Genomic DNA, 452,663 nt, shown 5'->3' on the forward strand with positions numbered 1-452,663 from the left:
GGGGAAGGGAGCCGTGGCGGGGGGCGCGAACGCGGTCGTGTCGGCGGGGACGGACGAGGCCGACGCGGCGGGCTGAGGCTCCTGAGCGAACGGGGTGGGCGGCAGGCCGCCGCGAGCCAGCCCCCGCCATCGTGCCGATCCCCACCCGATGAGGGAGGCCCACACCGGGAGGAGGATGACGCCGAGCAGGACGAAGCCGGCACCCCGCTCGAAACCGCGGTTCAGGGGGCCCATCATCCGGATGAGGAGGATGACGGCGCCCGCGAGGAACATCAGGAGCAGGACGATCGGGACGAGCGTGGCGCCCAGGAGCGCGCCCGCGGCGTCGCCGCCGGATCCGCCGAAGGCAGCGTTCTGAGCGGACGCGATGAACAGTGCGTTGGTGACCGAGGCGAGGACCGTGGTGAGCAAGCCCCCGCCGATCAGCACGAGCGCCCACCATCCCTTCATTCCGGCGACCTCGAAGAGGGTCCAGAGGTTGAGGACCGGGATCCATGCGCGGGCGGCGGGTCGGTCGACCTTGCGGAAGACCGCGGCGAGCGCGAGAGCCGTCCACACGTAGAGGCCGGCGGCGAGGATCAGCTGCACGGCGGCGAACAGCAGGGCTGCGACGGCGACGCCCGCGGCGGCCCCGGCCGCCTCGGCGACCGCCGCCGGAGGAGCGACCTCCATGATCACGCTCTGCATCTGTGCTCGCCCTCCGTCATCGATTCCGTCGATACCGCCCCGCACACCTTATCGGCGCCCGGCGCGTCCGCGCGGGAGCAGGGAGCGCAGCGACAGGCGCGCCCTCATCCGCGCCCAGAAGCCCTTCTCCGCCGCGAAGCGCGCACGTTCCGCCGCGACGATCCGCCAGAACTCGTCGTTCTCGGCCGGGGTCGGCGGAGCGACGTCGAACACGGACCGGTCCGCCCACGTCGCCAGGCGTACGCCGGACGCGTCCTCCGCGTCGCCGGCGAACAGGCGTGCGAGCTCCTGTCGGGTGAGGTGGGCGGGCGCGGTGTAGCCGTGGTCGACCGCCGTGTCGACGTATTCCTCCCACCCGCCGGTGAACCGCGCGGCGACGTCGCCCCGTCGCCGGCCGCGGCGCCGGAGGGCCTTCACCGTCAGGATCGTCACGAGCGGGCCGAACAGCACGACGATCGCCAGCAGCGAGACGCCGCCGATCCGGACCGCGGTCCACAGCGCCGACAGGTCGGCTTCCCGCGGTGCGGTTTCGGGCTCGCTGCGCTCGCCGTCGGAGGGCGACGCGTCGGCGGGGAGGACGGGCTCCGCCTCGTCCCGGCGCACCTCGGTCGGGTTCTCGGGGTCGCGGCGCTGGTCCACATCGGGGGAGGGGAAGCTCTCGTGCTGCGGGGTCACATCGACCGGGACCCACCGGCCCGCGGCATCCGCCACTTCGATCCACGCGGCGAGGTCGCCGCCGCGGCACGTGCCGTCCTCGCACACGGGGAGGTCCGCGGTCGTGGTGAGCCGTGTCCCCACCACGACGCGCGCGTCGAAGCCGAGTTGATCGGCGATGAGCATGGCGGCGACGGCGAACTGCTCGTCGTCGCCGACCGCGGCCACGAGATCGGCGTCGGAGCCGCCCGGGGTGCTCGACTCGCGCTCGATCAGCTGCGTGAACAGTGCGCCGATGCGATCGGTGGAGTGCCCGGCGCGGGACGGTTCGAAGCCCGCCTCGCCGAGGTCGCGCAACCAGGTGGGCCCGTCACCGTCGGGAAGGAGCAGGGCGTGGCTGAGATAGCCTCGGTCGCGCAGTCGCCCGAGCAGCGTGTCGAGCGCCGCGCCCCCGGTTCCCGCGTTCTGCGTCTCCATCCATTCGGTGAGTGACGCGGGCACGACCTCGGCGGGCAGCGAGGCACCGCTCCGCGACGGGGTGAGGGATGCCACGGGCGGGGACGCCGGCGGAACCGTCGCGACGAGACGGTAGGCGTCCCCGTCGCCGAGGCCGGGGTCGGCGATGTCGATCGCGGCGCCCGTCGCGGCGTTGTAGAAGAAGCCCTCGGCGAGTTCGGCGGCACGGGACCCCTCGAACGACAGCGCGCGCAGGTCCCCGACGGTGGGCACCCAGATCCCCGTACCGGCCTGGATGCGGACGGCCACGGTGACCTCGCCGGCGGCGTCCGCGACGAGCCGGGACGGCACGCGGGTGAAGGACGTCGACGGGTCGGTGGGGCCGGCATCCGGCGCGGTCGCGCGAACCGTGCGCCCGTCGTAGAAGGGGAGGGTCGCGAGGCGGACCCGATCGACACCCTGCGAGGGCGCGACGGTGAACAGCGTCTCGTCGTACCGGTCGTCGTCGAACGACGCCCGGAACGCCGCGAGCGGGCTCGGCGCACGCTCGAGCTCGAGCACCGGGTCGACGACGCTCCGCGCCACCTCGCGCGGCTGGTCGGCGAGCGCCCAGGGACCCCACAGCGCGGCGACGGCCGCCGCGGCGACGACCATCCCGGTGGCGGTGGTCGTGCGCGCGGCGAGCCCGCGGAGGCGTCCACCGCGACCGCGGGTGACACCGGACGCGGCGGCGGCGGTGGCCAGCGCGCGCCGACGGTCGTGCCCGGACCGCCACACGACTGCAACGAGAGCGGTCACGACGGCGGCGACGCCGATGAGGGTTTCGGGTTGGACCGCGAGCACGCCCAGCCGCAGGGGAGCCGACAGCGACCGTGCGCCGAAGGCGACCCCGAAGGCGGTGGGGAGGAGGGCGACGGGGACCGCCGGCATCCACCATCTCGTGCTGCGCCAGGCGATCGACAGCGCCGCGACGGTGCAGCCGAGGAACACGAGGAGCGGAGGGGCGAGCGTCGCCTGGTACGAGCCCAAGGGGAGTTCGAGGGTCAGCAGGTCCTTCCAGCCGGTGACGGGAGCCGTCGCGACGTCCACGAGGGCGCGGAGGGCCGCGTCGGGGGAGGAGAGAGAGCCGGTGGCGGCGACGGGCACCCCGATCGCCACGTAGACGGCGAGGGTGGCGACGGCGACCCACCAGCCGGACCAGTTCCATCGCGTTCCGACGGCGGCGACGACGTGACCGGCCGCGATCCCGACGCCGAGGGCGAGGATCAGTGCCATGCTCCGGTAGATCGGCCAGGTGGCGACGGCGCCCACGGCGAGGAGGAGATCGAGCACGAGAGCCTGGCCGATCAGGAATCCCGCCCGCGAGGGCGCGCGGCGACGCCGCCGGGCCGTCCGCCGGGCGGGTGCCTGCTCGGCCGGGGCGGTCACGACTGAGCGCCCTTCGCGAGGAGCTGACGGAGGTCGTCGAGCAGTCCGATGGAGACGACCGTCATGCTCCCGAGCCGCCGGATACCCGGTTCCGCCATCGGTGCGCACACGAGGGCGACGACCGCGACCTCGGGGCCGAAGGCGAGCGCGGCGCTCTGCAGCTGCGACGGCGTGAGGGGCGACCCGCAGACGAGGAAGGCGATCGAGGCGTCGGCGTGGCGCGCCGAGGCGAGCGAGGCGACCTCGCGGAGGGGGCTCGGGTTGACGCCGCGATCGATCCCCGCGAGATCGTCGAGCAGGGTCCGCGTCGAGACCGTCGTGAGCGTGCGGAAGGTCCGCATCCGACCGCGGGCGAACTCGGGGATCTCGGCGCCGGCGACGACGTCGACGTCGCGTCCGTCGCGGATGCCGCGGACCCCGATGGATGCCGCGGCGCTGACCGCGAGCTCGAACTCGTCGTCGTCCGCGTACTCGTCCTGACCCCGCGCCAGCACGAGGATCATGCGGGAGCGGCGGGTCTCCTCGTACTGGCGCACCATCATGGCGCCCGTCTTCGCGGTCGACTTCCAGTACACCTGCCGGGGCGAATCGCCCGGCACATACGGGCGCAGCGCGTGGAAGGAGAAGTCGGCGTCGACGATCGTCCGCGACGGGCTGCCCTCGAGGTCGCGGATCAGACCGGTCGCGGTGCTGCGCAACGCGGTCGTCACGGGGTGCACGTAGAGCGTGTGCGTCTCCTGCCACGTGGCCTCGCGGGTGAGGATGCCGAGAGGATCCCCGCGGACCGTGCGGGCGGGACCGACGGTCACGATGCCGCGTCGGCTGGTCGGGATGACGACCGTCTCGGAGATCTCGTGCCGCGGCCGCAGCAGGGGGACGTGCACGTCCACGAGGCCGTCGCCCACCGGGAGGTCCACCCGCCCCGGAAGGGCCGCGCGGCGTCCGATGTTCCTGACGACGAGCCGCCCCTCGACGGGGGTGCCCGCGACGACGCGGTCGTGCGCGAGGCGCAGGGCCACCTCGTACGCCCGGGCGCCGAAGAGGAAGGGCACCGACAGGAGCAGGAGCACCGCCGCGGCCCCGCCGGCGACAGCGGATTCGAGGAGGCCGAAGACGAGCCCGGCCGCGAGGTCGATCGCCGCGACCGCGACGACGACCCAGCCCGCGGGCGACACCGTCTCGGCGACCCCGCGCGCGGTGCGAGCGGCCGCGCGGCGCAGCCGGCGCCACCCCTGGAGGCCGCGCACGGCGAGCTCCGTGGTGCCCCGCTCGACCCCGACACCCGTGCGGGTGTACCCGGTCGCCGCCGACGTCCGGGTGAGGCGGGACTCGGTCGACGAGCTCACACGTTCTCTCGCCGACCGCGCTCGTCGGAGCGCTCCTGCGAGGGCGGCACGACGTCCAGCAGCACCTGGCCGACGACCGCCTCGGCCGTCACACCGTCGAACTCCGCCTCGGGATCGAGGATTAAGCGGTGGGCGAGGACGGGGACGGCGAGCGCCTTCACGTCGTCCGGAGTCACGTACGTGCGGCGGTGCGCGAGCGCCCACGTGCGGGCCGCTTTCGTCAGGGCGAGGGCGCCGCGCACGCTCGCGCCCAGGCGCACCTCGCGCGCGAGCCGGGTCGCCTCGATGATGCGGGCGATGTAGTCGAGCACGAGCGGGTTCAGATGACCACCGCGAGCGATGTCGGCCATGCTGACGACCCCCTGCGGGGTGATGACGGGGCCGACCTCGCGAGGGCCGTCGCCGGACCCGTCGAGGATCCGGATGGTCGCGGCGCGGTCGGGATAGCCGAGCGAGGTCTTCATGAGGAAGCGGTCCAGCTGCGCCTCGGGCAGTCGATAGGTGCCCGCCTGCTCGACGGGGTTCTGCGTCGCCACGACCAGGAAGGGCACGCCGACGCCGCGCGTGATCCCGTCGACCGTGACATGACCCTCCTCCATGACCTCCAGGAGCGCGGACTGGGTCTTCGGCGACGCCCGGTTGATCTCGTCCGCCAGCACGACGTTGGCGAAGATCGGCCCCTGGTGGAACTCGAACTCGCCCCGGCGCTGGTCGTAGACGGTGATGCCGGTGACGTCGCCGGGCAGCAGATCGGGCGTGAACTGGATGCGCGAGCTCGTCCCTTGGACCGAGCGACCCATCGCGCGCGCGAGCGAGGTCTTGCCCGTGCCGGGGTAGTCCTCGAGCAGCAGGTGACCTTCGGAGATCATCGTCGTGAAGGCCAGCTCGATGACGTGCCGCTTGCCGAGCACGACCTGCTCGACGTTCTCGACGAGTTTCGTGAACGTGTCGGCGAACCAGGCGCTCTGCTCCTGGGTGATCGTCATCGTGGTCCTCTCGGTTCGCTCGGTCGGAAGGGTCATGGCGCCTCTCCGTCCGGCGGTGTGGTCTCGGTCGGATCGGTGGGCTCGGGATCCGTGTCGGGGGGAGGTTCGGCCGGCGGCGGGATCTGCTCGCAGTCCACGCCGACGCTCACGGAATCGAGTTCGCGGAGCGCTCCGGACCACACGATCGTGTACTCCACCCGCTGCACTCCGGATTCCCCCTCGGTGACATCCTTGCGGACGGATGCCACATCGCCGCCGATCCCACTCGGGAACCAGTCGGGTGCCGCCTCATCCGAGCGGCACGAGGGCAGGTCGCTCGTCGAGACGAACACGGGCCAGTCGGCGCTGCCGCGGGCGGGGACGATCGGCGTCGGGTCGGAGCACTCGACCTCGATGCCGACGAAGGTGTCGCACCACTGGGCGCTCCACCGGTCGCCCGGCTCGTTGGCGCGGGGGGTGAACGCGTCGACGACCTGACCGTTCAGGAGGTAGCGCAGCCGCGCGTCGTCGAACGGCGGTGCCCCCGGATCGCTGTGCCCGCTCCCGTTCTCGCCCGTCTGCACGGCGTAGGTGAACCCCGATCCCTGGTCCCCGGTCGGTGCGGCGGACACGGTGTAGGTGAGCTGATCCGGTGCGCTGACGTTCCCCGTCGGGCGGGCGGTGATCTCGTCGGTCGTCACCCCGAAGCCGTCGCGGCCCTGGTAGGTGCTCGTCACGCAGACGTACACGGTCTTCGAACGGAAGGCCTGCGCGGCGAACGTCCTCCGGGACTCGCGCGTGTCGGGGGTGCACTGCGCGGCGGACTGCTCGCTGAAACCGAACAGCGGCTCGGTCCCCTCGCTCTCGGCCGTGACCTGCACCGAGACGGTCATCGAGTCGGAGGTCGTCGTTTGCGAGAGCGACACGGTCGGCGCCCCCACACCGTGCGCCTGTAGCTCCAGCGAGCGCCCCTCGCTCGAGCCTCCCGCGACCCGGGGCAGCTCGAACTCCGTGAGCGGCGTCGCCGTGAGGGGCTCCGCATCGTTGGCTCCGATGCGATACGCCGAGAAGACCGCGACGCCGTTGCGCACCGGCTGCGTCGCGCTGCCCGCAGCGCCGCCGGAGAGGCGGACGCTACCGGTCGTGTCGTCGAGACCGGTCACCGTGACCGTCGCCCGTCCGCCGTCCCGACCGTTCGGCACCGGCTCGAAACTGGCTCCGGTCGGCCGGGACGGCGGCCGGTAGGCCCATGCCTCGGTGCGGGCGGCGCCGCGGGAGGTGCCGACGGCGTTGACGGCGCGAGCCTCGTACACGCGCTGATCGCCGACGGGGGCGGCGATCGGTTCGCACCTGCCCGACGCGGGGCACGAGGCGACCTCACGGCCGTCCATCGTGATGCGGTACCCCTCGACGGCGGGGTAGGAGGCGGCGTCCGAGGTGACCCGGAGCGTCACGGAGTCGTCCGTGTACGCCGTCCATTCCAGCCGCGTCGGGTCGGCTGGCAGCCCCCGCAGATCGAGGACGACCGACCCGTTGCGATCGCCGCTGGACTGGCGGCCCTGGGCGTCTTCGACGACGAACGTCCCCGCGCAGCGCGCTGCGCCCTCGGCATCCGATCGCCAGCTGGCGCGGACCGCGCGGTCGCCGGAGGGCGCGAAGCTGACGCCCTCGCACGTGCCCGCGCTCGCGGCCGACACGACGCGCAGAGGAGTGCGGGGCAGCGGGTTGACCTCGCCGTCGGCGCCGATGACCTCGATCGTGCAGGACGACCTGCCGTCGGACTGCGAGCAGGTCTGCACCGCCGAGCCGCCGCGCGGGAGCGCGGACGGGGACGGGCCGACGGTGAGGACGAGACCGGCGGTACCCGCATCGGGATGGCTCGGCAGGGAGACGCTCACCTGCTCCTCGCGGCCCGGTCGCGCCTCGTCGCGCGCCGTGACCGACACGACGGCGCCCTCGGCGGTCACCTCGAACTGATCACCGGAGTAGGCGACGGCGAACTCGAGCGCGTCCTCGTCGGCGACACCCGCCCACCGCACCATCCTCGTCAGGTCGTACGTCTGCGTCTGCCCGGGCCGGACGCCGAGCGACGCGCTGCGCAACGACGGTTGCGGGATCTCCGCCTCGACCTCGACGGGGATCGTCAGGTAGGTCGGCTGCTCCTGCCCTGCGACCCGTGCGGCGACGATGCAGGAGTCCGACCACGGCGCGCCGCGGCCGGCGGAGTAGCGCACGACCGTGCCGGAGACGACGCGGCACGAGGCGTCGGCTCGGGCGCCGCCGGCCTTGGTGCCATCGCGGTCCACGACCAGCACCGCGTCATCGGGCAGGGCGACGAGATCCGCGACGTCCACGTCGATGCTCTCGCCCTCGCGCACGCGCAGCGGATCGACCCCCGCCCGGAGTGCGACCCGGACGTCGTCGGTGCCCGGGACCCGGAGGAATCCGTAGGTCGTCACATCCGTCCCGTCATAGGCCGTCCCGCGCACGCGGAACGGGATGACGCGGGTGCGCTCGGGAAGCGGCCCCGAGATCCGCCAGCCCGACACCCGGAGGTCGCTCTGATCGCCCCACAGGTCCAGGCTGACGCCGGCCGGATCGCCCGCGGTCCACGACACCCGTCCGCTCAGGACGTCGACACCGCCGGTGAACCCCTCCCTGTCCTCGATCGAGAGCACGGTGTCGGCGACGACCGGGTGGTCGGGGACGGGCTCGCGCACGACCTTCACCACGAGCAGACCGATCGCCGTGTCGCCGTCCGCGTTGGACACCTCGTACGAGTACGAGAACGTGCCGAGCGCGGTACCGGCGACGACCGTCACGGCGCCGTCGCCCCCCACGGTGATGCGGTCGGCGAGCGCCGCGTACTCCGGACCGTCCTCGGGGGCGTTGGGGGTGACGCCGGTGAGCTCGAGGGGACTGTCGAACGGGTCGACGTCGTTGTCGGCCGGGCGCACGACGACCGTGCTGTCCGCCCCCGCCTGCACCTGCACGTAGTCGCTGAACGTGACGGGGCTCGGGTCGCTCTGCCGGGCGATGACGCCGACACGCACCTCGGCGGTGCCCGTGCGACCCCGGGCATCCTTCACCCGGTACTCGAACCGCACCTGACCGGCCGCGCCCTCGCGGCTCGTGTAGACGATGGACTGGCCGTCCGCCGAGATCGTCGCCGACCCCTCCGCGGGCTGGGTCGTGATGGCGTCGAGGGAGACATCGTCCCCGTCGGGATCGACGCCGTAGCGGTCGAAGCCGATCGTCACCGACTGGCCCGCGACCACGCGGCCGGCGAGCGCGCGCGGCACCGGGTCGCGGTTCTCCTCGCCCCCGGTGACGGTGACCGTGACCCGTGCGGTGTCGACCACCTCGGGGAACCCCAGGCGATAGACCGTGTAGGTCAGGGCATAGGTGCCCGCCTCGCGGGGAGCCAGGTACCGCAGCATCCGCCCCGAGGCGAAGGCGAGTCCGCCCCCGGTCTCGTTCACGATCGAGGTCGGATCGATCGCGATCAGGGCGCCCGCCGGAGCGTGGTCGTTCTCGAGCACCGGGATGTCGACCTGCGTGCCGCCGCGCACGGTGACCGTGTCGTCGACGGCGATCGGCCGCTCCGCCGAGCCCGTCGGCAGCAGGATGACGGTGACCTCGCCCTGCGCGAGGCGATCCGCGCCGTCCCGGCCGTCGGTGAGGCTGTAGCGCACGACGCCGAGGCGCCCCGGCTCGCCGTCGTCGGTCGTCCCGCTCACGCGGAGGAGGCTCTGCCCCACGAGGTCGACACCGAGCGAGGCGGTCGGGTCGCTGTCGGGCCGGATGTCCTCGAGCAGCAGCACGACGCCGGCCGGGTTGGACGCCGCCGAGGCGACGTCGATCGTCGCGTCCTCGCCCGGCCGGACGAAGGCGGTCAGCGGCGGGGTCGTCACGACAGCGTCGGCAGGGTCGCGGACCGTGATGCGGGCGATCGCGGATGCCTCACCCACCCCGTCGCGCACGGAGTACTGCACGATGTACGAGCCGGGCTCGCGGGCGTCGAAGGTCATGCGCAGCGTCGACGCGTTCGGGGTCACGGTCGTCCGCTCGGTGTCGAGGGCGACGAGGGAACCGATGGTGAGCGGCCCGGAGGCACCGGTGACGTAGGGGGAGAGGTCGATCTCGAGCGGCTCCCCGACGACACCCGTAGCCGCGAAGGATTCGGCCTCGAGGCCCGGCGCGGGGGCTACGCGGACCGTCACCGCCTGCGTCGCGGTCGCGCCGCGTGCGTCGGAGACGACGACCGACACCGGGAAGCTCGCGGCCTCCGTCGCGCTCGGGTCGGGATGCTGGTACGAGAACTCTCCCTCGGGAGAGGTGGTCGCGGTGCCGATCGCGGGCGCGCCCTCGATCCCGGCGAGGTAGACGGGGTCGCCGTCGGGATCGACCCAGCCGCGCAGGAGGTCGGCCGAGACGGTGCCGCCCGGCGCGACCGACAGAGCGGGCCACGTGGCGAGGCATCCGTCGACCCCGCACCAGACGGGGGCCGCATTGCTCTCCTCGGGCACGACGCGCAGGGTGACGGTCGCGTACTCGGAGAGCCGCCCCCCGGCGGACGTGCCGTCGGTGACGCGGTAACGGAAGCTCGCCGTCCCGATGGCGTCGGGCGCGACGCTGAACGCGATCTGCTGCTCCGCGCCCGTGATCGTCGCGCTGCCGAAAGCGGGGTCGACGCCCTCGACGCCGCCGACGTCGATGCTGAGGACGTCCTCGTTGGGGTCGTGGTCGTTCAGGAGAACGGGAAGGAGCGCGACCGATCCGGCGCGAACGCCGAACTCGTCGTCGACCGCGACGGGAGGTTTGGGGTCGAGCACACGCTCGACGGGGTCGTCGTTCTGCGGGGCGGCTTCGCTCGTGTCCTCCACACGCCACTGCTGTGACGAGGGGATCAGGGCACCGTCGGGGACCCGCCACACCCAGCCCGACGCCCGGTCGTTGAGCGCCAGCCGCGCGCCGTTCCCGATGAACACGGGGTCCACTCCGTCGCCGATGTCGACGCCTGCGTAATCGAGCGGGGTGGTCTCGGACGGGCTGCCGCTCGACCAGAGCGAACCGCCGCCGGCGCCGTCCGAGAGCCATGCCGCGTGGACGGTGCCGCCCGAGGCCACCGGGACGGCGGGTGTCCCGAGGCCGGGGGAGTCCAGGACGCGTTCCGCGCCGCCCGTCTCGAGGGGGATCCTCGTGATGCCGCCGGGGTCGGCGATCACGACGGCGCTCCCGCCGGTCGCCGCCCGCTGCAGCACGGCACCGCTGGTCGGCGTCGTCCCGACGAGGTCGTCGCGCCCCTGCACCGCCAGGTCACCCGTCGCGACGTCGTAGAGCACCCAGCGGCCGCCGACGGCGCTCAGCTGCGCGTCGACCGGGGAGATCGGCGTCGCGTCCTGACCGAGGATGCGCCCGGTCGCCGCCTCTGCGCGCACGATGACGCTCTCGACCGCCGAATAGGCATAGGCGATGCCGTCGGCATCGACGGCGACAGCGGATGCCGCGAAGCGCGGCGCCTGCTCGCCCGCCGCGCGTTCGACCTCGGCGTACGGGTCGATCGGCGTGGCCGCCCCGCCGCCGGACAGGGTGGCGCCGAGGACCCCGCCGCCCTCGGTGCGGTAGACGATCGCGTCACCGGCGGAGACGATCTCGACGGTGCCGGCCGGTGTCGGCGACGAGGCGTCCTCGTCCTCACCGGTGAGGTCGGCGGGCTGGGCGAGGTCGACATCCGAGAAGGCCGATCCTCCCTCGCTGAACACGAAGAGGCGGTCGGCGGTCTGGGCGATCTGCGTCCCGTTGACCACCTGCTTGACCGTGTCGACCTCGCCGAGGTCGAGGTTCACGCGGGCGTAGCCGCTGCCGGCTCCGGTCTGCAGTGCCCACACGGTCGGATCCTCGACCGGGGTCTGCTGGGCGTCGTAACCGGGCCACACGACGGCGAGCGTCCCGACCACGGCGACGATCGCGGCGACGGCGCCGGCGCCGATCCACGTCGATCGCCGCACGCGCGGTCGGTCGTCGTCGGGGCGCGCCATTCAGCCTGCTCCGCCGAGGAGGAGGAACGTCGTCGCGGCGCCCGCGCCCGCCAGCACGAGGCCACCGACGACCACCGCGATCACCGTACCGCGCCGCATCCGCGGTGCGGGTTCGGCCCCCGCCAGGACCGTGCCCTCCTCGGGGCGTCGCGGCGAGGTGTGGCGCCGCCGCTCCGGGCGCGCCGAGGCGCGCGCGACGGTGGACCGGACGGGGCCGCGCGGGCGGTCGTCCGCGAAGTCGACGTGCGCTCCTGCCGAGGCCCATTCGTCGACGGCGACCTCGAGCGGGGTGTGCGGCAGTCCCATCCGGTGCTGGATGACCTGCAGATCGTGCGCGAAGGCGGCGGCGGAGGGGTGACGGGCGGCGGGGTCGCGGCTGAGCGCGCGGGCGAGCACGGCGTCGAGTTCCGGCGGGACGTCTGCGCGACCGACGGGTGTGTAGACCGCCTTGCGGATGCGCGCCTTCAACTGTTCGCGCGTGTTCTGGCCGCGCCCGGGGCGCTCGAACGGGCTCCGTCCGGCCAGGAGCGAGTACACCGTGGCACCGAGGCTCCACACTTCAGCGGCGATCGATCCCGAGACGCGCTCGTCGACGATCTCGGGCGCCGACCACGGCACCGACATCGCGAAGACCTCCTCCGTGTCCGGGCGGGCGTCGACCGCGGCGGCGATGCCGAAGTCGGACAGCACGGGCGACCCGAACGCCGTGACGAGGATGTTCGACGGTTTGATGTCGCGGTGCAGCAGCCCTGCGCGATGTGCCGTTTCGAGGGCGGAGCCGATTTTCACCCCGAGCTGCAGGACCTCGGCCACCGGGATCTCCTCGCGACGGTAGCGGTGGGTCAGCGAGGTCGGGCAGTACTCCATGACGAGGTACGGGCGGCCGTCGGCCGAGACGGACGCCTCGTGGATCGTGAGGATCGAGGGATGCGCGCTGAGGCGGGCCATGACGTCGGCTTCGGCATTGAACATCCGCAGCACGTTCTCGTCGACCACGTCCTCCAACAGCACCTTCACGGCGACGGGGCGTCGCGGCAGGTTCTGTTCGAACAGGAAGACGTCGGCGAACCCGCCGGCACCCAGGGGTCGGACGTAGGTGAAGCCGGAGAGGCCGGGCGGAGTGGAGGGGAGCCTGCTGGACACGCGGCCCGTCATCCCGTCGTCAGCGGCCCGGCGGTGTCGAACACGGCGGTCACGCCGTCACCCAGGTCGAGTTCGGTGCCGAGGGGCACGCGCGATGCCGCACCGCCGCGCAGCAGCGCCGCCGCCCCGGTCGGCGGGCGCACGATCGTCCCGTTGGTCGAGTCGAGGTCCCGCACCACCAGGGTGTCGCCGTCGAGCACGGCTTCGAGGTGGGTCCCCGAGATCTCCTTGCGCGGCGACGGCACCGGTTCGATACGGGCACCCGGGTGGTTCGCGGGTCGGGGGCTCCGGCCGAGCACGACGGGGCGGTCGAGCGGCACTGTGCGGCCCCCGGGAAGACGCAGTGCGTACGTTGCCTGGGCGGATCCCCGCCGCGAGGCGAATAGCGTCCTGTCGTCCGGCGCCTCGGCGGGGGCGGGGCGGTCGTCCTCGCGGAGGAAGTCCGGCAGGTCGAGTTCCTCGTCGTCCTCGAACGGACGCGCGAAGAGGCTGCGGTCGACCGAGATCGTCTGCAGGACGTCGACCTCCTCGCCGCGCACCGGTGCGGGGGCGGGTCGCGGTGCCGGCGGCGTGACCGTCGGAATCGCGACGGTCACGGGAGCGGCCGTCCCCGGGGGAGCCTCGCCCTCGGCGGCCGGCGTGACGTCGGCCTCGGGCGTGCGTCCGGCGGGGAAGGGGCGCCCCCAGGAGAGCTCGTCGGCACGTGTCACGCCGAGCCCGAGCGGCAGCAGATCGCCGCCCGTGCGTCCCGATCCGAGAGCGAGACGGATGCCGACGGCCCCCGCCAGCGCCGTCTCGATCCACGTCCGCGCCTCGGCGCCCGAAACGCGCGTGCGGTCGGAGGTCTCGACGACGGCGCCGCCGCGCACGGCCACGCGCACGGCGTCGGAGCCGTCATCGGGGAACTCCGCGACGGCGAAGTCGGGCAGATCGTGGATGCCGCCGGCCACGAGCACGCTGAGCACGTCCTCCAGCACCGCGGTCTCGGCCGCGGCGGCGTTCCACAGCCGCGCGATGACGCCTTCGCCCACACCTGAACCGAGCAGGATGGCGAAGCGGTCGCCGGCGATGGCGTACCCCGCCTCGGCGGCGAGCGTCGGGGTGGGATAGCGGAACACGTCCCCAGCCTAGTGACGGGTGGTCCTCAGACCCATCCCGTCAACCAGTTGTGCAGCCAGTAGAACTCCCACGGGACGCGGATCGCCGACCAGAGCGGGTACCAGAACACCGACACGGCGAGGATCACGCCCAGGATCACGAGCACCGTCCGGCGTCCCGTTGCGCGGCGGTCGGGGTCGGCGTGGCGCGAGCCGGCGATCGCGCGCAGGGCGAACGTCAGCGCGAGGACCAGGAAGGGGAGGATCAGCACCGTGTAGAACTGGAAGATCGTCCGGCTCGGGTAGAACAGCCACGGCACGTACGTCGCGGCGACGCCCACGAGGACGACGGCGGCGCGCCAGTCCCGCGTGCGCACCCCGTGCACGGCGAGCCACAGCACGGCGAGCACACCGAGCCACCACAGCAGCGGGTTCGGCATGGAGTAGAGGATCTCGATGCAGCCGCGGGCGCTCGCGCAGCCGCCCACGCCGTCTGCCGTGCTGTTCGCGTACATCGACGTGGGCCGCAGCAGCAGCGGCCACTGCCAGGCGGGACTCGCGTACGGATGCGACGAGGTGATCTCCGCCGTCGCCGTGTAGATCGTCTGGTGGTAGTGCCACAGGTTCTGCAGCGGCAGCGGCACCCACGACCAGAACCCGCGGGCGGGGTTCGCATCGACCGCGTGCCGTTCGTAGCCGCCGTCGGTCGTGAGCCAGGTGGTCCAGGTGGCGAGGTAGACGAGGACCGCCACCGGCACGAGGAGCACGAACGACGCGGCTCCCTGGCGCACGGCATCCACCGGCCAGAAGTGGATGCCGAGCCGTCGCCGTGCGAGCGCGTCGCTCACGACGACGTAGAGGCCGAGCGCGGCGAGCACCCAGGCGCCCGACCACTTCACCCCGCACGCGGCGCCGCCGGCGATCCCTGCGGCGAACAGCCACGGCCGCCACCAGAGCACCGGACCCCACCAGGCCGCGCGGCCCGCGGCATCCCGTTCTCGCATCGCCGCGGCTAGGCGGTCGAGGTGGCGACGGCGGTCGATGAGGACGAACCACACCGAGAGCAGCACGAAGAACGTGAGGAGGATGTCGAGGATCGCCACCCGGCTCATCACGATGGCGAGCCCGTCGACGGCCATCAGGCCGCCGGCGACCGAGCTGAACAGCACCGACCGGGTCAGCTGCCAGGCGATCAGATAGAGGACGAGTACGGCGAGCGTCCCCGCCAGGGCGACCGCGACGCGCCACCCGAACGACGAGGTCGGGCCGAACAGCGCCATCCCCGCACCGATCAGGAACTTTCCGAGCGGGGGGTGCACGACGAAGCTCGGGGCATCGGTGTAGATGTCCGTCTCGCCGTCGGTGAAGCGGGCGTCGGCGCCGTCGGGCCAGGCGGCGGCGTACCCCAGGTTCCACTGACTCCAGGCATCCTTCACGTAATACGTCTCGTCGAAGACGATCGCGTGCGGGTGGCCGAGGTTCCAGAACCGGAGGATGCCGGCGAGCAGGGTGACCGCCAGCGGGGCGAGCCAGGCCAGGCGTCGACGCAGCACCGCGTCGACGGCGAGGCGTCGCCGCCACGTGTCGAGTCGGGAGCCGAAGGGCTGCCGCGCGGGGACCGCGGGCAGCAGCGGTTCCGCGGTCGAGCTCACGGCGACCAGCCTATGCTGGGGCGGTGCTGATCCTCGCCGCGACTCCGATCGGAAATCTCGGCGACGCGACCGGGCGGCTGCGCTCCGCGCTGGAGGAGGCGACCGTCGTCGCCGCCGAGGACACCCGCACCACGCAGCGGTTGCTGCAGGCGCTGGGGATCGAGAACCGCCCGCGCCTGATCGCCCTGCACGATCACAACGAGAAGCAGCGGGCCGCCGAACTGGTCGCGCTCGCCGCGGGCGAGGACGTGCTGCTGCTGAGCGATGCCGGGATGCCGACGGTCAGCGACCCCGGGTACGCGGTCGTGGCCGCGGCGGTGGAGCAGGGCGTCGACGTGACAGCGTTGCCGGGTCCGAGCGCGGTCATCACGGCGCTCGCCCTCGCGGGGCTGCCGACCGACCGCTTCACCTTCGAGGGGTTCGCGCCGCGCAAGGCGGGGGAGCGCCGGACGGTGTTCGGCGCGCTTGCGTCCGAGGCGCGCACGATGGTCTTCTTCGAGGCGCCGTCGCGGCTGGCCGACACCCTGGCGGCCATGGCGGAGGCATTCGGGGCCGACCGCCGCGCGGCCGTCTGCCGCGAGCTGACGAAGCTCCACGAGGAGGTCGTACGCGGCCCGCTGGCGGAGCTCGCCGCATGGGCGCGGCAGGGGGTTCGGGGCGAGATCGTCGTCGTCGTCGAGGGTGCGAGCGTCCGCACGGTGAGCGAGGACGACGCGCTCGCCCAGGTGCAGGCGCTCGTCGCTTCGGGGATGCGGTTGAAGGATGCCGCCGGCGAGGTTTCGCGGGAGACCGGAATCCCCTCGCGAGACCTCTACCGCGCCGCCGTCGCGGCGAAGAACCCGCTCAGCCCTTGACGGAGCCGGCGGTCAGGCCGCCGACGATGTAGCGCTGCAGCGACAGGAACAGCGCCAAAACGGGGACGGAGGCGAGGATCGCCCCCGCGGCGAACAGACCCCAGTTGCTCGCGAGCTGGTTCGACACCCACTGGAACATCCCGACGGCGAGCGTCCAGTTGTCCTCTGAGACGAGCACGATCTTCGCGATGATGTAGTCCCCGAACGCCGCGATGAAGGCGAGGAGGCCGACGACGGCGAGGATCGGCGTCACGAGCGGCATGATGAGCCGCCAGAAGATCTGCGCGTGCGTCGCGCCGTCGATCTTGGCCGACTCGTCGATCTCCATCGGGATCGTGTTGAAGAACCCGTACATGAGGAACGTGTTCACGCCCAGCGCGCCGCCGAGGTAGACGCAGATGAGCGCGATCTTGGAGTTCAGCCCGAGTACGGGGAACACCTCGCCGAGAGTGAGCAGCATGAGGAAGATCGCGACGAACGCGAGCGCCTGCGGGAACATCTGCACGATGAGCAGGGCCGTGAGACTCACACGCCGACCCGCGAAACGGAACCGCGAGAACGCGTACGCGGCCGCCGCCCCCATGAGGACGGCACCCGCAGCCGAGGCGCCGCCGACCAGCAGCGTGTTGCCGTACCAGGCCCAGTAGCTCGTGCCGCCGAGAGCGTTGTAGTTGCCGATGTCGATGACCGAGAACAGGACGTTGGCCGCCGAGAGGGTGCCGTTCGGGTTGAACGAGGCCGACAGGACGTAGACCAGCGGGAACATCGCGTAGAAGAGGATGCCGGCGGCGACGAGGTACTTCCAGCCGACCTCGAGCACCCAGCGCTTGCGTTGCGCGGGGCGGAGCGTCGTCGCACGAGCCGCACGGGCGTTTCCGGTCGTGATCGTCGCGGTGTTCGCGGCGGCGGTGGAGGGAGCGGACATCACTGGTACTCCTCGAGCTTCTTGGTCTGACGGAAGGCGATCGCCGACACGACGCCCACGACGAGGAACACGAGGATCGACAGGGCGCTGGCGAGGCCGTAGTCGGCGGCTCCGCCCGAGACCCCGGAGATGTCGTAGATCGCCGAGATGAGGATGTCGGTGTACCCCAGTGCGTACGGGGCGCCGGGGATCGCCGGGCCGCCGTTGTTGAACATGTAGATGATGGTGAAGTTGTTGAAGCTGAACGCGAACGACGAGATCAGCAGCGGGGCCGTCGATACGAGCACGAGCGGCAGGATGATGGCGCGCAGCTGGCGGAACCGGCCCGCCCCGTCGATCGATGCGGCCTCCAGAGCGTCCTGCGGCAGCGCCTGCAGGGCGCCCGTGCAGACGAGGAAGTAGTACGGGTAGGTCAGCCAGACGTTGACGAACAGCACGGCCCCGCGTGCGAGCCAGGGGTCCCCGAGCCAGTCGATGCTGGCCCCGCCGAAGAAGAACTCGTTGATGACGCCGAACTCCGCGTTGAACATGCCGCGGAACAGCAGCGCGGACATGAACGCCGGGAACGCGTACGGGAGGATGAAGAGCGTCCGCAGGATCTTGCGTCCCCGCACACGGGGATCGTTGAAGATCAGGGCGAACACGAGTCCCATCGCGAACGGGATGAGGACCGACAGGACCGCCCACGCGAAGGTCCATCCCGTCACGAGACCGAGGGGTTCGAGGATCGCGGGGTTCGTGAACAGCTCGATGAAGTTGGCGAACCCCACACCCACCACCCAGCCGGTGGGGAGGGTGGTTCCGTCGTCGGCGACGAAGTTGCCCGTCGGGCTCGCCTCGTAGACGAGACCGGTCGCGCTGTCGGTGATCGTCTGGGCGTCGGCATCCCAGGTCATCGTCGACAGGTACACCGCGCCGCTCGACCCGTCGCGGGTGCGGATCGACCCCTCGTTGGGGTCGTCGGACACCGGCACGCGGAGGTCGATGACCGCCTGCTGCGTCGCCTGGTCGCCGATGATCTGGTTGCGCGGCACGACGTTCCATCCCGGCACCTGGGTGGCGGCGCCGGATGCGGGGGCGGGGCCGACCGAGCTCAGCGGTTCGTCGGCGGAGCCCGCCAGGATCTCGCCGTCTTCGACGACGGCGAAGCCGAGTTCGCCGCCGCGTTCGACGACGGTGAGGGGGAGGGTGGGTGCGCCCTCGACCCGGCGCTCGCCCTGGGCGAGCGAGGCGGCGACAGCTTGCTCCTGCGAGCCGATGTGACCGGCGCCGTAGTTCGTGAACGCGATGTATCCCGTGTACAGGAAGATGAACACCTGGAACACGAGCAGGAACGACAGTCCCGGCAGCAGGTATTTCAGCGGGAGCGCGCGCTTGGTGAAGTACACGACGTCGGCGGCGAGCAGCAGCCCGACGGCGACGCCGAAGACGATCCAGGACTCGGCCTGGAACGCGGCGATGATGCCCAGAAGGCCCACCGCGTTGACGAGGCCCATCAGGACCAGCTTGACCAGGAACCCCCAGCCGAGCCCGGACCAGCGTCTGGCGTGCGACTCGGCCGGCGCGGGCGCCTCTTCCGGCAGGGTGGGGCTCTGCAGAGCCGTCATGTCGTCTCCCTCTCGAGGAAAGTGGTGCCCGGGGGCGGGGGTGAAGCGCCCCGCCCCCGGACGGGTGTCAGCCGATCGTCGCCTCGAGGTCGGAGACCATCTTGGTCCACGTGCCCGCCGGGTCGGCGCCCTTGACGATCTGCACCTGGGCGGCGTTCCAGAGGTCCCAGACCGAACCCATCTGCGGGATGTTCGGCATCGGCACACCGTTCTGCGACGACGCCACGAAGCCGGCGATGACGGGGTCGGAGGAGACCTCCTCGGCGAGCTCGGACCAGGCGGGGATGCGCGGGTCGGCCTCGTACAGGGCCTTCTGCGCGTCGTAGGTCGCGAGGTACTTGGTGAGGAACTCCTGCGCGACGAGGGCGTTCTGGCTCTCCGAGGAGATGTAGAAGCCCTGCACGCCGACGAACGGCGACGCGGTCTCGCCGCCGGCAGAGGGGATCGGGTTGACCTTGATCTTCGCGCCCTGCGCGCTCAGCGTCTCGACGGCCCAGGGTCCCTGGATCGTGTAGGCGGCCTTGCCTGAGGCGAAGAGCTCGTTGTTGGTGTCGTAGTCGATCGTGGTCGAGATCTCGCCCGAGCCCTTCTCGCCGTGCTCGCCGAGCCAGGTCGCGAAGGCGGTGCCCGCGTCGCCGCCCATGCCGACCTCGCTCGTGTAGGAGCCCGAGTCGTCCTGGACGAAGACCGGCGCCCCGAAGGAGGTCTGCAGGCCGTACATCGTGTAGGCGTCACCGGTCTGGCCGGCCGTGTTGATGACGAAGGGGCGCTCCGCGCCGGACTCTGTGCCCGCGGCGATCATGTCGTCGAAGGTCGCCGGTGCGTCCTCGCCGACGAGGTCCGTGTTCTGGATGAGCGCGATCGTCTCGAGCGAGTACGGCAGGGCGTAGGTCTGGCCGTCGTAGGTGAAGGCGTCGGTGGCGACCTTCTCGAAGTTCGCGGCCGACTCGCCGAGGTCGACGGTCGAGACGACACCGGCCTGGACGAGGCTGCCGAGCCAGTCGTGCGCACCGATCGTGATGTCGGGACCCTCGCCGGTGGGCACCTGGTTGGTGAAGTCGTTGCGGATGTCCTCGAAGTTCTTCTGGACGAGTTCGATCTTCGCGCCGGTCTCGTCCTCGAAGGTCTTCGCGGCCGCCTCGATCGCCGGCTTGCGGTTCTCGTCGGTCCAGACGGTGAGGGTGACACCGCTGGCGTCGATCGGAGCCTCGGACTCCGCCGGTGCCGGTGTGGTGGTGCCGCTTCCGCCGGCGCAACCGGCGAGCAGGAGGGAGCCCGCCGCCAGTGCGGCGAGGCCGATACCCATCTTGCGCATGGATCTTCCTTCCGGATGTGGTCGATCCGGCGGGCCTCTGGCGAGGTCGCGCCGTCACGACCGGGGTGTGATCGCCGCGGCCGGGTGGCCGCGGCGGCTTTTCTCTCAGTGCGGTCGACGGTGTCCCGTCGTGGGGTGATCGATCATCGATCCCCCCGGGGAGCTGTGTGCGCCACGCGGACGACGGCGACGTCGCCCCCGGGGAGCACCAGCGTGTCCCGGACCTCGGTCTGCGTGAGCAGGTCCGTGCCGGAGGTCGTGAGCGACACCTCGTCGGTGCCGTGGTTGATCGCGACGAGGTAATCCGCCGCCTCCCCGCGCCGGAGGATCGTCTCGACCCCGTCGGGGGTCGCGGGCACGGTGATGCCCGCGTCGGCGTAGACCTCGCGCATGATCGCGCGGAGGCCCTCGGCATCCGGTCGGGTGCTGACGTACCAGCCGACGCCCTCGCCGTGCACGTGACGGGTGACGGCGGCGCGCCCCTCCGCGGGACCGTCGGTGTAGACCGCGCGCACCTCGGCGCCGGTCACCACGAGGTCCTCCTGCCAGACGTCGGCGGCGAAGTGTTCGTCACCGAGGGCGATGCCGGCGACGTCCCCGTGACGCAGCGGCAGGTGCTCCTCTACGCGGACTCCCAGCGCCTCCTGCAGCGGCGAGCCGTACCCGCCGGGGTGGACGGCGTCGTTCTCATCGACGACCGCCGAGAAGAAGGACACGACGAGGGTGCCGCCCTGGGCGACGTAGGCGGTGAGGTTCGCGGCATCCGCTGCGGTCAGCAGGTACTGCGACGGCACGACGACGAGACGGTAGCGCGACAGGTCGTGCCCGGGGAGCGCGAAGTCGACCGTGATGTCGTCGCGCCAGAGCCGCTCGTAGAAGGCGCGGATGCGCTCGTCGTGGCTCACGTCCTCGGAGGGGCGCCACTCGAGGTCCTGCGCCCAGAAGGACTCGAAGTCCCACAGCACCGCGACCTCGGCCTCGACGCGGGAGCCCTGCAGGTCGGTGAGCCGGCCGAGCTTCGCGCCGAGGTCGACGACCTCGCGGAAGATGCGGGACTCGGTGCCGGCGTGGGGGAGCATCGCCGAGTGGAACTTCTCCGCGCCGGAGCGTCCCGCCCGCCACTGGAAGAAGAGGATGCCGTCGGCCCCGCGGCCGAGGTGGCTGAGGGAGTTGCGCGCCATCTCGCCGGGCCGCTTCGCGACGTTGCGCGGCTGCCAGTTGACGGCGGAGGTGGAGTGCTCCATGAGGATCCACGGCTTGCCGCCGCCGACGGATCGGCTGAGGTCGGCGGCGATGGCCAGGCCGATCTCGCCCTCCTCGTCGGCCGCCCACAGGTAGTGGTCGTCCGAGACGACGTCGACCTCGTCGGCCCAGGCCCAGAGGTCGACGCCGTGGTGCTGGTTCGCCATGAAGTTCGTCGTGATGGGCTGGGACGCGTGCGCGCGGATCGCCGCCTTCTCGATGCGGAAGCATTCGCGCAGCATGGCGTCGGTGAACCGCGCCCAGTCGAGTTTCTGCGCCGGGTTGATCGTCGACGGGGCAGCAGCGGGGGCGCCGACGTGGTCCCACTCCTCGTAGTGCTGACCCCAGAAGGCGGTGCCCCAGGCCGCGTTGAGGCCGGCGATCGAGCCGTGGCGCTCCTGCAGCCAGCGTCGCCAGGCGCGGACCGCGTGCGGCGAGAAGTCCTCGCCGACGGGGACGCCGTACTCGTTGTGGATGTGCCAGAGGACGACGGCGGGGTGGTCGCCGTAGCGCTCGGCGAGGGCGCCGGCGATGCGGGCGATTCCGGCCCGATACTCGGGCGCCGAGTGCGACACCATGCCGCGCGCGCCGAAGCCCATCGACACGCCGTCCTTGGTCACGGCGCGGGCGTCGGGGTATTGCGCGAAGAACCACGCCGGGGGAGAGGCGGTGGGCGTGCCGAGGTCCACCGCGATGCCGTTCGCGTGCAGCAGGGCGATCACGTCGTCGAGCCAGCCGAAGTCGAACTCGCCCTCGCGGATCTCGAGGAGGCCCCACGAGAAGATGCCGATGCTGACGAGGTTCACACCGGCCTCACGCATGAGGCGCACGTCCTCGTCCCAGACCTCGCGCGGCCACTGCTCCGGGTTGTAGTCACCGCCGTAGGCGATGCCCTCCAGTCGAGGCCAGGCGGGGCTCGTCATGCTGCGGTGCCATCCTCATCGATCGGGCGGTGTCGCGGTGCCGCGCCCGGGAGGGGACTGGGACCGGTAACAGGTTTCATCGGAGTCTATGCGGATGCCGTGCGTCGCCCCGGCCGTTGTTATCGAACTGTGACCGGTCCCAGGCCGCATCCGGCCACGTGCCGCATCGGGTATAGAGTCAGCGCGTGGTCCTCCCCTCCGAGCGCAGACGTCCCACCATCCGGGACGTCGCAGAGGTCGCCGGCGTCTCGCACGGCACCGTCTCACGCGTCATCAACGGCGGTCGATGGGTGTCGGAGGCGGCTCGTGTCGCCGTCGAGGCGGCGATCCAGGCGACCGGCTACACCGTCAGCCACGCCGCGCGTGCGCTCGCGACCGGCCGGGCGAACTCCGTCGCGTTCCTGCTGACCGAGCCGCAGCACCTGCTGTTCGCGGATCCGACTTTCGCCCTGCTGCTGCGCGGGGCGACCGAGGCGCTCGCGGCGCGCGACATGACCCTGGTCCTCCTCATCGCCGAGCACCCCTCGCAGTACGCGAACATCGAGCGCTACGTCCGCGCCGGTCACGTCGACGGCGTGCTGCTCATCTCGTCGCACGAGTCCAACCCGCTGCTGGCCGCCCTCACCGGCGCGGGGGTGCCCACCGTGTGCACCGGCGTCCCCCTCGGCGACCGCGCACACGTGCCCACGGTCTCGGTCGACGAGGAGGGCTCGGCGCGGGAGATGACCCGTCACCTGCTCGACCGCGGCTACCAGCGGATCGCGATCATCACCGGTCCCGACGACACCCCGGGCGGGCGCTACCGCCTCATCGGGTTCCGGGACGAGATGGGCGAGCGCTTCGACCCCGCCCTCGTCGAGCAGGACGTGTATTCCAGCGAGGCAGGAGAGTCGGCGATGACACGCCTGCTCCAGCGGGCGCCCGACATCGATGCGGTGTTCGCGGCATCCGACATCATGGCGGTCGGCGCGATCGCCGCACTGCGCCGAGCGGGTCGTCGCGTCCCCGAGGACGTCGCAGTGGCGGGATTCGACGACTCCGGGCTCGCTGCGACGACCGACCCGCCCCTCACGACGATGCGGCAGCCGTGGTCGGAGATCTCGCGGCGGATGGTGGAGGTCCTGCTCGGCGTCATCGACGGCGGTGCGGGCGAATCGATCGTGCTGCCCACGACGCTCGTGGCTCGAGCCAGCGCCTGAGCGGCCGTCATGAAGGGCGTCGCCCAGCCCGTCGCCCGTAGAATCTCCAGGTGACTTCCGGCGGCTCCTTCTACATCACCACCCCCATCTACTACCCGAGCGATCTGCCCCACATCGGGCACGGGTACACGTCGGTGGCGGTGGACACCCTCGCGCGCTGGCACCGGCAGGCCGGGGACGACACCTGGATGCTCACCGGCACCGACGAGCACGGCCAGAAGATGCTGCGTGCCGCGACCGCGAACGGCGTCACCCCGCAGGAGTGGGTCGACAAGCTCGTCGAGGAGAGCTGGTTCCCGCTGCTGAAGACCCTCGACGTCGCCAACGACGACTTCATCCGCACGACGCAGCCTCGGCACGAGGAGCGCGTCAAGAAGTTCGTGCAGGCCCTCTACGACAGCGGCTACATCTACGCCGGCGAGTACGAGGCGCTGTACTGCGTGGGCTGCGAGGAGTTCAAGCCCGAGGCCGAGATCGTCGACGGCACCGGCCCCTTCGAGGGGCTCAAGGTGTGCGCCATCCATTCGAAGCCGCTCGAACTCCTGCAGGAGAAGAACTACTTCTTCAAGCTCAGCGAGTTCCAGGACCGCCTGCTCGAGCTCTACAAGACGCAGCCCGACTTCGTGCGCCCGGACTCGGCGCGCAACGAGGTCGTCTCGTTCGTGCGCTCCGGCCTCAAGGACCTGTCGATCTCGCGCTCCGCGTTCGACTGGGGCATCCGCGTGCCGTGGGACGAGTCGCACGTCATCTACGTGTGGGTCGACGCGCTGCTCAACTACGCGACCGCCGTCGGCTACGGCGAGGACCCCGAGGAGTTCGCGCGTCGCTGGCCGGCGTACCACGTCGTGGGCAAGGACATCCTGCGCTTCCACGCCGTCATCTGGCCCGCGATGCTGATGGCCGCCGGCCTCGAGGTTCCGAAGGGCATCTTCGCCCACGGCTGGCTGCTCGTCGGCGGCGAAAAGATGTCGAAGTCGAAGCTCACCGGCATCGCACCGACCGAGATCACCGACGTCTTCGGCTCGGACGCCTACCGGTTCTACTTCCTGTCGGCGATCGCCTTCGGGCAGGACGGGTCCTTCTCGTGGGAGGACCTGTCGGCGCGCTACCAGGCCGAGCTCGCGAACGGTTTCGGCAATCTCGCCTCGCGCACGATCGCGATGATCGGGCGCTACTTCGACGGTGTCGTGCCCACCCCGGGCGCTGCCGCGGAGATCGACCAGCGGGTCCAGCGGACGGTGGCGGATGCCGCGACCGCCGCCGACGCGGCGATGACCGCCTTCCGCCCCGACGAGGCGATCTCGGCGATCTGGACCATCGTCGACGAGCTCAACGGGTACATCACCGAGAACGAGCCGTGGGCGCTCGCGAAGGACGACGCGAACCGCGATCGGCTCTCGACCGTGCTCTACACGGCGGCCGAGGGCCTGCGAGCGCTGGCCGTCCTGCTGTCGCCGGTGATGCCGGCGTCCACCGCGACGCTGTGGGAGGCCCTCGGCGCTCCGGGCGAGCTCGCCGCGCAGCCGCTGCGCGAAGCGGGCACGTGGGGGCAGCTCCCGGCGGGTGCGCGGGTGGGCACGCTCGCGCCGCTGTTCCCGCGCGTCGAGCAGACGGCATGACGACCGACCCGACCGACCCGAGCGGCTACGTCCGCCAGCGCGAGCAGTCCGCACGCGACGTCCGCTGGCCCGACCCGCCCGAGCCGCTGCCCGTCGCCGTCTACGACAATCACGCCCACCTCGAGATCGAGGACGGTGACGAGCCGCGCGGCCTCGACGAGCAGCTGGCCCGCGCGGCCGAGGTCGGGGTGGTCGGGGTGGTCCAGGCCGGCGGCGACATCGAATCGTCGCGCTGGTCGGCGTGGGCCGCGGCATCCCACCCCGCGGTGCTCGCGGCCGTCGCGATCCATCCCAACGAGGCGCCCGCCTACCAGGCCGCCGGCCGCCTCGACGAGGCCATCGCCGTCATCGACGAGCTCGCGGCGCAGCCCCGCGTGCGCGCGGTGGGGGAGACCGGGCTCGACTTCTTTCGCACGGCGGACGACGGCATCCCCGCGCAGGTGACGAGCTTCGAGGCGCACATCGACATCGCGAAGCGTCACGGGATCGCGATGCAGATCCACGATCGCGACGCCCATGCGGCGGTGCTCGAGACACTCGAACGCGTCGGGGCCCCCGAGCGCACCGTCTTCCACTGCTTCTCGGGCGATGCCGAGATGGCGGGGTACTGCGCCGACCGCGGCTACTGGCTGAGTTTCGCGGGGAACGTGACGTTCAAGAACGCGCAGAACCTGCGGGATGCCCTCGCGGTCACGCCCCGCGAGCGGATCCTGGTCGAGACGGATGCGCCCTTCCTCACGCCGACCCCGCACCGGGGGCGCCCCAACGCGCCCTACCTCGTGCCGGTGACGGTGCGGTTCATGGCCGCCGAGCTCGGCATCCCCCTCGAGGAGCTGTGCGCGCAGCTCGCGCAGAACACGCTCGAGGTCTACGGCGCCTTCACGGACTGAGGGATCGCCGCGGACACCGGCGGACGCGTCGTCGACCCCGGGACGAGCTCCCACGGAAGGTCCACGACCCGCGGGCCGTCGTCGAGAAGGGCAGCCGGCAGGGTGTCGAACATCGCCTCGGCCGCGAGGTCCGGCCGGATGCAGACATGTGTCACGCCCAGTCGACGGTTGACGGCGCAGTCGGTGGAGCACAGGGCGACGAGCTGGACGTCGCGGGGGATGACGAGACGCATCTCCTCGAGCTGCAGGTAGACGTCCGGGCCGTCCTCCGCCCCGGCGAAGATCGCGTCGGCGCCGTCGGCGAGGGCGTCGGTGATGAGGCGGGGCAGGGTCCGACGCGAAGCGTCGACCGCGCGGACGAGCGGTTCGCGGCCCCGCACCGAGCTCCAGATCTCGTAGGCGGCCCGTCCGATCTCGTCACGGGGCGCGCCGCCGTCCTCGGTCAGGAACGCGATCCGGCGGGCGCCGGCACGTTCGAGCTCGTCGAGTCCTGCGCGCACCGCGGCGTCGTAGCCGGTGCGGATGCTAAGACCGCGCGAGCCGTCGACGAACTGATCGTCCGCGACGATCGGGATGCCGCGCGCGATGGCGGCGAGCAGCAGTTCGCGGTTGCCGCGGGCATCCGGGACGTACAGGGCGTCGAGGGTCGTGCCGGCGAGGAGGTCGGGGGCGGAGTCCGGCAGCACGGTGACGGTGAACCCGTGCGCCGCCGAGGCCCGCACGAGCGAGGTCAGCTTGCGGGCGCGCTGGAGTTCGTCGCGTCGGTCGCCGTCGAGATCGTCGCCCATGACGAACCCGACCGTCATGGTGCGGCCGCTGCGCAGGGCCGCGGCGTGACGATTGGGGACGTACCCGAGCTCGGTGGCGATCGCCTTGATGCGTTCGCGCGTCTCGGGACGCATGTTGCCGCGGTCGTTGAGCGCCTGACTGATGGCCGCCGTCGACACGCCTGCGGCGCGCGCGATGTCCTTCAGTGTGACGCTCGGGCTCACGCTCGCTCGCCCTCGTCGGGTGACACGCCCTCGCGCGGCTCCGGCAGCACCGTGCGGATCGCCTCGGCCCACTGTGGGCCGGCTCCCGAGGAGGCGAGCGTGTGCCCGCGTGCGATGAGCTGGTGGAGCAGGACTCCCGAGAAGTGCCGCAGCGCGGTCTCGACCTCGGCGGAGTCCCCCCGCCGGCGGGCGCGCGTCAGTTCCTCGTCGAGCACACCGTGCACGAAACCGCGGAGGTCGACGACCGACGGCGACACCTCGTGCACGCGCCGCGCGGCGGCATGCCGCTTCGCGGCGGCCTCGACGATCTCGCGGGCCTGTCCGACGGTCTCGGCCTCGTCGACGGGGGCGTGCAGGCGGATGGTCTCGAGGTCGAGCAGCTCCACACCCGGGAGCAGGGCCACCTCGGGGTCGACGTTGCGCGGCAGGCCGAGGTCGATGATCACCTGGGGGCGGGTGCTGCCGGCGCGCGCGGTCGCGTGCGAGAAGGCGTCCAGGGCGAAGGTGTCGGTCGTCGCCGTGCAGGTGACGACGATGTCCGCCCCCGCAGCCTCGGCGGCGTAGTCGTCGACCCCCACGTGCACGAGGTGCTCGCGGTTGGCGAACTTCTGGCGACCCGAGCGCGAGTGCACGCGGATGTCGACGGCGCCGACGGTACGGAGCGCGGCGAGCGCGGCGGCGGCGTAGCGTCCCGTGCCCACGAGGAGCACGCGTGCGGTCGTCCAGTCCACGCGGGGGCTGACGAGGTCGACGGCCAGGCGCACGAGCGATCGACCGGATTCGCCGAGGCGGGTCGTGTTCTTGACGGCCCGCGAGGTCTCGGTCGCGCGCTGGAAGAGGTGCTCGAGCGGCGCAGTGGTCAATCCCCGTCCGCGGGCGGCCTCGAGCGCACGACGGACCTGGCCGGCGATCTCGTCCTCGCCGACGGCGACGGAATCCAGGCCCGACGCGACGGTGAACAGGTGGTGGGCGACCTGGTTGCCGTGGGCGAAGTCGACGTTCTCGCGCAGCGACCGATAGTCCATGTCGGCCGCACCGGCGATGGCTTCCATCGCGGCATCCATCGCGGGGACGGGGGAGGCGAGGTCGGGTTCCTCGGCGAGATCGAAGTAGGCCTCGAAGCGGTTGCAGGTGGCGAGGACCACGGCGCCGCGGATCGAGTCGTGGACCACGGACAGACGCTCGGCGAGGTCGTCTCCGACCGTCGACAGCCGCTCGAGCGAATCGAACGGCGTGGAGCGCTGATGAGCGGTCAGGCAGACGAGCACGGTGCGGAGAACCCCCTTGGATCACGATTAGTATATCGATTAACCGATTCGAGGAGTCCATCATTCCCGGCACCAGCCACCCCCTCATCGCTGCGCGCACCCGCGAGTCCCGCCTCGTCCGCGCGCTCCTGGGCGACCGCCCGCAGACGACCCCCGTCTGGTTCATGCGGCAGGCCGGACGGTCGCTGCCCGAGTACCGCGCACTCCGGTCGCAGGGGTCGATGATCGAGGCCTGTCTGGACCCCGCCCTGGCGAGCGAGATCACGATGCAGCCGGTCCGACGCCACGGTGTCGACGCGGCGATCTTCTTCAGCGACATCATCATCCCGCTGGCGCTCATCGGCATCGACGTGGAGATCGCCGCCGGGCGCGGTCCGGTCTTCTCGCAGCCGCTGCGCACCCCCGCCGACATCGCGCGGGCCGTCGCGATCGATCCCGCCCTCGTCACCGAGCGCGGCGAGGCGATCGCGGATGCCGTCGGTCGCACGACGGCGATGCTCGCCGACCTCTCCGAGGAGCGCGGGGAGCCGCTGCCCCTGATCGGGTTCGCCGGCGCACCGTTCACCCTGGCGGCGTACCTCGTCGAGGGCGGCCCGTCGAAGGATCACCTCGCCGCCCGGCGTCTCATCCACGAGGACCCCTCCGCCTGGCACGACCTGACGATGTGGCTCGCCGAGGTCACCGGACGCTTCCTCGCCCTGCAGATCGAGGCAGGCGCCAGCGCCGGCCAGCTGTTCGACTCGTGGGCGGGCGGCCTGAACCCCGACGACTACCGCGCGGCGGTGCTCCCGGCATCCGTCGCGGCGCTCGATCACGCCCGCTCCCTGCCGCTGCCGGACGGCGTCGACCGACTGCCCCTCGTGCATTTCGGGGTCGGGACGGGCGAGATCCTCGCCGACATGGCGACCCCCGACATCGATGCGCTGGGCGTGGATTACCGCGTTCGCCTCGACGACGCGCGCCGCCGGATCGGCCGCGATCTGACATTGCAGGGCAACCTCGACCCCGCGCTGCTGTTCGCGCCCGAGCCGGTGCGGACCGCGGGTGTGCACCGCGTGCTCGAGGCGGGTCTCGCCGCCCGCGCGCACGTCTTCAACCTCGGACACGGCGTGCCGATGGAAGCCGACCCCGACGCGATCTCGGCGGTGGTCCGGACGGTCCACGATTGGCGGGCGCCGTGACCGGTGCCTTGCGCAGCCACGACGTCGTCATCGTCGGCGGCGGTGTCGCCGCACTGACCGCCGCGTGGGAACTCGCCCGCGCCGGGCGGGACGTCGTCGTACTCGACGCCGATGACGCGGTCGGCGGGATGCTGCGCCGCGGCACCGTCGCCGGTGTCGAGCTCGACCTCGGGGCCGAGTCCTTCGCCACCCGCACGACCGGCGTCGCCGACCTCGTCGCCGACGCGCGCCTGGCGGTCCAGCTCGTCGAGCCGCGCGCCGGAGGTGCGCACGTCGCCTTCCGCCGAGGTCTGGGCCGTACCGGACGCGCTCCGCTCCCGCGGCGCGCGCTCATCGGGATGCCGGCGGACCCGACGGCGGCCGACGTGGCCCGTGTGCTCGGCCGCGCCGGCGCCCGTCGCGCCGCGCAGGAACGAGACCTGCCCGTCGACCCGGCGGTCTTCGAGGGACCGGAGCCGACGCTCGCAGAGCTCGCGACGGCGCGGTTCGGCGCAGCCGTCACGGCCCGCCTCGTCGAACCCCTCTGCGCGAGCGTCTATTCGCAGCCCGCCGATGCGGTCACCCTCTCGTCGCTCCATCCCGCTCTGTGGCAGAGCTTCCAGCAGCTCGGGTCACTGACCGCGGCCGTCGATGCCCTCGCGCCGCAGGCGCGCGCAGGCTCCGCCGTCCGCGGCGTCGAGGGGGGATTGTGGCGGCTGGCGTCGGAGCTGGAGATCGCCGCGCTGCGCGCGGGCGCCGTCATCCGCACCGGTGCGCACGTGAACGAGATCCGGGACGCCCCCGCGCAGGCCGAGATCGTGCTGGACGGCGAGACCCTCATCGCGCGCGAGGTGGTGCTCGCGACCGGGCCGTCGTCCGCCGCCCGTCTGCTCGGCGTCGCCGCGCCCGCGACCGCGCCCGTGCATCTCGTCGTCGCCGAGATCGTGTCGGCGGCGCTCGACCCGTACCCGGTCGGGTCCGGCGTCATCGCCGCCCCCGACGTGCCGACGGCCGCCAAGGCCCTCACCCACGTCGACGCGAAGTGGGAGTGGGCCGCCACGGCGCTCCCCGCCGGTGTGCACGTCGTGCGTCTGTCGGCCCGCGACGCCGCCGAGGGCGGACTCGAGACACCGGCCGGTGTCGCCGCCGCCGTCCGCACGCTGACCGGTGTCGCCGTCACCGCCGCCGATGTGCGGGGGGTCACTCCGGTGGTCTGGTCGGACGCCGTCGTCACCCCCGAGGTGCGTTCCGCCGTCACGGCCGCCGCGGCGACCCGCGGCATCCGACTCCTCGGAGCCGTCGCCGCCGGCACCGGGCTCGCGTCGGTCATCCCTCACGCCCGCGCCGTCGCGGCGGAAATGCTGTCCCACCCCACCCCCTCCGAAGGAGTACGTCATGTCCGCTGACGATCTGTCAGCCCCCGGCCTCGGCTACACGCTCTTCGCGATCCTCGCCGGCCCGCGTCCGCGGGGCGCCGCTGCGAGCGCGGACCTCGACGCGCTGCGGGCGGTCGTCGACGCCTTGCCGGCCGACGTGACCCTCCGCGGGTTCTACGACGTCACCGGGATGCGCGCCGAGGCCGATCTGATGGTCTGGCTCCACGGCGAAGACCCGGCAGCGCTCCAGAAGGCGCTCCGTGAGCTCCGCCGCACGCCGGTGCTCGCCGCCTTCACGAACGTCTGGAGCGCGATGGGGGTGCACCGTGAGGCGGAGTTCAACAAGCGTCACGTGCCGGGCTACCTCCGCGGTGAGCACGCGCGCGGGTGGCTCTGCCTCTACCCCTTCGTCCGGAGCTACGAGTGGTATCTGCTGCCCGAGGAGGAGCGCTCCCGCATGCTGGCGGAGCACGGCCGCAAGGGGGCCGCGTTCCGCGACGTCGTCGCCAACACCGTCTCGACCTTCGGCTTGAGCGACTACGAGTGGCTCCTGCCGCTGGAGAGCGATGACCCGATCAGCCTCGTCGACATGATGCGGGAGCTGCGTGCCACCGACGCCCGGCGTCACGTGCGCGAAGAGGTGCCGTTCTACACCGGGCGGCGCGTGGAGATCGACGAGTTGGCGGAGGTGCTGTCGTGAGTGCGCAGAACATCGGATCCCACGGCGCGGAGTTCCGCCCGAAGCCGCCGCGCGCGTCGGGTGTGGTCGTCGCCGACGGGTGCGTCATCCCGAACGCGACCGAGGGGACGTGCGCCGGAGAGCCGCACGCCACGACGCCGGTGGCGTACGACGGCATCCTCCTGCTCGGCTTCGGCGGCCCCGAAGGCCAGGACGACGTCATCCCGTTCCTGCGCAACGTGACCGCGGGCCGCGGCATCCCCGACGAGCGCCTCGAAGAGGTCGCGCACCACTACCGCCACTTCGGCGGGGTGTCGCCCATCAACGAGCACAACCGCGAGCTCAAGGCCGCCCTGGATGCCGAGCTCGCCGCGCGCGGACTCGACCTGCCGGTGTACTGGGGCAACCGCAACTGGATGCCGTACGTCACCGATGCGCTCCAGACCGCCCACGCCGACGGGCGCACGAAGCTCCTCGCGATCGCCACGAGCGCGTACAGCTCGTACTCGTCGTGCCGCCAGTACCGCGAGGACCTCGCCGACGCGGTCGAGGCGACGGGACTGCAGACGGGCGTGCAGATCGACAAGGTCCGCCAGTTCTTCGACCACCCCGGCTTCGTCGCGCCCTTCGTCGACGGCATCCGCGCCGGGATCGCCGAGCTCGCCGAGCGTGGTGTCACCGACCTCGCCAATGAAGTCGAGATCCTCTTCTCCACCCACTCGATCCCGACCTCCGACGCCGACCGGTCCGGACCACCCGAGCGCGGCTTCGGCCCCGGCGGCGCCTACGTCGCCCAGCACCTCGCCGTCGGTGAGGAGATCATCTCGCGCCTCGGGTTCCCCGGCGCCTGGCAGCTCGTCTTCCAGAGCCGCTCCGGCCCGCCGCAGGTGCCGTGGCTCGAGCCCGACATCAACGACGCGATGCAGGAGCTGCCGGGCCGGGGTCGCAAAGCCGTCCTCATCGTGCCGCTCGGCTTCGTCAGCGACCACATGGAGGTCATGTGGGACCTCGACACCGAGGCGATGGAGACCGCCGAGGAGCTCGGGCTCATCGCCGTCCGCACCGCCACGCCCAGCACGCACCCCGACTACGTCGCCGGTCTCGTCGACCTCGTCGAAGAACGGCTGAAGGGCACCCCCGCCGCCGACCGCCCCGCCGTCACCGAGCTCGGGCCCTGGTACGACGTGTGCCGACCCGGATGCTGCGAGAACACACGGCTCGGCTTCCAGCCGGCGCTGTCGGGCGTGGCGCCGTGACCGGGACCCTGCGCCTCGGCACCCGTGCGAGCCTGCTGGCGACGACCCAGTCGCAGCACGTGGCGGATGCGGTGGCCGCGGCATCCGGTCGGAGTGTCGAACTCGTGCCCATCACGAGCGAGGGCGACGTCCTCACCGGACCGCTCGCGCAGATGGGCGGCACCGGCGTGTTCGCGACGGCCCTGCGTGACGCCCTGCTTCGCGGCGAGTGCGACTTCCTCGTGCACTCGATGAAGGACCTGCCGACCGCCCCGTACCCGGGCATCGTCGTCGGTGCCGTGCCGGTGCGCGCGTCGCGGCGCGACATCCTGCACTCCCGCGACGGGCTCGACCTCGACGAGCTCCCCGCGGGAGCCCGCATCGGCACGGGTTCGCCCCGCCGCGTGGCGCAGGTGCGGGCACGCCGCCCCGACCTCGTCGTCGACGGCATCCGCGGCAACGTGGACAGCCGGCTCCGCAAGGTCGCCGACGGGCAGTACGACGCGATCGTCCTCGCCGAGGCGGGGCTTCGCCGCATCGGCCGGGACGCCGCCATCACCCAGGTGCTCGACTGGCCGACCTCCGCAGCCCAGGGCGCGCTCGCCGTCGAGGTCCGTGACGGCGACACCGCCGTCGCCGAGGCGGTCGCGCTCATCGAGGACGGCCCGACCGCGCACGCCGCGCATCTGGAGCGCGCCGTCCTGCGTCGCCTCGAGGCCGGGTGCGCCGCGCCCGTCGCGATCGACGCCGTGCACCTCGGCGATGTCGTGACGCTCGTGGCCCACGTGTACGCCGAGGACGGTTCGCGCTCGGTCGTCGCCGAGCGCCGCCTCGACCCGCACGCCGACCTCGACGCCGTCGCGGCGGAGGTCGTCGCCGAGCTCCTCGAGGGCGGTGCCGCCGACCTCGCCGATCTGGCGGGCACCTCCCGATGAGCGGGGGAGGCCTGCGCGGCACCCGCGTGCTCGTCCCGCGCGGCGGTGCCTGGGGGCGGCGGGTCGCCGCAGAGCTGCACGCCCGCGGCGCCCGCGCCGTCGTCGCTCCGCTCATCTCCTCCGCTCCGCCCCGTGACACCGCCGCGCGGGATCGCGCCTTCGCGGCTCTGTCCGGCGGCGCCTACGCCTGGCTGTTCGTGACGAGCGCCGCGAGCGTCGAGCAGCTGCGGCAGCGGGGGGTCCGGGTCCCCGAGACCACCCGGATCGCTGCGGTCGGCCGCGCTACCGCGCGCGCCGTCGCCGAGGCCGGGTGGGAGGTCGATTTCGTCCCCGCCGGGACGTCCTCCGCCGCCGCCCTGGCCTCGCAGTGGTGCGCCGACCGCCTGCCCGCGGCCACGGGCCGCTCGCTCGTCGTGCGCAGCGACCTCGCCCAGGCCGTCGTGAGCGACGAGCTCGAGGTGCGCGGCTTCGCCGTCGATGTCTGCGTCGCCTACCGGACCGTCGGCGTGGACCTGGAGCCGGAGGTCGCAGGCGCTCTCCGCTCCGGCGAGATCGACATCGTGCTGCTGACCTCGCTCAGCGTCGGCCGGGAGCTGCGCCGGCAGGTGGGGCGCCTCCCGGCATCCACTCTCGTCGCCTCCATCGGACCGGGGACGACGCGCGACGCCGCCGTCCTCGGATTCACCGTCGGCCGCACCGCCCAGACCCAGAGCATCGACGCGCTGATCGCCGAGCTCGACGCCCACCTCCCCGTCAAGGAGTCGTCATGACCTCGTTCCCCACCCGTCGCCTGCGCCGTCTGCGCGGCACCCCTGCGTTGCGGCGCCTCGCCGCCGAACACCACCTCGTGCCCTCGCAGCTCGTGCTGCCGGTGTTCGTGAAGGAGGGCATCTCCGAAGCTCAGCCGATCGCGAGCATGCCCGGGGTGTCGCAGCATCCGCTCGATGCCGTCGCCGACGTCGTCGATGACGCCGCCGCGGCGGGCATCGGCGGGATCATGCTCTTCGGCGTGCCCGCCGTCCGCGACGCGGTCGGCAGCGGCGCGACCGATCCGGGCGGCATCCTCAACCGGGCGATCGCCGTCGCGTCGCGTGCCGCCGCCGGCCGCCTGACGGTGCAGGCCGACCTGTGCCTCGACGAGTTCACCGACCACGGGCACTGCGGCCTGCTCGCCGCCGACGGCTCGGTCGACAACGACGCGACCCTCGAGGTCTACGCCGAGATGGGCGTCGCGCAGGCGCGCGCCGGCGCCGACGTCCTCGGCCTCTCGGGGATGATGGACGGCCAGGTCGCCGCGGTCCGTGCCGGACTGGATGCCGCGGGCTTCGCGCACGTCGCGATCCTCGCCTACTCCGCGAAGTACGCCTCGGCCTTCTACGGTCCGTTCCGCGACGCCGTCGAGTCGACCCTGCAGGGCGATCGCCGGACCTACCAGATGGATCCCGCCAACGCCCGCGAGGGCATCGAGGAAGCCCTCGTCGACATCGCCGAGGGCGCCGACGTCGTCATGGTCAAGCCCGCCATGCCCTACCTCGACGTGCTCGCCCGCGTCTCGGACCGCTCGAACGTGCCGGTCTGGGCCTATCAGGTGTCGGGGGAGTACGCGATGATCGAGCACGCCGCCGCCGCCGGACTCATCGACCGCGAGCGCGCGATCGGCGAGAGCCTCGTCGGCATCCGCCGCGCCGGCGCCGACGTCATCCTCACCTACTGGGCCGTCGAGGTCGCGCACTGGCTGCGTGCCGGGAAGGAACTCGCATGAGCCGTAATCAGGAGCTGTTCGACCGCGCCCGCGGAGTGATCCCCGGCGGTGTCGACTCGCCCGTCCGCGCCTACGGTTCCGTCGGCGGCACGCCCCGGTTCATGGTGTCGGCGCAGGGTGCCTACGTGACGGATGCCGATGGCCGCGACTACGTCGACCTCGTCGCCAGCTGGGGCCCCGCCCTGCTCGGCCACTCGCACCCCGCCGTGATCGAGGCGGTCGTCGAGGCCGCTCGCCGCGGTCTCTCGTTCGGCGCGCCGACGGCGGCTGAGACAGAACTCGCCGAGGAGATCCGTTCGCGCGTTCCTGCCGCCGAGAAGATCCGCCTCGTCTCGACCGGTACCGAGGCGACGATGACGGCGATCCGCCTCGCCCGCGCGGCGACCGGCCGCGACCTGCTCGTCAAGTTCGCCGGTCACTACCACGGTCACTCCGACGGCCTCCTCGCGCAGGCCGGCTCGGGGCTGGCGACCCTCGCGCTGCCCGGGTCGGCGGGGGTCCCCGCACCGATCGCGGCGCAGACCCTCGTCATCGGCTACAACGACCGTGCCGCGGTGGAGGAGGTGTTCCGCGCTCACGAGGGCCGGATCGCCGCGATCATCACCGAGGCCGCCGGCGCGAACATGGGCGTCGTCCCGCCGGCACCGGGCTTCACGGCCTTCCTGTCCGACATCGCGCACCGGAACGGCGCGCTCGTGATCAGCGACGAGGTGCTCACCGGCTTCCGCTCCTCGCGTTCGGGCTACGCCGGTGTCCTGGATGCCGCGGGCGAGCACGTCGTCCCCCACCTCATCGCCTTCGGCAAGGTCATCGGCGGCGGTCTCCCCGTCGCCGCGGTCGCCGGCCGCGCCGACATCATGGACCTCCTCGCCCCGACCGGTCCCGTCTATCAGGCCGGCACCCTGTCGGGGAACCCGGTCGCCGTCGCCGCGGGCCTTGCGACCCTCACGCACGCCGACGAGGCGGTCTACCGCACACTCGACTCCGTCGCGCACACCGTCGCGGACGCGGCATCCGCTGCCCTGACCGATGCCGGTGTGCCGCACGTCGTGCAGTGGGCGGGGACCCTGTTCAGCATCTTCTTCGGCGAGTCCGTCGTGAACGGCGTGCCCGACTACGCGACCGCCACCTCGCAGGATGCCGACGCGTACGGCCGCTTCTTCCACGCGATGCTCGAGGGCGGGGTGTCGCTGCCGCCGTCGGCGTTCGAGGCCTGGTTCGTCACGGCCGCGCACGATGAGGCCGCGATCGCGCGGATCGTCGACGCGCTTCCCGCCGCCGCGCGGGCAGCGGCCGGCTGAGCAGTCGACGGCTAGGGTGAGCGGCATGCCTCGTCGCTCGCTGCTCGCTCTGCTCGCGGCCGTCCTGGGGATCGCGCTCTCGGGGTGCGCGACCGCGGCCTCGGCCACGCCCGACGAGATCGCCGAGCGGGTTTCGCACCTCGGCGTCGATCCCGCGCTCGTGGTGACGACGAGCATCGAGGGATACGATCTGGCCCCGCAGTCCGTGAACGAGACGGACGACCGCGGCGTGACCGCGACGTGGGCGAAGCCGGGCGGCGACATCATCACCGTGCGCACACAGCCGGGGGAGATGGATGCCGCCGGCTGCGCCGACCTGCAGATGTGGGGTGGCGGTGACGCGACGTGCGCCCTAGACGGTACGACGTGGCGCCGATCGGCCGGGGGGATCGACGAGTACGCCGTCGTGGAAGACGGCCGGACGGTGCTGATCATCGGAGGCGACGGTTTCGGCGCCCCGTCGGAGGACCTCAGGGAGGCAGCCGCGGGCGTGCGGACCCCCACCGTCGCGGAGATCGATCTCATGTTCGCCGAGCTCCAGAGGCGGAGCGAGCGCGGCGGCCCGGTCGAACGCGGCGACCTCCCCGAGGACGGGGACGGGGCCCCCATCGACCCGGGCGGCGAGGGCGGCTGAGGGCGGGGGAGGGCGGGTACGGCGGCGGATGCACGACGCGTCGCTCGGACACCGTCTCACCCGCCCCACGAGGTCACTTCCGCCCCGTCGGTCGTGCATCCGTCACCCCGACGGATCCCGAGTGCCCGGCAACTAGGCTGGAACCCATGCCCGTCACCCTCCTCGGCGCCGCCGAGATCCGTTTGCTCGCCGCCGACCTCGACGTCACTCCGACCAAGAAGCTCGGGCAGAACTTCGTCGTCGACGCGAACACCGTGCGCAAGATCGTGAACGCCGCGCGGGTCACGTCCGCCGACCGCGTGGTCGAGGTCGGGCCCGGCCTCGGCTCGCTCACCCTGGCGATCCTCGAGACCGGCGCGCCCGTCACCGCCGTCGAGATCGACCACCGCCTGGCCGAGCGCCTGCCGGCGACCGCCGCCGCCCACGGTGTGCCGGACGGCGCCCTGACCGTGATCGCGCAGGACGCTCTGCGCGTGACGGAGCTCCCGGGCGACCCCGACGTCCTGGTCGCCAATCTGCCCTACAACGTCAGTGTGCCGGTGCTCCTGCACTTCATGGAGCACTTCCCGTCGATCCAGCGCGGCGTCGTCATGGTCCAGGCCGAGGTCGGCGAGCGGCTGGCCGCGCCGTCGGGTTCGAAGGTGTACGGCGCTCCCAGCGTCAAGGCCGCGTGGTACGGCACGTGGCGCCTCGCGGGCACGGTGTCGCGCCAGGTCTTCTGGCCGGTGCCGAACGTCGACAGCGTGCTCGTCGGGTTCGAGCGCGACAGCGATCCTCGCGGCACCGAGGAGGAGCGACTGCGCACCTTCGCCATCGTCGACGCGGCGTTTCAGCAGCGCCGCAAGATGCTCCGCCAGGCGCTCTCCGGTGTCCTGGGCGGCTCGTCCGCGTCGGCGACCGAGGTGCTCGAGCGCGCCGGCGTCGCCCCGACCGCCCGCGGCGAGGACCTGACGATCGCGGACTACGTCCGCATCGCCCGCGCCTGACGCCGCGGTATCCGACCGCACGCGGGGTACACGCACGCAAGCTTCGTGAGGAGATGGCGGCTCGAGAGGAGCGGATGCCGCGCCTCGGCCCCCGGCATCCGTCATCTCCTCGCGAACCGACGCGTCCGCGCACTGTTTCCGATGACTTCGCGCGTCATTCACCCCGTGTTCCCGAAACATGCCGGTAACATTTCGGGGCAAGGCAGGGACACCCGAGTCCCCGCACCGACGGAAGAAGTGACCATGCGCCGCGCCGAGCATCCGGCCGCCGAACGGATCCTGCTCCACCTCAGCGACACGCACCTGCGCGGTCCCGGCCCTCGCCTATTCGACAGCGTCGACGGCGAAGCCTCGCTCTCCGCGACCCTCGAGGCCATCGAGTCCAGCGGCATCGCCCCCGATGCCGTCGTCTTCACCGGCGACCTCGTCGACCTCGGTGAGGCCGCTGCCTACGACGCGATCCGCGCGCTCGTCGAGCCGTTCGCCGAGCAAATCGGTGCGCGGCTGCTCTGGGTCATGGGCAACCATGACGACCGCGGCGCGTTCCGCTCACGCCTGCTCGACGAGACCCCTGACGACCCGACGGCGCCCTACGACCGCGTCGACGAGCTCGACGGCCTGCGCATCGTGACGCTCGACACGAGCGTGCCCGGGAAGCACCACGGCGAGCTCTCGGACGCGCAGCTGCGCTGGCTCGCGGATGTCCTGACCACCCCCGCACCGCTCGGCACCGTGCTGGCCATGCATCACCCGCCGGTGCCCAGCGTCCTGCCGCTGGCGGCGAGCGTCGAGCTGCGCGACCAGCGCCGCCTCGCCGACGTCGTCCGCGGGACGGACGTGCGCGCGATCATCGCCGGTCACCTGCACTACTCGACCTTCGCGACCTTCGCGGGCATCCCCGTCTCGGTCGCCTCATCGACCTGCTACGCCCAGGACCTCACGGTCCCCGTCGGCGGCACGCGGCCGCAGGACGCCGGTCAGGCGTACAACATGGTCCACGTCTACGACGACACGGTCGTCCACTCCGTGGTCCCGATCGACGTCTCCGCGCCGCTGGAGTACATCGACCCCGACGAGGCTCAGCGCCGTCTGCGTGCGGCGGGCGTGACCGGTTCGGTCACGCGTGCAGCTCGACCGGGCGTGCCGGCGCTGCACTGACGGCCGGGTCCTCCCACGGCGCGCGCACCGGGAAGAGCCGTTCGAGGAGCCCGGTCACCGCGCGTACGCGCACCGGTTCGGGGACCTCGTGGTCGCCGCCGTCGTTGAGGCAGAACATGTCGACGTCGCCGCGCTCCGCGAGCTTCTCCATCCGGCGCAGCGACGCGGCCTGCGTGGTCTGGAAGTACCGCACACGCGGCGCCGTCGAGGCGATCGCACGACCGGTGAACTGCGCGTAGTAGTGGTACAGGCAGTTGGTCACACTGACGTCGGTAGCCGAGCGGAAGCGGGATGCCGCGGTGCGCCGGATCTCCTCGGGGAACTCCCGCTCGAGCTCGAACATCACCGAGCGGCGCAGCGGAGCGGCGCAGTGCTCAAGGTCGCGGACGATCGTGCGGCCGAAGCGCTCGCGCAGCAGCTCGCGGTTCAGGCGCAGCGCGTTGTCGTGCCCGCTGCGAGCGACGCGTCGCGGGCCGGTGCCGATGCGGATGTCGCACTCGACGAACGACGAGACGCCGGCGGGGGAGAAGAACAGCTCCGGTGAGAGCGGACGCCCGAAGAACATGTCGTCGTTGGAGTAGAGGAAGTGCTCCGACAACCCCTCGATGCGATGCAGCTGGGCTTCGACCGCGTGCGAGTTGTGCGTCGGGAGGACGGACGGGTCCTCGAAGAACTCCTCGCTGCGCACGATGGTGACCTTCGGGTGGTCGAGCAGCCACGCGGGGGCGGGGGAGTCGGTCGCGATGAAGATGCGGCGCACCCACGGCGCGTACATGTGCACGCTGCGCAGCGCGTACCGGAGCTCGTCGACGTGGCGGTAGCGTGCCGGACCGTCGTCGCCGTCGCCGACGACGTACTCCGACAGCTGGGCGGCGCGCTGACGCTGGAACTCGGATGACGAGCCGTCGACCCAGGAGAAGACCATGTCGATCTCGTGGGTGACCTCGCCCGGGTGAGGATCGAACATCCCCGCGAGGGTCTGCCAGGTGCGGCCGTAGCGCAGGGTGGTCGCAGGCTCGACGTCTTCTGCGGCGAACGCGCGCCGCGTCAGGTCGTTCGCGTGCGGTGCCTCGACCAGCTCCTCGCCGAACCGCCAGAACTCGATGCGCACGCCGTACCCCGCGCCGTACCGCAGGTCACCGGCCGCACGCGGACGGAACACCCGCACCGATGCGGGTCCCGACGCGCGCAGACGCAGCTCGCCGAACGGCACCGGCGTGCCGCCCTTGGCCTTCGCATAGAGCGGCTCGGTGACGGCCCGATCGGACAGTGCCGCGAGCGCACGGCCGCGGTACGCGAGGTCCACAACCAGGCCCGGGACGGAGCCGGAGTGCCGGATGAGGAGATGAGGGATGCCGGCATCGGCGAGCGTGTCGGCGATCAGCAGCAGGTCGGCGATGCGGGCCTGCTCAGGAGTGGTGTCGTCATGGCGCAGGTGCAGCATGCCTCCGATGAGGACGATGTCCTCGCGTTCGAGAAGGGCGGTCCAGGATCCACCCTCGGACGGCAGTGCAGTCAATCGCGCCATATGTTCTCCCTCAATGTGTGTCGTCGATCGGGCAAGACTAGGTGTCGGTCGTTTCGCCGACGTTTCGGGTGCCCGTGATCGCTAGCCTGGGGGGATGACCGATTTCGCGGACCGTTTCCCTCCGTCGCGCAATGGCGACACCCACCGCCCCTATCAGGCGGCGTCCTCCCGCTACGATGCGGGGGCCTTCCGCCAGGTCGGCTCGAGCGGCCTGTATCTGCCGGCGATCTCGCTGGGACTCTGGTGGAACTTCGGGGACAACATCCCCTTCGACAACCAGCGTACTCTGCTCCGCCACGCATTCGACCGGGGCGTCACGCACTTCGACCTGGCCAACAACTACGGCCCGCCGTTCGGGTCGGCCGAGACGAACTTCGGCCGCATGATGCGCGAGGACTTCGCGCCCTATCGCGACGAGATCCTCATCTCGTCGAAGGCCGGGTACGACATGTGGCCCGGCCCCTACGGAAACAACGGATCGCGTAAGTACCTCATAGCGAGCGCCGAGCAGTCGCTGAAGCGGATGGGCCTCGACTACGTCGACATCTTCTACTCGCACCGCGCCGACCCGGTGACGCCCATCGAGGAGACCGTCGGTGCCCTCGACACCCTCGTCCGACAGGGTAAGGCGCTGTACGTCGGCATCTCGTCCTACAGCGCGGAGCGCACTGAGGAGGCCGTCGCCGTCGCGAAGGACCTCGGCACCCCGCTCGTCATCCACCAGCCCTCGTACTCGATCCTGAACCGCTGGGTCGAGGACGGCCTGACCGATTCGCTCCGCGCGGCGGGGATGGGTGCGATCGCCTTCACGCCCCTCGCACAGGGCCTGCTGACCGACAAGTACCTCGGCGACGGCACGGCCGACCGGGCGCAGAGCCGCTTCTCGCTCCCCGACGGCCGGCTGAACCAGAAGGCGCTCGACACGCTGCGCGGCCTGAACGACATCGCGCAGCAGCGCGGGCAGACGCTCGCGCAGATGGCGATCCAGTGGATCCTCCGTGACGACGTCGTGACCTCGGCGCTGATCGGCGCATCGCGTCCCGAGCAGCTGGACCAGAACCTCGCTGCGACGGAGGGCGCCCCCTTCGACGACGACGAACTCGCCCGCATCGACGCGCTCTCGGGCGCGATCGATGTCGACCTCTGGGCCGACTCGGCGAACGCGTGAGCCTGAGCCACGACCCCGCCCGGCGCGTGCACGTGCGCGCGCCGGGCAAGCTCAACCTCTTCTTCGACGTGGGCGCGGTGGGGGACGACGGCTACCACGAGGTCGCCTCGGTCTACCAGGCGGTCTCGCTGTTCGAGGACATCTGGGCCTCGCACGACGACGGGTTCCACCTCGCCGTGACGGGCGACGTCGACGTGTCGGGCGTTCCGCTCGATGAGCGCAACCTCGCCCTCGGAGCCGCTCGGCTGGTGACCGAGGCGGTCGGCTGGGAGGGCGGCATCCGTCTGCAGATCCACAAGGGTGTCCCGGTGGCGGGCGGGATGGGCGGGGGATCGGCGGACGCCGCCGCCGCCCTCGTCGCCGTCAACGAGCTGATCGAGGCCGGGCTCTCGACGTCCGAGCTGCACGAGCTGGGCGCGCGACTGGGGGCGGACGTTCCGTTCGCGCTGCTCGGTGGCACCGCGGTCGGCACGGGCCGCGGTGACGAACTCGCCCCCGCCCTCGGCCGTGGCCGCTTCTCGTGGGTGCTGGTCACCGACGGCGACGGGCTGTCGACGCCCGAGGTCTACGGAGCCCTCGACCGGCTGCGCGAGGCCGCCGACATCGCGCCCGGGCGCCTGCTGCCGGAGGTCGACCCGTCTGTGCTGCGCGCACTGCGATCGGGGGATGCCGCGGCCCTGGCCGCCGCCATCCGCAACGATCTTCAGCGCGCCGCCGTCCACCTGCGTCCCTCGCTCGCGGAGGTCCTCGACGCGGGCATGGCCGCCGGTGCGCTCGGGGGTGTGGTGTCGGGGTCGGGTCCGACGGTCGCGTTCCTCGCGTCGGACGACGACCACGCCCGTGCGGTCGCGGCGCAGCTGTCGGATGCCGGCCGCACCGCGCACACGGTCAGCGGACCGGTCGCCGGGACGCGGATCGTCTGACAGGCGTCGGCGGCTCCCCCTAGCCTGGAGGGTATGACCTCACTCGGCGACGCCTTCCACTCCGCTCCGCTCGACGAGACCCTGCGAGCGGCGATCGAGGCGGACGGCCTGCGCATCGACCGCGTCGGTGACGAGGATCGCGCCGCATCCGATCGGTGGACGGATGCCGTCGCCCGCGGCTTCCTGGACGGCGAACGCAACGACGTGCAGCGCGGTGAGGCCTTCGCCCGCAGCCGTTACCGCCGCAAGATCGGCGTCTACGACCCCGCCGCCGTCCAGCCTGACGAGCCCGTGACGACCTTCGCGTCGTGGATCGCCGACCTCACGCTCCCCGGGGGCAACTCGATCCCGATGTGCGCGATCAGCGCGGTCACCGTCGCCCCCACGCACCGTCGCCGCCGTCTGCTCTCGCGCGTGATGGCCGGCGAGCTGCGCACCGCGGTCGCGCAGGGCGCTCCGATCGCGGGTCTGACCGTGAGCGAGTCGGGCATCTACGGCCGCTTCGGCTTCGCGCCCGCTGCGGCGGCCGCGTCGTGGGAGATCCAGACCCGCCGTGCGGGGTGGATCGGCCCGGTCGCCCCCGGCCGGCTCGACTACGTGACCCGGGAGCAGGCGCGGGATGCCGCGACGGCCCTGCACGAGCGCATCCGCCTCACCACGCCGGGCGAGATCTCGATGCCCGGCGGACACTGGGACCGCACCTACGGCACGCGTCCCGACGCCGAGAAGGCCGACCGGCTGCGGGCCGTGCAGTACCGGTCGCCGGAGGGCGAGGTCGACGGCGTCGCGCTCTACTCGGTCAGTGAGAACGACGACGACTGGGCCGCGTCGATCGCGACCGTGCACCAGCTCCTCGCCGTGACGGATGCCGCCTACGCCGGTCTCTGGCGCTTCCTTCTGTCGCTCGATCTCATCGGCGCGGTCCGGGCGAGCGAGCTCTCGGTCGACGAGCCGCTCTGGTGGATGATCGCCGATCAGCGGGCCGCGCGCATCCGGATCGCGGACCACCACTACCTGCGGATCCTCGACGTCCCCACCGTGCTCGCCGCGCGCACCTACGACGTCGACGACGCCGTCGCGCTGGAGGTCGCCGATCCGCTCGGCATAGCCGACGGCACGTTCGTCCTGTCCGCCGGCGAGGAGCCGGGGGTCGACCTCGTCGACGAGGCGCCGCTCGGCGTCCCGCGCGCGAAGCTCGGTGTCGCTGAGCTGTCGGCGATCCTGCTCGGTGGCGTCTCGCCCGTCGCACTCGCCCGTGCGGGGCGCATCCAGACGGACGACCCGCACCGCCTCGCCCGCCTGTTCGCGTCGACCACGACACCGCGTCTGAGCTTCTGGTACTGACCGGGCACCCGTCCCGCGCCGCGTAGCCTGGAGGCGATGGCACATCTTCTCGGGGCCGAGGCCCTGCACCTGGAGTACCCGACCAAGGTCGTCTTCGACGGCGTCTCGCTCGGCGTCGACGAGGGCGACCGCATCGGCATCGTCGGTCGCAACGGCGACGGCAAGTCGAGTCTGATGGCGATGCTCGCCGGGCGGCGCGAGCCGGATGCCGGTCGGGTGACGGTCCGCGGCGGCGTCACGATCGGGGTGCTCGAGCAGACCGATGTGCTGCCCGACGACCTGACGGTCGGGCGCGCGGTCGTGGGCGACGGTCCCGCGCACGAGTGGGCCGGTGACGCGCGGGTGCGGGACGTGATCGCGGGTCTGCTGTCCGACCTCGACTGGGATGCCGCCATCGGCACGCTCTCGGGCGGGCAGCGCCGCCGCGTCGCGCTCGCGCAGCTGCTCGCGGGCGACTGGGACGTGCTCGCCCTCGACGAGCCCACCAACCACCTCGACGTGGAGGGCATCGCCTGGCTGGCGGAGCACCTGAAGCGACGGTGGTCGGCGAGCTCGGGCGCGCTCATGGTCGTGACGCACGACCGGTGGTTCCTCGACGAGGTGTGCACGAAGACCTGGGAGGTGCACGACCGCATCGTCGAGCCCTTCGACGGCGGGTATGCCGCCTACATCCTGCAGCGCGTCGAGCGCGACCGTCAGGCGGCGTCGATCGAGGCCCGCCGCCAAAACCTCGCCCGCAAGGAGCTGGCGTGGCTGCGCCGCGGCGCTCCGGCCCGGACGAGCAAGCCGAAGTTCCGCATCGACGCGGCCAACGAACTCATCGCCGACGTCCCCGAGATCCGCGACCGCGTCTCACTGCAGTCGCTCGCCGTCGCCCGGCTCGGCAAGGACGTGGTCGACCTGCTCGACGCGGGTGTCTCCTACGACGGTCGTGAGGTGCTGCGCGGCGTGGAGTGGCGCATCGCGCCGGGGGAGCGCACCGGCATCCTCGGCGTCAACGGCGCCGGCAAGTCGACCCTTCTGGGGCTCGTGTCGGGCGCGGTGCAGCCCACCGCGGGGCGCGTCAAGCACGGCAAGACCGTCAAGGTCGCGACACTGACGCAGCGGATGGACGAGCTCGACCCGCACCTGGACGAGCCGGTGCGCATCGTCATCTCCGGCTTGCGGACGACGTACACCTTCGGTGCCGGGTCGAAGGCGCAGGAGCTCACCCCGGGGCAGCTGCTCGAGCGGATGGGCTTCTCGTCCGCGCAGCTGTCGACGCCGGTGAAGGACCTCTCGGGCGGTCAGAAGCGGCGCTTGCAGCTGCTGCTGATCCTGCTCGACCAGCCCAACGTCCTCATCCTCGACGAGCCCACGAACGATCTCGACACCGACATGCTCGCCGCGATCGAGGACCTGCTCGATTCGTGGGCGGGCACCCTCATCGTCGTCTCCCACGACCGATACTTCATGGAACGGGTGACCGACCAGCAGTACGCCGTCATGGGCGGCACGCTGCGCCACCTTCCCGGCGGCATCGAGGAGTACCTGCGCCTGCGAGCCGCCCAGCCGCAGGCGACGGGAGCGGCGACCGGTCCGGCGCAGAAGGCGGATGCCGCAGCACCACCGGCATCCGCTCTCGGTGGAGCCGAGCGACGCGCGGCCGAGAAGGAGCTCGCGAGCCTGGAACGGCGGATCGAGAAGCTCGCCGCGCAGATCGGAGCCGCCCGCACAGCTCTCGCCGACCACGATCAGGCGGACTACGTCGGACTGGGCGAGAAGATGCAGCGGATCGGCGCCATGGAAGCCGAGGTCGCCGAAGCCGAGGAGCGCTGGTTCGAGCTGGGCGAGCAGCTCGCCTGATCAGCCAGGCGGCGCCTCCCGTAGGCGCAGGCCGGTCGTGAATTCGCGGGCGCACCCCGTCAGCGGGTCGACGAAGCGCAGCTCGCGCGCGAGCAGCTGGAGCGGTCGCTCGGGGTCGTCCGGGGCCTCGTCGAGGAGGTCCGGGTAGAACCGGTCGCCGAGGATGCCGAGCCCGATCCCGGCGAGGTGGGAGCGGAGCTGGTGCATGCGACCGGTCCGCGGGTGCAGCCGCAGGTGTGCTCGGTCCGCCGTGACCCGGATCGCCTCCACGCGCGTCTCGGCGTTCGGCTCCCGGTCCTCGTGCACGATCGCCCGAAGGCTCCCGCGGGAGCTCGTCAGGTGCGAACGCACGACGAGCGGCAGCTGCGGCATCCCGTCGGCGGGCACGGCGGTGACCGCCTCGTAGACCTTCTCGACGGCCCGGTCGGCGAACAGGGTCTGGTAGGCACCCCGCGTCGCCGGTCGCACGGAGAACATCACGAGACCCGCCGTCGCCCGATCGAGCCGGTGGATGGGGGTGAGGTCGGGGTTGTCGAACCGTTGCCGCAGGCGGACGAGGGCGGAGTTGTGCAGGAATCCGCCGCCGGGGGTGGTCGGCAGGAAGTGCGGCTTGTCGACCACGAGGAGGTCGTCGTCGACGTGGCGCACCGTCACCTCGTAGGGGATGTCCGGCTCGTCGGGCGGTTCCCGGTAGTACCAGATGAAGTCCTCCGCCCCCAGCGGCGTCTCACGCGTCAGTCGGGTGCCGTCGAACGCGACGACCTCGCCCCGGTCGAAGCGGGAGAGCAGGACGGCGGGGTCGATGTGCGCGAATCGACCCGTCACGTAGTCGGCGATCGTCGCCCAGGGCCCCGTGCGCGGCACCCGCAGGCGTGTGGGACCGACCCCGTCGCGGACGGGCAGGGGAGCGCGCATCGCCATCGCGGGTCAGACGTCGAAGCCGAGGCTGAGCTTGCGCAGGAGCGCGGCGAGACGGTCGCGGTCGGCGCGGGAGATCTGGCCGAGCAGTTCCGCCTCCGCGTCGACCAGTCGGGTGATCGCGGCGTCGACGCGGTTGCGACCCTCCTCGGTGAGGGTCACGAGCACCCCGCGGCCGTCCCCGGGGTCGGCTGCCCGCACGACGAGTCGACGGTCGACGAGCCGGTCGATGCGGTTGGTCATCGTGCCGCTGGAGACGAGTGTCTGCTGCAGGAGCTGCTTGGGACTCAGGGTGTAGGGCTCGCCGGCGCGGCGCAGGGCGGAGAGGACGTCCCACTCCCACGGCTCGAGGTCGCTGCGGTGGAACGCCTCGCGCCGCGCACGGTCGAGGTGGCGCGACAGCCGGTCCACCCGCGAGAGGACCTCGAGCGGCGAGAAGTCCAGATCGGGACGTTGCGCGATCCAGGCGCTCACGATCCGGTCGACCTCGTCGTGTTCGGGAGCCATCCCCTCATCATCGCAGAGCGGTTGCGGCGGTCCGCCCGGCGTCGCCCGCCCCCCGCTCGCATGGCAGACTTGACGGGCGGCCGCCCGGACCCCGGAGCGCCGCGGTCCGCCGTGGTGTAATGGCAGCACGACAGCCTTTGGAGCTGTGAAGTCTAGGTTCGAGTCCTGGCGGCGGAGCATGACCGAGAACGCGCTCGACTCCCGCCTCGCCGTCGTCATCCTCGCTGCCGGCCAGGGCACGCGGATGAAGTCCACGCTCCCCAAGGTGCTCCACCGCATCGGCGGACGCCCGCTCGTGGGACACGTCCTCGACACCGCGCGGGATCTCGCTCCCGCCCACGTCGTGGTCGTCGTCCGGCACGAGCGCGACCAGGTGGCCGACGCCGTCCTCGGCGTCGCGCCCGAGGTCGTCGTCGTCGACCAGGACGAGATCCCCGGCACCGGGCGCGCCGTCGAGGTCGCCCTCGGCGCCCTCGCGGGGTTCGACGGCGACCTGCTCGTCCTCAGCGGCGACTGCCCGTTGGCCGATCCGGACACCCTCAGCGCGTTCGTCTCGGAGCACCGCACCGCGCAGGCCGACGCGACGCTCATGACGGCTGTCGTGGACGACCCGATCGGTTACGGCCGCATCATCCGCGAGAGCGACGGCAGTGTCGCCCGCATCGTCGAGCAGAAGGATGCCTCGGCCGACGAGGCCGCCGTCACCGAGGTCAACGCGGGCATGTACGTCTTCGCGGCCGCCGCGCTCCGCGAGCACCTGCCGCAGGTGGGCACCGCGAACGCGCAGAACGAGAAGTACCTCACCGACACCGTCGCGCTGCTGCGCCGGGCGGGGCGGCGGGTCGCGGCATCCGTCGCGAAGGACGCCACGGTCACCTACGGCGTCAACGACCGCGTGCAGCTGTCCGAGGTCGGGCGGCTCCTCAACGCGCGCACGGTGCGCCGGTGGCAGCTGGAGGGCGTCACGGTCCTCGATCCGGCGACCACGTGGATCGACGTGACGGCGACGCTCGCGCGCGACGTCACCGTGCTGCCGAACACGCACATCCTGCGGTCGACGAGCGTCGCGGAGGGGGCGACGATCGGTCCCGACACGAGCCTCGTGGACTGCGAGGTCGGCCGCGGTGCGACCGTGACCCGCACCGACGCGACGCTCGCCGTCATCGGCGCCGAGGCCACCGTCGGCCCGTTCGCCTATGTCCGCCCGGGCACGGAGCTGGGGGAGCGCGGCAAGATCGGCACCTTCGTCGAGACGAAGAACTCCACCATCGGCCGCGGCAGCAAGGTGCCGCACCTGTCCTACGTCGGCGACACGACCATCGGTCGCAACGTGAACCTGGGTGCGGGAGCGATCACCGCCAACTACGACGACATCACCAAGCACCGCACCGAGATCGCCGACGAGGTGCACGCGGGCTCGCACAACGTATTCGTCGCGCCCGTTAGGATCGGTGAGGGCGCGAAGACGGGTGCGGGAGCCGTCATCCGCAAGGATGTCCCGGCCGGCGCCCTCGCCCTCAGCATCGCCCCCCAGCGCAACATCGCCGGGTGGGTCGAGAACAATCGACCGGGGACGGGAGCGGCAGAAGCCGCCGCTCGCGCCCGGTCCGCACAGGAAGCTGGCGATGGGTCGCAAGAAGCAGCACACGGTTGACCTCGACACCGAGCGCGGTATCGCGCCGGGACTGGTGGCCAAGACCAAGAAGCGTCTCGTCGTCGCGTCAGGGCGTTCGCACGAGGAGCTCTCCGCCGATGTCGCCACGGCGCTCGGCACCCAGCTGGTGCCCACCGAGCACCGCACGTTCGCCTCGGGCGAGATCCTCACCCGTTTCGAGGTGTCGATCCGCGGCTGCGACTTCTTCCTGATCCAGAGCTTCGGGCCGCCGGTCAACGAGTGGCTCATGGAGACGCTCATCATGCTGGATGCCGCCAAGCGCGCATCCGCGAAGCGGATCACCGTCGTCGCGCCGTACTTCCCCTACTCGCGTCAGGACAAGAAGGGTCGGGGGCGCGAGCCGATCAGCGCACGCCTGGTCGCCGACCTCTTCAAGACCGCCGGCGCGGACCGGGTCATGAGCGTCGACCTCCACGCCGCGCAGATCCAGGGATTCTTCGACGGTCCCGTCGACCACCTGTTCGCCAAGCCCGTCCTGCTCGAGCACTTCGAGAACACGCTCTCCGCCGCGGACCGCGCCAAGCTGACCGTCGTGTCGCCCGACACCGGCCGCGTCCGGGTTGCCGACACCTGGTCCGACAGCCTCGGCGCGCCGCTCGCGATCATCCACAAGCGCCGCGACCCGAACGTCGCCAACCAGGTCACCGTCAATGAGATCGTCGGTCAGGTCGACGGCCGCGTCTGCCTCCTCGTCGACGACATGATCGACACCGGCGGCACCATCGTGAAGGCGGCTCAAGCGCTGAAGGCCAACGGTGCCGAGCGTGTGATCGTCGCGGCGACCCATGCGATCTTCAGCGATCCGGCCGTCGAGCGGCTGCAGGATCCCTCGATCGACGAGGTCGTCGTCACCGACACCGTGCCGCTGCCGCCCGAGAAGCGGTTCCCCGCTCTCACGATCCTGCCGATCGCGCCGCTCCTGGCCCGTGCGATCCGCGAGGTCTTCGAGGACGGCTCGGTGACGAGCATGTTCGACGGCGCCGCCTGAGTTCTCTCGCGCCCGACGGGCTCTCCTCGCAGGAGATCCATAGACTTCTGAAAGGATCGCCCTGTCAGCGACGGCTTTCCTGGAGTCATCGCCCTGCGCCCCGACCGGGCGGGCACGACAGAAGGAGGACCTCTGATGATCCGCACCACCGCCGTACCCCGACCGATCCGCGTCGGCGCCGCCGCCGCCTCCGTTGCGGGGCTCGCCCTGCTCGCCGGGTGTGCCGGCCAGACGACGACCGGGAGCGGCACCTCGTCGCAGCCGTCGGCGGACGCCGGCAGCGGCTCGTCCTCCGGGACGTACACGGACGGCACCTACACGGCCGAGGGTTCCTACCAGACCCCCGAGACCGTTGAAACGATCAGCGTCACGCTGACGCTGGAGTCGAACGTCGTCACGGCCGTCGAGGTGACCGGCGACCCGCAGGCGCGCGAGAGCGAGCAGTATCAGAGCGAGTTCATCGGCGGCATCCAGGACGAGGTCGTCGGCAAGAATCTCGACGACCTGTCCGTCGACCGGGTGGGTGGGTCCTCCCTCACCAGCGGCGGTTTCAACGCAGCGGTCGCCGAGATCCGGACCGAAGCCGCGTCATGATCGCGGCCGGCCCGCTCGTCCACGCGTGGACGTTCGAGGCGATCGGCACCGTGTGGCGGATCGACACCGCCGAGCCCCTGGATGATGGCGTCCGTGACGAGATCGCGGACGCCATCGCCGTGTTCGACGACGAGTGGTCGCGGTTCCGTCCGGATTCGCTCGTCGCGAGGCTGGGGGAGCGCGGCGGCGTGGTCACCGCGCCCGCCGACACCTCCGCGATGCTGTCCGCTTACGACGCGCTCGACACCGCGACGCACGGCGCCGTGAACCCGCTCGTCGGCGAGAGTCTCGCCCGCCGCGGGTACGACGCGGCGTACTCGCTGATCGATCGCGGCGCCGTCGCCGCACCGCGGGACTGGCGGACGCTCGTGACCTGGTCGGATGAGACCCTTCGCGTCACCGAGCCCGCCCTGATCGACGTGGGTGCCCTCGGGAAGGGCCGCCTCGTCGATCTCGTCCTGGCGCGTGTGCCCGCGGGTCCTGCCGTCGTGGACGCCGGCGGTGACATCGCGGTGCGCGGCATCACCCAGCGGATCGCCCTGGAGCACCCCTACGACACGTCCCGCGCCATCGGGGTCTGGCGGGTGACGGATGCCGCGCTCTGCGCCTCCGCCGTCAACCGGCGCGCGTGGGGCGATGGTCTCCACCACGTCCTCGACGCCCGCACCGGTGAGCCGGTACGCCGATACGCGGCGACGTGGGCGGTGGCGCCCGACGCCATGACCGCGGATGCGGTCGCGACCGCGTTGTTCTTCGACGGCGGCCCGCAGTTGGCAGCAGAATGGGGAGTCGCCTGGGTGCGCATGCGCACCGACGGCTCCGTCGAATGGTCCCCTCGATGCGAAGCGGAGTTGTTCTCGTGATCTCGTCCCTCAGTGCCGCCTGGAGCCGGGCATTCGGCGTCCTCGGCCGGCTGTCGATGTACCGCCTCGTGCTCTTCGCGCTCTCGGCTCTGGCCCTGATCACCCTCGCCCTCTCACTGGGTGGCGGGGTCTCGGTCTCGCCCGTGGAGTTCCTCGCCACGCTCGCCGTCCTGGTCGCCTCGATCGCCCTCGTCGACGCGGTCGCCCAGCGGATCGTCCGGCGACCCTGGCGGATCGAATCGGCGCTCATCACCGCGCTGATCCTCGTGTTCGTCCTGCGTCCGACGCTGGAGCCCGTCACCCTCATCGGCGTCGCCGTCGCGGGCGCGCTCGCTTCGGCATCCAAGTACGTCCTCGCCTGGCAGGGCCGGCACATCTTCAACCCCGCGGCCGTGGGGGCGACGGCCCTCACGATCATCAGCATCTGGGCGCCGGATCTCGGGGCGGCGGCGTGGTGGGTCGGCACACCGATCCTGGCGCTGCCGGTCCTGCTCCTCGGGCTCGTCGTCCTCGTGCGCACCGAGAAGGTGCGTGTCGTGGTCCTCTTCCTCGTGGTCGCGATCGCGGTCGCGCTGCTGCGCACTGTCGTGCAGGCGCAGTCGGCCGGATTCGCCCTCGACCCGGGGATGACGTTCTCCGCTGTCGTCCTCTCGTCGCCGTTCCTGTTCCTCGGCGCGTTCATGCTCTCCGAGCCGCTCACCCTGCCGCCCCGCCGCTGGCAGCAGTTCATCGTGGCCGCCGTCGTCGGGGTGCTGGCGGGATGGCCGATCTCCCTCGGTGAGATCACCCTCGGTCAGGAGCGTGCGCTGCTCGTCGGAAACCTCGTCGCGTTCGTCTTCGCGATGCGCAGCGCCGTGCGGCTGACGATCGTCGAGCGGACCCCGCTGACACCGAGCGTCCGCGAGTACAGCTTCCGGGCGGAGCGTCCCGTGCGTTTCGCGCCCGGGCAGTATCTCGAGCTCGAGGTGCCCCACGCGCGTCCCGACTCCCGGGGGACGCGCCGGGAGTTCAGCATCCTCTCCTCTCCCGCGGAGCTGCCGGTGGTCAAGATCGCGATGCGGGAGGGATCGCAGTCGAGCTACAAGAAGGCGCTCGCGACGGTCGAACCCGGCGATGAGCTCGCGATCACCGGCATCTGGGGGGACTTCGTCCTTCCGCGCCGCGCTGATGCGCCCGTGCTGATGGTGGCCGCAGGGATCGGAGTGACGCCGTTCGTCTCGCACCTGCGTCATCTGCGGCTCACGCAGGAGCGCCGAGACGTCGTCTTCGTCTACGTCGCGTCGGGCAGCGAGGAGCTCGCGTTCCGCGACGACCTCGAGGCTGCCGGCATCCCCGTCATCGTCGTGACCCGCGACGAGCCCGCCGACCTCCCGGCCGGCTGGACGTGGGCGGGCGGGGCCCGACTCGACGCCGACGGTCTGCTGCGTCTGGTCCCCGACATCGCCCGCCGTCACGCCTACGTGTCGGGGCCGCCCGCACTGATCGCGACCCTCACCCCCGCCCTCGAGCGGGCGAAGTCGATCACGACCGACGCGTTCAGCGGTTACTGAGCAGGGGAGTCGGGGCGGGCGGGCATCCGCACCTCGAAGGTCGTCGAGCCGGGTTCGGAGGTCACGGCGATGCGCCCACCGTGGCCGTCGACGATCGCCTTCACGATCGACAGGCCGAGGCCCGTACCTCCCGTCTGCCGGGCCCGGGACGAGTCCGCTCGACTGAACCGTTCGAACAGCTCGTCGACGACGGAGGGATCGATGCCGGGCCCGTCGTCGTGGATGCGGAGCACCGCGTCGCCCGAATCGATCGCGACCGTCGCGGTCACGCGCGTGCCGGCGGGGGTGTGCACGCGGGCGTTGGCGAGCAGATTCGCCGCGACCTGGTGCAGCCTGCCGGTGTCGCCGGCGACGATCACGGGCTCGTCGGGGACGTCGAGCACCCAGTCGTGGTCCGTTCCGGCGACGCGCGCATCCGAGACGGCCTCCACGGCGAGGCGGGTGAGGTCGACGGCGCTGTAGACGAGCTCGGTCCCCTCATCCAGCCGCGCAAGGAGGAGGAGATCCTCGACGAGGGCGGTCATCCGCAGGGACTGCGCTTGGATGCGTTCGAGGGACTCGCGTGTGGTCTCGGCGACCACGCCGACCGCCGCCGCGCCGGACGCCTCGGCGTGACGGATGCCGCGCAGCGAAAGCTCGGAGTATCCGCGGATGGATGCGAGCGGGGTGCGCAGCTCGTGGCTCGCATCGGCGACGAACGCGCGCATCCGCTCCTCGTTGCGCTGTCGCGCGGCGAGGGAGGTCTCGACGTGATCGAGCAGGGTGTTCAGCGCGTGCCCTACCTGGCCCACCTCGGTGTGGGTGTCGGTGTCTTCTTCCGGGACGCGCTCGGTGATCGTGACGGCGCCCTCCGCCAGCGGTTGCGCCGCGACGCGGGATGCCGTGGACGCGACCGACCGGAGCGGGGCGAGGGCGCTGCGAATGAGGAGCGCGATGACCGCAGCGAGCACGAGGAGGCCGCCGGTGGTCAGCAGGGCGACGGTGGTGACGATCCGCGCGCTCACACTCGTGACCTCGGAGGTGGGAAGGCCGATGATGCTCGAATACGGCCCGACGCGCAGACGGTAGTCGCCGAGGCCCGCGATCGTCGCATCGGCCCAGTTGTCGCCGTCGGGCGCGCTGACCTGGATCTTGCGGGTGTCGAGGGTGCGCACGTCGCCGTCGGCGTCGACGTAGGCCGCCGTGGGGCCGGCGAGGTTGTTGACGACGAGAAGGGTGCCGCGCTCCTGCCGGCTGGCACCGAGGATCTGGTCCGCGCGGTGGTTGTAGTCGAGGGCGATCGAGTCCTGCACCTGGGTGACCTTCGCGTCGAGGTTCTCGCGGAGGATCGACTCGAGGACCGTCCCGGTGCCGAGGCCCACCGTGATGAGGATCACCGACACGAAGGAGACGACCGCCGTGATCAGGCGCGCCTGCAGGCTCCAGCGGTGCCGTCGATGCCGCGGAGTCGTACTCACTGGCTCGCTTTGATCATGTAGCCGACGCCGCGGACGGTGTGGATGAGCGGCTCCTTACCGGCATCGATCTTCTTGCGCAGGTACGATATGTAGAGCTCGACAACGCTCGAGCGACCGCCGAAGTCGTAATTCCAGACCCGATCGAGGATCTGCGCCTTCGACAGCACGCGTCGCTGATTGCGCATCAGGTAGCGCAGCAGCTCGAATTCGGTCGCCGTGAGCTCGACCTCGTCGTCGCCGCGGAACACCTCGTGCGAATCCTCGTTGAGGGTGAGGTCGCCGACCCGGAGGATCGGGTCCGCGGCGCCGGCGGATGCCCCGGCTCGACGCATCAGCCCGCGCAGACGCGCCACGACCTCTTCGAGACTGAACGGCTTCGTGACGTAGTCGTCGCCGCCGGCGGTGAGCCCCGCGACGCGGTCGCTCACCGAGTCCTTCGCGGTGAGGAAGAGGACGGGGACGTCGTCGCCTCCCTGACGCAGTCGCTGGAGGACGGACATCCCGTCGAGGTCCGGCATCATGATGTCGAGGACCATCGCGTCGGGGGCGAACTCGCGGGCCGCGGCCAGGGCATCGAAGCCCGACGCGGCGGTGCGCACCTCCCAGCCCTCCATCCGCAGGGCCATCGAGAGCAGGTCGGTCAGCATCTGCTCGTCGTCGACGACGAGGACGCGCAGGGGGGAGCCGTCGGGGCGCTGGAGGAGGGGGGCAGGCATGGTCATGTCTCCATTCTCATGACCTTCCTATGACCGCGCTATGCTCCGGCTTCGGTCATGCTCGGTATTCCTGTTGTCGCCGCGGATGCGGCGGCGACAGCAGGAACGCGAGCAGCAGCATGAGGCACATCCCGATGACGGACCCCAGTGTGTTCGCGATGACGTCGCGGAGGTCGGCGACACGGGTGTCGATCAGGACTGCCTGCAGGGTCTCGATCGCCGCGCTCGCCAGGGCGCCCAGGAGCGGAGCCGTCCACCAGCCGCGCACGCCGAACCACAGCACCGCGATGACGCCGAGAGGGACGAACATCGCGACGTTCGCACCGAACTCGACCCGGTCGAAGGTGATCCAGGCCGTGGACGGGCGCTGCGCGAACCACTCGAGCAGCCGGTCCAGGCCCGAGGCGATGTCAGAACCGTACGGCGCCGCGCGCAGCGTCATCCATCCCACCATCCACGCGTAGAGCGCGGTCATGATCGCCAGCACGATGCGCGCGGCGGCACGGTGGACGCGCAGCGCGGTGTCGCTGCGGCTCAGTGGGTGTCCTCCGCCTCGACCTCGGTGCGGTCGCCGGACCACAGGGTGTGGAAGGTGCCGTCCTTGTCGATGCGCTTGTAGGTGTGGGCGCCGAAGAAGTCGCGCTGGCCCTGGATGAGGGCGGCGGGGAGGCGGTCGGCGCGCAGTCCGTCGTAGTACGCCAGCGACGAACCGAAGGCCGGCGAGGGGATGCCGGCGGCGGAGGAGATCCGGACGACTTCGCGCCAGGCGTCCTGCGTGCGACCGAGGGCCTCGACGAAGTAGGGGGCGGTGAGCAGGACGGGGAGGTCCGCCTCGGCGTCGTAGGCGTCGGCGATGCGGTTGAGGAACTGGGCGCGGATGATGCAGCCGCCGCGCCAGATCTTGCTGACGGCGCCGAGGTCGATGTTCCAGTCGTACTGGGCGGCGCCGGCGCGGATCTCGTCGAAGCCCTGGCTGTAGGCGACGATCTTCGACGCGTAGAGGGCGAGGCGCACCTGCTCGATGAAGGCATCGGCGTCCTCAACGGTGAAGTCCTCGGGGGAGGGGCCGGGGAGTCCGCCTGCAACGTCGCGCTGCTCGCGGTGGCTGGACAGCGACCGGGCGAAGGTGGCCTCGGCGATGCCGGAGACGGGCACGCCCAGGTCGAGGGCGGTCTGCACGGTCCAGGCGCCGGTGCCCTTGGCGCCGGCCTGGTCGACGATGACGTCGACGAGCGGCTTGCCGGTGGCGGCATCCGTCTGGCGGAGAACCTCGGCGGTGATCTCGATGAGGTACGACTCCAGCTCGCCCTTGTTCCACTCGGCGAAGATGTCCGCGATCTCCGCGGGGGACTTGCCGGTGCCGCGGCGGATGAGATCGTAGGCCTCGGCGATGAGCTGCATGTCGGCGTACTCGATGCCGTTGTGCACCATCTTCACGAAGTGTCCGGCACCGTCGTGACCGATGTGCGTCACGCACGGCTCGCCCTCGGCGACCGCCGCGATGGACTTCAGGATCGGGCCGAGGGTGACCCATGCCTCGTCGGGACCGCCGGGCATGAGTGACGGGCCGTTCAGCGCGCCCTCCTCGCCGCCCGAGACACCCATGCCGACGAAGTTGTATCCGGCCTCCGAGACGGCCTTCTCGCGGCGGATCGTGTCGGTGAACAGGCTGTTGCCACCGTCGATGATGATGTCGCCCGGCTCGAACACGCGCATGAGCTCGTCGATGACGGCATCCGTCGGCTTTCCGGCCTTGACCATGATGATCGCGGTGCGCGGCTTCTGCAGCGACGCGGCGAACTCCTCATAGGTGAAGGCGGGGACGAACTCGGCCTCGGGGTGCGCCTCGAGCAGCTCGTCGGTCTTCGACCGCGACCGGTTGAAGACGGCGACCGTGTTGCCCTCACGCGAGGCGAGGTTGCGGGCCAGGTTCGAGCCCATCACCGCGAGACCGACGACACCGATGTTGGCCGGACCCTCCGTCGCCCCCGTGGATGCAGCCTCGGGGTGGGTGGGACGGTCCACCTCTTCGGGCTGGGGCGCCCCCTCGTGCTGCTGCGTCGCCTCGTGCGGAGCCTGGTCCTGATCCGTCGAGGGGCCGGTGGGAGAGGGGGTCGACGACATACGGGGCTCCAGGTCTACGTGAGGTGTGAGCGGGGTGGGGTGGGTGCCGAGACCGGCGGGATCCTCCGGTCACTGTAATCGCTGGACCGGAGGGGGCGATCGCGTGTGACGCGTCAGTCCTTATAGCCGCGACCCATCGAGTAGAAGGCACCGACGACGCAGACGGCGGTCGCGGCACTCAGAGCTCCGACGAACCAGAGCAGTGCGTGCGACATCCATCCGTAGTCCATGGGTCCTCCGTGTCTCGGGGGTGAGGGGCTGAGATTCCATCGTATCCGTCGCGCTGATAGACTCGTCCCGAACTTCGGCGAGGGATGCAGCGCATCCGTGATCGACGCGGTGAAGCAGGCTTCGCGGCTTTCCTCACGCGCACGCGTTCGAGTCGAACCACAGACCACGTCTGGGCCGCATCGGCCCCGACTATTGACGAGGCCGCACCGGCCCCGCACGACTGGGCCGTGATGGCCCGCAAGGAGAACACTCATGTCGACTGAGACCGACACCAAGGTCGTCGCCGAGCTGCGCGAGCAGTTCGGCAAGGGCTTCGCCCGCCGTCTGCGCGCCGCCGGCAAGATCCCCGCGGTCATCTACGGCCACGGCACCGATCCCGTGCACGTCGCGCTGCCTGGTCACCAGGTCTCGCTGCTCATCCGCCGCGCCAACGCGCTGCTCGAGCTCGAGATCGCCGGCAAGCAGCAGCTGACGCTGGTCAAGGATGTCCAGAAGGACCCCGTGCACCAGGTCATCGAGCACATCGACCTCCTCGTCGTGAAGAAGGGCGAGAAGATCCAGGTCGACGTCCCCGTCTCGGTCATCGGCGAGCCGTTCCCCGGCACGATCGCGAACCTCGAGAACACCACCGTGACGCTCGAGGTCGAAGCGACCCACATCCCGCAGAACGTCGAGGTCTCGGTCGAGGGTCTCGAGGACGGCACGCACATCACGGCCGGCGAGCTGACCCTGCCCCGCGGCGCCACGCTCGTGACCGAGGCCGACACCCTCGTCATCGGTGTCGCACTGCCGCCGGCCCCGGTCGAGGACGAGGCGGAGGAGTCCGAGGAGGGCGCCGACGCCGAGGCCGAGGGTGGCGAGGCACCCGCTGCCGAGGAATCCGCCGAGTAAGACGTACACGATCGAAGCCCGTCGCCGCTGTCGCTGCGACGGGCTTCGTCGTCGGAAGGGACGGTCATGGCCGACACCTGGTTGATCGTGGGGCTCGGGAACCCGGGGCCGCGCTACGAGGCGACGCGACACAACGTCGGGCAGATGGTGATCGACGAGCTCGCGCGGCGCCGCTCGGAGTCGTTGCGCGCGCACAAGGCGAACGCGCGGGTGGCCGAGACCTGGCTGCGCCCCGGCGCGGCGAAGCTCGTGCTCGCCAAGCCGAACTCGTTCATGAACGTCTCGGGCGGTCCGGTGTCGGCATTGGCCCAGTTCTACTCGGTCCCGGCGGAGCGGGTCGTGATCGTCCACGACGAGCTCGACATCCCGTTCGACTCCCTCAAGCTCAAGGTCGGCGGCGGGCACGGCGGGCACAACGGCGTCCGCGACGTCGCGAAGGCGCTCGGCACGCCGGACTTCCCGCGCGTGCGTGTGGGCATCGGCCGTCCGCCGGGGCGCCAGGACCCCGCCGACTGGGTGCTCGATCCGTTCGGCGCGGCAGAGCGGCCGAACCTGCCGATCGCGATCGCGGACGCGGCGGATGCCGTGGAGCAGCTCGTCGACGAGGGGCTGCTCGCCGCACAGCAGCGCCACCACGCTCCGCGGGCCTGAGCGCCACCACGCACCGGGCGGCGCCGGTGTCCGAGGCGCCGCGTAGACTTCCCCGGTGACAATTCCCGGGATCGTGCGCGCCCTCGAACAGGCTGACAGCTTCCGGGAGGCCCTCGACGGCGCCGGCTCGGACGTCGACTTCTCGGCGGTGACCGGGCTCGACGCCCCGCTGCTCGCCGGACTCCTCGAACGACGCGCCGCGTCGGGGCGGCCTCCCGTGCTGCTGCTCGTCGCGTCCACCGGCCGCCGGGCCGAGAGCGTCGGTGCGGCGCTGCAGTGCCTGCTCCCCGACGCCGTCGTGCGACACCTGCCGGCGTGGGAGACCCTGCCGCACGAACGTCTCAGCCCCAGTGCCGAGACCGTCGGGCGGCGCCTCAGCGTGCTCCGCGAGGCCGCCGACTGGGACGGTCGCACGCCCCTCGTGGTCACGGCATCCGTCCGCGGCGCCCTGCAGCCCATCGCGGCGGGACTGACGGATGCCGGTGTCGTCCGCCTCGAGCTCGGCACGCGCGGGCAGGAGCTCGATGACGTCGTCCGTCGCCTCGTCGACCTCGCCTACCACCGCGTGGACATGGTGTCGCGCCGGGGCGAGTTCGCCGTCCGCGGCGGCATCCTCGACGTCTTCCCGCCGGTCGCGGACCACCCCTACCGGGTGGACTTCTTCGGCGACGAGGTCGATCAGATCCGGGCCTTCTCGGTCGCCGACCAGCGCTCGCTCCCCGGCGAGGTCCGCGACGTGACCCTCCTTCCGAGCCGCGAACTCCTCCTGACGGACGCGGTCCGCGAGCGCGCCGCCGCCCTGCGCGACCGGATGCCGGGGCTCGGCACGATGCTCGAGAAGATGAGTCAGGGCATCCCCGTCGAGGGCATGGAGTCGCTCCTGCCCGCGGTGGCGGATTCCGTTCTGCCGCTCGTCGAGTACCTTCCCGAGGGCGCGGCGGTCGCCGTCGTCGACCCCGAGCGCGCCGTCACGCGCGCGATGACCCTCGCCGAGACGAACCGCGAGTTCCTCGAGGCTGCGTGGAGCGCCGCGACCGCGGGCGCCGAGAGCCCCGTCGATCTCGGTGCGGGCGACTTCCTCACGCTCCCCGAGCTGCGCGAGGCCGCGTCGTCCCGTCAGGGCGTCTGGTGGACGCTCAGCACGTTCGACTCCGGCGCGTCGGATGCGGCCGACGAGGGTCTGATCGACCGCGCCGGGGCCACCGTCCGGCTGCCCGCCGCCGCGGTCCCGTCGTTCCAGGGCAACGTCGACGGCGCGACCGCGCACATCGCGGGGCTGTTGGGCGAGGGCTGGCGCGTCGTGGTCGCGGCATCCGGTTCGGGTCTGGTCGACCGCTCGCGCGACGTCCTCGCCGAGCATGGGCTCGCCGCACGCGCGGCCGATGCCGTCACCGAGGTCCCCGACGCGGGGATCGCGGTGGCGACCGTCGCGACCCTCGAGGCGGGGTTCCTGTTCGCCGACGCCAGACTCGCCGTGCTCACCGAGAGCGACTTCTACGGGCGGACGATCGGCGCCGACTCGCGCGTGGTGAAGAAGCTCGCATCGCGCCGGCGCAACGTGGTGGATCCGCTGCAGCTCAAGCCCGGCGATCACGTGGTCCACTCGACCCACGGCATCGGCCGCTTCGTGGAGCTCGTCCAGCGCGAGGTGTCCTCGGGCGGTCGGAACGCGGTCAAGAGCAAGCGCGAGTACCTCGTCCTCGAGTACGCGCCGTCCAAGCGCGGCCACCCGGGCGACAAGCTCTTCGTGCCGACCGACCAGCTCGACCTGCTCTCGCGGTACGTCGGCGGCGAGGCGCCGCAGCTGTCGAAGATGGGCGGCTCGGACTGGGCTGCGGCCAAGGGCAAGGCGCGCCGGGCCGTCCGCGACATCGCCGTCGAGCTCGTCAAGCTGTACTCGGCGCGGATGGCGTCCAAAGGGTACGCGTTCGGCCCGGACACGCCGTGGCAGCGCGAGCTCGAAGAGGCGTTCCCGTTCGCCGAGACCCCCGATCAGCTGCAGACGATCGACGAGATCAAAGCCGACATGGAGAAGCCGATCCCGATGGATCGCCTGCTCTCGGGCGACGTCGGCTTCGGCAAGACCGAGGTCGCCGTCCGGGCCGCCTTCAAGGCTATTCAAGAGGGCAAGCAGGTCGCGATGCTCGTGCCGACGACCCTGCTCGCCAAGCAGCACCTCGAGACGTTCACGGAGCGGTTCGCGGGCTTCCCCGTCAAGGTCCGGCCGCTGTCGCGGTTCCAGAGCGCGAAGGAGGCCAAGGACACGGTCGCGGGCCTGGCCGACGGCACGGTCGACATGGTGATCGGCACGCACCGCATCCTCACCGAGAAGGTCGTCTTCAAGGACCTCGGCCTCATGATCATCGATGAGGAACAGCGATTCGGCGTCGAGCACAAGGACTCGCTGAAGAAGCTGAAGACCAACGTCGACATCCTCGCGATGAGCGCGACGCCCATCCCGCGCACGCTCGAGATGGCCGTCACCGGCATCCGCGAGATGTCGACCCTGGCGACCCCTCCCGAGGAGCGGCATCCGATCCTCACCTACGTCGGACCCCGCAGCGACAAGCAGATCGCCGCCGCCATCCGGCGCGAACTGCTGCGCGAGGGTCAGGTCTTCTTCGTCCACAACCGGGTCTCGTCCATCCAGCGGGTCGCCGCGCAACTCGCCGAACTCGTCCCCGAGGCGCGCATCGTCGTCGCCCACGGTCAGATGGGCGAGCACGCCCTCGAGCAGGTCGTCGACGACTTCTGGGAGCGTCGCGCCGACGTCCTCGTCTCGACGACGATCATCGAGACCGGCCTCGACATCGCCAACGCGAACACGATCATCATCGACCGCGCCGACAAGTACGGTCTGTCGCAGCTGCACCAGCTGCGCGGTCGTGTCGGACGCGCCCGCGAGCGCGCCTACGCGTACTTCCTCTATGACGAGAACAAGCCGCTCAGCGAGACGGCGGCCGACCGTCTCGAGACGATCGCCGTCAACAACGACCTCGGGTCGGGCATGCAGGTCGCGCTCAAGGACCTCGAGATCCGCGGGGCTGGCAACCTCCTGGGCGCCGAGCAGGCGGGGCACATCGCCGGAGTCGGGTTCGACCTGTACCTCCGCATGATCGGCGAGGCGGTCGCGACCTTCCGCGGCGAGGACACCGAAGGCCCCACCGAGCTGCGCCTCGAGCTCCCGGTGCAGGCACGCATCCCGGAGTCGTACATCGACAGCGAGCGGCTGCGTCTCGAGGCCTATCAGAAGCTCTCGGCGGCGGCATCCGTCACCGCGGCGGAGGACGCCATCGACCTCGTCCGGGAGGAGCTCACCGACCGCTACGGCGCGCCGCCGGCCGAGGTCGAGGGGCTCATCTCGATCGCACGGTTGCGTCGCCGGGCGGCGCAGTCGGGACTGTCGGACGTCGTCGCCATGGGACCGAACCTCCGGATCGCCCCCGCGCACATCCCGGATTCGATCCGCGTGCGTCTGCAGCGGCTGCATCCCAAGGCCAAGGTCGTCTCGGGCGGCGAGGCGATGGTGGTCCCGCTCCCGACCGCGGGGGGCGAGCCCCTCGCCGACGCGGACCTCATCGCGTGGACCGCGCAGCTGCTCGACCAGATCTTCCCGCTCCCTGTGCCGGCGACCGAGGCCGCCGACGCCTGAGACGACACGTCCCGCCCGCGACGGGGAGCCGTCGGGGCGGGACGCGTCGTGAAGCGGATGCCGGTGCTCAGCCGGTGTTCTGCAGTCCGGCAGCGACCCCCGAGACCGACAGCAGCATCAGTCGCTGCAGGTCGGGGTCGACCTGGCCGCCGGCCTGCGTCTCGCGGAGGCCGCGGAGCGCGCGCAGCTGCAGCAGGGAGAGCGCGTCGACGTAGGGGCTGCGCATCTTGACGGCGCGCCCGAGGACGGGGCGGTTCGACAGCAGCTCGGTGCCGCCGGTGAGCGTCACCACCCAGTCGCGGGTGAGGGCCATCTCGTCGCGGACGAGCGCGGCGAGATCGTCGCGGTCGCCGAGTCCGAGGTAGTGGCGGGCGATGCGGTCGTCCGTCTTGGCGAGACTCATGGCGACGTTGTCGATGAGGGTGCGGAACAGCGGCCACTCCTCGTAGGCGGCGCGCAGGGTCGCCTCGTCTCCGACCGCGTCGAGCGCCGTGCCGAGACCGAACCACCCGGCGAGGTTGATGCGCGCCTGCGTCCAGGCGAACACCCACGGGATGGCGCGCAGGTCGGCGAGCGACTCGACCGACAAGCCGCGACGGGCGGGGCGCGAGCCGAGTGCCAGCAGACCGATCTCCTCCATCGGCGTCACCTGGGCGAACCACGGTGCGAACCCGGGTGCCTTCATGAGCGAGAAGAACCGCTCGCGCGAGGCCGCGTCCATCGTCGCAGCGACGGCGGCGTACCGCTCGGCAGCCGAGCGGTTGCGGTCCTCGATGGAGGGTGCCGAGGCCAGCAGGGTCGCTGCCGCGACCTGGTCGATGTGGCGCATCGCGATCGCCGGGTCGCCGTAGCGGGCGAAGATGACCTCACCCTGTTCGGTGAGCTTGAACCGGCCGTCGACGGAGTGGGGCGGCTGCGCGAGGATCGCGGAGTTCGCGGGTCCGCCGCCACGGCCGAGCGCGCCCCCGCGACCGTGGAAGAGGGTCAGCTCGATGCCCTGCTCCACGGCCCACGCCGAGATCTTCGCCTGCGCCTCATACAGCGCCAGGTTCGCCGCGACGGGTCCGACGTCCTTCGACGAGTCGGAGTAGCCCAGCATGACCTCGAGGCGCCGCCCGGTCGTCTCGAGCCGCGACGCGAACGCCGGGTGGACGACGATCTCCGCCAGGATGCCCGGAGCGGCCTGCAGGTCGGCGAACGTCTCGAACAGCGGGATCACGTCGAGGACCGGGGGAGTACCGTCGGGTCCCACCGCGTGCCGCGCCAGGGTGTGCACGGCGGCGAGGTCGTCCGCGGACTGGGTGAAGGAGACGATGTACCGACCGGCGGCGCGCGGGCCGTAGCGGTCCTGCAGGAAGGCGATGGTGCGGAAGACCTCGAGGACCTCGTCGGTCAGCTCCGAGCGCGAAGCCCCCGCCTCGATCTCGGCGAGCACTTTCGCGTGCACGGCCGAGTGCTGGCGCACTTCGAGCTCGGTGAGGTGGAAGCCGAAGGTCTCGACCTGCCAGATGAGGTGCTGCAGGTGTCCGTACGCCTGACGGGGAGCGCGCGCTGCGACGAGCGAGTCCTGCAGCACCCGGAGGTCGGCGAGCAGGTGCTCGGGATCGCGGTAGGCGAGGTCGGCGTCGCGGGTGCGTGTCGCGGCGATCTTGCGCGCGAGCAGCAGCATGATGCGGCGGTAGGGCTCATTGGGCGAGCGCTTCGCGATCTCCGCGGCCGCCTCCTCGTCGGCATCCTTCAGTCGCTGCCAGAGCGCGAGGAGCTCACCCGTCGGCGGCGTGGACTCCGCATCCAGGGTCAGCGTGCGCCCGACGCGGTTCGCGGTGCGTTCGAGTCCCAGGAGCACATGCTCGCTGGCGATGGCCGCAGCCTTTCGGGTGGTCTTCGCCGTCACGAACGGGTTGCCGTCGCGGTCGCCGCCCACCCAGGAACCGATGCGCATGAACGGCCGGACCAGGGGAGTGCGGGCTCCGGCCTCTTCGCCCTGCAGGACGTCGTCGATGCGGCGGTAGACATGGGGGATCGAGGTGTAGAGGGTCTCGTCGAAGATCGCCATGACGGCGCGCACCTCGTCGGTGGGCGACGGCTTCTCGGCGCGCAGCGGAGCGGTGCGCCACAGGGTGTCGACCTCCTCCAGCATGCGGCGCTCGGCGCGACGACGGTCGGGGCTGTCGGTCTCGGCGGCGTCGCGTTCGCGCAGGAGGTCCGCCAGGCGACGGATGCTGTTCGACACGGCGCGGCGACGGGCCTCGGTCGGATGCGCCGTGAAAACGGGGTGGAAGCGCAGCCCCTGCAGGCGATCCAGCGCGGCGTCTTCTCCGATCTCCTCGGACAGCCGTCGGTAGGCCGAGACGATCGAATCGCCCGCGTCCTGCGTGTCGCCGCGGCCGCTCCGCTCGCGGAGGACTCGCACGCGCTGGTGCTCCTCGGCGAGGTTCACGAGGTGGAAATAGCAGGTGAAGGCGCGGGCGACCTCTTCGGCGCGCTCGAGGGTGAATGCGTCCGCGATGGATGCCGCCCGCGCGAACGCCTCGGGAGTCGGGTCGGTGTAGGCCTGGATCGTCGCGACGCGGAGCCGCTCGACGTCCTCGAACAGGCCGGGGGAGCCGCTCTCGCGCAGCACGCGTCCGAGCAGCGCGCCGAGCGTGCGCACGTCGGTGCGCATCTGCTCGGGGATCTCCTGCTCGGCTTCGTAGCGTCCGACGAGGTCGATGGCTTCGGTGGGGGTCGGTTCGTGCACCGTTTCACGTTAGCGAGGATTCCGGACCGCAATTTCCGCGTGACAGCGGATGCCGGTGCTCGCTACCCTCACACGGCGATGACGCCCTGCGCGATGAGGATGACGGCGACCACCGCGCCGATCGCCGCGAGGGCGAACAGCACGGCCTCCGGAGGCGTGAACACACGCGCCCGCTGCTGTCGACGACCGATCACGAACAGGATCGTGCCGGGCACGATGATGACCAGGCACAGGAGGAGGTAGGTCGCGCCCGCCGCCCACAGCAGGTACAGCGTGTAGACGGTCGCGAGCACCGCGACGATCGCGTCGCCGACGCGGCCGCGCCGGCCGTCCTGAACGGCCAGCTTGAACGCGTAGGCGGCGGAGAGGAAGAAGGGGATGAGCGCCAGCGCGCTGGTGAGCTCGAGAGCCGCGTCGAAGGCGTTCTGAGCGAACAAGACCACCACGAGCATCGCCTGCGCGAGGAGCGACGACATCGTGAGGGCCCCCGTCGGGGTGTCCTTGGCGTTGGTGCGCTGCAGGAACCGCGGAAGATCGCCCGCGCGGGCGGCGGACAGGAGCACCTCGGCGGCCATGAGGGTCCACGCGAGGTAGGCGCCGAGCACCGCGATCACGAGGGCGACCCCGATGAACGCCGCCCCCCATCCGCCGACCGCAGCCTCGAGCACGCCGCCCATCGAGGGCTGACGCAGCCCCGCGATCTCGCCCCGGGGGATGACGCCGTACGAGACCACGGTGACCGAGGCGAAGACGGCGAGCACACTGAGGAAGCCGAGCACGGTGGCCCGTCCGACATCCGATCGGCGCCGCGCGTGCCGCGAGTTCACCGTCGCGCCCTCGATGCCGATGAAGACGAAGACCGTCACGAGCATCGTCGTCCGGATCTGTTCGCCGAGGCCCGTCCCGGGGTCGCCCGACCAGTTCGCGGCGAACACCGCCGGATCGAAGACCGTCAGGCAGAGCCCGACGAAGACGACGATCGGCGCGGTCTTCGCGATGGTGACGATGCGGTTGAGCGCCGCAGCCTCGCGCACACCCCGGCGGATCAGGACGTAGAACAGCCAGATGCCGATAGATGAGATGCCGACGGCCAGAGGCGTGTTGCCCTCGCCGAGGGCGGGGAAGACGGCGCCCAGGGTGCCCGTGATGAAGACCCAGTAGAAGACGTTCCCGACGCACGCACTGGCCCAGTACCCGAAGGCGGCGAAGTAGCCGACGTAGTTGCCGAACCCCTCCTTCGCGTAGCTGAAGATGCCCGCGTCGAGGTCGGGACGCCGGACCGCCAGCCGCTGGAAGACGAGGGCGAGCATCAACATGCCGCCGCCCGCGATCGCCCACGCGATGAGCGTTCCCGCGACGCCCGTCGACTCCGCGAAGGTCGCCGGGAGCGAGAAGACACCGGCACCGATCATCGATCCGACGACGAAGGTGCTGAGGGTGAGGAGGGAGACGTGGGTTGCGCTAGCGGGCGTGGCGGCACCCGGTGCGGGGGCGGCGGGAGTCACCGTCCCACCCTATGCTCGTCGCCCCACGGGGGACCGCCCTGCGGGCGGTGCCCCACGGGGGACCGCCCTGCGGGCGGTCGCCCCACGGGGGACCGCCCTGCGGGCGGGCGCCGGAGCACCCGGCATCCCTCGTATCGTGTCCGTCATGACGGACCAGGACCCCGAAGCCCGCCGCGACCATCTGCGGGAGGCGGTGGAGACCATGCGCGCCGTGCGCGATCGGTGCGTGTGGACGCAGCAGATCGACCACGCGGACCTCGTGCCCTACCTGCAGGAGGAGGCCGCCGAACTCGTCGACGCGGTCGAAGCGGGCACCCGCGCCGACCTCAAGGAGGAGTTGGGCGATCTGCTGTGGCAGGTGCTCTTCCACGCCGAGATCGCCTCGCGCGACGAGGCGGACCCGTTCGACATCGACGACGTCGCCGCGGCGCTCGCCGAGAAGATGGTCCGCCGGCATCCGCACGTGTTCGGCGACGCGGTCGCGACGACCCCCGAGGAGGTGCTCGTCCACTGGAACGCGGCCAAAGCGGCCGAGAAGCGCGCGCGCACGAGTGTCCTCGACGGGGTGTCGATGCACATGCCGTCTCTCGCGCTCGCGCAGAAGATGCTCGGCAAGGCGCGTCAGGTGCAGGTGACGCCCTCGCCCGCCGCGGGCGCTCCCGCTGACGAAGCCGGACTCGGGGACGCGCTCCTCGCGCTGGTCGTCCGGGCGCGTGAGGAGGGGTGGGATGCCGAACGTGCCCTCCGTCAGCGGCTGCGCGCGCTCGCCGAGGAGGTGCGTCAGGCGGAGGCCCTCTGAGAGCTCCCGCCCGATGCGGGAGCGGTGGTCTGAGAGACTAGGTCGGTGCCCTCCGTGAATCCGCCGCGCGGCATGCGCGACTTCCTCCCCGCCGACAAGGCCCGCCGCGAGCGGGTTCTCGCCGTCATCCGCGACCGCTACCGCGCGCACGGGTTCGACGAGATCGAGACCCCCGTCGTCGAGGACTACGAGCGGCTGCACGCGGGGATCGGCGGCGACAACGAGAAGCTCGCGTTCAACGTGCTGCGTCGCGGGCTCGACGCCGACGCCATCCGCGACGGGGCAGACGACCCCGCCGCGCTGTCGGACCTGGGTCTGCGGTACGACCTGACCGTGCCCCTCGCCCGCTTCTACGCGACAAACCGCGCGCACCTGCCCGCCGTGTTCCGTGCGATCCAGATCGCCCCGGTGTGGCGGGCGGAACGTCCCCAGAAGGGCCGTTACCGGCAATTCGTCCAGTGCGACATCGACATCATCGGAGACGCGACCGCCCGCGCCGAAGTGGAACTCCTCTCCGCGAGCCTGGATGTGCTCGATGCGCTCGGCCTCGAGGGCGGCACGATCCGCATCAACGACCGCCGGGCCCTCGACGAGATGCTGGCCGCCTTCGGTTTCGCCGGCGACGACCGGGCGGGCGTCCTCATCACCATCGACAAGCTCGACAAGGTGGGTCCCGCGGGAGTGGTCGCGGAGCTGCGGGACCGCGGCGCGGACGAGGGTGCGGTCACCGCGTTCGAGGCGTTCCTGAACCGCCCGCAGACGCGCGAGTACCTTCCCTTCGGCGAAGCCCAGATCCGCAAGGGGCTCCCGGCGGGGGTCTCGGACGAGGTCGTGGCCCACCTCGTCGGCATCGGGGAGGCTGTCGCAGCCGCCCGCGGCACCGCCGATGTGCCGCTGCACTTCGACCCCTTCCTCGTGCGCGGCATGGGGTACTACACCGGCACGATCTACGAGCTCGCCCACCCGTCGGTCTCGTACTCGCTGGGGGGCGGCGGGCGCTACGACGGCATGATCGGACGGTTCCTCGGCCAGGACGTGCCGGCGGTCGGCTTCTCGATCGGCTTCGAACGGATCGTCGATCTCCTGGGGGCAGACGAGGATGCGGCATCCGAAGCCGTCGTGCTCATCGCCGATCGCGATGTCCCCCTGGCGGAGCTGGCCCGGCACAAGGCGTTCTTCGTCGAGCAGGGCGCACGAGTGCGCCTCGAGCAGCGGACGAAGAACCTCAAAGGTCTTCTGGAGCGCTCCGCAGCCGACGGGTACACGTCGTTCGGCACCGTCGCGGCAGGGACGTCGTCCTCCGCGATCGAACTGCGCCCGCTCGGCTGACATCCGTCGGCGGCGCTGCTAGCGTTCGGCGCATGACGCTGCATGTCCGTACGGTGCTGCCCAAGAACGGCCCCGCCACCGCGATCGAGTTGACCGACGAGCAGGTCGACGCCCTCGGCGGGGGCAAGCGGGCCGCGGTCCGCGTGACGATCGCCGAGCGCACGGCTCGCCTGCGCCTCGGGGTCATGGGCGGGCACAACCTCATCGGCATGTCGAAGGCCGCGCGCGCCGAGCTGGGCGTCGAGATCGGCGATGAGGTCGACGCCGAGATCGAGCTCGACACCGACGAGCGCGAGGTTGAGCCACCGGAGGACCTCGTCGCCGCCCTCGACGCCGAGCCTCAGGTGCGCGCCGCGTTCGACGCGCTGGCGCCATCGCGTCGCAAGGAGGTCGTCCGCTCCGTCGTCGACGCGAAGAAGGCGGAGACCCGCGAGAAGCGGATCGCCGCCGCGGTGGATTCCCTCCGCTCGCCCGCCAGCACCTGACGCACACGTCACCACTGCGTCGCCGGGCGTTCACCTGCGCGGTGTGGGATGCCGACGTGCCACGCCCCTCCCGATCACTGCTCCCTGCCGCGGCCGCCGCGGGGATCGCCGTCGCTCTCGGCGTCGGCGTCCGCGTCGGGCTCGCCCGGCAGGCCGCGATCGCTCGTCGCCGGATCGGCAAACCGCTCGGTCAGGAGGCCCCGTCCGCCGATCGGGTGTGGCGTGCGGGCCTGGGAGGCGCGCCGCTCGACCTGCTGCTGCTGGGCGACTCCATCGCGGCCGGGCTGGGCGCCGCTCATCGCAAGGAGACCCTCGGCGGGCGTCTCGCGAAGGGTCTTGCGCGCGAGCTCGACCGTCCGGTGCGCCTGCGGACCGGCGCAGTGGTCGGCGCCGAATCGGCTGACCTCGCCGGCCAGATCGACGCGCTCCCACCGGGTTACCACGCGGACGTCGCCGTGATCATCGTCGGAGGGAACGACGTGACCCACCGGGTGCCGGTGCCCGTCGCCGCCGGACACCTGGCCGACGCGGTCCGGCGTCTGCGTGCGGACGGCACCGCCGTCGTCGTGGGGACGTGCCCGGATCTGGGGGCTCTCCGCGCCGTACCGCAGCCGCTCCGCAGCATCGGTTCGCGAGCCTCGCAGCAGTTGGCCACGGCGCAGGCGGATCGGGCACGGGCGGAGGGCGCCGGTGTGGTGTCGTTGCGGCGGGCCGTGGGGCCCTTCTTCCGCATCGATCCAGACGGCATGTTCAGCCTCGACCGCTTCCATCCGAGCGCTCTCGGGTACCGGCGGACCGCCGAAGCGCTCCTCCCGGTCGTCCGGGATGCGGTCACGCACGGCGCCGGAGCCGCAGCATCCGGTAACCGAGGCCCAGCACGAGGACGCCGAAGCCGACCGGGACCGACGGCCACGGCAGGGTGACGACGAGCACGACGCAGCCGATCCCTCCGACGATCTGCAGGACCCGCGGATAGCGCCGCGCCGCACCCCGCTGCCGGAAGGCGGCGAGGTTGGCGACCGCGTAGTAGAGCAGCACCCCGAAGGACGAGAATCCGATCGCGCCGCGGATGTCGCCGAACGCGACGATCGCGACGACGATCACGACGACGGCGATCTCGGCGTTGCGCGGGACCCGCCACCGCGCATCAACCGTGGCAAGGAAGCGGGGGAGGTCTTCCTCCCGAGCCATCGCGAATGCGGTCCGGCCCACACCGGCGATCAGGGCAAGGAGTGCACCGAGGGATGCCGCGGCCGCCCCGATCCGGACGATCGGGGTCGCGGCATCCCACCCCGCGGCCTCGACGGTGGCGACCAGCGGAGCCGAGGCGGCGGCGAGGACGTCCGGACCGAGGACGCGCAGGGTGACGACGCCGACGACGGCGTACACCACGAGGGCGCCGCCGAAGGCGAGGACGATCGCCCGGGGGATCGTGCGAGCGGGATCGCGGACCTCCTCACCGAGGGTCGCGATGCGTGCGTAGCCCGCAAAGGCGAAGAACAGCAGCCCGGCCGCCTGCAGGACACCGAGAGGTCCTGACGCGAAGGGGGCATCACCCCAGAAGGGGGTCGGTGCGGTCGGCGCCGCGGAGCCGGCCACCACCACGACGGTCAGCGCGATCAGGACGATCGTCACGAGCACCCGCGCCACCTGCGCGGTCCGCGTGATGCCGAAGAGGTTCACCGCGCCGAGGGCGAGCGCTGCCGACGCGGCGATCGGGCGCTCCCATCCGGCGGGGGCCGCATATGCGGCGAACGTCAACGCCATGGCGGCGCAGCTGGCGGTCTTGCCGATCACGAACCCCCACCCGGCGAGGAACCCCCACCACGGTCCGAGCTCTGCGCGTCCGTAGGCGTACACGCCGCCGGAGGTCGGGTGCACTGCGGCGAGCTGTGCGGTGGACGTGGCATTCCCGAAGGCGATGACCGCGGCAAGGGCCAGGCCGACCAGGAGACCCGAGCCGGCGGCCTGCGCGGCGGGCGCGAAGGCCGAGAAGACGCCGGCGCCGATCATGGCGCCGAGGCCGATGACGACTGCATCGCCCAGACCGAGTCGGCGGGACAGGCCGGGGGAGGACACGGCCAGAGCGTAGCCGATGGGTGTGAATCCCCGGTTAGTTATAGTTGCGCTATAATTAACGCATGCTGATCCGCGTCGATCCTCAGAGCGCCGTTCCGCTGTTCGCGCAGATCGCGGCCGCGGTGCGGAGCGAGATCACGTCCGGCCGCCTGGCGGCCGGCGAGAGGCTCCCCGCCGCGCGCGAGGTGGCGGACGCGCTCGAGGTCAACCTCCATACCGTGCTGCACGCCTATCAGGACCTGCGCGACGAGGGCCTCGTGGACCTGCGGCGCGGCCGGGGGGCGGTCGTCACGCCCGCCGGTGCGGCTCTGGGCGGGCTGCGGGCCGAGATCACCGCCCTTGTCGACAAATCCCGTGCGTTGGGCGTCTCGCCCGACACCCTGTCCGCTCTCGTCAAGGAGGCCGCTCGTGACCACTGACCCCCGCACACTCGCCCGCCGGAGGTTCACCCTCGTGGCGCTCCTGCTGCCCGCGGTGGCGACGGCTCTCGCGGTCGTCGCGCACCTGCTCCTGCTCCCTCACGTCCCGGGCGTCGTCGCGACGCATTGGGGCTGGACGGGGGAGCCGGACGGTTTCGCGCCCTCCTGGACCGTGCTGCTGGTCACGGTGCTCCTCGGTCTCGGGCTCCCGGCGCTCCTCTACGGTGCCGGTATCGGGGGTCTCCGACGCGGCGACCACGGCACCTCCTACCGGCTGCTCGGAGCGGTCGCGTTCGGGCTCGCCGTGCTCGTCGCGGGGCTGGGAGTCGCGACCACGGGCATCCAGGTCGGGCGGACCGCCCCCGACGTCCCCCTTCCGGTGCTGCTCCTCCCGAGCGTCCTCCTCGCCGCCGTCGCGGCGGGTCTGGTCGGGTGGGCGGTGCAGCCCCGCCTCCCGTGGCGTCCCACCCCGGCCTCCACCGCCCCGAACGTCCCGGTCCGCGCGGGGGAGCGCGTCGTCTGGATGCAGGGGGTGACCCTCGCCCGCGCCGGCGCCGTCGTCCTCTGGGTCGCCTTCGCGATCGGATGCGTCGCCGTCCTCCCGGTGCTCTTCTTCGGCGACCCCGTCTCGGCGATCATCTCGGGTCTCGTCGTCGTGGTCCTGTTCGTGGTGGTCGCGACGACGCTGCGGTTCCACGTCCGCGTCGACGCGGAAGGGGTCACGGCCGTCTCCGCCGCGGGGTGGCCCCGTGTCCACGTTCCGATCGAAGACATCCTCTCGGCCGAGGTCGTCGAGGTCTCGCCCTTCGGCGAATTCGGTGGATGGGGCATCCGCTGGTCGGGCGGTGGACGACAGGGCATCGTGCTGCGGGCGGGCGACGGGTTCCTGGTCCGCCGGCGCGACGGACGGACCCTCACCGTCACCGTCGACGACGCCGCCGCTGCGGCGGGTCTGATCAACACCTACGCGGCGTTGACGCCGGAGCGCCGGGACGATTGAGTGGCGGCATGGCGCATCCTCACCCGCACGATCCGGTCCCCGCCCGCTGGAACGACGTCGACGACTACCTGACGACGACGTTCGTCGCCCACGACGACGCTCTCGCCGCCTCGATCGCATCGCTGGCCGAGGAGGGGTTGCCCGAGATCGAGGTCGCGCCGCTGTCCGGCAAGCTGCTCCACCTGTTGGCGCGGATGACCGGGGCGCGCCGCGTGCTCGAGATCGGGACCCTCGGCGCCTACTCGACCATCTGGCTCGCTCGTGCCCTCCCCGGCGACGGGCGGGTGATCTCCATCGAGGCAGAAGCCCACAACGCCGCCGTCGCGCGACGCAACCTCGAGCGCGCCGGTGTCGGCGACCGTGTGGAGGTGCGGGAGGGGCGTGGTGAGGACGTCCTGCCGACACTCGAGGGAGAGACGCCGTTCGACCTGGTCTTCATCGACGCCGACAAGGAGTCCAACACCCTCTACCTCGACTGGGCGGCCAGGCTCGGCCGACCGGGCACCGTCGTCGTCGTCGACAACATCGTCCGTTCCGGCCACGTGGTCGAGACGGATGCCGGGGCCCAGGTCGACGGGGTGCGCGCCGGTCTCGCGATGCTCCGCGACGACCCCCGGTTCGAGGCGACGGCGCTGCAGACGCTCGACCGCAAGGGATGGGACGGCATCGCGATCGCGCTCGTCGTGTGACGGCCCGTCCTGTGCCGCATCCCGCGGCTCACTAGACTCGGGGGCGGACCGACGACGCTCCCGTTCCATCCTCCACAAGCAAGGAGACACCCCCGTGGCATTGATCGAGGCAGTAGGCGCACGCGAGATCCTGGACTCGCGCGGCAACCCGACCGTCGAGGTGGAGGTTCTGCTCGACGACGGCATCGTCCAGCGCGCAGCCGTCCCCTCCGGCGCATCGACCGGCGCCTTCGAGGCGTACGAACTCCGCGACGGCGACAAGAGCCGGTACGGCGGCAAGGGCGTCCTCAAGGCCGTGAACGCCGTCATCGACGAACTGGGACCCGCCATCGAGGGTCTCGAGGCCAGCGAACAGCGCCTCATCGACGAGGTCCTCATCCAGACCGACGGTACCGAGAACAAGTCGCGCACGGGTGCGAACGCCATCCTCGGCGTCTCGCTCGCGGTCGCCAAGGCGGCCGCCGACAGCGCCGACCTCCCGCTCTACCGCTACCTCGGTGGACCCAACGCGCGCGTGCTGCCCGTGCCGCTGTTCAACGTCATCAACGGCGGCGAGCACGCCGACAACGGCATCGACATGCAGGAGTTCTTCCTGGCCCCGATCGGTGCCGAGAGCTTCTCGGAGTCCCTCCGCTGGGGTGCCGAGGTCTACCAGGTCCTGAAGAAGGAACTGCAGGCCGCCGGCTACGCCACGGGCCTCGGCGACGAGGGCGGCTTCGCCCCCGACCTGCCGAGCAACCGCGAGGGCCTCGACTTCCTCGTCAAGGCGATCGAGAAGGCCGGCTTCACCCCCGGTTCGCAGATCGCGCTCGGCCTGGACGTGGCCGCCACCGAGTTCTTCAACGACGGTGTCTACCGCCTCGAGAACAAGGACTGGACCGCCGAGCAGCTCACCGACTACTACGCCGACCTCGTCGACTCGTTCCCGATCGTGACGATCGAGGACGCACTGGCCGAGGACGACTGGGAGAACTGGACCGCTCTCACCGAGCGTCTCGGCGCGAAGGTGCAGCTCGTCGGCGACGACCTCTTCGTCACCAACCCGCAGCGCCTGGCGGACGGCATCAAGCGGGGCGCGGCGAACTCGCTCCTCGTCAAGGTGAACCAGATCGGCACGCTCAGCGAGACGCTCGACGCCATCGACGTCGCCCACCGCGCCGGCTACACCACGATGCTCTCGCACCGGTCGGGCGAGACCGAGGACACGACGATCGCGGACCTCGCCGTCGCGGTGAACTCGGGTCAGATCAAGTCGGGCGCGCCCGCTCGGAGCGAGCGCGTCGCGAAGTACAATCAGCTTCTGCGCATCGAGGAAGACCTGGGCGAGGCCGCGGAGTTCATCGGCGCCGCCGCGTTCCCGCGCTTCACCGCCTGACGCGAGCGCACCGCACAGACACCGAACGAGAAGGGGGAGCCGTGGACCGACCATCGGCTCCCCCTTCCCGTGCGTCCCGCGACTCGCGCGACGAGGCTCGGACGTCCCGCCCGGGTCGTCGGGTCGACGTCCGCGACTGGGTCGGCGGCATCCGGATGTCCGGGTTCATGGGGATCATGCTCGGACTCGTCGTGCTGGCCGCCTTCGTCCTCGTCCCGACGATCGGCACCTACGTCGATCAACGTCAGCAGATCGCTGCGCTCACGCACGACGTCCAGGCCACCAAGGACCAGATCAGCGAGCTGACCACTGAGCGCGAGCGGTGGCGCGACGAGGCGTACATCGTCGCCCAGGCCCGCGAGCGGCTCTACTACCGACGTCCGGGCGAGGTCGTCTACCTCGTCGCGGACGATCTCCCCACCGACCTCGTCGAGCCCGCCCAGCGTCCCGTGAGCGACGACGTCCAGGAGACGCAGCGCGACTGGATGACGCAGTTCCTGCGGTCCGTGACAGAGGCCGGGCTCGCAGAGACCGTCGCCCCGGGCTGACGCCCAGCTCGCGGCGCTGACGCCGGGTACCCTTGACCGGTGCCTCATCCGACCCTCTCGCCTGCCACCGCCGCCGATCACGACACCATGCGTGAGCAGCTCGGACGGCCCATGCGCGGCGTGATCGGCATCGCCGCGCGGTGCGTGTGCGGCAACCCGACGGTCGTCGCCACCGAGCCGCGGTTGCCGGACGGCACCCCCTTCCCGACCTTCTACTACCTCACCCACCCCGGCGCGACGGCCGCCATGTCGGCGCTCGAGGCGACGCAGGTGATGCGGGAGCTCACCGACGACCTCGCCGAGGACGAGGAGCTCGCCGAAGCCTACGCACGCGCCCACGCCGCCTACCTCTCCGACCGCGAAGTCCACGGCACCGTGCCCGAGATCGCCGGCGTGTCCGCGGGCGGCATGCCGACCCGGGTGAAGTGCCTCCACGCCCTGGCGGCCCACTCCCTCGCCGCCGGCCCCGGCGTGAACCCGATCGGCGATCGCGCGCTCGCGCGCGGATCCTGGTCGCCCGAGCGCTGCGTCTGTGCGACACCGAGGGCGACCGGATGAGGCGGGTCCGCGCCGTCCTCGCCGCCGCGGTCGTCGCCACGGCGGCACTGCTCACCGCGGCCGCTCCCGCCCCGACCCCGACGCCGCCGGCGGTCGATCCGGTGCGCAACATGGAGTACTGGCTGACGGAGTACGGCATCTCCGACGCCTGGAAGACCACGAAGGGCGCCGGGACGACGATCGCCGTCATCGACACGGGCATCGGCAAGGGCCCGAAGGAGCTCGACGGGGCCGTGGTGGGCGGCGCGGACTTCTCGGGCGTCGGCAAGGCCGACGGGCGCACCCCGGTCGGGGACAGCGACCGCAACCACGGCAGCTGGGTCGCCTCCTTGGCGGCCGGGCGCGGCACGGCGGCGGACAAGGGCATGATCGGTGTCGCCCCCGAAGCGGATCTGCTCTCGCTCTCCATCGGCTTCGGGAACTCGGCCAGCGTCCCCTTCGTCGACCAGGTCGCCGAGGCGATCCGGTGGGCCGTCGATCACGGCGCAGACGTCATCAACCTGTCCTTCACGACGAACACGCTCGACTGGGACAGGTCGTGGGACGACGCCTTCCTCTACGCGTTCGACCACGACGTCGTCGTCGTCGTCGCGGCCGGCAATCGCGAGAGCGGCACCGAGGAGGTCGGGGCCCCCGCGACGATCCCCGGCGTGCTGACCGTGGGCGGCGTGGACCGGGAGGGCAAGGCGAGTCGGACAGCCTCGACGCAGGGCATCGTCATCGGCATCTCCGCGCCGAGCGAGGAGCTGCTGGGCGTCTCGGCCAACGGTGACCTGGTGATCTGGGACGGTACAAGCGGCGCGGCCCCCATCGTCGCCGGGATCGCCGCACTGGTCCGGTCGGCGCACCCCGACCTGGATGCCGCCAACGTGATCAAGCGGATCATCGCGACCGCGACGCCGAGCGATCGCGCGGAGAAGGTCCCCGATCCGCTGTACGGATACGGGCTGATCAACGCGGCCCGGGCGGTCTCCGCGCCGGTCGCGAAGGTCTCCGCGAACCCGATGGGCGACCTCCGGGAATGGATCCGGCTCTATCGTCGTGCCGAGTCGACGCCCGAAGCGAGCCCGACGCCGACGCCCTACACGGTCGCTCCGCTCCCCGAGGCGGAGCCTCCCAGCGGCTCGGTGTCGCCGCTCCTGCCGAGCGGTGATTCGCTGCGCTACGGCACGGTGCCACTCGTCGTGGTCAGCCTGGGGACTATACTTGTCGTGCTCGGGGTCACCGCTGCTGCCCGGCGCATCCGATCGGCGCGCACTCCGCGACCGCCGAGCCGTTGAATCAAGGAGTTCTTCCGACTGTGACTACCACTGTGCCCAAGATCCTGGTCGTCGGAGGCGGCTACGCAGGTTTTTACACCGCATGGAAGCTCGAGAAGCACCTCCGCAAGGGTGAGGCCGAGGTCACGATCGTCGACCCGCTCCCGTACATGACGTACCAGCCCTTCCTCCCCGAGGTCGCGGCCGGTGGCATCGAGGCGCGCCACGTGGTGGTCGGCCTGCGGCGCCATCTCAAGCGCACGCGCATCGTGATCGCGAAAATCACGGGCATCGATCACTCCAGCAAGACTGCGACGATCACGCCCGAGGTCGGGGAGCCGTGGCAGGAGCAGTACGACCAGATCGTGGTGACCGCGGGCGCCGTCTCGCGCACCTTCCCGATCCCCGGCATCGCCGAGAACGCTATCGGGCTCAAGACGATCGAGGAGGCCGTCGCGATCCGCGACCGCATCCTCACCAACTTCGACCGCGCGGCGAACCTTCCTCCCGGGCCGGAGCGGGAGCGTCTGCTGACCGTCGTCGTCGTCGGCGGTGGCTTCGCGGGCATCGAGGTGTTCGCCGAGACGCGTGCCTTCGCCAGTGCCCTGCTGAAGGACTACCCGACGATCTCGTTCGACGAGACCCACTTCCACCTCATCGAGGCGATGGGGCGCATCATGCCCGAGGTCTCGCTGAAGACGAGCGAGTGGGTCCTCAAGGATCTCGCCAAGCGCGGCGCCAACGTCCATCTCGACACCCAGGTGAAGGGCGCCGTCGACGGCAACGTCGAGCTCTCGACCGGTCAGGTCATCCCGACCGACGTCATCATCTGGACCGCCGGTGTCATGGCGAACCCCACTGTCGTCCGCGGCAGCGACCTTCCCGTCGAGGAGCGCGGACGTCTGCGCACGCGCGCCGATCTGCGTGTCGGCACTCCTGAGGAGTTCGTCGAGGGCGCGTGGGCAGCCGGTGACGTCTCCGCCGTTCCCGACCTCTCCGGTGGCGGTGTCGGCGGCTTCTGCGTCCCGAACGCTCAGCACGCCGTCCGTCAGGGCAAGCTGCTCGCGAAGAACATCGTGGCCGTCCTCCGGGGCGAGGAGCCCAAGGAGTACTTCCACAAGAACCTCGGCGCGGTCGCCGGTCTCGGCCTCTACAACGGCGTGTTCCAGTCCGGCAAGATCGCCGTCAAGGGCTTCTTCGCCTGGATCGCCCACCGCGGCTACCACGGCCTCGCCATGCCGACCTTCGAGCGCAAGTTCCGCGTCGTCGGTGACTGGTGGCAGAACTTCTGGCTCGGCCGCGACAACGTCTCGATGGAGACGCTGCAGAATCCCCGGTACGTCTTCGAGGAGTTCGCCGCCCGTCCGCGTCCGGCCGCTCCCGAGACCCCCGCGATCGACCCCAAGTCGGTCGCCGCGGAGAAGACCGGCAAGGTCGCCGCGAGCTGACCCACGCCCTTCTCGCGACCCCCGTCCCGGCCTTCGCCGGGACGGGGGTCGTCTCGTGTTCCGGGATACCCTGACGGAGGGCCCCCGTAGCCCAATGGCAGAGGCAGGCGACTTAAAATCGCTTCAGTCTGGGTTCGAGTCCCAGCGGGGGCACCGGGCCGTGTTCAGCGGGGCAGGATGCTGGGCGGGTCCGCATCCGACCACCGTTCGATCGTCTGGGTCGTCCAGTACACCGCGAACGCCGTCAGTGCGACCGCCTCGCCGAGGAACACCGCGCCGCTGTCCGGGACGGCGAACGTCGCAACGACCGTCACCACCAGCGCGATCACGATGACCACGGACACTGCGATGTAGACGCGCCGGTAGGCGGGGGCGGGGCGCTCGTCGCCGCGCCCGAGAACGGTGACCCACGGCACGATCGCGAACATCGCGAAGAAGCCGGCCGTCACGACCAGGTGCAGGTTCACCCCGCCGGGGAACGGGAACGAGGACGCCGGCCCCGGGGCGAACGCGAGCACCGCGAGGACCGCGGCGGTGGTGAGCGCGACGGTGCCCACGATCGCCACACGGCGCCACGCGATCTCGCCGCGAGACGCGAGCACCACCCCCAGCGCGGCGACCACGATCACCACGACGGTGTAGACGCCCACGCCGTTGAGGACGGTCGACAGGACGTCCGGGGGAAGGGTCGCGTCGTCGGGGGCGCGGGTGGGGATGATCGCGATGAGCGGCGCGAACACGGCGGCCACGTCGAGGAGGGCAGACTCCGCGTCGCGACCGGCGAGGGCGAGCAGCGCGATCGCCGCGGCGGACAACGCTCCCACGAACACCCCGTGTGCCGGCGAGAAGTAGTAGGCGCTGATCGAGGGCAGCAGTCTCCCGTCGCTGCGCACGAATTCGATGAGGACGGATGCCGCCAGAGCCACGACGATCCCCACGAGGGCGAGCCGGAGGTACCGGTGCGTGCGAAGACCCGTCACACCTGCGACCCTACAAGCCGGGTCCCGTGTGCAACGCCTGGGAAAGTGCGGCCGGGCATCCGCATCGACCGGGTCCGCCTCGTTAGGATGATGAGGCTATCGATCGGAGACTCATGGAAATCCTCATCCCGGTCCTCGTCGTCGTCGCCCTCCTCGTCATCGTCGGCGTCTACCTCTGGGCCACCTACAACTCGCTCGTCGCCCTCAACGTGCGCGTCGATGAGGCCTGGAGCGACATCACGGTGCAGCTCAAGCGTCGCGCGGACCTGCTGCCCAATCTGATCGAGACGGTCAAGGGATACGCGGCCCACGAGAAGGCGGTCTTCGAGAACGTCACGCAGGCGCGAGCCGAGACCCTCACCGCGACCAGTCCGGCCGATGCGGGTGTCGCGGAGGGTCACATGCAGCAGGCCCTGAAGTCGCTCTTCGCGGTCGCCGAGGCGTACCCGCAGCTGCAGGCGAGCCAGAACTTCCTCCAGCTGCAGCAAGCCGTCGTCGACACCGAGGACAAGATCCAGGCCTCGCGGAGGTTCTACAACGGCGGGGTACGCGAGCTCAACACCAAGATCAAGGTCTTCCCGAACAACCTCTTCGCACGCCGGCTCGGGTTCGGCGAGCGGGAGTTCTTCGAGGTCGTCGACGGGGCGGCCATCGCCGAGCCGCCGCGGATCCAGTTCTGACCTGCCGCGCCCGCCGAGGCGCACGTCCTAGGATGGCCCAGTGAGCGGCACCGACGACAAGCACCGGAACGGGTTCTTCGATGCCCTGCGCTCGCGCACGGTCTCCACCGAGGTGTCGGGGACCGTGCCGCGCGGACTGAAGGTCGCGACCGCCTACGCCTGGCGGTTCCTCGTCCTCGCCGCGGCGATCGCGGTGCTGGTGTGGATCGTCATCCAGCTGCGGCTGCTGATCATCCCGCTGCTCGCGGCGATCCTCGTCACCGCACTCGTGTGGCCCCTGTTCTCCCTCCTGCTGCGACGACTGCCGCGATGGCTCGCCCTGATCGTGACGCTCCTGTTCACGATCGCCGTCGTGGTCGGGCTGCTCTGGCTCGCCATCTGGCAGATCACGCAGGATGCGGCATCCGTCCGCGATCGCACGCTTCAGGGCATCACGCAGTTCCGCGACTACCTCATCGAGGGCCCGCTCCATCTGACCGGCGGGCAGATCGACGACGCCGTGCGGCAGGCCTTCGGCATCCTGCAGGAGCAGGCGCAGCTGCTGTGGTCCGGCGCCCTCGCCATCGGGTCCACGCTCGGTCACGTCGCCACCGGCATCCTGCTCACCCTGTTCATCCTCATCTGCACGCTCGCCGACGGCGGCGGGATCTGGCGCTGGACGGTGCGGCTGTTCCCGACGCGCGCACGCGCCGCGGTCGACGGTGCGGGCAGGGCCGGCTGGCGCACGGTCATCAACTACGCGCGGACGCAGCTGCTCGTCGCGACGATCGACGCCGTCGGCATCGGTGTCGGCGCCGCCCTGCTCGGCGTTCCCCTCGCCGCTCCGATCGGCGTGCTCGTCTTCCTGGGGGCGTTCGTGCCCTTCGTCGGCGCTGTCCTGACGGGCGCGCTGGCGGTGTTCCTGGCGCTCGTCTACAACGGCCCGTGGATCGCCCTCTGGATGCTGGTGATCGTCCTGGGCGTGCAGCAGTTGGAGGGCCACGTGCTGCAGCCGCTGCTCATGGGCTCGGCGGTCAAGGTGCACCCGCTCGCGGTTGTCCTCGCCGTCGCCGGGGGTGCGATGATCGCGGGGATCGCGGGCGCGGTGTTCGCCGTCCCGCTGGCCGCGTTCGTCAACGTCGTCTGGCTCTACCTCTCGCGGCGAGGGTGGGAGCAACCGGTGAACCCCGGTCCGGACGACCTCATCTGGAGTACCGTGCCGCGACGCAGGAGGATGACCGCGTGACCGAACAGGCGAAGATCGCCGCCCCGACCCTGGCCGAGTTCGAGGCCGCCGCGACCGAGCTCGCCGGCGTCGTCTCGCGCACGCCCGTCGAGGATTCGGAGTTCCTGTCGAGCGTGCTCGGCGCCCCCGTCCACCTCAAACTCGAGAACCTGCAGCGCACCGGCTCGTTCAAGATCCGCGGTGCCACCTACCGCCTCTCGCGCCTGACCGCAGAGGAGCGGTCCCGTGGCGTCGTCGCGGCCTCAGCGGGGAACCACGCGCAGGGTGTCGCACTCGGCGCCCAGACCCTCGGCATCCCGGCCACGATCTTCATGCCGTTGGGCGTCCCCGTGCCCAAGCTCCTGGCGACACGCGGCTACGGGGCCGACGTCATCCTCGAGGGCGCCACGGTCGAGACGCCCCTGCGGCTGGCCCAGGAGTTCGCGGAGCGGACCGGTGCCGTGCTCATCCCGCCCTACGACAACCACGACATCATCCTCGGTCAAGGCACTCTCGGACTCGAGCTCATGGACGAGATCCCGGGGCTCGAGACGATCGTCGTCGGTATCGGCGGCGGGGGACTGGCGGCGGGTGTTGCCGCAGCCGCCAAGGCGCGCGCGGCGGCACAGGGTCGGACCATCCGGGTCATCGGCGTGCAGGCCGAGAACTCGGCGGGCTATCCCGGGTCGCTGCTCGTCGGGCGTCCGATCGACGCCGAGCACACCTCTCCCACGATCGCCGACGGCATCGCGGTCAAGCGGCCCGGCACGATCCCGTTCGACATCATCCGCGACCTCATCGACGAGGTCGTCACCGTGAGCGACGACGACATCGCCCGCGCGATCCTCGTGCTCATCGAGCGCGCCAAGCAGGTCGTCGAGCCCGCCGGTGCCGTCGGGGTCGCGGCGATCCTCACCGGCAAAGTGACCGCCTCGGGACCGACGGCGGCGATCCTCTCCGGCGGCAACATCGACCCGCTGCTGCTGCAGCGCGTCGTCGCGCACGGATTGGCGGCATCCGGCCGGTACATGACTCTGCAGATCCCGCTGCCCGACCGTCCCGGTCAGCTCGCCCGGGTGTCGGAGCTCCTGTCGGTGGTGGGAGCGAACGTCATCGAGGTGCTGCACACCCGGCACGGGCAGGGGCTGCAGATCAGCGAGGTCATCCTGCAGCTGAGCGTCGAGACGCGCGGCGAGGAGCACCGCGCGCAGGTCCTCGCAATCCTGCAGGACGCCGGCTACGCGCCGACGGTCGTCCCGAACTGAGGACCTGCGCAGACCCCCGGGCTCACTGACCCGAGTAGGTCTCGACCTTGACGACCTCGACGGAGATCTCGCGTCCGTTCGGAGCGGTGTAGCTCGTCTTCTCGCCCTCGCGCAGACCCATGATGGCCTCGCCGAGGGGGGACGCCTCGCTGTAGACGTCGAGCTCGCTGTTCGCGCCGATCTCGCGGTTGCCGAGCAGGAACACCTCTTCGCCGCCGGCGACGATCGCGGTGACGACGGTGCCGGACTGCACGGTGCCGTCGGACTCGGGGGCGACGCCGACCTTGGCGTCCTTCAGCAGCTGCTGCAGGGTGCGGATGCGTGCCTCCTGCTTGCCCTGCTCATCTTTCGCCGCGTGATAGCCGCCGTTCTCCTTGAGGTCTCCCTCTTCGCGGGCGGCCTCGATGCGCTTGGCGATCTCCTCGCGACCGGTCGTCGAGAGCTCCTCGAGCTCGGCGGCGAGGCGGTCGTAAGCCTCCTGGGTCAGGAACGTCTCGGACACGTGATCTCCCGGTGCGGTCGATGGGTAAGCCAAACGCCCCGGCAAGTCCACCGGGGCGCGAGAATCTCCAGCTTAGATGATCCAGCAGGAGCGGACAAAACCCGTGGTGGCAGGCGCCGTCGTGGGGATCCGCGCGGTGACGATGCGGGAATGGTCGTCGGATGCCGGCACCTCGATGATCTTCCACCCGACGATCCCGTGCTCGGCGTCCTGTGCCTCGAGCGAGCAGGCCACCCGCGTTCCCGGATTCACCGTCACCTGTACGCGCACCTCGACGGTGTGCTCGTCGGGGAGGGTGAAGCCCGTCGTGTCGGCGTCGACGGAGTTCATCGCATTCGACACCGTCGTCCACCCCAGGAGGCCGGTGGCCGAGACGGCGAGGGCGCCGATCGCGATCCACGTCCAGCGGCGCGACGCCGCGGACCGCGTCCGGCCGTACCGATCCGCGAGCTTGCGGTCGACGTCGGTCAGGGTCATGCGGCATCCGTTCTAGGCTGGAATCCCAGGCTAAGCGCTCTGGCTGAGGAATGAGGTCACATGCCGGATCTGCGATGGCTCGCCGTCTCGCCGAGCCCCACCCCGACGACGCCGCCGCCCGAGGCGGTCACCCCCGGGGTCGCGGGATTCGTCGCGATCGCGGTCGTGGCCGTGGTCATCGTGCTCCTCGCGATCGACATGCTGCGCCGCATCCGTCGCGCGCAGTACCGTTCCGACGTGAATGCGATGCTCGACGCCGAGGAGGCGGCCGCCCGCGGCGAAGGCACAGAAACCCGCGGTGGACGCGCGAACGGTGACGACGGCGACGCCCTCGACGGCGTCAGCCCGGAAGGCCCAGGGAAGGGCTGAGCGGTTCGAGCGAGATCAGCAGGCATGCGGTCCAGTGGCACAGGAACGCCAGCACCGTGCAGACATGGAAGATCTCGTGGAACCCGAAGTGCCCCGGCCAGGGGTTCGGACGCTTCAGCGCATAGACGATCGCCCCGCCGGTGTAGAGCAGCCCCCCGACGATGACGAGCACCATCATCGCCATGCTCGCCCGCAGCAGGTCGCCGAGGTACATCACGGCGGCCCACCCGAGCAGCAGATAGAGCGCGACGTAGAGCCAGCGGGGCGCGTGGATCCAGAAGACGCGGAAGAGGATGCCGAGAAGGGCGCCCGACCACACCAGCACGAGCAGCAGGGTGCCCTGACCGGGGGCGAGTGCCAGGGTCGCGATAGGGGTGTAGGTGCCGGCGATGAGCAGCAGGATGTTCGCATGGTCGATGCGCTTGAGCACGACCTTCGTCCGGGGGCCCCAGTCGAAGCGGTGATACAGCGCCGAGTTGCCGAACAGCAGCAGCGACGTGGCCATGAACACCGCGGCCGCCCACTTGCCCGGAGTCCCCTCGGCCAGGACGATCAGCACGACACCCGCGGCGATCGCGACGGGGAACGTTGCGGCGTGGATCCAGCCGCGCCAGGTCGGCCGGATGTCGACCTGGGCGCTGACCGCGCCGGCGTCGAGAAGAGGGAGTTGAGGCATCTCGGGGCCGTCGTCGGTGTCGTGTCGGGTCACGGTGCGAGCCTACGCGTGCGGCCATGCGGTCGGCTGAATACGCGCCCGGCTCACCGCGAGCGCCCAGCCGGAGTACCGTAGCCGTGTGACCCGTGCCTCCTCGACTCAAGGACGGGGTCTGCTGTACCGCCTGTACAGCTCCCGGCTGCGTCGCGAGATCGACGCCGGCACCGTGCCGCATCACGTCGCGATGATGATCGACGGCAACCGCCGGTGGGCGCGGCAGCTCGGGTACACCACCGTCTCGCACGGCCATCGTGCCGGTGCCGCGAAGATGCACGAGTTCCTTCGCTGGTGCGACGAGCTGGGCATCCAGGTCGTCTCGCTCTATCTGCTGTCGACGGACAACCTCGTGAAACGGGACTCGCAGGAGCTCACCGACCTCATCGAGATCATCGCGGACCTCGCCGACACCCTTTCTCAGGAGCCGGGATGGCGCGTCCAGCACGTGGGGCGCGCCGAGATCCTGCCGCCCGAGCTGGCCGCGGGCCTGCGCACAGCGCAGGAGCGCACGCGCGAGAACACGGGTCTGCACGTCAACCTCGCCGTCGGGTACGGCGGGCGTGGCGAGATCGTCGACGCGGTCCGCAGCATCATCTCGAAGCATCAGGGCAAAGGCGGCTCGCTCGAGGAGCTCGCCGAGAGCCTCACGCCCGAACAGATCGGCGAACACCTCTACACCGGCGGCCAGCCCGACCCCGATCTGGTCATCCGCACCTCGGGGGAGCAGCGACTGAGCGACTTCCTCCTCTGGCAGTCCGCGCACAGCGAGTTCTACTTCGTCGAAGCGCTCGGGCCCGACCTGCGCGAGGTCGACTTCCTGCGCGCGATCCGCGACTTCGGCGACCGCGACCGGCGCTTCGGAGGCTGAGGTCGCCGTCGACCTCGATCCGTGACACGGAGAGTTCACGCATCCGACACATCCGGCGGCGTGTCGCGGCGCCGGGGTGTCGCCGGTGACGCCTACGTTCATCCCAACGGGCAAAGCGCCTGTTCGAGTCGGCCTCTCACGACTCGTGACCCCAGGTCGACTCGTGACTGCCGGGTGGGTTCCACCCGGGGCGGGAGTGGGTTGTGGCCACACGAGCACCTGAGAAGCAGCAGCACCAGCACGAGTCCGCGGAAGCGACTCCTGACCAGGATCTCCGCACGTACGTGCTGGACACCTCGGTCCTGCTGAGCGATCCGCGCGCACTGTTCCGCTTCGCCGAGCACTCGGTCGTGCTGCCGGTCGTCGTCGTCACCGAACTGGAGCGCAAACGCCACGATCCCGAGATCGGCTACTTCGCCCGCCAGGCGCTGCGCCACCTCGACGGATTGCGGGTGGAGCACGGACGACTCGACTTCCCCGTCCCGGTCGGCGCCGGCGGCACCCTGCGCGTCGAACTCACCAACACCGACCCGACCGTGCTACCGGCCGGCATGCGGCTCGGCGACAACGACACGCGGATCCTGTCGGTGGCGATGCACCTGAGCCAGGAGGGACAGTCGGTCACGGTCGTCTCCAAAGACCTCCCCATGCGCGTCAAGGCCGCCTCGCTGGGGCTCCACGCCGAGGAGTACTTGGCCGAACAGGCCGTGGACTCCGGTTGGACGGGCATCGCGTCCATCGATCTCTCCGGCGACGAGGTGAGCGACCTCTACGACAGCGAGGTCGGTGTCAGCGAGGACGTGCGCGGGCTGCCCGTGAACACGGGCCTCGTGATCCACTCCGAGCGCGGCTCGGCTCTCGGACGCGTCACCGGCGACGGCTCCTACCGTCTGGTCCGCGGGGACCGGGACGTCTTCGGGCTCCACGGCCGCTCCGCAGAACAGCGCATCGCCATCGACCTCCTCCTCGACCCCGAGGTCGGCATCGTCTCGCTCGGCGGACGTGCCGGGACGGGCAAGTCGGCGCTCGCTCTGTGCGCAGGCCTGGAATCCGTGCTCGAGAAGCAGCAGCAGAAGAAGATCATCGTCTTCCGTCCGCTCTTCGCGGTCGGAGGTCAGGAGCTCGGCTACCTGCCGGGTGACCAGCAGGAGAAGATGAACCCCTGGGGGCAGGCGGTGTTCGACACCCTCGGCTCCGTCGTCACGGGCAACGTCCTCGAGGAGGTCGTCGCCCGCGGGATGCTCGAGGTCATGCCGCTGACGCACATCCGCGGGCGCTCCCTCCACGACGCGTTCGTGATCGTCGACGAGGCGCAATCGCTCGAGCGGAACGTCCTGCTGACCGTTCTCAGCCGCATCGGCCAGAACTCGCGCGTCGTGCTCACCCACGACGTCGGTCAGCGCGACAACCTGCGTGTCGGTCGCCACGACGGCATCGCCTCGGTCATCGAGACGCTCAAGGGGCACGACCTGTTCGGCCACGTGACCCTGGTGCGCTCGGAGCGCTCCGCGATCGCCGCGCTCGTCACCGACCTGCTGGAGGCGGGCGAGCTGAGCTGACCCGGCTGCACGGCGATGCCCCCGACCGATCGGCCGGGGGCATCGCCGCGTCAGCGGCTCACTCCCAGCGGTACCCCTCGCCGCGGACCGTCACGATGCGGTCGGCACCGAGTTTGGCGCGGAGGTAGCGCACATAGACGTCGACGACGTTGGAGCCCGGATCGAAGTCCAGGCCCCAGACCCGGCTGAGCAGTGCCTCGCGGGTGAGCACGTCGCCGGAATGGCGCAGGAACTGCTCGGCCAGGGCGAATTCGCGCGAGGACAGCTCCACCTCGCGGCCGTCGACGGTGGCGCGGCGAGCCAGGATGTCGAGGGTGACACCGCCGCGCGTCAGCGAGGTCGGTGCGCTCGCGGCGCTGTCGCGCAGGCGCGACCGTACGCGCGCCATCAGCTCGGCCACGGCGAAGGGCTTCGGGACGTAGTCGCTCGCCCCGGCATCCAGCCCTTCGATCGTGTCGCTCGTGCCGCTGCGCGCGGTCAGCATGATGACGGGGGTCGTGTGTCCCGCGCCGCGCAGCTCGCGGAGGACGTCGAAGCCGTCCATCGTGGGCAGCCCGACATCGAGCACGATGAGGTCGATGTCGCCCGCGAGCGCGATCTCGAGGGCGTCCGGGCCGTCGTCCGCGCCGACGGCCTCGTAGCCCTCGGCATGCACGGCGCGCGAGACGAGCGAGACGATGTGCGGCTCGTCGTCGACGATCAGGATGCGGGTCATTCAGTGGCCTCTCGCTGCAGCAGGACCTCGCCGGCGCGGATGGGGGACGGCAGCGCCCCGCTGGTGCCGATCGGGATCTCCAGGGTGAACGTAGCACCGCCGCCGGGGGTGTCCGCGACGGCGCAGTGACCGCCGTGCGCCTTCGCGATCGCATCGACGATCGCGAGTCCTAGTCCGGAGCCTCCGACGCGGCGCTTGCCCGTTCCACGGTCGAAGCGGCGGAAGATGCGGTGCCGGACGGCCGGGGGGATGCCGGGGCCGTGATCGCGGACCCAGAGCTGGGCGCCGGCGGCGTGGAGCGCGCTGCCGATCTCGATGGCCGTGCCGGCGGGCGTGTACTTGGTGGCGTTGTCGGCGAGCTGCAACCACGCCTGCAGCAGCCGATCGCCGTCGGCGCGGATGACGCCGTCCGCGGTCTGCTCCACACGCCACGTGTGGTCGCCGATCACACCGACCATCTCGAAGACGCGCTGGGTGAGGGCGGCGAGATCGACATCGCCGCGGGAGAGCTGCCCGCCTTCGACGGCCGCCAGGACGTCGATGTCGCCGATGAGGCGGGTCATGCGGTCGAGCTCTGCCATGCCGAGGGAGCGGATCGCCTCGACGTCGTCGGGGTCGGCGGCATCCATCATCTCCAGGTGACCGCGCACGATCGTGATGGGGGTCTTCAGTTCGTGGCGCACGTCGTCGAGCAGCCGGCGCTGCGTCTCGAACGCCCCCTCGACCGTGTCGCCCGCCGGCACCGACGCGACGGTGCGCCGCTCGAGGACGGCCCATCCCACGACCCCCACGCCTGCCAGAGCCGGGACGGCAGCCGCGACCCAGACGAGGGCGGTCCATCCCGCCGCCTCGGGGGCGGTCAGCAGGACGACGACGAACGCCGCCGCACCCGCGCCGACGAGGCCCGCCGCAGCGACCGCGAGAAGGATCCCGAGTCCCGGCGTGCCCCGTCGCGGTGGTGCGGCGGCGCTGTTCACGCTCCGATTATCAACCAGGGTGGGTCATCGAGAGGAGGTCGAGCTTCTCATCGAGCTGTTGCTCGGTGAGCTCGCCCCGCTCGACGTACCCGAGATCGATCACGGCGTCGCGCACCGTGATGCCCTTGGCGACCGAGTGCTTGGCGATCTTGGCGGCGGCCTCGTATCCGATGAGCTTGTTCAGCGGGGTGACGATCGACGGCGACATGCCCGCGTAGGCGGCCGCGCGCTCCTCGTTCGCCTCGAGACCGGCGACGGTCTTGTCGGCGAGGACCCGCATCGCGTTCGAGAGCAGTCGGATCGATTCGAGGAGGGCCGTGCCCATCACGGGGATCGCGACGTTCAGCTCGAAGGATCCGGATGCCCCCGCCCACGCGACCGTGGCATCGTTCCCGATGACCCGCGCGGCGACCATGAGGGTCGCCTCCGGGACGACCGGGTTGACCTTGCCGGGCATGATGGACGAGCCCGGCTGCAGGTCGGGGATGTGCAGCTCGCCGAGACCGGTGTTCGGACCCGAGCCCATCCACCGGATGTCGTTGTTGATCTTCGTCAGCGACACGGCGATGGTGCGCAGCGCCCCGGAAGCCTCGACGAGACCGTCGCGGTTCGCCTGCGCCTCGAAGTGGTCCTTCGCCTCGGTGATCGGCAGCTCGGTCTCGGCGGCCAGCAGCGCGATGACCTTCTGCGGGAACCCGAGGGGCGTGTTGATGCCGGTGCCGACGGCCGTGCCGCCCAGGGGCACCTCGCCGACCCGGGGGAGCACCGACTGCACGCGCTCGATGCCCAGACGCATCTGGCGGGCGTAGCCGCCGAACTCCTGGCCGAGGGTCACCGGGGTCGCGTCCATCAGGTGGGTACGGCCGCTCTTGACGACGCTCTTCCAGGCTTCGGCCTTCTGCTCCAGCGCCACGGCGAGGTGATCGAGCGCGGGGATCAGGTCGTCGATGAGAGCCTGCGTCACGGCGATGTGGACGGAGGTGGGGAACACGTCGTTCGAGGACTGCGACGCGTTGACGTGGTCGTTCGGGTGGACGGTCGATCCGAGCTTGCGGGTCGCGAGCGTCGCGAGGACCTCGTTCATGTTCATGTTCGACGAGGTGCCCGAGCCGGTCTGGTAGGTGTCGACGGGGAAGTGCTCGTCGTACGCGCCGGTCACGACCTCGTCGGCGGCCCAGGCGATCGCGTCGGCGATGGCGCCGTCGAGGGTGCCGAGCTCCTTGTTGGCGAGGGCGGCCGCCTTCTTGATGCGCGCCAGGGCGGCGATCTGGGTCGACTCCAGGCCGGAGCCGGAGATCGGGAAGTTCTCGACGGCGCGCTGGGTCTGCGCGGCGTAGAGGGCGTCCTTGGGTACGCGCACCTCGCCCATCGTGTCGTGCTCGATGCGGTACTCGGTCGGCTCAGTCATGGTCGTTCACGTCCTCGTATCAGGTGACTGTCGTGCGGGAAGGGGATGCTCAGGCGACGTCGCCGACGACCACGTCGGGGATCGCGGTGCCGTCGGCGAGTCGGTAGTTCGCGCCGACGATCGCGACGCGACCCTCGGCGACCGCCTCGCTGATGAGTTCGGATGCCCGGAGGATGCCGGCGACGGTGTCGCGGAGGTGCTCGCGGCCGACCTCTTCGGCATCCACCGTCTCGGCTGTCGTCCCCGCGTGCGCCGTCAGGACGCGGCGGACGGCGGGGACGATGGGCGCGACCTGGCGCCAGATGTTCGCGGGCAGCACGGGCGCGTCGACACCGGTCGAGTCGATCGCGGCGCGGACGGCGCCGCACTCGTCGTGGCCGAGCACGACGATCAGCGGCACGTTGAGCACGGCGACGGCGTACTCGAGACTGCCGACGACCGAGTCCGAGACGACCTGGCCGGCGTTGCGGATGACGAACAGATCGCCGAGGCCCTCGTCGAAGATGATCTCCGCCGCCAGGCGAGAGTCCGAGCACCCGAAGAGCGCGGCACTCGGTCGCTGCGCGTGCGCGAGTTCGTGGCGGCGTTCGGCGTCCTGACGAGGGTGCCGCGGCTCACCGGAGACGAAACGCTTGTTCCCTTCCAACATCGCCGTCCAGACGTCTGCGGGGGTCGTCGTGCTCAACGGAGTTCCTCTCTCAGGGTGCGGATCTGGTCGCCGAGGCTCTCGGCCACCGTCGCGGCCGCGCCGCGGTCGGTCGACGCGGCCAGGCCGATGACGACGGTGTCGGTTCCTGCCGTGGTGGCGAGGGCGTAGTCGATGGTGTCGACCGCGCTCGGGAGGTCGTACACGTCCCACTCGATGCCGTCGATCGTCGTCGTGCCGGTGGGGGCGTAGCCGCCGAGCTGTCGTGCGACCCACCCCTCCGGCGGCGAGAAAGCCTGCGTCACCTCGACGTACCCGGTCGCAGGGGCGTACACGACGCGCCACTCTCCGCCCTCGACCTCTGCCGAGTTCACGCGCCAGGCGTCCGGCGCGGTCGGGACGACCACGCCGTGTCCCGCCGTGCGCTCGGCCGCCGCGGCCGCCGCCGGGACGTCGGCCTCGGGGGTCTCCGCCGGGGTTCCGCGGGGCACACCGAGATAGACCACCGCCATGATGCCGACGCACACGATGAGGGCCGCGATCAGGTTGCGGAAGGTCTTGCTGGACCGGTAGCGCGCGGATGCCGCGGCCTTGCGAGCGGCCGTCTCCTCGGGCGTCTCGGGGCGCCCGAGCTCCGCGACGATGCGGGGCCGAGCCATCAGGGGACGGTCCCGCCGTCGGGACGCGCCTCGTCGAGGCGTCGCTTGGCGCCCAGCAGCCATTCCTCGCAGCGCGCCGCGAGCGCCTCGCCGCGGGTCCAGAGGGCGAGGGACTCCTCGAGGGTCGGCGACCCCTGTTCGAGCTGGGCCACCACGTGCACGAGTTCATCGCGGGCCTGCTCGAAGGTGAGGGTCGACACATCCCCCGCGTCGGTCGTCATGGCTCCCATCCTAGATCGCGGCGGATGGAGCGTCCGCCGAGGACTCCGCCACCTCGCCGGTCGAGTGCGCGGCGAACGAGCCGCGCCCGACTGTGACGACCACCTCCGTGCCGCGGGGCGCCTGCCCGGCGTCGCGGACGATCGCGCCGCCCGACAAGTGGGCGATCGCGTACCCGCGGTCGAGCGTCGCACCGGGGGAGAGCGCACGAAGCGAAGCCCGCAGCTCGGCGGTCGTGCGAGCCGCGGCATCCCACCGCCGTCGCATGACGTCGCGCCCCCGGGAGGACAGCGCGACGACCTCCTGCGCGCGTCCCGTCAGCATCGATTCGGGATCGCGCAGCACGGGTCGCGAGCGCAGCTGCGCGAGCGCGGCGATGTCGTGCGAGACGCGCTGGGTGAGCCGCGTGCGCGCGCGGCTGCGCAGCTGCTGCACGAGGGCACGCTGCTCCGACACGTCGGGGACCACGCGCTTGGCGGCATCGGTCGGGGTCGAGGCGCGCAGATCGGCGACCTCATCGAGGAGCGGATGGTCGTTCTCATGCCCGATCGCCGAGACGATCGGAGTGGATGCCGCAGCCACCGCCCGGACGAGGCGCTCGTCACTGAAACCCAGCAGGGACTGCGGGTCGCCACCGCCGCGGGCGATGATGATGACGTCGACCTCGGGATCGGCGTCGAGGGTGCGCAGCGCGGCGAGGGTCTCGGGGACGCATCGGTCTCCCTGCACGGCGGCGTAGACGGTGCGGAAGGCGACGTGGGGCCAGCGCAGCTCCGCGTTGCGGTGCACGTCCTTCTCGGCGTCGCTGCGCTCACCTGTGATGAGCCCGATCACGTGGGGGAGGAAAGGGAGCGGCTTCTTGCGTGCCGGATCGAACAGGCCCTCGGCGCGCAGTGCGGCGCGCAGCCGCTCCAGTCGCTCGAGCTGGTCGCCGAGGCCGGTGTGACGCATCGCCGAGACCGTGAAGCTGAAGTCGCCCGTCTTGGTGAAGTAGTCCGCCTTGACGCACGCGACCACGCGGTCGCCGACCTTCAGATCGTCGGGCGTGCGCTGCAGCGTCGAGGACCACATGCGGAAGGAGAGCATGCCGTCGCCGCCGGCATCCTTCAGGCGTCCGAACACGTGACCGCCGCGCAGGTTCCAGGCCGTGATCTCGCCCTCGACCCACACCGAGCCCCACTTCTGCACGAAATCGCGGATCGTCTCGTTGAGGCGGGAGACCGAGGTCGGCGTGTCGGGGGAGGAGTCCCGCGGATGCACCGCATCCGGCGGCGCCGCCGCGCCCGGCTCGGTCTGGAAAGTCGTCACGGACACCCATCTTGCTGCACACGTCCCCCACTCCGTCGGGGGTTCGTACAATCAAGGGGTGACCTCTCCCGCCGTTTCGCTGCCGATGCCCCGTATCCCGGGAGCCCGCGGGCGGCTCGTCGACCTCCCCGTCCAGGGTTCCAAGCGTGTTCTGCTCGCCGCTCCCCGCGGCTACTGCGCCGGGGTCGATCGTGCCGTCATCGCGGTGGAGAAGGCGCTCGAGCGGTACGGGGCGCCCGTCTACGTGCGAAAGCAGATCGTCCACAACATCCACGTCGTGACCGAGCTCGAGTCCCTCGGCGCGATCTTCGTGGACGAGGTGGATGAGGTCCCCGAGGGGTCGCACGTCGTCTTCAGCGCGCACGGCGTGTCTCCGGCGGTCGTCAACGCCGCCGCCGACCGAGGACTGCAGGCGATCGACGCCACCTGCCCCCTCGTCACCAAGGTGCACCGCGAGGCCGTGCGTTTCGCACGGGACGATTTCGAGATCCTGCTCATCGGGCACGACGGGCACGAGGAGGTCGAAGGAACGGCGGGCGAGGCGCCCGATCACGTCACCGTCGTCAACTCGCCCGAGGAGGCCGACACGGTCGTCGTGAAGGACCCCGACAAGGTCGTGTGGCTGTCTCAGACGACGCTGTCCGTCGACGAGACGATGGACACCGTCCGCCGACTGCGCGAGCGGTTCCCGAATCTGCAGGACCCGCCGTCCGACGACATCTGCTACGCGACGCAGAACCGCCAGGTCGCGATCAAGAAGGTCGCGAAGGATGCCGACCTCGTCATCGTCGTCGGTTCGGCGAACTCCTCCAACAGTGTCCGGCTCGTCGAGGTCGCACTCGAGTACGGCGCGAAGGCGGCGTACCGCGTCGACTACGCGCACGAGATCAAGCAGGAGTGGCTGGACGGTGTCGAGACGGTCGGTGTGACCTCCGGCGCCTCAGTGCCCGAGGTGCTCGTGACTGAGGTGCTCGAGGACCTGGCCGGCGCCGGCTACCGCGACGTCGCCGAGGTGAAGACGGCGGAGGAGGACCTCATGTTCTCGCTGCCGAAGGAGCTGCGCCAGGACCTCGCCGGACGCCGCGACGATCGCGCCCTCGGGGGACGGAACCGGTCGTGAGCGACGACCCCCGGCCGCGACCGCAGTACGGGGAGTACGCGACGCCCGAGCAGCAGCGCGCGGCGATCCGTCAGCCCGAGCCGGAGTCGGAGCCGGCGGCGTCGTTCGACCCGCCGCATCCGCCCACGGCACCCGCCACGACCGTGGCCGCCCGGCCGACGCGGATGGCCGACCGCATCATCACGGTCGCGTTGCTGGCGTACGGGTTGGTCACCGTCGTCGGCGCGATCCCTCAGCTGGTGGATTTCAGCTCCTTCGCCGACACCTGGATGGAGGTCGCCGGCGTCGACGGCGAGTTCACGAACACGGCGCAGGGCGCCCTCTGGGGCGGCGTGGGCGCGGCTGTCTTCGCCGTCGGCTGGGTGCTCACGGCGGCCTGGGCGTGGTGGTCGTTGGCCCGCCGACGGGTCAGCTGGTGGATCCCTCTCGTCGGCGCGATCGTGACCTTCGTGATCGTGAGCGTCTGTCTCGTGATCCCGATCTTCGGGGATCCCGGCCTCGTCCGCGGCCTCGCGTTCGGTTCGTAGCACCTGGTACTTTTACGGCTGCTGCGGGTGTTCCCTCGCGTGCATCATCTCGGGAGGGGAATCGTGACCGGCACACCCCGGAGGATCGCCTCCACGACCGCTGCCCTGGCGGCCACGATCGGCCTGTTCTTCGCGGCGGGTCCCGCGACTGCGGCGCCCACGACGGCGCCGACATCGACGGCCACGACGGCGACACCGTCGCCGACGGCCACGCTCACCGCGGGCACGGTGAGTGTCGCGGGGACGCCCGCCGTCGGCGCGAAGCTCAACGCCTCGGTCGCCGGCTTCGGCCCGGCCCCCGTCGCGGTCGCCTACCAGTGGCTGCGCGGCGGTGCGGCACTCGCCGGCGCGACGGCCGCGTCCTACACCGCGGTCGCCGCAGACGGCGGTGCGACCCTGTCGGTGCGGATCACGGTGACCAAGGCCGGTTACGCCCCCCTCACGCGCGCGAGCGCAGGCGTCGTCGTCGGGCGTGTCATGACCCCGCCGTCCTCCGTGACCGTATCCGGGGCGGGAACGGTCGGTTCCACCCTGACGGCGTCACCCGGCACCTGGGCCCCCGCAGGCGTCGCGCTCGGCTACCAGTGGCTCCGCGGCGGCACCCCGATCGCGGGAGCGACGGCGCGGACCTACCGCCTGGTGGGCGCCGATGCCGGCGCCACCGTCTCGGTGAGGGTGACCGGAACCAAGGCGGGATACACGACGGTCGCCCGCACCTCGGCCGGCATCGGTGTGCTCGCCACCTTCACCGCGACACCCACCCCGACCATCAGCGGGACGGCGGCCGCCGGCAAGGTCCTCACGGTGAGCCCCGGGTCGTGGGGTCCCATTGCGGATGAGCTGCGGGTGCAGTGGCGGGTCGACGGCGGTGCCGTCGACGGTGCGACGGCGACCAGCTGGGAGGTCCCGACATGGGCCGCCGGACGCTCCGTCAGCGTGTCGGTCACGGCCGTCAAGAAGAGTTACCGGAGCGCGACCACGACCTCGGCGGGAAAGACGGTCGCCTGGTCGCTCGGGTCGGTCATGACCCCGGGCACGACCCTGCGCCCTGGGGTGCAGTTGACCTCGCCCGATGGCCGCTACACGTTCGGTTTGCGCGGCGACGGCAACGTCGCACTGACGCGCGACTACACCCTCCAGCGCACCGCCCGGACGACCGGGACGCTCGACGGCACCCTCCTTTTTTCCGGCGACGGGGAACTCCTCCTCCTCGACGAACGTGGCGTCTCGGTCTGGTCCTCGGCGACCGCCGGGCTAGAAGTGAGAGCCGCGACCCTCGACAACGACGGCGTCCTGCGCCTCGTCGACGCCGAAGGCGAGGATGTCTGGACGAGTGCGGCCATGTCCGCCCAGCCGGGCGCCACGGCGGCCGGGCCGTCGGTACCCGGCCGGTACGGCTGGGCGTACCCGCTGCGCCCGAAGGGGACGTTCACGACGTACTCGGGCCACAGCGGCGACGACATCGCCGCCCCGACCGGCACCCCTGTCTACGCGATGCGCGGAGGGACCGTCTCGGTCCGCGAGGTGTGGATCCGGACGGGCTGCCCGTCCTGGGCTCCCAACAACACGAAGCAGAAAGAGGTCGTCGTGACCTCGACGGTGGACGGGATGCGGCTCGAGCAGGTGTACGCCCACCTCAGCGCCTTCTCGGTGAAGACCGGACAGACCGTCGCTGCGGGCCAGCGTGTGGGCTCCGTCGGTTCGACGGGATGCTCCACCGGCCCCCATCTGCACACCGCCTTCACCGTCGACGGGGTCAGGTACGCCCTCTATCCGCGGGATGTCCTGGGTACTTCGGCGTACTGAGTCCGCATACGACGGAGCCCCGGTCCGTTCGGACCGGGGCTCCGTCGTGACTGCTGTCGGGGTCAGGCGCCGAGCGACTTGCCGGCCGAGCCGAGCTGCTGCGTCGCGGCGACGACCCGCTCGGCCATGGCGGATTCGGCGACCTTGCCCCACGCGCGCGGGTCGTACTGCTTCTTGTTGCCGACCTCGCCGTCGAGCTTCAGCACGCCCTCGTAGTTCGAGAGCATGTACCCGGCGACCGAACGCGTGAAGGCGTACTGGGTGTCGGTGTCGATGTTCATCTTGACGACGCCGTTGCTCACCGCGAGGGCGATCTCGTCGTCGGACGAGCCGCTGCCGCCGTGGAAGACGAGGTCGAGAGGCTTGGGTCCGGTGCCGAAGCGCGCCGCGATGCCCTCCTGGATCTCGCCGAGGAGCTCGGGGCGCAGCTTCACCCCGCCCGGCTTGTAGACGCCGTGGACGTTGCCGAAGGTCAGGGCCGAGATGTAGCGACCGTTCTCGCCCAGGCCCAGGGCCTCGACGGCCTTCGTCACGTCGGCGACGGTCGTGTAGAGCGCGTCGTTCGACCCTTCGTGGGCGACACCGTCCTCCTCGCCGCCGACCACGCCGACCTCGATCTCGAGGATGGCGCTGATGTTCTTCATGCGGGGGAGGAGCTCCTGCGCGATCTGGATGTTCTCGTCGAGCGGCACGGCGGAACCGTCCCACATGTGCGACTGGAAGATCGGGTTGCGGCCGGCCTTGACCTCGGCCTCGGAGGCCTCGATGAGGGGCAGGACGAAGCCGGGAAGGGCATCCTTCGGGCAGTGGTCGGTGTGAAGCGCGACCGTGATCGGGTAGTTCTTCGCGACCTCGGTGACGTACTTCGCGAAGGCGAGGGCACCGGTGGCGCGGCCCTTGACCGTGTGGCCGGCGAAGTAGTCGGCACCGCCGGTGGTGACCTGGAGGATGCCGTCGGAGCCGGCCTCGGTCAGGCCCTGGAGGACCGCGTTGATGGTCTGCGAGCTCGAGACGTTGATCGCGGGGTAGGCGAATCCGCCTGCCTTCGCGCGATCCAGCATGTCGGCGTACTGGTCAGGGGTGGCGACGGGCATGTGAGCTCCTCGGGAAGATGTGTGGATTCAGCCCAACTCTATCGAAGGCACCGCGTCGCCTTCGCGGGTCGGGCGGCTCGTGCACGCCACAGGTGCGGTCTCTTCACGGGGAGAAAGATTCGCGGTTCCTTCGCCCCGGCGGCGACGGAATGCGGCGGCGCCGCCATCGAGCGGACCTAGGCTGAGCGCATGGTGAGTCTGACTGCCGACATGAGTCCGCTGCATCCCGACCGCAACCTCGCGCTGGAGCTCGTCCGCGCGACCGAGGCGGCAGCGATCCGATCCGTTCCGTTCATCGGGCGCGGCAAGAAAGAACTCGCCGACGGTGCGGCCGTCGACGCGATGCGGGCCTTCCTCACCACGGTCAACTTCGACGGCGTGATCGTGATCGGCGAGGGCGAGAAGGACAACGCCCCCATGCTCTTCAACGGGGAACGTGTCGGAACCGGGCGTGGACCCCAGTGCGACATCGCGGTCGATCCCATCGACGGCACCACGCTGACGGCCGAGGGCCGCAACAACGCCCTGTCCGTGATCGCCGTCGCGGACCGCGGCGCCATGCTCGACGCCTCATCCGTCTTCTACATGGACAAGATCGTGACCGGTCCGGCGGGCGTCGGCGTGGTCGACATCCGTCTGCCCATCGCCGAGAACATCCGCCGGCTGGCGAAAGCGCTCGACAAGCCCGTCGACGAGCTGGTCGTCTCGGTCCTGAACCGACCGCGTCACGCGAAGCTCATCGAGGAGATCCGAGAAGCCGGCGCCGGGACGCGCCTGATGAGCGACGGCGACGTCGCCGGCGGCATCAACGCCGCGCGCCACAACGCGCCCACCGACATGTGCTTCGGCGTCGGCGGCAGCCCCGAAGGCATCGTGACCGCGTGCGCGATCAAGGCGCTCGGCGGCCACATCCAGGGCCGGCTGTGGCCCCGCGACGACGGCGAGAAGCAGCGCGGGATCGACGCCGGACTCTCCCTCGACGACCACGTCTACGAGGCCGACGATCTCGTCCGCGGCAACAACACCCTCTTCGTCGCGACGGGTGTCACCAACGGAGAACTCGTCGCCGGCGTACGGCGGGTGGGGGATTTCGTGTACACCGAGAGCGTCGTCCTCCGCGGCGCATCGGGGACGCTCCGGCGCATCTCCTCGGAGCACCTCACGTCCAAGTGGCTCTGACGCGGTCGCGATCGGGCGGGCGATAGCGGACACGCGCGCTGAGCGTCAACCCAGGATCGGGGACGACCCCTCTGGCACAATGGTGCGTGGTGTCAGCTGTCCCCGGCACTCGCCGCCGCCCCCAGGAGCTCACATGTCGACCGCATCCAGCGACCCGCGTACGGGCCAGCTCTCGCTGACGGGTCACCTCCCCGTCACGCCGACCGGGCAGATCCCGATCGTCGGCCAGGCCGCCGGCGGTGTGCGTCCCGTGACGGCTCCGATCCCCGTGGTCGACGACCCGGCACGGCGTCCCGATGTGCTGCTGCGGCGTCGGATGCCTCCCGGGCACGAGGTGAACGCCTGGTGGCTCATCGGCGCCTTCCTCGCGGTGTCGATCGGCGTCGTGGGCCTGATGACCTTCTTCCCCTCCTGACGCCTCACTCCTCCGAGAGACGCCCGCGCACCTCGCCCAGATCGGCGGGCTGCATCTGCGCTTCGAGCAGTTCCGGCGCTGTCAGCCGACGGGTCGTCGCATCGATCGGCGCCGGTGACGGCAGCGCCTCGAGCTGCGTGTCGTCGATCCCCGGAAAGCGTCGGGCGCTCACGAGGACACGGGTCTCGAGCGATCCGGCGAACCGGTTGTAGCTGTCGACGGTGCGCTCGATCGCGCGCCGGAGGTCGTCGGCGTGCCCGGCGAGGGATCCGAGCCGGTGGTACAACTCGTTGCCGAGGTCGAAGAGCCGACGGGCCTCGGTCGAGACATCCTGCTGCGTCCACGTGTAGGCGACGGTCTTGAGGACTGCCCACAGGTTGACCGGCGAGGCGAGGGCGACGCGTCGGCCGAACGCGTACTCGAGCAGGGTCGGGTCGGCCTCGAGGGCCGCCGCGAGCAGCGACTCGCTGGGGATGAAGCAGACGACGAACTCGGGGCTGGACGGCATCCCGGCCCAGTACCTCTTCTTCGCCAGGGCGTCGATGTGACCGCGCACGGCGGCGACGTGCCGGGCGAGGAGCCTGCTGCGCCGTGCCGCCTCCTCGCCGACGGCGGTCACCGGGATGGCGCTCGCCTCGAGGTACGCGTCGAACGGTGCCTTCGCGTCGACCGCCAAGGCCTTGCCGCCCGGGAGTCGGACGATCATGTCGGGCCGGCCGCCCCCGGCATCCGTCGAGATCGAGGCCTGCGTGTCGAAGTCGACGTACCGCGTGAGACCCGCCGATTCGACGATCCGGCGCAGCTGCGTCTCGCCCCAGACGCCGCGGGCGCCGTTCGAGCGCAGGGCACCCGCGAGCGATTCGGTGGTCGCCCGCAGCGCCTCGTCGGACTCCTGCGCGCGGCGCAGCTGCTCGGCGAGCGACCCGAACTGCTCCTGCCTGTCGCGTTCGAGGTGGTCGACCTTCTGCTGCATCGCCGTCAGGGTCTCCTGCACGGGGGCGAGGGCGCGCAGCACCGTCTGCTCACGGCGCTCCCGCTCGTCGCGCGCCGCCTGCTCGGCGTGGATGCGCGCGGTGACGTCGCGGTGGAGCGCGCGCTGCTGGTCGAGCTGCAGCTGCAGGGCGTCGCGTGCGGCCTCCGCCGCGGATGCCCGGGCCTGCAGCGAGGCGCGCCGACCCGCCTCGCGGGCCGACACGAACGCGCCCGCGGCGAGGGCGCCCGCGGCGAGGCAGATCACGGCGAGAAGGACGGAGAAGGCGGCATCCATGTCAGTCATGGTGCCTGAGGGGTACGACATCGGGGCGGTGCCGCGCGCACCACGTTCGTCTCAGGCGGCGGCGGCCTTCGCCGGAGCGGGGATCTGCGGGATGCGGACCCCGAGCAGCATCGCGAGCTCGACGAGATCGCCCGCACCGGCGCGTGCCGCGGCGTCGATGACGATCTGTGCGCACGCGAGCGCGTCGGCGGTGGCGTCGTGGTGTGCGAAGTCGAGGTGACCGGCTGCGGCCGCGACGAACGGGAGGCGGTAGGACGGCAGGTCGTACGTCTTGCGTGCGACGTGCAGGCTGCAGAGGTACCGGGCTTCGGGAGCGAGGTGACCCGTCACCTCGCAGGCGGTGCGGAGCACGCGCATGTCGAAGCCGGCGTTGTGGGCGACCAGGATGTCATCGCCGATGAAATCGAGCAGGCGCGGGAGCTGCTCCGGCCACGTCGCCGCGGCCGCGACGTCGCTCTCGCGGATGCCGTGGATGCCGACGTTGATCTCGAAGAAACGGTCGTGCCCCTCGGGCGGCCGGATCAGCCATCCCTCGGATGCGACGACCCTACCGCCTCGCACCCGGGCGAGCCCCACGGCGCAGGCGGAGGCGTTGGAGGGATTCGCCGTCTCGAAATCGATCGCGGTGAAGTCCAAGGCCATGCCCTCACCCTCGCCGCAGGGACGGCGGGCTCCGCGGAGGCGCGCCGCCGGTGGCGCGGACCCGTCGGGCGCGGAGCCGCGCGACCGCCGCGTAGAGTGGATGCCCGTGGCTCTCACCATCGGAATCGTCGGACTGCCCAACGTCGGCAAGTCCACCCTCTTCAACGCCCTCACCAAGAACGACGTGCTCGCGGCGAACTACCCGTTCGCGACGATCGAGCCGAACGTCGGGGTCGTCAACCTGCCCGACCCGCGCCTGGACACCCTCGCCGAGATCTTCTCGTCCGAGCGGATCCTCCCCGCGACGGTGTCGTTCGTCGACATCGCCGGCATCGTGCGCGGCGCCAGCGAGGGTGAGGGCCTCGGCAACAAGTTCCTCGCGAACATCCGTGAAGCCGACGCGATCGCGCAGGTCGTCCGCGGGTTCGCCGACGACGACGTCGTCCACGTCGACGGGGCCGTGAACCCGAAGAACGACATGGAGACCATCAACGCGGAGCTCCAGCTCGCCGATCTCGAGACCCTCGAGAAGGCGATCGTGCGGTACGAGAAGGAGGTGCGGGGCAAGAAGCTCGACCCCGCCGTCCTCGAGACGGCCAAGGCTGCGCAGGAGGCCCTTCAGCGCGGGGAGCTCCTCTCGGCCTCCGGACTCGACCTCGGGCCCGTCCGCGAACTCGGACTCCTCAGCGCCAAGCCGTTCATCTTCGTCTTCAACGTCGACGAGGCCGTCCTGACCGATGCCGCCCGCAAGGCGGAGCTCGCGGCCCTCGTCGCGCCCGCCCAGGCCGTCTTCCTCGATGCGAAGATCGAGTCCGAGCTCGCCGAACTCGACCCGGAGGATGCCGCGGAGCTGCTCGCCTCGACGGGGCAGGACGAATCCGGCCTCGACCAGCTCGCCCGGGTCGGCTTCGACACGCTGGGCCTGCAGACCTATCTCACCGCCGGCCCCAAAGAGGCACGCGCGTGGACGATCGGCAAGGGCTGGAAGGCGCCGCAAGCGGCGGGGGTCATCCACACCGACTTCGAGAAGGGCTTCATCAAAGCCGAGGTGATCTCCTTCGAGGACCTCGTGGCGACCGGCTCCGTGCAGGAGGCGCGCGCCAAGGGCAAGGCGCGTCTCGAGGGCAAGGACTACGTCATGCAGGACGGCGACGTCGTCGAGTTCCGCTTCAACAACTGAAGGACCCTCCCATGTCACAGATCCAGCGCCAGGTGTTCGACGCCGAGGCTCGTGCCATTCCGTTCATCGACGAAGGTGAGGGCCCGGTCCTCGTCCTCGTCCCCGCCCAGGGTCTCGACGTCGCCTATCTCGGGGGGCTCGCGAGCATCCTCGAGGAGGAGGGCTTCCGGATCGTCCGGATCGGGTCGCGCCGGCCCGGTGCGGATCCCGTGTCGATGCACGACCTCGCCGAGGACGTCGTGGACGTGCTCGATTCCCTCGGCATCGGTGCGGCGTGGATCGGCGGCCACGCCTTCGGCGGCGCCGTCGCGCGCACGGTCGCGCTCGATCACCCCGGCCGGGTCAGCGGTGTGCTGCTGCTCGGTGTCGAGGCGACCCGGGCGCTGCCCGACGACGCGGCCCGGGCCCTGCAGACGGTGTTCGCCACGCCGGTCGACGCCCCCGACGACGAGGCGGTCCGGACGCTTGTGGGGCCGGGCATCGACCTCGCCCTCGCGTGGGACGTGTTCGCGCGCTCGCGCGACCTCGAGGTCGAGGACCTGCAGAGCGCCGCTCTCGCGTCGACCCCCGCGGGGGAGTGGGCGGCGCTGGCAGCCTCCCTGCCGGTCTTGATCATCCAGGGCGACGAGGACGCGATCACCCCGCCGACCAACGGCGACGACCTCCAGGCGACTGCGGCGGACCGCACGAGTGTCGTCCGTCTTCCCGGTGCCGGGCACCTCTTCCCGATGACGCACCCCGGTGAGACGGCCTTCCAGATCGAGGACTACCTCGGCTGGGACTGATCAGCGGATGCGTCTGAGCGTCTCGCTCGGCTGCTCGCCGAACTCCTCCCGGTAGTGCTTCGCGGAGCGCGGCAGGTGGGCGAAGCCCCACCGCCGGGCGACCTCCGCGACCGTCGCCTCCGCCGGTTCGGCTTCGACGAGCTCCCTCCGCACGGCGCGGAGCCGTGCCGTCCGGACGTACGCGGCCGGCGTCGTGTCCCGCACGCGGGCGAACGCCGACTGCAGTCCGCGGACGCTGAGCCCCGCCGCGTGTGCGATGTCGCCGACGCTGAGCGGCTCGCCGAGGTGCTCCTCGATGAACGCCGTCGCTCGGCGGACGGCATCCGATCCGGCTCGGCTGTCGGCACGATCCGCGGTGGAGCGGATGTCGAAGGCGTGCGCCGTGGCCGCGAAGACGGCGTCCACGGCGGCCTGGCGGATGAGGGGATTGTGCAGCAGTTCCCTGTCGCCGAACACCCGTGTGACGTGATCGATCGTGAGATCCCAATGACGTTGCAGCTGGGGGGAGACCGCGGCCGTCCCTCCGACGTGCAGCGCGGACTCGTCGAAGCCCGCGAAGGCGCCGAGGGCCGACAGATCGAGACTGACGAGATCGACCGCCACGTCCTCCGACCACGATTCGGCTCGACCCGGTCGGATCAGGAACGGGCGGCTCGCGTCGACCTCCTCGCCGTTGGTCACGGCACGGAGCGAGCCCGCGCGACGGCGCGCGATCCCGATGCCGCCCGAGATGCCCGACTCGAAATGCAGGTGGGGCGCGATCGTGAACGAGCTCAGCAGCAGACGGTCATCGCCGACGGTGCGCTGGCGGAGGTGGAACGGTGCACCGATCTCGCGGATCTCGACGTCGGATGCCAGCTGAGCGAGGGCGGCCCGCGCGCCGCCGGCATCGGTCGCGCTGACCGTGTGATCGCGGACGCCCGCGTCGAGGTCAGCCCTCACGCGGCATCCTTCCGCCGGCACCCGAGCGCATCAGCCGGTTCGCTCCGGTGAGCCGACGCCGGCGGCCGCTGCGCCCTGCGGTTCGGGCACGAGATAGAGCCCGGACGGTGAGTTCGCGACGTAGCTCAGCGCGTCGAGCCAGGCAGGGTTGAGGCTCGGCTGTCGGCTCCCGAAGTACTGGAAATTGAGGTCTGCGCCGGGGTGGAGCCAGACGACTTGACGGCCCTCCCCGATGCTCTGGTCGTTCCGCCACATGAAGGTGAACGCCTCGCCGCGGCGTAGCTTGGTCGTGATGACGACCTGGAGGTGGGCGAGGATGCGATCCTCGAACTCCACACGGATGCGCTCGTTGTAGATGAATTTTCCCACGGGACTCCTTCTGCGCCGGAGTATCCATTATGCGCACGCATATCCGTATCGCGCACGACAGCGCGCCGGCCTGGCGTCCTCGTGTGGCCGTAGAGTGGTGAGGAGGGCGCCGGTGCGAGGAGACCCATGAGCGTGCTCGAGGAGCACTTCCGTTCAGCGGACGTCGGCGAAGCCGAGGAGTACATCGGTCGCAGCTACGGCAAGGTCCAGCTCGATGCCGACGATCTCGTGTTCGACGAGTCGAGCATGGGCGACGAGCGGTTCGATCTGCGGCGACTGCACGTCGGGGGCGGATACCGTGCGTCGTGCGATCTGGAAGCGGTCATCGTCGTGCAGAGCGCGGACCGGTACGAGTGGGAGGTCGGCGGCGTCCGCGGCACCGCACACGCACCGGTACTCTTCCAGCCCGGCACGCTGCACTGCCGGCTCCAGGACGCGCGTGTCCGGGTGGTGGCGCTGCCCGTTCATGAGCTGACGTCCGTCGCCCGAACCGTGTACAACGACGACACCTTGACCCTGTCGTTCGCCGGCCCTTCGGCGTCGTCCCGGTCCCTGTCCGCCGTCTGGCAGTCCGCCGCAGCGATGGCGTTCGATGCGCAGCCGCTGCTCGCCAACGACCTCGTCCGCGCGTCCGTCTTCCGCTCTCTCGCGGTCTCCACTCTCGAGGCCTTCGCCGTAGTCGACGACGCCCGCGTCCGACGCGAGACGGTCGAGCAGCAGCAGAACGCCTACCGCGCGGCGGTCGCCTTCCTCGAGGATCACGCGTCCCTGCCCATCACGATCGACGATGCTGCCGCGGCCGCCGGCGTCGGCTCGGCCGCCCTGGCGCGCGCATTCCAGACCCATTCCCTCGCCGGGCGCACGCCCGCTGAGCACCTGAGTGCGGTCCGATTGGATGCCGCGCACGCCGACCTCGTCCGATCGCCCATCGGCGGCTCGGCGACCGTCGGCGGAATCGCCGCGCGATGGGGGTTCACCGAGGACGCCTTCATCCGGCGCCACCTCCAGGCCTATGGCATCACACCGGGCGAGCTGCTGGGGTTGTGAACCGCTGCCTCAGTCCTGGTCGGCTTCGGGCTGCCCCGGTCCGGGGCCGGGGCGCGCCACGGCATCGTCGGCGATGTCGATGCGCGTGACACCGTCATGCTCGCTGACGAGCACCTCATACTCGGCGCTCGGCGCGCCTCGGTCCTCGGGACGTTCCACTCCCACGTATTCATCCGTCATGATCGGTCCTCTCGTCGTGTCGCCCCAGCACCGTATCGCCCCCAGCCGTGGTGCCCGCCTGCCTTGTGCTGCCCTCGCTCTGCGGCTAGCGGGCGGCTCGGACCTGTCGCATAGGCGAGCACGGCAGACTCGAGGCATGCGTGCCCTCTGGTCTCTCCCTGCCGCCGTCCGCGCCGCCCTCGTCGGCATCGTCCTCGCACTGGCCGCGGTCCTCACCGTCGCGCACCCCGCCGCGGCGCACGACGAGCTCGTCGGCAGTTCGCCGGACGCCGGTGGCGACCTCGCCGAGGCGCCCGCAGAGATCACCCTCACCTATTCGGCGGCCATCATGACCGAGGGGGCGACGGTCGCCGTGTTCGATGCCTCGGGCCGTGATTGGGCGGAAGGCGACCCCGTCATCGACACCAACACGCTGACCCTTCCGCTCGCCGCCGGTCTGCCGGCAGCCGGATACGTCGTCGAGTGGCGTGTGGTCTCCAGCGACGGTCACCCCATCAGTGGGACCGTCCCGTTCACGGTCGGCGGTGGCGCTCCCATCACCTCCGACGACGTCGCCGGTGCGTCCGCCCCCGAGGACGACGGCGCGGTGGTCCCGGTCGTCGTGGGCTCGGTGATCGCGGTGGTCGTCGTGGCGATCTTCGTGTGGGTCGTCCTGTCGCGTCGCCGGTCGGGCGGGGCCGAAGACTGAGACAGCGGATGCCGCACGTCCGCGTGTGTGCGGGCGTGCGGCATCCGCTCGATCAGACGGTCTGCGCGGCGTGCCGGCCTTCGGCGATCTCCTCGACGAGCTTCGCGTCGAAGGCGGGGAGGTCATCGGGCGTACGGCTCGAAACGAGCCCCGCGTCCACCACGACCTCCTCGTCCTGCCAGGTCGCGCCGGCGTTGACGAGGTCCGTGCGCAGACTGGGGTAGCTCGTGAGCGTCCGGCCGCCCAGGACGTCGGCTTCGACGAGCAGCCAGGCGGCGTGGCAGATGGCGCCCACCGGCTTGTGCTGCGCGAAGAAGTCGCGCGCGAACCGGACCGCGGCCTCGTCGAGGCGCAGGTCGTCGGCGTTCACGACACCGCCGGGGAGCACGAGCGCGTCGAAGTCCGCAGCCTCCGCATCGGCCGTCGTCGCATCGACGGGCTGTTCGTGCCCGTTCTTCCCCGTGATGGTGCCGGCAGCGGGTGCGACTAGGACCGCCGTCGCACCGGCATCCGTCACTGCCTGCCACGGCGAGGTCAGCTCGCTGTCTTCGAATCCGTCGGTCGCGACGAACGCGACACGCTTTCCGCTGAGGGTTCCGTTCGAGGTGCTCATGCCCGGAACGCTACGCCGCCAACGCACGCGGCCGACGGGCCTTGACCGCGGCCCGGACCGGGTTTATGCGGCGTAGGCTGATCGTCATGGCCACCTCGAACCTGCCGACCCCGACCCTGCAGCCCGTCGCCACGACGCCGGACACCGCGGACGAGAAGCCGGCTCTGCAGATCCTCGACCAGGGCGCCTCGTGCTGCGGCGGAGGCGCCTGCAGCATCGACTGACGCCCGCGATCCGGACTCAGAGGCCGGGATCCGGCGATCAGTGGGCCGCAGGCAGCGGCCCGTCGGCGTCGTCCTGTTCGGCCGGCTTGCGAACGAAGAGAGCGAGCGCGACCGCTGCGGTGGCGACGATCGCACCGACGAGGAATGCCGCGTGGACCCCGTCGGCCTTGGCCAGGACCTCGTCGCTCCCGTCGGCGACGGCACCGGCCGTGACGACGGTCATGATCGCGACGAAGACCGCGGTGCCGGCGGCGCCGGCGACCTGCTGCAGTGTTCCCACCGTCGCTGAGCCGTACGGGTAGAACCGGCGGGGCAGCGAGCCGAGCGCAGAGGTCATGAGCGGTGTGAAGGTCAAACCGAGGCCGAGGCTCAGCGTGAGGTGCACCGCGACGACGAAGGCGACGCCGGTGTCCGGACCGAAGACCGTCATCCCCCACAGGGCGGCGGCGGCCAACACCATCCCCGGGATCACGAGGGGGGTCGGCCCGAAGCGGTCGAACGCGTTCCCGACGAACGGTGCCATCGCCCCCATGAGGATGCCGCCGGGGAGTAGGACGAGGCCCACCCCGAGGACGTCGAGGCCGAGGACCTGCTGCAGATAGATGGGAAGCAGGATGATGGACCCGAACAGCGCCATGAAGACGATGACGACGAGCACGATCGCGAGCGAGAACGCGCGCGTCTGGAACGTGCGGAGGTCGAGGAGGGCGCTGTCGCTCTTCTGCAGGTGAAGCTGGCGCAGGACGAAGAGCACGAGCGACACGGCGCCCACGGCGAGGGGGATCCAGGCGGGCACCGGAGAGTGCCCGGAAGCCGACTCGCCGATCGCGCTGAACGCGTAGATGAGCCCGCCGAACCCGAGGGCGGAGAGCGGCACCGAGAGCACGTCGAAGCGTGCGTCGGGTCGCGTGGTGGTGACGTTCTTGACCCAGACCGCTCCGAGCCCCAGGGCGAGGAGGGCGATGGGCAGCATGACCCAGAAGATCGCATGCCAGGTCAGCGTCGACAGGATCACGCCCGAGACCGTCGGGCCGATCGCCGGTGCCACCGCGATGACGACGGAGATGAGGCCCATCATCCGTCCCCGGTGCGACGGCGGAACGATGTTGAGCACCGTCGTGAACAGGAGCGGCAACATGATCGCCGTGCCGCTGGCCTGCACGATGCGTCCGGTGAGCAGGAAGCCGAAGCCGGGCGCGAGCGCGGCGATGAGCGTGCCCGCGGCGAAGAGACTCATCGCGGCGAAGAAGACCGAGCGCAGCGGGAAACGCTCGAGCAGGTATCCCGTCAGCGGGATGACGACGGCCATCGTCAGGAGGAACCCGGTGGTCAGCCACTGACCCGTGGCGACGGTGATGTCCAGGTCCGCGACGATGTCGGTGAGAGCGACCGACATCGTCGTCTCGTTCAAGATGACGACGAATGCGGCGACGACGAGCAGCGCGATGACCGGACCGGTCTTGGCGGGGCGCGCGGCGGAGGTGACGGCGGGGGTGGAAGCGGTGTCCGAAAGGGGCACGGGGATCCTTCGAGTGGGCGGGATGCGGCGGGGGTTGCCGAGCCCGAGACGAGCCGTTCAGCTTAACGGATGCGGTGAGCCGGGCATTCCCGAGGCGGCGCCCGGATCTGCGGGCGGGGTTATGGTGACGGAATGAGCATGGGCGGACCCGGCGGCGGGCGGGGCGGGTTCCGGGCCGTCGACGAGCAGGCCCAGCGGCGTCGCAACGCCTCGGCGCCGCAGATCCCGGACCTCGGCCGGCGCGTGGCCGCCCTGTTCCTGCCCTACCGTCGCCGACTCGTGGTGACGGCGGTGCTCGTCGTCCTCGGGGCGGCGGTGGGGGTGATCCCGCCGCTGATCGTCCAGCGGATCTTCGACGATGCGCTCTTCCCCGTCGACGGCTCCGCGCCCCGTATCGGGCTCCTCGGCGTGCTCGTCCTGTCGATGATCGCCCTGTTCGTCCTCGGCGCCGGGCTCGGGATCGCCCAGACCTGGCTGACCTCGACGGTCGGGAACCGGGTCACGGGCGACCTCCGGGTGCGGATGTTCGAGCATCTGCAGGCGATGGATCTCGGCTTCTTCACCCGGACCAAGACCGGGGTCATCCAGTCGCGGCTGCAGAACGACGTGGGGGGCGTCTCCGGCGTGCTCACCAACACCGTCACGAGCATCCTCGGCAACACGGTGACGGTCATCTCGGCGCTGGTGGCCATGGTCCTGATCGACTGGCGGTTGACCCTCATCGCGGTCGTCATGATGCCGGTCCTGGTGCTCGTCCAGCGTCGCGTCGGCCAGGTGCGTGCGCGCATCGCCGGGCAGACCCAGGAGTCGCTGTCGGAGCTCAGCGCCATCACGCAGGAGACCCTGAGCGTCTCCGGCATCCTGCTGTCGAAGTCCTTCAACCGCCAGCGGGCCGAGTCCGAGCGCTACGCCGCCGAGAACCGCACCCAGATCGGGCTGCAGGTGCGGCAGGCGATGAGCGGGCAGGGCTTCTTCGCCGTCGTGCAGATCATCATGTCCTCGGTGCCGGCGATCATCTACCTCGTCGCCGGGCTCTTCATCAGCGGCGGGGGGCCCGCGATCACGGCGGGCGCCGTCGTCGCCTTCACCACGGTGCAGGCCCGCCTGTTGATGCCGCTGATGGGCCTTATGAGGGTCGCGTTGGACCTCCAGACGTCCCGGGCACTGTTCGCGCGCATCTTCGAGTACCTCGACCTGCGCCCCGCCATCACCGACCGCGCCGACGCGATCGAGGTCACCGCCGCGCCGGGACCGCTCGGCCGCATCGAGTTCCGCGATGTGTCCTTCCGGTATCCGGATGCCGGACCGCAGAGCCCCGCGACGCTCGACGGCGTGTCCTTCGTCGCCGAGCCCGGCCAGCACATCGCGTTCGTGGGTCCGTCGGGGGCCGGGAAGACCACGATCCTCTACCTGGCCCCGCGCCTCTACGAACCCGTGGCGGGGACCGTCCTGTTCGCGGGCGCGGACGTACGCAGTCTCACCCACGCCTCGATCATCGACCGCATCGGGATCGTGTCGCAGGAGACCTACCTCTTCCATGCCTCGATCCGCGACAACCTGCGCTATGCGCGCCCGGACGCGACGGATGCCGAGATCGAGGCCGCCTGCGTTGCGGCGAACATCCATCACGTCGTCATGGGATTCGAGGACGGATACGACACGATCGTCGGCGAGCGCGGATACCGGCTCTCCGGCGGCGAGAAGCAGCGCATCGCGATCGCGCGCGTGTTGCTGAAGGACCCTCCCGTCCTGCTGCTCGACGAGGCGACCTCGGCGTTGGACACCGTGTCGGAGCGCGTTGTCCAGGAGGCGATCGACGAGGCGGCTCGCGGGCGGACCACCCTGTCGATCGCGCACCGGCTCTCGACGGTGGTCGCCGCCGACGTCATCCACGTCGTCAGCGGCGGGCGCATCGTCGAATCGGGCACGCACGCCGAACTCCTCGCCCGCGACGGGCTGTACGCCGAATTGGCGGCGCAGCAGATCGCCGCGGGGCGCATCGAAGGCGCGATTTAGCCGGCCGTCGCCTTCACCACGCGAGGGCGGCGGCGCGCAGCGCCGCGGAGTCGGCGTCGAGAGCGATGCCGTCGCGCTCCGCACGCTCCGACAGGTCGCGGGTGAACGCCCCGAGCAGACGGCGGTACTCGTCGTCGGGATGGTGTTCGGCGACCCGGACCAGCGCGGGCACGTCCATGCCGAGGATGAGTCGGACGCGCGACCGCGCCGCGGCGGCGTGTTCGCCCGCGTCGAGGACGGCGAGGCCCCCACGCATCCCGTCCAGGTAGTCCTGCAGCACCGGCACGGCGTGCCGGCGCTGCGTGATCGAGGTCCCGTCGGCGCGCTCGCGCCACTGGACGACGACGTCGGGGAGCACATCGATCCCGCGGGCCGAGACGTACAGCTGCTGGGCGACCACCTGGTCCTCGTACGCCCGCTCCTCGGTGAACCGCAGGTGCTCGCGGCGCCAGAGTTCGGTGCGGCTGACCTTGGACCAGGCGACGATGTTCCCCGAGACGTCCGGGTGCTCGGCGAGGGTCGTCCCGCGCCGGGCGGGAGTCGTCGAGGCGGCCACCCACGGCTGGACGACGCCGGGGGAGTAGTGGCCGGCGGCATCCGCTCGCAACCGGACGTAGGCACCGACGGCGACCTCGCTGCCGGAGTGCTCGAGGCTGCCGACGAGCGACTCGAGAGCATGCGGCGTCATGACGTCGTCGGCGTCGAAGAACCCGACGAACGGGGTTTCGACGCGCTCGAGCGCCTCGTTGCGCGATGCGCCCAGGCCGCGCGCGACCTCGTGGCGGAGGAGCTGGAACCGCGGGTCGGCGGCGGCGACCTCGGCGAAGACCTCGGCGGTCCGATCGCGCGAGGCGTCGTCGACGAGGATCACGCGGAAGTCGCCGCGGGTCTGGGCCCGGAGCGAGGCCAGGGCGTCATCGACGAAGGCGCCCACATCGCGTCCGGGCACGATGACGGTGACGGTCGGGGAGGTCATCATCGCGATCGTACCGCCGCGACGGATGCCGCGACCGCGTCGGCGATCGGTGCGGGGTCGCCGACGGCGTGGTGACCGAAGCTGAACCGCACCGAGGTCTGGGCGACCTCCGGCGCGACACCCAGGGCCACGAGGACGTGCGACGGTTCGTCGCTGCCGGCGGCGCACGCCGATCCGCTCGAGGACACCACACCCCGCCGTTCGAGTTCGAGCAGGATCGCCTCGCCGCTGACCCCCTCGAAGGTGAAACTCGCCGTCCCCGGCAGGCGCCGCGACGGATGACCCGTCAGCGACGCCTCGGGGACCCGTTCGCGAACCCGGTCGATGAACGCGTCGCGCATCGCGGCGACGCGGGCCGCCGCATCCGCTCTCTCCTGTTCGGCGAGCTCCAGCGCGACGGCGAAGCCCACCGCGCCCGCGACGTTCTGGGTGCCGCTGCGGCGATCGCGCTCCTGCCCGCCGCCGTGGAGCAGGGGCTCGAGGGGCACGCGGCCGCGGATCGCGAGCACGCCGACCCCCTGCGGCGCGCCGATCTTGTGGCCCGCCAGCGACAGGGCGTCGGCCCCCGTCCCCGCCAGCGGGAGCCACCCCGCCGCCTGGACCGCGTCGAGGTGGAACGGGATGCGGGCCGGCGCCGTGACGGCGGTCAGGGCAGCGGCATCCTGCACCGTCCCGATCTCGTTGTTCGCATAACCGACCGAGACGAGCACGGTGTCCTCCCGCAGGGCGCCCGCCAGCGCCGCCGGCGACAGGACGCCGTCCCGGTCGACTCCGACCTGCGTGACGGCCACGCCGTGCACGCGATGCAGATACTCGACCGAGGACAGGACGGATTCGTGCTCGATCGCCGTGGTCACGACGTGCCCCGGTCGACCTGTCCGCAGGAGCGCGGCGACGGCGACGCCCTTGACGGCGAGGTTGTTCGCCTCCGTCGCCCCGGAGGTGAAGACCACGTCACCCGGTCGCATCCCGACGACCGCGGCGACGCGGCGACGGGCGTCCTCGAGGGCCCCCGCGACATCCTCACCGACCGTGTGATGGCTCGATGGATTGCCGAAGCGGTCGCCGAGGAAGGGCAGCATCGCCGCGCGCACCTCCGGGCGCACAGGACCCGAGGCGGCGTGGTCGAGGTAGAGCACGTCAGACCTCGTCGATGCGGACGTCGAGTCCCAAGTCGAGCGCGCGTGCGGAGTGGGTGAGGGCGCCGACGGAGATGACGTCCACGCCGGTCTCGGCGATGGCACGGACGGTCTCGAGAGAGACGCCGCCCGAGGCCTCGACGGTCGCCCGGCCCGCGACCTGCGCGACACCCGTCCGTAGGTCGGCGAGGGAGAAGTTGTCGAGCATGATCGTGCCGATCCCGGCGGCGAGGACGGCCTCGATCTGGTCGAGGCGATCGACCTCGACCTCGATGTGCGTCGTGTGGGGCAGGCGCGTCTTCGCCTCGCGAAGCGCGTCGGTGACCGACAGTCCCGAGCGGACCAGGACCGCGAGGTGGTTGTCCTTGGCCATGACGGCGTCCGAGAGCGAGTGCCGATGGTTCGCGCCGCCGCCGCTGCGGACGGCGTGGCGCTCGAAGGCGCGCAGTCCCGGTGTGGTCTTGCGGGTGTCGGCGATCCGCACACCGGTGCCGGCGACCGTGTCCACGTACTGCGCGGTCAGCGTCGCCACTCCCGACATCCGCTGCGCGAAGTTCAGCCCGATGCGCTCGGCCGTCAGCACGGCCCGGGCGGGGCCCGTGACCGTCGCCAGCACGTCGCCGGGGGCGAAGCGGGCGCCGTCGGGCACGTGCAGGCGCACCTCGACCCGCGGGGCGGTCAGCGAGAATGCCGCGCTGAAGACCTCGCCGCCGCTGAACACGCCGCTCTCGCGGGCGACGAGTTCCGCCGTCGCGGTGGCGGATGCCGGGATCAGCGCCTCGCTCGTCAGGTCGCCCCACGGCGCATCCTCCGCCAGGGCGGCACGGACGGTGTTCTCGATGACGGTGGCGGAGAGCATCAGGCGGCCCCTTCCAGATCGGTGCGGGCGTCACCCTCGGCGGTCATGGCGGCGTCGTCGGTGCGCAGGTGCGAGCCGACGGATCCGGTGCGTGCGTCCGCCGCAGCGACGACGAGCCGCGCGACCTCCAGCAGATTGGCTTCCTCGTGCTCGCGGACGGTGACGGGTGCCGCGATCTCCGCCTGCCACGCGGCCAGGGTGCGGCCCGCGCGCGCCAGACCGGCGCCGTCGCGTGCCACACCGGCATCCGCCCACATGAGCTCCTGCAGCGCGCGGCGCGAGAACGGCGGATGCGGGATGCCGGTGGCCGGCGACTCCCCACCGGCCCCCGCCGGCGCCACCGCGGGAACGGGCCAGGCGCGCGCGGCGTCGACGGCAGCCGCCGCGCCGGCACGCGCGCCGAACACGGCGCCCTCGAGCAGGGAGTTCGATGCGAGGCGGTTCGCACCGTGGACCCCGGTGCAGGCGACCTCGCCGACGGCGTAGAGACCGGGAACGTCGGCCCGCCCGTCGAGATCCGTCACGACACCGCCCATGAGGTAGTGCGCGGCCGGGGTCACCGGGATCGGTTCGCGTGCCCAGTCCAGACCGCGCGCACGGACGGCGGCGTCGATCGTCGGGAACCGGGCGGCGAGGAACGCCGCGCGGTGACCAGGGTCGGCGCTGTGGACGGCGGTCGCGTCAAGCAGGACGGGGCGCCCGCCCTGACGTGCCATCGCCGTGGCGATCGCCCGCGCGACGACGTCGCGCGGCGCCAGCTCTCCATCGGGGTGCGCGTCGATCGCGAAGCGCCGCCCGCTCTCATCGCGCAGGACCGCGCCCTCGCCGCGGACGGCCTCGGACACGAGGAACGCGTCGCCGATGGCGAGCACCGTGGGATGGAACTGCACGAACTCCATGTCGCGGACGGCGGCACCGGCGCGGGCGGCCAGAGCGATGCCGTCCCCCGTCGCCACGGTCGGGTTGGTGGAGTGCGCGAAGAGCTCACCCGCTCCGCCCGTGGCGAGGATCACGGCATCCGCGGTGAGCCGGTCGCCGCCGTGCAGGTCCACACCGACGACCCGGCCGTCCCGACGGACGAGGTCGGTCACGAAAGCGTGCTCCCGCAGCCGCACACCGCTCTCGCGGAGGCGCGCGACCAGCGCACGCTCGATCTCGGCGCCGGTCGCGTCGCCGCCCGCGTGGAGGATGCGGGGGAAGGAGTGCGCGCCCTCGAGCCCGCCCCGCAGGGTGCCGTGCTCGTCGCGGTCGAACGCGACACCCGCCGCGATCAGGTCGCGGATGCGGTGTGGCCCCTCTTCGACCAGAACCGTCACGGCGGCGGGGTCGGCCAGGCCCGCCCCCGCGACGAGGGTGTCGTGGGCGTGGTCGGCGGTGCGGTCCGCGGGGGAGAGGGCGCCGGCGATGCCGCCCTGCGCGTAACGCGTGTTCGCCTCGGTGACCGCCGCCTTCGTCACGAGCGTGACGTCGCATCCGGCCGCGTCGGCGTGCAGCGCAGCCGTCAACCCCGCGATCCCTGAGCCGACGACGACGATCGCGGTGGTCATGGCTTGGCCGCCAGCATCCGCTCGAGGGCGACACGCGCCGGCTCGGCCACGTCGGCCGTGACCTGGATGCGGTTGTGCACCTCACCGGCGACAAGGCCCTCCAGCACCCAGGCGAGGTATCCGGGGTGGATGCGGTACATCGTCGAGCACGGGCACACCACGGGGTCGAGGCAGAAGATCTCGTGCTGCGGGAACTGCGATGCGAGGCGCTGGACGAGGTTGATCTCCGTGCCGATGGCGAAGGTCGTCGGCTCGGTCGCGGCGGCGATCGCCTTGCGGATGTAGTCGGTCGATCCCGCCTCGTCGGCGGCGTCGACGACCTCCATGGGGCATTCGGGGTGGACGATCACGCGGACGTCCGGGTGCTCCGCGCGCGCCTGATCGATCTGGTCGACGGTGAAGCGGCGGTGCACCGAGCAGAAGCCGTGCCAGAGGATGACGCGGGCCTCCTCGAGCTCGGTCTCGGACGAGCCGCCGAGCGCCTTGCGCGGGTTCCACATCGGCATCCGTTCGAGGGGCACCCCCATGGCCTTCGCGGTGTTGCGCCCCAGGTGCTGGTCGGGGAAGAACAGCACCCGGCGGCCGCGGGCGAACGCCCATTCGAGCACCGTGCGCGCGTTGGAGGACGTGCAGACGATGCCGCCGTGACGACCGACGAACCCCTTGATGGCGGCGGACGAGTTCATGTAAGTGACCGGAATGACAGGGAGCAGCCCCTCGGCATCCGGGGTGTCCATGTCGCCGTACACCTCGGCGAGCTGCTCCCAGCACTCCTCGACCTGGTCGATGTCGGCCATGTCCGCCATGGAGCAGCCGGCGGCGAGGTTCGGCAGGATGACGGCTTGTTCGGGGCGTGAAAGGAGGTCGGCGGTCTCGGCCATGAAGTGGACCCCGCAGAAGACGATCGCCTCGGCCTCGGGGTGTTCGAGCGCCGCGTTCGCGAGTTGGAACGAGTCACCGACGTAGTCCGCGTGGGTGACGACCTCCTCGCGCTGGTAGAAGTGCCCGAGGACCACGACGCGGTCGCCGAGTGCGGCCTTCGCCGCGACGATCCGGCCGGCGAGTTCCTCCTCGCCGGCCTCCCGGTACTCGTCGGGGAGCTGTCCCTGCCGCGGAGCCCCCGTCGGGATCACGTCGCCCATCGACGAGCCCGGACCGTAGCCGGGGCGGGTGTCGAAGGTCCACGGGCCCGCGGCGAGGTCGGTGTTGCACGTCTCGGTGGTGAGGTCGCCGGCCACGATCGCCTGGATCTCGTGGTCGACACTCGGGTCGAGCGGGCGGGGCTGCAGGGTGATGGGGGTGGCGCTCATGTCGGTTCGGGTCCTTCACTGCGGGAGCGGGCCACGATCGGCCAGCTCGACGTCCTGGTTGTAGCGGTAGAGCCGCGCGGGCCGGTGGCTGCCCGTGCGGAAGTCGTCGGTCGGGATGAGGGTGCCGGACCCTTCGACCTGTCGCCGGAAGTTGGCCGGGTCCAGGCGGCGTCCCAGGATGGCCTCGTTGACCTCCCGGAGCTCGGCGAGGGTGAAGCGGTCGGGGAGGAACCCGTGCGCGATGCGGCTGTAGCCGACCTTGTTGCGCAGCCGCCAGAGGGCGTAGTCGACGATGTGGTTGTGGTCGAACGCCAGGACCGGCAGTGCCGTCGCGTCGAACCACGCCACGTTGTGCTGCTCGGTCGCCTCGGCGACGTCCTCGCGGACGAGGGCCCAGTAGACGATCGACACGACGCGTCCGGGCGAGCGGCCGACATCACCGAAGGCGTAGAGCTGCTCGAGGTAGCTGGGGGCGAGTCCGGTGGTCTCGGCCAGGGTGCGGGATGCGGTGGCTTCGAGATTCTCGACGGGATCGACCCATCCACCGGGGAGCGCCCACTGGCCCTCGTGCGGGTCGCGTGTCCGTCGCACGAGCGGAAGCTCGATGCGCGCATCGTCGGCCTCGTGTCGCAACCGGAAGATGACGGTTGAGACGGCAACGCCGATGGGGGGAGGGGAGGATGTTCGTGTCATGGTGACCTTAACTGCCATGACGATCTTATAGTCGCCGTGACCAGAACCGCAACACGAACCGATTTCCCAGCAGTTGCGGCCTACGCTGATCATGAGGAACCGCCGGCTCTCCCGGGCGGACTCGTCAAGGGAGGCCCGTCGTGCTCGTCGTCGACATCATCGTCGTGCTCGTGCTCATCGCCGCACTGTTCGGCGGGCTCCTGCGCGGCCTCGTGGCGACGGCCGGCACCCTCGTCGGCATCGTCCTGGGCGCCGTGCTCGCCGTCTGGCTCACCCCCGTCATCGCGCCGACCTTCACCGGCTGGGAGTACCGCAGCCTCGTGCTCGCCATCATCGCGATCGCCATCGTGATCCTCCTCGCCGCGCTCGGGACCGCTGTCGGCAGGCGCTTGCGCCGCGGCGTCGACCGCGCGCGGCTCGCGCCACTCGACCGCATCCTCGGCGGCGTCGTCAACACCGTCGCCGCCGCCGTCGTCCTCCTGCTCACGAGCGGCGCGATCATCGGGTCCGGGATGCCGGTGGTCGCCCCCGCCGTCGCCTCCTCTCGCGTCCTCGGCGCGATCGACGCGCTCACGCCGCCCGCGGTCGACTCAGCGCTCGCCGAGTTCCGCGGCTTCATCGTCTCGGAGGGGATCCCGCGCGTCGGAGAGCTGCTGGCCCCGGAGGTGGAGCCGACGGCGCCCCCCGTCTCACTCGACGATCCGCAGTTGGAGCGGGCCGCGGCATCCGTCGCCCGCATCAGCGGGAACGCCTACGCGTGCGGTGCGTCGCTGACGGGATCGGGGTTCGTCGTGGCCGACGACCTCGTCGTCACCAACGCGCATGTCGTCGCCGGCGTCGACGCGCCGCTGGTGGAACTTCCCGGACGGGATGCCGAGGAGGGGCGGATCGTCTACTTCGACCCGATCGACGACCTCGCCGTCATCAGCGTCGACGGCCTCGACGCCGAACCGCTCACGGTCGTCGACCCGGTCCCGGCGGGGACTCCGGTCGCCGTGCAGGGATATCCGCTGGGCGGCCCCTTCACGAGCAGCGCCGCCTACGTGCTCTCGGTCGGCAGCGCAGTCGTCTCCGACATCTACGAGGACAGCTCGCAGCCCCGCGAGATCTACGCACTGGAGGCGGACGTCCGTCCCGGCAACTCCGGTGGCCCCCTTCTCACCGAGGACGGCGAGGTGACCGGCGTCGTGTTCGCCCGCGGCAAAGACGACGCCACCCGCGGCTACGCGATGACGACCGACGAGCTGCGGCCTGCGCTCGAGGTCACGCCGGGCGACGCGACCGTCTCGTCGGGCGCCTGCCACACGGACTGATCGGGCCGTATCGACGCGTGGCGCCCCGGTGATAGGCTCGCGCTCACAACCGCATACCGGACCATCGCGTCTGCTCGGGAGAAGCCCTCGTGGCTGCCGAAGGAGCAATCCCTCCCCGGAATCTCTCAGGCCCCCGTACCGAGCCGACATGGTCACTCTGAAAAGCGGCATCCACGTGGTGCCCGCCGACGGGGCAAGCGGGCATCGCCCGCGAAATCTCTCAGGCCGATGACAGAGGGGGAGGAACTCACCCGCACCCCGCTGCGCCGTCAGGAGTTCCGTTGACCCCCTTCTTCCTCCCCTCCGCTCGATCGACGCGATGTCCATGAGCATCGGCGTGTTCGACCTGTTCACCGTGGGCATCGGTCCGTCCAGCTCCCACACGGTGGGACCGATGCGCGCCGCGGCCGACTTCGTCTCGCGCATCGACGCGCGTCGCGCGGCCCGGGTGCAGGTGGATCTGTACGGTTCGCTCGCGGCGACCGGGCGCGGACACGGCACGCTGACGGCCGTCCTGCTGGGACTCGAGGGGTGCCAGCCTGAAGAGGCGCTTCCCGTCGAGGTCGAAGAAAGGACCGCCGCGATCTCGTCGGAGCGCCGCGTGCGCCTGGGTGGTGTCGGCGACGTGCCGCTGTGCGAGGACGACATCGTCCTCCACCCCCTGACCGTTCTGCCCGCGCACACCAACGGCCTCCGGCTGCAGGTCTGGGATGCCGCTGACGTCCTCCTCGACGACGCCGTCTACTACTCGACCGGCGGCGGCTTCATCGTCCGCGACGGCGAGGCGGCCGGCGAGGCTGTCTCGGCCCCGGTGCCGTTCCCTTTCGAGACGGCCGCCGAGCTGCTCGACCACTGCGACCGCGAGAGCGCGTCGATGGCAGAGATCCAGCGGCGCAACGAACTCGCGTCGCGCACCGACGACGAGATCACCGCCGGCATCCTGCACCTGTCCGACGTCATGGCGGCCAGTGTCGCCTCGGGTGCCGCGCGGAAGGGGATGCTGCCGGGCGGCCTGCGCGTCCCGCGCCGGGCGCCCGCCTGGCATGAACGCCTGCAGCGCGACGACCCGACGGGCGATGACCCGGGGCTCTGGCAGGAGTGGGTGAACTTCGTGGCGCTGGCCGTCAACGAGGAGAACGCCTCGGGCGGACGCATCGTCACCGCCCCCACGAACGGGGCGGCCGGCATCATCCCCGCCGTCCTCCATTACGCGACCCACTACGCCGCGCCGACGCGTGCGCGCGCGGAGGTCGTCGTGCCGTTCCTGCTCACAGCCGCGGCGATCGGTGTCCTCTACAAGGCGCGCGCCTCGATCTCCGGCGCCGAGGTCGGCTGCCAGGGCGAAGTCGGTTCGGCCTCGTCGATGGCGGCGGCGGGTCTCGCCGAGGTGCTCGGCGGGACGCCGCGCCAGGTCGAGAACGCCGCGGAGATCGCGATGGAGCACAACCTGGGTCTCACGTGCGACCCGATCGGCGGACTCGTGCAGATCCCGTGCATCGAACGTAACGCGATCGCCGCAGCCAAGGCGATCAACGCCGCCAAGATGGCGCTGTGGGGCGACGGCACCCACCGGGTCTCCCTCGACGAGGTCATCGTGACCATGCGCGAGACGGGGCGCGACATGAGCAGCAAGTACAAGGAGACGGCGCTCGGCGGCCTCGCGGTCAGCGTCGTGGAATGTTGAGCGGAGACGGCATGACCGACACCACCACCGACGCGCGGCGATCGCCGCTGCACGAGCTGCACGAGCGGCTCGGTGCGTCCTTCACCGACTTCGGCGGCTGGCTCATGCCGGTGCGCTACACCTCTGACCTCGCCGAGCACCACGCCGTGCGGCAGGCGGCCGGGATCTTCGACATCTCGCACATGGCCGAGTTCCGCATCGAGGGGGCGGATGCCGCCGACTTCCTCGACCGTGCTCTCGCCGGACGCATCTCGTCGATGAAGGTCGGTAAGGCGAAGTACTCCCTCGTCCTCGCGGCCGACGGCGGCATCGTCGACGATGTGATCGTCTACCGCATCACGGAGGACGAGTTCCTCGTCATCTCGAATGCCGGCAACCGCGCCGAGGTCGCGGCGGCCTTCGCGGCGGTGGATGCGGGGGGTGCTCGCATCGACGACATCACCGACCGGATGTCGCTGATCGCCGTGCAGGGCCCGTCGGCCCGCAGCATCCTCGAGTCGACCGCCGGAATCGAGGGCGTCGAGCCGGCGCTGGTCGACATGACCTACTACTCGTGGGCGATCGGATCGTTCCAGGGGCGCAGCCTGTTCGTCGCCCGCACCGGCTACACCGGTGAGGACGGCTTCGAGCTGATGGTTCCGAACGAGGTCGCAGCGGACCTCTGGCAGGCCGTCACCGCCGCCGGAGCCGACCGCGGGCTCGTCCCCGCGGGCCTCGCCGCGCGCGACACGCTGCGCCTCGAGGCGGGGATGCCGCTGTATGGTCACGAGCTCTCGCGCGACATCGTGCCCGCACAGGCGGGGCTCGGCCGCGTCGTCGCCGCCGACAAGGAGGCGTTCGTCGGAAAGGACGTCCTCGCCGCCCGCGCCCTCGACGACGCGCCAGTGCTCGTCGGCCTCGTCGCCGAGGGCCGCCGCGCCGGGCGCGCCGGCTACGCCGTGCTCGCCGGAGACGACACCGTCGGCGAGATCACCTCGGGAGCGCTCAGCCCGACCCTCGGCCATCCCGTCGCGATGGCCTTCGTCCACCCCTCGGCATCCGCTGAGGGCACCGCCCTGACCATCGACGTCCGGGGGACCCGCATCCCCGCGACCGTCACCGCCCTGCCCTTCTACCGGAGACAGAAATGACCGATCTGACCGCCCTGTCCTACACCGCCGAGCACGAGTGGATCGCCTTCGACGGCGACGTCGCGACCGTCGGCATCACCGACTATGCCGCTGAGAAGCTCGGTGACGTCGTCTTCGTCGAGCTCCCCGCCGTCGGGACGACCGTCACCGCCGGCGAGACCTGCGGCGAGATCGAATCGACCAAGTCGGTCGGCGAGCTCTACGCCCCGCTCACCGGCGAGGTCGTCGAGGTCAACGACGCCGTCGTGGACGACCCGTCGTCGGTCAACGCCGGCGCATTCGACGCGTGGCTCGTCAAGATCAAGACCGACGGCGCGCCCGCAGCCGACCTCCTCGACCGCGACGCCTACGTCGCGCTGACGGGCGGCGACGCGTGAGCTCGGCCTTCCGCGACCGCCACATCGGCACCGACTCGGCCGCGCAGGCCGAGATGCTGCGCGTCCTCGGGCGCGAATCCGTCGACGCCCTCGTCAACACCGCCGTCCCCGACGCGATCCACGTGGCCGAGCGCGAGAGCATCATCCCGCCCGCGGCGACCGAGGCCGAGGCGCTGGCCGAACTCCGCGACCTGGCGGCGCAGAACCGGTCGGCGCGCGCCATGATCGGCCTCGGCTACTACGACACGCTGACGCCGTCGGTCATCCAGCGGAACGTGCTCGAGAACCCGTCCTGGTACACCGCCTACACCCCCTACCAGCCCGAGATCTCGCAGGGCCGGCTCGAGGCGCTCATCAACTTCCAGACGATGGTGACCGACCTCACCGGGCTCGCGACGGCGAACGCGTCGATGCTCGACGAGTCCACGGCCGTCGTCGAGGGGATGCTGGTGGCCCGTCGCGCCTCGAAGTCCGCGTCGAACGTGTTCCTCGTCGATGCGGACGCACTGCCGCAGACCAAGGCCCTGCTGCATCACCGCGCGGCCGCCGTCGGTGTCGAGATCCACGAGACCTCCTACGACGGGGAGCTGCCGGAGGCGTTCGGCGCGTTCGTCCAGTACCCCGGCGCCACCGGGCGCGTATGGGACCCCTCCGACGTCATCGCGGCCGTCCAGGCGCAGAAGGGTCTCGTCGTCGTCGCGGCGGACCTGCTCGCCCTCACGCTCCTCCGCTCGCCGGGCTCCATGGGCGCCGATGTCGCCGTCGGCACGACGCAGCGCTTCGGAGTACCGATGGGCTTCGGTGGTCCGCACGCCGGGTACATGGCGGTGCGGGCAGGTCTCGAGCGTCAGCTGCCGGGACGCCTCGTCGGTGTGTCGATGGATGCCTCGGGCGCGCCCGCCTATCGCCTGTCGCTGCAGACCCGCGAGCAGCACATCCGCCGCGAGAAGGCGACCTCCAACATCTGCACCGCGCAGGTGCTGCTGGCGGTCATGGCCTCCATGTACGCGGTCTACCACGGTCCCGACGGTCTGAAGCGGATCGCCGAGGAGACCACCGCCAAGACGTCGCTGCTGCGCGACTGGCTCGTCGGGTCCGGTGCCGAGGTCCTGCACGAGGCGTACTTCGACACGCTCGTGGTCCGTACTCCCGGCCGCGCGGAGGACGTCATCGCCGACGCGCGCCGCCGGGGGTATCAGCTGTGGTTCCGCGATGGCGACTCTGTCGGGATCTCGGTCGACGAGACGACGACGGTCGCCGACCTCCAGGCCGTGGCATCCGTCTTCGGCGTCGACTCGTCGAAGGTGTTCGTTCCGCTGCGGGACCGCAACGCCCACCTCCCCGAGGCGCTCGGGCGCACGGACGAGTACCTGACGCATCCGGTCTTCAACACGCATCGCTCCGAGACGGCGATGATGCGGTACCTCAAGCAGCTCGCGGACCGCGACTACGCGCTCGACCGCGGCATGATCCCGCTCGGGTCGTGCACGATGAAGCTCAACGCGGCGACCGAGATGGCGGCGGTGTCGTGGCCCGAGTTCGCGCGGGTGCACCCGTTCGCGCCGACCGACGATGTCGCCGGCTACCTCGTGATGATCGACCAGCTCGAGGCGTGGCTGGCCGAGGTCACCGGGTACGACGCGGTCTCGCTGCAGCCGAACGCCGGCTCTCAGGGAGAGCTCGCGGGGCTCCTCGCCATCCGCGGCTACCACCACTCGCGCGGCGATCTGCACCGGGACGTCTGCCTCATCCCGTCGTCCGCGCACGGCACCAATGCGGCATCCGCCGTCCTCGCGGGGATGCGGGTCGTCGTGGTGGCGTGCGACGAGGCCGGCAACGTCGACCTGGCGGACCTGCGGGCCAAGGTCGAGGCGCACGCCGAGAACCTCGCGGCGCTCATGATCACGTACCCGTCGACGCACGGCGTGTACGAGCACGACGTCATGGACATCACCGGTGCCGTGCACGCGGCCGGAGGACAGGTCTACGTCGACGGTGCGAACCTCAACGCCCTGCTCGGGTTCGCCCGCTTCGGCGACCTGGGCGGCGACGTGTCGCACCTCAACCTGCACAAGACGTTCGCGATCCCGCACGGTGGCGGCGGACCCGGTGTGGGCCCTGTTGCGGCCAAGGCGCACCTCGCGCCGTTCCTGCCGTCGCACCCGCTGGCGCAGCGAGCTGAGCACGCGGGCGGTCACGTCTTCGACGGCGGTCCTGTCTCGGCGGCGCCGTACGGGTCGGCGTCGATCCTGCCGATCTCGTGGGCGTACGTCCGGATGATGGGCGCCGACGGACTCCGGCAGGCGACCGCCGCCGCGGTGCTCGCGGCGAACTACGTCGCTCGGCGACTCGAGGGGCACTACCCGGTGCTGTACGCGGGGGAGGGCGGGCTCGTCGCGCACGAGTGCATCCTCGACCTGCGCCCGCTCAAGGAGGCCACCGGCATCACGGTCGACGACGTCGCGAAGCGGCTCATCGACTACGGCTTCCACGCGCCGACGATGTCGTTCCCCGTCGCGGGGACGCTCATGGTCGAGCCCACGGAGTCCGAGGACCTCGCCGAGCTCGACCGGTTCGTCGAGGCGATGATCGCGATCCGCGCCGAGGCCGACGCGGTCGCGGCCGGGGACTGGCCGGCGAACGACAACCCGCTGGTGAACGCGCCGCACTCCGCGGCATCCGTCATCACGAGCGAGTGGGCGCACCCGTACCCGCGCGAGATCGCGGTGTACCCCGTGCCCGGCATCGTGCGCACGAAGTACTGGCCGCCCGTCCGCCGCATCGACAACGCCTACGGCGACCGCAACCTCGTCTGCGCCTGCCCGCCGATCGAGGCGTTCGCCTGACGCGCGGGCCCGCGGCGCGGCGCGGCGGGCCCGCGCGGGTTTCCCGCGAGACTGCACGCGGCGCACGAGACCGTGGGTTCAGGCGCCGGTCTCGGCGCGCGCGTGCAGTCTCGCGGCGCGGTAGCTCGCGGGCGACGGGACCGCCGGGACCGCGCGGTCCGTGCCGGAGCGCACCCGCGCGGGCTGAGCCTTTCCGCGAGACTGCACGCGACGCGCGAGACCGTGGGTTCAGACCCCGGTCTCGGCGCGGGCGTGCAGTCTCGCGGCGGCATGGCGCGGGGCGAGCGCGATTCGTGCGGTCGCGAGGCGGTAGGGGTCGGGGAGCGCCACCCGAGGTAGGCCCGCGCCGCGAAGGATGCCGTCCAGCGCATCGGGGTCGACCAGGTCGGACCAGCCCCAATGCACGACGGAACGGATGCCTCGCGACCGGAGCCTGTGGTCACGCTCGCGGCGCGCGCGCAACAAGGCCACGGGGTCGCCGAACCGGCCGTCGTACTTGAGGTCGCCGTCAGCCTCGCCCGCGATCCCCGATCCTGGCCACCAGAAGTCGGTGCGATCGGTCGCGCCCGGACCGGTCCACTCGGTCTGCAGCTCGGGCTCCTCGTAGCCGAGCAGCTCGATGATGGCGCGGCTCGCCGACTCGAGTGTGGACTCCGCCTCCGCCCTGGCACGACGCAGAGGCCACCGGGCGATGCGGCGTCCCCGCGAGCTCGGTCTCTGCTCGTTCTGCTCGACGAGCGACTCCACGGATGCCGCGGGATCCAGGCGAAGCGCCGCGTCGGCCGCGATGAGCCCCACCACCACGTGTCGAGCGCGCGCGAGGTCGACGGCGCAGTCCGAGGGTGCGACGGCGGCGAACCCGCCGAGATCGACGACGTCCCGTACGCCCGTCGTGGTGTGCATGCGAAGGCCGGCGTGCAGGCGCGAGGTGCGGGTCGGGTCCCCCAGGGCGTGGACGACGCCGGGGTCGCCGAGAACCGGCATCCCCCAGATCGCCGCAGCCGACTCGTGGCTGAGGACGAGCCCGGGGTGCGTGAGGATCGTGGCGTGGACGCGGGCCAAATAGCGGTCCCACGCAGAGAGCTGTCGCCAAGACGCCGTCGGCGAGTAGACCCCACGCACAACGGAAACGAGCTCACCCCGTGCTGCGACACGGGCGGCGTGAGGAACGTCCCTCGCCCGTAACAGCGGCACGGGGCAGGCGACGGGGGCACGGCGGAGGACGGCGATCGCGGGCATGGCTCCGATGGTCCTCGGTCGCCGCCCGCCCGAGCGCCGTCGCACCCCGCCCGGTGGACGCCCCCAGCGCCGCACTCGCGGGGGAGGAACCGGCGCCCACCCGCGATCTCACTGCGAGACTGCACGCGCACCACGAAACCGCGGCGCCGTGCTGCAGTCTCGGCGCGGACGTGCAGTCTCGCGGAATGGGCCGGCCCGCGTCAGCCGGCGGGCGGCGCGAACACGCCGGGCCACCAGAGCGCGGCGAGGGGGTACCCCACGAATGCGATGATGTCGATGAGGACGTGCGCTACGACGAGCGGCATGACCCGGCCCCAACGCGAATACACCCAGCCGAACACAACGCCCATCGCCATGTTGCCGACGAGGGGACCGAAGCCCTGGTACGCGTGATAGGCGCCTCGCAGCGCCGCGGTCGACAGGATGATCGTCCACGTGTTCCAGCCGATCTGCCGCAGCCGGTCGAAGAGGTAGCCGACCATGATGACCTCTTCCAAGAGCCCCGCCCGCAGAGCGGCCAGCAGCAGGAGCGGCACCGTCCACCACGACGAGTCCAGCGGCGAGGCATCCACCTGCACGGTGATCCCGAGCTCCCGTCCGACCGCGTATAGCAGCAGGCCCGGCACGCCGATCACCAGGACGAGGAGCGCCCCGCCGCCCAGGTTCCGACCGAACCGCTCGAAGGTCAGCCCGATCTTCGCGAAGCCCGATCGCGCGGGCTCCCACAACAGGTAGATCGCGAGGGCGACCGGCGCGAACCCGAACACCGCGTTCAGGAACTGGCTGATGACATCCCACACCTCCGACGGTGCGGCGCCCGGGTTCAACGACGTCTGCTGATCGCCGAGCGGTGCGCGCGTCAACGCCTCGATCAGCGACAGCACGGAGTACACCGCCGATCGCCCCAGCGACAGCGCGAGGACGATCCCGATCTCCCACCACACACGCGCGCGACGACGAGGGGAGGGATCGACGGTGAGAGCGGTCGAGGTGGCCATCCGGTCAGAATGCCACGGCATCGTATGAGTGGGATGCCGGTGGCCCCACCGATCAGACTGCTTCATCGTCGGCTTCCCAAGTAAAGGCTGTGTAACGGTCTTGTGAGGGATTTGTCGCATTGCGCTCAACGTGCTTAGTGTGCTTCTCATCACGCCTGGGTCGCGAAGCCTCGACCCGGGCTTTCATTAGGTCTCATGGAGGACACTTTGAAGCGCAACAAGATCGGCGTCGCGGGCCTCGCCCTGCTCGGCGCCACCAGCCTGGTTCTCGCCGGCTGCGCCAGCTCCGGCGGCGGCACGGGCACCGAGACCGAGGGCACCGGCGGTTCGACCGACGCGGTCATCACGACCAACGGCTCCGAGCCCCAGAACCCGCTCATCCCCACGAACACCAACGAGACCGGTGGCGGTAAGGTCGTCGACTCGATCTTCGCGGGCCTCATCTCCTATGCCGCAGACGGTTCGGTCGTCAACGATGTCGCCGAGGAGATCACCACGGACTCCCCGACGCAGCTCACGGTGAAGATCCGCGAGGGCCTGAAGTTCACCGACGGCGAAGAGGTCACAGCCGACAACTTCATCAAGGCGTGGAACTACGGCGCTCTGCTGTCGAATGCTCAGAACGCCTCGTACTTCTTCGAGGACATCGAGGGCTTCAGCTACGACGAGGACTCCGAGCTGTCCGGTCTGGAGCAGGTCGACGACTACACCTTCACGATCACGCTGAACAAGCCGGCTGCTGACTTCGCGCAGCGTCTCGGCTACTCGGCGTTCTTCCCCCTTCCGGACGTCGCATTCGACGACATGAAGGCCTTCGGCGAGAACCCGATCGGCAACGGCCCCTACAAGCTGGCCGAGGAGGGCGCGTGGCAGCACGACGTCCGTATCGACCTGGTCCCCAACGAGGACTACGACGGTCCCCGTGCCGCGAAGAACGGCGGCCTCGACATCGTCTTCTACGCGACGCAGGATGCCGCGTACCAGGACCTGCAGGCGGGTAACCTCGACGTCCTCGACGCGATCCCCGACAGCGCTCTGGAGACCTATGAGTCCGACCTCGACGGTCGCTCGGTCAACCAGCCGGCCGCCATCTTCCAGTCGCTGACGATCCCCGAGTGGCTGGACGGCTTCCAGACCGACGAAGAGGGCAAGCTGCGCCGCGCCGCGATCTCGCACGCGATCAACCGCGAGCAGATCACCGACGTCATCTTCAAGGGCACCCGCACCCCCGCCAAGGACTACACCTCACCCGTCATCGACGGCTGGAGCGACTCTGTCCCGGGCAACGAGGTCCTGGACTACGATCCCGAGCTCGCCAAGGAGCTGTGGGACCAGGCGAACGCGATCCAGCCCTACAGCGGCGAGGACTTCACGATCGCCTACAACGCCGACGGCGGACACCAGACGTGGGTGGACGCGGTTGCGAACTCGATCTCCGGAGCGCTCGGGATCACCGCCGTCGGGCAGCCGTTCCCGGACTTCGCGAGCTACCTCGACGCGCGTGACAACGAGAAGGTCGGCGCTTTCCGTGCCGGTTGGCAGGCCGACTACCCCGGCCTGTACAACTTCCTCGGCCCGCTGTACGCGACCGGCGCCGGCTCGAACGACGGCAAGTACTCGGACGCGAAGTTCGACGAGCTGCTGAGCACGGGTATCAGCGAGACGGACGAGGCCGCTCGCAACGCGACCCTGCTCGAGGCGCAGTCGGTTCTGTTCGAGGACCTTCCGGCCCTCCCGCTCTGGTACTCCAACGTCAACGGCGGATGGGCCGACGGCGTGCAGAACGTCGAGTTCGGCTGGAACTCGGTGCCGCTCTACTACGAGATCACCAAGTAACCCCAGCACAGCATCACCTCGCACGAGGCGGTGACGGTCACCCGTCACCGCCTCGTGGCGTGACCCGCCTGTCTCACCGTTCTCTCAGGGGACGGGCAGAGGATGGGTGAACAGGGGCGCCGCAGAGCGGGGCCCTTCTTCGTGCGTCAGCACTGATACGTCTTTTCCCTGAAAGGGGGCCGAGGGTGGCCTATTACATCCTCCGACGGATCCTTCAGGTCATTCCGGTCTTCATCGGCGCGACCCTGTTGATCTACTACATGGTCTTCGGACTTCCGGGCGATCCCATCGCCGCACTCTTCGGTGACAAGCAGCCGCCGCAGGCCGTCATCGACGCGATCCGCGATCAGTACAAATTGAACGAGCCGTTCATCGTCCAGTACGCGAACTACCTCGGTGGCGTCCTCCGTTTCGACTTCGGGAACACCTTCTCGGGTCAGAGCGTCAACGACGTCCTCGCGAGGACCGTCCCGGTGACGATGCGTCTGGCCATCATGTCGGTCGCGATCGCCTTCGTGCTCGCCCTGGTCATCGGTGCCCTGTCCGCGGTCTGGAAGGGCTCGATCTTCGACAACGGCGCACTCGTGACGGCCCTCATCTTCATCGCCATCCCGATCTTCGTCCTCTGCTTCCTCGCGCAGTACTTCCTCGGCGTCCAGCTCGGCTGGTTCAAGCCGACCGTCGGCGGCCAGAACGACTGGGGCGACCTCTGGCTTCCCGCGATCGTCCTCGGCCTCAGCATCTATGCGTCCAGCATGCGGCTGACACGGTCGTCGATGATCGAGTCGCTGGGGCAGGACTGGGTCCGCACCGCCTACTCGAAGGGGCTGTCGCGTCGCCGCGTCATCCCTGTGCACGTGCTGCGCAACTCGATGATTCCCATGGTGACCGACACGGCGACCCAGTTCGGTGTCCTGATGGTCGGCGCCACCGTGACCGAGGGCATTTTCAACGTGCCCGGCGTCGGCAACACCCTCTTCAACGCGATCATCCGCCACGAGACTCCGACGGTCGTCTCCTTCGTCACGATCTTCGTGGTCATCTATGTGCTGGTGAACCTGGCCGTCGACCTTCTCTACGGCCTGCTCGACCCGAGGATCCGCTATGTCAAGTAACTCCACGCACTACGTGGCGCCCACCCGCACCGAGACGGTGGTGGTCGACCAGCTGCGCCTTTCCGAGAAGAAGAGCAACCTCTGGCTGGATGCCTGGCGCGACCTGCGCCGTCGTCCGACCTTCTGGATCTCGATCGTCTTCTCGCTGCTCATCATCGTGATGGCGGTCGCCCCCACCCTCTTCACCTCCGTCGCTCCGTCGGGTGGCGCCTGCGACCTCGCGAAGAGCAACGGCGGACCGGAGGCCGGCCATCCGCTGGGCTTCACGTACCTTGGCTGCGACATCTGGTCGCGTGTCGTGCACGGGACGAGCATCTCGATGTCGGTGGGCGTCCTCGCGACGGTCATCTCGACGGTCATCGGTCTCATCATGGGCACCCTTGCCGGCTTCTACGGCGGATTCCTCGACTCGCTGCTCTCGCGAGTGGGTGACATCTTCTTCACCATTCCCTACATCGTCGCCGCCGTCGTGGTGATGTCGGTGCTCGCGGAGTACAAGAACGTCTTCGTCCTCGCACTCGCGATCGGTGGGTTCTCGTGGGCGAGCACGGCTCGTATCGCTCGTGCCGAGGTCCTGCGGGTGAAGCAATCGGATTACGTGACGGCATCGATCTCGATCGGTCTTTCGCGCTTCCGGACGCTCTTGAGCCACGTCATCCCGAACGCGATGGCTCCTGTCATCGTCGTCACGACCCTCGGGCTCGGCACCGCGATCGTCGCGGAGGCGACGCTGTCCTTCCTCGGTGTCGGTCTCGGCGGCGTGTCGTGGGGCGCGGACATCAGTCAGGCGCAGTCGTCCATCCGGACGGCACCGTTCGCCCTGCTGTGGCCGTCGCTCGCCCTGACGATCTCGGTGCTCGCGTTCATCACCCTCGGCGAGTTACTGCGCGACGCCGTCGACCCGAAGTCGAGGGCCCAGCGATGACAGACGAGGCAGCGATGACAGAGAACACCGGTATCCCGTCGAGCCGTGCCTCGCTGCGCGGCAGCACCAAGGAGAGCGCCGTGTCGCAACCCCTTCTGCAGATCCGCGACCTGAAGGTCGCCTTCTCCACCGGCAAGAAGGACCGCGAGGTCCTCCACGGCGTCGACCTCGACGTCTTCCCCGGTGAGACCGTCGCGATCGTCGGCGAATCCGGTTCGGGCAAGTCGACGACGGCGGCAGCGGTCATCGATCTCCTGCCGGGTACGGGAAAGGTCACGAGCGGTTCGATCATGCTCGATGGCGTCGACCTGACGAAGGCGAGCCGCCGCGACATGGAGAACATCCGCGGTCGCGACATCGGCTATGTCCCGCAGGACCCGATGTCCAACCTGAACCCGGTTTGGTCGATCGGATTCCAGGTCGAGGAGGCCGTTCGGGCGAACGGACTGGCATCGAACCGAAAGCAGGCCCACCGACGCGCCATCGAGGTGCTGAAGCAGGCCGGTCTCGCCGATGCCGAGCGTCGTATGCACCAGTTCCCGCACCAGTTCTCGGGCGGGATGCGGCAGCGCGCCCTCATCGGCATCGGTCTCGCGGCCGACCCCAAGCTGCTGATCGCCGACGAGCCGACGAGCGCGCTCGACGTGACGGTGCAGCGCGTCATCCTCGATCACCTCGCCTCGCTCACGCGGGAGAAGGGGACGTCGGTCCTGTTCATCACCCACGACCTGGGTCTGGCCGCGGAACGCGCGGATCGCATCGTCGTGATGAACCAGGGCGAGATCGTCGAGGCGGGTCCGAGCCGCGTCATCCTCGAGAACCCGCAGCACCCCTACACCCAGCGACTGGTGGCCGCCGCTCCGAGCCTCGCCTCGCAGCGCATCCAGGCCGTCGCCGAGCGGCGCGGCGTGGAGCACATCGACGAGGTCGCCGACGCGAAGCCCGTCGTGGAGGTGCGCGACCTCGTCAAGGAGTACAAGATCCGCTCCGGCGGTTTCCGCAGCGAGCCGTTCCGCGCCGTCGACGGCGTCTCCTTCCAGATCCCGCGAGGCAAGACGCTCGCGCTCGTGGGGGAGTCCGGCTCGGGCAAGTCGACCGTCGCGAAGATGGTGCTCCAGCTCGAGCAGCCGACGAGCGGTGCCGTGATCGTCGACGGCAACGACACGTCGGGCATGAGCCGCAAGGAGATCTTCGGGCTCCGGAGCCGCATGCAGCCGGTCTTCCAGGATCCGTATGGATCCCTCGATCCGCTGCGCAGCATCGGCACCCTCATCGCGGAGCCGCTGCGCGTGCACGGTGTGGGCGACGAGAAATCCCGACGAGACCGCGTGTTCGAGCTGCTCGAGCAGGTCTCGCTCCCGCGCGAGGTCGCTTGGCGATACCCGAACGAGCTGTCGGGTGGCCAGCGTCAGCGCATCGCGATCGCGCGTGCGCTCGCGCTGAAGCCGTCGATCGTCGTCCTCGACGAGGCGGTCTCGGCCCTGGACGTTCTCGTGCAGGACCAGATCCTGCGCCTGCTCGCCGAACTGCAGTCCGAGCTCGACCTGACCTACCTCTTCATCACCCACGACCTCGCCGTCGTGCGTGTCGCGGCCGACCTGGTGTGCGTCATGGAGCAGGGCCGGGTCGTCGAGCAGGGCACGGTCGACGAGATCTTCGCGTCACCGACGCAGGAGTACACCCAGCGTCTGCTCGACGCGATCCCCGGTGCGGACATCCCGCTCGGGGGGCGTGCATGACGAGTCCCTCGGGGAGCGGGGGCGGCGGGCAGGATGCCCGCTTCCTCCGCCCTCGGGTGTTCCGGGCATCGTCGACGATGGTCTCGTTCTGGGTCGTCGTGGCGATGCTGGTGTTCTTCTTGGGGGATGCGGCGCTCCGGGGGAGCTGGCTCTTCCTCGGGCGATGGGCGGCGCTGCTCATCCTCATCGGGTGGCTCGCGTGGCTGCTCTTCTGGCGGTCCCAGGTCCGCGCGGATCGTGAGGGCGTCGTCGTCGTGAACGCTCTCCGGATCCACGACCTGCCCTGGTCCTCCGTCGAGGAGGTCGTCCAGTCGGCCCAGTTGCGCGTCGTGCTCGTCGGAGGGCGCCGCATCGACTGCTGGGGCGGCCCCTTCCCGCCGCGTCGGAAGATGACCCGGACGCCGGAAGCGGCGACGGATGCGGCGCTCATCATGGAGGCCCTGCGCGAGGCGGCCACGCCGTCCGAGCGCGTCGCGACCTCCCGCTGGGACGTCCCGGCACTCCTCACCGGGGCGGTGCTCGTGGCCCTCACGATCGCCTCTGTGACACTTGTGCATCCGTGAAGTAAAGATCGTGAAACGAACTGTTCACCGTTTGGCCGGATCGATGGGCATGTTTGTTAGCGTTGTGCGGGCGGGGCAGCGAAGCCCCGATTGGCAAGGCGTCCTCGACGCCGGAACGGCCGGAGAGGACACCCGAGACGCGTGACGCTGTACCTGATCAGGAGAATCCTGAATTACGCGATCCTCACCCTCGTAGCCACCTCCATGGCCTACGTGCTCGCGAGCATCGGACTGGTTCCCGAACGACGGTTCCTCCAGCGGAACCCTCCCGTACCGCAGTCGACCATCGACGGCATCCTGGACCGCTGGGGCGTCAACCCCGAAGACCCGCTGCTGCTCCGTCTCTTCCGGTGGCTCGGCAACCTTTTCACGCAGGGATCCCTCGGTCTGACCACGGGTAACCAGCCGGTCGTCGAGCAGATCTTCACGCGTGCGGGCGTCAGCCTGCAGCTGCTCCTGGTGGGATCGATCCTCGGCGCCATCCTGGGTGTGATCCTGGGCGTCTGGGGCGCGGTACGCCAGTACCGGACGAGCGACCGCATCGTCACGGCCGCGTCCTACCTGCTCTTCGCGACCCCCACTGTCGTGATGGCCATCCTGCTGATGATCCTCGCCACCTACTTCAACCAGGCGGCGGGATCGCAGATCATCCGGTTCACGGGGCAGTACTCGCCGGGCATCCCGAACGAGTTCTGGCCGCAGCTGGGCGACCGGCTCTCCCACCTGCTGCTGCCCACCCTGGTCCTGATCCTGGGCGCCGCCGCGTCGTACAGCCGGTATCAGCGCAGCGCGATGCTCGACGTCCTCGGTGCCGACTACATCCGGACCGCCCGGTCGAAGGGTCGCACCCGCGGGTCCGCCCTCGTCCGCCACGGTGTGCGCGTCGCCCTCATCCCGATGTCGACCTTCTTCGCCTACAGCTTCGGCACTCTGGTCGCGGGCGCGACGATGCTCGAGATCATGTTCGGCTGGCACGGAATGGGCGAGCTCACCATCCAGGCCGTGCAGCAGGACGACATCAACGCGGTGGCGGGTTCGACGATGTTCGTCGCGGTCCTGATCCTGTGCTCGTCGACGCTCTCCGAAATCTTGTACGCCGCCCTCGACCCGCGCGTGCGGAGGTAATCATGGTCATCCCTCTCGAACAGTCGGCCGAGGTCGCGGAGCTCTCGGTCTCCGCCGACCAGAAGCCGCGCAAGCCGCTCACCCGGTCGCGCCTGATCTGGCAGCGCCTGCGCTCGTCGAAGCAGTTCTGGATCGGATCGACGGTTCTCGTGGCCATCGTGCTGTGGGCCGTCGTCGGGCCGCTGGTCTGGCCGATTTCGCACACGACGCGCGACTACTTCTCCCTGAACCAGGCGCCGAGCCCCGCGCACCCGTTCGGCACCGACACGCTCGGGTACGACCTGTTCGCCCAGACGATGGCCGGGCTGCGAATCTCGCTGATCGTCGGATTCGTCGCCGGCCCCCTGGCAACGCTCATCGCCGGCTTCGTCGGCGCGATCGCCGGGTACGTCGGGGGATGGAGCGACAAGGTCATCGTGTGGTTCATCGACCTGCTCCTCGTGCTGCCCGCCTTCTTCATCCTGGTGCTGCTGTTCCCGTTCTTCCGGGAGTCCGGCTGGATCGTCATGACCTTCTTCCTCGCCCTGTTCGGCTGGATGATCATGGCGCAGGTGATCCGCTCGCAGACACGGTCGCTGCGCGAGCGCGAGTTCGTGAAGGCGGCACGGTACATGGGCTTCGGCACGTGGTCGGTCGTCACCCGCCACGTCGTCCCGAACGTCGCCTCGCTGCTCATCATCGACGCCACCCTGGGTGTGGGGGCCATGATCCTCGCCGAGACGAGCCTCAGCTTCTTCGGTTTCGGCGTGCAGGCGCCCGAGGTCTCGCTCGGCACCCTCATCGCCGCGGGCAACACCGCCGCGGCCACCCGCCCCTGGCTGTTCGTCTTCCCCGCCGGCACTCTTGTCGTTCTGCTGCTGAGCCTGAGCCTCGTCGGTGACGCGCTCCGCGACGCCATCGACCCCACGTCAGGAGCCAACCGTGGTTGACGAATTGCTGCACTCGGTCGAGACGAGCGCCCGCGAACGTGGCCGCCCGATCCTCGAGGTCAAGAACCTCTCCGTCACGTTCCCGCAGCGCGACCGGCCACCCGTCCGCGCCGTGCGCGATGTCAGCTACACGATCCACGAGGGCGAGTTCCTCGGCATCGTGGGGGAGTCGGGTTCCGGCAAATCGGTGTCCTCCCTCGCCGTCATGGGGCTGCTGCCCGATACAGCTCAGATCGAGGGTGAGATCCTCTTCCAGGGGCAGAACCTCCTCACCCTCGACGACCGGCGACTCTCCGGCATCCGCGGCCGCGAACTGGCGATCATCTTCCAGGACCCGCTGTCGGCGCTGACCCCCGTCTACACCGTGGGCGACCAGATCTCGGAGGCGCTGCGCCTGCACGACTCGGCACTCAGCAAGCAGGCGGCAGCCGCGCGCGCCGTCGAGCTGCTGAAGATCGTCGGCATCCCCGACGCGCCCCGTCGCGCCAAGGCCTTCCCGCACGAGTTCTCCGGCGGCATGCGTCAGCGGGCGATGATCGCCATCGCGATCGCCAACAACCCGCGCCTGATCATCGCGGACGAGCCGACGACCGCGCTCGACGTCACGATCCAGGCGCAGATCCTCGAGGTGCTCGAGGAGGCGAAGCGCATCACCGGTGCGGCCGTCTCGCTCATCACGCACGACCTCGGGGTCGTTGCCGGCCACGCCGACAACGTCGGCGTGATGTACGCCGGCAAGATGGTCGAGTACGGCAGCGTCGAGACGATCTTCCGCGAACCGGTGATGCCGTACACCGTCGGTCTGCTGCGGTCCGTCCCGAACATCCGCACGGCCGGGACCGAGCGACTCGTGCCGCTCGAGGGGCGTCCGCCGTCCCTCGCGTCGCTTCCGAAGGGCTGCCCGTTCGCGGCGCGATGCCCCGCCGCGGTCGCGGTGTGCCACGAGGTCGAGCCCGAACTGGTCCCCGCCGGACGCGCCGTCGGTCAGCTCGCCGCCTGCCACCGCTCGGACGAGCTGGCGGAGGGGACGCTCCGTCGCTCCGACATCTTCCCGCGCCCCGAGCCGCTGCCGGCAGAGATCGTCGCCGAGACCACCGATGCGCCGATCGTCGAGGTGCGCGACCTCAAGCGCCACTTCCCGCTGTACCGGGGCGGGGTGTTCCGTCGCCGGGTGGGCGACGTCAAGGCGGTCGACGGCGTCTCCTTCGACCTGCGGGAGGGCCGCGTGCTCGCCCTGGTGGGGGAGTCCGGATGCGGCAAGACGACCACCATCCTCGAGATGATGGAGCTCACCGCCCCGCAGGGTGGGCGGATCACCTTCAACGGGAAGGACGTCGCGTCGCTGACCCGCAAGGGTCGACGCGACCTGCGACGCGACATCCAGATCGTGTTCCAGGATCCCGCCGCCGCCGTCGACCCGCGACTGCCGATCGGCGAGGTCATCGCGGAGCCGCTTCTCGTGCACGACGTCCCCAAGGCCCAGCGCGACGAACGTGTCGTGGAGCTCCTCGAACTCGTGGGGCTCGATCCCGCCATGGCGGACCGTTACCCGCACGAGTTCTCGGGCGGTCAGCGGCAACGCATCGGCATCGCGCGGGCACTCGCCACGAACCCGAAGGTGCTCGTCCTCGACGAGCCCGTCTCGGCCCTCGACGTGTCGATCCAGGCGGGTGTCATCAACCTGCTGCAGGACTTGCGCGACCGACTGGGGCTGTCGATGGTGTTCGTCGCCCACGACCTGGCGGTCGTGCGTCAGCTGGCCGATGACGTGTCGGTGATGTACCTGGGACGGATCGTCGAGTCCGGCCCGATCGCGGAGGTCTTCAGCAACCCCCGGCATCCGTACACCCAGGCGCTCATGTCGGCGGCCCCCATCCCCGACCCGCACATCGAGCGCACGCGCGAGCGCGTCCTCCTGGACGGCGACCTGCCGAGCCCGGCCGTCGAGATCCAGGGATGCCGCTTCCGTACCCGGTGCCCGCTGTTCCGTCTCCTCCCCGAGGAGGACCAGCGGCGGTGCCTGGGGGAGTACCCCGAGCTGGCGAGGCACGGCCGCGTCGAGGTCTCCTGCCACCACGTCGACAAGAACGTCCTCGTCGTCACCTGACCCCTGAACTCCGTCTTATCCGGCGGACCCAAGAAGAAAGTAGATGCACATGATCCGTAAGACAGCACTTGCGGGTCTTGCTGTGCTCAGTGCGGGAGCTCTCATGCTCACCGCCTGTGCTGGCGGGACCACGTCGTCGCCGTCGCCGTCCTCCTCGGCGTCGCCCGAATCGCTCCCCCTTGTCGGCTACGAGGCGGTGGACTACGGCGACCTCACCGACGGTGGCACGCTCAACCTCTCCGTCACGAGCAGCCCGACCGATGAGGGCAGCTGGAATCCGAACCACGCGCTGGCGGCCAACGTCGACGTGCAGAAGCTCCTCGAGCCCACGCTCTCGTCGATGTGGACTGTCGCGGACGACGGCAGCTGGACTGCCAACCCGGACTACGCCACGTCGATCGAGCTGACGAGCGAGGACCCGCAGGTCGTCACCGTCAAGCTGAACGAGAACGCCGTCTGGCCCGATGGCAAGTCCATCACTGCCGAGGATTACGTCGCGACGTACGCCGCCGCCGGTGGCGCCGCTGACGGGTACGAGACGGTCCCGTCGTCGGTCTTCGACGCGATCGACACGGCCGAGGTCGTCAGTGACTTCGAGTACACGGTCACCTTCAAGGGTGCCTATGCCGACTGGCCCAGCCTGTTCCTGACCCCGGTGCTGCCGGCGGACATCGCCACGGACAAGGAGGCCTTCAACAGCGGCTTCGCGTCCGAGGCCGTCCCCTCCGCGGGCCCGTACGTCGTCGACGAGATCGACAACAGCGCCAAGATCTTCAAGCTGGTGCCCAACCCCAACTGGTGGGGCGCGAACGCTCCGAAGCTCGACGGGATCACCTTCAAGGTCATCGCCCAGGAGACGCTCCCGCAGGCTTACGCCAACGACGAGATCGACTCGCTCGAGATCCAGACGCCCGACGCACTCGAGACCGCCAGCAGCAAGGCGGGCGCCGTCGTCGGCCGTTCCGGCGGTGTGACCTGGTCGCACCTGACGTTCAACGCCACCGCGGCGCCGTTCGACGACGTCAACGTCCGCAAGGCGATCGGCATGGCGATCGACCGCGAGCTCATCGCTCGGGTCGCGAACGAGCCCCTGGGCGCCCCGGCCACCACCCTCGGCGACTGGATCTTCATGCCCGGCCAGGCCGGTTACAGCGATGTCTTCGGCGATGTCATCGGCAGTGACACCGACGCCGCCGAGAGCCTCCTCGAAGAGGCAGGCTGGACGAAGGGCGACGACGGCTGGACGAAGGACGGCGAGACCCTTACCTTCGCCATCACCGTTCCGGCCGGCACGCAGTCGAACATCAACCGCGCTCTCGGTGTCCAGGACTCCCTGGCTCGCATCGGTGTCGAGGTCACGCTCAACGAGGTTCCCAGCGAGAACTACTTCACCAACATCGACGCGGGTGACTTCCAGGCCGTGACGTTCGGTTGGCAGGGCACCCTGTTCCCGATCTCGTCCGCCGAGACGATCTACACGCCCGCTGACTCCCCGCAGAACTACGCGGGCGTCACGGACGACCGTCTCGCCGGCCTCTGGGAAGAGGCGAACGCCGAGCTCGACGAGGATGCACGCCTCGGTATCGCGAAGGAGATCAACGAGGTGATCGCCGACTTCCTGCCGAGCGTTCCGATCTACCCCTACCCCGAGGTCGTCGCGACCGATGAGGGGCTCGCGAACTACGGCACCGCCACGTTCAAGAGCACCGATTGGACGATGGTCGGCTACACCGAGTGATCCGAGGATCTCTCACCTGCATCACCTGATCACCGGCGGGGCGGGGACCGAAAGGTCCTCGCCCCGTCGGCGTGTCGCGGGCTGCGGTAAAGTGGACTGCCGGCATCCCGGCATCATCCCTCTCTGCAAGGAATTCCCTTCATGGCGCACGCCCTCCGTCCTGACCTCCGTAACGTCGCGATCGTCGCGCACGTCGACCACGGCAAGACGACGCTCGTCGACGCCATGCTCCGCCAGACCGGCTCGTTCGGCGAACACGCGCACGTCGAGGAGCGGGCGATGGACTCGAACGATCTCGAGCGTGAGAAGGGCATCACGATCCTCGCCAAGAACACGGCGATCACGTACAACGGCATCCACACCGATCAGCCGATCACCATCAACGTGATCGACACCCCCGGCCACGCGGACTTCGGCGGCGAGGTCGAGCGCGGCCTGTCGATGGTCGACGGCGTCGTCCTGCTGGTGGATGCCTCCGAGGGCCCGCTCCCGCAGACGCGATTCGTCCTGCGCAAGGCGCTCGAGGCGAAGCTCCCGGTCATCCTGCTCGTGAACAAGACCGACCGCCCCGACGCCCGCATCGCCGAGGTCGAGGAGGAGGCCCACGACCTGCTGCTGGGTCTCGCGTCGGACCTGCAGGACGACGTCCCCGACCTCGACGTCGACGCGCTGCTCGACGTTCCGGTCGTCTACGCCTCCGGCCGCGCCGGTGCCGCCTCGCGCACCCGGCCTGACAACGGATCGCTGCCCGACAACGATGACCTCGAGCCGCTGTTCGAAGCCATCCTCGAGCATGTCCCGGCGCCGTCCTACGACGACGACGCGCCCCTGCAGGCCTGGGTCACCAACCTCGACTCCTCGCCGTTCCTCGGCCGCCTGGCTCTGCTGCGCGTCTTCAACGGCACGCTGAAGAAGGGGCAGACGGTCGCCTGGGTCCGCGCCGACGGCACGACGAGCAACGCCCGCATCACCGAGCTCCTGAAGACCCGCGCCCTCGAGCGCTACCCGGCCGAGTCCGCCGGCCCCGGCGACATCGTCGCCATCGCGGGCTTCGAGAACATCACGATCGGCGAGACGATCGCCGACCCCGAGGACGTCCGCCCGCTCCCGGCCATCACGGTCGACGACCCGGCCATCTCGATGACGATCGGTACCAACACCTCGCCCCTCATGGGCAAGGTCAAGGGTCACAAGCTCACCGCGCGCATGGTCAAGGACCGCCTCGACCGCGAGCTCATCGGCAACGTGTCGCTGAAGGTCGTCGACATCGGCCAGCCCGACGCGTGGGAGGTCCAGGGTCGCGGCGAGCTCGCCCTGGCGATCCTCGTCGAGAACATGCGGCGCGAGGGCTTCGAGCTCACCGTCGGAAAGCCGCAGGTCGTCACCCGCCGCGACGAGAACGGCAAGCTCACCGAGCCGTTCGAGCACCTCACGATCGACGCCCCCGAAGAGCACCTCGGTGCCATCACGCAGCTCATGGCCGGCCGCAAGGGTCGCATGGAGACCATGACCAACCACGGCACCGGCTGGGTGCGCATGGAGTTCATCGTCCCGTCGCGCGGTCTCATCGGCTTCCGGAGCGAGTTCCTCACGATCACCCGCGGCACCGGCATCGCCAACGCGATCTCGCACGGTTACGACGAGTGGGCGGGTGCGATCTCGACGCGGCAGAACGGCTCGATCGTCGCGGACCGCTCCGGTGTCGTGACGCCGTTCGCCATGATCGCGCTGCAGGAGCGCATGAGCTTCTTCGTGCAGCCGACCGAAGAGGTCTACGAGGGCATGGTCATCGGCGAGAACTCGCGCGCCGACGACATGGACGTCAACATCACCAAGGAGAAGAAGCTCACGAACATGCGTTCGTCGACCTCCGACTCCTTCGAGTCGATGACGCCGCCGCGCCAGCTCACGCTCGAGGAGAGCCTCGAGTTCGCCCGCGACGACGAATGCGTCGAGGTCACCCCCGAGAAGGTGCGCATCCGCAAGGTCGTGCTCGACGCGACCGAGCGCGGCCGCACGGCGTCGCGCCTGAAGCGCCAGGACGCCGGCTCCTGACGCGATGGCGGTGACGGGGGAGGAGCCGCCGACACGTCGAGCTTGGCGGGACTCCCTCGGCGTCGCACTGGCGACGAGCGCGTACGGGGTGTCCTTCGGCGCCCTGGCGGTGGCATCCGGTCTCGACGTCTGGCAGACCTGCGTGCTGAGTCTGTTCATGTTCACCGGTGGATCGCAGTTCGCCTTCGTCGGCGTGATCGGCGGCGGAGGCCTGCCGGGCGCGGCGATCGCCTCGGCGGGTCTGCTCGGCATGCGCAACGTGGCCTACGGCCTGCGGATGTCGCCGGTCGTGGGACCGGGCTTCTGGCGCCGGGCCGCGGCATCCCACTTCACGATCGACGAGTCCACGGCGGTCGCCCTCGCGCAGACGGATGCCGGTGCGCGCCGCATCGGCTTCTGGGTGACCGGCATCGGCATCTACCTCGGCTGGAACCTCACGACGCTCGCGGGCGCGCTCCTCGGCGACGTCCTCGGTGACGTCCGGACCTACGGACTGGATGCCGCAGCGGCCGGCGCGTTCCTCGCCCTGCTCTGGCCGCGTCTGCGCCGTCGTCAGGCGATCGCGTTGGGGGCCGCGGCGGCGGTCGTCGCGGCGATCTCGATACCGTTGCTCATGCCGGGTATCCCTGTCCTCGTGGCCGCGGTCGTCGCCCTCGCCGTCGGATGGACGAACTGGCTGGGCGATCGTGACACGACGTCCCCGAAGGTCGCGTCATGACGCTCTGGCACGCCATCCTCCTCGCCTCGATCGTCTGCGTCGCGCTGAAGACCGTGGGCTACCTCGTGCCGCCGGCGTGGTTCGATGCGCCACGTCCGTCGCGCACGATCGACCTCCTCACCGTCGCCCTGCTCGCAGCCCTCGTCGTCGTCCAGACGCTGGGTGCCGGACAGGCCGTCGTCGTCGACGCCCGGCTGCCCGCCGTCCTCGTCGCGGCCGGGCTCCTCGTGATCCGCGCGCCGTTCCTGGTCGTGGTGGTGGCGGCCGCCGCGACCGCTGCGCTCCTTCGCCTGTGGGGGTGGGCGGCGTGACCTCCCCGACCGCTCAGGGGCCGCGCGCCTAGACTGTGCAGGTGAACGCCCTGCTCGCCCGGATCGCCACCTGGGTCCTCGCCGCCGTCATCGGTGTGGTCTACGGGGTGGCCGGCACCATCGGCCAGGCGGCCGTCTGGGGAGTGATTCCGGTCGGCCTGGTGGTCGCGTCCATCGGATTCACCGCGCTCCTGATCGCCGTGCGCACCCTGACGGGCGAGCGCGCCTCGGCCCTCGCCTGCGGGCTCGGCGCGATGATCGCGACCCTGCTGTTCGCCAACGAGGGGCCTGGCGGCTCCGTCGTCGTCCCCGCGCCGCCGGAGGGGGCGACGATCACGCCCGGTCTCATCTGGACGTTCCTCGTGCCCCTGGTCGCCGCCCTGGTCGTGGCGTGGCCGTCGGCATCCCGCTTCCGATCCACGAACTAGACTCGATCCCGTGACGTATGTGATCGCTCTCCCGTGCGTGGATGTCAAAGACCGAGCCTGCATCGACGAGTGCCCCGTCGACTGCATCTACGAAGGCGAGCGGTCGCTCTACATCCACCCGGACGAGTGCGTCGACTGCGGCGCGTGCGAGCCGGTCTGCCCGGTCGAGGCGATCTACTACGAGGACGACCTCCCGGCCGAGTGGCAGGACTACTACACCGCGAACGTGGAGTTCTTCGAGGACATCGGCTCGCCCGGCGGCGCCGCGAAGGTCGGAGTGATCGCCAAGGATCACCCCGTCATCGCGGCTCTCCCTCCGCAGGCGCACTGACCTCTCATGAGCGTCCGCGACCTCGCCGACTACCCATGGGACGCCGTCGCCCCCTATGCGGAGCGCGCCCGGCAGCATCCTGACGGCATCGTCGACCTGTCGATCGGGTCGCCCGTCGACCCCACTCCGGACGTGATCGCCGATGCGCTGCAGCGGGCGACCGACGCCCACGCGTATCCGCAGACGGTCGGTAGTCCGGCGCTGCGCGAGGCGATCGCCGGGTGGTACGCGCGGCGTCGCGGCGTTCCCGGCCTCACGCCCGCACACGTGTTCCCGACGGTGGGCTCGAAGGAGCTCGTGGCGCTCCTGCCGCTGCTGCTCGCACTCGGACCCGGCGACACCGTCGTCCACCCGCGAGCGGCATACCCCTCGTACGAGGTGGGTGCGCGCCTCGTCGGCGCCGATGCACTCGCGTCCGACGACCCCGACGAATGGCCTGAGACCACGCGCCTGGTCTGGCTCAACTCGCCCGGCAACCCTGACGGTCGCGTGCTGGGCATCGACGACCTCCGGCGCGCCGTCCGACGCGCGCGGGAACTGGGGGCCGTGCTCGCCTCCGACGAGTGCTACGCCGAACTCGGGTGGGACGGGCCGTGGGCGGATGCCGCGGCGCCGAGCGTCCTCGACCCCCGGGTGACCGGCGGGGACCTGACCGGGCTGCTGTCGGTCTACTCCCTCAGCAAGCAGTCCAACCTCGCGGGGTATCGTGCAGCGTTCCTCGCGGGTGACGTCGAGCTGGTGGCGGGCCTCGTCACGGCTCGGAAGCACCTCGGACTGATGGTGCCCGGCCCCGTGCAGGCGGCCATGGTCGCGGCGCTGGGCGACGACGACCACGTCGAGCATCAGCGCGCGCTGTACCGGGCGCGTCGCGACATCCTCAAGCCGGCCGTCGAGGCGGCGGGTTTCCGGATCGATCACAGCGAGGGCGGGCTCTATCTGTGGGCCACCGCCGGGGAGGACGCGTGGGAGTCGATCGCCCGGCTCGCCGAGCTCGGGATCCTCGCCGGCCCGGGACACTTCTACGGCGCCCACTACCCGCAGCACGTGCGCTTCTCGCTGACGGCGACCGACGATCGCATCGCGGCGGCCGCGGGGCGATTGACCGCATCCTCGTAGCATCTTCGTAGGTTTCCTCTCACGGATGCCGCGATCCGTTGGGCGCGTCAGGAGAGGCGCCATCTCCCCGTTAGGCTGTAGAGACCGCTCCCGACGACCGCAAGGAGGCTTCGTGACCAACGCGGACACCCCTCAGAAGGCCACCGTGACCATTGGTGACACGACCGCGGAGCTTCCGCTCGTCGCCGGGAGCGAAGGGGTGCCGAGTGTCGACTTCTCCTCGTTCACGAGGCAGACCGGGTACACCTCGCTCGACTACGGTTTCGTGAACACGGCGTCGACGAAGTCCGCCATCACGTACATCGACGGCGACCAGGGGATCCTGCGGTACCGCGGGTACCCGATCGAACAGCTCGCCCAGCACAGCACCTACCTCGAGGTGGCGTGGCTTCTGCTGTACGGCGAGCTCCCCACGGCCGACGAGCTGGCGGACTGGGACGAGAAGATCCGCCGTCACACGCTGCTCCACGAGGACCTCAAGCACTTCTTCTCGGCGCTGCCGCACACGGCGCACCCGATGTCGGTGCTCTCGGCCGCGACTGCCGCGCTCTCGACGTACTACGAGGGGCAGAGCGACCCGCACAACCCCGAGCACGTCGAGCTCAACACCATCCGCATGCTCGCGAAGCTTCCCGTGATCGCGGCGTACGCGCACAAGAAGAGCATCGGGCACGCGTTCCTGTACCCGGACAACTCGCTGAGCTTCGTCGACAATTTTCTGAAGCTGAACTTCGGCAACAACGCCGAGCCGTACGAGATCAACCCGGTCATGTCGCGCGCCCTGGAGCGGCTGCTGATCCTGCACGAAGACCACGAGCAGAACGCCTCGACCTCGACGGTCCGTCTGGTCGGATCGACGGGCGCCAACCAGTTCTCCTCGATCTCGGCGGGCATCAACGCCCTCTACGGACCGCTGCACGGCGGCGCCAACGAGGCCGTGCTCGACATGCTCGCCCGCATCCGGGATTCGGGCGAGAGCGTGCAGCGCTTCGTCGAGCGGGTGAAGAACAAGGAGGACGGTGTCAAGCTCATGGGCTTCGGGCACCGCGTCTACAAGAACTACGACCCGCGCGCGAAGCTCGTGAAGGAGTCGGCCGACGAGGTCCTGCGCGAGCTCGGCGTCGAGGATCCGCTCCTCGCCCTCGCCAACGAGCTCGAGGAGATCGCGCTCAACGACGACTACTTCAAAGAGCGTCGCCTCTATCCGAACGTCGACTTCTACACCGGCGTCATCTACAAGGCGATGGGCTTCCCCACCCGCATGTTCACGCCGTTGTTCGCGATCGGCCGCCTTCCCGGCTGGCTCGCACACTGGCGCGAGATGCAGAACGACCCGCAGACGAAGATCGGTCGTCCGCAGCAGCTGTACACGGGAGCGACGGAGCGGGATTACCCCGTCTCGCGCTGACCGGACGCCCCGCAGCCCGCTATGGTGTGCGCATGGGGTGGATGCCGGGGGTAGGTCTGTCCGTCGACGACTCGGGTTTCGTCGATGACAGCGGGTACATCGATGACGGTGTCGTGGGTGTGCCGCCCGGAATCGACGGCGGCATGATGGACCCGGGCGGAATCGGCGACGCGGCGTCGGGTTTCTCCGCGATGGTCGGGCTGGTCATCGTCCTGGGGATCGTCGGGGCGATCTTCGGTCTCGTCATCCGGGCGCGGAAGTACCGGATCCTGAGTGACGCCGGCATCGATCCATTCACCGTCGACGCGCAGATCGCCGCCCGCGTGCTCCGCAGCGATGTGCTCGCGCCGGCCCCGACGGAGACCGTCGCCGATACTGCCGCGCCACCGCCGACGATCGAGCAGCGACTCATCGAGCTCGACGACCTGCGTTCTCGCGGGATCATCAGCGACGAGGAGCACCGCGAGGCGCGTGCCGCGGTTCTCCGGGGCTGATTCCCTAGGCGTGCAGGTCGGCGTTGAGGGTGACTCCCACGCCCTCCCGGCGGACGGCTTCGACCGCACCGGTGAGGGAGTTGCGCCTGTACAGGATGCCGCTCTGGCCAGACAGAGCCGCGGCCTTCGTTGTCGGCAGCGTGCCGTCCGCGCGCGAGGGCTCCCCGGCGAGGACGACCTTCGTGCCTGCCGTGACGTACAGGCCGGCCTCGACGATGCAGTCGTCCCCGAGCGAGATGCCGATGCCCGCGTTCGCCCCGAGAAGGGTGCGCGCTCCGATGGAGACGCGATGGCTGCCGCCGCCGGACAGCGTGCCCATGATCGATGCACCCCCGCCGATGTCGCTGCCGTCGCCGACGACGACGCCCTGCGAGATGCGGCCCTCGACCATCGAGGCCCCCAGGGTCCCGGCGTTGAAGTTGACGAACCCCTCGTGCATGACGGTGGTTCCGGGGGCGAGGTGTGCGCCGAGGCGCACACGGGAGGCATCGGCGATGCGGACGCCCACCGGCACGACGTAGTCCGTCAGGCGCGGGAACTTATCGATCCCCACGACCTGGACGCCTGCTCGCTGCAGCGCCGGCCGGAGTCGTGTCAGGTCATCGGGGTGTACGGGACCGGCGCTCGTCCACGCGACGTTCGGCAGGTGGCCGAAGATCCCGCTGAGGTCGACCTCGTTCGGCGCGACGAGGCGATGCGACAGCGCGTGCAGACGCAGGTAGGCGTCGGAGGTGTCGGCGGGCGCGGCGTCGAGGTCGACCTCGACGACGACGACGGCAACCGAGACGGCGCGTCGCTCGTCCGCGCCCGCGTACGCGTCGAGCTCGGTCGTGTCCACGTCTTCGGGCGCACGGCCGATCGCGGGTGCGGGGTACCAGGTGTCGAGGACGGTGCCGTCCTCGCTCGTCGTCGCCAGACCGATGCCCCAGACCCACCGTGCGTCACTCATGGTTCCAGGCTATCGGGCCGTCGTTAGACTCGACGTCATGCCCCGGCTCGACCTCCGCTCCTCCGCCGTCGACCTGACCCGGACCATCTGCGACATCCCGAGCGTGTCGGACGACGAGACGGTCCTCGCCGACGCGATCTTCGCGGCCGTGTCGGATCTGCCGCACCTCGAGGTGCACCGCGACGGCGACACGATCGTCGCCCGGACGCGTCTCGGCCGTGCACAGCGCGTCGCCATCGCGGGGCACATCGACACCGTCCCGATCAACGGCAACGTCCCGACCCGAGACATCGACGTGGACGGCGAACCCGTCCTCTGGGGGAGGGGCACCGTCGACATGAAGGCCGGCGTCGCGGTGCAGCTGAAGCTCGCGGCGGAGCTCACCGACCCCCGCGTCGACATCACGTGGATGTGGTACGACCACGAGGAGGTCGCGGCCGAGCTCAACGGACTGACCCGGCTCGCGGCATCGCGCCCCGACCTCTTCGCTGCGGACTTCGCCATCCTGGGCGAGCCGTCGAACGGACAGGTGGAGGGAGGGTGCAACGGCAACCTCCGTGCGATCGTCCGTACCTCCGGCGTGCGGGCGCACAGCGCACGGGCATGGATCGGGGAGAACGCCATCCACAAGGCCGCACCCATCCTGACGCGTCTGGCCGAGTACCGACCCCGCGAGATCGAGGTGGAAGGGCTGCTCTATCGCGAGGGCCTCAACGCCGTGCGCATCGGTGGCGGGATCGCCGGAAACGTGATCCCCGACGCCTGCGAGGTCGAGGTCAACTACCGCTTCGCTCCCAGCAAGGATGCGGCGGCAGCCGAAGCGCACGTGCGCGACGTCCTCGCCGGCTTCGAGGTCGAGGTGGTGGACCTGTCCGAGGGAGCCCGACCCGGTCTCGACGCGCCCCTCGCGCAAGAATTCGTCGCCGCCGTCGGCGCGGTCCCGAAGCCGAAGTACGGCTGGACCGACGTCGCGCGTTTCTCGGCGATGGGTGTCCCGGCGGTCAACTACGGCCCCGGCGACCCCCACCTCGCCCACCACGACGAGGAACGCGTCCCCATCGCGCAGATCGAGGACGTCGAGCGGGGCCTCCGGGCATGGCTGAGCGGCGACTGAGGTCCGCAGCCTCCGTCGCCGGCACCGTCGCCGTCGTCTACCTTTCGGCCCGCCTGGTCACCACCCTGTTGTTCTGGGCCGCCGCCACCCTGTCGGGTCCCACGTCGCGCTTCGGCGCGGATGCGACCATCCCCTCGCTCTCCATGGGGTGGGATGCGCAGTGGTACTGGGTCATCGCCGATCGCGGCTACCCGTCGGTCCTCCCGGTGACGGACACGGGGCAGGTCACCGAGAACGCCTGGGCGTTCCTCCCGTTGTACCCGTGGCTGGGCCGCGCCCTCGGTACCGTGCTCGGGGGCTACCCCGCCGGAGCCGTCGTGCTCGCCCTGGTCGCCGGGTACGCGGCATCCGTCGTCCTGTTCCTCATGCTGCGCCCGCGCATCGGCGAGACGGCATCGCTGTGGGCGGTGATCCTCTTTGCCAACGGCCCTCTCGCGGCGATGTTCCAGATGGGGTACGCCGAGTCCCTCGGACTGCTCTGGCTCTTCCTCGCCCTCTGGGCGCTCATGGCGCGTCGCTTCGGCTGGATCTATCCGCTCGTCGTGCTCATGGGCTTCACCCGCCCCGGCGTCCTCGCCTTCGCGCTGCTCCTCGGGCTGTACGGGATCCATCGATGGATGCGGCGACGCGCCGACCCGCTCCCGACGAGGCACATCGTCCACATCGTCGCGCTGGGTGCGCTGGCCACGGTCGTCGGATTCGCATGGCAGGTCATCGCCGGCGTGGGGACCGGGGACCCGGCCGCTTACCTGGAGACCGAACTGGCGTGGCGACGCAGTTGGGTGGGATCGGAGGAGCAGTTCATCCCGTTCTCGGGCTTCGTGACGGCGTCGTCGGTCTGGTTCGGGATCTGGGGTCTGCCGCCGATGCTCGGACCGATCGCCCTGGGCGTCCTGGTCGTGGGGGTCGCCGTCGTCCTCGTGGGCGCACCGCAGGTGCGCCGCCTCGGCCCGGAGATCCGGCTGTGGGGCGCCAGTTACCTGATCTACTTGCTCGCGGTGTTCTTCCCGCAGTCGAGCACCTTCCGGCTCCTTCTTCCCCTCACCCCCGTGGCCGCGGCCGTCGCCGTGCCGCCGTCGCGGTGGTGGCGGATCGGTGTGCTGGCGCTGTGCCTCGGCGGTCAGTGGCTGTGGATCCACGAGATGCTCGCGCTGGGCGACACGTTCTTCCGGATTCCGTGACGATAAGCGTCCGCTGTGAGGCGCGCGCGCCGAAGGCGATCACCCCATTGGGTAGACTAAAGGGGAAGGCCGAAGACGAAAGGGAGCCCCACAATGGCAGCCATGAAGCCGCGCACCGGAGACGGACCTATGGAGGCCGTCAAGGAGGGCCGTCTCATCATCGTCCGTGTTCCGCTCGAGGGGGGCGGTCGACTCGTCGTCTCGGTGAACGATGACGAGGCGAAGGAACTCCACAGCGTTCTCAGCGGGGTCGTCGGCGCCGCCTGACCCCGACTCGATGCGAAAAGGCCGGTCCGAAGGGACCGGCCTTTTCGCATCGACGACGGTCGCGTGGCGCTCAGGCGCCGTCAGCCACCGTCGTGAGCTGGAGCAGGCCCTCACCGACGATGGAGAGCGCACCGAGGACGGCGGGGGAGGCCTGGGTCTCCTGGATCAGTGAACGGTAGGCGGTCTCGAGCGGGCCGCGGCGCACCGGATCGGCGACGGCGCCGCCGGCGAGGACGCGGGGGACGAGGACCGTGCCCCCTGATCGGACGAGGCGCAGACCGTGCTCGACGTACTCGATGACACCCTCGGGGTCGGCGTCGATGAGGACGACGTCGTACGAGGCCTCGTTCATGCGCGGGAGGACATCGGCGGCGCGGCCCGAGATGAAGCGCACCCGAGCCGCCGGGATGCGGGCATCCGTGAAGGCGGCGCGTGCCACCGCGAGGTGCTCGGGCTCCTTGTCGATCGTGGTGAGCGTCGCCCGCGGCGACCCGTGGAGCAGCCAGAGGCCGGAGACGCCGCCGCCGGTCCCGATCTCGACGATGTTGAGGGCGCGGCTGGCGCCGGCGATCACGGCGCACTGCGCGCCGACTTCGGGACTGATCGGATGCGCGCCGATCTCGAGGGCGTGAGCGCGCGCTCTCGCGATGGCGTCCGGCTCGACCGTCGACTCGGCGGCGAACCTGCGAACGGCCTCGTGATCTCCCATGTGGTGAACCTCCGCCGCTCAGCCTATGCGGGGGTGTATGCCGTGAGCCTCAGGCGCACGGGTAACCTGGGAAGCATGTCGAACGGGCTCGATCTGGAGAAGATCCTCCTCATCGCGCTCATCGCCGCCCTCCTGCTCGGACCCGAGCGGCTGCCGGGCTACGCGGCGTCGCTCGCCCGCTTGACGCGCCGCGTCCGCGACTGGCTCGACGGAGCCCGCACGCGCGTCAAGGAGGAGATGGGCGACGACTTCGACGAGATCGAGTGGCGCAAGCTCGATCCGCGTCAGTACGACCCGCGTCGCATCATCCGCGAGGCGCTCATCGACGACGCGCCGGTCAAACCGGTCGCGGCGGGTGCTGCTGCCATGGCCGCCGCGGTCGCCGTCGCAGCCCAGCCGGCCACCGGACCGGAGGCATCCGCGGACTCCGAGACGGGAACGGTACCGTTCGACACCGAAGCGACCTGAGCCGCGGCATCCGAAGCGGGCTGTCGCTCAGGCGGGGGAGACGGGCAGGGCGCGCCCGGCGAGCGAGGAGCGAGTCGCCGTGAGCGCGTCCGCGACGGCGGCGATCGCCCGTGCGGCGGGGTCGTCCGGAGCGGAGAGCACCACGGGCTCACCCGCATCCCCACCCCGTCGCAGCGCCGGACTGAGGGGGACCGAACCGAGCAGCGGCACCGCCGCGCCGTCGACCGAGAGTGCGGAGGCGACCGCGTGTCCTCCGCCGGCACCGAACACGTCCACGAGGGTGCCGTCGGGCAGCGCGAACGCCGCCATGTTCTCGATGACCCCGACGATGCGCTGGCCGGTCTGACGGGCGACCACCCCGCTGCGGACCGCGACGTCAGCCGCCGCCGCCTGGGGAGTCGTCACGACGAGCACCTCCGCGTGGGGGAGGAGCTGACCGACGGAGATGGCGACGTCACCGGTGCCCGGCGGCATGTCGATGAGGAGGATGTCGAGGTCGCCGAAGTGCACGTCGGTGAGGAACTGCTGCACCGTGCGGTGGAGCATCGGACCGCGCCACGCGACTGCGGGAGAGGCGCCCTCAGGCAGGAACATCCCGATCGAGATCGTCTTCACCCCGTGCGCGACAGGCGGCAGCATGAGGTCGTCGAGCCGCGTCGGCTGCGGCGGGCGGCCGTCCTCGCCGACCAGACCGAGCAGCCCCGGGATCGAGAAGCCGTGCACGTCCGCATCGATGAGCCCCACGGCGAGTCCGCGTGCCGCCAAGGCGACGGCGAGGTTGGCGGTGACGGTGGACTTGCCGACGCCCCCCTTGCCGCTGGTGACGGCGATGACCCGTGTGAGCGAGTCAGCGGTGAACGGCATGCTCCGCACGCCGCGGATGCGCTCGACGAGAGCCGCGCGCTCGGGAGGCGTCATGACCCCCACGTCCACGCGGACGTCCTCGACGCCGGTGACGGATGCTGCGGCCTCGCGGACCTCGCGTTCGATGCGGTCCGCGGCGGGGCATCCGACGATCGTCAGAGCGATCCCGACGAGCGCCGTCCCGTCCTCCAGGGCGACGTCCCGGACCATGTCGAGTTCGCCGATCGGGCGCCGCAGCTCCGGGTCGACGACCGCGGACACGGCCCTGCGGACGTCCTCCGCGCGGGACGGCGTGCTCACGAGGATCGTGCGCCGTCGCCCGGCTGCTCGCGGTCGTCGAGCCGCTCGAGGAGCGCCTTGAGCTCCTGCCGGAGCACGTCGCGGCTGATCATCTCGTCCTGCATGTCGGTGAGGGCCATCCGCAGGGCCACGACCTCGCGGGCGAGGTACTCGGTGTCGGCGAGGTTGCGTTCGGCCCGCTGACGGTCCTGCTCGATCTGCACGCGGTCGCGGTCGTCCTGGCGGTTCTGCGCGAGCAGGATCAGAGGCGCGGCGTACGAGGCCTGCAGCGAGAGCATGAGCGTGAGGGCGGTGAACCCGAGCGCGGCGTCGTCGAAGCGCAGTCCCTCGGGCGCCGCCGTGTTCCATACGATCCAGGCCACGCAGAACAGGGTGAGGATCAGCAGGAACGCGGGGGTCCCCATCGCGCGGGCGATCCACTCCGTGAAACGGCCGAATCGGTCGCGCGAGGGCTGCGCGGGCCGGCTGAGCACACGGGTGCGCCGACCGCGTGGTGCTTCGAACCCGGACTTCGGCGCGCGCGCCATCATCGCCGCACCCCGGGCGCCTCGCGCGGCGTGTCCTGGGAACGCCAGTCATCCGGAAGCAGGTAGTCGATGACGTCGTCCACCGTGACGGCACCCACGAGGTGCCGGGCCTGGTCGACGACGGGCAGCGAGACGAGGTTGTAGCTCGCGAGCAGGCGTGCGACCTCGGCGGCGCTGGCCGAGACGGTGATCGGCTCGACCGTGTCGTCGATGATGGCACCCAGGCGCTCGTGCGGCGGGTAGCGCAGCATCCGCTGGAAATGCACGACCCCCAGCAGGCGACCCGTGGGCGTCTCGTAGGGCGGCAGAGTCACGAAGACCGCCGCAGCGAGAGCGGGATGCAGCTCGTGGCGGCGGATGAGGGCGAGGGCCTCGGCGACGGTCGCGTCGGCGGAGAGCACGATCGGCTCGCTCGTCATGAGGCCGCCGGCGGTGTCGGGTCCGTGCTCGAGGAGGGCGCGGACGTCCTCGGCCTCCTCGGGCTCCATGAGGTCCAGCAGCTGGCCGGCGCGGGCGTCGGAGAGCTGTCCGAGCACGTCGGCGGCGTCGTCCGGTTCCATCGCGTCGAGGATGTCGGCGGCGCGTTCGTCGCCGAGCGCTTCGAGGATGTGCACCTGCTCGTCCTCGGGCATCTCTTCGAGAGCGTCGGCGAGGCGGTCGTCGGGGAGCTCCTCGGCGACTTCGAGCAGGCGCTCCTCGGGGAGGTCGAGGAGCGTGTTGGCGAGGTCGGCGGGCTTCAACTCGGAGTAGGAGGCGACCAGCAGCTCGGCGGACTGCATCTGACCCGCCACCTGGTCCTCACGCACGTCGTTCCACTGCGCGAAGGTCGTCGGTCCCTTGGCGAACGGCGACGCGCTGGTCTTCGGGCGACGCAGGAACAGCTGGCCGACCTGCCAGTCGCCGAGGCGGTCGCGTTCGATGGCGACGTCCTCGATCACAGCCGACCCCGACCCGTCGGTCAGGTGGACGTTGCGGCCGATCAGCTCGGTCATGACGCGGACCTCGCCGCCCCGCTGCTCGAAGCGGCGGACGTTGATGAGTCCGGTCGTGATGACCTGACCGGTCGCGATCGAGGTGACCCGGCCGATGGAGAGGAAGACGTTGCGCCGGCCCGGGATCTCGACGACGAGGCCGACCACTCTCGGAGGGTCGTCCTTGCGGTAGATCACGACCACATCGCGGACCTTACCCAGACGGTCGCCCGCGGGGTCGAAGACGGCGCACCCGGTCAGGCGCGCGACGAAGACCCGTTGCGTACTCACCCGACCAGCGTAGTCGGCGGATCCCTCGCGCTCACTGCGCCGACGCAAAGGCTCGCGTGGGAGACTGATGGCATGAGCATGATGGGTGGGGCCCCGAAGGAACACGGTGCGACGGTCGCCGAGTACGCGTCGTACGAGGCGGCGCAGAAGTCCGTGTCGACCCTCATCAGCGCCGACGTCCCGGCGCAGGACATCGCGATCGTCGGTCGCGGACTGCGCTCCGTCGAGCGCGTGACGGGTCGACTGGGGTACGCGACCGCGGCCCGCTCGGGTGCGATCAACGGCGTTCTGTTGGGTCTCCTGTTCGCGGCGATCTTCGTGCTCGGCAGCCCCGGCGCCGCGCTCCAGCTGTTCGTCGGGGTCATGCTGGTCGGTATCGCCCTGGGCATGCTCATGAGCATCATCAGCTACTCGATCCTGCGCCGTCGCCGGGATTTCACCTCGGTGACCCAGGTGATCGCCGACCACTACGACGTGACGGTTCTGCCCCGCAGCTTCGGCCGCGCCAAGGAGCTTCTCGGCCCGGGTGCCGCGCCGAGCGCTCCGCAGGCCCCGCCCTCGGACCTGTCGGCACCGCCGCGCTACGGCGAGCGCGTCGACCCGGCCGCGGCGCCTGCGGCCGGCGGGGGCGAGCGGGTCGATCCCGCGCCCGTGCCCGTGCAGGGCGAACGCGTGGACCCCGCGGCGCCGCCCCGCTACGGCGAGCGCGTCGACCCGGCGCCGGCGCCGCCGGCGACACCGCCGCACGAGGGCGACGCGCCCGCGCAGCCGCCCGCCTCCGACGCCGCGCGATGATGCCCGTCACCCTGCCCACGGGCAGGGTCGAGGTGGCCACGGCGATCGACGCCGCCGACGATGCGGTCGCCGTCGTGGGACTCGCCCACGGCGCCGGCGCGGGGCACGAGCACCCGTTCCTCGCCGGCGCGGCGCGGGCGTGGGCCGCTGCCGGCTTCACCACGGTGCGGTTCGACTTCCCCTACCGCCAGGCAGGACGACGGATGCCGGGGCCCGCCGCGCACGCCATCGAGACCTGGGCCGCAGTCGAGGACCTCTGCCGTCAGCTGGCGCCCGGCATCCCGTTCGCCGCGGCCGGCAAGTCCTACGGCGGCCGGATGGCGTCGATGGCCGCGGCGGAGGGACGCATCGCTCCCGATGCCCTCGTCTACCTCGGCTACCCGCTCCACCCGCCCGGCAGGCCCGAGAAATCCCGCACGGCGCACCTGCCGTCCGTGACCGCGCCCCAGCTCTTCCTCGCCGGCACGAAGGACCCCTTCCTGCAGCCGCTCGCTGACCTGGAGGCTGCGGTCGCCTCGTGTCGCGATGCGGAGATCCTGTGGTTCGAGGGCGCCCGGCACTCCTTCGAGGTCGCCGGACGCGTGCTCGCCGCGGACGAGGTGGGCGGTGCCACAGCGGATGCCGCCGTGCCCTGGCTGCGCGAGCGGATTCAGCGGCCCGCGGCGTAGCCCTGCACACCGCGCGGGTTCGCCGCGGCCCAGAGGATGCCCGCCGAGCGGTCCACCGCCACCGCCGACAGTCGCCCGAGCGACCAGTCGCCCGCGCGCGAGACGGCGTGCCCGAGAGCGGTGAGACCCCGGAGCACGTCCTCGCCGAGACGGTCCTCGGCGACCAGACCCGTCGGATCCCACGTCCGGGGCCAGAACGAGTCCACCATCGCCGTCGTGTGGAGCGTGGGGGCATCGATCGCCTGCTGAGCGGTGTAGTCGCCGACGAACATCCGCAGGAGCATCGGAAGCTGCCACTGATCCTGCTGGTCGCCTCCGGGCGTGCCCAGCGCGATCCGGGTGTCGCCGTCGTGCACGAGGGTCGGTGACAATGTCGTGCGAGGGCGCCGACCGGGCCGGAGCGCGGCGGGGGAGTCCTCGTCCAGCCAGCACATCTGCAGGCGCGTGCCCAGGCAGAACCCGAGGGACGGGATGACAGGCGAGGACTGCAGCCACCCGCCGGACGGGGTGACCGAGATGACGTTGCCCCATCGGTCGGCGACGTCGATGTGGCAGGTGTCCCCGCGCGTCGCGCCGGAACGCGCGACGGTCGGCTCTCCGGTGCCGGCGGCGGCGGCGCCGTCCCGGCGGAGCGGCGGCGTCCAGGGATCCCTGCCCGGGATCACTGCGGGCCGCCACTGCGACGAGGCGCGCTCGCCCACGTCGGCGCGGCGGGCGCTCACGACCTCGTCGGTGAGGAGGGCACCGGCATCCGTCCCGTCGCCGAAGTACGCATCGCGGTCGGCGAGGACCAGCTTGAGCGTCTCGACGACGGTGTGCGCCCCGGTCGTCGTCGCAGGGTCGAGCCGGTCGTCGGGAAGCGGGTCGAGGACACGCAGGGCGGCCAGGAGCGCGGGGCCCTGGGACCAGGCATCCGCTTTGAAGACCGTGCGACCGCGGAACCCGGTCGACAGCGGCTGCTCGTACCGGGCGGGCGCCGCGACGAGGTCGGCGCGGGTGATCACGGCGGCGTGGTCGGTACCGCTGGAGTGACGGTGCGGGCGCGCGAGCTCGTCGCAGGCGTCGCCGAGCAGCCGGCGCCACTCCGTGCGCGCGGCGTCGACCGCGGCCGCCCGGTCTCCGCGGTCCGCGCCCGCGGCGGCAAGACGACGCAGCACGCCGGCGTAGGCGGGGTTGCGGTGCAGTGCGCCGGCGGCCGCGGGGGAGCCGTCGGGCATCCACAGATCGGCGGAGGCGGTCCAGTGGTCACGGAACAGGTCGGCGACCCGTCCGATCGTCGCCGACACGGCCGGCAGGAGTGGATGCCCCGCCTCGGCGTAGTCGATCGCGAACGACACCGCATCCGCGACCGACCAGGTGCCGTGGTCGCGGAGCAGCAACAGCCACGCGTCGACGGCCGCGGGGATCGCCGCGGCGAGTCCACCGGCACCCGGCACGAGGTCGAGGCCCTCGCCGCGGAAGTGCGAGACGGTCGCACCGGCCGGTGCGGCGCCCTGGCCCATGAGGACCGTGGGGGTCGCGGCATCCGCCGGTTGGAAGAGCCCGACGAGGTCGCCGCCGGGACCGTTCAAGTGCGGCTCCACGATGTGCAGCACGAACCCGCCCGCGCACGCGGCGTCGAAGGCGTTGCCGCCCCTCTCGAGCACCGCCATCGCCACGGCCGTCGCGGTGGCGTGCGTCGACGCGGCCATGCCGAACGTCCCGGTCAGCTGCGGGCGGGTCGTGAACGCCGAGGGCGCCGTGTATCCGGCGGTGGTCATCGAGTGGACCTCAGGAGCGGCCGCGGGCGATCCAGGCCTCGATCTCGTCCGCGGTCCGGGGGATGTCGGCCGACAGGTTCACCGGACCGTCCGCGGTCATGAGGATGTCGTCCTCGATGCGTACCCCGATGCCGCGGAACTCCTCCGGCACCGTGAGGTCGTCGATCTGGAAGTAGAGCCCCGGCTCGATCGTGAAGACCATTCCCGGCTCGAGCTCACCGTCGTAGTACATCTCGCGCCGCGCCTGCGCGCAGTCGTGCACGTCGATGCCGAGGTGGTGGCTCGTCCCGTGCACCATGTAGCGACGGTGCTGGCCGCCGCGGTCGGCGTGGAGCGCCTCTTCCGCACTGACGGGGAGCAGGCCCCACTCGGCGGTGCGGGCGGCGATGACGGCCATGGCGGCCTCGTGCACGGCGCGGAACTTCACGCCGGGGCGCGCGGCGGCGAAGGCCGCATCGGCGGCGTCGACGACCGCGTCGTAGATGCGTCGCTGCACGGCGGAGAAGGTGCCCGACACGGGGAGGGTCCGCGTGATGTCGGCCGTGTACAGACTGTCGACCTCGACGCCCGCGTCGATGAGGACGAGATCGCCCGGCACCACCGCGCCGTCGTTGCGGGTCCAGTGGAGGTAGCAGGCGTGCGGACCCGAGGCGGCGATCGTGTCGTAGCCCTCGCCGTTGCCGTCGGTGCGCGCTCGCAGGTGGAAGACGCCCTCGATGGCCCGTTCGCCGCGCGGTGTGTCGACGATGCGGGGCAGCTCGGCGACGATGTCGTCGAATCCGCGGCCGGTGGCCTGCACCGCCAGGCGCATCTGCGCGATCTCGTAAGGGTCCTTCACCAGACGCATCTCCGACACGAACCGGGTGAGCTCGTCGTCGACGTCGACCATGAGGTCCTTCTCCGTGCTCTCGAAGGTGTCGATGTGGGCCGTCGGGATGCCGAGATCCGCCGCGACGGCGTCGAGCGCGGGACGCGGACCGATCCAGAACTCACCGATCGTGGCGTCGGCGTAGAACTCCGTCGTGGTCCGGTCGGCGCGCTCGCGCAGGTACAGCGTCACGTCGTGTCCGTCGCCGGTCGGCTCGAACACCAGCACAGAGTCGGGTACGGCGTCGGCGCCCCATCCGGTCAGGTGGCAGAAGGCGGAGTGTGCGCGGAAGGGGTAGTCGGTGTCGTTCGAACGCTGCTTGTACGAGCCCGCCGGGATGACCAGACGCGCCCCCGGGAAGGCGGCGGAGACGCGCGCGCGGCGCGCCGCGGTGTAAGCCGCCTCGGCCCGCTGCGCCGGCAGCGATGCGGGGCGCTCCGCCCAACCCGTCGAGATCGAGTCCAGGAAGCCGGCAGGGAAGGGCTGCTTGCGGTTGGTGGTCGCCGCAGCCGTGGTCTCGGTGGTCTCCGGTGCGATGGTGTCGCGATCGTCGGTGGTCATCGTCCCAGTCTCGCACCGACCGCGCGGGACGTCAGCCCGCCCGCTCCAACTGCACGATCACCGGACGGTGATCGCCCCCCGAGCCGTCCAGGGAGGTCACGACCACGGAGCCGGTCGCGCGCCAGGCATCCGTCGACATGACGTGGTCGATGGGCGTGCCGAGCAGGGCCGGCCACGCGGTGTCCCACGTGCCCACGGCTCCGTTGCCCGTGGCCGAGGCCGCGTCGTTGCAGCGCCCCATCGTGCCGCCGCTCGTCCCCAGCCGGCTCATGTGGTCGACCGTGGCGTTGAAGTCGCCCGCCATGATGACGTCGTCGCTGGCGCACTGGTCGGCGATCCAGCGGAGATCGCTGCGCCAGTGGTCCATGTCGCCCTGGCGGGGGGCGACCGCGTGGACGGCCACGACGATCGGGCCGTCACCGTTCACGGGCATGGCGACGACGCTCGGGACGACGGAGGTGTTGGTCGTGCCCGACGCGTCCGATTCGACGACCGCGTAGTCGCCGAGGTCGGGGGAGATGAGCAGCGTCGTGTACGTCGCGTCCCAACCCTGGTAGTTCTCCTCGTGCACCCACATGGGGTTGCCGCGGTCGCGCATCGCGATGGCGATCGCCTCACCCGTGTCGTCGTTGGTCTCCGGCAGCGCGACGACGTCGACGTCCATCGCGATCGCCGTCGTCACGACGGCGTCGACGTCGGTGGCGGGGCCCGCGGTGTTCCAGGTCATGACGCGGATGCTGTCCTCGGTCTTCTCGGGGAGTCCGGTCGTGCCGACGCCGCGGAGGACGAGGATGCCGACGTTCGCCCCGGCGGCCAGGACGCCGATCATCGCGAGGCCGGCGCCGAGGCCGCGGGTGCGCCGTCCCAGGCAGATCAGGAGCCCCACGAGGGCGAGGACGGCGAAGCCGAGCGCGAGGACGGGTCGCAACGAGACCAATTGCGCGATCGGGAAAGTCTGCTCCAGGCGGAAGAACTGCGGCCACGTCAGCACGGCGGCGACGATGGCGGTGGCGATCGTGAAGAGGATCCCCGTCAGTCGCAGCACACCACGACATTAGGCGGGCAGGCTGGGGAGTTTCTGCGCGCGGTACGCTCGAGTCCATGTCCGCCGGGTCCGTCGCTCCATCGGGCCCGCTCGGGCCCGGCGACCTGCACCTGCACTCGGATCACTCCGACGGGACCGAACCACCCGCCGCCGTCATGGCCGCCGCCCATCGGTACGGCATCCGCACCGCGGCGCTCACCGATCACGACACCACGTCGGGGTGGGCGGAGGCGGCCGACGCGGCGGTGTCGCTCGGCATGTCGTTCCTGCCGGGGATGGAGCTCTCGGCCCGCCACGAGTGGCGAAGCGTGCATGTGCTCGCCTATCTCGTCGATCCGGACGACGGCGGGCTCCGTGCGCTGACCGACCGCATCCGGGAATCCCGTCTCACGCGAGCCCGGACGATGGCCGACCGCATCGGTCGCGACTATGCCCTGACGTGGGAGGACATCGAAGCCCAGACGGCCGAGGGAGCGACGGTGGGGAGGCCTCACATCGCCGACGCACTCGTGGCCCGCGGTCACGTCCGCGACCGCGGCGAGGCGTTCAGCGGCATCCTGTCGCCGCGGAGCGACTACTACGTCGACCTCTACGCGCCCGACCCTGTGACCGCCGTCGCGGCTGTCACAGGCGCCGGGGGCGTGCCCGTCGTCGCGCACCCCGCCGGGCGGGCAGGACTGCTGCCCGATCGTCTCGTGCGCGGCATGCTCGACGCGGGCCTGGCCGGATTCGAGCTCGGTCACCGCGAGAACACGGAGCCCGCCCTCGGCACGCTCCGCCGCCTCGTCGAGGAGCGAGGGCTCATCGCGACCGGCTCGAGCGACTACCACGGTCGGGGCAAGCCGAACATCCCGGGCGAGAACACCACGCCCGACGACGCGATCGCGCGGATCGTCGCCCTCGGGACGGGCAGCGCGCTCGTCACGCCGTAGCGGGACGGCGGCGGTCAGGCCCCGGCGACCGGAGCCCCGGCGCCGGATCCGCCGCGACGACGCCGCCGGCGACGTGCCGGAGCGGGCTTGCCGTCGTGGTGCTCCTTGCCGGCCCCGTCGTGCGTTCCGGCCCCGTCGACCGACCGGTCCGGCGCGTCGCCGGAGGATGCGGACGAGTCGGATGCCGCGGCATCCGCCCCCTCGGCGAACGTCGAACCGACCTTCGTCTCGTCGCTGCCGGAGCGCCGCCGCCGACGACGGCGCGTGCCGGCCTCGCCGGACTGCTCCGCAGCGGCGTCCGCGGCCCGCGCCGGCGCGGCGGACGAGCGTGCGGGAGCCGACTTCGGCGCGGTCGCGATCCGGCCCTTCGTGCCGGCGGGGATGTCGAGCTCGGTGTAGAGGTGCGGGCTCGACGAATAGGTCTCGACCGGCTCGGGCTGACCGAAGTCCAGCGCGCGGTTGATGAGCGCCCACTTGTGCAGGTCGTCCCAGTCGACGAAGGTCACCGCGATGCCGGTCTTCCCGGCGCGGCCGGTGCGGCCGGCGCGGTGCAGGTAGGTCTGCTCGTCGTCGGGGATCGTGTGGTTGATGACGTGCGTGACGTCGTCGACGTCGATGCCGCGGGCGGCGACATCGGTGGCGATGAGGACGTCGCGCTTGCCGGCCTTGAACGCGGCCATGGAGCGCTCGCGCGCCTCCTGGCTCATGTCGCCGTGCACGGCGCCGGCACTGAAGCCGCGGTCGCTCAGCTCGTCGACGAGTCGCTGTGCAGCGCGCTTGGTGCGCGTGAAGATGACCGTCTTGCCGCGACCCTCGGCCTGCAGGATGCGGGCGATGACCTCGTCCTTGTCGAGCGAGTGCGCGCGGTAGACGAGGTGCTTGATGTTCGCCTGCGTGAGGCCCTCGTCCGGGTCGCTCGCGCGGATGTGGATCGGGTTCGACATGAAGCGCCGGGCCAGGGCCACGATGGGTCCGGGCATCGTGGCCGAGTAGAGCATCGTGTGCCGCACCGGTGCGACCTTCTGGAAGATCTTCTCGATGTCGGGGAGGAAACCGAGGTCGAGCATCTTGTCGGCCTCGTCGAGGACGACCTCGGTCGCGTTCGACAGGTCGAGCAGGCGCTGGTTGTTGAGGTCGATGAGACGCCCGGGGGTGCCGACGACGATCTGCGCGCCGGCCTTCAGCTGGTCGATCTGACCCTCGTACGCCTTGCCGCCGTAGATGGCGACCACACTCGTCGCGCGGCCGGAGGTCAGCATGTCCATGTCTTCGTAGACCTGGACGGCGAGCTCGCGGGTCGGCACGACGATGAGCGCCTTCACGCCCGGCTCGGGGTTCAGACCGAGACGCTGGACGACGGGGATGCCGAAGCCGAAGGTCTTGCCGGTGCCGGTCTTGGCCTGGCCGATGATGTCCTGGCCGGGGAGGCCGAGCGGGATCGTCTGCTCCTGAATGGGGAAGGTGTCGACGATGCCCTTGGCGGCGAGGGTGTCGACGATGTCCTGGTCGACTCCGAGCTCTGCGAACGTGGTCATGCTGTTTCCGTGCCTGTCTGGCGGTGAGATGCCGCCGTGATGAGGGTCCACGCCCTTCACTCAGCCCCAGGCGCGGGGTCCCGATCCGACGCCGGGACGCATCCACCCTACCGGAGGGGTGCGCGCGGCCCCGTAGGCTGGTGCCGTGGTGAGGTGGTTCTGGCAGCGGCGGCGGCCCCCCGGGCGCACTCTGCGGTTGCGCTCGCGCGATGACGCGAGCGACGTCCGTCGTGTGGACTTCGAGCAGCTCGCGCCCGACGTCGCCACCTATCTCGGTCAGGCCGCGTATCTGCAGCTGGGGTACGTCGAGACGCTCAGCTCCGTCATCGAGGGGAGTCCCGAGCTCGCCCACAAGGAGTCGCTCTCGCGGGCGGCCGGTGCCGCGCTGTTCAAGCATCAGGCGCTGGTGGCCCTCATCCGCGACCGCGGCGAGGACCCCCTCGAGCTCATGCTCCCGTTCCGTGAGCCGCTCGACGCGTTCCGTCGGGCCACCCACGGCGCCCGTCCGCTCGAGACCATGCTGTCGGTGCATCTGACGGCGGGGCTGCTCGACGACTTCTACCTGTCACTGTCCGGCAGCTACGGCGAGACGGGTCGTCGCGCGGCGGCGATCCTCCGAGCGGATGCCGACCGGTCGCCCCTCGTGGGCATCGTCACCGATGCGATCTCCGCCGACGACGAACTCCGATCGCTCCTGAGCCTGTGGGGGCGGCGCCTCGTCGGCGACACCCTGCTCGTCGCCCGCGGCGCGCTGCGCCCGCGCACCGCAGAGCGGCCGGGTGCTCTCGACGTCGACGACGAGAAGCAGGTCGAACCGGTGTTCACCCAGCTGCTGGGCGCACACTCGCGCCGTATGACGAGCATCGGTCTCGACGCCTGACAGACCCGCCCGTGGGTGCTGTCAGGCGACGCCGAGCTCGCGGCGGGTCTGCGCATCGCGCGATGCGCGCGTGCGCGACATCAGGATGAGCGCTGCGGCCGTCAGCACGATCGGGAGAAGGATGCTGGCGAGCCAAATCCAGCCGGCGTCCGGCCCGAGGCCCGCCCAGGTCAGTGCGGTCCAGGTAGCGGTACCGACGACGGCGCCCAGGAGCGGCCCGACCGCGACGCCGCGCAGCGAGCGCTGCGGCAGGGCGAAGTGGACGGCCGTCCCCGCGATCGCCCCGAAGACCAGCGCCAGGACGATCAGCATGTCAGGCGACGAAGCCGACGCGGCGGGACTGGTCGGTGCCGACCTCGACGAAGGCGATGCCGGCGGTGGGGATGACGTAGGTGGCGCCCTTGGAATCGGTGAGGGTCACGAAGGTCGCGCCGCTGTCGAGGGCGGCGGTGATGGTCTGCTTCACGGCGTCGGCCGTCTCGTTCGAGTCGAAGCCGAGCTCGCGCGAGTTCGCGATGCCGATGCGGATCTCCACGGTGATGCCTGCCTTTCCCGGCCCGGGTCTCCGGGCGCGTCTCGAGCCTACGACACCGGCTCGGGGCGGGACGCGCGCTTCCGCTCGCTGTCGGCGAACGGGGCGGGGCGCGACGCGCGGTCGCCCGCGACGCCGGTGTCGGCCGCTCCGATTACCGTGGAGCGCATGCCCGCCCCGCCGTTCGTCCTCGACCCGGCGCAGCGGGCGGTGGTGGGGCTCGACCCGACGACGTCGGGTGTCGTGATCGGCGCACCGGGAACCGGCAAGACGGCGACCCTCGTCGCCCGCGTCATCGCCCTCATCGACGACGGGATGCATCCGGACGAGGTCCTCGTGCTGACGCCGACGCGGATCGCCGCGACGGCGCTGCGCGACCGTCTCGCCGTCGGCGTGGGGGTCGCCACGAGCGGCCCGCTCGCGCGGTCGGTCCCCGCGTTCGCCTACCAGGTGGTGCGCTCGCATGCCGTCCACAGGGGCGACGAACCGCCCCAGCTGCTCACCGGACCGGACGAGGACCGGATCATCGCGGACCTGCTGGCGGGAGACGCGGAGGACGAGGGCTCGGACCCGTCGCGGTGGCCGGAGTGGCTTCCCGCCGACATCCGCGGCACGTCCGGGCTGCGTGCGGAGATCCGCGCGTTCCTCGCGGAGATGACGACCCTGGGGATCGACCCCGAAGACCTCGCCCGGCGGGCGGCGGTGACCGATCGCCCCGTCTGGGCGTCGCTGGCGTCGTTCGCGCAGGAGTACCGATCCGTTCGTGCGCGGATGCGCGGCGCCCACCGCGATGCCGCCGGACTCGTGCGCGAGGCGGTCGGACTGCTGCGCGGCGCGCCGGCGGGCTCGCCGGCTCTGGGCCCGGTCGCGGGCCTGCGCGCGATCCTCGTCGACGATGCGCAGGAGCTGACCCTCGGCGGCGTCGAGGTGCTCGAGGCATGCCGGATGCGGGGGATCGCCGTCCTCGCCTTCGGCGACCCCGACGTCGGGTCGGGATCCTTCCGCGGCGCGCGCCCCGAGAACTTCGCCCGCCTCGCGACGCAGACGCACGTCCTGGACCGCGTCCATCGCGGGACGGCCGCTCAGCGCGACCTGGTCGCTCAGGTCACCTCGCGCATCGGCGCCGCGGGGCTCGTCGCCCACCGGCATCCGCCTGTCGGCGTCGACCCCGATGACAGCCTGCGTGCCTTCGCCCTCCGGTCGGGGGCGGAGGAGTTCGATCTCATCGCCCGCCTGCTCCGCGAGCGGCACGTCCACGACGGCGTGCCGTGGGAGCAGCTCGCCGTCATCGCGCACGACTCCCGTCAGGTGACCGCGCTCGAGGCGGAGCTGTCGGCGCGGGACGTCCCCACGGCGGCCGTCGGGCCGGCACGCGCCCTCGCGGAGACGCCGATCGTCCGGGATCTGCTCCGCGCCGTGGACCTCGCCGCCGTCGCCGGGGAGGCCCGCACCGACGACGACGTCCTCGACGTGCTCGTCGGCGGTGGGCTCGACCCCGTCGAGCTGCGGCGACTGCGCGCGGCGTTGCGGCACGCGGAGCTGCGCAGCGGTGGCGAGCGCTCCGCGCGGGAGCTGCTCGCCTCGGGGGTGCGCCACCCGGTGGAGTTCGACGTCGTCGACACCCCCGAGGCGCGCCGGGCCGCCCGTCTCGCGCGCACGCTGGCTGACGTGGCCGAGCAGATCCACTCCGGCGCGACGGCGCACGAGCTGTTGTGGACGGTGTGGGAGCAGCGCGGGCTCGAGCGTCAGCTGCGCACGCTCGCCGACGGGCACGGGCCCCTCGCCGACCAGGCGCGCCGCGACCTCGACGCGGTCGTCGCCCTGTTCGAGGCCGCGAAGCGCCACGGCGAGCGGGAGGACGGCACACCCCCGGTGGACCACCTTCGGGCCCTTCTGCACTCCGAGGTGGCCGAGGACCGCCTGCGCACGGGCACCGTCGCGAGCGGGGTGCAGATCTCGACCCCCGCCGCGGCGCTGGGGCTCGAATTCGACACGGTGGTCGTCGCCGGCGTGCAGGACGGCGTCTGGCCGAACCTGCGGCTCCGGGGCAGCCTGCTCGAGACCGGTCGGCTGGCCGAGGAGGACACCGGACTGGACACCGCTGACCGCCGCCGTGGGGTGCTGTACGACGAGCTGCGGCTGTTCGCCCGCGCGGTCTCGCGCGCGCAGTCGAAGGTGATCGTCACCGCTGTGGACGACGACGACACGGGACCGAGCGTCCTGTTCGAGCTCCTGCCGCCCGCTTCGCCCGCGCCGCGGTCGGCGGAGCACCCCCTCACCCTCCGCGGCCTCGTCGCCGCGCATCGACGGCGTCTCACCGATCCGCGGTCGTCGGCCGCGGACCAGACGGATGCCGCCGGTCAGCTCGCGCTCCTGGCGGCAGCCGGTGTGCCCGGGGCGGTTCCCGACCAGTGGTACGGCCTCGCCGACCCCACGAGCACGGCTCCGCTGCGCGATCTGGACACCGCACCCCTGCGCGTCTCGCCGTCCCGCATCCACGCGCTCGAGCAGTGCCAGCTGGACTGGGCGATCGGTGACCTGGGCGGCGACCCCGGCACGGCCGTGGCGGGCCTGGGAACCCTGCTGCACGGCGCCCTCGAGCACGTCGCCACCGCCGACGAGGACGCCCTGTGGGCCTACGTCGAGGCGGGGTGGTCGCAGGTCGAGTTCGAGGCGCCGTGGATCGACGAGGCCGAGCGTCGTCGTGCGCGTGATCTCGTCTCACGCCTGGCCGCGTACCTGCGCGATACGGAGCGAGCGGGGACGACCCTCGTCGGAGCCGAACCGCACTTCGAGGTCGAGCTCCCGGTTCCGGATGCCGCCCACCCGGCGATCCTGTCCGGCTACATCGACCGCGTCGAGCGGACGCGTGACGGGCGCGTCGTGATCGTGGATCTGAAAACGGGGCGCAGCGAGGCGACGGGGGACCGGGCGGCCGCCGAGAACCCGCAGCTCGCGGCCTACCAGCTGGCGTTCGAGCGCGGTGCGATCCCCGCGGCGGTCGGCGCAGAGCCCGGAGGTGCGAAGCTGCTCGTCCTGAAGGGGACGCGCCACGGACCGTACGCCGAGCCGCGACAGGAACCGTTCGACGACGAGACGCGGGCGGCGTTCCTCGGTCGGGTCGAGGAGGCGGTGCGGATCATGCGCGGCACCTCCTTCATCGCCCCGTTCGAGGAGCACTGCCGCGACGACCATACCCGAGGACTGTGCCGCATCCACACGATCGGACCGGTGAGCTCCGCGTGACCTCGGCACTCCTCAGCCCCGAGACCGTCGCCGCGGCCCTCGGGCAGTTCCCCCCGACCGCCGAGCAGTCGGCCGTCATCTCGGCGCCCCTGACGCCGGCTCTCGTGGTCGCGGGAGCCGGAAGCGGCAAGACCGAGACGATGGCGGGCCGCGTCGTGTGGCTCGTCGCGAACGGCCTGGCGCGACGCGACGAGGTCCTCGGCCTCACCTTCACCCGGAAGGCGGCCGGCGAGCTCGCCGACAGGATCGGGTCGCGGCTGCGCCGGCTCGCCGAGTTCGAGGAGCGCGGGATCCTCCCGCACCTCGGCCGCCTGCACGCCGACGGGCGGCTCGACGTCTTCGGGGAGCTCGAACGTGCGGGCGCTCCCGAGTCGGCTCGTCGCGCAGCGCTCGACGCACTCGCTCCGGCGACCTCGGCGTCCGACCGGTCGGACGCCCTCCTGGAGCGACCCGCCGTCTCGACGTACAACAGCTTCGCCGACGCCATCGTCCGCGAGAACGCCGTCCGGATCGGCCGCGACGCCGAGGCGGTCGTGCTGAGTGAGTCTGCGGCGTGGCTGCTCATGCGGCAGGTCGTGCTGTCCTCCGATGACCCTCGGCTGCCCGATCGCGCCGAGCGCCCGTCCACCATCATCGACGCCGCGCTGCGCATCGCCCGCGACAGCGTCGACAACCTCGTCGACCTGGAGGACGTCGACGCCTTCGCCGCCGCGTTCCAGGACGTGCGGGAGCGACCGAGTCAGCGCGCCGGGACCTCTGTCTACGCCGAGGTCCGCACGGCAGCCGAGAAGGTCTCGGGGCTGTCGGTGCTCGTCGAGCTCGCGCGGACCTACGAGGCCGAGAAGCGCCGACGCGGCCTCATCGACTTCTCCGACCAGGTCGCGGGCGCTCTGCAGATCGTGCGGTCGCACCCCGCCGTGGCCGCCGAGCTCCGCGAGCGCTTCCGGGTCGTCCTGCTCGACGAGTACCAGGACACGTCGGTCGTGCAGACCGACCTTCTCGCGACGCTCTTCGGGGGGACGGCCGTCATGGCGGTGGGCGATCCGCACCAGTCGATCTACGGGTGGCGGGGGGCGAGCGCCGGCAACCTCGGCGACTTCGCCCGCACGTTCGACCCGGATGCCGAGGGCCGCAGCTACGCCCTGCTCACCAGTTGGCGCAACGGCGTCGACGTGCTGCGCGCGGCGGGCGCCGTGCTCGCACCGCTCGACGCCCCCGTCGAGGTCGGCTCGCTCCGCCCGCGTCCGGGGGCGCCCGCGGGGCGGGTGGATGTCGTGGTGGCGGACGACGTCGACGCCGAGGCGGATGACGTCGCCGAGTGGTTCGCAGCGGTCCGGGAGGAGCGCCGCCACGCCGGTCGGGCGACGACGGGGGCGGTGCTGCTGCGCAGCAAGAAGCACATGCTCCGGTTCGCGGAGGCGCTCGGCAGGCGCGGCATCCCTCATCGCATCCTGGGGCTCGGCGGGCTCCTGTCGACACCGGAGGTCGTGGACGTCGTCTCCGCGCTCCGGGTCATCAGCGACCCCCGGGCAGGATCGGCCCTGATCCGGTTGCTCGGCGGCCCCCGGTGGTCGATCGGCCTCGCCGACCTTCGCGAGCTCGCTCAGGTCGCCGCTCGGCTGGTGCGCCACGACACCGCCCTGCAGCCGCTTCCCCCCGAACTCGCCGAGATCATCCGCGGGTCTGCGGGCGACGAGGGCGGCTCGCTCGTCGCGGCGCTCGATTTCGTCGGGCGTCAGAAGCCCGATCACGGCTGGCTGGCGGGTTTCACCCCCGCCGCCCGCGAGCGCCTGCGTGAGGCCGGCGCCGTGTTCGCGGGCCTCCGCCGGGCGGCGGGCCTGCCGATCCCGGAGCTCGTCCGTCTCATCGAGAACGAGCTCCGCCTGGACATCGAGCTCGCGGCGAACGAGTCGCGCGGTCCCGCGCGCACGGCATCCGATCAGCTCCGGGCCTTCGTCGACGAGCTGCACGGCTTCCTGCAGACCGATGAGCGCGGGTCGCTGCCGAGCCTGCTCGCCTGGCTCGACCGTGCCGAGCGGATCGATGAGTTCGCTCCTCGCACCGAACCCCCCGAGGACGACGTCGTCCAGCTTCTGACGATCCACGGGTCGAAGGGACTCGAGTGGGACGCGGTCGCCGTCGTCCGGGCCGTCGAGGACGAGCTGCCTGCGGCGCTCCGGGATGCGCAGGGGTGGCTCGGCTTCGGAGTCCTGCCGTACTCCTTCCGCGGCGACCGGGATTGGCTGCCCGAGTTCCGGTGGCGGGCCCACGAGGCACCGACGCAGCAGGATCTGAAGCGGCAGCACGGGGCGTTCAAGGACGGCATCCGCGACAGGCACCTCGCCGAGGAACGACGGTTGGCCTACGTCGCGGTGACGCGGGCGCGGGAGCACCTGCTGGTCTCGGCGGCGCCGTGGGCGGGGACGAAGAAGCCGCGGGAGGTGAGCCGGTTCGTCCGCGAGATCGGGGACGAGCTCGAGATCCCGCTGCCGGAGTCGGAGGCCACGCAGAATCCGTACGAGGGGGCGCGGGCGACCCTCGCGTGGCCCATCGACCCGCTGGGTGCGCGGGGTGCGCGGGTGCGCGAGGCGGCGACGCAGGTGCGCGAGGCGATGACGCTCCCGGCGGTGGCCCCCACGCGCGACCTGGAGCTGCTTCTCGCCGAGCGTGCGGCCCGCGCCGCGGGGCGCATGCAGCCCGCGCCGACGCGTATCCCGGCATCCCGGTTCAAGGACTTCGTGGCCGATTACACCGCTGCGGCGACGGCTGCGGCGCGACCGCTGCCGGAACGTCCCTACCGCCAGACCCGCCTGGGCACGCTCTTCCACGCCTGGGTCGAGCAGCGCTCCGGACTCGTGGGCCGCGCGCGCTCAGCGGACGACGTCCTGTGGGAAGACGACGACGACCAGGCGCCCGCGACCTCACCGGCCGATGCCGAGGCCCTCGACGCGCTCCGGCAGGCGTTCCTGGCGTCGGAGTGGGCGGATCTCCAACCCCTCGAGGTCGAGACCGAGATCGACTTCGTCGACCCGGACGCTCTGGGCGACGGCCGCCCGCACGTCGTGATCTGCAAGCTCGACGCGGTGTACCGCCGTGGCGAACGGATCGAGATCGTCGATTGGAAGACGGGGCGTCCTCCGCGGACCGACGCCGAGCGGGCGGAGCGGATGCTGCAGCTCGAGCTGTACCGACGGGCGTATCACGCGAAGCACGGCGTCCCGATGGAGCAGATCGACGTCGCCCTCTTCTACGTCGCCGACGGCATCATCCTGCGCGGCTGAGCGGGAACGGCTCAGGCCGTGCCGGTCCAGCGGCGGAGCGCATTCTTCGCCGCGTCGTCGGGGTCGCTGTCCTCCGCGGCGGGCGCCTCGTCGGTGCCCGGCCAGTCGCTGAACTCGATCGGCTCGGTCTCCTGGTCGATGCCGCTGGAGGCGGCCTGCTCGGGAGGGGTGTCGTCCTCGGTGAGACCGTCAAGGAGCCCCGGGTCGTAGGCGTCGGTGTGCATCGAGGTGTCGACGGGTTCGGCCGCCCCGGCGGGCAGCCGTCCCAGTGCCGCGATGGCGTCGTCGATGCTCACCGTGCCACTGCCGATCGGCGCTTCGTCGCGGACGCTCTCGTCCAACGATTCGAGCAGCGCCACGGCATCCGCCGTCACCGTCTCCGAGGCGGAATCGTGGCCGTGGACGAGCCACTTCGCGAACTCGAGCTCGGCGTGCAGGCGTGCCCGCTCGGCGAGCATCGTGTCGGGGGAGCGGCCCGCTGCAGCACTGTAGGCGATGACGACATCGGATGCCGCCTCGGGCGCGCTCGCGATCCAGCGCAGATCCTCGGCGGGATCGCCGACGCTCAGGCCGCCCCAGCTGAGCAGGCCCGCAACCGTCGGTACGCCGTCGACATCGGTGATCGTGAAGGCGGACGGATCGACCCCGCCGAGGGTGACGGTCGGCTCGACGTGCCACAGGGCGTCGAGGGCGACGGCACGGCTCCACCGGCGGAGGAGCCCGAACGGCAGGCGCCCGGTCGCCTCGGCGCGGTCGAGCAGGCGTTCGGTGTCGGAGCGCACCTGCGCGGCCGTCCGTGCGGGGAGCCCCGCTCTCTGCACGATCGACGAGGGAAGGTCGTGGATGGCCGCGATCGCCTCGGCGACAGCCGTGGCCACGCCGCGACCCGCAGGGATCTGGGAGGCGTCCACGCGATAGCCGGGGAGGAATGTCTGCACCCGGGCGGTGCGCGGACCCAGCCGCGTCTGGCCGAGGTGCTCGGGGGCGCGGAACGGGAGCATGGCTCGGACGCCCGCCGTGAGGGCTGCCAGCGCCGTCGTCTCGCGGACGGCGTCCGCCTCGGCTTCGTCGCCCTCGGGCACCCGCACCACCAGGCGACTGCCGTCGTCGAGGTGGACCACGGCGCTGTCGAACCGGCCACCGGCACCCTCGGTCAGCGGTGCGGCACCCGTGATGCTCGTGCGCACGCCCGTCGCCTGCGAGAGGACCGCCGTGGCAGCCGCGGCTAGAGTGAGAGGAGAGCGTGCCATGCCCTAAGGGTAGGCGCGGCCCGCCCCCGCGCACCGGCGCCACGCCCGCAAGAGAGGTCCTCGATGACGACGAAGGACGTCCCGCCGCCACTGGCTCGCGCGGTCATCGACCGTGCGGCTGAGGAGCGGCTCGACGAAGGTCTGCTCGACCGCATCCGGGCGGACGCCGACACCCGCGTGCTGCTCCTGCACGCCGATCGCGCGCCGATCGCGCCCTCGCGCACCCTGCACTGGGTGACGCCCGATCTCGTGCCCGAGGGGGCGCTGTGGGCGTTCCTCGGCCGCGACGACGCGCGTCGTGCCGTCGCCGTCGCTGCACTCCCGGCATCCGCCGACGAACCCGGGATCGAGGGAGTCGAGTGGGCGGGGCTGCGCGCCGTGGGCGGCGACCTCGACCCCGATGAGGCCGGCCGCTTCGTGCAGGGCCTCAGCATCGGGCGATGGCTCATCGACGCGCCGTTCTGCTCCGCGTGCGGCGGAGGGACGCGGATCGAACAAGCCGGGTGGTCCCGGCGCTGCCTCGCGTGCGGCCGTCAGCACTTCCCGCGGACGGATCCCGCCGTCATCGTCGCCGTCGCGAGCGCGGACGGCGAACGTCTTCTCCTCGGCCGCAACGCCGCGTGGGGCGACATCCCGACGTACTCGACCTTCGCAGGCTTCGTCGAGGCGGGCGAGTCGCTCGAAACGACCGTCGAGCGCGAGGTCGCGGAAGAGGCGGGCGTCCGGCTCGACCGCGTCGTCTACCGAGGGTCGCAGGCGTGGCCCTACCCGCGCTCGCTCATGCTGGGGTTCACGGCCCACGCAGTCGCGGACGACGAGGCGCGAGCCGACGGCGAGGAGATCCTCGACGTCCGGTGGTTCAGCCGCGACGAGATCCGCGACGCCCTCGCCGGTCGAGGGGAGATCCGCCTGCCGGGCCGCGCCTCCATCGCGCGCAGCCTCATCCTCAGGTGGGTGGGGGAGTGAGCGTCGACCCCCTCGCCGACCTCGACGAGCGGCAGCGGGAGGCCGCCTCGACGCTGCGCGGGCATGTGTGCGTGCTCGCCGGGGCGGGCACCGGCAAGACGCGTGTCATCACACACCGCATCGCGCACGGCGTCGACACCGGGGCTTACTCCCCGCAGCGGGTCATGGCGGTGACCTTCACGACGAAGGCCGCGGGAGAGCTCCGCGGCCGGCTGCGCGCTCTGGGCGTCGAAGGAGTGGCCGCACGCACCTTCCACGCCGCCGCCCTCGCACAGCTCAACTTCTTCTGGCCGCAGGTCGCCCGCGACACCGCCCCCGCGATCGTCGACAGCAAGGTGCGGCTGCTCTCGCACGCTGCGGACGGTATCGGCCTCCGACTGGACGCATCCACCCTGCGCGACGTCGCCTCGCAGATCGAGTGGCGGAAGGTCACGATGCGATCGATCGAGCAGTATGCGGTCGATCGGCCCGGTGGCATCCCGGGACTGGCACTGGACCCCCTCCTCGCGCTGCAGCGCGCCTACGAGAAGCTCAAAGACGAGCGTCGCCAGCTGGACTTCGAGGACGTCCTGCTCGCCTGCGCCGGGATGATCGAGTCGGAGCCGCGGGTCGCGGCCGCTGTGCACGAGCAGTACCGCCACTTCACCGTCGACGAGTTCCAAGACGTGTCGCCGGTGCAGAACCGCCTGCTGCAACTGTGGCTCGGCGATCGGCGCGACCTCTGCGTCGTCGGTGACGCGAGCCAGACGATCTACTCGTTCGCGGGCGCCGACCCGCGCTACCTCCTCGACTTCGCCGCGCGCGACGACGATGTGACGGTCGTGCGCCTGGAACGCAACTACCGGTCGGATGCCGCGGTCCTCGCCGTCGCGAACGAGCTGATGCGCGGGCGCCCCGGCGCCCTGCAACTTGTCACACCGGCCCCGGCGGGGCCCGTGCCCGAGGTGACGGCATACGAGGACGACGCCGCCGAAGCCGAAGGCATCGCGACCCGGATCGCGGCGCAGATCTCCGCCGGGGTCGACCCGCAGGACATCGCCGTCCTCTACCGGCTGAACGCACAGTCGGCGCCGCTGCTGGCCGCACTCTCGGCCCGCGGCATCCCGGCCACGGTCCTCGGCGGCAAGAGGTTCTGGGATCTGCCCGAGGTGCGCCAGGCGCTGCTCGCTCTGCGCGGCGCCTCCGTCGCACCGTTGTCGGGGTCGTTCCTGGCGACCGTCCGCGACGTGCTGCGCTCGCTCGGACTGACGGACGAGGCGCCGCCGGCGGGCGGCGCGCTGCGCGACGCATGGGAGGCGCGGGCCGCGGTGCTGCGGCTGGCCGAGGATGCCCCCGAGGGCACGACGCTCCGTGCGTTCACGGACGAGCTCACCGCCCGGGCGAAGGCGCAGCACGAACCGACGATGCGGACGGTGACCCTCGCCACCCTCCACGCCGCGAAAGGTCTCGAGTGGTCGCACGTCCATCTCCTGGGGCTCAGCGAGGGCCTGCTCCCGATCTCGTACGCGACGACTTTCGAGCAGGTCGATGAGGAGCGTCGCCTGACCTACGTCGGGGTCACGCGGGCCGCGCGTACGCTGTCGCTGTCGTGGGCTCGACGTTCCGGGAACCGCGAGCGTCAGCGCTCCAGATTCCTTCAGGAGATCGGCAGAGGCACACTGCGTGAGGGCGGTGCGCGCGGGTCTCGCGCTGTCCGCCCGACGCGGTGAGCACGACGGATCGTCCCGCGTCGTCGGCGCGCAGGAGGCGTGCAGTCAGCGCCGCCGCCTCGACCATGAGGAGCGGTTCGGTCGGGACGGACGGCCGCGCGAGCAGCTGAGCCGCCAGGAGCGGCCATTCCGGATCCCGGTCCCGTCGGTGGGCGTTCACGCACGCGATGCACGCCGAGGTGCCCGGACGCACGAGCGGGCCGACCACGACACGGTCCCCGGCGAGTTCGACGGGCAGGTGCGGGGTGTCCTCGGCGGTCAGGCGCGCGGCGCGGTGCGGATCGATCAGGTGGGCGGCCACGATCACGATCGGCCCCGGGCCGGGCGGCAGCGGCCACCGCTCGCAGGCGTCGATCTCGAGCCCCGCCAAAGCGAGCCCGGCGAGCAGCGTCCGCTCGTCGTCGTGACCGAGGTCGGCGGGCAGTTCGACCCGCACCGGCGGGATGGGGGCGGCCTCGGCGACCAGTGCGCTCTGAATCCGAGCAAGGAACGCGTTGGCTTCGTCGGGGGTGGCGCCGAGTTCCCGCGCCAGGGGGACGAGTCGGCCGTCCGGGATGCCGCCGACCAGGGCATCGAGCAGCCGCTCCTGCCACGGCTGGACACCCGTCAGCGGACGCTCGTCGTCGATGCCGAGCTGCACGCTGGTGGGCGTGCGCCACAGCGGCGGGTGGGAGGCGGCCAGTCGCAGCATGAGGCGATTCTGACCGGGATGCCTCCGGCCCTCCGCGTGCCTTCCACAGCTCCCGCACGACAGGGGAGCGGATGCGCCCTGTGGAGGAGGAGATCGTCAGACGGGGCGAGGACCCCCAGGGCCGTCATCGCCGTCGCCGGGTCCATCGGGCACCGCGCCGTCCGGACCACCCGCCTCCTCCTCGAGCAGCGCTTCAAGGGCGTCGTCGAAGGCGTCCCGCTCGGGCGTCTCGCCGCGCTGCCGCGCCTGCAGTCGGGCGACGAGTCCCGCGGGGTCGTCGATGTCGTCGGCGGTGGGTATGAGGTCGGGGTAGTCCCACAGGCCGTCGCGGACGGCGGGGCCGACGGCATCCGTCACCGCACGCCACATCGCCGCGGCCTCGCGCAGGCGCCGGGGGCGCAGCTCGAGTCCGACGAGGGACGCCATCGCCTGCTCGCCGGGTCCGCCCACGGCGCGGCGGCGGCGGACCGCTTCGGCGATGCGATCCGCGGAGGGGACCCGGGTGGTCGCGTCCGCGGTGACGACGTCGACCCAGCCTTCGATGGTCGCGAGGAGGTTCTCGAGCCGAGTGAGGGCGGCGATCTGGGCCTCGGACCGCTGCGGCAGCAGCGCGCCGCTCTCGATCGCGGCCTTCAGCTCCTCGGGGGAGGAGGGGTCGAAGCGCGAGGCGAGCTCCTCGAGGGCGTCCGTGTCGACATGCACTCCGCGGGCGAAGTCGGTGACCTGCGAGATGACGTGCAGACGCAGCCACTTCGCATGGCGGAAGAGCCGTGCGTGGGCGAGCTCTCGGGTGGCCAGGACGAGCGCGAGCTGGTCCTCCTCGATCTCGAGGTCGCGACCGAAGTCGGCGAAGTTCTGGGGGAGGATCGCGGCGTCGCCGGTGGGCATCAGCGGGATGCCGACGTCGCCGCCGCTGACCACCTCGAGGGAGAGCTTTCCGATGACGGCGCCGAGCTGGCCGGCGAACAGCGCACCGCCCACCCGGCGCATCAGGCGGCCGGCACCCTCGATCGCGGGCCGCATCTCCTCCGGCGTCTGCGATTCGAGAGCTGCCGTCAGGGCGTCGCTGATCGAGGTCGCGACCGGTTCGGCGAGCTCCTGCCACACGGGGAGCGTCGCCTCGACCCACTGCCCCAGCGTTATCGGGCGCGGTGTCTGCGCGAGCTCGCCGATGGAGGTCGCCTCACTGAGCCAGAGCGAGGCCAGCGCGAAGGCCTGGTCGAATTCGGTGCGGGCCCCCGCGGTGATCCCGAGCCCGTCGCGGTTGGCGATGTGCAGCGCCTGCGTCCTCGCCGCCGACCAGTCCACCCCGTCGTCCCCGCCGTCGCTGGCCATGGCGGCCTGCAACTGCTGCATGATCGTCTGCATCATCGCCGGGTCGATGCCCATGGCCGACAGCTGACGCAGCTGGTCGGGATCGATCCCGCCCTGCCCGCCGAGCATCCGCCGGAGCATCTCGGCCAGGTCGTCGTCACCCGGCAGATCGTCGCCGGTCTTGTCCGCGTCATCGGTCATGTCAGGCGCCTTTCAGCAGGGGGGAGACGTCTCGCTCTACGCTAATGGCAGGTTTTCTCCGCCCGGTCCGAGCGGGAGACATCCCGTGTACGCCGGCCGCGAACGAGCGCCGGAGGAAGGACCCGCGTGTCGCTTTTCGAGGACGCCGATACCCCGGTCGCACCGCGATCATCCACCCGGTCCCGCCGATTCTCGGGCGGTGTCTGGGCGCTCGTCATCGCCCTGGTGGCGCTCCTCGTGCTGAGCTTCCTGCCCACCGGGTTCGTCATCCAGCGACAGGGACCCGTCGTCAACACGCTCGGTTCAGCCGAGAACTCCGAGGGCGAGGATGTCCCCCTCATCTCGGTCCGTGGCGCCGAGACCTACCCGACCGCGGGCGCACTCGACCTCACAACCGTGCAGATCGCGGGCACCCGCGAACGCACGCCGTCCTGGTTCGAGCTCGCGATGGCGTGGTTCGATCCGTCGGAAGCCGTGCTGCCGATCGATCAGGTGTTCCCGGCGGGCACGACGACCGAGCAGCGCAACGAGGAGAACGCGGCGTTGATGGTCGACTCCCAGAAGGAGGCGACGGCCGCGGCGTTGAAGCAGCTCGGGTACACGGTGCGCGCCCACGTCGGTGTCGGTGCCCTCACGGAGGATTCCCCGGCCACCGGCATCCTCGAGGTCGGCGACGAGATCGTCTCTGCAGACGGAACCCCGATCGACGACACGGCGCAGCTGCGCTCCGTCATCAACGACGGACAGGGGGACCCCGTCGAGCTCGTGATTCGTCGCGCCGACGCGGAGCGCACGGTCAGCGTCACCCCCGTGCAGACCGAGTCGACGGAGGGTCCGGTGTGGATCATCGGCATCACCACGGCCCGCGACTTCGACTTCCCGATCGACGTCACCATCCAGCTCGACCGCATCGGCGGTCCCAGTGCCGGCCAGATGTTTGCGCTCGGCATCATCGACACCCTCACCCCCGGGGAGCTCAACGGCGGCGAGCAGGTCGCAGGCACCGGCACGATCGACTCTGCGGGGACGATCGGCCCGATCGGCGGCATTCGCCAGAAGCTGTACGGCGCGCTGGATGCCGGTGCGGGCTACTTCCTCGCGCCGCAGAAGAACTGCGACGAGGTCGTGGGGCACATCCCGGGCGACCTGCGGGTCATCCCGGTGTCGACCCTAGACGACTCGCTCGCCGCCCTCGACGCGATCCGCACGGGCGAGGGCGTCGATGCGCTGCCCGTCTGCACCGCCGGCTGACCACGGACGGGCGAGGGCGGCATCCCCCTGCGATTCCGCCCAGAGCGCAGTCGCCGCCGCCGCGCCCGCGATGAGCCCCGCCTAGGATGAGGGGGTGACCTCGACACCTGCCGGACCGGCCACGTCCACCCCTCCGAATCCCGTTCGTCGCACGATCGCCATCACCGTCGGCGTGCTCGTGGTTCTGGTGATCGCGTTCTTCGCGTTCGCCGGGCTCTACACCGACTGGCAGTGGTATCGGCAACTCGGCTTCGACGGGGTCCTGGTGACCCAGTGGACCGCGCGGGTGGTGATGTTCCTCGTCGGCTTCGTCGCGATGGCGGCCCCGGTGTTCGCGGCGATCCAGCTCGCGTACCGCCTCCGTCCGGTGTACGCGCGGCTGAGCTCGCAGCTCGACCACTACCAGGAGGTCGTCGAGCCCCTCCGCCGTCTGGCGATGTGGGGGATCCCGGTCTTCTTCGGGTTCTTCGCCGGTTTCGCCGCGTCCGCGCAGTGGGAGACCGTGTGGCTCTGGGCCAACGGTGTCACGACGGGCCAGACCGACCCCCAGTTCGGCCTCGACACCGGCTTCTACCTATTCCAGATGCCGTTCTACAGCGTCGTCCTCGGATTCGCGTCGGCGGTCCTGCTCATCTGCCTGCTCGTCACCGCGGTCGTGTCGTACCTGTACGGGTCGGTGCGCGTGGGTCAGCGCGAACTGCGCATCTCCAAGGCCGCCCGCATCCAGCTCGCAATCGTCGCCGCGCTCTATGTCGCGGTGCAGGCGGCGAGCCTGTGGCTCGACCAGTACAAGACGCTCACCACGCAGGGCGACCGCTTCACGGGCGCGAGCTACGTCGACGTCAACGCGGTCATCCCGGGGCTCGGAATCCTCTCCGTCGCCGCAGCGATCGTCGCGGCGCTGTTCATCGTCACGGCGATCATCGGTCGCTGGCGGTTCCCGCTCATCGGCACGGCGCTGCTCATCGTCTCGTCGCTCGTCGTCGGTGTGGCCTACCCGTGGGCGGTCAGTCAGTTCCAGGTGGCGCCGAACCTCGAGACCTACGAGGCGCCTTACGTGACGCGCAACCTCAAGGCGACGAAGTTCGCCTACGGCATCGAGGGGCTCGAGAAGACCCCCTATGAAGCGGTCACGACCGCCGAGCAGGGCCAGCTCCGTGCCGACGCCGACACCACGGCGTCGATCCGCATCATGGACCCCGCCATCATCGGCCCCACGGTCCGCCAGCTCGAGCAGTACCGCTCGTACTACCAGTTCCAGAATCCGCTCGACGTCGACCGGTACGAGATCGACGGCAAGACGCAGGATGCCGTCGTCTCGGTGCGCGAGCTGAATCTCGACCAGCTCGGCAATGCGCAGTCCTGGTACAACAACACCCTTGTCTACACCCACGGCTATGGCGTCGTCGCCGCCAAGGGCAACGAGCGCACGGACGACGGCAACCCCGTCTTCCTCGAGCGCGGCATCCCGACCTCGGGTGACCTCACCCAGAACGAGAAGTACGAGCCGCGGATCTACTTCGGTGAGTCCTCGCCGCCGTACTCCATCGTCGGCGCCCCCGAGGGCAGCAACCCGGTCGAGCTGGACTACCCCCGCGGAGAGGACGGCGCCGACCAGACCCGTACGACCTTCCAGGGCGACGGCGGGCCCGACGTCGGCAACCCCTTCAACCGACTGCTGTACGCGCTCAAGTTCCAGTCGACCGACATCCTCTTCTCGGACGGCATCAACGAGGAGTCGCAGATCCTCTACGACCGCAACCCGCGGGACCGCGTCCAGAAGGTCGCTCCCTACCTCGAGCTCGACAGTGACCCGTATCCGAGCGTCGTCGACGGCCGTGTGGTCTGGATCATCGACGGGTACACGCTCAGCAACAACTACCCGTACTCCTCGATCGTGAGCCTGCGCGACGCGATCTCGGACACGACCAACACCCAGCCGCGCGTCGCCCTCGACGACGTCAACTACATCCGCAACTCGGTCAAGGCGACCGTCGATGCGTACGACGGCTCGGTGACGCTCTACGCGTGGGACGACCAGGACCCGCTGCTGCAGGCGTGGCAGAAGATCTACCCGTCGACGCTGAAGCCCGTGAGCGAGATGTCGGGCGATCTCATGAGCCACGTGCGGTACCCGACGGACCTGTTCAAGGTGCAGCGCGCCATGCTCGGCACCTACCACGTCGACGACGCGCAGTCCTTCATCCGCCGCGACAACGCCTGGCGCACCCCGCAGGACCCGGTGACGCCCGCCAACCTGCAGCCGCCGTACTACCTGACGATGCAGATGCCGGGGCAGGACCAGCCCTCCTTCTCGATGTTCACCTCGTTCATCCCGGCCTCCGTCGGCGACGACGAGCGCAACGTGCTGCTCGGCTACCTCGCGGTCGACTCGAACGCGGGATCCGAGGCCGGCAAGAAGGGCGAGGACTACGGCACGCTCCGGATGCTCGAGATCGGCGCCGACGTGTCCGTCCCGGGTCCCGGGCAGGTGCAGAACGAGTTCCGCTCCAACGCGGATGTGGCGCGGGAAGTCAACCTGCTGCAGCAGGGCCAGTCGGACGTCCTGAACGGCAACCTGCTGACGCTGCCCGTCGGCGGCGGTCTGCTCTACGTGCAGCCCGTGTTCGTCCAGGCATCCAGCGGTACGCAGCTGCCGCAGCTGAGGAAGATCCTGGTCTCCTTCGGCAAGCAGGTCGCCTTCGAGGACACCCTCCAGCAGGCGTTGGACAAGCTGTTCGGCGGCGACTCCGGTGCCACCGCGGGCGACGACGGGACGACCCCGTCGCCGTCAACGACACCCGGCGCGACCCCGTCGCCGGAGCCCACGGACGGAACCGACACACCGCCGGCCGGCGTGGGTGACGAGACCGCCCGACTCCTGCAGGAGGCGCGCGAGGTCATGCTGGCCCGCGACGACGCGATGCAGAAGGGCGACTGGGCCGCCTACGGCGAGCAGGACGAGCGACTCACCAACATCATCGACCGGCTCATCCAGCTCGACGGCGAGTGATCCCGCAGATCCGGTGGTGGCCGCTCAGCGACTGAGCAGCCACCACCAGATCAGCAGCAGCGTCACGAGGAACCCCGCGATCTGATTCAGCCACAGGAAGCGGTCCCAGCCCCGGGTGGCTGCGGCCGCATCCGCGTCACGGATCGACCGGTACGGCCACACCGTGACGAGGTAGGGGAGTGCGACGACGGCGGCGAGCGGGCCCGGCCGCGCGGTCGCGAGCATGAGGGCACCCGCGGCACCGTATGCGACGAGCGAGAACCGGACGGTCCAGGCGGCACCGCGCGCCGTCGCGATCGAGGAGATCCCCGCCTCTCGGTCGGCAACGACATCCTGAACCGCGCCGAACGCGTGCGACGCCACACCCCACAGGGCGAAGGCGACGATGATGACCGCGAGCTGCGGCGTCCAGGTCGCTCCCGTGAGGACGAGCGCATACACAGCGGGTGAGAAGAAGTGGATGCTGCTGGTGACGGAGTCCGCGAACGGACGCTCTTTGAGCCGCAGCGGCGGCGCACTGTAGAAGACGACCGCGAGCAGGCTCAGGGCGAGGACGAGCCAGGATGCCGGGGGACCTGCGACGATCAGGAACACGACGAACGGGGCGCACAGGAGGCCCGACGCCCAGAGGACGGCGGGGTGCAGTCGTTTGTCGAGGATGGCACCGTGCGCCCCGCCCTTGCGGGGGTTGCGCAGGTCGGATTCGTAGTCGAAGACGTCGTTGATCCCGTACATCGCGACGTTGTACGGGATGAGGAAGAAGAGCGTGCCGATCACGAGCACGAGGTCGATCACGTGAGCGCTGAGCAGGTACGCGGCCGCGAACGGGTACGCCGTGTTGATCCAGCTCACCGGGCGGGACGAGACGAACAGCTGACGGGCGAACCGGAGGGGGCTCATGCGGCATCCTTCCGCGCGGGTAGGAGCGCACCGATCGCCGGCAGCAGGAACGCGGCACAGATCGGGTAGGAGAAGTCCTCGATCGGCGCGAGGCCGATCCGGATGCCGCTGATGTGCTCCTCCGGGTAGGTGAAGAGATCGGCTGCGATCATCAGATTGTCGAACACCGCGGTGAACGCGATGAGGACGAGCGCCGTCCACAGCGAGGCGATGAGCCGCTCCCGGGCTCCCGGGCGCCGAAGCGACAGCAAGGTGACGATCACGGTGACGACGGCGAAGGGCACGACCAAAAGGGGGTAGGTCACGTCGCCTCCCTGCGGGCACGGCGCCGCGCGGCGATCCGCCTGGCGATGGCGTGGACGACGAGGGTCAGGTGGCAGAGGAACGCGAGGAAGACCGGCTCCTCCAGCGGCAGGTGCGGGGCGAGGTCCACTCCGAGCAGGAGCGGACTGTCCCCACGGACGAAGACACCGCTCGCGATGCCCACGATGTCCCACACCAGAAGGAACAGGGTCCCGCTCGCGATGAGGAGCAGCGTCCTGCCGGGGGCCACCCCGAGGGCGAACCGGTGCCGCAGGTCGACGGCCGTCACCCCGAGCGCCGACACGATCAGGGCGACGAGGTACAGTCCCGCCACCGCGCTCAGCCCTCTTCGCGAACCGGCGCGGCGAGCTGTCCCGTGGAAATGTCGCCGTCGAGGAGCTTCACCACGAGCTCCGCCGAGATGAGGCACATCGGCAGGCCGACTCCGGGGAGGACGGTCTGGCCGGCGTACAGCAGGCCGTCGACCTTCGACCGCAGGCCCGGACGGAACATGGCGGACTGGCGGAGCGTGTGCGCGAGCCCGAGAGCGCCGCCGCGGAACGAGCCGAAGTCCGCGGCGAAGTCGCCGGGGGTGATCGTCCGACGGACGCGGATCCGATCGGCGAGGTCGGCGACTCCCGTCCACTCGGCGATCTGCGCGATCACGGCGTCGGCGGCCGCTTCGATGCGGGCGTCTCCGGCGCCGTCCACCCCGCCGCGGCCCAACTCGGGTGCCGGAGGCATCGGCACGAGGACGAAGAGGTTCTCGTGCCCCGCGGGTGCCACGTCGTCGTCGGTGGCGCTCGGTTTGCAGACGTACAGCGACGCCGGGTCCGGGACGTCGGCCGACGCGCCCTCGCCGAAGATCGCGTCGAAGTTCGCCTTCCAGTCCTTCGTGAACAGCAGCGTGTGATGCTCGAGTTCGGGGATCTCCCCCTCGACACCCAGCAGGATGAGCAGCGCCCCAAACGACGGGGTGCGCCCTTCCCACCACGCCTCGCTGCGCGACCGCGACTCCGGCTCGAGGAGCACCGTCTCGGTGTGGTGCATGTCCGCGGTGGAGATGACGTGGTCGGCGCGGATGACCGAGCCGTCAGAGAGGCGGATGCCGCTGGCCCGGCCTCCCTCCGTGAGGATCCGCTCGACGCGGCTGCCAGTGCGGATCTCGGCTCCGCGATCCTCGGCGAGGCGCGCGATCGCCCGGATGACCTGGACCAGCCCGCCACGGGGGTAGAGGACGCCGTCGTCGAGGTCGAGGTGGCTCATGAGGTGGTACAGGCTCGGCGCGTCGTACGGCGACCCGCCGAGGAACACGGCGGGGTAGCCGAGCACTTGCTGCAGGACCGGATCGGCGAACCGCTTCTCGACGTGCGTCGAGAGGGGACGCAACAGCAACGGCACGAGGGTGCCGAGTTTGCGGATCACGTCGGGGTGGACGAGACCCTTGAGGGACACGTACGGGTCGTACAGGAATCGAGAGACGGCGAGGTCGTAGATCTCCCCTGCCGAGTCGAGATAGGTCGCGAGCTCGGCGCCCGCGCCGGGTTCGCGGGCCTCGAAGGCGGCGACGGCGGCATCCCGTCCCGAGACCACGTCGAAGGGCTCGGACTCGCCCTCGTGATACACGCGGTACGCGGGTTCGAGACGCACGAGGTCGAGCTGCTCGTGTGCGCTCGTGCCGAGGAGCGCGAAGAAGTGCTCGAAGACCTCGGGCATGAGGTACCAGCTCGGACCCGTGTCGAACCGGAAGCCGTCCTTCTCCCAGCTGCCGGCGCGTCCGCCGACGTCGTCCAGGGCCTCGAAGACGGTCACCTCGTCGCCGCGGTCGGCCAGGAGTGCGGCGGTGGCGAGGCCCGTGATGCCGCCGCCGATGATCGCGATGCGCCGGCTCATTCGGAAGGTCTCCGGTTCTGTCGTGTCGTGCGGCGTAATGGTGTGCGGCGGTGCGCGACGGCGGCCCGAGCCGCGATGGCCGCCTTGACCGGGGTGGGGACGCGGACGCGGACGCTCAGGTCCTCCGCCTTGCGCAGCCGTTCGGTCAGCTCGGCGAACAGGCCGTGCGCGGTGGCGACGGCGACCCGGCAGTCGGGCGGGAGGAGCGGAATGGTCGCGGCCGCGGCATCCAGGTCACCGTCGATACGGGCGAGGACTTCGCGTCGTCGTGCCGCACCGTCGCCCACCCCGAGGTAATCGCGACCGAGTCGCCCGGCATCGTCGGCGTGGTCGCGGAGGAAGTTGATGTCCTGGAAGGCCGCGCCCAGGCGACGCGCGCCGGTCACGAGCACGGGGTCGGGGTCGCGCGGAGCCGACGCGCCCGCGTTGACGAACACCTGCAGGCACATCAGCCCGACGACCTCGGCGGACCCGTAGACGTAGTCGTCGTGCGAGACGTCGTCGTGTTCGGCGCGCTCGAGATCGGTGCGCATCGAGCCGAAGAACGGTTCGATGTGCCGCCTTGCGATGCCGCACTCGCGAGCGGTCCGCGCGAAGGCATGGACGACGAGATTGGCGCTGAATCCGCGATCGATCGCCGCGTAGGTCTCGGCTTCGAGGGCATCGAGGACCTCGCGCTGCTGGTCCAGCGGCACCCCGGCGGCCGTGGCCGCACCGTCGACGATCTCGTCGGCCACGCGGACGAGCGCGTAGACGTTCCGCACGTGTGCCCGCACCCGGGATCCCAGCAGGCTCGTCGCGAGTCCGAACGATGTCGAATAGGCACGGATGACGGATGCGGCGGCCGCGGCGGCCGTCTCGTCGTAGAGCGTGTCGGTCATCGCGGGATGCGATCCTCCACGGCGGAGGCGAGCGCAGCGAGGAGCACGACGGCATCGCGCGGCAGCGCCGCGTCGGCCGCGAGCGTCCGAGCGGAGCGGAGCGTCTGCGCGATCATGTCGACGGTCCGCTCGCGCGCGCCGCTCGCGGCGAGTTCACGCTGCGCGCGCTCGATGGCGATCGGGCCGGTGGGTGCCATGGCGAGGGCCGATGCGACCCGGGGCCACGCCTCGGTCTCGGCTGCCATCGCGATCAGCGGGGTCCGCTTCGACGCGCGCAGGTCGGCTCCCGGTTCGCGGCCGGCTTCGGCCCGTGAGCCGAACGTTCCGATGAGATCGTCGGCGAGCTGGAAGGCGACGCCGATCGCCGAGCCCGCCGCTTCCAGGGCAGCGCGCTGCTCGTCGTCGGCACCAGCCAGGAGCGCACCCGCGGCCAGCGGAGCCTGGAACGAGTAGAACGCCGTCTTGTCGCGCGCCGTCCGCAGCAGCGAATCCGTCGGCGGCAGATCCGCGCCGATGGACTGCTCCACGTCGGCCAGTTCCCCCGCTGCGGACACGAGGACCGCGTCGTCGAGCAGGACGAACAACGCCGCGCGCTGGGGGGCTGTCACCGGTGCCGTCGCGATCAGCCGCGTCGCCTCGAACAACAGGAGGTCACCGGCGAGGACGGCTGCCGCCGAGCCGAGCAGGCGCGACTCGTCGTCGTTTCCGCCGCGTGCGCGGGCGCGTTCCTGGAAGCGCCCGACGACGTTCGGGATGCCCCGGCGCTCGACGTCGCCATCGATGAGGTCGTCGTGGACGACGAAGGCCGCGTGCAGCAGTTCGAACGCCGCGGCGACCCGCCAGAGGCCGGGGGAGCGGCCGGCGTCGCCGCCGAACGCCTCGAATGCGGCGACGACGAGCGCGGGTCTCAGCCGCTTCCCGCCTGTCGCGGAGGCGGCCGTGGCGTCACCGAGTGCCGCCGACGCTTCGCCGAGCGCCGCGGATCGCACGCGCAGGCGTTCGAGCGCGACTTCCAGAGCGTCATCGATCTCGCGCCATGCGGATTCCGGGAGGCCGATCACGAGGCCCTCCGTTGCTCGTGGGGCGAGAACAGCTCGAGCTGCTGCGCCTGCAGGACGAGCCAGGGGCTGAACGCCCACGGAGTCGTCGTGATGGAGGCATCCAGGGCGGCAGGGTCCACCCAGCGGGCCTCGGCGACCTCATCGGGGTTCAGCTGCGGCTCGTCGTCGGTGTACGCGATGTACACCGGGCAGATCTCGTGTTCGACGATCCCGGAGGCGTCGGTGGCGCGGTAGCGGAAGAGGGGGAGGGCGAGGGAGACGTCGTGCAGGGTGAGTCCGACCTCGAAGGCGGCGCGCCGGTGGACGGCGTCGAGCACAGGCTCGGCAGGAGCGGGATGACCGCAGAACGAGTTCGTCCATACCCCCGGCCAGGCGGCCTTTCCGAGCGCGCGCCGCGTGACGAGCAACTGCCCGCGACGGTTGTAGACGTGGCAGGAGAATGCCAGGTGGAGTGCGGTGTCCGTGCCGTGGACGCTAGCCTTCGGAGCCGTGCCGATCTCGTGTCCGTCATCATCCAGGAGCACGACGTATTCGATGTCTGACACGATTCCTCCCTTATTTGCTAGATTATCTAGCAATCAATCGACATGCTACAGACCGACCGGAAAGGTGTCCAATGGTGGCGGAACCGTGGATTCCGAGTAATGAGCGCGACGTCGTGGTGCTCGGTGCGTTGGAGGCCATTCGGGCCTTTTCGGACGCCTTGGACCGAATGTACGCCTCGATGCGGGGCGACATGGACATGAACACGACCGACCTGGCGGCGCTGCGCATGCTCATCATCCGGGAGCAGCATGGCGAGGTGGTGAAGCCGCACGATCTCGCGACGCATCTCGCGATCTCCACGGCATCGACGACCAAACTCCTCGACCGTCTGACGGCGGACGGATACCTCACGCGCAAGCCGCATCCGCATGACCGCCGCGCTCGGATCGTCGCCCTGACCGACGAGGCGCGCACGACCTTCCGTCGTCATTTCGGAGAGCGGCTCCAGCGGATGCGGGACGCCGCCGAACCGTACTCCGACGACGAGCTCCGCACGATCGTGCGCTTCCTCGCCGACATGGAACGGGCGATGCTGCCCGGCTGACGTGGCCCCAGAGCGCGGGAGAATCGAAGAAGGCGCCCCCTCCGGAGAGGGAACGCCTTCTTCTTTTTGTTGCGGGGACAGGATTTGAACCTGCGACCTCTGGGTTATGAGCCCAGCGAGCTACCGAGCTGCTCCACCCCGCGGCACAAGAGAAAACACTAGCACGGCTTCGAAGTGCACGCGAATCGGTCCGAGGATCGGCGGTGCGGTCGGCAGGATGGAGGCATGCTCCGCCGCGACACCGATGACACCGCCGATGCGCAACCCGACGGACGGGAGGAGACGCGCGACGAGCGCGCCGATCGCAACTGGAACGAGGTCCTGCAGGAGCTGCGCGTGCTGCAGACGGGCACGCAGATCCTGACGGGGTTCCTGCTGGCGCTGGCCTTCCAACCCGCGTTCGTCGACCTCGGTCCCTCCCAGCGACTCGGCTATCTGCTCCTGGTCGTGCTCTCGGCGCTCAGCGCCGTCGTCGCCTTGGCGCCCGTCTCGGTGCATCGGCTCCTGTTCGCCCAACGCGCCAAGCCGCAGATCGTGCGCTTCGGGCACGGGTGCATGATCGGCGCGCTCGCGCTGGTGTCGGCCCTGCTGGTCGGCGTCGTCGCCTTCGTGTTCGACGTCGTGGTCGGGGGTGCGGCATCCTGGATCGCAGGCGTCTCCCTGGGCGTCGTGATCCTGGCGCTCTGGCTGATCCTCCCGCTCGTCACGCGCCGCCGCTCGGAAAGGACCTCATGACCGTCAGTCCGGTCGGCCTCGCGGTCGCCCAGTTCGCCCCGTCGGCCGACGAGTCGGCCAATCTCGACGCCATCGGCGAGCTCGTCGCCCGCGCCCGAGACCGCGGCGCACGCGTCGTCCTGCTGCCCGAGTACTCCAGCTACTTCGTCGACCCCTTCGACGCATCCCTGGCTGCCCACGCACAGGATCTCGACGGCCCCTTCGTGTCGGCCCTCGCGCGCCTGGCTGCCCGTCACGAGGTCCACATCGTCGCGGGCCTGGTCGAGCGGGCCTCCAGCGGCGACCGCGTGCGGAACACGGTCGTCGCTGTGGACGCCGACGGTGTCGTCGCGCGCTACCGCAAGCTGCACCTCTACGACGCCTTCGGGCAGCGCGAGTCGGACTGGGTGGAGCCGGGGGAGATCGAGTCGCCCGAGACGTTCGAGGTGGACGGCATCCGATTCGCTCTCATGACCTGCTATGACCTGAGGTTCCCGGAGGTCGCCCGGACCCTCGCCGACACCGGCGCGCACGTCGTGCTCGTCGCGGCGGAGTGGGTGCGCGGGCCGTTGAAGGAGGATCACTGGCGCACGCTGTTGCAGGCGCGCGCGATCGAGAACACGCTCTACGTCGCCGGCGCCGACCACCCGCCGCCTCTCGGCGTCGGGCACTCCCTCGTGATCGACCCGTTGGGGGTACCGGTGGCCTCGATCGGCACCGCGACCGACGTCGCGGTGGCGTACATCGACTTCGGAGTCGTCGATCGGGTGCGGCGGGTGAACCCCGCGCTGAAACTGCGGCGCTACACGGTGGCGCCCCGCGACTGATTCCGGACGCTCCGGGCGACGATCAGCGAGCGGATGCCGTCAGGCGCCGCGCCGCTTCGGCGATGACCTCCGTGCGCTTACAGGCCGCGAAGCGCACGAGGCTCGTGTAGTCCGCGCGGTGGCCGTCCGACACGAAGGCCGTCAGGGGGATGGCGGCGACCCCGACGCGTTCGGGCAGGGCCCGGCAGAACGCCGCCGCGTCCTCGTCGGCACCGAGCAGCGGCCGCACGTCGGCCACGGTGAAGTACGACCCCGCCGGTGTCGACACGTCGAAGCCGGCCGCGATCAACCCCTCGCCGAGGAGGTCCCGCCGCGCGCGCTGCGTCGCGACGAGGTCGTCGAAGTAGGAGTCCGGCAGCCCGAGACCGACGGCGATGGCGGGCTGGAAGGGCGCGCCGTTCACGTACGTCAGGTACTGCTTGACCGCCAGGACGGCGTCGACCAGATCTGCGGGACCGCTGACCCAGCCCACCTTCCAGCCGGTCGTCCGGAATGTCTTGCCGCCCGAGGAGATCGTCAAGGTCCGCTCGGCAGCGCCGGGGAGGGTCGCGATCGGCGTGTGCGTGCCTTCGACGACGAGGTGCTCGTAGACCTCGTCCGTGACGATGAGCGCATCGTGGTGCGCGGCCAGACGCACGATCTCCTCGCGCACCTCGGCGGAGAACACCGTGCCCGTCGGGTTGTGCGGATCGTTGACGAGGATGACGCGGGTGCGGTCGCCCACCGCGGCACGGAGATCCGCGAGATCGGGTGCGAGGGCGGGCCATCGGAGCGGGACGGGGACGAGCCGCGCGCCCGCGAGGGCGATCGCCGCGGCGTACGAGTCGTAGTAGGGCTCGAAGACGACGACCTCGTCGTCCGGTCCGTCGAGGAGCGCGAGGAGTGTGGCGGTCAATGCCTCCGTCGCGCCCGCCGTGACGAGGACCTGCCGTTCGGGGTCGAGGGCGATCCCGTAGAAGCGGCGCTGGTGCTCCGCCACGGCATCCCGCAGCACCGGCATCCCTCGTCCCGGCGGGTACTGATTGACGCCGGAGCGGATCGCCTCGATCGCCGCGTCGAGGACCTCGGCGGGCCCGTCCTCGTCGGGGAAGCCCTGTCCGAGGTTGACGGCATCGTGACGGACGGCAGCGGCGGTGATCTCGGCGAAGATCGTCGGGGCGAGCGTTCCGTCGGGGGCGAGGAGGCCGGCGCCGCGGGCTGCGCGTTGCCAGGCACCGGGGATGTGCAGCACCGGCCCAGCGTATCGTCCGCCGGCGCCGACAGCCCGCGCGGACGACCCCGGGCGTCATCCACTCCCATAGGCTGATCGGAGGGTCGGCATAGCTGGTCCACAGACTCCGGGAGCACTCTGAAGTCGCCTCGAAGAAGGAGCAGTCCCATGAGCGATTCGAACACCCCCGACCCGAACACCTCCGGCGCCCCCGTGCCGCCGCGTCCGCCGCTGCCCGACTCGGGCGCGACCGGTCACCCCGCTCCGAGCACGCCCGGACAGGCGGAGTCGGGCACTCCCCAGCCGGGTAACGGGTGGTTCGCCCACGCCCCGCAGACGGCGCAGCACCCGCAGGCGGCGCAGCACCCGCAGACGGCCGGCCACCACGCCGCCGGCGCGAGCTTCTCCGCACAGCCGACCGACACGCACGCGTCCCGCACCACCGACGCCAAGGTCGGCTCCGGCAAGATCGTCGCGGTCCTCGTCGCCGCCGCCATCGTCGGTGCGGTCTCGGGGCTCGGCGGAGCAGCCATCGGCAACGACATGTTCGCCGCGAACGGCACCTCCGTGGTCTCGCAGGGATCGACGACCGTCACCGTCAACGACCCCGACACGGTCAACCAGACCACCGGGATCGCGGCCAAGACCCTCCCGAGCGTCGTCACGATCAGCGCGACATCCTCCAGCGGCGGGGGCACCGGTTCCGGCGTGGTGCTCAGCTCCGACGGCTACGTCGTCACGAACACCCACGTCGTCACGCTCGACGGCGCGAGCTCGGACGTCGCGCTGCGCGTGACCACCTCCGATGGCAAGGTTTACGACGCGACGGTCGTCGGGACCGACCCGATCTACGACCTCGCCGTGATCAAGCTGACGGACGCGACCGGACTGACGCCCATCACGTTCGCCGACTCGAGCAAGCTCAACGTGGGCGACACGACGGTCGCCGTCGGCGCCCCGCTCGGCCTCTCCAACACGGTGACCACGGGTATCGTCAGCGCGCTCAACCGCTCCATCCAGATCGCCTCCTCGGCCGTCCCCGACTCGGGCGAGCAGCAGCAGGACCAGGGGCAGAACGGCGAGTCCCCGTTCCAGTTCGACTTCGGTCAGGGACAGCAGGGCGGCTCGAGCTCGTCGGGCACGATCTCCATCGCGGTCATCCAGACCGATGCCGCCATCAACCCGGGCAATTCCGGCGGTGCCCTCGTCGACGACAAGGGCGACCTGATCGGCATCAACGTGGCGATCGCGACCGCCGGGGGCGGCTCCTCGTCCTCGAGCGAGGCGGGCTCGATCGGTGTGGGATTCTCGATCCCCGCGAACATCGTCAAGCGCGTCACCGACGAGATCATCGCCGACGGCTCGGCCACCCACGGCCTGCTGGGCGCCATGGTCGGAAACGCAGCCGACGCGCAGGACAGCGACATCGCCGGTGCCCTCATCAGTGACGTCACCTCGGGCGGCGCGGCGGCCCAGGCGGGTCTGAAGTCGGGCGACGTCGTGACGGAGTTCGACGGCGTGCCTGTGCGCGACGCCACCGATCTGACCGCCCAGGTGCGTGCCCTCGCGGCCGGTGCGAAGGCCAGCCTCGTCTACGTCCGTGACGGCAAGACACTGAGCGCCGATGTGACCCTCGGCGAACTCACCGAGTAGCGGCATCCGAGTGACGACCCCACCCCGCGCTAGGCTCGCGGGGTGGGGTCGTTCTCTTTCGCGTCGGGTAATGCCGCCCAGGTGATGAGGCTCCCGCTGCACCTTCTGGGCCTCGTGGCGACCCGCGTGATCCCGCGTTCGCGGGACCTGTGGGTGTTCGGGTCGGCGATCGGGGTCGGCGAGGGTGCCCTCGCGCTCTGGCAGGTCGCGTCCGCCGCGGGCGAGCGGGTCCTCTGGCTGACGGGGACCGACGAGGATGCCGTTGCCGCGCGACGGGCGGGCATGGCATCCGCGCCCAAGCGTGGGCTCCGCGGCTTCTGGCTCACCGCACGGGCACGCGTCGTGATCGTCACGCACGGTTCCGGCGACGTGAACCGCTACGCGACGTCCGGGTCCTACCTCGTGCAGCTGTGGCACGGCATCCCGCTGAAGCGACTCGGACTCGATTCGCCGGTGACCGCGCGCGCTCCGATCGCGCTCCCGGGGCTCGCCCGCTTCCTGCAGGCCGCCTACCGCAGCACGCAGCGCCGCATCCGTCTCCTGCCCGCGGCATCCCACCTCGTCCGCGGTCGGCTGGAATCGGCGTTCGGGCTCGGCCACGACCGCGTCCCCGTGACCGGAGAGCCGCGGGTCGACGTCCTGACGCGCGGACGGGATGCCGCAGAGGCACGATCCGCCGTCGACGAGCTCCTCGGCGCCACCGACGGCACACGGCTCGTGTTGTACGCGCCGACGTGGCGTGACGGGGAGGCGGATCCGGCCGTACCGTCCGCCGCGGAACGCGAGCTGATCGAGGCCGCGCTGGCGCGCGTCGACGCCGTGCTGGTGGTGCGGTCGCATCCCCTCGGCGCGGGGGAGTACCGTGCCGATCCCTCGCACGGCCGCATCCGTCTTCTCGGATCGGATCTGCTGGCCGACGTGACACCCGCTCTCGCCGCGTTCGATGTGCTCGTCACGGACTACTCGTCCCTCGTCTACGACACCGCCCTCATCCCGCTGCCCGTGGTCTACTTTGCCCCCGACGAGGAACGCTACGCCGAGACGCGGGGCTTCTACGGGAGCTACCGTGACGTGGCCGGCGACGATGTCGCGAAGGACTGGTCCGAGGTGATGAGGCAGGTCTCCGCCGTCCTGAGCGACGATGCGGAGCGGTCCCGGCGCGTGGCGCGAGCCGAGGCGCTGAGCGCCCGCGTGCACGCCTTCCGTGACGGTCGCAACGCGGAGAGGGTCTACGGCGCGATCCGGCGGGGGCTCGCGGCCCGCGGGGCGAGGAGGCATCCGTGATCACCGGGACGCTCCTCCCGCACGACGCCGTGGCCCTCGAAGGGGTCGGCCCCGTCCCCGCGGTCCTCCGCGCGGTCGGCCCCCGCGCGGTGTCGGAGGCGATTCCCACCGGGACGGATGCCGGGTGGCGCGCTGTCCTCCCGTTGCGTGTGTCGCGGTGGGGCGGCTCGGAGCTCCCTCTCCCGAGCGGTCATTATCGCCTGGAACTCGACGACCACGAGCTCGCCGCCCGCGACGTCGCTCCGCTGCGGCGGACTCTCACGGAGGGCCTCGCCGTCGAGGTCCGCGACGGGCGGCTGCTGGTGGGACCGCCGCGGACGGAGGCGGACGGGACGCCCTCGGGTCAGGCCGCACTCGAGCGCGCCTACGCCGGGCGCTCCGGCGACCTCGAGAACGCGGTCTTCTTCGAGAGCTTCTACGGACGCAACGCCAGCTGCAACCCGCGAGCGATCGACGCCGAGATCGCGCGTGTCGCCCCCACCGTGACGCGGTATTGGAGCGTCGTCGACCTCTCGGTGGAGGTGCCTCCCGGGGCTGTGCCCGTCGTCGAGGGCTCACCGGAGTGGTGGCGTGCCCGCGGAGCGGCGAGGCTGCTCGTGGTCAACGACTGGCTGCGTCGTCGCTTCGTCCGGCGCCCGGGCCAGCGTGTCCTGCAGACCTGGCACGGCACCCCGCTGAAGCGGCTCGCCCTCGATCGCCCGGGATTCGATCCCCGGCGGGGTCTCGCCGTCATCCGCGAGAGCCGGCGGTGGGACGTACTGCTCGCGCAGAATCCGTATGCGGCGCGCATCCTGACCTCGGCCTACGCCTTCGGGCGACGACCCGTGTGGGTGGAGGGATACCCCCGCAACGACATCCTCGTCTCGGGGGACCGGGACGCGGTCCGTCGCCGACTGGGTGTCGCCGGACAGGAGCGGGTCGTCCTCTACGCACCGACCTGGCGGGACGACCGCGAGCAGATGGTCGACTTCCTCGACCTGGAGGAGTTGGCCAAGGATGCCGGGGCCATCGTCCTCGTGCGCGGACACTCGCGAACGCTCCTGCCGGGTGCCGATGCGAGCGGCGCCCGTGTGATCGACGTCACGGGGTACCCCGACATCTCGGAGCTCCTGCTCGCAGCGGACGCGCTCATCACGGACTATTCGTCCGTCATGTTTGACTTCACCGCCACGGGCAAGCCGGTCTACTTCTTCGTCCCCGACCTCGAGCACTACCGTGGCCGACTGCGAGGGTTCTACTTCGATCTGTCCGAACGCGCCCCCGGTCCTCTCACCTCGACCCAGGAGGAGCTCACGGCGGCACTCATCGACCCCTCGGCGTCGGAGAGGTTCGCATCTCGGTACGCGTCGTGGGCGGCCAGGTTCAACGCTCGCGACGACGGTCGCGCCGCCGAACGGGTCGTCGCCCGCCTGCTCGATCAGGGCATGATCGCGCGAGGCTGACCCTCCGACGATCAGGGGAGCGGCGTGTTCCGATCGAGACGAGACGTGTCGATTGTGTCCTTCGCCCCCCGCACCACGCCCACGAGGAACCCGGCCCCCCAGGCCAGGTGCATCGTCGGCAGGACGAGCACGAGCCAGCAACGCTCCCGGAGCGCTCGTCCCGCCACGACACTGAACGCGATGATGCCGAGGACGTAGAGCGCGACGGGGAGGTGGATCACCGACAGGACCGCGGAAAACGCTCCGCCCACGACGCCGGCACCCTGCAGTGCGCCGAGCACGATGCTCGCGATGACGGCGACGACCAGCGCCGGCGGCGCGAAGAACCGCAGCGAGTTCGAGCGCCCGAACCGACGCACCAGCTCGCCGCGCCATGTCCCGGTCGCCAGGAACTGCCGTGCCAGCCGCACCCAGCTCTCCCGCGGCCAGTACGTCACGGCGAGGTCGGGGTCGAACCACACGCGATACCCGGCTCGGCGGATGCGGAGGTTCAGTTCCCAGTCCTCACCCCGGCGGATCGTCTCGTCGAACAGTCCGACCTCCTGGAGCACCTCGCGGCGCATCACGCCGAGGTAGGCCGACTCCGCAGGACCCTCCGGCGCTCCGACGTGGTACGCGCCGCCGCCGAGGCCGATCGGGGAGTTGTACGCGATCGCCACGGCCCTCTGGAACGGTGTGCGCCCGTCCGCGCGCATGACGCCGCCGACGTTCGCGGCTCGAGACCTCTCCAGCGTGGCGAGCGCGCGTCGGGTGTATCCCGGTGCGAGTTCGGAGTGTGCGTCCACCCGCACGATCGTGGGGTGCCGCGCAGCGCGGATGGCAAGGTTCAGGGCGACCGGGATGTCGGCCCGCGGGTTGTCGACGAGCCGGATGCGGTCATCCCGTTCGGCGAGCCGCCGGGCGAGCTCCGTCGTCCCGTCGGTCGACGGCCCCAGTGCGAGGATCAGCTCCGCGGGCCCGTCCACGTCCTGCAGCAGGACGGTCTGGACGGCGCGCTCGAGATAGTCGCGCTCGTTGAGGACGGGCATCACGAACGTGACGCCCGACCCGGGCGCCGGGACCGGCGCGTCGAGCGTCACGGAAGACCCGGGGATCGCGTGGCCGAGCCGTTCGAGGCGGAGGTGCGGGGGATGAGGCTGTCGAACTGGGCGAGCACTTCGGAGGTGTACGCCGCCACGTCGAGGGATGCCGGTGGCACCCGCCCCGCGAGGAAGTCCGCCATGCCGGCGGCCAGGGCGGAATCGTCCCGGTCGACGATGTGCATGTCGTCACCCGGGAGGGCGCCGCGGGCGGAGCCGAACGCGGTCGAGACGATCGGCAGACCCAGCTGCGCGGCCTCGATGAGGACCATGGGCTGCCCCTCGTAGTCGCTCGAGAGGACGAAGCAGTCGCAGCGTCGCATGATGGATGCAGGGTCGCGCAGGGGTCCCGTGAGGATGACACGGCCGGTCAGGCCCGCGTCGCGGACCTGCTGCTCCAGGTCGGCGCGCAGAGGCCCACCGCCGACGATGAGCAGCTGGAGCTCGGGTTCGGTCGCCGACAGCATCCCGAAGGCGCGGATCAGGCGGGCATGGTTCTTCTCGGTGGAGAGTCGTCCGACGGTTACGAACCGGCGGACACCCGGCACCGCGAGGGCGGCGTCGAGCGTCTCGCCGAGCGCAGCATCCTCCTCCGGAGCTTCGCCCTCCTCGTCTCGTTCGTCGAGTTCGGCGGTCGACACGAGGTCGGGGAGGTTGCGCAGAGTCACGAACCGGTCGCCCGGCGCGTACTCCGCGAGCTCGGCGCGGTTGAGGTCGGTGAGAGCGGGGGAGACGGAGACGAGCTGATCGTAGGCGCGATACATGGCGAACACGCGACCGAGCGATCTGCGGAAGGGCTGCCGGCCGTTCACGGTCCGGTCGCGATCGGCGACCATCTCGTTGTGCAACCAGATGGCCCGCACCGCGCGCGGGGAGTGCAGCATCAGATGCGCCCAGAAGGGGCTGTACCCGCTGAAGTCGGCCACCCAGTCGAATTTGGCCGATCCGAAGATGCGCGTCCACTCGTCCCGCCAGAGCGTTCGGTGTCCGAGCCTCCGGTGGGCACGCAGCGGGTCGGTGCTGACATCGGCGACACGACGCATGAGCTGTCGCGCCTTCAGGCCGTTCATCCCGCCGAGCCGGAAGACCTGCCGGATGCTCGGATCGAGTCGCGACTGATTGTGTTTCGTCGTCGCCCCACGCGGGAACGCCATCAGCGCCGTCACGTCGTACCGCTCGGGGTCGAGCGAGTTGAGGAGGTTCACGGCTGCGGTCGTGATCCCGTTCAGGCGCATGCCGCCGAGGTAGAAGAGCAAGCGCGGGCGTTCGTCGCGTCGCACAGGGCGGACGCGGCGGTCGGCCGTCTGTCCGCGGAAGACGATGTCGATGACCCGGGAGGTGGCTGCGCCGTCCTCGTAGGGCACGAATCGGCGCGCCCACTCCGCATAGCGCGGGTGCGCATCGGCGCCCGGTGCCAGGAGGCTCGCGAGCTCGCGTCCGAGCCCCTCGGCGACGGTGTGCACGGGGCCGGGAAGCTCGTCGAGCGGCATGTAGGTGCCCCGCTCGGCGCCGTACTCATCGCCGTCGGGGACGAGGAACCCGATCGGCCGACCCGTCGCGAGGTAGTCGAAGAAGATCGACGAGTAGTCGGTGACGAGTGCGTCGGCGAGGCCCAGGAGCACGTTCGTCGGGGTCGTGTTCGGCACCAGCAGCCGCCGGAGGGCGGGGATGCGGCTCGCCGCGCGGTGCACCACCTGATGCGTCTTCAGAAGCACGATCGCCTCGTCGCCGAGTTCGCGCTGCAGGCCGGCTGCCTGGTCTGCCAGATGGGCGAGGTCGGCGTCCGGTGCCTGGAAGGAGCTGCCGCGCCACGTGGGAGCGAAGAGCACGATGCGCTTGCCCGTCAGGTCCACGCCGAGAGCCGTTCCGAGGTCGGCGGTGCGCCGGAGGCGATCGGCATCGCTCATCCGCTGCCGATCGATCCGGGGGTACCCCTCCTCGATGATCGCGCCCCGGTACACGTTGCGCAGCTGGTAGGCGTCCTCGTACATCGTCTCGGCCATGAACGGATTGGCAGCGAGGAGGTAGTCGGCGTTCAGCAGATTGCGGAGGGTGTTGGCCGACTCCCTCGCACCACCGGGCATGTCGAAACCCATGAGCTTCAGCGGCGTGCCGTGCCAGGTGTTCAGGTACACCTGCCCGACCCGCTTGCTGAACGCCGGCGGGAAGGTCGCATTGTTGACGAGGTAACCCGCTGTCGACACCGCGCGCCAGTAGGCGCCGCTGCCGCGGGTCACGATGACGACGCGTCGGTCCGCCGCGAACTCCGCGCGCATCGCGGCGGCGGCATTCGCGTCAGTGATCGCCCAGACGTGAGTGAGGTCGGCGAAGTCGGGGTCGGCGAGGAGGGATCGGAAGATCGCCTCGGGGTTGCAGAGGGCACCGTTGCCGGCGAAGGACTCGTACAGGACGGTGCGGTGCTGGATGGGTCGCGAGCGCGCCCAGGCGATCAGCTCAGAGGTCGGGACCCGCTTGGCGCGGGTGAGCAGGGATCGGATGGCGCGGGTGACGGCGGGCGGAAGGGGCGAACGCATGAGGGGTGCTGTGCTCTCGTCGACGGCAGATCAGGGCGCGACTTCTCCGGCCCGGCGACGCGCTCGCGCCGCAACTGCTCGGTGAACGCGTCGCGCCGCCTTGTGCATTCTAGCTTCGACCGCCTCGTAGAACCCCCAGGCCACGAGCAGGCTGAGCGGAACACCGAGCGCGCCGACCAGTGCCCAGGCCTCCGAGCCGAGGGCGAAGGCCAGTGTCGCCAGCACAGGCACGTGCACGAGGTACAGGCTGAAGGAGATCCTGCCGAGCCACTGGATCGGGCGTGTCTCGAACAGTCGGATCGCCGGCCGCCATGCGAGGGCGACGAGGACGATGCCGGCGGCGCCCGGGGCGGCGAAGGCCCAGAGGAGGTGGTTGAGGTCGGTGCCGCTGGGGAAGATCGGACGGGCGAGCCAGCTGCCGATCAGCATGAACACGCTCACCAGGGTGAACAGCGGCATGAACCAGCGCGGGCGCGGGCGCTCCACCCAAGCGAGCAGGTCGGGCATGCGCGCAGCCATGATCGTGCCGATCACGAAGACCGGGAAATACAGCAGCTCGCTCTGCTCGAACAGGCGTCCCGCCACGCTCAAGGCGCAACAGACGATGACCGCAGTGAGCGCGTGACGACGCACGAGCAGCGCCAGTGCCGTCGCGAGCGGCAGGACGATGGAGTACAGCAACTCCCAGTGGAGCGACCACAGCGGGTTGTTGAGGGGGTATTGGCGCGGCACGAGGGACGCCTGCGCGAAGAACGACCCCACCGACACGCTGTCGGCATGCGTCTCCGCCATCCAGGAGCCCTCCGGCATGGTGGAGCGGTCGCGCGGCACCAGCAGGATGAGGATCGCACTGAGCGCAAGCGAGGCGATCACGGGACCGTACAGGCGGACGACCCGCGCCGACAGGAAACCCATCCACGAGAAGTTCTCGCGGAACACCGGCAGGACGACCACGAGACCGGACAGGACGAAGAAGACGAGGACCGCCTCATTGCCCGCCGTGAGGAGCTTGACGGGGGACTGGGAGATGACGGCCCAACTGACCGTCCCCTCGAGGAGCGGCTCGGCGATCAGCAGCCAGTGATGCAGGAGGACGACGAGCGCAGCGACCCCGCGAAGCCCGTCCAGGCTCTGGATCCGGCCGGACGGCTGCTGCGAGGGAGTCGTGACCACTCCACAACGCTAGTCAGTGTTCGCGGGGCATCCACACCACTTGCGCGCCCCGGGCAGGGTGTGCAGACCCCGTCCGGCTCAGACGCCGACGCCGACCGCGGCCAGGATCGCGGTCACCGACGAGACAACCGCGAGAAGGAGTGCGACGCCGATGAGGACCGCGTGCACGATCAGGAATCGCGTCGGGCGGCCCTGTGGATCGCGGGCCCGGGCGTCGCGCGCAACGCGACGGAAGAAGGTCGGCCAGACCAGGAGGTTGAAGAGGGCGTTGAGGATCAGGAGCGTGATGAGGAGCACGAGCACGCGGCCACGCTACCCGTCGAGCTCGCGTCGGGCGCCCCGCAGCTTGCGCCGCGGCCGCGACGATCCGTGCGTTTCGACCGTCCCCAACTCCGCGGGGAAGTCCACGGGCGCCGGTCCGAAAGCACGCCGCGCACCGACGATCACACGCCGACCCAGCAGGTGATTGCCGCCGCCGCCGATGACCGCTCCGATGCCGAAGGGGAGCGCACGGCCCAGAATCGATGCGCCGCCCTGGGCAGCGAATCGGCGCAGGAAAGCTCCCTTCAGGCGGTCGATGAGCGGTCCGACCGCCGCGCGAGGCAAGGAGGTGGTGATCATCTGGCCCCAGTAGGCGTCGCGGGTCGGCCCCGTGCCGCTCACCTGCCGCGCGAACTGACTCACCAGGTCGACGCCCTCGCGCCCCACCATCAACGTGAGGACGAGTGCGCGCGCACGGTCGGGGTCGTTGACGCGGATGCCGTGTACTTCGGCCAGCGACTGGGCGAAGAGGGCCGTCGCCTCGAGGAAGCCGACCGTCTCAGCTCCGCTGAGCGCGAGGGTCACACCCGTGCCGATACCCGGAACGACGGCGGTAGCCCCGACGGCTGCCCCACCGGTGGTCACGGCTGCGAGGTAGCGACGCTCGAGGACACGGCTGATTTCCGCTGGGGTCGCCTCCGGGTGCCGTGCTCGAATCGTCCGCAGATGCGCGAGGACCGCCGGCCGCTGGACGGTGAGTACTCGATCCAGCATCCGGATGAGCCACGGGTGCTCGGCAGAGCCCTCTGGGGGAAGGCCTCCCGCCCAGGGCGCGTCGGCGGGCAGCGAATGGATGCGAGGCACATCGCCCATGGTGGATCTCGCGACGCGGCCCGCGTCGCCCGCTGTCTCAGACGTAGAGGTTCGCCCGGTCGAGGTCCTCTGCGAAGTCGACTTCGACCGCGTAGAGGTCGGAGATGTCGAGCGGCTGCAGCTTCAGACCGTTCTCTGCGATCGCGAGCTCGAGGCCTCGCTCGAAATAGTCCTGGTTGTCGACCTGCGTCAGCTGGGCGATGAGCGCCGGCTTGTCGGCGCGGGAGATGTAGTTGATCCCCACCGCTTCGCCGAGGCCGCCGACCACCGTCTTTGAGAGCTCGGCGATGTCGCCGTTCGCGTCGACGGTGTACTTGACCTCCTCGTCGCTGACCTTCGAGGTGTTGACGGTGACGAACGACTGCTCCGCTTCGATGAGCGCGAGAGCGCGCCCGAGGACGCGAGGGTCGAAGACGACGTCACCGTTCATCCAGAGGACGCCCGACTTCCCGGTGGCCTTAAGGGCGCGGAGGAGGCTCTTCGACGTGTTGGTCTGGTCGTAGCGGTCGTTGTACACGTAGTCGACGTCGGGGAAGGCCTCGACGATGGTCTCAGCGCGGTAGCCGACGACCGTGGTGATGCGAGCCTTCGGCCCGAATGCCGCGTGGATGTTGTCATGCTGCTGACCCATGATGCTGCGACCGTCGCTCAGCGCGGTCAGCGGCTTGGGCAGGCTGCGGCCGAGCCGCGAGCCCATACCGGCTGCGAGGATGACGATCTTGGTCACGTGGTGCTCCTGACGATGTGGTCACTGTCCGTACATCGGAAAGACACATCTTCGTGCCGTCTGAGATGTTATCGGTGTCACCTGAAAAGGGCCCGTATCCTGGCCCGACGTTGTGCATTCGTGATAGTGCGGCGCCGGGCGACGGATGCCGGAAGTCCGGGATCGTGGCTTGCTAGGTTTGAGGAGTGACGCCTCCCAAGACACGACCGCCCCGCAAGAAGGCTCCCGTGTCCGGCGCCGCGGCCGCGGTCCCGCCGCCGCCCCCTCTTCCCACCGACGCGGAGACGTCGTCGCTTCCGCCCAAGCCCGAGATCCCCGCCGCCGTCGCGGCCGCGCGCATCGAGGAGGGCCTCCCCGTCACAGGACCCGCGGGGGCCGATGCGGTGAACGCCGAGGCGCCCGAGGTCCTGCCCGCGGACGATGCCGCCGGCGAGTCGGACCTCGGTGAAGCCGATGCTGCCGCGGACCTCGAGCCGGACACGGACGGCGTGCAGCCTGACCCGGAGCCTGACCCGGAGCCGGAGCCGGAGCCGGAGCCGGAGCCGGAGCCTGAGCCGGAGCCGGAGCCGGAGCCGGAGCCGGAGCCTGAGCCTGAGCCTGAGCCTGAGCCTGAGCCGGAGCCGGAGCCGGAGCCGGAGCCGGAGCCTGAGCCTGAGCCTGAGCCTGAGCCTGAGCCTGAGCCTGAGCCTGAGCCTGAGCCTGAGCCTGAGCCTGAGCCTGAGCCTGAGCCTGAGCCGGAGCCGGAGCCGGAGCCCGAGCCCGAGCCCGCCACGATCGTCGAGCGCGACGAGGATGCGGACGTTGCGACGGACGCCGCTGAGGAACCGGCGACGGCCGTCCTTGCGATCGATGAGATCGAGGCATCCGACGGCGCGCCGGCGCCGGCGCTTCTCCTCTCGAAAGTGTCGAAGTCGTTCGGCCGGACGAGAGCGGTCGACGCGGTGGATCTCGAGATCCCGGCGGGCACGTTCTACGGACTCGTGGGCCCCAACGGCGCCGGAAAGACGACGACTCTGTCGATGATCGCGGGTCTGTTGCGGCCCGACGCCGGGACGATCGTCGTCGGCGGCGTGGACCTGCAGCGCGACCCCCGAGCGGCGAAGTCGCTCATGGGCGTCCTGCCCGATCGCCTCCGCACATTCGACCGCCTGACGGGCCGGCAGCTGCTCCACTACTACGGCGTCCTGCGCGGTCTGCGTCCTGCCGTGGTCGCCGAACGCACCGAGGATCTCGCGCGCGCCTTCGATCTCACCGCGGCACTCGTCCGACCGGTCTCCGACTACTCCGCGGGAATGACGAAGAAGATCATGCTCGCCGGGGCGATGATCCACGCTCCTCGGCTCCTCGTGCTGGACGAGCCGTTCGAGGCCGTCGATCCGGTCTCCAGCGAGGTCATCCTCGACATCCTGACGGCGTACGTCTCGCGAGGCGGCACCGTCGTCCTGTCGAGCCACGGGATGGAACTGGTCGAGCGCGTCTGCGACGGCGTCGCCGTCATCGTGGCCGGTCAGGTGCTCGCTCAGGGTTCGGTGGACGAGGTGCGTGGCGACCACACCCTCGCGGAGCGGTTCGTCCAACTGTCCGGCGGCCTCAGCGACGTGGAGGGGTTGGAGTGGTTGCACACGTACTCCGACTGAGACTCGCGCTCCTTGCGGGCTCACTGAACGCGCGCCCGATGGTGCTCCTCCGTCGCCTCGCGGCTTTCGGGGTCTTGGCGATCGCGGTGGCGGCCGTGTGCGTCGCCCTCGTCCGCCTCGATCGTGTCCCGGATGCCGATGCCGCGACCCTTATCGTCGTCGGGGGCTCCCTTCTGGTCGGCGGCTTCTTGCTCCTTCCACTCTTCACGGGCGCCGACGACCCGCTGGACCCGCGCCGATTCGTCGTGACGGGAGCGGACCCTCGTACGGTCGCGTGGTCTGTGGTGGCGGCATCCCCGCTCGGACTCCCCGGACTCGTCGTGATCGCCGTGGCCGTCGCCATGGTCGTGGCCTGGACCGGTCACGGGGCATCGCCCGCCCTGGCGGTCGTCGCCGCGCTTCTGCTCGTCGTGACCACCCTGCTGGCGGCGCGGTGCGCGATGGCCGTCTCCGCCCTCGCCCTGCGTGACAGGCGGTCTCCGCAGCTCACGGGTCTGCTGGTCACGGCAGCGGCGATCGTCGTGATCCCGATGGCGGTCTTCGCGTTCTCGCTCGAATGGTCCGGCGGGCTGCCCACCCCGCTTTCCGGGGCGGCCGAGGTCCTGGCCGTCACGCCGCTCGGAGCCGCCGTCGCCATCCCGCTGCGCACCGGAGGCGCTCTCGTCGTCTCGGTCCTCGTCGCAGTCCTGACGATCGCGGCGCTCGCGGCGGTCTGGCGGGTGCTCGTCGCGACCATGATGAGCGCGACCGAGCGCGAAGTGTCCGTGCGCGAACGCCGAGGCCTCGGATGGTTCGCGGTCATGCCCGGAACTCCCGGCGGCGCGATCGCCGCCCGCAGCATCGTCTACTGGTCGAGCGATCCGCGACACCTCGCGAACGTCGTCGTCGTGCCGATCGCCTCGCTCCTGATCGTGCTCCCTCTTCTGGTCGTGGGAGTGCCGCTTTCGACGGTGGCGCTCATCCCGCCGCCGATCCTCGCGCTGTTCCTCGGCTGGCTCGTCCACAACGACGTGGCCTACGACTCGACCGGCGTCTGGCTGCACATCTCCGCCGGCGTCCGTGGTGTCGCCGATCGGATGGGGCGACTCGTGCCGGTGCTCCTGCTCGGCGTGCCGTTGTTGGCGCTCGCGATCACCGGCGCGGTCTGGTTGCACGGACGGTGGGCGATCCTCCCGGCCCTCGTCGGGGTGTGCGTCTCGTTGTTCGCGACCGGGTTGGGGCTCAGCTCCATCGCATCGGTGGCGGCACCCTACGCGGTGTCCCGTCCGGGCGAGGGTCCGTTCGAGCAGCCGCAGCGGACGGGAGGTTCCGCCGCGCAAGCCGTGGTTCTGTTCGGATCGATCGTCCTCTCGGCGCCAGCACTCTGGTCGGGGTGGCTGGGCCTGGGCGGAGACGAACGGGCAGCATGGACGTCGTTCTGGACCGGAATCGGCGTCGGCGCCGTCGTGTTGACGGCGGGGATCGTGATCGGCGGGATGGTGTTCGAGCACCGCACGAGCCGAATCATGGAGTTCGCAGAAACCCTCTGACGCCCGACCGTGCCCGCCCGACCGGCAGTACACTCGGGGGAATGAGCACGCCGATCGACAGCCCGGATCAGGGCGGCCTCGCCACACTCGACCGCGAACTCGAGGAGCTCATCCGCGAGGAGTCCATCGAGCCGGGCGACCATGAGCGGTTCTCGCACTACGTCAAGAAGGACAAGATCCTCGAATCGGCCATCACGGGCAAGCCCGTGCGCGCGCTGTGCGGCAAGAAGTGGACGCCCGGTCGCGATCCCGAGAAGTTCCCGGTCTGCCCCACGTGCAAGGAGATCTACGCCTCGCTGACCTCGTAGACCGTGGGCAGCGCCGGGTCGGCGCGACTGAGGGCGAGGGCCCTCACCGGGAGTTCTTCCCGCACGCGCAGGTGATGATCGCGCGCGGCGGTGACGCCGACGGGTCCGAGGTGGGCGGCATCCGCGGTTCCGCCCTCGACGAGGACGACCTGCAACGGTCGGGCATCGGGGTGCGCAGCGGGCGTGTCGACCTCATCGAAACCAGCGGCGACGGCGATCAGCTCGCTCGTCGCGACCCCGTCGACCCGGGTGCGGAACGCTGCCTTGCGCCCGCCCACGGAGGCTTTCGAGGTGGAGGCCTTCGCGACCGAGACCCACCCGCCGTCTTGACCCTGGCGGGCGACGAGCTTGTAGACCATGCCCGCCGTAGGCGTGCCCGAACCGGTGACGACGGACGTCCCGACACCGTATGCGTCGACGGGGGATGCTGCGAGTGCGGCGATCGCGAACTCGTCGAGATCGCTCGTCACGGTGATCCGGGTCGAGGTGGCACCGAGCTCGTCGAGCTGTTCGCGCACCGATGCGGCGACGGTGGGGAGGTCGCCAGAGTCCAGGCGCACGCCGCCGAGGCCGGTGCCCGCCACACGGATCGCGGTGTCGACGCCCTGGCGGATGTCGTACGTGTCGACGAGCAGTGTCGTGTCGGTGCCGAGCGCCTCGATCTGACTGCGGAACGCGTCCTCCTCGGTGTCATGGAGGAGCGTCCAGGCGTGGGCGGCTGTCCCCATGGTCGGGATGCCCCAGGTGCGCCCGGCCTCCAGGTTGCTCGTGGCTGAGAAGCCGGCGATGTACGAGGCGCGTGCAGCGGCGACGGCGGATCGCTCGGCGGCGCGTCGCGAGCCCATCTCGGCCAGAGGACGGTCGCCCGCGGCGATGCTCATACGCGCGGCGGCGGTCGCGACCGCAGAATCGTGGTTCAGGATGCTGAGGGCGAGGGTCTCGAGGATGACCGCCTCGGCGAACGACCCCTCCACCGTGAGCAGGGGCGATCCCGGGAAGTAGAGCTCGCCCTCGCGGTACCCGCGGATCGTTCCGCTGAAGCGGTAGTCCTCGAGGTAGCGGACGGTCTCGACGCTCACGATGCGGTTGTCCCGCAGGAAGGCGAGCTCCGCCTCGTCGAAGCGGAAGTCGGCGAGTTCGGCGAGCAGTCGGCCCGTTCCCGCGACCACTCCGAACCGGCGCCCGCCCGGCAGCCGACGGCCGAAGAGCTCGAACACGCAGCGCCGGCTCGCGCTGCCGTCGCGGAGCGCGGCATCCAGCATGGTGAGCTCGTAGCGGTCGGTCAGCAGCGCCGTGGAGATGCCCATGCGGTCACTCTATCCGCGCGCGAACAGGCCGCCGCGCGAGACTAGGCTGGACGATCGTGACGGACGCACCGATCGGGATCTTCGACTCCGGAGTGGGCGGTCTCACCGTCGCCCGGGCGGTCTCGCAGCTGCTGCCGCGGGAGTCGGTGCTCTACATCGGCGACACCGCGCACTCGCCCTACGGGCCCAAGCCGATCGCCGACGTGCGGCGTTTCGGCCTCGAGGTGCTCGACGCCTTGGTCGCAGACGGCGTGAAGATGCTCGTGATCGCGTGCAACACCGCGTCGGCCGCGCTCTTGCGCGACGCACGGGAACGGTACGACGTTCCCGTGGTCGAAGTCATCGGCCCTGCGGTCCGCACCGCCGTCTCGACGACGCGCAACGGTCGGATCGGCGTCATCGGCACCGAGGGCACCATCGGCTCGGGCGTCTATCAGGACATGCTCGGGGTCGACGAACGCCTGAGCGTCTTCGCACAGGCGTGCCCGCGCTTCGTCGACTTCGTCGAGGCAGGCGTCACCGACACGCCCGATGTCCTGCGGGTCGCCGAGGAGTACCTCGCACCCCTGCGTCACGCCGGGGTGGACACCCTGGTGCTCGGCTGCACGCACTACCCGTTCCTCGAGGGCGCCATCAGCTATGTGATGGGTCCCGACGTGTCGCTCGTCTCGAGCGACACCGAGACCGCCAAGGACGTCTACCGTCAACTCGTCTCCCGCGACCTGCTGGCCGGTGCGGATGCCGAACCCACCCACGTGTACGAGGCGACAGGGGACTCCGCCGACGACTTCCTCCGCCTCGCCGACCGGCTGATGGGGCGCGGTGTCAGCACCGTGCGCCTCGTCCAGACCGGCGCCATCGACCTACCGAAGGAGACCTCATGACCGAGACCACCCGAGCCGACGGCCGCGCCGTCGATCAGCTGCGCCCCGTCACCATCGAACGCGGATGGAGTGCGCATGCGGAAGGGTCGGCGCTCGTCTCCTTCGGCGGAACGAAGGTGCTGTGCACGGCATCCTTCACCAACGGCGTCCCGCGGTGGCTCACGGGCAAGGGCAAGGGGTGGGTCACCGCCGAGTACGCGATGCTTCCCCGTGCGACGAACTCCCGCAACGACCGCGAGTCGATCAAGGGCAAGGTCGGCGGCCGCACGCACGAGATCTCCCGCCTGATCGGTCGCGCGCTGCGTGCGGTCGTCGACACAAAGGCGCTCGGTGAGAACACGATCGTCATCGACTGCGACGTCCTGCAGGCCGACGGCGGCACGCGCACCGCGGCGATCACGGGTGCGTACGTCGCCCTCGCCGACGCGATCGAGTGGGGTCGGGCGAAGGGTTTCGTCGGGAAGAACGCGAAGGCGTTGATCGATTCGGTGTCGGCGGTGTCGGTGGGGATCATCGACGGGGAACCCATGCTCGATCTCGCCTACGTCGAGGACGTCCGTGCCGAAACCGACATGAACGTCGTCGTGACCGGCCGCGGGCTGTTCGTCGAAGTGCAGGGGACGGCAGAGGGCGCGCCCTTCGACAAACGCGAGCTCGACGCGCTGCTCGACCTCGGGGTGAACGGATGCGGCGACCTGCGCGACATCCAGCTCGCCGTGCTCGCGGAGGAGCGTGCGTGAGCCGCATCGTCCTCGCGACCCACAACGCGCACAAGGTCGAGGAGTTCGGGGCGATCGTCGCCGCCACTCGACCTGATCTGGAGGTCGTCGGTTACGACGGTCCGGAGCCGGTCGAGGACGGTGTGACCTTCGCGCAGAACGCCTTGATCAAGGCGCGTGCGGCCGCCGCGCACACCGGGCTCCCGGCCATGGCGGACGACTCCGGTATCAGCGTCGACGTGCTCGGCGGCGCGCCCGGTGTCTTCTCGGCCTACTGGGCCGGGCATCGCAAGGACGACGTCGCGAACTATGAACTCCTCCTCGATCAGCTCGCCGACATCGCCGAACCCCACCGCACGGCGCAGTTCGTCTCGACGATCGCGCTCGTGGTTCCCGGCGGCGACGAGCACGTGGTCGAGGGTGTGTGGCCGGGTCGCCTGGCCACGGCGCCTGCGGGTGAGAACGGGTTCGGGTACGACCCCGTGTTCCTGCCCGACGACGCGGAGGGGCGGACGGCCGCGCAGCTGTCGGCCGCCGAGAAGAACGCGACGTCGCATCGTGCCCGTGCATTCGAGGCGCTCGTTCTTCTGCTCGCCGCGCTCTAAGGACGAGCCGCGGGCCGGCTGAGCCTGAGAATCGGACTCATTCCCGAGTTCGGTGAATCCGCCGAGGTGGGCACCGAGCCGCCCTACCCTCGAGGTATGCACGATCACGCGCCGAGCGGCATCCGGGGAGGACACCCCCGTCGCCTGCTCGCCGTATCGCTGTGCATCACCGCGACCGTCCTCGTCGTCCAGCTCGTCGGGGCGATCCTGACAGGGTCGCTCGCGCTCCTCGCCGACGCCGGACACATGTTCACCGACAGTTCGGGCCTCGTGATCGCGCTCATCGCGGCATCCGTCGCGGCGCGGCCCGCCGACGAACGCCAGACATACGGCTACCAGCGCGCCGAGGTGTTCGGAGCGCTCCTCAACGCCGTCATCCTCATCGTCCTCGGCGGATGGATCGCGGTCGAGGCGATGGGACGGCTGGTGAACCCGGCGGACGTCGAAGTGCAGGGTCTGCCCATGCTCGTCGTCGCTGTGATCGGACTCGTGGCCAACGGCGTCTCGTTGTACGTGTTGAGCGCCGCGCAGCGCACGAGCATCAACGTGCGCGGCGCCTACCTCGAGGTCCTCGGCGACCTCCTCGGTTCCGTGGTCGTCATCATCGCGGCGGGGGTCATCTGGCTCACAGGGTGGATGCCGGCGGATGCCGTGGCGTCCCTCCTGATCGCCGCGCTCATCGTCCCGCGGGCCGTCAGCCTGCTGCGCGAGGTGTTCGCCGTGCTGGGGGAGCGGGCGCCGGCGGGGACGAAGGTCGCGGACATCCGTGACCACATCCTCGGGACGGAGGGTGTGGTCGACGTCCACGACGTCCACGTCTGGCAGCTGACGCGCGGGGCGCCGGTGTTCACCGCCCACGTCGTCGTCGCCCCCGACCACTTCGCCGACGATCGAGCGGGCGCCCTGCTGTCCCGTCTGCAGTCCTGCCTGTCGCGGCACTTCGACGTCGAGCACTCGACCTTCCAGCTCGAGCCCGCCGGTCACGTCGAACACGACGCGCACGCCTGAACCGGAAGGACCGACACATGGTGGATCTGGCGACCCCGAACCTGCCCTCTCGAGACTTCGACGCCACCTCGACGTTCTACGGACGCCTGGGATTCGAGGCGTCGTACCGCGACGAGTGGTGGCTCATCCTCCGTCGCGACGGTGTGCAGCTCGAGTTCTTCCCTGCGCCCGACCTCGACCCGCTCTCGAGCTCGTTCATGTGCTGCCTCCGGGTCGACGATCTCGACGGATGGTACGGGCGATTCGCAGAGGCGGGTGTGCCAGAGGTGACGACCGGCTTCCCTCGGTCTCATCCGCCCCGGGTCGAGTCGTGGGGCGGGCGCGTGGCGTTCCTCGTCGACCCCGACGGAACGCAGCTCACCCTCGTCCAGAACCGCTGAGTCGGGTCACTCGCCCGTCCGGACGTCCTCCGGAGTCTTGTCGGGACGCAGTCCCCGCCATCGCGCGTGACGCAGCGTCCCGTTCGGCGTCGCCTCCGCGTACTCGACCTCGCCCACGAGCTCGGGGCGCACCCAGAGCGCATCGGATGCCTCGGCCCGGCCGACGTCGAGGAACGGATTCTCATCCGTCCGGAGCGGGGTGAGCGCGGCATCCAGCCTCGCGAGGGTCGCGTCGCCGAATCCGGAGCCGACCCGACCGACGTAGTGCAGGCCGCCCGGCGTCGGGATCCCCATCAGCAGCGACCCGATTCCGCCCGTCCGGCCGCCCTTGCCCGGACGGATGCCGCCGATCACCACCTCCTGCATGAGCGTCAGCTTGACCTTCAGCCACTGCTCGCTGCGCCGGCCCCGCAGGTACACGGACGAGGGGTCCTTGACGACGATCCCCTCCAGGTCCAGGGCGCGCGCCGTGGCGAGGGCCGCGTCGACGTCGTCCGTCACGGGAGGCAGGACGATCGGCTCCTCCAGACCGCTGGCGAGCCCCTCGAGAAGCTCGCGCCGCTGCGCGAGCGGCAGCGGGGCCGCATCCGTCCCGTCGATCTCGAGCAGATCGAAGAGCATGAACTGCACCGGGATCCGGCGAGCCTCGCGCTCGATCTCCGGCGCTTTCGTCAGGTGCATGCGGTGCTGCAGCAACGAGAAGCTCGGACGCCCGCGATGGTCGAGGGCGACGATCTCGCCATCGACCACGCAGGGGGTGGAACCGAAGCCTGGTGCGGACGTCAGCTCGGGGTAGCGATCCGTGATGTCGGCCCCGCTGCGCGCTCGTAACCTCAGGTGCCGGCCGTCCCAGACTCCGAGCGCGCGCACACCGTCCCATTTGAACTCGACCCATGCACCCCATCGCGCGGCGGCGACGCGGGCGAGCGGCGGGGTGGACGTCGTCGCGAGCATGGGCGCCGGGGCGGGCGTCCGAGGAGCGGATGCGGCGGGCGCGGCATCCGTCTTCATCCGGTGCAGCAGCCATTGAGACTTCTCGCCCTCGCCGCTCGTGCGGATGAGCGCCAGACGCGCGGTGCCGAGGGGGCCGTCGTCGCGCCCCGTGGCGGTGAAGATCACCTCGTCGTCGCGCCACTTCTCGAGAGCGAAAATGCCGGTGTCCCAGATCGACATCGATCCGGCACCGTACTCGCCGGCCGGGATCTCGCCGGCGAACTCCAGGTACTCCATGGGGTGCGGCTCTGTCATGACGGCGAGATGATTCGTCGAGAGGGAGTCCGGGATGCCGCGCGGCACCGCCCAGCTGACGAGTACGCCGTCGCGTTCGAGGCGGAGGTCGTAGTGCAGTCGACGAGCGTGGTGCTCCTGGATGACGAAGCGCGCGGTGCCGACCGATGGCGCGCCCGCGGGGGAGTCCGGCACGGGCTCGGGCGTCTTCGCCGCGGAGCGTTTCGCGATGTAGGACGTGAGTGGCCCCGCGTCGGTCGGCGCGAGCGGCGCGAACAGGTCGCCGCGGTCCGCAACGCGGTCGAGGACCTCGTCGAAGAGCAGGTGGCGCAGCTCGGGGTCGTCGAGCTCGTCCCAGCTGCGCGGCGCCGCGACGGTGGGGCGGTCGCGGCCGCGGAGCGAGTACGGCGCGATCGTCGTCTTCTTGCCGTTGTTCTGGCTCCAGTCGAGGAACACCTTTCCCGGCCGCGCGGCCTTGGACATCTGGCTGACGACGAGGTCGGGGTGGTCGGCTTCGAGCAGACGGGCGAGCTCCTTCGCGAAGGCGCTGATCTCGTCGCTCGTGCGCGAGCCGTCAAGCGGTGCATAGAGATGGATGCCCTTGCTCCCGCTCGTCACCGGCACGGGGTCCATCCCCAGATCGGTGAGGATCGATCGGGCCCAGCGGGCGACCTCCGCGCACTCGGCGAGCCCCGCGCCGGGCCCGGGATCCAGGTCGAGGACGAGGCGGTCGGGGTTCCGCCGCGCGCCGTCGCCGTCGAAGCGCCACTGCGGCACGTGCAGCTCGATCGAGGCAACCTGCGCGAGGTAGACGAGGGTGGGGACCCCGTCGACGAGCGGGTAATCCTTCGCACCCGTCGAATGCTCGATCGGGCGCCGACGCACCCATGACGGCGCACCCGCCTCGAGGTGTTTGGCGAAGAACGACCCTTGGGCGGTCCCGTCCGGCCAGCGGATGCGGGTGACCGGGCGACCGGCCAGGTGCGGCAGCATCGCCGGCGCGATCCGGGTGAGGTAGTCGAGGACCTCGCCCTTGGTCGTCCCCGTTCCGGGGTACATGACCTTGTCGAGATTCGTGAGCCGCAGACGCCGTCCGTCGACGACGACGTCCTGCGGTGCGGCTGACATGGGCCCAGAGTAGTGCGCAAGGTCTGTCGCAACCGGCTGTGACGGGTGTCTACTGGTGTGATGCGAGCGATCTGGAAAGGCGCCCTGACCTTCGGCTTGGTGAACGTCCCCGTGAAGGTGTACTCCGCGACGGAGGACCACGACGTGTCGTTGCATCAGGTGCACGCAGCCGATGGCGGTCGCATCCGTTATCAGCGCATCTGCGAGATCGACGGCGAGGTCGTCCCCTACGCCGACATCGACAAGGCGTACGACGACGGCGAGCGCACGGTCGTCCTGACCTCCGACGACTTCGCGGCGCTGCCGAGCGAACGGAGCCGCGAGATCGAGGTCGTCGAGTTCGTGCCCACTGAGCAGATCGACCTGCTCACCCTCGACAAGGCCTACTACCTCGAACCGGACTCGAAGAGCCCGAAGGCGTACGTTCTGCTCCGTCAGACGCTCGAGCAGACCGACCGCACCGCGATCGTCCGGTTCGCGTTGCGGCAGAAGACGCGCCTCGCCGCGCTGCGTGTGCGCGGCGATGTCCTCGTCCTGCAGACACTGCTGTGGGCGGACGAGGTGCGGGAGGCGTCGTTCCCGGTACTGGATGAGCCGGTGAAGATCTCGAGCAAGGAACTCGAGCTCTCGGCATCCCTCGTCGACAGCTTCTCGAGCGACTTCGACCCGGCGGAGTTCACCGACGAGTATCAGCAGGAGTTGCGCACCCTCATCGAGGCGAAGCTCGAGAAGGGCGACGCGTTCGACACGGCGGAGACCTTCGGTGAGAAGACCGATGCCGCCGGTGGCGAGGTCATCGACCTGATGGAGGCGTTGCGGGCGAGCGTCGAGAAGAGTCGCGCTGCCCGGGCCGACTCGGGTTCCGGGAAGAAGGACGTCGCCGCCGACGAGAAGCCGGCGGCGACGAAGAAGAAGCCCGCGAAGAAGAAGGCGTCCTGATCAGGAGCGGCCGGTCTCGCCGTCGGGACGCTCGTCGAACGCTTCGGGCTCGAGAACGAGCTGCTGGGCTTCGGCGCTGTCGGTGACGCCGTCGGAGCCGGCTGCCATCTCGCGCTTGACCTTGCGCTTCTCGGCGAAGTAATGCCAGACGATGAAGATGATCGTGCCGGCCACGGCGGCGAGAAGGATGACGTCGATGTACTCCGCGACGAACTCGCCGACGCCCGGGATGAGGCTCACGAGGTAGCCGATGACGGTGAGACCGAAGCCCCAGATCACCGCGCCGATGAGGTTGTACAGCGAATATTTGTGCCACGCCATCTTGCCGACGCCGGCGGCGACGGGAGCGAAGGTGCGCACGATCGGCACGAAGCGGGCAAGGATGACGGTCACGCCGCCGTAGCGCTCGAAGAACGCGTTGGTGCGTTCGACGTTGCTCCGACTGAAGAGCCCGGATTCCTTGCGTTCGAATACGGCCGGGCCGCCCTTGCGGCCGATCAGATAGCCGACCTCACCGCCGAGGAACGCCGCCAGGCCGATCAGCAGACCGACGACCCAGACGTTGATGCCGAAGACGCCGTTGGGCGCATGGGTGACGGGGTTGGAGAGGAGCCCGGCCATGATGAGCAGGGTGTCGCCGGGGAGCAGGAAGCCGACGAGGAGGCCCGTCTCGGCGAAGACGATGAAGCAGACCACCACGAGGGCCCACGGGCCGGCTGCGTTGATGATGGTCTCGGGGTCCAGCCACGGGAGCAGTGCGAAGGGGTGCACGGAGGTCCTTCGAGTCGCGACGGTGATCCCGCCGACGGATGGGCGCAAGGTGTGAGGCACGCCGGTGCCTCGTGCGGAAGGGGGGACTTGAACCCCCACGCCCGAAGGCACAGGAACCTAAATCCTGCGTGTCTGCCGATTTCACCACTCCCGCTGGTCCGTTCAGTCTAGGGCGCGCGGTGGGAGACACCTGAGAGGGGTATCCCGACTCCCGGCGGCGGATGAGGCGCCCCGGTGTGGATAACTCCCGCGCCGCGACGCGCGGGGTTGCGAGGATCCCTGGCCATGAGCATCGCGTCCTCCTCTTCGCTGACCCGCGGGCAGTCCGCGGTCGCCGAGCGGGTGCGCGAGCGGCTGCGCAGCGAGCAGGTCGATCCCTCCCGTGACCCGGATCGGGCGGCGTACATCGCCCGTACCGAAGTGCGCAGGCACAACGATTTCGCGCTGGCGCGTGGTGTCGACGTCATCGAGGACGAGGCGGCATCCGTCCGCGACATCCTGTCCACCGTCGCGGGGTACGGGCCGCTGCAGGCGCTGCTGGATGACCCCGAGGTCGAGGAGATCTGGATCAATGCTCCCGATAAGGTCTACATCGCCCGTGAGGGCCGCAGCGAGCGCGCACCGATCGTGCTGACCGACGCGGCGGTGCGTGACCTCGTCGAGCGGATGCTGCACGCGACGGGCCGCCGTGTCGACCTCAGCCAGCCGTTCGTCGACGCGTCGCTGCCCGATGGCTCTCGCCTGCACGTCGTCATCCCGGACATCACCCGTCGGCACTGGGCCGTGAACATCCGGAAGTTCCTCAGCCGATTCCGCACCCTCGACGACCTCGTGGCCGCAGGTTCGGTCCGGCCCGAGGCGGCGACGATCCTCCGCGCCGCGATGCGCGATGGAACGAGCGTGATCGTCTCCGGCGCGACCCACGCGGGGAAGACCACGCTCCTCGGCGCCCTGATCGCGGCCGCCCCCGCGCATCATCGCGTGGTCACCGTCGAGGAGACGTTCGAATTGAACGCGCACGCACCCGATCTGGTGGCGCTGCAGGGGCGTCAACCCAGCCTCGAGGGGACGGGCGAGGTCTCCCTCCGCCGTCTCGTGAAGGAAGCCCTGCGCATGCGCCCCGACCGACTGGTCGTGGGTGAGGTCCGCGGCGCCGAGGCCCTCGATCTCCTCCTCGCCCTCAACACCGGTGTGCCCGGCGCGGCGACCATCCATGCGAACTCCGCCAGGGACGCCCTCCGAAAGCTCGCCTCGTTGCCGCTTCTCGCCGGGCGCAACATCGATCGCGACTTCCTCCTCCCCGCCATCGCCGCCTCCGTCGGACTGGTTGTCCACTGCCGACGGGATGCCGACGGCCGGCGAGCCGTCGTGGAGGTCGCCGCACCGACGGGTCGCGTCGTCGACGGCGTCGTCGAGACCCGGTCGCTGTTCGGCGGTGACGGCGGATGACCACGCTCCTCGGCATCACCCTGGCAGCCGGGATCCTGCTCGCCCTGGCGCCCTGGCTCTGGCCGCCGCGTTCCGCCTCGCCCGCGCCCGAGCGGCGGGACGGCGCATCCGCCCGGCTGCTGCAGAGCGCGGGCTTCGGCCACGCCACGCCCGGGCACCTCGTGGCGACATCGTGCGCGTCGGGAGCATTGGCGGGAGCGGTCGTCTGGCTCGTCACAGCACTGCCCGCCTTCGCTGCGGTCGCCGCAGGCGCCGGATTCTTCGCGCCGGCCGCCTGGCTGCGCGGGCGCGCTCGGCGCCGGCAGAAGAGTCGTCGACAGCTGTGGCCGGACGTGTGCGATCTGCTGGTCGCCTCGGTGCGATCCGGGATGTCGCTGCCCGATGCGGTCTCCGCGCTCGGGGAGGCCGGTCCACCGCCGCTCCGGCCCGCCTTCATCGCATTCGCCTCGGACGTCTCGGCGTCGGGACACTTCGACTCGAGCGCGCTGCGCCTGAAGGCGCGGTTGGCGGATCCGGTTGCGGATCGCATCATCGAGGCCCTGCGCATGGCCCGCCAGGTCGGCGGTACCGAACTCACCGGTGTGCTCCGTGCCCTGTCCGCATCCGTCCGGGCCGAAGCGGCGCTCCGGGCTGAGATCGAAGCGCGTCAGTCGTGGATCCGCGGCGCCGCAGTGCTCGGCGTGGTCGCGCCGTGGGTCATCCTCGGACTGCTCGCCCTCCGCCCCGAGGGAGCGAGCGCCTACAGCAGCCCCGAGGGGGTGGCCGTGATTCTGCTGGGGGCCGCCGTGTCGGTCGTCGCCTTCCGGCTCATGCTCGGCATCGGTCGGCTTCCGGAGCCGCGGCGGTGGTTCGCGTGAGCGGCGTCACCGAGATGGCGCTCGCCATCGTGCTCGGCGGTGCGTTCGCCGCCGGGATCGCGCTCGTCGCCACACGCATACCTCGCCTGGCGGCCCCGACGCTGTCCCGACGTATCGCGCCCTATCTGCGGGACATCGCCGACCCTCGCGGCCTCACGCCCCTGGAGCCAGCCGGATCGAACTGGCGGATGCGACGCGACCGTCTGGTGGCCTCACTCGGGGGAGCGGCCCGACTGGATCAGCGGTTGCGTCAGGCGGGGTGGGCACAGGATGCCGCCGGGTTCCGCGCTCGTCAGCTCACCTGGATCGTCCTGGGGGCGCTCGCCGGCGGAGTCGCGCTCGTCGCGCTCGCCGTGGCAGGTCGGATGAGTCCCGGCGCCGTCGTCCTCCCTCCGATGGCCGCGATCGCCGCTGCCGCCGTGCTGGATCTGCGGCTGACGTCCGCGGGTCGGCGTCGCCGGGCGCGCGTCGAGGAGGAGCTACCGACGCTGCTCGAGTTCCTCTCGCTGTGCCTCGCCGCCGGCGAAGGGCTCCGTGATGCATTGCGGCGCGTCGGCGAGCTCGGGTCGGGGGAGTTGACCGTCGAGATTCGTCGTGCCGTCCTGGACAGCGGCACGGGCTCGAACCTGTCGGACGCACTCGTCGATCTCGGTCGACGACTCGACGTTCCCGCACTCTCGCGGGCGCTGGAACACCTCGTCGCGGCGATCGATCGCGGTGCGCCGCTGGCAGGCGTGTTGCAGGCGCAGGCCGGGGATGCGCGCGAGGACGCCAAACGCTCGCTCATCGAACGCGCCGGGAAGAAGGAGATCGCGATGCTCTTCCCGATCGTGTTCCTTCTGCTGCCGATGAGCGTCCTCTTCGCCGTCTTCCCGGGCATCGTCATGCTGCGCCTCGGGGTCGGCTGACTCACGACCGAAAGGAGAACACCATGATCCGTTCCACACTCTCTCGACTCCGCACGGCTTGGGGTGCCGTCGTGGCGGACGTCCGCGACGACGAGCGAGGCGATGTCCCCGGCTGGGTACTCATCACCCTGATGACCGCCGGACTCGTCGTCGTGATCTGGGCACTCGCCGGCCCGGCGCTTGCTCAGCTGTTCGAGCAGGCGATCGACCAGGTTTCCAGCTTCTGAGGCCGTCCACGTGCGGCGCCTGCTCTCTGACGAGCGCGGCTCGACTCCCGTCGAGTTCGTGCTGGTCGGTGTGCTGTTGACCGTGCTCACGCTCGGCGTCCTGCAGCTCGGACTCGCGGTGTACGTCCGCAACGTGGTCCACGACGCCGCCGTCGAGGGGGCGTACCACGCGGCGCTCGCGGACGTCGAGACCGCAGCGGGTGCACAGCGGGCCCGCGAGGTCGTGGAACGAGCAGTGGGAGCCGGGTTCGTCGAGAGCGCGACAGCCACGGAGTCGACCGCGCTGGGTTACGACACGGTCGCGGTGACCCTCACGACTCGGTTGCCACTGGTCGGACTTCTCGGTGTTCCGCACGGGTGGGAGGTGACGGTCCATGCCCCGGCCGAGGTTCTGGGGTGAGGCTCTCCGCGACGATGAGAGCGGATCGGCGGCTCTCGAGTTCATCGTCGGGGGCGTCGTTCTCCTGGTGCCCATCGTGTATCTCATCGTGACGCTCGGGATGATCCAGTCCCATGCCCTCGGGGTCGAGGCGGCGTCTCGGCATGTGGCACGCGCCGTGTCGTCGGCAGAGGGCGCCGAGGATGCCGATGCCCGCGCAGCCGCCGTGCTCGACTCGATCGTGCGGGAGTACGACCTCGATGCGGACACCCTCGACGTGGACGTCTCGTGCGTAGGCGACTCGACGGCCTGCCCGGCCGCCGGGGAGACCCTCAGGGTGACGGTCGCAGCATCCGTCCCTCTGCCTCTCGTGCCGCCGGTGCTGGGACTCCAGGATGCGACCCGCATCGGCGTGGAGTCGTCCTCGGTGCAAAAGGTGTCCCGCTATTGGAGGGACGGATGACGGCGCGCGACGAGGACGGCAGCGTCCTGCTGCTGACGATCGGCTACGCCCTCCTCGCGCTCGTCCTGGTCTTCGTCTGCGTCGACGCGACGAGTCTGTACCTCGCCCAGAAGCGCACGCAGGCGGCTGCGGATGCTGCCGCCCTGGCCGGTGCCGACGGGTTCACCTTCGAGGTGCGGGCGGGGGAGCCCCGAGCGGAGCTCACGGACGCCGGTGTTCGCGAGCAGGCCGAGGCCGTCGTCGAAGCCGACGGTGAGGTGATGCTGGTGTCGGCCGTCACACCCGACGGCGTCTCGGCGCGCGTGACGGTGTCGACGACGTGGCGTCCGCCGATCTCGTCCATCTTCGTCCCCGCCGGTGTCGCGCTCGACGCGACGGCCACGAGTCGGACCTGGCTCGACTGACGCGGGTTCAGGCGTCAACTTCCGTGGGCGCGCGTGAAGGGGAATCCCATCACGCGATCGTCAGCGGCTCACGTGCGGCAGGAACCGCGGCAGCCAGCGCACGAACGCCACGGCTCCCAGCAGGCCGATGAGCCCGACAGCGCCGGCGGCGAACGAGAGCGACGAGATCGCGGTGATGCCGGTCACGATCAGCGGGGTGGTGGCACCCCCGGCATCCGTCAACGTTCGCCACGATCCCAGGAACGGTGCAGGATCGTCCTTCGGTGCGAGGTCGGCACCGATGGTGAGCAGGATGCCGCTGGAGAGGCCGTTTCCGACGCCGAGGACCGCAGCGAACATCGCGAACCACATCTCGGCGGCGGAACCGTCGTGCGTGAGCGACAGGGCGAGGAACCCGCTGCCCATCAGGATCATCGCGGGCAGGGCCGCCCAGAGGCGCCCGAAGCGGTCCATGACCTGCCCACTGGCGTAGAAGAGGGCGAAGTCGATCGCGCCGGAGATGCCGACGACGAGGGCGATCGATTGGGCATCGAGGCCGATCGAGACGCCCCAGAGGGGCAGCACCACTTGTCGCGCGGAGCGCACGGCCGAAAGGCACGCGGCGGCGAGACCGACACGCGACAGGACGTGGCGGTGCCGCCACATCGTCCGGAAGACGCCGATCCGCTCGGACACGGGGATGGAGCCGGTGACCGGCTCACCCGAGTCCTCGACCTGGTGGGTCCGCACCGGTTCGGCGACGAACTGCTTCTCGGGGTCGGGGCCGAACGCGACGAGGGCGATGAGCGCGACGAGGCAGACGGCGAAGAACCAGATCGTCGCGCGTTCGTTCCCGAAGAGGCCGATGAGCGCTGCGGCGATGAACGGGCCGGTGAACATCCCGAAGCGGAACGTACCACCGAGCAGCGACAGGGCCCGCGCGCGGAAGAGAACCGGGACCCGCGTCGTCATGAAGGAGTGCCGCGCCAGGCCGAACGCCGCCGCGCAGAACCCGATGAGGAAGACGGCGCCCGCGAACACGGGCAGCGACGGCAGGAGCGCGGCCGTCAGCGACACGACCAGGGCGAGCGAGCCCGCGCCGATCATCGTCACCCGCTCGCCGACCCGGGCCACCGCCCACCCGGCGGGCAGATTGCCGATCAGTTGCCCGACGACCAGCATCGACGCGATGAGAGCGGAGAGGGCGACATCGGCCCCGAGGCCGCCCGCGATCACCGGGATGAGGGGGAGCACCGCTCCCTCGCCAACGGCGAAGAGCACCGTCGGCGCGTAGACCATGGGGCCGAATCGCCAGAGCACCTCCCGGGCGCTGGGGGAGTCGGGTCGGTCGGTCATCGGCATCCACGTTACTCTGGACTGTCATGCTTGAATTCGATCCGTCTGCGGACATCCAGGCCCTGCGTTCCACCTTCGGTGAGATCAAGGCGGTCGTCGATGTCGACGCACTCTCCGCCGAGATCGCCCGTCTGTCCGACGAGGCGGGCGCTCCCGACCTCTGGGACGACGTCGAGAAGGCGCAGAAGGTCACCAGCGCGCTCAGCCACCGGCAATCCGAGCTCAAGCGCATCACCGAGGTCGAGCAGCGACTCGACGACCTCGAGGTGCTCGTCGAACTCGCCCAGGAGATGGACGACGAGGATTCCGCCGAGGAGGCCCGACGGGAGATCACGGACCTCGAGAAGGTCATCAGCCAGCTCGAGGTGCAGACGCTTCTCGACGGCGAGTACGACGACCGCGGCGCCGTCGTCACGATCCGTTCGGGTGCCGGCGGCGACGACGCCACGGACTTCGCCGAGATGCTCATGCGCATGTACCTGCGCTGGGCGGAGCGCCACAAGTACTCCGTCAAGGTGATGGACACCTCCTACGCCGAGGGCGCGGGCATCAAGTCCGCCACCTTCGAGGTCGATGCCCCCTACGCCTACGGCACGCTCTCGGTCGAGGCGGGGACCCACCGCCTCGCGCGCATCAGTCCGTTCGGCTCCGCCGACAAGCGCCAGACGAGCTTCGCAGCCGTCGAGGTCATCCCCGTCATGGAGGAGGCGCAGGAGGTCGACATCCCCGAGGGCGACATCCGCGTCGACGTCTTCCGCTCGTCCGGTCCCGGTGGCCAGTCGGTCAACACGACCGACTCGGCCGTCCGACTGACGCACATCCCGACGGGCATCGTCGTGTCGATGCAGAACGAGAAGAGCCAGATCCAGAACCGCGCAGCCGCCATGCGCGTGCTGCAGACCCGCCTCATGCTCCTGCAGAAGGAGGAGGAGGCCGCGAAGAAGAAGGAACTGGCCGGAACGATCACCGCGAGCTGGGGCGACCAGATGCGCTCCTACTTCCTCTACGGCCAGCAGCTCGTCAAAGACCTGCGAACCGGTCACGAGGTCGGTAACCCCGCGGTGGTCTTCGACGGCGACCTCGACGGCTTCATCGCTGCCGGCATCCGTTGGCGTAAGCGCAAGGACGACGACTGAGTCGACCCGGAGTACTTTCTCCGAACTTTTTTCATCCACCTGCATCCACAGGCGGGACTGCGCAGGAATACCTCTGTGACAGCGCGAAACACCTCGCGCCGAATCAGAAGGAGTTCCCATGCGCAAGACACTCTCTGCGGGCGTCGCCCTCGGTGCCGCCGTGGCGTTCGCTGCATTCGTCCCCGCATCCGCCGCGACCTCGGACACCGCCGACCTCGCGGTCCTGCACGCGATCCCGGACACACCCGTCGACGTCTATGTCGACGGTGAGCTGACGATCGACGACTTCCAGCCCGGCGACCTTGGTGGTCCGCTCGAGCTGCCCGGCGGGACCTACTCGGTCGCGCTGACGGCTGCCGACGCGACCGACGACTCGGACCCGGTCCTCGGTCCCATCGACCTCACGCTCGAGGCCGGCATGAACTACACCGCGGTCGCGCACCTCGACGCCGAGGGCACCCCGACCGCCAACCTGTTCACCAACGACACCTCCGAGACGGCTGCCGGTGAGGGTCGGCTGACGGTCCGTCACGTCGCCGCCGCTCCCGCCGTCGACGTCCTCGCCGGCGGAGAGGCGGTCATCACCGGCCTGACCAACCCCAACGAGGAGTCGCTGGACCTGCCCGCCGGCACCGTGAGCGCGGCCGTCGCGCTCGAGGGCACTACCGACTCGGTCATCGGCCCGGCAGACGTCGAGATCCAGGAGGGCGTTCTGACGATCGCCTACGCCTGGGGTTCGGCCGAGGACGGCAACCTGGCACTGGCCACGCAGACCATCGAGGGTCTGCACTCCGGCCCTGACGGCGTGAACACCGGCTCCGCCGGTCTGGTCGCCGAGAACGGCACCAACGGATGGCTCTTCGCCGGCGGTGCGGCCCTCATCGCTGGTCTCGTCGCCGGCGGCGTGTACGTCGTCCGGACCTCGGCCGCGCGTCGCTGAGGTTCTGACATGCGCCGCCTGTCGATCATCGCCGTCGCCCTGACGGCCCTGACGCTGGCGGCCTGTGCACCGGTGTCGGAGGCAGGGTCGCCACCCGCCTCCGACACCGGCTCGGGCGCGACCGGGACGGTCTCCCCTCGACCTCCGGCTCCCACGCCGGGCGTCTCCGTCCCGGTCGCTCCGGCCACTCCGCAGGCCGTCGAACGCGCTCCGGCACCGGAGCGGCTCGCCATCTCGTCGCTGGACGTCGACATGCCCGTGCAGGCCGTCGGGGTCCAGGACACCGGGGAGATGGAGATCCCGGAACGTCCCTCTATCGCCGGGTGGTATCGGTTCGGCAAGGCTCCCGGCGATGCGGAGGGCACCACCGTCATCGCCGCTCACGTCGACGATCGGGAGTACGGGGTGGGTCCCCTCGCCAAGTTGCGCGAGGCGACGCCAGGTGACGAGATCGCGGTGACGGATGCCGACGGCACGGTCACGACCTATGTCACCGAATCCGTCACCTACATCCCCCGTGCGGAACTCCCCGTCCATGAGTTGTTCACCCGGGAGGGTCCACGGACCCTCGCCGTCATCACCTGCGGTGGTGATTTCGATCAGCAGACCCGCACCTACAGCGATAACGTGGTGCTCATTGCGAGGGCGCAGTCGTGACGATCACGGTGCCCCGGCTCGCTGCGCGGAAGGAGCACGCCGTCGACGACGACAGGCATCTCGCTGAGCGATTCGCCGCCGGTGACGAGACGGCGGTGAAAGCGATGTACGACCGCTGGTCGAGGATCGTCTACACGCTCGCCGTCCGTTCGCTCGGCGACACGACCGAGGCGGAGGACGTCACCCAGCGGACGTTCGTCTCGGCGTGGACGTCCCGCTCCTCGTACCGCGTCGAGGGCGCACCCCTGGGCGCCTGGCTCCTCACGATCGCCCGGCGTCGCATCGCGGACGCGCACGAGGCGCGCGCCCGTGCCGCCCGTCTCGAGGAGGCGCTGAGGGCCGTCGTCCCCGAGTCGGTGGCCGAGCACGATGTCTCGGATGCGCTGCTCGTGGCCGACGAGGTCGCTCAGCTGGAACCCGACGCCCGGGCCGTCCTCGCTCTCGCCTTCTACGAGGATCTGACCCACCAGCAGATCTCCGACAGACTGGGGATGCCGCTCGGCACCGTCAAGAGTCACATCCGACGAAGTCTCACCCGCCTGCGAACCCGATTGGAGGCGCACCATGTCACATCTTGACCCCGAGGTCGCCGCCCTCCTCGCCATGGGGGAGCAGGCCTCCGAGGACGAGCAGCGCCACCTCGACGACTGCGCGGAATGCGCGGCCGAGGTCGCCTCGTTCACCAGAGCGGTCGCGGCCGGACGGGCCACACGTATCGGCGCGGAGCTGCTGACGCCGCCGGACCGCGTCTGGGAGTCCATCCGATCCGAGCTCGATCTGCCGGACGGGCAGGCCGGTGAGGGGACGGACTCGGGACCTTCTGCCGCCTCGGCGGTCACCGCCGATGTCTCATCGGCCGCGGCGCGGCACGTCGCGCGCAGACGCCGCGTAAGTCGCCGTCCGGTCTTCTTCGTCACGGCCGGCGCGGCCGTCGCCGTCGTCGCCATCATCGCCGGCGTGTGGATGTCGGGCGGCATCGTGCCGCGCGCCGAGGTCATCTCGGAGGCGCGCCTCGACGGCTTCCCGACCTGGGCGGGCGCTCAGGGCGAAGCGATGCTGGAGCGCGTCGACGGGCACGACCGCGTCGTGGTCGACCTGACGGCATCCCTCCCCGACGACGGCTACCGCGAGGTCTGGCTGCTCACCTCGGACGCGAGCGACCTGATCAGTCTCGGGGTGCTGGACGGCGACACCGGCACGTTCGACATCCCCGACGACGTCGACCTGAGGCGCTTCACCGTCGTCGACATCTCGCAGGAGACCGTCGACGGCGACCCCGCCCACTCGGGCGACTCCATCGTGCGAGGAACCCTGGCAGCCCCCTGAGCGCGCGGGAGTGTCGCTGACGGATGCGGCGCCCCCGCCGCTTAGGCTCGACTGGCCATGATCCGGTTCGAAAAGGTCTCCAAGAAGTACCGCGGCACCAGCAAACCCGCCCTGAGCGACGTGGAGTTCGACGTCCAGCGCGGAGAGTTCGTGTTCCTCGTGGGCGCCTCGGGCTCGGGCAAGTCCTCGTGCCTGCGGCTCATCCTCCGCGAGGACACCGCCTCCGACGGCCGCGTCGTCGTCCTGGGTCGCGACGTGAGGGGCCTCAGCACACGGAAGGTCCCGTACTTCCGTCGGCACATCGGCTCGGTCTTCCAGGACTTCCGTCTTCTCCCCAACAAGACCGTGTTCCAGAACGTCGCGTTCTCGCTGCAGGTCATCGGGTCGAGCCGTGCCTTCATCCAGCAGTCCGTGCCCGAGGCTCTCGCGTTGGTTGGACTCGCGGGCAAGGAGAAGCGCCTGCCCCACGAGCTCTCCGGCGGTGAGCAGCAGCGCGTCGCGATCGCGCGGGCGATCGTCAACCGCCCGCAGATCCTCCTGGCGGACGAGCCGACCGGAAACCTGGATCCCGGCACCTCGATCGACATCATGCAGCTGCTCGCCCGGATCAACGCCGGCGGCACGACGGTGGTCATGGCCACCCACGAAGCCGGCTTCGTCGACCAGATGCAGCGGCGTGTCATCGAGCTCCGTGGCGGTGTGGTCGTGCGCGACGAGCGCCACGGCGGTTACGGCGACACCTCCGGGCTGCCCGTCCTCACGCCCGAGACCGTCAAGGGCGCAGCGGCGACGGCCGCACTGACCGCCGTCCTCGAGCTGCAGAAGCAGATCGCGCACGACACGGGCGCGGTGGAGCCCCTTCCGGAGCGCATCGAGCCGCCGGCACCCCAGCCCGAGACGGTCCTCCCCGCCGTCCCCGTCGTCGAGGACCCGCCGCCGGTCACCGAGGTGCAGACGGATGCCGGGGCCCGGCCCACGGCATCCGAGCCCGACACGGGAACCCGAGGCGTCCCGATCACACCCGCGGACATCGACCTCGATGAGATCGATGGGCTCGGGGCGGCGGACCGCCTCGGCCTCGGTCGTCGCGACGACGACGAAGTGGGGCCCACCGCATGAGAGCACGCCTGGTCCTCGGCGAGGCCCTGACGGGTCTGCGTCGCAACGCATCGATGGTGATCTCGGTCATCCTCGTCACCTTCGTCTCGTTGACCTTCGTCGGCGCCGCTCTGCTCATGCAGATGCAGATCGGCAAGATGCAGGGGTACTGGGCCGAGCGCGCCCAGGTGGCGGTCTTCATGTGCCGCGACGGGTCCACTCAGACGACCTGCAGCGACGGCCAAGCCACCGACGAGCAGCTCGCCGCCGTCAAGGAGACGCTCGAGAGCCCCGCGCTGGACGGCATCGTCCGAAGCGTGCGCTTCGAGACGCGTGAGGAGGCGTACCAGAACGTCCTCGACCTGATGGGCGAGGACTACGCGGACTTCATCACGCCGGAGCAGCTCAACGAGACCTATTGGGTGAACCTCGTCGACCCCACCCAGACGGACGTCATCGACGAGGCGTTCTCGGGCGTGCAGGGCGTGGAGGAGGTGACCGACCAGATGGAGTACCTGCAACCCCTGTTCTCGGCTCTCACCATCGCGACGTACTTCGCCGTGGGCATCGCCGGGCTCATGCTCGTCGCGGCGGTCCTCCTCATCGCCACCACCATCCGTCTCTCGGCCTACGCGAGACGCAAAGAACTCGGCATCATGCGTCTGGTCGGCGCATCCAACCGCTTCATCCAGACGCCGTTCATCCTGGAAGGCGTTTTCGCGGCGTTCATCGGCTCGGCGCTGGCCAGCGTCGCGATCTGGCTCGGTGTGCAGTACGGGGTGCACGGATACCTCATCGACGAGATCGACTTCGTCACGACGTGGATCGACGGACGGGACGCCCTGCTCGTCATTCCGGTGATCGTGGGGCTCGGCCTCGTCCTGGCGGCATTGTCGGCGAGCTTCGCCATCCGCCGCTGGCTGCGCACCTGAACGCGCGTCTCCGTTAGACTGGCAGGCCGGTCGCGCGCGGAGTGCGGCCTCGTCAAGGAGTCATCATGCCCAGGGAACGCGGGGAGAAGGTCATCGCGACCAACCGTCGCGCGCGCCACGAGTACGCCATCGAGAAGACCTACGAGGCCGGTCTCGTCCTGACCGGAACCGAGGTCAAGTCCCTCCGACAGGGGCGCGCGAACCTCAGCGACGGGTATGCCTTCATCGATGGCGGAGAGGCGTGGCTGGACGCGGTCCACATCCCCGAGTATTCGCAGGGTCACTGGACCAACCACGCCTCCAAGCGCACCCGCAAGCTGCTGCTCCACAAGGACGAGATCGTCAAGCTCTCGCACGCGGTGGCGGCCGGTGGATACACCCTGATCCCGCTCAAGCTCTACTTCTCGGACGGCCGGGCGAAGGTCGAGATCGCCGTCGCGAAGGGTATGCGCGAGTACGAGAAGCGGCAGACCATCCGCGAACGCGAGGACAAACGCGAAGCCGAACGGGCGATGCGCAGCCGCAACCGCCTGGGGGAGTGACCCTCAGGCAGGTCTCCGGCGGGTCCGAGGTTCGGGCGGAGGCGGGACGGCCTTCGCGGAGATGACGGTCGCACGACCGATGCGTTCGAGCCCCCGTTTGCCGTCGACGACGATCATGTCGGGCTGGACGGACACGAGCTCACCGAGCGCGTCCGTCGCCTGTCCGTCGGGCAGCAGGTAACGCACGACGACGCGGGTCCCGGGAGCGGGGAACGAGATCACCAGCGGCCCGGTGCGTAGTCCTTGAGGAACACGCCGAAGACGTCCTCGCCGGCCTCGCCGCGCACGATGGGGTCGTACACCCGAGCCGCTCCGTCGACCAGGTCCAGTGGAGCGTGGAAGCCCTCCTCGGCGAGTCGCACCTTCGTCGGGTGAGGACGCTCGTCGGTGATCCACCCGGTGTCGACGCTGGTCATGAGGATCCTGTCGCTCTCGAACATCTCCCGTGCGCTGGTCCGCGTGAGCATGTTGACGGCGGCCTTCGCCATGTTGGTGTGCGGATGCCCGGGGCCCTTGTACCCGCGTTCGAAGACGCCTTCCATCGCGCTGACGTTGACGATGTAGGTGCGCCGCGCGGGGCTGGCCGCCAGAGCGGGCCGCAGCTTCGACACCAGGAGGAAGGGTGCCGTGGTGTTGGCGAGCTGGACCTCGAGCATCTCGAGGGGATCCACCTCTTGGACCCGCTGGACCCACGAGTTCGTGTGGTCGAGGTCCGGGATCAGCCCGCCCGCGTCGATCGCGGTCCCGTCCGCGAGTCGGTCGAGCGAGGTCGATCCCGCCGCCATCGCCTCGCGGGTGAGGGCATCCGCGCGGTCCGCCGCAGCGGCGAGGATCGGATGCGCGCTGACCGATCGTTCCAGCGCCTCGGGATGACGGTCGTTGGTGTGTCCGAAGGTGACGAGCTCGGGGAGCACGCCGTCGGGGAGGGGCGCCAGCTCGGCCTCGACCAGCGGCTGATAGGCCCCGGGGGAGCGCCGCACCGTCTGCGTGGCGTTGTTGATCAGGATGTCGAGGGGTCCCGCCGCAGCGACGTCATCGGCGAGGGCGATCACCTGGGCGGGGTCGCGCAGGTCGATGCCGACGATCTTGAGGCGGTCGATCCACTCCGCGGAGTCCGGGAGCGCGCGGAACCTGCGAACGGCGTCCCGCGGGAACCGGGTGGTGATGGTCGTATGCGCACCGTCGCGCAGCAACCGCAGGGCGATGTACATGCCGATCTTCGCGCGACCGCCCGTGAGCAGCGCACGCCGGCCGGAGAGGTCGGTACGGGCATCCCGCTTCTCATGGCTCAGGGCCGCGCACTCCGGGCACAGCTGGTGATAGAACGCGTCGACGACCGTGTAGGGCTGCTTGCAGATGTAGCAGCCGCGAGCCTTCTGGAGGACGCCCGCGATGGGGGCTGCGGTACGGGCGGCGATCGGGATGCCGCGCGTCTCGTCGTCGATGCGGTCGGGCGCGCCGGTCGCCGTGGCGTGGACCACGGCGCGGTCGGCCGTCGCGACGGCCTCGCGGATCTCGCGCCGGCGTTCCTTCTTCGCCGCCTTGAACATCGCGGCGCTCGCCTGGCGGACGGCGATGAAATCGGGGTGCGTGCGCGGGAGCGAAGGCAGGGCGGCCAGCACGCGGAGAGTGGTGGCGAGATCGGTGGGATCGATCGCCGTGTCGGAGGTGAGGGGGTCGGGAAGCACACGAGATTGTACGTCGAGTCGGGTGGGGGCCTGTTAGCGTTCTCGCGTGACCGCCCCCGACCTCGCCTCCTCTCCCACTATCCGGGTCTCGGCCGCCGTCATCCGCGACACCTCGGGTCGGCTTCTGCTGGTCCGGAAAACGGGTACCACGGCGTTCATGCAACCCGGCGGCAAACCGGAGTCGGGGGAGAACCCGGGCGAAACGCTCGTCCGGGAGCTGCGGGAGGAGCTGGGCATCGCCGTCACCCTCGACGACCTCCGATCTCGCGGAGTCTTTCGGGCCGCCGCCGCGAACGAAGCCGGCCACACCGTGATCGCGGACGTCTTCGATGTCGCGCTCGGGGGACAGGAACCGCGGGCGGCGGCCGAGATCGCCGAGCTCCGATGGGTCGGCGAAGCGGAGGCGCAGACGCTGGAGGTCGCGCCCCTCGCGCGCGATCACTTCCTCATCGACTGAAGGGGCCGCGCGGGTGGTAATCTGGGATGCTCGGACGCCGCGGCATCCGAGCAATGACAACTCCACAGTGTGACAACGGTCCACACGCCACCAGGCGTCTCGGGGATGATCGGTTTCGACATCGCCTGTGACTCTGCGGGAAGCGGGCCGAGGATGCAGAGTTATCTCGTTAACGATCTCTGCGAACCAATAACTGCCGAAAAGAAGCAGTCCGACTTCGCCCTCGCTGCCTGAGCAGCGAGCCCGAGTCCGTCAGTCCGTGAGTGATCCCCTCACGGTCCCTGGCGTCATTTAAGGGATCTCGCTGCGTGACGTCGCCTGAGCGTCACGCGGGACTCTTCTCAGGCTGGGCTCGTCGACTTATGTGTCTGTACTAAAGGTCGGAGCCGAGCAGAACGCCTTCTACAGACTGCGCCCGGAGAAGACGCCGTCTCTCAGCGATGGACGGGGGTTCGATTCCCCCCATCTCCACGAACCGTTGTCACGGAGTGAAAGCCCCCGGTGTCCCCTCGGATGCCGGGGGCTTCGTCATTCCCACGGAACCGGAAACCGAAAGCGCAATCTCCATCACAAAGCGAAATCCGCAGGCCCTAACCTGCGAGCGGGCGAGAGGCTCGCTCGGCCCCCAACGAGCTCCACTCCGGTGGGACGCGGCCCCCACTGCGTCGAGCCTCTCGTTCTCAGGCGCAGGTCATCCCAGCTCGATGAGATCCAAGCCCTGCCGGGTGTCCGAGACTTTCACCCAGCCGTCGCCGAACAGGTAGGTGACGCCGTAACCGTCATCGTCCACGCGCAACGCGGAGGTGGGGTCCTCGGTGATGATGACGCCGTCGGTGTCGTCCTCGCGCAGCCATCCCTCGGCTTCGAGCGCGGCTTCGGTCGCCTCGGCGTCCGCTGAGGAGATCGGGGACCAGCCGAAGAGCACGAGGTCGTCGTTCGTCGGGGAGCTGAAGTCCCCCCATGTGCACGCCGTTCCCTGCGGCAATTCGAGGTCCAGGATGACGAACGGGTCCTCGCGAACGGTCCATCCCGTTGCGGTGAAGCTGTCGACGGTCTCGGGTGCGAGCATGTTCTCGCACGTCACGTCGGCCGGATCGATCGTCGCCGGTGGGGCCGCGACGGGATCAGATGCGCCGGGGGAGGGTGTTGTGCCCGTCCCCGGGCCGGGGCCCGCGGTCGGGCTGCATCCGGTCGCGAGCAGCGCTACGACGGCGCCGGTCGCCACGGCCGTGGCGACCGGGCCGATGCGTCGTCGATGGGACTTCACGCGCGCAGCATCCCGAGGAACTGGTCATGGAGGATGCCGTTGGTCGCCAACGACGACCGCGCATCGAGCCGCTCGTCGCCGTCGATGTCGGTGAAACGCCCACCGGCTTCGAGGATGACGGGGACGTGAGCCGCGATGTCGTACTCGCGGACGCCGAACTCGGCGACGAACTCGAGCCGGCCCTCGGCGAGGAGCATGTACGGCCACGCATCGCCGTACCCTCGGTCGCGCCAGACCGCGCGGGAGAGCCGCAGCAGGTCATCGCAGCGCCCCACCTCGTCCCATTGGGCGATGCTCTGGAAACTGACACTCGCCTCGGCTACCGAGCCGACATCGGACGTGTGGATGCGTCGCGTCCGTCCGTCGGACGACGTCGTCCACGCGCCGGCCCCGGTCGCGCCCCACCAGCGGCGGGAGATCGCCGGCTGGCTGACGACGCCCACGCGTGGCACGCCGTCGATGACGAGAGCGATCAGCGTCGCCCACATCGGGATGCCCTTGAGGTAGTTCGCGGTGCCGTCGATCGGATCGATGATCCACTGTCTCCGCGTGTCGCCGCTTGTGCCGAACTCCTCGCCGATCACGCCGTCGTCGGGACGGTCGTTCGCCAGGATGTCGCGGATGGCGCGCTCGGTTGCGAGATCGGCTTCGGTCACGTGGGTCGCGTCCGCCTTCGTGCGGACGTCGAGATCCGGGGCGTCGAAGCGTTCCATCGACACCCGGTCCGCGGCATCCGCCAGGCGCAGCGCCACAGCGAGATCCGCGCTCAGATCACCGTCGAAAGGGGCGGTCCAGTCCGTCGCAGAGGGCAGAAACGTCACGGCTCCAGAATACGCGGTGCGCCCGCGACGTTCGTCTGCGCCGCGGCGGCCCCGATTGGCGGAGCGGGCGATCCTGATGCTAGTGTTGTCCCTCGGTTCGAGTTCTTCGAATCATGCACCTCTAGCTCAATCGGCAGAGCAACTGACTCTTAATCAGTGGGTTCCGGGTTCGAGTCCCGGGGGGTGCACGGACGGCCCCGATCACTCTCGCCAGTGATCGGGGCCTTCTGCTTCTTTGCGGAGACGTCCTGGTCAGAGCCACTTCTTCCGCTTGAAGACGAGGTAGAGGGCGATCGAGCTCGCGACCATCATCCCCAGGGCCATCGGGTATCCGAAGGTCCAGTGCAACTCGGGCATGTAGTCGAAGTTCATGCCGTAGACCGTGCCGACCAGGGAGGGTCCGAAAAGGATCGCCGCCCAGCCGGAGATCCTCTTGACCTGGTCGTTCTGTTCGAGCGACGTGTCGGTCTGCCGCTGGGTGACGAGCGTCGAGTGCACGGTCAGCGCGTTGTCGAGGATCGATCGAAACGCCACGATGCGTTCGTTCAGACGGATGACGTGGTCCAGGACATCTCGCAGCGATCGCTGGAGTTCGAGGTCGACGTTGTACTTGTCCGAGCCGTCGAGCAGCCGCTGCAGCATGCCCTCGAGGGGAAGTGTCGACTTGTGCAGAGCGATCACCTCGCGAGCGAGCGTGTAGATGCGTTGCGACAGTCCCGCATCCGATCCGCTGAACAGCGTCTCCTCGATCCCATCGATGTCGCTCTCCACCCCCGACAGGACGGGCGCGTACTCATCGACGACCTGGTCGAGGATCGCGTAGAGCACCGCTTCCGGTCCCATCCGAAGCAGATCGGGCTGCTGCTCCATGCGCGACCGGACCTGCGTGAGGTCGGGGGAGTCGGCGTGACGGATCGTCACGACGAAGTCCGGCCCCACGAAAACGTGCAACTCGCCGAAATCGACCGTGTCCGACGTGGCGTCGTGCCGTGCCGGTCGCAGCACCGTGAACAGCACGTCGCCGTATCGCTCCAGCTTCGCCCGCTGGTGCCCCGCCAGCGCGTCTTCGACGGCGAGCGGGTGGAGGGAGAACTCCGATGCGACGGCGGCGACCTCCTCCTCGGTCGGTCGGTACAGCCCGATCCACGCCATCCCGTGATGATCCCTGGTGTGCTCGAACGTCTCGCTCAGGCTCGTGGGGTCTTGGATGCGGCGGCCGTCCACATAGACGGCGTTGTCGACGATGGGCATGCGACGATTCTGCGCGCATCGGGAGGGGTGGATGCCGCGCCGCGCCGCGCGCTCGTACGGTCAGCCGAGCGTCGGCTTCAGCTCTTGCTGGACCGCCTCGAAGGTGTCGGGCGTCACCTTCCACCGCATTGGGTCGGTGTCCTCGAAGGTGATCTCGTAGGCCTTTGTGTCGCGGTCGAACTGCACCAGGAACTTCGCCGGGAGGGCAGCGCCCTCGGGGTAACGGTCGGCGAGGTAGGCGTCGACCGCCGGCTTGATCTGCGAGGGACGCGAGGCGATGGCGGACACCGTCCCGTCGGGAGAGTACGCGTATCCGGAGGTCTCGCTCAGACGCCCTCCTCCGAGGCTGATCACCATCGCCAGCGACTTCCAGTCGTCGGGCGCACCTTGCATGTGCGTGACGAGCGCGCGGATGAGGTCCGCGGTGGGATCGGCGGTCATGTCGCTCCTTCGTCTCACCGGATCGGAGGCATGCTGTCGCGGGGAACGCGGGTGAACACCTGATCGGGTTGGTTGTAGAAGTAGGGGAACGCCCGGTGGATCACCGCGCCGTTCTGCGGGTTGGTCACGGTGTAGGCGACTTCGAACGTATCAGGGACCGTCGCGCCGGGCGGATAGACGTCGATCGTGTAGTCGATGTGATAGCCGCGCGACGTCCAGTCGGCCCATTCGTTCTCCATGGTCTTCCACGACCCGCGATTCAGGTTCGCGATCTGGGGGACGATGCCGGGATCCGGTGTGTCGCCGTAGAAGCGATGCGCGCCCAGGTGGCCACCGTCGTAACCGCCTTCGCCGAGACGTCCGATCGAGGTCGCATTATCGCCTCGCGTCGAACTGCCGAAGTCGTCGCGGATATGGCCGTACTCGGTGACCGGACGGCCGGTGGCCGGATCATAGGTGGTCACCTTCACGTTGCCCCCGCGGCTGGTCACCACGGCGTCGTTGAAGTTGTCCTCGTCGCGGACGCGTCGGACGATCGTGTCGAGATGACCGTCCATGTTGTCGGCGAGCTGATGCAGTCGCTCCTTCAGTCGTCCTGCACCGGCGAGAACGGACTGGCGTGCTTCTCGGAAGACCGGCTTGAGCGCGTTCATCAGGCATCCCCTCCGAAGTCGAGAGCCGAGAACTCGGCGAAGAACGTCGACGTGATCGTCTGGATGTCCGCACCGTGGAGCTTCATATCCGACCGTGCCGACTCCAGGGCCGCGAGGTCGGCGTGGAACTCATCGGAGTCGCCCGCGGCGCCTTCGACGAGGGGGGCGTCGAGGATCGCGTCGACGATCGCGGGGAGATGCTCTGCCATCGGCTCGATCACGGCCGGGGCCAGCTGCATGATGAGCTGTTCGACGGCGATGTCGACGGCTGCGTTCAGCAGCTTCTTCTTGATGAGGAGCATCGGGCCTGCTCCCGCCGCAGTGAACGGGTTCGTCAGCATCGCGACGAGCGTGATGAGAGTCGAACTGACGTCGACGATGACTTTCATCTTGAGTGCGAAGATCGCCTCGGCCCCGAGGTCCATCGCCGTCGCCGCGGGCGGCATGAGGTCGATGAGCTTCTGGAGGTTCTGCGATCGGTTCGCGTTCCACGCGCCGAGGGTCGCCGGGCCTGTCTGTCCTTGGATGGCCACACTCACGTCACTGCTGACCTTGCGGTCGACGGCCTGGATCACCGTCTCCAGGTCGGTGCCCAGGGTGCGGAGGAGATCGGCCCCCTTGCGCACCTCGTCCTCGTCGATGTCGGGCCACTCGAAGCCCAGCTTCTCCATGACCCAGACGAGTTCGTTCGGCAACATCATGCCCATGGCCACACCTCCCGGTGCGAGGCTACAAAGCCGCCCGTCGAAGGTCCATGGGGAGAAGTCCCCGACTCTGCGCAGCCCTCAGGACGAGAGTTTGTTGAGTGCAGACCCCTTGTGCGCAGCTTTCGCGCCGGTCTTCTCGGATTCGACGATGTAGGCCGGCTCGTCTGTGGACGCGGTGAAGTCCTGACCGTCGAAGGTGAAGTCCTTCGTCTTCCGTTCGACGATCTTGCCCTGAGTGCGCCCTTGAGAGGTGCCCCAGCTGACCCGGTCGCCCTTGCTGAAACCCGCCATGTGCCGTCCCTTCGTCGGGGCCGCTTCGCGCGGCCGGGTGTACGGATCGGGCCCGCCCACTCCCGTCTCGGGATCGACGGGCCCGATCCTGCTCGATCAGCCGAGGTTGTCGGCGATCCAATCCGCCGCGATGTCCTCGGTGTTCCGCTGGTCGACCGACGACTCCACGTTCATGGCGACGAGTTCCTCGGGCGACATTGCGGCGCTCACCTCGTTGATGACGTCGGCGATCTCGTCTGCGACGTCGGAGCTGGCGATCGGGACGACGTTGGAGGCCAGGAACAGCCCCTTCGGGTCCTCGAGGGTGACCAGGTCGTCCGTCGCGATGCGCGGGTCGGCGCTGTACACGTTGGCGACCTGGATGTTGCCGGCGACGAGCTCGTCGACGGTGGTGTCAGCGGTCGCCTCGAACGCGACGTCGACGCCGTAGACATCCTTCAACCCCGTCGGTCCGTACGGACGCTGTTCGAGCTCGGGAGCGCCGCCGAGCGTGAGGCCGTCGATCCCGGCGAGGTCGCCGATCTCTGTCAGGTTGTTCTCCGAGGCGAAGGCCGCGGTCACGTTGTAGGAGTCCTGGTCGGTCGCGGGCGAGTAATCGAGCGCCGTCAGGTTGTCCGGAAGGGCCTCCTGGAGCGCGGTGTAGACGTCGTCCGGCGTCGTGGCGGTCGCCGACTGGTCGAAGTACTGGAGCAGGTTGCCGGTGTACTCGGGGAAGAGGTTGATGGAGCCGTCCTCGAGCGAGGGCATGTAGGCGTCGCGCTGGCCGATCGAGAAGTTGCGCTCGACGGTGAAGTCGGCCGCCTCGAGCGCCTGAGCGTAGATCTCGGCGATGATCTCGTTCGAGTAGTACTGCTGCGAACCGATGACGATCGTCGACGACTCCTCGGTGCCGCCGTTCCCGCCGTTGCCGCTTCCCTGCAGCGAGTCGCTCGAGCCACAGGCCGAGAGGGCCAGTGCGGCGACGGCGGCGAGGCCGAGGGCGGGCAGGATGCGTGTGCGTGTGATGGACATGGATGCCTCCGGGTGGGTTGGGGTCGTGGTGCTGTGGATCAAGCGGGTTCGGGGGTAGGGCGTCGGCGACGCCCGCGCTCCGGTGCGGAACCCTGCACAGCGACGCCCCGTGGGACGAGGACGCGCTGCAGCAGGGCAAAAAGGGCGTCCAGCACGAGGGCGAGGACGACGACGACGATCGAGGCGCCGAGGATCTGCGAGGGGTTACGGGTCTGGATGCCCTGGATGAGGGCGAAACCGAGTCCGCCGAGGCCCACGTAGGCCGCGATGGTGACGGTCGCGACCACCTGCAGGACGGCGGAGCGGATGCCACCGATCAGCAGCGGCAGGCCCAGGGGGACCTCGATCTTCCACAGCACCTGCATCGGCGTCATCCCGACGGCACGCCCCGCCTCGATCGTCGTGCGCTCGATGGCCTCGATTCCGGCGTAGGCGCCGGCCAGGATCGACGGGATGGCGAGCAGGACGAAGGCGACGACGGCCGCCTGCTCCTTGAAGTTCACCCCGATCAGGAGGTAGAGCAGCACCACGAGCCCCAGTGAGGGGAGTGAGCGCGCGGCGCCGGACAGGAAGACGGCGATCTCTCGTCCGCGCCCGGTGTGACCGATGGCCCATCCTGCCGGGACGGCGATGAGCGCGGCGATCGCGACGGATCCGAAGGTGAATCCGAGGTGCTGGAGGATCGCCTCACCCAGGGGGAGGTATCCGGTCGTGCGATCCGGCGAGAAGATCCAGGCGAACGCGTCGATGAAGACGTTCATGCGACCGCCTCACGGAGGTTCCGAGTCGAGCGTGGGGGCGTCGCGCGCCGCGTCCACGGCATGAGGACCCGACCGGCCAGGAGAAGGAGGGCATCGATCACGAGCGCGATCACCACGACCGCGAGCACACCGGCGAACACCTCGGGCAGAATCCGACGTTGCGAGCCGTTGGTGAAGAGATAACCGAGGTTCTGGACACCGATCAGTGCTCCGACCGTCGCGAGCGAGATCGTCGAGACCGCGGTGACGCGGAGGCCGGCCAGCATGACGGGGCCAGCAAGGGGGAAGTCCACGGTCCAGAACCGCCGCCACGGGCCGAACCCGACGGCGATCGCCGCGCTGCGGACGGCGGTGTCGACGGAGGCGAGGCCGTCGGTCACCGAACGGGTCATGATGGCGACGGCGTAGATCGTCAGGGCGACGACGAGGTTGGTCTCCGACAGCAGCGGGATGCCGCTCGTCGCGCTGATGAGTGCGAACAGGCCGAACGACGGGATCGTGTACAGGATGCCGACGACGCCGAGCACGGTGCCGCGCAGACGTGTGTAGCGGAAAGCCGCCCACCCGATGGGGACGGCGATGGCGAAACCGACGAGGATCGCGATGGTGCTCTGCCGCAGGTGCGCCACCGTCAGGCGCCCGATCAGATCGAGGTTGTCGAGGACCCAGTTCACGGAGAGGTCACCCCGCCTGCTCCGCGGCATCCGTCACCAGCACGCCCTGCGTGCGACCGGCCTCGTCCACGAGCACGGTGCCGCGGTCGGTGCGCTTCGCGCGGAGGGAGCGCGCGCCGCGGTCGGTGCCGATGAAGCTGGCCACGAAGTCGTCGGCGGGGGACTCGATGATCTCGGACGGCGTGCCCCGCTGTGCGATGTGCGCGCCCTTCTGCAGGATGACGACCTGATCGCCGAGCAGGAACGCCTCGTCGATGTCGTGCGTGACGAAGACGATCGTCTTGTCGAGCTCGCGCTGCAGCCTGATGACTTCGGCCTGCAGTTCTTTGCGCACGATCGGATCGACGGCTCCGAACGGTTCGTCCATGAGGAGGATGTTGGGGTCGGCGGCGAGGGCCCGGGCGACGCCGACACGCTGCTGCTGCCCGCCGGAGAGCTGGGCGGGATAGCGGTCGGCGAAGGCGGAGTCCAGGCCGACGATCTCCATCAGTTCCAGCGCGCGTCGCCGCGCCGCCGCCTTCGTCTGTCCGGTGAGCACCGGCACGGTCGCGATGTTGTCGGCCACCGTGTAGTGGGGGAGGAGCCCGGCGTTCTGGAGGACGTAGCCGATGCTCCGCCGCAACTGGACGGCGTCCTTCGACCGGATCGACTCGCCGTCGATCACGATGTCGCCCGATGTCGGCTCGATGAGACGGTTGATCATGCGGAGCAGGGTGGTCTTGCCGCATCCTGACGAACCCACGAGGACAGTCGTCTTGCGCGCCGGCATCTCGAGGGTGACCTCGTCGACGGCCGCGGGGCCGTCGCCGAATCGCTTGGTGACGGATCGGAATTCGATCGCCATGGAGGGGTCCTTTCGGCCGGTGTTTCAGCCAACCACACACCCCGGACATCCCGGGAGTCCGGGGCGACCATTGACGTCACATGGCGGTTGTGGCAGGAGATGCCCTCGTTCCGACCCCGCTGGGTCGTCCTGTCAGTAGCGTGAAGGCATGAGCACACGCGAGTACGACCTCATCGTGATCGGAGCAGGACCCGTCGGCGAGAACGTCGCCGATCGTGCCGTGCGAGGGGGGTTGACCGCCGCGATCGTCGAGAGCGAGCTGGTGGGCGGCGAGTGCTCGTACTGGGCCTGTATGCCCTCGAAGGCGCTGCTGCGCGCCCCGGCTGCGCTGCGGGCAGCCCGCGACGTCGCCGGCGCGGCGGAGGCGGTCACCGGCGGTGTCGACGTCGCCGCCGTGCTCGCGCGTCGGGACCGCATCGTGCACGACTACCAGGACACCTCGCAGGTCGAGTGGCTGAAGGGCGCCGGAATCGACCTGGTCCGAGGACACGGCCGCCTCTCCGGCGACCGCGAGGTGACCGTCACCGCGCCGGACGGCGAGACGACCACGCTTCGCGCGCGCCACGCCGTCGCCGTCTGCACCGGCTCCGCCGCGCTGATCCCTGACATCCCGGGTTTGCGGGATGCCGCCCCCTGGACCAGTCGTGAGGCGACGGGGGTCCGGACGGTACCGTCCTCCCTCGTCGTCCTGGGCGGCGGCGTCGTCGGGCTCGAGATGGCGACGGCGTTCACCGCTCTCGGTTCCGACGTGACCGTCATCGCCCGCTCCACCCTCCTCGGCGTGCTCGAGGACTTCGCCGGCGAGGCCGTCGGCGCCGCCCTCACGGCCGCCGGCGCAACGGTGCGCACCGGGCGCGGAGTCGACAGTGTCGCCCGATCCTCCGAGGGCGTGAGCGTCACCCTCGACGACGGCTCCGTCGTCGACGCGGACGAGATCCTGGTGGCGGCGGGACGTGTTCCCCGCACGGAGGACGTGGGTCTCGAGCACGTCGGCCTCGAGGCGGGGTCGTGGATCCGGGTCGACGACACGATGCGCGTCCCGGGCACGGAGTGGCTGTACGCGGTGGGTGATGTCAACCATCGCGCCCTGCTGACCCATCAGGGCAAGTACCAGGCGCGCGTCGCCGGCGACGTGATCGCGCGCCGCGCCTCGTCGAGCGACGTCGACACGTCCGCCTGGAGTCCGCTGGCGGCCACCGCCGACCACACCGCCGTGCCTCAGGTGGTCTTCACGGAGCCGGAGGTCGCGGCCGTCGGGCACACTGAGGCTTCCGCTCGTGACGCCGGCATCGACGTGAAAGTCGTCGATTACGACCTGTCGTGGGTGGCGGGCGCGAGCACGCACTCGGATCGGTACGAGGGGCACTCGCGAGCGATCATCGACGCGGAACGCGGAGTGCTGGTGGGCGCGACGTTCGTCGGCCCCGACGTCGCCGAACTACTGCACTCCGCGACGATCGCGATCGTCGGCGAGGTGCCGCTCCACCGGCTCTGGCACGCGGTGCCGGCATACCCCACGGTCAGCGAGGTCTGGCTGCGGTGGCTCGAGACCGCCGGGTTGTGACCGGGCCGGCCGTCACCGACGGCGCACGGACTGGATGCGGGTCGTCAGCTGGTGCGCATGCGCGAGCAGCAGGCGGCCCAGATCGGCGATCCGGTCGGGACCGAAGCGGAACTCGACGCCGGTGAGACTCAGGGCCCACTCCGGTCGGCCGTCCTGATCGAACACAGCGGCCCCGACGCCCCACGATCCCGACACGATGAGCCCGGGATTCAGCGCGAATCCGCGGTCGCGGGTCTCGGCGATGCGCGTGCGCAGTGGATCCGCATCGTGGACATCGCCCCATCGCGCGGCGAGTTCCGGGTGGCGGCTGAGGTAGGCGTCGACCTCGGGTTGCGGCAGGAACGACAGGATCGCCAATCCGGCGGAAGCAACGCCGAGGGGAAAGCGGACACCTTCGCTGAGGACGAAGGAACGGATGGGGAAGGACCCCTCCTCGCGGAGGAGGCAGACCGTCTCGTCGCCGCGTCTCACCGAGAGGAACGCGCTCTCCTCCGTCTTCACGGCCAACGAGCGGACGATGTCGCCGGCGATGTGCGTCACGTCGTAACGCGGGGCCGCGGCAGCGCCCATGAGGAACAGTTCGGGGCCGGCGAGCCATCGTGAGCTCCGCTCGTCCTGGTCCACAAGGCCCTCGGCGCGCAGGGCGGTCAACAGTCGGTGCGCCGTCGAGCGCGACAGCGACGCCTCGTGGGCGAGGTCCCTCACGCCCCTGCCCTCGGCCCCCGCGGCGCTGACCAGTCGCAGCAGCCGGGCTGCTCGCGCGATCGCCTGAGCGCCCGGCACTGTCGTCGACAAGGGTTCCACAATGTGGAACATAGACGTGACCGGTTCCACATGGCAACCGTCCGTTCGCCGGTGCGGTGTCGCTCGTGGATGCTGGAGGGTATGACACGAAGGAGTGCACCGTGATCGACAAAACGGTTCCGTCGGCGGCTGAGGCGGTCGCCGACATCCCGGACGGCGCGAGTATCGCCGTCGGCGGATTCGGCCTCTCGGGCAACCCGATCGCTCTCATCGAGGCCCTGCTTGCGCAGGGGACGACAGACCTCTCAGTCGTGTCGAACAACTGCGGAGTGGATGATTGGGGTCTCGGCGTCCTCCTGCGCGCGCGACGCATCCGCAAGATGACGTCGTCGTACGTCGGCGAGAACAAGGAGTTCGAGCGGCAGTTCCTGTCGGGTGAACTGGAGCTGGAACTCACTCCGCAAGGCACGCTCGCGGAGAAGCTGCGGGCGGGCGGGGCCGGCATCGCGGCCTTCTACACGCAGACCGGCGTCGGGACGCAGGTCGCCGAGGGCGGGCTGCCACGCCGCTACGACGGCTCGGGCGGCGTGGCCGTGGCATCCGCTCCGAAGGACGTGCGTCGTTTCGACGTCGATGGGCGGGCCCGGGAGTTCGTCCTCGAAGAGGCGATCGTCACGGATTTCGCCCTCGTCCACGCGCTGCGGGGCGACCGGCACGGGAACCTCGTCTTCAACAAGGCCGCGCGCAACTTCAACCCGCTCGCAGCGATGGCGGGCCGAGTCTGCATCGCGCAGGTCGAGGAGCTCGTCGAGCCCGGTGAGCTCGAGCCGGACGCCGTCCACCTTCCCGGCGTCTTCGTCCACCGTCTGGTCGAGGTGGGCACGGGGATCGAGAAGCGCATCGAGCGGCGCACCGTCGCAACGGAGGGGGAGTGAGATGGCACTGACACGCACGGAGATGGCCGCACGAGCGGCGGCCGAGCTGCCCGACGGCGCCTACGTGAACCTGGGGATCGGACTTCCGACCCTCGTCCCGAACCACATCCCGGAGGGTGTCACCGTCGTGCTCCAGTCCGAGAACGGGATCCTCGGCGTCGGGCCGTATCCGACCGAGGAGGCCGTCGACCCCGACCTCATCAACGCCGGCAAGGAGACGGTGACGACGCTCGCCGGTGCGGCGTTCTTCGACTCGGCGCTCAGCTTCGGGATGATCCGCGGCGGCAAGATCGACGCCGCGATCCTCGGAGCCATGCAGGTGTCGACCCGTGGCGACCTCGCGAACTGGATGATCCCCGGAAAGATGGTGAAGGGTCCCGGCGGCGCTATGGATCTGGTCCACGGTGCCGCGAAGGTCATCGTCCTGATGGAGCACACGGCCCGCGACGGGTCCCCGAAGATCGTGTCCGACTGCTCGCTGCCGCTCACCGGTCTCGGCGTGGTGGACCGGATCATCACCGATCTCGCCGTGATCGACGTGACGCCGGAGGGGCTGGTGCTCGTGGAGACCGCTCCGGGTGTGACCGTCCAGGACGTGAAGGATGCGACCGAGCCCGAGCTCGTCGTCGCACAGGACGTGAAGGTGGGAGCATGACCGAGGACATCGTCATCGTCGCGGCGGCGCGGACGCCGCAGGGACGCCTGAAGGGGCAACTGGCCTCGTTCACCGCGCCGCAGCTCGGCGCCCTCGCCATCGGCGGCGCCCTGGAGCGGGGCGGCGTCGCCCCGGCATCCGTCGATGCCGTCATCATGGGGCAGGTGCTCCCGGCCGGCGCCGGGCAGAATCCCGCGCGCCAGGCTGCCGTCGGCGCCGGACTCGGCTGGGACGTGCCCGCGACGTCGGTGAACAAAGTGTGTCTGTCGGGACTGACCGCGATCATCGACGCGAAGCGCATGATCGCCGTCGGTGACGCGTCGGTGGTCGTCGCCGGCGGAATGGAGTCGATGACCCGTGCCCCTCACCTGTTGATGGGCTCTCGCGACGGCTGGACGTACGGATCCGTCGAGGTGCTCGACCACATGGCCCTCGACGGACTCACGGACGCGTACGAGGGGGTGTCCATGGGGCTGTCGACCGAACGACGCAATCCCGGGCTCGGCCTGTCCCGCGCGGATCAGGATCACGTCGCCGCCCTCTCGCACCAGCGTGCCGCATCGGCGGCCGAGGCGGGCGTCTTCGATGCGGAGATCGTCGAGGTCGAGGTCCCGCAGCGAAAGGGCGAACCTCTCCGGCTCACGCGGGACGAGGGGGTCCGTCCCGACACGACCGTCGAGACCCTGGCGCGCCTGCGACCCGCGTTCTCGCCCGACGGCGACATCACCGCCGGCAACGCATCACCGATCTCGGACGGTGCGGCCGCCGTCGTGGTGACGACCCGGTCCCGGGCGGATGCCGAGGGGTGGACCGTCCTCGCTGTCGTCGGCTCGTCGGGTCAGGTCGCCGGCCCCGACAACTCGCTGCACTCGCAGCCGGCGCGGGCACTGTCGCAGGCGCTCGGACGACAGGGGATGTCATCCTCCGACCTCGACCTCATCGAGATCAACGAAGCGTTCGGCGCAGTCGTCGCGCAGTCGCAGCGGGAGCTCGGCGTCGATGATTCCGTCGTCAACATCCACGGCGGCGGTATCGCGATCGGCCACCCGATCGGCGCCTCCGGCGCCCGCCTGGTCGTCCACGCCGTGCACGAATTGGCGAGGCGGGGCGGGGGAGCGGCCGGAGTGGCCCTGTGCGGCGGCGGTGGTCAGGGGGAGGCGGTCATCCTCACGCGATGAGGGAGGTGGCCTCAGCGGCGGCGCGACACGCGCTTCTTCAGCAGCTTGTTCTTATCGTCGGCACGCGGCGAGTCCAGCGGGATGCGCTTGCCGCGTGAGGCGCGGCGCGTGTCGACGACCGACCCCACCGCGAGCGCCATCGTGATGGCCCAGCTCAGCCAGGCGAGGGCGGTGCGCCAGGTGAACCTCTCCTCGCTCCGGGCGGAGCGCAGCAGCGTGACCGCTCCGGTGATAGCCGACAGGAGTCCGGTGCCGAAGAGGTATTTCCGCATATCACCCACGCTAGTGGCGTGAGCGCGCCCCGCGGCGGTTGTTAGCCTGAACTCACCCATCGAGAGGAACTCCGTGACCGTGGCTTCTGACTTCGTTGTCGTGTCCAACCGCCTTCCGGTCGACCGGACCGATGACGAGAACGAGCCGTGGCGGCGTTCCCCGGGCGGGCTCGTCACGGCGGTCGACCCCGTCATGCGGCACAACAACGGTGCGTGGATCGGCTGGCCGGGGCAGCCGGGCGTGGAGCTCGACCCGTTCGAATTCGACGGGCTGCAGCTCGTGCCGGTCACGCTCAGCGCCGACGACGTCCAGCTCTACTACGAGGGCTTCTCGAACGACACCATCTGGCCGCTGTATCACGACGTGATCGCGGCGCCGACCTATCACCGGACGTGGTGGGACGCCTACGTGAAGGTGAACCGACGGTTCGCCGAGACGGCCTCCGCGCACGCCGCGGAGGGGGCGACGGTGTGGGTCCACGACTATCAACTGCAGCTCGTGCCGAAGCTTCTCAGGGATCTCCGTCCCGACCTCACGATCGGCTACTTCCACCACATTCCGTTCCCGGCATACGGTCTGTACGCCCAGCTCCCGTGGCGGCGACAGGTACTCGAGGGACTCCTCGGCGCCGACGTCATCGGGTTCCAGCGCGTAGCGGATGCCGGCAACTTCGCGCGAGCGGTGCGGCGTCAACTCGGCTTCGACACGAAGGCGGGCGCCATCTCGGTGCCCACCGAGGACGGCGGTGTCCGCAAGGCCGTCGCTCGGGCCTACCCCATCTCGATCGACGCCGCCGAGTACGAGGAACTGGCGAACCGTCCCGACATCCGGGCGCGGGCGGCGGAGATCCGCTCGAGCCTCGGCAACCCGAAGGCGATCCTCCTCGGTGTCGACCGCCTCGATTACACGAAGGGCATCCGCCACCGACTCAAGGCTTACGGCGAGCTGCTGGCCGACGGGCGGCTGTCCGTCCACGACGTGACGCTCGTGCAGGTCGCCAGTCCCAGTCGCGAACGCGTGCAGACCTACATGGAGCTGCGCGACGAGATCGAACTCACCGTCGGCCGCATCAACGGCGACGCCGACGAGCTCGGGTACACCGCCATCCAGTACCTCCACAACTCCTACCCGCGCGAGGAGATGGTCGCCCTCTACCTCGCGGCCGACGTCATGCTCGTCACGGCCCTCCGCGACGGGATGAATCTGGTGGCGAAGGAGTACGTCGCCAGTCGTGTCGACGGCGGGGGAGCCCTGGTGCTCAGCGAGTTCACCGGCGCCGCAGACGAGTTGACGCAGGCGATCAAGGTCAACCCGCACGACATCGCGGGGTTGAAGGACGCGATCATGCAGGCGATCGAGATGCCCGAGCGCGAGCGGGAGCGGCGGATGCGGGCATTGCGGCGTCGGGTGCGAGAGAACGACGTGGCCCGGTGGTCCCAGCGTTTCCTGGCGGACCTCAACGAGTCGCGGAAGGCGCAGGCGTGACCGACCTCGGCGGGATCGCAGCGACCGACCGGCTCCTCGTCGCCCTCGACTTCGACGGCACCCTCTCGCCGTTGGTCGACGAGCCGATGACCGCCCGGATGACGCCCGCGGCACGCGACGCGGTCGCGGCGCTCCTCTCCGCACCCGACACGTTCGTCGCCTTCGTCTCCGGGCGGACGCTCGCCGACCTCCGGGTCATCGCGGAGCACGAGGACGACTCGCCCATTCTGCTCGCCGGCTCGCACGGTGCCGAGTACTGGATCCCGGGCGCACCGGCCGATGATGCCGCCGCCGAGGAGGATCCCGCACTGCGCGACCGGCTACGGGGCGAGGCCGAGCGCCTCGCCGATGGCGTTCCGGGCGCCTGGGTCGAGCCCAAGACGTTCGGTTTCGGCATCCACTTCCGCACCGTGGCCGACGGGGACAGCGCTGAGCGGCTGCGCTCGGACGTCGACCGGCTGATGGCGGATGCCGCGCCGGGATGGCGCCGTCGCCAGGGCCACGACATCGTCGAGTACGCCTTCACCGACGCCGGGAAGGACGCCGCCGTCGTCCACCTGCGCGAGGTCGTGCGGGCCACGGCCGTCGTCTTCGCGGGTGACGACGTGACCGACGAGGACGCCCTCCGCTCGCTCGGGTCGAGCGACTGCGGCATCCGCGTCGGCGCGGGCGAGACCGCGGCATCCGTCCGTGTGCGCGACATCGAAGAACTGGCCGGATTGCTGTCGACTCTCGCACGCGAGCGGGTCGCGGCTCGGCAATAGACTTCGAGAATGCCCTCACCCGACGAGACGATCGACATCAAGCCCCGCAGCCGCGCGGTGACCGACGGCATCGAAGCCACCACCTCGCGCGGCATGCTCCGCGCCGTGGGAATGGGCGACGAGGACTGGGACAAGCCCCAGATCGGTATCGCATCCAGCTGGAACGAGATCACGCCCTGCAACCTCAGCCTCGACCGGCTGGCGCAGGGTGCCAAGGAGGGCGTGCACGCCGGCGGCGGATACCCGCTCCAGTTCGGCACGATCTCGGTCTCGGACGGCATCTCGATGGGCCACGAAGGGATGCACTTCTCGCTCGTGAGCCGCGAGGTCATCGCCGACTCGGTCGAGACGGTGATGATGGCCGAGCGTCTCGACGGCTCGGTCCTTCTCGCCGGGTGCGACAAGTCGATCCCCGGCATGCTCATGGCGTCCGCGCGCCTCGACCTCTCGAGCGTCTTCCTTTATGCGGGATCGATCGCCCCCGGCTGGGTGAAGCTCAGCGACGGCACCGAGAAGGATGTCACGATCATCGACTCGTTCGAGGCGGTGGGCGCGTGCCTCGCCGGCAAGATGAGCGAGGCCGACCTCAAGCGCATCGAGTGCGCGATCGCTCCCGGCGAGGGGGCCTGCGGCGGTATGTACACCGCCAACACGATGGCCTCTGTGGCCGAGGCGCTCGGTCTCAGCCTCCCCGGCTCCGCCGCACCGCCGTCCGCCGACCGTCGCCGCGACTACTTCGCGCACCGCTCCGGCGAAGCGGTCGTCAACCTGCTCCGCCAGGGGATCACGACCCGCGACATCCTCACCAAGGAGTCCTTCGAGAACGCGATCGCCCTCGCCATGGCGCTCGGCGGCTCGACGAACGTCGTCCTGCACCTCCTCGCCATCGCACGCGAGGCCGACGTGGACCTCACCCTGCACGACTTCAACCGCATCGGCGACAAGGTCCCTCACGTGGCCGACATGAAGCCGTTCGGCAAGTACGTCATGAACGACGTCGACCGGCACGGTGGCATCCCGGTCATCATGAAGGCGATGCTCGACGAAGGTCTGCTCCACGGCGATGCGCTCACGGTGACCGGCAAGACGCTCGCCGAGAACCTCCGCGACCTCGACCCCGATCCGATCGACGGCACCGTCATCCACACCTTCGACGACCCGATCCACGCGACCGGCGGCATCACGATCCTGCACGGCTCGATGGCACCCGAAGGGGCGGTCGTGAAGACGGCCGGCTTCGACGCCGCGGTCTTCGAAGGCCCCGCGCGGGTCTTCGAGCGCGAGCGTGCCGCGATGGACGCCCTAGAGGAGGGGCGCATCGCCGCCGGCGACGTCGTCGTCATCCGTTACGAGGGCCCGAAGGGGGGTCCCGGTATGCGCGAGATGCTCGCTGTGACGGCCGCCATCAAGGGCGCGGGCCTCGGAAAAGATGTACTACTCTTGACGGACGGACGATTCTCAGGCGGCACAACCGGCCTGTGCATCGGCCACATAGCACCCGAAGCGGTGGACGCTGGTCCCATCGCCTTCGTGCGCGATGGTGATCTGATACGGGTCGATATCGCGGCTCGCTCTCTCGACCTACTCGTCGATGAGGCTGAGCTGAACTCCCGCCGTGAGGGCTGGGAGCCCCTTCCCCCGCGCTATACCCGTGGCGTGCTGGCCAAGTACTCGAAGCTCGTGCGCTCCGCCGCGGAGGGCGCGACGACGGGCTAGGCCCCACACACTCCGTCATCCATCACCGCAGAGGTATCACTCATGTCTTCTGACACCGTCGCCGCTGTGCCTCGGCCACCGGCCGGAGGCTCGTCCACGCCCGTGCTCACCGGAGCCCAGGCCGTCGTCCGCTCGCTCGAGCTCCTCGGCGTCACGGACGTCTTCGGGCTGCCGGGCGGCGCCATCATCGAGGTCTACGACCCGCTGATGGACTCGACCGACCTCCGTCACATCCTCGTGCGTCACGAGCAGGGAGCGGGTCACGCGGCCGAAGGGTACGCCGCGGCATCCGGTCGCGTCGGTGTCGCGATCGCGACCTCCGGTCCCGGCGCCACCAACCTCGTGACCGCGATCGCGGACGCGTACATGGACTCGATGCCGATCGTCTGCATCACGGGTCAGGTGTATTCGACCCTGATGGGGACGGATGCCTTCCAGGAGGCCGACATCGTGGGCATCACGATGCCGATCACGAAGCACTCGTTCCTCGTGAAGGACCCCGCCGACATCCCGGGCGCGATCGCGGCGGCGTTCGAGATCGCCTCGACGGGACGCCCGGGACCGGTGCTCGTGGACATCACGAAGGACGCGCAGCAGGCCAAGGCGCCGTTCGTCTGGCCCCCGAAGATCGACCTCCCCGGCTACCGGCCGGTGACGAAGGCGCACGGCAAGCAGATCCAGGCCGCCGCGCACCTCATCTCCGAGGCCAAGAAGCCCGTCCTCTACGTCGGCGGCGGCGTCGTCCGCGCGGGAGCGGCAGCCGAGCTGCGTCAGCTGGCCGAGGCGACCGGCGCGCCCGTCGTGACGACCCTCATGGCACGGGGCGCATTCCCCGACTCGCACCCGCAGCAGCTGGGCATGCCGGGGATGCACGGCACGGTGCCCGCCGTCCTGGCCCTGCAGGAGTCCGACCTGATCGTCGCCCTCGGAGCTCGCTTCGACGACCGCGTCACGGGTAAGGCGGCGCTGTTCGCGCCGCACGCGAAGGTCGTGCACGTCGACATCGACCCGGCGGAGATCTCGAAGATCCGCGCGGCGGACGTCCCGATCGTGGGCGATCTGAAGGACGTGCTCGTCGACCTCGACGCGGCCTTCGCCGGTGTGGACAAGCCCGACATCGCGGAGTGGTGGTCCTACCTCGACGGACTCCGCACCGAGTTCCCGCTCGGCGCGGCGCCCACGAGCGACGGCCTGCTCTCTCCGCAGCACGTGATCCAGCGCATCGGCGAGCTCACGGGGCCGGAGGGCGTCTTCGCCGCCGGTGTCGGTCAGCACCAGATGTGGGCGGCGCAGTACATCGGGTACGAGCGTCCCAACGCGTGGCTGAACTCCGGCGGCGCCGGCACGATGGGCTATGCGGTCCCGGCTGCGATGGGCGCCAAGGTCGCGCAGCCCGAGCGCACGGTGTGGGCGATCGACGGCGACGGCTGCTTCCAGATGACCAACCAGGAGCTGGCCACCTGCGCGATCAACGACATCCCGATCAAGGTCGCGATCATCAACAACTCGTCGCTCGGCATGGTGCGTCAGTGGCAGACCCTGTTCTACGACGGTCGCCACTCCAACACCGACCTGAACACCGGTCACGACTCCATCCGCATCCCGGACTTCGTCAAGCTCGCCGAGGCCTACGGGTGCCTCGCGATCCGGGTCGAGAAGGAAGAGGACGTGGACGCCGCGATCCGGACCGCGCTCGAGACGAACGACCGCCCGGTCGTCATCGATTTCGTCGTGAGCGCCGACGCGATGGTGTGGCCGATGGTGCCGCAGGGCGTCAGCAACAGCTACATCCAGTACGCGCGCGAGCACGCGCCGGCGTTCGAGCAGGGGGAGTGACGATGAGCAAGCACGTCCTGAGCCTCCTCGTCGAGGACAAGCCCGGTCTCCTCACGCGCGTCGCGGGCCTGTTCGCACGCCGTGGCTTCAACATCGACTCCCTCGCCGTGGGTGTCACCGAGGTGCCGGGACTCTCGCGGATCACGGTCGTCGTCGACGTCGAGGAACTGCCGCTCGAGCAGGTGACCAAGCAGCTCAACAAGCTGGTGAACGTCATCAAGATCGTCGAGCTCGACTACGCGAGCTCCGTCCAGCGCGAACACATGCTCGTCAAGGTGCGCGCCGACAATCAGACCCGCTCGAACGTCATCGAAGTCGTGAACCTCTTCCGCGCATCCGTCGTGGACTACGCCACCGACGCGCTCGTGGTGGAGGTCACCGGCGACCGCGGCAAGGTCGACGCCTTCCTCAAAGCCCTCGAACCCTTCGGCGTGAAAGAGCTCGCGCAGTCCGGCATGGTCGCCATCGGCCGTGGCGGCAAGAGCATCACCGAGCGCGTCCTGCGCGGCTGAACCCGAACTTCTCTACCGACATCTACAAGGAGACACACACGAACATGGCTGAGATCCTCTACGACGCCGACGCTGACATCTCGCTCATCCAGGGCAAGAAGGTCGCCATCGTCGGGTACGGCTCGCAGGGCCACGCCCACGCCCAGAACCTCCGCGACTCCGGCGTCGAGGTCGCCATCGCCCTTAAGGAGGGGTCGAAGTCCGCGCCGAAGGCGTCGGAGGACGGCTTCGAGGTCAAGTCCGTCGCGGATGCCGCCGACTGGGCCGACCTCATCATGATCCTCGCGCCCGACCAGCACCAGCGGGGCATCTTCAACGACGAGATCAAGCCGCACCTCGCCGCGGGCAAGACCCTCGCCTTCGCCCACGGCTTCAACGTGCGCTTCGGCTACATCGAGGTCCCCGACGACGTCGACGTCATCCTCGTCGCCCCCAAGGCGCCCGGGCACACCGTCCGCCGCGAGTTCGTCGCCGGGCGCGGCATCCCCGACATCATCGCCGTCGAGAAGGACGCCTCGGGCCAGGCCTGGGACGTCGCGCTCTCGTACGCGAAGGCCATCGGCGGCACCCGTGCCGGCGTCATCAAGACGACCTTCACCGAGGAGACCGAGACCGACCTGTTCGGTGAGCAGGCCGTCCTCTGCGGTGGTGTCTCGCAGCTCGTGCAGTACGGTTTCGAGACGCTGTCCGAGGCCGGCTACCAGCCCGAGATCGCCTACTTCGAGGTGCTCCATGAGCTGAAGCTGATCGTCGACCTCATGTGGGAGGGCGGTATCGCCAAGCAGCGCTGGTCCGTCTCCGACACCGCCGAGTACGGCGACTACGTCTCCGGCCCGCGCGTCATCGACCCGCGTGTCAAGGAGAACATGCAGGCCGTCCTCGCCGACATCCAGTCTGGCGCGTTCGCCAAGCGCTTCATCGACGACCAGGACAACGGCGCCGTGGAGTTCCAGGAGCTCCGTGCCAAGGCCGCATCGCACCCGATCGAGGCCGTCGGCAAGGACCTGCGCGCACTTTTCGCGTGGAAGCAGCAGGACGCCGACTACACCGAGGGAAGCGCAGCGCGCTGACCGACCGCGCCGACGGCGCGCAGACAACGGAGGGAAGCGCAGCGCGCTGACCGACCGCGCCGACGGCGCGCAGACAATCGAGGGAAGCGCAGCGCGCTGACCTTCGGCATCCAGCCCTCGGCGTATCCGCCGGGACCGGCTTGTAGCGAGCCACGGAGGCCCGGCCCTTACAAGGGGTCGGGCCTTCGGCGTCGGTAGACTCGGAGGGTGGCTTCCGATCCGCACGACGACGAGGACGCCTTCCGGTGGGAAGGCGATGATTCCGCAACGCGACCGCCGCGCCCCGACCGCGCGGGCGCCGCGCTCCCCGAGGGCTGGCATGCGGTCGGTAAGGGGAGCGAGGCCGCCTCGGTCGAGACCGACGAGCCCGACCCGAAGGCGGGAGAACCCCGGGACGAGGAAGCGGAGCCCGGTTCGCACGGCAATGTCGCGCTCGTCTCCCTCGGCCTGCTCGGCGGCATCTACCTGCTCTACACGGTGGGCTGGTTGCTCGGCAGCTCGCGGCTCTTCGCCGCGACCTCGTTCTGGCTGGAACCCGCGGCGGTCGTCCCGGCCCTGTGGGTCGCGGTCGCGGCCCCGGCGCTCTGGTTCGGGGGAGTGCTCCTGCTCACGCGCGCCTCCGCGAGCTGGGTCCGCTTCGCCTGGTTGATCGTCGGCGTGTTCCTGCTCGTCCCGTGGCCCTTCGTGATCGGAGTCTGATCGTGACGACCTCGACCTCGACCGCCCGCCGCGGTCCGTCCTGGATGCCGGCCGCCGTCGCCGGACTGTTCGGACTCTTCTACGCCTATGCGGTGTGGACCGCGGTCGCCTTCCTCCTCGCACAGGCGACCGGGGTGGAGGGCCTCAACGGCGCGGGATGGGCGATCCTGCTGTTCTCCGTCCTCTTCCCCATCATCGTCTTCATCGCAGGTGTCGTCCTCGCCCGTCGCCGTGCGGTCTTGCATCTCGCGGTGATCCTGCTCGTGGGTCTCGGCCTGGTCGCGGTGTTCTGGCTGAACATCCTGACCTACGCGATCACCAACGGGAACGCGCTCGTCGGAGCGTGACGCGCGTCACACGGTCGGGAGCGGCCGTCGGTCTTCGCTAGGCTGGCCGTGCCGCGTACCGTCGTCGGTCACCTCTCGGCCGGCCCCGTGGCGATCCACCCCCCGCGTACCCGAAGGTCTGTCGTGCCCAAGCCTGTCGTCCTCATCGCCGAAGAACTCTCTCCCGCCACGATCGAGGCCCTCGGCCCCGACTTCGAGGTCCGATCGGTCGACGGCGCCGACCGCGCCGCACTGCTTCCGGCCCTCGCCGACGCCGATGCGGTCCTCATTCGGTCGGCGACGAAGATGGATGCCGAGGCGATCGCCGCGGCTCCGTCGCTCAAGGTCATCGCGCGCGCCGGTGTCGGCCTGGACAACGTCGACATCAAGGCCGCGACGAGCGCCGGGGTCATGGTGGTCAACGCGCCGACCTCGAACATCATCTCCGCGGCGGAACTGACCATCGGCCACATCCTGAGCCTCGCGCGCCACATTCCGGCGGCCCACGCGTCGCTGGCGGCCGGCGCCTGGAAGCGGTCCTCCTTCACGGGCACCGAGCTCTTCGAGAAGACGGTCGGCATCATCGGACTCGGACGTATCGGCGCCCTCATCGCAGCGCGTCTGCAGGCCTTCGGTGTCTCGGTCGTGGCCTACGACCCCTACGTCACGCCGACCCGCGCGCAACAGCTGGGCGTCCAGCTCCTCGCGCTCGACGACCTGCTCCGCACGAGCGACTTCGTGACGATCCACATGCCGAAGACACCCGAGACGACCGGCATGATCGGTGCGGCGCAGTTCGAGATCATGAAGGACTCGGCGTACGTCGTGAACGTCGCCCGCGGCGGCCTCATCGACGAGGAGGCGCTGTACACCGCCCTGTCGACCGGTCAGATCGCCGGTGCCGGCCTCGACGTGTTCACGAGCGAGCCGCCGAAGGAGGACGGCACGGCGTTCCCGCTGCTGTCCCTGCCGAACGTCGTCGTCACGCCGCACCTCGGCGCGTCGACGGGGGAAGCGCAGGAGAAGGCCGGTGTGTCGGTCGCCAAGTCCGTCAAGCTCGCGCTCGAGGGCGACCTGGTGCCGGATGCCGTGAACGTCGCCGGCGGCGTCATCGACCCGTTCGTGCGCCCCGGCATCTCTCTCGTCGAGCAGCTCGGTCAGATCTTCACGGGGCTCGCGCCCAGCGCCCTCACGAGCCTCGACATCGAGGTGCGCGGCGAGCTCGCCGACTACGACGTGAGCGTCTATCGACTCGCCGCCCTGAAGGGCATCTTCACGAACATCGTGAGCGAGAACGTCTCGTATGTGAACGCTCCGCTGTTCGCCGAGCAGCGCGGCATCGAGACGCGCCTCATCGTCGAGTCCGAGAGCCCGCTCTACCGCAACATCACGATTCTGCGCGGCACCCTGTCCGACGGCACGGTCCTCACGGTCGAGGGAACGCTGGCGGGCACCCGGATGGTGCCGAAGGTCGTCGGCATCAACGGGTACGAGGTCGAGGTGCCGATCAGCCGGTACCACGTGGTCATGCGCTACGCCGACCGCCCGGGCATCGTCGCCATCTACGGGCAGAAGCTGGGTGAGGCGGGCATCAACATCGCCGGTCTCCAGGTCGCCCGCCCGGACGCGAGCGGACGTGCGCTGTCGGTCCTCACCGTGGACTCGCCGATCCCCGAGCCGATGCTCGACGAGCTGCGCGAGGCGGTCGCGGCCGACCTGTTCCGGCAGATCGAGCTCAGCGAGGTCTGAGCTCGGTCAGCGCGCGGCGCGCTCGACGAGCGCGATCAGCGCGTCGAGTTCGGCGCCGCGTGGGATCGGTCCCGGGAGGGCACCGGTCGCGAGGGCGCTGTTGAAGTACAGCCCGTCGCTCACGAGAAGCACGAGCTGCAGGGCCGTCTCGTCGCGCGTGTGGGGCCGGAGCGCTGCCTCCCAGAGGTCCCTCACCTCGCGCAGGGCCGCGGATGCATCTGCATGCCCGGCCTGCGCGAGCCGTGAGGCGGCGATGATCGCTCGATCCAGCGGCGAGCCGGTCTGCACGGACGTCCGCACGAACGCGGCGACCACCCCGTCGGGTGCCTGCAGCATCTCCTCGACGTCGATCTCGACGAGGCGTCGCATCCGGTCGAGGAGAGCGGACTCCAGGGCGTCCTTCGACGCGTAGTGGTACAGCAAGCCGCCCTTCGAGACGCCGGCGGCGGCGGCGACGGCATCCATCGTCGCGCCGCGGGCACCGCCGTCGATGAGCGCAGCCTCGAACGCGTCGAGGACGCTCTCCTTCGCTCTGGGGGGTCTGCTCATGCATCGATCCTCTCGCGGACGGCCGTGGAATCTGTTACTATACCGGCTGGACGGTGTACTTATGATGACGTTGACGGAAGAGATCCGCATGGCCGACGCGGCCGGCACGCGCCAGGGATGGCGCGGATGGGCCGCGCTGGCGGTGCTCATGCTGCCGGTGCTCCTGGTGTCGGTGGACAACACGGTGCTGAGCTTCGCGCTCCCCGAGATCGCGCGCGATCTCACGCCGACGAGCGCGCAGCAGCTGTGGATCATCGACGTGTATCCGCTCGTGCTCGCCGGCCTCCTCGTCACGATGGGGTCGTTGGGGGACCGCCTCGGTCGTCGTCGCCTACTGATGATCGGTGCCACCGGCTTCGCCGCCGTGTCGGCGCTGGCCGCCTTCGCCCCGACGGCGGAACTCCTCATCGCCGCACGCGCCACGATGGGGCTGTTCGGGGCGATGCTCATGCCCTCGACGATGTCGCTGCTGCGGAGCATCTTCACCGACCGCGACCAGCGGCGCCTGGCGATCGCGGTGTGGGCGTCGATGTTCTCGGCGGGCTCCGCGCTCGGCCCCATCGTGGGCGGCGTGCTGCTCGAGCACTTCGCCTGGGGCTCGGTGTTCCTGCTCGCGGTGCCCGTGCTGATCCCGCTGCTGGTCCTCGCGCCGATCCTCGTCCCCGAGAGCCGGGACCCGAAGCCGGGTCGCATCGACCCCGTCAGCATCGTCCTCAGCATGGCGACGATGGTCCCCGTCGTCTATGCGATCAAGGAGTTCGCCGTCCATGGCCCCGGGCCGCTCCCGCTGATCCTGGTCGTCGCCGGCGCGACGTTCGGATGGGTGTTCGTGCGCCGCCAGCTGCGCTCCGACAGCCCCATGCTCGACATGCGGCTGTTCCGTCGGGGCGCCTTCACCGGCGCCCTGCTCGTCAATCTCCTGAGCGTCGTCGCTCTCGTCGGCTTCCTCTACTTCGTGACCCAGCACCTCCAGCTGATCGTCGGCTTGAGCCCGCTGCAGGCTGGCCTCGCCCTCGTCCCCGGGCTCGTCCTCATGATCGTCTCGGGACTGACCGTCGTGCCCGTCTCGCGTCGCGTGTCACCGCGCATCGTCGTGCCGGTCGCCCTGGCGATGTCGGTCGCCGCCTACGTCGTGATCGCCGTGTCGACGGATGCCGCAGCCCTCGGCACCCTCATCGCCGCCTTCGGGCTTCTCGGCATCGGCATCGGCGCGGCCGAAACCGTCTCCAACGAGCTGATCCTCGCCACCGCGCCGCCGGCGAAGGCGGGAGCCGCCAGCGCGGTGTCGGAGACGGCCTACGAGTTGGGTGCCGTCCTCGGGACGGCTGTGCTCGGCGGCATCCTCACCGCCCTCTACCGCTCCGGGCTGGTCCTGCCCGAGGGGCTGCCCGCCGAGGCGGCCGCCGCCGCGCGCGAGACCCTCGGCGGCGCGGTGACGGTCGCCGAGGGGCTCCCCGAGGGGCTGGGCGAACGGGTCGTCGACGCCGCGGCATCCGCCTTCGACGCCGGCGTCGGCGTCACCTCGATCATCGGGGCGGTCCTCGTCGTCGGTGCCGCCGTCATCGCGGCCGCTACGCTGAAGGGGACCCGCACTCCGCGCGCCGCGCACTGAGCGTGCGGGGTCCCCCCCAGAACGAGGAGAGCGATGTCGCGCGTCGTGAAGCTGGCCGTCATCCCCGGAGACGGCATCGGTCCGGAGGTCGTCGCAGAGGCCGAGAAGGTCCTCGACGCCGTCACGGAGGGCGCGGGGGTGACCTTCGAGAAGACCCGCTTCTCGCTCGGTGCCGCGCGATATCTTGCGACGGGCGACACCCTCACCGACGACGATCTCGCCGCGATCGCCTCCCACGACGCCATCCTGCTCGGCGCCGTCGGCGGGATGCCGGGGGACCCGCGCCTGAAAGATGCCAACATCGAGCGGGGCCTGCTGTTGAAGCTGCGCTTCGCCCTCGACCACTACGTCAACCTGCGTCCGTCCGTCCTCTATCCCGGAGCCGCCGGTCCGCTCGCCGCGCCGGGGGAGATCGACTTCGTCGTCGTCCGCGAGGGTACCGAGGGTCCGTACGTCGGCAACGGCGGGTCCATCCGCACCGGCACGCCCCATGAGATCGCGAACGAGACCTCGGTCAACACTGCATTCGGCGTCGAGCGCGTCGTGCGGTTCGCCTTCGCCCATGCGCAGAAGCGGAGGAACAAGCTCACCCTCGTCCACAAGACGAACGTGTTGGTGCACGCGGGGGGCATATGGAAACGGATCGTCGACGAGGTGGCGCAGGAGTTCCCCGACGTGGCCGTAGACTATCTCCACGTCGACGCGGCGACGATCTTCCTGGTCACGAACCCGGGCCGCTTCGACGTGATCGTCACCGACAACCTCTTCGGCGACATCCTGACCGACTTGGCCGGCGCCGTCACCGGAGGCATCGGCCTCGCCGCTTCGGGGAACATCAACCCCGACGGCGCGTTCCCGTCGATGTTCGAGCCCGTGCATGGCTCCGCGCCGGACATCGCCGGACAGCAGATCGCCGATCCCACCGCTGCGATCCTCTCCGTCGCCCTGCTGCTCGACCATCTCGGGCTGGGCGATGAGGCCGAGCGCGTCACCCGCGCGGCCCGGGAGGACATCGCGAGCCGGGACGGCTCCGCACGCACGACCGCGCAGGTCGGCGACGCCATCACCGCACGTCTCCGGGCGTAATCTGAGTGGATGCGCGCCGCGCAGACGCCGCGCGAGGAACAGGACTGACATGACCCTCACCGACTCGACCGCAGCCCCCCTCACCTTCTCGGTGACGAAGAACCTGGCCGCGGCATCGCCTTCCGCCCGCGAGGAGATCCTCGCGAACCCCGGCTTCGGAACGAACTTCACCGACCACATGGTCGACATCTGCTGGTCGTCGAAGGGCGGCTGGCACCGGCCGCGCGTCTCGCCCTACGGGCCGATCTCGCTCTCGCCTGCCGCCGCGGTGCTCCACTATGGGCAGGAGATCTTCGAGGGCATCAAGGCGTATCGTCACGCGGACGGCTCGATCCACACCTTCCGCCCCGAGGAGAACGCTCGGCGACTGCAGCGTTCGGCGCGTCGCATGGCGCTCCCCGAGCTGCCCGCCGAGTACTTCCTGCAGTCGCTGCGCGAACTGATCGCGGTGGACGGCGACTGGGTGCCGTCCGGTGCCGACCAGAGCCTGTACCTGCGTCCGTTCATGTTCGCGAAGGAGGCCTTCCTCGGTGTCCGCCCCGCGGAGAAGGTCGCCTACTACGTGATCGCCAGTCCGGCGGGCGCCTACTTCAAGGGCGGTGTCACCCCTGTGAAGATCTGGCTGAGCGAGGACTACGCGCGCGCCGGCAAGGGGGGCACGGGGGCGGCGAAGACCGGAGGCAACTACGCCGCGAGTCTGTTGCCGCAGGCCGAGGCGTACGAGAAGGGCTGCGACCAGGTCGTCTTCTTGGACGAGGACGGCAACGTCGAGGAGCTCGGCGGCATGAACGTCGTCTTCGTCATGAAGGACGGCACCCTCGTGACTCCGGAGTCGGAGTCGATCCTCGCCGGGATCACCCGTGACTCGATCCTCCGTCTCGCCGAAGACCGCGGGCACCGGGTCGAGCGTCGCGCGGTCTCGCTCACCGAGTGGCGCGAGGGGGTCGCCTCGGGCGACATCGTGGAGGTGTTCGCCTGCGGCACCGCCGCGGTGGTGACGCCGATCGGTGTGCTGAAGGCGTCCGGTTTCGAGGACGTCCAGCCCACCGGCACCCTCGCGCTGGAGCTGCGTCAGCACCTCACCGACATCCAGTACGGCCGTGCCGAGGACGTGCACGGCTGGCTGACCCGACTGGACGGCTGACCCGTGCGCATCGTCCGGTACAGCCGCAACGAGGCCATCCGCTACGGGATCATCGACGAGAAGGAGGTCGTCGAGCTCGTCGGCGACCCCCTGTTCGCCGGGTTCGAGACGACGGGGGAGCGCATCCCGCTCGCCGAGATCACCCTTCTCGCGCCGTCCATTCCTCGATCCAAGGTCGTGTGCGTCGGCAGGAACTACCGCGATCACGCTGCCGAGTTCGGAAACGAGGCGCCCGCAGAGCCCATGCTGTTCCTGAAGCCGAACACGTCGGTGATCGGCCCCGATGATGCGATCGTCCGTCCGCCGCAGTCGCAGCGCACCGATTTCGAAGGCGAGCTCGCCGTCATCATCGGACGGGTCGCCAAGAACGTGCCTGCCGACAAGGCGCTCGATTACGTCTTCGGCTACACGATCGGCAACGACGTCACCGCGCGCGATCTGCAGAAGTCTGACGGCCAGTGGTCTCGCGCCAAGGGCTTCGACACGTTCTGCCCGCTGGGCCCGATCATCGAGACCGAGTTCGATCTCGACGGCGGAGCACGCGTCATCACGCGGGTCAACGGCGAGGTGCGCCAGGACGGTCCGATTTCCGACATGGTCCACTCGGTGCCCGACATCATCGCGTATGCGTCTGCGGCGTTCACCCTTCTGCCCGGCGACGTGATCCTCACCGGCACCCCGGCGGGTGTCGGCGAGTTCGGAGCAGGGGACGTCGTCGAAGTGGAGATCGCAGGGCTCGGCATCCTGCGCAACACGGCGCGGAATGCCTGACGGAGGACTCTCCTCCGCAACGGCGACGGATGTCGCCCGCATCCAACGGCGCACCGTCACCGTTCTCGCTGCCGGGCAGGTGCTCGGCGGTGTCGCGTTCGGTTCGACCGTGTCGCTCGGGGCCCTCCTGGCGGCGGACCTCTCGGGCGAGGAATCGCTGTCGGGGTTCGCGACGGCATCCGTCACCCTCGGCGCCGCGCTCTGCGCGATCCCGCTCGCCCGTCTGGCAGCGGCGCAGGGGCGACGTCGGGCGCTGACGCTGGGCAACCTGCTGGCGCTGATCGGGATCGCGGTCGTGATCACATCGGCCGCGCTGCGACTGTTCCCGCTCCTCCTCGTCGGCGTCGTCCTCATCGGCGCCGGAAACGCGGGCAACCTGCAGTCCCGATTCGCCGCGACCGACCTGTCGGGTCAGGGGCGGCGCGGACGCGACCTCGGCACCGTCGTCTGGGCCACGACCGTCGGCGGCGTCATCGGCCCGCTCATGCTGACACCCGGCGAGGCCGTCGGCCGATGGCTCGGGATGCCGCCCCTCACCGGGTCGTATGCGTTCTCGATCGTCGCGCAGACCCTCGCGCTCGTGCTCTACCTGGTGGCGCTGCGCCCCGACCCGCTGAAGGTCGCGCAACAGATCGCGCGCTCCCGCGACCCGGGAGCGCCGCGGGTGGACGAGCCCGATCGGCCGGTGGTCGCGCGGTACGCCGTGTTCGCCGTGGCGGGATCCCACGTCACGATGGCGTCGGTGATGGCCATGACGCCGGTCCATCTGTCTCACCTCGACCCGCGCAACGTCACGACCATCGTGGGCGTCACGATCGCGCTGCACGTGTTCGGCATGTACGGCCTGTCGCCGGTCTTCGGCATCCTCGCCGATCGCTGGGGTCGGCTGCAGACGATCCTGCTCGGACAAGGGATCCTCGCCGCGTCGCTCCTGACTGCGGCGATCGCCCCCGACTCTCCGGCCGCGGTACTCGTCGCCCTGCTGCTCCTGGGGCTCGGGTGGAGCGCGGCGACTGTCGGCGGCGCGGCCCTGCTCACCGAGGCCACCCCGACCGAACTGCGGCCGCGGCGGCAGGGTCGCAGCGACACGGCCATGACGCTCTCGGCGGCGATCGGTGCCGTCCTCGCCGGCGGCATCCTCGGTCTCATCGGATACGGCGGGCTCGCCCTCGTGGCGCTCGCTGTCGTCGTCGCGATCACGGTCCTCTCGCCCTACGCACGACGCTGAGCGCGGGGCGGGTTCGGCGCCGGTCGTAGACTGGACGGCGATGTCCACTGCACCGCACGCCCTCACCACCACCGCCTCCGGCTCCGACGTCCGCGTCCGGTTCTGCCCCTCGCCGACGGGGCTCCCGCACGTCGGGATGGTCCGCACCGCCCTGTTCAACTGGGCGTACGCGCGGCACACCGGCGGCAAGATGATCTTCCGCGTCGAGGACACCGACGCCGCCCGCGACAGTGAGGAGAGCTACCGCCAGCTCGTCGACGCGCTCACCTGGCTCGAGATCGACTGGGACGAGGGTATCGAGAAGGGCGGTCCGCACGAGCCGTACCGGCAGTCGCAGCGCCACGACATCTACCGTGAGGTCCTCGACAAGCTGATCGCGAGCGGTGCCGTGTACGAGTCCTACTCGACGGCGGAGGAGATCGACGCCCGCAACGAGGCGAACGGTCGCGCGAAGCAGCTCGGGTACGACAACTTCGACCGCACGCTGACCAACGAGCAGAAGGCGGCCTTCCGTGCCGAGGGGCGCGAGCCGGCTTGGCGCCTGCGGGTCCCGGACGAGGACGTGACGTACGTCGACCTCATCCGCGGCGAGGTCACCTTCCCGGCAGGCTCCTTCCCGGACTTCGTGGTCGTCCGTGCCGGCGGCATCCCGCTCTACACGTTCACGAACCCCGTCGACGACGCCCTGATGGGCATCACCCACGTGCTGCGCGGCGAGGACCTGATGCCGTCCACCGCGCGCCAGCTCGCCCTGTACGGCGCACTGATCGACGCGGGAGTGACCTCGTTCGTCCCGCGGTTCGCGCACATGCCGCTCGTGCTGGGGGAGGAGGGCACGAAGAAGCTCTCCAAGCGCGACCCCAAGGCCGACCTCTTCCTGCAGCGGGAGAAGGGCTTCATCCACGAGGGTCTGCTGAACTACCTCGCACTCCTCGGCTGGTCGATCGCGGCCGACCGCGACGTGTTCTCGCGCCAGGAGCTCATCGAGGCGTTCGACATCGTCGACGTCAACCCGAACCCCGCCCGCTTCGACCAGAAGAAGGCGGAGTCGATCAACGGCGACCACATCCGGATGCTGGAGCCCGCCGACTTCGCGTCGCGCCTGGTGCCGTACCTCGTCGGTGCGGGCGTGGTCAGCACGCCGCCGACGGACGCCCAGCGGGAGATGCTCGCCAAGGCTGCGCCCCTCGTGCAGGAGCGCATGCAGATGCTCGGCGATGCGCAGGGGCTGCTGGGCTTCCTCTTCCGGGACGTCGAGACCTACGACGAGGATGCCCTGAAGGGACTTCCGGCGAACACCGCCGAGGTGCTCGGCGCGTCGATCGAGGCGCTGCAGGCGCTGCCGGAGGACGCGTTCGTCGCCGAGGCGATCCAGGCGGCACTCGCGGCATCCCTCATCGACGGGCTGGGGCTGAAGCCGCGCGTCGCGTACGGTCCGGCTCGCGTCGCGCTGAGCGGTCGCCGCGTCTCGCCGCCCCTGTTCGAATCGATGGAGCTGCTCGGCAAGGCCGTCACCCTCGAGCGCCTCGAGCAGCTGCGCGCCGCGCGCAGCTGAGCCCGACGCGCTCGGGATGCGCATCCGGTTTGGCCGGGGCCGTGCCGTGGGCTAAGCTTGATCCTCGGTACGACTCCGGTTGAAACCCGGTGGGGTATGGTGTAATTGGCAACACGGCTGATTCTGGTTCAGTTGTTCTTGGTTCGAGTCCAGGTACCCCAGCAAGAAGAAAACCCCCGCTCCGGCGGGAGTTTTGCTTTCGCCGAGAACGCTGCGCGGATCACCGCGCCGGGCGCACAATGGTCCCATGGGACTCTTCACGCAGCGACCCGAAGAACCGTCGGAATGGGCCGGGCTCCCCGCCGAGCCGATGGAACCCCGTGACCCTGTCGAGCGCCTGGGTGAGGGGCCCTCGGTGTCCGACTGGTCACCCGACCTGCTCGCCGACGCGCCGGCCACCGCGACCTGGATCGAGATCCCCGTCGATCCCGCTCCCGAGGCCGACGGCGGTGCGGACGGCGACTGACGCTCAGCGCATCGCGTCGCCGATGTAGGAGTACTTGACGAAGACCTCCGACGCCCAGCCGGCTTCTTCGAGCACACCCTGCACAGCGGTCAGCATGTACTTCGAATCCCAGCCGAGGTAGAGGTACTGCCCGTCGCCGAGCCGGTCCCACTGACCGTTCCATGCCATGGAGGGGTAGACGGGCCCGCCCTGCCGGGCGCTGTAGTCGATGACGCTCTGACGGGAGTCGGCCCAGAGCCGGGCGAAGACGCGGTTGAAGAGGTAGCGGACGTCCCTGACGTCCCAGTGCTCGCCCCGATACTCGACGTAGTCGAACTCGCGCTGCCAGCCCCGGGGCCAGCCTCGCCGCTTCTTGGCGTCGAGGATCGGGGTCAGGTTGTCGTCGTCGATGGCCACGACGCCGGGGCGACGCCACGTGTCCATGAAGCGTGCGGTCAGCTGCTCGGTCCGCTCGGCGATCTGCGCGGTCGACCACGTGCCGGCATCCGCGATCCGGCGGGTGAGCTCCACCCCGCTCGCCGCGTACGCGGCCCGCTTCTCGGGAAACGAGGCGTCGAACACGCGGTCGGCGGCGTACTCCTCGAGGAGCGTCAGGTTGCCGAGCGTGTTCACGACAGCGCGGTGAGCGTTCTGCTCGTCGTCGGTCAGGTCCGCCCATCGGCGGACGCCGTCGCCTGTCCATTCGTCGGACGGCGCTGCGGGCAGGACGTGTTCGAGGACGACGTCGGCCTCTGCCTCGACGCCCGCCAGGCGAGCGATCACGAAGCCCGCGTGGGGCAGGTCGCCGTACCGCAGACCGACCCGGGTGCGTTCGTCCGACGGGGTGATCCGGGCGATGGCGAGCGTGAGCGCCTCCATCCCCTCGTCGGCTGCCCGGCAGAACCTCGCGACGAGCCGGTCGATGGGAAGGCCGACCACCGTCCGACGCAGCAGCAGGGTCTCGACGTGGGTCAGGGCGAGCGACAGATCGGATGCCGAAAGCTCACCGTGCAGGTGGTCTCGGTACAGCCGCATCGCCAGGGGATACATGCCGCGACCCAGCGCGTTGATCGCGCCGAAGTGCCGGGAGAGGGCGGCATCCGTCGCCGAAGCGGGGTCGAGGAGCAGACGATAGATCTCCGACAGCTCGCGCCATTGCTGCGCCCGCGTGCGCAGGGTCTCGCGGTCGAGGCGAGGGAACTCATGGCGGAACGCGTCGTACACCCCGCGCTCGCCCTCCACGAGCACCTCCCGCCCGGTCAGCATGACGAGGTAGTCCCGCCAGAACGCGCCGATCTGCTCTCCGGTGTTGCGCTCGATCGCAAGCCAGAACTCCTTCTCGATCCGGCTCTGCTCGGCGTGCGACAGCCCCATGAGGACGTAGTTGTGGATGAGCTCGTGGTCGCGGAGCGGTTCTCCGGTGGAGTTCAGGCTCTCGAAGATCTGCTGGGCGTTGGCACCTGCGCCGAGTGTGATCGACACGTGTTCGAGCTTGCGCAGCCCGCGCCAGATGGTCGCCGCCTCTTCCGGGCGGATCTGACTGCGGAAGAACGCGTAGTTGTCGTCGAAACGCGACGTGCGGTCGTCGCCCCCGGGGGAGCGGCGGTCGAGGATCACGCTCTCGAAGACGTCCGCCCACGCCCGGTGGGGGCGGAGCTTGGTCCGCGAGGGGTCGTCGCGGCGGACGAGGACGGCCTCGAGCTCGGCCGCGAGCGTCGGGTCGTCGTCGCGGAGGGTGTGGTGCAGGGCGGCGATCAGCAGCATCAACGTGGTCACGCGCTGCTGTCCGTCGATGAGGACGAGGTGAGCGTCGTCGTCCACGGAGGTGCTCGCGGTCGAGAGGATCGAGCCGATGAAGTGGGTCTGGCCGTCCTCGCTCGCCGCGACGGATCGGATGTCGCCGAGCAGCTGCTCGCATCCGCCGATGTCCCAGCGGTACTGCCGCTGATAGACCGGCACGACGATCGTGGTGTCCGAGGCGGAGAGCCATTCGATCGTGTTGACGGCGGTCGCATCGACGTTCGTGGCGCTGCTCATGTTCTCCGAATCGCTTCTCGAAATTCCCGGTCGAGTCTACTGAGGCTCTCGGATCGGCTAGGTAGGCTTGCCTAAGTCGGGCCTGTAAAAACTTCGCTCGTCCGACAGAAAGGTTGATCCGCATGGGTTACATCAAGAGTGCTCTGCTCGAGGAGACCGGCTACGTCGTCCTCGACATGTACGGCAAGGAAATCGACCCCAAGGAATGGCTCGACATCGAGTACGTCGACTGGAAGTCCTCGGGTGACACACGGTTCGCTCCGCTGGCCTCGGCCAAGGGCGAGATCGAGTGCAACGGCTTCTGGAACCACCAGCCGCCGCGCACCGACAAGGACGGCGTCTGGATCCCGTCGCAGACCGAGAAAGCGCCGACCCTGACCGAGCGCGCGCTGGAGCCGGGCTCGAACGTCGGCCGCTGCCGCATCATCGAGCTGCAGCCGAACACCTACGCCGACGCGCTGTACAACCTGCACCAGGACGACAACAACCGGCTGAACCCCGACGGGACCGGCTGGGTCGTCCGGAGCTTCTTCAACCTCACCGACGACAAGGACAGCTTCTTCGTCCTGCGCGACAACCGCACCGACCCCAGCGGCGAGACCCGCATCGCGCTACCCGCCGGTGCGCAGCTGGTCATCGACACCCAGCGACTGTGGCACGCGGCCTACCACCCGGGCGACGCCCCCCGGTACTGCCTCATCACGTCGTGGGAGTCCGGCCCCGAGCTCGACGCGTACATGGAGAAGTACAACGGCGTGAACAAGGTCGAGAGCGTTCCGCTCGACCAGGAGACGATCGACGCCGCGCAGGCCGAGCAGGAGCGTCGCATCGCTGCTCGCGCCGCCGCCCTCGCCGCTCGCGGTCAGCGCGAGGTGCTCGCGATGAGCGAGGCCTGACCCGCACGGGCCCACCCGCGACGCCCCCGGTCGACGGCCGGGGGCGTCGTTGCATACTGCAGTCTTGTTTCGTGTTGGTTTCTGTTGTAACGTGTGGACTTGTTCGAGGAGGACCACATGTACGCAACGGAGCGCCAGCAGCAGATCGAGCAGCTGATCGCCACGGATGGCCGCGTCGCCGTGCTCGACCTCGCCGATCGCTTCGGGGTGACGACCGAGACCGTCCGCCGTGACCTCGCCGCTCTCGAGCGCGCCGGTCTCGTCCGTCGCGTCCACGGCGGAGCGGTCCATCGCGCGCGCGCCAGCACGGCCGAGGTCTCGGTGGCCGAACGCTCGGCCCAGCGCAGCGGCGCCAAGCAGGCCATCGCCCGCGCCGCCGTTGAACTGCTCGGCGCCGAGCTGGACGGAGCCGTCTACCTGGATGCCGGCACCACGACCGGAGCCATCGCACAACTGCTCGCGGCCGGGCCGCATCCCGCCGGCGATCTCGAGGTCGTCACGCATTCCATGTCGGTCGCCCACATCCTCGCCGGCGCTCCCGACGTCGGACTGACCGCCATCGGCGGTCGCGTGCGCGGCCTCACCGCCGCTGCTGTCGGCGCGCAGACCGTCGAGGCGATCGCGCGTCTGCGTCCGGACATCGCCTTCCTCGGGGCGAACGGCGTCTCCGCCGCCTTCGGCCTCAGCACCCCGGACCCCGATGAGGCCGCCGTCAAGCGGGCCATCGTCGCCTCGGCCCGACGGGTCGTCGTCGTCGCGGACGGCGACAAGTTCGATGCCGAGTTGCTGGTGTCCTTCGCCGGCCTCTCAGAGGTCGACGTCCTCCTCACCGACACCGCTCCCGCGGGCGCGCTGGCCGCCGCGCTCGGCGAGGCCGACGTGGAGGTGCAGATCGCATGATCGTCACGCTCACGACCAACCCGTCCCTCGACCGGACGATCTCGCTCTCCGCGCCGCTGCAGGTGGGTGAGGTGCAGAACGCGCGGGAGGTGCGCGAGGATGCCGGTGGCAAGGGCATCAACGTCGCGAGGGTGGTCGCCGCGGCATCCCGCCCGACCCTCGCCGTGCTGCCGCTCGACCCGGCGGACCCCTTCGCGAGCGCCCTCGCGGCCACCGGTGTTCCGGTGCGCACGGTCCCGCACGACGGAGCCACCCGTGCCAACGTGACGATCGCGGACGAGTCGGGGACCACGACGAAGCTGAACCTCCCGGGAGCCGCCTTCACCGAAGCGGATGCCGCGGCCCTCACCGCAGCCGTCGTCACCGCCTCGGAGGGCGCGTCGTGGCTGGTCCTCGCGGGCTCGCTCGCGCCGGGTCTGCCCGTCGACTACTACGTGACGGTCATCGAGGCGGTCCGTGCAGCGTGGGGGACCGGCGCTCCGCGGATCGCCGTCGACACCTCGGGTCCGGCGTTGGCCGCCGCCGTCGCGGCCGGCCGCCCGGACCTCATCAAGCCGAACGACGAGGAACTCGCCGAGCTCGTCGGCCATCACCTCGACGCTGATCTGGCGCTGCCGGAGGCCGTGGCCGCCGTCGCGCGGGAACTCGTACCCGCCTCCGTCGGAGCCGCCCTCGTGACGCTCGGCGGCGACGGCGCCGTGCTCGTCACGGCTGACGATGCCTGGCATGGGACGACTCCGCCGACGCGCGTTCGCAGCACGGTGGGTGCCGGCGACAGTTCCCTCGCCGGGTACCTGCTCGCCGAGACCGCCGGTGTCCCGCCCGAGGAGCGGCTGCGCTCGGGCATCCGCTACGGGTCGGCAGCGGCCTCGCTGCCCGGCACCCAACCCCCGACCCCGAACGACCTGTCGACCGGCGCCGTGCCGGTCCGACGCCTCTCGACGAACAACCCGACCACTGGAGGTCACCGTGACTGAGATCATCACCGCGGAACTCGTCAGTATCGACGAACCGCTCGGCGCCGACAAGCGCGCCGTCATCGACGCGCTCGCCCAGCGCGTCGCCGCGCAGGGGAGAGCCACCGACGGCGCTCGTCTGGCGGAGGACGCCTGGGCCCGCGAGGAGAAGGACGAGACCGGCCTGCCCGGCGGCATCGCCATCCCGCACGCGAAGAGCGCCGCGGTGACGCAGGCGTCGCTCGCCTTCGCGCGGCTGACGCCCGGCGTCGATTTCGGAGCCGAGGACGGCGGGGCGGACCTCGTCTTCCTCATCGCGGCTCCCGACACGGCCGCCGAGGAGCACCTCGCGGTCCTCTCCAAGCTCGCCCGCAGCCTGATGCGCGACGACTTCACCGCGGGCCTCCGCGCGGCCCGCAACGCCGAGGAGGTCGTCGCGATCGTCCGCGACGCCATCTCCGACTCGCCGGCATCCGAGGCTCCCGCCTCCCGTGCGGAGGCACGGTCCGCCGCGCCCGCCCCCGCACCCGCCGACGACGCGCTCCTGATCGACGGGCGCCCGGCGCGCATCGTCGCCGTCACGGCCTGCGCCACCGGCATCGCGCACACCTTCATGGCGGCCGACGCCCTGACCGCGACGGGCCAGAAGGAGGGCATCGACCTCGTCGTCGAGCCCCAGGGATCGAGCGGCTACAAGGCGATCGAACAGCGCGTCATCGACGAGGCCGACGCCGTCATCTTCGCCGTCGACGTCGATGTCCGCGAGCAGACCCGTTTCGCGGGTAAGCCGGTCGTCCGCGCCGGCGTGAAGCGGGGCATCGAGCAGCCCGCCCAGATGATCCGCGAAGCCGTGGCCGCTGCGAAGAACCCGAACGCTCCTCGTGTTCCGGCGGCATCCGGCGCCGCGTCGACGCGCCAGGCGGCACCCACTTCGCTCGGCGGCGCCGTCCGCCGCGCCCTGCTCACCGGGGTCAGCTACATGATCCCGTTCGTCGCCGGTGGCGGTCTCCTCATCGCTCTCGGGTTCGCTCTGGCGGGGTACCAGATCGCGTCGCCGCACGAGGGCGCGGACGTCAACAACGCCGTCTACACGCTGCAGAACTTCGCGCTGTGGAACCTGCCGCCCGAGGGACTGGGGTACTACCTCGGAGCGGTGGCGTTCCAGATCGGTGGTCTCTCCTTCGGATTCCTCGTCCCGGCTCTGGCCGGCTACATCGCCTACGGCATCGCCGACCGCCCCGGAATCGCCCCTGGTTTCGTCGCCGGTGCGGTCGCCACCTTCATGGGCGCCGGCTTCATCGGGGCGATCGTCGGTGGTCTGCTCGCCGGTCTCGCGGCGTGGTGGCTGAACCGCCTCGACGTGCCGCGCTGGCTGCGCGGACTGATGCCGGTCGTGATCATCCCGCTGCTCGCGTCGATCTTCGCGTCGGGTCTCCTGCTGATGGTCTTCGGCGGCCCCATCGCCGCGCTCAGCGTGGCGCTGAACGCTTGGCTGGGAAGCCTCACTGGTGCCGGCGTCATCCTGCTGGGCGTCATCCTCGGCCTCATGATGTGCTTCGACCTCGGCGGCCCGGTCAACAAGGTCGCGTACGGATTCGCGACCGCGAATCTGGCTCAGGGCATCGCCGGCGACGAACGGTACCTGCAGATCATGGCCGCGGTCATGGCCGCCGGTATGGTCCCGCCCCTCGCGATGGCGCTCGCGTCGACTGTCCTCGGCAGGGGACTGTTCACCGCACCCGAGCGTGAGAACGGCAAGGCGGCCTGGCTGCTCGGCGCCGCGTTCATCTCCGAAGGCGCGATCCCCTTCGCCGCGGCGGACGTCTTCCGCGTCATCCCGGCCATGATGGTCGGCGGTGCCGTGACCGGTGCGCTGTCGATGGCCTTCGCGGTCACCTCCCGCGCCCCGCACGGCGGTGTGTTCGTCTTCTTCGCGATCGACAACTTCTGGCTCTGGCTGGTCGCCATCGCCGCGGGCACCATCGTCAGCGCCGTCTCCGTCGTGCTCCTCAAGCGCTTCGTCCGGCGTCGGCCGGTCGAGGCCGATGTGCCTGCTGTGGCCGTGACGGCATAGTCTCGATACACCGACTCAAGGAGGAAGATCCACCATGGCCGAACGGACCGCAACCGTCGCGAGCAGCTCCGGACTGCACGCCCGCCCCGCAAAGCTCTTCGTGCAGGCGGTCAAGGAGACGGGCGTGCCCGTCACGATCGCCGTTCCCGGTGGTCCCGACCAGAACGCCGGCAGCATCCTGACCCTCATGGGTCTGGGCGCGACGCAGGGCACGGTCGTCACGCTCAAGGCCGAGGGCGAGGGTGCCGACGAGGCGCTCGACAAGCTCGTCGCCTTCATCGAGACGGATCACGACGCCGAGTGAGGCTCGACCCCCACGAACGGCGGATGCCGCGGAGCGAAAGCCCCGCGGCATCCGCCGTTCGTGCGTGAAGGTCAGAGGTCGGTCGACTCTCCGGGGTCCAGGGTGACGAACTCGCCACCGTTCTGCTCGGTCGCCCACTTCAACCGGTCGCGGTGCATGGCAAGACCTGCACGGGAGAGGGTCATGTCGTGCGTGCCGAACGCGCGGCGCGGCTTGACGGCGAGGACGTAGTCCATCGCCTCACCGATCTTCAGCCACGGCGCCCCCACGGGCGCGGCCAGCAGGCCGACCTCGACGCCCTCGGGGACGGCGTAGGAGTCGCCCGGGTAGTAGAACTCGTCGTTCACGAGGACGCCGAGGTTGTCGATGACCGGGATCGACTCGTGGATGACGCTGTGGGTTCCGCCGAAGAAGCGGAGCCGGAAGGGTCCGAGCTCCAGCTCGTCGCCGACGCTCACCTCGGTGACGTCGTAGTCGGATGCCGCGGCCACAACGCCCGCCGGTCCGAAGATCGGCACACCCGGCGCCTGGGAACGGACGAGGTCGAGCTGAGAGGGCGTCCAGTGGTCCGGATGCTCATGCGTGAGGATCACGCCGACCAGATCGTTCAGATCGTCGAGAGGAAGGGTGAAGGAACCCGGATCGATGAGGAGGGTCTTGCCCTCGCTGTCGAGGCGGAGGCAGGCATGTTCGTGCTTCGTGACGCGCATCGTCCCAGTCAACTCAGGAGGGGGCGATGTGGCAAGGGGGCCCCGATTTTGCACGGCTGTGAACGTGGTGCATAATTGAACGGTTGCCTCCGCAGGGAGGGAACGAAAAGTACGGCCCCATCGTATAGCGGCCTAGTACGCCGCCCTCTCACGGCGGTAACGCGGGTTCGAATCCCGCTGGGGTCACCACACCGAAGACACCCCCCGACCACCATGGTCGGGGGTGTCTTCGTTTCTGCGTGCCGACGGGCGTCAGCGCTCCGGGGATTCGCTGCGCGGTCGCGACCGGCGGCGTGCGCGACGCACGACCTGCACGACGGCGAGGATGACGCCGGCCAGCGCGAGCCACGGGAGCAGGAACCCCAAACCGATGACGATCCCGTTGAGGGTGGCGACGAGGGTGTTCCACCCCGTCGAGAACCCGTCGCCGAACCCCTGGGGATCGGCGGCGACGACTTCGCCCGGTTCGACCACCGTGATCGTCGCGCTCGAGAGGGCGACCTCGTCGCTCAGCGCGGCGGACTGCGCGCGTAGCGAGTCGAGCTCCGCCTGGCGCCGCGAGAGCGCCTCTTCGGCGGTCAGCAGGTCGGCGGTGGTCGCGGCATCCGAGATGAGGGCCTCCAGCCGGTCCACCGAGGTCTGCAGAGCCGAGATCCTCGCCCTCAGGTCGGTCGACTGCGCGGTGACGTCCTCACGCGTGATCTCTGACGACGTGATCTCGCCGAGGGTGTCGAGACCGGAGAGGAAGTCCGTGAGGTCGTCTGCGGGCACACGCACCGTGACCCACGTCCCGCTCGTCGACGACACCGCGGCGTCGCTCCCGGCCCCCGCGTCGGGCGAGGTCGTCCCCGACACGTTCATCGACTCGACATAGCCGCCGGATTCCTCGGCTCGTTCGCCGATCTCCGTGACGACGGCGGCAGGGTCGGTCGCCTGGAGGACCGTGGCGGCGGTGGCGACGACCTCGCGACCCTCAGCGGATGTGGTGCCGTTCCCTTCGAGCTCACCGCCCTGATCTCCACCCAGGTCGCCGCCGGACTCGGGCGCGACCGCGCCACCGGCGCCCTCGTCGTACATGCCGACGGGACCGCTGGACGTCGACCCGGCGCCCGTGCCGCTGAGGGCTGGTCCGACGAAGCCGGCGACGACGATGACCGCGGCCGCGGCGCCGGTGTAGCCCCACGCGCGGCGACGTCGCCGCTGCGACGCCTCGCGGGAGTGCGAGACCTCCGCGCGGATCTCGGCGAACAGTGCTGCCTCGATGTCGTCCTGCCGCTTCTGCGCGAGCTCGGGGAGCTCGATCTCGTGCCGGGTCATGATCCCTCCGATCCGACGACGGTGCGCAGTCGCGTCCGTACCCGCGACAGGCGATTGCGGACGACCGCGTGCGAGATGCCGAGTTCGGCAGCGGCGGCCGCGTACGCGTACCCCTCTGTCGCGCACAGTCGGAAGATCTGCTGGTCCAGCGGCGAGAGGGTTCCGAGCTCGGCCAGGACGCGCTCCGCCAGGTCGCCGCCGATCACCTGGTCCTCCACGTCGACCGTGGCAGCCAGGGATTCCTCGACCGCGCCGGCGGTGTGCAGCCGGTCGCGCCGCTGTCGCCGCATCCGGTTCGCGCTCTGGAAGCGGCAGATCGTCACGAGCCAGGGCAGCAGCGACTCGCTCACCAGGTCCAGGGTCGGCAGGCGCCGCCACGCGACCAGGAAGGTCTCCTGCATGACGTCCTCCGCATCGGCCGTGTTCCCGAGGAGGCCGTGAGCCAGCCAGTAGACCGGCTTCGCGTAGGCGCGATAGAGCTCACGGAAGGCCTGCTGGTCGCCACGCGCGGCGGCGACCACCAGGTCCGCGTCACGCCTCGCGAGCGGGTCGGCCATGGCATCCTCGTTCGTTCTGTCGATGGGGGAGTGTCGCGTCACGCAGCATCGTCTCAGCCACCTCAAAAGGTACTCTGGGGGTCGCCCCCCGCATGAAAGGCCCTCATGGAGCTTCCCCTCTGGTTCGAGGTCGGCTCGCTGGTCGTCCTGACGCTGATCCTCGTCGCCGACCTGCTGCTGATCATCAAGCGGCCCCACGTGCCGTCGACGAAGGAGTCGACCCTCTGGGTCGTCTTCTACGTCGCTCTCGCGCTCGTGTTCGCGCTCGTCATGCTGGTGGTCACGAACGGCGAGTACGCGGGTCAGTTCGTGGCGGGATGGCTCACCGAGTACAGCCTGTCGATCGACAACCTGTTCGTGTTCGTCCTCATCATGAGCCAGTTCTCGGTGCCCCGGGCGGCGCAGCAGAAGGTGCTGATGGTGGGCATCATCATCGCGTTGATCCTGCGTGGCATCTTCATCCTGCTGGGCGCGGCGATCATCGAGCAGTTCAGCTGGGTCTTCTACCTCTTCGGGCTCTTCCTCATATACACGGCCTGGAAGCAGGCCTTCTCGAGCGAGGACGACGATGAGGAGGAGAAGAAGGAGAGCTTGATCGTCCGGGCACTCCGCCGGCGCATGTCGATCAGCGAGGAGTACGACGGCGCGAAGGTGCGCACCGTCATCGACGGCAAGAAGGTCTTCACCCCGATGGTGATCGTCTTCGCCGCGCTCGGCATGACCGACCTGCTCTTCGCGATCGACTCGATCCCGGCGATCTTCGGGATCACCCAGAGCGCCTTCATCGTCTTCACGGCGAACATCTTCGCCCTGATGGGCCTGCGTCAGCTCTACTTCCTGCTGGGCGGTCTGCTCGACCGCCTCAAGTACCTCCACTTCGGCATCGCGTTCATCCTCGCCTTCATCGGCGTGAAGCTCGTCCTCCACGCGATGCACGAGAACGAATTGCCCTTCATCAACGGTGGGGAGCACATCGAGTGGGCGCCCGAGATCTCCACGTGGGTCTCGCTCGGGGTGATCATCGCCTCGATGGTCGTCGCAACCGTGGCGAGCCTCATCGCCGCGCGCCGCGAAGGGCTGCGCGAGCCGGTACCGGCGACCGGGCCCACTCCCGTCCGTCACGCGCAGGACGTCGCCGACGAGCAGGGCACCCCCTCGACCGTCGACCCCCGTCCGTCCGAGAAGGACTGACGCACCGCCTCAGAACGGGCGGAGGTTCGCCCGCAGAGTGGGTTCGTACTCCCGCCGAAGGATGCCGCGGCGGCGCAGGATCGGGACGAGCTCGTCGAGCGTGCGGTGCACCGTCACGGGGTGCAGGTCGCCCCACAGGAGCACGCCGTCGTTGCCCCAGGAGCCGTACTCCTCGATGCGGTCCGCGAGCTCCTCGGCGGTCCCCACCCAGCCGGAGCCGTCGTGCAGGCGGCCCTGACGTGCGTGAGCGGCGAGGATCCGCCGCAGCGGTGCATCCTCGTCGTGATCGCCGACGAGGCGACGGATGCTGCCGTGCGAGACGTGGTCGCCGAAGATCCCGCGATCCAGCGGCCGGTCGAGGTCCAGGGCCGTCAGGTCGGTCTCGAGGTCGCTCGACTGCCGCTCGGCGATCCACCGCAGCGTGGCGTCGTCCGGGTCGAGCGACGCAGCCACGATCCGGTCCGCCTCGGCCGCGGACGAGACCACGACCGGTTGGATCGCGAAGAGGATCGTGATGTCCTCGGGTCGGCGGCCGGCCGCGATCGCGGCGTCGTGGATGCGACCCCGATAGCCGCGGACGGACTCCTCCGTCATCGGGGCGAGGGCGAGCTGCACGTCCGAGTTCGCACCGGCGAAGCCGAGGCCGCGGGGCGACCCGCCGGGGGAGACGATGACGGGCTCGCCGTCGGTGAAGGGGATCGCGTTGAGCGGGCCGTCGAAGGCGAAGTACTCCCCGCGGTGCGTCGTCGGTCGCAGCTTCGCCCCGTCGGCGTAGCGTCCGGCCGACGGGTCGGCCAGGAGCGCACCCTCGGGCCAACTGCGCCAGAGATCGCGCACCGCGGACATCCACTCCTCCGCACGGTCGTAGGCGGCGTCGTGGGAGAGCTGCGCAGCGGTGGAGAAGTGACGCGCGCTCCCGGTGTCGGTGACGACGTTCAGTCCCAGCCGGTGGCCGCTCAGGTGCTGCAGCGTCGCGAACTGCCGGGCGGCGGTGTAGGGCAGGGTGGCGGCGGGGTTCACCGTCGGGACGATCCCGATGTGCCGGGTGGCCGCGAACAGGTACGGCGCGAGCAGGAGCGGATCGAGCTTCGGACCCCCGAAGGCCTGGCGCACGCGCAGATCGATGGTCTCCGCCGACCCGAGCGAGGGGGCGTCCTCGATGATGAGCAGATCGAAACCTGCCTGCTCCAGCGTCTTGACGGCGTCCTGGTACAGCGCCGGCGAGGTCCAGTCGTAGTCCCAGTCGAGGTAGGGGTGGCCCCACCCGTGCGGACCGAAGCCCCGTGCCAGGAACCAGCCGAAGTGCTGCGGCCGGCTCATGCGAGCACCGCCACGTCGGCGTCGACGACCGATTCCGCCGCTGTGAGACCGCGGTCGAGATCCGCCACGAGGTCGTCGACGTCCTCGATACCGATCGACAGTCGAAGCGTGCCGGGGTGGACGCCCAACGCCGTCCGCTCGTCGGGGGAGCGGCGGGCGTGGCTCGTGGTGCCCGGGTGCAGGACGAGGGACCGCACGTCGCCGAGGTGGGTCATGTGGGTGATGACGGACACCGCCTCGACGAACGCGCGCGCCGCGGGCAACCCGCCCCGTACCGTCACCGTGAAGACCGAGCCGAAGCCGCCGCGGAGATACCTCCGAGCGAGGTCATGCGTCGGGTGCGAAGGGAGACCGGCGTAGTCGACAGACTCCACCTCGGGGCGGTCCGCGAGCCAGCGCGCCACCGCGAGCGCGTTCTCGGACTGCCGCTGCACGCGCAGGCTGAGCGTCTCGACGCCCTGGCCGATGAGGAATGCCGTGAGGGGCGAGGGCGTCGGCCCGAAGCGGGGTGCGACGCTCTCGCGCAGGTGTGCGATCCGGGCGCGCCCACCGTGCCGCTGCCAGACGCTCGGGGCACCGGCAGCGTCCTCGACGAGGTGCGGGAAGAGGCGTCCGGAACGGGCGGCGTCGAAGCGTCCGTCATCGATGATCACGCCGCCGAGCACCGCCCCCTGCCCGGCGAGGAACTTGCTCGCGGAGTGCACGACGATCGCGGCGCCGTGTTCCAGGGGACGCAGCAGGTACGGGGTCGCGAACGTGTTGTCGACGATGAGCGGGATGCCGGCCTCGTCGCCGACCGCAGCGACGGCGGCGACGTCGAGGACGTCGTTGCGGGCGTTCGCGATCGACTCGCCGAGCAGCACGCGCGTCTCGGGACGGATCGCGCGACGCCAGGCATCCGGATCCTGGATGTCGTCGACGAACGTCGTCTCGACACCGAGGCGTGCGAGGTTGTCGACGAGGAGGCCGCGCGTCCCCTCGTAGATGTGGGTGGAGCTCACGATGTGCGACCCGGCTCCGACCAGGCCCAGGAGGGCCACGGCGAGGGCCGCCTGTCCCGAGGCGAGCAGGAGGGCTTCTGCGCCGCCCTCGAGCGAGGCGAGCTTGCGCTCGACGGCATCGATCGTCGGGTTGCCGGTGCGGGTGTATCCGAAGCCGTCGCCCGCACCGAAGTGGGATGCGGCGTCGTCGAACGAGTCGAAGGTGAAGCCCGCCGTGAGGTGGATCGGCAGGGCGCGCGGGGTGGCGGCCGCGGCATCCGTCCCGACATGGACCTGTCGCGTGGTGAACCCGCCGGCGGCTCGCTCCGTCATGGTCGTCTCCTGTCCTCAGGGCACACAGCGTGCCACGTCGCGGGCGGTGCGCGGAGATCGTGAGACGCGGTGTTACGCCGCGGGCGCGCCTCGCCCCCGCGGACCCGGTGGTAGTCTGGCGCGGTGCGGACCGCTCGACTCCTTATCGGCCGCGACGAGACCTCGCTCTGAGCCCTCTCTCGTCGCGGAGGCTGTCGCGGGCGCCATCCGACATCAGGAGACACCATGAGCACGATTCCCGACCGTCCCCGGACCCTCGCCGAGAAGGTGTGGGACGACCATCTCGTCGTGAAGGGTGAGGACGGCAGCCCCGACCTCATCTACATCGACCTCCACCTCGTGCACGAGGTGACGAGCCCGCAGGCCTTCGACGGCCTCCGCGCCGAAGGCCGCCCCGTGCGGCGTCTCGACCTCACGATCGCGACGGAGGACCACAACACCCCCACGCTCGAGATCCACAAGCCCATCGCCGACCTGACGAGCCGTACGCAGATCGAGACCCTGCGACGCAACGCGGCGGAGTTCGGGGTGCGGCTGCACTCCCTCGGCGACAAGGAGCAGGGCATCGTCCACGTCGTCGGCCCGCAGCTGGGTCTCACGATGCCGGGCATCACGGTCGTCTGCGGCGACTCGCACACCTCGACGCACGGCGCGTTCGGCGCCATGGCGTTCGGCATCGGAACCAGCGAGGTCGAGCACGTGCTGGCCACGCAGACTCTGCCGTTGAAGCCGTTCAAGACGATGGCGATCACCGTCGAGGGCACCCTCAAGCCCGGCGTGAGCGCGAAGGACATCATCCTCGCGATCATCGCGAAAATCGGCGCGAACGGCGGGCAGGGCTACGTGCTCGAGTTCCGCGGCTCGGCCATCCGGTCGCTCTCGATGGAGGGCCGGATGACGATGTGCAACATGTCGATCGAGGCGGGCGCCCGTGCGGGGATGATCGCGCCGGACGAGACCACGTTCGCCTACGTGAAGGACAAGCCGCACGCCCCCCAGGGCGCGGACTGGGACGAGGCTGTCGCCTACTGGCGCACGCTGCCGTCCGACGAGGGCGCCGTGTACGACGCCGAGGTCTTCCTCGACGCCGACGAGCTCGAGCCGTTCGTCACCTGGGGCACCAACCCGGGTCAAGGCGTGAACCTGAACGGCGTGGTGCCCGACCCCGCCGAGATGAGCGACCCGAACGAGCGGGCCGCGGCGGAGCGGGCCCTCGAGTACATGGACCTGACCCCCGGTACCGCCATGAAGGAGGTGCCCGTGGATGCCGTGTTCATGGGCTCGTGCACGAACAGCCGCATCGAGGATCTGCGGCAGTTCGCCTCGATCGTGCGCGGCCGCACCAAGGCGGAGGGCGTCCGGGTCATGGTCGTCCCCGGCTCGGCGCGAGTCCGCCTCGAAGCGGAGGCGGAGGGGCTCGACAAGATCTTCACCGACTTCGGGGCGGAATGGCGCTTCGCGGGGTGTTCTATGTGCCTCGGGATGAATCCCGACCAGCTCGCCCCGGGGGAGCGGTGTGCGTCGACGAGCAACCGCAACTTCGAGGGACGCCAGGGCAAGGGCGGTCGCACGCACCTCGTCTCGCCCCAGGTCGCCGCCGCGACCGCGGTGCTCGGCCGCCTCGCGAGCCCGAGCGATCTCGACGCACTCGCTCTGACGGAGGTCTGACATGGAGAAGTTCACCCGCCACACCGGCGTCGGCGTGCCGCTGAAGCGCTCCGCCGTCGACACCGACCAGATCATCCCGGCCGTCTACCTCAAGCGCGTCACCAAGACCGGCTTCGAGGACGCCCTGTTCGCCAACTGGCGGCAGGACCCGTCGTTCGTGTTGAACCAGGACCCCTACCGCAACGGCTCCGTGCTCGTCGCGGGTCCCGACTTCGGCACGGGGTCCAGCCGTGAGCACGCCGTCTGGGCGCTCCGCGACTACGGTTTCCGCGTCGTCCTCAGCACGAAGTTCGCCGACATCTTCCGCGGGAACGCCGGCAAGCAGGGCCTGGTCACGGGCGTCGTCACCGAGGACGTCCTCGAGGCGATCTGGGCAGCCCTCGAGGCCGACCCGGGTCGCGAGCTCACCGTCGATCTGGAGACACGGACCGTGGCGGTCGGCGACCTCCAGGCGTCCTTCGACATCGACGATTACACTAGGTGGCGGCTTCTCGAAGGGCTCGACGACATCGGGCTCACGCTGCGCAGCGAAGAGCAGATCGCGCAGTTCGAGGCGCGCCGCGAGGCGTGGCGGCCGCGGACGCTCCCCGTCCGCTGATCGGCCAGCGCCCCGCACAACGGGGCCGTCCACGCTTCCTCGACACCAGTAATGAGGTCCCACCCATGAAGACACTTCTCAGCGATGCCGCGTCCACCCCGGCCGGCGGCGGCGCCGGTCAGACGCTCCGGATCCGCGGCGGTCGCCCGTTGCGGGGCCGGGTCGAGGTGAAGGGGGCGAAGAACCTCGCCACGAAGGCGATGGTCGCCGCCCTCCTGGGTGAGACCGCGAGCATCCTGCGGGACGTGCCGGACATCAGCGACGTCCACGTCGTCCGTTCGCTCCTCGAGGTCCACGGCGTCCGCGTCGAGGACCTCGAGGACGGCGTCCTCCGCCTCGACCCGAGCGGTGCCGTGTCGGCCCACATGGAGGAGATCGACGCGCACGCGGGGGCCTCCCGCATCCCGATCCTGTTCTGCGGTCCGCTGCTCCATCTGCTCGGGCAGGCGTTCATCCCGGACCTCGGCGGATGCCGCATCGGCGACCGTCCGATCGACTTCCACCTCGACGCGCTGCGCTCGTTCGGGGCCATCGTCGACAAGCTGCCCAGCGGCATCCGTCTGTCGGCGCCCGGCGGCCTGCACGGCGCGAACATCGAACTGCCCTACCCGAGCGTCGGGGCGACGGAGCAGGTGCTGCTGACCGCTGTTCGCGCGAAGGGTACGACGGAGCTGCGCAACGCGGCCATCGAGCCCGAGATCATGGACCTGATCGCGGTACTGCAGAAGATGGGCGCGATCATCTCCTACGAGCCCAACCGGGTCATCTTCATCGAAGGCGTCGAGTCGCTCCGTGGCTACGACCACCGCTCGATCTTCGACCGCAACGAGGCCGCCTCCTGGGCAGCCGCGGCCCTCGCCACCGACGGCGACATCTTCGTCGGCGGCGCCAAGCAGCAGGAGATGCTGACCTTCCTCAACGTCTTCCGCAAGGTGGGTGGGGATTTCGACATCGCCGAGGACGGCATCCGCTTCCGTCGTGGCGGCCCGCTGAAGCCCGTCATGGTCGAGACCGATGTGCACCCCGGGTTCATGACCGACTGGCAGCAGCCCCTCATCGTCGCCCTGACGCAGGCCGAGGGCGAGTCCGTCGTGCACGAGACGGTGTACGAGAACCGACTCGGCTTCACCCGCGCGCTCGTGCAGATGGGCGCCGACATCGTCGTCCACCCCGACGGCATCGCGAGCTCGGACCGCCGCGTGCCGCGGCGTGCGCTCGAGCAGGCGGCCGTCATCAACGGGCCGACGCCGCTGCACGCGGCTGACGTCGTCGTTCCCGACCTTCGTGGCGGCTACTCCTATGTCATCGCGGCCCTGGCCGCGGAGGGGGAGTCGACGGTGCGCAACATCGGGATCATCCGGCGCGGCTACGAGAAGTTCCTCGAGAAGCTGACCGATCTCGGCGCCGACTTCGACGTCACGGAGTGACCGCGGTGGCTCCCCGTCGCCGGGCATCCCCGGAGAAGACCCGCCCGAGCGTCTTCTGGCCGGCGGCGATGATCGTCGTGCCGGCGACCGGCTGGTTCGCGAAGATCGAGATCGAGGGCGGTGAGCACCTGCCCCGCGAAGGCTCGTACGTGCTCGCGCCCAACCATTACAGCGAGTTCGATCCCGTCATCATCGCCGTCGCGACCTGGCGGCTGGGGCGCGCGCCGCGCTTCATGGCGAAGGAGAGTCTGTTCCACGTGCCGGTCCTCGGCTGGCTGTTGCGGGCGACCGGCATGGTCCCCGTCGCCCGGGCATCCACCTCGGCGGCCGCGAAGCAGACCCTCGCCCAGTCGAACGCGCTCGTGGCGGCGCAGCGCGGCGTCATCGTGTACCCGGAGGGGTCGCTGACCCGCGACCCGGACATGTGGCCGATGCGCGGCAAGACGGGCGCCGTCCGCCTCGCCCTGGCCGCCCCCGAGCCTCTGCCGGTCATCCCCGTGGCGACGTGGGGCGTGCAGGAGATCCTCCCTCGCTATGGCCGCGTGCGCCTGTGGCCCCCGCGCCGACGTGTGCGGGTGCTGCTCGGCCCCCCCGTCGACCTGTCCGCCTACACCGACACGACCCCGTCGACGCTCGCTGCGGCGACGGATGCCGTCATGCGCGACATCTCGATCCTGCTGGGACGGCTGCGCGGCGTCGAACCCCCCGCCGAGCGGTGGAACCCGGCGCAGCACGGACAGAGGGAGACGGGGCGTCTTGACTCCTAGGGACGCGGCGCGCCGCGAGGCCCCGGCTCCCCGCGTCGCGGTCCTCGGTTCCGGCAGCTGGGGGACGACCTTCGGCAAGGTGCTCGCCGACGGCGGCGCCGACGTCGTCATGTGGGCGCGCCGCGCGGAGCTCGCGCACGAGATCCGCGAGGGTAAGCGCAACTCGCAGTACCTGCCCGGCATCAACCTGCCGCGCGGGCTCTCCGCGACGCATCACCTCGCCGAGGCCCTTGAGGGAGCCAGCCAGGTCTACATCGCCATCTCGAGCCAGGCGCTGCGCCAGAACCTGAAGGCCGTCCGGCCGCTCCTGGGCGGGAGCGACGCCCCGATCGTCTCGCTCATGAAGGGCGTGGAGAAGAAGACCGGGCTGCGCATGAGTCAGGTCCTCGAGCAGGAGCTCGGCTGCGACCCCGCGCGCATCGCCGTGGCATCCGGACCCAATCTCGCGCTCGAGATCGCGCGCGAGCAGCCGACTGCGGCGGTCATCTCGTCGTCGAGTCAGGAGACGGCGGACGCCGTCGCCCGCATCTCGCGCAACCGCTACTTCCGGACCTTCGTCAACACCGACGTCATCGGCACCGAGTTCGGCGGCGTCCTGAAGAACCTCATCGCCGTCGCCATCGGCATCGTGGACGGCGTCGGATACGGCGAGAACACGAAGGCGTCGATCATCACGCGAGGCCTCGTCGAGATGACGGACTTCGCCGTCGCGCAGGGCGCGCAGCCCGAGACCCTGCAGGGGCTCGCCGGTCTCGGCGATCTGATCGCGACCTGCCAGTCGCCGCTCAGCCGCAACAACACCGCAGGTCGGCTGCTCGGCCAGGGCTACAGCTTCACCGAAGTCGTCAAGCAGATGGATCAGACGGCCGAGGGGCTCGCGTCGGTGGCACCCGTGCTGCAGTTGGCCCGCGAGGCGGGCGTCCACATGCCGATCGTCGAGCAGGTCAAGATGGTCCTCGACGGCACGATGAATCCGCGCGACATCGCACCGCATCTCACGACGGATGACGACGAGCCCACCGAGGAGAGGACTCAGAATGGTTCAGGCGGCAGTGGTTCTGCTCTTCGGAGGGCGTTCCAGCGAGCACTCGATCAGTTCCGCCACGGCGGGCGGCGTCCTTCGCGCGATTGACCGCGAGCGCTACCGGGTCATCCCGGTCGGGATCACCCGAGAGGGGGCCTTCGTCCTCGAGGACGACGATCCCGACAAGTTCGCGCTGAACGCCGACCGCCTCCCCGAGGTGGTCGACAACGGCACGCGGGTCATGTGGCCGGAGTCCACCGTGGAGCGGGGGCTGTCGGTGCGCCACCCCGACGGCACGGTGGAGTCGCTGGGCGACATCGACGTCGTCTTCCCGATCCTGCACGGCAGGTTCGGCGAGGACGGCACGGTGCAGGGCTTCCTCGAGCTCCTGGATCTGCCGTACGTCGGCGCCGGGTTGCTGATGTCGGCCATCGGCATGGACAAGCACACCACCAAGAGCATCCTCCAGGCGGCCGGGGTCCCGGTCGTGCCCTGGGTGACGGTGACGCGTGCGGGGCTCGACCGCGATGGGGAGCTGTGGCGCCGCCGCATCCGCGGTCTCGGATTGCCCGTCTTCGTGAAGCCGGCGCGCGCAGGCTCGAGCGTGGGCGTGTCGAAGGTCTCGGAGTGGGACGGGTTGGACGCCGCCCTCGACACCGCCTTCGCCGAGGACTCGAGCGTGCTCGTCGAGCAGGCGGTCGTCGGCCGCGAGGTCGAGTGCGGCGTGCTCCAGGGGCGCAATGGCGCGGACCCGCGGGTCAGCGTGGCGGGCGAGATCGTCGTCAGCGGGCGTGATTTCTACGACTTCGAGGCGAAGTACCTCGGCGCGCCCGGGATCGATCTGGTGTGCCCCGCCGAGCTGCACGACGGCGAACTGCGCGAGATGCAGCGGATCGCGGCTCGTGCATTCGAAGCCGTCGGCGGTCAGGGACTGTCCCGGGTCGACTTCTTCTACACGGGCAGCGAGTTCTTCGTGAACGAGGTCAACACGATGCCCGGGTTCACACCCATCTCGATGTTCCCGACGTGCTGGATCCAGAGCGGTCTGAGCTACCCCGAGCTCATCACCGAGCTCATCGAACTGGCGCGCTGACGCCGATCACGGCACGACGTCGGATGCCGCCACGCACTGCGCGGTCACCTCGAAACGCTGCGTGATCAATCGGCTGACCGCACTCACCGGGCCGCTCGAGCTGACCTCGTCGTAATCGACGATCAGTTGGACGGCGGGCTCCCGCCCGTAGGTCGTGATGCGGTACAGCGGCGCGCGCGAGTCGTCGACCACCCAGTCCACACCGTCGACGGTGACGCAGGGCAGCGTGGAGGGGCCGAGCGGCGGCACACCGCACGCGAACTGCACCGTCGTCGGATCCCCCCAGGCGGCGGTCGATTGCGCATCCGTCCAGCGTCGATGCTGATCGCCGAGGTCGTCGGGCAGTCGCACCATCACCTCCGCGCAGCGGGGATCGTCCGCGCCGGGGGCGGGCTCGAGCGCGACCGTCGACGAGCAGCCCGACAGCGCCGCCGCACCGGCGATGAGCAGGGTGAGCGCGACGGTCGTGCGGGTCCGGGCCATCCCTCCAGGCTACCGTGGAGGGATGGGTGAGCTCCGCGTGCGCGACGTCTCCGAGGGCGAGCTGCTCGGCCGCATCCTCCGCATCCTCGGCCCGCTCTCCCGTGCCGAGGTCGGACCCGGTGACGATGCCGCGGTGCTCGCGGTTCCGGGCGGTCGCATCGTCTGGACGACGGACACCCTCGTCCACGGCCCGGACTTCCGCCTCGCGTGGACGTCGCCCTACGATCTCGGCTTCAAGGCCGCCGCGGTCAACCTCGCGGACGTCGCGGCGATGGGCGCCCGCCCCACCGGCCTTCTCGTCGCGCTCGCCCTCCCGGGGACGCTGCCGGCGTCGTTCGTGGACGAATTGGCGACCGGGTTCCGGGAGGCGCTGACGCAGTTGTCCCCCGGGTGCGCCGTCGAGGGCGGTGACCTCACCGTCTCGGACACCCTCACGGTCGCCGTGACCGCCGTCGGTGTGCTCGACGGTCTCGCTCCCGTGCTGCGCTCGGGTGCGCGCGCGGGCGACGAGATCGCGGTCGCGGGAGAGCTGGGCGCCGCGTCGCGCGGGCTGCGATTGCTCTTCTCGCGGTTCCGGGACGCGGACGGGACCCCCCTGCCTGTGGCGACCCACGATCTGACGGCGACGGAGCAGCGGGACCTCGCCGCTCAGCTGCGGCCGCAGCCGCCGGTCGCGCTCGGTGTCGCCGCCGCGCGCGCCGGGGCGACGGCGATGATGGACGTCTCGGACGGGCTGGTGCTCGACGCGACCCGTCTGGCTGACGCGTCCGGAGTCACCGTGGAGTTCGTCGCAGACCTCGACGCGGACGCCCTGTCGGGCGGCGAGGACCACGCGCTGCTGGCATGCTTCGCCCCGGGGACCGCGCCCGAGGGATTCGCCGTGATCGGTCGCGTCGTGGACCGGCAGCAGGCGCCGGTGCTCGTCGGCGGCTCCGTCCCGGCGGGTCGCGGCGGCTGGGACCCTTACGCGGACTGGGATTCGGCCCGCGGCTGATCGGGCTGCGCCAGGGTGACCCACCACAGGGTGGTGTCGCCGTACTTCTTCGCCCGCTCGACGACAAGCGATCCCGGCAGCGCGGGCTCGCCGGACCGCGTCGCGCGCTCGACGACCACCGTCGCTACGGCGCTCAGCCGCGGGACGAGCAGCTCGAGGGTCGCCGAGAGCTCGGCATCCGTCATGTCGTACGGCGGGTCGACGAAGACGAGATCGAACGCCGCTCCCGCGCTGCGCAAGAAGGCGTCGGCTGCGGCGCGGTGGACGGCGATCCTCCGACCGGGGAGGCTGCGCGCGACGGCTCGCACATTGCGGTCGATGACGGATGCCGCGCGCGGCGCCCGCTCGACGAGGTCGGCCGACGCCGCGCCACGGCTGACGGCTTCGAGCCCGAGCGCGCCGGATCCCGCGTACAGGTCCAGGACCGCGGCATTCGCGACGAGCCCGGCGGCTTCGAGTGCGCCGAACAGCGACTCCCGCACCCGCTCGCTCGTCGGCCGGGTGCCGGCGCTCGGCACGGCCAACGGCAGCGAACCGGCGTCTCCCGCGATGATCCTCGTCACCCCGCCACGATAGCGGCGTCCGCGCCCGCTCCTAGACTCGAGGCATGCCGTCGTACTCGCTCGCCACACCGCTCCCCGAGGCGGTCGGCGACACCCTGGCCAAGGGGCTGCGGCGTGCCTTCCAGATGACCACGGTCGGCGACCTTTTGGGTCACTACCCGCGTCGCTACGCCAGTCGCGGTCAGCTGACGCCCATCGCCGAGCTGCCGGTGGGGGAGTTGGTCACGATCGTCGCCGAGGTGCTGTCGGCGACGACCCGGCAGATGCGCGGCCGCCGCGGCGAGCTCGTCGAGGTCCTCATCGGCGACGGCAACGGCACCATGTCGCTGACCTTCTTCGGGCAGGCGTGGCGAGTGAAGGACCTCCGGGCCGGGCGTCAGGGCATCTTCTCGGGCAAGGTGGGGGAGTACCGCGGTCAGAAGCAACTGACGCATCCGGACTACGAGCTCTTCGACGACGAGGGGACCGCCCGGTTGAGCGCGGAGGCGTGGCACAACGTCCCCATCCCCATCTACCCGGCGACGAGTACATTCTCGAGTTGGCAGGTCAAGCGGTGCGTCGACCAGGTGCTGACCGGACTCGGCGAGGTGCCCGAGCCCCTTCCCGACGGATTCCGCGCCGCGCAGGGGCTCCTCGATGCGCGGACGGCCCTCGTCCGCATGCACGCCCCCGAGACCTTCGATCAGGTGGGCCCCGCCCGCGAGACCTTGCGCATGCACGAGGCGTTCGTCCTGCAGGCAGCCCTTTTCCAGCAGCGTCAGTTCGTGCGGAAGATGTCGGCTACGGCGCGTCCCGCGGGGGATCTGCTCGAACGCTTCGACGCCGCGCTGCCGTTCGAGCGGACCCCCGACCAGGTGACAGTGGGCGACCGCATCGCGGTGGATCTCATCGGTGCATGGCCGATGAACCGGCTCGTCCAGGGGGAGGTCGGCTCCGGCAAGACCCTCGTGGCGCTGCGTGCCATGCTGCAGGTGGCGCAGTCCGGCGGGCAGTCCGCGCTCATCGCCCCCACCGAGGTCCTGGCCGCCCAGCACGTCCGCTCCATCGCGCGCATGCTCGGGCCCGACCTCGCGCCGCAGCTGATGCCGACCCTCCTCACCGGACAGCAGGCGGCCGCGGAGCGTCGGCGTGCGGCGCTCCGCGTCGCGTCGGGCCAGGCGCGCATCGTGGTCGGGACGCACGCCCTGCTCAGCGAGTCGACGACGTTCGCCGACCTCGGCCTCGTCGTCGTGGATGAGCAGCACCGCTTCGGTGTCGATCAGCGCGAGACGCTCCGGGCGAAGGGGAGTTCGCCGCACGTCCTGGTCCTCACGGCGACACCGATCCCGCGCACGGTCGCGATGACGGTCTTCGGAGATCTCGACGTCTCCACCATCCGGACGATGCCCGGGGGGCGGGCGGGCATCTCCACCTACGTCGCACCCGTGGGGGAGAAGCCGGCCTGGTTCGGGCGGGTGTGGGAGCGGGTCGCCGAGGAGGTGCGGCTCGGTCGGCAGGCGTTCGTCGTGTGCCCCGCGATCGACGCCGCGACCGAGACCGACGACGACGAGGCGGCTGAGGACGCCGAACCCGGCCGGACGCGCTGGGGTGTCGTGCAGGCCGCGGCGTTGCTGGCGGCGCATCCGGATTACCGCGACATCCGTGTCGAGATCCTGCACGGCAAGATGCCCGGCGACGACAAGGATGCGGTCATGCAGGCGTTCGCCCGCGGCGACATCGACGTGCTCGTGGCGACGACGGTGGTCGAGGTCGGCGTCGACGTGCCGAACGCCTCGACCATGGTGATCCTCGAGGCGGACCGGTTCGGGGTGTCGCAGCTCCACCAGCTGCGCGGTCGTGTCGGGCGCGGATCCGTGCCCGGGCTCTGCCTCCTGGTCACCGAGGCCGATCCGTTCACACCCGCGCGGGCGCGGGTCGAGGCGGTCGCGGCCACGACCGACGGATTCGAGCTCGCCGAGGTGGATCTCGACCTGCGCGGCGAAGGCGACGTCCTGGGCGACGCGCAATCCGGCGTCCGATCGTCCCTGCGGCTCCTGCGGGTCGTCGCCGACGCTGACCTCATCGCCACGGCGCGCGCCGAGGCGGAGAGTCTGCTCGCCGAGGATCCGAGCCTCGACCGGCATCCGGGTCTCACCGCGGCGATCTCCGGTCGGGTCGGCCAGCGCGAGCGCGCCGCGCTGGCGAAGAACTGACGCCGTGCGGGTCACTGCGCATCGTTAGGCTCGTGCCTATGAACAACCGGATCGCGGTCGTGCCCGGCTCCTTCGACCCCCCGACGCTGGGGCACCTCGATGTGATCCGGCGTGCGGCGACGCTCTACGACCAGTTGCACGTGCTGGTCGTCCACAACCCTGGCAAAGAGGCCATGCTGCCCATCGCGCAACGGTTGAGCCTGCTCGAGCAGTCCATCGCCGAGAGCGACATCGGGGGTGACGTGGTCGTCGCTGCGTGGAGCGTGGGCCTCTTGGTGGACTACGCGACGGACGTGGGAGCGGGCGTCCTCGTCAAGGGCATCCGATCGCAGGTGGATGTCGCCTACGAAACGCCCATGGCGATCGTCAACCGCCACCTCGCCCACGTGGAGACCGTCTTCCTGCTCCCCGACCCCGCGCACGCGCTGGTGTCGAGCTCGCTCGTGCGCCAAGTGGCATCACTGGGCGGGGACGTGTCGCCGTTCGTCCCCGGTCCGGTCGCGCGCTTCCTTGACACAGGAGTGCAGCGGAGCTGACGCGGCCCGAAGACCTCTGCGCACGCGTACGATGGACGACCGTGGTCAGAAAGCGTGTGAGCGGTCCGTTCGTCCTTCCCGTCCGCGACATCCTCCGTGCTCCGGGTGAGATGCGCGAGTTCGAGATCCTCGTCCCTTCACCCGAGAAGTGGGGCGAAGGATTGGCCTGGGTCGACGCCGGCGAAGAGGTCGAGGTCGACGTCCGGCTGGAGTCGGTGCACGAGGGCATCCTGGTCACCGCCGACATCTCCACCACGTACAACGGTCAATGCAGTCGATGCCTCGTGGACCTGACACACCCGCTCCAAGTCGAGTTTCAGGAGCTCTTCGGGTATTCTGGGGACGAAGCGACTGACTTCGAGGTTCAAGACGACCACGTGGATCTTGAAACTCCTGTCAGGGATGCGATCGTCCTGTCGCTTCCGTTCCAGCCGGTGTGTCAGCCGTATTGCCCCGGACTCGATCCGTCCACGGGTGAGAGGCTGACCGGAGCACCGGTCCCGGAGACTCAGATCGACCCGCGCTGGAATGCGCTGGCCGCCTTGTCGGCCCGAACCCCAGACCACGACGACGAGGCGCAGCGCCCCGCCGCCGACGACACAGAGAAGAGCTGACCATGGCAGGTAACCCCCCGAAGCGGAAGGTCTCCCGCTCCAACACCCGTTCACGCCGCGCGCAGTGGAAGGCCGAGGCCCCCACGCTCGTCAAGACCATCGAGAACGGCAAGGTCGTCTACAGCCGTCCCCACCAGGCGAAGGTCGTCACCGACTCGCAGGGCACGGAGCTGTTCCTCGAGTACAAGGGTCGCAAGGTCGCCGACATCTGATCGTCGCGTCGTGACCGACGCCGCAACCGATCACTCGGTGCTCACACACAAGCTCGGGGTCGACATCGACCCCGAGCTTGTGTCGCTTGCGCTGACCCACCGCTCCTACGCCTACGAGCACGGGGGCATCGCGCACAACGAGCGCCTCGAATTCCTCGGGGATTCCATCCTCGGGATGGCGGTGACCGTCCACCTCTACCGGACTCACCCCGCTCTCGATGAGGGGTCGCTCGCCAAGCGCCGGGCGAGCGTCGTCTCGACCGTGGCACTCGCTGAAGTCGCCCGGGGCATGGATCTGGGTGCCCACCTGCGACTGGGGCGCGGCGAGGACCAGACCGGTGGGCGCGACAAGGATTCGATCCTGGCCGACACCACCGAGGCGTTGATCGGCGCCGCGTATCTGTCGGCGGGTATCGAAGAGGCGACCGCACTCGTTCTCCGGCTGGTGTCTCCGTTGATGGACGATCCGGAGCGTTACGGCGCTGCGATGGATCCGAAGACAAGCCTGCAGGAACTCGCCGCGCGGCTCGGTCACCCTGCGCCGACGTACAGCGTCGAGGCGGCGGGACCCGACCATCACCGCGTGTTCACGGCGACGGTCACCGTCGGTGACGTCGCCCGGACGGGCGGCGGGTCGAGCAAGAAGCAGGCCGAGATGGCCGCCGCGCTGTCGGTCTGGCGCGAATTGTCCACTCGGGTCTGATCCTTCGTGCCCGAACTCCCCGAAGTCGAGGTCGTCCGCGCCGGCCTCGTCCCCGCTCTCGCCGGAGCGCGTCTCGACGCGGTGACCGTGCTCGACGGCCGATCACTCACGCGACACGTCGGGGATCCTTCCGACTTCGAGGCGCGTCTCACCGGTCGTCGTGTCGACGCCGTCGTCCGGCGGGGGAAGTTCCTCTGGATGCCCCTGGCGGAAGGGGATGCTGCTGCGACAGAGGCGATCGTCGGTCATCTCGGCATGAGCGGCCAGATGCTGCTGCGCGAACCGGGGACCCCGGCGCTGCGTCACGAGCGGATCCGGTTCGACGTGCGGCATCCTCGTCACGGAGAGATCGCCATGGTATTCGTCGATCAGCGCACCTTCGGCTCCCTCGCGATCGATCGTCTCCAACCGACCGGCGACGGCGCTGCGGCCGGTCGGGGGAGCGACGCCCCCCTCGTCCCGACACAGGTCGCCCACATCGCGCGGGATCCGCTGGATCCCGCCTTCGACGGCCGCGCATTCCGAACAGCACTCGGCCGCACCCGATCGGCGATAAAGCGGGCGCTGCTCGATCAGACCGTTGTCAGCGGCATCGGCAACATCTACGCCGACGAGGCGCTGTGGGCGGCGCGCCTGCACCCGGAGCGGCCCGCGAACGAGCTTGCGACGCGTGCCGTCGGCCGCCTGCTCGGCGAGATCCGGGCCGTTCTGGACCGGGCCCTCGCCGAGGGCGGCACGAGTTTCGATGCGCAATATGTCAACGTCAACGGGCAGGCGGGGTACTTCGCCCACTCGCTGAACGCCTACGGTCGGACCGGAAAGGCGTGTCCGCGGTGCGGCACGCCGATCGTCCGCGTGAGCTTCACGAACCGGTCCAGCCACTACTGCCCACGGTGCCAGCGCCGCGCTTAGGCCAGCACCTTCTTCCAGGCGCCGATGTAGGCCGCCGGCACGAACCCGACCGTCTCGTTGATGCTGAGCATGGGGCGGTTCTCCTCGGCGTTCCACGTCACGATGCGCGAGGACTGCGGCATGAGCTCGCGCCAGCGGAGGATCCCGGCGCACTTCACGAGCTGTCCGAGGCGATGTCCTCGGTGCTCGCGGAGGACGAGGGTGTCCATCTGCTGCGTCGCCGCCGACGGGTCCACGCCGGAGCACAGTTCGTTGAACGCCACGACTGCACCGGTCGTCTCGTGGACGGCGACCGTGACGAGAACGGTCTGGCCGCCCTCGACGAAACGCGCGTCGTGGCGCGCGAGCCGCTCGACGTCCCACGTCTCCTCATCGATCTCGAGCCCCGCGGAGGGGGCATCCGTCGACATCCGCGACTTGGCCCAGGCGAAGCTCTCGCGATACGCCTCTGGAGTGGGCAGCGTCCACTGCTCCACGTGGTACCCGTCGGCGTGCGATTCGGCGTCGGCGAGCAGGTCTCGGACGGTCGGCAGGGCCGGCTCGATCTCAAGGACGCTCTTGCGGTCGACCTGTTCGAGCGTATGACCGTGTCGCCGGTAGTAGCGCGCGGGGCGGTCGAGTGGGATCTCGCCGTACCCCGTCGGTGCGGCGAGCCGCTCCGTGGCGTCACCGGGTGACGTTTCCGTGTGCTCCGCCCAGGATTGCAGGACGGTGCGTCCCGCCTCGCGGGCTGTGCCCTCGACCACGGCATGAAGTGCGCCGCCGATGCCTCTGCCCTGCACTCGCTCGAGCAGTTCGACGGTCCAGTAGGCGACCTGTGACCCTTCCTCGGCGGGGAGGTCGACGATCACTCGCCCCACGACCTCGCCCCCCACGAGCACGATCCAGCTGCGCTTGTCGTTGTCGGGGTCGTGCTGGAAGTGGGGGAGGAGCTGGGCGGGCGTGACCGCCTCGTCGTCGTTGGCGCTGATCTCGCGATAGATCTCGTTGCGCACGTCGACCATGGCGATGAAGTCGGTGGCATCGGAGGCGTCGATGGTGCTCGGGACGGTCAGCGGTCGAAGGTCGAAGTCGGCTGCGGAGGTCATGATGGTCTCTTTCGGGAGGGGGTCGGGGGCCGCGAGCGGGTCGCGGCCCCCGGGGCTGTCATCGGCGGGGAGCGAGGAGCGCACGGCGGCGTTCCCACTCCGCCTCCCGCGCCTCGCGTGCGAGACGCTGGGCGCGGCGGGCGTGGATGGTTTCGCGATCCGGGCCGGGGCGCGTGCTCCACAAGAGCAGAGCCACCGCCAGTCGGAGAGCGATCCGATCGATGAACGTCTGACGGACGGGCCGGTCCGTCGAGGTGGGATGCTGCAGCGCGGCGAGGACCGCCGAGGTGCGCTGCGGCGCGGTGAAGGTGGACATGAGTGAGCTCATTTCGATGGAAGGGAGGGCTGCCGCAGGCGCGGCGGAGGATCGTGCCGCAGCACGAGGAGACGCAGGGATGGACGGGCCGTAAGGGCCCGGCATCCGGACGGGAACGGACGAGAGTCCGCCCTCAGGGCGTGGAGGCGTTCACCGTCCGAGGACGGGGTGCTCGACGGCGGTCAGTGGCCGAAACGAGTGCGGTCTGCCGCCGCGGCGCCGAAGGAGACGGTCCCCAGCACGCACGGGAACGCGGTGAACGCGACTCCGGTGGGTGTCATGTCGATGATCATGTCAGGGACCTCCTTTCTCAGACTTGTGACGCGAGCACTGACACTAGACCGGCGCCGGGCGCGGCGTCAAGTGGAGAACAGGAATCGTCCGCTAGCGTGGACGGGACGACGACCCCGGAGGACCGCCATGCACCTGAAGAGCGTGACGCTCAAGGGGTTCAAATCCTTCGCGCAGCCGACGACCTTCGCCCTCGAACCCGGCGTCACCTGCATCGTCGGCCCCAACGGATCGGGCAAGTCGAACGTCGTCGACGCGCTGGCCTGGGTGATGGGCGAACAGGGCGCGAAGACGCTCCGCGGCGGGAAGATGGAGGACGTCATCTTCGCGGGCACCGCGACACGCGGCCCGCTCGGTCGAGCCGAGGTCCAGCTCACGATCGACAACTCCGACGGCGCCTTGCCGATCGAGTACAGCGAGGTCACGATCAGCCGGACGCTGTTCCGGAACGGATCGAGCGAGTACGCGATCAACGGCGAGACCTGCAGGCTCCTCGATGTGCAGGAGTTGCTGAGCGACTCGGGTCTCGGCCGCGAGATGCACGTGATCGTCGGCCAAGGGCGTCTCGACACGGTTCTGCAGGCCAGCCCCGAGGACCGTCGCGGTTTCATCGAGGAGGCCGCCGGCATCCTCAAGCATCGCCGACGCAAGGAGAAGACCCTTCGCAAGCTCGAAGCGATGGAAGCGAATCTCACGCGGCTGAGCGACCTCGCCGGCGAACTGCGGCGCCAGTTGAAACCGCTCGGAAAGCAGGCGGAGATTGCCCGCGAGGCGGCGACGATCGCCGCCGTGGTCCGGGACGCGAAGGCACGCCTCCACGCCGATGAATTGGCGCGGCTGCGCGCGGAGTTGGCCGATCACGCGCGAGCCGAGCACGAACGCCACGCGGAACGGCTCGTCCTGCAGGACCGCGCCGACGGCCTGCGCCGGCGAATCGAAGAACTCGAGAACGATCAGCGCGCCGAGGCGGTCGATCGGGCGCGTGCGGTGACCTTCGAACTCGGTCGGGTGCAGGAGCGACTGCGCGGACTCTATTCGCTCGCCGGACAGCGCCTCGCGCTGCTCGACGACGACAGCGAGCAGCCCGACGTGGGCACCACCGTCTCGCAGGCGGCCGTCGACGAGGCACGCGCGGACATCGATCAGATCGCGTCGGGGCTCGGCGCAGCGCAGGATGCGGCCGCGTCCGCCGCGCGGGACGTCATCCGGGCGCGCGCTGAGCTGGACGCGCTCGACACCGACATCGCCGCGCAGAGCGCGCTGGTCTCGGAGCATGACATGCGTCTGGCCGCGCTCAGAGGGCGGGCCGAGGCGGCGGCGTCGAAGGCCGAGGCTCTCCGGGCAGCGGTGGAACGGCAGCAACGCGCGCTCGACGCAGCCGAACAGCGACGGGCTGAGGCAGAGGAAGCACTGGCATCCGTGGAGCCGGCGACCGACAGTCCCGCCGATTCGTCGGCTGGGTTCTCCGCGGCCTACGAGCGCGCTCAGCGCGAGGCATCCGAATCGGAGGTGGAGGTCGGGTCCATCCGCGATCGTCTGCACGCCGCAGAGCGTGAGCGCGAGTCGCTGCTGGCGGAGACCGCAGCCCTGGGGCGCGCTCTCGACATCCGCAACGCTGCGGCGGCGATCGTCGACCGCGGGAGCGACGGTGTCCGCGGCATCGTGAGTGACTCGATCCGGGTGGCCCCCGGTTTCGAGGCCGCCATCGCCGCCGCGCTCGGTGCCCTCGCGGACGGCGTGCTCGTGGACGACATCGCGACGGCGCGAGCGGTCGTCGGGACGGCCCGCGAGCACGACCTCGGGGCCATCGACATCGCGGTCACCGAAGCCCCCGTCGTCTCGCAGCCGTCTCTCGAGGGGGAGTGGACGTGGGCGGTGGACGTCGTGGATGCTCCGGCCGGCGTGCGGGCTGTCCTCGCCGGTGTCGCCATCGCCGCGGACCTCGACGCAGCCCATACCGCAGCGGTGGCCGCGGCGGATGCCGGGGAGCGCATCGTGGTCGTGACCCGCGCAGGCGAGACCGTCACCGCCAGCACAGTGCGCTCCGGGTCGGGGCAGTCGCGTTCGCGACTCGAACTCGTCGCCGAGCGCGACGCCGCTCGAGTGCGCCTCGACGAGGTCACGGTGATCGCGGATTCGCTTCGCGAGGCACTCACCGACGCTCAGGCGGGGTGGGATGCCGCCCGACAGCGGACCCGGGATGCCCTGGCGGCCCTCCGAGACCACGACTCGGCCCTGGCCGCGCACGCGGAGCAGCTCAACCGGGCGACGGTCCGTCTCGAATCGGCCGCCGCCGAGTGCGACCGGCTCCGCGCCGGCCTCGGGCAGGCCGAGTCCGCGGCCCGGGACGCCGAGCATGCCGCCCGCGCGGCGATAGATGCGTTCAGTGCGGCTGAGGAGACACCCCGTCCGATTCTCGATGCGTCGGCTCGGGACGGGCTCCTGGATGCGTTGGAGGCTGCCCGCACCCGCGAGATGGACACCCGCCTCGATGTGGAGACGCTCCGGGAACGTGTGCGGGCGGCAGAGGCGCGGGTCGTTCAGCTCGAACGTCAGCGTGAGAGGGAGCGTGCCGCGGCAGAGGCGGCGGCTCGTCGTGCCGTTGTCCGTCGGGCTCAGCGCGCGGTCGCCTCCGATGTGGTGGCAGCCCTCCCACCCGTCTTGGACTCGATCGACCGCTCGACAGCGCAGGCGCGCGTCGAACTCGAGCGTGCCGAACAGACCCGCACGGCGATGACGGCGGAGTTGGCGGAGCTGCGTCGAGACGACGCGGCCACCCGGGAGCGACTGAACCGCCTCACCGAGTCGGTCCACGGACTCGAACTGCAGATGCACGAGAAGCGCCTGCACGTGCAGAGCCTTCTCGACCGCGTGCAGTCGGAGCTGGGTCTCACCGAAAATATTCTCTTGGCGGAATATGGGCCGGAGGTCCCTGTCCCGGGCGAAGACGGCGAGCACGAGGCCATCCCGTTCGACCGCGCGACCCAGACGCGTCGGCTGCAGGAGGCGGAGCGAAAGCTCGCGCAGCTCGGACGGGTGAATCCGCTCGCCCTCGAGGAGTTCGCGGCCCTGGAGCAGAGACACGCGTTCTTGACGGAGCAGCTCGACGACCTCGTTCGCACACGGAGTGACCTGCTGACGATCATCGACGAGCTCGATGAGCGGATGCAGACGATCTTCCTGGCCGCTTTCGAAGACACGAAGGCGGCTTTCGGGGACGTGTTCCCGATCCTCTTCCCCGGCGGAGCCGGGTCGATCTCGCTGACGGATCCCGACAACCCGCTGACGACGGGGATCGACGTCTCGGTGCGGCCGGTGGGCAAGAAGATCGAGCGGCTCTCGCTTCTGTCCGGTGGCGAGCGATCACTCGCGGCGGTGGCTTTGCTCACCGCGATCTTCAAAGCGCGGCCGAGTCCGTTCTACATCCTCGACGAAGTCGAAGCCGCGCTCGATGACGCGAACCTGGGACGTCTGCTGGGCGTCTTCGAGCAACTCCGCGAGTCGAGTCAGCTCATCGTCATCACCCATCAGAAGCGGACGATGGAGATCGCCGACGCCCTGTACGGGGTGTCGATGCGTCAGGACGGGGTGTCGGCCGTCGTCGGTCAACGCGTGCGCGAACGCGTCGGCGCCTGATCGCGCCGGGCGTGCGCTAGCGTGTGCGCAACGGGGACACGGGAGTCCCTGCGTAACGACAAGGGGTGGGGATGACGGGTGTCACGCGCGCGAGTGCGCTGCGTCGGAGTGTGGCGGCACTGGTGCTGACGGGAGCGTTGGTCGGCGCTCCGCTGACCGTCGGCGCCGCGCCGGCGGTGTCGGCGACGGAGGCCCGCGCGATCGTGCCGGCGGCCAAGCCGCCGATCAAGACGTTCAAGAACTGCACGGCGCTGAACAAGACGTACAAGGGCGGTGTGGCACGCGCCGGCGTGACCCACAACACGGTCAACGGGAAGAAGAAACCGTTCAAGGTCAAGCCCTACTTCTCCACGGCGCTCTACAACGCCAACAAGAAGATGGACCGTGATAAGGACGGGATCGCCTGCGAGAAGGGCTGACGCGGTCAACTAGCCTGGGACCATGGCGGAGAGCTCCTGGTCCCTCGGTCGCGCGTTGCGCGGCATGTTCGTCAAGCCGACGATCGACGACAGCACGTGGGAGGACCTCGAGACGGCTCTGCTCACCGCGGACTTCGGCCCCGACATCACCGAGCGCATCGTCGATGAACTGCGCGAAAAGGTCGAGCGCTTCCGCACGACAGACCCGAAAGATCTCCAGCGGATGCTGCGCGAAACGCTCGAAGAGCACTTCGCGAAGTTCGACACGACCCTCCGGCTGACCGAGCGCCCCGCGGTGGTCCTCGTCGTCGGGGTCAACGGCGTCGGCAAGACGACGACGATCGGGAAGTTCGCGAACTACCTGCGCCGCTTCGGTCGGTCGGTGGTCGTGGGCGCGGCCGACACCTTCCGGGCGGCGGCCGTCGACCAGCTCGCCACGTGGGCGGAGCGCGGCGGCGCGGCGATCGTCCGCCCGCAGCACGAGGGGCAGGACCCGGCATCCGTTGCGTTCCAGACGATCGAGCACGCTATCCGCACCGGAACCGAGATCGTCCTCGTCGACACCGCAGGCCGCCTGCACACCAAGGGCGGGCTGATGGACGAGCTCACCAAGATCCGGCGCGTCATCGAGAAGCAGGCCCCCATCAGCGAGGTCCTGCTCGTGCTCGACGCGACCACGGGTCAGAACGGCGTCATGCAGGCGGAGGCGTTCCTCGAGCACGCGGGTGTCACCGGACTCGTGCTGACCAAGCTCGACGGCTCGGCGCGTGGCGGCTTCGTCCTCGCCGTGCAGGAGCGCACGGGCATCCCGGTGAAACTCCTCGGGCAGGGCGAGGGCATCGGCGATCTGACGGGATTCACCCCCCACGTCTTCGCCTCCGCGCTCGTCGATTGACTCAGGCGGTCGCGCGCGACCTCCAAGGCTGGTTTCATTGAGGCATGGCGATCGAGCACGACTACTTCGGACTCCTCGAGTCCGGACCCGACGGGTCGATCTTCTGGTCGGAGGTCGTGGACTTCGGTGATCAGCGGGTGACCGTCGATCTGACTGCGCCCGACCAGGACGACGTCTCGATCGATGCGCTGGACGTGGCGGCTGCGATGATCGCCGCCCTGGAGACCATCGATCTCCGGGCACGGAACGCGATGGTCTCGGAACTGGACGACCGCACGAGCGAGGTCACCGAGTTCATCCTCCAGCAGCAGGAGATGCTCGGCGAGGACCTCGAGGACCTGCTCGTGGACGTGTCCGGTGACACGCACATGGACGTCATCCGGTCTCTGCAGCTGATGAGCATGACGATCCTTGCCGACGAACACGGCGGCAAGGACCCGTTCGCCGTGCTCGAGTACGCGCTCGACCCCGATTCGACCGACGATGTCCTCCTCGTGAACCTCGACGTGTCGGGTGACGTCCAATCGGTGACCAGCGCCGACTGACGACCCGTCAGCCGCGAGAGGCGTGTGCCCAGTCGATCGCGTCCCGCAAGACCGCGAGGTCCCGGTACCAGGTGCGCACCTCTGCTCGGCACCGCACCCGCTCGACGCGCGTGTCGTACTCCCCGCACTCGGCGAGCGCTTCGGAGTCCGTGGGCGGGTACTCGGCTGACCCGTCGTAGTAGCTGATCTCGAATCCGTTCTCAGCGTCACCGGTGACGGCGACGACGGTGTCGGGTGCGGGCTCGGGAACGCCGGTCGGGTTCGGTGCGGTCGCGGTGTGGGGCAGCAGGGCGGCGAGGGCGGCGGCCGCCCCGAGTGCGGTGGCGAGCGGGACTGAGGTACGCATGTGGCTCCTTCGATCGGGCCGGGAGATCCGGTGTCCCGAACGTAGGAGCGTGCCGTGGCGTCTCGGCCGCCGTCCATCGCGGCGGGGGAGAGGCGCTGTGCGTCGCCCCCTGGGGAGGAGCCTTCAGACGGCCTGGGCGAAACCTTCGACATCCGCCTCGTCGGCGAGATGGGCGAGCTCGGGAGGGATCTGGCGGCCCTTCGACCGCATCGACCGTGCCCACAGCCGGCCGGCACGATACGACGAGCGCACGAGCGGCCCTGCAAGGACACCGAGGAACCCGATCGACTCCGCGAGCTCTCGCAGCTCGACGAACTCCTGCGGCGTCACCCAGCGGGCGACGGGCAGATGCCGCGGCGTCGGTCGCAGGTACTGCGTGAGGGTGATGATGTCGGTCCCCGCGGCATACAGGTCGCGCAGAGCCTCATCGACTTCAGCACGCTCCTCACCCATTCCCAGGATGAGATTCGACTTGGTGATGAGGCCCGCATCCCTTGCCCGCGTGAGCACGCCCAGAGAACGGTCGTAACGGAACGCCGGGCGGATCCGCTTGAAGATCCGGGGGACCGTCTCGACGTTGTGGGCGAACACCTCGGGGCGTGAGTCGAAGACGACATCGAGGAGGGCCGGATCGCCGTTGAAGTCCGTCGCCAGCAACTCCACGCCGGTCCCGGGATTGTCGGCGTGGATGCGGCGCACCGTCTCGGCGTTGAGCCACGCACCACCATCCGGAAGATCGTCGCGCGCGACGCAGGTCACCGTCGCGTAGCGCAGGCGCATGCGCGTCACGCTCTCGGCGACCCGTCGCGGCTCATCGGTGTCGTAGTCGGCAGGCTTGCCGGTGTCGATCTGACAGAAGTCGCATCGCCTCGTGCACTGCGAGCCTCCGATCAGGAAGGTCGCCTCGCGATCTTCCCAACACTCGAAGATGTTGGGGCATCCGGCCTCCTGGCAGACCGTGTGCAGCCCCTCATCCTTCACGAGACCCTGCAACTCCCGGTACTCGGGGCCCATCTTGGCTTTCGTCCGGATCCATTCCGGCTTGCGTTCGATGGGGGTCTGCGCGTTGCGGACCTCCAACCGCAGCATCCGACGACCCTCAGGGGAGGCGGAAGAGCTCATGCGGCGACCTCGTCTCCATATTCGGCCGCGAACGCCGCGGCGACAGCAGGAAGGATGCCGGCGGGGGAGATCCGGCGACGCGCGGCGGTGCTCAGCGTGGTGACCCCGGCGTCCGAGATCCCGCAGGGGATGATCCGCGCGAAAGGTTCCAGCGAGTTGTCGCAGTTCAGCGCGAAGCCGTGCATGGTGACACCCCGCTGCACACGGACGCCGATGGCGGCCACCTTCGCGAGCACGCCGCCCTCGTCGACCCAGACACCGCTGCGCCCATCGACACGAACACCCGCGACGCCCACGGTCCGGGCGACGTCGATGAGGAGATCCTCGAGGCGCCGCACGTGCGCCACGACGTCGACGGGCTCCGGGAGACGGACCAAGGGGTAGCCGACGAGCTGTCCCGGCCCATGCCAGGTGATCTTGCCGCCGCGGTCCACATCGACGACCGGCGTTCCGTCCGTGGGGCGCTCGTGCCGCGCGGTGCGCGCTCCCGCAGTGAAGACCGCTTCATGCTCCAGGAGGAGGAGGGTGTCGCGGCGCGTGCCTGCGACGATCTCGGCGTGGAGCTCGCGCTGAAGCTCCCATCCCTCCTGGTAGGGAATGAATGCCGGCGCCGTGCCGACGGTGCGGATGTCGATCACGCGAGCTCCTCGCTGCGATGTGCCGTTGCGTTGTTGGACTGCGTGCAACAATACGCCGAGGATAGGATTTCCGCATGACGACAGGCCGTCCCCGCGCCTCCTCGCGCGAGGTGCTCTCCGAGGCCGCATGCGAACTGTTCCTGGAGCGCGGGTACCACGCGACGTCCGTGACCGACATCGCGGCACGCGCAGGGGTCAGCCGCTCCAGCTTCTTCAACTACTTCGAGTCGAAGGAGGCGATCCTCTGGTCGTCCCTCGACGAGAGGATCGAGCGCCTCCGCGCCCGCACCCCCCTGGCCGATCCGGTTGCCGGCGTGAGGGACCTCTGCGACGGCTTCGCGCCGGACAGTCTCGCGCTGGCGCTCGTGCACGCCGAGGCGATGGGTGTGCAGGAGGAGCTCGAACGTGCCGCGGCGGTGCGTCAGGCGCGGATCGCGCAGTCCGTCCGCGCGTCCCTCCTCCACGCCGGCGCGCCACCCGTTGTCGCCGCCGTGGCCGCAGCGGCGCACGCGGGTGCCGTCATGATCGCGATCGAGCGGTGGGCGCGGGGCGGTCCCGGGCGCGCCGCGCTGTCCGACGAACTCGCCGGCGCCTTGCGGGTCGCCGCCGTCACCCTTCCCGCGGGAGCCGGGGACGCGGCCGGTCTCGACTAAACTCGAGCCATCATGGCTACCTTCGGCACGCTCTCCGATCGTCTCACCGAGACCTTCCGCAACCTCCGCACGAAGGGCAAGCTCTCGCCCGCCGACATCGACGGGACCGTGCGAGAGATCCGACGCGCGCTCCTCGACGCGGATGTCGCGCTCCAGGTCGTGAAGGACTTCACCGGCAAGGTGCGCGAGCGGGCACTCGGCGACGAGGTGAACCGAGCACTCAACCCGGCACAGCAGGTCGTGCAGATCGTGAACGAAGAGCTGGTGGCGATCCTCGGCGGCGAGCAGCGCCGCCTCCAGTTCGCGAAACAGCCGCCCACCGTCATCATGCTCGCGGGTCTCCAGGGATCCGGAAAGACCACCTTCGCCGGAAAGCTCGCGAAGCAGCTTGAGAAGGACGGTCACACGCCCCTCCTCGTCGCGTGCGACCTGCAGCGCCCGAACGCGGTCAATCAGCTCACCGTGGTCGCCGAGCGCGCCGGAGCCGCGATCTTCGCGCCCGAGCCCGGCAACGGCGTCGGCGATCCCGTGAAGGTCGCCCGCGAGGGTGTCGAGTACGCCCGACGTCAGCAGTACGACACCGTCATCATCGACACCGCGGGACGTCTGGGCGTCGATGCGGAACTCATGAAGCAGGCCGCGAACATCCGCAAGGCGACCGACCCCGATGAGGTCCTCTTCGTCATCGACGCGATGATCGGCCAGGATGCCGTCAACACGGCGAAGGCCTTCCAGGACGGCGTCGACTTCACCGGTGTCGTGCTCTCCAAGCTCGACGGAGACGCTCGCGGCGGCGCGGCGCTGTCCGTGGCGTCGGTGACCGGTCGCCCGATCATCTTCGCGTCGACCGGTGAAGGACTGGATGACCTCGAGGCATTCCACCCTGACCGCATGGCGAGTCGCATCCTCGACCTCGGCGACATCCTCACCCTCATCGAGCAGGCGCAGCACGCGTTCGACGAGGAAGAGGCGCAGCGGGTCGCACACAAGCTCGCGACCGAGCAGTTCACGCTGGAGGACTTCCTCGAGCAGCTGCAGCAGGTGCGCAAGATGGGCTCGATGAAGAAGATGCTCGGGATGCTGCCCGGCATGGGTCAGATGAAGCAGCAGATCGAGAGCTTCGACGAGCGCGAGATCGATCGGACCGAGGCGATCATCCGCTCGATGACGCCCGGGGAGCGTCGTAATCCGAAGGTCCTGAACGGCTCGCGCCGACTCCGGATCGCCCGCGGCTCGGGCATGACCGTCACCGATGTCAATCAGCTCGTGCAGCGCTTCGACCAGGCCGCGAAGATGATGAAGACCGTCGCACGCGGCGGCGTCCCCTCCATGCCGGGGATGGGCGCGATCGGCGGGAAGCCGGGCGCTTCCAGCAAGCGCGGGAAGAAGCAGAAGAGCAGCAGCGGCTCGCGTTCGGGCAACCCCGCGAAGCGGGCCGCCGAGAATGCCGGGCTTGCAGCCGGGAACTCCGCGCCGTCGGGGTCGGGCTTCGGACTCGGCGGCGCACCGCAGCCGACCGAGGCGGATCTCGCCGAGATCCAGAAACTCTTCGGCAAGGGCTGAGGGTCAGCCGACCGACACGATCTCGCGCAGCGTGGGGCCACCCCGGAACTCGCGGATCAGGTGGTGGACGACCTCGCGCAGGTCGCCGTCGGCGGCGTCGGCGACGCGGATCTGACGCTCGTAGCTCGCGCCCTGGTCGAGGATCTGGGTGACGCCGGCGAACTCCTTCGCGCAGTGCAGTTCGGCGGCGAGGGGTGAGAGCGCCTCTGTGACCTCGCGGAGGTGGTCGGCCACCGGACGCTGCGCGCCGTCACGGTCGACGATGATCTCGGCATCCAAGCCGTAGCGCGCGGCGCGCCACTTGTTCTCGCGGACGAACCACGGCTGGATGGTGGGGAGCGCACGGCCTTCGTCGAGCATGCGGGAGAAGTGCTCGGCCAGTACCTGGACGAGCGCCGCGACGGCGGCGAGTTCGGGAAGGGTCGACATGCCGTCGCATGCGCGGATCTCGATCGTTCCCCACCGCGGCGCAGGTCGGATGTCCCAGCGGACCTCGGTGGCATCGGCCATGACACCGGTGCGCACCATGTCATCGAGGTAGGCCTCGTACTCCGACCAGGACTCGAGCGGCCAGGGCAGACCCGCTGTGGGGAGCTGCTGGAAGACGAGCGCACGGTTCGAGGCGTATCCGGTACGTTCCCCCGCCCAGAACGGGCTCGAGGCGGACAGCGCCTGCAGGTGGGGGAGATACGCCGAGAGCGCGTTGATCATCGGGAACACCTTCGAGACGTCCTCGACGCCCACGTGGACGTGGATGCCCCAGATCATCATGTTCCGACCCCACCACTGCGTCCGCTCGATGAGCGTGTGGTAGCGCGTCTTGTCGGTCACCTCCTGGTCGTACCAGCGGGCGAACGGATGGCTCCCGGCGCACAGCAGCTCGATGTCCCGGGGATCGGTCACCGTCCGGATGAGGTCGATCGCGTCGGCGATGTCGTCGACCGCGGCGGCGACGGTGTCGCCGACGCCGCTGGTGACTTCGATCGTGTTGGTGAGCAGTTCGCCCGTCACGGTGTGCCGTTCGTGACGCGTCTGCTCCTCGATCCGGTCGAGGATGCTCGGTGCGGCGGGAACCAGGTCACCGGTCGAACGATCGGCCAGCATGAGCTCCCACTCGATCCCGACGGTCGAACGAGCGGATGTGGCGAAGGTCACCGTCATGCGGCCCAGTGTGTCACGCCCGTCCGGCGGTTCGCGGCATCCTTCCGCATCTGGCAGAATGGACGGTTGGACCGCCTTGCCCGACCCTCTATCCGGCTCGGAGGTCCACCGCAGAGCTCCCGCCGGGTGTGCACCCCACGCTCCAGGCGACGTTCATCATCATTCACAACACCATTCAGGAGAATTGTGGCTGTCAAGATCCGTCTGAAGCGTCTCGGCAAGATCCGTGCGCCCTACTACCGCATCGTCGTCGCCGACTCGCGCACCAAGCGCGACGGTCGCGTCATCGAGGAGATCGGTAAGTACCACCCGACCGAGCAGCCCTCGTTCATCGAGGTCGACTCGGAGCGTGCCCAGTACTGGCTGTCCGTCGGCGCTCAGCCGACCGAGCAGGTCGCCGCCATCCTCAAGCTGACTGGCGACTGGGGCAAGTTCAAGGGTGACAAGGACGCCGTCTCGACCGTGAAGACGGCCGAGCCGAAGGCGCCGTTCGAGCTCGACTCCTCGAAGAAGTCGGTCATCAAGCCCAAGGCGGAGAAGAAGGCCGAGGCGCCTGCCGCCGAGGCCGCGGCCGCCGACGACGCGACCGAGTCCGAGTAAGACCTTGCTGGCCGCCGCGCTCGAACACATCGTCAAGGGGATCGTCGATCACCCGGACGACGTCACCATCGCCTCCAGCACGTCGCCTCGCGGCGAGGTGCTCGAGGTTCGTGTGCACCCCGACGACCGGGGTCGTGTGATCGGGCGCGGCGGACGCACGGCGAAGGCCCTGCGTACCCTCATCTCCGCTCTTGCCGACGGTAACCGCGTCCGCGTCGACGTCTCGGACGACTGACGTGTCGGCGAAGTCGGCCCGGACGCAGCTCCGTGTCGGGCGCCTCGTCAAGGCGCACGGTCTCAAGGGCGCGCTGAAGCTGGAGCTCTACACCGACGACCCCGACGGCCGCTTCACGCCCGGGGCCGAGTTCATCCTGCAGGTGCCGGAGTCGTCTCCGTGGCACGGCAAGACCGTCACGGTCCGCGAGTTCAAGTGGATGAATTCGCACCCCGTCGTCTTCCTCGACGGGATCGACGATCGGACGGCGGCTGAATCCATCGTCCGCGCGATCCTCTGGATCGATCAGGACGCCACGACTCCCGTCGTCGAAGAAGACGCCTGGTACGACCACCAGCTGGTGGGTCTGGACGTCGTCCGCGACGGAGCCGTCGTCGGACGTGTGACCCGTGTGGATCACTTCCCCGCGCAGGATCTGCTCGGCGTACAGCTGGTAGGGACGGACCGAGAGGTGCTCGTCCCCTTCGTCAAGGCCATCGTCCCCGAGGTCGACATGGCCGCGGGTCGCCTCGTCGTGACCCCGCCCGCCGGCCTGTTCGAGGACCTTCCCGCCGACGAGGACACTCCTTCCGAGAGCGGCGACGAGGACGCCTCCGGGTCCTGACGTGCGCATCGACGTCGTCACCATCTTCCCGGCCTTCTTTGACGTCCTCGAAGTCTCCCTCCTCGGGCGCGCCCGGGGTGCGGGCCTCCTGGACATCCGCGTCCACGACCTGCGCGATCACACGACGGACCGGCATCGGACTGTCGACGACACGCCCTACGGCGGCGGCGCGGGCATGGTCATGAAGCCCGAACCGTGGGCGCAATCGCTCGATGCCATCGCGGCCGAGCAGGAGGGCGGCGAGGATGCCGCATCCGGGCCGCTCTTCGTGTTCCCGTCGCCGGCTGGGGAACGGTTCACCCAGTCCGTCGCGCGCGAGTGGAGCGCGGAGCAGCACATCGTCTTCGGGTGCGGACGCTACGAAGGCATCGACGAGCGCGTCTTCGCGTACGCCTCGACGATCGGACGAGTGCGTCTCGTCAGTCTCGGGGACTACGTGCTCAACGGCGGTGAGGTCGCGGCGATGGCCATGATCGAGGCCGTGGGGCGCCTGGTCCCGGGCGTGGTCGGAAACCCCGAGAGCCTCGTCGAGGAGTCGCACGAGGACGGCCTCCTCGAGTACCCCTCCTACACGAAGCCGGCGTCCTGGCGCGGTTACGACGTCCCGGACGTCCTGCTGAGCGGACACCACGGGCGTGTCGCGGACTGGCGGCGGGGCCAGCAAGTCGAGCGGACGCGTCTGCGTCGGCCGGACCTGCTCAGCGAGTGATCAGCTGACGGAGATCACCCCGGACCTCGGGCGGCGTAGCATCGGAGGATGCCCCTGCGTCGTGGATTCTTCTTCTGGCTCCTGCCGAGCGCGGTCATTCTGCCGGTGTGGCTGATCATCGGATGGATCGTCTCGGATGCCGGTGGCTGGGCACTCGCCTGGGTCCTGATCATCGCGATCCCGTCCGTCCTGATCGGCCAGCTCGTGCTCACGCTGCTGATCCGCTCGCGCGGCACCGTGCGGCACACCCGCTCGGTGTCGTGGTGGGACGTGGGCGGGGTCGGTGCGTGGCATGTCCTGACCATCGCGGTGGGCTTCTTCTCGGAGGCGTGGTTCTGGCCGCTGCTGATCGCGGCCACCATCGTGTACCTGGCCGTCTTCTGGCTCTCACTTCGGCAGCTGTTCCAAGAGGCGCGACCCTCCGTGATCCTCCGCCGGTACACGGCGCCGGCGCAGACGTCGGACAGCGTCGTGGTGGTCGAGGAGCGACGAGACCCGCTCAGGTGAGCGGGCGACCGTGGTTTGGCCGCGGTCCGCATCCATGGCAGAATGACCCTTTGTGCCCTGACAGTTCTCTGCCTCGGGGGAGTTCGGAGCCGTATCGGCTTCGACGGGTACCGCATCCTTTCTCCTCTTACTCTCGCGATCGACCTGAGGCGGTCGCAGGAAGTGACGATCATGCAGATCCTCGACTCCGTCGACGCAGCCTCGCTGCGCTCCGACATCCCCGTCTTCAACGCCGGCGACACCGTCAAGGTGCACGTCAACATCACCGAAGGCAACCGTTCGCGCATCCAGGTGTTCCAGGGTGTCGTCATCGGTCGCTCGGGTGACGGCGTCCGCGAGACCTTCACCGTCCGCAAGATCAGCTTCCAGGTGGGCGTGGAGCGCACCTTCCCGGTCCACAGCCCGGTGATCGACCACATCGAGGTCGTCACGCGCGGTGACGTCCGTCGCGCGAAGCTGTACTACCTGCGCGAGCTGCGCGGCAAGAAGGCCAAGATCAAGGAGAAGCGCGACAACTGATCGTGCTCTTCGACGGATGCCCCGGGACCTGGTCCCGGGGCATCCGTCGTTCCCGGGTGTTTCGAGGCCGCGCGCCCGCGTCATGTGCGACGCTGGTGGATGGTCGCCGAACCCCGGCACCGGTGAAGGACAGTATGACCACCGACTCTTCGTCGCCGACGCTCGGCACCGACGCGCGTTCCCCCCGCAGGCGCGGACCGTGGCCCTTCATCCGAGACGTGTTGGTGATCCTGCTGGTCGCGATCCTGGTGTCGTTCCTGGTGAAGACGTTCCTCGTGCGGTCGTTCTACATCCCCTCGGGATCGATGGAGCGGACCCTGCTGGAGGGGGATCGGATCCTCGTGGACGAGCTGACGCCGCGCTTCAACGGCTACGACCGGGGCGATGTCGTCGTCTTCCGGGATCCGGGTGGCTGGCTGCCGGCGACGTACGAGCCGCCGCAGCCGCCGTTGACGGCGGCGCTGGACTGGCTGGGGTCGCTGGTGGGGCTGACGGCCTCGGACAGCGACGATCACCTCATCAAGCGCATCATCGGTCTGCCCGGCGACCACGTCGTCTGCTGCAATGCGCTCGGGCAGGTCACGGTCAACGACGTGCCGATCGACGAGACGCCCTATCTGGATCTGGGCCCCTCGCAATCCGCACCCGATGAGTTCGACTACGACGTGACCGTCCCCGAAGGCTCGATCTGGGTGCTCGGCGACAATCGTGACAATTCGCAGGACTCGCGGTATCAACAGGAGCAGCCCGGTCACGGATTCGTCCCGATGGACAACATCGTCGGACGCGCGTTCCTCATCACCTGGCCGTTCGACCGATTCGGTCTGATCGACTCGCATCACGACGTCTTCCGTGGGGTGCCGGCGCCGTGATGGCGGTGATCGCACCGACGCTCTCCCTCGAGCGGAGGTTGCTGCGCGAGCACCCCCTGATCATCGCGTGCGACGAGGTCGGCCGGGGCGCATTGGCGGGTCCGGTCGCCGTCGGGGCGGTGGCAGCGGATGCCGCCTTAAGTCGTCGTAGCGTACCGCAGGGCCTGCGGGACTCGAAGCTGATCATCGAGCCCCGCCGCGCCGGCATCGCTGAACGGGCTCGCGCGTGGGTGCCCGCGCACGCGGTGGGATGGGCCTCGGCAGCGGAGATCGATCAGATCGGCATCATGCGCGCGCTGGGTCTTGCCGCGGTGCGCGCCATCGAGGATCTCCGCACGCAGGGAATCGACATCTCCGACGCCCTCGTCGTCCTGGACGGCAATCACGACTACATCACCCCCGTCGCGCCGGTCGGCCGCGGCGTGCTGCCGATCATCAAGGCGGACCGGGACTGCGCGTCGGCGTCGGCGGCATCCGTCATCGCCAAAGTGGCGCGGGACGACCACATGACCACGTTGGACACGGAGGCGCCGGTGTACGGGTGGGTCCGCAACAAGGGATACGCCAGCGCGGAGCACCGCGGCGCCATCGAGCAGCACGGCCTCAGCGGTCATCATCGTTCGTCGTGGGCGATCGCGGCGGCGCCGACCCTGTTCTAGGTCCGAGGTCGACGGCCGCCCGCCTAGGATGGAATCACCATGGATGACGAAGTCTTCGAGGACTACGACCGCGAACTCGAGCTGGCTCTGTACAAGGAGTACCGCGACGTCGTCGGTCAGTTCCAGTACGTGATCGAGACCGAGCGGCGGTTCTACCTCGCCAACGAGGTCAACGTCGTCCGTCGGGACACCGAGCACGACTTCTACTTCGAGATCTCGATGAACGACGTCTGGGTGTGGGACATCTACCGCGCAGACCGCTTCGTGAAGTCGGTGCGGGTCCTCACCTTCAAGGATGTCAACGTGGAGGAGCTGCAGCGCCGCGACTTCCAGTTGCCGGAAGAGCTCTCGCTCGACGGCTGAGTCCTTCTCCCCAGGCCTCGACCCGCGGAGGCTCTCCACCAGGCGCAGCGTGCGCGACGGATGAACCGCACACGGCGGTCATTGTGGCCTCATGGCAGCGAAAGACGACTTGGGCCGCGCCGGAGAGGAACGCGCTGAGAGGCATCTGCGTTCCAGCGGCTACCGGATCCTCGACCGGAACTGGCGCACACACAGCGGTGAGATCGACATCGTCGCCGCGCGCGGCGACGATCTGGTGGTCGTCGAGGTGAAGACCCGTCGGGGGGAGTGGTTCGGACACCCGTTCTCCGCCGTCCACGCGCGCAAGCGCGATCGATTGTGGGGATTGGCCGCCGCGTGGATCGTGGCGCATCCCGACGCGGCTCGCGGCCGACGCCTGCGCCTGGACGTCATCGGGATCACGGGCGCGGACCCCGACACCGCGGTGCTCGAACATCTCGAGGATCTGCGATGAGCCTCGGCCGCACGTGGTCGGTCGTCCTCACGGGGTTGGTCGGCGACATCGTCGAGGTCGAGGCCGACCTCTCCAATCAAGTACCCGGCTTCTCGATCATCGGGCTCGCCGACAAGGCCATCGGCGAAGCTCAACAACGCGTCCACAACGCCTGCGCGAACAGCGACCTGCCGTTGCCGCGGCGCCACGTCACCGTGAATCTCTCACCCGCGAACCTGCCCAAGCGCGGGTCCGCCCTGGATGTCGCCGTCGCGATCGCCGCGGTCGCAACGGAAGCACCGCTGGACCGACGATCGCTCGCAGAGACGGTGCACCTGGGGGAGCTGGGTCTGGACGGCCGCTTGCGTCCCGTCGTCGGGGTGCTGCCCGCCGTCATCGCCGCGGCCCGAGCGGGCTTCCGGCGGGTCATCGTGCCTCACGGCAACCTGCCCGAGGCCGAACTGGTCGACGGGATCGACGTGAGGGGAGCCGTCTGTCTGCGTGACGTCGCCCGCGCGCACGGACTCGACGTCCCGGATGTCGTCACCGAGCCGGTTCCCGCACCCGCGATCGGTTCCGCAGAAGGTGAGGAATCGCCCGACCTGGCGGACGTGATCGGTCAGACCGAGGCGGTCGAGGCGCTGATCGTCGCAGCGGCCGGCGGCCATCATCTGCTCATGAGCGGTCCGCCGGGAGCGGGCAAGACGATGCTCGCTCGGCGCCTGCCCGGATTGCTCCCCGATCTCGATGATCCGACGGCCCTGCAGGTCGCCTCGATCCGCTCCTTGGCCGGTCTCCCCGTGACCGCACTGCGTCGTCGGCCTCCCTTCGAAGCGCCTCATCACACCGCTTCCGCCGTAGCGCTGGTGGGAGGCGGCAGCCGCACTCTGCAGCCCGGTGCCATCGCGCGAGCGAGCGGCGGGGTGCTCTTCCTCGATGAGGCGGGGGAGTTCAGCGGACACGCGCTCGACGCCCTGCGTCAGCCCCTCGAGTCGGGACGGATCGAGATCCACCGCGTGGGATTCCGCGCCGTCCTTCCTGCGCGCATCCAGCTGGTCGTCGCGACAAACCCGTGCCCGTGCGGCAACTACGGCATCCCCGGCGGCGCGTGCATCTGCCCGTCCCTCGCCATCCGCCGTTACCTCGGGCGCCTGTCCGGGCCGCTGATCGACCGCATCGACATCGAGCTGGGTCTGCAGCGGGTGTCGGCGACGCAGGGCGTGGCTCCGGAGGTCACGAGTGCCGCGGCGCGTGAGCGGGTCATCGACGCGCGGGAACGGGCCCGGCGCCGGCTCGTCGACACGCCGTGGACGACGAACAGTGAGGTCGACGGCTCCTGGCTGCGATCGGGTCCGCTCCGACTCACCCCGCAGACGACCCGGCCGCTGGACGACGCCCTGCACCGTGGCTCGCTCACCCTCCGCGGGTACGACCGGGTCCTCCGCGTCGCGTGGACCCTCGCCGATCTGGCGGGGCGCGATTGTCCCGACGGACTCGACATCGGCGGGGCGTTGTTCCTCAAACGCGGGGCGTCGTCGTGCTGATCGCGAGTACGGAGCGCCAGCGCGCGCGGCTAAAGGGTCTCGTCGCCGACGACGTCCTGTCGGATGCCGACACCCTCGCCGCGCATCACGCGCATGCCGTGTGGTCATGTCTGACCGAGCCCGGCGACGGCGTGGCCGGCTCCCTCATCGCGGAGATGGGTCCCGTCGAGGCGCTGGAGGTCGCGAGCGGTGCGGGCGGATCCACGTCGGCCGCACTCGAAGCGGGACGACAGCGTTGGCGAGCCCGGTCGGAGTCCATCGACGACGCGGTCGATCGTGCGCGGCGCGTCCGCGCGCAGCTGGTGGTGCCGGGCGGTGCGGGCTGGCCGGCCGCGGTGGACGGTCTCGGCGTCCACGGGCCGCGTGCGCTGTGGGTGCGAGGGTCGCTCGACGCCCTCCGACCGGAGCGAGCGGTACTCGCCATCGTGGGCGCGCGAGCATCGACCGCGTACGGCGAGCACGTGACGGCCGAGCTCGCCACCCAGCTCGCCCGCACCGGAGTTGTCATCGTCTCGGGTGGGGCGTACGGGATCGACGGCATCGCTCATCGGGCCTCGCTTGCCGCAGGAGGCGAGACCGTTGCCGTCCTCGCGGGAGGAATCGACCGCGCCTACCCCGCTGGTCACGCTGAGTTGCTGGCCCGCATATCATCGGGTCCCGGCGCCGTAGTGGCCGAAGTCCCGTGCGGGACCGCTCCGACGAAGTGGCGTTTCCTGCAGAGGAACCGATTGATCGCTGCCCTCGCCGGCGCGACGGTGGTCGTCGAAGCGGGGTGGCGCAGCGGGTCCCTCAACACGGCGGGACACGCGGCATCGCTCGGGCGGCCCCTCGGCGCGGTGCCCGGTCCTGTCACGAGCGCCGCGTCGGCCGGTTGTCACCGGCTTCTCCGGGAGTACGACGCGCGGTGCATCACCACGGCCGGCGAGGCGCGAGAGCTCCTGGCGCTCGACAGCGCCGACCTGCGCGCGGACGCGGATCGCGTGGATGACTCCACCCGGATCCTGGACGCCCTGAGTTCCCGCAGTCCTCGATCGACCGACGACATCGCGCGCCTCGCCGGGTTCGCGCCCGGCGAGGCGCGAGGACTCCTGGCGCTCCTCGAGATCGACGGCCGAGCGCGACGATCGCCGGACGGTTGGCGGCGCGGACCGAGGGGGCGCTGATCCGCGTCCGGCCCGGTCTTCCGCACGCCTCACGGCGCGACGGCCTCCGGAGGGGCATCCTTGATGCATGCGGATGTCCGAAGCGGTGGAGCGCTACACCGAGCACATCGCGAAGGTGCGCCGACTGTCGCCCGCGACCGTGCGGGCGTACCGCGCCGATCTCGCCGACCTCGTCGCCGTCAGCGGGGACCTCGACGTTTCCGACGTGGACGTCGAGAACCTCCGGGAGTGGCTCTGGTCGGCCACACAGCGGGGCATCTCCCGTGCAAGTCTCGCGCGCCGCACCGCGTCGGTGCGCGGCTTCTTCGGGTGGTCGGTGCTGGAGCAGCTGCGTACGGATGATCCGACCCTCAGACTCGTGACCCCCAAACGCGGCCGCACGCTTCCGACCGTCGCTGCAGCCCCCGCGCTCGACACCGTGCTGAACGCTCGGCGGAGCGACGCCGATGAGACGGGAGACCCGATCGCCCTCCGCGACGCCGCACTCCTCGAGGTCCTCTACGGTGCCGCACTGCGGGTGTCGGAGGCCTGCGCGCTCGATCTGGGCTCGCTCGATCGTCACGCCGCGACCGTCCGAGTCTTCGGCAAGGGAGGAAAGGAACGCGTCGTCCCCTTCGGCGCCCCCGCGGCGCGCGCGGTGGACGCCTGGCTGGTGCGGGGCCGGCCGAGTCTTCTCGGCGCGGGCAGCACGCCGGCGCTGTTTCTCGGTGCCCGGGGCGGCCGGCTCGGGGTCCGGACGGCCTACGACGTCGTCCGACGCGCCATCGGTCCGGCGATCGGGACCGATGCCGTGGGTCCCCACGCGCTCCGCCACTCCGCCGCGACGCACCTGCTCGACGGGGGAGCCGATCTCCGGGCGGTCCAGGAGATGCTCGGTCATGCGAGCCTCGGGACGACGCAGATCTACACGCACGTCTCCACCGAGAGGCTCACCGCCGCCTACCGACTGGCCCACCCCCGAGCCTGAGGCCAGGTCAGGTCAGGTCAGCAGGGCTTCAGCAGCAGGGCAACAGGACCGCACGCGGGACCCGGCCGAGCAGCACGAGAGGGTTCACGTACTCACCGTCGAGCCTCACTCCGACGTGGAGAGTCCCCGGTGCCGCGTGCCCGCCCGTGGACAGCGATCCGATCACTTCTCCCGCCGCGACGACGTCTCCGACGGCGACCGAGGCAATGATCGGCTCGACGCTGGTCACCCAGCCCCCACCGTGGTCGATCGTGACGATGCCGCGATCGACCACGGTCCCCGCGAAGGCGACGACGCCGGCCGCAGGCGCGACGATCGCGCCGTCGACGGGTGCGAGGTCGACGCCGCGGTGACCGGCGGCATACTCGTGCGCGGGCGCCTCGAAGGCCGCGATGACGCTCGCACCGGTCGCCGGAAGCCGCCACTCCGGACGGTCGCCCGCGGCTGCATCCACGGGGACCGGAGTGAGGAGGACCAGCGCTGCAGCGGCGACGGTGGCAAGGATCATTCGTCGGGACGAGGGCATGTGCCGATCGTGACCCACCGCCTCGACCGTCGCGCCGTCCCGGGACGGTCGGGGGACGGATCGCAGGCCCGGGTCTGCGGGGGAGGAGGCCGCGTTCTTGCTATGCTGGGGGAGCACCTCGCTCGCCGGGGTGACTACGCGTGCCCACAGCGGCTCGACCGACGCCGTCGGTCGACATCGCGGCATCCCACCCAACGGTCTCCTCCAGGAGCGGGTTCGTGCCGGGCACCAGGCTCGCCGAGACCATCCGTCCGGCGCGATCAACCACAACGAACAGGAGAACGGCCATGGCCGTCGTCACCATTCGCCAGCTGCTCGACAGCGGCGTCCACTTCGGACACCAGACCCGCCGGTGGAACCCGAAGGTCAAGCGCTTCATCCTCACCGAGCGCAGCGGCATCCACATCATCGACCTGCAGCAGTCGCTCGGGTACATCGACAAGGCGTACGAGTACGTGCGCGAGACGGTCGCCCACGGCGGCACGATCCTCTTCGTCGGCACCAAGAAGCAGGCGCAGGAGATCATCGCGGAGCAGGCCACTCGTGTCGGCCAGCCCTTCGTCAACCAGCGCTGGCTGGGTGGCCTCCTCACCAACTTCTCGACGGTCTCCAAGCGCCTCGCGCGCATGAAGGAGCTCGAGGAGCTCGACTTCGAGAACCCCGCCGAGAGCGGCTTCACGAAGAAGGAACTGCTCCTCAAGAAGCGCGAGCTCGACAAGCTCCACAAGTCGCTCGGCGGCATCCGCAACCTGCAGAAGACGCCGTCGGCCATCTGGGTCGTCGACGCCAAGCGCGAGCACCTCGCCATCGACGAGGCCAAGAAGCTCGGCATCCCCGTCATCGGCATCCTCGACACCAACGCCGACCCGGACGAGTTCCAGTTCCCGATCCCGGGCAACGACGACGCGATCCGTTCGGTCAGCCTGCTGACGCGCATCATCGCCGACGCCGCCGCCGAGGGTCTGATCCAGCGCCACAACCCGACCGACGAGTCGGCCGAGGCCGAGCCGCTGGCCGACTGGGAGCGCGAGCTCCTCGAGTCCGCTCCTGCCGAGCAGGCTGAGGCGCCGGCCGAGGCTCCCGCCGCGGAGGAGTCCACCGAGGCTCCCGCCGCGGAGGAGACCGCCGAGGCCCCCGCTGCCGAGGAGACCACCGAGGCGAAGCCCGCCGAGTGACCTTCCCGCCTGTGCCCCGCCACTCGCGGGGCACAGGCACCGGGAAACAACCACCCAACTACTGAGGAGCCGCCACCCATGGCAAACTTCACCATCGCCGACATCAAGGCGCTGCGCGAGCAGCTCGGCACGGGAATGGTCGACACGAAGAAGGCGCTCGAGGAGGCCGACGGCGACCTCGAGAAGGCCGTTGAGATCCTCCGCCTCAAGGGCGCGAAGGGCAACGCGAAGCGTGCCGACCGCTCCACGAGCGAGGGGCTCGTCGCCGCGAAGGAGCAGGACGGCACGGTCACGCTCATCGAGCTGAACACCGAGACCGACTTCGTCGCGAAGAACGACCGCTTCATCGCCCTGTCCGAGAAGGTCCTCGACGCCGCCGCTGCGGCGGGCGCCGACTCCGCCGAGGAGGCCCTCGCGGCCGACGCCGGTGGCAAGACCGTCGCCGACCTCATCTCGGACGAAGCAGCCATCATCGGCGAGAAGGTCGAGCTGCGCCGCGTACGTACGCTCTCGGGCGACGCCTTCCAGGTGTACCTGCACAAGACCAGCAAGGACCTGCCCCCGCAGGTCGGCGTCGTCGTCGCCTACTCGGGCGACGATGCCGAGACCGCTCGCTCGATCGCCCAGCACATCTCGTTCGCGAACCCGACGTACCTGTCGCGCGACGAGGTCCCCGAGGCGGATGTCGAGAAGGAGCGCGAGATCGTCACCGAGATCTCCCGGAACGAGGGCAAGCCTGAGGCTGCCCTCCCGAAGATCGTCGAGGGCCGCGTCAACGCGTTCTTCAAGCAGGTCGCCCTGCTCGACCAGGACTACGCGAAGGACAACAAGCTGTCCGTCGCGAAGGTCGCGTCCGACGCCGGGATCACGGTCACCGGCTTCGCCCGCTTCAAGGTCGGCGCGTAAGCACATGAGAAAGGGGTTCGCATCGCAAGATGCGAACCCCTTTTCCATGCCGTTCGATAGTCTCCCCTAGATGAGAGGATCCCCCGCGTGATCGACGAGAACACCGGACGCCGCCGCGTCCTTCTGAAGCTGTCCGGCGAGGCGTTCGGCGCAGGTCAGCTCGGCGTTAACCCCGACGTCGTCAGCCAGATCGCCCAGGAGATCGCCGCGGCCGTGGACCGGGTCGAGGTCGCCGTGGTTGTCGGCGGCGGCAACTTCTTCCGCGGTGCCGAGCTGAGCCAGCGCGGCATGGACCGCGGGCGCGCCGACTACATGGGCATGCTGGGCACCGTGATGAACGCGCTGGCCCTGCAGGACTTCCTCGAGCAGGCCGGTGCCGCCACGCGCGTGCAGTCCGCGATCTCGATGACCCAGGTCGCCGAGCCGTACATTCCCCGCCGTGCGGAGCGGCACCTCGAGAAGGGACGCGTGGTGATCTTCGGGGCCGGTGCCGGACTGCCGTACTTCTCGACCGACACCGTCGCTGCCCAGCGCGCGCTCGAGATCGGCGCCGTCGAGGTGCTCGTGGCCAAGAACGGGGTGGACGGCGTGTACACGGCCGACCCGAGGACGGATGCCTCGGCCGAGAAGCTCGACACCATCACCTACCGCGACGCACTCCAGCGCGGCCTCAAGGTCGTCGATTCGACGGCCTTCAGCCTGTGCATGGACAACGGGATGGACATGCGCGTGTTCGGCATGGAGCCGAGCGGGAACGTCACCCGCGCTCTCCTCGGAGAATCGATCGGCACCCTCGTCAGCGTCTGAGACACGGGGCACCGCCGACTAGACTGGATCGGACGTACCGACGAATGGAGAGACCGTGATCGCCGACATCCTGGCCGACACGAAGACCCGCATGGACCGTGCCGTGGAGGCCGCCAAGGAGGACTTCTCGACCGTCCGCACCGGACGGGCGAACCCTCAGCTCTTCCAGAAGGTCCAGGTCGAGTACTACGGCACTCCGACGCCGCTGGCTCAGCTCGCATCGCTGAACGCGCCGGAGGCGCGCACGCTGGTGATCACGCCCTACGACAAGTCGGCGCTCAAGGCCATCGAACAGGCCATCCGCGACATGCCGAACCTCGGCGCGAACCCGACCAACGACGGCAACATCGTCCGCGTGACGATGCCCGAGCTGACCGCCGACCGCCGCAAGGAGTACGTCAAGCTCGTCAAGAGCAAGGCGGAGGACGCGAAGGTGCACGTGCGCGGCATCCGTCGCAAGTCGAAGGACGAGCTCGACGCGCTCAAGGGCGAGGTGAGCGACGATGACCTCGCTCGCGCGGAGAAGGAGCTCGACGCCGTGACCAAGACGCACGTCGAGCTCATCGACGACGCCTTGAAGCGCAAAGAGGCAGAACTCCTCGAGGTCTGAGAGCGCCATGGCCGAAGACGCATCGGGGAGCGCGGTCGGACCGGATACGCCCCCGAGCCGATCCGATCTGAAGCGTGCCGGACAGGTGTCGGGCGACCCGTCGTCCTTCCAGTCCCACGTACGGGCGGCGCGCAGCGAGTTCGAGAGTCAGATCGAACGCGCCCGGGTCGAGTTCGAGGAGGCCAACGACCGCATCAACGCGCGCTCGGGCCGCAACCTCATCATGGCCACCCTCATCGGCCTCGCGATCGGTGCGGTCGTTCTCGGGTCGCTCCTGTTCTGGAAGTGGGCGTTCATCGCGTTCGCGGTGCCGCTGTGCCTGCTCGGGGCGTTCGAGTTCACCCGTGCGCTGCAGGCGTCGGGGCGCCGGGTCGATCTCCCTGCACAACTCACCGGCGGTGCGCTGGTCCTCGGCGCGGCGTTCGTCGGGTATCTGACCCAGTGGTTCGTCCTGTTCGCCGCCGTCGTCCTCGTCGTGGTGTGGCGTCTCATCGCACAGATGGCGGCAGGAGACGGCCGTCGGTACGGCGAGGTCGTCACCGACGTCCTCGCGAGCGGCCTGGTCCAGGTCTACGTCGTGTTCCACGGCAGTCTCGCTCTGGTCATCCTCCGTCAGGATCACGGCGAGCTGTGGCTGCTCGCGGTCCTCGCCATCGCCGTCTCGGTGGACACCGGCGCCTACGCCAGCGGCGTCGCCCTCGGTCGGCATCCGATGGCGCCGCGCATCAGCCCGAACAAGACGTGGGAAGGCTTCGCAGGAGCAGTCGTCGTCAGTCTCATCGCCGGCGGCCTCCTCGGTGTGCTCATGCTGCAGCTTCCGCTGTGGGCGGGGCTCGTGCTCGGCCTCGCGATCCTCGTATCGGCGACCGTGGGCGATCTGGGCGAGTCGCTGATCAAGCGCGATCTCGGGATCAAGGACATGAGCTCGTTCCTGCCCGGTCACGGGGGAGTGCTCGATCGCCTCGATTCGATCCTCCCGTCGCTGGTCCCGGGCCTCGCCCTGTATATCCTCCTGACCCCCTTGAGCGGACTGGCATGACCGATCTGACCTCACCCGCCGCCTTCCCGACGACGACCGGACGCCGGAAGGGGTATGCGCCCCGCGCCGTGGACGACTTCCTCACGTCGGCACGGGCCGCCTTTGAATCCGACGAGGCCCGACTCACCTCCGCCGACGTCCGCGCTGTCGCGTTCCCCCTCGAACGCGAGGGCTACGCGATCGAGGCGGTCGATGCCGCCCTGGCGCGCATCGAAGACGCCTTCGCGCAGCGGGAGCGCGCGACGGCGATGACGCAGCGCGGTGCACGTGCGTGGGTCGGCGCGTCCCGCGCGCTCGCGCAGGAGATCCTCGACCGGTTGTCGCGGAAGCCCCGGCACCGCTTCCGTCGGGTGTCGATCCTTTGTTTCGGCTACCGTGTCGACGAGGTGGACCTCGTCGCCGGCAGGGTCGCGCGCTACCTCGAATCCGGGGAGGGCCTCACGATCGAGCAAGTCCGCTCGGTGGCCTTCCGCATGCAGCTGCGGGGGTACGACGAGGCGCAGGTGGATGCCGTCCTCGATGCCGTCGTCGATGTCATGCAGTCGGTCGGTTGACGGCGTGGCGAGCCGCTCGCGACGCCCGATATGATCGGGGCACTGTGACTACCGGCAACGAGATCCTCCCTTCGCGCGCCGGCGTCGCGACGCAGACCGTCCGGCGCTCCGGGCGCCCTGCCGGGGCGTCCCGCTGGTCTCGCCGTCGCGGTGTCCTGGCCGCGTTCTCGGTGCTGACCACGGCGGGTTTCGTCGCCGCGACGCTCGTGCCGCTGGTCTCCTTCCCGAACCCGGCCGAGGCCACCGAACTCGATCCGCTGTCGCTGTACGCGTCGGCGGTCGAGGATGCGCAGCGCTATCAGGCGGGAGACGCTCCCGTCGCCGAGCTGGAGCGTGCGAGCGAGTACACGGTCTACGTCACCCCCACCCCGACCCCCACCCCGACGCAGAGCAGATCGTCGTCCTCGTCGCGGTCCTCGTCCTGGTCGCCGCCGTTCGTCTCGCCGAACCCCGGAAGCGCTCAGGCCATCGCGTACGACATGGTCACTGCCCGCGGCTGGGGCGACTCGGAGTTCGCGTGCCTCGTCGCGCTGTGGAAGAAGGAATCGGGTTGGCGCGTGAACGCGTACAACTCCTCGAGCGGTGCGTACGGCATCCCTCAGGCCATGCCTGGGCGGAAGATGTCCTCGGTCGGCTCGGACTGGGAGACCAATCCCGCGACGCAGATCACCTGGGGCCTGGGGTACATCCAGGGTCGCTACGGCACCCCGTGCGGCGCCTGGGGGAAGTCGCAGCGCTCGGGCTGGTACTGAGCCGTGCCGCGCTCCAACCGGCGAAAGCCCACCGGTCCCGACCCGTCGTTCGATCGCCTGCTCGCGGGCTGGAAGCGCACTGAGCAGCGTCGCGGCGTGGAGTGGACGGTGCAGCCCGTATCCGCCCCGCAGGCGCAGAAGGACTACATCTGTCCGGGATGCGGTCGCACGGTCCCCTCCGGCACCGCCCACGTGGTGGTCTGGCGTGCGGACGGGGTGCTGGGGGATGCCGCGGATCTGGCGGCGCGCCGCCATTGGCACACGGCGTGCTGGCGGATCGCCTGATCAGAGTTCGTTCTGGCGGGGGATCAGCACCTGACGGTAGATGATCAAGATGCTCGCAGCGACCGGGATGGCGATCAGCGCGCCCAGGAGGCCGAGCAGCGAGCCGCCGGCCAGGGCGGCGATCACGACGACGGCGCCCGGCACCGACACCGCGCGGCTCATGATCCTCGGGGAGAGGAAGTAGGCCTCCACCTGCATGTAGACGAGATACCAGATGAGCGCGACGAGGGCGGTCAGCGGCGATGCGAGGCCGAGGCAGGCGAGGACGATGATGGCCGAGCCCGTCAGAGTGCCGACGAGCGGGATCAGAGAGAAGAAGAAGGCGATGACGGCCAGCACGGCCGGGAACGGCGCCTTGATGATCGTGAGGAAGATCGCACTGAGGATGCCGTTGATGGCTCCGAGGACGACCTGGCCCATGACGTAGTAGCCGACCGACGCGGTGATCTGCTCGGAGAGGTCGACGAAGCGCTCCCGCTTGGATGCCGGCGCGAGCTGATAGACCGACCGCTTGAGGGAGCGCATCGAGGCGGTGAAGTAGATCGTCAGGATGAGGACGATGATGGTGCCCGTCGCCGTGGCGACGATGCCCGCGCCGAAGGACAGCAGCCCGGTGCCGAGGGAGGCGCCGATGTCCGCGAAGTCGAGACCGTTCCACCAGTCGTTGACGTAGCCCAACACCATGTCGACCTGCAGGAGCGGGAACGTGTGCGACAACCAGTCGCGGGCGACCGTCACCGGGTTCCACTCCTGGTCGATCGCGCTCTGCACGAGCGTCTGGATCTGCTGGACGAGCTTGGCGATCTGGTCGACGAGCACCGGGACGACGATGAGGACGAGAGCGGTCGCGACCGCCAGGAGAGCCGCGAAGGTCGCCAGCAGTGCCCCCCAGCGCGGGAGGCCTCGCCGCTCGAAGAAAGAGACGACGGGGTCGAGACCCAGTGCGAGGAAGAGCGCGGTTCCGATGTAGAGGAGCACGGTCGACAACGTCTGCACGCCGGTGAGGATGAGGATGCCGACACCCACGCCGAGGGTGGCGATCAGCGCGGTGCGGAACGGATGCTGGATCTTCACGGTGCCCTTTCCCAGGTCTGCACTCACCCTAGTTCGCGGAGGCGCTGCGGTGCGGGAGCGACGCCCTCCCACGCGTTTGCCAGCGCCGTTCGCTAGGCTGGAATGTCGAATGATCGGCCGCGCACCCCGATGCCGGCTGGAGGAGGGCGGCGGTTCGTGAGATTCGTGTGGGCGATCATCGCCTTCGTACTAGCCACGCTGATGATCGGTGCCGGCGTCGCCCAGCGCACGATCCTCGAGGCACCGGCCACGGAGACGACGACCATCACGACGGATGCCGACGCTCCCTACGTCCTCATCGACGGCGCGGTCCTCGCCAGTCGTGCGGGCGCGCAGACGCTCCGGGTCGAGGGCGACGGGCCGGTGTTCGCCGCCTATGCGCGCACGCAGGACGTCACGGCATGGCTCGCACCCACCGCCTACGTCCACGTCACGCTCGGCGCGGAGAACGAGCCGGTCTCCGAGGACGTCGCCGCGTCGGCGCCCGTCGAGGGCGCCTCGCCGACGGCAGCGCCCGCCGGATCCGACCTCTGGCTGGACGAGTTCGAACAGGACGGCTCCCTCGCCACGACCCTGCGCCTTCCCGACGACATGAGCGTTCTCGTGGCCTCGGACGGAACCGCCGCGGCTCCTGCGGCCATGAGCATCACGTGGCCCACCGGGGTCACGACGCCCTGGGCGGGCCCGCTGCTGGCCGGCGGCATCCTCATGGCGGTCGTCGGGCTCGTGCTGTACATCCTGGCCCTGCGTCACGTGCGCCGCTCTCGGGGCCCGCGCCGCAAGGGACTCCCGATCACCGCCACGCAGCCGATCGACCTCTCCGTCGAGGAGGCGGACAAGGGCGTCATCGCGGCGGCCCCCGCCCGACGGCGACTGGGACGGGGTCGACGGTCCCTCGTCGCCGTCTCAGCGCTCGTGGTCGGCGGGATCGCCCTGACCGGCTGCTCTCCCGACGCCTGGCCGGACCTGCAGCCCGACGCGACGCCGTCGCCGACGGCATCCGTCATCGTCCCCGAGGGTCAGGGTGCACCGGCCGTCACGAAGACGCAGGCGGAGCGGATCCTCGGTCGGATCGTCGAGCAGGTCGCCGCTGCGGACGAGGCGAAGGACCCCCAGGCGGCTGCCGAGCGCCTGACGGGACCGGCGCTCGTGGAGCGCGAGACGAACTACCGGCTGCGCACCGAACTGCCCGAGGCCGACCCGCTGCCGGCCATCCCGGCAGGCACGATGACGGCGCTCCTGCCGCAGGCCAAGAACGACTGGCCGCGCATGTTCATGGCGGTCGTCGAGGATGCGGACGGCGTCGCCACCGTGATGACCGCGACCCAGAGCGATCCGTGGGCGGAGTACAAGATCGCCTACATCTCGAGTCTGCGTGCCGACGCCACGATGAACCTCGCAGCCGAGTACGTGGGCGCCGTCGCCGTCGAACCCAACTCGCCCTTCCTGCTCATGCCCCCCGAGAACGTGGCCGCCGCCTACGCGGACGTGCTCGACAAGGGGGACAAGAGCGAGTTCGCGGCCCTGTTCGACAAGGAGACCGACACCTTCCGTCCCCTCGTCGCCGAGAACCGTGCCGCCGTCCTCAAGAAGTTCAACGAGACGGGTGAGGAGACCGGCACCGTGTCCTTCCTCGCCGAACCGGGCGACTCCGAGCCGTTGTCGCTCGTGACGCTCGACAGCGGCGCCATCGTGGCCGTCACGGTCACCGAGAACGAGACCGCCGTCCCGACGAACGACGACGCCGTCATCAAGCTGGGCGAGAACGTCGTCGTCAAGGCGCTGTCGGGTGTCTCGCAGTCGAGCACCGGGTTCCAGACCCGCTACACCGATCAGCTGTACTTCTTCGTCCCCGCCCAGGGGTCGAACGACAAGATCCAGCTGCTCGCATCCCGTTCCAACGTCCTCGATGCCAAGGTGGTTGAAGAAGAGTGAGCACACCCGCCCCCGGCGCCGTCCTCCGCGGCGCCGTCGACCTCTCGTCCCTCCGCAACCGGCCCGACCCCCGGTCCGACGCCGCGGCACCCGCAGACGGGCAGACACCGGCATCCCGGCTGGTCTTCGACGTCACGGACGCCGATTTCGGACAGGTCCTCGAGCTCTCCCGGACCGTCCCTGTGGTCGTCGACCTGTGGGCGGAGTGGTGCGGCCCCTGCAAGCAACTCAGCCCGGTCCTCGAGAAGCTCGTGAACGAGCTCGGCGGGCGGCTCGTGCTCGCCAAGGTCGACGTCGACGCGAATCCGCAGCTCGCACAGAGCTTCCGCGCGCAGTCCATCCCACTGGTCGTGGCTCTTGTCGCGGGACAGCCCGTGCAGCTGTTCACCGGAGCCGTACCCGAGGCGCAGGTGCGTGAGGTGTTCGCACAGCTCTTGCAGCTGGCCGCCCAGCACGGCGTGACCGGCACGGTGCCGACAGGCGACGCGCCGACGGATGCCGAGGCGGACGCGCCGGCACTCCCGCCTCTCCACCAGGCGGCCTTCGACGCCATCGAGGCCGGCGACTACGACGCCGCCGGCCGCGCCTACGAGCAGGCGCTGACGGAGAATCCCCGTGACGAGGACGCGAAGGCGGGACTGGCCCAGGTGCACCTGCTCTCCCGCGTCCAGCACCTCGACCTCGCCGCCGCCCGTGCGGCTGCCGCGGCCGGTCCGCACGATGTCGAGGCGCAATTCGCGGTCGCCGACCTGGACCTCGCCGGCGGTCATGTCGACGACGCGTTCGGACGACTGCTCGATCTGTTCGCCGCGCTCCCGACCGACGAGCGCGCTCCGGTACGCGAGCGGCTGCTCGAGCTCTTCGGCGTCGTGGGCGACACCGATCCGCGGGTTATCCGCGCCCGCGGCCGACTCGCCAGTCTGCTGTTCTGACGGGCGTTCGGGTCCGGGCGGCAGCCCGGACCCGACGCATCACTCCCCGTGGCGGTGGCGCAGCCAGAGCACCCCGAGCGGCGGCAGGCTGAGGGTGGCGGTGCCGTCGGCATCCGTCGTCACTCCGCCGAAGTTGCCGACGCCCGATCCGCCGAACTCCTGCGCGTCGCTGTTGAGGATCTCCGCCCAGCCTCCGGTCTCGGGCAGGGTCACCCGCACGTCGTGTCGCGGCGAGCCTGCGAAGTTGCACAGGACGACGACGGTGCCGCCGTCGTGATCTCGCCGTGCGAAGCCGAGGACGTTGCTGTCGGGGGTGTGCGGCCACACCCGTGAGAAGGCGGAGCCGTCGCTGTCGCGCGACCACAGGGGCGCCTCATCGCGATACGTGTGGTTCAGCGCGGCGACGAAGTGCTGCAACTGCTGGTGTGCGGGCTGGTCCAGCATCCACCAGTCGAGGCCGCGGCCCTCGGACCACTCCGACATCTGCCCGAACTCCTGCCCCATGAACAGGAGCTGCTTGCCCGGGTGTCCCCACATGTATGCGAGGAACGCGCGCATGTTGGCGAGTTGCTGCCAGTGGTCGCCCGGCATCCGCGTGAACAGAGATCCCTTGCCGTGCACGACCTCGTCGTGGCTGATGGGGAGGACGAAGTTCTCACTGAACGCATAGACGAAGGAGAACGACAGTTCTCCCTCGTGGTGGGACCGGTACAGCGGGTCGCGGCCGATGTAGACGAGCGAGTCGTTCATCCAGCCCATGTTCCACTTGAAGCCGAAGCCGAGACCGCCCTGGCTGGTCGGTGCGGTCACTCCGGGGAAGCTCGTCGACTCCTCCGCGATCATCGCGATGCCGGGATGGCGCTTGTACGCGGTCGCGTTGACCTCCTGCAGGAATCGGATGGCCTCGAGGTTCTCGCGGCCGCCATGGATGTTGGGCTCCCACTGTCCCTCCTCGCGGGAGTAGTCCAGATAGAGCATCGAGGCGACGGCGTCGACCCGGAGACCGTCGACGTGGAACTCCTCGAACCAGTAGAGGGCGTTCGCGACGAGGAAGTTGCGGACCTCGTTGCGGCCGTAGTCGAAGATGTACGTGCCCCAGTCGCGGTGCTCACCGCGGCGGGGGTCCGGGTGCTCGTACAGGGGCGCTCCGTCGAACCGGGCGAGGGCGAACGCGTCCTTCGGGAAGTGGCCCGGCACCCAGTCCATGATGACCCCGATGCCGGCCCGATGCAGCCGGTCGATGAGGTAGCGGAGGTCGTCGGGGCTGCCGAACCGGCTCGTGGGCGCGTAGTAGCCCGTCACCTGGTAGCCCCAGGAGCCGCCGAACGGGTGCTCGGCGAGGGGGAGGAACTCGACATGCGTGAACCCCTGCGCGCCGACGTACGCCACGAGCTCGTCGGCCGCATCGCGGTACCCGAGCCCGGGCCGCCACGAGCCGAGATGCAGCTCGTAGGTGGACATCGGCTTGTCGTGCACCGACCCGGTCGCCCGTGCGGCGACCCACTCGTCGTCCGACCACGTGTACGCGCTGTCGGTGACGACGGATGCCGTGGCGGGCGGCACTTCGGCGCGACGCGCCATCGGGTCCGCCTTCATCACCCAGTTCCCGTCGGCCGTGAGGATCTCGAACTTGTAGGCCGACCCCTCGCCGATCCCCGGGACGAAGAGCTCCCACACGCCACTGGACCCGAGCGAGCGCATGGCGTGCTGGGTCCCGTCCCATCCGTTCAGATCACCGACGACGCGGACGGCGCGGGCGTTGGGGGCCCAGACCGCGAACGAGACGCCGCTCGCCGCGTCGTAGTGGCGCACGTGCGAGCCGAGGACTGTCCACAGCTGCTCGTGACGGCCCTCGCGGATGAGGTGCAGGTCCATCTCGCCGAGCGTCGGCAGGTGGCGGTAGGGGTCATCGACCCGGTAGTCGGGAGCTCCTTCGTAGGTCGCGACGATGTCGTAGGCGCTCGGCTGGGCGGGCGCATCGCCCTCCCACACACCTGCCCGGAGGTGCGCCAGTTCGACGCGCGCGCCGTCCGCGAGGACGGCCGTCACGGTCTGCGCGAAGGGGCGGCGTGCTCGGATCACCCAGTGGTCGCCCTCGGAGTGCGGGCCGAGCACGTCGTGGGGTGCGTGGTAGGCGCCGGCACCGACGGCATCCAGGATCGAGTCAGCGGGACGGGTCATGAGCGTGCCTTCACGTGGAGGATGTGGACGGGTTCGGCGAAGGCGTCGAGTCGGACGTAGTTGTGTTCGTTCCACGTCCAGTGCGCGCCGGTGATCAGGTCCTCGACGTCGTAGTCGTGCCCGCGGGGCAGGCCCCAGATCTGCGAGTCGACGTGCACGGTGGTCTCCCGCGCGGAGTGCGGGTCGACGTTCACGATCACGATGATCGTGTCGGACTCCCCGGACGCGGAAAGGGCAGCCGGTAGGTGCTTCACGTACGCGAGGATCGCGTCGTCGTCCGATCCCTGCAGATGCAGTCCGCGCAGCTGACGGAGGGCCGGGTGCGCCCGGCGGATCTCGTTGAGTCGTCGCAGATAGGGCGCGAGCGAATCGCCGGCTGCCTCTGCAGCGGCCCAGTCGCGGAACTTGTACTCGTACTTCTCGTTGTCGATGTTCTCCTCGGAACCGGGGCGAGCCACGTTCTCGTAGAGCTCGTAGCCGGCATAGACCCCGTAGCTCGCCCCCGCCGTCGCCGCGAGTGCGGCCCGGATGCGGTAAGCGGGACGGCCGCCGAACTGCAGGTACTCCGTCAGGATGTCGGGGGTGTTCACGAACAGGTTCGGACGCATGAAGTCCGCCGTCTCGTCCGAGATCGACGCGAAGAACTCCTCGAGTTCCGTGCGGGTGTTGCGCCAGGTGAAGTAGGAGTAGCTCTGCTGGAACCCGCTCTGTGCGAGCGCTCGCATCGGCATCGGCCGGGTGAACGCCTCGGCGAGGAACACGACGTCCGGGTGCTCCGCGTTCACCGTCCGGATCAGCCACTCCCAGAACTGGAGGGGCTTGGTGTGCGGGTTGTCGACGCGGAAGATCTTCACCCCCTGCCGGATCCAGTGCTGCACGATCCGCAGCACCTCGGCTCGGATCCCGACCGGGTCGTTGTCGAAGTTGACCGGGTAGATGTCCTGGTACTTCTTCGGCGGATTCTCCGCGAACGCGATCGAACCGTCGGGGAGGGTCGTGAACCACTCCGGATGCTCGGTCACCCACGGGTGGTCGGGTGCGGCCTGGAGGGCGAGATCCAAGGCGATCTCGAGGCCCAGCGCGTTCGCGGCCGCCACGAAGGCACGGAAGTCCTCCAGCGTCCCGAGGTCCGGATGAACGGTGTCGTGCCCGCCGTCGGCCGATCCGATGGCCCAGGGAGATCCGGGGTCGCCCGGACCGGCCTCGAGCGTGTTGTTCGGGCCCTTGCGGTTGACCTCGCCGATGGGATGGATCGGCGGCAGGTAGACCACATCGAACCCCATGTCGGCGACGGCGGGGAGTCTCTCGGCCGCGGTGCGGAAGGTGCCGCTGCGCACCCCGCCGTCCGGAAGACGCACGGCGCCTTCGGAGCGGGGGAAGAACTCGTACCAGGCGCCGACGCCGGCGCGCTCGCGTTCGACGAGCAGCGTGTTCTCCTCGTGGAGGGTGTGGAGGGAGGTCGCGGGGCGCTCGGCGAAGGCGCGGGCGAGTCCCGGGTCGCGGACCACGATCAGCGCGGCACCGTCGTCCACCGCCTCGTCCCGGAGAGCCCGTGCGGCTGTCGTCAGCGCGGTGCGCTCGTCCAGGGGCCGCGTCTTCTCGGCAGCGGCCCGCTCGAACAGCCGCGCGCCCATCTCCCGCATGAGGATCGGATCGACCCCGGCGGCGATCTTCACCTCTGCGGCGTGACGCCACGTCGCGTAGTCGTCGGCGAACGTCTCGAAGCGGAACTTCCACGTGCCCTGCTCGAGCGGCGCGACCACGACGCGCCAGGTGTCGAACCCGTCAGCGAGGGGGAGGAGTCGGTGCAGCGTCACGGCACCGGAGGGCGCGGTGAGGCGCAGATGCACGCCGATGCGGTCATGGCCTTCGCGGAAGGCGGCGACCGCGAAGGGGACGGATTCGCCCACGAATGCGGTCGGGGCGAATCTTCCGCCCGGCACGCTGGGGCGATGGGAGGCGATCGGGATGCGGCCGTTGCGGATGCCGGCATCCTTCTTGGTCGGCTTCACCGGCCGGACCGGGATCTCTGCGGAGCTGCGGACGGAAGCGGAGGAGATCTGTGTGGCCACGTTCCGAACCTACCGGTGCCGGACGAGGGTCGAAACGGCCTGGATCACTCGGCCCGGAACAGGTACATTGACGGACCCGTCGCCGTGAAGCCGTCGCCGGGGGAGAGAGGGGCGGCATCCGTCTGCGGTCGCTCGTCGACGCTGGACCACAGCGGAACGAACCGGGTGACGTCGTCCAGCTCGGGGAGGGTGATCTCGATGTCGCTCTCGCGACCGTGGACGACGAGCAAGGTCCGGTTGGCACCCTCCGTCTCGGGAGTGGAGCGGGCGTCGTACTGCAGGGTCCGGTGGGAGGGGTTGGTCCACTGCTCGACCGACATCGTGCGTCCGCCCTCGTCGTACCAGTCGATGACCGACGCGCCGGGGACGGTCATCTCCGCGTGGGCGAATCGGACCGGCCGCAGAGCCGGGTTCTCCCGACGGATGCGGGTGAGCACCTCGACGTGGGCGCGGAGGTCCTCCTGCCAGGGCTGCAGCGACCAGTCGTACCAAGTGAGCGCCGAGTCGTGGCAGTAGGCGTTGTTGTTGCCGCCCTGGGTACGTCCGATCTCGTCGCCGGCCGTCAGCATCGGGACGCCGGCGGACAGCAGCAGGGTACCGAGGAGGTTGCGCATCGCCCTCCGCCGCAATGAGAGGACGCCGGCGTCGTCGGTGGGCCCCTCGAACCCGTGGTTGAACGACCGGTTCGTGTCGGCGCCGTCGCGCCCGTGCTCGCCGTTGGCGTCGTTGCGCTTCGAGTCGTACGCCACCAGGTCGTGGAGCGTGAAGCCGTCATGCGCCGTGACGAAGTTGACGCTCGCCAGCGGCCCGCGTTCGGCGCTGAAGGTGTTCGCCGACCCGGCGAGTCGGGTGGCGAACCCTCCGATCCCCACCGGGGTGACGCTGGCGCGGCGGGAGTAGTCGATGTCGCTCAGCCAGAAGTTCCGCACCCGATCCCGGTAGCGGTCGTTCCACTCGCTCCAGCCCGCGGAGAATCCGCCGGTCTGCCACCCTCCCATGCCCACGTCCCACGGCTCGGCGATCATCTTGACGCCCGCGAGCGAGGGATCGGCGAGGATGGCCTGCAGGAGCGGATGCTCCGGCGTGAAGGTGTGCGTCGCGTCACGGCCGAGGACGGGTGCGAGGTCGAACCGGAACCCGTCGATCTGCACCTCGTTGGCCCAGTACCGCAGAGAGTCGAGGATGAGGCGCGCCGCGGCATCCGTCGATGTGTCGAGCGAGTTGCCGCATCCGGTCACGTCGATGTAGCTGCCGTCCTCGGCCTGCCGGTAGTAGGAACGGTTGTCGATACCGCGGAAGCTGGATCGCGGCTCGCCGAGACCCTGCTCGGCCGTGTGGTTGAAGACGACGTCGAGGATCACCTCGATCCCGGCCTCGTGCAGCAGTTTCACCATGCCCTTCACCTCGCGGAGGACGGCGGTGGCTCCCTCGGCCTGGGCGGCGGCGGTCGCGTACGCGGTGTGCGGCGCGAAGAAGCCGACCGAGTTGTACCCCCAGTAGTTCGTCAGCCCCAACTGCAGCAGGCGGGGCTCGCTCGCGAACGCATGGACGGGTAGAAGCTCGATCGCGGTCACCCCGAGGCTCCGGTAGTGCTCGATCATGGCCGGGTGGGCCATGCCCGCATACGTGCCGTGGAGTGCTGCCGGGACGCCCGGGTGCCGTTTGGTCAGGCCCCTGACGTGCGCCTCGTAGACGACGGTGCGATCGAGCGGCGTCGCGGGCTTGGGGACGCCGCCCCAGTCGAAACAGTCGTCGACGACGACGGAGCGCCATGAGTGGATGCCGGGGGAGGACAACCCCCGCGCGTAGGGATCGATGAGCAGCGTCGCCGGATTGAAGGTCATGCCCGGTCCGTGGGGGCCGTCGACACGGATGCTGTAACTCACGCCCACCCGCAGTTCGGGCGTCGTCGCCTCCCAGATGCCCCCGCCCTCCCGGGTCAGCGGCACGGTGTCGACGATCCAGTCCGGGTCGTCGTCGTCGAAGATCACGAGCTCGACGGCGGTGGCGTGTTCCGACCACAGACGCAGCGTCCCGACTCCGTCGTGCAGGCGCACGCCGAGATCGTCGTAGACGTCCGAGAGCAACCCCGCGTGGGGGGTCTCGAACGCCGCGGTCGTCGGGCCGGCCGGAGCGGTGGTCATGCGTCCTACAGTAGTAACCAGGCGATGAAGGTCAGCAGCAGGCGGAGGGCGATGGTGGTCTATCTCGACCATGCGGCATCCACACCGCTGCGACCCGAGGCGCGCGATGCCTGGCTCGCGGCGTCCGAGGTCACCGGGAACGCGTCGTCGGTGCACGGCGCCGGACAGGCGGCACGGAGGCTGCTCGAGGACGCCCGCGAACGCATCGCCGCCGTGTTGGGGTGCGACCCCATCGAGGTCGTTCTGACCTCGGGGGGAACGGAGTCGGTCAACCTCGCTCTCAAGGGATCCTGGTGGGCGCGCGACGCCGAACGGACGGCGATCGTCCTGCCCGACGGTGAGCACCACGCGACCCTCGACACCGTGGGGTGGCTGGCCTCGGCGCAGGGCGCGGAGATCCGACCCGTTCCGATCGACGACAGCGCAGCGATCGATGTCGCGGCCTTCGACGCGGCTCTTCCGGGCGCAGCCGTGGCCACCGCTCTCGTGGCCAACAACGAGGTCGGGACGGTGTCGGATGTCGCGGCCCTGGCCGCATCGGCGGCGGCGGCGGACGTGCCCCTGCACCTCGACGCCGTCGGGGCGATCTCCCACGTCGCGCTCGATTTCGCCGCGTTGCGGGGACCGGGGGCCGGTCGCGGCGGACTCGTCGCGCTGAGCGTGGCGGGACACAAAGTCGGCGCGCCGGTCGGCACCGGCGCCGTCGTGGTCTCGCGGCATGCCCGCATGGGTGCGGTCCTCCACGGTGGCGGGCAGCAGCGGGGACTCCGCTCAGGTACCCCGGATGTCGCCGGCGCCGCCGCCCTGGCCGTGGCGATGGAACTGACCGCCGCGGAGCGGGCGGGCGAGGCGACACGTCTGCGGGAGCTCGCAGACCGACTGCTGGCAGGCGTGCACGATGTCGCACCTCAGGTGCGGCTGCTCGCTGCGCCCGACCGTCGCCTGCCGGGTCACCTGCACCTGCTGTTCCCCGACGCCCTCGGCGAGACGCTCCTGTTCCTCCTCGACTCGGCCGGCGTGCAGGTCTCGACCGGGTCGGCGTGCCAGGCGGGCGTCGCCGAACCGAGCCACGTGGTCCTCGCCCTCGGTCACACAGAGCGCGAGGCGCGGTCGGTCCTGCGGATCACCCTGGGGCGGTCCACGACAGTCTCGGACGTCGACACCTTCGTCGCGGCGCTCCCCGAGGCGTACCGCCGGGCGGCCGCATCCAGCGCACGCGCGGCTGCGCGCTCGTAGACTGGAACGATGCGCGTACTGGCAGCCATGAGCGGTGGGGTGGACTCCGCCGTCGCCGCCGCCCGTGCCGTGGACGCCGGACACGACGTCGTCGGCGTCCACCTCGCTCTCTCGCGCGCCGGCGGCACGCTCCGCACCGGGAGCCGGGGCTGCTGCACCATCGAGGACGCGCTGGACGCCCGACGCGCGGCCGACCTCCTCGGCATCCCCTTCTATGTGTGGGACTTCTCGGAGCGCTTCCGCGACGACGTGATCGACGACTTCGTGAGCGAGTACCGGGCAGGACGCACGCCGAACCCCTGCATGCGATGCAACGAGAAGATCAAGTTCGCGGCCCTCCTCGAGCGTGCCCTGGAGCTCGGCTTCGACGCGGTCTGCACGGGCCACTATGCGACGCTCGTCGATGGGCCGCAGGGTCGCGAGCTTCACCGCGCCTCGGACGAGGCCAAGGATCAGTCGTACGTCCTCGGGGTGCTCACCGCCGACCAGCTCGCCCACACCTACTTCCCGCTCGGGACGACGCCGTCCAAGGCGGTCGTCCGCGCCGAGGCCGCGGCCCGGGGGCTCACCGTCGCGCAGAAGCCCGACAGCCACGACATCTGCTTCATCCCCGACGGTGACACCCGCGGCTGGCTCGCCGAGAAGGTCGGCGCGGAGCAGGGCGACGTCGTCGACCGTGAGGGCACCGTCGTCGGGCGTCACGAGGGCGCCCACGCGTTCACCGTCGGTCAGCGCCGGGGGTTGCAACTCGGCGTCCCCGCCGCCGACGGCAAGCCGCGTTTCGTCCTCGAAGTGCGCCCGGTCTCCAACACCGTGGTGATCGGGCCCAAAGAGGCTCTCGCGACGGCCGAGATCGCCGGAGACCGGCACAGCTGGGCCGGGCGCGCGCCAGAGGAGGGCGCCTTCGCGTGCGAGGTGCAGATCCGCGCTCACGCCGATCCGGTCCCCGCACGCGCGACCCTCGAGGGCGGATCGATCACGGTCGTCCCCGACGCACCGTTCGACGGCGTGGCGCCCGGTCAGACGGCGGTGCTGTACGACGGCATGCGCGTCATCGGACAGTTCACGATCGCGCGGACCGTCTCCGCCGTCCCGCTGACCGCCTGAGGCGCCGCTCGCGTTCGACCCCGTCGAGTGCGGCGCGCAGATCGGTGTGCGCGAACCGAAACCCCGCGTCGAGCAGCCGGGCCGGCGCGGCCCACCTGCTCTTCAGGATGAGCTCCGGCTCGGTCCGCAGCACACACATCGCGATCTCGAGCATCCACCGCAGCGACGGCAGACCCACCGGCATCCCGACCACGTCGCGGAGGGTGCGCATGAGGGTGCGATTGTCGGATGCCTCGGGCACCGCGACATTCACGGGTCCCGAGATGTCGTCGCGGCCGATCAGGAACCGGACGGCGTCTACGACGTCGACGATGTGGACCCAGCTGAACCGCTGTCGGCCGCGGGTGCGGTACCAGGGCGGTCGCCCGCCCGTCGGCTCGTCCCCGATGCCGCGGTAGCGCCGGTGCGGAGGTACCCACCCGTCGTGCTGGGGGCCGCCGAGCCCGGTGCGGGCGAGGGCCAGCAGCATCCGGGTGGCCGGTCCGTCACCGACGACGATCGCCAGACGCAGCGTGACCCGACGCGTGCGGGGAAGCTCTCCCGCGAAGAAGGCGCGCTCCCAGGACCGGGCCACGTCGACCGAGAAGCCCTGTCCGAGCTCGCCGTCCCGTTCGGTGTTCGGTCCGTCCGTCGTGTGACGGTAGATGGTCGCGGTCGAGGCGTTGATCCAGAGCCGCGGCGGGGCGAATGCGCCGTCGACCGCGTCGTGCAGTGCGCGCGTCGTCTCGACGCGCGAGCGGAGGATCTCATCGCGGTTGCGGTCGGTGTAGCGGCAGTCGACGGACTTCCCGGCAAGGTTCACGAGCAGGTCCGCGCCCTCGACCGCGCGTGCGAGCGAGACGGGGTCATCCCAGGTCACGGCGGCGGCGCGTCCGACAGTGACGACGTCGTATCCGTCCTCTGCGAGGGCGGCGATCAGCGCCTCGCCGATGAAGCCGCCGGCGCCGGCGACGACGGCGCGGGGACGGGACATGCCTCGACGCTACCCGATCGCGCGCCGTAGATTGCAGGGATGACCTCCGGCCGGCGGGAACACGCGCTCTCGGTCTACGAACGTGTCCTCGGTTCCGACATCGACGTCCTCCCTCCGGTGCTGCGGCGGTACTTCGGTGCGCTGCCGGACGCCCACGTCGGTGTGGGCGAAGGGCTCTACTCCATCGTGGGGTCGCGCTACCGGCGCATCGCCGGTCCGCTGTTGCGATGGTCCGCCCGGCACGACGTGCTTTTCCCCGAGGCCGGCCGCGACGTGCCGTTCGTGGTGGAGAACCGGGTCGCCGCCGACGGCAGCCTCGAGGGGGCACGGTGGTTCGGCTTCGCGCACGTGACGCGGGTGATGCGGGACACGATGCGGGTCGACGGCGGCGCGATCGTCGAGCGGCTCGGGCGGCGCGGCGGACTGGAGGTGCGGCTCGAGGCGTCCGCGACAGCGCTCGGCATGGTGCTTCGCTCACGACGACTGGCCTGGCGGTTCCGCGGCATCCGGATCCCGCTGCCCCGGGTCGCGGGGGTGGAGGTCCGGGAATCGGACGCGGGGGACGGCCGGCAGAACGTGGACGTCCGGCTCCGCATGGCGCTCGTGGGTGAGGTGTTCCGCTACTCCGGGACGTTCGCCTACCGTATCGTCCGCGAGCGCGACAGCGGTCCAGCGCTGTCGTCGGCCCTCCCTACACTGTCGATGTGGCTGACGCAGAACTCCCCGAACTGACCCTCGACGAGGCCCGCGCTGAGGCGGCCCGGCTGACGGAGAAGATCCTCGGCGCACGTGAGGCCTACTACGGCGGCGACGTGGGACTGGTCGACGATGCCACCTACGACGACTGGATGCGTCGACTCGAGGCCCTCGAGCGCGCGCACCCCGAACTGCAGGGGCAGGATTCGCCCACGCAGACCGTGGGTGCGGCCGACTCGTCGATGTTCGCCCCCGTCGAGCACACGGAGCGCATGCTGAGCCTCGACAACGTCTTCTCTCCCGATGAACTGCGCGAGTGGTGCATCAAGGCTGAGGCCTCCGCCGGGCGCGCGGTGCGGTGGCTGACGGAACTCAAGATCGACGGTCTGGCCATCTCGCTCCGGTACGAGAACGGTGTGCTGACGTCGGCCGCGACACGGGGCGACGGGCGGATCGGCGAGGATGTCACCGTCAACGCGGTGCGTGTCGTCGGTATCCCCGAGCGGCTGTCGGGGGAAGGGCACCCACCTCTCGTCGAGGTGCGCGGCGAGGTGTTCATCCCGGTCGCGGCGTTCGAGGAGCTCAACGCGCTGCAGGCGCGTCTGCGCGATCGCGTCATCAGCGACGCCGCCTCCCGGCCGCGCTACGACGAAGAGAAGGCGCAGAAGAGCGCGGCGCGTCGGTTCCCCGCGTTCGCCAACCCCCGTAACGCGGCCAGCGGCGGCCTGCGGCAGCAGCTCGACAAGAAGTCCGGGCTCGAACTCGAGGCCGGCGAGGCGCGACTGGCCTCGCTGCGGATGTACGTTCACGGCATCGGTGCCTGGCCCGAACCGCCGGTCGCGGCCCAGAGCGAGGTCTACGGGTTGCTGGCCGAGTGGGGGCTGCCTGTCAGCCCGTACCCGCAGACGTTCGACGACATCGACGGCGTCCTCGCCTTCGTCGCGGAGTACGGCGAGAAGCGCCACTCCGTCGCGCACGAACTCGACGGCATCGTCGTGAAGGTCGACGAGCTCTCACTCCACGACGAGCTCGGGGCGACCAGTCGCGCACCGCGGTGGGCGATCGCCTACAAGTACCCGCCCGAGGAGGTGCAGACCCGCCTCGTCGACATCATCGTGTCGGTCGGTCGTACGGGTCGGGCGACCCCGTACGCCCAGATGCAGCCGGCGCTCGTCGCCGGCAGCGTCGTGCGCCAAGCCACCCTGCACAATCAGGAGGTCGTCAAGGCCAAGGGCGTGCTGATCGGCGACATGATCGTGCTCCGCAAGGCCGGCGATGTCATCCCCGAGGTGCTCGGCCCGGTCGCCGAGCTCCGCGACGGCAGCGAGCGCGCATTCGTCATGCCTACGGCCTGCCCGGAGTGCGGGTCGACCCTCGCCCCGGCGAAGGAGGGCGACATCGACCTGCGCTGTCCCAACACCCGGGGCTGCCCGGCGCAGGTCCGGGGGCGTGTCGAGCACATCGGCTCGCGTGGCGCGCTCGACATCGAGGCGCTCGGCGAGGTCACGGCGGCGGCCCTGACGCAGCCGCTGGCACCGCAACAGCCCGCGCTCGAGACCGAGGCCGGGCTCTTCGAGCTGACGGTCGACCGGCTCGTTCCGACCGAGGTGATCGTCCGCGACGCCGAGACGGGCGAAGCGCGCATCGACGAGAGCACGGGCGAGGTCGTTCGCCGCGCGCCGTTCCGCCGCAATCCTTCCGCGGCGGAGAAGAAGGAGGGCCTCACCGGACCCCAGCCGTCGGCACAGGCGCTCACCCTCATCGACGAGCTCGAGAAGGCCAAGACGAAGGACCTCTGGCGCTTCCTCGTCGCGCTGAACATCCGCCACGTCGGTCCGGTGGCCGCCCGAGCGCTCGCCCAGTACTTCGGCTCGCTCGACGCGATCCGTGCCGCCTCGCGGGAGGAGCTCGCCGCAGTGGACGGCGTCGGCGGCATCATCGCCGATGCCCTCACCGACTGGTTCTCCGTCGATTGGCACGTCGAGATCGTGGACCGCTGGACGGCTGCGGGGGCGAGACTTTCGACCCCCGGGCACCCCGGCCCCGGCGTCGTGGCGGCGGGCGGCGGCGTGCTCGAAGGCCTCACGGTCGTCGCGACGGGCTCCCTCGAGGGATACACCCGTGAAGGCGCGCTGGAGGCCATCATGCAGGCGGGCGGCAAGGCCGCGTCGAGCGTCTCGAAGAAGACGGACTTCGTCGCGGCCGGGCCCGGCGCGGGATCCAAGCTCGCGAAGGCCGAAGCCCTCGGCATCCGCATCATCGATGCCGCGCAGTTCCACGTGCTCGTCACCGAGGGGCCGGCCGCGCTCGGCGAGGCGCCGACGGCCGAGTGACCTCAGGCGTTCGGATCCAGGAGCGCGTCGCGCACCTGACGACGCAGCACCTTGCCGATGAGCGAGCGGGGCAGTTCGTCGACGATCTCGATCCGCTTGGGAACCTTGTAGGGGGTCAGCCGGCTGCGGGCGAAGGAGCGGATGTCCTCGACATCGACCTCACTGACGCCCGGTGCGGGGATCACCACGGCGACGACCTGCTCGCCGCTGTGCGCATCGGGCAGCCCGACCACCGCGGCATCCGCCACCTGAGGGTGCTGGCGGAGTGTCGCCTCCACCTCAGAGGGTGAGACGTTGAAACCCCCGGTGACGATCAGTTCCTTGAGGCGGTCGACCACGCGGAAGAAGCCGTCGGCGTCGCGCTCGACGATGTCGCCGGTGTGGAACCAGCCGTCGACGAGCACCTTCTCGGTCTCCTCCGGCTTGCCGTAGTACCCCGAGAACACCTGCGGTCCGCGCACGACCAACTCGCCCGGCTCGCCGTCACCGAGGATGCGGGACGTATTCTCCGGGTCCACGACGCGCGCGTCCGTGCCCGGGATGGGGATGCCGATGGTGCCGGCCTTGCGGTTGTCGGCCGGGGGGTTGACCATCAGGACCGGGGAGCATTCGCTCAGCCCGTAGCCCTCGATGAGGTACCCACCGCTGGCCTCCTCGAACGGCTCGACCAGGGCGGGGGAGAGGGCCATCGCGCCGGACACGCCGATGCGGATGCCGCGGAGCGACGCCCCCCTCTCGCGGGCGCGCGACAGGAGACGCTCGGCGATCGGCGGGACGAGCGGCAGAACCGTCGGGGGGTGCTTCTCGATCGCATCGATCACCATGTCGGCGTCGAACTTCGGGAAGAGGACCAGACGCGCTCCCATGGACATCGCGAACGTGAGGCACAGGGTGAGCCCGTACGCGTGGAACATCGGCAGGACCGCGTAGAAGACGCATCCGTCCCCCCGCTGCACGGCGGGGATGAACGCCTGACTCTGGCGGGCGTTGGCCAGCAGGTTGCGGTGGCTCAGCATCGCGCCCTTGGGCGTGCCGGTCGTGCCCGAGGTGTACTGCAGGACCGCCAGGTCGTCGGTCTGCGGACCGGGGTGGGATGCCGGGAGTGCCGGCGTCCTCACCAGGTCGTCCCACGACAGCGCACCGCGGGCCGGCGAGGTCAGGGCAGCGCGCGACTCGCGCGCCTTCTTCACCGGAAGCCGCAGAGCGAGCCTCGTGTGCAGCGGCAGCGCCCGGGTGACGTCGACCGCGATGAGGGCGTCGACCCGGAGGTCGGCCGGAAAGCCCTGCACCGTCGGCGCGACCTTGTCCCACACGATCGCGTGCCGGGCGCCGTGATCCTGGAACTGGGTCCGAAGCTCACGGGGTGTGTAGAGGGGATTGTGCTCGACGACGACCGCGCCCAGGCGCAGGACGGCGTAGAACGCGACGATATGCTGCGGGCAGTTGGGCAGAACGATCGCGACGCGGTCGCCCTTCTTCACGCCCAGGCTTCGCAGTCCCGCGGCGGCCCGGTTCACAGCATCGTGCAGCGCGGCGTATGTCGTCTCGCGGCCGAAGAACTGCAGCGCCGGGGCGTCCGGGTAATCGCGGGCGGACTCGTCCAGCAGGTCCATCAACGACCCGTCGATCGGGGACAGGTCGAGGGGGACGCCCTCAGCGTACGAAGAGAGCCACGGGCGATCGGCAGAGAGCGAATCGGTCACGCCCCCAGCCTAGGGCGCGGGCTCGGGACGGCGAGCTGCCCGAACTAGACTGTCGGAGTGTCTGAAATCACCCCCGATCTCGTGCGCCATCTCGGCGTGCTCGCCCGGATCCAGCTGAGCGACGAGGAGGTGGAGCGTCTCACCGGCCAGCTCGACGCGATCGTCGACAACATCGCCAAGGTGTCCGAGGTCGCCACTCCCGAGGTCGCCGCGACGAGCCACCCGATCCCGCTCCGCAACGTGTTCCGCCCCGACGTCCCCGGCGACATGCTGACCGTCGACGAGGTGCTCCAGAACGCACCGGATGCCGCCGACGGCCGCTTCCGCGTGACAGCGATCCTGGGGGAGGAGCAGTGAGCGACATCCTGAAGCTGACCGCCGCCGACCTCTCGGCGAAGCTGCGCGCGGGCGAGCTCTCGAGCGTCGAGGCCACGCAGGCCCACCTCGATCGCATCGCTGCCGTCGACGGCGACGTCCACGCTTTCCTCCACGTCTCCGACCACGCGATCGAGGTCGCGGCGGGCATCGACCGTCGCCGCGCCGCCGGTGAGGAGCTCGGCGAACTCGCCGGCGTGCCGCTGGCCATCAAGGACGTCCTCGTGACGACCGACATGCCGTCCACGAGCGGGTCGAAGATCCTCGAGGGCTACATGTCGCCGTACGACGCCACCGTCGTCGCACGTTCCCGCGCCGCCGGTCTCGTCCCGCTCGGCAAGACGAACATGGACGAGTTCGCGATGGGCTCCTCGACCGAGCATTCCGCGTACGGCCCGACGCGCAATCCGTGGGACCTCGACCGTATCCCCGGCGGGTCCGGCGGCGGGTCCGCTGCGGCCGTCGCCGCGTTCGAGGCGCCGCTTGCGCTCGGCTCCGACACCGGTGGCTCGATCCGTCAGCCGGCGCACGTCACAGGGACCGTCGGCATGAAGCCCACCTATGGGGGCGTCAGCCGATTCGGCGCGATCGCGCTCGCATCGAGCCTCGACCAGGTGGGTCCCGTGTCGCGGACCGTCCTCGACTCGGCGCTCCTGCATGACGTCATCGGCGGGCACGACCCGCACGACGCGACCTCGTTGACCGACGCGTGGCCCTCGTTCGCCGCTGCAGCCCGCGAGGGAGCGAACGGCGAGGTCCTGAAAGGCCTCAAGGTCGGCGTCATCCGTGAGCTTGACGACAGCGGTTTCCAGGCGGGCGTCTCGGAATCGTTCCGCGCGTCGCTCGCGGCGATGGAGGCCGCCGGCGCCGAGATCGTCGAAGTGAGCGCACCGCACTTCGAGTACGGCGTCGCCGCCTACTACCTGATCCTCCCGGCGGAGGCCTCGAGCAACCTCGCGAAGTTCGACTCGGTCCGCTTCGGCATGCGTGTCGATGTCCCGGGCGGCACCGTCGAGGACGTGATGGCCGCCACCCGCGACGCCGGCTTCGGCGACGAGGTCAAGCGCCGCGTCATCCTCGGCACCTACGCGCTGTCGGCCGGCTACTACGACGCGTACTACGGCAGCGCTCAGAAGGTCCGCACCCTCATCCAGCGCGACTTCGACGAGGCCTTCGCGCAGGTCGACGTCATCGCGACGCCGTCCGCCCCGACGACGGCGTTCCGGCTCGGCGAACAGCTCGACGATCCGCTGCAGATGTACCTCAACGACGTCACGACGATCCCGGTGAACCTCGCCGGCGTGCCCGGCATCTCGATCCCCTCGGGTCTGGCCGCCGAAGACGGGTTGCCCGTCGGCATCCAGTTCGTCGCACCCGCGCGTGAGGACGCACGGCTCTACCGGGTGGGTGCGGCACTCGAAGCCCTGCTCGTCGACAGCTGGGGCGGTCCGATCCTGGACCGCGCCCCGATCCTCGGAGGAGCCCGCTGATGGCCAAGGACGCGCTGATGGACTTCGACGCCGCGCTCGAGATGTTCGAGCCGGTGCTCGGCTTCGAGGTCCACGTCGAGCTCAACACCGAGACGAAGATGTTCTCGCCCGCTGGCAACCCCGCCAACGAGGCGAACCACGACGCAGCGCCGAACACCCTCGTCGCCCCGGTCGACATGGGCCTGCCGGGGTCGCTGCCGGTGGTCAACGAGACCGCCGTGCGGTACTCGATCAGCCTGGGGCTCGCCCTCGGCTGCTCCATCGCCCCCTCGTCGCGGTTCGCGCGGAAGAACTACTTCTACCCGGACCTCGGCAAGAACTACCAGATCTCGCAGTACGACGAGCCGATCGCGTTCGAAGGCAGCGTCGAGATCGAGCTGGAAGGCGGCGACGTCTTCCAGATCCCGATCGAGCGCGCCCACATGGAGGAGGATGCCGGCAAGCTCACGCACGTGGGTGGGTCGACCGGCCGCATCCAGGGCGCCGAGTATTCGCTGGTCGACTACAACCGGGCGGGCGTCCCACTCGTCGAGATCGTCACGAAGCCGATCTTCGGCACCGAGCGCCGTGCCCCCGAGGTCGCGAAGGCCTACGTGGCCGCGATCCGTGACATCGTTCGCTCGCTCGGGATCTCCGAGGCCCGCATGGAGCGGGGGAACCTCCGCTGCGACGCGAACGTGTCGCTGCGTCCGCGCGGCCAGGAGAAGCTCGGCACGCGCACCGAGACGAAGAACGTCAACTCGATGCGCTCGGTGGAGCGCGCAGTGCGATACGAGATCCAGCGGCAAGCCACCATCCTCGCCGCCGGCGGCACCATCACGCAGGAGACCCGTCACTGGCACGAGGACACCGGTCGCACCTCGCCCGGTCGTCCGAAGTCCGATGCCGACGACTACCGCTACTTCCCCGAGCCGGACCTCCTGCCGGTCGAGCCGTCGACCGAGCTGATCGAGGAACTGCGCGCCGCGCTGCCCGAGCCTCCCTCGGTGTACCGTCGACGGCTGAAGTCGGAGTGGGGCTTCACCGACCTCGAGTTCCAGGACGTCGCCAACGGCGGTCTGCTCGGCGAGGTGGAGGCGACGATCGCCGCAGGTGCGTCACCGGCATCCGCCCGTAAGTGGTGGACGGGAGAGATCACCCGCGTCGCGAACGCGCAGGGCGCCGAGCCAGCCGCGCTCGTGTCGCCCGAGTCCGTCGCGGAGCTCCAGAAGCTCGTGGATGCCGGCACGCTCACCGACAAGCTCGCGCGCCAGGTCCTGGAGGGTGTCATCGCCGGCGAGGGGACGCCGCAGGAGGTCGTCGACGCCCGCGGGCTCGCGGTCGTCTCGGACGACGGTGCCCTCATCGCGGCGATTGACGATGCCCTCGCCGCGCAGCCGGACGTCCTGGCGAAGATCCAGGACGGCAAGGTCCAGGCCGCCGGCGCCGTCATCGGCGCCGTCATGAAGGCCATGAAGGGCCAGGCGGATGCCGCACGCGTCCGCGAGCTCATCCTGGAGCGCGCCGGCCAGGCCTGATCGGTCCCACGATGCCGCCGCGCCGACGCCCCCATCGGGCGCGGTGTCGGCGGCATCGTCGACAATGGAGGCATGGGACGCGGTGACGGGACGGGGCGCATCGTGTCGCCCGACGGCGCAGACGACACCGGCACCCGCATCCTCCACGTCGACATGGACGCCTTCTACGCGTCCGTCGAAGTCCTCTACGACCCGTCGCTCGCCGGCAAGCCGCTCATCGTGGGGGGAATGGAGGGGCGGGGTGTCGTCTCGAGCGCGTCCTACGAAGCGCGGCGATTCGGCGTGCGGTCGGCGATGTCGGTCGGCAAGGCCCTGCAGCTGTGTCCGCAGGCGATCGTCGTCGTGCCGAGGTTCGAGCGCTACTCCGAGCTCTCGAAGAAGGTCATGTCCATCTTCCGCGACGTCACCCCGCTCGTGGAACCGCTCTCGATCGACGAGGCGTTCCTCGACGTGAGCGGCGCGCGACGGCTGTGGGGGAGCCCGGGTGAGATCGCCCGGATGGTCCGGCGCCGCGTCCTCGAAGAGACCGGTCTGACCTGCAGCATCGGGGTCGCGGCGACGAAGCACGTCGCCAAGATCGCCTCCACGGTCTCCAAGCCGGATGGGCTCCTCATCGTCAGCGAACCCGACACCCAGGCGTTCCTCGCAGCCCGGCCGGTCGGCGCGCTCTGGGGAGTGGGACCGAAGGCGGCCGAGGCTCTCGAAGCCCGCGGCATCCGGATGGTGTCCGACATCCTGAACACCCCCCGGGGCGTCCTCGATCGCGCTCTCGGCCCCGCGATGGGAGCCCGGGTGTCGCAGCTGGCGCGCGGCATCGATCCGCGTTCCGTGCAGACCGATCACACGGAGAAGAGCGTCGGGCACGAGGAGACCTTCCTCGAAGACGTCTCCGACGTCGCGACGCTGCGCAGCGAGTTCCGTCGCCTCGCCGATCGTGTCGCGTCGCGGCTGCGCGCGGGCGGCTGGGAGGCGAGGACGATCGCGGTGAAGGTGAGATTCTCCGACTTCACGACCCTGTCACGCTCGGTCAGCGTGCCCGAGCCGACCAATGTCGGCCAGCGGATCGGCGACGTCGCCCTCGAGCTCTTCTCGAAGATCGACCTCGTGCAACCGATACGCCTCATCGGTGTGCGGGGGGAGAAGCTCACCGGCGACGGGGTCGGAGGCCTGGCGCTATGGGACGACGACGCGGAATGGCGACGGGTGGATGCCGCCCTCGACGACGCCCGGTCACGCTTCGGACGCGGGGCGGTCACCCGGGCGAGCACTCTCGGCCCCCGGCGCGACGTGAACGCACTGCCCACGAACCCTCGACCCGCCAGCGAGTAGGAGTCGACGGCGCGCAAGCCCCTGTGCGGAGCGACGCGACCGGCTACCGTGGACGCATGGCGAACCTCCCTCTCGAACTCGGCAAGCAGTTCGCGTCACTCGGTGTGACAACGGTCTACGGCGAACAGCAGGACGTCGACGGCATCCGGCTCATCCCCGTCGCGCTCACGTGGTCGGGCTTCGGCGCGGGGGAGGACCCGAACGGCGGAGGCGGCGGCGGCGGCGGTGCCGCGATCCCCGTCGGGGCCTACATCCGCAGGGGTGACGACCTGCGCTTCGAGCCGAACCTCGTGGCGCTCGTCGCGGTCGGGATCCCGTTCGTGTGGGTCGCCGGACGCGCGCTCAGCCGCGTCATCCGTGCCCTCACCCGCTGACGCGACGCTCGCGGCCGCGATGGCGGCGGGGGTCGACCGGACGCTCGATGCGGTGCGGGCGGCGGTCGCCGTACCCACCGTGGTCCTCGTCGACGGCCGCTCGGGCGCCGGAAAGTCCACGTTCGCAGATGCCCTGGCGGCACGCGTCGACGACGCGGTGGTGGTGCGACTCGACGCGGTGTACCCGGGGTGGGACGGTCTGCGCGCAGGAGCCGACATCGTGCGGGAACGCGTCCTCCGACCACTTCGACAGGGTGGGACCGCGCGGTGGACGCTGTGGGACTGGACGACCGACCGGCCCACGGGGCGGGAGGCCACCGTGCCCTCCGCATCGATCGTGATCGTCGAAGGTGCCGGGGTGCTCACGCCGGGGTCGGCACGGCTGGCCGACGTCACGGTGTGGCTGGACGCACCCGAAGCGGCACGCAAAGCCCGCGCGCTCGGTCGTGACGGCGACACCTACCGCCCGCACTGGGAGCGGTGGGCGGCGCAAGAGGGTGCACACCTGCACGAACATCGGCCGACGGACATCGCGCAGATCGTGGTGACGCTGCCCTGAGGACGAATCAGCCGTCGAGCGCGCGCACGAGGACGTCGAGCCGGTACCCGACCCACTCGTAGACACCGAAGCGAGGGTCTCCGTCGCCGCCCTGATCCTCCTCGGTGACGCCGAGGCGCTCGGCGAGGACCAACCGCAGCGCGGCGAGGGTCCGCAGCCACGCGCCCGCGATCTCGGGTGTCATCTCCACGACGAGGGCGTCCTCGGCCTCGGCGCGGTCGAGGTCCGCAGGGTCGAGGTCTCGTCCGTCGTGGCGGAGTGAGGCGCGGACCACACCGGCATCCGTGAGCCGACGCTCGAGCAGATCGTCCTGCGTGAGTCGTCGGAATTCCCCCGCGGCATCGGCGTCGTCGCGGTACGCGTCCGGAACGAGGCGTCGAAGCGCGGGATCGCTCTCGTCGCGCTCGGACACCACCTCTTCGAACTGGCCGACGAGATCGGAGAGGTGCGCCGCCTCGAGCAGAGTCAGCTCCATCGTCACGCGCGCAGCTGTCACGACCCCGCCTCGCGGACGGTCGCCCAGAGTCCGTAGTCGTGCATGGCCTGCGCGTGGAGCTTCATCTGCTCGCGTGAGCCCTCCGCGACGACGGCGTGCCCGTCGTGGTGGACGGCGAGCATCAAGCGATGCGCCTTCTCGCGGGAGAAGCCGAAGTACTCGCGGAACACGTGCACGACGTAGCTCATGAGGTTGACCGGGTCGTTCCAGACGACCGTCTGCCACGGGCCGGAGGTGGATGCCTGCAGGTCCACCTGTTCGTCCAGTACCGGGTCCGCGATGCTCGTCATCAGGCCCATCCGAGCTCGTGCAGGCGCGTGTCGTCGATCCCGTAGAAGTGCGCGATCTCGTGAACGAGGGTCGTGTGGACCTCGTCCCGCAGTTGGTCCTCGTCGTCGCAGGCGTCCAGGTGGGGCTCGCGGTAGACGATGATGCGGTCGGGGAGATCGCCCATCCCGTACCGGTCGCGCTCGGTCAGCGCCAGGCCGTCGTAGAGGCCGAGAAGATCCAACGACCCGTCCTCGGGCCGGTCCTCGACCACGAACACGACGTTGTCGAGCCCGGCGACCATCTCATCGGGCAAGGCGTCGAGCTCGGACGTCACCAGGGCTTCGAACGCCTCGGCATCCATCTCGATCACGATCGCGCCTCATGAGGGGAAAGCATGGGGTGAGTAACGGGACTCGAACCCGCGACCCCCTGGACCACAACCAGGTGCTCTACCAACTGAGCTATACCCACCATGTGCCCGTTCCCGGGCAACCACACAAGTGTATTACAGACCCGAGGCGAACGAGGACACGGTCGCCGCTGCGGCGCTGCGCGCGTCGTCGGTCGTCGGCCCGGGAGCGGCGACGAAAACGGTCTGGCGGTAGTAGGCGAGTTCGCGGATGCTCTCGCGGATGTCGGCGAGGGCGCGATGGCCGCCGTCCTTCGCGGGGGCATTGAAGTATGCGCGCGGGTACCAGCGCCGCGCGAGTTCCTTGACGCTCGAGACGTCCACGTTCCGGTAGTGCAGCCAGCGGTCGACGCGAGGCATATAGCGGGCGAGGAACATCCGGTCGGTGCCGATCGTGTTGCCGGCGAGCGGCGCCTTGCCCTCTGGAACGAAGCGTTGGATGTACTCGAGGACCTGGAACTCTGCGTCGGCCAGGCTGACGCCGTGGGGGATCTCGGTGAGCAGTCCCGAGCTCTCGTGCATCTTGGTCACGAAATCGTTCATGTGGGCGAGCGCCGAGTCATCCGGCTTGATCACGATCTGGAAGCCCGGGTCGATGACCCGAAGGTCGAAATCGGTGATGACGACGGCGACCTCGACCAGCTCATCAACCGACAGGTCGAGCCCCGTCATCTCGCAGTCGATCCAGACGAGGCGGTCGTTCTCCGCAGCGGACACGTGGTCTCCTCCCACAGGAGTCGGCGCGGTCACGGCGACTCGGAGCCCCTCCAGGAGGATTCGAACCCCCGACCTGGCGGGTAGAAACCGCTCGCTCTATCCACTGAGCTATGGAGGGAAGGATGCTCGTCTTCCAGGCTACCGCTCAGACTGCGATGGCCGCGCGGCGCACCCGCACCGCCCGCCAGCGCGCGGACACCCCGAGCGCGAGATGCACCCCGGGCCCGATCAGCACCGCGAACAGAACCGTGCCGAGGCCGACGGTGCCACCGAGCAACCAGCCGGTGACCAGCACGCTGCCCTCGACCGCGAACCGGCAGACCCAGATCGGCCATCCGAGGCGGGCGTGCAGCCCCGTCATCAGTCCGTCGCGCGGACCCGGTCCGAGATCAGCCCCCAGATAGATCCCGGATGCCGCGGCGATCAGCGCGATGCCGAGAAGGAAGACGACGATTCCCCAGAGGTAGTTCTCCACCGGCGGGATGACCGCCAGCGCACCCTGCATCACGGTGCCGACGAGGAGGATGTTCGCGACGGTCCCGATGCCGGGCCGCTGTCGAAGCGGGATCCACGCCAGGAGCACGAGCGCCCCGGTGAGGACGACGATCCAGCCGATGCCGATCCCGGTCTGCAGCGCGAGGCCCTCGGCGAGCACGGTCCACGGGTCGAGACCGATGCCGGCCTGGACGAGGACCGCGCAACCGATTCCGAAGAGGGCGAGGCCGACGACGAGACGGACGAGGCGGAGAGTCATGAGTCCATTCCAGCGTACGATTGGCCTCCTGCACACAGTCCAATCTCGGATCGGTGGACCATGGACTCACGTATCGGCGCCCGCACCCTCGCGGGCGCACTCGGCGGCTGGCGGACGCGGACGCCCACGTACGAGGCACTGGCCGACGGTATCCGGCTGCTCTGCCTGGACAACCGCATCCCCGCTCATACCGCCCTCCCGGCCGAGCGCGAGCTCGCCGTCACCCTCGGACTGAGCCGGGCCACAGTGGCCGCCGCGTACCGCTCCCTCCGTGACAGCGGCCACATCGAGAGCACGCGCGGCTCGGGGAGCGTCACCCTGCCCCAGGTACGCCGGGGCACCGGCCGGGTCTTCGACGACGGTGAGGGGATCGATCTGCAGCAGGCGAGCCCCGCGGCCTGGCCGGGGCTGGCGGGGATCATCGCCGAGGTGGGCGCGGACGCGGCATCCCTCGTCGGACGTCCCGGCTACGACATCGTCGGCAGCAGCGAGCTGCGCACGGCCATCGCCGACCGCTACACCGCGCGCGGCATCCCGACCGTGCCGGACGAGATCCTGGTGACCAACGGCGGCCAGCACGCGATCCACCTCGTGACCTCCGCGCTCCTGCGGCCCGGGACGACGGCCCTGCTCGAGACCCCGACGTACCCGCACGCCACCGAGGCGATCAAGGCGACCGGTGCCCGCGTCACCGGCACTCCGGTCACGGTGGACGACGGGTGGGATCTCGACCGCGCCGTGCAGGCGTTCCGACACGCACGGCCCACGCTGGCGTACCTCATGCCGTGGTTCCAGAATCCCACCGGGAGGACCATGACCCCCGCGGATGCCGCGACGATCCGTTCCGCCGCGGAGAGTGTCGGAACCGTCCTCGTGATCGATGAGACGACGGCGGAGCTCGCGATCGACGCGGTCGAGCCGGTCGCGCTCGACTTCGGCCCGCAGGCCGTGCGCATCGGGTCGCTCGGCAAGACGGTCTGGGGAGGACTGCGCGTGGGGTGGGTCCGAGCCGATCGCGCGTTCGTCCGGCGACTCGTCGCCTCCCGGCCTCGCCGGGACCTGGGCACCGCCGAGTTCGAGCAGGCCGTCGCGACACGGCTCATGCGGATGATGCCGGAGATCCTCCCTCAGCGAGCCGAGCTCCTCGGGCGGGGGAGGGATGCGGCCGTCGCCGCTCTCCGCGACAGGGTGCCGACGTGGAGCGTGCCGATCCCGCGGGGCGGCGTCTCGCTGTGGGTGGGCCTGGACGCACCGCGGAGCGGCGGATTGGTCCTGGCAGCGCGGAGGGAGGGCGTCCTGCTGTCGGCGGGCCCGCGCTTCTCGGTCGACGGTGGGTACGACGCGCATCTGCGACTGCCGTTCACCGCACCGCCGGAGCAGATCCGCCAGGCCGTCGAGGTCCTCGCGCGCGTCTGGCCGGAGGTCAGCGGTCGCGCATCGCATCACCGCGTGGACGAGCGCGAGGCGGTCGCGGCGATCGTCTGAGCCGCTCACCGGGAGTCGTGCAGAGCCGCCACGGCGTCGTCGAGATGCCAGAATTCGCCGAAGTCGATGAAGCCGCCCGACGTCGCACGGAAGCGGCGTGCCCGGTACCGGCATCCGTCGCCGTCCCCGGACTGCGCGACGTGTCCGATCACCCGTCCTGAGCCGTCGACCACGCGCGAGACCCCGCCCGAAACGGCCACCAGTCGATATGCCCGCAGTCGCTGGTCGGTCGTCGTTCCGATGGTGGTCATGGTCCCTCCTCTGCCTGTCGCACACGGTACGCTCGGCCTCCGACACTCCTCCCGCCGGGAACAGCCCGGATGCCGCGGGCGTTGTCACGGGTGACGATCCAACAGTGAAAGGAAGGTCTCACATGCAGACCTATGTGCTCGCCGGAGGCTGCTTCTGGTGTCTCGACGCCGCGTATCGCGCCCTCGACGGAGTCGTCTCGGTGGAATCGGGCTACGTCGGGGGTTCGGTGCCCTCGCCCTCGTACGAGCAGGTGTGCACGGGCACTACCGGGCATGCCGAGGCAGTGAAGGTGACCTTCGACGAGGAGGTCATCCCGAAGGATGTAATCCTCGACGCGTTCTTCACGATGCACGATCCGCGGCAGCTGAACCGGCAGGGCAACGACATCGGCACGCAGTACCGTTCGGCGATGTTCCCCGCCGACGACGCGCAGCGCGAGGAGTTCGAGCGCGCAGCCGAGCGTGCGGCGGACTGGTGGGGCGGCGGACTCGTGACGACGATGGAGCCTCTCTCCGAGTGGTACCCGGCCGAGGACTACCACCAGGACTTCTTCGCGAAGAACCCCGGCCAGGGGTACTGCCTGGCCGTGGCGGTGCCGAAGGTCAACAAGGTCCGGGCGCGGTTCGGCGAGTACGCCCGCAGCTGAGCTTCCTCCACAACGCCTTGGCCCCCGATCGGTTCCACCGGTCGGGGGCCAAGGCGTTTCTGCGATCGGGCGGGGCGCCATCCTGGGTGTGCTCCGATGCCCGCCGGGCACGCGGGCGTCGGAGCATCCACCGGGCACATCGTGCCCCCGAACTCTCAAGGAGTCGCCATGAAGGACCACATCACGATCGTCGGCAACGTCGGCGCGGACCCCGAGTTCCGGCGGCTGCCCGACGGCACGCCGGTGGTGTCGCTGCGCGTCGCCAGCACCGATCGTCGTTACGACGCGAAGGCGGGTGCCTGGGCCGACGGGCTGACGAGCTGGTACCGCGTGTCGGTGTTCCGTGCGCTGGGTGAGCACGTCGCGGCATCGGTTCGGCGCGGCCAGCGCGTGGTGGTGCACGGCACCCTCGCGATCAAGCGGTGGGAGGCGGGCGAGAAGTCCGGGACGGATGCCGAGATCGACGCCCTTGCCGTCGGTCACGACCTCGCCTTCGGCACCACCGTCTTCACCGGCGCGTCACGTCCGCGCGACGAGGCGCATGCGCCGGCCACGGAATGGGCGCCGGCCGATGACTCCGCCGATGCCACCGAAGAGGACCACCGGCAGCCGGAGGCGGCGGGCACGCCGTTCTGATCGGATTCAGCGGGCTCGGAGGTCGTGCGCCCTAGACTCTGGCGCGTGCGCAGACACCAGCCCCTGCGGGGAACCCGCCTGCTCCTCCTCGTGCTGGCCCCCGCCGTGGCCGTGTCTCTCGCCGCGTGCGCTCCGGAGTCCGCGCCGCGACCTTCCGAGTCGGCGGTCGCCACGCCGTCGGCCTCGCCGAGCCCGACACCGACGGGAACGCCGGGTCCGCCGGAGGGGTCGGCGGAGGCGCTGCTCCCCGACTTCACCTCGGCCATGGAGCGCGTCTGGAGCGCGTCGAAGTCGGTGAAGGGCCGTGACTACATCGACGCCCTCATCGACGCCGGGTTCGCGAAGGACGCCATGCAGGTGACCTTCGACGAGACGTCGGTGAATCTTCCCGCCGACAGCATCCAGTTCTCGGTGCGGGTGGGCGAGGAGTGCCTCGTGGGCCAGGTCGGACCCTCGGTGCCGGGTCCGACGGGACGTGTGATGCCCGGCCTGCCCGAAGGCGAATGTCTCGTGGGGGAGACCCGCTCGATCGACTGGTGACCGGTCGGCGGTGCCGCGCCGGTGGGGAGTCCCGCGTAGACTTGGGGCGTTATGGCCGAATACATCTACTCCATGGTCCGTGCCCGCAAGGCGGTCGGCGAAAAGCTCATCCTCGACGACGTCACGATGGCGTTCCTGCCCGGGGCGAAGATCGGCATGGTCGGCCCCAACGGCGCCGGTAAGTCGACGATCCTGAAGATCATGGCGGGCCTCGACACCCCTTCCAACGGCGAGGCGAAGTTGTCGCCGGGATACTCCGTCGGCATCCTCATGCAGGAGCCCGAGCTCGACGAGAGCAAAACCGTCCTGGAGAACATCGAGGACGGCGTGGCGATCAAGCCCAAGCTCGACCGATTCAACGAGATCTCCGCCCTCATGGCCGACCCGGATGCGGACTTCGACGCCCTCCTGGCCGAGATGGGCACCCTCCAGGAGGAGATCGACGCCGCGGACGGCTGGGACCTCGACTCCCAGCTCGCGCAGGCCATGGACGCGCTCCGGACGCCCCCGGCCGATGCCGCCATCGCTCCCCTCTCCGGTGGTGAGAAGCGGCGCGTCGCGCTGGCCAAGCTGCTGCTGCAGAAGCCGGACCTGCTCCTGCTCGACGAGCCCACCAACCACCTCGACGCCGAGAGCGTGCTGTGGCTCGAGCAGCACCTGCAGGCGTACAAGGGTGCCGTCATCGCCATCACCCACGACCGATACTTCCTCGACAACGTCGCGGAATGGATCGCCGAGGTCGACCGCGGTCGCCTGATCGGCTACGAGGGCAACTACTCGACCTACCTGGAGAAGAAGGCCGAACGTCTCGACATCCAGGGCAAGAAGGACGCCAAGCTCGTGAAGCGTCTGAAGGACGAACTCGACTGGGTACGCTCGAGCGCCAAGGGTCGTCAGACCAAGTCGAAGGCGCGTCTGGCCCGCTATGAGGAGATGGCTGCCGAGGCGGAGCGCACGCGCAAGCTCGACTTCGAGGAGATCACGATCCCGCCCGGCCCGCGCCTGGGCAACGTCGTGATCGAGGCGAAGAAGCTCCAGAAGGGCTTCGGCGACCGCTCGCTCATCGACGGCCTCAGCTTCAGCCTGCCCCCGAACGGCATCGTCGGCGTCATCGGCCCGAACGGTGTCGGAAAGACGACGCTCTTCAAGACCATCGTGGGTCTCGAGCCCCTCGACGGCGGTGACCTGAAGATCGGCGAGACCGTCAAGATCAGCTACGTCGACCAGTCCCGCGCGAACATCGACCCGAGCAAGACGCTGTGGGAGGTCGTCTCGGACGGCCTCGACATCATCACGGTCGGGAAGACCGAGATCCCCTCGCGCGCCTATGTCTCGAAGTTCGGTTTCAAGGGACCGGACCAGCAGAAGAAGGCCGGTGTCCTCTCCGGTGGTGAGCGTAACCGCCTGAACCTCGCTCTCACCCTCAAGGAGGGCGGCAACCTGCTGCTCCTCGACGAGCCGACGAACGACCTCGACGTCGAGACGCTGAGCTCGCTCGAGAACGCTCTGCTGGAATTCCCCGGCTGCGCCGTCGTGATCACACACGACCGGTGGTTCCTCGACCGCATCGCCACGCACATCCTGGCGTACGAGGGCACCGCCGAGAAGCCCGATCAGTGGTACTGGTTCGAGGGCAACTTCGAGGCGTACGAGGCGAACAAGGTCGAGCGTCTCGGTGCGGACGCCGCCAACCCGGCGAAGTCGACGTATCGCAAGCTCACGCGTGACTGAGGCCCGCATCCGCGTCCCCATCCACCTGCGGTGGGGAGACCTCGACGCGTACAACCACGTCAACAACGCGTCGATGCTCAAGCTGCTCGAGGAGGCGCGCGTGCGTGCCTTCTGGTTGCCGGGCGCGACCGAGCGGGCGGTGCCGACCGCGGTCATCGACGCGAGTCACGGTGCGGCTCAGCTGACCCTGATCGCACGGCAGGAGATCGAGTATCTCGCTCCGGTGCCCTATCAGCGCGAGCCGATCGACGTGCAGATGTGGTTCGGCAAGATCGGCGGCTCGAGCGCCGAGGTGCACTACGAGGTCTTCACTCCCGCCGGACAGGAACCGCGGACGCTGTACGCCCGGGCATCGACCGTCATCGTCCAGGTCGACGCCGGGACCGGGCGCCCGGTGCGCCTGTCGCCCGAGACGCGCGCCGCATGGGAGCCGTACCTGGGCGACCCCCTTCCACCGCTCGGACGTCGCTGACGCCGCTCACTCGGGGTCGGCCGGCACCCGGACCATGATCTCCTGGGCGACCGACGCGACCAGCTCTCCCTCACGGGAGAAGATCCGCCCGGTCGCGAGACCACGACCGCCCTGCGCGCTGGGCGACTGCTGCACGTAGAGCAGCCACTCGTCCACGCGGGCGGGACGGTGCCACCACATCGCGTGGTCGAGGCTGGCGACTTTCAGCCCGGGTGTCGCCCAGGACCTGCCGTGGGCGCGGAGGACCGACTCCTGGATCGTGAGGTCGCTCATGTAGGCGAGGGCGGCCCGGTGGAGCCGAGGATCGTCCGGCAGGTCCCCGCGCGTACGCACCCAGACGGATTGCCGCGCGACACGGTGCTCGCCCGCCGTCGCGTAGATGGGGTGCTCGACGTGGCGCACCTCGATCGGGCTCTGATCGAAGTGCCGCTTGCTCATCGGGTGCAGGCCCGCGAGGACGGCGTCGTCGGAGAGATCGTCGGGCCCCGGGATGCCGTCCGGCATCGTGTCCTGGTGCTCGAGACCCGTGGCATCCGTCTCGAAGGAGGCGATCATCGAGAAGATCGGCACACCTTCCTGGAACGCCTGTGTGCGGCGGGTCGAGAAGGATCGGCCGTCGTGGATGCGGTCCACCGAGAAGGTCATTCCCCGCGTCGAGTCACCGGGCCGCAGGAAGTAGCCGTGCATGGAATGGGCGGCGCGATCGTCACCCACCGTGCGCTCGGCGGCGATGACCGTCTGGGCGAGGACCTGCCCGCCGAACCCCCGACCCAGGGGCATCGTCTGCGACACGCCCGTGAAGATGTCCTCGGTCGTGCGCGCATCGCTCGAGACCAGATCCAGCACCGCCAGCAGACCGTCGATGTGGCCCGATTCGCCCACGGCGTCCCCTCTCGGACAGCGGGTGGCACTGCCCGCTTGGTAGTTTAGGTCGGATGGCCGCGCAGCTCGTTTTCCCCGACTCCCGCTCAGCGGCGGACCTCCTCACCTTCGCCGGCCGGGCCGCGCGTCTCGGCGATCCCGCGGTCCGCCTGCGTGCAGCGGGCGGCACGCTCGCCGTGTCCGCTGCGCCCCTGTCGCCGCGGGGCTTCGGCGAGGACACCCCCACGGTCCTCGGCATGAGGTTCCTGCGCATCGATCCCGAACTAGCGTGCGATCTGGTGGTGGATGCCGGTGCGCTCCGCGCCGGCGACGATCCCGCCCGTGTCGCGCTGCCCGACAGCGGCGTGTCCGCCGCGTGGGCGGGGATATCGCCGCCGCGCAGCGGTTGGGTCCCGGGCGCGCCGGTACCGGTCGAGAACCTGATGCGCGCGGTGCGCCGCGGCGTGGAGGCGGTTGCGCGCGCACTGCCGGCGTCACCCGGCGAGGACCTCGTGCGCACCGTTCGGGCGGCGGTCTGGGGGACTCCCGACGCCGACCTCGGGGGCCTCATCGCCGGTGTCGCGTTCGCCGCCGACGCGCTGGGTTTCCTCCCCGCGGATGACGGCGCCGCGGCGGCCGTGCTCCGCACCGGCACCTGGACCCGCGTCACGCTCACCCGCGGCCACGTGCTCGTGCGCGCGGGAAATCCGACCGGACTGACGACTGTCCGCACCACCGGCGGCCGGTGACCCGGGTCAGGACTCGGAGTGGAGCGGCGACGTCGCCCCGCCGTGCGGCGTCGCCGACCGCCCGGTTCCCGTCGGCTCGAACGTGTTGACCATGGCGTGGGCCGCGCGCTGCAGGTAGTCCCACAGCGTCGCCTCGTGCAGCGGCGACAGCCCCGCTTCGTCGACCGCGATGCGCATCGCGCGCAGCCAGCGGTCCCGGGCGTCCGGATTGACGTGGAACGGCATGTGCCGCATCCGAAGGCGCGGATGCCCGCGGGTCTCGCCGTAGGTCGTCGGCCCTCCCCAGTACTGCTCCAGGAACATCAGCAGCCGCTCGGCCGCAGGCCCGAGGTCCTCCTCTGGATACATCGGCCGGAGAACGTCGTCGGCCGCCACCTCGCGGTAGAACACGTCGACGATGCGCCGGAAGACCTCGTGGCCCCCGACCTCGTCGTAGAAGCTGACCGCTTCGGTCACGGTGCCGCGCTCCCCTCGGGAGCGTCCCCGTCGGTGCGCCCGCGCTTCTTCGGCCGCCATGCCAGCCGCGGCGGCGCCGCGGGCGCGATCTGCTGCGGCTTGGTCTTCGGCGGGTTCGCGCCACGGATGCTCTGCACGGCATCCGCACCTTCGAGGAGTGTGGACTGCAGCTGAGGGAGCGGCACACCGAGGGTGTCGAGTGCCGACTTCAGCCGCTTGCGGAGCGCACGCGCGACGTCGTCCTTCGCGTTCGGACGCGTCTTGAGCACGAGACGCGTCACGAGCGTGTCGCCACCGATCAACTCCAGCCCCCAGATCTCGGGCTTGTCGATGATGCGCGTGCGCCACTTCGGTTCGCGCACGAGGTCCTTGGCAGCGGTCAGCATGGCGTCCTCGACGGCGTCGATGTCCGCATCCACGGGAACACCGACGTCGATCACGACACGTGCCCATCCCTGCGACATGTTCCCGATGCGGGTGATCTCGCCGTTGCGGACGAACCAGAGCGTGCCGTTGACGTCGCGGACGTGCGTCACCCGGACGCTGACGTATTCGACGATGCCCGTCGCGAGTCCGAGATCCACGACGTCGCCGATGCCGATCTGGTCCTCGGCGACGATGAAGATGCCGTTGAGGACGTCCTTCACGATGTTCTGCGCCCCGAAGCCGAGGCCGGCGCCGATGGCCGCCGAGAGCAGAGCGAACGAACCGAGCACGTTCGAGTTGATGATCGACACGATCGTGAGCACGGCGACGATGACGATGGCGACGTTGACGATGTTCGTCAGGATCGAGCCGAGAGTCCGCGTGCGCTGCACGATGCGCACCTGCGCGAGCGGCGACATGTCGATCGCCCGCGTGTCTTCGGCTGCTGCGCGCGACTTCGCCCCCGTGACGATGCGGTCGACGACACGGGCGATGAGGCGTCGCATCAGCCAGGAGGCGGCAAGGGCGACCACCACCGTGACGGCCACCCACAGGATGTTCCACCCTGCCTCGACGAGGAAGCGGAGGAGGTCGTCGCGGACGGTCTCCCAGTCGACTGCACCCGTTCCGTTCATCACACCGATCCTATCGAGCCTCGGCCGGACGGACCTGAACGGGCGTCAGCCGTCGCCGGGCTCGGCAAGCCCGTGCGCGATGAGGACGGCGTGGACGCGGTCACGCGCCGGCAGCTTGGCGAGGATCCGGCCGACGTGGGTCTTGACGGTGGACTCACCGAGGAACAGGGCCGCGGAGATCTCCGCGTTCGTCATCCCACGCGCCATCGCGTCCAGCACCTCCTGCTCCCGCGCGGTCAGCGCCGGGCTGCGGTGCGGTCGGGGCGCCGGAGCGCCGTCCGTCGTGACGAGTTCGATCATCCGCCGGGTGATCCGGGGCGCGAGGGTGGCCTCGCCCGCCGCGACGGCACGGACGGCGGCCACGAGCTCCTCGCGACCGGCATCCTTCAGCAGGAATCCGCCGGCGCCGGCGCGCAGGGCCCCGAAGGCGTACTCGTCCAGGTCGAACGTGGTCAGCACGAGCACCCGGGTGTCCGGGTGGCCGCGACGGATGCGGCGCGTCGCCTCGATGCCGTCCATCCCCGGCATCCGCACATCCATCAGCACGACGTCGGGTGACAGCGCCGCGACGGCCTCGACGCCGGCTTCGCCGTCACCGGCCTCGCCGACCACGTCGATATCGTCGGTCGCCTCGAGCACCATCCGGAAGCCCAGGCGGATGAGGGACTGGTCGTCGACGATCACCACGCGTATCGGTCGCTCGCTCATTCCTCTTCCTTTCGCGGCAGCCATGCACGCACCGCCCATCCTCTCGGCTCGCCGGGCCCGGCCGTGACGGTCCCGCCAACGAGTTCGACGCGCTCTCGGACGCCCCGGAGTCCGAATCCGCCGCCGGACGGGCCTTCCGCAGTGCGACCGTCGTCGACGATCGAGACGGACACGCCGTCCTCGGCGTACCGGATCTCGACGTCGATGCGTGCGGCGGCCCGCGCGTGGCGCAGAACGTTGGTCACGCCCTCTTGCACGATCCGCGAGACGGCCAGGCGCGTCGCGGACGGCACGTCCGGCTCTCCCGTCACGGTCAGGCGCGTCTCGTACCCCGCAGCGCGGGCGGACGCGACGGTTTCGTCGGTGGTGTCGCGGGCGAGGGGAGCCAGAGGCGCGGCATCGGTGTCGCGCAGGACGCCGAGCGTCGCGCGCATGTCGCGGAGTGCTTCCCGCCCGGTCACGGCGATCGCCTCCGCTCCCGGTCGGGAGTGTGCGGCATCCTTCGACGCGGCCACGCCCTCTGCGAGGGCGACCATCACGGTGAGGGAGTGCGCGACGATGTCGTGCAGTTCGCGGGCGATCCGCTCGCGCTCGGCGGACGCCGCCAGCTGGGTCTGCTGGTCGCGCTCGACGACCAGCCGACGCGAGTGCGCGATGAGGGCCTCGACGTAGCGCTTGCGTCCGCCGACGTTGGCACCGATGAGTCCGCCGATCACCATCATGAGCGCCTCGCTGATGAGGACGTTCCAGGCGATGTCGGCGGCGATGACGCCGCTGACGCCGAGAGCTCCCGCCACGACGAGCAGGAAGGAGAAGCCGGCGCCGACGGCGATCAGACACGTCCGGTTCCCGCGGTAGACCGCAACGGCGTAGGTCGCGATCCCCACGAGCGGACCGCCGAGAGCGACCGGCGAGAACAGATAGACCGCCGCGACGACGACGGTGATCGTGAAGACGGCGACGGGGTTCCGGCGGCGAGCGAGCAGCGCGAAGCAGCCCAGGACGACGACCGATGCCAGGACCGGCCAGACCCGGTCCCAGGTCTCGGGATCCAGCCGACCGTCCTCCGAGGCCCGGTTAGGGAGGGCGATGACCGGCGCGACCGACAGGAGCAGGCAGAACCCGGCGATCGTGATGTCGGCGAGGACGGGATGGCGGGCCCAGAAACGCCGGAGGACACCGGGGGGACGCGGAAGCCGCGGCTCGGCCTCGAGAGAGGCTCCGCCACGGCTTCCGGTGATCACCCGACGACCTTACGCGTCGCGGGTGCGGAGCACGCCCCAGCCGAGGAGCAAGGCCCCGACGGGCCACACGATGGTGGCGACGAGCGAGGGCCAGAAGTCCGCCCCGTCGAGGTCGGTCAGCGCAGCCGTCGCGTTGGACGGCAGCCAGCGGCCGAGGTCGACGACCCACTGCCAGGATTCTCCGAACATCATGAACAACTGCAGCACGATGGGCAGGACGAACAGGACGCCGACGGTCGTGGCGATCGCGCCGGCACCGTTGCGGATGACGAAGCCCCATCCGAGCCCCAACAACCCGAACGTGGCCATCGCCAGCAGGCTGAGCAGGAGCGGCAGCCAGAGTTCCTTGGCATCGCCCCAGGCGTAGGCGTCAACGCCGAGGATGGGCATGACGACGAGGCCCGCGACCACCGTGGTCACGGCGGCGAGCAGAGCCAGGGTCGCGGCCACCACCACGGATTTGGCCAGGAGGATGCGCCCCCGGCGGGGCTCCGCGGTGAGGGTCGAGCGGATCATGCCGGTCGAGTACTCACCGGTGATCGCCATCGCACCGAGGATGCCGGCGACGAGCATCGTGAACTGGATGGGGAGCGTGATGGCCGCCACCGGGCTCAGTCCCGGGCCGAAGCTGGAGGACGCGCCCGCGATCAGCGCGGCGAGTCCCACCGTCAACGCGGCCGCGAACGCCAGAGTCCACCAGGTCGAGCGCAGGGTGAACAGCTTCAGGAACTCGCTGCGCACGACGCGTCCGAACGAGAGCCGTGCCGACGTGGTGCTCGCGGCTGCGGCGGCACGGGTCGGGTGAGCGGGCGGGGCGACGGTGGTCATCGCACGACCTCCTTGGTTTCGTATTCGACAGCACCCTCGGTGAGGGCGAGGTAGGCGTCTTCGAGTGAGCCGCTGCGCGGTGTCAGTTCGTGCAGGGGGATGCCGGCACGAGCGGCGGTGTCGCCGATCGCCGCGGCGGAGAGGCCGGTCACCTCGAGCACGCCGTCCGCGCCGGAGGACACGGTCACGTCCGGGGCTGCCAGCGCGCCGGCGAGCTCGGGAGCGCGCGGGGACCGCACGTGGACCGTGGAGCGGGTCCACGAACGGACGATCTCGTCGATGCCCGCGTCGGCGAGCACGCGACCGCGGCCGAGGACGATGACATGGTCGGCCGTCTGCGACATCTCGCTCATCAGGTGGCTCGAGAGCAGGACGGTGCGTCCCTCCGCGGCCTGCGCACGTACGAACTGGCGGACCCACCGGACGCCCTCGGGGTCGAGTCCGTTGACGGGCTCGTCGAGGATGAGGGTTTGCGGGTCGCCGAGAAGGGCGGCGGCGATGCCCAGGCGCTGCCCCATGCCGAGCGAGAAGCCGCCGGCGCGTTTGCCCGCGACGCTCTGGAGGCCGGTGATCTCGATCACCTCGTCGACACGGGAACGGGGGATGCCGTGGGTCGCCGCCATCGCGCGGAGGTGATTGCGCGCGCTGCGCCCGGTGTGCACCGCCTTGGCGTCGAGGAGGATTCCCACCTCGGTCAGCGGGGATCGCAACGACTGGTAGTCCCGGCCGTCGAGCGTCACGCGCCCCGCGGTCGGCCGGTCGAGCCCGACGATCATCCGCATCGTCGTCGACTTGCCGGCGCCGTTGGGACCGAGGAAGCCGGTCACCTTGCCGGGTTGGACGGTGAAGCTGATCCCGTCGACGGCTGTCTTATCTCCGTACCTCTTCGTGAGGCCTTCTGCAACGATCATGGCTTCGACGCTACGGACCGGGCGGCGGCCGCGCGTCCCCCGAGAGGGCGATATCCATGAGGGGGCGTCGTACCGTGGTACGACGCCCCCTCATGGAGCCGGACTCAGTCCTGCTGGTCCCGTTCTTGCACGGAGAGGGCGCGCTCCACGCCCGCGAGGTTCTCGTTCACGAGGCGGCGCAGGGCGGCGGGGGCGTCCCGGTGCTCGGCGAGCCAGGTGCGCGTCGCGTCGCGCAGCGCCGTGTCGGCGAGCGGCGCCGGGTACAGCCCGACGATCAGGTACTGCGCGATCTGGTAGGTGCGCGACTCCCACACCGGCAGGAGCATGTCGAAGTAGGACCCCACGAACTCGCGGAGGGCGCTCACGCCTGCCGGGTGCACGAAACCGGCCGCGGCGGAACGGACGACCGTGTTGGGGAGCTCGGCGCTGTCGACGAGGGAGGCCCAGGCAGCTCGCTTGGCCTCCACCGAGGGGAGCGCCGCTCGCGCCTGCGCGGCGAACTCGCCGCCCTTGGCCGTGTTGTCGGACGCGAGGGCCTCGTCGATCTCGGCGGCGGACACCGCACCGCCGGCGGCGAGCGACACGAGGAGGGCCCATGAGAGGTCCGCGTCGATGTCGAGCCCGGGGAGTTTCAGGGCGCCCGAGCGGAGCTGAGCGACACGCTCCCACTGCGCGGGAGTCGACGCCGCCGAGGAGAAGGCCGTGACGAACTGCAGCTGGCTGTCGCCACCGGCCTCCGCTCCCTGCGCGAGAGCCCACAGGCCCTCCGCGACACGCTCACGCGCAGCATCCCGCGTATCGGGGGCGACGTAGGAGTTGGCGGCCAACTGAAGTTGGGCGAGGGTGGTGCGGACGGTGGTCGACTCGGTCTCGGCGCCGATGTTCTGCAGAACCAGGTCGAGGTACTCCGTCGCCGACGCCTCGCCGTCGCGGGTCTGGTCCCACGCGGCACCCCAGACCAGCGACCGCGCGAGGGGGTCGCTGATCTTGCTGAGGTGCGCGGTCGCGGTCCGCAGCGACTTCTCGTCGAGCCGGATCTTGGCGTACGCGAGGTCGTTGTCGTTGAGGAGCACGAGATCCGGCTGCCGGAGGCCGACGAGGTCGGGGACCTCGGTGAGGTCGCCGTCGACGTCGAGCTCGATGTCGTGGGTCCGGACGAGTTCTTCGCCCTGGAGGGTGTAGAAGCCGACACCCAACCGGTGCGGGCGGATCGTGGGGTAGTCCGCGGGCGCGGTCTGCACGATCGCGAACCGGGTGATCACGCCGTCACCGTCGACGCGGATCTCGGGCGCCAGGGTGTTCACGCCTGCCGTCTCGAGCCACTTCTTCGACCACGTGGTGAGTTCGCGCCCGCTCGTGCTCTCGAGTTCGACCAGGAGGTCGCTCAGCTCGGTGTTCCCCCACGCGTGCTTCTGGAAGTAGGCCGAGACACCGGCGAAGAACGCCTCGATGCCGACCCAGGCGGCGAGCTGCTTGAGGACCGATCCGCCCTTGGCGTACGTGATGCCGTCGAAGTTGACCTGGACGTCCTCAAGGTCGTTGATCTCGGCGAAGACGGGGTGCGTCGAGGGCAGCTGGTCCTGCCGGTAGGCCCAGGTCTTCTCCATGGCGTTGAACGTCGTCCACGCCTCGGTCCACTCGGTCGCCTCGGCCGTCGCGATGGTCGACGCCCACTCGGCGAATGACTCGTTGAGCCACAGGTCGTTCCACCACTTCATGGTCACGAGGTCGCCGAACCACATGTGGGCCAGCTCGTGGAGGATGGTGACGACGCGGCGCTCCTTGACGGCGTCGGTCACCTTGGATCGGAACACGTACGTCTCGGTGAAGGTGACCGCGCCGGCGTTCTCCATCGCTCCGGCGTTGAACTCCGGGACGAAGAGCTGGTCGTACTTGGCGAAGGGGTAGGGGACGCCGAACTTGTCCTCGAAGTACGCGAAGCCCTGGCGGGTCTTCTCGAAGACGTAGTCGGCGTCGAGGTACTGCCACAGGCTCTTGCGTGCGTAGACGCCGAGGGGGATCGTGCGCCCGTCCGCGCTCGTCAGTTCCGAGGACACCTGCTCGTAGGGACCGGCCACGAGTGCCGTGATGTACGACGAGATGCGCGGGGTCGGCTCGAATGCCCAGGTCGCACGACCCTCGCCCGCGGGGGCCGGCTCGGGAGTGGGGGAGTTGGAGACGACCTTCCACGCGTCAGGAGCCGTCACCGTGAATCGGAACGTCGCCTTCAGGTCGGGCTGCTCGAAGACCGCGAAGACGCGGCGCGAGTCGGGCACCTCGAACTGGGTGTACAGGTAGACCTCCCCGTCGACCGGATCGACGAAGCGGTGCAGACCCTCACCGGTGTTGGTGTACTCGCAGTCGGCGACGACGATCAGTTCGTTCTCGTCTGTCAGCCCGTCCAGCGCGATCCGCGAATCGGCGTAGACGGCGGCGGGGTCGAGGGACCGGCCGTTGAGCGTGATCTCGCGGATGCCGCGGGCGATCAGGTCGACGAAGGTCGCCGCTCCGGCGGTCGCCGCGAAGCGGATGACGCTGCGCGAGACGAAGACCTCGTCACCGGTGGTCAGATCGAGGGCGATGTCGTACGAATGCGTGTCGACAGTCGCGCGGCGCTCCTGCGCCTCGATGCGGGTGAGGTTCTCTCCAGGCACGTTCGTGTCTCCCAGGGGTGAGGGTGGGGTGCCGTGGACGGGCGCTGCTGGCGCCGACGGCAACCGTCACAGCCTACGCTGAAGCCTCGCCGGAACGGGGGATCGGCCTCCCTAGAATCGTCACATGCGCATCCACATCGCGACCGACCACGCGGGCATGGAGTTCTCGACCCGCCTGCAGCACCACCTGGCCGAAGCCGGTCACGACGTCGTCGACCACGGTCCCGTCGAGTACGACCCGCTCGACGACTACCCGGCATTCTGCATCCGCGCCGCCCAGGCGGTGGCAGAGGACCAGTCCCGCGGCATCCAGACGTTGGGTGTCGTGTTCGGCGGGTCCGGCAACGGCGAGCAGATCGCGGCGAACAAGGTCCGCGGCATCCGTGCGGCCCTGGTGTGGAGCATCGCGACGGCCGAACTCGCGCGCGAGCACAACGATGCCAATGTCATCGCGATCGGTGCGCGGCAGCACACGTTCGACGAGGCCGTCGGCTTCATCGACCGCTTCATCGCGGCCCCGTTCTCGGGCGAGGAGCGACACGCGCGCCGCATCGCACAACTGGCCGCCTACGAAACGGACGGATCGCTGGAAGCCGATCCCCGCGCGGTGAAGCCGGACGTGCTCGACGCGTCGGAGACCTTCGACCCGGAAGCAGGCTGATGCCCGAGGGTCATTCCGTTCACCGCATCGCGCGTCAGTTCGACCGCAACTTCGTGGGGCGGGCTGTCGCGGCATCCAGCCCGCAGGGCCGGTTCGCGGAGGGTGCGGCGGTCCTGAACGGACGGGCGCCGACGCAGGCGCGCGCGGTCGGCAAGCAGATGTTCCTCGAGTTCGACGGCGACGTGTGGCTGCGCGTGCACCTCGGTATCTACGGCGCGTGGGACTTCGCCGGCGAGATTCTGCTGGATCCCACGATCGCGTCGGCCAACGGGCGCATGGGTCAGACGAACCAGCGCGGGATCGACCCCGTCTACGACGACGCGGGCGAGAACTCCCTGTCCTCGATCGGGGCACCGCGACGCTCCCGCGGCGCCGTCCGGATGAGCGAGCAGACCCGCGGGTTGGCGGACCAGACGGATGCCGAGTGGCCGCCCCCCGTCGTCGGGCAGGTGCGCCTGCGGCTGCTGACGGAATCCACCTGTGCGGACCTCCGTGGACCCACGGCGTGCGAGCTGCAGACCGTGGAGGAGATGCTTGCCACCGTGGCCGCCCTCGGCCCCGACCCCCTCGTCGACGACGTGGCGGAGGGGGAGGAGCGGTTCGTCGCCGCCGTCCGGCGCAAACCGACCCCGATCGGTCAATTGCTCATGGATCAGAAGGTCGTGAGCGGCATCGGCAACGTGTACCGGGCCGAGATGCTGTTCCGCGCGAACCTCAATCCGCACACCCCGGGACGGGACGTACCCGAGCAGACGATCCGAGGGCTGTGGCGGGACTGGGTGCGGCTGCTCGCCGTCGGCGTCGAGACCGGCCAGATGATGACGATGGACGACCTGGACCCCGAGGCGTATCGGCGGGCTATGGCGCATCGCGACGACCGGCACTGGGTCTACCACCGCGCCGGGCTTCCCTGCCGCGTCTGCGGCACGTCAATCGTCCTCGAGGAGATGGCCGCGCGGAAGCTGTACTGGTGCCCGCGCTGCCAGGCATGAACGGCGAGGAGGACCGTCTGAGATGAGACAGAACCCCAGCTTCACGATGACGGATGTCGTCGAACTGCGTCGCGTCATCTCGGAGAACCCGTGGGTCACGATCGTCAGCGACACCGCATCGGGACTCGTCGCATCGCACTACGCCGTGCTCCTCGACCCGACGCGGGACGATCTGACGATCGTCGGCCACGTGGGCCGGCCCGACGATCTCATCCACGGTCTGGGGGAGTCGGAGCTCCTCGTCGTGGTCCAGGGACCTCACGGCTACATCTCTCCCGGTTGGTACGGCGACGGACCGGCCGTCCCGACGTGGAACTTCGTCTCCGTGCATCTACGGGGAGTGCCCGAGATCCTCTCGGCCGAGGAGAACCTCGAGGTCCTGGACCGCCTCGTGGACCGTTTCGAGTCCGGCCAGCCCGCACCGCGCGGGATGTGGCAGGCGCCCAACGACGAGGAGTTCGTCCGACGCCTCGAGCGCGGCACCGTCGGCTTCCGTCTCACGCCGACGCAGGTGACGGCGAAACGCAAACTGAGCCAGAACAAGCCCGACGAGGTCGTCGACACGATCATCGACCGCCTGGACGCGGGCGCGAGCCCCTACGCGGATCCCCGTCTGGCCGACGAGATGCGGCGCGCGCGCGACGCGATCCGTGCGGCGCGGACGGAGCAGCCGTGACCGGGGCGCGCGGCGAACACGTCGACGTCGTCTCGGGCGTCCGGCTGACCGGCGGTGGCCGGCTCGACCCGTTCGGTGACGACCCGGTCGACGTGCACGTGCGCGGCGGGATCATCCACGACATCGCTCCGGCGGGTGCCCTGCCACGCCGCGGTGTCGTGGTCGACGGCACCGGTGGGTGGCTCGTCCCAGGGCTGTGGGACCACCACGTCCATACCGTCCAGTGGGCACTCGTCGCCCAGCGGACGCCGCTGAGCGACGTGACGGATGCGGTGCAGGCGGCATCCGTCATGGGTCGCGCCCCCATCCTCGACGACGGGCGACGGATCGGCACCGGCTTCCGCGACGCGCTGTGGCCGGATGCCCCCTCGCTACGCCTGCTCGACGAGCACACCGGCGACATCCCGACGTATCTGATCAATGCCGACGTCCACAGCGTGTGGCTCAACAGCGCCGCCTTCCGCCGTGAGTCCATCGCGCCGACGGTGGACGGGGTGCTCCGCGAGCAGCCGGCCTTCGAGATCTCCCGCCGGCTGAACGACGTCGATCCCGCGGTCTCGGACCGGTTCGTACGCCAGGCCCTCGACCGGGCGGCCGGGCGCGGCGTCACCGGCATCGTCGACCTGGACATGGCGTGGAACGCGGATGCCTGGGCCCGGCGTCTCGATGCGGGTTTCGACAGCCTGCGGGTCTCGTTCGGGGTGTACCCCGACCTCCTCGATCGGGCCATCGCCGTCGGGCTGTCGACCGGCGACGCCGTGGACCCGGGGGGCCTCGTGCGGATGGGGTCCCTGAAGGTCATCACCGACGGATCGCTCGGCACCCGCACGGCCGCCTGCTCGCACCCGTATCCGGGCGACCCCCACAACACCGGGATGCTGACGGTCGCACCAGACGCGCTGCAGGAGCTCATGGTGCGCGCCACCGGGGCGGGCCTGTCGTGTGCGATCCACGCGATCGGCGATGTCGCCAACTCCCACGCGCTGGACGCGTTCGCGATGACCGGCGCCACCGGGACGATCGAGCACGCGCAGCTCGTCGCGCACGCCGACATCCCGCGTTTCGCGCGGTTGGGGGTGGGTGCGAGCGTGCAGCCCGAGCACGCCGTCGACGACCGGGATCTGACGGATTCCGTGTGGGCGCAGCAGACCGCGTTGCCCTACCCGCTCCGCGCCCTCGCCGACTCCGGTGCCAACCTCCTGTTCGGGTCGGATGCCCCGGTGTCGCCGCTCGACCCTTGGGCGGCCATCGCCGCCGCGGTCCATCGCACGCGCGGCGGCCGGCCGGCGTGGCGCCCCGAACAGGGTCTCGACGCGGCGACCGCGCTGGCGGCATCCACCGTCGGCGGGTCCGCCACCGGCAGCGCTCTCGAGCCCGGGATGACCGCCGACCTCGCGCTGCTCGACCGCGACCCGCTGACGGCCGACGATGCCGCCCTCCGCGGAACGCGGGTGGGCGCGACGATGGTGGCGGGCCGGCTCACGCACATCGCCCCCTGAGGAGATCCCCGATGCCTGTGTCCGAAGACGCCACCCTGCTCACCGTCGCGGATGCCGCGCCCCGCGTCGCCGACACCGCCTTCGTCGCGGCCGGCGCACGACTGGTCGGCGCCGTCACGCTCGGCGACCGCGCGAGCGTCTGGTACAACGCGGTGCTGCGCGGTGACAGCGCCGCCATCTCGATCGGCGCGCGCAGCAACGTCCAGGACGGCGTCGCGGTCCACGTGGACGCCGCGCACGGGGTCGAGGTCGGCGAGGACGTCTCCATCGGGCACAACGCGGTCGTCCACGGTTGCCGGATCGGGGACGGCACCCTCGTGGGCATGGGCTCCGTCATCCTCTCCGGCGCCGTCATCGGAGCAGGCTGCCTCATCGCCGGGGGAGCGGTCGTCCTCGAGGGCGCGGTCATCCCCGAGGGCTCCCTCGTCGCCGGCGTGCCCGCCAAGGTGCGTCGCGCTCTCACGGACCAGGAACGCGCGGGGATCCTTCACAACGCCGCGATCTACCTCGAGCACTCGGCACGCCACGGCGACGCGTCATGAGACCCGCCCTCAGCCCCGCCATAGCGCGGCTGATCTAGGCTTCCCCCCGTGCGCGTCCGCCCCGTTCTCCCGCTCTGGCTCGCCGTGCCCGTCGCTGTCGCCGGCGGCGTCGTGCTCGACATGGCATTCCCCGACATCGGCATCTGGCCGCTCGCTTTCGTCGGCGCGGCGATGACCCTCGTGACGCTCATCGGACGCTCCGTCTGGGGCGCCGTCCTGGTCGGCGCCGTCTTCGCTGCGACCTTCTACCTGCTTCACATCGCGTGGATCACGCGTTACCTGGGTGTCGTGCCGTGGTTCGCCCTCACGGGCGTCGAAACGGTGCTGAGCGCGGTGGGGGCCATCATCATCACGCTGTCGTACCGCTGGCTCCCGCGACTGCTCCCCGGCCCGTGGGCCCGCGTCACGGCCCTTCCTGCTCTCGTCGCGGCGGCCTGGACGGCCCGCGAACAGTTCATGGGATCCTGGCCCTACACAGGCTTCCCGTGGGCGCGGCTCGGCATGAGCCAGTCCGACGGCCCTCTCGCCGAACTCGCGTCGTGGCTCGGGGTGAGCGGTCTGAGCTTCGTGATGGTGTTCCTCACCGCCGCGGTCATCGAGGCCGTTCGGCTCAGGGTGTGGCGCCGCGTGCGGCTCATCGCGCCGGCGGCCGTCGCAGCGGCCCTGCTCGTTCTCGTACCGCAGTTCCCGACGACGGATGCCGGCACGATGCGTGTCGGCGCGGTCCAGGGCAACGGCCCGTCCGGGTACTTCGACCGTCGCGAGGCGTACGACGTCTTCCGTGCGCAGCTCGCCGCCACACAGCCTCTCGTGGGTCAGGATCTCGACGTCCTCCTCTGGCCGGAGGGGGGAGTCGACGCCGATCCGATCAACAATGCGTCCATCGCCGATGCGCTTGACGACCTCTCGGCGCAGGTAGACGCTCCCCTTCTCGTGAACGCCGCAACCGAGCGCGGCGAGAAGGTCTACAACACCTCCATGCTCTGGCAGGCCGGTGCGGACAACCCACTGGCCCTGCACGACAAGACCCACCCGGTTCCGATGGGGGAGTACGTGCCCGATCGGTGGTTCTTCGAGGCTCTCGCCCCCGATCTGATCGGGCTGATCCAGCGCGAGTACACCCCCGGAACGAACCCGCCCTTCTTCGACGTGAACGGGGTCGGCGTCGGTCTCGCCATCTGTTTCGATGTGATCTACGACGACGTCATCTGGGAGGGCGCGCGGGACGGCGCGGAGGTCTACATGTTCCAGACCAACAACGCCGATTTCCGCGGCACCGACGAGAACCTGCAACAGCTCGGCTTCGCCCGTATGCGCGCCATCGAGACCGGTCGCGCGGTCGTCAACATCTCCACCGTCGGGACCAGTCAGGTGATCGCCCCGGACGGTTCGGTCATCGATGGACTGGCCGCCGACACAGCGGGAGCACTTCTCGTGGATGTGCCGTTGCGCACCGGTCTCACACCCGCCGTCGTCCTGGGGCCCGCGGTGCAGTGGGTGCTCGGCTGGTCGGCGCTTCCCCTCCTCGCTGCGTTGGGACTGCTCGTCCGGAGGCGCACGAAAGCGGCGCCGCCCGCGAAGGACGGCGCCGCTGAAGTGTGAGGGTCAGGCGCTCAGCTTGTCCGAGCTGCCGCCGCGACGTGCACGCAGCAGAGCCAGACGCTCCTCGAGGAGTTCTTCGAGCTCGGGAATGGTGCGGCGCTCCATCAGCATGTCCCAGTGGGTACGTGCGGCCTTGTCACCGGAGTGGTCAACCACGGCGACCGTGTCGCCGATGCGTCGCACGGCCTCGGAACCGCAGGTGCGGCACTCCCAGGCCTCGGGAACCTCGGCGTCTGCCGCGAACGTGAGAACGGTCTCGCGCTCGCACTGGGTGCAGACGTAGGTGTGGGTGGTGCGCTCCACGAATACGACGCCCTCTTCGCTCTGTAGGCTCGAAGCGCCGAGACGCATGCCGCGCAGGCTGCGATCTGCCATTGTGTGGTCCTCTCATCGTCGTCCTCAGGTATAACGAACTCACCTGTGCGGATCATCCGAGAAGACCTCAACGAGTGTGCTATTCACAGACGATCTCCAGGACCGGCGGTTATAAGCGCGCAGCTCTCGCCGCGACGCCGATGTCCGCCCGATCCGTCACGACGCCGTCCACGCCCGTCTCCCAGAGTCGCCGCATCCGCTCCGGATCATTGACCGTCCAGACGTGCACCTCGACGCCCGCCGAATGGGCGACATCGATCAGGCGCCGCGAGAGCACCCGGATCCCGCGGTGGCGTTCGGGGATCTGCAGCGCGTCGACGCCTGAGAGGTGACGCGCTGCCAGACGGGGCAGTCGCGCCGTCACTGCGGCGAGGACCCGTGCGAGTGTCCTGGTGCCGGCCGACGTCGCGGGCTCCCCGCCCCGAGCCCGCGACGCGGCGAGGGCGATGTCGCGGCGCGCGTCTGAGAAGCTCGTGAGGAGCACCCGGTGCGACTCGCGCGCGGTGAGCGTGCCGACCGCTGCGGCGGCGGCATCCGCCTTCACGTCGAGGTTGAAACGCGCGTCAGGAAAGGCGTGGAGCACGTCGGGCAGGGTGGCCAGTCCGCCCCGCGTCGACATGATGTCAGCCAGTTCGCGGGTGCGTACCGTGGCGATCGGACGAGGGTCGCCGGTGACCCGACGCAGATCGTCGTCATGGAAGAGGACGACGTCGCCGTCCGCCGTGACGTGGCAGTCGGACTCGAGGTAGACCGTACCCGCGGCGCGCGCGGCAGCGAGAGCTGCGACGGAATTCTCGACGACGTTCTCGGAGTCGAGGGGGACGAAGCCACGATGGGCGAGGACCCTCGGCACCTCCTCGCCGAGGAACCACGGATGCGTCATGAACCGGGGGTCGTCCCGTCCGGGCGCTTGTCAGCGCCACCGAAGGCCGTGCTGAAGGACTTCAGCGCGTCGGTGAACTCGCTCGGGATGATCCAGAGCTTGCTCGAGGAGCTCTCGCTGATCTTCGGCAGCATCTGCAGGTACTGGTAGGCCAGGAGCTTCTCGTCCGGGTCGCCCTTGTGGATGGCGTCGAAGACCGAGTGGATGGCTTCGGCCTCGCCCTGCGCCCGCAGCACGGCCGCCTGCTTATCGCCCTCGGCGCGCAGGATCTCCGCCTGCCGACGTCCCTCGGCCTCGAGGATCTGGGATTGCTTGGAGCCTTCCGCGGTGAGGATCGCCGCGCGGCGGTCTCGCTCGGCGCGCATCTGCTTCTCCATGGAGTCCTGGATCGACACCGGCGGGTCGATGGCCTTGAGTTCGACACGCGAGACGCGGATGCCCCACTTGCCGGTCGCCTCGTCGAGTACGACCCGCAGCTGGGTGTTGATGTTGTCGCGGCTCGTCAGCGCCTCTTCGAGGTTGAGTCCACCCACGACGTTGCGGAGCGTGGTCGTGGTGAGCTGCTCGACGGCACCGAGATAGTTGTTGATCTCGTACGTCGCCGCGCGGGCGTCGGTGACCTGGAAGTAGACGACCGTGTCGATGGAGACCACGAGGTTGTCCTCGGTGATCACCGGCTGCGGCGGGAACGACACGACCTGCTCGCGCATGTCGACGAGCGGCAGTAGACGGTCGACGAACGGGATCAGCAGGTTGAGGCCGGGGGAGAGGGTGCGCTGGTAGCGGCCCAGTCGTTCGACCACCCCCGCGTAAGCCTGGGGGATGATACGGATCGACCGGAAGAGGACGACGACCACGAAGATCGCGATGACGACCAGGAGGACGACGACGAAGATCTGGCCGACGAACGCGCCGACGTCGACGCGGGCGGGGAGGGTCATACGGGGTTCCCTTCTTCGGGTGCCACCACGACGGTGGCGCCGCGGACGGCGGTGACGGTGACGCGTTGACCGGGCAGGACGGATGCCGCGCCATCGCTGAGACGGGCGGTCCACGTCTCGCCGTTGTCGAGCTTGACCGAACCGTCACCATCCACGAAGGTCGACACCACCCGCGCCGACATCCCCGTGAGGGCATCGACGTTCGTCGGGATGTGCTGACTCGACCGGTGCAGGACGCGGAGGAGCAGCGGACGGATCGTGAAGAGCAGGAGCGCCGACACCGCCGCAGCGGCGAGCACCTGGAGCCACCACACCCCTCCGGCCAGGTTCACGCCGAGGCCGCCGATGAGGGTGCCGGCGGCGAGCATCAGGAACGTGAACTCCAGCGTCAGCAGCTCGATGATGACGAACAGGACCGCGAGGACCAGCCAACCGATCCACAGGTACTGGATGAGATCCGGGAACATCGTCGGCTCCTTCGGTGAGCGTGTCCTCGCACCCTACCAACCGCCCTCGGGGCCGAGGCGGATCCACCCCGATTGATAGGCTCGACCACGCCCCGTCCGCCTCGCATCCCGCGAGCACCCCGCAGGAGAACGTCATGTCGCAGCCCCTTCCCGCCGCATCCCTGACCGGCAAGACCGCCCTCGTCACCGGATCGTCCCGCGGGATCGGTGCCGACACCGCTCGTTACCTCGCGGAGGCGGGCGCGAACGTCGTGATCAACTTCCGCAACAAGGCGCCGCGTGCCGAGAAGCTCGCGACCGAGCTGCGGACGCTCGGGGTGGACGTGCTGACGGTCGGAGCGGACCTCACAGACCCGGCATCCGTCGACGAGATGTTCGCCGCGGTGAAGGAGCGGTTCGGTTCGCTCGACATCCTGGTCCTCAATGCCTCGGGCGGCATGGAAGGCGGCATGGCCGAGGACTACGCGCTGACGCTGAACCGTGATGCCCAGGTCGGGGCGTTGGAGTCCTCGCTGCCGCTGATGGCGGCCGGCAGCCGCGTCGTCTTCGTCACCAGCCACCAGGCGCACTTCATCGAGACGACGCCGACGATGCCGGAGTACGAGCCGGTGGCGAAGTCCAAGCGCGCGGGTGAGGACGCGCTGCGGGAGCGGATCCCCGCGCTCACCGAGAAGGGGATCGAGTTCGTCGTCGTCTCGGGCGACATGATCGAGGGCACCATCACAGCGACGCTGCTCGAACGGGCCAACCCCGGTGCCATCGCAGAACGCCGCGAGAGTGCCGGCAAGCTCTACAACGTCTCGGAGTTCGCGGCGGAGGTCGCCCGCGCCGCCGTCGAACCGGTCCCGGCGGACCACACCCGTCTCATCGGAGACACGAGCTCCTTCGGCGTCTGAGGGCGGCTGGCGCTCAGGCTCCCGGGCCGAGCACCAGTACGACGAGGAACAGCACGGGGACGCATCCGATCGTCGTCAGGAAGACGGTGTCTCGCGCGATCGTCTGTCCGGTGGAGTACCGCTGCGCGTAGTTGAACACATTCTGAGCGGTGGGCAGCGCGGCGAGGACCGTCACCACGAGCACCTCGGCGGGGGAGAGCCGGAACAGCAGCGCCGCGACGACCCAGGCCACGGCGGGCATGGCGAAAAGCTTGAGACCGCTCGCCAGGAGGATGTCGCGGCGACGCCCCGATGACCCGAGGACGCGCTGACCGTTCAGGGAGATGCCGTAGCTGATCAACAGGATCGGTACCGCCGCGTTCGCGACCAGCTGCAGGGGGTCGAGGATGATCGGCGGAAGCGGGATGCCGGTCGCCGACACGATCGTGCCGAGGAGTGACCCGACGACGATCGGGTTGGTCACCGTCCGGCGCAGGATCGGCCAGGGTCGCCGCCCGGCGGGCGAGGTGAGCGCCTCGAAGATCGCCATTGTGATCGGGGTGAGCACGAGGAGCTGGAAGAGGATGACAGGGGCCGGAAACGCCGCGCTGCCGAGCACGTAGAGCGACAGTGGGATGCCGATGTTGTTCGAGTTGACCTGTCCCGCCGAGAGGGCGCCGATCAGCACCTCTCCGGCGGGGCGCCGCCACACGAGGCGTGAGACGAGCACGTACACCGCGAACATCACAGCGGCCGCGATCGCCGAGACCGGCAGCAGCGACGAGAACAGCGTGCGGACATCCGCCTGCGACAACACGACGAAGAGCAGGAACGGGCTCAGGACGAAGAAGGTGAGCCTGCTGAGGACCTGACCGCCGGTCGGACCGAGCAGGTCGATGCGCCCGATGAGCCATCCCACAGCGATGGCGACGCCGATGACGACGAATCCTGTGAGAACAGCGAGCACCCCTCGAGCCTAGGCCGCGGACGGCTTGCGTCGAACACGGGGGAGTGAGTATCGTTTATCGATAGATGACTATCGAAAGGCGATCATGAGTCGCAGTACGATCTTGACCCTCCGCGTCGCCCTGGCGGTGTCGCTCGCGGGCTCCCTCGTCGTTCAGGTCGGCATCCTCCCGCTGATCTGGGCCGACCTCGTGCCGACCGAGCCGGCATGGCGGATCGCCGCCGTCGCGATCCTCGGCCTGTGGGTGTTGTGTCTGCAGGTCGTGGCGGTCTGTATCTGGAGGTTGGTGTCGATGGCGGCCGCGGACGCGGTCTTCTCGACCGGCGCGTTCCGCTTCGTCGATGTCGTCATCGTGGCGATCGGCGCGGCCGCCGTCCTCACGGCCGGCCTCGCCACGCTCCTGGTACCCGGAGACATCGCCCCGGGTGTCGTCGGCCTCATCTACGGAGCGGCCGTGGCGACCGGGGGAGTCGCCCTCGTCGTCGTTGTGATGCGGTCGCTCCTGCGCAAGGCGATCGAGATGCGCACCGAACTGGACGAGGTGGTCTGATGCCGATCGTCGTCGACATCGACGTGATGCTCGCCCGGCGCAAGATGGCCGTCGGCGATCTCGCCACCCGTATCGGGATCACGCCCGCCAATCTCGCCGTCCTGAAGAACGGCCGCGCGAAGGCGGTGCGCTTCACGACGCTCGACGCCCTGTGCGAGGTGCTGGAGTGCCAGCCGGGCGACCTGCTGCGGTGGGAGCCGGGGGCGGCGGACCCCGACGATGGCACGACAGGGACCGGAGACCCTCTGTCAGGATGACGCTGTGGACAGCATCGAGGTGCGGCAGTGATGACATCCGATAATGCACATTATGTCAGCTCAGATTCGGAGCGGCGGGCGGTAGCGAGACGGGTCGACTCCCCCGCGGGTCAGTCGAGACTGGTGCAGCCGAGGACGGGAGACAGTCTTTCTGCGGCGCACGAGGTCTGTGTCCACGTCTGGCCGCCGCCGTACGAATCGAACGCGTTCGTCTCGTACACCGTGACATCGCCGCCCTCGGCCGTGAACGCGAACGACACGATCGGGTCACCCTCCGTCGTCGGCGAACTCCACGAGAGCTCGGCATGCTGTCCAGCATTCGCTGCCTGCACGAGACACGTGAGCGACTCCTGGGGCAGTTCTTCCCCCTGACCGAGGACGAAAGCGCCGCAACTCCTCTCGGCGTCACCCGCCCGCACGACGTCCGGCGCGTCAGAGAGCGCTCGGGCCGCCAAGATCGGGTCACCATCGGGCGCGCGAGGGATCGGGTACGACGCGCACGAACCCATCAACGCCGTGACCGCGACGCCGACGACGGCCGCCAGCACGCCCCGCGCCGCATCCGTCTGTCCCATGGGATCGAGGCTAGAGCGCCAGCGGCAGGCGCGTCGTGGAGAGGCCGACGTCGCCCAGGAACCGCTCGAAGGCGAGCGTGGCCATTCCGATCGCGACAGAACTGCCTCGGACCGTCGAGACGCCGAGCTCCACTCCGGTCATCGCACCCGCGGGTGCCCTCCGCTGCAACTCGGCCTTCGTGGGATCGACGAGGTCATCGCCGAGCGCCCACGCCGTCCACCCCGTCAGCATCATCACCTCGGGGTCGATGATCGACGCGAGGTCTCCGAGAGCCACACCGAGGTAGTGCGCAGTCCGCGTGAGGACCTCCTCCACGACCGGGTCTCCCCCGGATTCCCGGTGCGTGCGCACGAGCCCGTCGATGAACTCGCGCTGCGGCACCCGGGCAAGATCGTGTTCCGGGGCGATCTCGCGGAGCGTCTGCTGGATGCCGGGGGCCCCGACGTACGCCTCCACACAACCGAGCCGCCCACAGCGGCAAGATCGGCCGTCGAGGACGAGGACGGCGTGCCCCCACTCCCCCGCGCTGTGGGTGGCACCGCGGAGGATCTTGCCGTCGAGGACGATGCCCGCCCCGACGCCCGTGCCGAGGTTGGCGATCACCATCGACGAGGCGGTGCGGCCCCGCCCGAACCACAGCTCGGCCGTGGCGATCGCCTTCAGCGGGTTCTCGACGACGAGGGGCAGACCGATGCGCTCGCGCAGACGGTGCAGGACCTCGACGTTGCGCGCGGCCCATCGAGGGGCGACGGCATCCGCGGACTCCTCGGCACTGATGAGCCCCGGCAGAGCAACACCCGCCCCCAGCACGAGCGCGCGATCGACCCCGGTCTCGCTCAGCGCTCGGTCGACGGCGCGGACGATGCTCTCGGTCACGCTGCTCACCGACGGCAGCGATTCGTCCATCGGCACCTCGACGGAGCCGACCTCCTCGAGGGCGGCATCGAAGACGATTGCGCGGACGTACGTCTCCGCGACGTCGATCCCGAGGATCCGGCCCCGGTCGCCGTTGACGCGCAGCATCGTGGTCGGCCGACCGGCGCCGAGGGCGGAGCTGCCGGCATCCGCGACCAACCCCTCCCCCCGCAGCTCCTGCACGATCGTTGCCACGGTGGCCACACTCAGGCCGGTCGCCCTGGCGAGCTCGCCGCGCGTCGAGGTTCCGGAGGAGAGCAGGGCGTGCAGGACGTCGAGCCGCGACTCGCTGCGGATGTCCCGCGAGGATCTCTTACCCACGTTGGTGCCCTCTTCCGGATCCACGTTCCGTACCGCGGATGTCTGCCTGAATACTGCCAGAGTCCGAACCGTTATCGGATTGGGGGTAGACCACCCCTTCTTTTAAGCATTAGATTAAGGGCGATCGGTGCGACGGCGGACCGATCAGACTCCCGTATCGCCGTCACCATCCCGCAGAGAGGCGAGAAGGATGACATCACCCACGCGACGCAAGCTCGCAGTCACAGCAGCACTCCTCGGCGCATCCGCGCTGTTGATCTCCGGTTGCTCCAGCAATGCGGGCGGCGGCGGTGCCGATGGCCCGATCACGCAGTTCTACCACCAGTACGGCGAGGAAGGCGTTCAGGAGGCGGTCAACCGCTGGGCGGACGACTACAAGGACGCGAAGATCGACCTGCAGTGGGTCGAAGGAGACTACGCGCAGCGTGTGAACGCCCTGCTCGCCTCCGGCAGAGGCATCGACCTCTTCGAGTACAACGCCATCAACGTCGAGGCCGCGCGCCAGGGTCAGTACGCCGACATGACCGACCTCGTCGAGCCTGTCAAGGACGACATCCTCCCGATCGCCCTCAAGCCCGTGACGATCGACGGCAAGTACTACGGCATCCCGATGATCACGGACGCCCAGCTCTTCATCTACCGCCCCTCCATGTTCGAGGAGGCCGGTGTCGAGGTCCCCGAGACGTGGGACGAGCTCGTCGAGGCCGCCAAGAAGCTCACCAACGCCGACCACAAGGGCCTGTTCCTCGGCAACGACGGCGGCGCCGGCATCCTCGCCGCGAACCTGCCCCCGGCAGCACCCGGCGGCATCATCGACGACGGCAACACGACGATGTCGCTCGAGTCGCCCGAGCTCGCCGAGGCGCTCACCTCCGCCCACGAGCTGTACGACTCCGGCTCGTTGCTGATGGGCGCTCCGACCGACTGGTGGGACCCGACCTCCTTCATCGCCGGTGACGTCGCGATGAGCTGGCAGGGCCTGTGGGCGATCCCCGCGATCAAGGAGGCGCTCGGCGACGACGTCGCCGCGTTCCCGGTCCCCGCGCTCGAGGGTGGCCAGCCCATCGTCGGTGTGTCGCAGTGGAACGAGATGGTCGCCGGCAAGTCCGGAAAGATCGAGCAGGCCAAGGCGATCGCCAAGCAGCAGTGGATCGACGACAGCGACTGGCAGATCGAGTTCAGCACGAAGTACGGCTTCCACATCCCGCCGTTCAAGGACGCCCGGGAGAAGGCGGAGACCCTCGGTGACGGCGTCGCGAAGCAGATCGTCGACCTGACGACCGAGTACGGCTGGACCGGCGGCCCCTACTACACGCCCGCAATGAGCACCGCGCTCACCGATGCGGTCACCCGCATCGTCGTCGACGGCGCGGACGCGAAGTCCGAACTGTCGGCCGCGCAGTCCACGATGCAGGGCATGCTGGACACACTGCAGTGACTCAGCTCACGCCTCCGGTGGCCCGGGTCTCAGACCCGGGCCACCGGCCCACTCCCCCGCCCACCGTGCCGCGCGGGCGCCGCCCCATCCGCGGCACGCGACGCGCGTTCTGGCTCTTCGTCGGCCCGTTCTTCCTCGGCCTGGTGATCTTCAGCATCATCGCGCTGTTCTGGGGCTTCTACCTGAGCTTCACCCGCGCTGTCGCGACCATCACGCCGACCGACTTCGTCTGGTTCGACAACTACGTCGCCCTGCTGACCGACCCGAGCTTCCTCTCGTCGCTCCTGTCGTTCACCATCTTCGCGATCCTCGTCGTCCCGACCACCCTGATCGTCTCGCTGCTGCTGGCGATGCTGGTGGCCAACCTCCCGGTCGCGCGCGCCTTCTTCCGCTCCGTGTTCTTCCTCCCGACGGCGTTCTCGTACGTGATCGCCTCCCTCATCTGGAAGCTCGGCATCTTCAGCGGATCGACCTCCTCGGTCGCCAATTCGGTGCTGCAGGCTTTCGGCCTCGAGCCGGTGACCGCGTGGCTGACGCAGTCGCCGTACTACTGGGTCGTGATCGTCAGCGTGCGCCTCTGGCTGCAGGTCGGCTTCTACATGCTGCTGTTCATCGCGGGCCTGCAGCGGATCCCCGACACCCTCTACGAAGCGGCCGCACTCGACGGGCTCTCCCGCGGACCGCGTCGCTTCTTCGCCATCACGTGGCCACAGCTGCGGCCCACCACGGCAGCGGTGATGCTCCTGCTGCTGGTCGCCGCGTTCCAGGCGTTCGACGAGTTCTACAACCTCGTCCGGACGATCCCCTCGGTGCGGCCGCCCCTGCTGTACATCTACAACCTGTCGTTCCAGCAACTGGATTACGGCAAGGGCGCGGCGGGCGCGTTCGTCGTGACGGCGGTCGTCGTCCTGGTGGCCCTGCTGCAGTCCCGCTTCTTCGGTTTCGGTGCCGCGGATGAGACGAAGACGCCCCGCCGGGGCGCACGAAAGGAGCGTGCCTCGTGACCGTCGTCGGAAACCCCGTGCGCCGGCGGGTCGAGCTCACGCTGCGCTACATCGTCCTCGTCGTCCTCGCCATCCTCTTCCTGCTGCCCCTGTACGTGATGGTGAAGACAGCGGTGTCGCAGCCGTCGGATGTCACCTCGAAGCAGTTCGTCTGGTGGCCGGCCGACCCCAACTGGGGCAAGTTCGCCGAGATCTTCGCCGACGAGCGATTCGGGCAGTCGCTCATCACCTCGACGATCATGGCGGTTTCGATGACGGTCGGTCAGATCGTCATCGGCGCCCTCGCCGGGTACGGGCTCGCCCGCATCCCGAACCGCGCCTCGAAGTTCCTGCTCGCGGTGACCGTGACGATGCTGCTGATCCCGAGCGCCACGACGTTCCTTCCCAATTACCTCATCGTGTCGTGGCTGGGGTGGACGGAGACGCTCCAGGGCATCGTCGTCCCGACGTTGTTCACAGCCTTCAACGTGTTCCTGTTCCGACAGTTCTTCCTCTCCTTCCCCAAGGAACTGGAAGAGGCCGGCAAGCTCGACGGACTCGGCTACATCGGCACGTTCGTCCGTGTCGTCCTGCCGAACTCGCTCACGTTCGCCGCCGCGCTGACGGTGCTGGGATTCCTCGGCGCGTGGAACGCCTTCCTGTGGCCACTCGTCGTGGCCGGAACCGGTTTCGGTGCCCTGACGGTGCAGGTCTACCTCTCGTCGTTCATTACGGCGCAGACCTTCGACTACACCGGACTGTTCGCCGCCGGTTTCCTCGCGTCGATCCCCGTCCTGCTCGTCTTCATCCTGCTGCAGCGGTGGCTGCTGCGCGGTGTGGCCGAGACCGGCCTCGGTGGCGCCTGAGCCGCGGCTCGGGTCCGCGCCCGACGACGACCATGACCCGCACGCGCTCCTCGAGTGAGATCCGGGACGCCTCGCGGCGGGAGCTAGTCCGAGCTCTCGCCGTGGGCGGCACCGCGACGCGCACGGATCTCGCCCGGGCGACCGGGCTGAGCGCGGCGACCGTCTCGAATCTCGTCACGGAGCTGCGCGAGGACGGATTGATCGCGGATGCCGGAGTCGACACCGGCGGCGCGGGTCGCCCCACCACCGTCCTGCGCATCGACGGAGAAGGCGGTGCGCTCCTCGGGATCGACGTCGCCGAGACCTACATCCGGGCGGTGGTGTTCGACGCCGCGCTCAGCGAGATCGCCGCAGCGAACGTCGACGTCGATGAGGCGTGGGATTCGACCGACCGGATCGCGGACGCCGTGCGCCACGCGGTCTCTCAGGCGATGGAACGCAGCGGTCGACGGCCGGATGATCTCCTCGGGACGGGGCTGGGACTCCCCGGGCTGACCTCGGCCGACCCACGGCGCACGGCATCCACCCCGGCGTGGGCGACGCACATCCGGGACCTCGAGGACCGCCTCCGTCCGCACCTGCCCGGTCCCCTCGTGACCGCCAACCCCCTGCAGGCAGTCGGGCACTCCGAGGTCTGGTTCGGCACGGCGCGCGGACGCTCGACCGCGGTGGTGGTCAACCTCGGCACCGGTGTCGGCGCGGGCATCATCGTCGAGGGGCGGGTACTGCGCGGCGCCACGCGCAGCGCCGGCGAATGGGGCCACACCGTCCTCGAACTCGACGGACGCGCGTGCCGCTGCGGGCGGCGGGGGTGCGTCGAGGCCTACGTCGGCGTTCCCGGCATCCGGCAGACCCTGCGCGAGATCGCCGAAACCCACGACCTCCTGGGATTGCATCAGCGCGACTTCGTGCAGGGCCTGGGTGAGGCGGTCGACGACCCGGCCGTCGCCGAGACACTCGCGCGCACCGCGCGCTACCTGGGCATCGCGCTGTCCGACATCGTGGCGGTACTCAACCCCGAAGTCCTCACCCTCACGGGGTGGACGGCGTGGGCGCTCGGCGATGTGCTGCTGCCCGCGACGCGCGCGGCCCTCGCCGAGCGCGCGCCGGAGCTGACCGCCGCCCGCCTCGCGCTCGACGTCTCGCCCGTCCGGGTCAACAGCGTCGCGACGGGGATGGCCGTCCTGGCGTTCGAGCAGTACCTCGACACCCGAGCGCTTGCGCGTCGCACGCGCCCGCGCCCCGACACACCCGTCGCCCCCGCGCTGATCGTCGCGGCACCGACGGCATCCGCCCCTCAGCCCGTCGCGGGCTGAGCACGAGCACAGGAGATCCCATGGTCCTCTCACGCCCTCAGCGCCCCCCGATGGGGTGGAACAGCTGGGACTGCTACGGCACCACCGTCACAGAGGCCGAAGTCCTCGCCAACGCGCGCTTCATGGCCGAGCATCTTCGCGACGCCGGGTGGGACACGATCGTCGTCGATGCGGACTGGGCGGATCCCGACGCGCGCTCGCACGGCTACAACGAGGACGCCCGGCTGCACCTGGACGATTCCGGCCGCCTGCAGCCCGACCCGGTGCGCTTCCCGTCGTCGGCGGGCGGTGCCGGGTTCGGACCGCTCGCCGAACAGATCCACGCTCTCGGGCTGAAGTTCGGTCTGCATGTCATGCGCGGGATCCCCCGACGCGCGATCGCGCAGGGCCTGCTGCTCCACGACACCGCGACGCCGCTCGCCGACATCGCCGATCCCGCCAACGACTGCGAGTGGAACCCCCACTTCGTCGGGATCGACCACGATCACCCGGATGCCGCGGCCTACTACCGCTCCACCGTCGCCCTCTACGACCGGTGGGGGGTGGACCTCATCAAGGCCGACGACATGCTGTGGCCGTATCAGGAACGGGACATCACCGCCTACAGCGCCGCCGTCGCCGCCGCGGAGCGCGAGATCGTGCTCAGCCTCTCCCCCGGCCGCGACCTTTCGGCGGCCCACCTCGACCACCTCGCGGCACACGCCAGCATGTGGCGGATCTGCGACGACGTCTGGGACCGCTGGGAGGACGTGTCGGACAACCTGGCAAGGATGGCGCGGTGGGCGCCCCATGCCGAGCGCGGTGCCTGGCCGGATGCCGACATGCTGCCGCTCGGCCGGATCGGCATCCGTGCCGAGCGCGGAGAGCCCCGCGAGGACGCGCTGAGCCCGGACGAGCGACGCTCGCTCCTCACCCTCTGGGTCATCGCCCGCTCACCGCTCATGTTCGGCGGAGACCTCCCCACGACCGATCCGGCGACGATCGCGCTGCTGAAGAACCCCGGCATCGTGGACCTCCTCACCCGTTCCGAGCGCAGCGGTGAGATCCGACGAGAGCACGGTCTCGTGCTCTGGCAGGCCGCCGGGGGCGGCACGACCTGGGTCGCGGCCGTCAACACGACGGACGCGCCGCTGCAGGCCACGATCGATTCCCGCGACCTCGGCTTCGGTCCGGCTCCGCGGGTCGTGACCGACGTGTGGACCGGCGCCTCGGTCCCGACGCGGCCGGCGCGCACCGGCGACGCCACCGTCCGCGGTGTGGGGCCGGACTCCCGGGCGATGGACGTCACGCTCCCGCCGCACGGGTGCGCGTTCTGGCGCGTCGACGGATGACGGGGCGCGCGATCCGGGGCTATCCGAGTCGCGCGCTCATCATCCGCACCTCGGTGAGCCGAGGCGTGCCCTCCGCGCCGCCGACGACCGCGAGTGCCCACTGCACCCTGCCATCCGCCTGCGCGGTCAGGACGAGGTCGAGCACAGGCTCGTCCTGGGCGTCGACGAGCCGATCCCACAGCACGTCCCCGTCGAGCGTGACCCGCAGTCTGCGCGGGCGCTCCTCGGGGAGCCACGCGATCCGGAGGCTCGAGGCGGTCGCGCTCCAGTCCTGAAGGGTGAACGCGCCATCGGCGTGGAAGCGCCGCCAGTGCGCGCCCTGGTCGTAGCCCGACTCCGAGTCGGCCAGGGTGAGCGCGTGGTCGGACTCCGGCTGCTGCTGGCCGAACCCGATCACATCGAGCGTCCGGGCGTCGAGGACGTCGGCGCGCGCATCCTCGGCAGCGAGCTCGGCGCGGCGACGCGCGGCATCCGCCTCGGCCGCGACCGGGAACGACAGGACGTAGCGGTCGTCGTGCAGGGCGGCGAAGGGCTCGAGGACGATCAGACGGTGCAACGGTGTCTCGGGCAGGACCACGACGCCGCCCTCACGACGCTCGGCGCCGACGAGCTCGTCCGGGGCGACGACCGGCGCCTGTGCGAGGGGAAGGAGCGCACCGCGAGCGATGTGCCCCATCCGCGCCTCCGTCCCCAGGGGGTCCTCGGCAGGCTCCCGCAGCCGCTCCGCGAGGACCCGGGGGCCGTCGACGATCCACCCCCACCCGGCCTCGCCGGGCGGGAACTCCCAGCGCAACAGGGGCGGCATCTCCATCTCGATCGTGGTGCGTCCCTGCCACTCGCGGTCGAACTCGAACCACCCCTCGCGCGACGGGCGCACGGTGCGACCGTCGATCCGTGCGATGGCGGATCCCGGCAGGACACCGTCGGGCACACGGACGCGCACGGCCAGACGGCGCGGTGAGGTGACGGTGACGGTGACGACGGCGTCGTCGCCGAACGGACGTGCGGTGTCGATCTCGACGGTCACGCCGTCGTCCTCGACCCGTGCCGCGATGAGCAGCTGGACGTCGACGCGGCCGGGCGCACGCCCGAACACCGACAGGGGGTACCGCGCCGGCGCCTCCAGACCCGTCCCCATGCAGCACCAGAACCCGGTCTCCGGCCGCGAGTAGACACGATGGTGACCCGGTCGGTGGGACGTGAAGTAGACGATGCCGCCGTGCTCAGGATGCTGCGCCGACAGCAGATGCGCGCTGAGGGCGCGTTCGATGTAACCGAGGTGGGCGGGGTCGCCGGAGCGACGGTGCATCTCCCGCGCCAGCTCGACCATGTTGACCGTGTTGCAGGTCTCCGGCCCCTCGCGGGCGGTGAACATGCTCGACCAGTCGTCGCGCGGCGAGAAGTGCTCGCGCACACTGTTGCCGCCGATCGCGGTGGTGCGACCGCCGACGACACTCCCCCAGAACGTGTCAGCCGCCCTGCCGTACTCTGCGGGCGCACCCATCCGGGCGAGCACCGCATACCCGAGGGCGAGCGGGATGTGCGCGTTCGCATGTCGGCCGTCCAGCGGATCCCGACCCGCCGCGAGCGGCTCGAGGAAGGAGCTCACCGCGAGGCGCTGCGCCAGCTCCCACGCCTCGCCGTCGTCGGTGAGCTCCGCCCAGCGCGCGAACGTCGCGGCGAGTCCACCGGGCTCCGTGCGCAGCACCTGCTCGACGCGTTCGTCTGTCAGGTCGGCGAACGTCCGCACCCACCACGCGACGTAGTCGTCGGCGATCACGCGCGCCGACTCCGAACCTGCGTGCGCGACGGCGTCGACCAGCCCCGTGAGCGTCTTGTGCAGGTTGTAGAGCGGCGCCCACCGCCCGTCGAGATCGAACGACTGAGCCTCGACGCGACCGTCGGAGATCTCGTCCCAGAGAGCCACCCCCTCCGGCACGCCGCCGACGTAACCGGTGCCGAGCGCGAGCTGACACTCGCGGAGCCCACTCAGGATCAGCTCCATCCGCTGCCGTGCTGCTGCGGATCCGCCCGCCGCGTGCGCCGCCAGGGCGCTCAGCGCATGTCCGAGCGTGTGACCCTCGAGGCCGTCCGCCTCCCAGCCGCCGTATCCGGGGCCCTTCGCCAGGCCCGACTCGCGACGGAACGGGGCGAGGAGCATGTCGGGGTCCAGCCGGAGGACCGCCTGCAGGGCGAGCTCCTGCGCCCGGGCGAACGGACCCGGGGTGAGCGTCACCGCGGCGAGGGGGAAGGGCTCCGCTCCCGCCGGCATCGGGGACGCGGTCACCCGCCGACCCGGACGCGCACGGTGACGATGCTGCGCGGCGGCACCGCCAGTCGCACCTCGTTTCCGTGGACGACCGTCCCGAAGAAGTCGACCGGTGCGACGGCCTCCGGGTCGTCGAAGGTGTTGTGAGCGGATGCCGCGGCGTGCAGCATCCGTGCACCGACCACCTCGCCCACGCGTTCCGGCAGCCGCAGCGCGAGGTCGGACTCGGCGTTCAGGTCCCAGTTGACGACGCTGACGGTGTAGACGTCGTCCTTCACGCTGACGGTGTGGTCGAGGTGCGCCGCGGCGGGGCCCTCCGCCCGACCCGAGGCATCCGTCGTCGCGACGAACTCGGCGTCCTGGTGGTCGACGTACAGGCCGAAGGCGTGGAAGGTCGGCGTCCTCACCATGCGGGGGCCGTCGGTCAGGAGCATCGCCTGCAGCACGTTGACCATCTGCGCGATGTTCGTCATCCGCACCCGCGCGGCGTGACGGTGGAAGATGTGGAAGTTCACCGCCGCCACGATCGCGTCGCGCATCGTGTTCTGCTGGTACAGGAAACCCGGGTTCGTCCCCTGCTCGACGTCGTACCAGGTGCCCCACTCGTCGACGAAGAGGCCCACCCGGCGGGCCGGGTCGTGACGGTCCATGATCTCGCCGTGCCGACGCAGCAGGGTGTCCATCATCCGGGTGCGGTGGATCGTGTCGTACCAGGCGGCATCGTCGAAGCTCAGGGCGGCGCCCTTCACGTCCCACTCCCCCGTCGGGAGCGTGTAGTAATGCAGGCTCAGCGCATCCATGTGCTCGGCGGCGCGGGCCATGAGGACATCGGTCCACTCGTAGTCGTCCGCATTCGCGCCGCACGCGACCTTCGCGACATGGCTGTCGCCGTAGTCGCGCACGAACGTCTGATACTGGCGGTACAGGTTGGCGTAGTGGAGCGGAAGCATGTTGCCGCCGCATCCCCAGCTCTCGTTGCCGACCCCGAAGAACTGCAGCTTCCACGGCTGCTCGCGCCCGTGTGCGCGACGGAGCTCGGCCATCGGGGTGTGCTGGTCGAGCGTCATGTACTCGATCCAGTCCTGCATCTCGGCGACGGTCCCGCTGCCGACGTTGCCGTTGACGTACGCCTCGGCGTCGAGCTGGTGCAGGAGCTCGAAGTACTCGTGCGTGCCGAAGGTGTTGGGGTCGACAACGCCGCCCCAGTGGGTGTTGACCATCGCCCGGCGCTGCTCGGTCGGCCCGACACCCCCGAGCCAGTGGTACTCGTCGGCGAAACAGCCGCCGGGCCAGCGGACCACGGGGACCTTGATCTCGCGGAGCGCGGCAATCGCATCCGTGCGCAGTCCGTTCTTGTGCGGGATCGCGTCCTGGTCGCCGACCCACAGACCCTCGTAGATGCCGCGGCCGAGGTGCTCGGCGAACTGGCCGTAGATGCGGCGGTCGATGCGATGGGCGCGGGTGGTGGCGGTGATGATGCTCATGAGTGTGCTCTCCGTCGAGTCGTGGCGGTGGTCAGGGGTGGGACAGCTCGGGCAGATCCGCGAGTCGTGCGAGCGCCGCACCGACTCGTCCGCCCCGATGGAAGACGGGAATCGAGGCGAGCGGGGCGTCGACGGTGACGGTCCGGCCGCCCTCGTGGACCTCGCCCGTCCGGGCGTCGGTCCACTCCGCCCCCGCCGGCAGGTACACGTCCCAGCGGGTGGCGCCGGGGACGGTGACGGGGGCGACCAGGATGTCGGGACCGAAGAGGAACTGGCCGGGCGTCGTCCACGCCGACTCGTCGTCGGGGAACTCGAAGAACATGCCGCGCATGACCGGCGCACCGTCGCGGTGGGCGTCGGCCATCGCTGCGCGCGTGTAGTCGCGGAGGTCCTCCCGCAGGCGGATGTACGCCACGAGCACCGCCTCGATCTCGGGGCCGAAGCTCCACACCTCGTTGTCGGCCCCCGTCCCGACGCGGGCGACTCCCTGCGCGTCGACGATCGGGGTGCCGGGCACGCGGTCGCCGTGCAGGCGCATGACGGGACTGAACGCGCCGAACTGGAACCAGCGGACCAGCAGCTCGTGGAAGGCGGGCTCCCGCACGTCTCCGCCCGTGAAGCCGCCGATGTCCGTCGTGAACCAGGGGATGCCGGCGGCACCCATGTGGACGCCGGCGGCGATCTGCGCACGCAGGTCGGCGAAGGTCGAGTGGACATCCCCCGACCACACGAGCGCACCGTGTCGCTGCGACCCAGCCCACGCCGCGCGCACGAGGGACACCGGCTGGTCGTTGCCCTCCGATCGCAGGCCGTCGGCGATCGCGCGCGTGAACTCCCGCGGGTACAGATTGGCGACCTGCGCACTCGGTCCCGCGGCGAGACGGTAGTTCTCGAAGTGGTACGCGCCGTACTCGGGCTCCGCCTCGTCGAGCCAGAACGCCGTGATGCCGTAGGCGCCGTAGCTCTCGGCGAGCTTGCGCCACAGGAACTCCCGCGCGCGCGGCTCGGTGACGTCGAGGAACCGCGTGTACTGACCGTCGAAGTAGTACTGGACGTCGATGCCGCGCCGTGTGCGCACCAGCATGTTGCCGTCGCGCAGCTCGGCGAAGTTCTCCGACTCCGTGGCCACCTGCGGCCACACCGACACCATGAGCTCGATGCCGAGCTCGCGCAGCTCCGCGGTCATGGCGGCGGGGTCCGGCCAGTACTCGTCCTCGAAACGCCAGTCCCCCATCCAGCGCCAGTGGAAGAAGTCGGCGACGATGACGTCGATCGGGATGCCGCGGCGCCGGTACTCGCGCGCCACGGCGAGCAACTCGTCCTGAGTCGAATAGCGCAGCTTGCACTGCCAGAAGCCGAGACCGTACTCGGGCATCATCGGCGCGTGGCCGGTCGCCTCGGCGTAGGCCGCGGCGATCTGCGCCGGACGAGGGTCGGCGCACACCCACCAGTCGAACTGGGTGGCGCTCTCGGCCTCCCACTCCGTTCGGTTCGTGCCGAAGACCGCGCGGCCGATCGCGGGGAGGTTCCAGAGGAAGCCGTACCCCGCGCTGGAGACCACGAAGGGAACGGAGGTCTGCGAGTTCCGGTGCGCGAGTTCGAGCACCGACCCCTTCAGATCGACGACGTCCTGCTGGTACAGGCCCATGCCCACGAGGTGCTCGTCCGCCGGGGTGGCCAGGCTCAGCCGCAGTCGGTGATCGCCGCCTTCGGTGGGGCGGAACTCCCGCGCGGCGAGCTTGAGCGCGCCGCCGTCGGTGATCTCCTCGAACAGCAGCCGGCCCTCGGCATCCTCCACGCGCAGGCGCAGTCGGGTCGTGTGGAAGCCCGTCGACCAGTCGTTGTACGCGTCCTGCTCGGCGACGACGCGCACTCCGCCTGCCGCAACCGTCGCGACGGCTCCGTCGACGGTCACCCCCGCACGGGTGTCCGGCACCTCGACCAGGGCACCCAGGGCGTCGTCGATCGCACCGAGCGAGGCGCGGACGCGGACGCCCCGCCCCCACGCCTGGATCGAGACGGACTGACCGTCTCCGCGCCAGAGCACACCGGTGTCGGAGGAGTGGAACGTCATGGGGTCGCCCTTCGGATGACGGGGGCCGTGCTGCTACGCACGACCAGTCGGGTGGGAACGAGCAGACGGCGTACGGCCGCGGGCTCGTCGATGCGGGTGAGGAGGACGTCGACGGCCGCGCGGCCGACCTCGTCGAACTCCTGGTGGACGGAGGTCAGCGGCGGCCAGAACTGAGCGGCCTCGGGCATGTCGTCGAATCCCACGACGCTGACCCGTGCCGGCACGGCGACGCCTGTCTCGTGGAGGGCGCGAAGGACCCCGAGCGCCATCTGGTCGTTCGCCGCGAAGATCGCGGTGACCTCCGGCCGCTCGCGCAGCCGGCATCCGGCGGCGTAGCCCGACAGCGCGCTCCAGTCGCCCCGCTCCACTCCCGGCACCTCGCGGCCCACCGCGGTCAGCGCGGTCCGCCAGCCGTCCTCCCGGCGCACCGCGGAGTAGGAGTTGACGGGTCCCGCGACATGGTGGACCGTGCGATGACCGAGCTCCAGCAGGTGCCCGACGGCTTGGCCGGCGCCCATCGTCTGATCCGTGTCGACGAAGGACCTGTCCTCGAGCGCCGACGCGTCGACCACGACGACGGGCAAGTCGTCGGGCAGGGGCAGGTCCTCCCCCGCCGAGAGGTGGTCGCCGATCGCGATGACCAGGCCGTCGACGGCCTGGTCGCGAGCGTGTTCGATCGCCTCGGCCACCGCCGCGCGATCGAACCGCGCCGTCGGCACGAGGGCGACGGCGTATCCGGACGATGCGCCGGCCCGCGAGATCGCCTCCCACGTGCGCACGCTGCCGTACGAGGTCAGGTCGCTCATGATGACGCCGATGCTGCGGTACCGAGCCGAACGCAGCGCTCGGGCGGCGCGGTTGGGCCGGTAGCCGAGCTCCCGCATGCTGGCGAGGACGCGCTCCCGAGTGGGTTCGTCGACCCGCGCGGCCCCCGTCACGACGCGCGACACCGTCTGCGCCGAGACACCGGCGCGCCGCGCGACGTCGGCCTGCGTCGGCACCCCGTGCGGCGTCCCGCCCCGGCGCACCGCGGGTTCGGCGACGGGGGTCACGACACCCTCATCGGGAGCCGGTCGCGTGCTACGCTGAGGCGACATGATTGCGTAAACATAGCAGTTCACGCAGCGACACGGCACCCCCGTCACACGGACGCCGGAACGCACGCCCCCGAGCGGAGATCACATGAGCACTTTCGCCATCGGCGACCGCGACTTCCTGCTGGACGGCCGGCCGCATCGCGTCATCTCGGGCGCGCTGCACTACTTCCGGGTCCACCCGGGAGACTGGGCCGACCGCATCCGCAAGGCGCGCCTCATGGGCCTGAACACCATCGAGACCTACGTCGCCTGGAACGCGCACGAACCCGTCGAGGGTCAGTGGTCCGAGTCCGACGGCCTCGATCTCGGGCGCTTCCTCGACCTGGTCGCCGCCGAGGGCATGCACGCCATCGTCCGCCCGGGGCCCTACATCTGCGCCGAGTGGCACAACGGCGGCCTGCCCACATGGCTGACGGCGATCCCCGGCATCCGACTGCGGCGGACGGACGCCGTCTACCAGGCCGCCCTCGAGACATATCTGCGGCGCGTGTACCGCACCGTCGCCCCCCGTCAGATCGACCGCGGCGGCAACGTGATCCTCGTCCAGATCGAAAACGAGTACGGGGCGTACGGGTCCGACAAGGAGTACCTCGCCGAGCTCGTCCGAGTCACCCGCGACTCCGGCATCACCGTGCCGCTGACGACGGTCGACCAGCCCGAGGACGACATGCTCTCGGCGGGCTCACTCCCCGGGCTCCACCTCACCGGCTCCTTCGGATCACGGGCGCAGGAACGGCTCGCGACGCTGCGGGCCCACCAGCCGACGGGTCCCCTGATGTGCTCGGAGTTCTGGGACGGCTGGTTCGACTGGTGGGGTGGGCAGCATCACACGACGGATGCCGCGACCGCCGCCCGCGAGCTGGACGACCTCCTCGCCGCGGGCGCGTCCGTGAACATCTACATGTTCCACGGCGGGACGAACTTCGGTACCACCAACGGCGCGAACGACAAGGGCCGCTACCTCCCCATCACGACGTCGTACGACTACGACGCCCCCCTCGACGAGGCGGGAGACCCGACGGAGAAGTTCCACGCCTTCCGCGAGGTCATCGCGAAGTACTCCCCCGTCCCCGCCGAGACGCCGGCGGCTGCGGCGCGCCGCCCGGAGTTCACGGTCGACCTCGCGGCGGCCGGCGCGGCATCCGCCTCGTCAGCGGCGCGGGCGGGCATCGCGACCTTCGAAGAGGCACGGCACACCGGCACGCTGCTGCGCTACGAGTGCTCCCTGCCGGACCGGTTCGCCGGGGGCGTCCTCGAGGTGGGCGAGATCCGGGACCAGGCATGGGTGTCGGTCGACGGCATCCGGGTCGGATCTCTCTCGCGCACGCGCCACGAGCACGCGCTGCGTCTTCCCGCCGGACGACACCTCTCGATCCTCGTCGAGGAACAGGGGCGCGTGAACTACGACGATCGGCTAGGCGAGGCGAAGGGCCTCATCGGACCCGTCACGGTCGACGGCATCGAACCCTCCGACTGGCGAACCACCCCCGTCCTCCTGGCGGAGGCGGCGGCGGCGCGCGAGGTGTTCGTCTCGGAGGGCGACTTCGATCTCGACGCGCCGACCGACCTGTTCCTCGACACCAACGGATGGGGCAAGGGATACGTCTTCGTCGGCGACTTCCTGCTCGGTCGGTACTGGTCCAACGGTCCGCAGCGGACGCTGTACGTGCCCGCTCCGGTCACTCGCGCGGGGCGGAACACGATCACGGTCATCGAACTCGATCAGCCGCGACCGGTCACGGCGAGATTCGTCGCCACCGCCGAGCTCGGCCCGCTGCACGAGTGAGGCCGGTGCGGGTCAGGCTCCGACCGTGACTCCCGGCGAGAACGCGACGTAGCCGGAGAAGTCCTTGCCGACCCGATCGAAAGCCGAGGGGTACGGATTCGGGTAGGACCATGCGCCGTCGGCGAGACGTTCGGAGCCGGCGTCGATGTGGAAGTACTGGCACTCGCCCTTCCACGGACACGTGTAGGGAGTGGGACTCTCGACCAGCACGCCGTTCTTCACGGATGACGGGGGGAAGTAGGCGTTCCCCTCGATGCGGATGATCTCGTCGTCATCCGCCTCGGCGATGACGGTGTCGCCGATGGTGGCCTTCATGTCGTCCTCCGTTCGCCCGGGTGCGGTGGAGCAAGCGTACGCCCGGGGCGGAGTAGCGTGGGCGGGGTGAGTGGAACCGGTCCCGGCATGCGTGCGTGGATCATCTGGGGCACCGGTGTGGCGGCCTACATGCTCGCGGTCACCAACCGCACGTCCCTGGCCGCCGTCGGCGTCGACGCCGCGGACAGGTTCCAGGCCGACGCCGCCACGCTGTCGCTCTTCGCCGTCGTCCAGCTCGCCGTCTACGGCGGCATGCAGATCCCCGTCGGCATCCTTCTCGACAGGTTCGGTTCACGCCCGATCATCACGATCGGCATGGTCCTGATGGCCGTCGGTCAGCTCACGATGGCCCTCTCCCCCAGCGTGGGTGTGGCGATCCTCGCCCGCATGCTCCTCGGCGCCGGCGATGCCGCCGTGTTCCCTGCCGTCCTCCGCCTCGTCGCGACCTGGTTCCCCGCACAACGCGGACCGTTGATGGTCCAACTGACCGGCATCCTCGGACAGGCGGGCCAGCTGATCGCCGTCATCCCGATCGCCACGATCCTCCACGCCACGTCGTGGACGATCACCTTCGGCGGCATCGCCGGACTGTGCGTCCTGTTCGCGGTGCTCGTCTTCGCCCTCGTCCGCAACCGGCCCCCCGACCTCGCCCGCGATGTGACCGTCGACACCGGCACCGGGGCGATCCGCGTCGTGACCTCCACGATCGACACCGGCGTCGGGATCCGCGCCGCCCTCGCCCACCCCGGCACGCGTCTCGCGTTCTGGTCGCACTTCACGACCCCCTTCGCCGGCACCGCCTTCATACTGCTCTGGGGCTTCCCGTATCTCACGGCGGGCGAGGGGAGATCGGTCGCCGAGGCGGGCGCCCTCACCTCGCTCTACGTCTTCGCGGGTATGGCTCTCGGTCCCGTCCTGGGCGAGCTCTCGCGCCGCGCCCCGCTTCGCCGCTCCCGCGCACTCGTACTCCCTGCCGTCGGCGTGCAGTTCGTCGCGTGGACCGCCGTCATCGTGTGGCCGGGTCCGGCTCCGCTCTGGCTGCTCGTCATCCTCCTGGTCGCGCTGGCCATGGGTGGTCCCGCCTCGATGATCGCGTTCGACCACGCCCGCACACACAATCCGTCGCACCGCCTGAGCACCGCGACCGGCGTCACGAACGCGGGCGGGTTCCTCGCCGCACTCCTGGCGATCTTCGCGATCGGTTTCGTGCTCGACCTGCAGGGCGCCGGAACCCCCGAGACCTATCGGCTCGACGCGTTCCGCATCGCCTTCCTGGTGCAGATCCCCCTGTGGATCCTCGGGGCCACCTTCATCAGCATCGAGCGGCGGCGCACCCGCATCCACATCGGAATGGACCCGCCCCGCCGGCCCCGTCGCTGACGGCACACACGACGAAGGCCCGTCTCAGAGACGGGCCTTCGAAGTCCTGCAGCGAGTTCAGTACGTGCCGTCTCCCGACGTGCGCGTCTCGGAGCGGGTGACCCGCTCCCCCGCGACAGGGTCGACCGTTCGGACGGTCGACTCGCTGGAACGCCGCCGCAGCATCAGCACGAGACCGATGATGAAGACGACAGCGCCGGCGGCCATGAGGATGTAGCCGATCATGTCGAGGTTGACGTACTGGACGTCGACGTTGACGGCGAACACCAGGATGGCCCCGATGACGAACAGCACGATTCCGGTTCCGATGCTCATGCGCACACTCCCTTTCTAGGCTGTGTGCTCCGATCATCCCGGACCCTGCCAGATTCCTGGATCCTCTTGACAGAACCGCCGGATCGGGGATCAGCGCGGGGAGACCGTGATCCAGTCCGCGAACTTCGGCTCCCGTCCGTCCCCGGACGAGGTGCCGGTCAGACGCCGCCGCAGCCAGGGTCCGAGGTGCTCGCGGAAGTAGCGCCCGCGGCCGAGGGCGACCGCAGTGTCCTCCTCCTCGAGTCGCCACCAGCCGTCGGGCGCCCGCTCCCCCAGCGCCTCGAGCACGCGCGCCGCGACGCGGTGGTGCCCGCGGGAGTTCATGTGCAGCCGGTCGTCGGACCAGAACGACGGATGCGACAGCTCGCGGTCGGGCCAGTTCAACGCGACGACCAGGTCGTCGCGCCCACGGATGCGTCCCTCGACCGCTCGCGACAACTCGTCGCCCCGCCGCTGGATGAGGCGCGACATCGGGAGCTGCGCGGAGGGGTTCGCTCCGGAGAGGACGATCATCGTCACCCCCTCCTCGTCGCACCGTCGCAGGACGTGCGTGAACGCGTCGGCGATGCGGGAGATGGGCGTCCGAGGACGGAGCATGTCGTTGCCGCCCCCGTTGAACGAGAGGTGGGTCGGCCGCAGGGCGAGGGCGCGCTCGAGTTGCTCCTCGACGATGGGCTGCATCAGCCTGCCGCGGATGGCGAGGTTCGCGTACGAGATCGACGCGCCGCGTGAGTCCGCCCAACCCTGGGCGACGAGGTCCGCCCACCCGCGGACGCTGCCGTCCGGAAGCTCATCGCCGACGCCCTCCGTGAACGAGTCCCCGATCGCGACGTAGCGGATGTCCTGCGGCATCCCTTCAGCGTACGAGCCGCTCACTCGGCGAGGCTCCGACCGCGCGACTCGGCGAGCCCCCAGGTGGCCGCCGCAGCCACGGCGAAAAAGGCGCTGAGGACGACGAACACCGCCGGGATGCCTCCCATCGCCTGCAGGGCGGGGACCGCGGGCGGGGCCAGGATCGACGCGATGCGACCGACGCCGGCGGCCCATCCGGCTCCCGTCGCGCGCAGCGACGTCGGATACGTCTCGGGGGTGACGGCGTACAGCGCTCCCCACGCGCCGAGGTTGAAGAAGGACAGCGCCATCCCCGTGCCGAGGATCATGGGCACGGACGTCGCTTGACCGAAGAGGATCGCGGCGACGGCGGAGCCCGCGAGGAAGACCGACAGCGTCGCGCGACGACCCCAGACCTCGATGAGCCAGGCGGCGACGGCGTAACCGGGCACCTGCGCGAGCGTAATGATGAGCGTGAACTCGAAACTGCGCACCAGACCGAAGCCCTGCGAGACGAGGAGCGTGGGAATCCAAATGAAGGCGCCGTAGTACGAGAAGTTGACGCAGAACCAGACCACCCAGAGGGCCGCGGTGCGGACGCGGACACCCGGCGCCCACAGCCCACGAAGACGCATCGCGACCGATGTGGCGGGGGCGACGACGACGTCGGGAGCTTCCGCGGGCATCGGCGCCACCCGCCCGAACACCACCCGCGAGGACTCGAGACCCCTGACGACGGCATCGGCGTCCGCCTCGCGGCCGCGCGAGGCGAGCCAGCGCGGCGACTCCGGCAGCCCCCACCGCACGACGAGGGCGTAGATCGCAGGGACGGCACCGATCGCGAGCGCCCACCGCCATCCCTCCGGCACCGACGGGATCACGAGGTACCCGATGAGGGCGGATGCCGTCCACCCGACCGCCCAGAAGGCCTCGAGCACGACGATGATGCGCCCCCGCATCCGCGCCGGGGCGAATTCGCTCACGTACGTGCTCGCCACGGGCAGTTCGGCGCCGAGTCCGAGGCCCACGAGAAAGCGCAGCGCGATCAGGGCGATGAGGCCGCCCGCGAGGGCGCTGGCGCCCGTGGCGATGCCGTAGACCAGGAGTGTCAGTGCGAACACCGACCGGCGTCCGATCCGATCGGCGAGGAGTCCGCCGACCGTGGCGCCGATCGCCATGCCGGCGAAGCCCGCGGACGCGATCCACGACGTCTCCGCCGTCGTCAACTGCCACTCGTTCACGAGGGCCGCGATGACGAAGGAGATCAGCCCGACGTCCATGGCGTCGAGTGCCCACCCCGCGCCGGACCCGGTCAGCACGCGCAGATGCGTGCGCGTGAACGGCAGCCGGTCGAGTCGGTCGGTCAGGGTGCCCGTCGAGGTCGCGGTCATCCCTGCATCGTATGAGGACCGCGACCCCCTGCGGGTCACTCGCCCAGCATCTCGCGGACGAGCGGGATGACCTTCGTGCCATACAGCTCGACTGAGCGCATGAGCTTGTCGTGCCCGAGCGTGCCGTTGGCGTACTTGAGGTCGAAGCGTCCCGCCCCGAGGGTCGTGATGGTGTCGGCGATCTTCCGGGCGACCGTCTCAGGCGAACCGGCGTAGATGGAGCCCTCGGGACCGATCTCATGCTGGAACCGCATCCGGCTGTACGGCGGCCACCCGCGGTCGCGCCCGATCGTGTTGTTCTGCGCCTCGAAGCCGGGGTAGGCCTCCTCCCACGCCTGCTCATCGGTGTCGGCGATGTGGCCGGGAGAGTGGATGCCGATGGGCTGGGCCTCGGTGCCGAGCTCACCGATCGCGCGGTGATAGAGGTCGACGTAGGGCCGGAATCGCGCCGCGGGTCCACCGATGATCGCGAGCATGAGGCCGTAGCCGTACCGCGCGGTCCGGACGACGGACTCGGGCGATCCGCCGACACCGACCCACGCTCGGATGCCGTCCTCCGTCTTCGGGAAGACGTCCGCCGCGTGCAGCGCGGGGCGGGTCGTTCCCTGCCAGGTCACGGGCTTCTCCTGACGCAGCAGTGAGAAGAGCTCGAGTCGCTCCTCGAAGAGCGCCTCATAGTCGGAGAGGTCGAACCCGAACAGCGGGAAGGATTCGATGAAGGAGCCGCGCCCGAGGATGACCTCGGCCCGGCCCTCCGAGATCGCCGCGAGGGTCGCGAAGCGCTCGTAGACACGCACCGGGTCATCGCTCGAGAGCACGGTGACCGCCGTGCCGACGCGGATCCGCTCGGTGCGCGCGGCGATCGCGGAGAGCACGATCTCAGGACTCGAGACGGCGTACTCGGCTCGATGGTGCTCCCCCACGCCGATGAAGTCGACGCCGACCTGGTCGGCGAGCGTCGCCTGAGCGAGCAGGTTCCGGATCGCCTGCGCGCCCGACACCTTCTCCCCGTGCTCGTCCACCGTGATATCTCCGAAGGTGTCGAGCCCGAGCTCCACTGCGGTCATGTTCGCCCCTTTCATTCAGCTGAATGAACGCTCACGGGGATGCCGGGTATTCCCGGCATCCCCGTCCGTCCGTGCGCGCGTCGCCGCTCAGCCGTCGCGGAGGGCGGCCCGCAGCGTGTCGAGACCAACCCCGCCGAGCCGGAGCGCCCGCATGTGGAACCTCTTGATGTCGAAGTCCGCACCCCCGCGCTGGGCGGCCTCGTCGCGGATCTGCTCCCAGATCCGCTGGCCGACCTTGTAGGAGGGCGCCTGCCCCGGCCAGCCGAGGTAACGATTCACCTCGAACCGGATGAACTCGTCCGGCATGTTGACGTTGCGGCGCATGAACTCCAGCGCGTACTCGGCATCCCACACCCCGGTACCGTCCAGGCGCGGCTTGCCGAGGTGCACACCGATGTCGAGCACGACACGCGCGGCGCGCATGCGCTGACCGTCCAGCATCCCCAGGCGATCGGCCGGGTCGTCGAGGTACCCGAGCTCGGCCATCAGCCGCTCGGCGTAAAGGGCCCAGCCCTCGGCGTGACCGCTCGACCCGGCGAGCAGACGGCGCCACGAGTTCAGTTCGGCTCGGTTGTAGACGGCCTGGGCGATCTGGAGGTGATGCCCGGGGACACCCTCGTGGTACACGGTCGTGAGCTCCCGCCACGTGTCGAAGGAGTCGACACCCTCGGGGACCGACCACCACATGCGCCCGGGCCGCGAGAAGTCGTCGGTCGGGCCGGTGTAGTAGATGCCGCCCTCGTTCGTCGGGGCGATCATGCACTCGAGGCGACGGATCGGCTCGGGGATGTCGAAGTGCGTGCGGCCGAGCTCCTCGACGGCACGATCGCTGGTCTCCTGCATCCACTTCTGCAGAGCGTCCGAGCCGTGCAGCTTGCGGCTCTCGTCCTGCTCGAGGAAGGCGACCGCCTCCTCGACCGTCGCACCCGCCTTGATCTCGTTCGCGATCGCCTCCTGCTCCGCGACCATCCGCGAGAGCTCCTCGACGCCCCACTCGTAGGTCTCGTCGAGGTCGATCGTCGCCCCGAGGAAGCTGCGGGAGTGCAGCGCGTAGAGCTCCCGGCCGACGGCGTCGGTCTCGGATGCCGCGGGTGCCAGCTCGTCGCGCAGGAAAGCGGCGAGCTGGTCGTACGCCACCCGTGCGGCTCCGGCGTTGTCGGCCAGATCGCGGGCGAGCGAGGCGGGGAGGTGCCCTTCGGCGGGGGCCGCCTCGCCGACGAACGTCGCGAAGAAGCCGGTGTCGCTCGTGTAGCGCGCGATCTGCGTCACGACTTCGCGCACCTGGCGCTGGGCGGGGACCACTTCCTCCGAAATGCCCTGGCGGAGCGTCTCGACGTAGCCGGCGAGGGCGCCCGGGATCGCGGCGAGGCGCGTCGCGACGACCGACCAATCGTCGACCGTGTCGGTGGGCATCAGGTCGAACACCGCGCGGATGTCCTGCGACGGCGACGCGATGACGTTGAGGTCGCGCAGGTGCGACTTCGCCGCGTGCAGGTCCAGGTGCAGACCCAGCTCCGCGGAGAGGTCCATCTTCGTGACCTCGTCGACGTCGTCGACCGTCTCGGCCCCCTCCAGCGCGCGGAGCGTGTCGGACGCCGCGGCAGCGAGGCGCTCGTGTCCGGCGGGCGAGTAATCGTCCAGTCGCCCGTTGTGCTCGGTGCGCCCGATGTAGGTCGCGAGACCCGGCGAGAGTTCGGCGAGAGTGTCCACCCAGCGGTCCGCGATCGTGTCGATCGGAGTGGGTGTGCGTTGTGCGTCCGTCATCCTCCGAGCGTAGAGCGTCGCACGCTCCGCGTCAGTGAGCGGCCTCGTCCCAGTCGCCGCCGCGGCCGATCTGCACCTCGAGCGGCACGGAGAGGTCGGCGGCGTCGCCCATTCGCGCGCGGACAGTCTGCTCCACGGCATCCCACTCCCCCGTGGCCACTTCGACGACGAGCTCGTCGTGGATCTGCAGCAGCACGCGCGAGCCGAGGCTCTTCTCGAGCAGATCCTGGTGGATCTCGACGAGGGCGATCTTCATGATGTCCGCCGCGCTGCCCTGGATCGGGGCGTTCAGCGCAGCGCGCTCGGCGTTCTCGCGGAGGACCCGGTTGGGGCTCGTCAGGTCGGGGAACGGGCGGCGTCGACCGAAGATCGTCTCGGTGTACCCGTCGATGCGCGCCTGCTCGACCGACGAGCGCAGGTAGTCGCGCACGGCACCGAACCGCGCGAAGTACTCCAGCATGAGCTGCTTGGCCTCGGCCTGCTCGATGCGCAGCTGCTTCGAAAGACCGAAGGCGCTCAGACCGTAGACGAGCCCGTAGGACATCGCCTTCACCTTTGTGCGCATGGGTGCCGTGACCTCGCCGGGATCGACGCCGAAGACGCGCGCACCGACGAAGCGGTGCAGGTCCTCACCCGAGTTGAACGCCTCGATGAGGCCGGGGTCACCGGACAGATGCGCCATGATGCGCATCTCGATCTGCGAGTAGTCCGCCGTCAGGAGGGTCTCGTACCCCGCGCCCACCTCGAAGGCGGCACGGATCCGCCGGGACTCCTCGTTGCGGATGGGGATGTTCTGCAGATTCGGATCGGTGCTCGAGAGCCGGCCCGTCTGGCTGCCCGTCTGGACGTACGTGGTGTGGATGCGACCGTCGTCGGCGATGCCGACGGACAGGGACTCGATGATCTGACGAAGCTTCGTCGCCTCGCGATGCTGCAGAAGCAGACCGAGGAACGGATGCGGGTGCGAGTCCTGCAGGTCGGCGAGCACGGCGGCATCCGTCGAGTACCCCGTCTTGGTCTTGCGCGTCTTGGGAAGCTCCAGCTGGTCGAACAGGACCTCCTGCAGTTGCTTCGGCGAGCCCAGGTTCACCTCGCGCCCGATGATCCCGTACGCGTCCTGGGCGATGGCGTCGGCGCGGGCGGCGAGCTCACTCGAGAACCCCGACAGCTTCTCGCGCGAGACCGAGACACCCGCGAGCTCCATGTCGGCGAGGGCGTCGAGAGTGGGCAGTTCGATGTCCGTCAGCACGGCTGAGACGGATGCCGGGAGCTCCGCCCGCTCGGCGGCCGCGACGCGGAGGGAGAACCAGGCCAGCTGCCCGGGGGTTGCTCCCTCGGTCTCGGGCACCAGCTGCGACGGATCCGCCTCGGGGAGCTTCTCGTCGAGGTATCGGTCGACGAGGTCGGCCAGGTTCTTGTCGGGCAGGCTCGGCCGCAGCAGCCATCCGGCCAGCAGGACGTCGAACGCGAGACCGTTCAGGCGCACACCCGCCCGCCGCAGCGCCTTCACCTGGGGCTTGGCGTCGGTCAGGACCTTCGGCGAGTCACCCTCGAGCCAGGGGGCGAGTGCCGCTCGGGCGGTGTCGTCCCACGCGCACTCGCGGACCGCATCCGTCGTCGCGACGCCGATGCGGGCCGGCAGGCCGCCCGCGATCGCCACCGTGAGGGCCAGCTCGCCAGACTGCTCCGAGAGCCACGCGGCGAGGCCAGCGGCATCCGTTTCGTGGGGTTCGGGCGCGGCGACCTCGGGCGCGGGCGGCTCGGCGTCGGCACCGAAGGCGTCGAAGACACGCGGGAGAAGGGTGCGGAACTCCAGTCGCGCGAAGATGTCGCGGACGGCCTGTGTGTCCATCGGCTGGACGGCGAGGTCCTGCGGGGCGAGGTCGAGCTCGACGTCCCGCAGGAGGGCGTTCAACTGCCGGTTGCGCCGGACATCGTCGAGGTGCTCGCGGAGGTTGCCGCCGACGACGCCCTTGATCTCATCGGAACGCTCGAGCAGGGCGTCGAGGGACCCGAACTGCGTGAGCCACTTCACCGCGGTCTTCTCGCCGACCTTGGGGACACCGGGCAGGTTGTCGCTGGTCTCGCCCACGAGGGCGGCGATGTCGGGGTAGTTCTCGGGCGGCAGACCGTACTTCTCGACGACGGCGTCGGGGGTGTAACGCTTGAGCTGCGACACCCCCTGGACGCTCGGGTAGAGCAGGGTGACGTCGTCGGTGACGAGCTGAATGGTGTCGCGGTCTCCCGAGCACACGAGCACCTGGTATCCGCTCGCGACGCCCTGCGTCGCGAGGGTCGCCAGGATGTCGTCGGCCTCGACATCCTCCTTCGTCAGGACCGGCACGCCCATGGCTGCGAGGCAGTCCTGCAGGAGCGGGATCTGTCCCTTGAACTCGGCGGGCGACTCGGACCGGTTGGCCTTGTACTCCTCGTAGACGCGCGTGCGGAACGATTGCCGCGACGTGTCGAAGGCGACCGCCAGGTGGGTCGGGCGCTCGGCCTTCACGAGGTTCACGAACATCGACAGGAAGCCGTAGATGCCGTTGGTGTGCTGGCCGTCCTTGGTCGAGAAGTTGTCGACGGGGAGCGCGAAGAACGCCCGGTAGGCCAGCGAGTGGCCGTCGACGACGAGCAGAGTAGGCTGTGCGGAGTCGCTCACCCAGCCAGCCTAGTTCGGGCGTGCGACATCGACTCCCCGTGTCGACGCCGGGTCGGCGCCGCCTGAAGCCGAGATGATGAGCCATGCCCGAGACCGCCCCCTCCTCCGACGGACTGGAATGGGCCCGCGACCGCGGCCTGGGCGCGCTCGCCGAGAAGATGGGCATCGAACTCGTCGAGTTCACCCTCGAGAGGGCGATCGCCCGGATGCCGGTGGCCGGCAACACCCAACCGGTGGGGCTCCTGCACGGCGGTGCCTATGTCGTGCTGGGCGAGTCCCTCGGGTCGATGCACGCCAACCTGCACGCAGGACCCGGCCGGCTCGCCGTCGGTATCGACATCAACGCCACGCACACCCGCTCCGCGACGGAGGGCTGGGTGACCGGCGTCTGCACGCCGCTGCACCTCGGCCGCAGCCTGACGGTCCACGAGATCGTGGTCACCGACGACCGGGACCGACGCTGCTCCACGGTGCGCATCACGAACATGGTCCGGGACCGGCCCGCGTCCTGATGCGTCGTCAGCTCTCCACGCGGTATTTGAAGCCGATGTGCGAGTCGACGAACCCCAGCCGGGTGTAGAACCGGTGCGCGTCGGTGCGCGCGGCATCCGACGTCAGCTGGACGAGGGAGGCACCGACCGCCGGCGCCGCAACCGCTGTGACCCAGCGCATCATGGCCGCGCCGATGCCCGCGGAGCGCTCCGCCGCGGCGACGCGAACGGCCTCGGGCATGAGCCGGGTGCTCCCCCGTCGTGCCATCCCCGGGACGACCGTGAGCTGCATCGTGGCGACCACATGGCCGTCGCGCTCGACGACGACCAGGTCGTTGCCCTCCGCATGGAGGATCCGTCGCATGCCCCGCAGGTAGAGCGGACGGTCGTCGGGGGCTCCGAGGTCACCGCGGCCCGCACTGACGGGATCGTCGGCGATCAACGCCGTGATGCCGTCGAGATCGTGCTCGGTGGCGCGGCGGAGCCTGACCGACCCGCGTTGCGAGACGAGGTCGACCGGAAGATCGAGCTCGTCGATCACGGAGTCGGCGTCAGGACTTCTTGGGAGCGAGCTGCTCGATGATCGCCTTGGCGACGTCCTGCATGGTCAGTCGGCGGTCCATCGACGCCTTCTGGATCCAGCGGAAGGCCTCGGGCTCGGACAGCCCCATCTTCTCGTTGAGGAGGCCCTTCGCACGGTCGACGAGCTTGCGGGTCTCGAACCGCTCCACCATGTCGGCGACCTCGGCCTCGAGGGTGATGATCTGCTCGTAGCGGGCGAGCGCGATCTCGATCGCGGGCAGCAGGTCGTTCGGTGTGAACGGCTTGACGACGTAGGCGAGCGCGCCCGCCTCGCTCGCCCGCTCGACGAGCTCCTTCTGGCTGAAGGCGGTGAGGAGCACGACCGGGGCGACGTGGTTCTTGCTGAGCTTCTCCGCCGCGCTGATGCCGTCGAGGATCGGCATCTTCACGTCCATGATGACGAGATCGGGACGCAGCTCGGTGGCCAGCTGGACGGCGGTCTCGCCGTCGCCCGCCTCGCCGACGACGTCGAAGCCGCTGTCGCGCAGGATCTCGACGATGTCGAGGCGGATCAGCGACTCGTCCTCCGCGACGACGACGCGTCGGGGAGCCGGTGCTGACTGGGGGGCGGTGGAGGGTTCCTGCTCAGTCACCCGTCCATCCTAGGCCAGGGCGAACCCTCATCCTGCGGTATCGTCGTTGAGGCCCACGCCGGTGTGGCGGAATGGCAGACGCGACCGACTCAAACTCGGTTGCCCGAAAGGGCGTGTGGGTTCGACTCCCACCACTGGCACCACGACGAAACGGCGCCCCCCCGGGGGCGCCGTTCCGTGTCTCTCGCGGCACTCAGGTGGTGCGGCGACGGCCGACGAGGAGGCCGTAGATCAGCAGGACGATGATCGACCCGCCGATCGCGAGCAGCCACGTCTGCAGGCTGAAGAACTCCTCGAGCGGAGCGTTGAACAGCACGCTGCCGAGCCAACCGCCCAGCAGCGCGCCGACGACTCCGAGGATCAGCGTGATGAACCAGCCACCTCCCTGCTTTCCCGGAAGGATCAGCTTGGCGATGGCGCCGGCGATGAGCCCCAGAATCAGAAAACCGAAGAATCCCATGATGACCTCCTGCGGACGGGTGTCGGATGCCCCGAACGTACGCCCCGTGGCACATCCGACCGCCGGGCTTCCGCCATCGCTCTCCGAGTGCCAGAAAGCGGGCAACCCCAGGGACTGCCCGCTTTCGAACGACGATCGGAGGACTCAGTTCTCCGCCTTGTAGATCGGCGCCTTTCCGTGGACGGCGTCGCCGATCTTGTGGATACGGATGTCGTTGGTCGCGCCGATGATCCCGGGAGGGGACCCGGAGATCACGACGACCTTGTCACCCTCTTCGAGCAGGCCGCGCGACAGGAAGTAGTCGTCGACCTGCAGGAACATGAGGTCTGTGTGGGCGACGTGGTCGACGAGCGCCGACTGGATGCCCCACGTCATCGCCATACGGCGACGGATCGCCGGCTCGATGGTGAAGGCGAGCATCGGGATGCCGGGGCGCAAGCGCGACATGCGGCGCGCGGTGTCGCCCGACTCGGTGAAGAGGCAGATGAACTTCGCCTCGACGAACTCGGCCACCTCGTTGGCGGCGAGCGTGATGATGCCACCCTGCGTGCGCGGCTTGGCGGTCAGCGGAGGGATGCGCTCGAGTCCGTGGGTCTCGGTGGCGTCGATGATCCGGGCCATCGTCTCGACGACGCCGACGGGGTGCTTGCCGACGCTCGTCTCGCCCGAAAGCATGACCGCGTCCGCACCGTCGAGGACGGCGTTGGCGACGTCGCTCGTCTCGGCGCGGGTGGGGACCGGGTTCTCGATCATCGTCTCGAGCATCTGCGTCGCCACGATGACGGGCTTGGCCATGCGACGGCAGAGCTCCACCGCCCGCTTCTGCACGATGGGAACGGCCTCCAGCGGCAGCTCGACGCCGAGGTCGCCGCGCGCGACCATGATGCCGTCGAAAGCGTCGATGATCTCCTCGAGGGCGTCGACGGCCTGCGGCTTCTCGATCTTGGCGATGACGGGGACCTTGCGGCCCTCCTCCGCCATGATCTCGTGCACGCGCGTCACGTCGGCGGCGTTGCGCACGAACGAGAGGGCGATGATGTCGGCACCGGCTTGCAGGCCCCACCGGAGGTCCGCCTCGTCCTTCTCGGAGAGGGCCGGGACGTTGACGGCGACACCGGGCAGGTTGATGCCCTTGTTGTTCGACACGTAACCGGCGACGATGACCTCGGTCGTGACGACGGGACCGTCGACACCGGTGACCTGGACGCGGACCTTGCCGTCGTCGATCAGCAGGAAGTCGCCCTCGCGGACGTCCTCGGGCAGCCCCTTGAACGTCGTCGAGACGATCTCCTTCGTGCCCGGGATGTCCTCGGTGGTGATCTTGAAGACATCGCCGACGGCGAGGAAGTGGGGGCCTTCGGCGAAGCGACCGAGTCGGATCTTCGGGCCCTGGAGGTCGACGAGCACGGCGACGGCGCGGCCGGCGTCGTCGGACGCCTTCCGGACGTTGGCCAGCCGGGCGTCGTGGTCGGCGTAGTCGCCGTGGCTGAGGTTGAAGCGGGTCACGTCGACACCGGCGTCGATGATGGCACGGACCATCTCATAACTCTCGGTGGCGGGACCCAGCGTGGCGACGATCTTCGCGCGTCTCACAGAAATAGCTCCGTCGGGTAGTGATTCGGGATCTGGGATCGGTTCCAGCCTAGGCGTGCTGGAGGCCGATCGCGACGTCGGTCGGACGGACCGGCGCCGGCAGACTGGTCGACCCCATGAGGTACTCGTCGACTGCCGAGGCGGCGGCGCGTCCCTCCGCGATCGCCCAGACGATGAGGGACTGGCCGCGGCCGGCATCCCCCGCGACGAACACGCCCGGCGCGGTCGACTGCCAGTCGTCGGCACGCTCGACGTTGCCGTGCGAGTCGAACACCGCGCCGAGCTGCTGCTCGAGCGCGGTGCGCTCGGGGCCGGTGAAGCCCATGGCGATGAGCACCAGGTCGGCGGGGATCTCGCGCTCGGTGCCGCTCTTGGGGACGCGGCGGCCATCGACGAACTCGGTCTCCGCCACACGCAGGGCCCGGACCTCGCCCGCGTCGTTCCCGAGGAACTCGACCGTGGACGCGAGGTAGGCGCGCTCACCACCCTCTTCGTGCGCAGAGGCCACCTCGAACACCGTCGGCATCATGGGCCACGGCTGGTGGTCGGGGCGCGCCTCCGGCGGCTGCTTGCCGATGGCGAGGTTGGTGACGCTCAGGGCACCCTGGCGGTGCGCGGTGCCGATGCAGTCCGCTCCGGTGTCACCGCCGCCGATCACGACGACGTGCTTGCCCTCGGCGTGGATCTGGTGCGGAACCTGGTCGCCCGCGACGGCCTTGTTCGACTCGACGAGGTACTCCATGGCGAAGTGCACGCCGTCGAAGTCGCGACCGGGGATGGCCAGGTCGCGCGGAACGGTGGACCCCGTGGCGACGACGACCGCGTCGTAGCGGGCCCGGAGGTCCGCCCACGACAGGTCCTTGCCGATCTCGACCCCGGCGCGGAAGCGGGTGCCCTCGTCGCGCATCTGGCGCAGGCGCGTCTCGAGGTGGCGCTTCTCCATCTTGAAGTCGGGGATGCCGTAGCGCAGCAGACCGCCGATGCGGTCGTCGCGCTCGTAGACGGCCACCGTGTGGCCGGCACGCGTGAGCTGCTGTGCGGCGGCGAGACCCGCGGGTCCCGATCCGACGACGGCGACGGTCTTGCCGGTGAGGCGACCGGGGGGCTCCGCCTCGACCCAGCCGTTCGCGAAGGCCTCGTCGATCGTCGAGACCTCGATCTGCTTGATCGTCACGGGAGGCTGGTTGATCCCGAGGACGCACGAGCTCTCGCATGGCGCGGGGCACAGCCGTCCGGTGAACTCCGGGAAGTTGTTGGTCGCGTGCAGACGCTCGATCGCCGCGCGGCCCTCGCCGCGCCAGGTGAGGTCGTTCCACTCCGGGATGAGGTTCCCGAGCGGGCAGCCCTGGTGGCAGAACGGCACACCGCAGTCCATGCACCGGCCGGCCTGGCGGCGGAGCACGGCCTGGTCGCCCTGCTCGTACACCTCCTTCCAGTCCATGATGCGGACGGGCACGGGCCGGCGCGGCGGCAGCTCGCGCTCGGTGACTTTGAGGAATCCCTTCGGATCAGCCACCGGTCACCTCCAGGATGCGGGTCCAGACGACGTCGCCGTCGGGGTCGAGCCCCTCGGCGGCCGCCTCCTGGCGGGTTTTCAGAACGGCCGCGTAGTCCCGCGGCAGGACGCGCGTGAAGTTCGCGATCTCGGTGTCGAGGTTCGCGAGGAGACGCTCGGCGAGGTCGGAGCCGGTCTCCTCGACGTGGCGGGTCAGCAGGTCGCGGAGGATCTCGACATCGCCCGAGCCGAGCTCGAGGAGTTCGAGCTCACCGGTGGCGAGGGCCTCACGGTTGATGAGGGCGCGGTCGAGGCGGTAGATGTACGCCGAGCCGCCCGACATGCCGGCGCCGAGGTTCCGTCCGGTCGGACCGAGGATGACGGCCAGCCCGCCGGTCATGTACTCGAGCGCGTGGTCGCCGACACCTTCGACGACCGCGGTCGCGCCGGAGTTGCGGACCAGGAACCGCTCACCGACGACACCGCGCAGGAACATCGATCCCCTCGTGGCGCCGTAGCCGATGACGTTGCCGGCGATGACGTTCTTCGATGCGTCGAAGGTCGCGTCGCGCGGCGGCCGCACGACGATCTCACCGCCCGAGAGCCCCTTGCCGACGTAGTCGTTCGAGTCCCCCTCGAGGCGCAGCGTGATCCCCGACGGCAGGAACGCGCCGAAGGACTGCCCCGCGGATCCGGTCAGGTTGACGTCGATCGTGCCGGACGGCAACCCGTTCTCACCGTGCGCCTTGGTCACGTGATGGCCGAGCATCGTGCCCACGGCCCGCTCGGTGTTGCGCACCGGCAGGTCGATCGCGAAGTGGCCGCCGTGCTCGACGACATCGCGTGCCCGGTCGAGCAGGGCGACGTCGAAGTGGTCCTCGAGCTCGTGCTCCTGCTCGTGCACCCGGCGCCGCGGAGCGTCGTCGGAGAAAACCGGTCCGCGGAGGATCGGCGACAGGTCGAGTCCGTGGGCCTTCCAGTGGTCCACGGCGGGCTGCACGTCGAGGACCTCGGTGTGCCCGACGGCCTCGTCGATCGACCGGAACCCGAGCTCGGCGAGGTACTCGCGGACCTCCTGGGCGATGAACTCCATGAAGTTCACGACGTGCTCTGCCTTGCCGGTGAAACGCTTGCGCAGCTCGGGGTTCTGTGTCGCGACACCCACGGGGCAGGTGTCGAGGTGGCAGACGCGCATCATGATGCAGCCCTCCACGACGAGCGCGCTCGTCGCGAAGCCGAACTCCTCGGCGCCCAGCAGCGCGGCGATCAGGACGTCGCGCCCGGTCTTCAGCTGACCGTCGGCCTGCACGACGACGCGGCCGCGCATGTCGTTGATCATGAGCGTCTGCTGCGTTTCGGCGAGACCCAGCTCCCAGGGCGTGCCCGCGTGCTTGAGCGAGTTCAGCGGGCTCGCGCCCGTGCCGCCGTCGTGGCCGGAGACGAGGATGACGTCGGCCAACGCCTTCGCGGTACCCGCCGCCACGGCGCCGATACCCGACTGGCTGACGAGCTTGACGTGCACGCGAGCCGAAGGGTTGGCGCGCTTGAGGTCGAAGATGAGCTGCTTCAAGTCCTCGATCGAGTAGATGTCATGGTGCGGCGGCGGCGAGATCAGCCCGACGCCCGGGGTGCCGCCGCGCGTGCGGGCGATCCAGGGGTACACCTTGCCGGGCGGCAGCTGGCCGCCCTCACCGGGCTTGGCGCCCTGGGCGAGCTTGATCTGGATGTCGTCCGCGTGCGTGAGGTACATGCTCGTGACACCGAATCGACCCGATGCGACCTGCTTGATCGCACTGCGCCGTTCGGGGTCGAGCAGGCGGTCGACGTCCTCGCCGCCCTCACCGGTGTTGGACTTCGCGCCGATGCGGTTCATCGCGATGGCGAGGGTCTCGTGCGCCTCCTGGGAGATGGAGCCGTAGCTCATCGCCCCGGTCGAGAAGCGCTTCACGATCGAGGACACCGGCTCGACCTCGTCGATCGGCACGGCCGGACGCGCGCCGGTCTTCAGACGGAAGAGCCCGCGCAGAGTCTTGAGCTCGGCCGCCTGCTCATCGATCATGTGCGTGTACTCGCGGAAGATGTCGTACCGACGGGTTCGCGTCGCGTGCTGCAGACGGAAGACCGTGTCGGGGTTGAACAGGTGGGGCGAGCCGTCGCGACGCCATTGGTACTCGCCGCCGGTCCACAGCCGCTCGTGCGCGCGCACGGCCTGGTCGGCCGGGTAGGCGAACTCGTGCCGGGCCAGGTTCTCGCGCGAGATCTCCTCGATCCCGATGCCGCCGAGCTTGGTCTCGGTTCCCGTGAAGTAGGTGTCGACGAACTCCTGCGACAGCCCCACGGCCTCGAAGACCTGCGCCCCGGCGTAGGACGACACCGTCGAGATGCCCATCTTGGACATGATCTTGAGCACGCCCTTGCCGAGCGCGTAGATCAGGTTGCGGACGGCCTTCTCGGGCTCGACACCGGTGATGTAACCGGCGCGAACGAGGTATTCGACCGTCTCCATCGCCAGGTATGGGTTGACGGCGGATGCGCCGTAGCCGATCAACGTGGCGACGTGGTGGACCTCGCGAACGTCGCCTGCCTCGACGACGAGTCCGACCTTCATGCGGTTCTCGTTGCGGATGAGGTGGTGGTGCACCGAGGACAGCGTCAGGAGCGACGGGATCGGGACCAGGTCCGAGGTCGAGTCACGGTCGCTGAGGATGATGAACTCGACGCCGTCGGCGATCGCGGCATCCACTTCGGCGTTGATCTCGTCGAGGCGGGCGCGGAGCGAGTCGGCGTCGTCGTCGGCGCGGTAGAGCCCGCGGATCGTGATCGACCGCCGGCCGGGAAGCGCACGGTCGATGTTCTGGAGCTTCGCGAGCTCGTCGTTGTCGATCACCGGGAAGTCGAGCGTGATGACGCGCGTGTGGTCGGGGCCGGATGCCAGGAGGTTCCGCTCCGGCCCGAGGCCGAGCCCGAGCGAGGTGACGACCTCTTCGCGGATCGAGTCGAGCGGCGGGTTCGTCACCTGCGCGAACTGCTGCACGAAGTAGTCGAACAGCAGGCGCGGACGCTCGCTGAGCACGGCGATCGGCGTGTCCGAACCCATGGCGCCCAGCGGCTCGGCGCCCGTCTGGCCCATGGGGGTCAGGAGGATGCGGACCTCTTCCTCGGTGTAGCCGAAGGTGCGCTGACGGCGCGTGATCGAGGCGATCGGGTGCACGATGTGCTCGCGCTCGGGCAGGTCCTTCAGCCGGACGCGGCCCTCGTCGAGCCACTCCTGCCAGGGGTGGAGCGCGGCGAGGTCGCGTTTGATCTCCTCGTCCTCGACGATGCGCCCCTGCGCGGTGTCGACGACGAACATGCGCCCCGGCTGCAGACGCCCGCGACGTTTGATGCGCTCCGGCTCGAAGTCGAGCACGCCGGTCTCGCTGCCGATGACGACGAGTCCGTCGGTCGTCTCGGTCCACCGCCCCGGTCGCAGCCCGTTGCGGTCGAGTGTTGCGCCCACCAGGGAGCCGTCCGTGAAGATGAGGGCCGCCGGGCCGTCCCACTGCTCCATCTGCATCGAGTGGTACTCGTAGAAGGCGCGCAGGTCGTCGGGGATGTCGGCCTGCTTCTCGTAGGCCTCGGGCACCATCATCATGATGGCGTGCGGCAGGCTGCGACCGGTCAGGGTCAGCAGTTCGAGGACCTCGTCGAACGACGCCGAGTCGCTCTGACCCGGGCTGCAGATCGGCAGCAGCGGACGGATGTCGCCGAGCAGCTCCGACTCCAGCTGCGACTGACGCGCCCGCATCCAGTTGCGGTTGCCGTTGACGGTGTTGATCTCGCCGTTGTGCGCCAGCATGCGCAGCGGCTGGGCGAGCGGCCACGACGGGAAGGTGTTCGTCGAGTAGCGGGAGTGCACGACGGCGAGTTCGGTGGCGAAGCGCTCGTCCTGCAGGTCGGGGTAGAACGGCTCGAGCTGCAGCGTCGTGACCATGCCCTTGTAGCCGAGCGTGCGGCTCGAGAGGGAGACGAAGTAGGCGTCGAGTTCGTGCTGCGCACGCTTGCGCAGCCGGTAGGTGCGGCGGTCGAGCGCGATGCCCGACAACGCCGGCGCATCGCCGACAGCGGGGCGCGAGACGAACAGCTGCTCGAACGCGGGGCGCGCGTCGAAGGCGAGCTTGCCGAGGTTCTCATCGGCGGTCGGCACCACGCGCCAGCCGAGGACCGTCAGGCCCTCGCTCGCGGCGATCTCCTCGACGGCGGTCTTCTGAGCGAGGCGCTCCTCGTGGTCGGTCGGGAGGAAGGCGAGCCCCACGGCGTACTCCCCCACCGGCGGCAGGTCGAAGTCGACGACGGCACGCAGGAAGACGTCGGGCATCTGGGTCAGGATGCCGGCGCCGTCACCGGTACCCGCATCCGACCCGATCGCACCGCGGTGCTCGAGGTTGCGCAGCGCCGTGAGGGCGAGGTCCACGATGTCGTGGCCCGCCTCGCCGCGCAGCGTGGCGACCATCGCCAGGCCACAGGCGTCCTTCTCGAACGCCGGGTTGTACATCCCCTGCTTGGCAGGGAACGCGCCACCGGTGATCGTGCCGGCCGGCCGGGTCGTGGTGTCTTCGTGACGGGAGCTCGAGGGCATGCCTACCGTCCTCACATAAGTGCTCAACCTGGGACGACGTCGGCCCTGCGGTGCTATCGGGTGGTGACTGAGCTTGTGGCCGAGTCGGAGGATTCTTCGGACGCGGGGGGTGCGCTCACGTCCACGAAGTCATCGGTTCCCTGCGAGTGTACCGCGCCCGGAGGCGTCCATTCGCGTCCCGGCTGATACGGCGACGGCTCGAGCCCGGGGTGGCGGCGCTTCTGCACGATCATGATGATCAGGCCCACGACGACGCCGAGGATCGACGCCCACACGTTCGTGCGGAGACCGAGGAAGACCTCGCTCGGATCGATGCGGATGGACTCCCACACGATGCGACCCGCGGAGTACCAGATCAGATAGAGACCGAACAGGCGTCCCCACTGCAGGCGGAAGCGTCGTCCGGCGGCAGCGATGATGATGACACCCATGACGTTCCAGATGACCTCGTAGAGGAAGGTCGGGTGGAAGAGCGTGCCCTCGGGCAGACCCGCCGGCCAGGCCGGGTTCGGGTAGCTGATCTCGAGGCCCCACGGGAGGTCGGTCGGCAGCCCGTAGAGCTCCTGGTTGAACCAGTTGCCGAAGCGCCCGAACGCCTGTGCCAGCAGGAGGGCGGGAGCCAGCGCGTCGGCGAAGGTCCAGAAGCGGATGCCGCTCCACTTGCAGCCGAGCCAGGCCCCGACGGCGCCGCCGATGAGCGCACCGAAGATGGCGATGCCGCCCTCCCAGATGCGGAAGATCGCCCACAGATCTTTGTCCTCGCCGAAGTAGAACCCCGGGTGCGTGAGGACGTGGAAGATGCGGGCGCCGATGATCGCGAGCGGGACCGCGAGGAGCGCGATGTCGATGACGACCCACGGCTCCGCGCCGCGCCGGGTGAGGCGACGGTTGGTCCAGAACGTGGCCACGACGATGCCCGCGAGGATGCAGAGGGCGTAGAAGTGGATCGTCAGCGGGCCGAGCTGGAACGAACTGATCGGCGGGCTGGGGATGCTCGCGACGACGGAGAGGGCTGCAGAAGTCACGACGGCGAGTCTACGCGGTGACCGGGCGCGGTCCCGCGCCACGGGAGAGCTCCCGCGTCGTGGCGGCCAGGCCGTCCACGCCCCCGTCGCGGAGTGCGCGCACCAGGGCCGTCCCCACGATCGCGCCGTCGGCGTAGTCGAGGACGCCGTCGACCTGGTCGGCCGTCGAGATGCCGATGCCGACGCAGGCGTTCTCGACCCCGTGCGCGCGGAGCCGATCGACGAGGGCGCGGGCCGCGGCATCCAACTCCGCCCGCTCCCCCGTGATGCCCATCGTCGAGACGGTGTAAACGAAGCCGGTCGAGTGCTCGGCGATCATCTTGATGCGGGCGTCGGTGGACGACGGTGCCGCGAGGAAGATCCGGTCGAGGCCGGTGCGTTCGGAGGCGGCGATCCAGTCGGCGGCGGCGTCGGGGGTGATGTCGGGCGTGATGAGCCCCGCACCGCCGGCGGCGGCCAGGTCGTCGGCGAAACGGTCGACGCCGTACTGGAAGACGGGGTTCCAGTACGTCATGACGACGATCGGCACGTCGACCCGCTCGGCGATCGCGCGGACGGCGGTGAAGGTGTCGCGGAAGCGGAAGCCGGCCGCGAGGGCCGCCTGCGTCGCCTCCTGGATGACGACACCGTCCATCACGGGGTCGGAGTACGGCGGACCGAGCTCGAGGATGTCGGCGCCGTTCTCGGCGAGGGCGACGGCGGCGTCGATGCTCGTCTGCAGATCGGGGTAGCCGATCGGGAGGTAGCCGACGAAGGCGCCGCGGCCGGACTCCTTGGCCGCGGCGATCGCGGCGGCGACCCGCGAGGTCACAGCTCGACCCCTTCGCCGCTGCCGTGCTCGGGGTCGGCCGGGACCTCGACGGGCTCTTTGTCGGCGTCGTAGAGCTCGAACCAGCGGGCGGCGGTGTCCATGTCCTTGTCACCGCGGCCCGAGAGGTTGATCGCCAAGACCGCGTCCGGACCCAGCTCGCGCCCGATGCGGAGCGCGCCGGCGAGGGCGTGTGCGGACTCGATCGCGGGGATGATCCCCTCGGTGCGGCTCAGCAGGCGCAATGCCTCCATGGCCTCGGTGTCGGTGGCGGGGATGTACTGCGCGCGCCCGATGCTCGCGAGCCACGCGTGCTCGGGGCCGACACCCGGGTAGTCGAGCCCGGCCGAGATCGAGTGCGACTCGGTCGTCTGCCCGTCCTCGTCCTGAAGGACGAAGGTCTTCGCCCCGTGGAGGATGCCGGGACGGCCGCGCTCGATGGACGCGGCGTGCTTCGGCGTGTCGACGCCGTCGCCGGCCGCCTCGACACCGTAGAGCGCGACGCCCTCGTCATCGAGGAACGCGTCGAACATGCCGATCGCGTTCGAGCCGCCGCCGACGCACGCGATGACCGCATCGGGGAGGCGGCCGATCTCGTCGAGGAGCTGCTGACGCGCCTCCTCGCCGATGACCTTCTGGAAGTCGCGCACCATGGCCGGGAACGGATGCGGCCCGGCAGCCGTACCGAAGATGTAGTTCGTCGTGTCGACCGAGGCGACCCAGTCGCGGTACGCCTCATTGATCGCGTCCTTCAGCGTGCGCGACCCCGTCGTGACGGGCACGACCTCGGCGCCGAGCAGCCGCATCCGCGCCACGTTGAGCGCCTGACGCTCGGTGTCGACCTCGCCCATGTAGATCGTGCACTCGAACCCGAACAGGGCGGCCGCCGTCGCCGTCGCAACGCCGTGCTGACCGGCACCGGTCTCGGCGATGACCCGCTTCTTGCCGAGCTTCTTCGTGATGAGAGCCTGGCCGAGCACGTTGTTGATCTTGTGGGACCCGGTGTGGTTGAGGTCTTCGCGCTTGAGGAAGACGCGCGCGCCCCCGGCGTGCTCGGCGAACCGCGGCACCTCGGTGAGCGCGGACGGGCGCCCGGCGTAGACGTTCAGCAGCCGCGCGAACTCGGCGGCGAAGGCGGGATCGGTCTTGGCGTCCTCGTAGACGGCAGTCAGTTCATCGATCGCGGCGATCAGCGATTCGGGCATGTAGCGCCCGCCGAACTCGCCGAAGAAGGGACCGTGGGCTTCGCGGAGACTCATGAGCCTGCTTCCAGGAAGGCGGCGAGGGTCGACACGGGATCGCTCGTGACGAGGGCTTCGCCGATCAGGACGACGTCGGCGCCGGCGCCGCGGTAGTGCGCGACGTCGGCCGGTGAGAGCACGGCGGATTCGGCGATCTTGATGACGCCGTCCGGCAGCTCGGGGGCGAGGCGGCCGAAGAGATCCCGGTCGAGCTCGAACGTGGAGAGGTCACGCGCGTTGACACCCACGAGACGGGCGCCGATGTCGTTCGCACGCGCGATCTCTTCGGCGGAGTGCGTCTCGACGAGCGGCGTCATTCCGAGCTCGATGACGAGGTCGTACAACTCGGCGAGCAGCTGCTGCTCGAGGCCCGCGACGATCAGGAGGACGAGGTCGGCGCCAGCCGCGCGAGCTTCGAACACCTGGTACGGCGTCGCGACGAAGTCCTTGCGGAGCACCGGCAGGGTGACGGCTGCACGGACGGCCTCGAGGTCGGCGAGCGACCCCTTGAACTTGCGCTGCTCGGTCAGCACCGAGATCGCGGACGCACCGCCGATCTCGTACCGGCGCGCCTGCAGCGCGGGATCGGGGATGTCGGCGAGGTCGCCGCGCGAGGGACTTGCCCGCTTGACCTCGGCGATGATCTTGACGCGGTCGGCGGGGGCGAGTGCGGCCAGTGCGTCGATGGCTGCCGGCTGCGCCAGGGCGAGCTTCTCGACGACGCTCAGGGGGCGGACGGATTCCCGCTCCCGTGCATCCTCCACCGCGCCGGCCGTCAGGTCGGCGAGCACGTCAGTGCTGCTTCGAGACGGTCTTGGATCCGCCGACGCCGTAGCCCGCCTTGGTCATGATGTACCCCACGACGAGGCCGATGACCAGCAGGACGACCGAGAGCCAGACCATGAGCGGCATCTCGAGGAAGAAGAAGACGGTGCCGATCGTCAGCGCGATGAGCATGATGACGACCGTCGTCCATGCCGCCGGGGAGTGTCCGTGGCCGGGGTCCTCGATGCCGCTCATTGTTCTCCTTCGCATGCAGATTCGGGGGCGGCCGAAGCCGCATCTCCAGTCTAGCGGGGCGGACACCCTCCCCCGCCCCGGACGCTCAGCTGGTCGGGTCCTCGCCGCGGGAGAGATCGTCCCAGGAGTCGATGCTGTCGCGCGGGCCTGTTCCCGCGACGCGTCCGGTGCGGTACTTGCGACCGCCGGTAGTCCACCGGTGGGCGGTCGCGAGGACGAGGACGCCGCCGAGCAGGATGAGGACGGATGCCGCCACGGTCACCCCCGGCCAGGGCGTCGCGGTGATCTGGTCGACGATGCCCGAGATCCCCGCCTCGCCGCTCAGGCCGGTCGCCTCCGTGACGGGGCCGGCCACGCTGTCGATCGGCTGCTCCGCGGCGATGCGCACGGAGCCCCACCCGAGCCCGGCGCCCAACCCGATCGCGATGACGGCGAAGACGTAGCGGAGGACCCGCCCCACGATCGTCAATGCCAGCCCGAGCGCGAGCGCGGCGAGACTCAGCGGAGCGAGCACGGCGAGAGCGTCGGCGCCCGGCACGGGGACCGCGAGTTCGGAACCGTCGTTGAGGGTCGCGGTCAGCCAGGTCTGCGTGGACCCGATGATGCCGATCGCACCTCCGAGGAGGATCGCCAGCACGGCGGAGAGCCGCAGCCGGCGCGTGGTGCCCTCCGTCACGAGAACTCGCCCACCACGGGCTCGAGGTCGTCGGCGTCGAAGCACGTGCGGTCACCGGTGTGGCAGGCCGCGCCCACCTGCTCGACGGACACGAGCAGCGTGTCGCCGTCGCAGTCCAGACGCAGACCGCGGACGTACTGCGCATGACCCGACGTGTCGCCCTTGCGCCAGTACTCCTGGCGCGAGCGGGACCAGAAGGTCACGCGTCCCTCCGTCAGCGTGCGGCGGAGGGCCTCGGCATCCATCCACCCCAGCATGAGGACCTCGCGCGTGTCGTGCTGCTGCACGATGGCGGGCACGAGTCCCTCGCTGTTGTAGACGACGCGCTCCATGCGCTCCTCGATCGACCGGGTCATCGCCGCACCTCCACGCCCTCAGCGACGAGGGCCTCCTTGACGTCGCCCACGGTCAGCTGACCCGAGTGGAAGACGGATGCCGCGAGCACCGCATCGGCGCCCGCCTCGATCGCCGGCGCGAAGTGCGCCGCGTCACCCGCGCCGCCCGAGGCGATCACCGGGACCGACGAGACCTCGCGCATGAGGGCGACGAGCTCGAGATCGAAGCCGTCCTTCGTGCCGTCCGCATCGATCGAGTTCACCAGGAGCTCCCCGGCGCCTCGTTCGATGGCCTCGCGCGCCCACGCGAGGGCGTCGAGGTCGGTGAGCGTGCGGCCGCCGTGGGTCGTGACGGCGAACCCCGAGGGCGTGTGCGGTGCGCGCTTCACGTCCAGCGAGAGGACGAGCACCTGAGCTCCGAAGCGGTCCGCGATCTCGCCGAGCAGCTCGGGGCGCGCGATCGCGGCGGAGTTCACACCGACCTTGTCGGCCCCGACACCCAGCAGGCGCGCGACGTCCTCCGCGGAGCGCACACCGCCGCCCACCGTCAGCGGGATGAAGACCTGCTCGGCCGTGCGCTGCACGACGTCGTAGGTGGTGTCGCGGGCGTCGACCGTGGCCGTCACGTCGAGGAAGGTGATCTCGTCCGCGCCCTGCTCGTAGTACCGGCGCGCGAGTTCGACCGGGTCACCCATCTCGCGCAGATTCTCGAAGTTCACGCCCTTGACGACCTTGCCGGCCGCCACGTCGAGGCACGGGATCACGCGGCAGACGAGCGACACGTCAGAGCCTCGCGTTGTGGATCGCGGTCACGAGGATCGCGCGCGCACCGATCTCGTACAGGGCGTCCATGACCTGGTTGACCGTCTTCCGCGGACTCATGACACGCACGGCCACCCATTCCGGGTCACGCAGGGGCGAGATGGTCGGCGACTCGATACCCGGCGTCAGCGCGACGGCCTGATCGACGAGGTGCGCGGGGAGGTCGTAGTCGATGAGGACGTACCGACGCGCCACCATCACACCGCGCAGGCGACGCAGGAGCGTCTCGGTGCCCGGCGCCTCGGTCGGGGCGCCGATGAGGACCGCCTCGGACTCGAGGAGGACGGGCCCGAAGATCTCGAGCCCCGCCTGCCGGAGGGTCGTGCCCGTCGAGACGACGTCGGCGACGGCATCCGCCACACCCAGTTGCACAGCGGACTCCACTGCGCCGTCGAGGGGCACGAGGTCGACGGCGACGCCGTGCTCGTCGAGGTACCCGTCCACGAGGCCCGGGTAGGCGGTCGCGACGCGCAGGCCGTCGAGGTCGGCAAGCTCCGAGAAGCGTCCGGGAGGACCGGCGAAGCGGAAGGTCGAGCCGCCGAAGCCGAGCTGTTCGATCTCGCGGGCGCCCGGCATCCGGGCATCCAGCAGCAGGTCGCGGCCGCTGATCCCGACATCGAGGGCGCCGGAGCCGACGTAGGTGGCGATGTCCTTGGGACGGAGGTAGAAGAACTCGACGTCGTTGACGGGGTCGATGACGTGCAGGTCCTTGGGGTCGCGTCGGCCGGTGTACCCGGCTTCGGCGAGCATCCCCGCCGTCGTCTCGGCGAGCATGCCCTTGTTGGGGACGGCGATGCGCAGCATGGAACGTCTTTCGGTGTGGAGGTGAGCGGACGGCGGGAGGCACCGATCAGAGATGTCGGTACACGTCCTCGAGCGTCAGCCCCTTCGCGAGCATCAGCACCTGCAGGTGGTACAGCAGCTGCGAGATCTCCTCGGCGGTCTCGGCATCCGACTGGTACTCGGCGGCCATCCAGACCTCGGCGGCCTCTTCGACGATCTTCTTGCCGATCGCGTGAACGCCCCGGTCGAGCTGTGCGACGGTTCCGGATCCCTCCGGACGGGTCGCCGCCGTCGCGGTCAGCTCGGAGAACAGTCCGTCGAAGGTCTTCACACCCTCCAGGGTACCGGCCCGCCGCTCCCGGCCGGTCCCCGTGACGACCGGGTCAGTGCCGGTGAGCGGATGCCGCGGCCGAGCGGAGCGCACTGATCGCCGCGCCGGGGTCGTCGGCGCCGAACACTGCCGACCCGGCGACGAAGGTGTCGGCACCGGCATCCGCCGCCTGCGCGATGGTCGACTCGCCGATGCCGCCGTCGACCTGCAGCCAGACCTGCGAGCCGCGCCGGCGCGCCTCGTCGGCCAGGCGACGGAGCTTCGGCATCTGATCGGCCATGAAGCTCTGGCCGCCGAAGCCGGGCTCCACGGTCATCACCAGGATCTGGTCGAACTCGTCGAGCACCTCGAACAGTTGCTCGACACCGGTCGCGGGCTTCACCGCGACGCCCGCGCGGGCTCCGATGTCCCGCAGTCGCCGTGCGAGCGCGACGGGGTCGGCGGCGGCCTCGAGATGGAAGGTGACCGACGCCGCCCCGATCTCGGCGTACCCGGGCGCCCAGCGGTCGGCGTCGCTGATCATGAGGTGGACGTCGAGCGGCACCGGGCTCGTCGCCTGGATGCGCTCCACCATCTGTGGGCCGAACGTCAGGTTGGGCACGAAGTGGTTGTCCATGACATCGACGTGGACGAAGTCGGCCGATGCGATGCGGGCGAGCTCGGCCTGCATGTTCACGAAATCGGCGGCGAGGATGCTGGGGTTGATGCGTACGTCGAAGTCGGCCACGTCAGCCATTATCCCGGCGCAGGATCAGGATCGACGCCGGGTCACGATCGACGCAGCAGCCAGATCGACATCGCGTCCGTCGCATGACGGTGCGGCCACAGCTGCGCGCGACCGGATCCGTCGGTCGGATCTGCGAGGTCGATGTCGCCGTCCGAGATGCCCCGGAGCACCCCCCGCGCGTCGAGCTGGGTCAGGTCGCCACCGAAACGGCGCTCGACCTCGGCGACCACCCCCGCCGTCTCGGCAAGGTGCGGAGAACACGTGACGTAGGCGACGATCCCACCCGGAGCAAGCGCCTCGACCGCGGCGGACAAGAGTTCGGTCTGCAGCTGGGTGAGCTCGGGGACATCCGCGGGAGCCTTGCGCCACCGCGCCTCGGGACGACGCCGGAGGGCGCCGAGTCCGGTGCACGGGGCGTCGACGAGAATGCGGTCGTACACACCGCGGCCGGCACGTGTGCGGCCGTCCTCCTCCGAGACGGGGACCTCGATCGGGACGGCGGCGACCGACTGGCGGACGAGTCGCGCCCGCACGGGCGAGAGCTCGTTCGCCTCGAGCTCCGCACCGTGGACGGCCGCTTCGGCCGCAAGGACCGCGGTCTTGCCTCCGGGTGCGGCGCAGAGGTCGAGCCAGCGCTCCCCCGCACGTACCGGCCGCGCCCGCGACAGCGCGAGAGCCGCGAGCTGCGAGCCTTCGTCCTGCACCCGGACGGCGCCGCCCGAGGCACGGACGACCCGGTCGAGGTCGCCGCCGGCGAGCCGGAAGCCCAGCGGAGAGTACGGTGTGCGCTCGGCGTCCGCGGGGATCTCGCCGACGCCGGGCAGGGCCGACAGGGTGACGGTGGGCGCGGCGTTATCCGCCGACAGCAGGTCGAGCAGCTCCGCCTCGCGACCCTCGGCCGCCAGTGCGCGGCGGAACGCCCGGATGATCCAGACGGGGTGCGCATACCGCACCGACAGCCGCTCGTCGTCCGAGCGCGCCGCATCCTCGATGCGGGTGAGCCACTCCTCCTCGTCACGCTCCGACACGCGCCGCAGGACCGCATTGGCGAAGCCGGTTGCCCGGCGGCCGGCGACGCGCGCCACCAGGTCCACTGTCTCGTGGACCGCGGCGTGCGCGGGGACGCGGGTCGCGAGGAGCTGATGGGTCCCGAGGCGCAGCGCGTCGAGAACGGGGGCGTCGATCCCCGACGCCGGTCGGGCCGCGGCGATCTCGATCACGGCGTCGTACGTTCCGACACGACGGAGCGTCCCGTAGGTGAGCTCGGTGGCGAGAGCGGCATCCGCCGTCGACAAGCGCGCGCGCTCGAGTTCGCGGGGCAGCAGGAGATTGGCGTACGCGTCGTCGGCCCCGACGGCGTGGATGACGGCGTAGGCGACGTCGCGGGCGGCGGTCACGACGACGCCCCTGGCAGGTCGACACGCGGCTGGTCGGCGCGAAGGCCACGCCACCAGTCCGCGGCGGGCATGGATCCCTTGCCCGCGGGCTGCACGGTGCGCAGGAGGACGGTGCCCTCCCCCGTCCCGACGAGGACGTCCCGCCCGAGGAGCGCGAGCCTGCCGACCTCGAGCTCGGTGTCGGGCCCGCGCAGTGCGGCGTGGACCTTGACGCGGGCGCCGCCGACGCTGAGGTGCGCGCCCGGCTCGGGCGTCGTACCCCGGAAGCGGTCGACGACGCGGTCGGCGGGCTGTGACACGTCGAGCGCACCGTCCGCCTGCATGAGCTTCGGCGCCAGCGTGGGCTCGCCGCGCTGCGCAGTCGCGACGGCCGTACCGTCCGCGATCGCATCGACGACACCCGAGACGAGCTCCGCGCCCGAGACCGCGAGGTCGGCGAGCACATCGCCGGCGGTCGCCCCGCGCGGGACGTCGTAGCGCAGTTCGGCGAAGACGTCGCCGGCGTCGAGGGCCGGTACCAGCTGGAACACCGCGGCGCCCGTCACGCGGTCTCCTGCGATCAGCGCGTGCTGGACCGGCGCTGCCCCCCGCCACTTCGGAAGCAGCGAGAAATGCAGGTTGATCCAGCCGTGCCTCGGTGTGGAGAGCAGCGGCTCTCGCACGAGACCGCCGTACGCGACGATGACCCCGAGGTCCGCATCGAGCGCCGTGATCTCGGCCGTCGCCTCGTCGTCCAGGCGGTCGGCCTTGATGACGGTCAGACCCAGCTCCTCGGCGGCGACCGCGACGGGCGACGGTGTCAGCACCCGCTTGCGGCCGAACGGCGCATCACGACGTGTGACGACTCCGACGACGTCGTGGGACGAGGCCGCGAGGGCACGGAGCGAGGGGACGGCCGGTTCGGGTGTTCCGGCGAAAACGACGCGCATGCAGGTCCTCACAGATCGAGCTCGGGCACATCGAGCCGAACCCTGAGTGTAGTCCGCGGCCCCGGACCCCGACGTCGTCCCCGGACGGCGTCGGCGACGACCGAGGCGCGCAGCTGCTCGGCCACAGTCCGTCCGTGGGCGTAGTCGATCCGCACCAGTGCGCGTGCGCCGTCATCGGTCGGCACAGGTCCGAGCACGTTCATCGGACCGAGATCGGGAACCGCTTCGCGGAGCTCGGCGAGGGCACGGTCGACAGATGCCGGGGCTCCCTCGACAGCGACCACGCGTACCGTCGGCGGCATCAGCAGCGGAGCGCGATCGGCGAGCTCCGCGCGGGCGTACGCGGCCTGCGTCCAGGTCGCGAGGGCGCGCGCGACGGGTCCGGTGACACCGACCAGGTGCACGGGCGCGCCCGGGGCGGCGAGGGCGGCGGCGTTCGACCACCAGCGCAGACACGACTCCCCGATCCGCAGCTGCTCGGCCATCAGCATCTTGTCGCCGTCGAGCAGGATGACGGCGCGGTACCCCCCGTCGGCGGGCGGCTCCGCACCCCGGGTCGCGATGACGAGCGCCGGTCGCGCGTCGACCGAGGCGACGGGGTGGTCGCCGTCGGCGACGATGACGCGGATGCCGGGGAACGCCCGGCCGAGCTCGTCGGCGGTGCGTTCGCTACCCGACGACGCCATGCGGAACCGCGTGCCCTGACAGTTCGCGCACGTCCAGTTCGGGGCCGACCGCCCGCACCAACCGCAGTCGGGGGTCGCGCCGGGTCGACGGGCGCGGAGCGGGCCGGAACAGTGGCGGCAGCGCGCCGGATGACGGCACTCCGCGCAGATGAGTACCGGCGAGTAGCCCGGGCGGGCGACCTGGACGAGAACAGGTCCGTGCCGGAGGGCCTCGCGGGCAGCCCCGAAGGCCGCCGACGGCACGCGAGCGCCGCGGTGCTCGGCCTCGTGCGTGGCCGACAGGACCACGCGAGGGCTCGCACGGCGCTGCGCGGGCACCTCGCGGACCCACCCCACCTGGACGAGGCGTTCGACGTCCGTGGTGCGGGTGTGTCCCGCGAACAGGAGCGCGGACTGCTCCTCCTCCTGCCGGACGAGGGCGGCGTCGCGCGCGTGCACACCGGGGCTCAGCGGCTCCGCGAGCAGCGGGTCGCCGTCGTCCCAGAGCAGGACCGCACCGACGTCGTGCGCGGGGGCGTAGACCGTCGACCTGTTGCCCACCACGATGCACGGCGCGGAAGCCAGCAGACGCAGATACGTGGCGAAACGTTCCGGTCCGGAGCGTCGCGCGTCGTCCCGGACGATTGCCTCCGCAGGGACGAGACCCGCCAGGGCGTCCAGGATCTGCGACTGGTCGCGATGGTCGGGCACCACGACGAGCGCACTGCGACCGCTGTCCAGGACGAGTGTCGCCAAGGCGGCGAGCAGGTCCGCCCACGCACCGCGCAGCTGACCGGGAGCCGGATGCGGGGGCGCGTCGACCGCCAGCCGCTCGCCCGCTCGGATCGCGTCGGCGAGGCCAGGGTAGACGTCCACCGTCGCCCGCGCGCGGGTCGCGGCATCCGGATCCACCGTCGGCGCCTCGGGCGGGTCGGCGGCCAGCCACGCCTTCTCGGCGCGGACCATCCGCTTCGGGACGGCGAGGCGCAGGATGTCGCTCGCGGAGCCGGCGGCGCGGTCCGCGACCCGCCGGGCGAGCCGGTAGAGCGCGTCGGGAAGGATCGGCACGGCCGAGACGACCGCCGTCACCTCGGACAGGGGGCGCCCGCCCGGCTCCACCTCGGCACGCTCGATGACCCATCCCTCCACGGTGCGACCGGCGCTGCGCAGGGGTACCTTGACGCGGACGCCGGGGACGGCCGCCTCTCGGAGCGCCTCGGGGAGGGCGTAGTCGAACAGCCGGTCGAGCTGGGGCAGCGGCGAGTCGATGAGGACCCGCGCGACATCGATCACAGCGGGGTCAGAGACCGGCGGCGGCCCGCAGCGCGTCGACGCGGTCGGTGCGCTCCCAGGTGAACTCCGGCAGCTCGCGTCCGAAGTGTCCGTAGGCGGCCGTCTGCGCGTAGACCGGACGCAGTAGGTCGAGGTCGTCGATGATCGCCTGCGGGCGCAGGTCGAACACATCGCGGATCGCGGCGGTGATCGCCTCGTCGGAGACGTGACCGGTGCCGAAGGTCTCGACGTACAGACCCACGGGCGCCGCGCGACCGATCGCGTAGGCGACCTGTACCTCGAGACGGTCGGCCAGGCCCGCGGCGACGGCATTCTTGGCGACCCAGCGCATCGCGTAGGCGGCGGAGCGGTCGACCTTGGACGGGTCCTTACCGCTGAACGCGCCGCCCCCGTGACGGGCGGCACCGCCGTACGTGTCGATGATGATCTTCCGTCCGGTCAGGCCCGCGTCGCCCTTCGGACCGCCGACGACGAACGGGCCGGCGGGGTTGATGACGTACCGCACCTCCGAGACGTCGAGCCCCGTCTGCCCGAGCACGGGGTCGATGACCTCCGCCTGCACCGCCGCGCGGAGGGCCGGCAACGAGATGTCGGGGTGGTGCTGGGTGGACAGCACGACGGTGTCGATCGTGCGGGGCGTCGTGCCGTCGTATCCGAGGGTGACCTGCGTCTTGCCGTCGGGGCGCAGGAACGGGAGCGCGCCGCTGCGACGCGCGTCGGTCAGCCGCTCGGCGAGGCGGTGCGCCGTCCAGATCGCGGTCGGCATGTACTGCGGGGTCTCGTTCGTCGCGTAGCCGAACATGATCCCCTGGTCGCCGGCCCCGAGGGCGTCGACCGGGTCCACGGAACCGCCTTCGCGGTGCTCGAGCGCGTTGTCGACGCCGGCGGCGATGTCGCCGGACTGCTCGCCGATCGAGACCGTCACACCGCACGAGTCGCCGTCGAACCCCGTCTCGGACGAGGTGTACCCGATGCGGTTCACCACCCGACGGACGATGCCGGGGATGTCGACGTAGCCGTCCGTGCGGACCTCGCCCGCGACGTGCACGAGCCCCGTCGTCACGAGCGTCTCGACGGCGACGCGGCTGCCGCGGTCGACCTCCAGGAGCGCGTCGAGGATGCTGTCGGAGATCTGGTCGCAGATCTTGTCGGGGTGACCTTCGGTCACGGACTCCGACGTGAACAGGCGCAGCGCGGTCATCGGTCCTCCAGAGGGCGGATCGGGGGTATGGAAACCATCATGCCCGCGGTCCCCGACACGGGGGACACGCGGGCATGAGGATGACGCCGTGTGGCGTCAGATTCGAGGCGTCGAGGTCACTCGGCCGCGCGCAGGCGCAGCTTGTCCTCGTGGATCTCGTGGAGCGCGATCGTGAGGGGCTTGTCCTCGACGTTCGAGTCGACCAGCGGACCCACGTTGTCGAAGAGGTTTCCCTCGTGGAGGTCGGAGTAGTAGTCGTTGATCTGACGCGCGCGCTTGGATGCGTAGATGACGAGCTGGTACTTCGAGTCGACCTTGTCGAGCAGTGCGTCGATGGGCGGGTCGATGATGCCCTGGTCACGGTTGGCCATGGTAGTCCTCCAGGATGGGTGAGGCGAGAAGTCTGCACGGACGCGTGTGTGCGCGACACGGCATCCCGCCAGTCTACAGGGCGCCGCGGCGCTCCGCCGCGCACCGTCAGCGACTGAGCAGTTGCCGCTTCGAACTGAGTACCCCGGTGTCGAAACCGGCGAGGTGCAGACCGCCGTGGAACCGGGCGTGCTCGATCTTCACGCAGCGGTCCATGACCACCGACAGACCCGCATCGGCGGCAATCTTCGCGGCACCCTCGTGCCACGACCCCAGCTGCAGCCAGAGGGTCGACGCACCGGCATCCACCGCCTCCTGCGCGACGCCGGGCAGGTCGTCGTGCTTGCGGAAGACGTCCACGATGTCGGGGACGACGGGCAGGTCGGCGAGCGAAGCGTAGGCGGGCTGCCCGAGGATCTCGGTGGCGCGCGGGTTGACGTAGTACACGTCGTACGGCGAGCTCCCCCGCAGGTACGTCGCGACGAAGTAGCTCGCGCGTGCGGGGTTGTCGGAGGCGCCGACGATCGCGATCGTCTTGGCGCGGCGGAGGATCTCGAACCGCTCCTGCGCTCCGGCGGAGGGCCATGTGCGAGCGTGTTCCCGGTGGGGAGCAACGGCGGGAGCCGGGAGTGCGCACGCGTTCGGATCGCTCATCGGCTGACTCCTGTCGCTCGGGTGAGGGCCTGATCGAGGTCCCAGACGATGTCCTCGGGGTCTTCGAGACCGACCGAGATGCGGATGAGGTCGGCGGGGACGCCCGCGGCGACGAGCTGCTCCGCACTCAGCTGCTGGTGGGTGGTCGACGCGGGGTGGATGACGAGGGTGCGGGCATCGCCGATGTTCGCCAGGTGCGAGGCGAGCTGCAGGGCATCGATGACGGCCTCCCCCGCCCGCCTGCCGGCGGCCACGCGGTCGGCCTCGGTCGACGTCTCGTCGCCTGCCTTCACACCGAAGGCGAAGACCGACCCGGGTCCCAGGGGGAGGTACTTCTCGGCCCGGCTGTGGTGCGGGTGGCCGGGCAGTCCCGCCCACGTGACGAAAGAGACACGCGGGTCGGAATCGAGCCATTCCGCGACGACACGCGCGTTCGCGAGATGCGCATCGATCCGCTGCGGGAGGGTCTCGACGCCCTGCAGCAACAGGAAGGCGGAGTGCGGACTGAGCGCCGCACCGATGTCGCGCAGCTGCTCGGTGCGGAGCTTGGTGAGGAAGCCGTACTCGCCGAAGTTGTCCCACCAGCGGATGCCGCCGTACGAGGCCACGGGCTCGGTCATCTGCGGGAACTTGCCGTTCCCCCAGTCGAAGGTGCCCTTCTCGATGACGACGCCGCCGAGGGTCGTCCCGTGTCCGCCCAGGAACTTCGTCACGGAATGGATGACGATGTCGGCACCGTGCTCGAGCGGTCGCGCGAGATACGGCGTCGCGAGGGTCGAGTCGACGACGAGCGGGATGCCGGCGGCGTGCGCGACCTCGGCGAGACCCTCGATGTCGGCGATCTCACCCGACGGGTTGCCGATCGTCTCGACGTACAGCACCTTGGTCTCGGGCCGGATCGCGGCGGCGTAGTCGGCGGGGTCGCTGGAGGCGATGAACGTCGTGTCGACGCCGAACCGACGCAGCGTCACATCGAGCTGCGTCACGGTGCCGCCGTAGAGCTGGGCGGAGGCGACGACGTGGTCACCGACGCCCACGAGCGCTGCGAAAGTGATGAACTCGGCACTCATCCCGGACGCGGTAGCGACGGCACCGATCCCGCCCTCGAGCGAGGCGAGCCGCTCCTCGAGGGCGGCGACGGTGGGGTTGCCGATCCGCGAGTAGATGTTGCCGTACTTCTGCAGGGCGAAGAGGTTCGCGGCATCCGTCGCGTCGTCGAAGACGAACGAGGAGGTCTGGTAGATGGGCACGGCTCGGGCGCCGGTCGCGGCATCCGGGGTGCCGCCCGCGTGCAGGGCGCGTGTGCGGAAGCCGAAACGGTGTTCGTCGGTCATGTTCTCTCTCTGACGGATGGGGACTATGCAGCCGCGAGGGCTGCGGCGATCCGGGCGACGGCGTCGGGGTTCTGCAAGGAGGTGGTGTCGCCCAGCGGCGCGGGTTCGCGGCCGGCGCGACGGTCCTGCTCCGCCTCCCACAGCTGGGCGAGAAGGCGACGGAGGATCTTGCCGGACCGTGTCTTCGGGAGGTCGGGCACGATCACGACGTGTCGCGGCTTGGCGACCGGTCCGATCTCGCGGGCGACGTGCGCGCGGAGGTCGGCGGCGTCGGGCGCGTTCGCCCCGGACGGGACGACGAACGCGGCGACGGCGTGACCGGTGACGGGGTCGGCGACGCCCGTCGTCCCCGCCTCCCCCACCGAGCCGTGTGCGACGAGGGCGGACTCGATCTCGATCGTCGACAGGCGGTGCCCCGAGACGTTCACGACGTCGTCGAGGCGACCCAGGATCCAGATGTGCCCGTCGGCGTCGCGTGTCGCACCGTCACCCGCGACGTAGTAGCCGCCGTGGTCGCCATGGCCCGCGAAGGCGGACCAGTACGAATCCCGGTACCGCGTCGGGTCGCCCCAGACCGTGCGTGCCATGCCCGGCCACGGCCGGCGGACGACGAGCGTGCCGGAGCGTCCGGGCTCGACCTCGCGGCCGTCGGCGTCCACGACCGCCGCGTCGATCCCCGGCAGCGGCACCGTCGCGGAGCCGGGCTTCAGAGTGGTCACTCCCGGCAGGGGTGCGATCATCGCGGCGCCCGTTTCGGACTGCCACCACGTGTCGACCACGGGGACCTCGTCCCGGCCGAACGCCCGGCGGAACCACGCCCATGCGGCGGGATTGATCGCCTCTCCCACCGTCCCGAGGAGGCGGATGCTCGACAGGTCGTGCCCGGCGGGGAGGTCGTCACCGAACCACGTCATGAAGGTGCGGATGAGGGTAGGCGCCGTGTAGTACACGGTGACGCCGTAGCGCTCGATGATCTCGAGGTGACGCTCGCGGTGCGGCGCATCCGGGGTGCCCTCGTAGATCACCTGCGTCAGTCCGTTCGAGAGGGGACCGTACATCTCGTAGGTGTGCGCCGTCACCCACGCGAGGTCGGCCGTGCACCAGTGCACGTCGTCGGGCTTCGCGTCGAAGTGTGCCCAGTGGGCCCAGCTCGCATGCGTCAGGTATCCGCCCGAGGTGTGGACGAGTCCCTTCGGCTTCCCCGTCGTTCCGGAGGTGTAGATGATGAACAGCGGATGCTCCGCGTCGAACGGAGCCGCCTCGTGGAGGGCCGACGCGGTGTCGACGACGTCGTGCCACCACACGTCGCGACCGGGGGTCCAGGGCACGTCGCTCCCCGTGCGTCGGACGACGAGGACGTGCTCGACCGTGGCGAGGCCGGCGGCGGCGGCATCCGCGGCGGACTTCACCTCGACCGCTCCCCCGCGACGGAACTGGCCGTCGCTCGTGACGAGCAGCTTCGCCCCGGTGTCCTCCAGTCGGAAGCGCAGAGCCTCGGCTGAGAACCCACCGAACACGAGCGAATGGACGGCGCCGATCCGTGCGCAGGCCAGAGCGATCACGACCGTTTCGACGAGGACGGGCAGATAGACGACGACGCGATCGCCAGGACGGATGCCGAGCGCGACGAGCGCGTTCGCCGCCTGCGACACCCGGCGCTGCAGGTCCGCGTAGGTGACCGTCGTGCGATCACCGGGCTCGCCCTCGAAGTGCAGTGCCACCGTGTCACCGCGCCCGGCCGCGACGTGGCGGTCGACGCAGTTGACGGCGACGTTGAGGGTGCCGCCGTCGAACCATCGGGCGGCGGGCACGGTGAGGCCGTCGTCTGCCGAACGGACAGGCGGACGCCAGTCGAGCGCGGTGTGCCAGGGGGTCGCCCAGTCGAGGCGACGGGCGGCGTCCTCCCAGAACGCGACGGGATCAGCCGCCGCCTCGGCATAGGCCGACGCGGTCACGTTCGCCTGGGCGGCGAAAGCCTCCGGTGCGGGATAGGTGCGGGTCTCGACGAGGCGGACCTCGTCGGCGCTGTTCTCCGTCACGACCATCTCCGCAGGACACGGCGCTGCAGGAGTGTGACCAGCGCGTTGGAGAGCACGCCGAGGCCCGCAAGGACGACGATCGCGAGGAAGATCCTGTCGACGCGACCGGTGCTCTGCGAGTCGGTGAGCAGGTATCCGAGCCCCATCGAGGCGGAGATCAGTTCAGCCGCGACCAGGAACAGCCATGCCTGGGCGAGCGCCAAGCGCAGCCCCGAGATCAGGGCGGGCACTGTGGCCGGCAGCTGAACCGTGCGGAACAATTGCCAGCCGCGGAGCCCGAACGAACGGCCCATCTCCACGACATGCGGGTCGACATGGCGCAGCGCGCCCGCGACGGTCGTGAAGACCGGGAAGAACGCTCCGATCGCGACAAGGGTCACCTTCGGTTCCTCCCCGATGCCCATCCAGAGCAGCAGCAGGGGCACGAGCGCGAGCGAGGGGATCGCGCGGAACGCGGCGAGGATCGGGCTGAGGAGCACATCCCCCGCGCGCGTCAGCCCGACGACGGCCGCCAGAGCGAGGCCGACAACCGAGCCCAGCGCGAATCCGAGCACGACGCGCTGCGCGGAGATGGCGACATGCCGCCACAACGTGCCGTCCTCTGCCAGCCGGACGGCCGCGTTCAGCACGTCGAGCGGTGCGGGGAGGCGATAGGTCGGGATCACACCGAAGGCCGTGACCGCCTGCCACAACGCGAGGAGCGCGATCGGAACGACGAACCCGCCGACGACACGGACGCTCGTGCGGGACCAGAACGGCGGCACCGCCGCCGCGCCCGAGGGCGCCGCGACGGTGGTGGTCGCCTCTGCGGAGGCCGTCATGATCAGCCCGCGGCCTTCTCGGCGAAGGTCGGCTCGATGATGGTCTCGAGCGCCGTGTCGACGGCATCCTGGCCGCCCGTCACGGCGTCAGAGTCGACGAGGACCGGGGCGATCTTCTTCAGCACGGCCAGCTGGTCGTCGCCGGGGATGCCGCTCACGTCGAGGTTCGAGCGCTCGGAGATCACGGTGGTCGCGACGGCCGGGTCGATGCCCGCCACCTCGGCGAGCAGCGCCGCGGTCTCGTCGGGGTTCGCGAGTGCCCACTCGCGCGCCTCCTCGTACGCGTCGACGACGACCTGCGCGACGTCGGCGTGATCGGCGAGGAACTCCTCGGTCGCGTTGAGGAAGCCGTAGGAGTTGAAGTCGACGTTGCGGTAGACGAGCTTGTCACCGGACTCGACTTCGGCGGCGGCCATGATCGGGTCGAGGCCCGCCCACGCGTCGACCGAGCCGCCGTCGAGCGCCGAGCGCCCGTCGGCGTGCTGCAGGTTCTGCACCTCGACGTCCGAGATGCTGAGGCCCTCGGTCTCCAGCGCCTGCAGCAGGAAGAAGTACGGGTCGGTGCCGCTCGTGGCGGCGACCTTCTTGCCCTTCAAGTCGGCGACGGACGCGATGTCGCTGTCCGGGCCCACCACGATCGCCGACCACTCGGGCTGCGAGAAGATGTCGATGACCTTGATCGGCGACCCGTTGGCGCGGGCGAGCAGCGCGGCCGAGCCGGCGGTCGAACCGACGTCGAGCGAACCGGCGCGCAGCAGTTCGTTGGCCTTGTTGGACCCCGCGGACTGCGTCCACTCCACGTCGACGTCGTCGCCGAGTGCCTTCTCGATGAGCCCCTGGTCCTTCACGACGAGGCTGAGCGGGTTGTAGGTCGCGAAGTCGATCGAGAGCGTGTCGGTGGACCACTCCCCCGCACCCTCGGAGGTGGACGCGGCGTTCTCGCCGGCGAGGCAGCCCGTGGCCATGAGCATCAACGCTCCCGCCACGACGATCGTGGGGGCGGTGCGGCGGATGACGGTGCTCATCGGGTCTCCTGAGGGGTTGAGCGGTGGGTGACGACGCCGAGTCCGTCGAGGAGCTCGGCGCGCAGGTCCGTGAAGCCGTGATCGGCACGGTCACGGGGGCGGGTGCCGGGGACGTTGATCACGCGGGCGATCGAGGGCTCCGCGGTGTCGGCGTCGATCGCGCGCAGCTGCAGCACGCGGTCGGCGAGGTAGAGGGCCTCCTCGACGTCGTGCGTCACCAGGACGACGGTCGTCGGTTCGGCGGAGTGGATGTCGAGGAGAAGGTCCTGCATGCGCAGGCGCGTCAGCGCGTCGAGGGCGCCGAACGGCTCGTCGAGCAGCAGCACCTCCGGCCCGCGGGCGAGGGCACGCGCGAGCGATGCGCGCTGGGCCATACCGCCCGAGACCTCACGGGGGCGACGCGCTGCGGCGGCGGAGAGACCCACGAGGTCGAGGAGCTCGGCGACACGGGCCTTCGCGGCGGCGCGCGCGGTGCCGCGCGGCATCCCGAGTTCGACGTTCTCGGCGAGGGTGCGCCACGGCAGCAGCCGGGGCTCCTGGAAGGCGACGGCGGTGCGCTCGTCGGTGTCGCGCAGAAGGAGGCCGTCCACGGTCACCGTGCCTGCGGTCGGCGAGTCCAGACCGGCCAGCAGTCGCAGCAGGGTGGACTTGCCGCATCCGGACGGGCCGACGACGGCGACGATCTCACCGGGCTCGAACGTGAGGTCGATGCCGCGGAGCACCGGGACCGGGCCGCGCGCACCCGCGAAGGTGCGTTCCACGCCGACCAGCGAGACCGCACCGCTCGGGGCGGACGGGTTCGACGCACGCTCAGCGGCGGTCAGGACGGTGGACATGCGTCCAGCTTTCCGGACCGTCGCCGTCACGCCTCATCGGCCGTAACGGTCTGAAACGAACGGCGCCCGAGGGTGCTCAGCTGGCGAGGCTCGCGACTTCTGCGGCGGCCCGGGCCACGTCGTCGTTCACGACGCGGTAGTCGAACTCCCCCTGCGAGGCGAGCTCGACGCGGGCGGTCTTCAGCCTGCGCGCGCGTTCCTCCTCGCCCTCGGTGCCCCGCCCCACGAGGCGGCTCACGAGCTCGTCCCAGCTCGGCGGGAGGAGGAAGACGAGCGTCGCATCCGGGGCCGCGGCCCGCACCTGACGCGCGCCCTGGAGGTCGATCTCCAGCAGGACCGTCCGACCCTCCGACAGGGCGGCGTCGATGGGCCGGCGCGGCGTTCCGTACCGATAGGCGTTGTGGACCGTGGCGTGCTCGAGCAGCTCGCCGCCCTCGACCATGCGGTCGAACTCGGCGTCGTCGACGAAGAAGTAGTGCTCGCCCTCGACCTCTCCCGGCCGAGGCGGACGCGTCGTCGCCGAGACCGACAGCAGGATCTCGGGGTGGTGCTCCTTGATATGGGCCGCCACCGTACCCTTGCCGACGGCGGTCGGGCCGGCGAGCACGATCAGGCGGCTGCGCTCCCCGCGGGCCCGGGGCTCGGGCAGGCGCCGGTCGAGGTACTCCTGCAGGACCTGACGCTGACGGATGCCGAGACCGCCGATCTTCTTCACCGGCGCGATCTGCAGGTCGGCCAGGATGCGGTCGCGCTTGCCCTCGCCGATCGCAGGGATCGCCGTCAGGAACTCCGTGACGCGCATCGCGGCAGCCGACGACTGCGGCTCCGCCCACGCGCGGCGCAGCAGATCCTGCGGGCTGATGACGCGGGTCGACACGTCGCGTTTGAGGGCGGCGCGCTCACGGCGGGCGGCCACGGCGCGACGCGACGCGGCGGCGCGGTCGACCTCGGGAGGGGTGCGGGAGTCAGGCATGTCGTGCGTCCTGGAGTTCGGAGTTGTGGGAGTCGATGGCCTCGCCGATCCCGTCGGGACCCACGCCGAGGATGCTGCGGCTCGCGCTCGCGAGCACCTGCGGTGCGAGCGGACCGAACCGCTCGGCGAGGTCGCTCAGGCGGGCGCCCTGCGCACCGAACCCCGGTGCGAGGATCGACGCGCGGACGAGCGAGGCGTCCGACAGGCCGAGATCGGCGCGTTCCACTGTAGCCCCGACGACGAACCCGACCGGTCCCAACCGGTCGTCCGCGACGACCGCGGACGCGTTGGCGGACCCGGCGCGCTGCGCGACCCAGTCGGCGACGGTCTGGCCGCGCTCGGCGTCGACGACGGTGACCTCGGCGGACTGCAGGCCCGCCGCCTCCGGGTTGCTCGTGGCGGCGAGGACGTACACGCCCTTGCCTTCGCGGACGGCCGTCGCGATCGTGCCCCGCAAAGAGTCCGGACCCAGGTACGGGCTCACGGTGACGGCATCCGATTCCAGCGGGGAGCCGGCCCCGAGCCATGCCTCGGCGTACCCGTCCATCGTCGTGCCGATGTCGCCGCGCTTGGCGTCGGCGATCACGACGAGTCCCGCGGCACGTGCGGTGCCGATGACCTCCTCGAGCGCCGCGTACCCGGCCGAACCGTAGCGCTCGAAGAACGCCACTTGCGGTTTCACGACACCCACTCGGGTGCGCGCGGCGTCAACGACGCGCAGACCGAACTCGCGGACCCCCGCAGCGGATGCCGGGAGCCCCCACGCGTGCAGGAGGGACGCGTGGGGGTCGATGCCGACGCACAGCGGACCGCGGGCGTCGACCGCCGCGGCCAGCCGTGAACCGAATGAGGTCACACCGCCGCCTTCCGGTCTGCGGCGTACTCCTGCAGGCTGCGCACCTGGAACCCCTCGCGGAGCACCGGCATGGCCGACACCGCCGCACCGAGGACGGCCATCGTCGTGAACAGCGCCTTGTCGGCCGCCACGGCGGCGGCACGGATCTCGTAGCCGTCGGCGCGGGCGATGCCGCCCGACGGGGTGTTCACGACGATGTCGATCTCGCCCGCGTTGATGAGGTCGACGACGTTGGATTCGCCGGAGTCCTGCGTCTCGGAGTACTTCGACACGACCTCCACCCGGATGCCGTTGCGGGCGAGGATCTCGGCGGTCCCCTCGGTCGCGACGAGGGTGTAGCCGAGCTCCTGCAAGCGGTGGGCGGGGAGGATGACGGCGCGCTTGTCGTCATCGGCCACGGACAGGAACACCGTACCCGAGGTCGGCATCCCGCCGTAGGCCGCAGCCTGGCTCTTCGCGAATGCCGTCGGGAAGTCGCGGTCGATGCCCATGACCTCACCGGTGGAGCGCATCTCGGGTCCGAGGACCGAGTCGACGGTCCGGCCGTCGGCGGTGCGGAACCGCTTGAAGGGCAGCACGGCCTCCTTCACGGCGACGGGGGCGTCAAGCGGCACGCGCGAGCCGTCCTGCTCGGGGAGCAGCCCCTCGGCGATCAGCTCGGCGATCGTCGCGCCGGCCATGATGCGGCTCGCAGCCTTGGCCATCGGAATGCCGAGCGCCTTGGACACGAAGGGCACGGTGCGCGAGGCGCGCGGGTTCGCCTCGATGACGTACAGGACCCCGGCCGAGACCGCGAACTGCACGTTCAGAAGGCCGCGCACGCCGACGCCCTCGGCGATCGCGTGGGTCGCGGTGCGCACCCGGTCGATCTCCCCGCGCCCGAGCGACATCGGCGGCAGGGTGCACGAGGAGTCGCCGGAGTGGATGCCGGCCTCCTCGAGGTGCTCCATGACGCCGCCGATGTAGAGCTGCTCGCCGTCGAAGAGCGCGTCGACGTCGATCTCGACGGCGTCGTCCAGGAACCGGTCAACCAGGAGCGGCGCGTCCTCGCGGATGATCGCCTGGTCGGCGATGCGGACGAAGTAGTCGCGCAGGCTCTCGGTGTCGTAGACGATCTCCATGCCGCGACCGCCGAGCACGAAGCTCGGGCGCACGAGCACGGGGTACCCGATCTCCTCGGCGATCGCGATCGCCCCCGCCTCATCGGTCGCGGTGCCGTGGCGCGGCGCCGTCAGACCCGCGCGGTCCAGCAGCTGCGAGAACTGCTCGCGCTCCTCGGCGATGTCGATGGCGGCGGGCTTCGTGCCGAGGATCGTGTAGCCGGCGGCTTCGATCCCCTTCGCGAGGCCGAGCGGGGTCTGACCGCCGAGCTGGCAGACGACGCCGACGATCTCACCGGACTGCGCCTCGGCGTGGAGCACCTCGAGCACGTCCTCGAGCGTCAGCGGCTCGAAGTAGAGCCGGTCGCTCGTGTCGTAGTCGGTCGAGACCGTCTCGGGGTTGCAGTTGACCATGATGGTCTCGAAACCGGCATCCGACAGGGCGAACGAGGCGTGGACGCACGAGTAGTCGAACTCGACGCCCTGGCCGATGCGGTTCGGGCCCGAGCCGATGATGACGATCTTGCGACCCTCGCTCGGCGTGACCTCGGTCTCGCGGTCGTACGAGGAGTAGTGGTAAGGCGTGAGCGCCGGGAACTCCCCCGCGCACGTGTCGACCGTCTTGTAGACCGGGCGAAGACCGAAGCCGTGACGGATGCCGCGCACCTCCGCCTCGTCGACGCCGCGCAGCTCGGCGATCTGGGCGTCGCTGAAGCCGTGGTCCTTCGCGAGGCGCAGGATGTCCTCGGTCAGGGCGTCGGCCTCGCGGATGTACTCGGCCACCTCGTTGATGAGGATCATCTGGTCGAGGAACCACGGGTCGATGGCCGTCGCCTCGAACGCCTGCTCGAGTGTCGCACCCTTACGGAGCGCCTGCTGCAGGACGACGATGCGGCCGTCGGTCGGCGTCTTCGCGATCTCGAGAAGCTGCTCGACGGAGCGGTCCTCGGGCCCCCAGTGGAAGCTGGAGCCGCGCTTCTCGAGCGAACGAAGCGCCTTCTGCAGCGCCGTCGTGTAGTTGCGCCCGATCGCCATCGCCTCGCCGACCGACTTCATGGTCGTCGTGAGGGTGGTGTCGGCGGCGGGGAACTTCTCGAAGTTGAAGCGCGGGACCTTCACCACGACGTAGTCGAGCGTCGGCTCGAAGCTTGCCGGCGTCGCCTTGGTGATGTCGTTCGGCACCTCGTCGAGGCGGTAGCCGATGGCGAGCTTCGCGGCGAGCTTGGCGATCGGGAAGCCCGTCGCCTTCGAGGCCAGGGCCGACGAGCGCGAGACGCGGGGGTTCATCTCGATGACGATGATGCGCCCCGTCGCCGGGTCGACGGCGAACTGGATGTTGCAGCCGCCGGTGTCGACGCCGACGGCGCGGATGATGTCGATGCCGATGTCGCGGAGCTTCTGGTACTCGCGGTCGGTCAGGGTCAGCGCCGGCGCGACGGTGATCGAGTCGCCCGTGTGCACGCCGACGGGATCGACGTTCTCGATCGAGCAGACGACGACCGTGTTGTCGGCCGTGTCGCGCATGAGCTCGAGCTCGTACTCCTTCCAGCCGAGGATCGACTCCTCGAGGAGCACCTCGGTCGTCGGCGAGTCGCGCAGGCCCGCGCCGCCGATACGGCGGAGGTCCTCCTCGTTGTAGGCGAAGCCGGACCCGAGGCCGCCCATCGTGAACGAGGGGCGGACCACGAGCGGGTAGCCGAGCTCGGCGGCGCCGGCCAGCAGGTCGTCCATCGTGTGGGCGATGACGCTACGGGCGACATCGGCGCCGGATTCGAGGACGAGCTCCTTGAAGACCTGGCGGTCCTCGCCCTTGCGGATGGCGTCGACCTTGGCGCCGATGAGCTCGACGCCGTACTTCTCGAGGATCCCGCGGTCGTGGAGGGCCATCGCCGCGTTGAGCGCGGTCTGGCCGCCGAGGGTCGGGAGGATCGCGTCGGGCTTCTCCTTCGCGATGATCGTCTCGATGACCTCGGGGGTGATCGGCTCGACGTAGGTGGCGTCGGCGAAGTCGGGGTCGGTCATGATCGTCGCGGGGTTGGAGTTCACGAGGATGACGCGCACGCCTTCCTCGCGCAGCACGCGGCACGCCTGGGTGCCGGAGTAGTCGAACTCGCAGGCCTGACCGATGACGATCGGGCCGGATCCGATGACGAGGACGCTCTGGATGTCGTCGCGCTTAGGCATTCTTGGTCGTCTCCTGAGTGGCGATCACGAGGTCGCGGAAGCGGTCGAAGAGGTAGTTGGCGTCGTGCGGGCCGGCGGCGGCCTCGGGGTGGTACTGCACGCTGAACGCCGGGATGTCGAGGGCGCGCAGGCCCTCCACCACGTTGTCGTTGAGGCCGACGTGGCTGACCTCGACGCGGCCGTAGCCGTTCGGGCTGTCGATGACGCCCTCGATCGGCGCGTCCACGGCGAACCCGTGGTTGTGCGCGGTGATCTCGACGCGCCCGGTCGTCTTGTCGAGGACGGGCTGGTTGATGCCGCGGTGGCCGAACGGCAGCTTGTAGGTACCGAAGCCGAGCGCGCGCCCGAACAGCTGGTTGCCGAAGCAGATGCCGAAGAAGGGCAGGCCGGCATCCAGCACCTCGCGCAGCAGCGCGACGTGACGGTCGGATGCCGCCGGGTCGCCGGGGCCGTTCGAGTAGAACACCGCGACCGGGTCGATCGCCTGGACGTCGGCGAACGTGATCGACTGCGGCAGGACGTGGACCTCGAACCCGCGCGCCGCGAGGTTGTTCACGGTCGCCTGCTTCACCCCGAGGTCGAGGATCGCGAGGTTGCCGATCCTCTCGCCGACGGCGGGGGTCACCTCGGCGGCCGAGACCGAGACGTCAGCCGACAGGTTCTGCCCGCTCATCTCGGGCGCCTCGCGCACGATGCGCAGCTGCTCGTCGTCGGCGAGGGATGCGGCATCCCCCGAGAACACACCGCCGCGCATGGAGCCGGCCGAGCGGAGCACGCGGGTCACCGCACGCGTGTCGATGCCGCTGATGCCGACGATGCCGTCACGGACGAGGGCGTCCTCGAGCGAGTGGTCGGCGCGCCAGTTCGAGACGATCCGCGAAGGGTCGCGCATGACGTAGCCCGACACCCAGATGCGGCGGGACTCGGGGTCGTCGACGTTCATACCGGTGTTGCCGATGTGGGGTGCGGTCTGCAGGACGATCTGGCCCGCGTACGACGGGTCGGTGATCGTCTCCTGATAGCCGGTCATCGCGGTGGCGAAGACGACCTCGCCCAGGGTGGTGCCGCGTGCGCCGTAGGCGTGGCCGGGGTGTCGGGAGCCGTCTTCGAGGACGAGGACGGCGGGTTCGGGAGCCTGGAATCTCTGAATGCTCATGCGTCGCTTCCGGGAGTCTGCTGGGGGGAGGTGGGAGTGGGGGTGGCGGGGACGACCTGGGCGATCGCGTCGGCGAGCGAGCGGGCCGAGGTGTCCTGCGGGCGGAGGTAGCTGTCGACGAGGGTGCCTTCGGGCGTCGTCCACGCGACGCGGACGAGCCCGTCGCGCTCGACGACCCGGTCGATCGCCACCGTGGCCTGTCCCGCGGCGACCAGTCGGTCCGCGGCGAGGAACACCCGGGGTTGGCCGGTGAGGTCGAGGGCGACCCCGCGGTCGGTGACGGTGACGTCGACGCGCGACCGGAAGGCCAGCCCGCCGATGGCGAGCCGCTCGAGCGGTTCGTCGTGGCGCGTCGTCGCGACGTACAGTCCCTCGGACCGCAGTCGTGTCGTCGCGCCGACGGGTGCCTCGCCGACGGGAGCGGTCAGACCCGCATCCCGCCGGGATCGTCGTCGCCAGGCGATGAGGCCCGCGATGATCAGGAGCGCCGCGACCGCCGCCATGATGAGGCCGGCGCCCTCGCGGCTCACGAGGCGACCTCGTCGACGACGACGCCGTCCGCCACGGTCTGGCGGCCGCGGAAGAACGTCGCGCGCACCTCGCCGGGCAGGTCCCTGCCGAGGTAGGGCGAGTTCACGCTGCGGCCGCGGAGGTCGCCGGTCGTGAACGCCCGCACGGGGGCGGGGTCGTAGAGGGTGAGGGATGCCGGGGCTCCGACGGCCAGCGGCGTCCCCGCATCAGCCAGTCGGCCGATCCGCGCCGGAGCGGTCGACATCACACGCGCGACGTCGGCCCACTCGAGCAGGCCCGTCTCGATCATCGCGGTGTGCACGACGCGCAGGGCGGATTCCAGTCCCACCATGCCGTTGGCGGCGGCCTGCCACTCGCACGTCTTCGCCTCGGCGGGGTGCGGCGCGTGGTCGGTCGCGACGATGTCGATCGTGCCGTCGGCAAGACCCTCGCGGACGGCGAGGACGTCCTCGTCGCGGCGCAGTGGCGGGTTCACCTTGAACCGCGGGTCGTAGCCGCGGACGAGGTCCTCGGTGAGGAGCAGATGGTGCGGCGTGACCTCGGCGGTGACGTGGACGCCGCGCTTCTTCGCCCATCGGATGAGGTCGACGGAACCGGCGGTGGAGAGGTGGCACACGTGCAGGCGGGACCCGACGTGCTCGGCGAGCAGCACGTCGCGGGCGATGATCGACTCCTCGGCGACGGCCGGCCACCCGGTGAGCCCGAGCTCGGCCGACACGGTGCCCTCGTTCATCTGGGCGCCCTCGGTGAGCCGAGGGTCCTGCGCGTGCTGCGCGACCACGCCGTCGAAGGACTTCACGTACTCGAGCGCGCGCCGCATGATCAGCGGGTCGAACACGCAGAAGCCGTCGTCGCTGAAGACGCGGACCCGGGCACGCGAGGATGCCATCGCGCCGAGTTCGGCGAGCCGCTCGCCCTTCTGCCCGACCGTGACGGCGCCGATCGGCTGCACGTGGACATACCCGGCCGCTTCGCCGAGGGCGAGTTCCTGCTCGACGACACCGGCCGTGTCCGCCACCGGCGACGTGTTCGGCATCGCGAAGACGGTCGTGTAACCGCCCGCGGCGGCCGCGCGCGAGCCGGTGAGTATCGTCTCGGACGCCTCGTAGCCGGGTTCGCGGAGGTGGGTGTGCAGGTCGACGAGCCCCGGCAGCGCGATGAGGCCGTCGGCATCCACCGTCCGTGCCCCGGCGTCGCTCAGTCCGGAACCCAGCTCGGTGATGACGCCGTCCCGGATCAGCAAGTCGGCGGCGATACCGCCGTCGATCCGCGCTCCGCGGATGAGGATGGTCTCGCTCATCGGGCCTCCTCCTGTGCGTGGTTCGTGGGCCGCTCCCCTGCCAGGAGCAGGTAGAGCGCCGCCATGCGCACCGACACCCCGTTCGCGACCTGTTCGAGAACGGTCGATCGTGGCGAATCGGCGGCGTCGGCGGAGATCTCCAGACCCCGGTTCATGGGACCGGGGTGCATCACAATGCTATCGGTCGGAAGCGCGGCCATCCGCGCCGCGTCCAGTCCCCACCGACGGGAATACTCCCGCTCAGTGGGGAAATAGGCGGCATTCATGCGCTCGAGCTGGATGCGCAGCATCATGACCGCGTCGGGGGCGTCGGCGATCGCTTGATCGAGGTCGTACACGACCGCGACCGGCCAGGCCGACACGTCCTGGGGAACGAGGGTCGGCGGGGCGACGAGGGTCACGCGGGCGCCGAGACTCGTGAGCAGCCAGACGTTGGAGCGCGCGACCCGGGAATGCAGGATGTCGCCGACGATCGCGACGTGCAGGCCCGACAGATCGCGTCCGCGGCTGTCATCTCCGTAGAAGCGCTTGCGGATCGTGAACGCGTCCAGCAGCGCCTGCGTCGGGTGCTCATGCGTCCCGTCTCCGGCGTTGAGCACTCCGGCCGAGATCCAGCCGCTCGTGGCGAGCGTGTGCGGCGCGCCCGAGGCACCGTGGCGGATCACGACGGCATCCGCCCCCATGGCCTGCAGGGTCTGCGCGGTGTCCTGGAGCGATTCGCCCTTCGAGACCGACGATCCCTTCGCCGAGAAATTGATGACGTCGGCGGACAGCCGCTTCGCGGCCGCCTCGAACGAGATCCGGGTGCGCGTCGAGTCCTCGAAGAAGAGGTTCACGACCGTCTTGCCCCGGAGCGTGGGGAGCTTCTTGATCTCGCGGGACTGTGTGTCGCGCATGTCCTCGGCGACGTCGAGGATGCGGAGCGCGTCCTCGCGGGAGAGGGTGCGGGTGTCGAGCAGGTGCCTCATGAGGCGATCGTCACCTCCTCGGCGCCGTCGACGTCCGCGAGGCGGACGTTGACACGCTCGTCGCGCGAGCTCGGCAAGTTCTTGCCGACGAAGTCCGGACGGATCGGCAGCTCGCGGTGGCCGCGGTCGACGAGGATCGCGAGCCGGACGACCGCGGGGCGGCCGATGTCCTGGAGCGCGTCGAGCGCGGCGCGGATCGAGCGCCCGGAGAACAGCACGTCGTCGACGAGGACGACGGTCTTCGCGTCGACGCCGCCGGCGGGGATCTCGGTCGGGCGCGGCGTCCGCGTCGGATTGCGATGCAGATCGTCGCGGTACATCGTGACGTCGAGTGCGCCGACCGGAACGGTCGCGCCGGTGTACGACGCGATGAGCGCGGCGATGCGTTCGGCCAGGGTGACGCCGCGGGTGGGGATCCCGAGGAGAACGAGCCCGTCGGGGCCCTTGTTCGACTCGAGGATCTCATGAGAGATGCGCGTGAGTGCGCGGGCGATGTCGCTGTCGTGCAAGACGATGCGCGAAGTCATCCGCCGCTCCCTTCTCCGCCTCACAGGACGGTGTTAAAGGTTGCTTGTGTGCCTCCAGTCTAGCGGGGCGCGCGAGGCCCCCGGGGCACATGTCAGGATGAGCCGAGGGGGCGAGATGACACGTGTGCGCGAGGCGATCCTGGTGACCGGGACGGTGCTCGTCGTCCTCTATGCGCAGCTCATGTACCTCGTCACGCAGGAAGGGGTCGCTCTGGCATACCTCGCCCTGCTGGCCTGCGGTCTTCCCGTCTACTTCGCGCTGGCCTTCGGGGTCGGCATGTCTCTGGGCGACCTCGGCGATGTGCTCCCGGTCACCGGCGCCGACTCGGCGGCCTGGCTCGTGCTCGCGAACACGAGCTTCGCCGCCTTCTTCCTCGTCGTTGGCGTCAGCGCCGGACTCGTCGTGCGGCGCGCTGGGCGCGGCACGAGAGCCCTCGCAGCGCCGCGCCCCGCGCGCTGAGGTCGCTGCGGAGGCGTCAGCTCCGCGCGATGCGGCCGAGCACGCCGTGGACGAACGACCCCGAGTCGTCGGTCGAGAACTCCTTGGCGAGTTCCACGGCCTCGTCGATCGCGACCGCGGTGGGCACGTCGTCGTTGTGCAGGATCTCCCACACACCGATGCGGAGGATCGCGCGGTCGACCGCCGGCATCCGCTCGAGCTTCCAGTCGCGGGCGTGCGTGACGATCTGCTCGTCGATCTCGCTCTGGGTGTCGATGACGCCGTCGACGATCTCGCGGGCGTACAGCCACGACGCCTCGCGCGCGGGTTCGCTCGCCGCGCGCTTCGCCTCGGCGGCGAGGGTCACGGCGAGGTCATCCCCGCGGATGTCGGACTGGTACAGGATGTCGAGGGCGCGCTTGCGCGCCTTGCTCCGTGCGCTCATCGGTCGGTCAGTTCACGCGGCCGAGGTAGTCCCCGGTGCGCGTGTCGACCTTGACCTTCGTGCCCTGCTCGACGAACAGCGGCACCTGGATCTCGTAGCCGGTCTCGAGCGTGGCGGGCTTGGTGCCGGCCGACGAGCGATCGCCCTGCAGGCCCGGCTCGGTGTAGGTGATCTCGAGGACGACGGATGCCGGCATCTCGACGTAGAGCGGGTTGCCGTTGTTCAGCGCGATCTGGACCTGCTGGTTCTCGAGCAGGTAGTTGGCCGCGTCGCCCACGACGGTGGCCGAGACGTTCAGCTGGTCGTAGTCGGCGACGTCCATGAAGACGTAGCTGTCGCCGTCGTTGTACAGGTAGGTGAAGTCGCGACGGTCGACGTTCTCGATCTCGATCTTCGCGCCCGCGTTGTACGTGCGGTCGACGACCTTGCCCGAGACGACGTTCTTCAGCTTCGTGCGGACGAAGGCCCCGCCCTTGCCGGGCTTCACGTGCTGGAACTCGACGACGTTCCAGAGCTGTCCGTCGATGGACAGGACGACGCCGTTCTTGATGTCTGCAGTGGATGCCATGAGAGTGCGGTTTTCCGTTCGATGAGTTCGGGGGCCAGAGCGGCCGACGATCGATTCTACGGGATGCCGCGGCATCCGCCCCCGGGGAACGGTCAGTCGTCGAGCGTCGCGAGCAGGGCGCGGGTCGCCTCCCCGTAGCCTGCGACGCCACGGCCGATGACGTGGACCACGGCCACATCGGCGACGTAGGAGTGGTGCCGGAAGGGTTCCCGCGCCATGACGTCGGAGATGTGCACCTCAGCGACCGGCAGGGCCACACCCGCGAGAGCGTCCCGCAGCACGACGGAGGTGTGCGTCAATCCGCCGGGGTTGATGATGATGCCCGCACAGTCGGTGCGCGCGGCGTGGATCGCGTCGATGAGCACGCCTTCGTGGTTGCTCTGGACGGCGCGCAGCTCGTAGCCGGCGTCGGCCGCGGTCCGCTGCACCAGGCTCTCGACGTCGGCGAGGGTCTCGGTCCCGTAGACCTCGGGTTCGCGCACGCCGAGCAGGTTCAGGTTGGGTCCGTTGACGAGCAGCAGGCGACGGGGGGACGGCACGTCAGCACCCTATCGGGCAGGGCGGTGCATCTGGATCTCCCGCCCCGACGAGGTCTCGACCTCGCGCCCCGTCGGCGCGAACCCGAGCCGCGCATAGGCCGCACGGGCTCGAGCGTTCTCGACGTGCACGTCGAGGGTGAGTCCGCTCGGTCCCGCCCTCTCAGCCCAGACGGATGCCGCGTCCACAAGAGCGTCGAGGATGCCGCGCCCGCGGTGGCTCCCGTCGATGAAGACCCCGACGAGGTCGGCCTGAGGCACGTCGACGCTGCGACCGAGCGTGTCGGTCGCGCCCGCCTCGCGCAGCAGGACGGATACCGACCCGACCCAGCGCTCCCCCACCACGGCGACGAATTGGGCGGCGTCCTCACCCATCGCGGCATCCGCCGTCCGCTGCTGCCAGAACGCGTCGTCTCGGCTCAGGGCCTCGTCGACCGTGGAGAGGAACGCGATGGGTGCTGCGGGATCCCGCAGCGCCCGGAGGCGGAGGTCGCGGACCTCACGCCATTCCTGCAGGCGGACCCGCCGGATGACGGGGTCCGTCACGCGGCGATCTCCTGATAGGCCGCGAACAGCAGCGACTCATCGGGCGCCTGCATGACCGTCGGTTTGCCGATGGCGTCGAGGACGATGAAGCGCAGCATCCCGCCGCGTGCCTTCTTGTCGCGCTGCATGACTCCCAGCAGATTCTGCCAGCCGTCCATGCGGTAGCTCGTGGGCAACCCGAGCAGGTCGAAGATGCGGCGGTGCCGCGCGACGTCGTCGTCGGACAGGCGCCCGGCGAGGCGCGACAGCTCGGCGGCGTACATCATGCCGATCGAGATCGCCGCCCCGTGACGCCAGCGGTAGCGCTCGGCGTGCTCTATGGCATGCCCGAGCGTGTGACCGTAGTTGAGGATCTCGCGGAGCCCCGCCTCGCGGAAGTCCTCGCTCACGACCCGCGCCTTCATCTCGATGGCGAGCTCGATGCAGCGGCGGAACTCCGCCGTCGTCGGGTCGACGGCCGCCTCCGGATCGCGCTCGACGATCTCGAGGATCTCGGGGAACCAGATGAAACCGGCTTTGACGACCTCCGCGAACCCCGCGACGGTCTCGTTGCGCGGCAGCGTGTCGAGGACGTCGAGGTCGCAGATCACCGAGCGTGGCGCCCAGAAGGCACCCACGAGGTTCTTGCCCTCCGCCGTATTGACGCCGGTCTTGCCGCCGACGGCAGCATCGACCATCCCCAGGACGGTCGTCGGGATCTGCACGATCTGCACGCCGCGCAGCCAGGATGCCGCCACGAACCCGGCGAGGTCGGTGACCGCGCCGCCGCCGAAGCCGATCACGGCGTCGGAGCGGGTGAAGTCGGCCTGTCCCATCACCTGCCAGCAGAATGCGGCGACTTCGATGCGCTTGCCGTCCTCGGCGTCGGGCACCTCGGCTGTCAGCACCTCGAGCGACCCGTCGGCCAGGAGCGTCTCGCGCAGATCCGCGGCCTTCGCCCCGAGGCGCGGCGTGTGCACGATGAGCACCTTCTTCACCGTCGGCACGAGGTGGTCGCGGACGCCGGCGAGGAGCCCGCGACCGACGTGGATGTCGTAGGGCGTGGCACCGGTGACGCTGATGGTGGTGTGGCTCATGCGCGGGCTCCGGGGAGGTCGGCGGAGGGGACGGCCCACTCCGCGATGGCGGTCACGATGTTCTCGAGCGGTCCGGACGAGGTGTCGAAGGTCGCGTCGGCGACCGACTCGTAGACGGGCCGCCGCTCGGCGTAGATGCGCTCCCAGCGGGCGATCGGGGTCTCGTCCCCCGCCGTCAGCAGGGGGCGGGTCGCCGCGTCGCCGAGCCGTCGCGCGACGACGCGCGGGGCGACCGTCAGCAGCGCGACACGGTGGGGGCGCAGTCGCTCCCGCGTCGTCTCGTCGAGGACGGCTCCCCCGCCGAGCGACACGACCCCGCCGGTCGCCAGGGCCGCGGCCACGGCGTCCCGCTCGAGCACCCGGAAGTGCGGTTCGCCGTGCTCAGCGAAGATGTCGGCGATCGGGCCGTGTGCGCGGACGATCGCGGCGTCCGTGTCGGTGAAGCCAAGCCCGAGCCGCTTCGCCACCCGTCGACCGACGCTCGTCTTGCCGGCCCCCATAGGGCCGATGAGGACGATCGCCTGAGGATCAGGCGAGGTCATGTGCGAGAAGGGCCGCCTCCGACGCGGGAGTCGTCTTCAGCGTCTCCGGGATCGCGGCGAGGTAGGTCTCGAGGTTGCGTCTCGTCTCGCGCACGCTGTCGCCGCCGAACTTCTCGAGGACCGCATCCGCCAGCACGATGGCGACCATCGCCTCGGCGACGACGCCCGCCGCCGGGACGGCACAGACGTCGGAACGCTGGTGGTGGGCGGCCGCGGTGTCACCGGTGGCGACGTCGACGGTGCGCAGCGCGTGCGGGACCGTGGCGATCGGCTTCATACCGGCGCGGACCCGGAGCACGGTGCCGGTGGACATGCCGCCTTCGGTACCGCCGGCGCGATCGGAGGCCCGCGTGATGCCGTCGGCGGTCGCGAACAGTTCGTCGTGCGCGGCGGAGCCGCGACGGCGGGTCGTCTCGAAGCCGTCGCCGACCTCGACGCCCTTGATGGCCTGGATGCTCATCAGCGCCTGGGCGAGCTTGCCGTCGAGGCGACGGTCCCAGTGCACGTGGGAGCCGAGCCCCGGCGGCAGGCCGTAGGCGAGCACCTCGACGATGCCGCCGAGCGTGTCGCCGTCCTTCTTGGCGGCGTCCACCTCGGCGACCATGCGCTCGGAGGTCGCGGGATCGAAGCAGCGCAGCGGGTCGGCGTCGAGGGTGGCGACGTCATCGGGACCGGGAAGCACGGCGTCCTCGGGCACCTGCACGGGGCCGATCGACAGCGTGTGGCTCACGAGGCGGATGCCGAGCTCCGACAGGAAGCCTCGGGCGATCGCACCGAGCGCGACGCGGGCAGCGGTCTCGCGCGCACTGGCGCGCTCGAGGATCGGACGCGCCTCGTCGAAGTCGTACTTCTGCATGCCGACCAGGTCGGCATGGCCGGGGCGGGGACGTGTGAGCGCGGCGCCGCGGCCGCGGGAGCGCTCCGTCATCTCCACGGGCTCGGGGTTCATGACCTCGACCCACTTGGGCCATTCGGTGTTGCCGATGCGGAGCGCGACGGGGCTGCCGAGCGACAGCCCGTGCCGCACACCACCCGAGAGGTGGAGTTCGTCCTCCTCGAACTTCATCCGCGAACCGCGGCCGTAGCCGAGTTTGCGGCGGGCGAGGTCGGCGCGGATCGCGTCGAGCGAGACGGGCACGCCGGAGGGCAGACCCTCCATGATGGCGACGAGTTCGGGGCCGTGGGATTCGCCGGCGGTGAGCACGCGGAGCATTGGTCTAGTCTCCCACGAGCGCGCGCCGCATGACGGCCACCACCTCTGCCTCACGGGGCAGCGGCTCGTCGACCCGGCCGGAGGCGAACGCACGGATCTGCAGCACCGCCTGATGCAGCAGCATGCCGGCCCCGCCCTGCGCGGATGCGCCGATCCGATCCCACGCGCGCGACAGGTCCGTCGGCCAGTGGCCGTACACGACGTCCATGAGGGCCCCGCCGGCGGCGGCGAGTCGATCGGCGACCGTCTCGTGGATCGACACCCCGCCCGGGAGGGTCGCGATCGTCACGTCCACCGGTGGAAGATCGGTGGCGTCGAGGGGCACCGCATCGACGCGGAGGTGCAGCCTCTCCCCCAGGTCGCGAAGGGATGCGGCCGCCTCGGGACGTCGCGCGGCGACCTGCACCTGTCGCACGCCCATCTCCGCCAACGCCACCAGGGCCGCGGATGCCGTCGCCCCAGCACCGACGATGCGCGCCCGCTCGGCGGCCACGACACCGGCCTCCGCCCACGCGGCGACAATGCCCCCGGCATCCGTGTGGAAGGCGTGCCAGCCGGAGGCGGCCCGGACGAGGGTGTTGGCCGCGCCCGTGAGCGTGGCGCGGGCGTCGCGTTCGGCGGCGGCCGCGAACGCGACGCGTTTCAGCGGCATCGTCAGCGAGAGCCCGCGGTACTCGGCCCCCAGGGACGCCAGCTCGGCGGGGAACGACGCCTCGTCCACGCGACGTCGACCGTACGTCCAGTCCCACCCGAGCAGCGCGTACGCCGCCCGGTGCATCGCCGGCGACAGGCTGTGCTCGATCGGATCGCCCCAGACCTCCAGGGCGACGGGGATCAGGAGCAGCCTCCGTCGGGGTTGTCCCGGCACCACTGCTGGTACTGCGCGACGGCCTTCTCATGCTCGGCGAAGGTCGCGGAGAACACCGTCTCGCCCGTGTCGAGGTTGACGGTGACGAAGTACTGCCACGGACCCTCGGCCGGCTCCATCGCCGCCGTGATGGCGAGTGCGCCGGGATTGGCGATCGGCGTCACGGGCAGCCCGGGGTTGACGTAGGTGTTCCACGGGTTGTCGTCCTCGAGCTCCTCCGCGCGCGAGCTCGTGCCGCCGTCACGGTCGGCGAACGGGTACTGCGCGGTCGAGTCCATCTGGAGCTTGCCGCCCGTGTCGCTGATCGCGGGGTCGAGCCGGTTCTCGATGACGCGTGAGACCTTGTAGAAGTCGTCCTCCTTGCGGGCTTCCTTCTCGATGATGGACGCGACGGTCAGGATGCGCTCACGCTGGTCCGCCGGGACGCCGGCGTCGTCGAGAGCCGTCACCGTCCGGTCGACCATGGCCTGGATGACCTGCGTCGCCGTGACGTCCGGGTCGAAGGTGTAGGTCGCGGGGAACAGCCAGCCCTCGAGGCTCTGAGCCGTCACACCGTAGGCGGCCGGGTCCTTCACCGCGGCCTCCACCTCCTCGACGGGCAGCCCGATCCCCTCCGCGATGCGCGGGACGGACTGCGCTACGGTGAGGCCTTCGCGAAGCTGCGCGGTGTACTCCTGCTTGTTCGCGGGATCGAGCAGCGCCGCGAATGCCGCTTCGGAGGTCATCTTCTGCTGCAGCGAGTACACGCCGGGCTTCAGGACGTTCGGGTCCTCGCCGCTGTCGATCAGGTAGGAGTAGAAGGCGTCCGAGGTCTTGGTGACGCCCGCGTCGAAGAGCGTCTGAGAGATGTCGGCGCCCGTCTGGCCCGAGACGATCGTGACGCTCGCCTCGCCTTCGGCGAGACCCGCCTCGAAGTCCTTCGGCTCCTCCCAGCCCATGACGGCGCGGATCTGATCCTCGTACGTGTTCCACACGTAGAAACCGCCGGCGACCAGACCACCGAGGATCGCGAGGACGACCACGAAGACACCCCAGGCCGCGACGCGGCTCTTGCGTCGGTCCCGGTCGTGTCGCTTCGGGGAACTCGACGGTGCGGCCAGGCCCTTCTCCTCGAAGAGAGCATCGATCGGAGCCGTGGAGGACACGGGTGCACGCGGCGGGGCCTGCGGACGCGACGGGACGGGCCCGCCGTCCGACGGCCCGCCGGCGGCCTGCTGCGCCTGGCGCGCGGCTCGTCGTGAGGCGGGGGCGGACGTCGTGACCTCGTCCGCGGGGGCGCTGGAACGGTCGTCGCGCGAAGGCGTCTCGGGCATCGTGGACTCCTGCGTCTCCTACAGCGCCGCACCGGCCGGGTTACCGGTGCTCTTCTCGACGTCGATCGCCTGCTGAAGGAGGACGACCGCGGCGATCTGGTCGACAATCCTACGAGACGACTTCTGCGAACGCCCGTTCTGGCGCAGAACGGCGTTCGCCGACACGGTGCTGAGGCGCTCGTCGACAAGGCGGACCGGCACCTGAAGGGCCGCATCCAGCGCGGTCGCGAATTCGCGCGCGTCCGTCGTCGAGGCGGTCTCCGTGCCGCCGAGACTGATCGGGAGACCGACCAGCACCTCGATGGCGTCGTACTCCCGGGCGATCTCGACGATGCGGGCGACCGAGGTCTCGGCGCGCGGCACCGTCTCCACGGGCACGGCGAGCAGACCGTCGGGATCGCACCGCGCGACACCGACGCGGGCCCGCCCGACGTCGATTCCGAGGCGCACCCCGCGGCGGAACTCGCTCACGCGGTCGCGCCCTCCAGCGACGACACGATGCTCTGCAACGCCGCGGGCAGAGCCGAGGCATCCGTCCCACCGCCCTGGGCGACGTCGTCGCGGCCACCGCCGCCTCCGCCGAGGACACCGGCCGCCGCGCGCGCCAGCAGTCCGGCCTTGGCGCCGGCGGCGCGGGCGGCCTCGTTCGTGGCGACGATGACGACGGGACGTCCGCCGACCTCGCCGCCGAGTGCCACCACCGCGGCATCGGTGCCGAGACGCTCGCGGACCTGCAGCGCGAGCGAACGCAGGTCGTCCGCGGACCCGACCGTGCCGACCGACTCCGCCACCACGCGGTGCGAGGCTGCCTGAACAGCGGATGCCGCCAGCGCCGGGACGCGCTCGCCGAGCGCCTTCGCCTCGAACTGGGCGATCTTCTTCTCGGCCGCCTTCAGGCTCGCCTGGAGTTCCGCGATGCGCGCGGGCAGCTGATCACGAGGGATCTTGAGTCCCGAGGTGAGCTGCGAGACGATCGCGCGCTCGGCAGCGAGCTCGCGGAAGGCATCCTGCCCCACGAGCGCCTCGACACGACGGTTCGAGGCGCCGACCGAGGACTCCCCCACCAGGTTGATGAGACCGACCTGCGCGCTGGAGGAGACGTGCGTGCCCGCGCACAGCTCGCGCGACCAGGGTCCGCCGATGTCGACCATGCGCACGCGGTCGCCGTACTTCTCGCCGAACAGCGCCATCGCGCCGGCCGCCTTGGCCTCATCGAGCGACATGACGCGCGTCGTGACCTCGAGGTCGTCCCGGACGGCGTTGTTCGCGATCTCCTCGATCTCGCTGCGGGTCTCGGGTGAGAGTGCCTGCCCCCACGAGAAGTCGAAGCGCAGGTAGCCGGCCCGGTTGAGCGAGCCGGCCTGCGTCGCCCCCTTGCCGAGCGTGTCGCGGAGGGCGGCGTGCACGAGGTGGGTTGCCGAGTGGGCCTGCGCGGCCGCGCGGCGGTTCGCGGCATCCACGACGGTCGTCGCAGCGTGACCGACGGCGACCTCGCCCGTGGTGACCTCGACGGTGTGGCTGACGAGGCCGGGGACGGGCTTCTGGACGTCCAGGACCTCGAGCTCGTAGCCGGGACCCACGATGACGCCCTTGTCGGCGACCTGGCCTCCGGACTCGGCGTACAGAGCGGTCTCGGCCAGGATCACCTCGGCGATCTGGCCCTGCGACGCGCGGTCCGCGGGTGCACCGCCGATCAGGATGCCGAGCACGCGGGACTCGGTCTCGAGGTCGGTGTATCCGGTGAAGACCGTCTCGCCGAGCGCCCGGAAGTCGCGGTACACGCTCGTGTCGGCCAGCTGGCCCTTGCGGGAGCGGGCGTCGGCCTTGGCGCGTTCGCGCTGCTCCTTCATGAGCGTGTCGAAACCGGCACGATCGACGCTGAGACCGGCCTCTTCGGCGATCTCGAGGGTCAGGTCGATCGGGAAGCCGTACGTGTCGTGCAGCAGGAACGCCTGCGATCCGCTGAGCGCGGTCGACTGCGTCGCCTTGGCGGACTCGATCGAGGTGTCGAGGATCTCGGACCCGCTCGCGAGTGTGCGGAGGAAGGTCGCCTCCTCGGCGAGGGCGTACTGCGCCAGGCGCGCGTAGTCGGTCTCGACGACCGGGTAGGACTCCTTCATCGCGTCGCGTGAGACGGCGAAGAGCTCGGCGAAGGTCGGGCCGTCGACACCGAGGAGGCGCATCGAGCGGATCGCCCGACGCATGAGGCGCCGGAGGATGTAGCCGCGACCGTCATTCGCGGGGGTCACTCCGTCCGAGAGCAGCATGAGCGAAGAGCGGATGTGGTCGGCGACCACGCGGAAGCGCACGTCGTCGTCGTGGTTCTCGCCGTACCGCTTGCCCGAGAGTTCGACGGCCTTGTCGAGGACCGGTCGCACCTGATCGGTCTCGTACATGTTGTCGACGCCCTGCTTGATGAAGGCGACGCGCTCGAGGCCCATACCGGTGTCGATGTTCTGGGCCGGCAGGTCGCCGACGATGTCGAACTCGTACTTCGAGCGGACATTGGTGATCTCGTACTGCATGAACACGAGGTTCCAGATCTCCACGTACCGGTCGTCATCGGTGGCGGGGCCGCCGTCGGCCCCGTACTCGGGTCCGCGGTCGAAGAAGATCTCGGAGCAGGGCCCGGCGGGACCGGGCAGGCCCGTCGTCCAATAGTTCGTGTCCTTGCCGAGGCGCTGGATGCGCTCCTCCTGGAGTGTGGAGTGCTCGAGCCAGAGCTGGATCGCCTCGTCGTCCTCCTCGTAGACGGTGACCCACAGGTCCTTCGGATCGAAGCCGAGGCCGCCCTCCTCCTCGGAGGTCGTCAGCAGCTCCCAGGCGAACCGGATCGCGCCTTCCTTGAAGTAGTCGCCGAACGACCAGTTCCCGAGCATCTGGAAGAAGGTCCCGTGGCGCGGCGTCTTGCCGACCTCTTCGATGTCGTTCGTGCGGATGCACTTCTGGTTGTCCGCCGCGCGCTTGTAGGGCGCTGGGACGTCGCCGGAGAGGTAGGGGATGAACGGGACCATGCCGGCGACCGTGAACAGCAGGGCCGGGTCGTCGCTGACGAGGGATGCCGAGGGCACGATCGTGTGCCCCTTCTTCTCGAAGTAGTCCAGGTAGCGCCGGGCGATCTCAGCGGTCTTCATCGTGTGTCCTCAACTGCATGCGGGATCGGTCGCGTCCGCACGGAAGCGACCGGAGATGTGGGGGTAGGTCAGTCGTCGAGCTTGGCGGCCGCGGAGCGACCTGCGGCGGCGACGCCGTCGACGAGGTCGGATGCGGCGTCCTTGACGTCGCCTGCGACGTCGGCCGCGACATCCTTTGCGTCGGCGACGATGCCGTCGATCTTCGCCTCCTGCTCCCGGTAGGCGTCGGCCATCCGGTCGGTGAACTCGGAGATCCGCAGGTCGACCTCGGAGAGCAGCTCCTGACCTCGAGGGTCCTTGTTGACCAGGTGCGCCACGACGAAGCCGCCGGCGATGCCCAGCAGGAACCAGAGGACGTTCTTCATGAGGACCATGTTAGGTGCAAAGCAGAAGGGGCGCCGGGTGAACCCGACGCCCCTTCTGGCGATGCTCCGCCTCGCTCAGCGCGCGGCGTAGTACTCGACGACGAGCTGGACTTCGCAGGTCACGGGGACCTCGGCGCGCTTCGGGCGACGCTCGAGACGTGCCTGGAGCTTGTCGAGCTCGACCGACAGGTAACCCGGAACCGGGGGCAGGACCTCGGCGTGACCGCCGGCGGCTGCGACCTGGAACGGCTCGAGGGCCTCGCTCTTGGCCTTGACGTGGATCGTCTGACCCGGCTTCACACGGAAGGACGGGCGGTCGACGAGCTGGCCGTCGACGAGGATGTGACGGTGCACGACGAGCTGGCGCGCCTGTGCGGTCGTGCGGGCGAAGCCTGCACGCAGCACGAGGGCGTCGAGACGCATCTCGAGGAGCTCGACGAGGTTCTCACCGGTCAGGCCCTCGGTACGACGAGCCTCGTTGAAGGTGTTGCGCAGCTGCTTCTCGCGGATGCCGTACTGCTCGCGCAGACGCTGCTTCTCGCGAAGACGGACGGCGTAGTCGCTGTCCTGCTTGCGCTTGGTGCGGCCGTGCTCACCCGGAGCGTAGGGACGCTTCTCGAGGTAGCGGGCGGCCTTGGGGGTCAGTGCGACGCCGAGGGCGCGCGAGAGGCGCACCTTGCGGCGGTCCTGGGACTTCGTTGCCACGAAATCTTCCTTCCATGACGTGGCCATGTCTTTCACGGCTCACGGGCGTATCGCCGTCTCTCGCCCTTCCGGACTGCACGCCGGGGCACGCCGAAAGGTGGGAAAGAGAGAAGAGGATGCCCGAAAACACGGTTTCGAGCCGGTCAAGTCTAACAGACGGGCGGGATCATCCCCGGTCGCGAGCGAGATCGAGGGCTCCCGGCGGGTAGAAGGGCGGCGACTCCCCCGACACGTCGTCCAGCCGGTACCACCCGACAGTGGTCTCGCCGTCCAGGACCGGCAGACGATCGTCGCGTGGGAGCGCCTCGAGATCGGCGCTGCGCAGCTCAAAGACGTACGCGATCTCGTGCCCGAGCGTGCCTTCGTTGTCGAAGATGTTCTCGAGCACACCGAGAAGGCGGGTCTCGGTGACCCGCGCGCCCAGCTCCTCTGCAATCTCTCGACGGACGGCCGCTTCTGCGGCCTCCCCGGGCTGCACCCCTCCGCCCGGTGCGCGCAGGAACGCGGGACGGCCGGCGGTCGCGGTGTACTCCTCGGCGAGGACGTGGCCGTCGTGGATCAGCACCCCGACCGCGATCACTCGGATGCGGGGACGGGCGCGGAGGTCGGCGGCGTACGCGCGCAGCGCGCGGCCGTAGAGAGGCACCTCGCCCGCGAGCGCTCCGAGCGCCGTGCGAAGAGCGCGCACCGGCTTGTCGTCGTCATGGAGCGCCAGGGCCTCGAACCCGGCAGCCGCAGCGGACAGCGGATCGGAGGGGTCGAGACCTTTGAGCGCTGCAATCGCGCCGGACGGGTCACCCACGTTCCGAAGCGAACTCGCGAGCTGAATGACGGCCTGACTCCGAAAGGGGTCGTGAAGACCCGCATCCAGCGCTCGGCGGTACAGGGGGATCGCCGCCGCCTCCTCACCGAGGAAGTCCTCGACCGACGCGCGCTCGAACAGCGCCCGCGCCTCGCCGACGGCGTGCACGGAGAGCGCCTCGGTCATCGCCGCGCGCAGCTCGTCCGGCAGCTCGTTGTCCGCGACATCCCACACCGCCTGGATGCTGAGCTCCGCCTCCTCGTCAGTCACCGAGGATCTTCCGGATCTTCTCGAGACGGGCCGAGATGTCGCGCTCGACGCCTCGGGACGTCGGTTCGTAGTACCGGCGACCCCGCAGTTCGTCGGGCAGATACTGCTGCGTCGCGACGCCGACGTCGAGATCGTGCGGATACACGTACCCCTTGCCGTGACCCAGACGCTTCGCGCCGGCGTAGTGCGCGTCGCGCAGATGCACCGGAACCCGACCGAAGCCGCCGGCGCGCACGTCGGCGATGGCGGCGTTGATCGCGCTGTAGGCCGCGTTCGACTTCGCCGTCGTCGCGAGGTACGCCGTCGCCTCGGCGAGCGGGATGCGCCCCTCGGGCATCCCGATGAAGGCCACGGCGTCGGCGGCGGCGACCGCGATCTGCAGGGCCTGCGGGTCGGCGAGGCCGATGTCCTCCGCGGCCGAGATCACCAGGCGTCGGGCGATGAAACGCGGGTCCTCCCCTGCTTCGATCATGCGGGCGAGGTAGTGCATCGCGGCATCCGGGTCGGATCCGCGGATCGACTTGATGAAGGCGCTGATGACGTCGTAGTGCTCGTCGCCTTGCCGGTCGTACCGCAGGAGGGCGCGGTCGACGGCCTGCGCCACATGCTCGGCGGTGATGACGGGTGCCTCCTCGCCGGGCTCCGCCATCGCCGCAGCCGCCTCCAACGAGGTCAGCGCGCGGCGCGCATCGCCGGACGCGAGATGGACGAGTGCGGCGCGCGCGTCATCGGAGAGTGCGACGGCGCCCGCAAGGCCGCGAGGGTCGCTCACCGCCCGATCGATGAGCATCCCGAGGTCCGCGTCGGTCAGCGGCTGCAGGGTGAGCAGGAGCGAACGTGACAGCAGCGGTGAGATGACGGAGAACGAGGGGTTCTCGGTGGTCGCCGCGATGAGGATGACCCAGCCGTTCTCGACGCCGGGCAGGAGAGCGTCCTGCTGCGCCTTCGTGAAGCGATGGATCTCATCGAGGAAGAGGATCGTCGACGTCCCGTAGAGGTCGCGCTGGGTCATCGCCTCCTGCATGACCTCACGGACGTCCTTCACCCCGGCCGTTACGGCCGAAAGTTCCACGAAGCGCCGGCCCGACGTCCGGGCGATCGCCTGTGCGAGCGTGGTCTTGCCGGTTCCGGGCGGCCCCCAGAGGATCACGGACACGGCACCGGTGGTCGCGCGCCCCGGGTCGGCGAGGGCGACCAGGGGTGATCCCGGGCGCAGCAGGTGCGTCTGCCCGGCCACCTCGTCCAGCGAGGCAGGGCGCATCCTCACGGCCAGAGGCGTCGCTCCACGGAAAAGCGCGTCACTCTGGGCCATCCCCCCAGGCTAATCGCCACCACCGACACCGCGGGGCCGTTGGTTTGGAACGGATGCCCCGGACTGAATAATGTGCAGGGGGTCGCGCGGCAGCGCGCGGCACCGACGGGAGGGTCGCCGTGGCAGCGGGTAGGAGCAAGGGGCGCGACAGCGCGCACGAGCGTGAGCGCGCCCGCCTCTATGAGGCTCGGCGCCGTTTCCACGACTCCGTCATCCGGCGACGGCGGCGGGACAACCTGGTCGCGGCATTCGCCGGCGGTGTGCTCATCGTCGCCCTCCTCGGTGCCCAGATCGCCTACTACACCGTCGGACCCGGCTTGCCCGAGCCCGCTCCGACCCCGACCGCACCGGTCGCGCCGAGCGGGACCCCCACCCCCGACGTCAGCGGATCACCGACGCCGCCTGCGTCGCCGTCGGGCACACCCACCCCCTCTCCGACCCCGTGACTGCCGTACTAGGCTGAGTCACTAATCCGACCCCCATGCGGCGCATGCCGCCGACGAGGTGACCCCCGTGAGTTCCGCCACCCCTGAATCCGCCGAGACCCAGCCGTGGGGCCGCGTCGACGACGACGGCACCGTCTCCGTCCGCGAGGGCGACGAGTGGCGTGTCGTCGGGCAGTACCCCGACGGCACTCCCGAAGAGGCTCTGGCCTACTACGAGCGCAAGTTCTCCGACCTCGCGTCCGAGGTGACCCTGCTCGAGGTGCGTCACCGTCGCGGTGGAGCATCGGCATCCGATCTGCGAGCGACGGCGCGCACGATCCGCGGGCGCCTGGACGGCGCCGCCGCCGTCGGCGACCTCGCCTCGCTCGAGGCACGCGTGACCGCGCTCGAGGGCACGCTGTCCGAGGCGAGCGCCGAGGAGGCGCAGGCGCAGCGGGCTGCCGTGGATGCCGCCGTGGTCGAGCGCGAGTCGATCGTCGCCGAGATCGAGGCGATCGCCGCCAAGGATCCCCGGTCCATCCAGTGGAAGCAGACGACCGCCGACGTCGCCGCGCTGTTCGCCCGGTGGCAGGAGCACCAGAGCAGCGGCCCGCGTCTGCCCAAGTCGGTCGGACAGCAGTTGTGGAAGCGATTCCGCGACGCGCGGGCGATCATCGACAAGAACCGCCGCGAGTTCTACTCGAGCCTCGACGATCAGCACAAGGCCGCGCGGGACGCGAAGACCCGGCTGGTCGAACGTGCCGAGGCCCTCGCGCCGCAGGGCGAGGACGGCATCGCCGCGTATCGCTCGCTCCTCGACCAGTGGAAGTCCGCCGGTCGTGCGGGCAAGAAGGCCGATGACGCGCTGTGGGCGCGCTTCAAAGCGGCCGGCGACGTCCTTTACGGTGCCCGCATCGAACGCGAGAACGCCGACGTCGAGGCGTCCAAGGAGAAGATCGAGGCCAAGCGCGCCCTCCTCGAGGAGGCAGCCGGGGTCGCGAAGGAGAAGGACAACGCGAAGGCGCGTGCCCTCCTCACGAACATCCAGCGGCAGTGGGACGAGATCGGTCGGGTCTTCCCGCGCGACACCGAGCGCGGGTTGGACGACCAGCTGCGCAAGGTCGAGACCGCCCTCAAGGCGCGCGAGGACGAGGACTGGAAGCGCAACAACCCCGAGACGAAGGCACGTCAGAACGACATGACGAGCCAGCTCCAGGACGCGATCTCCAAGCTGGAGGACGAACTCGCCGTCGCGGAGGCCTCGAAGGACAAGGCGGCGATCGCCAAGGCCAAGGACGCGCTCGAGGCCCGCAAGGGCTGGTTGCGCGCCCTCGGCGGCTGATAGCCCTCCCGCACACATCGTCGGAGAGTTCGGGGTTCTCCACAGAGCCCCGGCACGGCCGTTCGGTGACGCCGGGATGTCGCAGACTGCCACCATGTGGCCCTTTCTGTACTTCTCGGGCGACCGTCTGTCGACTGCGGAGCTCACAGCGGCACGGCTCGACGGCGATCTCGTCGAGATCGGCGAGGCCTACATGCCTGCCGACGCCGTCGAGACTCGCGAACTGCGGGCGGCTTCCTTTCGCGGAGTCACCGGTCTCCACCGCGCCGTCACCCATGCCAGCGCGGCCTGGGTGCACGGCGCGATCCCCGATCCCCCGCTGATCCATACCCTGCAACGAGCGGCGCGGACGCGGGCCGCCTTCCCCGTGGACGCTCGGATCCGGTTCCGTGACGTCGAGCTGCCGGCATCCGATCTCCAGATGATCAGCGGCGTCGCAGTGACGACCCCCGTCCGCACACTCGTCGACCTCGTCCGCGACGTCGTCGCGGAAGGCGCCTCCTCATGCCTGGTCGACGACGTGCTCGCGTGGCGCCCCGAGCTCCTCGACGAGGCTGTCACCTGGATCCGGGAGGCGGGCCCGGTCCACCACAAGCGGGCCGCCGCGGCCGAACTGCGCAGGCGTCAGGAGGAGGTGACGCGGTAGACGTCGTACACGGCGTCGATACGCCGGACCGCGTTCAGCACACGGTCGAGATGAACCGTGTCGCCCATCTCGAAGACGTACCGACTGAGCGCCAGACGATCGTTCGTCGTCTGGACGGATGCCGAGAGGATGTTCACGTGGTGCTCGCTCAGCACGCGGGTGATGTCGCTGAGCAGTCCCGACCGGTCCAGTGCCTCGACCTGGATGTGGACGAGGAAGACGCTCTTCGACGTCGGCGCCCACGAGACCTCGATCAGGCGATCCGGCTGATCGCGCAGCGCGGCCGCGTTGGTGCAGTCCGCGCGGTGGACCGACACGCCGCTCCCCCGTGTCACGAAGCCGACGATCTCGTCTCCCGGCACCGGTGTGCAGCACTTCGCAAGCTTCACGAGGATGTCGGGGGCACCCCGGACCAGCACGCCCGAGTCGCCACCCCGCGGGGCCTTCGAACGGCCGACAGCCGGCAGGTCGATCGGTCCCGTGGAGGTGTCCTCTTCCTCCGAGCGCACCAGGGCGGTGACCTTCTCGATCACGGACTGGGTCGACACGTGCCCTTCGCCCACCGCGGCGTAGAGGGCGGTGACGTCCTCGTAGCGCAGCTGGTGCGCGACAG

At 70.3% G+C, this 452,663-nt stretch carries 432 protein-coding genes, 10 tRNA genes, 1 other RNA gene and 2 riboswitches (2 of these 445 only partly in view); of the genes, 236 read left to right on the forward strand and 207 right to left on the reverse strand.

Annotated elements, in window-relative coordinates:
- The 8 genes in view from ACIGEP_RS03025 to ACIGEP_RS03060 are tightly spaced (at most 48 nt apart) and all read right to left on the reverse strand, a layout consistent with a single transcriptional unit that may run on beyond the window.
- Positions 1–687, reverse strand: the 5' portion of a protein-coding gene (locus ACIGEP_RS03025) for an FHA domain-containing protein (RefSeq protein ID WP_396660152.1). 495 nt of this gene lie to the left of the window's left edge; 687 of the gene's 1,182 nt are visible here — the first part of the coding sequence; the start codon lies at positions 685–687; its stop codon lies beyond the left edge, outside the window.
- Between the two features lie 48 nt (positions 688–735).
- A complete protein-coding gene (locus tag ACIGEP_RS03030) occupies positions 736–3,225 on the reverse strand; it encodes a transglutaminase domain-containing protein (protein ID WP_396660153.1) in 2,490 nt (829 codons plus the stop codon).
- Positions 3,222–4,571 carry a DUF58 domain-containing protein gene (locus ACIGEP_RS03035; protein WP_396660154.1) on the reverse strand — a complete coding sequence of 450 codons (1,350 nt, stop codon included), beginning with the start codon at positions 4,569–4,571 and terminating at the stop codon, positions 3,222–3,224. The genes ACIGEP_RS03030 and ACIGEP_RS03035 overlap by 4 nt, the downstream gene beginning before the upstream one ends.
- A complete protein-coding gene (locus tag ACIGEP_RS03040; protein ID WP_396660155.1) occupies positions 4,568–5,557 on the reverse strand; it encodes an AAA family ATPase in 990 nt (329 codons plus the stop codon). Before ACIGEP_RS03040 ends, ACIGEP_RS03035 begins: the two co-directional genes overlap by 4 nt.
- A 32-nt stretch (positions 5,558–5,589) precedes the next feature.
- Positions 5,590–11,577: an Ig-like domain-containing protein gene (locus tag ACIGEP_RS03045; protein WP_396660156.1), complete on the reverse strand. Its 5,988-nt coding sequence runs from the start codon at positions 11,575–11,577 to the stop codon at positions 5,590–5,592.
- A complete protein-coding gene (locus ACIGEP_RS03050) occupies positions 11,578–12,732 on the reverse strand; it encodes a serine/threonine-protein kinase (protein ID WP_396660157.1) in 1,155 nt (384 codons plus the stop codon).
- On the reverse strand, positions 12,729–13,838 hold the full coding sequence (locus ACIGEP_RS03055; protein ID WP_396660158.1) for an FHA domain-containing protein: 1,110 nt from the start codon (positions 13,836–13,838) through the stop codon (positions 12,729–12,731). Before ACIGEP_RS03055 ends, ACIGEP_RS03050 begins: the two co-directional genes overlap by 4 nt.
- A 26-nt stretch (positions 13,839–13,864) precedes the next feature.
- Positions 13,865–15,469: a dolichyl-phosphate-mannose--protein mannosyltransferase gene (locus ACIGEP_RS03060; protein ID WP_396660159.1), complete on the reverse strand. Its 1,605-nt coding sequence runs from the start codon at positions 15,467–15,469 to the stop codon at positions 13,865–13,867.
- Positions 15,470–15,492: 23 nt separating this feature from the next.
- Here ACIGEP_RS03060 and rsmI point away from each other — a divergent pair, with 23 nt between their 5' ends.
- Entirely contained in the window at positions 15,493–16,323 is an 831-nt protein-coding gene (gene rsmI / locus ACIGEP_RS03065; protein ID WP_396660160.1) for a 16S rRNA (cytidine(1402)-2'-O)-methyltransferase, read from the forward strand.
- Here rsmI and ACIGEP_RS03070 read toward each other — a convergent pair.
- The 4 genes from ACIGEP_RS03070 to ACIGEP_RS03085 form a co-directional block, all read right to left on the reverse strand.
- A complete protein-coding gene (locus tag ACIGEP_RS03070) occupies positions 16,313–17,248 on the reverse strand; it encodes a sugar ABC transporter permease (protein WP_396660161.1) in 936 nt (311 codons plus the stop codon). The two genes, rsmI and ACIGEP_RS03070, sit on opposite strands and share 11 nt — an antisense overlap.
- Positions 17,248–18,855: an ABC transporter permease subunit gene (locus ACIGEP_RS03075; protein ID WP_396660162.1), complete on the reverse strand. Its 1,608-nt coding sequence runs from the start codon at positions 18,853–18,855 to the stop codon at positions 17,248–17,250. Before ACIGEP_RS03075 ends, ACIGEP_RS03070 begins: the two co-directional genes overlap by 1 nt.
- 67 nt (positions 18,856–18,922) lie before the next feature.
- Entirely contained in the window at positions 18,923–20,170 is a 1,248-nt protein-coding gene (locus tag ACIGEP_RS03080; protein WP_396660163.1) for an extracellular solute-binding protein, read from the reverse strand.
- Positions 20,171–20,313: 143 nt separating this feature from the next.
- Positions 20,314–22,335 (reverse strand): beta-galactosidase, encoded by a 2,022-nt coding sequence (locus ACIGEP_RS03085; protein ID WP_396660164.1) that lies wholly within the window; start codon positions 22,333–22,335, stop codon positions 20,314–20,316.
- Between the two features lie 185 nt (positions 22,336–22,520).
- Between ACIGEP_RS03085 and ACIGEP_RS03090 the strand changes: the two genes are divergently transcribed.
- Genes ACIGEP_RS03090 through ACIGEP_RS03100 form a run of 3 tightly spaced genes read left to right on the forward strand, consistent with a single transcriptional unit; the run spans position 22,521 to position 26,043 of the window.
- On the forward strand, positions 22,521–23,534 hold the full coding sequence (locus ACIGEP_RS03090; protein ID WP_396660165.1) for a LacI family DNA-binding transcriptional regulator: 1,014 nt from the start codon (positions 22,521–22,523) through the stop codon (positions 23,532–23,534).
- 50 nt (positions 23,535–23,584) lie between these two features.
- Positions 23,585–25,153 carry a methionine--tRNA ligase gene (gene metG / locus ACIGEP_RS03095; protein ID WP_396660166.1) on the forward strand — a complete coding sequence of 523 codons (1,569 nt, stop codon included), beginning with the start codon at positions 23,585–23,587 and terminating at the stop codon, positions 25,151–25,153.
- Positions 25,150–26,043, forward strand: coding sequence for a TatD family hydrolase (locus tag ACIGEP_RS03100; RefSeq protein ID WP_396660167.1), 894 nt, complete (start codon positions 25,150–25,152; stop codon positions 26,041–26,043). Before metG ends, ACIGEP_RS03100 begins: the two co-directional genes overlap by 4 nt.
- Here the strand turns inward: ACIGEP_RS03100 and ACIGEP_RS03105 are convergent.
- The gene (locus ACIGEP_RS03105) at positions 26,022–27,035 is read right to left on the reverse strand and encodes a LacI family DNA-binding transcriptional regulator (protein ID WP_396660168.1); all 1,014 of its coding nucleotides are present in this window, start codon (positions 27,033–27,035) and stop codon (positions 26,022–26,024) included. The genes ACIGEP_RS03100 and ACIGEP_RS03105 overlap by 22 nt on opposite strands.
- On the reverse strand, positions 27,032–28,303 hold the full coding sequence (locus tag ACIGEP_RS03110; protein ID WP_396660169.1) for a glutamyl-tRNA reductase: 1,272 nt from the start codon (positions 28,301–28,303) through the stop codon (positions 27,032–27,034). The genes ACIGEP_RS03105 and ACIGEP_RS03110 overlap by 4 nt, the downstream gene beginning before the upstream one ends.
- A 59-nt stretch (positions 28,304–28,362) precedes the next feature.
- On the opposite strand from ACIGEP_RS03110, the gene hemE reads away from it, so the two are divergent.
- The 11 genes from hemE to ACIGEP_RS03165 all read left to right on the forward strand — a co-directional run bounded on the left by hemE (position 28,363) and on the right by ACIGEP_RS03165 (position 39,529).
- Positions 28,363–29,484 carry a uroporphyrinogen decarboxylase gene (hemE, locus tag ACIGEP_RS03115; RefSeq protein WP_396661000.1) on the forward strand — a complete coding sequence of 374 codons (1,122 nt, stop codon included), beginning with the start codon at positions 28,363–28,365 and terminating at the stop codon, positions 29,482–29,484.
- The gene (locus tag ACIGEP_RS03120) at positions 29,481–30,869 is read left to right on the forward strand and encodes a protoporphyrinogen/coproporphyrinogen oxidase (RefSeq protein ID WP_396660170.1); all 1,389 of its coding nucleotides are present in this window, start codon (positions 29,481–29,483) and stop codon (positions 30,867–30,869) included. The genes hemE and ACIGEP_RS03120 overlap by 4 nt, the downstream gene beginning before the upstream one ends.
- Positions 30,859–31,539, forward strand: a complete 681-nt coding sequence (hemQ, locus tag ACIGEP_RS03125) for a hydrogen peroxide-dependent heme synthase (protein ID WP_396660171.1) — start codon at positions 30,859–30,861, stop codon at positions 31,537–31,539. The genes ACIGEP_RS03120 and hemQ overlap by 11 nt, the downstream gene beginning before the upstream one ends.
- A complete protein-coding gene (locus ACIGEP_RS03130) occupies positions 31,536–32,774 on the forward strand; it encodes a ferrochelatase (protein WP_396660172.1) in 1,239 nt (412 codons plus the stop codon). Before hemQ ends, ACIGEP_RS03130 begins: the two co-directional genes overlap by 4 nt.
- The gene (hemC, locus tag ACIGEP_RS03135) at positions 32,717–33,688 is read left to right on the forward strand and encodes a hydroxymethylbilane synthase (protein WP_396660173.1); all 972 of its coding nucleotides are present in this window, start codon (positions 32,717–32,719) and stop codon (positions 33,686–33,688) included. Before ACIGEP_RS03130 ends, hemC begins: the two co-directional genes overlap by 58 nt.
- A complete protein-coding gene (locus ACIGEP_RS03140) occupies positions 33,685–34,458 on the forward strand; it encodes a uroporphyrinogen-III synthase (protein ID WP_396660174.1) in 774 nt (257 codons plus the stop codon). Before hemC ends, ACIGEP_RS03140 begins: the two co-directional genes overlap by 4 nt.
- Positions 34,455–35,450, forward strand: coding sequence for a porphobilinogen synthase (gene hemB / locus ACIGEP_RS03145; RefSeq protein ID WP_396660175.1), 996 nt, complete (start codon positions 34,455–34,457; stop codon positions 35,448–35,450). The genes ACIGEP_RS03140 and hemB overlap by 4 nt, the downstream gene beginning before the upstream one ends.
- A complete protein-coding gene (gene hemL, locus ACIGEP_RS03150) occupies positions 35,447–36,751 on the forward strand; it encodes a glutamate-1-semialdehyde 2,1-aminomutase (protein ID WP_396660176.1) in 1,305 nt (434 codons plus the stop codon). Before hemB ends, hemL begins: the two co-directional genes overlap by 4 nt.
- A 25-nt stretch (positions 36,752–36,776) precedes the next feature.
- Entirely contained in the window at positions 36,777–37,385 is a 609-nt protein-coding gene (locus ACIGEP_RS03155; RefSeq protein WP_396660177.1) for a hypothetical protein, read from the forward strand.
- A gap of 146 nt (positions 37,386–37,531) precedes the next feature.
- A complete protein-coding gene (gene rsmA / locus ACIGEP_RS03160) occupies positions 37,532–38,371 on the forward strand; it encodes a 16S rRNA (adenine(1518)-N(6)/adenine(1519)-N(6))-dimethyltransferase RsmA (protein WP_396660178.1) in 840 nt (279 codons plus the stop codon).
- 243 nt (positions 38,372–38,614) lie between these two features.
- Positions 38,615–39,529 carry a phosphodiesterase gene (locus tag ACIGEP_RS03165; RefSeq protein WP_396660179.1) on the forward strand — a complete coding sequence of 305 codons (915 nt, stop codon included), beginning with the start codon at positions 38,615–38,617 and terminating at the stop codon, positions 39,527–39,529.
- Here the strand turns inward: ACIGEP_RS03165 and ACIGEP_RS03170 are convergent.
- Positions 39,489–41,057 carry a stealth conserved region 3 domain-containing protein gene (locus ACIGEP_RS03170; RefSeq protein ID WP_396660180.1) on the reverse strand — a complete coding sequence of 523 codons (1,569 nt, stop codon included), beginning with the start codon at positions 41,055–41,057 and terminating at the stop codon, positions 39,489–39,491. The two genes, ACIGEP_RS03165 and ACIGEP_RS03170, sit on opposite strands and share 41 nt — an antisense overlap.
- Before the next feature lie 94 nt (positions 41,058–41,151).
- On the opposite strand from ACIGEP_RS03170, the gene mgrA reads away from it, so the two are divergent.
- Genes mgrA through ACIGEP_RS03190 form a run of 4 tightly spaced genes read left to right on the forward strand, consistent with a single transcriptional unit; the run spans position 41,152 to position 46,337 of the window.
- On the forward strand, positions 41,152–42,225 hold the full coding sequence (gene mgrA / locus ACIGEP_RS03175; RefSeq protein ID WP_396660181.1) for an L-glyceraldehyde 3-phosphate reductase: 1,074 nt from the start codon (positions 41,152–41,154) through the stop codon (positions 42,223–42,225).
- Positions 42,222–43,148, forward strand: a complete 927-nt coding sequence (locus tag ACIGEP_RS03180) for a 4-(cytidine 5'-diphospho)-2-C-methyl-D-erythritol kinase (RefSeq protein WP_396660182.1) — start codon at positions 42,222–42,224, stop codon at positions 43,146–43,148. Before mgrA ends, ACIGEP_RS03180 begins: the two co-directional genes overlap by 4 nt.
- 33 nt (positions 43,149–43,181) lie before the next feature.
- Entirely contained in the window at positions 43,182–44,492 is a 1,311-nt protein-coding gene (locus ACIGEP_RS03185) for a GNAT family N-acetyltransferase (RefSeq protein WP_396660183.1), read from the forward strand.
- A gap of 36 nt (positions 44,493–44,528) precedes the next feature.
- Positions 44,529–46,337: an ABC-F family ATP-binding cassette domain-containing protein gene (locus ACIGEP_RS03190; RefSeq protein WP_396660184.1), complete on the forward strand. Its 1,809-nt coding sequence runs from the start codon at positions 44,529–44,531 to the stop codon at positions 46,335–46,337.
- Here the strand turns inward: ACIGEP_RS03190 and ACIGEP_RS03195 are convergent, their stop codons facing one another.
- Both ACIGEP_RS03195 and ACIGEP_RS03200 read right to left on the reverse strand, forming a co-directional pair.
- Positions 46,338–47,258, reverse strand: a complete 921-nt coding sequence (locus tag ACIGEP_RS03195) for a pseudouridine synthase (RefSeq protein WP_396660185.1) — start codon at positions 47,256–47,258, stop codon at positions 46,338–46,340.
- A 6-nt stretch (positions 47,259–47,264) separates the two neighbouring features.
- The gene (locus ACIGEP_RS03200) at positions 47,265–47,762 is read right to left on the reverse strand and encodes a MarR family winged helix-turn-helix transcriptional regulator (protein ID WP_251580052.1); all 498 of its coding nucleotides are present in this window, start codon (positions 47,760–47,762) and stop codon (positions 47,265–47,267) included.
- A 105-nt stretch (positions 47,763–47,867) separates the two neighbouring features.
- Here ACIGEP_RS03200 and ACIGEP_RS03205 point away from each other — a divergent pair.
- From ACIGEP_RS03205 to ACIGEP_RS03230, 6 genes are all read left to right on the forward strand, one after another.
- A tRNA-Gln gene (locus ACIGEP_RS03205) sits at positions 47,868–47,939 on the forward strand.
- A 1-nt stretch (position 47,940) separates the two neighbouring features.
- Positions 47,941–49,416: a bifunctional UDP-N-acetylglucosamine diphosphorylase/glucosamine-1-phosphate N-acetyltransferase GlmU gene (gene glmU / locus ACIGEP_RS03210; RefSeq protein WP_396660186.1), complete on the forward strand. Its 1,476-nt coding sequence runs from the start codon at positions 47,941–47,943 to the stop codon at positions 49,414–49,416.
- Positions 49,388–50,425: a ribose-phosphate diphosphokinase gene (locus tag ACIGEP_RS03215; RefSeq protein ID WP_396660187.1), complete on the forward strand. Its 1,038-nt coding sequence runs from the start codon at positions 49,388–49,390 to the stop codon at positions 50,423–50,425. Before glmU ends, ACIGEP_RS03215 begins: the two co-directional genes overlap by 29 nt.
- Positions 50,426–50,560: 135 nt before the next feature.
- Positions 50,561–51,019, forward strand: a complete 459-nt coding sequence (locus tag ACIGEP_RS03220) for a hypothetical protein (RefSeq protein ID WP_396660188.1) — start codon at positions 50,561–50,563, stop codon at positions 51,017–51,019.
- Positions 51,016–51,882, forward strand: a complete 867-nt coding sequence (locus ACIGEP_RS03225) for an FAD:protein FMN transferase (RefSeq protein WP_396660189.1) — start codon at positions 51,016–51,018, stop codon at positions 51,880–51,882. Before ACIGEP_RS03220 ends, ACIGEP_RS03225 begins: the two co-directional genes overlap by 4 nt.
- Positions 51,879–53,432: an FAD-dependent oxidoreductase gene (locus ACIGEP_RS03230; protein ID WP_396660190.1), complete on the forward strand. Its 1,554-nt coding sequence runs from the start codon at positions 51,879–51,881 to the stop codon at positions 53,430–53,432. The genes ACIGEP_RS03225 and ACIGEP_RS03230 overlap by 4 nt, the downstream gene beginning before the upstream one ends.
- Here the strand turns inward: ACIGEP_RS03230 and ACIGEP_RS03235 are convergent.
- Genes ACIGEP_RS03235 through gndA form a run of 4 tightly spaced genes read right to left on the reverse strand, consistent with a single transcriptional unit; the run spans position 53,426 to position 57,729 of the window.
- Positions 53,426–54,889, reverse strand: a complete 1,464-nt coding sequence (locus ACIGEP_RS03235) for a sensor histidine kinase (protein WP_396660191.1) — start codon at positions 54,887–54,889, stop codon at positions 53,426–53,428. The two genes, ACIGEP_RS03230 and ACIGEP_RS03235, sit on opposite strands and share 7 nt — an antisense overlap.
- Positions 54,886–55,611, reverse strand: coding sequence for a response regulator transcription factor (locus ACIGEP_RS03240; protein WP_396660192.1), 726 nt, complete (start codon positions 55,609–55,611; stop codon positions 54,886–54,888). The genes ACIGEP_RS03235 and ACIGEP_RS03240 overlap by 4 nt, the downstream gene beginning before the upstream one ends.
- A 49-nt stretch (positions 55,612–55,660) precedes the next feature.
- Positions 55,661–56,080 (reverse strand): VanZ family protein, encoded by a 420-nt coding sequence (locus ACIGEP_RS03245; protein ID WP_396660193.1) that lies wholly within the window; start codon positions 56,078–56,080, stop codon positions 55,661–55,663.
- Between the two features lie 59 nt (positions 56,081–56,139).
- Entirely contained in the window at positions 56,140–57,729 is a 1,590-nt protein-coding gene (gndA, locus tag ACIGEP_RS03250) for an NADP-dependent phosphogluconate dehydrogenase (RefSeq protein ID WP_396660194.1), read from the reverse strand.
- A gap of 483 nt (positions 57,730–58,212) precedes the next feature.
- Here gndA and ACIGEP_RS03255 point away from each other — a divergent pair, with 483 nt between their 5' ends.
- The 3 genes from ACIGEP_RS03255 (at position 58,213) to mfd (ending at position 63,154) form a co-directional block, all read left to right on the forward strand.
- Entirely contained in the window at positions 58,213–58,851 is a 639-nt protein-coding gene (locus ACIGEP_RS03255) for a 50S ribosomal protein L25/general stress protein Ctc (protein WP_396660195.1), read from the forward strand.
- A 66-nt stretch (positions 58,852–58,917) separates the two neighbouring features.
- Positions 58,918–59,502 (forward strand): aminoacyl-tRNA hydrolase, encoded by a 585-nt coding sequence (gene pth, locus ACIGEP_RS03260; protein ID WP_396660196.1) that lies wholly within the window; start codon positions 58,918–58,920, stop codon positions 59,500–59,502.
- A gap of 55 nt (positions 59,503–59,557) precedes the next feature.
- Complete coding sequence (mfd, locus tag ACIGEP_RS03265; protein WP_396660197.1) at positions 59,558–63,154, forward strand: transcription-repair coupling factor; 3,597 nt, start codon at positions 59,558–59,560, stop codon at positions 63,152–63,154.
- 67 nt (positions 63,155–63,221) lie between these two features.
- On the opposite strand, the gene ACIGEP_RS03270 is transcribed toward mfd, so the two are convergent.
- On the reverse strand, positions 63,222–65,894 hold the full coding sequence (locus ACIGEP_RS03270) for a phosphoenolpyruvate carboxylase (protein WP_396660198.1): 2,673 nt from the start codon (positions 65,892–65,894) through the stop codon (positions 63,222–63,224).
- 68 nt (positions 65,895–65,962) lie between these two features.
- On the reverse strand, positions 65,963–67,399 hold the full coding sequence (locus ACIGEP_RS03275; protein WP_396660199.1) for a basic amino acid/polyamine antiporter: 1,437 nt from the start codon (positions 67,397–67,399) through the stop codon (positions 65,963–65,965).
- Positions 67,400–67,544: 145 nt separating this feature from the next.
- On the opposite strand from ACIGEP_RS03275, the gene ACIGEP_RS03280 reads away from it, so the two are divergent.
- From ACIGEP_RS03280 to ACIGEP_RS03295, 4 genes are all read left to right on the forward strand, one after another.
- Complete coding sequence (locus ACIGEP_RS03280) at positions 67,545–68,198, forward strand: MazG family protein (protein ID WP_396660200.1); 654 nt, start codon at positions 67,545–67,547, stop codon at positions 68,196–68,198.
- 72 nt (positions 68,199–68,270) lie between these two features.
- Positions 68,271–69,527 carry a histidine--tRNA ligase gene (locus ACIGEP_RS03285; protein ID WP_396661001.1) on the forward strand — a complete coding sequence of 419 codons (1,257 nt, stop codon included), beginning with the start codon at positions 68,271–68,273 and terminating at the stop codon, positions 69,525–69,527.
- A 32-nt stretch (positions 69,528–69,559) separates the two neighbouring features.
- Positions 69,560–70,012, forward strand: a complete 453-nt coding sequence (locus ACIGEP_RS03290; protein ID WP_396660201.1) for a YdeI/OmpD-associated family protein — start codon at positions 69,560–69,562, stop codon at positions 70,010–70,012.
- Positions 70,013–70,068: 56 nt separating this feature from the next.
- Positions 70,069–70,935: an SGNH/GDSL hydrolase family protein gene (locus ACIGEP_RS03295; protein ID WP_396660202.1), complete on the forward strand. Its 867-nt coding sequence runs from the start codon at positions 70,069–70,071 to the stop codon at positions 70,933–70,935.
- Here ACIGEP_RS03295 and ACIGEP_RS03300 read toward each other — a convergent pair.
- Positions 70,844–72,091, reverse strand: coding sequence for an APC family permease (locus tag ACIGEP_RS03300; protein ID WP_396660203.1), 1,248 nt, complete (start codon positions 72,089–72,091; stop codon positions 70,844–70,846). The two genes, ACIGEP_RS03295 and ACIGEP_RS03300, sit on opposite strands and share 92 nt — an antisense overlap.
- Positions 72,092–72,153: 62 nt before the next feature.
- Between ACIGEP_RS03300 and ACIGEP_RS03305 the strand changes: the two genes are divergently transcribed.
- The 9 genes from ACIGEP_RS03305 (at position 72,154) to ACIGEP_RS03345 (ending at position 79,540) form a co-directional block, all read left to right on the forward strand.
- Positions 72,154–72,510, forward strand: a complete 357-nt coding sequence (locus ACIGEP_RS03305; RefSeq protein WP_396660204.1) for a GntR family transcriptional regulator — start codon at positions 72,154–72,156, stop codon at positions 72,508–72,510.
- Complete coding sequence (locus ACIGEP_RS03310; protein ID WP_396660205.1) at positions 72,500–73,510, forward strand: DUF1648 domain-containing protein; 1,011 nt, start codon at positions 72,500–72,502, stop codon at positions 73,508–73,510. Before ACIGEP_RS03305 ends, ACIGEP_RS03310 begins: the two co-directional genes overlap by 11 nt.
- 8 nt (positions 73,511–73,518) lie before the next feature.
- Positions 73,519–74,199, forward strand: a complete 681-nt coding sequence (locus ACIGEP_RS03315) for an O-methyltransferase (protein WP_396660206.1) — start codon at positions 73,519–73,521, stop codon at positions 74,197–74,199.
- A gap of 94 nt (positions 74,200–74,293) precedes the next feature.
- Positions 74,294–75,574: a phosphopyruvate hydratase gene (gene eno / locus ACIGEP_RS03320; RefSeq protein WP_396660207.1), complete on the forward strand. Its 1,281-nt coding sequence runs from the start codon at positions 74,294–74,296 to the stop codon at positions 75,572–75,574.
- 41 nt (positions 75,575–75,615) lie between these two features.
- Complete coding sequence (locus ACIGEP_RS03325) at positions 75,616–76,122, forward strand: septum formation initiator family protein (RefSeq protein ID WP_396660208.1); 507 nt, start codon at positions 75,616–75,618, stop codon at positions 76,120–76,122.
- A gap of 87 nt (positions 76,123–76,209) precedes the next feature.
- On the forward strand, positions 76,210–76,680 hold the full coding sequence (locus tag ACIGEP_RS03330; RefSeq protein ID WP_396661002.1) for a DUF501 domain-containing protein: 471 nt from the start codon (positions 76,210–76,212) through the stop codon (positions 76,678–76,680).
- The gene (locus tag ACIGEP_RS03335; RefSeq protein WP_396660209.1) at positions 76,677–77,960 is read left to right on the forward strand and encodes a S8 family serine peptidase; all 1,284 of its coding nucleotides are present in this window, start codon (positions 76,677–76,679) and stop codon (positions 77,958–77,960) included. The genes ACIGEP_RS03330 and ACIGEP_RS03335 overlap by 4 nt, the downstream gene beginning before the upstream one ends.
- Positions 77,961–77,992: 32 nt before the next feature.
- Entirely contained in the window at positions 77,993–79,387 is a 1,395-nt protein-coding gene (locus ACIGEP_RS03340) for an NAD(P)/FAD-dependent oxidoreductase (RefSeq protein ID WP_396661003.1), read from the forward strand.
- A gap of 80 nt (positions 79,388–79,467) precedes the next feature.
- Positions 79,468–79,540: transfer RNA gene (locus tag ACIGEP_RS03345), tRNA-Leu, on the forward strand.
- Positions 79,541–79,551: 11 nt separating this feature from the next.
- Here the strand turns inward: ACIGEP_RS03345 and ACIGEP_RS03350 are convergent.
- Entirely contained in the window at positions 79,552–80,367 is an 816-nt protein-coding gene (locus ACIGEP_RS03350; RefSeq protein ID WP_396660210.1) for a hypothetical protein, read from the reverse strand.
- Between the two features lie 113 nt (positions 80,368–80,480).
- Between ACIGEP_RS03350 and ACIGEP_RS03355 the strand changes: the two genes are divergently transcribed.
- Genes ACIGEP_RS03355 through ilvA form a run of 3 tightly spaced genes read left to right on the forward strand, consistent with a single transcriptional unit; the run spans position 80,481 to position 83,516 of the window.
- Positions 80,481–81,047, forward strand: a complete 567-nt coding sequence (locus ACIGEP_RS03355; RefSeq protein ID WP_396660211.1) for a LemA family protein — start codon at positions 80,481–80,483, stop codon at positions 81,045–81,047.
- A 40-nt stretch (positions 81,048–81,087) separates the two neighbouring features.
- The gene (locus tag ACIGEP_RS03360; protein WP_396660212.1) at positions 81,088–82,272 is read left to right on the forward strand and encodes an AI-2E family transporter; all 1,185 of its coding nucleotides are present in this window, start codon (positions 81,088–81,090) and stop codon (positions 82,270–82,272) included.
- On the forward strand, positions 82,269–83,516 hold the full coding sequence (gene ilvA / locus ACIGEP_RS03365; RefSeq protein WP_396660213.1) for a threonine ammonia-lyase: 1,248 nt from the start codon (positions 82,269–82,271) through the stop codon (positions 83,514–83,516). Before ACIGEP_RS03360 ends, ilvA begins: the two co-directional genes overlap by 4 nt.
- A gap of 22 nt (positions 83,517–83,538) precedes the next feature.
- On the opposite strand, the gene greA is transcribed toward ilvA, so the two are convergent.
- Together greA and ACIGEP_RS03375 are read right to left on the reverse strand one after the other, a co-directional pair.
- Complete coding sequence (gene greA / locus ACIGEP_RS03370) at positions 83,539–84,018, reverse strand: transcription elongation factor GreA (protein WP_396660214.1); 480 nt, start codon at positions 84,016–84,018, stop codon at positions 83,539–83,541.
- A 72-nt stretch (positions 84,019–84,090) separates the two neighbouring features.
- Positions 84,091–84,495: a DUF4307 domain-containing protein gene (locus ACIGEP_RS03375; RefSeq protein ID WP_396660215.1), complete on the reverse strand. Its 405-nt coding sequence runs from the start codon at positions 84,493–84,495 to the stop codon at positions 84,091–84,093.
- Between the two features lie 60 nt (positions 84,496–84,555).
- On the opposite strand from ACIGEP_RS03375, the gene ACIGEP_RS03380 reads away from it, so the two are divergent.
- Positions 84,556–84,864, forward strand: coding sequence for a hypothetical protein (locus ACIGEP_RS03380; protein WP_396660216.1), 309 nt, complete (start codon positions 84,556–84,558; stop codon positions 84,862–84,864).
- Here the strand turns inward: ACIGEP_RS03380 and ACIGEP_RS03385 are convergent.
- Positions 84,836–85,540, reverse strand: coding sequence for a hemolysin III family protein (locus tag ACIGEP_RS03385; protein ID WP_396661004.1), 705 nt, complete (start codon positions 85,538–85,540; stop codon positions 84,836–84,838). The two genes, ACIGEP_RS03380 and ACIGEP_RS03385, sit on opposite strands and share 29 nt — an antisense overlap.
- 118 nt (positions 85,541–85,658) lie before the next feature.
- On the opposite strand from ACIGEP_RS03385, the gene ACIGEP_RS03390 reads away from it, so the two are divergent.
- Positions 85,659–86,444: an isoprenyl transferase gene (locus ACIGEP_RS03390; RefSeq protein WP_396660217.1), complete on the forward strand. Its 786-nt coding sequence runs from the start codon at positions 85,659–85,661 to the stop codon at positions 86,442–86,444.
- A gap of 203 nt (positions 86,445–86,647) precedes the next feature.
- Complete coding sequence (locus ACIGEP_RS03395; RefSeq protein WP_396660218.1) at positions 86,648–88,003, forward strand: PhoH family protein; 1,356 nt, start codon at positions 86,648–86,650, stop codon at positions 88,001–88,003.
- A 58-nt stretch (positions 88,004–88,061) separates the two neighbouring features.
- On the opposite strand, the gene ACIGEP_RS03400 is transcribed toward ACIGEP_RS03395, so the two are convergent.
- The 7 genes from ACIGEP_RS03400 to xseA are packed head-to-tail and all read right to left on the reverse strand — an operon-like array spanning position 88,062 to position 93,941.
- On the reverse strand, positions 88,062–88,718 hold the full coding sequence (locus ACIGEP_RS03400; RefSeq protein WP_396660219.1) for a response regulator transcription factor: 657 nt from the start codon (positions 88,716–88,718) through the stop codon (positions 88,062–88,064).
- Entirely contained in the window at positions 88,715–89,695 is a 981-nt protein-coding gene (locus tag ACIGEP_RS03405) for a sensor histidine kinase (protein WP_396660220.1), read from the reverse strand. Before ACIGEP_RS03405 ends, ACIGEP_RS03400 begins: the two co-directional genes overlap by 4 nt.
- Positions 89,696–89,705: 10 nt before the next feature.
- Complete coding sequence (locus ACIGEP_RS03410) at positions 89,706–91,103, reverse strand: class II fumarate hydratase (protein WP_396660221.1); 1,398 nt, start codon at positions 91,101–91,103, stop codon at positions 89,706–89,708.
- 49 nt (positions 91,104–91,152) lie between these two features.
- Entirely contained in the window at positions 91,153–91,752 is a 600-nt protein-coding gene (locus tag ACIGEP_RS03415; RefSeq protein WP_396661005.1) for a carbonic anhydrase, read from the reverse strand.
- 32 nt (positions 91,753–91,784) lie between these two features.
- On the reverse strand, positions 91,785–92,408 hold the full coding sequence (locus ACIGEP_RS03420; protein ID WP_396660222.1) for a DUF4245 family protein: 624 nt from the start codon (positions 92,406–92,408) through the stop codon (positions 91,785–91,787).
- Complete coding sequence (locus tag ACIGEP_RS03425) at positions 92,408–92,629, reverse strand: exodeoxyribonuclease VII small subunit (protein ID WP_396660223.1); 222 nt, start codon at positions 92,627–92,629, stop codon at positions 92,408–92,410. The genes ACIGEP_RS03420 and ACIGEP_RS03425 overlap by 1 nt, the downstream gene beginning before the upstream one ends.
- A gap of 10 nt (positions 92,630–92,639) precedes the next feature.
- Positions 92,640–93,941 carry an exodeoxyribonuclease VII large subunit gene (xseA, locus tag ACIGEP_RS03430; RefSeq protein WP_396660224.1) on the reverse strand — a complete coding sequence of 434 codons (1,302 nt, stop codon included), beginning with the start codon at positions 93,939–93,941 and terminating at the stop codon, positions 92,640–92,642.
- Positions 93,942–94,020: 79 nt separating this feature from the next.
- Here xseA and ACIGEP_RS03435 point away from each other — a divergent pair, with 79 nt between their 5' ends.
- From ACIGEP_RS03435 to ACIGEP_RS03445, 3 genes are all read left to right on the forward strand, one after another.
- Positions 94,021–95,055 (forward strand): 4-hydroxy-3-methylbut-2-enyl diphosphate reductase, encoded by a 1,035-nt coding sequence (locus tag ACIGEP_RS03435; protein WP_396661006.1) that lies wholly within the window; start codon positions 94,021–94,023, stop codon positions 95,053–95,055.
- Positions 95,052–95,582: a DUF6264 family protein gene (locus tag ACIGEP_RS03440; protein ID WP_396660225.1), complete on the forward strand. Its 531-nt coding sequence runs from the start codon at positions 95,052–95,054 to the stop codon at positions 95,580–95,582. The genes ACIGEP_RS03435 and ACIGEP_RS03440 overlap by 4 nt, the downstream gene beginning before the upstream one ends.
- Positions 95,583–95,645: 63 nt before the next feature.
- Entirely contained in the window at positions 95,646–97,388 is a 1,743-nt protein-coding gene (locus tag ACIGEP_RS03445; protein ID WP_396660226.1) for a peptidoglycan DD-metalloendopeptidase family protein, read from the forward strand.
- A gap of 62 nt (positions 97,389–97,450) precedes the next feature.
- On the opposite strand, the gene fbaA is transcribed toward ACIGEP_RS03445, so the two are convergent.
- Complete coding sequence (gene fbaA / locus ACIGEP_RS03450; RefSeq protein ID WP_396660227.1) at positions 97,451–98,482, reverse strand: class II fructose-bisphosphate aldolase; 1,032 nt, start codon at positions 98,480–98,482, stop codon at positions 97,451–97,453.
- Positions 98,483–98,671: 189 nt separating this feature from the next.
- On the opposite strand from fbaA, the gene glpX reads away from it, so the two are divergent.
- Positions 98,672–99,661: a class II fructose-bisphosphatase gene (glpX, locus tag ACIGEP_RS03455; protein WP_396660228.1), complete on the forward strand. Its 990-nt coding sequence runs from the start codon at positions 98,672–98,674 to the stop codon at positions 99,659–99,661.
- 133 nt (positions 99,662–99,794) lie between these two features.
- A complete protein-coding gene (locus ACIGEP_RS03460; protein WP_396660229.1) occupies positions 99,795–100,076 on the forward strand; it encodes a hypothetical protein in 282 nt (93 codons plus the stop codon).
- Between the two features lie 4 nt (positions 100,077–100,080).
- On the opposite strand, the gene rmuC is transcribed toward ACIGEP_RS03460, so the two are convergent.
- Together rmuC and ACIGEP_RS03470 are read right to left on the reverse strand one after the other, a co-directional pair.
- Entirely contained in the window at positions 100,081–101,343 is a 1,263-nt protein-coding gene (gene rmuC / locus ACIGEP_RS03465; protein ID WP_396661007.1) for a DNA recombination protein RmuC, read from the reverse strand.
- Positions 101,344–101,403: 60 nt separating this feature from the next.
- Positions 101,404–101,994, reverse strand: a complete 591-nt coding sequence (locus ACIGEP_RS03470; protein WP_396660230.1) for a 3'-5' exonuclease — start codon at positions 101,992–101,994, stop codon at positions 101,404–101,406.
- Between the two features lie 106 nt (positions 101,995–102,100).
- On the opposite strand from ACIGEP_RS03470, the gene ychF reads away from it, so the two are divergent.
- Positions 102,101–103,174: a redox-regulated ATPase YchF gene (ychF, locus tag ACIGEP_RS03475; protein WP_396660231.1), complete on the forward strand. Its 1,074-nt coding sequence runs from the start codon at positions 102,101–102,103 to the stop codon at positions 103,172–103,174.
- Between the two features lie 11 nt (positions 103,175–103,185).
- Positions 103,186–103,959: an alpha/beta fold hydrolase gene (locus tag ACIGEP_RS03480; protein WP_396660232.1), complete on the forward strand. Its 774-nt coding sequence runs from the start codon at positions 103,186–103,188 to the stop codon at positions 103,957–103,959.
- Here ACIGEP_RS03480 and ACIGEP_RS03485 read toward each other — a convergent pair whose 3' ends face one another.
- Both ACIGEP_RS03485 and ACIGEP_RS03490 read right to left on the reverse strand, forming a co-directional pair.
- Entirely contained in the window at positions 103,960–104,901 is a 942-nt protein-coding gene (locus ACIGEP_RS03485; RefSeq protein ID WP_396660233.1) for a helix-turn-helix domain-containing protein, read from the reverse strand. It lies immediately after the preceding gene.
- 30 nt (positions 104,902–104,931) lie between these two features.
- Positions 104,932–105,270 carry an ATP-dependent DNA ligase gene (locus ACIGEP_RS03490; protein WP_396660234.1) on the reverse strand — a complete coding sequence of 113 codons (339 nt, stop codon included), beginning with the start codon at positions 105,268–105,270 and terminating at the stop codon, positions 104,932–104,934.
- A gap of 126 nt (positions 105,271–105,396) precedes the next feature.
- Here ACIGEP_RS03490 and ACIGEP_RS03495 point away from each other — a divergent pair, with 126 nt between their 5' ends.
- A complete protein-coding gene (locus tag ACIGEP_RS03495) occupies positions 105,397–106,317 on the forward strand; it encodes a helix-turn-helix domain-containing protein (protein ID WP_396660235.1) in 921 nt (306 codons plus the stop codon).
- A gap of 9 nt (positions 106,318–106,326) precedes the next feature.
- Here the strand turns inward: ACIGEP_RS03495 and ACIGEP_RS03500 are convergent, their stop codons facing one another.
- A complete protein-coding gene (locus ACIGEP_RS03500; protein ID WP_396660236.1) occupies positions 106,327–106,497 on the reverse strand; it encodes a hypothetical protein in 171 nt (56 codons plus the stop codon).
- 136 nt (positions 106,498–106,633) lie between these two features.
- Between ACIGEP_RS03500 and ACIGEP_RS03505 the strand changes: the two genes are divergently transcribed.
- Entirely contained in the window at positions 106,634–107,185 is a 552-nt protein-coding gene (locus tag ACIGEP_RS03505; RefSeq protein ID WP_396660237.1) for a copper resistance protein CopC, read from the forward strand.
- A gap of 52 nt (positions 107,186–107,237) precedes the next feature.
- Here ACIGEP_RS03505 and ACIGEP_RS03510 read toward each other — a convergent pair whose 3' ends face one another.
- On the reverse strand, positions 107,238–107,798 hold the full coding sequence (locus ACIGEP_RS03510; RefSeq protein ID WP_396660238.1) for a type 1 glutamine amidotransferase domain-containing protein: 561 nt from the start codon (positions 107,796–107,798) through the stop codon (positions 107,238–107,240).
- An 86-nt stretch (positions 107,799–107,884) separates the two neighbouring features.
- Between ACIGEP_RS03510 and ACIGEP_RS03515 the strand changes: the two genes are divergently transcribed.
- The gene (locus tag ACIGEP_RS03515) at positions 107,885–108,022 is read left to right on the forward strand and encodes a hypothetical protein (protein ID WP_396660239.1); all 138 of its coding nucleotides are present in this window, start codon (positions 107,885–107,887) and stop codon (positions 108,020–108,022) included.
- Positions 108,023–108,059: 37 nt separating this feature from the next.
- On the opposite strand, the gene ACIGEP_RS03520 is transcribed toward ACIGEP_RS03515, so the two are convergent.
- Positions 108,060–109,541 carry an MDR family MFS transporter gene (locus ACIGEP_RS03520; RefSeq protein ID WP_396660240.1) on the reverse strand — a complete coding sequence of 494 codons (1,482 nt, stop codon included), beginning with the start codon at positions 109,539–109,541 and terminating at the stop codon, positions 108,060–108,062.
- Between the two features lie 138 nt (positions 109,542–109,679).
- On the opposite strand from ACIGEP_RS03520, the gene ACIGEP_RS03525 reads away from it, so the two are divergent.
- Positions 109,680–111,557 (forward strand): ABC transporter ATP-binding protein, encoded by a 1,878-nt coding sequence (locus ACIGEP_RS03525; protein ID WP_396661008.1) that lies wholly within the window; start codon positions 109,680–109,682, stop codon positions 111,555–111,557.
- 13 nt (positions 111,558–111,570) lie between these two features.
- Here ACIGEP_RS03525 and ACIGEP_RS03530 read toward each other — a convergent pair whose 3' ends face one another.
- Genes ACIGEP_RS03530 through ACIGEP_RS03555 form a run of 6 tightly spaced genes read right to left on the reverse strand, consistent with a single transcriptional unit; the run spans position 111,571 to position 118,081 of the window.
- The gene (locus tag ACIGEP_RS03530; RefSeq protein ID WP_396660241.1) at positions 111,571–112,533 is read right to left on the reverse strand and encodes a glycosyltransferase family 2 protein; all 963 of its coding nucleotides are present in this window, start codon (positions 112,531–112,533) and stop codon (positions 111,571–111,573) included.
- Positions 112,533–113,672, reverse strand: coding sequence for a cysteine desulfurase family protein (locus ACIGEP_RS03535; RefSeq protein ID WP_396660242.1), 1,140 nt, complete (start codon positions 113,670–113,672; stop codon positions 112,533–112,535). The genes ACIGEP_RS03530 and ACIGEP_RS03535 overlap by 1 nt, the downstream gene beginning before the upstream one ends.
- Position 113,673: 1 nt before the next feature.
- Positions 113,674–114,531, reverse strand: coding sequence for a carboxylating nicotinate-nucleotide diphosphorylase (gene nadC, locus ACIGEP_RS03540; protein ID WP_396660243.1), 858 nt, complete (start codon positions 114,529–114,531; stop codon positions 113,674–113,676).
- Complete coding sequence (nadB, locus tag ACIGEP_RS03545) at positions 114,531–116,078, reverse strand: L-aspartate oxidase (RefSeq protein ID WP_396660244.1); 1,548 nt, start codon at positions 116,076–116,078, stop codon at positions 114,531–114,533. The genes nadC and nadB overlap by 1 nt, the downstream gene beginning before the upstream one ends.
- Positions 116,075–117,388, reverse strand: a complete 1,314-nt coding sequence (gene nadA / locus ACIGEP_RS03550) for a quinolinate synthase NadA (RefSeq protein WP_396660246.1) — start codon at positions 117,386–117,388, stop codon at positions 116,075–116,077. Before nadA ends, nadB begins: the two co-directional genes overlap by 4 nt.
- A 15-nt stretch (positions 117,389–117,403) precedes the next feature.
- Positions 117,404–118,081 carry an NUDIX hydrolase gene (locus ACIGEP_RS03555; protein WP_396660247.1) on the reverse strand — a complete coding sequence of 226 codons (678 nt, stop codon included), beginning with the start codon at positions 118,079–118,081 and terminating at the stop codon, positions 117,404–117,406.
- 140 nt (positions 118,082–118,221) lie between these two features.
- On the opposite strand from ACIGEP_RS03555, the gene ACIGEP_RS03560 reads away from it, so the two are divergent.
- From ACIGEP_RS03560 to gcvP, 5 genes are all read left to right on the forward strand, one after another.
- Positions 118,222–119,394, forward strand: a complete 1,173-nt coding sequence (locus ACIGEP_RS03560) for a MarP family serine protease (protein ID WP_396660248.1) — start codon at positions 118,222–118,224, stop codon at positions 119,392–119,394.
- A gap of 65 nt (positions 119,395–119,459) precedes the next feature.
- Positions 119,460–119,545, forward strand: a riboswitch (glycine riboswitch).
- Positions 119,546–119,639: riboswitch (glycine riboswitch) on the forward strand.
- 80 nt (positions 119,640–119,719) lie between these two features.
- Positions 119,720–121,078, forward strand: a complete 1,359-nt coding sequence (locus ACIGEP_RS03565; RefSeq protein WP_396660249.1) for an L-serine ammonia-lyase — start codon at positions 119,720–119,722, stop codon at positions 121,076–121,078.
- Between the two features lie 11 nt (positions 121,079–121,089).
- Complete coding sequence (gcvT, locus tag ACIGEP_RS03570; RefSeq protein WP_396660250.1) at positions 121,090–122,208, forward strand: glycine cleavage system aminomethyltransferase GcvT; 1,119 nt, start codon at positions 121,090–121,092, stop codon at positions 122,206–122,208.
- Complete coding sequence (gene gcvH / locus ACIGEP_RS03575) at positions 122,205–122,585, forward strand: glycine cleavage system protein GcvH (RefSeq protein ID WP_396660251.1); 381 nt, start codon at positions 122,205–122,207, stop codon at positions 122,583–122,585. Before gcvT ends, gcvH begins: the two co-directional genes overlap by 4 nt.
- Before the next feature lie 53 nt (positions 122,586–122,638).
- On the forward strand, positions 122,639–125,431 hold the full coding sequence (gene gcvP / locus ACIGEP_RS03580) for an aminomethyl-transferring glycine dehydrogenase (protein WP_396661009.1): 2,793 nt from the start codon (positions 122,639–122,641) through the stop codon (positions 125,429–125,431).
- Between the two features lie 228 nt (positions 125,432–125,659).
- Here gcvP and ACIGEP_RS03585 read toward each other — a convergent pair whose 3' ends face one another.
- Both ACIGEP_RS03585 and ACIGEP_RS03590 read right to left on the reverse strand, forming a co-directional pair.
- Positions 125,660–126,493: a hypothetical protein gene (locus tag ACIGEP_RS03585; RefSeq protein WP_396660252.1), complete on the reverse strand. Its 834-nt coding sequence runs from the start codon at positions 126,491–126,493 to the stop codon at positions 125,660–125,662.
- A gap of 377 nt (positions 126,494–126,870) precedes the next feature.
- Positions 126,871–127,668 (reverse strand): CPBP family intramembrane glutamic endopeptidase, encoded by a 798-nt coding sequence (locus tag ACIGEP_RS03590; protein WP_396660253.1) that lies wholly within the window; start codon positions 127,666–127,668, stop codon positions 126,871–126,873.
- A 195-nt stretch (positions 127,669–127,863) separates the two neighbouring features.
- Here ACIGEP_RS03590 and ACIGEP_RS03595 point away from each other — a divergent pair, with 195 nt between their 5' ends.
- The 17 genes from ACIGEP_RS03595 to ACIGEP_RS03675 all read left to right on the forward strand — a co-directional run bounded on the left by ACIGEP_RS03595 (position 127,864) and on the right by ACIGEP_RS03675 (position 146,606).
- Positions 127,864–129,504 (forward strand): ABC transporter substrate-binding protein, encoded by a 1,641-nt coding sequence (locus tag ACIGEP_RS03595; RefSeq protein WP_396660254.1) that lies wholly within the window; start codon positions 127,864–127,866, stop codon positions 129,502–129,504.
- A 185-nt stretch (positions 129,505–129,689) separates the two neighbouring features.
- Entirely contained in the window at positions 129,690–130,619 is a 930-nt protein-coding gene (locus ACIGEP_RS03600) for an ABC transporter permease (RefSeq protein WP_396660255.1), read from the forward strand.
- The gene (locus tag ACIGEP_RS03605) at positions 130,609–131,544 is read left to right on the forward strand and encodes an ABC transporter permease (protein WP_396660256.1); all 936 of its coding nucleotides are present in this window, start codon (positions 130,609–130,611) and stop codon (positions 131,542–131,544) included. The genes ACIGEP_RS03600 and ACIGEP_RS03605 overlap by 11 nt, the downstream gene beginning before the upstream one ends.
- A gap of 14 nt (positions 131,545–131,558) precedes the next feature.
- Positions 131,559–133,283 carry an ABC transporter ATP-binding protein gene (locus ACIGEP_RS03610; RefSeq protein WP_396660257.1) on the forward strand — a complete coding sequence of 575 codons (1,725 nt, stop codon included), beginning with the start codon at positions 131,559–131,561 and terminating at the stop codon, positions 133,281–133,283.
- A complete protein-coding gene (locus tag ACIGEP_RS03615) occupies positions 133,280–133,846 on the forward strand; it encodes a hypothetical protein (RefSeq protein WP_396660258.1) in 567 nt (188 codons plus the stop codon). The genes ACIGEP_RS03610 and ACIGEP_RS03615 overlap by 4 nt, the downstream gene beginning before the upstream one ends.
- Before the next feature lie 141 nt (positions 133,847–133,987).
- A complete protein-coding gene (locus ACIGEP_RS03620; protein WP_396660259.1) occupies positions 133,988–134,971 on the forward strand; it encodes an ABC transporter permease in 984 nt (327 codons plus the stop codon).
- Between the two features lie 2 nt (positions 134,972–134,973).
- Entirely contained in the window at positions 134,974–135,900 is a 927-nt protein-coding gene (locus tag ACIGEP_RS03625) for an ABC transporter permease (RefSeq protein ID WP_396660260.1), read from the forward strand.
- Between the two features lie 4 nt (positions 135,901–135,904).
- A complete protein-coding gene (locus ACIGEP_RS03630; protein ID WP_396661010.1) occupies positions 135,905–138,007 on the forward strand; it encodes a dipeptide ABC transporter ATP-binding protein in 2,103 nt (700 codons plus the stop codon).
- Positions 138,008–138,056: 49 nt separating this feature from the next.
- Positions 138,057–139,745: an ABC transporter family substrate-binding protein gene (locus ACIGEP_RS03635; protein ID WP_396660261.1), complete on the forward strand. Its 1,689-nt coding sequence runs from the start codon at positions 138,057–138,059 to the stop codon at positions 139,743–139,745.
- A 141-nt stretch (positions 139,746–139,886) separates the two neighbouring features.
- On the forward strand, positions 139,887–141,800 hold the full coding sequence (gene typA / locus ACIGEP_RS03640) for a translational GTPase TypA (protein ID WP_396660262.1): 1,914 nt from the start codon (positions 139,887–139,889) through the stop codon (positions 141,798–141,800).
- A 4-nt stretch (positions 141,801–141,804) separates the two neighbouring features.
- The gene (locus ACIGEP_RS03645) at positions 141,805–142,518 is read left to right on the forward strand and encodes an AzlC family ABC transporter permease (RefSeq protein WP_396660263.1); all 714 of its coding nucleotides are present in this window, start codon (positions 141,805–141,807) and stop codon (positions 142,516–142,518) included.
- A complete protein-coding gene (locus tag ACIGEP_RS03650; protein WP_064001805.1) occupies positions 142,515–142,829 on the forward strand; it encodes an AzlD domain-containing protein in 315 nt (104 codons plus the stop codon). Before ACIGEP_RS03645 ends, ACIGEP_RS03650 begins: the two co-directional genes overlap by 4 nt.
- 41 nt (positions 142,830–142,870) lie before the next feature.
- Positions 142,871–143,257, forward strand: a complete 387-nt coding sequence (locus ACIGEP_RS03655; RefSeq protein WP_396660264.1) for a DUF6113 family protein — start codon at positions 142,871–142,873, stop codon at positions 143,255–143,257.
- Positions 143,258–143,267: 10 nt separating this feature from the next.
- Entirely contained in the window at positions 143,268–143,588 is a 321-nt protein-coding gene (gene fdxA, locus ACIGEP_RS03660) for a ferredoxin (protein WP_396660265.1), read from the forward strand.
- Positions 143,589–143,594: 6 nt separating this feature from the next.
- Positions 143,595–144,704 (forward strand): succinyldiaminopimelate transaminase, encoded by a 1,110-nt coding sequence (gene dapC / locus ACIGEP_RS03665; protein ID WP_396660266.1) that lies wholly within the window; start codon positions 143,595–143,597, stop codon positions 144,702–144,704.
- A gap of 112 nt (positions 144,705–144,816) precedes the next feature.
- Positions 144,817–146,112 (forward strand): citrate synthase, encoded by a 1,296-nt coding sequence (locus ACIGEP_RS03670; protein WP_396660267.1) that lies wholly within the window; start codon positions 144,817–144,819, stop codon positions 146,110–146,112.
- A gap of 32 nt (positions 146,113–146,144) precedes the next feature.
- On the forward strand, positions 146,145–146,606 hold the full coding sequence (locus tag ACIGEP_RS03675; RefSeq protein ID WP_396660268.1) for an SHOCT domain-containing protein: 462 nt from the start codon (positions 146,145–146,147) through the stop codon (positions 146,604–146,606).
- Between the two features lie 4 nt (positions 146,607–146,610).
- Here the strand turns inward: ACIGEP_RS03675 and dapD are convergent, their stop codons facing one another.
- Complete coding sequence (gene dapD / locus ACIGEP_RS03680; protein WP_396660269.1) at positions 146,611–147,555, reverse strand: 2,3,4,5-tetrahydropyridine-2,6-dicarboxylate N-succinyltransferase; 945 nt, start codon at positions 147,553–147,555, stop codon at positions 146,611–146,613.
- A gap of 37 nt (positions 147,556–147,592) precedes the next feature.
- Here dapD and dapE point away from each other — a divergent pair, with 37 nt between their 5' ends.
- The 3 genes from dapE to ACIGEP_RS03695 all read left to right on the forward strand — a co-directional run bounded on the left by dapE (position 147,593) and on the right by ACIGEP_RS03695 (position 150,117).
- Positions 147,593–148,669 carry a succinyl-diaminopimelate desuccinylase gene (gene dapE, locus ACIGEP_RS03685; RefSeq protein WP_396660270.1) on the forward strand — a complete coding sequence of 359 codons (1,077 nt, stop codon included), beginning with the start codon at positions 147,593–147,595 and terminating at the stop codon, positions 148,667–148,669.
- Positions 148,651–149,850 carry a hypothetical protein gene (locus ACIGEP_RS03690; protein WP_396660271.1) on the forward strand — a complete coding sequence of 400 codons (1,200 nt, stop codon included), beginning with the start codon at positions 148,651–148,653 and terminating at the stop codon, positions 149,848–149,850. The genes dapE and ACIGEP_RS03690 overlap by 19 nt, the downstream gene beginning before the upstream one ends.
- Before the next feature lie 93 nt (positions 149,851–149,943).
- Complete coding sequence (locus ACIGEP_RS03695) at positions 149,944–150,117, forward strand: DUF3117 domain-containing protein (RefSeq protein WP_064506455.1); 174 nt, start codon at positions 149,944–149,946, stop codon at positions 150,115–150,117.
- Positions 150,118–150,187: 70 nt separating this feature from the next.
- Here ACIGEP_RS03695 and ACIGEP_RS03700 read toward each other — a convergent pair whose 3' ends face one another.
- Positions 150,188–150,826: an O-methyltransferase gene (locus ACIGEP_RS03700; RefSeq protein WP_396660272.1), complete on the reverse strand. Its 639-nt coding sequence runs from the start codon at positions 150,824–150,826 to the stop codon at positions 150,188–150,190.
- A gap of 75 nt (positions 150,827–150,901) precedes the next feature.
- Here ACIGEP_RS03700 and ACIGEP_RS03705 point away from each other — a divergent pair, with 75 nt between their 5' ends.
- Positions 150,902–151,294, forward strand: coding sequence for a Sec-independent protein translocase TatB (locus ACIGEP_RS03705; protein ID WP_396660273.1), 393 nt, complete (start codon positions 150,902–150,904; stop codon positions 151,292–151,294).
- A 27-nt stretch (positions 151,295–151,321) separates the two neighbouring features.
- Here the strand turns inward: ACIGEP_RS03705 and ACIGEP_RS03710 are convergent, their stop codons facing one another.
- From ACIGEP_RS03710 to ACIGEP_RS03720, 3 genes are read right to left on the reverse strand one after another with little or no spacing between them, the layout of a single operon-like run.
- Entirely contained in the window at positions 151,322–152,458 is a 1,137-nt protein-coding gene (locus ACIGEP_RS03710; RefSeq protein WP_396660274.1) for an Mrp/NBP35 family ATP-binding protein, read from the reverse strand.
- Entirely contained in the window at positions 152,455–152,985 is a 531-nt protein-coding gene (locus ACIGEP_RS03715; RefSeq protein WP_396661011.1) for a DUF1003 domain-containing protein, read from the reverse strand. The genes ACIGEP_RS03710 and ACIGEP_RS03715 overlap by 4 nt, the downstream gene beginning before the upstream one ends.
- On the reverse strand, positions 152,985–154,247 hold the full coding sequence (locus ACIGEP_RS03720) for a magnesium transporter MgtE N-terminal domain-containing protein (protein WP_396660275.1): 1,263 nt from the start codon (positions 154,245–154,247) through the stop codon (positions 152,985–152,987). Before ACIGEP_RS03720 ends, ACIGEP_RS03715 begins: the two co-directional genes overlap by 1 nt.
- A 72-nt stretch (positions 154,248–154,319) precedes the next feature.
- On the opposite strand from ACIGEP_RS03720, the gene ACIGEP_RS03725 reads away from it, so the two are divergent.
- A complete protein-coding gene (locus ACIGEP_RS03725) occupies positions 154,320–155,042 on the forward strand; it encodes a general stress protein (RefSeq protein WP_396660276.1) in 723 nt (240 codons plus the stop codon).
- Positions 155,039–155,710 (forward strand): alpha/beta family hydrolase, encoded by a 672-nt coding sequence (locus tag ACIGEP_RS03730; protein ID WP_396660277.1) that lies wholly within the window; start codon positions 155,039–155,041, stop codon positions 155,708–155,710. Before ACIGEP_RS03725 ends, ACIGEP_RS03730 begins: the two co-directional genes overlap by 4 nt.
- Here ACIGEP_RS03730 and ACIGEP_RS03735 read toward each other — a convergent pair.
- From ACIGEP_RS03735 to ACIGEP_RS03745, 3 genes are read right to left on the reverse strand one after another with little or no spacing between them, the layout of a single operon-like run.
- On the reverse strand, positions 155,692–157,470 hold the full coding sequence (locus tag ACIGEP_RS03735) for a gamma-glutamyltransferase family protein (protein ID WP_396660278.1): 1,779 nt from the start codon (positions 157,468–157,470) through the stop codon (positions 155,692–155,694). The two genes, ACIGEP_RS03730 and ACIGEP_RS03735, sit on opposite strands and share 19 nt — an antisense overlap.
- Before the next feature lie 10 nt (positions 157,471–157,480).
- Positions 157,481–158,899, reverse strand: coding sequence for an aminopeptidase P family protein (locus tag ACIGEP_RS03740; RefSeq protein ID WP_396660279.1), 1,419 nt, complete (start codon positions 158,897–158,899; stop codon positions 157,481–157,483).
- Positions 158,900–158,930: 31 nt separating this feature from the next.
- On the reverse strand, positions 158,931–159,944 hold the full coding sequence (locus ACIGEP_RS03745; protein WP_396660280.1) for an endonuclease/exonuclease/phosphatase family protein: 1,014 nt from the start codon (positions 159,942–159,944) through the stop codon (positions 158,931–158,933).
- A gap of 56 nt (positions 159,945–160,000) precedes the next feature.
- Here ACIGEP_RS03745 and ACIGEP_RS03750 point away from each other — a divergent pair, with 56 nt between their 5' ends.
- The gene (locus ACIGEP_RS03750) at positions 160,001–160,876 is read left to right on the forward strand and encodes a PHP domain-containing protein (RefSeq protein WP_396660281.1); all 876 of its coding nucleotides are present in this window, start codon (positions 160,001–160,003) and stop codon (positions 160,874–160,876) included.
- A 14-nt stretch (positions 160,877–160,890) separates the two neighbouring features.
- Here ACIGEP_RS03750 and ACIGEP_RS03755 read toward each other — a convergent pair whose 3' ends face one another.
- A complete protein-coding gene (locus ACIGEP_RS03755) occupies positions 160,891–162,411 on the reverse strand; it encodes a DEAD/DEAH box helicase (RefSeq protein WP_396660282.1) in 1,521 nt (506 codons plus the stop codon).
- Between the two features lie 145 nt (positions 162,412–162,556).
- Here ACIGEP_RS03755 and ACIGEP_RS03760 point away from each other — a divergent pair, with 145 nt between their 5' ends.
- Positions 162,557–163,291: a ferritin-like fold-containing protein gene (locus ACIGEP_RS03760; protein WP_396660283.1), complete on the forward strand. Its 735-nt coding sequence runs from the start codon at positions 162,557–162,559 to the stop codon at positions 163,289–163,291.
- Between the two features lie 21 nt (positions 163,292–163,312).
- On the opposite strand, the gene ACIGEP_RS03765 is transcribed toward ACIGEP_RS03760, so the two are convergent.
- Together ACIGEP_RS03765 and ACIGEP_RS03770 are read right to left on the reverse strand one after the other, a co-directional pair.
- Positions 163,313–163,603 carry a hypothetical protein gene (locus tag ACIGEP_RS03765; RefSeq protein ID WP_396660284.1) on the reverse strand — a complete coding sequence of 97 codons (291 nt, stop codon included), beginning with the start codon at positions 163,601–163,603 and terminating at the stop codon, positions 163,313–163,315.
- A gap of 1 nt (position 163,604) precedes the next feature.
- Positions 163,605–163,826 (reverse strand): DUF3107 domain-containing protein, encoded by a 222-nt coding sequence (locus tag ACIGEP_RS03770; RefSeq protein WP_396660286.1) that lies wholly within the window; start codon positions 163,824–163,826, stop codon positions 163,605–163,607.
- 165 nt (positions 163,827–163,991) lie between these two features.
- Between ACIGEP_RS03770 and ACIGEP_RS03775 the strand changes: the two genes are divergently transcribed.
- On the forward strand, positions 163,992–167,069 hold the full coding sequence (locus tag ACIGEP_RS03775) for an ATP-dependent helicase (RefSeq protein WP_396660287.1): 3,078 nt from the start codon (positions 163,992–163,994) through the stop codon (positions 167,067–167,069).
- Positions 167,066–170,350 carry an ATP-dependent DNA helicase gene (locus ACIGEP_RS03780; RefSeq protein ID WP_396660288.1) on the forward strand — a complete coding sequence of 1,095 codons (3,285 nt, stop codon included), beginning with the start codon at positions 167,066–167,068 and terminating at the stop codon, positions 170,348–170,350. The genes ACIGEP_RS03775 and ACIGEP_RS03780 overlap by 4 nt, the downstream gene beginning before the upstream one ends.
- 11 nt (positions 170,351–170,361) lie before the next feature.
- Here ACIGEP_RS03780 and ACIGEP_RS03785 read toward each other — a convergent pair whose 3' ends face one another.
- Positions 170,362–171,600 carry a phosphotransferase gene (locus ACIGEP_RS03785; protein WP_396660289.1) on the reverse strand — a complete coding sequence of 413 codons (1,239 nt, stop codon included), beginning with the start codon at positions 171,598–171,600 and terminating at the stop codon, positions 170,362–170,364.
- Positions 171,601–171,663: 63 nt separating this feature from the next.
- On the opposite strand from ACIGEP_RS03785, the gene nudC reads away from it, so the two are divergent.
- Both nudC and ACIGEP_RS03795 read left to right on the forward strand, forming a co-directional pair.
- Positions 171,664–172,566, forward strand: coding sequence for an NAD(+) diphosphatase (gene nudC, locus ACIGEP_RS03790; protein ID WP_396660290.1), 903 nt, complete (start codon positions 171,664–171,666; stop codon positions 172,564–172,566).
- On the forward strand, positions 172,563–174,275 hold the full coding sequence (locus ACIGEP_RS03795; RefSeq protein ID WP_396660291.1) for an ATP-dependent helicase: 1,713 nt from the start codon (positions 172,563–172,565) through the stop codon (positions 174,273–174,275). Before nudC ends, ACIGEP_RS03795 begins: the two co-directional genes overlap by 4 nt.
- A gap of 787 nt (positions 174,276–175,062) precedes the next feature.
- On the opposite strand, the gene ACIGEP_RS03800 is transcribed toward ACIGEP_RS03795, so the two are convergent.
- Positions 175,063–176,481: a zinc-dependent metalloprotease gene (locus ACIGEP_RS03800; protein WP_396660292.1), complete on the reverse strand. Its 1,419-nt coding sequence runs from the start codon at positions 176,479–176,481 to the stop codon at positions 175,063–175,065.
- Positions 176,482–176,607: 126 nt separating this feature from the next.
- Between ACIGEP_RS03800 and ACIGEP_RS03805 the strand changes: the two genes are divergently transcribed.
- Both ACIGEP_RS03805 and ACIGEP_RS03810 read left to right on the forward strand, forming a co-directional pair.
- A complete protein-coding gene (locus ACIGEP_RS03805) occupies positions 176,608–177,732 on the forward strand; it encodes a PDZ domain-containing protein (RefSeq protein ID WP_396660293.1) in 1,125 nt (374 codons plus the stop codon).
- Between the two features lie 94 nt (positions 177,733–177,826).
- Positions 177,827–180,745, forward strand: a complete 2,919-nt coding sequence (locus ACIGEP_RS03810; protein WP_396660294.1) for a UPF0182 family protein — start codon at positions 177,827–177,829, stop codon at positions 180,743–180,745.
- Positions 180,746–180,769: 24 nt separating this feature from the next.
- Here the strand turns inward: ACIGEP_RS03810 and ACIGEP_RS03815 are convergent, their stop codons facing one another.
- Genes ACIGEP_RS03815 through idi form a run of 7 tightly spaced genes read right to left on the reverse strand, consistent with a single transcriptional unit; the run spans position 180,770 to position 186,328 of the window.
- The gene (locus ACIGEP_RS03815) at positions 180,770–181,645 is read right to left on the reverse strand and encodes a prenyltransferase (RefSeq protein WP_396660295.1); all 876 of its coding nucleotides are present in this window, start codon (positions 181,643–181,645) and stop codon (positions 180,770–180,772) included.
- Positions 181,642–181,950, reverse strand: coding sequence for a lycopene cyclase domain-containing protein (locus ACIGEP_RS03820; protein ID WP_396660296.1), 309 nt, complete (start codon positions 181,948–181,950; stop codon positions 181,642–181,644). Before ACIGEP_RS03820 ends, ACIGEP_RS03815 begins: the two co-directional genes overlap by 4 nt.
- A complete protein-coding gene (locus ACIGEP_RS03825; RefSeq protein WP_396660297.1) occupies positions 181,947–182,282 on the reverse strand; it encodes a lycopene cyclase domain-containing protein in 336 nt (111 codons plus the stop codon). The genes ACIGEP_RS03820 and ACIGEP_RS03825 overlap by 4 nt, the downstream gene beginning before the upstream one ends.
- 5 nt (positions 182,283–182,287) lie before the next feature.
- Positions 182,288–183,841 carry a phytoene desaturase family protein gene (gene crtI, locus ACIGEP_RS03830; RefSeq protein WP_396660298.1) on the reverse strand — a complete coding sequence of 518 codons (1,554 nt, stop codon included), beginning with the start codon at positions 183,839–183,841 and terminating at the stop codon, positions 182,288–182,290.
- Positions 183,838–184,722 carry a phytoene/squalene synthase family protein gene (locus ACIGEP_RS03835; protein WP_396660299.1) on the reverse strand — a complete coding sequence of 295 codons (885 nt, stop codon included), beginning with the start codon at positions 184,720–184,722 and terminating at the stop codon, positions 183,838–183,840. Before ACIGEP_RS03835 ends, crtI begins: the two co-directional genes overlap by 4 nt.
- Positions 184,719–185,783 (reverse strand): polyprenyl synthetase family protein, encoded by a 1,065-nt coding sequence (locus tag ACIGEP_RS03840; RefSeq protein ID WP_396660300.1) that lies wholly within the window; start codon positions 185,781–185,783, stop codon positions 184,719–184,721. Before ACIGEP_RS03840 ends, ACIGEP_RS03835 begins: the two co-directional genes overlap by 4 nt.
- A complete protein-coding gene (gene idi, locus ACIGEP_RS03845) occupies positions 185,780–186,328 on the reverse strand; it encodes an isopentenyl-diphosphate Delta-isomerase (RefSeq protein ID WP_396660301.1) in 549 nt (182 codons plus the stop codon). The genes ACIGEP_RS03840 and idi overlap by 4 nt, the downstream gene beginning before the upstream one ends.
- 191 nt (positions 186,329–186,519) lie before the next feature.
- Here idi and ACIGEP_RS03850 point away from each other — a divergent pair, with 191 nt between their 5' ends.
- On the forward strand, positions 186,520–186,873 hold the full coding sequence (locus ACIGEP_RS03850) for a MarR family winged helix-turn-helix transcriptional regulator (protein WP_396660302.1): 354 nt from the start codon (positions 186,520–186,522) through the stop codon (positions 186,871–186,873).
- A gap of 69 nt (positions 186,874–186,942) precedes the next feature.
- On the opposite strand, the gene ACIGEP_RS03855 is transcribed toward ACIGEP_RS03850, so the two are convergent.
- Positions 186,943–187,016, reverse strand: a tRNA-Met gene (locus ACIGEP_RS03855).
- Between the two features lie 82 nt (positions 187,017–187,098).
- Between ACIGEP_RS03855 and ACIGEP_RS03860 the strand changes: the two genes are divergently transcribed.
- Both ACIGEP_RS03860 and ACIGEP_RS03865 read left to right on the forward strand, forming a co-directional pair.
- Entirely contained in the window at positions 187,099–187,608 is a 510-nt protein-coding gene (locus ACIGEP_RS03860; RefSeq protein WP_396660303.1) for a DUF6328 family protein, read from the forward strand.
- The gene (locus tag ACIGEP_RS03865; RefSeq protein WP_396660304.1) at positions 187,605–188,414 is read left to right on the forward strand and encodes a carbon-nitrogen hydrolase family protein; all 810 of its coding nucleotides are present in this window, start codon (positions 187,605–187,607) and stop codon (positions 188,412–188,414) included. Before ACIGEP_RS03860 ends, ACIGEP_RS03865 begins: the two co-directional genes overlap by 4 nt.
- Before the next feature lie 22 nt (positions 188,415–188,436).
- On the opposite strand, the gene ACIGEP_RS03870 is transcribed toward ACIGEP_RS03865, so the two are convergent.
- On the reverse strand, positions 188,437–189,645 hold the full coding sequence (locus ACIGEP_RS03870) for an aminotransferase class I/II-fold pyridoxal phosphate-dependent enzyme (protein ID WP_396660305.1): 1,209 nt from the start codon (positions 189,643–189,645) through the stop codon (positions 188,437–188,439).
- 147 nt (positions 189,646–189,792) lie between these two features.
- Here ACIGEP_RS03870 and ACIGEP_RS03875 point away from each other — a divergent pair, with 147 nt between their 5' ends.
- The 3 genes from ACIGEP_RS03875 to ACIGEP_RS03885 are packed head-to-tail and all read left to right on the forward strand — an operon-like array spanning position 189,793 to position 194,003.
- Positions 189,793–191,277, forward strand: coding sequence for a S1C family serine protease (locus ACIGEP_RS03875; RefSeq protein ID WP_396660306.1), 1,485 nt, complete (start codon positions 189,793–189,795; stop codon positions 191,275–191,277).
- Between the two features lie 42 nt (positions 191,278–191,319).
- Positions 191,320–192,561, forward strand: coding sequence for a CDP-glycerol glycerophosphotransferase family protein (locus ACIGEP_RS03880; RefSeq protein ID WP_396660307.1), 1,242 nt, complete (start codon positions 191,320–191,322; stop codon positions 192,559–192,561).
- The gene (locus ACIGEP_RS03885) at positions 192,561–194,003 is read left to right on the forward strand and encodes a CDP-glycerol glycerophosphotransferase family protein (RefSeq protein ID WP_396661012.1); all 1,443 of its coding nucleotides are present in this window, start codon (positions 192,561–192,563) and stop codon (positions 194,001–194,003) included. The genes ACIGEP_RS03880 and ACIGEP_RS03885 overlap by 1 nt, the downstream gene beginning before the upstream one ends.
- A gap of 11 nt (positions 194,004–194,014) precedes the next feature.
- Here the strand turns inward: ACIGEP_RS03885 and ACIGEP_RS03890 are convergent, their stop codons facing one another.
- From ACIGEP_RS03890 to ACIGEP_RS03915, 6 genes are all read right to left on the reverse strand, one after another.
- Positions 194,015–195,082, reverse strand: coding sequence for a glycosyltransferase family 2 protein (locus ACIGEP_RS03890; RefSeq protein ID WP_396660308.1), 1,068 nt, complete (start codon positions 195,080–195,082; stop codon positions 194,015–194,017).
- Entirely contained in the window at positions 195,079–197,616 is a 2,538-nt protein-coding gene (locus ACIGEP_RS03895; protein WP_396660309.1) for a CDP-glycerol glycerophosphotransferase family protein, read from the reverse strand. Before ACIGEP_RS03895 ends, ACIGEP_RS03890 begins: the two co-directional genes overlap by 4 nt.
- Positions 197,617–197,646: 30 nt before the next feature.
- Positions 197,647–198,789 carry an acyltransferase family protein gene (locus tag ACIGEP_RS03900; protein ID WP_396660310.1) on the reverse strand — a complete coding sequence of 381 codons (1,143 nt, stop codon included), beginning with the start codon at positions 198,787–198,789 and terminating at the stop codon, positions 197,647–197,649.
- 78 nt (positions 198,790–198,867) lie between these two features.
- Positions 198,868–199,092 (reverse strand): SCO4848 family membrane protein, encoded by a 225-nt coding sequence (locus ACIGEP_RS03905; protein WP_396660311.1) that lies wholly within the window; start codon positions 199,090–199,092, stop codon positions 198,868–198,870.
- Positions 199,093–199,101: 9 nt separating this feature from the next.
- Positions 199,102–199,923 (reverse strand): hypothetical protein, encoded by an 822-nt coding sequence (locus ACIGEP_RS03910; protein WP_396660312.1) that lies wholly within the window; start codon positions 199,921–199,923, stop codon positions 199,102–199,104.
- Positions 199,924–199,960: 37 nt separating this feature from the next.
- Entirely contained in the window at positions 199,961–200,650 is a 690-nt protein-coding gene (locus ACIGEP_RS03915; protein ID WP_396660313.1) for an NTP transferase domain-containing protein, read from the reverse strand.
- A 185-nt stretch (positions 200,651–200,835) separates the two neighbouring features.
- Here ACIGEP_RS03915 and ACIGEP_RS03920 point away from each other — a divergent pair, with 185 nt between their 5' ends.
- From ACIGEP_RS03920 to ACIGEP_RS03930, 3 genes are read left to right on the forward strand one after another with little or no spacing between them, the layout of a single operon-like run.
- Positions 200,836–202,287 (forward strand): ABC transporter ATP-binding protein, encoded by a 1,452-nt coding sequence (locus ACIGEP_RS03920; protein ID WP_396660314.1) that lies wholly within the window; start codon positions 200,836–200,838, stop codon positions 202,285–202,287.
- 38 nt (positions 202,288–202,325) lie between these two features.
- Entirely contained in the window at positions 202,326–203,816 is a 1,491-nt protein-coding gene (locus tag ACIGEP_RS03925) for a hypothetical protein (RefSeq protein WP_396660315.1), read from the forward strand.
- Between the two features lie 41 nt (positions 203,817–203,857).
- Positions 203,858–204,124, forward strand: a complete 267-nt coding sequence (locus tag ACIGEP_RS03930) for a DUF3039 domain-containing protein (RefSeq protein WP_064001855.1) — start codon at positions 203,858–203,860, stop codon at positions 204,122–204,124.
- On the opposite strand, the gene ACIGEP_RS03935 is transcribed toward ACIGEP_RS03930, so the two are convergent.
- Positions 204,103–205,431, reverse strand: a complete 1,329-nt coding sequence (locus tag ACIGEP_RS03935) for a nicotinate phosphoribosyltransferase (RefSeq protein ID WP_396660316.1) — start codon at positions 205,429–205,431, stop codon at positions 204,103–204,105. The two genes, ACIGEP_RS03930 and ACIGEP_RS03935, sit on opposite strands and share 22 nt — an antisense overlap.
- Before the next feature lie 56 nt (positions 205,432–205,487).
- Between ACIGEP_RS03935 and murI the strand changes: the two genes are divergently transcribed.
- The 5 genes from murI to ACIGEP_RS03960 all read left to right on the forward strand — a co-directional run bounded on the left by murI (position 205,488) and on the right by ACIGEP_RS03960 (position 209,027).
- The gene (gene murI, locus ACIGEP_RS03940; protein WP_396660317.1) at positions 205,488–206,315 is read left to right on the forward strand and encodes a glutamate racemase; all 828 of its coding nucleotides are present in this window, start codon (positions 205,488–205,490) and stop codon (positions 206,313–206,315) included.
- Positions 206,312–207,055 carry a ribonuclease PH gene (gene rph, locus ACIGEP_RS03945; RefSeq protein ID WP_396660318.1) on the forward strand — a complete coding sequence of 248 codons (744 nt, stop codon included), beginning with the start codon at positions 206,312–206,314 and terminating at the stop codon, positions 207,053–207,055. The genes murI and rph overlap by 4 nt, the downstream gene beginning before the upstream one ends.
- Positions 207,001–207,639 carry an RdgB/HAM1 family non-canonical purine NTP pyrophosphatase gene (rdgB, locus tag ACIGEP_RS03950; RefSeq protein ID WP_396660319.1) on the forward strand — a complete coding sequence of 213 codons (639 nt, stop codon included), beginning with the start codon at positions 207,001–207,003 and terminating at the stop codon, positions 207,637–207,639. The genes rph and rdgB overlap by 55 nt, the downstream gene beginning before the upstream one ends.
- A gap of 96 nt (positions 207,640–207,735) precedes the next feature.
- Positions 207,736–208,647: a cation diffusion facilitator family transporter gene (locus ACIGEP_RS03955; RefSeq protein ID WP_396660320.1), complete on the forward strand. Its 912-nt coding sequence runs from the start codon at positions 207,736–207,738 to the stop codon at positions 208,645–208,647.
- Between the two features lie 17 nt (positions 208,648–208,664).
- Entirely contained in the window at positions 208,665–209,027 is a 363-nt protein-coding gene (locus ACIGEP_RS03960) for a bleomycin resistance protein (protein ID WP_396660321.1), read from the forward strand.
- Between the two features lie 6 nt (positions 209,028–209,033).
- Here ACIGEP_RS03960 and ACIGEP_RS03965 read toward each other — a convergent pair whose 3' ends face one another.
- Positions 209,034–211,382 (reverse strand): ATP-dependent DNA ligase, encoded by a 2,349-nt coding sequence (locus ACIGEP_RS03965; RefSeq protein WP_396660322.1) that lies wholly within the window; start codon positions 211,380–211,382, stop codon positions 209,034–209,036.
- A 60-nt stretch (positions 211,383–211,442) separates the two neighbouring features.
- Between ACIGEP_RS03965 and ACIGEP_RS03970 the strand changes: the two genes are divergently transcribed.
- Positions 211,443–212,321, forward strand: a complete 879-nt coding sequence (locus ACIGEP_RS03970) for a Ku protein (RefSeq protein ID WP_396660323.1) — start codon at positions 211,443–211,445, stop codon at positions 212,319–212,321.
- Here ACIGEP_RS03970 and ACIGEP_RS03975 read toward each other — a convergent pair whose 3' ends face one another.
- Both ACIGEP_RS03975 and ACIGEP_RS03980 read right to left on the reverse strand, forming a co-directional pair.
- A complete protein-coding gene (locus ACIGEP_RS03975) occupies positions 212,322–213,092 on the reverse strand; it encodes a DedA family protein (protein WP_396660324.1) in 771 nt (256 codons plus the stop codon).
- Positions 213,093–213,164: 72 nt separating this feature from the next.
- Positions 213,165–213,246, reverse strand: a tRNA-Leu gene (locus ACIGEP_RS03980).
- A gap of 131 nt (positions 213,247–213,377) precedes the next feature.
- Between ACIGEP_RS03980 and ACIGEP_RS03985 the strand changes: the two genes are divergently transcribed.
- The 7 genes from ACIGEP_RS03985 to ACIGEP_RS04015 are packed head-to-tail and all read left to right on the forward strand — an operon-like array spanning position 213,378 to position 217,779.
- Positions 213,378–214,541, forward strand: a complete 1,164-nt coding sequence (locus ACIGEP_RS03985) for a CpaF family protein (RefSeq protein ID WP_396660325.1) — start codon at positions 213,378–213,380, stop codon at positions 214,539–214,541.
- The gene (locus ACIGEP_RS03990) at positions 214,538–215,398 is read left to right on the forward strand and encodes a type II secretion system F family protein (RefSeq protein ID WP_396660326.1); all 861 of its coding nucleotides are present in this window, start codon (positions 214,538–214,540) and stop codon (positions 215,396–215,398) included. Before ACIGEP_RS03985 ends, ACIGEP_RS03990 begins: the two co-directional genes overlap by 4 nt.
- Positions 215,395–216,306: a type II secretion system F family protein gene (locus tag ACIGEP_RS03995; RefSeq protein WP_396660327.1), complete on the forward strand. Its 912-nt coding sequence runs from the start codon at positions 215,395–215,397 to the stop codon at positions 216,304–216,306. The genes ACIGEP_RS03990 and ACIGEP_RS03995 overlap by 4 nt, the downstream gene beginning before the upstream one ends.
- 23 nt (positions 216,307–216,329) lie before the next feature.
- Entirely contained in the window at positions 216,330–216,533 is a 204-nt protein-coding gene (locus ACIGEP_RS04000; RefSeq protein ID WP_396660328.1) for a hypothetical protein, read from the forward strand.
- A 10-nt stretch (positions 216,534–216,543) separates the two neighbouring features.
- Positions 216,544–216,933, forward strand: coding sequence for a TadE/TadG family type IV pilus assembly protein (locus ACIGEP_RS04005; protein WP_396660329.1), 390 nt, complete (start codon positions 216,544–216,546; stop codon positions 216,931–216,933).
- Positions 216,908–217,375, forward strand: coding sequence for a TadE/TadG family type IV pilus assembly protein (locus ACIGEP_RS04010; protein WP_396660330.1), 468 nt, complete (start codon positions 216,908–216,910; stop codon positions 217,373–217,375). Before ACIGEP_RS04005 ends, ACIGEP_RS04010 begins: the two co-directional genes overlap by 26 nt.
- Positions 217,372–217,779: a pilus assembly protein TadG-related protein gene (locus ACIGEP_RS04015; RefSeq protein ID WP_396660331.1), complete on the forward strand. Its 408-nt coding sequence runs from the start codon at positions 217,372–217,374 to the stop codon at positions 217,777–217,779. Before ACIGEP_RS04010 ends, ACIGEP_RS04015 begins: the two co-directional genes overlap by 4 nt.
- Positions 217,780–217,839: 60 nt before the next feature.
- Here the strand turns inward: ACIGEP_RS04015 and ACIGEP_RS04020 are convergent, their stop codons facing one another.
- Positions 217,840–219,114, reverse strand: a complete 1,275-nt coding sequence (locus ACIGEP_RS04020) for an MFS transporter (protein WP_396660332.1) — start codon at positions 219,112–219,114, stop codon at positions 217,840–217,842.
- Between the two features lie 26 nt (positions 219,115–219,140).
- Between ACIGEP_RS04020 and prfB the strand changes: the two genes are divergently transcribed.
- The 8 genes from prfB (at position 219,141) to smpB (ending at position 225,745) form a co-directional block, all read left to right on the forward strand.
- Complete coding sequence (gene prfB / locus ACIGEP_RS04025; protein ID WP_396660333.1) at positions 219,141–220,250, forward strand: peptide chain release factor 2; 1,110 nt, start codon at positions 219,141–219,143, stop codon at positions 220,248–220,250.
- A 118-nt stretch (positions 220,251–220,368) separates the two neighbouring features.
- Positions 220,369–221,190 (forward strand): DUF4397 domain-containing protein, encoded by an 822-nt coding sequence (locus ACIGEP_RS04030; RefSeq protein ID WP_396660334.1) that lies wholly within the window; start codon positions 220,369–220,371, stop codon positions 221,188–221,190.
- 9 nt (positions 221,191–221,199) lie between these two features.
- Positions 221,200–221,847 carry a sortase domain-bontaining protein gene (locus ACIGEP_RS04035; protein ID WP_396660335.1) on the forward strand — a complete coding sequence of 216 codons (648 nt, stop codon included), beginning with the start codon at positions 221,200–221,202 and terminating at the stop codon, positions 221,845–221,847.
- On the forward strand, positions 221,844–222,425 hold the full coding sequence (locus tag ACIGEP_RS04040; RefSeq protein WP_396660336.1) for an RNA polymerase sigma factor: 582 nt from the start codon (positions 221,844–221,846) through the stop codon (positions 222,423–222,425). The genes ACIGEP_RS04035 and ACIGEP_RS04040 overlap by 4 nt, the downstream gene beginning before the upstream one ends.
- A complete protein-coding gene (locus ACIGEP_RS04045) occupies positions 222,412–223,173 on the forward strand; it encodes an anti-sigma factor domain-containing protein (RefSeq protein ID WP_396660337.1) in 762 nt (253 codons plus the stop codon). Before ACIGEP_RS04040 ends, ACIGEP_RS04045 begins: the two co-directional genes overlap by 14 nt.
- A gap of 57 nt (positions 223,174–223,230) precedes the next feature.
- Positions 223,231–224,292, forward strand: coding sequence for a cell division ATP-binding protein FtsE (gene ftsE, locus ACIGEP_RS04050; RefSeq protein WP_396660338.1), 1,062 nt, complete (start codon positions 223,231–223,233; stop codon positions 224,290–224,292).
- Positions 224,289–225,203 (forward strand): permease-like cell division protein FtsX, encoded by a 915-nt coding sequence (gene ftsX, locus ACIGEP_RS04055; RefSeq protein ID WP_396660339.1) that lies wholly within the window; start codon positions 224,289–224,291, stop codon positions 225,201–225,203. Before ftsE ends, ftsX begins: the two co-directional genes overlap by 4 nt.
- Before the next feature lie 65 nt (positions 225,204–225,268).
- Complete coding sequence (gene smpB / locus ACIGEP_RS04060; protein ID WP_396660340.1) at positions 225,269–225,745, forward strand: SsrA-binding protein SmpB; 477 nt, start codon at positions 225,269–225,271, stop codon at positions 225,743–225,745.
- Positions 225,746–225,748: 3 nt separating this feature from the next.
- On the opposite strand, the gene ACIGEP_RS04065 is transcribed toward smpB, so the two are convergent.
- Complete coding sequence (locus tag ACIGEP_RS04065; protein ID WP_396660341.1) at positions 225,749–225,967, reverse strand: hypothetical protein; 219 nt, start codon at positions 225,965–225,967, stop codon at positions 225,749–225,751.
- Positions 225,964–227,433 carry an SDR family NAD(P)-dependent oxidoreductase gene (locus ACIGEP_RS04070; protein ID WP_396660342.1) on the reverse strand — a complete coding sequence of 490 codons (1,470 nt, stop codon included), beginning with the start codon at positions 227,431–227,433 and terminating at the stop codon, positions 225,964–225,966. Before ACIGEP_RS04070 ends, ACIGEP_RS04065 begins: the two co-directional genes overlap by 4 nt.
- 46 nt (positions 227,434–227,479) lie before the next feature.
- Between ACIGEP_RS04070 and ACIGEP_RS04075 the strand changes: the two genes are divergently transcribed.
- A complete protein-coding gene (locus tag ACIGEP_RS04075) occupies positions 227,480–227,890 on the forward strand; it encodes an NUDIX domain-containing protein (protein ID WP_396660343.1) in 411 nt (136 codons plus the stop codon).
- A gap of 101 nt (positions 227,891–227,991) precedes the next feature.
- Positions 227,992–228,364, forward strand: a transfer-messenger RNA (tmRNA) gene (gene ssrA / locus ACIGEP_RS04080).
- 217 nt (positions 228,365–228,581) lie between these two features.
- On the opposite strand, the gene ACIGEP_RS04085 is transcribed toward ssrA, so the two are convergent.
- Complete coding sequence (locus ACIGEP_RS04085) at positions 228,582–229,157, reverse strand: hypothetical protein (RefSeq protein WP_396660344.1); 576 nt, start codon at positions 229,155–229,157, stop codon at positions 228,582–228,584.
- Entirely contained in the window at positions 229,154–229,978 is an 825-nt protein-coding gene (locus ACIGEP_RS04090) for an inositol monophosphatase family protein (protein WP_396660345.1), read from the reverse strand. The genes ACIGEP_RS04085 and ACIGEP_RS04090 overlap by 4 nt, the downstream gene beginning before the upstream one ends.
- A gap of 115 nt (positions 229,979–230,093) precedes the next feature.
- Here ACIGEP_RS04090 and ACIGEP_RS04095 point away from each other — a divergent pair.
- Positions 230,094–230,166 (forward strand) — tRNA-Lys (locus ACIGEP_RS04095).
- A gap of 64 nt (positions 230,167–230,230) precedes the next feature.
- On the opposite strand, the gene corA is transcribed toward ACIGEP_RS04095, so the two are convergent.
- The 9 genes from corA to ACIGEP_RS04140 all read right to left on the reverse strand — a co-directional run bounded on the left by corA (position 230,231) and on the right by ACIGEP_RS04140 (position 236,611).
- Positions 230,231–231,229: a magnesium/cobalt transporter CorA gene (gene corA / locus ACIGEP_RS04100; protein ID WP_396660346.1), complete on the reverse strand. Its 999-nt coding sequence runs from the start codon at positions 231,227–231,229 to the stop codon at positions 230,231–230,233.
- Between the two features lie 60 nt (positions 231,230–231,289).
- The gene (locus ACIGEP_RS04105; RefSeq protein ID WP_396660347.1) at positions 231,290–231,670 is read right to left on the reverse strand and encodes a hypothetical protein; all 381 of its coding nucleotides are present in this window, start codon (positions 231,668–231,670) and stop codon (positions 231,290–231,292) included.
- A gap of 14 nt (positions 231,671–231,684) precedes the next feature.
- Complete coding sequence (locus ACIGEP_RS04110; RefSeq protein WP_396660348.1) at positions 231,685–232,323, reverse strand: DNA/RNA non-specific endonuclease; 639 nt, start codon at positions 232,321–232,323, stop codon at positions 231,685–231,687.
- Positions 232,323–233,030: a hypothetical protein gene (locus ACIGEP_RS04115; protein WP_396660349.1), complete on the reverse strand. Its 708-nt coding sequence runs from the start codon at positions 233,028–233,030 to the stop codon at positions 232,323–232,325. Before ACIGEP_RS04115 ends, ACIGEP_RS04110 begins: the two co-directional genes overlap by 1 nt.
- Positions 233,031–233,108: 78 nt before the next feature.
- Complete coding sequence (locus ACIGEP_RS04120; RefSeq protein ID WP_396660350.1) at positions 233,109–233,321, reverse strand: DUF2945 domain-containing protein; 213 nt, start codon at positions 233,319–233,321, stop codon at positions 233,109–233,111.
- A 96-nt stretch (positions 233,322–233,417) separates the two neighbouring features.
- Positions 233,418–234,332: an ABC transporter substrate-binding protein gene (locus ACIGEP_RS04125; protein WP_396660351.1), complete on the reverse strand. Its 915-nt coding sequence runs from the start codon at positions 234,330–234,332 to the stop codon at positions 233,418–233,420.
- 38 nt (positions 234,333–234,370) lie between these two features.
- On the reverse strand, positions 234,371–235,093 hold the full coding sequence (locus tag ACIGEP_RS04130) for an ABC transporter permease (RefSeq protein WP_396660352.1): 723 nt from the start codon (positions 235,091–235,093) through the stop codon (positions 234,371–234,373).
- Positions 235,090–235,767, reverse strand: a complete 678-nt coding sequence (locus tag ACIGEP_RS04135) for an ABC transporter permease (protein WP_396660353.1) — start codon at positions 235,765–235,767, stop codon at positions 235,090–235,092. Before ACIGEP_RS04135 ends, ACIGEP_RS04130 begins: the two co-directional genes overlap by 4 nt.
- Before the next feature lie 7 nt (positions 235,768–235,774).
- Entirely contained in the window at positions 235,775–236,611 is an 837-nt protein-coding gene (locus tag ACIGEP_RS04140) for an ABC transporter ATP-binding protein (RefSeq protein WP_396660354.1), read from the reverse strand.
- Between the two features lie 148 nt (positions 236,612–236,759).
- On the opposite strand from ACIGEP_RS04140, the gene ACIGEP_RS04145 reads away from it, so the two are divergent.
- Positions 236,760–238,175: a dihydrolipoyl dehydrogenase family protein gene (locus tag ACIGEP_RS04145; protein WP_396660355.1), complete on the forward strand. Its 1,416-nt coding sequence runs from the start codon at positions 236,760–236,762 to the stop codon at positions 238,173–238,175.
- 12 nt (positions 238,176–238,187) lie between these two features.
- Here the strand turns inward: ACIGEP_RS04145 and ACIGEP_RS04150 are convergent, their stop codons facing one another.
- Complete coding sequence (locus tag ACIGEP_RS04150; RefSeq protein ID WP_396660356.1) at positions 238,188–238,991, reverse strand: IclR family transcriptional regulator; 804 nt, start codon at positions 238,989–238,991, stop codon at positions 238,188–238,190.
- A gap of 89 nt (positions 238,992–239,080) precedes the next feature.
- Between ACIGEP_RS04150 and ACIGEP_RS04155 the strand changes: the two genes are divergently transcribed.
- From ACIGEP_RS04155 to ACIGEP_RS04165, 3 genes are read left to right on the forward strand one after another with little or no spacing between them, the layout of a single operon-like run.
- A complete protein-coding gene (locus ACIGEP_RS04155; RefSeq protein WP_396660357.1) occupies positions 239,081–239,854 on the forward strand; it encodes a CoA transferase subunit A in 774 nt (257 codons plus the stop codon).
- A 1-nt stretch (position 239,855) separates the two neighbouring features.
- Positions 239,856–240,509: a 3-oxoacid CoA-transferase subunit B gene (locus ACIGEP_RS04160; RefSeq protein ID WP_396660358.1), complete on the forward strand. Its 654-nt coding sequence runs from the start codon at positions 239,856–239,858 to the stop codon at positions 240,507–240,509.
- A complete protein-coding gene (locus tag ACIGEP_RS04165) occupies positions 240,506–241,687 on the forward strand; it encodes an acetyl-CoA C-acetyltransferase (RefSeq protein ID WP_396660359.1) in 1,182 nt (393 codons plus the stop codon). The genes ACIGEP_RS04160 and ACIGEP_RS04165 overlap by 4 nt, the downstream gene beginning before the upstream one ends.
- Before the next feature lie 11 nt (positions 241,688–241,698).
- Here the strand turns inward: ACIGEP_RS04165 and ACIGEP_RS04170 are convergent, their stop codons facing one another.
- A complete protein-coding gene (locus tag ACIGEP_RS04170) occupies positions 241,699–241,959 on the reverse strand; it encodes a hypothetical protein (protein ID WP_396660360.1) in 261 nt (86 codons plus the stop codon).
- 73 nt (positions 241,960–242,032) lie between these two features.
- On the opposite strand from ACIGEP_RS04170, the gene ACIGEP_RS04175 reads away from it, so the two are divergent.
- The 9 genes from ACIGEP_RS04175 (at position 242,033) to serA (ending at position 252,117) form a co-directional block, all read left to right on the forward strand.
- Entirely contained in the window at positions 242,033–243,445 is a 1,413-nt protein-coding gene (locus ACIGEP_RS04175; protein WP_396660361.1) for a trehalose-6-phosphate synthase, read from the forward strand.
- Complete coding sequence (gene otsB / locus ACIGEP_RS04180) at positions 243,442–244,209, forward strand: trehalose-phosphatase (RefSeq protein ID WP_396660362.1); 768 nt, start codon at positions 243,442–243,444, stop codon at positions 244,207–244,209. Before ACIGEP_RS04175 ends, otsB begins: the two co-directional genes overlap by 4 nt.
- Positions 244,210–244,218: 9 nt before the next feature.
- Complete coding sequence (gene ilvD, locus ACIGEP_RS04185) at positions 244,219–245,925, forward strand: dihydroxy-acid dehydratase (protein ID WP_396660363.1); 1,707 nt, start codon at positions 244,219–244,221, stop codon at positions 245,923–245,925.
- Between the two features lie 42 nt (positions 245,926–245,967).
- Positions 245,968–247,761, forward strand: coding sequence for an acetolactate synthase large subunit (locus ACIGEP_RS04190; RefSeq protein WP_396660364.1), 1,794 nt, complete (start codon positions 245,968–245,970; stop codon positions 247,759–247,761).
- 2 nt (positions 247,762–247,763) lie between these two features.
- The gene (gene ilvN / locus ACIGEP_RS04195) at positions 247,764–248,273 is read left to right on the forward strand and encodes an acetolactate synthase small subunit (protein ID WP_036309288.1); all 510 of its coding nucleotides are present in this window, start codon (positions 247,764–247,766) and stop codon (positions 248,271–248,273) included.
- 44 nt (positions 248,274–248,317) lie between these two features.
- On the forward strand, positions 248,318–249,343 hold the full coding sequence (gene ilvC, locus ACIGEP_RS04200; protein ID WP_396660365.1) for a ketol-acid reductoisomerase: 1,026 nt from the start codon (positions 248,318–248,320) through the stop codon (positions 249,341–249,343).
- 207 nt (positions 249,344–249,550) lie between these two features.
- Positions 249,551–250,042 (forward strand): DNA polymerase III subunit gamma/tau, encoded by a 492-nt coding sequence (locus tag ACIGEP_RS04205; RefSeq protein WP_396660366.1) that lies wholly within the window; start codon positions 249,551–249,553, stop codon positions 250,040–250,042.
- 2 nt (positions 250,043–250,044) lie between these two features.
- Positions 250,045–250,389: a hypothetical protein gene (locus ACIGEP_RS04210; protein WP_396660367.1), complete on the forward strand. Its 345-nt coding sequence runs from the start codon at positions 250,045–250,047 to the stop codon at positions 250,387–250,389.
- 123 nt (positions 250,390–250,512) lie between these two features.
- Positions 250,513–252,117 carry a phosphoglycerate dehydrogenase gene (gene serA, locus ACIGEP_RS04215; RefSeq protein WP_396660368.1) on the forward strand — a complete coding sequence of 535 codons (1,605 nt, stop codon included), beginning with the start codon at positions 250,513–250,515 and terminating at the stop codon, positions 252,115–252,117.
- Between the two features lie 6 nt (positions 252,118–252,123).
- On the opposite strand, the gene ACIGEP_RS04220 is transcribed toward serA, so the two are convergent.
- The gene (locus ACIGEP_RS04220; protein ID WP_396660369.1) at positions 252,124–252,666 is read right to left on the reverse strand and encodes a TetR/AcrR family transcriptional regulator; all 543 of its coding nucleotides are present in this window, start codon (positions 252,664–252,666) and stop codon (positions 252,124–252,126) included.
- 64 nt (positions 252,667–252,730) lie between these two features.
- Here ACIGEP_RS04220 and ACIGEP_RS04225 point away from each other — a divergent pair, with 64 nt between their 5' ends.
- The 8 genes from ACIGEP_RS04225 (at position 252,731) to ACIGEP_RS04260 (ending at position 260,528) form a co-directional block, all read left to right on the forward strand.
- The gene (locus ACIGEP_RS04225) at positions 252,731–254,278 is read left to right on the forward strand and encodes an MFS transporter (protein WP_396661013.1); all 1,548 of its coding nucleotides are present in this window, start codon (positions 252,731–252,733) and stop codon (positions 254,276–254,278) included.
- Between the two features lie 33 nt (positions 254,279–254,311).
- Positions 254,312–255,364, forward strand: coding sequence for a 3-isopropylmalate dehydrogenase (locus ACIGEP_RS04230; protein ID WP_396660370.1), 1,053 nt, complete (start codon positions 254,312–254,314; stop codon positions 255,362–255,364).
- A 49-nt stretch (positions 255,365–255,413) separates the two neighbouring features.
- Complete coding sequence (locus tag ACIGEP_RS04235; RefSeq protein ID WP_396660371.1) at positions 255,414–256,508, forward strand: branched-chain amino acid aminotransferase; 1,095 nt, start codon at positions 255,414–255,416, stop codon at positions 256,506–256,508.
- Between the two features lie 3 nt (positions 256,509–256,511).
- Positions 256,512–257,279 (forward strand): fumarylacetoacetate hydrolase family protein, encoded by a 768-nt coding sequence (locus ACIGEP_RS04240; protein ID WP_396660372.1) that lies wholly within the window; start codon positions 256,512–256,514, stop codon positions 257,277–257,279.
- Positions 257,272–258,507 (forward strand): MFS transporter, encoded by a 1,236-nt coding sequence (locus ACIGEP_RS04245; RefSeq protein WP_396660373.1) that lies wholly within the window; start codon positions 257,272–257,274, stop codon positions 258,505–258,507. The genes ACIGEP_RS04240 and ACIGEP_RS04245 overlap by 8 nt, the downstream gene beginning before the upstream one ends.
- A gap of 40 nt (positions 258,508–258,547) precedes the next feature.
- A complete protein-coding gene (gene gltX / locus ACIGEP_RS04250) occupies positions 258,548–260,062 on the forward strand; it encodes a glutamate--tRNA ligase (protein ID WP_396660374.1) in 1,515 nt (504 codons plus the stop codon).
- A 90-nt stretch (positions 260,063–260,152) separates the two neighbouring features.
- Positions 260,153–260,224: transfer RNA gene (locus ACIGEP_RS04255), tRNA-Gln, on the forward strand.
- Positions 260,225–260,309: 85 nt separating this feature from the next.
- Positions 260,310–260,528, forward strand: coding sequence for a hypothetical protein (locus ACIGEP_RS04260; protein ID WP_396660375.1), 219 nt, complete (start codon positions 260,310–260,312; stop codon positions 260,526–260,528).
- A gap of 3 nt (positions 260,529–260,531) precedes the next feature.
- Here ACIGEP_RS04260 and ACIGEP_RS04265 read toward each other — a convergent pair whose 3' ends face one another.
- Positions 260,532–262,544 carry a DUF262 domain-containing protein gene (locus ACIGEP_RS04265; RefSeq protein ID WP_396660376.1) on the reverse strand — a complete coding sequence of 671 codons (2,013 nt, stop codon included), beginning with the start codon at positions 262,542–262,544 and terminating at the stop codon, positions 260,532–260,534.
- A 122-nt stretch (positions 262,545–262,666) separates the two neighbouring features.
- On the opposite strand from ACIGEP_RS04265, the gene ACIGEP_RS04270 reads away from it, so the two are divergent.
- The 5 genes from ACIGEP_RS04270 to ACIGEP_RS04290 all read left to right on the forward strand — a co-directional run bounded on the left by ACIGEP_RS04270 (position 262,667) and on the right by ACIGEP_RS04290 (position 267,674).
- Positions 262,667–263,440 (forward strand): hypothetical protein, encoded by a 774-nt coding sequence (locus ACIGEP_RS04270; RefSeq protein WP_396660377.1) that lies wholly within the window; start codon positions 262,667–262,669, stop codon positions 263,438–263,440.
- A gap of 117 nt (positions 263,441–263,557) precedes the next feature.
- Entirely contained in the window at positions 263,558–264,340 is a 783-nt protein-coding gene (locus ACIGEP_RS04275) for a DeoR/GlpR family DNA-binding transcription regulator (protein WP_396660378.1), read from the forward strand.
- The gene (locus ACIGEP_RS04280) at positions 264,337–265,317 is read left to right on the forward strand and encodes a 1-phosphofructokinase family hexose kinase (protein WP_396660379.1); all 981 of its coding nucleotides are present in this window, start codon (positions 264,337–264,339) and stop codon (positions 265,315–265,317) included. Before ACIGEP_RS04275 ends, ACIGEP_RS04280 begins: the two co-directional genes overlap by 4 nt.
- Positions 265,310–267,370, forward strand: coding sequence for a fructose-specific PTS transporter subunit EIIC (locus ACIGEP_RS04285; RefSeq protein ID WP_396660380.1), 2,061 nt, complete (start codon positions 265,310–265,312; stop codon positions 267,368–267,370). The genes ACIGEP_RS04280 and ACIGEP_RS04285 overlap by 8 nt, the downstream gene beginning before the upstream one ends.
- Before the next feature lie 34 nt (positions 267,371–267,404).
- Positions 267,405–267,674 (forward strand): HPr family phosphocarrier protein, encoded by a 270-nt coding sequence (locus tag ACIGEP_RS04290; protein ID WP_018188079.1) that lies wholly within the window; start codon positions 267,405–267,407, stop codon positions 267,672–267,674.
- A 71-nt stretch (positions 267,675–267,745) separates the two neighbouring features.
- Here ACIGEP_RS04290 and ACIGEP_RS04295 read toward each other — a convergent pair whose 3' ends face one another.
- A complete protein-coding gene (locus ACIGEP_RS04295; RefSeq protein WP_396660381.1) occupies positions 267,746–268,384 on the reverse strand; it encodes an MBL fold metallo-hydrolase in 639 nt (212 codons plus the stop codon).
- A 113-nt stretch (positions 268,385–268,497) separates the two neighbouring features.
- Here ACIGEP_RS04295 and ACIGEP_RS04300 point away from each other — a divergent pair.
- Positions 268,498–268,573 (forward strand) — tRNA-Glu (locus tag ACIGEP_RS04300).
- A gap of 63 nt (positions 268,574–268,636) precedes the next feature.
- On the opposite strand, the gene ACIGEP_RS04305 is transcribed toward ACIGEP_RS04300, so the two are convergent.
- Positions 268,637–269,701, reverse strand: coding sequence for a DUF4349 domain-containing protein (locus tag ACIGEP_RS04305; protein WP_396660382.1), 1,065 nt, complete (start codon positions 269,699–269,701; stop codon positions 268,637–268,639).
- Complete coding sequence (locus tag ACIGEP_RS04310; RefSeq protein WP_396660383.1) at positions 269,698–270,258, reverse strand: RNA polymerase sigma factor; 561 nt, start codon at positions 270,256–270,258, stop codon at positions 269,698–269,700. Before ACIGEP_RS04310 ends, ACIGEP_RS04305 begins: the two co-directional genes overlap by 4 nt.
- Positions 270,259–270,363: 105 nt before the next feature.
- Here ACIGEP_RS04310 and ACIGEP_RS04315 point away from each other — a divergent pair, with 105 nt between their 5' ends.
- Positions 270,364–271,449: a TerC family protein gene (locus ACIGEP_RS04315; protein ID WP_396660384.1), complete on the forward strand. Its 1,086-nt coding sequence runs from the start codon at positions 270,364–270,366 to the stop codon at positions 271,447–271,449.
- A 9-nt stretch (positions 271,450–271,458) separates the two neighbouring features.
- Here the strand turns inward: ACIGEP_RS04315 and ACIGEP_RS04320 are convergent, their stop codons facing one another.
- Positions 271,459–272,769: an LLM class flavin-dependent oxidoreductase gene (locus ACIGEP_RS04320; RefSeq protein WP_396660385.1), complete on the reverse strand. Its 1,311-nt coding sequence runs from the start codon at positions 272,767–272,769 to the stop codon at positions 271,459–271,461.
- Entirely contained in the window at positions 272,766–274,082 is a 1,317-nt protein-coding gene (locus ACIGEP_RS04325; RefSeq protein ID WP_396660386.1) for an O-acetylhomoserine aminocarboxypropyltransferase/cysteine synthase family protein, read from the reverse strand. Before ACIGEP_RS04325 ends, ACIGEP_RS04320 begins: the two co-directional genes overlap by 4 nt.
- 225 nt (positions 274,083–274,307) lie before the next feature.
- Between ACIGEP_RS04325 and leuC the strand changes: the two genes are divergently transcribed.
- The 6 genes from leuC (at position 274,308) to ACIGEP_RS04355 (ending at position 280,659) form a co-directional block, all read left to right on the forward strand.
- Positions 274,308–275,750: a 3-isopropylmalate dehydratase large subunit gene (gene leuC, locus ACIGEP_RS04330; RefSeq protein ID WP_396660387.1), complete on the forward strand. Its 1,443-nt coding sequence runs from the start codon at positions 274,308–274,310 to the stop codon at positions 275,748–275,750.
- A 1-nt stretch (position 275,751) separates the two neighbouring features.
- The gene (gene leuD / locus ACIGEP_RS04335; RefSeq protein ID WP_396660388.1) at positions 275,752–276,348 is read left to right on the forward strand and encodes a 3-isopropylmalate dehydratase small subunit; all 597 of its coding nucleotides are present in this window, start codon (positions 275,752–275,754) and stop codon (positions 276,346–276,348) included.
- A gap of 65 nt (positions 276,349–276,413) precedes the next feature.
- Complete coding sequence (murA, locus tag ACIGEP_RS04340) at positions 276,414–277,775, forward strand: UDP-N-acetylglucosamine 1-carboxyvinyltransferase (RefSeq protein ID WP_396660389.1); 1,362 nt, start codon at positions 276,414–276,416, stop codon at positions 277,773–277,775.
- On the forward strand, positions 277,772–278,542 hold the full coding sequence (locus ACIGEP_RS04345; RefSeq protein WP_396660390.1) for a lysophospholipid acyltransferase family protein: 771 nt from the start codon (positions 277,772–277,774) through the stop codon (positions 278,540–278,542). Before murA ends, ACIGEP_RS04345 begins: the two co-directional genes overlap by 4 nt.
- On the forward strand, positions 278,532–279,674 hold the full coding sequence (locus tag ACIGEP_RS04350; RefSeq protein WP_396660391.1) for an NAD(P)H-dependent glycerol-3-phosphate dehydrogenase: 1,143 nt from the start codon (positions 278,532–278,534) through the stop codon (positions 279,672–279,674). The genes ACIGEP_RS04345 and ACIGEP_RS04350 overlap by 11 nt, the downstream gene beginning before the upstream one ends.
- Positions 279,580–280,659: a D-alanine--D-alanine ligase family protein gene (locus tag ACIGEP_RS04355; protein WP_396660392.1), complete on the forward strand. Its 1,080-nt coding sequence runs from the start codon at positions 279,580–279,582 to the stop codon at positions 280,657–280,659. The genes ACIGEP_RS04350 and ACIGEP_RS04355 overlap by 95 nt, the downstream gene beginning before the upstream one ends.
- Before the next feature lie 6 nt (positions 280,660–280,665).
- Here the strand turns inward: ACIGEP_RS04355 and ACIGEP_RS04360 are convergent, their stop codons facing one another.
- Positions 280,666–281,142 (reverse strand): DUF3515 family protein, encoded by a 477-nt coding sequence (locus ACIGEP_RS04360; RefSeq protein ID WP_396660393.1) that lies wholly within the window; start codon positions 281,140–281,142, stop codon positions 280,666–280,668.
- 22 nt (positions 281,143–281,164) lie between these two features.
- Here ACIGEP_RS04360 and thiL point away from each other — a divergent pair, with 22 nt between their 5' ends.
- Positions 281,165–282,136, forward strand: a complete 972-nt coding sequence (gene thiL, locus ACIGEP_RS04365) for a thiamine-phosphate kinase (protein WP_396660394.1) — start codon at positions 281,165–281,167, stop codon at positions 282,134–282,136.
- On the opposite strand, the gene rsmD is transcribed toward thiL, so the two are convergent.
- A complete protein-coding gene (gene rsmD / locus ACIGEP_RS04370; RefSeq protein ID WP_396660395.1) occupies positions 282,106–282,699 on the reverse strand; it encodes a 16S rRNA (guanine(966)-N(2))-methyltransferase RsmD in 594 nt (197 codons plus the stop codon). The two genes, thiL and rsmD, sit on opposite strands and share 31 nt — an antisense overlap.
- Before the next feature lie 44 nt (positions 282,700–282,743).
- Here rsmD and ACIGEP_RS04375 point away from each other — a divergent pair, with 44 nt between their 5' ends.
- Genes ACIGEP_RS04375 through mutM form a run of 6 tightly spaced genes read left to right on the forward strand, consistent with a single transcriptional unit; the run spans position 282,744 to position 287,868 of the window.
- Positions 282,744–284,891 (forward strand): ATP-dependent DNA helicase RecG, encoded by a 2,148-nt coding sequence (locus tag ACIGEP_RS04375; RefSeq protein ID WP_396660396.1) that lies wholly within the window; start codon positions 282,744–282,746, stop codon positions 284,889–284,891.
- 38 nt (positions 284,892–284,929) lie between these two features.
- Positions 284,930–285,427 (forward strand): pantetheine-phosphate adenylyltransferase, encoded by a 498-nt coding sequence (gene coaD, locus ACIGEP_RS04380; protein WP_396660397.1) that lies wholly within the window; start codon positions 284,930–284,932, stop codon positions 285,425–285,427.
- 56 nt (positions 285,428–285,483) lie between these two features.
- Positions 285,484–286,041 carry a YceD family protein gene (locus ACIGEP_RS04385; protein WP_396661014.1) on the forward strand — a complete coding sequence of 186 codons (558 nt, stop codon included), beginning with the start codon at positions 285,484–285,486 and terminating at the stop codon, positions 286,039–286,041.
- Positions 286,042–286,043: 2 nt separating this feature from the next.
- Entirely contained in the window at positions 286,044–286,253 is a 210-nt protein-coding gene (gene rpmF, locus ACIGEP_RS04390) for a 50S ribosomal protein L32 (protein WP_018188062.1), read from the forward strand.
- Between the two features lie 10 nt (positions 286,254–286,263).
- Complete coding sequence (gene rnc, locus ACIGEP_RS04395) at positions 286,264–286,956, forward strand: ribonuclease III (protein ID WP_396660398.1); 693 nt, start codon at positions 286,264–286,266, stop codon at positions 286,954–286,956.
- 6 nt (positions 286,957–286,962) lie between these two features.
- Positions 286,963–287,868 (forward strand): bifunctional DNA-formamidopyrimidine glycosylase/DNA-(apurinic or apyrimidinic site) lyase, encoded by a 906-nt coding sequence (gene mutM / locus ACIGEP_RS04400; protein WP_396660399.1) that lies wholly within the window; start codon positions 286,963–286,965, stop codon positions 287,866–287,868.
- Here mutM and ACIGEP_RS04405 read toward each other — a convergent pair.
- Entirely contained in the window at positions 287,865–288,956 is a 1,092-nt protein-coding gene (locus ACIGEP_RS04405) for a GNAT family N-acetyltransferase (protein ID WP_396660400.1), read from the reverse strand. The two genes, mutM and ACIGEP_RS04405, sit on opposite strands and share 4 nt — an antisense overlap.
- A gap of 58 nt (positions 288,957–289,014) precedes the next feature.
- Entirely contained in the window at positions 289,015–289,272 is a 258-nt protein-coding gene (locus ACIGEP_RS04410) for a hypothetical protein (RefSeq protein ID WP_396660401.1), read from the reverse strand.
- 420 nt (positions 289,273–289,692) lie between these two features.
- Here ACIGEP_RS04410 and smc point away from each other — a divergent pair, with 420 nt between their 5' ends.
- The 4 genes from smc (at position 289,693) to ACIGEP_RS04430 (ending at position 295,058) form a co-directional block, all read left to right on the forward strand.
- Positions 289,693–293,199 (forward strand): chromosome segregation protein SMC, encoded by a 3,507-nt coding sequence (gene smc, locus ACIGEP_RS04415; RefSeq protein WP_396660402.1) that lies wholly within the window; start codon positions 289,693–289,695, stop codon positions 293,197–293,199.
- A 71-nt stretch (positions 293,200–293,270) separates the two neighbouring features.
- Complete coding sequence (locus ACIGEP_RS04420; protein WP_396660403.1) at positions 293,271–293,618, forward strand: excalibur calcium-binding domain-containing protein; 348 nt, start codon at positions 293,271–293,273, stop codon at positions 293,616–293,618.
- Positions 293,619–293,640: 22 nt separating this feature from the next.
- On the forward strand, positions 293,641–294,513 hold the full coding sequence (gene ftsY, locus ACIGEP_RS04425; RefSeq protein ID WP_396660404.1) for a signal recognition particle-docking protein FtsY: 873 nt from the start codon (positions 293,641–293,643) through the stop codon (positions 294,511–294,513).
- 44 nt (positions 294,514–294,557) lie between these two features.
- Entirely contained in the window at positions 294,558–295,058 is a 501-nt protein-coding gene (locus ACIGEP_RS04430; RefSeq protein WP_396660405.1) for a DUF2004 domain-containing protein, read from the forward strand.
- A gap of 7 nt (positions 295,059–295,065) precedes the next feature.
- Here ACIGEP_RS04430 and ACIGEP_RS04435 read toward each other — a convergent pair whose 3' ends face one another.
- The 3 genes from ACIGEP_RS04435 to lipB all read right to left on the reverse strand — a co-directional run bounded on the left by ACIGEP_RS04435 (position 295,066) and on the right by lipB (position 297,164).
- Positions 295,066–295,404: a hypothetical protein gene (locus tag ACIGEP_RS04435; RefSeq protein WP_396660406.1), complete on the reverse strand. Its 339-nt coding sequence runs from the start codon at positions 295,402–295,404 to the stop codon at positions 295,066–295,068.
- 123 nt (positions 295,405–295,527) lie between these two features.
- Entirely contained in the window at positions 295,528–296,526 is a 999-nt protein-coding gene (lipA, locus tag ACIGEP_RS04440; protein WP_396660407.1) for a lipoyl synthase, read from the reverse strand.
- Positions 296,523–297,164 (reverse strand): lipoyl(octanoyl) transferase LipB, encoded by a 642-nt coding sequence (gene lipB, locus ACIGEP_RS04445; RefSeq protein WP_396660408.1) that lies wholly within the window; start codon positions 297,162–297,164, stop codon positions 296,523–296,525. Before lipB ends, lipA begins: the two co-directional genes overlap by 4 nt.
- 74 nt (positions 297,165–297,238) lie before the next feature.
- On the opposite strand from lipB, the gene ACIGEP_RS04450 reads away from it, so the two are divergent.
- Together ACIGEP_RS04450 and ffh are read left to right on the forward strand one after the other, a co-directional pair.
- A complete protein-coding gene (locus tag ACIGEP_RS04450; RefSeq protein WP_396660409.1) occupies positions 297,239–297,817 on the forward strand; it encodes a TetR/AcrR family transcriptional regulator in 579 nt (192 codons plus the stop codon).
- Positions 297,818–297,829: 12 nt separating this feature from the next.
- Positions 297,830–299,380 (forward strand): signal recognition particle protein, encoded by a 1,551-nt coding sequence (gene ffh / locus ACIGEP_RS04455; protein WP_396660410.1) that lies wholly within the window; start codon positions 297,830–297,832, stop codon positions 299,378–299,380.
- A 3-nt stretch (positions 299,381–299,383) separates the two neighbouring features.
- Here ffh and ACIGEP_RS04460 read toward each other — a convergent pair whose 3' ends face one another.
- A complete protein-coding gene (locus ACIGEP_RS04460) occupies positions 299,384–300,541 on the reverse strand; it encodes a glutamate--cysteine ligase (protein ID WP_396660411.1) in 1,158 nt (385 codons plus the stop codon).
- A gap of 186 nt (positions 300,542–300,727) precedes the next feature.
- Here ACIGEP_RS04460 and rpsP point away from each other — a divergent pair, with 186 nt between their 5' ends.
- From rpsP to ACIGEP_RS04525, 13 genes are all read left to right on the forward strand, one after another.
- Entirely contained in the window at positions 300,728–301,141 is a 414-nt protein-coding gene (rpsP, locus tag ACIGEP_RS04465; protein ID WP_396660412.1) for a 30S ribosomal protein S16, read from the forward strand.
- A 4-nt stretch (positions 301,142–301,145) separates the two neighbouring features.
- Complete coding sequence (locus ACIGEP_RS04470) at positions 301,146–301,376, forward strand: RNA-binding protein (protein WP_396660413.1); 231 nt, start codon at positions 301,146–301,148, stop codon at positions 301,374–301,376.
- A gap of 1 nt (position 301,377) precedes the next feature.
- On the forward strand, positions 301,378–301,980 hold the full coding sequence (rimM, locus tag ACIGEP_RS04475) for a ribosome maturation factor RimM (protein ID WP_396660414.1): 603 nt from the start codon (positions 301,378–301,380) through the stop codon (positions 301,978–301,980).
- Between the two features lies 1 nt (position 301,981).
- On the forward strand, positions 301,982–302,689 hold the full coding sequence (gene trmD / locus ACIGEP_RS04480; protein ID WP_396660415.1) for a tRNA (guanosine(37)-N1)-methyltransferase TrmD: 708 nt from the start codon (positions 301,982–301,984) through the stop codon (positions 302,687–302,689).
- A 48-nt stretch (positions 302,690–302,737) separates the two neighbouring features.
- Complete coding sequence (locus tag ACIGEP_RS04485) at positions 302,738–303,196, forward strand: MFS transporter permease (protein ID WP_396660416.1); 459 nt, start codon at positions 302,738–302,740, stop codon at positions 303,194–303,196.
- 171 nt (positions 303,197–303,367) lie between these two features.
- Positions 303,368–303,715 (forward strand): 50S ribosomal protein L19, encoded by a 348-nt coding sequence (rplS, locus tag ACIGEP_RS04490; RefSeq protein WP_064002469.1) that lies wholly within the window; start codon positions 303,368–303,370, stop codon positions 303,713–303,715.
- A gap of 134 nt (positions 303,716–303,849) precedes the next feature.
- Positions 303,850–304,587 carry a signal peptidase I gene (lepB, locus tag ACIGEP_RS04495; protein WP_396660417.1) on the forward strand — a complete coding sequence of 246 codons (738 nt, stop codon included), beginning with the start codon at positions 303,850–303,852 and terminating at the stop codon, positions 304,585–304,587.
- Positions 304,587–305,246: a ribonuclease HII gene (locus tag ACIGEP_RS04500; protein WP_396660418.1), complete on the forward strand. Its 660-nt coding sequence runs from the start codon at positions 304,587–304,589 to the stop codon at positions 305,244–305,246. Before lepB ends, ACIGEP_RS04500 begins: the two co-directional genes overlap by 1 nt.
- Before the next feature lie 39 nt (positions 305,247–305,285).
- On the forward strand, positions 305,286–305,609 hold the full coding sequence (locus ACIGEP_RS04505) for a DUF2469 family protein (protein WP_036309185.1): 324 nt from the start codon (positions 305,286–305,288) through the stop codon (positions 305,607–305,609).
- Between the two features lie 91 nt (positions 305,610–305,700).
- Positions 305,701–306,063, forward strand: a complete 363-nt coding sequence (locus ACIGEP_RS04510; RefSeq protein ID WP_396660419.1) for a YraN family protein — start codon at positions 305,701–305,703, stop codon at positions 306,061–306,063.
- Complete coding sequence (locus tag ACIGEP_RS04515) at positions 306,060–307,586, forward strand: YifB family Mg chelatase-like AAA ATPase (RefSeq protein ID WP_396660420.1); 1,527 nt, start codon at positions 306,060–306,062, stop codon at positions 307,584–307,586. The genes ACIGEP_RS04510 and ACIGEP_RS04515 overlap by 4 nt, the downstream gene beginning before the upstream one ends.
- Entirely contained in the window at positions 307,580–308,749 is a 1,170-nt protein-coding gene (gene dprA / locus ACIGEP_RS04520; RefSeq protein WP_396660421.1) for a DNA-processing protein DprA, read from the forward strand. Before ACIGEP_RS04515 ends, dprA begins: the two co-directional genes overlap by 7 nt.
- Positions 308,750–308,816: 67 nt before the next feature.
- Positions 308,817–309,716, forward strand: coding sequence for a tyrosine recombinase (locus tag ACIGEP_RS04525; RefSeq protein WP_396660422.1), 900 nt, complete (start codon positions 308,817–308,819; stop codon positions 309,714–309,716).
- Between the two features lie 28 nt (positions 309,717–309,744).
- On the opposite strand, the gene ACIGEP_RS04530 is transcribed toward ACIGEP_RS04525, so the two are convergent.
- A complete protein-coding gene (locus tag ACIGEP_RS04530; RefSeq protein ID WP_396660423.1) occupies positions 309,745–310,242 on the reverse strand; it encodes a murein hydrolase activator EnvC family protein in 498 nt (165 codons plus the stop codon).
- A gap of 287 nt (positions 310,243–310,529) precedes the next feature.
- Here ACIGEP_RS04530 and rpsB point away from each other — a divergent pair, with 287 nt between their 5' ends.
- The 8 genes from rpsB (at position 310,530) to ACIGEP_RS04570 (ending at position 316,370) form a co-directional block, all read left to right on the forward strand.
- Positions 310,530–311,417, forward strand: a complete 888-nt coding sequence (gene rpsB / locus ACIGEP_RS04535; RefSeq protein ID WP_396660424.1) for a 30S ribosomal protein S2 — start codon at positions 310,530–310,532, stop codon at positions 311,415–311,417.
- Between the two features lie 78 nt (positions 311,418–311,495).
- Positions 311,496–312,323 (forward strand): translation elongation factor Ts, encoded by an 828-nt coding sequence (tsf, locus tag ACIGEP_RS04540; protein WP_396660425.1) that lies wholly within the window; start codon positions 311,496–311,498, stop codon positions 312,321–312,323.
- 87 nt (positions 312,324–312,410) lie between these two features.
- Complete coding sequence (pyrH, locus tag ACIGEP_RS04545) at positions 312,411–313,130, forward strand: UMP kinase (protein WP_396660426.1); 720 nt, start codon at positions 312,411–312,413, stop codon at positions 313,128–313,130.
- Between the two features lie 55 nt (positions 313,131–313,185).
- A complete protein-coding gene (frr, locus tag ACIGEP_RS04550) occupies positions 313,186–313,740 on the forward strand; it encodes a ribosome recycling factor (protein ID WP_366220424.1) in 555 nt (184 codons plus the stop codon).
- A gap of 7 nt (positions 313,741–313,747) precedes the next feature.
- Positions 313,748–314,779 carry a phosphatidate cytidylyltransferase gene (locus ACIGEP_RS04555; RefSeq protein ID WP_396660427.1) on the forward strand — a complete coding sequence of 344 codons (1,032 nt, stop codon included), beginning with the start codon at positions 313,748–313,750 and terminating at the stop codon, positions 314,777–314,779.
- Entirely contained in the window at positions 314,776–315,333 is a 558-nt protein-coding gene (locus tag ACIGEP_RS04560; RefSeq protein WP_396660428.1) for a DivIVA domain-containing protein, read from the forward strand. The genes ACIGEP_RS04555 and ACIGEP_RS04560 overlap by 4 nt, the downstream gene beginning before the upstream one ends.
- Positions 315,334–315,377: 44 nt before the next feature.
- Positions 315,378–316,085: a transglycosylase SLT domain-containing protein gene (locus ACIGEP_RS04565; protein ID WP_396660429.1), complete on the forward strand. Its 708-nt coding sequence runs from the start codon at positions 315,378–315,380 to the stop codon at positions 316,083–316,085.
- Between the two features lie 3 nt (positions 316,086–316,088).
- Positions 316,089–316,370, forward strand: a complete 282-nt coding sequence (locus tag ACIGEP_RS04570) for a hypothetical protein (protein ID WP_396660430.1) — start codon at positions 316,089–316,091, stop codon at positions 316,368–316,370.
- Here ACIGEP_RS04570 and ACIGEP_RS04575 read toward each other — a convergent pair whose 3' ends face one another.
- Complete coding sequence (locus ACIGEP_RS04575; RefSeq protein WP_396661015.1) at positions 316,371–317,444, reverse strand: AI-2E family transporter; 1,074 nt, start codon at positions 317,442–317,444, stop codon at positions 316,371–316,373. It lies immediately after the preceding gene.
- A 156-nt stretch (positions 317,445–317,600) separates the two neighbouring features.
- Between ACIGEP_RS04575 and ACIGEP_RS04580 the strand changes: the two genes are divergently transcribed.
- Positions 317,601–319,379: a glycosyl transferase gene (locus ACIGEP_RS04580; RefSeq protein ID WP_396660431.1), complete on the forward strand. Its 1,779-nt coding sequence runs from the start codon at positions 317,601–317,603 to the stop codon at positions 319,377–319,379.
- Positions 319,376–320,311 (forward strand): tetratricopeptide repeat protein, encoded by a 936-nt coding sequence (locus ACIGEP_RS04585; RefSeq protein WP_396660432.1) that lies wholly within the window; start codon positions 319,376–319,378, stop codon positions 320,309–320,311. Before ACIGEP_RS04580 ends, ACIGEP_RS04585 begins: the two co-directional genes overlap by 4 nt.
- Before the next feature lie 39 nt (positions 320,312–320,350).
- Here the strand turns inward: ACIGEP_RS04585 and glgB are convergent, their stop codons facing one another.
- Genes glgB through glgX form a run of 3 tightly spaced genes read right to left on the reverse strand, consistent with a single transcriptional unit; the run spans position 320,351 to position 326,708 of the window.
- Positions 320,351–322,492: a 1,4-alpha-glucan branching protein GlgB gene (glgB, locus tag ACIGEP_RS04590; RefSeq protein WP_396660433.1), complete on the reverse strand. Its 2,142-nt coding sequence runs from the start codon at positions 322,490–322,492 to the stop codon at positions 320,351–320,353.
- Positions 322,489–324,564 carry an alpha-1,4-glucan--maltose-1-phosphate maltosyltransferase gene (locus ACIGEP_RS04595; protein WP_396660434.1) on the reverse strand — a complete coding sequence of 692 codons (2,076 nt, stop codon included), beginning with the start codon at positions 324,562–324,564 and terminating at the stop codon, positions 322,489–322,491. The genes glgB and ACIGEP_RS04595 overlap by 4 nt, the downstream gene beginning before the upstream one ends.
- Before the next feature lie 44 nt (positions 324,565–324,608).
- Positions 324,609–326,708 carry a glycogen debranching protein GlgX gene (glgX, locus tag ACIGEP_RS04600; protein WP_396660435.1) on the reverse strand — a complete coding sequence of 700 codons (2,100 nt, stop codon included), beginning with the start codon at positions 326,706–326,708 and terminating at the stop codon, positions 324,609–324,611.
- Positions 326,709–326,759: 51 nt separating this feature from the next.
- Between glgX and ACIGEP_RS04605 the strand changes: the two genes are divergently transcribed.
- A complete protein-coding gene (locus ACIGEP_RS04605; RefSeq protein ID WP_396661016.1) occupies positions 326,760–327,944 on the forward strand; it encodes a cysteine desulfurase family protein in 1,185 nt (394 codons plus the stop codon).
- A 9-nt stretch (positions 327,945–327,953) separates the two neighbouring features.
- Positions 327,954–329,051 carry a tRNA 2-thiouridine(34) synthase MnmA gene (mnmA, locus tag ACIGEP_RS04610; protein ID WP_396660436.1) on the forward strand — a complete coding sequence of 366 codons (1,098 nt, stop codon included), beginning with the start codon at positions 327,954–327,956 and terminating at the stop codon, positions 329,049–329,051.
- On the opposite strand, the gene ACIGEP_RS04615 is transcribed toward mnmA, so the two are convergent.
- Entirely contained in the window at positions 329,008–330,024 is a 1,017-nt protein-coding gene (locus tag ACIGEP_RS04615) for an epimerase (protein WP_396660437.1), read from the reverse strand. The two genes, mnmA and ACIGEP_RS04615, sit on opposite strands and share 44 nt — an antisense overlap.
- Positions 330,025–330,063: 39 nt before the next feature.
- Between ACIGEP_RS04615 and ACIGEP_RS04620 the strand changes: the two genes are divergently transcribed.
- Both ACIGEP_RS04620 and ligA read left to right on the forward strand, forming a co-directional pair.
- Positions 330,064–330,756, forward strand: coding sequence for a DUF4166 domain-containing protein (locus tag ACIGEP_RS04620; protein ID WP_396660438.1), 693 nt, complete (start codon positions 330,064–330,066; stop codon positions 330,754–330,756).
- Positions 330,729–333,053: an NAD-dependent DNA ligase LigA gene (gene ligA / locus ACIGEP_RS04625; RefSeq protein ID WP_396660439.1), complete on the forward strand. Its 2,325-nt coding sequence runs from the start codon at positions 330,729–330,731 to the stop codon at positions 333,051–333,053. Before ACIGEP_RS04620 ends, ligA begins: the two co-directional genes overlap by 28 nt.
- 2 nt (positions 333,054–333,055) lie before the next feature.
- On the opposite strand, the gene ACIGEP_RS04630 is transcribed toward ligA, so the two are convergent.
- Complete coding sequence (locus ACIGEP_RS04630) at positions 333,056–334,756, reverse strand: long-chain-fatty-acid--CoA ligase (protein WP_396660440.1); 1,701 nt, start codon at positions 334,754–334,756, stop codon at positions 333,056–333,058.
- A gap of 57 nt (positions 334,757–334,813) precedes the next feature.
- Here ACIGEP_RS04630 and gatC point away from each other — a divergent pair, with 57 nt between their 5' ends.
- The 6 genes from gatC (at position 334,814) to ACIGEP_RS04660 (ending at position 340,400) form a co-directional block, all read left to right on the forward strand.
- Complete coding sequence (gene gatC / locus ACIGEP_RS04635; protein WP_251580976.1) at positions 334,814–335,113, forward strand: Asp-tRNA(Asn)/Glu-tRNA(Gln) amidotransferase subunit GatC; 300 nt, start codon at positions 334,814–334,816, stop codon at positions 335,111–335,113.
- Positions 335,110–336,621, forward strand: a complete 1,512-nt coding sequence (gene gatA / locus ACIGEP_RS04640; RefSeq protein ID WP_396660441.1) for an Asp-tRNA(Asn)/Glu-tRNA(Gln) amidotransferase subunit GatA — start codon at positions 335,110–335,112, stop codon at positions 336,619–336,621. Before gatC ends, gatA begins: the two co-directional genes overlap by 4 nt.
- Positions 336,621–338,138, forward strand: a complete 1,518-nt coding sequence (gatB, locus tag ACIGEP_RS04645; protein ID WP_396660442.1) for an Asp-tRNA(Asn)/Glu-tRNA(Gln) amidotransferase subunit GatB — start codon at positions 336,621–336,623, stop codon at positions 338,136–338,138. Before gatA ends, gatB begins: the two co-directional genes overlap by 1 nt.
- Before the next feature lie 72 nt (positions 338,139–338,210).
- Positions 338,211–339,467, forward strand: a complete 1,257-nt coding sequence (dinB, locus tag ACIGEP_RS04650; RefSeq protein ID WP_396660443.1) for a DNA polymerase IV — start codon at positions 338,211–338,213, stop codon at positions 339,465–339,467.
- Positions 339,468–339,523: 56 nt separating this feature from the next.
- Positions 339,524–339,841 (forward strand): hypothetical protein, encoded by a 318-nt coding sequence (locus ACIGEP_RS04655; protein ID WP_396660444.1) that lies wholly within the window; start codon positions 339,524–339,526, stop codon positions 339,839–339,841.
- The gene (locus tag ACIGEP_RS04660; RefSeq protein WP_396660445.1) at positions 339,825–340,400 is read left to right on the forward strand and encodes a hypothetical protein; all 576 of its coding nucleotides are present in this window, start codon (positions 339,825–339,827) and stop codon (positions 340,398–340,400) included. Before ACIGEP_RS04655 ends, ACIGEP_RS04660 begins: the two co-directional genes overlap by 17 nt.
- A 7-nt stretch (positions 340,401–340,407) precedes the next feature.
- On the opposite strand, the gene ACIGEP_RS04665 is transcribed toward ACIGEP_RS04660, so the two are convergent.
- The 7 genes from ACIGEP_RS04665 to ACIGEP_RS04695 all read right to left on the reverse strand — a co-directional run bounded on the left by ACIGEP_RS04665 (position 340,408) and on the right by ACIGEP_RS04695 (position 343,046).
- A complete protein-coding gene (locus ACIGEP_RS04665; protein ID WP_396660446.1) occupies positions 340,408–340,896 on the reverse strand; it encodes a DUF2017 family protein in 489 nt (162 codons plus the stop codon).
- Positions 340,893–341,195, reverse strand: coding sequence for an ATP-dependent Clp protease adapter ClpS (gene clpS, locus ACIGEP_RS04670; protein ID WP_396660447.1), 303 nt, complete (start codon positions 341,193–341,195; stop codon positions 340,893–340,895). The genes ACIGEP_RS04665 and clpS overlap by 4 nt, the downstream gene beginning before the upstream one ends.
- Positions 341,186–341,527 carry a metallopeptidase family protein gene (locus tag ACIGEP_RS04675; RefSeq protein WP_396661017.1) on the reverse strand — a complete coding sequence of 114 codons (342 nt, stop codon included), beginning with the start codon at positions 341,525–341,527 and terminating at the stop codon, positions 341,186–341,188. The genes clpS and ACIGEP_RS04675 overlap by 10 nt, the downstream gene beginning before the upstream one ends.
- Positions 341,528–341,561: 34 nt before the next feature.
- Positions 341,562–341,637 (reverse strand) — tRNA-His (locus ACIGEP_RS04680).
- 34 nt (positions 341,638–341,671) lie between these two features.
- The gene (gene orn, locus ACIGEP_RS04685; protein WP_396660448.1) at positions 341,672–342,292 is read right to left on the reverse strand and encodes an oligoribonuclease; all 621 of its coding nucleotides are present in this window, start codon (positions 342,290–342,292) and stop codon (positions 341,672–341,674) included.
- A 45-nt stretch (positions 342,293–342,337) separates the two neighbouring features.
- Positions 342,338–342,410: transfer RNA gene (locus ACIGEP_RS04690), tRNA-Arg, on the reverse strand.
- Positions 342,411–342,437: 27 nt separating this feature from the next.
- Positions 342,438–343,046 carry a YitT family protein gene (locus ACIGEP_RS04695; protein ID WP_396660449.1) on the reverse strand — a complete coding sequence of 203 codons (609 nt, stop codon included), beginning with the start codon at positions 343,044–343,046 and terminating at the stop codon, positions 342,438–342,440.
- A gap of 60 nt (positions 343,047–343,106) precedes the next feature.
- Between ACIGEP_RS04695 and ACIGEP_RS04700 the strand changes: the two genes are divergently transcribed.
- Positions 343,107–344,531 (forward strand): PLP-dependent aminotransferase family protein, encoded by a 1,425-nt coding sequence (locus tag ACIGEP_RS04700; protein WP_396660450.1) that lies wholly within the window; start codon positions 343,107–343,109, stop codon positions 344,529–344,531.
- Between the two features lie 5 nt (positions 344,532–344,536).
- Here ACIGEP_RS04700 and ACIGEP_RS04705 read toward each other — a convergent pair whose 3' ends face one another.
- Entirely contained in the window at positions 344,537–344,782 is a 246-nt protein-coding gene (locus ACIGEP_RS04705; RefSeq protein WP_396660451.1) for a hypothetical protein, read from the reverse strand.
- Positions 344,783–344,904: 122 nt separating this feature from the next.
- On the opposite strand from ACIGEP_RS04705, the gene msrA reads away from it, so the two are divergent.
- The 5 genes from msrA to ACIGEP_RS04730 all read left to right on the forward strand — a co-directional run bounded on the left by msrA (position 344,905) and on the right by ACIGEP_RS04730 (position 348,808).
- A complete protein-coding gene (gene msrA / locus ACIGEP_RS04710; RefSeq protein WP_396660452.1) occupies positions 344,905–345,429 on the forward strand; it encodes a peptide-methionine (S)-S-oxide reductase MsrA in 525 nt (174 codons plus the stop codon).
- A 168-nt stretch (positions 345,430–345,597) separates the two neighbouring features.
- Complete coding sequence (locus ACIGEP_RS04715) at positions 345,598–346,065, forward strand: single-stranded DNA-binding protein (protein WP_396660453.1); 468 nt, start codon at positions 345,598–345,600, stop codon at positions 346,063–346,065.
- 45 nt (positions 346,066–346,110) lie between these two features.
- Entirely contained in the window at positions 346,111–346,605 is a 495-nt protein-coding gene (locus ACIGEP_RS04720; RefSeq protein WP_396660454.1) for a DUF6993 domain-containing protein, read from the forward strand.
- A gap of 51 nt (positions 346,606–346,656) precedes the next feature.
- Positions 346,657–348,336 (forward strand): energy-dependent translational throttle protein EttA, encoded by a 1,680-nt coding sequence (gene ettA / locus ACIGEP_RS04725; RefSeq protein ID WP_396660455.1) that lies wholly within the window; start codon positions 346,657–346,659, stop codon positions 348,334–348,336.
- Positions 348,329–348,808 carry an acyl-CoA thioesterase gene (locus tag ACIGEP_RS04730; RefSeq protein WP_396660456.1) on the forward strand — a complete coding sequence of 160 codons (480 nt, stop codon included), beginning with the start codon at positions 348,329–348,331 and terminating at the stop codon, positions 348,806–348,808. The genes ettA and ACIGEP_RS04730 overlap by 8 nt, the downstream gene beginning before the upstream one ends.
- Before the next feature lie 6 nt (positions 348,809–348,814).
- Here ACIGEP_RS04730 and ACIGEP_RS04735 read toward each other — a convergent pair whose 3' ends face one another.
- Complete coding sequence (locus ACIGEP_RS04735; RefSeq protein WP_396660457.1) at positions 348,815–349,690, reverse strand: acyl-CoA thioesterase; 876 nt, start codon at positions 349,688–349,690, stop codon at positions 348,815–348,817.
- 53 nt (positions 349,691–349,743) lie between these two features.
- On the opposite strand from ACIGEP_RS04735, the gene ACIGEP_RS04740 reads away from it, so the two are divergent.
- A complete protein-coding gene (locus ACIGEP_RS04740) occupies positions 349,744–350,418 on the forward strand; it encodes a hypothetical protein (protein WP_396660458.1) in 675 nt (224 codons plus the stop codon).
- Between the two features lie 6 nt (positions 350,419–350,424).
- Here ACIGEP_RS04740 and ACIGEP_RS04745 read toward each other — a convergent pair whose 3' ends face one another.
- The 7 genes from ACIGEP_RS04745 to pepN all read right to left on the reverse strand — a co-directional run bounded on the left by ACIGEP_RS04745 (position 350,425) and on the right by pepN (position 358,280).
- Positions 350,425–350,874 carry a globin gene (locus ACIGEP_RS04745; protein WP_396660459.1) on the reverse strand — a complete coding sequence of 150 codons (450 nt, stop codon included), beginning with the start codon at positions 350,872–350,874 and terminating at the stop codon, positions 350,425–350,427.
- Complete coding sequence (locus ACIGEP_RS04750) at positions 350,871–351,935, reverse strand: mechanosensitive ion channel family protein (protein ID WP_396660460.1); 1,065 nt, start codon at positions 351,933–351,935, stop codon at positions 350,871–350,873. The genes ACIGEP_RS04745 and ACIGEP_RS04750 overlap by 4 nt, the downstream gene beginning before the upstream one ends.
- Positions 351,936–351,980: 45 nt before the next feature.
- Positions 351,981–352,643, reverse strand: coding sequence for a response regulator (locus ACIGEP_RS04755; RefSeq protein WP_396660461.1), 663 nt, complete (start codon positions 352,641–352,643; stop codon positions 351,981–351,983).
- Positions 352,640–353,887 carry a sensor histidine kinase gene (locus ACIGEP_RS04760; RefSeq protein WP_396660462.1) on the reverse strand — a complete coding sequence of 416 codons (1,248 nt, stop codon included), beginning with the start codon at positions 353,885–353,887 and terminating at the stop codon, positions 352,640–352,642. Before ACIGEP_RS04760 ends, ACIGEP_RS04755 begins: the two co-directional genes overlap by 4 nt.
- Positions 353,888–353,896: 9 nt before the next feature.
- Entirely contained in the window at positions 353,897–354,715 is an 819-nt protein-coding gene (locus ACIGEP_RS04765; RefSeq protein WP_396660463.1) for an ABC transporter permease, read from the reverse strand.
- Positions 354,712–355,626 (reverse strand): ABC transporter ATP-binding protein, encoded by a 915-nt coding sequence (locus tag ACIGEP_RS04770; protein WP_396660464.1) that lies wholly within the window; start codon positions 355,624–355,626, stop codon positions 354,712–354,714. Before ACIGEP_RS04770 ends, ACIGEP_RS04765 begins: the two co-directional genes overlap by 4 nt.
- Positions 355,627–355,730: 104 nt before the next feature.
- Positions 355,731–358,280: an aminopeptidase N gene (gene pepN / locus ACIGEP_RS04775; protein WP_396660465.1), complete on the reverse strand. Its 2,550-nt coding sequence runs from the start codon at positions 358,278–358,280 to the stop codon at positions 355,731–355,733.
- A 124-nt stretch (positions 358,281–358,404) separates the two neighbouring features.
- On the opposite strand from pepN, the gene ACIGEP_RS04780 reads away from it, so the two are divergent.
- From ACIGEP_RS04780 to lnt, 6 genes are read left to right on the forward strand one after another with little or no spacing between them, the layout of a single operon-like run.
- Positions 358,405–358,941 carry a ribose-5-phosphate isomerase gene (locus ACIGEP_RS04780; RefSeq protein WP_396660466.1) on the forward strand — a complete coding sequence of 179 codons (537 nt, stop codon included), beginning with the start codon at positions 358,405–358,407 and terminating at the stop codon, positions 358,939–358,941.
- Positions 358,941–359,933: an Fpg/Nei family DNA glycosylase gene (locus ACIGEP_RS04785; RefSeq protein ID WP_396660467.1), complete on the forward strand. Its 993-nt coding sequence runs from the start codon at positions 358,941–358,943 to the stop codon at positions 359,931–359,933. Before ACIGEP_RS04780 ends, ACIGEP_RS04785 begins: the two co-directional genes overlap by 1 nt.
- Before the next feature lie 22 nt (positions 359,934–359,955).
- Entirely contained in the window at positions 359,956–360,609 is a 654-nt protein-coding gene (locus ACIGEP_RS04790; protein WP_396660468.1) for an FMN-binding negative transcriptional regulator, read from the forward strand.
- Positions 360,606–362,108: an amidohydrolase gene (locus ACIGEP_RS04795; protein WP_396660469.1), complete on the forward strand. Its 1,503-nt coding sequence runs from the start codon at positions 360,606–360,608 to the stop codon at positions 362,106–362,108. The genes ACIGEP_RS04790 and ACIGEP_RS04795 overlap by 4 nt, the downstream gene beginning before the upstream one ends.
- A gap of 11 nt (positions 362,109–362,119) precedes the next feature.
- Positions 362,120–362,650 carry a gamma carbonic anhydrase family protein gene (locus ACIGEP_RS04800; RefSeq protein ID WP_396660470.1) on the forward strand — a complete coding sequence of 177 codons (531 nt, stop codon included), beginning with the start codon at positions 362,120–362,122 and terminating at the stop codon, positions 362,648–362,650.
- A gap of 48 nt (positions 362,651–362,698) precedes the next feature.
- The gene (lnt, locus tag ACIGEP_RS04805) at positions 362,699–364,252 is read left to right on the forward strand and encodes an apolipoprotein N-acyltransferase (protein WP_396660471.1); all 1,554 of its coding nucleotides are present in this window, start codon (positions 362,699–362,701) and stop codon (positions 364,250–364,252) included.
- 3 nt (positions 364,253–364,255) lie between these two features.
- On the opposite strand, the gene ACIGEP_RS04810 is transcribed toward lnt, so the two are convergent.
- From ACIGEP_RS04810 to ACIGEP_RS04825, 4 genes are all read right to left on the reverse strand, one after another.
- Positions 364,256–364,627: an RNA polymerase-binding protein RbpA gene (locus ACIGEP_RS04810; protein ID WP_396660472.1), complete on the reverse strand. Its 372-nt coding sequence runs from the start codon at positions 364,625–364,627 to the stop codon at positions 364,256–364,258.
- A 109-nt stretch (positions 364,628–364,736) separates the two neighbouring features.
- Positions 364,737–365,510 carry a glycerophosphodiester phosphodiesterase family protein gene (locus ACIGEP_RS04815; RefSeq protein ID WP_396660473.1) on the reverse strand — a complete coding sequence of 258 codons (774 nt, stop codon included), beginning with the start codon at positions 365,508–365,510 and terminating at the stop codon, positions 364,737–364,739.
- Positions 365,507–366,451, reverse strand: a complete 945-nt coding sequence (locus tag ACIGEP_RS04820; RefSeq protein WP_396660474.1) for an SPFH domain-containing protein — start codon at positions 366,449–366,451, stop codon at positions 365,507–365,509. Before ACIGEP_RS04820 ends, ACIGEP_RS04815 begins: the two co-directional genes overlap by 4 nt.
- Positions 366,448–366,918, reverse strand: a complete 471-nt coding sequence (locus ACIGEP_RS04825; protein WP_396660475.1) for an NfeD family protein — start codon at positions 366,916–366,918, stop codon at positions 366,448–366,450. Before ACIGEP_RS04825 ends, ACIGEP_RS04820 begins: the two co-directional genes overlap by 4 nt.
- 134 nt (positions 366,919–367,052) lie before the next feature.
- On the opposite strand from ACIGEP_RS04825, the gene ACIGEP_RS04830 reads away from it, so the two are divergent.
- Positions 367,053–367,814: an SDR family oxidoreductase gene (locus ACIGEP_RS04830; RefSeq protein ID WP_396660476.1), complete on the forward strand. Its 762-nt coding sequence runs from the start codon at positions 367,053–367,055 to the stop codon at positions 367,812–367,814.
- 13 nt (positions 367,815–367,827) lie between these two features.
- Here the strand turns inward: ACIGEP_RS04830 and ACIGEP_RS04835 are convergent, their stop codons facing one another.
- Entirely contained in the window at positions 367,828–368,760 is a 933-nt protein-coding gene (locus tag ACIGEP_RS04835; RefSeq protein ID WP_396660477.1) for an AEC family transporter, read from the reverse strand.
- Between the two features lie 85 nt (positions 368,761–368,845).
- Between ACIGEP_RS04835 and ACIGEP_RS04840 the strand changes: the two genes are divergently transcribed.
- Together ACIGEP_RS04840 and ACIGEP_RS04845 are read left to right on the forward strand one after the other, a co-directional pair.
- Positions 368,846–369,310, forward strand: coding sequence for a DUF2975 domain-containing protein (locus ACIGEP_RS04840; protein ID WP_396660478.1), 465 nt, complete (start codon positions 368,846–368,848; stop codon positions 369,308–369,310).
- The gene (locus ACIGEP_RS04845; protein WP_396660479.1) at positions 369,310–369,567 is read left to right on the forward strand and encodes a helix-turn-helix domain-containing protein; all 258 of its coding nucleotides are present in this window, start codon (positions 369,310–369,312) and stop codon (positions 369,565–369,567) included. The genes ACIGEP_RS04840 and ACIGEP_RS04845 overlap by 1 nt, the downstream gene beginning before the upstream one ends.
- 110 nt (positions 369,568–369,677) lie before the next feature.
- Here the strand turns inward: ACIGEP_RS04845 and ACIGEP_RS04850 are convergent, their stop codons facing one another.
- Both ACIGEP_RS04850 and ACIGEP_RS04855 read right to left on the reverse strand, forming a co-directional pair.
- Positions 369,678–370,142 carry a hypothetical protein gene (locus ACIGEP_RS04850; RefSeq protein WP_396660480.1) on the reverse strand — a complete coding sequence of 155 codons (465 nt, stop codon included), beginning with the start codon at positions 370,140–370,142 and terminating at the stop codon, positions 369,678–369,680.
- A 10-nt stretch (positions 370,143–370,152) separates the two neighbouring features.
- Positions 370,153–371,379 (reverse strand): ROK family transcriptional regulator, encoded by a 1,227-nt coding sequence (locus ACIGEP_RS04855; RefSeq protein ID WP_396660481.1) that lies wholly within the window; start codon positions 371,377–371,379, stop codon positions 370,153–370,155.
- 190 nt (positions 371,380–371,569) lie between these two features.
- Here ACIGEP_RS04855 and ACIGEP_RS04860 point away from each other — a divergent pair, with 190 nt between their 5' ends.
- From ACIGEP_RS04860 to ACIGEP_RS04880, 5 genes are read left to right on the forward strand one after another with little or no spacing between them, the layout of a single operon-like run.
- Entirely contained in the window at positions 371,570–372,817 is a 1,248-nt protein-coding gene (locus tag ACIGEP_RS04860; RefSeq protein ID WP_396660482.1) for an ABC transporter substrate-binding protein, read from the forward strand.
- A complete protein-coding gene (locus ACIGEP_RS04865) occupies positions 372,814–373,821 on the forward strand; it encodes a carbohydrate ABC transporter permease (RefSeq protein WP_396660483.1) in 1,008 nt (335 codons plus the stop codon). Before ACIGEP_RS04860 ends, ACIGEP_RS04865 begins: the two co-directional genes overlap by 4 nt.
- Positions 373,818–374,666, forward strand: coding sequence for a carbohydrate ABC transporter permease (locus ACIGEP_RS04870; protein ID WP_251580872.1), 849 nt, complete (start codon positions 373,818–373,820; stop codon positions 374,664–374,666). The genes ACIGEP_RS04865 and ACIGEP_RS04870 overlap by 4 nt, the downstream gene beginning before the upstream one ends.
- A 32-nt stretch (positions 374,667–374,698) precedes the next feature.
- Positions 374,699–375,982, forward strand: a complete 1,284-nt coding sequence (locus ACIGEP_RS04875; protein WP_396660484.1) for an ROK family protein — start codon at positions 374,699–374,701, stop codon at positions 375,980–375,982.
- A 20-nt stretch (positions 375,983–376,002) separates the two neighbouring features.
- Positions 376,003–377,313 (forward strand): alpha-galactosidase, encoded by a 1,311-nt coding sequence (locus ACIGEP_RS04880; protein ID WP_396660485.1) that lies wholly within the window; start codon positions 376,003–376,005, stop codon positions 377,311–377,313.
- A 19-nt stretch (positions 377,314–377,332) separates the two neighbouring features.
- On the opposite strand, the gene ACIGEP_RS04885 is transcribed toward ACIGEP_RS04880, so the two are convergent.
- The 4 genes from ACIGEP_RS04885 to ACIGEP_RS04900 are packed head-to-tail and all read right to left on the reverse strand — an operon-like array spanning position 377,333 to position 384,141.
- Positions 377,333–379,600 (reverse strand): beta-L-arabinofuranosidase domain-containing protein, encoded by a 2,268-nt coding sequence (locus ACIGEP_RS04885; protein ID WP_396660486.1) that lies wholly within the window; start codon positions 379,598–379,600, stop codon positions 377,333–377,335.
- Positions 379,597–381,066, reverse strand: coding sequence for an alpha-N-arabinofuranosidase (locus tag ACIGEP_RS04890; RefSeq protein ID WP_396660487.1), 1,470 nt, complete (start codon positions 381,064–381,066; stop codon positions 379,597–379,599). Before ACIGEP_RS04890 ends, ACIGEP_RS04885 begins: the two co-directional genes overlap by 4 nt.
- A gap of 31 nt (positions 381,067–381,097) precedes the next feature.
- On the reverse strand, positions 381,098–383,140 hold the full coding sequence (locus ACIGEP_RS04895) for a TIM-barrel domain-containing protein (RefSeq protein ID WP_396660488.1): 2,043 nt from the start codon (positions 383,138–383,140) through the stop codon (positions 381,098–381,100).
- Positions 383,137–384,141: a substrate-binding domain-containing protein gene (locus ACIGEP_RS04900; RefSeq protein ID WP_396661018.1), complete on the reverse strand. Its 1,005-nt coding sequence runs from the start codon at positions 384,139–384,141 to the stop codon at positions 383,137–383,139. The genes ACIGEP_RS04895 and ACIGEP_RS04900 overlap by 4 nt, the downstream gene beginning before the upstream one ends.
- A 181-nt stretch (positions 384,142–384,322) precedes the next feature.
- On the opposite strand from ACIGEP_RS04900, the gene ACIGEP_RS04905 reads away from it, so the two are divergent.
- Positions 384,323–386,023: a beta-galactosidase family protein gene (locus ACIGEP_RS04905; RefSeq protein WP_396660489.1), complete on the forward strand. Its 1,701-nt coding sequence runs from the start codon at positions 384,323–384,325 to the stop codon at positions 386,021–386,023.
- A gap of 12 nt (positions 386,024–386,035) precedes the next feature.
- Here ACIGEP_RS04905 and ACIGEP_RS04910 read toward each other — a convergent pair whose 3' ends face one another.
- On the reverse strand, positions 386,036–386,338 hold the full coding sequence (locus ACIGEP_RS04910) for a DUF427 domain-containing protein (protein ID WP_396660490.1): 303 nt from the start codon (positions 386,336–386,338) through the stop codon (positions 386,036–386,038).
- Between the two features lie 87 nt (positions 386,339–386,425).
- Here ACIGEP_RS04910 and ACIGEP_RS04915 point away from each other — a divergent pair, with 87 nt between their 5' ends.
- Positions 386,426–387,718 (forward strand): nitrate/nitrite transporter, encoded by a 1,293-nt coding sequence (locus ACIGEP_RS04915; RefSeq protein WP_396661019.1) that lies wholly within the window; start codon positions 386,426–386,428, stop codon positions 387,716–387,718.
- 57 nt (positions 387,719–387,775) lie between these two features.
- Here ACIGEP_RS04915 and ACIGEP_RS04920 read toward each other — a convergent pair whose 3' ends face one another.
- The 6 genes from ACIGEP_RS04920 to polA all read right to left on the reverse strand — a co-directional run bounded on the left by ACIGEP_RS04920 (position 387,776) and on the right by polA (position 395,745).
- A complete protein-coding gene (locus ACIGEP_RS04920; protein WP_064002034.1) occupies positions 387,776–388,033 on the reverse strand; it encodes a DUF6458 family protein in 258 nt (85 codons plus the stop codon).
- A gap of 90 nt (positions 388,034–388,123) precedes the next feature.
- On the reverse strand, positions 388,124–388,885 hold the full coding sequence (locus ACIGEP_RS04925) for an SGNH/GDSL hydrolase family protein (RefSeq protein ID WP_396660491.1): 762 nt from the start codon (positions 388,883–388,885) through the stop codon (positions 388,124–388,126).
- A gap of 20 nt (positions 388,886–388,905) precedes the next feature.
- A complete protein-coding gene (locus ACIGEP_RS04930; protein WP_396660492.1) occupies positions 388,906–390,255 on the reverse strand; it encodes an MFS transporter in 1,350 nt (449 codons plus the stop codon).
- Between the two features lie 35 nt (positions 390,256–390,290).
- Positions 390,291–391,322 (reverse strand): LLM class flavin-dependent oxidoreductase, encoded by a 1,032-nt coding sequence (locus ACIGEP_RS04935; RefSeq protein ID WP_396660493.1) that lies wholly within the window; start codon positions 391,320–391,322, stop codon positions 390,291–390,293.
- 87 nt (positions 391,323–391,409) lie between these two features.
- Positions 391,410–393,086, reverse strand: a complete 1,677-nt coding sequence (locus ACIGEP_RS04940; protein ID WP_396660494.1) for a DUF885 domain-containing protein — start codon at positions 393,084–393,086, stop codon at positions 391,410–391,412.
- Positions 393,087–393,117: 31 nt separating this feature from the next.
- Positions 393,118–395,745: a DNA polymerase I gene (gene polA, locus ACIGEP_RS04945; protein WP_396660495.1), complete on the reverse strand. Its 2,628-nt coding sequence runs from the start codon at positions 395,743–395,745 to the stop codon at positions 393,118–393,120.
- Between the two features lie 83 nt (positions 395,746–395,828).
- On the opposite strand from polA, the gene ACIGEP_RS04950 reads away from it, so the two are divergent.
- Positions 395,829–396,257 carry a PaaI family thioesterase gene (locus ACIGEP_RS04950; protein WP_396660496.1) on the forward strand — a complete coding sequence of 143 codons (429 nt, stop codon included), beginning with the start codon at positions 395,829–395,831 and terminating at the stop codon, positions 396,255–396,257.
- A 7-nt stretch (positions 396,258–396,264) separates the two neighbouring features.
- On the opposite strand, the gene ACIGEP_RS04955 is transcribed toward ACIGEP_RS04950, so the two are convergent.
- Both ACIGEP_RS04955 and ACIGEP_RS04960 read right to left on the reverse strand, forming a co-directional pair.
- Positions 396,265–396,777: a GNAT family N-acetyltransferase gene (locus ACIGEP_RS04955; RefSeq protein ID WP_396660497.1), complete on the reverse strand. Its 513-nt coding sequence runs from the start codon at positions 396,775–396,777 to the stop codon at positions 396,265–396,267.
- Between the two features lie 10 nt (positions 396,778–396,787).
- Positions 396,788–397,411 carry an ANTAR domain-containing response regulator gene (locus tag ACIGEP_RS04960; protein ID WP_396660498.1) on the reverse strand — a complete coding sequence of 208 codons (624 nt, stop codon included), beginning with the start codon at positions 397,409–397,411 and terminating at the stop codon, positions 396,788–396,790.
- A 57-nt stretch (positions 397,412–397,468) separates the two neighbouring features.
- On the opposite strand from ACIGEP_RS04960, the gene ACIGEP_RS04965 reads away from it, so the two are divergent.
- A tRNA-Leu gene (locus tag ACIGEP_RS04965) sits at positions 397,469–397,554 on the forward strand.
- A 50-nt stretch (positions 397,555–397,604) separates the two neighbouring features.
- On the opposite strand, the gene ACIGEP_RS04970 is transcribed toward ACIGEP_RS04965, so the two are convergent.
- The 34 genes from ACIGEP_RS04970 to pyrR form a co-directional block, all read right to left on the reverse strand.
- Positions 397,605–397,871, reverse strand: coding sequence for a GlsB/YeaQ/YmgE family stress response membrane protein (locus tag ACIGEP_RS04970; protein WP_396660499.1), 267 nt, complete (start codon positions 397,869–397,871; stop codon positions 397,605–397,607).
- A gap of 144 nt (positions 397,872–398,015) precedes the next feature.
- Complete coding sequence (gene pyk, locus ACIGEP_RS04975) at positions 398,016–399,464, reverse strand: pyruvate kinase (protein WP_396660500.1); 1,449 nt, start codon at positions 399,462–399,464, stop codon at positions 398,016–398,018.
- 49 nt (positions 399,465–399,513) lie between these two features.
- Positions 399,514–400,980, reverse strand: coding sequence for a glutamate synthase subunit beta (locus tag ACIGEP_RS04980; RefSeq protein WP_396660501.1), 1,467 nt, complete (start codon positions 400,978–400,980; stop codon positions 399,514–399,516).
- Positions 400,973–405,577, reverse strand: a complete 4,605-nt coding sequence (gene gltB / locus ACIGEP_RS04985; protein ID WP_396660502.1) for a glutamate synthase large subunit — start codon at positions 405,575–405,577, stop codon at positions 400,973–400,975. Before gltB ends, ACIGEP_RS04980 begins: the two co-directional genes overlap by 8 nt.
- A 53-nt stretch (positions 405,578–405,630) precedes the next feature.
- The gene (gene lgt, locus ACIGEP_RS04990; protein ID WP_396660503.1) at positions 405,631–406,602 is read right to left on the reverse strand and encodes a prolipoprotein diacylglyceryl transferase; all 972 of its coding nucleotides are present in this window, start codon (positions 406,600–406,602) and stop codon (positions 405,631–405,633) included.
- A gap of 10 nt (positions 406,603–406,612) precedes the next feature.
- Positions 406,613–407,413 (reverse strand): tryptophan synthase subunit alpha, encoded by an 801-nt coding sequence (gene trpA, locus ACIGEP_RS04995; RefSeq protein WP_396660504.1) that lies wholly within the window; start codon positions 407,411–407,413, stop codon positions 406,613–406,615.
- On the reverse strand, positions 407,410–408,669 hold the full coding sequence (gene trpB / locus ACIGEP_RS05000; RefSeq protein ID WP_396660505.1) for a tryptophan synthase subunit beta: 1,260 nt from the start codon (positions 408,667–408,669) through the stop codon (positions 407,410–407,412). Before trpB ends, trpA begins: the two co-directional genes overlap by 4 nt.
- Positions 408,666–409,442: an indole-3-glycerol phosphate synthase TrpC gene (gene trpC / locus ACIGEP_RS05005; protein WP_396660506.1), complete on the reverse strand. Its 777-nt coding sequence runs from the start codon at positions 409,440–409,442 to the stop codon at positions 408,666–408,668. Before trpC ends, trpB begins: the two co-directional genes overlap by 4 nt.
- Before the next feature lies 1 nt (position 409,443).
- A complete protein-coding gene (locus ACIGEP_RS05010) occupies positions 409,444–409,671 on the reverse strand; it encodes a DUF6704 family protein (protein WP_251580811.1) in 228 nt (75 codons plus the stop codon).
- Between the two features lie 85 nt (positions 409,672–409,756).
- Positions 409,757–410,347, reverse strand: a complete 591-nt coding sequence (locus ACIGEP_RS05015; protein WP_396660507.1) for a Trp biosynthesis-associated membrane protein — start codon at positions 410,345–410,347, stop codon at positions 409,757–409,759.
- Positions 410,344–410,703, reverse strand: a complete 360-nt coding sequence (gene hisI, locus ACIGEP_RS05020; RefSeq protein WP_396660508.1) for a phosphoribosyl-AMP cyclohydrolase — start codon at positions 410,701–410,703, stop codon at positions 410,344–410,346. Before hisI ends, ACIGEP_RS05015 begins: the two co-directional genes overlap by 4 nt.
- Positions 410,700–411,464 carry an imidazole glycerol phosphate synthase subunit HisF gene (hisF, locus tag ACIGEP_RS05025; RefSeq protein ID WP_396660509.1) on the reverse strand — a complete coding sequence of 255 codons (765 nt, stop codon included), beginning with the start codon at positions 411,462–411,464 and terminating at the stop codon, positions 410,700–410,702. Before hisF ends, hisI begins: the two co-directional genes overlap by 4 nt.
- 1 nt (position 411,465) lies before the next feature.
- A complete protein-coding gene (gene hisG / locus ACIGEP_RS05030) occupies positions 411,466–412,308 on the reverse strand; it encodes an ATP phosphoribosyltransferase (RefSeq protein WP_396660510.1) in 843 nt (280 codons plus the stop codon).
- Between the two features lie 46 nt (positions 412,309–412,354).
- Complete coding sequence (locus tag ACIGEP_RS05035; RefSeq protein ID WP_396660511.1) at positions 412,355–412,618, reverse strand: phosphoribosyl-ATP diphosphatase; 264 nt, start codon at positions 412,616–412,618, stop codon at positions 412,355–412,357.
- Positions 412,619–412,670: 52 nt separating this feature from the next.
- Positions 412,671–413,354 (reverse strand): ribulose-phosphate 3-epimerase, encoded by a 684-nt coding sequence (rpe, locus tag ACIGEP_RS05040; protein ID WP_396660512.1) that lies wholly within the window; start codon positions 413,352–413,354, stop codon positions 412,671–412,673.
- Between the two features lie 32 nt (positions 413,355–413,386).
- On the reverse strand, positions 413,387–414,742 hold the full coding sequence (locus ACIGEP_RS05045; RefSeq protein ID WP_396660513.1) for an RsmB/NOP family class I SAM-dependent RNA methyltransferase: 1,356 nt from the start codon (positions 414,740–414,742) through the stop codon (positions 413,387–413,389).
- Positions 414,739–415,671 carry a methionyl-tRNA formyltransferase gene (fmt, locus tag ACIGEP_RS05050; RefSeq protein WP_396660514.1) on the reverse strand — a complete coding sequence of 311 codons (933 nt, stop codon included), beginning with the start codon at positions 415,669–415,671 and terminating at the stop codon, positions 414,739–414,741. The genes ACIGEP_RS05045 and fmt overlap by 4 nt, the downstream gene beginning before the upstream one ends.
- An 8-nt stretch (positions 415,672–415,679) precedes the next feature.
- Complete coding sequence (locus ACIGEP_RS05055; RefSeq protein WP_396660515.1) at positions 415,680–417,629, reverse strand: primosomal protein N'; 1,950 nt, start codon at positions 417,627–417,629, stop codon at positions 415,680–415,682.
- A 7-nt stretch (positions 417,630–417,636) separates the two neighbouring features.
- Positions 417,637–418,830 carry a methionine adenosyltransferase gene (gene metK, locus ACIGEP_RS05060; RefSeq protein ID WP_396660516.1) on the reverse strand — a complete coding sequence of 398 codons (1,194 nt, stop codon included), beginning with the start codon at positions 418,828–418,830 and terminating at the stop codon, positions 417,637–417,639.
- A gap of 116 nt (positions 418,831–418,946) precedes the next feature.
- Positions 418,947–419,201: a DNA-directed RNA polymerase subunit omega gene (gene rpoZ / locus ACIGEP_RS05065; RefSeq protein ID WP_064002061.1), complete on the reverse strand. Its 255-nt coding sequence runs from the start codon at positions 419,199–419,201 to the stop codon at positions 418,947–418,949.
- 106 nt (positions 419,202–419,307) lie between these two features.
- Positions 419,308–419,853: a CoA-binding protein gene (locus ACIGEP_RS05070; protein ID WP_396660517.1), complete on the reverse strand. Its 546-nt coding sequence runs from the start codon at positions 419,851–419,853 to the stop codon at positions 419,308–419,310.
- Entirely contained in the window at positions 419,850–421,187 is a 1,338-nt protein-coding gene (locus ACIGEP_RS05075) for an O-acetylhomoserine aminocarboxypropyltransferase/cysteine synthase family protein (RefSeq protein WP_396660518.1), read from the reverse strand. The genes ACIGEP_RS05070 and ACIGEP_RS05075 overlap by 4 nt, the downstream gene beginning before the upstream one ends.
- A 23-nt stretch (positions 421,188–421,210) precedes the next feature.
- A complete protein-coding gene (gene acs, locus ACIGEP_RS05080; protein WP_396660519.1) occupies positions 421,211–423,232 on the reverse strand; it encodes an acetate--CoA ligase in 2,022 nt (673 codons plus the stop codon).
- On the reverse strand, positions 423,223–424,047 hold the full coding sequence (locus ACIGEP_RS05085) for an ABC transporter permease (RefSeq protein ID WP_396660520.1): 825 nt from the start codon (positions 424,045–424,047) through the stop codon (positions 423,223–423,225). Before ACIGEP_RS05085 ends, acs begins: the two co-directional genes overlap by 10 nt.
- Positions 424,048–424,049: 2 nt before the next feature.
- Positions 424,050–425,072 (reverse strand): aliphatic sulfonate ABC transporter substrate-binding protein, encoded by a 1,023-nt coding sequence (locus ACIGEP_RS05090; protein ID WP_396660521.1) that lies wholly within the window; start codon positions 425,070–425,072, stop codon positions 424,050–424,052.
- Positions 425,069–425,908, reverse strand: coding sequence for an ABC transporter ATP-binding protein (locus ACIGEP_RS05095; protein ID WP_396660522.1), 840 nt, complete (start codon positions 425,906–425,908; stop codon positions 425,069–425,071). Before ACIGEP_RS05095 ends, ACIGEP_RS05090 begins: the two co-directional genes overlap by 4 nt.
- 76 nt (positions 425,909–425,984) lie before the next feature.
- A complete protein-coding gene (gene gmk / locus ACIGEP_RS05100; RefSeq protein WP_396660523.1) occupies positions 425,985–426,881 on the reverse strand; it encodes a guanylate kinase in 897 nt (298 codons plus the stop codon).
- Positions 426,874–427,737, reverse strand: a complete 864-nt coding sequence (gene pyrF, locus ACIGEP_RS05105) for an orotidine-5'-phosphate decarboxylase (RefSeq protein WP_396660524.1) — start codon at positions 427,735–427,737, stop codon at positions 426,874–426,876. The genes gmk and pyrF overlap by 8 nt, the downstream gene beginning before the upstream one ends.
- On the reverse strand, positions 427,734–431,021 hold the full coding sequence (carB, locus tag ACIGEP_RS05110; protein ID WP_396660525.1) for a carbamoyl-phosphate synthase large subunit: 3,288 nt from the start codon (positions 431,019–431,021) through the stop codon (positions 427,734–427,736). The genes pyrF and carB overlap by 4 nt, the downstream gene beginning before the upstream one ends.
- Positions 431,014–432,177 (reverse strand): glutamine-hydrolyzing carbamoyl-phosphate synthase small subunit, encoded by a 1,164-nt coding sequence (gene carA, locus ACIGEP_RS05115; RefSeq protein WP_396660526.1) that lies wholly within the window; start codon positions 432,175–432,177, stop codon positions 431,014–431,016. The genes carB and carA overlap by 8 nt, the downstream gene beginning before the upstream one ends.
- On the reverse strand, positions 432,174–432,707 hold the full coding sequence (locus ACIGEP_RS05120) for a hypothetical protein (RefSeq protein ID WP_396660527.1): 534 nt from the start codon (positions 432,705–432,707) through the stop codon (positions 432,174–432,176). Before ACIGEP_RS05120 ends, carA begins: the two co-directional genes overlap by 4 nt.
- The gene (locus tag ACIGEP_RS05125; RefSeq protein ID WP_396660528.1) at positions 432,704–434,008 is read right to left on the reverse strand and encodes a dihydroorotase; all 1,305 of its coding nucleotides are present in this window, start codon (positions 434,006–434,008) and stop codon (positions 432,704–432,706) included. The genes ACIGEP_RS05120 and ACIGEP_RS05125 overlap by 4 nt, the downstream gene beginning before the upstream one ends.
- Positions 434,005–434,976: an aspartate carbamoyltransferase catalytic subunit gene (locus tag ACIGEP_RS05130; RefSeq protein WP_396660529.1), complete on the reverse strand. Its 972-nt coding sequence runs from the start codon at positions 434,974–434,976 to the stop codon at positions 434,005–434,007. The genes ACIGEP_RS05125 and ACIGEP_RS05130 overlap by 4 nt, the downstream gene beginning before the upstream one ends.
- Complete coding sequence (gene pyrR, locus ACIGEP_RS05135; RefSeq protein ID WP_396660530.1) at positions 434,973–435,503, reverse strand: bifunctional pyr operon transcriptional regulator/uracil phosphoribosyltransferase PyrR; 531 nt, start codon at positions 435,501–435,503, stop codon at positions 434,973–434,975. The genes ACIGEP_RS05130 and pyrR overlap by 4 nt, the downstream gene beginning before the upstream one ends.
- A 115-nt stretch (positions 435,504–435,618) precedes the next feature.
- Between pyrR and ACIGEP_RS05140 the strand changes: the two genes are divergently transcribed.
- Entirely contained in the window at positions 435,619–435,963 is a 345-nt protein-coding gene (locus ACIGEP_RS05140; RefSeq protein ID WP_396660531.1) for a hypothetical protein, read from the forward strand.
- 16 nt (positions 435,964–435,979) lie between these two features.
- Here the strand turns inward: ACIGEP_RS05140 and nusB are convergent, their stop codons facing one another.
- The 15 genes from nusB to ACIGEP_RS05215 form a co-directional block, all read right to left on the reverse strand.
- Entirely contained in the window at positions 435,980–436,387 is a 408-nt protein-coding gene (nusB, locus tag ACIGEP_RS05145) for a transcription antitermination factor NusB (protein WP_396660532.1), read from the reverse strand.
- Between the two features lie 7 nt (positions 436,388–436,394).
- On the reverse strand, positions 436,395–436,955 hold the full coding sequence (efp, locus tag ACIGEP_RS05150) for an elongation factor P (protein WP_396660533.1): 561 nt from the start codon (positions 436,953–436,955) through the stop codon (positions 436,395–436,397).
- Between the two features lie 92 nt (positions 436,956–437,047).
- Complete coding sequence (locus tag ACIGEP_RS05155; RefSeq protein WP_396660534.1) at positions 437,048–437,494, reverse strand: type II 3-dehydroquinate dehydratase; 447 nt, start codon at positions 437,492–437,494, stop codon at positions 437,048–437,050.
- Positions 437,495–437,503: 9 nt separating this feature from the next.
- On the reverse strand, positions 437,504–438,037 hold the full coding sequence (locus ACIGEP_RS05160) for a GNAT family N-acetyltransferase (RefSeq protein ID WP_396660535.1): 534 nt from the start codon (positions 438,035–438,037) through the stop codon (positions 437,504–437,506).
- Entirely contained in the window at positions 438,034–439,113 is a 1,080-nt protein-coding gene (aroB, locus tag ACIGEP_RS05165; protein WP_396660536.1) for a 3-dehydroquinate synthase, read from the reverse strand. The genes ACIGEP_RS05160 and aroB overlap by 4 nt, the downstream gene beginning before the upstream one ends.
- Positions 439,110–439,655, reverse strand: coding sequence for a shikimate kinase (locus ACIGEP_RS05170; protein ID WP_396660537.1), 546 nt, complete (start codon positions 439,653–439,655; stop codon positions 439,110–439,112). Before ACIGEP_RS05170 ends, aroB begins: the two co-directional genes overlap by 4 nt.
- Positions 439,642–440,868, reverse strand: coding sequence for a chorismate synthase (aroC, locus tag ACIGEP_RS05175; RefSeq protein ID WP_396660538.1), 1,227 nt, complete (start codon positions 440,866–440,868; stop codon positions 439,642–439,644). The genes ACIGEP_RS05170 and aroC overlap by 14 nt, the downstream gene beginning before the upstream one ends.
- Before the next feature lie 4 nt (positions 440,869–440,872).
- A complete protein-coding gene (locus ACIGEP_RS05180; RefSeq protein ID WP_396660539.1) occupies positions 440,873–441,736 on the reverse strand; it encodes a shikimate dehydrogenase family protein in 864 nt (287 codons plus the stop codon).
- Positions 441,703–443,049, reverse strand: a complete 1,347-nt coding sequence (mltG, locus tag ACIGEP_RS05185; protein WP_396660540.1) for an endolytic transglycosylase MltG — start codon at positions 443,047–443,049, stop codon at positions 441,703–441,705. The genes ACIGEP_RS05180 and mltG overlap by 34 nt, the downstream gene beginning before the upstream one ends.
- A gap of 18 nt (positions 443,050–443,067) precedes the next feature.
- Positions 443,068–443,520, reverse strand: a complete 453-nt coding sequence (gene ruvX / locus ACIGEP_RS05190; RefSeq protein ID WP_396660541.1) for a Holliday junction resolvase RuvX — start codon at positions 443,518–443,520, stop codon at positions 443,068–443,070.
- Entirely contained in the window at positions 443,517–446,183 is a 2,667-nt protein-coding gene (gene alaS, locus ACIGEP_RS05195; protein WP_396660542.1) for an alanine--tRNA ligase, read from the reverse strand. Before alaS ends, ruvX begins: the two co-directional genes overlap by 4 nt.
- A 68-nt stretch (positions 446,184–446,251) precedes the next feature.
- On the reverse strand, positions 446,252–446,548 hold the full coding sequence (locus ACIGEP_RS05200; RefSeq protein WP_396660543.1) for an ATPase: 297 nt from the start codon (positions 446,546–446,548) through the stop codon (positions 446,252–446,254).
- Between the two features lie 75 nt (positions 446,549–446,623).
- On the reverse strand, positions 446,624–447,280 hold the full coding sequence (gene rpsD / locus ACIGEP_RS05205) for a 30S ribosomal protein S4 (protein ID WP_396660544.1): 657 nt from the start codon (positions 447,278–447,280) through the stop codon (positions 446,624–446,626).
- Between the two features lie 139 nt (positions 447,281–447,419).
- Positions 447,420–448,325 carry a tetratricopeptide repeat protein gene (locus ACIGEP_RS05210; RefSeq protein WP_396660545.1) on the reverse strand — a complete coding sequence of 302 codons (906 nt, stop codon included), beginning with the start codon at positions 448,323–448,325 and terminating at the stop codon, positions 447,420–447,422.
- Positions 448,318–449,637 carry a replication-associated recombination protein A gene (locus tag ACIGEP_RS05215; RefSeq protein ID WP_396660546.1) on the reverse strand — a complete coding sequence of 440 codons (1,320 nt, stop codon included), beginning with the start codon at positions 449,635–449,637 and terminating at the stop codon, positions 448,318–448,320. The genes ACIGEP_RS05210 and ACIGEP_RS05215 overlap by 8 nt, the downstream gene beginning before the upstream one ends.
- Positions 449,638–449,756: 119 nt before the next feature.
- On the opposite strand from ACIGEP_RS05215, the gene ACIGEP_RS05220 reads away from it, so the two are divergent.
- The 3 genes from ACIGEP_RS05220 to ACIGEP_RS05230 all read left to right on the forward strand — a co-directional run bounded on the left by ACIGEP_RS05220 (position 449,757) and on the right by ACIGEP_RS05230 (position 452,050).
- Positions 449,757–450,083 (forward strand): dioxygenase, encoded by a 327-nt coding sequence (locus tag ACIGEP_RS05220; protein WP_396660547.1) that lies wholly within the window; start codon positions 449,757–449,759, stop codon positions 450,081–450,083.
- Between the two features lie 58 nt (positions 450,084–450,141).
- Positions 450,142–451,404: a DUF349 domain-containing protein gene (locus ACIGEP_RS05225; RefSeq protein ID WP_396660548.1), complete on the forward strand. Its 1,263-nt coding sequence runs from the start codon at positions 450,142–450,144 to the stop codon at positions 451,402–451,404.
- A 94-nt stretch (positions 451,405–451,498) separates the two neighbouring features.
- Entirely contained in the window at positions 451,499–452,050 is a 552-nt protein-coding gene (locus tag ACIGEP_RS05230) for an SAM-dependent methyltransferase (RefSeq protein WP_396660549.1), read from the forward strand.
- Here ACIGEP_RS05230 and ACIGEP_RS05235 read toward each other — a convergent pair.
- A protein-coding gene (locus ACIGEP_RS05235) for a RelA/SpoT family protein (protein ID WP_396660550.1) crosses the window boundary here: on the reverse strand, positions 452,029–452,663 show its end. Its footprint extends 1,633 nt past the window's final position; only the last 635 of its 2,268 coding nucleotides appear in the window; its start codon lies off the right edge, out of view; it ends in the stop codon at positions 452,029–452,031. The genes ACIGEP_RS05230 and ACIGEP_RS05235 overlap by 22 nt on opposite strands.

This window comes from Microbacterium sp. NPDC077663, from assembly GCF_044542795.1.
In the GTDB taxonomy this organism is placed as follows: Bacteria; Actinomycetota; Actinomycetes; order Actinomycetales; family Microbacteriaceae; genus Microbacterium.

Bases quoted from the DNA above. Each gene is read 5' to 3' on its own strand.
- crtI (WP_396660298.1), bottom strand. From the start codon at position 183,841: ATGAGCCGGCGCATCGCGATCATCGGCGGCGGCATCACGGGCCTCGCC.
- ACIGEP_RS03865 (WP_396660304.1), top strand. From the start codon at position 187,605: ATGACCGTCAGTCCGGTCGGCCTCGCGGTCGCCCAGTTCGCCCCGTCG.
- ACIGEP_RS03255 (WP_396660195.1), top strand. From the start codon at position 58,213: ATGTCGACTGAGACCGACACCAAGGTCGTCGCCGAGCTGCGCGAGCAG.
- ACIGEP_RS03990 (WP_396660326.1), top strand. From the start codon at position 214,538: ATGACCACGCTCCTCGGCATCACCCTGGCAGCCGGGATCCTGCTCGCC.
- rpsB (WP_396660424.1), top strand. From the start codon at position 310,530: ATGGCCGTCGTCACCATTCGCCAGCTGCTCGACAGCGGCGTCCACTTC.
- ACIGEP_RS03590 (WP_396660253.1), bottom strand. From the start codon at position 127,668: ATGGCCACCTCGACCGCTCTCACCGTCGATCCCTCCCCTCGTCGTCGC.
- ACIGEP_RS03605 (WP_396660256.1), top strand. From the start codon at position 130,609: ATGTCAAGTAACTCCACGCACTACGTGGCGCCCACCCGCACCGAGACG.
- ACIGEP_RS04325 (WP_396660386.1), bottom strand. From the start codon at position 274,082: ATGACGGAGCGAGCCGCCGGCGGGTTCACCACGCGACAGGTCCATGTC.
- ACIGEP_RS04405 (WP_396660400.1), bottom strand. From the start codon at position 288,956: ATGACCTCCGCAGCCGACTTCGACCTTCGACCGCTGACCGTCCCGAGC.
- ACIGEP_RS05200 (WP_396660543.1), bottom strand. From the start codon at position 446,548: ATGAAGAACGTCCTCTGGTTCCTGCTGGGCATCGCCGGCGGCTTCGTC.
- ACIGEP_RS03470 (WP_396660230.1), bottom strand. From the start codon at position 101,994: ATGGCCTTGGACTTCACCGCGATCGATTTCGAGACGGCGAATCCCTCC.
- ACIGEP_RS03725 (WP_396660276.1), top strand. From the start codon at position 154,320: ATGAGCATGATGGGTGGGGCCCCGAAGGAACACGGTGCGACGGTCGCC.
- gmk (WP_396660523.1), bottom strand. From the start codon at position 426,881: ATGCCTGACTCCCGCACCCCTCCCGAGGTCGACCGCGCCGCCGCGTCG.
- ACIGEP_RS03835 (WP_396660299.1), bottom strand. From the start codon at position 184,722: ATGACCGACACGCTCTACGACGAGACGGCCGCCGCGGCCGCCGCATCC.
- ACIGEP_RS03170 (WP_396660180.1), bottom strand. From the start codon at position 41,057: ATGGCGCGATTGACTGCACTGCCGTCCGAGGGTGGATCCTGGACCGCC.
- ACIGEP_RS03610 (WP_396660257.1), top strand. From the start codon at position 131,559: ATGACAGAGAACACCGGTATCCCGTCGAGCCGTGCCTCGCTGCGCGGC.
- ACIGEP_RS03385 (WP_396661004.1), bottom strand. From the start codon at position 85,540: ATGCCTCAACTCCCTCTTCTCGACGCCGGCGCGGTCAGCGCCCAGGTC.
- ACIGEP_RS04360 (WP_396660393.1), bottom strand. From the start codon at position 281,142: ATGGCCCGGACCCGCACGACCGTCGCGCTCACCCTGCTCATCGCCGGT.
- ACIGEP_RS04235 (WP_396660371.1), top strand. From the start codon at position 255,414: ATGACCCTCACCGACTCGACCGCAGCCCCCCTCACCTTCTCGGTGACG.
- hisG (WP_396660510.1), bottom strand. From the start codon at position 412,308: ATGCTGCGCATCGCCGTCCCCAACAAGGGCATGCTCGCCGAGACGACG.
- ACIGEP_RS03400 (WP_396660219.1), bottom strand. From the start codon at position 88,718: ATGACCCGCATCCTGATCGTCGACGACGAGCCGCACATCGTCTCGCTC.
- ACIGEP_RS03225 (WP_396660189.1), top strand. From the start codon at position 51,016: ATGATCGCGGCCGGCCCGCTCGTCCACGCGTGGACGTTCGAGGCGATC.
- ACIGEP_RS03220 (WP_396660188.1), top strand. From the start codon at position 50,561: ATGATCCGCACCACCGCCGTACCCCGACCGATCCGCGTCGGCGCCGCC.
- ACIGEP_RS03775 (WP_396660287.1), top strand. From the start codon at position 163,992: ATGCCCGCCCCGCCGTTCGTCCTCGACCCGGCGCAGCGGGCGGTGGTG.
- dapE (WP_396660270.1), top strand. From the start codon at position 147,593: ATGCCCCGGCTCGACCTCCGCTCCTCCGCCGTCGACCTGACCCGGACC.
- ACIGEP_RS03245 (WP_396660193.1), bottom strand. From the start codon at position 56,080: ATGACCGCGCTCTACGCGTGGATGGTGGGATGGATGACGCTGCGCGCG.
- ACIGEP_RS04940 (WP_396660494.1), bottom strand. From the start codon at position 393,086: ATGACGGACGCACAACGCACACCCACTCCGATCGACACGATCGCGGAC.
- ACIGEP_RS03625 (WP_396660260.1), top strand. From the start codon at position 134,974: ATGGTCATCCCTCTCGAACAGTCGGCCGAGGTCGCGGAGCTCTCGGTC.
- fbaA (WP_396660227.1), bottom strand. From the start codon at position 98,482: ATGCCCGTCGCCACCCCTGACCAGTACGCCGACATGCTGGATCGCGCG.
- ACIGEP_RS04555 (WP_396660427.1), top strand. From the start codon at position 313,748: ATGGCCGAAGACGCATCGGGGAGCGCGGTCGGACCGGATACGCCCCCG.
- ACIGEP_RS04295 (WP_396660381.1), bottom strand. From the start codon at position 268,384: ATGCGCGTCACGAAGCACGAACATGCCTGCCTCCGCCTCGACAGCGAG.
- ACIGEP_RS04460 (WP_396660411.1), bottom strand. From the start codon at position 300,541: ATGACGGTGACCTTCGCCACATCCGCTCGTTCGACCGTCGGGATCGAG.
- nadA (WP_396660246.1), bottom strand. From the start codon at position 117,388: ATGAGCGCCACCCCCATCACCCTGCAGCCCCGCCCGCTCGACCCGAGT.
- ACIGEP_RS04485 (WP_396660416.1), top strand. From the start codon at position 302,738: ATGCCCCTGCGTCGTGGATTCTTCTTCTGGCTCCTGCCGAGCGCGGTC.
- ACIGEP_RS04165 (WP_396660359.1), top strand. From the start codon at position 240,506: ATGACCGAGGACATCGTCATCGTCGCGGCGGCGCGGACGCCGCAGGGA.
- ACIGEP_RS03290 (WP_396660201.1), top strand. From the start codon at position 69,560: ATGACGCTGCATGTCCGTACGGTGCTGCCCAAGAACGGCCCCGCCACC.
- rpoZ (WP_064002061.1), bottom strand. From the start codon at position 419,201: ATGGCCAACCGTGACCAGGGCATCATCGACCCGCCCATCGACGCACTG.
- ACIGEP_RS04290 (WP_018188079.1), top strand. From the start codon at position 267,405: ATGGCCGAACGGACCGCAACCGTCGCGAGCAGCTCCGGACTGCACGCC.
- gndA (WP_396660194.1), bottom strand. From the start codon at position 57,729: ATGTCGTCGACCCCCTCTCCCACCGGCCCCTCGACGGATCAGGACCAG.
- lepB (WP_396660417.1), top strand. From the start codon at position 303,850: ATGACCACCGACTCTTCGTCGCCGACGCTCGGCACCGACGCGCGTTCC.
- ACIGEP_RS03305 (WP_396660204.1), top strand. From the start codon at position 72,154: ATGCTGATCCGCGTCGATCCTCAGAGCGCCGTTCCGCTGTTCGCGCAG.
- glmU (WP_396660186.1), top strand. From the start codon at position 47,941: ATGACCGAGAACGCGCTCGACTCCCGCCTCGCCGTCGTCATCCTCGCT.
- ACIGEP_RS04120 (WP_396660350.1), bottom strand. From the start codon at position 233,321: ATGGCGGGTTTCAGCAAGGGCGACCGGGTCAGCTGGGGCACCTCTCAA.
- ftsE (WP_396660338.1), top strand. From the start codon at position 223,231: ATGATCCGGTTCGAAAAGGTCTCCAAGAAGTACCGCGGCACCAGCAAA.
- ACIGEP_RS03955 (WP_396660320.1), top strand. From the start codon at position 207,736: ATGCACGATCACGCGCCGAGCGGCATCCGGGGAGGACACCCCCGTCGC.
- ACIGEP_RS03700 (WP_396660272.1), bottom strand. From the start codon at position 150,826: ATGGGAGATCACGAGGCCGTTCGCAGGTTCGCCGCCGAGTCGACGGTC.
- ftsY (WP_396660404.1), top strand. From the start codon at position 293,641: ATGGCGGAGAGCTCCTGGTCCCTCGGTCGCGCGTTGCGCGGCATGTTC.
- ACIGEP_RS04615 (WP_396660437.1), bottom strand. From the start codon at position 330,024: ATGTCCCGTCCCCGCGCCGTCGTCGCCGGCGCCGGCGGCTTCATCGGC.
- ACIGEP_RS03100 (WP_396660167.1), top strand. From the start codon at position 25,150: ATGACGACCGACCCGACCGACCCGAGCGGCTACGTCCGCCAGCGCGAG.
- mltG (WP_396660540.1), bottom strand. From the start codon at position 443,049: ATGCCCGAGACGCCTTCGCGCGACGACCGTTCCAGCGCCCCCGCGGAC.
- ACIGEP_RS03635 (WP_396660261.1), top strand. From the start codon at position 138,057: ATGATCCGTAAGACAGCACTTGCGGGTCTTGCTGTGCTCAGTGCGGGA.
- ACIGEP_RS03510 (WP_396660238.1), bottom strand. From the start codon at position 107,798: ATGAGCACCTCGAACGGAACCCTCAGCGGAAAGCGTGTCGCGTTCGTC.
- ACIGEP_RS03615 (WP_396660258.1), top strand. From the start codon at position 133,280: ATGACGAGTCCCTCGGGGAGCGGGGGCGGCGGGCAGGATGCCCGCTTC.
- ACIGEP_RS04220 (WP_396660369.1), bottom strand. From the start codon at position 252,666: ATGAGCAGACCCCCCAGAGCGAAGGAGAGCGTCCTCGACGCGTTCGAG.
- rplS (WP_064002469.1), top strand. From the start codon at position 303,368: ATGCAGATCCTCGACTCCGTCGACGCAGCCTCGCTGCGCTCCGACATC.
- ACIGEP_RS03530 (WP_396660241.1), bottom strand. From the start codon at position 112,533: ATGACCTCCCCGACCGTCACCGTCATCGTGCCCGGACGCGATGTGGGC.
- ACIGEP_RS03425 (WP_396660223.1), bottom strand. From the start codon at position 92,629: ATGACGACCGACGCGGGGGATGTGTCGACCCTCACCTTCGAGCAGGCC.
- pth (WP_396660196.1), top strand. From the start codon at position 58,918: ATGGCCGACACCTGGTTGATCGTGGGGCTCGGGAACCCGGGGCCGCGC.
- ACIGEP_RS03085 (WP_396660164.1), bottom strand. From the start codon at position 22,335: ATGACGAGCCCCGCCTGGCCTCGACTGGAGGGCATCGCCTACGGCGGT.
- ACIGEP_RS04925 (WP_396660491.1), bottom strand. From the start codon at position 388,885: ATGCCGCAGGACATCCGCTACGTCGCGATCGGGGACTCGTTCACGGAG.
- ACIGEP_RS04450 (WP_396660409.1), top strand. From the start codon at position 297,239: ATGACGACAGGCCGTCCCCGCGCCTCCTCGCGCGAGGTGCTCTCCGAG.
- ACIGEP_RS04740 (WP_396660458.1), top strand. From the start codon at position 349,744: ATGGCCGCGCAGCTCGTTTTCCCCGACTCCCGCTCAGCGGCGGACCTC.
- ACIGEP_RS04510 (WP_396660419.1), top strand. From the start codon at position 305,701: ATGGCAGCGAAAGACGACTTGGGCCGCGCCGGAGAGGAACGCGCTGAG.
- ACIGEP_RS04825 (WP_396660475.1), bottom strand. From the start codon at position 366,918: ATGTTCCCGGATCTCATCCAGTACCTGTGGATCGGTTGGCTGGTCCTC.
- gltB (WP_396660502.1), bottom strand. From the start codon at position 405,577: ATGCCCTCGAGCTCCCGTCACGAAGACACCACGACCCGGCCGGCCGGC.
- carB (WP_396660525.1), bottom strand. From the start codon at position 431,021: ATGCCTAAGCGCGACGACATCCAGAGCGTCCTCGTCATCGGATCCGGC.
- ACIGEP_RS05170 (WP_396660537.1), bottom strand. From the start codon at position 439,655: ATGACCTCGCCTGATCCTCAGGCGATCGTCCTCATCGGCCCTATGGGG.
- ACIGEP_RS03050 (WP_396660157.1), bottom strand. From the start codon at position 12,732: ATGACGGGCCGCGTGTCCAGCAGGCTCCCCTCCACTCCGCCCGGCCTC.
- ACIGEP_RS03415 (WP_396661005.1), bottom strand. From the start codon at position 91,752: ATGTTGGAAGGGAACAAGCGTTTCGTCTCCGGTGAGCCGCGGCACCCT.
- gcvT (WP_396660250.1), top strand. From the start codon at position 121,090: ATGACCGACACCACCACCGACGCGCGGCGATCGCCGCTGCACGAGCTG.
- ACIGEP_RS03315 (WP_396660206.1), top strand. From the start codon at position 73,519: ATGGCGCATCCTCACCCGCACGATCCGGTCCCCGCCCGCTGGAACGAC.
- dinB (WP_396660443.1), top strand. From the start codon at position 338,211: ATGGGACGCGGTGACGGGACGGGGCGCATCGTGTCGCCCGACGGCGCA.
- ACIGEP_RS03045 (WP_396660156.1), bottom strand. From the start codon at position 11,577: ATGGCGCGCCCCGACGACGACCGACCGCGCGTGCGGCGATCGACGTGG.
- ACIGEP_RS04930 (WP_396660492.1), bottom strand. From the start codon at position 390,255: ATGACCGCGACCTCGACGGGCACCCTGACCGACCGACTCGACCGGCTG.
- ACIGEP_RS03785 (WP_396660289.1), bottom strand. From the start codon at position 171,600: ATGGCACGCTCTCCTCTCACTCTAGCCGCGGCTGCCACGGCGGTCCTC.
- ACIGEP_RS03895 (WP_396660309.1), bottom strand. From the start codon at position 197,616: ATGCGTTCGCCCCTTCCGCCCGCCGTCACCCGCGCCATCCGATCCCTG.
- fmt (WP_396660514.1), bottom strand. From the start codon at position 415,671: ATGCGCGTCGTTTTCGCCGGAACACCCGAACCGGCCGTCCCCTCGCTC.
- ACIGEP_RS03075 (WP_396660162.1), bottom strand. From the start codon at position 18,855: ATGACGGCTCTGCAGAGCCCCACCCTGCCGGAAGAGGCGCCCGCGCCG.
- ACIGEP_RS04560 (WP_396660428.1), top strand. From the start codon at position 314,776: ATGACCGATCTGACCTCACCCGCCGCCTTCCCGACGACGACCGGACGC.
- ACIGEP_RS03080 (WP_396660163.1), bottom strand. From the start codon at position 20,170: ATGCGCAAGATGGGTATCGGCCTCGCCGCACTGGCGGCGGGCTCCCTC.
- ACIGEP_RS03195 (WP_396660185.1), bottom strand. From the start codon at position 47,258: ATGGCGATGCGCGCTCCCCTGCCCGTCCGCGACGGGGTCGGTCCCACA.
- ACIGEP_RS05070 (WP_396660517.1), bottom strand. From the start codon at position 419,853: ATGAGCGATCCGAACGCGTGCGCACTCCCGGCTCCCGCCGTTGCTCCC.
- rpe (WP_396660512.1), bottom strand. From the start codon at position 413,354: ATGGCTGACGTGGCCGACTTCGACGTACGCATCAACCCCAGCATCCTC.
- ACIGEP_RS04430 (WP_396660405.1), top strand. From the start codon at position 294,558: ATGGCGATCGAGCACGACTACTTCGGACTCCTCGAGTCCGGACCCGAC.
- ACIGEP_RS03040 (WP_396660155.1), bottom strand. From the start codon at position 5,557: ATGACGATCACCCAGGAGCAGAGCGCCTGGTTCGCCGACACGTTCACG.
- ACIGEP_RS04905 (WP_396660489.1), top strand. From the start codon at position 384,323: ATGAGCACTTTCGCCATCGGCGACCGCGACTTCCTGCTGGACGGCCGG.
- ACIGEP_RS04500 (WP_396660418.1), top strand. From the start codon at position 304,587: ATGGCGGTGATCGCACCGACGCTCTCCCTCGAGCGGAGGTTGCTGCGC.
- gcvP (WP_396661009.1), top strand. From the start codon at position 122,639: ATGCTGCGCGTCCTCGGGCGCGAATCCGTCGACGCCCTCGTCAACACC.
- ACIGEP_RS03190 (WP_396660184.1), top strand. From the start codon at position 44,529: ATGGCACATCTTCTCGGGGCCGAGGCCCTGCACCTGGAGTACCCGACC.
- aroB (WP_396660536.1), bottom strand. From the start codon at position 439,113: ATGAGCCACACCACCATCAGCGTCACCGGTGCCACGCCCTACGACATC.
- rmuC (WP_396661007.1), bottom strand. From the start codon at position 101,343: ATGGATGCCGCCTTCTCCGTCCTTCTCGCCGTGATCTGCCTCGCCGCG.
- ACIGEP_RS03705 (WP_396660273.1), top strand. From the start codon at position 150,902: ATGTCGAACGGGCTCGATCTGGAGAAGATCCTCCTCATCGCGCTCATC.
- dapD (WP_396660269.1), bottom strand. From the start codon at position 147,555: ATGAGTGACGCACGGTGGGTCTGGGGCATCGGTCTGGCGACGACGAGC.
- ACIGEP_RS04045 (WP_396660337.1), top strand. From the start codon at position 222,412: ATGTCACATCTTGACCCCGAGGTCGCCGCCCTCCTCGCCATGGGGGAG.
- ACIGEP_RS03215 (WP_396660187.1), top strand. From the start codon at position 49,388: ATGGGTCGCAAGAAGCAGCACACGGTTGACCTCGACACCGAGCGCGGT.
- ACIGEP_RS03800 (WP_396660292.1), bottom strand. From the start codon at position 176,481: ATGACCGATGACGCGGACAAGACCGGCGACGATCTGCCGGGTGACGAC.
- ACIGEP_RS04010 (WP_396660330.1), top strand. From the start codon at position 216,908: ATGCCCCGGCCGAGGTTCTGGGGTGAGGCTCTCCGCGACGATGAGAGC.
- ACIGEP_RS03960 (WP_396660321.1), top strand. From the start codon at position 208,665: ATGGTGGATCTGGCGACCCCGAACCTGCCCTCTCGAGACTTCGACGCC.
- ACIGEP_RS04130 (WP_396660352.1), bottom strand. From the start codon at position 235,093: ATGAACGTCTTCATCGACGCGTTCGCCTGGATCTTCTCGCCGGATCGC.
- ffh (WP_396660410.1), top strand. From the start codon at position 297,830: ATGGCTACCTTCGGCACGCTCTCCGATCGTCTCACCGAGACCTTCCGC.
- ACIGEP_RS04260 (WP_396660375.1), top strand. From the start codon at position 260,310: ATGGGACTCTTCACGCAGCGACCCGAAGAACCGTCGGAATGGGCCGGG.
- trpB (WP_396660505.1), bottom strand. From the start codon at position 408,669: ATGAGTCTCCGCGAAGCCCACGGTCCCTTCTTCGGCGAGTTCGGCGGG.
- ACIGEP_RS04190 (WP_396660364.1), top strand. From the start codon at position 245,968: ATGTCTTCTGACACCGTCGCCGCTGTGCCTCGGCCACCGGCCGGAGGC.
- ACIGEP_RS04435 (WP_396660406.1), bottom strand. From the start codon at position 295,404: ATGCGTACCTCAGTCCCGCTCGCCACCGCACTCGGGGCGGCCGCCGCC.
- ACIGEP_RS05085 (WP_396660520.1), bottom strand. From the start codon at position 424,047: ATGACGGCCTCCGCAGAGGCGACCACCACCGTCGCGGCGCCCTCGGGC.
- ACIGEP_RS05140 (WP_396660531.1), top strand. From the start codon at position 435,619: ATGACACGTGTGCGCGAGGCGATCCTGGTGACCGGGACGGTGCTCGTC.
- ACIGEP_RS04850 (WP_396660480.1), bottom strand. From the start codon at position 370,142: ATGGGACAGACGGATGCGGCGCGGGGCGTGCTGGCGGCCGTCGTCGGC.
- clpS (WP_396660447.1), bottom strand. From the start codon at position 341,195: ATGGGCCTGATGACGAGCATCGCGGACCCGGTACTGGACGAACAGGTG.
- prfB (WP_396660333.1), top strand. From the start codon at position 219,141: ATGCTTGAATTCGATCCGTCTGCGGACATCCAGGCCCTGCGTTCCACC.
- rpsD (WP_396660544.1), bottom strand. From the start codon at position 447,280: ATGGCCACGTCATGGAAGGAAGATTTCGTGGCAACGAAGTCCCAGGAC.
- coaD (WP_396660397.1), top strand. From the start codon at position 284,930: ATGAACAACCGGATCGCGGTCGTGCCCGGCTCCTTCGACCCCCCGACG.
- ACIGEP_RS04035 (WP_396660335.1), top strand. From the start codon at position 221,200: ATGCGCCGCCTGTCGATCATCGCCGTCGCCCTGACGGCCCTGACGCTG.
- ACIGEP_RS03965 (WP_396660322.1), bottom strand. From the start codon at position 211,382: ATGTCAGCCGCACCGCAGGACGTCGTCGTCGACGGACGGCGTCTGCGG.
- ACIGEP_RS04355 (WP_396660392.1), top strand. From the start codon at position 279,580: ATGGTTCAGGCGGCAGTGGTTCTGCTCTTCGGAGGGCGTTCCAGCGAG.
- ACIGEP_RS03565 (WP_396660249.1), top strand. From the start codon at position 119,720: ATGAGCATCGGCGTGTTCGACCTGTTCACCGTGGGCATCGGTCCGTCC.
- corA (WP_396660346.1), bottom strand. From the start codon at position 231,229: ATGCCCATCGTCGACAACGCCGTCTATGTGGACGGCCGCCGCATCCAA.
- ACIGEP_RS04170 (WP_396660360.1), bottom strand. From the start codon at position 241,959: ATGCGGAAATACCTCTTCGGCACCGGACTCCTGTCGGCTATCACCGGA.
- ACIGEP_RS03335 (WP_396660209.1), top strand. From the start codon at position 76,677: ATGAGGCGGGTCCGCGCCGTCCTCGCCGCCGCGGTCGTCGCCACGGCG.
- leuC (WP_396660387.1), top strand. From the start codon at position 274,308: ATGAGCACGATTCCCGACCGTCCCCGGACCCTCGCCGAGAAGGTGTGG.
- ACIGEP_RS04890 (WP_396660487.1), bottom strand. From the start codon at position 381,066: ATGAGCATCATCACCGCCACCACCCGCGCCCATCGCATCGACCGCCGC.
- ACIGEP_RS04150 (WP_396660356.1), bottom strand. From the start codon at position 238,991: ATGTTCCACATTGTGGAACCCTTGTCGACGACAGTGCCGGGCGCTCAG.
- ACIGEP_RS04245 (WP_396660373.1), top strand. From the start codon at position 257,272: ATGCCTGACGGAGGACTCTCCTCCGCAACGGCGACGGATGTCGCCCGC.
- ACIGEP_RS03755 (WP_396660282.1), bottom strand. From the start codon at position 162,411: ATGACCACGTTCGCAGAGCTCGGAGTCGACCAGGACATCGTCGACACC.
- ACIGEP_RS03070 (WP_396660161.1), bottom strand. From the start codon at position 17,248: ATGTCCGCTCCCTCCACCGCCGCCGCGAACACCGCGACGATCACGACC.
- mgrA (WP_396660181.1), top strand. From the start codon at position 41,152: ATGACCGATTTCGCGGACCGTTTCCCTCCGTCGCGCAATGGCGACACC.
- ACIGEP_RS04505 (WP_036309185.1), top strand. From the start codon at position 305,286: ATGGATGACGAAGTCTTCGAGGACTACGACCGCGAACTCGAGCTGGCT.
- ACIGEP_RS03525 (WP_396661008.1), top strand. From the start codon at position 109,680: ATGGGCGGACCCGGCGGCGGGCGGGGCGGGTTCCGGGCCGTCGACGAG.
- ACIGEP_RS04675 (WP_396661017.1), bottom strand. From the start codon at position 341,527: ATGGATGCCGAGGCGTTCGAAGCCCTGGTGACGTCCGAGCTCGACGCC.
- ACIGEP_RS04225 (WP_396661013.1), top strand. From the start codon at position 252,731: ATGACGTTGACGGAAGAGATCCGCATGGCCGACGCGGCCGGCACGCGC.
- ACIGEP_RS04515 (WP_396660420.1), top strand. From the start codon at position 306,060: ATGAGCCTCGGCCGCACGTGGTCGGTCGTCCTCACGGGGTTGGTCGGC.
- ACIGEP_RS03910 (WP_396660312.1), bottom strand. From the start codon at position 199,923: ATGGGCGATGTGCCTCGCATCCATTCGCTGCCCGCCGACGCGCCCTGG.
- ACIGEP_RS03515 (WP_396660239.1), top strand. From the start codon at position 107,885: ATGGCCACCTCGAACCTGCCGACCCCGACCCTGCAGCCCGTCGCCACG.
- ACIGEP_RS04910 (WP_396660490.1), bottom strand. From the start codon at position 386,338: ATGAAGGCCACCATCGGCGACACCGTCATCGCCGAGGCGGATGACGAC.
- ACIGEP_RS03970 (WP_396660323.1), top strand. From the start codon at position 211,443: ATGCGAGCGATCTGGAAAGGCGCCCTGACCTTCGGCTTGGTGAACGTC.
- rpmF (WP_018188062.1), top strand. From the start codon at position 286,044: ATGGCAGGTAACCCCCCGAAGCGGAAGGTCTCCCGCTCCAACACCCGT.
- ACIGEP_RS04875 (WP_396660484.1), top strand. From the start codon at position 374,699: ATGACCCGCACGCGCTCCTCGAGTGAGATCCGGGACGCCTCGCGGCGG.
- metK (WP_396660516.1), bottom strand. From the start codon at position 418,830: ATGACCGCGCTGCGCCTGTTCACGTCGGAGTCCGTGACCGAAGGTCAC.
- ACIGEP_RS04160 (WP_396660358.1), top strand. From the start codon at position 239,856: ATGGCACTGACACGCACGGAGATGGCCGCACGAGCGGCGGCCGAGCTG.
- ACIGEP_RS05125 (WP_396660528.1), bottom strand. From the start codon at position 434,008: ATGAGCGAGACCATCCTCATCCGCGGAGCGCGGATCGACGGCGGTATC.
- ACIGEP_RS03875 (WP_396660306.1), top strand. From the start codon at position 189,793: ATGAGCGATTCGAACACCCCCGACCCGAACACCTCCGGCGCCCCCGTG.
- glgB (WP_396660433.1), bottom strand. From the start codon at position 322,492: ATGACCCGTCCCGCTGACTCGATCCTGGATGCCGTCGGTGCCGGCGCC.
- ACIGEP_RS03930 (WP_064001855.1), top strand. From the start codon at position 203,858: ATGAGCACGCCGATCGACAGCCCGGATCAGGGCGGCCTCGCCACACTC.
- ACIGEP_RS03380 (WP_396660216.1), top strand. From the start codon at position 84,556: ATGCCGGATCTGCGATGGCTCGCCGTCTCGCCGAGCCCCACCCCGACG.
- ACIGEP_RS04715 (WP_396660453.1), top strand. From the start codon at position 345,598: ATGAAGGACCACATCACGATCGTCGGCAACGTCGGCGCGGACCCCGAG.
- nadC (WP_396660243.1), bottom strand. From the start codon at position 114,531: ATGCTCTCCGCCACCGTCATCGAGAACACCGTCCGTGCCGCCCTGGCG.
- ACIGEP_RS03675 (WP_396660268.1), top strand. From the start codon at position 146,145: ATGGGGTGGATGCCGGGGGTAGGTCTGTCCGTCGACGACTCGGGTTTC.
- smc (WP_396660402.1), top strand. From the start codon at position 289,693: ATGCACCTGAAGAGCGTGACGCTCAAGGGGTTCAAATCCTTCGCGCAG.
- ACIGEP_RS03595 (WP_396660254.1), top strand. From the start codon at position 127,864: ATGGAGGACACTTTGAAGCGCAACAAGATCGGCGTCGCGGGCCTCGCC.
- hemC (WP_396660173.1), top strand. From the start codon at position 32,717: ATGCTGCGAGAACACACGGCTCGGCTTCCAGCCGGCGCTGTCGGGCGT.
- ACIGEP_RS05010 (WP_251580811.1), bottom strand. From the start codon at position 409,671: ATGAGCGGCATCGAGGACCCCGGCCACGGACACTCCCCGGCGGCATGG.
- ACIGEP_RS04815 (WP_396660473.1), bottom strand. From the start codon at position 365,510: ATGACGCATCCGTGGTTCCTCGGCGAGGAGGTGCCGAGGGTCCTCGCC.
- hemL (WP_396660176.1), top strand. From the start codon at position 35,447: ATGAGCCGTAATCAGGAGCTGTTCGACCGCGCCCGCGGAGTGATCCCC.
- ACIGEP_RS04695 (WP_396660449.1), bottom strand. From the start codon at position 343,046: ATGACTCTCCGCCTCGTCCGTCTCGTCGTCGGCCTCGCCCTCTTCGGA.
- ACIGEP_RS05230 (WP_396660549.1), top strand. From the start codon at position 451,499: ATGTGGCCCTTTCTGTACTTCTCGGGCGACCGTCTGTCGACTGCGGAG.
- ACIGEP_RS04765 (WP_396660463.1), bottom strand. From the start codon at position 354,715: ATGACCACCGTCGCCCCGCCCGCTCACCCGACCCGTGCCGCCGCAGCC.
- ACIGEP_RS04015 (WP_396660331.1), top strand. From the start codon at position 217,372: ATGACGGCGCGCGACGAGGACGGCAGCGTCCTGCTGCTGACGATCGGC.
- gltX (WP_396660374.1), top strand. From the start codon at position 258,548: ATGTCCACTGCACCGCACGCCCTCACCACCACCGCCTCCGGCTCCGAC.
- ACIGEP_RS04755 (WP_396660461.1), bottom strand. From the start codon at position 352,643: ATGAGCGAGCGACCGATACGCGTGGTGATCGTCGACGACCAGTCCCTC.
- ACIGEP_RS03155 (WP_396660177.1), top strand. From the start codon at position 36,777: ATGCCTCGTCGCTCGCTGCTCGCTCTGCTCGCGGCCGTCCTGGGGATC.
- ACIGEP_RS04305 (WP_396660382.1), bottom strand. From the start codon at position 269,701: ATGACCCGGCACGAGATCGAGCTCCCCGAGCTCGCGCAGAAGCGGCAG.
- ACIGEP_RS03375 (WP_396660215.1), bottom strand. From the start codon at position 84,495: ATGACCCTGACCGACGTCGACCGCAAGCTCGCGGATCGGTACGGCCGG.
- ACIGEP_RS04530 (WP_396660423.1), bottom strand. From the start codon at position 310,242: ATGCCCTCGTCCCGACGAATGATCCTTGCCACCGTCGCCGCTGCAGCG.
- ACIGEP_RS04800 (WP_396660470.1), top strand. From the start codon at position 362,120: ATGCCTGTGTCCGAAGACGCCACCCTGCTCACCGTCGCGGATGCCGCG.
- acs (WP_396660519.1), bottom strand. From the start codon at position 423,232: ATGGTCGTGACGGAGAACAGCGCCGACGAGGTCCGCCTCGTCGAGACC.
- ACIGEP_RS03285 (WP_396661001.1), top strand. From the start codon at position 68,271: ATGCGCGACTTCCTCCCCGCCGACAAGGCCCGCCGCGAGCGGGTTCTC.
- ACIGEP_RS03730 (WP_396660277.1), top strand. From the start codon at position 155,039: ATGATGCCCGTCACCCTGCCCACGGGCAGGGTCGAGGTGGCCACGGCG.
- ACIGEP_RS04310 (WP_396660383.1), bottom strand. From the start codon at position 270,258: ATGGCCGACCCGCTCGCGAGGCGTGACGCGGACCTGGTGGTCGCCGCC.
- glpX (WP_396660228.1), top strand. From the start codon at position 98,672: ATGGTGAGTCTGACTGCCGACATGAGTCCGCTGCATCCCGACCGCAAC.
- ACIGEP_RS03985 (WP_396660325.1), top strand. From the start codon at position 213,378: ATGAGCATCGCGTCCTCCTCTTCGCTGACCCGCGGGCAGTCCGCGGTC.
- ACIGEP_RS04410 (WP_396660401.1), bottom strand. From the start codon at position 289,272: ATGTCCACCTTCACCGCGCCGCAGCGCACCTCGGCGGTCCTCGCCGCG.
- ACIGEP_RS04700 (WP_396660450.1), top strand. From the start codon at position 343,107: ATGGACTCACGTATCGGCGCCCGCACCCTCGCGGGCGCACTCGGCGGC.
- ACIGEP_RS04265 (WP_396660376.1), bottom strand. From the start codon at position 262,544: ATGAGCAGCGCCACGAACGTCGATGCGACCGCCGTCAACACGATCGAA.
- ACIGEP_RS03480 (WP_396660232.1), top strand. From the start codon at position 103,186: ATGTCACAGATCCAGCGCCAGGTGTTCGACGCCGAGGCTCGTGCCATT.
- ACIGEP_RS04790 (WP_396660468.1), top strand. From the start codon at position 359,956: ATGAGACAGAACCCCAGCTTCACGATGACGGATGTCGTCGAACTGCGT.
- ACIGEP_RS03765 (WP_396660284.1), bottom strand. From the start codon at position 163,603: ATGCTGATCGTCCTGGCGCTGGTCTTCGGGGCGATCGCGGGGACGGCC.
- ACIGEP_RS03355 (WP_396660211.1), top strand. From the start codon at position 80,481: ATGGAAATCCTCATCCCGGTCCTCGTCGTCGTCGCCCTCCTCGTCATC.
- ACIGEP_RS03495 (WP_396660235.1), top strand. From the start codon at position 105,397: ATGAGCGTGCTCGAGGAGCACTTCCGTTCAGCGGACGTCGGCGAAGCC.
- ACIGEP_RS03165 (WP_396660179.1), top strand. From the start codon at position 38,615: ATGCGCCGCGCCGAGCATCCGGCCGCCGAACGGATCCTGCTCCACCTC.
- murA (WP_396660389.1), top strand. From the start codon at position 276,414: ATGAAGACACTTCTCAGCGATGCCGCGTCCACCCCGGCCGGCGGCGGC.
- ACIGEP_RS03645 (WP_396660263.1), top strand. From the start codon at position 141,805: ATGGCGGTGACGGGGGAGGAGCCGCCGACACGTCGAGCTTGGCGGGAC.
- ACIGEP_RS04780 (WP_396660466.1), top strand. From the start codon at position 358,405: ATGCGCATCCACATCGCGACCGACCACGCGGGCATGGAGTTCTCGACC.
- ACIGEP_RS03690 (WP_396660271.1), top strand. From the start codon at position 148,651: ATGGCTGAGCGGCGACTGAGGTCCGCAGCCTCCGTCGCCGGCACCGTC.
- ACIGEP_RS03460 (WP_396660229.1), top strand. From the start codon at position 99,795: ATGTCGACCGCATCCAGCGACCCGCGTACGGGCCAGCTCTCGCTGACG.
- ACIGEP_RS04110 (WP_396660348.1), bottom strand. From the start codon at position 232,323: ATGAACGCGCTCAAGCCGGTCTTCCGAGAAGCACGCCAGTCCGTTCTC.
- ACIGEP_RS03815 (WP_396660295.1), bottom strand. From the start codon at position 181,645: ATGAGCCCCCTCCGGTTCGCCCGTCAGCTGTTCGTCTCGTCCCGCCCG.
- ACIGEP_RS04785 (WP_396660467.1), top strand. From the start codon at position 358,941: ATGCCCGAGGGTCATTCCGTTCACCGCATCGCGCGTCAGTTCGACCGC.
- ACIGEP_RS03280 (WP_396660200.1), top strand. From the start codon at position 67,545: ATGACGGACCAGGACCCCGAAGCCCGCCGCGACCATCTGCGGGAGGCG.
- ACIGEP_RS04020 (WP_396660332.1), bottom strand. From the start codon at position 219,114: ATGACCGACCGACCCGACTCCCCCAGCGCCCGGGAGGTGCTCTGGCGA.
- ACIGEP_RS04840 (WP_396660478.1), top strand. From the start codon at position 368,846: ATGAGTCGCAGTACGATCTTGACCCTCCGCGTCGCCCTGGCGGTGTCG.
- ACIGEP_RS04000 (WP_396660328.1), top strand. From the start codon at position 216,330: ATGATCCGTTCCACACTCTCTCGACTCCGCACGGCTTGGGGTGCCGTC.
- hemB (WP_396660175.1), top strand. From the start codon at position 34,455: ATGACCTCGTTCCCCACCCGTCGCCTGCGCCGTCTGCGCGGCACCCCT.
- ACIGEP_RS04315 (WP_396660384.1), top strand. From the start codon at position 270,364: ATGGAGCTTCCCCTCTGGTTCGAGGTCGGCTCGCTGGTCGTCCTGACG.
- ACIGEP_RS04620 (WP_396660438.1), top strand. From the start codon at position 330,064: ATGACCTCCGGCCGGCGGGAACACGCGCTCTCGGTCTACGAACGTGTC.
- ACIGEP_RS03435 (WP_396661006.1), top strand. From the start codon at position 94,021: ATGCCCCGTATCCCGGGAGCCCGCGGGCGGCTCGTCGACCTCCCCGTC.
- smpB (WP_396660340.1), top strand. From the start codon at position 225,269: ATGCCCAGGGAACGCGGGGAGAAGGTCATCGCGACCAACCGTCGCGCG.
- ACIGEP_RS04920 (WP_064002034.1), bottom strand. From the start codon at position 388,033: ATGAGCATCGGAACCGGAATCGTGCTGTTCGTCATCGGGGCCATCCTG.
- hemQ (WP_396660171.1), top strand. From the start codon at position 30,859: ATGTCCGCTGACGATCTGTCAGCCCCCGGCCTCGGCTACACGCTCTTC.
- ACIGEP_RS03860 (WP_396660303.1), top strand. From the start codon at position 187,099: ATGCTCCGCCGCGACACCGATGACACCGCCGATGCGCAACCCGACGGA.
- ACIGEP_RS04375 (WP_396660396.1), top strand. From the start codon at position 282,744: ATGCCGTCGTACTCGCTCGCCACACCGCTCCCCGAGGCGGTCGGCGAC.
- carA (WP_396660526.1), bottom strand. From the start codon at position 432,177: ATGAGCATTCAGAGATTCCAGGCTCCCGAACCCGCCGTCCTCGTCCTC.
- tsf (WP_396660425.1), top strand. From the start codon at position 311,496: ATGGCAAACTTCACCATCGCCGACATCAAGGCGCTGCGCGAGCAGCTC.
- ACIGEP_RS05130 (WP_396660529.1), bottom strand. From the start codon at position 434,976: ATGAGGCACCTGCTCGACACCCGCACCCTCTCCCGCGAGGACGCGCTC.
- ACIGEP_RS04145 (WP_396660355.1), top strand. From the start codon at position 236,760: ATGAGCACACGCGAGTACGACCTCATCGTGATCGGAGCAGGACCCGTC.
- ACIGEP_RS04275 (WP_396660378.1), top strand. From the start codon at position 263,558: ATGTACGCAACGGAGCGCCAGCAGCAGATCGAGCAGCTGATCGCCACG.
- ACIGEP_RS04915 (WP_396661019.1), top strand. From the start codon at position 386,426: ATGCGTGCGTGGATCATCTGGGGCACCGGTGTGGCGGCCTACATGCTC.
- glgX (WP_396660435.1), bottom strand. From the start codon at position 326,708: ATGACCACCGCTCCGGCCGGCCCGACGACCGCGGCGTTCGAGACCCCC.
- ACIGEP_RS04655 (WP_396660444.1), top strand. From the start codon at position 339,524: ATGGCGAACCTCCCTCTCGAACTCGGCAAGCAGTTCGCGTCACTCGGT.
- ACIGEP_RS03505 (WP_396660237.1), top strand. From the start codon at position 106,634: ATGCGTGCCCTCTGGTCTCTCCCTGCCGCCGTCCGCGCCGCCCTCGTC.
- pyrR (WP_396660530.1), bottom strand. From the start codon at position 435,503: ATGACTTCGCGCATCGTCTTGCACGACAGCGACATCGCCCGCGCACTC.
- rph (WP_396660318.1), top strand. From the start codon at position 206,312: ATGACCGAGACCACCCGAGCCGACGGCCGCGCCGTCGATCAGCTGCGC.
- rdgB (WP_396660319.1), top strand. From the start codon at position 207,001: ATGCGGCGACCTGCGCGACATCCAGCTCGCCGTGCTCGCGGAGGAGCG.
- rsmA (WP_396660178.1), top strand. From the start codon at position 37,532: ATGCCCGTCACCCTCCTCGGCGCCGCCGAGATCCGTTTGCTCGCCGCC.
- hisI (WP_396660508.1), bottom strand. From the start codon at position 410,703: ATGACCCGGTCGATCGAGGAGCGCATGGAGCGCGTCGTCTACAACAGC.
- ACIGEP_RS04030 (WP_396660334.1), top strand. From the start codon at position 220,369: ATGCGCAAGACACTCTCTGCGGGCGTCGCCCTCGGTGCCGCCGTGGCG.
- ilvD (WP_396660363.1), top strand. From the start codon at position 244,219: ATGCCCTCACCCGACGAGACGATCGACATCAAGCCCCGCAGCCGCGCG.
- aroC (WP_396660538.1), bottom strand. From the start codon at position 440,868: ATGCTCCGCGTGCTCACCGCCGGCGAATCCCACGGCCCCGAACTCGTC.
- ACIGEP_RS04105 (WP_396660347.1), bottom strand. From the start codon at position 231,670: ATGACCGCCGATCCCACCGCGGACCTCATCCGCGCGCTCGTCACGCAC.
- ACIGEP_RS03200 (WP_251580052.1), bottom strand. From the start codon at position 47,762: ATGGCTCCCGAACACGACGAGGTCGACCGGATCGTGAGCGCCTGGATC.
- ACIGEP_RS04705 (WP_396660451.1), bottom strand. From the start codon at position 344,782: ATGACCACCATCGGAACGACGACCGACCAGCGACTGCGGGCATATCGA.
- ACIGEP_RS05095 (WP_396660522.1), bottom strand. From the start codon at position 425,908: ATGTCCACCGTCCTGACCGCCGCTGAGCGTGCGTCGAACCCGTCCGCC.
- ACIGEP_RS04115 (WP_396660349.1), bottom strand. From the start codon at position 233,030: ATGGGCATGATGTTGCCGAACGAACTCGTCTGGGTCATGGAGAAGCTG.
- ACIGEP_RS03850 (WP_396660302.1), top strand. From the start codon at position 186,520: ATGGACATGAACACGACCGACCTGGCGGCGCTGCGCATGCTCATCATC.
- ACIGEP_RS03695 (WP_064506455.1), top strand. From the start codon at position 149,944: ATGGCAGCCATGAAGCCGCGCACCGGAGACGGACCTATGGAGGCCGTC.
- ACIGEP_RS04320 (WP_396660385.1), bottom strand. From the start codon at position 272,769: ATGAGCCGGCCGCAGCACTTCGGCTGGTTCCTGGCACGGGGCTTCGGT.
- ACIGEP_RS04845 (WP_396660479.1), top strand. From the start codon at position 369,310: ATGCCGATCGTCGTCGACATCGACGTGATGCTCGCCCGGCGCAAGATG.
- efp (WP_396660533.1), bottom strand. From the start codon at position 436,955: ATGGCATCCACTGCAGACATCAAGAACGGCGTCGTCCTGTCCATCGAC.
- ACIGEP_RS04525 (WP_396660422.1), top strand. From the start codon at position 308,817: ATGCGGATGTCCGAAGCGGTGGAGCGCTACACCGAGCACATCGCGAAG.
- ACIGEP_RS04605 (WP_396661016.1), top strand. From the start codon at position 326,760: ATGGTGGTCTATCTCGACCATGCGGCATCCACACCGCTGCGACCCGAG.
- ACIGEP_RS04895 (WP_396660488.1), bottom strand. From the start codon at position 383,140: ATGACGTTCCACTCCTCCGACACCGGTGTGCTCTGGCGCGGAGACGGT.
- ACIGEP_RS04950 (WP_396660496.1), top strand. From the start codon at position 395,829: ATGCCCGAGACCGCCCCCTCCTCCGACGGACTGGAATGGGCCCGCGAC.
- ACIGEP_RS04270 (WP_396660377.1), top strand. From the start codon at position 262,667: ATGGGTTACATCAAGAGTGCTCTGCTCGAGGAGACCGGCTACGTCGTC.
- ACIGEP_RS04230 (WP_396660370.1), top strand. From the start codon at position 254,312: ATGTCGCGCGTCGTGAAGCTGGCCGTCATCCCCGGAGACGGCATCGGT.
- ACIGEP_RS04125 (WP_396660351.1), bottom strand. From the start codon at position 234,332: ATGTCCATCACACGCACACGCATCCTGCCCGCCCTCGGCCTCGCCGCC.
- ilvC (WP_396660365.1), top strand. From the start codon at position 248,318: ATGGCTGAGATCCTCTACGACGCCGACGCTGACATCTCGCTCATCCAG.
- ACIGEP_RS03925 (WP_396660315.1), top strand. From the start codon at position 202,326: ATGGTGCTCCTCCGTCGCCTCGCGGCTTTCGGGGTCTTGGCGATCGCG.
- ACIGEP_RS03735 (WP_396660278.1), bottom strand. From the start codon at position 157,470: ATGACCACCGCCGGATACACGGCGCCCTCGGCGTTCACGACCCGCCCG.
- thiL (WP_396660394.1), top strand. From the start codon at position 281,165: ATGGGTGAGCTCCGCGTGCGCGACGTCTCCGAGGGCGAGCTGCTCGGC.
- gcvH (WP_396660251.1), top strand. From the start codon at position 122,205: ATGACCGATCTGACCGCCCTGTCCTACACCGCCGAGCACGAGTGGATC.
- msrA (WP_396660452.1), top strand. From the start codon at position 344,905: ATGCAGACCTATGTGCTCGCCGGAGGCTGCTTCTGGTGTCTCGACGCC.
- ACIGEP_RS03420 (WP_396660222.1), bottom strand. From the start codon at position 92,408: ATGGCTCGGCCCCGCATCGTCGCGGAGCTCGGGCGCCCCGAGACGCCC.
- ACIGEP_RS04420 (WP_396660403.1), top strand. From the start codon at position 293,271: ATGACGGGTGTCACGCGCGCGAGTGCGCTGCGTCGGAGTGTGGCGGCA.
- ACIGEP_RS04770 (WP_396660464.1), bottom strand. From the start codon at position 355,626: ATGATCGTTGCAGAAGGCCTCACGAAGAGGTACGGAGATAAGACAGCC.
- ACIGEP_RS03935 (WP_396660316.1), bottom strand. From the start codon at position 205,431: ATGGGCATCTCCACGGCGCTGCTGACCGACCGCTACGAGCTCACCATG.
- dapC (WP_396660266.1), top strand. From the start codon at position 143,595: ATGAGCGTCCGCGACCTCGCCGACTACCCATGGGACGCCGTCGCCCCC.
- lipA (WP_396660407.1), bottom strand. From the start codon at position 296,526: ATGAGCTCTTCCGCCTCCCCTGAGGGTCGTCGGATGCTGCGGTTGGAG.
- ACIGEP_RS04830 (WP_396660476.1), top strand. From the start codon at position 367,053: ATGTCGCAGCCCCTTCCCGCCGCATCCCTGACCGGCAAGACCGCCCTC.
- ACIGEP_RS04820 (WP_396660474.1), bottom strand. From the start codon at position 366,451: ATGACCCTCCCCGCCCGCGTCGACGTCGGCGCGTTCGTCGGCCAGATC.
- ACIGEP_RS03240 (WP_396660192.1), bottom strand. From the start codon at position 55,611: ATGACCATGCCTGCCCCCCTCCTCCAGCGCCCCGACGGCTCCCCCCTG.
- ACIGEP_RS03750 (WP_396660281.1), top strand. From the start codon at position 160,001: ATGTCCGCCGGGTCCGTCGCTCCATCGGGCCCGCTCGGGCCCGGCGAC.
- ACIGEP_RS04280 (WP_396660379.1), top strand. From the start codon at position 264,337: ATGATCGTCACGCTCACGACCAACCCGTCCCTCGACCGGACGATCTCG.
- ACIGEP_RS03185 (WP_396660183.1), top strand. From the start codon at position 43,182: ATGACCTCACTCGGCGACGCCTTCCACTCCGCTCCGCTCGACGAGACC.
- ACIGEP_RS03410 (WP_396660221.1), bottom strand. From the start codon at position 91,103: ATGACTGAGCCGACCGAGTACCGCATCGAGCACGACACGATGGGCGAG.
- ACIGEP_RS03650 (WP_064001805.1), top strand. From the start codon at position 142,515: ATGACGCTCTGGCACGCCATCCTCCTCGCCTCGATCGTCTGCGTCGCG.
- ACIGEP_RS03140 (WP_396660174.1), top strand. From the start codon at position 33,685: ATGAGCGGGGGAGGCCTGCGCGGCACCCGCGTGCTCGTCCCGCGCGGC.
- ACIGEP_RS03715 (WP_396661011.1), bottom strand. From the start codon at position 152,985: ATGGCGCGCGCGCCGAAGTCCGGGTTCGAAGCACCACGCGGTCGGCGC.
- ettA (WP_396660455.1), top strand. From the start codon at position 346,657: ATGGCCGAATACATCTACTCCATGGTCCGTGCCCGCAAGGCGGTCGGC.
- ACIGEP_RS03740 (WP_396660279.1), bottom strand. From the start codon at position 158,899: ATGACCACCGACGATCGCGACACCATCGCACCGGAGACCACCGAGACC.
- nudC (WP_396660290.1), top strand. From the start codon at position 171,664: ATGACGACGAAGGACGTCCCGCCGCCACTGGCTCGCGCGGTCATCGAC.
- ACIGEP_RS04935 (WP_396660493.1), bottom strand. From the start codon at position 391,322: ATGACCGCAGTGGAGCTCGGGCTCGACACCTTCGGAGATATCACGGTG.
- ACIGEP_RS04880 (WP_396660485.1), top strand. From the start codon at position 376,003: ATGGTCCTCTCACGCCCTCAGCGCCCCCCGATGGGGTGGAACAGCTGG.
- ACIGEP_RS03330 (WP_396661002.1), top strand. From the start codon at position 76,210: ATGCGTGAGCAGCTCGGACGGCCCATGCGCGGCGTGATCGGCATCGCC.
- ACIGEP_RS03555 (WP_396660247.1), bottom strand. From the start codon at position 118,081: ATGACACGAACATCCTCCCCTCCCCCCATCGGCGTTGCCGTCTCAACC.
- ACIGEP_RS05075 (WP_396660518.1), bottom strand. From the start codon at position 421,187: ATGACCGACGAACACCGTTTCGGCTTCCGCACACGCGCCCTGCACGCG.
- ACIGEP_RS05090 (WP_396660521.1), bottom strand. From the start codon at position 425,072: ATGAGCACCGTCATCCGCCGCACCGCCCCCACGATCGTCGTGGCGGGA.
- ACIGEP_RS03500 (WP_396660236.1), bottom strand. From the start codon at position 106,497: ATGACGGATGAATACGTGGGAGTGGAACGTCCCGAGGACCGAGGCGCG.
- ACIGEP_RS04970 (WP_396660499.1), bottom strand. From the start codon at position 397,871: ATGGGATTCTTCGGTTTTCTGATTCTGGGGCTCATCGCCGGCGCCATC.
- gatB (WP_396660442.1), top strand. From the start codon at position 336,621: ATGGCCAAGGACGCGCTGATGGACTTCGACGCCGCGCTCGAGATGTTC.
- ACIGEP_RS04860 (WP_396660482.1), top strand. From the start codon at position 371,570: ATGACATCACCCACGCGACGCAAGCTCGCAGTCACAGCAGCACTCCTC.
- leuD (WP_396660388.1), top strand. From the start codon at position 275,752: ATGGAGAAGTTCACCCGCCACACCGGCGTCGGCGTGCCGCTGAAGCGC.
- mnmA (WP_396660436.1), top strand. From the start codon at position 327,954: ATGCGCGTACTGGCAGCCATGAGCGGTGGGGTGGACTCCGCCGTCGCC.
- nusB (WP_396660532.1), bottom strand. From the start codon at position 436,387: ATGAGCGCACGGAGCAAGGCGCGCAAGCGCGCCCTCGACATCCTGTAC.
- typA (WP_396660262.1), top strand. From the start codon at position 139,887: ATGGCGCACGCCCTCCGTCCTGACCTCCGTAACGTCGCGATCGTCGCG.
- ACIGEP_RS04750 (WP_396660460.1), bottom strand. From the start codon at position 351,935: ATGAACGGAACGGGTGCAGTCGACTGGGAGACCGTCCGCGACGACCTC.
- nadB (WP_396660244.1), bottom strand. From the start codon at position 116,078: ATGACCACCGCGATCGTCGTCGTCGGCTCAGGGATCGCGGGGTTGACG.
- alaS (WP_396660542.1), bottom strand. From the start codon at position 446,183: ATGAAGACCGCTGAGATCGCCCGGCGCTACCTGGACTACTTCGAGAAG.
- ACIGEP_RS05215 (WP_396660546.1), bottom strand. From the start codon at position 449,637: ATGGCCCAGAGTGACGCGCTTTTCCGTGGAGCGACGCCTCTGGCCGTG.
- ftsX (WP_396660339.1), top strand. From the start codon at position 224,289: ATGAGAGCACGCCTGGTCCTCGGCGAGGCCCTGACGGGTCTGCGTCGC.
- ilvN (WP_036309288.1), top strand. From the start codon at position 247,764: ATGAGCAAGCACGTCCTGAGCCTCCTCGTCGAGGACAAGCCCGGTCTC.
- ACIGEP_RS04140 (WP_396660354.1), bottom strand. From the start codon at position 236,611: ATGGCGATCGAATTCCGATCCGTCACCAAGCGATTCGGCGACGGCCCC.
- ACIGEP_RS04810 (WP_396660472.1), bottom strand. From the start codon at position 364,627: ATGGCAGATCGCAGCCTGCGCGGCATGCGTCTCGGCGCTTCGAGCCTA.